General features: G+C 52.9%; 403 protein-coding genes, 8 tRNA genes, 1 other RNA gene, 3 pseudogenes and 1 riboswitch (2 of these 416 cut by a window edge). Of the genes and pseudogenes, 243 read left to right on the plus strand and 172 right to left on the minus strand.

Features of this window, described 5'->3' with window-relative positions:
- Window positions 1-92 carry the start of a 3-mercaptopyruvate sulfurtransferase gene (gene sseA / locus AC3ITF_RS06165; RefSeq protein ID WP_096756169.1) on the minus strand. It extends 754 nt beyond the left edge of the window, so the window shows 92 of its 846 coding nt (coding positions 1-92); the start codon lies at window positions 90-92; its stop codon lies beyond the left edge, outside the window.
- Between the two features lie 207 nt (window positions 93-299).
- Here sseA and AC3ITF_RS06170 point away from each other — a divergent pair, with 207 nt between their 5' ends.
- From AC3ITF_RS06170 to AC3ITF_RS06240, 15 genes are all read left to right on the plus strand, one after another.
- On the plus strand, window positions 300-5,231 hold the full coding sequence (locus AC3ITF_RS06170; RefSeq protein WP_411509687.1) for an alpha-2-macroglobulin family protein: 4,932 nt from the start codon (window positions 300-302) through the stop codon (window positions 5,229-5,231).
- Window positions 5,232-7,538, plus strand: a complete 2,307-nt coding sequence (gene pbpC / locus AC3ITF_RS06175; RefSeq protein WP_430748957.1) for a peptidoglycan glycosyltransferase PbpC — start codon at window positions 5,232-5,234, stop codon at window positions 7,536-7,538.
- A 137-nt stretch (window positions 7,539-7,675) separates the two neighbouring features.
- Window positions 7,676-8,107, plus strand: coding sequence for a nucleoside-diphosphate kinase (ndk, locus tag AC3ITF_RS06180; RefSeq protein ID WP_044714626.1), 432 nt, complete (start codon window positions 7,676-7,678; stop codon window positions 8,105-8,107).
- A 292-nt stretch (window positions 8,108-8,399) separates the two neighbouring features.
- Window positions 8,400-9,566 carry a dual-specificity RNA methyltransferase RlmN gene (rlmN, locus tag AC3ITF_RS06185; RefSeq protein ID WP_115257784.1) on the plus strand — a complete coding sequence of 389 codons (1,167 nt, stop codon included), beginning with the start codon at window positions 8,400-8,402 and terminating at the stop codon, window positions 9,564-9,566.
- Between the two features lie 283 nt (window positions 9,567-9,849).
- Complete coding sequence (gene rodZ / locus AC3ITF_RS06190; RefSeq protein ID WP_489176231.1) at window positions 9,850-10,851, plus strand: cytoskeleton protein RodZ; 1,002 nt, start codon at window positions 9,850-9,852, stop codon at window positions 10,849-10,851.
- Between the two features lie 26 nt (window positions 10,852-10,877).
- Complete coding sequence (ispG, locus tag AC3ITF_RS06195; protein WP_096756173.1) at window positions 10,878-11,996, plus strand: flavodoxin-dependent (E)-4-hydroxy-3-methylbut-2-enyl-diphosphate synthase; 1,119 nt, start codon at window positions 10,878-10,880, stop codon at window positions 11,994-11,996.
- 110 nt (window positions 11,997-12,106) lie between these two features.
- The gene (gene hisS / locus AC3ITF_RS06200) at window positions 12,107-13,381 is read left to right on the plus strand and encodes a histidine--tRNA ligase (RefSeq protein ID WP_096756174.1); all 1,275 of its coding nucleotides are present in this window, start codon (window positions 12,107-12,109) and stop codon (window positions 13,379-13,381) included.
- 13 nt (window positions 13,382-13,394) lie between these two features.
- Complete coding sequence (locus tag AC3ITF_RS06205) at window positions 13,395-14,015, plus strand: YfgM family protein (protein ID WP_096756175.1); 621 nt, start codon at window positions 13,395-13,397, stop codon at window positions 14,013-14,015.
- A 10-nt stretch (window positions 14,016-14,025) separates the two neighbouring features.
- Entirely contained in the window at window positions 14,026-15,204 is a 1,179-nt protein-coding gene (gene bamB / locus AC3ITF_RS06210; protein ID WP_096756176.1) for an outer membrane protein assembly factor BamB, read from the plus strand.
- A gap of 116 nt (window positions 15,205-15,320) precedes the next feature.
- On the plus strand, window positions 15,321-16,793 hold the full coding sequence (der, locus tag AC3ITF_RS06215) for a ribosome biogenesis GTPase Der (protein ID WP_115257787.1): 1,473 nt from the start codon (window positions 15,321-15,323) through the stop codon (window positions 16,791-16,793).
- A 296-nt stretch (window positions 16,794-17,089) separates the two neighbouring features.
- Window positions 17,090-18,634 carry a peptide MFS transporter gene (locus tag AC3ITF_RS06220; RefSeq protein WP_115257788.1) on the plus strand — a complete coding sequence of 515 codons (1,545 nt, stop codon included), beginning with the start codon at window positions 17,090-17,092 and terminating at the stop codon, window positions 18,632-18,634.
- A 177-nt stretch (window positions 18,635-18,811) separates the two neighbouring features.
- Complete coding sequence (locus AC3ITF_RS06225) at window positions 18,812-19,033, plus strand: zinc ribbon domain-containing protein (protein WP_115257789.1); 222 nt, start codon at window positions 18,812-18,814, stop codon at window positions 19,031-19,033.
- Window positions 19,034-19,225: 192 nt separating this feature from the next.
- Entirely contained in the window at window positions 19,226-21,418 is a 2,193-nt protein-coding gene (sinH, locus tag AC3ITF_RS06230) for an intimin-like inverse autotransporter SinH (RefSeq protein WP_489176232.1), read from the plus strand.
- A 56-nt stretch (window positions 21,419-21,474) separates the two neighbouring features.
- Window positions 21,475-22,440 carry a SinI family autotransporter-associated protein gene (locus tag AC3ITF_RS06235; RefSeq protein WP_135911607.1) on the plus strand — a complete coding sequence of 322 codons (966 nt, stop codon included), beginning with the start codon at window positions 21,475-21,477 and terminating at the stop codon, window positions 22,438-22,440.
- 109 nt (window positions 22,441-22,549) lie between these two features.
- Window positions 22,550-30,700 (plus strand): adhesion domain-containing protein, encoded by an 8,151-nt coding sequence (locus AC3ITF_RS06240; RefSeq protein ID WP_489176233.1) that lies wholly within the window; start codon window positions 22,550-22,552, stop codon window positions 30,698-30,700.
- A gap of 7 nt (window positions 30,701-30,707) precedes the next feature.
- Here the strand turns inward: AC3ITF_RS06240 and xseA are convergent, their stop codons facing one another.
- On the minus strand, window positions 30,708-32,081 hold the full coding sequence (xseA, locus tag AC3ITF_RS06245) for an exodeoxyribonuclease VII large subunit (RefSeq protein ID WP_489176234.1): 1,374 nt from the start codon (window positions 32,079-32,081) through the stop codon (window positions 30,708-30,710).
- Window positions 32,082-32,242: 161 nt separating this feature from the next.
- Here xseA and guaB point away from each other — a divergent pair, with 161 nt between their 5' ends.
- Entirely contained in the window at window positions 32,243-33,709 is a 1,467-nt protein-coding gene (gene guaB / locus AC3ITF_RS06250; RefSeq protein WP_117343514.1) for an IMP dehydrogenase, read from the plus strand.
- A gap of 64 nt (window positions 33,710-33,773) precedes the next feature.
- Entirely contained in the window at window positions 33,774-35,351 is a 1,578-nt protein-coding gene (guaA, locus tag AC3ITF_RS06255) for a glutamine-hydrolyzing GMP synthase (protein ID WP_096759358.1), read from the plus strand.
- A gap of 82 nt (window positions 35,352-35,433) precedes the next feature.
- Here the strand turns inward: guaA and mscS are convergent, their stop codons facing one another.
- Together mscS and AC3ITF_RS06265 are read right to left on the minus strand one after the other, a co-directional pair.
- Entirely contained in the window at window positions 35,434-36,312 is an 879-nt protein-coding gene (gene mscS / locus AC3ITF_RS06260; protein ID WP_096756182.1) for a small-conductance mechanosensitive channel MscS, read from the minus strand.
- Window positions 36,313-36,678: 366 nt separating this feature from the next.
- Complete coding sequence (locus AC3ITF_RS06265; RefSeq protein ID WP_115257795.1) at window positions 36,679-36,882, minus strand: YfgG family protein; 204 nt, start codon at window positions 36,880-36,882, stop codon at window positions 36,679-36,681.
- A gap of 349 nt (window positions 36,883-37,231) precedes the next feature.
- Between AC3ITF_RS06265 and AC3ITF_RS06270 the strand changes: the two genes are divergently transcribed.
- Window positions 37,232-39,502, plus strand: a complete 2,271-nt coding sequence (locus AC3ITF_RS06270) for a sensor domain-containing phosphodiesterase (RefSeq protein ID WP_153879844.1) — start codon at window positions 37,232-37,234, stop codon at window positions 39,500-39,502.
- Here AC3ITF_RS06270 and ppx read toward each other — a convergent pair.
- The 4 genes and pseudogenes from ppx to purM form a co-directional block, all read right to left on the minus strand.
- Window positions 39,482-41,023, minus strand: coding sequence for an exopolyphosphatase (ppx, locus tag AC3ITF_RS06275; protein ID WP_489176235.1), 1,542 nt, complete (start codon window positions 41,021-41,023; stop codon window positions 39,482-39,484). The two genes, AC3ITF_RS06270 and ppx, sit on opposite strands and share 21 nt — an antisense overlap.
- A 131-nt stretch (window positions 41,024-41,154) precedes the next feature.
- Window positions 41,155-43,218, minus strand: a pseudogene (gene ppk1 / locus AC3ITF_RS06280) (polyphosphate kinase 1); the annotation flags it as partial.
- 203 nt (window positions 43,219-43,421) lie between these two features.
- On the minus strand, window positions 43,422-44,066 hold the full coding sequence (gene purN, locus AC3ITF_RS06285) for a phosphoribosylglycinamide formyltransferase (RefSeq protein ID WP_096756186.1): 645 nt from the start codon (window positions 44,064-44,066) through the stop codon (window positions 43,422-43,424).
- Window positions 44,063-45,100 carry a phosphoribosylformylglycinamidine cyclo-ligase gene (gene purM / locus AC3ITF_RS06290; protein WP_096759359.1) on the minus strand — a complete coding sequence of 346 codons (1,038 nt, stop codon included), beginning with the start codon at window positions 45,098-45,100 and terminating at the stop codon, window positions 44,063-44,065. The genes purN and purM overlap by 4 nt, the downstream gene beginning before the upstream one ends.
- 291 nt (window positions 45,101-45,391) lie before the next feature.
- Between purM and bglK the strand changes: the two genes are divergently transcribed.
- The 5 genes from bglK to AC3ITF_RS06315 all read left to right on the plus strand — a co-directional run bounded on the left by bglK (window position 45,392) and on the right by AC3ITF_RS06315 (window position 50,701).
- Window positions 45,392-46,270 carry a beta-glucoside kinase BglK gene (bglK, locus tag AC3ITF_RS06295; protein WP_489176236.1) on the plus strand — a complete coding sequence of 293 codons (879 nt, stop codon included), beginning with the start codon at window positions 45,392-45,394 and terminating at the stop codon, window positions 46,268-46,270.
- Window positions 46,271-46,278: 8 nt separating this feature from the next.
- Window positions 46,279-47,709 carry a 6-phospho-beta-glucosidase gene (locus AC3ITF_RS06300; RefSeq protein ID WP_137399760.1) on the plus strand — a complete coding sequence of 477 codons (1,431 nt, stop codon included), beginning with the start codon at window positions 46,279-46,281 and terminating at the stop codon, window positions 47,707-47,709.
- Between the two features lie 183 nt (window positions 47,710-47,892).
- Window positions 47,893-48,519 carry a uracil phosphoribosyltransferase gene (gene upp, locus AC3ITF_RS06305; RefSeq protein ID WP_096756189.1) on the plus strand — a complete coding sequence of 209 codons (627 nt, stop codon included), beginning with the start codon at window positions 47,893-47,895 and terminating at the stop codon, window positions 48,517-48,519.
- Window positions 48,520-48,614: 95 nt separating this feature from the next.
- Window positions 48,615-49,904, plus strand: coding sequence for a uracil permease (uraA, locus tag AC3ITF_RS06310; RefSeq protein WP_096756190.1), 1,290 nt, complete (start codon window positions 48,615-48,617; stop codon window positions 49,902-49,904).
- 95 nt (window positions 49,905-49,999) lie between these two features.
- Window positions 50,000-50,701 (plus strand): DnaA inactivator Hda, encoded by a 702-nt coding sequence (locus tag AC3ITF_RS06315; protein WP_212726261.1) that lies wholly within the window; start codon window positions 50,000-50,002, stop codon window positions 50,699-50,701.
- Between the two features lie 33 nt (window positions 50,702-50,734).
- Here AC3ITF_RS06315 and arsC read toward each other — a convergent pair whose 3' ends face one another.
- Together arsC and bepA are read right to left on the minus strand one after the other, a co-directional pair.
- Window positions 50,735-51,094 carry an arsenate reductase (glutaredoxin) gene (gene arsC / locus AC3ITF_RS06320; protein WP_489176237.1) on the minus strand — a complete coding sequence of 120 codons (360 nt, stop codon included), beginning with the start codon at window positions 51,092-51,094 and terminating at the stop codon, window positions 50,735-50,737.
- Between the two features lie 77 nt (window positions 51,095-51,171).
- Window positions 51,172-52,635 carry a beta-barrel assembly-enhancing protease gene (bepA, locus tag AC3ITF_RS06325; RefSeq protein WP_115257799.1) on the minus strand — a complete coding sequence of 488 codons (1,464 nt, stop codon included), beginning with the start codon at window positions 52,633-52,635 and terminating at the stop codon, window positions 51,172-51,174.
- Between the two features lie 228 nt (window positions 52,636-52,863).
- Between bepA and AC3ITF_RS06330 the strand changes: the two genes are divergently transcribed.
- From AC3ITF_RS06330 to iadA, 4 genes are all read left to right on the plus strand, one after another.
- Window positions 52,864-53,928, plus strand: coding sequence for an AI-2E family transporter (locus tag AC3ITF_RS06330; RefSeq protein ID WP_096756194.1), 1,065 nt, complete (start codon window positions 52,864-52,866; stop codon window positions 53,926-53,928).
- A 167-nt stretch (window positions 53,929-54,095) separates the two neighbouring features.
- Window positions 54,096-54,755 (plus strand): nucleoside recognition domain-containing protein, encoded by a 660-nt coding sequence (locus AC3ITF_RS06335; RefSeq protein WP_137361936.1) that lies wholly within the window; start codon window positions 54,096-54,098, stop codon window positions 54,753-54,755.
- A gap of 1 nt (window position 54,756) precedes the next feature.
- Entirely contained in the window at window positions 54,757-55,218 is a 462-nt protein-coding gene (locus AC3ITF_RS06340) for a YjiG family protein (RefSeq protein WP_117343531.1), read from the plus strand.
- Between the two features lie 11 nt (window positions 55,219-55,229).
- Window positions 55,230-56,393, plus strand: a complete 1,164-nt coding sequence (gene iadA, locus AC3ITF_RS06345) for a beta-aspartyl-peptidase (RefSeq protein ID WP_115257802.1) — start codon at window positions 55,230-55,232, stop codon at window positions 56,391-56,393.
- 115 nt (window positions 56,394-56,508) lie between these two features.
- On the opposite strand, the gene bcp is transcribed toward iadA, so the two are convergent.
- Both bcp and AC3ITF_RS06355 read right to left on the minus strand, forming a co-directional pair.
- Complete coding sequence (gene bcp, locus AC3ITF_RS06350) at window positions 56,509-56,979, minus strand: thioredoxin-dependent thiol peroxidase (RefSeq protein WP_096756198.1); 471 nt, start codon at window positions 56,977-56,979, stop codon at window positions 56,509-56,511.
- The gene (locus AC3ITF_RS06355) at window positions 56,979-57,551 is read right to left on the minus strand and encodes a glycine cleavage system transcriptional repressor (protein ID WP_003037954.1); all 573 of its coding nucleotides are present in this window, start codon (window positions 57,549-57,551) and stop codon (window positions 56,979-56,981) included. Before AC3ITF_RS06355 ends, bcp begins: the two co-directional genes overlap by 1 nt.
- Window positions 57,552-57,696: 145 nt before the next feature.
- Here AC3ITF_RS06355 and dapA point away from each other — a divergent pair, with 145 nt between their 5' ends.
- The 6 genes from dapA to ypfH all read left to right on the plus strand — a co-directional run bounded on the left by dapA (window position 57,697) and on the right by ypfH (window position 64,249).
- A complete protein-coding gene (gene dapA / locus AC3ITF_RS06360; RefSeq protein ID WP_096756200.1) occupies window positions 57,697-58,575 on the plus strand; it encodes a 4-hydroxy-tetrahydrodipicolinate synthase in 879 nt (292 codons plus the stop codon).
- Window positions 58,576-58,591: 16 nt separating this feature from the next.
- Window positions 58,592-59,626: an outer membrane protein assembly factor BamC gene (gene bamC / locus AC3ITF_RS06365; protein ID WP_117343534.1), complete on the plus strand. Its 1,035-nt coding sequence runs from the start codon at window positions 58,592-58,594 to the stop codon at window positions 59,624-59,626.
- A 110-nt stretch (window positions 59,627-59,736) separates the two neighbouring features.
- The gene (purC, locus tag AC3ITF_RS06370) at window positions 59,737-60,450 is read left to right on the plus strand and encodes a phosphoribosylaminoimidazolesuccinocarboxamide synthase (protein WP_096756202.1); all 714 of its coding nucleotides are present in this window, start codon (window positions 59,737-59,739) and stop codon (window positions 60,448-60,450) included.
- 129 nt (window positions 60,451-60,579) lie between these two features.
- Window positions 60,580-61,446, plus strand: coding sequence for a KPN_02809 family neutral zinc metallopeptidase (ypfJ, locus tag AC3ITF_RS06375; RefSeq protein WP_117343535.1), 867 nt, complete (start codon window positions 60,580-60,582; stop codon window positions 61,444-61,446).
- A 15-nt stretch (window positions 61,447-61,461) separates the two neighbouring features.
- Window positions 61,462-63,477 (plus strand): tRNA(Met) cytidine acetyltransferase TmcA, encoded by a 2,016-nt coding sequence (locus AC3ITF_RS06380; protein WP_489176238.1) that lies wholly within the window; start codon window positions 61,462-61,464, stop codon window positions 63,475-63,477.
- 73 nt (window positions 63,478-63,550) lie between these two features.
- The gene (ypfH, locus tag AC3ITF_RS06385) at window positions 63,551-64,249 is read left to right on the plus strand and encodes an esterase (protein WP_096756205.1); all 699 of its coding nucleotides are present in this window, start codon (window positions 63,551-63,553) and stop codon (window positions 64,247-64,249) included.
- Between the two features lie 83 nt (window positions 64,250-64,332).
- On the opposite strand, the gene AC3ITF_RS06390 is transcribed toward ypfH, so the two are convergent.
- The 3 genes from AC3ITF_RS06390 to AC3ITF_RS06400 are packed head-to-tail and all read right to left on the minus strand — an operon-like array spanning window position 64,333 to window position 66,057.
- Complete coding sequence (locus tag AC3ITF_RS06390) at window positions 64,333-64,533, minus strand: hypothetical protein (protein WP_096756206.1); 201 nt, start codon at window positions 64,531-64,533, stop codon at window positions 64,333-64,335.
- 27 nt (window positions 64,534-64,560) lie between these two features.
- Window positions 64,561-65,688 carry a succinyl-diaminopimelate desuccinylase gene (dapE, locus tag AC3ITF_RS06395; protein ID WP_096756207.1) on the minus strand — a complete coding sequence of 376 codons (1,128 nt, stop codon included), beginning with the start codon at window positions 65,686-65,688 and terminating at the stop codon, window positions 64,561-64,563.
- 3 nt (window positions 65,689-65,691) lie between these two features.
- Complete coding sequence (locus AC3ITF_RS06400) at window positions 65,692-66,057, minus strand: ArsC family reductase (RefSeq protein ID WP_489176239.1); 366 nt, start codon at window positions 66,055-66,057, stop codon at window positions 65,692-65,694.
- Between the two features lie 388 nt (window positions 66,058-66,445).
- Between AC3ITF_RS06400 and ypfM the strand changes: the two genes are divergently transcribed.
- The gene (ypfM, locus tag AC3ITF_RS06405; RefSeq protein WP_001386977.1) at window positions 66,446-66,505 is read left to right on the plus strand and encodes a protein YpfM; all 60 of its coding nucleotides are present in this window, start codon (window positions 66,446-66,448) and stop codon (window positions 66,503-66,505) included.
- A gap of 76 nt (window positions 66,506-66,581) precedes the next feature.
- On the opposite strand, the gene acrD is transcribed toward ypfM, so the two are convergent.
- On the minus strand, window positions 66,582-69,695 hold the full coding sequence (gene acrD, locus AC3ITF_RS06410) for a multidrug efflux RND transporter permease AcrD (RefSeq protein WP_096756209.1): 3,114 nt from the start codon (window positions 69,693-69,695) through the stop codon (window positions 66,582-66,584).
- 184 nt (window positions 69,696-69,879) lie between these two features.
- Complete coding sequence (gene narQ / locus AC3ITF_RS06415) at window positions 69,880-71,577, minus strand: nitrate/nitrite two-component system sensor histidine kinase NarQ (RefSeq protein ID WP_096756210.1); 1,698 nt, start codon at window positions 71,575-71,577, stop codon at window positions 69,880-69,882.
- 264 nt (window positions 71,578-71,841) lie between these two features.
- Between narQ and aegA the strand changes: the two genes are divergently transcribed.
- The 3 genes from aegA to AC3ITF_RS06430 all read left to right on the plus strand — a co-directional run bounded on the left by aegA (window position 71,842) and on the right by AC3ITF_RS06430 (window position 75,720).
- Window positions 71,842-73,821 carry a formate-dependent uric acid utilization protein AegA gene (gene aegA, locus AC3ITF_RS06420; protein WP_489176240.1) on the plus strand — a complete coding sequence of 660 codons (1,980 nt, stop codon included), beginning with the start codon at window positions 71,842-71,844 and terminating at the stop codon, window positions 73,819-73,821.
- 156 nt (window positions 73,822-73,977) lie between these two features.
- Window positions 73,978-74,556, plus strand: a complete 579-nt coding sequence (gene nudK / locus AC3ITF_RS06425; protein ID WP_181637737.1) for a GDP-mannose pyrophosphatase NudK — start codon at window positions 73,978-73,980, stop codon at window positions 74,554-74,556.
- A gap of 120 nt (window positions 74,557-74,676) precedes the next feature.
- The gene (locus AC3ITF_RS06430; RefSeq protein ID WP_174360316.1) at window positions 74,677-75,720 is read left to right on the plus strand and encodes a DUF1176 domain-containing protein; all 1,044 of its coding nucleotides are present in this window, start codon (window positions 74,677-74,679) and stop codon (window positions 75,718-75,720) included.
- Here the strand turns inward: AC3ITF_RS06430 and tkt are convergent.
- Window positions 75,710-77,704 (minus strand): transketolase, encoded by a 1,995-nt coding sequence (gene tkt / locus AC3ITF_RS06435; RefSeq protein WP_135911627.1) that lies wholly within the window; start codon window positions 77,702-77,704, stop codon window positions 75,710-75,712. The genes AC3ITF_RS06430 and tkt overlap by 11 nt on opposite strands.
- Before the next feature lie 279 nt (window positions 77,705-77,983).
- Here tkt and maeB point away from each other — a divergent pair, with 279 nt between their 5' ends.
- On the plus strand, window positions 77,984-80,263 hold the full coding sequence (gene maeB, locus AC3ITF_RS06440) for an NADP-dependent oxaloacetate-decarboxylating malate dehydrogenase (protein ID WP_096756215.1): 2,280 nt from the start codon (window positions 77,984-77,986) through the stop codon (window positions 80,261-80,263).
- Window positions 80,264-80,345: 82 nt separating this feature from the next.
- Here the strand turns inward: maeB and AC3ITF_RS06445 are convergent, their stop codons facing one another.
- The 10 genes from AC3ITF_RS06445 to AC3ITF_RS06490 form a co-directional block, all read right to left on the minus strand.
- Window positions 80,346-80,768 (minus strand): hypothetical protein, encoded by a 423-nt coding sequence (locus tag AC3ITF_RS06445; protein WP_146717307.1) that lies wholly within the window; start codon window positions 80,766-80,768, stop codon window positions 80,346-80,348.
- 66 nt (window positions 80,769-80,834) lie between these two features.
- The gene (locus tag AC3ITF_RS06450) at window positions 80,835-81,413 is read right to left on the minus strand and encodes a hypothetical protein (RefSeq protein ID WP_181517986.1); all 579 of its coding nucleotides are present in this window, start codon (window positions 81,411-81,413) and stop codon (window positions 80,835-80,837) included.
- Window positions 81,406-82,395 carry a hypothetical protein gene (locus AC3ITF_RS06455; RefSeq protein WP_489176241.1) on the minus strand — a complete coding sequence of 330 codons (990 nt, stop codon included), beginning with the start codon at window positions 82,393-82,395 and terminating at the stop codon, window positions 81,406-81,408. The genes AC3ITF_RS06450 and AC3ITF_RS06455 overlap by 8 nt, the downstream gene beginning before the upstream one ends.
- A 9-nt stretch (window positions 82,396-82,404) precedes the next feature.
- On the minus strand, window positions 82,405-84,819 hold the full coding sequence (locus tag AC3ITF_RS06460; RefSeq protein WP_489176242.1) for a type VI secretion system Vgr family protein: 2,415 nt from the start codon (window positions 84,817-84,819) through the stop codon (window positions 82,405-82,407).
- A gap of 17 nt (window positions 84,820-84,836) precedes the next feature.
- A complete protein-coding gene (locus tag AC3ITF_RS06465; protein ID WP_411509807.1) occupies window positions 84,837-85,121 on the minus strand; it encodes a type VI secretion system PAAR protein in 285 nt (94 codons plus the stop codon).
- Window positions 85,122-85,165: 44 nt separating this feature from the next.
- Window positions 85,166-85,666: a hypothetical protein gene (locus AC3ITF_RS06470; protein WP_411509808.1), complete on the minus strand. Its 501-nt coding sequence runs from the start codon at window positions 85,664-85,666 to the stop codon at window positions 85,166-85,168.
- Between the two features lie 11 nt (window positions 85,667-85,677).
- Window positions 85,678-87,054, minus strand: a complete 1,377-nt coding sequence (locus AC3ITF_RS06475) for a peptidoglycan-binding protein (RefSeq protein ID WP_489176243.1) — start codon at window positions 87,052-87,054, stop codon at window positions 85,678-85,680.
- Window positions 87,051-87,314, minus strand: coding sequence for a LysM peptidoglycan-binding domain-containing protein (locus AC3ITF_RS06480; RefSeq protein WP_489176244.1), 264 nt, complete (start codon window positions 87,312-87,314; stop codon window positions 87,051-87,053). The genes AC3ITF_RS06475 and AC3ITF_RS06480 overlap by 4 nt, the downstream gene beginning before the upstream one ends.
- Window positions 87,315-87,316: 2 nt before the next feature.
- Window positions 87,317-89,542: a type VI secretion system tip protein TssI/VgrG gene (gene tssI / locus AC3ITF_RS06485; RefSeq protein WP_489176245.1), complete on the minus strand. Its 2,226-nt coding sequence runs from the start codon at window positions 89,540-89,542 to the stop codon at window positions 87,317-87,319.
- Between the two features lie 100 nt (window positions 89,543-89,642).
- The gene (locus tag AC3ITF_RS06490) at window positions 89,643-89,804 is read right to left on the minus strand and encodes a hypothetical protein (RefSeq protein WP_186805276.1); all 162 of its coding nucleotides are present in this window, start codon (window positions 89,802-89,804) and stop codon (window positions 89,643-89,645) included.
- A 123-nt stretch (window positions 89,805-89,927) separates the two neighbouring features.
- Between AC3ITF_RS06490 and eutS the strand changes: the two genes are divergently transcribed.
- From eutS to eutR, 17 genes are all read left to right on the plus strand, one after another.
- Entirely contained in the window at window positions 89,928-90,263 is a 336-nt protein-coding gene (gene eutS / locus AC3ITF_RS06495) for an ethanolamine utilization microcompartment protein EutS (RefSeq protein WP_096756222.1), read from the plus strand.
- 12 nt (window positions 90,264-90,275) lie between these two features.
- On the plus strand, window positions 90,276-90,755 hold the full coding sequence (gene eutP / locus AC3ITF_RS06500) for an ethanolamine utilization acetate kinase EutP (protein ID WP_096756223.1): 480 nt from the start codon (window positions 90,276-90,278) through the stop codon (window positions 90,753-90,755).
- A complete protein-coding gene (eutQ, locus tag AC3ITF_RS06505) occupies window positions 90,733-91,446 on the plus strand; it encodes an ethanolamine utilization acetate kinase EutQ (RefSeq protein ID WP_115257814.1) in 714 nt (237 codons plus the stop codon). Before eutP ends, eutQ begins: the two co-directional genes overlap by 23 nt.
- Window positions 91,447-91,455: 9 nt before the next feature.
- Complete coding sequence (eutT, locus tag AC3ITF_RS06510) at window positions 91,456-92,259, plus strand: ethanolamine utilization cob(I)yrinic acid a,c-diamide adenosyltransferase EutT (RefSeq protein WP_115257815.1); 804 nt, start codon at window positions 91,456-91,458, stop codon at window positions 92,257-92,259.
- Window positions 92,256-93,272 carry a phosphate acetyltransferase gene (gene pta, locus AC3ITF_RS06515; RefSeq protein ID WP_181517990.1) on the plus strand — a complete coding sequence of 339 codons (1,017 nt, stop codon included), beginning with the start codon at window positions 92,256-92,258 and terminating at the stop codon, window positions 93,270-93,272. The genes eutT and pta (AC3ITF_RS06515) overlap by 4 nt, the downstream gene beginning before the upstream one ends.
- Window positions 93,273-93,310: 38 nt before the next feature.
- Window positions 93,311-93,604 (plus strand): ethanolamine utilization microcompartment protein EutM, encoded by a 294-nt coding sequence (eutM, locus tag AC3ITF_RS06520; RefSeq protein WP_005121908.1) that lies wholly within the window; start codon window positions 93,311-93,313, stop codon window positions 93,602-93,604.
- A gap of 121 nt (window positions 93,605-93,725) precedes the next feature.
- Complete coding sequence (gene eutN, locus AC3ITF_RS06525; protein WP_096756227.1) at window positions 93,726-94,013, plus strand: ethanolamine utilization microcompartment protein EutN; 288 nt, start codon at window positions 93,726-93,728, stop codon at window positions 94,011-94,013.
- A gap of 11 nt (window positions 94,014-94,024) precedes the next feature.
- Complete coding sequence (locus AC3ITF_RS06530; protein ID WP_096756228.1) at window positions 94,025-95,428, plus strand: aldehyde dehydrogenase family protein; 1,404 nt, start codon at window positions 94,025-94,027, stop codon at window positions 95,426-95,428.
- 12 nt (window positions 95,429-95,440) lie between these two features.
- Window positions 95,441-96,280: an ethanolamine utilization protein EutJ gene (gene eutJ, locus AC3ITF_RS06535; RefSeq protein ID WP_096756229.1), complete on the plus strand. Its 840-nt coding sequence runs from the start codon at window positions 95,441-95,443 to the stop codon at window positions 96,278-96,280.
- Window positions 96,270-97,457 carry an ethanolamine utilization ethanol dehydrogenase EutG gene (eutG, locus tag AC3ITF_RS06540; protein WP_115257818.1) on the plus strand — a complete coding sequence of 396 codons (1,188 nt, stop codon included), beginning with the start codon at window positions 96,270-96,272 and terminating at the stop codon, window positions 97,455-97,457. The genes eutJ and eutG overlap by 11 nt, the downstream gene beginning before the upstream one ends.
- A 123-nt stretch (window positions 97,458-97,580) precedes the next feature.
- A complete protein-coding gene (gene eutH, locus AC3ITF_RS06545; protein WP_182269377.1) occupies window positions 97,581-98,828 on the plus strand; it encodes an ethanolamine utilization protein EutH in 1,248 nt (415 codons plus the stop codon).
- The gene (eutA, locus tag AC3ITF_RS06550; RefSeq protein ID WP_489176246.1) at window positions 98,825-100,228 is read left to right on the plus strand and encodes an ethanolamine ammonia-lyase reactivating factor EutA; all 1,404 of its coding nucleotides are present in this window, start codon (window positions 98,825-98,827) and stop codon (window positions 100,226-100,228) included. The genes eutH and eutA overlap by 4 nt, the downstream gene beginning before the upstream one ends.
- An 11-nt stretch (window positions 100,229-100,239) precedes the next feature.
- On the plus strand, window positions 100,240-101,601 hold the full coding sequence (gene eutB / locus AC3ITF_RS06555) for an ethanolamine ammonia-lyase subunit alpha (protein ID WP_096756233.1): 1,362 nt from the start codon (window positions 100,240-100,242) through the stop codon (window positions 101,599-101,601).
- A 20-nt stretch (window positions 101,602-101,621) separates the two neighbouring features.
- Window positions 101,622-102,518 carry an ethanolamine ammonia-lyase subunit EutC gene (gene eutC, locus AC3ITF_RS06560; RefSeq protein WP_489176247.1) on the plus strand — a complete coding sequence of 299 codons (897 nt, stop codon included), beginning with the start codon at window positions 101,622-101,624 and terminating at the stop codon, window positions 102,516-102,518.
- A 9-nt stretch (window positions 102,519-102,527) separates the two neighbouring features.
- Window positions 102,528-103,187 carry an ethanolamine utilization microcompartment protein EutL gene (gene eutL / locus AC3ITF_RS06565; RefSeq protein ID WP_096756235.1) on the plus strand — a complete coding sequence of 220 codons (660 nt, stop codon included), beginning with the start codon at window positions 102,528-102,530 and terminating at the stop codon, window positions 103,185-103,187.
- An 11-nt stretch (window positions 103,188-103,198) separates the two neighbouring features.
- Window positions 103,199-103,744, plus strand: a complete 546-nt coding sequence (gene eutK, locus AC3ITF_RS06570; RefSeq protein ID WP_096756236.1) for an ethanolamine utilization microcompartment protein EutK — start codon at window positions 103,199-103,201, stop codon at window positions 103,742-103,744.
- A gap of 48 nt (window positions 103,745-103,792) precedes the next feature.
- The gene (gene eutR / locus AC3ITF_RS06575) at window positions 103,793-104,845 is read left to right on the plus strand and encodes an HTH-type transcriptional regulator EutR (protein ID WP_489176248.1); all 1,053 of its coding nucleotides are present in this window, start codon (window positions 103,793-103,795) and stop codon (window positions 104,843-104,845) included.
- Between the two features lie 87 nt (window positions 104,846-104,932).
- Here eutR and hemF read toward each other — a convergent pair whose 3' ends face one another.
- Together hemF and amiA are read right to left on the minus strand one after the other, a co-directional pair.
- Window positions 104,933-105,850, minus strand: a complete 918-nt coding sequence (gene hemF / locus AC3ITF_RS06580; protein ID WP_117343547.1) for an oxygen-dependent coproporphyrinogen oxidase — start codon at window positions 105,848-105,850, stop codon at window positions 104,933-104,935.
- Between the two features lie 2 nt (window positions 105,851-105,852).
- The gene (amiA, locus tag AC3ITF_RS06585; protein WP_117343548.1) at window positions 105,853-106,722 is read right to left on the minus strand and encodes an N-acetylmuramoyl-L-alanine amidase AmiA; all 870 of its coding nucleotides are present in this window, start codon (window positions 106,720-106,722) and stop codon (window positions 105,853-105,855) included.
- 212 nt (window positions 106,723-106,934) lie between these two features.
- Here amiA and AC3ITF_RS06590 point away from each other — a divergent pair, with 212 nt between their 5' ends.
- The 10 genes from AC3ITF_RS06590 to cysM all read left to right on the plus strand — a co-directional run bounded on the left by AC3ITF_RS06590 (window position 106,935) and on the right by cysM (window position 115,412).
- Window positions 106,935-107,360 carry a GNAT family acetyltransferase gene (locus tag AC3ITF_RS06590; RefSeq protein WP_096756240.1) on the plus strand — a complete coding sequence of 142 codons (426 nt, stop codon included), beginning with the start codon at window positions 106,935-106,937 and terminating at the stop codon, window positions 107,358-107,360.
- Entirely contained in the window at window positions 107,347-107,796 is a 450-nt protein-coding gene (locus AC3ITF_RS06595) for a DUF2919 domain-containing protein (RefSeq protein WP_115257824.1), read from the plus strand. The genes AC3ITF_RS06590 and AC3ITF_RS06595 overlap by 14 nt, the downstream gene beginning before the upstream one ends.
- Before the next feature lie 60 nt (window positions 107,797-107,856).
- A complete protein-coding gene (locus AC3ITF_RS06600; RefSeq protein WP_489176249.1) occupies window positions 107,857-108,432 on the plus strand; it encodes an RpoE-regulated lipoprotein in 576 nt (191 codons plus the stop codon).
- Window positions 108,433-108,525: 93 nt separating this feature from the next.
- A complete protein-coding gene (gene yfeX, locus AC3ITF_RS06605; RefSeq protein ID WP_096756243.1) occupies window positions 108,526-109,425 on the plus strand; it encodes a porphyrinogen peroxidase in 900 nt (299 codons plus the stop codon).
- A 198-nt stretch (window positions 109,426-109,623) separates the two neighbouring features.
- Window positions 109,624-110,415 (plus strand): SDR family oxidoreductase UcpA, encoded by a 792-nt coding sequence (gene ucpA, locus AC3ITF_RS06610; protein WP_096756244.1) that lies wholly within the window; start codon window positions 109,624-109,626, stop codon window positions 110,413-110,415.
- A 157-nt stretch (window positions 110,416-110,572) separates the two neighbouring features.
- Window positions 110,573-111,586: a thiosulfate/sulfate ABC transporter substrate-binding protein CysP gene (gene cysP / locus AC3ITF_RS06615; RefSeq protein ID WP_115257825.1), complete on the plus strand. Its 1,014-nt coding sequence runs from the start codon at window positions 110,573-110,575 to the stop codon at window positions 111,584-111,586.
- Window positions 111,587-112,420, plus strand: a complete 834-nt coding sequence (gene cysT / locus AC3ITF_RS06620; RefSeq protein ID WP_096756246.1) for a sulfate/thiosulfate ABC transporter permease CysT — start codon at window positions 111,587-111,589, stop codon at window positions 112,418-112,420.
- Window positions 112,420-113,295: a sulfate/thiosulfate ABC transporter permease CysW gene (cysW, locus tag AC3ITF_RS06625; RefSeq protein ID WP_115257826.1), complete on the plus strand. Its 876-nt coding sequence runs from the start codon at window positions 112,420-112,422 to the stop codon at window positions 113,293-113,295. Before cysT ends, cysW begins: the two co-directional genes overlap by 1 nt.
- Window positions 113,285-114,382, plus strand: a complete 1,098-nt coding sequence (gene cysA, locus AC3ITF_RS06630; protein WP_137399772.1) for a sulfate/thiosulfate ABC transporter ATP-binding protein CysA — start codon at window positions 113,285-113,287, stop codon at window positions 114,380-114,382. The genes cysW and cysA overlap by 11 nt, the downstream gene beginning before the upstream one ends.
- Window positions 114,383-114,500: 118 nt before the next feature.
- Entirely contained in the window at window positions 114,501-115,412 is a 912-nt protein-coding gene (gene cysM / locus AC3ITF_RS06635; protein WP_115257828.1) for a cysteine synthase CysM, read from the plus strand.
- A 91-nt stretch (window positions 115,413-115,503) separates the two neighbouring features.
- Here cysM and AC3ITF_RS06640 read toward each other — a convergent pair whose 3' ends face one another.
- Both AC3ITF_RS06640 and ptsJ read right to left on the minus strand, forming a co-directional pair.
- On the minus strand, window positions 115,504-116,220 hold the full coding sequence (locus AC3ITF_RS06640) for a type 1 glutamine amidotransferase (protein WP_115257829.1): 717 nt from the start codon (window positions 116,218-116,220) through the stop codon (window positions 115,504-115,506).
- 13 nt (window positions 116,221-116,233) lie between these two features.
- The gene (gene ptsJ, locus AC3ITF_RS06645; protein WP_489176250.1) at window positions 116,234-117,526 is read right to left on the minus strand and encodes a MocR-like B6 salvage transcription factor PtsJ; all 1,293 of its coding nucleotides are present in this window, start codon (window positions 117,524-117,526) and stop codon (window positions 116,234-116,236) included.
- 82 nt (window positions 117,527-117,608) lie between these two features.
- Between ptsJ and pdxK the strand changes: the two genes are divergently transcribed.
- Both pdxK and AC3ITF_RS06655 read left to right on the plus strand, forming a co-directional pair.
- On the plus strand, window positions 117,609-118,475 hold the full coding sequence (gene pdxK / locus AC3ITF_RS06650; RefSeq protein ID WP_489176251.1) for a pyridoxine/pyridoxal/pyridoxamine kinase: 867 nt from the start codon (window positions 117,609-117,611) through the stop codon (window positions 118,473-118,475).
- The gene (locus AC3ITF_RS06655) at window positions 118,472-118,711 is read left to right on the plus strand and encodes a cytoplasmic protein (protein ID WP_096756253.1); all 240 of its coding nucleotides are present in this window, start codon (window positions 118,472-118,474) and stop codon (window positions 118,709-118,711) included. The genes pdxK and AC3ITF_RS06655 overlap by 4 nt, the downstream gene beginning before the upstream one ends.
- 138 nt (window positions 118,712-118,849) lie before the next feature.
- Here AC3ITF_RS06655 and crr read toward each other — a convergent pair whose 3' ends face one another.
- The 5 genes from crr to cysZ form a co-directional block, all read right to left on the minus strand.
- A complete protein-coding gene (gene crr / locus AC3ITF_RS06660; protein WP_049841435.1) occupies window positions 118,850-119,359 on the minus strand; it encodes a PTS glucose transporter subunit IIA in 510 nt (169 codons plus the stop codon).
- 40 nt (window positions 119,360-119,399) lie between these two features.
- Window positions 119,400-121,127, minus strand: coding sequence for a phosphoenolpyruvate-protein phosphotransferase PtsI (gene ptsI, locus AC3ITF_RS06665; RefSeq protein WP_096756254.1), 1,728 nt, complete (start codon window positions 121,125-121,127; stop codon window positions 119,400-119,402).
- A gap of 45 nt (window positions 121,128-121,172) precedes the next feature.
- A complete protein-coding gene (gene ptsH, locus AC3ITF_RS06670; RefSeq protein WP_002913505.1) occupies window positions 121,173-121,430 on the minus strand; it encodes a phosphocarrier protein Hpr in 258 nt (85 codons plus the stop codon).
- Window positions 121,431-121,813: 383 nt separating this feature from the next.
- Window positions 121,814-122,785 carry a cysteine synthase A gene (gene cysK / locus AC3ITF_RS06675; protein ID WP_115257833.1) on the minus strand — a complete coding sequence of 324 codons (972 nt, stop codon included), beginning with the start codon at window positions 122,783-122,785 and terminating at the stop codon, window positions 121,814-121,816.
- Window positions 122,786-122,948: 163 nt separating this feature from the next.
- Window positions 122,949-123,710 carry a sulfate transporter CysZ gene (cysZ, locus tag AC3ITF_RS06680; protein WP_096756256.1) on the minus strand — a complete coding sequence of 254 codons (762 nt, stop codon included), beginning with the start codon at window positions 123,708-123,710 and terminating at the stop codon, window positions 122,949-122,951.
- Window positions 123,711-123,940: 230 nt separating this feature from the next.
- Here cysZ and zipA point away from each other — a divergent pair, with 230 nt between their 5' ends.
- From zipA to AC3ITF_RS06695, 3 genes are all read left to right on the plus strand, one after another.
- Window positions 123,941-124,930, plus strand: coding sequence for a cell division protein ZipA (gene zipA, locus AC3ITF_RS06685; protein ID WP_181506735.1), 990 nt, complete (start codon window positions 123,941-123,943; stop codon window positions 124,928-124,930).
- A gap of 71 nt (window positions 124,931-125,001) precedes the next feature.
- Window positions 125,002-127,017 carry an NAD-dependent DNA ligase LigA gene (gene ligA / locus AC3ITF_RS06690; RefSeq protein ID WP_115257836.1) on the plus strand — a complete coding sequence of 672 codons (2,016 nt, stop codon included), beginning with the start codon at window positions 125,002-125,004 and terminating at the stop codon, window positions 127,015-127,017.
- Between the two features lies 1 nt (window position 127,018).
- A complete protein-coding gene (locus AC3ITF_RS06695) occupies window positions 127,019-127,237 on the plus strand; it encodes a DUF3820 family protein (protein ID WP_045445890.1) in 219 nt (72 codons plus the stop codon).
- Here the strand turns inward: AC3ITF_RS06695 and AC3ITF_RS06700 are convergent.
- Complete coding sequence (locus AC3ITF_RS06700) at window positions 127,234-128,232, minus strand: bile acid:sodium symporter family protein (protein ID WP_489176252.1); 999 nt, start codon at window positions 128,230-128,232, stop codon at window positions 127,234-127,236. The two genes, AC3ITF_RS06695 and AC3ITF_RS06700, sit on opposite strands and share 4 nt — an antisense overlap.
- An 89-nt stretch (window positions 128,233-128,321) precedes the next feature.
- Between AC3ITF_RS06700 and AC3ITF_RS06705 the strand changes: the two genes are divergently transcribed.
- The 4 genes from AC3ITF_RS06705 to AC3ITF_RS06720 all read left to right on the plus strand — a co-directional run bounded on the left by AC3ITF_RS06705 (window position 128,322) and on the right by AC3ITF_RS06720 (window position 132,562).
- Window positions 128,322-129,248 (plus strand): LysR family transcriptional regulator, encoded by a 927-nt coding sequence (locus AC3ITF_RS06705; protein WP_135911650.1) that lies wholly within the window; start codon window positions 128,322-128,324, stop codon window positions 129,246-129,248.
- 180 nt (window positions 129,249-129,428) lie between these two features.
- Window positions 129,429-130,262, plus strand: coding sequence for a xanthosine phosphorylase (xapA, locus tag AC3ITF_RS06710; RefSeq protein ID WP_096756261.1), 834 nt, complete (start codon window positions 129,429-129,431; stop codon window positions 130,260-130,262).
- Between the two features lie 59 nt (window positions 130,263-130,321).
- Window positions 130,322-131,578: a nucleoside permease gene (locus AC3ITF_RS06715; protein WP_115257840.1), complete on the plus strand. Its 1,257-nt coding sequence runs from the start codon at window positions 130,322-130,324 to the stop codon at window positions 131,576-131,578.
- Window positions 131,579-131,677: 99 nt separating this feature from the next.
- Entirely contained in the window at window positions 131,678-132,562 is an 885-nt protein-coding gene (locus AC3ITF_RS06720; RefSeq protein ID WP_146716699.1) for a LysR family transcriptional regulator, read from the plus strand.
- Between the two features lie 146 nt (window positions 132,563-132,708).
- On the opposite strand, the gene AC3ITF_RS06725 is transcribed toward AC3ITF_RS06720, so the two are convergent.
- The 5 genes from AC3ITF_RS06725 to AC3ITF_RS06745 all read right to left on the minus strand — a co-directional run bounded on the left by AC3ITF_RS06725 (window position 132,709) and on the right by AC3ITF_RS06745 (window position 133,264).
- A non-coding RNA gene (locus tag AC3ITF_RS06725) (RtT sRNA) lies at window positions 132,709-132,842 on the minus strand.
- A gap of 22 nt (window positions 132,843-132,864) precedes the next feature.
- Window positions 132,865-132,940, minus strand: a tRNA-Lys gene (locus AC3ITF_RS06730).
- A gap of 4 nt (window positions 132,941-132,944) precedes the next feature.
- Window positions 132,945-133,020 (minus strand) — tRNA-Val (locus tag AC3ITF_RS06735).
- 46 nt (window positions 133,021-133,066) lie between these two features.
- Window positions 133,067-133,142 (minus strand) — tRNA-Val (locus AC3ITF_RS06740).
- Between the two features lie 46 nt (window positions 133,143-133,188).
- Window positions 133,189-133,264: transfer RNA gene (locus tag AC3ITF_RS06745), tRNA-Val, on the minus strand.
- A gap of 258 nt (window positions 133,265-133,522) precedes the next feature.
- Between AC3ITF_RS06745 and gltX the strand changes: the two genes are divergently transcribed.
- The gene (gene gltX, locus AC3ITF_RS06750; RefSeq protein ID WP_115257841.1) at window positions 133,523-134,938 is read left to right on the plus strand and encodes a glutamate--tRNA ligase; all 1,416 of its coding nucleotides are present in this window, start codon (window positions 133,523-133,525) and stop codon (window positions 134,936-134,938) included.
- Between the two features lie 56 nt (window positions 134,939-134,994).
- Here gltX and AC3ITF_RS06755 read toward each other — a convergent pair whose 3' ends face one another.
- Together AC3ITF_RS06755 and AC3ITF_RS06760 are read right to left on the minus strand one after the other, a co-directional pair.
- Complete coding sequence (locus AC3ITF_RS06755) at window positions 134,995-135,387, minus strand: MerR family transcriptional regulator (RefSeq protein ID WP_096756265.1); 393 nt, start codon at window positions 135,385-135,387, stop codon at window positions 134,995-134,997.
- Between the two features lies 1 nt (window position 135,388).
- Window positions 135,389-135,751, minus strand: coding sequence for a YfeC-like transcriptional regulator (locus AC3ITF_RS06760; protein WP_096756266.1), 363 nt, complete (start codon window positions 135,749-135,751; stop codon window positions 135,389-135,391).
- A gap of 221 nt (window positions 135,752-135,972) precedes the next feature.
- Here AC3ITF_RS06760 and AC3ITF_RS06765 point away from each other — a divergent pair.
- Both AC3ITF_RS06765 and AC3ITF_RS06770 read left to right on the plus strand, forming a co-directional pair.
- Window positions 135,973-136,048, plus strand: a tRNA-Ala gene (locus AC3ITF_RS06765).
- A 38-nt stretch (window positions 136,049-136,086) separates the two neighbouring features.
- Window positions 136,087-136,162, plus strand: a tRNA-Ala gene (locus AC3ITF_RS06770).
- Between the two features lie 149 nt (window positions 136,163-136,311).
- On the opposite strand, the gene nupC is transcribed toward AC3ITF_RS06770, so the two are convergent.
- Window positions 136,312-137,514 (minus strand): nucleoside permease NupC, encoded by a 1,203-nt coding sequence (gene nupC, locus AC3ITF_RS06775; protein ID WP_115257842.1) that lies wholly within the window; start codon window positions 137,512-137,514, stop codon window positions 136,312-136,314.
- Window positions 137,515-137,787: 273 nt separating this feature from the next.
- On the opposite strand from nupC, the gene AC3ITF_RS06780 reads away from it, so the two are divergent.
- Window positions 137,788-137,862, plus strand: coding sequence for a hypothetical protein (locus AC3ITF_RS06780; RefSeq protein WP_420838392.1), 75 nt, complete (start codon window positions 137,788-137,790; stop codon window positions 137,860-137,862).
- A complete protein-coding gene (locus AC3ITF_RS06785; RefSeq protein ID WP_117343677.1) occupies window positions 137,859-139,097 on the plus strand; it encodes an Nramp family divalent metal transporter in 1,239 nt (412 codons plus the stop codon). The genes AC3ITF_RS06780 and AC3ITF_RS06785 overlap by 4 nt, the downstream gene beginning before the upstream one ends.
- Window positions 139,098-139,128: 31 nt before the next feature.
- On the opposite strand, the gene ypeC is transcribed toward AC3ITF_RS06785, so the two are convergent.
- A complete protein-coding gene (ypeC, locus tag AC3ITF_RS06790; RefSeq protein ID WP_096756273.1) occupies window positions 139,129-139,467 on the minus strand; it encodes a DUF2502 domain-containing protein YpeC in 339 nt (112 codons plus the stop codon).
- A gap of 128 nt (window positions 139,468-139,595) precedes the next feature.
- Window positions 139,596-140,594 (minus strand): L-glyceraldehyde 3-phosphate reductase, encoded by a 999-nt coding sequence (gene mgrA, locus AC3ITF_RS06795; RefSeq protein ID WP_096756274.1) that lies wholly within the window; start codon window positions 140,592-140,594, stop codon window positions 139,596-139,598.
- Window positions 140,595-140,783: 189 nt separating this feature from the next.
- Here mgrA and AC3ITF_RS06800 point away from each other — a divergent pair, with 189 nt between their 5' ends.
- Window positions 140,784-142,436: an alpha-keto acid decarboxylase family protein gene (locus AC3ITF_RS06800; protein ID WP_489176253.1), complete on the plus strand. Its 1,653-nt coding sequence runs from the start codon at window positions 140,784-140,786 to the stop codon at window positions 142,434-142,436.
- On the opposite strand, the gene AC3ITF_RS06805 is transcribed toward AC3ITF_RS06800, so the two are convergent.
- Window positions 142,437-143,672 (minus strand): ion channel protein, encoded by a 1,236-nt coding sequence (locus AC3ITF_RS06805; protein WP_135911655.1) that lies wholly within the window; start codon window positions 143,670-143,672, stop codon window positions 142,437-142,439.
- Window positions 143,673-143,876: 204 nt separating this feature from the next.
- On the opposite strand from AC3ITF_RS06805, the gene glk reads away from it, so the two are divergent.
- Window positions 143,877-144,842 (plus strand): glucokinase, encoded by a 966-nt coding sequence (gene glk / locus AC3ITF_RS06810; RefSeq protein WP_096756277.1) that lies wholly within the window; start codon window positions 143,877-143,879, stop codon window positions 144,840-144,842.
- A 78-nt stretch (window positions 144,843-144,920) separates the two neighbouring features.
- Here the strand turns inward: glk and AC3ITF_RS06815 are convergent, their stop codons facing one another.
- Genes AC3ITF_RS06815 through AC3ITF_RS06825 form a run of 3 tightly spaced genes read right to left on the minus strand, consistent with a single transcriptional unit; the run spans window position 144,921 to window position 148,421 of the window.
- Entirely contained in the window at window positions 144,921-145,940 is a 1,020-nt protein-coding gene (locus tag AC3ITF_RS06815; protein ID WP_489176254.1) for a hypothetical protein, read from the minus strand.
- Window positions 145,941-145,974: 34 nt separating this feature from the next.
- On the minus strand, window positions 145,975-146,709 hold the full coding sequence (gene ypdB, locus AC3ITF_RS06820; RefSeq protein WP_117343681.1) for a two-component system response regulator YpdB: 735 nt from the start codon (window positions 146,707-146,709) through the stop codon (window positions 145,975-145,977).
- Between the two features lie 14 nt (window positions 146,710-146,723).
- On the minus strand, window positions 146,724-148,421 hold the full coding sequence (locus AC3ITF_RS06825) for a sensor histidine kinase (protein ID WP_115259914.1): 1,698 nt from the start codon (window positions 148,419-148,421) through the stop codon (window positions 146,724-146,726).
- A gap of 387 nt (window positions 148,422-148,808) precedes the next feature.
- Here AC3ITF_RS06825 and alaC point away from each other — a divergent pair, with 387 nt between their 5' ends.
- Complete coding sequence (gene alaC / locus AC3ITF_RS06830) at window positions 148,809-150,047, plus strand: alanine transaminase (RefSeq protein ID WP_115257850.1); 1,239 nt, start codon at window positions 148,809-148,811, stop codon at window positions 150,045-150,047.
- Between the two features lie 67 nt (window positions 150,048-150,114).
- Here the strand turns inward: alaC and ypdK are convergent, their stop codons facing one another.
- On the minus strand, window positions 150,115-150,186 hold the full coding sequence (ypdK, locus tag AC3ITF_RS06835; protein ID WP_010723117.1) for a membrane protein YpdK: 72 nt from the start codon (window positions 150,184-150,186) through the stop codon (window positions 150,115-150,117).
- 342 nt (window positions 150,187-150,528) lie between these two features.
- On the opposite strand from ypdK, the gene AC3ITF_RS06840 reads away from it, so the two are divergent.
- A complete protein-coding gene (locus AC3ITF_RS06840) occupies window positions 150,529-151,143 on the plus strand; it encodes a lysozyme inhibitor LprI family protein (RefSeq protein WP_181491132.1) in 615 nt (204 codons plus the stop codon).
- 41 nt (window positions 151,144-151,184) lie between these two features.
- Here AC3ITF_RS06840 and lpxP read toward each other — a convergent pair whose 3' ends face one another.
- On the minus strand, window positions 151,185-152,105 hold the full coding sequence (gene lpxP / locus AC3ITF_RS06845; protein ID WP_115257852.1) for a kdo(2)-lipid IV(A) palmitoleoyltransferase: 921 nt from the start codon (window positions 152,103-152,105) through the stop codon (window positions 151,185-151,187).
- Between the two features lie 439 nt (window positions 152,106-152,544).
- Here lpxP and AC3ITF_RS06850 point away from each other — a divergent pair, with 439 nt between their 5' ends.
- Window positions 152,545-152,787, plus strand: coding sequence for a YfdY family protein (locus tag AC3ITF_RS06850; protein WP_115257853.1), 243 nt, complete (start codon window positions 152,545-152,547; stop codon window positions 152,785-152,787).
- Between the two features lie 114 nt (window positions 152,788-152,901).
- Here AC3ITF_RS06850 and pgtP read toward each other — a convergent pair whose 3' ends face one another.
- The gene (gene pgtP / locus AC3ITF_RS06855; RefSeq protein WP_096756290.1) at window positions 152,902-154,293 is read right to left on the minus strand and encodes a phosphoglycerate transporter PgtP; all 1,392 of its coding nucleotides are present in this window, start codon (window positions 154,291-154,293) and stop codon (window positions 152,902-152,904) included.
- A gap of 391 nt (window positions 154,294-154,684) precedes the next feature.
- Between pgtP and pgtC the strand changes: the two genes are divergently transcribed.
- From pgtC to pgtA, 3 genes are read left to right on the plus strand one after another with little or no spacing between them, the layout of a single operon-like run.
- Window positions 154,685-155,908, plus strand: coding sequence for a phosphoglycerate transport regulator PgtC (gene pgtC, locus AC3ITF_RS06860; protein ID WP_135912847.1), 1,224 nt, complete (start codon window positions 154,685-154,687; stop codon window positions 155,906-155,908).
- Window positions 155,905-157,914, plus strand: a complete 2,010-nt coding sequence (gene pgtB, locus AC3ITF_RS06865) for a two-component system sensor histidine kinase PgtB (RefSeq protein ID WP_135912848.1) — start codon at window positions 155,905-155,907, stop codon at window positions 157,912-157,914. Before pgtC ends, pgtB begins: the two co-directional genes overlap by 4 nt.
- Window positions 157,904-159,151: a two-component system response regulator PgtA gene (pgtA, locus tag AC3ITF_RS06870; protein WP_115257857.1), complete on the plus strand. Its 1,248-nt coding sequence runs from the start codon at window positions 157,904-157,906 to the stop codon at window positions 159,149-159,151. The genes pgtB and pgtA overlap by 11 nt, the downstream gene beginning before the upstream one ends.
- A gap of 51 nt (window positions 159,152-159,202) precedes the next feature.
- Here the strand turns inward: pgtA and AC3ITF_RS06875 are convergent, their stop codons facing one another.
- Entirely contained in the window at window positions 159,203-159,742 is a 540-nt protein-coding gene (locus AC3ITF_RS06875; protein WP_096756304.1) for a DUF2058 domain-containing protein, read from the minus strand.
- A gap of 108 nt (window positions 159,743-159,850) precedes the next feature.
- Here AC3ITF_RS06875 and AC3ITF_RS06880 point away from each other — a divergent pair, with 108 nt between their 5' ends.
- The 6 genes and pseudogenes from AC3ITF_RS06880 to AC3ITF_RS06905 all read left to right on the plus strand — a co-directional run.
- Entirely contained in the window at window positions 159,851-160,552 is a 702-nt protein-coding gene (locus tag AC3ITF_RS06880; RefSeq protein ID WP_489176255.1) for a phage tail protein, read from the plus strand.
- Between the two features lie 8 nt (window positions 160,553-160,560).
- Window positions 160,561-160,953 (plus strand): hypothetical protein, encoded by a 393-nt coding sequence (locus tag AC3ITF_RS06885; RefSeq protein WP_489176256.1) that lies wholly within the window; start codon window positions 160,561-160,563, stop codon window positions 160,951-160,953.
- Window positions 160,937-161,602, plus strand: coding sequence for a DNA transfer protein (locus AC3ITF_RS06890; protein WP_489176257.1), 666 nt, complete (start codon window positions 160,937-160,939; stop codon window positions 161,600-161,602). Before AC3ITF_RS06885 ends, AC3ITF_RS06890 begins: the two co-directional genes overlap by 17 nt.
- Complete coding sequence (locus tag AC3ITF_RS06895) at window positions 161,602-162,810, plus strand: phage DNA ejection protein (protein WP_489176258.1); 1,209 nt, start codon at window positions 161,602-161,604, stop codon at window positions 162,808-162,810. The genes AC3ITF_RS06890 and AC3ITF_RS06895 overlap by 1 nt, the downstream gene beginning before the upstream one ends.
- Window positions 162,810-164,930, plus strand: a complete 2,121-nt coding sequence (locus AC3ITF_RS06900) for a DNA transfer protein (RefSeq protein ID WP_489176259.1) — start codon at window positions 162,810-162,812, stop codon at window positions 164,928-164,930. The genes AC3ITF_RS06895 and AC3ITF_RS06900 overlap by 1 nt, the downstream gene beginning before the upstream one ends.
- Before the next feature lie 112 nt (window positions 164,931-165,042).
- Window positions 165,043-165,543: pseudogene (locus AC3ITF_RS06905) on the plus strand (phage head-binding domain-containing protein); the annotation flags it as partial.
- A 1,457-nt stretch (window positions 165,544-167,000) separates the two neighbouring features.
- On the opposite strand, the gene AC3ITF_RS06910 reads toward AC3ITF_RS06905, so the two are convergent.
- From AC3ITF_RS06910 to AC3ITF_RS06925, 4 genes are all read right to left on the minus strand, one after another.
- Entirely contained in the window at window positions 167,001-168,092 is a 1,092-nt protein-coding gene (locus AC3ITF_RS06910; RefSeq protein ID WP_489176260.1) for an acyltransferase family protein, read from the minus strand.
- Window positions 168,093-168,296: 204 nt separating this feature from the next.
- Window positions 168,297-169,454, minus strand: a complete 1,158-nt coding sequence (locus tag AC3ITF_RS06915) for a tyrosine-type recombinase/integrase (protein ID WP_489176261.1) — start codon at window positions 169,452-169,454, stop codon at window positions 168,297-168,299.
- 160 nt (window positions 169,455-169,614) lie between these two features.
- Window positions 169,615-169,689, minus strand: a tRNA-Arg gene (locus AC3ITF_RS06920).
- A 75-nt stretch (window positions 169,690-169,764) separates the two neighbouring features.
- Entirely contained in the window at window positions 169,765-170,706 is a 942-nt protein-coding gene (locus AC3ITF_RS06925) for a formate/nitrite transporter family protein (RefSeq protein WP_146716695.1), read from the minus strand.
- 288 nt (window positions 170,707-170,994) lie between these two features.
- Here AC3ITF_RS06925 and mlaA point away from each other — a divergent pair, with 288 nt between their 5' ends.
- The gene (gene mlaA, locus AC3ITF_RS06930; protein ID WP_096756318.1) at window positions 170,995-171,750 is read left to right on the plus strand and encodes a phospholipid-binding lipoprotein MlaA; all 756 of its coding nucleotides are present in this window, start codon (window positions 170,995-170,997) and stop codon (window positions 171,748-171,750) included.
- Window positions 171,751-171,810: 60 nt separating this feature from the next.
- On the opposite strand, the gene fadL is transcribed toward mlaA, so the two are convergent.
- On the minus strand, window positions 171,811-173,097 hold the full coding sequence (gene fadL, locus AC3ITF_RS06935) for a long-chain fatty acid transporter FadL (protein WP_489176262.1): 1,287 nt from the start codon (window positions 173,095-173,097) through the stop codon (window positions 171,811-171,813).
- Window positions 173,098-173,462: 365 nt separating this feature from the next.
- Between fadL and AC3ITF_RS06940 the strand changes: the two genes are divergently transcribed.
- The 4 genes from AC3ITF_RS06940 to sixA all read left to right on the plus strand — a co-directional run bounded on the left by AC3ITF_RS06940 (window position 173,463) and on the right by sixA (window position 178,074).
- Complete coding sequence (locus AC3ITF_RS06940; protein WP_115257884.1) at window positions 173,463-173,747, plus strand: YfcZ/YiiS family protein; 285 nt, start codon at window positions 173,463-173,465, stop codon at window positions 173,745-173,747.
- A 175-nt stretch (window positions 173,748-173,922) separates the two neighbouring features.
- Window positions 173,923-175,233, plus strand: a complete 1,311-nt coding sequence (gene fadI / locus AC3ITF_RS06945) for an acetyl-CoA C-acyltransferase FadI (protein ID WP_135911665.1) — start codon at window positions 173,923-173,925, stop codon at window positions 175,231-175,233.
- The gene (gene fadJ / locus AC3ITF_RS06950) at window positions 175,233-177,380 is read left to right on the plus strand and encodes a fatty acid oxidation complex subunit alpha FadJ (RefSeq protein WP_182295631.1); all 2,148 of its coding nucleotides are present in this window, start codon (window positions 175,233-175,235) and stop codon (window positions 177,378-177,380) included. The genes fadI and fadJ overlap by 1 nt, the downstream gene beginning before the upstream one ends.
- A gap of 208 nt (window positions 177,381-177,588) precedes the next feature.
- Entirely contained in the window at window positions 177,589-178,074 is a 486-nt protein-coding gene (sixA, locus tag AC3ITF_RS06955) for a phosphohistidine phosphatase SixA (protein WP_096756324.1), read from the plus strand.
- 108 nt (window positions 178,075-178,182) lie between these two features.
- Here the strand turns inward: sixA and smrB are convergent, their stop codons facing one another.
- Window positions 178,183-178,734: an endonuclease SmrB gene (gene smrB / locus AC3ITF_RS06960; protein ID WP_181217952.1), complete on the minus strand. Its 552-nt coding sequence runs from the start codon at window positions 178,732-178,734 to the stop codon at window positions 178,183-178,185.
- 166 nt (window positions 178,735-178,900) lie between these two features.
- On the opposite strand from smrB, the gene prmB reads away from it, so the two are divergent.
- Genes prmB through AC3ITF_RS06990 form a run of 6 tightly spaced genes read left to right on the plus strand, consistent with a single transcriptional unit; the run spans window position 178,901 to window position 183,452 of the window.
- Complete coding sequence (gene prmB, locus AC3ITF_RS06965) at window positions 178,901-179,833, plus strand: 50S ribosomal protein L3 N(5)-glutamine methyltransferase (RefSeq protein WP_115257887.1); 933 nt, start codon at window positions 178,901-178,903, stop codon at window positions 179,831-179,833.
- A gap of 37 nt (window positions 179,834-179,870) precedes the next feature.
- Window positions 179,871-180,956: a chorismate synthase gene (gene aroC / locus AC3ITF_RS06970; protein WP_096756327.1), complete on the plus strand. Its 1,086-nt coding sequence runs from the start codon at window positions 179,871-179,873 to the stop codon at window positions 180,954-180,956.
- 3 nt (window positions 180,957-180,959) lie between these two features.
- Window positions 180,960-181,784: a penicillin-insensitive murein endopeptidase gene (gene mepA / locus AC3ITF_RS06975; protein WP_115257888.1), complete on the plus strand. Its 825-nt coding sequence runs from the start codon at window positions 180,960-180,962 to the stop codon at window positions 181,782-181,784.
- Window positions 181,784-182,593, plus strand: a complete 810-nt coding sequence (locus tag AC3ITF_RS06980; RefSeq protein ID WP_096756329.1) for a sulfite exporter TauE/SafE family protein — start codon at window positions 181,784-181,786, stop codon at window positions 182,591-182,593. Before mepA ends, AC3ITF_RS06980 begins: the two co-directional genes overlap by 1 nt.
- On the plus strand, window positions 182,593-183,141 hold the full coding sequence (locus tag AC3ITF_RS06985; RefSeq protein ID WP_115257889.1) for an elongation factor P hydroxylase: 549 nt from the start codon (window positions 182,593-182,595) through the stop codon (window positions 183,139-183,141). The genes AC3ITF_RS06980 and AC3ITF_RS06985 overlap by 1 nt, the downstream gene beginning before the upstream one ends.
- A 32-nt stretch (window positions 183,142-183,173) precedes the next feature.
- Window positions 183,174-183,452: a YfcL family protein gene (locus AC3ITF_RS06990; RefSeq protein WP_096756331.1), complete on the plus strand. Its 279-nt coding sequence runs from the start codon at window positions 183,174-183,176 to the stop codon at window positions 183,450-183,452.
- A 53-nt stretch (window positions 183,453-183,505) separates the two neighbouring features.
- Here AC3ITF_RS06990 and mnmC read toward each other — a convergent pair whose 3' ends face one another.
- Window positions 183,506-185,509: a bifunctional tRNA (5-methylaminomethyl-2-thiouridine)(34)-methyltransferase MnmC2/FAD-dependent 5-carboxymethylaminomethyl-2-thiouridine(34) oxidoreductase MnmC1 gene (gene mnmC, locus AC3ITF_RS06995; RefSeq protein WP_489176263.1), complete on the minus strand. Its 2,004-nt coding sequence runs from the start codon at window positions 185,507-185,509 to the stop codon at window positions 183,506-183,508.
- A 159-nt stretch (window positions 185,510-185,668) separates the two neighbouring features.
- Between mnmC and fabB the strand changes: the two genes are divergently transcribed.
- Window positions 185,669-186,889 (plus strand): beta-ketoacyl-ACP synthase I, encoded by a 1,221-nt coding sequence (gene fabB / locus AC3ITF_RS07000; protein WP_096756333.1) that lies wholly within the window; start codon window positions 185,669-185,671, stop codon window positions 186,887-186,889.
- A 237-nt stretch (window positions 186,890-187,126) separates the two neighbouring features.
- Window positions 187,127-188,305 (plus strand): MFS transporter, encoded by a 1,179-nt coding sequence (locus AC3ITF_RS07005; RefSeq protein ID WP_489176264.1) that lies wholly within the window; start codon window positions 187,127-187,129, stop codon window positions 188,303-188,305.
- On the opposite strand, the gene flk is transcribed toward AC3ITF_RS07005, so the two are convergent.
- On the minus strand, window positions 188,302-189,309 hold the full coding sequence (gene flk, locus AC3ITF_RS07010; RefSeq protein WP_135912850.1) for a flagella biosynthesis regulator Flk: 1,008 nt from the start codon (window positions 189,307-189,309) through the stop codon (window positions 188,302-188,304). The two genes, AC3ITF_RS07005 and flk, sit on opposite strands and share 4 nt — an antisense overlap.
- A gap of 108 nt (window positions 189,310-189,417) precedes the next feature.
- On the opposite strand from flk, the gene pdxB reads away from it, so the two are divergent.
- From pdxB to purF, 9 genes are all read left to right on the plus strand, one after another.
- Window positions 189,418-190,554, plus strand: a complete 1,137-nt coding sequence (gene pdxB / locus AC3ITF_RS07015; protein ID WP_115257893.1) for a 4-phosphoerythronate dehydrogenase PdxB — start codon at window positions 189,418-189,420, stop codon at window positions 190,552-190,554.
- A 67-nt stretch (window positions 190,555-190,621) separates the two neighbouring features.
- Window positions 190,622-191,635: an aspartate-semialdehyde dehydrogenase gene (locus tag AC3ITF_RS07020; protein WP_115257894.1), complete on the plus strand. Its 1,014-nt coding sequence runs from the start codon at window positions 190,622-190,624 to the stop codon at window positions 191,633-191,635.
- The gene (truA, locus tag AC3ITF_RS07025) at window positions 191,635-192,447 is read left to right on the plus strand and encodes a tRNA pseudouridine(38-40) synthase TruA (RefSeq protein ID WP_096756340.1); all 813 of its coding nucleotides are present in this window, start codon (window positions 191,635-191,637) and stop codon (window positions 192,445-192,447) included. Before AC3ITF_RS07020 ends, truA begins: the two co-directional genes overlap by 1 nt.
- A gap of 23 nt (window positions 192,448-192,470) precedes the next feature.
- A complete protein-coding gene (locus AC3ITF_RS07030; RefSeq protein WP_096756341.1) occupies window positions 192,471-193,130 on the plus strand; it encodes a DedA family protein in 660 nt (219 codons plus the stop codon).
- 149 nt (window positions 193,131-193,279) lie between these two features.
- A complete protein-coding gene (gene accD, locus AC3ITF_RS07035) occupies window positions 193,280-194,194 on the plus strand; it encodes an acetyl-CoA carboxylase, carboxyltransferase subunit beta (RefSeq protein WP_096756342.1) in 915 nt (304 codons plus the stop codon).
- A gap of 188 nt (window positions 194,195-194,382) precedes the next feature.
- Window positions 194,383-195,651 (plus strand): bifunctional tetrahydrofolate synthase/dihydrofolate synthase, encoded by a 1,269-nt coding sequence (gene folC / locus AC3ITF_RS07040; protein WP_137399791.1) that lies wholly within the window; start codon window positions 194,383-194,385, stop codon window positions 195,649-195,651.
- Window positions 195,641-196,312 (plus strand): cell division protein DedD, encoded by a 672-nt coding sequence (gene dedD, locus AC3ITF_RS07045; protein WP_115257896.1) that lies wholly within the window; start codon window positions 195,641-195,643, stop codon window positions 196,310-196,312. The genes folC and dedD overlap by 11 nt, the downstream gene beginning before the upstream one ends.
- A gap of 234 nt (window positions 196,313-196,546) precedes the next feature.
- On the plus strand, window positions 196,547-197,035 hold the full coding sequence (cvpA, locus tag AC3ITF_RS07050; RefSeq protein WP_096756345.1) for a colicin V production protein: 489 nt from the start codon (window positions 196,547-196,549) through the stop codon (window positions 197,033-197,035).
- Window positions 197,036-197,068: 33 nt separating this feature from the next.
- Window positions 197,069-198,586 (plus strand): amidophosphoribosyltransferase, encoded by a 1,518-nt coding sequence (gene purF, locus AC3ITF_RS07055; RefSeq protein WP_096756346.1) that lies wholly within the window; start codon window positions 197,069-197,071, stop codon window positions 198,584-198,586.
- 101 nt (window positions 198,587-198,687) lie between these two features.
- Here purF and AC3ITF_RS07060 read toward each other — a convergent pair whose 3' ends face one another.
- Window positions 198,688-200,655, minus strand: a complete 1,968-nt coding sequence (locus tag AC3ITF_RS07060) for a glycoside hydrolase family 127 protein (protein WP_489176265.1) — start codon at window positions 200,653-200,655, stop codon at window positions 198,688-198,690.
- Window positions 200,656-200,662: 7 nt separating this feature from the next.
- Window positions 200,663-202,066, minus strand: a complete 1,404-nt coding sequence (locus AC3ITF_RS07065; protein WP_115257898.1) for an MFS transporter — start codon at window positions 202,064-202,066, stop codon at window positions 200,663-200,665.
- 340 nt (window positions 202,067-202,406) lie between these two features.
- Between AC3ITF_RS07065 and AC3ITF_RS07070 the strand changes: the two genes are divergently transcribed.
- The 7 genes from AC3ITF_RS07070 (at window position 202,407) to hisP (ending at window position 208,493) form a co-directional block, all read left to right on the plus strand.
- Entirely contained in the window at window positions 202,407-203,420 is a 1,014-nt protein-coding gene (locus AC3ITF_RS07070) for a LacI family DNA-binding transcriptional regulator (RefSeq protein WP_117343401.1), read from the plus strand.
- A 40-nt stretch (window positions 203,421-203,460) separates the two neighbouring features.
- Window positions 203,461-204,030: a UbiX family flavin prenyltransferase gene (locus tag AC3ITF_RS07075; RefSeq protein ID WP_096756350.1), complete on the plus strand. Its 570-nt coding sequence runs from the start codon at window positions 203,461-203,463 to the stop codon at window positions 204,028-204,030.
- Between the two features lie 287 nt (window positions 204,031-204,317).
- A complete protein-coding gene (gene argT, locus AC3ITF_RS07080; RefSeq protein ID WP_096756351.1) occupies window positions 204,318-205,100 on the plus strand; it encodes a lysine/arginine/ornithine ABC transporter substrate-binding protein ArgT in 783 nt (260 codons plus the stop codon).
- A 246-nt stretch (window positions 205,101-205,346) separates the two neighbouring features.
- Complete coding sequence (gene hisJ / locus AC3ITF_RS07085) at window positions 205,347-206,129, plus strand: histidine ABC transporter substrate-binding protein HisJ (RefSeq protein WP_096756352.1); 783 nt, start codon at window positions 205,347-205,349, stop codon at window positions 206,127-206,129.
- Window positions 206,130-206,315: 186 nt separating this feature from the next.
- Window positions 206,316-207,002: a histidine ABC transporter permease HisQ gene (locus tag AC3ITF_RS07090; protein ID WP_096756353.1), complete on the plus strand. Its 687-nt coding sequence runs from the start codon at window positions 206,316-206,318 to the stop codon at window positions 207,000-207,002.
- A complete protein-coding gene (hisM, locus tag AC3ITF_RS07095) occupies window positions 206,999-207,712 on the plus strand; it encodes a histidine ABC transporter permease HisM (protein WP_096756354.1) in 714 nt (237 codons plus the stop codon). Before AC3ITF_RS07090 ends, hisM begins: the two co-directional genes overlap by 4 nt.
- Window positions 207,713-207,719: 7 nt before the next feature.
- Window positions 207,720-208,493 (plus strand): histidine ABC transporter ATP-binding protein HisP, encoded by a 774-nt coding sequence (gene hisP / locus AC3ITF_RS07100; protein ID WP_096756355.1) that lies wholly within the window; start codon window positions 207,720-207,722, stop codon window positions 208,491-208,493.
- A gap of 31 nt (window positions 208,494-208,524) precedes the next feature.
- Here hisP and AC3ITF_RS07105 read toward each other — a convergent pair whose 3' ends face one another.
- From AC3ITF_RS07105 to yfcG, 4 genes are all read right to left on the minus strand, one after another.
- Window positions 208,525-209,043, minus strand: a complete 519-nt coding sequence (locus tag AC3ITF_RS07105; RefSeq protein WP_137362126.1) for a GNAT family N-acetyltransferase — start codon at window positions 209,041-209,043, stop codon at window positions 208,525-208,527.
- Between the two features lie 70 nt (window positions 209,044-209,113).
- Window positions 209,114-210,007: a TIGR01777 family oxidoreductase gene (locus AC3ITF_RS07110; protein ID WP_096756357.1), complete on the minus strand. Its 894-nt coding sequence runs from the start codon at window positions 210,005-210,007 to the stop codon at window positions 209,114-209,116.
- A gap of 19 nt (window positions 210,008-210,026) precedes the next feature.
- Window positions 210,027-210,389: a dihydroneopterin triphosphate 2'-epimerase gene (folX, locus tag AC3ITF_RS07115; protein WP_096756358.1), complete on the minus strand. Its 363-nt coding sequence runs from the start codon at window positions 210,387-210,389 to the stop codon at window positions 210,027-210,029.
- Between the two features lie 54 nt (window positions 210,390-210,443).
- Window positions 210,444-211,079 carry a GSH-dependent disulfide bond oxidoreductase gene (gene yfcG / locus AC3ITF_RS07120; protein ID WP_489176432.1) on the minus strand — a complete coding sequence of 212 codons (636 nt, stop codon included), beginning with the start codon at window positions 211,077-211,079 and terminating at the stop codon, window positions 210,444-210,446.
- Window positions 211,080-211,213: 134 nt separating this feature from the next.
- Here yfcG and yfcF point away from each other — a divergent pair, with 134 nt between their 5' ends.
- The 3 genes from yfcF to yfcD are packed head-to-tail and all read left to right on the plus strand — an operon-like array spanning window position 211,214 to window position 213,076.
- On the plus strand, window positions 211,214-211,858 hold the full coding sequence (yfcF, locus tag AC3ITF_RS07125) for a glutathione transferase (protein ID WP_135911678.1): 645 nt from the start codon (window positions 211,214-211,216) through the stop codon (window positions 211,856-211,858).
- Window positions 211,859-211,913: 55 nt separating this feature from the next.
- Window positions 211,914-212,465: a phosphodiesterase gene (gene yfcE / locus AC3ITF_RS07130; RefSeq protein WP_115257902.1), complete on the plus strand. Its 552-nt coding sequence runs from the start codon at window positions 211,914-211,916 to the stop codon at window positions 212,463-212,465.
- 56 nt (window positions 212,466-212,521) lie between these two features.
- Complete coding sequence (yfcD, locus tag AC3ITF_RS07135; protein WP_096756361.1) at window positions 212,522-213,076, plus strand: NUDIX hydrolase YfcD; 555 nt, start codon at window positions 212,522-212,524, stop codon at window positions 213,074-213,076.
- Window positions 213,077-213,157: 81 nt separating this feature from the next.
- Here the strand turns inward: yfcD and yfcC are convergent, their stop codons facing one another.
- From yfcC to ackA, 3 genes are all read right to left on the minus strand, one after another.
- On the minus strand, window positions 213,158-214,678 hold the full coding sequence (yfcC, locus tag AC3ITF_RS07140) for a putative basic amino acid antiporter YfcC (RefSeq protein WP_117343405.1): 1,521 nt from the start codon (window positions 214,676-214,678) through the stop codon (window positions 213,158-213,160).
- A 214-nt stretch (window positions 214,679-214,892) separates the two neighbouring features.
- Entirely contained in the window at window positions 214,893-217,037 is a 2,145-nt protein-coding gene (gene pta, locus AC3ITF_RS07145) for a phosphate acetyltransferase (RefSeq protein WP_096756363.1), read from the minus strand.
- A 75-nt stretch (window positions 217,038-217,112) separates the two neighbouring features.
- A complete protein-coding gene (ackA, locus tag AC3ITF_RS07150; RefSeq protein ID WP_115257905.1) occupies window positions 217,113-218,315 on the minus strand; it encodes an acetate kinase in 1,203 nt (400 codons plus the stop codon).
- A 340-nt stretch (window positions 218,316-218,655) separates the two neighbouring features.
- Here ackA and yfbV point away from each other — a divergent pair, with 340 nt between their 5' ends.
- The 4 genes from yfbV to AC3ITF_RS07170 all read left to right on the plus strand — a co-directional run bounded on the left by yfbV (window position 218,656) and on the right by AC3ITF_RS07170 (window position 222,269).
- Window positions 218,656-219,111 (plus strand): terminus macrodomain insulation protein YfbV, encoded by a 456-nt coding sequence (yfbV, locus tag AC3ITF_RS07155; protein ID WP_045445597.1) that lies wholly within the window; start codon window positions 218,656-218,658, stop codon window positions 219,109-219,111.
- An 83-nt stretch (window positions 219,112-219,194) separates the two neighbouring features.
- Window positions 219,195-219,689 carry a YfbU family protein gene (locus AC3ITF_RS07160; RefSeq protein ID WP_096756365.1) on the plus strand — a complete coding sequence of 165 codons (495 nt, stop codon included), beginning with the start codon at window positions 219,195-219,197 and terminating at the stop codon, window positions 219,687-219,689.
- Entirely contained in the window at window positions 219,682-220,359 is a 678-nt protein-coding gene (locus tag AC3ITF_RS07165) for a sugar phosphatase (RefSeq protein WP_117343406.1), read from the plus strand. Before AC3ITF_RS07160 ends, AC3ITF_RS07165 begins: the two co-directional genes overlap by 8 nt.
- A 77-nt stretch (window positions 220,360-220,436) precedes the next feature.
- Entirely contained in the window at window positions 220,437-222,269 is a 1,833-nt protein-coding gene (locus AC3ITF_RS07170) for an SLC13 family permease (protein ID WP_135911680.1), read from the plus strand.
- Window positions 222,270-222,389: 120 nt separating this feature from the next.
- Here the strand turns inward: AC3ITF_RS07170 and yfbR are convergent, their stop codons facing one another.
- Together yfbR and alaA are read right to left on the minus strand one after the other, a co-directional pair.
- On the minus strand, window positions 222,390-222,989 hold the full coding sequence (gene yfbR / locus AC3ITF_RS07175) for a 5'-deoxynucleotidase (protein ID WP_115257908.1): 600 nt from the start codon (window positions 222,987-222,989) through the stop codon (window positions 222,390-222,392).
- 207 nt (window positions 222,990-223,196) lie between these two features.
- Entirely contained in the window at window positions 223,197-224,414 is a 1,218-nt protein-coding gene (gene alaA, locus AC3ITF_RS07180; RefSeq protein ID WP_096756369.1) for an alanine transaminase AlaA, read from the minus strand.
- 924 nt (window positions 224,415-225,338) lie between these two features.
- Between alaA and lrhA the strand changes: the two genes are divergently transcribed.
- From lrhA to nuoN, 14 genes are all read left to right on the plus strand, one after another.
- Window positions 225,339-226,277 carry a transcriptional regulator LrhA gene (gene lrhA, locus AC3ITF_RS07185; protein ID WP_117343408.1) on the plus strand — a complete coding sequence of 313 codons (939 nt, stop codon included), beginning with the start codon at window positions 225,339-225,341 and terminating at the stop codon, window positions 226,275-226,277.
- Window positions 226,278-226,903: 626 nt separating this feature from the next.
- Entirely contained in the window at window positions 226,904-227,347 is a 444-nt protein-coding gene (gene nuoA, locus AC3ITF_RS07190) for an NADH-quinone oxidoreductase subunit NuoA (protein ID WP_003028077.1), read from the plus strand.
- Between the two features lie 15 nt (window positions 227,348-227,362).
- The gene (gene nuoB / locus AC3ITF_RS07195) at window positions 227,363-228,025 is read left to right on the plus strand and encodes an NADH-quinone oxidoreductase subunit NuoB (protein WP_003028075.1); all 663 of its coding nucleotides are present in this window, start codon (window positions 227,363-227,365) and stop codon (window positions 228,023-228,025) included.
- An 89-nt stretch (window positions 228,026-228,114) separates the two neighbouring features.
- A complete protein-coding gene (gene nuoC, locus AC3ITF_RS07200) occupies window positions 228,115-229,917 on the plus strand; it encodes an NADH-quinone oxidoreductase subunit C/D (RefSeq protein ID WP_096756372.1) in 1,803 nt (600 codons plus the stop codon).
- A gap of 2 nt (window positions 229,918-229,919) precedes the next feature.
- A complete protein-coding gene (gene nuoE / locus AC3ITF_RS07205) occupies window positions 229,920-230,420 on the plus strand; it encodes an NADH-quinone oxidoreductase subunit NuoE (protein WP_003028069.1) in 501 nt (166 codons plus the stop codon).
- A complete protein-coding gene (gene nuoF / locus AC3ITF_RS07210; RefSeq protein ID WP_096756373.1) occupies window positions 230,417-231,754 on the plus strand; it encodes an NADH-quinone oxidoreductase subunit NuoF in 1,338 nt (445 codons plus the stop codon). Before nuoE ends, nuoF begins: the two co-directional genes overlap by 4 nt.
- A 183-nt stretch (window positions 231,755-231,937) precedes the next feature.
- Entirely contained in the window at window positions 231,938-234,664 is a 2,727-nt protein-coding gene (gene nuoG, locus AC3ITF_RS07215; RefSeq protein WP_117343484.1) for an NADH-quinone oxidoreductase subunit NuoG, read from the plus strand.
- Complete coding sequence (gene nuoH / locus AC3ITF_RS07220) at window positions 234,661-235,638, plus strand: NADH-quinone oxidoreductase subunit NuoH (protein WP_003028063.1); 978 nt, start codon at window positions 234,661-234,663, stop codon at window positions 235,636-235,638. The genes nuoG and nuoH overlap by 4 nt, the downstream gene beginning before the upstream one ends.
- 14 nt (window positions 235,639-235,652) lie before the next feature.
- Window positions 235,653-236,195, plus strand: coding sequence for an NADH-quinone oxidoreductase subunit NuoI (nuoI, locus tag AC3ITF_RS07225; RefSeq protein WP_096756374.1), 543 nt, complete (start codon window positions 235,653-235,655; stop codon window positions 236,193-236,195).
- Window positions 236,196-236,206: 11 nt separating this feature from the next.
- The gene (nuoJ, locus tag AC3ITF_RS07230; protein ID WP_096756375.1) at window positions 236,207-236,761 is read left to right on the plus strand and encodes an NADH-quinone oxidoreductase subunit J; all 555 of its coding nucleotides are present in this window, start codon (window positions 236,207-236,209) and stop codon (window positions 236,759-236,761) included.
- On the plus strand, window positions 236,758-237,060 hold the full coding sequence (gene nuoK / locus AC3ITF_RS07235) for an NADH-quinone oxidoreductase subunit NuoK (protein WP_006683663.1): 303 nt from the start codon (window positions 236,758-236,760) through the stop codon (window positions 237,058-237,060). Before nuoJ ends, nuoK begins: the two co-directional genes overlap by 4 nt.
- Window positions 237,057-238,898, plus strand: a complete 1,842-nt coding sequence (nuoL, locus tag AC3ITF_RS07240) for an NADH-quinone oxidoreductase subunit L (RefSeq protein ID WP_096756376.1) — start codon at window positions 237,057-237,059, stop codon at window positions 238,896-238,898. Before nuoK ends, nuoL begins: the two co-directional genes overlap by 4 nt.
- Window positions 238,899-239,149: 251 nt before the next feature.
- A complete protein-coding gene (gene nuoM / locus AC3ITF_RS07245; protein ID WP_115257910.1) occupies window positions 239,150-240,679 on the plus strand; it encodes an NADH-quinone oxidoreductase subunit M in 1,530 nt (509 codons plus the stop codon).
- Between the two features lie 6 nt (window positions 240,680-240,685).
- Entirely contained in the window at window positions 240,686-242,143 is a 1,458-nt protein-coding gene (nuoN, locus tag AC3ITF_RS07250) for an NADH-quinone oxidoreductase subunit NuoN (protein WP_135911681.1), read from the plus strand.
- 58 nt (window positions 242,144-242,201) lie between these two features.
- On the opposite strand, the gene AC3ITF_RS07255 is transcribed toward nuoN, so the two are convergent.
- Both AC3ITF_RS07255 and rbn read right to left on the minus strand, forming a co-directional pair.
- Complete coding sequence (locus AC3ITF_RS07255; RefSeq protein WP_489176266.1) at window positions 242,202-243,206, minus strand: chemotaxis protein; 1,005 nt, start codon at window positions 243,204-243,206, stop codon at window positions 242,202-242,204.
- Between the two features lie 64 nt (window positions 243,207-243,270).
- Entirely contained in the window at window positions 243,271-244,188 is a 918-nt protein-coding gene (gene rbn / locus AC3ITF_RS07260) for a ribonuclease BN (protein ID WP_117343411.1), read from the minus strand.
- Between the two features lie 67 nt (window positions 244,189-244,255).
- Between rbn and AC3ITF_RS07265 the strand changes: the two genes are divergently transcribed.
- From AC3ITF_RS07265 to menE, 8 genes are all read left to right on the plus strand, one after another.
- A complete protein-coding gene (locus tag AC3ITF_RS07265) occupies window positions 244,256-244,717 on the plus strand; it encodes a GNAT family N-acetyltransferase (protein WP_096756381.1) in 462 nt (153 codons plus the stop codon).
- A gap of 53 nt (window positions 244,718-244,770) precedes the next feature.
- A complete protein-coding gene (gene elaB, locus AC3ITF_RS07270) occupies window positions 244,771-245,076 on the plus strand; it encodes a stress response protein ElaB (RefSeq protein ID WP_096756382.1) in 306 nt (101 codons plus the stop codon).
- A 104-nt stretch (window positions 245,077-245,180) separates the two neighbouring features.
- Entirely contained in the window at window positions 245,181-246,479 is a 1,299-nt protein-coding gene (gene menF / locus AC3ITF_RS07275) for an isochorismate synthase MenF (RefSeq protein ID WP_489176267.1), read from the plus strand.
- A gap of 84 nt (window positions 246,480-246,563) precedes the next feature.
- Window positions 246,564-248,234, plus strand: a complete 1,671-nt coding sequence (gene menD, locus AC3ITF_RS07280; protein WP_115257916.1) for a 2-succinyl-5-enolpyruvyl-6-hydroxy-3-cyclohexene-1-carboxylic-acid synthase — start codon at window positions 246,564-246,566, stop codon at window positions 248,232-248,234.
- Entirely contained in the window at window positions 248,231-248,989 is a 759-nt protein-coding gene (gene menH / locus AC3ITF_RS07285) for a 2-succinyl-6-hydroxy-2,4-cyclohexadiene-1-carboxylate synthase (protein WP_489176268.1), read from the plus strand. The genes menD and menH overlap by 4 nt, the downstream gene beginning before the upstream one ends.
- A gap of 14 nt (window positions 248,990-249,003) precedes the next feature.
- Complete coding sequence (gene menB / locus AC3ITF_RS07290; protein ID WP_096756386.1) at window positions 249,004-249,861, plus strand: 1,4-dihydroxy-2-naphthoyl-CoA synthase; 858 nt, start codon at window positions 249,004-249,006, stop codon at window positions 249,859-249,861.
- Window positions 249,861-250,823 carry an o-succinylbenzoate synthase gene (menC, locus tag AC3ITF_RS07295; protein ID WP_411509179.1) on the plus strand — a complete coding sequence of 321 codons (963 nt, stop codon included), beginning with the start codon at window positions 249,861-249,863 and terminating at the stop codon, window positions 250,821-250,823. Before menB ends, menC begins: the two co-directional genes overlap by 1 nt.
- Window positions 250,820-252,232, plus strand: coding sequence for an o-succinylbenzoate--CoA ligase (gene menE, locus AC3ITF_RS07300; protein ID WP_135911688.1), 1,413 nt, complete (start codon window positions 250,820-250,822; stop codon window positions 252,230-252,232). The genes menC and menE overlap by 4 nt, the downstream gene beginning before the upstream one ends.
- On the opposite strand, the gene arnF is transcribed toward menE, so the two are convergent.
- The 8 genes from arnF to nudI form a co-directional block, all read right to left on the minus strand.
- Window positions 252,180-252,578 carry a 4-amino-4-deoxy-L-arabinose-phosphoundecaprenol flippase subunit ArnF gene (arnF, locus tag AC3ITF_RS07305; RefSeq protein ID WP_146716683.1) on the minus strand — a complete coding sequence of 133 codons (399 nt, stop codon included), beginning with the start codon at window positions 252,576-252,578 and terminating at the stop codon, window positions 252,180-252,182. The two genes, menE and arnF, sit on opposite strands and share 53 nt — an antisense overlap.
- Window positions 252,578-252,898, minus strand: coding sequence for a 4-amino-4-deoxy-L-arabinose-phosphoundecaprenol flippase subunit ArnE (arnE, locus tag AC3ITF_RS07310; RefSeq protein ID WP_137399804.1), 321 nt, complete (start codon window positions 252,896-252,898; stop codon window positions 252,578-252,580). Before arnE ends, arnF begins: the two co-directional genes overlap by 1 nt.
- Window positions 252,895-254,550 (minus strand): lipid IV(A) 4-amino-4-deoxy-L-arabinosyltransferase, encoded by a 1,656-nt coding sequence (gene arnT / locus AC3ITF_RS07315; RefSeq protein ID WP_489176269.1) that lies wholly within the window; start codon window positions 254,548-254,550, stop codon window positions 252,895-252,897. Before arnT ends, arnE begins: the two co-directional genes overlap by 4 nt.
- Window positions 254,547-255,449 (minus strand): 4-deoxy-4-formamido-L-arabinose-phosphoundecaprenol deformylase, encoded by a 903-nt coding sequence (gene arnD / locus AC3ITF_RS07320; RefSeq protein WP_117343421.1) that lies wholly within the window; start codon window positions 255,447-255,449, stop codon window positions 254,547-254,549. The genes arnT and arnD overlap by 4 nt, the downstream gene beginning before the upstream one ends.
- Entirely contained in the window at window positions 255,446-257,428 is a 1,983-nt protein-coding gene (gene arnA / locus AC3ITF_RS07325; RefSeq protein WP_489176270.1) for a bifunctional UDP-4-amino-4-deoxy-L-arabinose formyltransferase/UDP-glucuronic acid oxidase ArnA, read from the minus strand. Before arnA ends, arnD begins: the two co-directional genes overlap by 4 nt.
- Window positions 257,425-258,408, minus strand: coding sequence for an undecaprenyl-phosphate 4-deoxy-4-formamido-L-arabinose transferase (gene arnC / locus AC3ITF_RS07330; RefSeq protein WP_181688921.1), 984 nt, complete (start codon window positions 258,406-258,408; stop codon window positions 257,425-257,427). Before arnC ends, arnA begins: the two co-directional genes overlap by 4 nt.
- A 2-nt stretch (window positions 258,409-258,410) precedes the next feature.
- Entirely contained in the window at window positions 258,411-259,550 is a 1,140-nt protein-coding gene (gene arnB / locus AC3ITF_RS07335; protein ID WP_489176433.1) for a UDP-4-amino-4-deoxy-L-arabinose aminotransferase, read from the minus strand.
- A 288-nt stretch (window positions 259,551-259,838) separates the two neighbouring features.
- A complete protein-coding gene (gene nudI, locus AC3ITF_RS07340) occupies window positions 259,839-260,264 on the minus strand; it encodes a nucleoside triphosphatase NudI (RefSeq protein WP_489176271.1) in 426 nt (141 codons plus the stop codon).
- Between the two features lie 316 nt (window positions 260,265-260,580).
- Between nudI and AC3ITF_RS07345 the strand changes: the two genes are divergently transcribed.
- On the plus strand, window positions 260,581-261,123 hold the full coding sequence (locus tag AC3ITF_RS07345; protein ID WP_115257927.1) for a YfaZ family protein: 543 nt from the start codon (window positions 260,581-260,583) through the stop codon (window positions 261,121-261,123).
- A gap of 124 nt (window positions 261,124-261,247) precedes the next feature.
- Window positions 261,248-262,444, plus strand: coding sequence for a nicotinamide mononucleotide deamidase-related protein YfaY (locus AC3ITF_RS07350; protein ID WP_115257928.1), 1,197 nt, complete (start codon window positions 261,248-261,250; stop codon window positions 262,442-262,444).
- A gap of 125 nt (window positions 262,445-262,569) precedes the next feature.
- Here AC3ITF_RS07350 and glpC read toward each other — a convergent pair whose 3' ends face one another.
- Genes glpC through glpA form a run of 3 tightly spaced genes read right to left on the minus strand, consistent with a single transcriptional unit; the run spans window position 262,570 to window position 266,634 of the window.
- Window positions 262,570-263,760 carry an anaerobic glycerol-3-phosphate dehydrogenase subunit GlpC gene (glpC, locus tag AC3ITF_RS07355; RefSeq protein WP_096756399.1) on the minus strand — a complete coding sequence of 397 codons (1,191 nt, stop codon included), beginning with the start codon at window positions 263,758-263,760 and terminating at the stop codon, window positions 262,570-262,572.
- Window positions 263,757-265,016 (minus strand): glycerol-3-phosphate dehydrogenase subunit GlpB, encoded by a 1,260-nt coding sequence (gene glpB, locus AC3ITF_RS07360; protein WP_181624526.1) that lies wholly within the window; start codon window positions 265,014-265,016, stop codon window positions 263,757-263,759. Before glpB ends, glpC begins: the two co-directional genes overlap by 4 nt.
- Window positions 265,006-266,634 carry an anaerobic glycerol-3-phosphate dehydrogenase subunit A gene (glpA, locus tag AC3ITF_RS07365; protein WP_117343428.1) on the minus strand — a complete coding sequence of 543 codons (1,629 nt, stop codon included), beginning with the start codon at window positions 266,632-266,634 and terminating at the stop codon, window positions 265,006-265,008. Before glpA ends, glpB begins: the two co-directional genes overlap by 11 nt.
- A 274-nt stretch (window positions 266,635-266,908) precedes the next feature.
- Between glpA and glpT the strand changes: the two genes are divergently transcribed.
- Window positions 266,909-268,267, plus strand: coding sequence for a glycerol-3-phosphate transporter (gene glpT / locus AC3ITF_RS07370; RefSeq protein ID WP_096756402.1), 1,359 nt, complete (start codon window positions 266,909-266,911; stop codon window positions 268,265-268,267).
- A 3-nt stretch (window positions 268,268-268,270) separates the two neighbouring features.
- Window positions 268,271-269,338 carry a glycerophosphodiester phosphodiesterase gene (gene glpQ / locus AC3ITF_RS07375; protein WP_096756403.1) on the plus strand — a complete coding sequence of 356 codons (1,068 nt, stop codon included), beginning with the start codon at window positions 268,271-268,273 and terminating at the stop codon, window positions 269,336-269,338.
- Window positions 269,339-269,398: 60 nt separating this feature from the next.
- Here the strand turns inward: glpQ and AC3ITF_RS07380 are convergent, their stop codons facing one another.
- Entirely contained in the window at window positions 269,399-270,277 is an 879-nt protein-coding gene (locus AC3ITF_RS07380; RefSeq protein WP_096756404.1) for a LysR family transcriptional regulator, read from the minus strand.
- A 217-nt stretch (window positions 270,278-270,494) separates the two neighbouring features.
- Between AC3ITF_RS07380 and AC3ITF_RS07385 the strand changes: the two genes are divergently transcribed.
- A complete protein-coding gene (locus tag AC3ITF_RS07385) occupies window positions 270,495-271,685 on the plus strand; it encodes an MFS transporter (RefSeq protein WP_489176272.1) in 1,191 nt (396 codons plus the stop codon).
- Window positions 271,686-271,688: 3 nt separating this feature from the next.
- Here the strand turns inward: AC3ITF_RS07385 and yfaE are convergent, their stop codons facing one another.
- The 4 genes from yfaE to ubiG form a co-directional block, all read right to left on the minus strand.
- On the minus strand, window positions 271,689-271,943 hold the full coding sequence (gene yfaE, locus AC3ITF_RS07390) for a ferredoxin-like diferric-tyrosyl radical cofactor maintenance protein YfaE (RefSeq protein WP_096756406.1): 255 nt from the start codon (window positions 271,941-271,943) through the stop codon (window positions 271,689-271,691).
- Window positions 271,943-273,073, minus strand: coding sequence for a class Ia ribonucleoside-diphosphate reductase subunit beta (gene nrdB / locus AC3ITF_RS07395; RefSeq protein ID WP_096756407.1), 1,131 nt, complete (start codon window positions 273,071-273,073; stop codon window positions 271,943-271,945). The genes yfaE and nrdB overlap by 1 nt, the downstream gene beginning before the upstream one ends.
- Window positions 273,074-273,185: 112 nt before the next feature.
- The gene (nrdA, locus tag AC3ITF_RS07400) at window positions 273,186-275,471 is read right to left on the minus strand and encodes a class 1a ribonucleoside-diphosphate reductase subunit alpha (protein ID WP_096756408.1); all 2,286 of its coding nucleotides are present in this window, start codon (window positions 275,469-275,471) and stop codon (window positions 273,186-273,188) included.
- A gap of 369 nt (window positions 275,472-275,840) precedes the next feature.
- Window positions 275,841-276,569 (minus strand): bifunctional 2-polyprenyl-6-hydroxyphenol methylase/3-demethylubiquinol 3-O-methyltransferase UbiG, encoded by a 729-nt coding sequence (ubiG, locus tag AC3ITF_RS07405; protein ID WP_096756409.1) that lies wholly within the window; start codon window positions 276,567-276,569, stop codon window positions 275,841-275,843.
- Window positions 276,570-276,727: 158 nt separating this feature from the next.
- Between ubiG and gyrA the strand changes: the two genes are divergently transcribed.
- Window positions 276,728-279,364: a DNA topoisomerase (ATP-hydrolyzing) subunit A gene (gene gyrA / locus AC3ITF_RS07410; protein ID WP_096756410.1), complete on the plus strand. Its 2,637-nt coding sequence runs from the start codon at window positions 276,728-276,730 to the stop codon at window positions 279,362-279,364.
- A 43-nt stretch (window positions 279,365-279,407) separates the two neighbouring features.
- On the opposite strand, the gene AC3ITF_RS07415 is transcribed toward gyrA, so the two are convergent.
- The 6 genes from AC3ITF_RS07415 to atoS form a co-directional block, all read right to left on the minus strand.
- Window positions 279,408-280,592, minus strand: coding sequence for an acetyl-CoA C-acetyltransferase (locus AC3ITF_RS07415; RefSeq protein ID WP_489176273.1), 1,185 nt, complete (start codon window positions 280,590-280,592; stop codon window positions 279,408-279,410).
- A gap of 30 nt (window positions 280,593-280,622) precedes the next feature.
- Window positions 280,623-281,945 (minus strand): TIGR00366 family protein, encoded by a 1,323-nt coding sequence (locus tag AC3ITF_RS07420; protein WP_181632067.1) that lies wholly within the window; start codon window positions 281,943-281,945, stop codon window positions 280,623-280,625.
- Window positions 281,942-282,592 carry a 3-oxoacid CoA-transferase subunit B gene (locus AC3ITF_RS07425; RefSeq protein WP_115257936.1) on the minus strand — a complete coding sequence of 217 codons (651 nt, stop codon included), beginning with the start codon at window positions 282,590-282,592 and terminating at the stop codon, window positions 281,942-281,944. Before AC3ITF_RS07425 ends, AC3ITF_RS07420 begins: the two co-directional genes overlap by 4 nt.
- A gap of 2 nt (window positions 282,593-282,594) precedes the next feature.
- Window positions 282,595-283,254: an acetate CoA-transferase subunit alpha gene (atoD, locus tag AC3ITF_RS07430; RefSeq protein ID WP_135911701.1), complete on the minus strand. Its 660-nt coding sequence runs from the start codon at window positions 283,252-283,254 to the stop codon at window positions 282,595-282,597.
- Window positions 283,255-283,450: 196 nt separating this feature from the next.
- Entirely contained in the window at window positions 283,451-284,836 is a 1,386-nt protein-coding gene (atoC, locus tag AC3ITF_RS07435; RefSeq protein ID WP_115257938.1) for an acetoacetate metabolism transcriptional regulator AtoC, read from the minus strand.
- Window positions 284,833-286,671, minus strand: coding sequence for a two-component system sensor histidine kinase AtoS (gene atoS / locus AC3ITF_RS07440; protein ID WP_174360349.1), 1,839 nt, complete (start codon window positions 286,669-286,671; stop codon window positions 284,833-284,835). Before atoS ends, atoC begins: the two co-directional genes overlap by 4 nt.
- A gap of 167 nt (window positions 286,672-286,838) precedes the next feature.
- Between atoS and rcsC the strand changes: the two genes are divergently transcribed.
- Complete coding sequence (rcsC, locus tag AC3ITF_RS07445; RefSeq protein ID WP_181491153.1) at window positions 286,839-289,685, plus strand: two-component system sensor histidine kinase RcsC; 2,847 nt, start codon at window positions 286,839-286,841, stop codon at window positions 289,683-289,685.
- A 114-nt stretch (window positions 289,686-289,799) separates the two neighbouring features.
- Here the strand turns inward: rcsC and rcsB are convergent, their stop codons facing one another.
- On the minus strand, window positions 289,800-290,450 hold the full coding sequence (rcsB, locus tag AC3ITF_RS07450) for a response regulator transcription factor RcsB (RefSeq protein WP_045445418.1): 651 nt from the start codon (window positions 290,448-290,450) through the stop codon (window positions 289,800-289,802).
- A gap of 16 nt (window positions 290,451-290,466) precedes the next feature.
- Window positions 290,467-293,136 carry a phosphotransferase RcsD gene (rcsD, locus tag AC3ITF_RS07455; RefSeq protein ID WP_115257941.1) on the minus strand — a complete coding sequence of 890 codons (2,670 nt, stop codon included), beginning with the start codon at window positions 293,134-293,136 and terminating at the stop codon, window positions 290,467-290,469.
- Between the two features lie 740 nt (window positions 293,137-293,876).
- Between rcsD and AC3ITF_RS07460 the strand changes: the two genes are divergently transcribed.
- The 6 genes from AC3ITF_RS07460 (at window position 293,877) to mgtE (ending at window position 301,265) form a co-directional block, all read left to right on the plus strand.
- Window positions 293,877-294,992 carry a porin OmpC gene (locus AC3ITF_RS07460; protein WP_115257942.1) on the plus strand — a complete coding sequence of 372 codons (1,116 nt, stop codon included), beginning with the start codon at window positions 293,877-293,879 and terminating at the stop codon, window positions 294,990-294,992.
- A gap of 116 nt (window positions 294,993-295,108) precedes the next feature.
- Window positions 295,109-296,164 carry an FAD:protein FMN transferase ApbE gene (gene apbE / locus AC3ITF_RS07465; protein WP_489176274.1) on the plus strand — a complete coding sequence of 352 codons (1,056 nt, stop codon included), beginning with the start codon at window positions 295,109-295,111 and terminating at the stop codon, window positions 296,162-296,164.
- A gap of 79 nt (window positions 296,165-296,243) precedes the next feature.
- Window positions 296,244-297,308: a bifunctional DNA-binding transcriptional regulator/O6-methylguanine-DNA methyltransferase Ada gene (ada, locus tag AC3ITF_RS07470; RefSeq protein ID WP_489176275.1), complete on the plus strand. Its 1,065-nt coding sequence runs from the start codon at window positions 296,244-296,246 to the stop codon at window positions 297,306-297,308.
- Window positions 297,308-297,958, plus strand: coding sequence for a DNA oxidative demethylase AlkB (alkB, locus tag AC3ITF_RS07475; RefSeq protein WP_096756423.1), 651 nt, complete (start codon window positions 297,308-297,310; stop codon window positions 297,956-297,958). The genes ada and alkB overlap by 1 nt, the downstream gene beginning before the upstream one ends.
- 75 nt (window positions 297,959-298,033) lie before the next feature.
- Window positions 298,034-299,677 carry a multidrug ABC transporter permease/ATP-binding protein gene (locus tag AC3ITF_RS07480; RefSeq protein WP_117343439.1) on the plus strand — a complete coding sequence of 548 codons (1,644 nt, stop codon included), beginning with the start codon at window positions 298,034-298,036 and terminating at the stop codon, window positions 299,675-299,677.
- A gap of 151 nt (window positions 299,678-299,828) precedes the next feature.
- Window positions 299,829-301,265, plus strand: coding sequence for a magnesium transporter (gene mgtE, locus AC3ITF_RS07485; protein WP_115257946.1), 1,437 nt, complete (start codon window positions 299,829-299,831; stop codon window positions 301,263-301,265).
- On the opposite strand, the gene AC3ITF_RS07490 is transcribed toward mgtE, so the two are convergent.
- Window positions 301,228-302,475 carry a SulP family inorganic anion transporter gene (locus AC3ITF_RS07490; protein ID WP_489176276.1) on the minus strand — a complete coding sequence of 416 codons (1,248 nt, stop codon included), beginning with the start codon at window positions 302,473-302,475 and terminating at the stop codon, window positions 301,228-301,230. The two genes, mgtE and AC3ITF_RS07490, sit on opposite strands and share 38 nt — an antisense overlap.
- A 279-nt stretch (window positions 302,476-302,754) precedes the next feature.
- Here AC3ITF_RS07490 and mqo point away from each other — a divergent pair, with 279 nt between their 5' ends.
- Window positions 302,755-304,416 carry a malate dehydrogenase (quinone) gene (mqo, locus tag AC3ITF_RS07495; RefSeq protein ID WP_135911709.1) on the plus strand — a complete coding sequence of 554 codons (1,662 nt, stop codon included), beginning with the start codon at window positions 302,755-302,757 and terminating at the stop codon, window positions 304,414-304,416.
- Between the two features lie 100 nt (window positions 304,417-304,516).
- On the opposite strand, the gene eco is transcribed toward mqo, so the two are convergent.
- Together eco and AC3ITF_RS07505 are read right to left on the minus strand one after the other, a co-directional pair.
- A complete protein-coding gene (eco, locus tag AC3ITF_RS07500; RefSeq protein WP_096759370.1) occupies window positions 304,517-305,014 on the minus strand; it encodes a serine protease inhibitor ecotin in 498 nt (165 codons plus the stop codon).
- A 166-nt stretch (window positions 305,015-305,180) separates the two neighbouring features.
- Complete coding sequence (locus AC3ITF_RS07505; protein ID WP_489176277.1) at window positions 305,181-305,324, minus strand: hypothetical protein; 144 nt, start codon at window positions 305,322-305,324, stop codon at window positions 305,181-305,183.
- 105 nt (window positions 305,325-305,429) lie between these two features.
- On the opposite strand from AC3ITF_RS07505, the gene napF reads away from it, so the two are divergent.
- The 15 genes from napF to AC3ITF_RS07580 all read left to right on the plus strand — a co-directional run bounded on the left by napF (window position 305,430) and on the right by AC3ITF_RS07580 (window position 317,620).
- Window positions 305,430-305,921, plus strand: a complete 492-nt coding sequence (napF, locus tag AC3ITF_RS07510; protein ID WP_096756428.1) for a ferredoxin-type protein NapF — start codon at window positions 305,430-305,432, stop codon at window positions 305,919-305,921.
- Window positions 305,911-306,174, plus strand: a complete 264-nt coding sequence (gene napD, locus AC3ITF_RS07515) for a chaperone NapD (protein WP_096756429.1) — start codon at window positions 305,911-305,913, stop codon at window positions 306,172-306,174. The genes napF and napD overlap by 11 nt, the downstream gene beginning before the upstream one ends.
- Window positions 306,171-308,657, plus strand: coding sequence for a nitrate reductase catalytic subunit NapA (gene napA / locus AC3ITF_RS07520; RefSeq protein WP_096756430.1), 2,487 nt, complete (start codon window positions 306,171-306,173; stop codon window positions 308,655-308,657). The genes napD and napA overlap by 4 nt, the downstream gene beginning before the upstream one ends.
- A 6-nt stretch (window positions 308,658-308,663) precedes the next feature.
- Window positions 308,664-309,359, plus strand: a complete 696-nt coding sequence (gene napG / locus AC3ITF_RS07525; RefSeq protein WP_115257949.1) for a ferredoxin-type protein NapG — start codon at window positions 308,664-308,666, stop codon at window positions 309,357-309,359.
- Window positions 309,346-310,209 (plus strand): quinol dehydrogenase ferredoxin subunit NapH, encoded by an 864-nt coding sequence (gene napH, locus AC3ITF_RS07530; RefSeq protein ID WP_115257950.1) that lies wholly within the window; start codon window positions 309,346-309,348, stop codon window positions 310,207-310,209. Before napG ends, napH begins: the two co-directional genes overlap by 14 nt.
- On the plus strand, window positions 310,206-310,655 hold the full coding sequence (napB, locus tag AC3ITF_RS07535) for a nitrate reductase cytochrome c-type subunit (protein ID WP_096756433.1): 450 nt from the start codon (window positions 310,206-310,208) through the stop codon (window positions 310,653-310,655). Before napH ends, napB begins: the two co-directional genes overlap by 4 nt.
- A 9-nt stretch (window positions 310,656-310,664) precedes the next feature.
- Window positions 310,665-311,267 (plus strand): cytochrome c-type protein NapC, encoded by a 603-nt coding sequence (gene napC, locus AC3ITF_RS07540; protein ID WP_096756434.1) that lies wholly within the window; start codon window positions 310,665-310,667, stop codon window positions 311,265-311,267.
- 13 nt (window positions 311,268-311,280) lie between these two features.
- Complete coding sequence (ccmA, locus tag AC3ITF_RS07545) at window positions 311,281-311,907, plus strand: cytochrome c biogenesis heme-transporting ATPase CcmA (protein ID WP_096756435.1); 627 nt, start codon at window positions 311,281-311,283, stop codon at window positions 311,905-311,907.
- Complete coding sequence (gene ccmB / locus AC3ITF_RS07550) at window positions 311,904-312,563, plus strand: heme exporter protein CcmB (protein ID WP_045445367.1); 660 nt, start codon at window positions 311,904-311,906, stop codon at window positions 312,561-312,563. The genes ccmA and ccmB overlap by 4 nt, the downstream gene beginning before the upstream one ends.
- Window positions 312,564-312,645: 82 nt before the next feature.
- Window positions 312,646-313,383 carry a heme ABC transporter permease gene (locus AC3ITF_RS07555; protein WP_096756436.1) on the plus strand — a complete coding sequence of 246 codons (738 nt, stop codon included), beginning with the start codon at window positions 312,646-312,648 and terminating at the stop codon, window positions 313,381-313,383.
- Complete coding sequence (ccmD, locus tag AC3ITF_RS07560) at window positions 313,380-313,592, plus strand: heme exporter protein CcmD (protein WP_096756437.1); 213 nt, start codon at window positions 313,380-313,382, stop codon at window positions 313,590-313,592. The genes AC3ITF_RS07555 and ccmD overlap by 4 nt, the downstream gene beginning before the upstream one ends.
- Window positions 313,589-314,068: a cytochrome c maturation protein CcmE gene (gene ccmE / locus AC3ITF_RS07565; RefSeq protein ID WP_096756438.1), complete on the plus strand. Its 480-nt coding sequence runs from the start codon at window positions 313,589-313,591 to the stop codon at window positions 314,066-314,068. The genes ccmD and ccmE overlap by 4 nt, the downstream gene beginning before the upstream one ends.
- A complete protein-coding gene (locus tag AC3ITF_RS07570) occupies window positions 314,065-316,020 on the plus strand; it encodes a heme lyase CcmF/NrfE family subunit (RefSeq protein ID WP_115257952.1) in 1,956 nt (651 codons plus the stop codon). Before ccmE ends, AC3ITF_RS07570 begins: the two co-directional genes overlap by 4 nt.
- Window positions 316,017-316,574 (plus strand): thiol:disulfide interchange protein DsbE, encoded by a 558-nt coding sequence (dsbE, locus tag AC3ITF_RS07575; RefSeq protein ID WP_096756440.1) that lies wholly within the window; start codon window positions 316,017-316,019, stop codon window positions 316,572-316,574. Before AC3ITF_RS07570 ends, dsbE begins: the two co-directional genes overlap by 4 nt.
- Complete coding sequence (locus AC3ITF_RS07580) at window positions 316,571-317,620, plus strand: cytochrome c-type biogenesis protein CcmH (protein WP_135911713.1); 1,050 nt, start codon at window positions 316,571-316,573, stop codon at window positions 317,618-317,620. The genes dsbE and AC3ITF_RS07580 overlap by 4 nt, the downstream gene beginning before the upstream one ends.
- Window positions 317,621-317,721: 101 nt before the next feature.
- On the opposite strand, the gene narP is transcribed toward AC3ITF_RS07580, so the two are convergent.
- The 6 genes from narP to AC3ITF_RS07610 all read right to left on the minus strand — a co-directional run bounded on the left by narP (window position 317,722) and on the right by AC3ITF_RS07610 (window position 324,053).
- The gene (gene narP / locus AC3ITF_RS07585; RefSeq protein ID WP_115257955.1) at window positions 317,722-318,369 is read right to left on the minus strand and encodes a nitrate/nitrite response regulator protein NarP; all 648 of its coding nucleotides are present in this window, start codon (window positions 318,367-318,369) and stop codon (window positions 317,722-317,724) included.
- Between the two features lie 270 nt (window positions 318,370-318,639).
- On the minus strand, window positions 318,640-320,904 hold the full coding sequence (locus AC3ITF_RS07590; RefSeq protein ID WP_135911714.1) for a nitric-oxide reductase large subunit: 2,265 nt from the start codon (window positions 320,902-320,904) through the stop codon (window positions 318,640-318,642).
- Window positions 320,905-321,226: 322 nt separating this feature from the next.
- A complete protein-coding gene (locus AC3ITF_RS07595; protein ID WP_115257957.1) occupies window positions 321,227-321,517 on the minus strand; it encodes a Bor family protein in 291 nt (96 codons plus the stop codon).
- 366 nt (window positions 321,518-321,883) lie between these two features.
- A tRNA-Pro gene (locus tag AC3ITF_RS07600) sits at window positions 321,884-321,960 on the minus strand.
- A 73-nt stretch (window positions 321,961-322,033) separates the two neighbouring features.
- On the minus strand, window positions 322,034-323,794 hold the full coding sequence (gene yejM / locus AC3ITF_RS07605; RefSeq protein ID WP_181506764.1) for an LPS biosynthesis-modulating metalloenzyme YejM: 1,761 nt from the start codon (window positions 323,792-323,794) through the stop codon (window positions 322,034-322,036).
- Window positions 323,795-323,825: 31 nt separating this feature from the next.
- Window positions 323,826-324,053: a YejL family protein gene (locus AC3ITF_RS07610; RefSeq protein WP_096756447.1), complete on the minus strand. Its 228-nt coding sequence runs from the start codon at window positions 324,051-324,053 to the stop codon at window positions 323,826-323,828.
- Window positions 324,054-324,187: 134 nt separating this feature from the next.
- On the opposite strand from AC3ITF_RS07610, the gene yejK reads away from it, so the two are divergent.
- Window positions 324,188-325,195 (plus strand): nucleoid-associated protein YejK, encoded by a 1,008-nt coding sequence (gene yejK, locus AC3ITF_RS07615; protein ID WP_005129293.1) that lies wholly within the window; start codon window positions 324,188-324,190, stop codon window positions 325,193-325,195.
- A gap of 122 nt (window positions 325,196-325,317) precedes the next feature.
- Here the strand turns inward: yejK and rplY are convergent, their stop codons facing one another.
- Entirely contained in the window at window positions 325,318-325,602 is a 285-nt protein-coding gene (rplY, locus tag AC3ITF_RS07620; RefSeq protein WP_045445132.1) for a 50S ribosomal protein L25, read from the minus strand.
- A 124-nt stretch (window positions 325,603-325,726) separates the two neighbouring features.
- A complete protein-coding gene (gene radD, locus AC3ITF_RS07625) occupies window positions 325,727-327,487 on the minus strand; it encodes a DNA repair helicase RadD (RefSeq protein WP_489176278.1) in 1,761 nt (586 codons plus the stop codon).
- A 152-nt stretch (window positions 327,488-327,639) separates the two neighbouring features.
- On the opposite strand from radD, the gene rsuA reads away from it, so the two are divergent.
- From rsuA to AC3ITF_RS07640, 3 genes are all read left to right on the plus strand, one after another.
- Window positions 327,640-328,347 (plus strand): 16S rRNA pseudouridine(516) synthase RsuA, encoded by a 708-nt coding sequence (rsuA, locus tag AC3ITF_RS07630; RefSeq protein ID WP_115258005.1) that lies wholly within the window; start codon window positions 327,640-327,642, stop codon window positions 328,345-328,347.
- 15 nt (window positions 328,348-328,362) lie between these two features.
- Window positions 328,363-329,559 carry a Bcr/CflA family multidrug efflux MFS transporter gene (locus AC3ITF_RS07635; RefSeq protein ID WP_489176279.1) on the plus strand — a complete coding sequence of 399 codons (1,197 nt, stop codon included), beginning with the start codon at window positions 328,363-328,365 and terminating at the stop codon, window positions 329,557-329,559.
- A gap of 328 nt (window positions 329,560-329,887) precedes the next feature.
- On the plus strand, window positions 329,888-330,232 hold the full coding sequence (locus AC3ITF_RS07640; RefSeq protein ID WP_029139605.1) for a YejG family protein: 345 nt from the start codon (window positions 329,888-329,890) through the stop codon (window positions 330,230-330,232).
- 3 nt (window positions 330,233-330,235) lie between these two features.
- On the opposite strand, the gene yejF is transcribed toward AC3ITF_RS07640, so the two are convergent.
- From yejF to AC3ITF_RS07685, 9 genes are all read right to left on the minus strand, one after another.
- The gene (gene yejF, locus AC3ITF_RS07645) at window positions 330,236-331,825 is read right to left on the minus strand and encodes a microcin C ABC transporter ATP-binding protein YejF (protein ID WP_489176280.1); all 1,590 of its coding nucleotides are present in this window, start codon (window positions 331,823-331,825) and stop codon (window positions 330,236-330,238) included.
- 1 nt (window position 331,826) lies between these two features.
- Window positions 331,827-332,852, minus strand: coding sequence for an ABC transporter permease (locus AC3ITF_RS07650; protein ID WP_096756454.1), 1,026 nt, complete (start codon window positions 332,850-332,852; stop codon window positions 331,827-331,829).
- Window positions 332,852-333,946 carry a microcin C ABC transporter permease YejB gene (locus AC3ITF_RS07655; protein WP_115258009.1) on the minus strand — a complete coding sequence of 365 codons (1,095 nt, stop codon included), beginning with the start codon at window positions 333,944-333,946 and terminating at the stop codon, window positions 332,852-332,854. The genes AC3ITF_RS07650 and AC3ITF_RS07655 overlap by 1 nt, the downstream gene beginning before the upstream one ends.
- A complete protein-coding gene (locus AC3ITF_RS07660) occupies window positions 333,947-335,767 on the minus strand; it encodes an extracellular solute-binding protein (RefSeq protein ID WP_420838391.1) in 1,821 nt (606 codons plus the stop codon). It lies immediately after the preceding gene.
- Window positions 335,768-335,864: 97 nt separating this feature from the next.
- Window positions 335,865-337,427, minus strand: a complete 1,563-nt coding sequence (locus AC3ITF_RS07665) for a cyclic di-GMP phosphodiesterase (RefSeq protein ID WP_489176281.1) — start codon at window positions 337,425-337,427, stop codon at window positions 335,865-335,867.
- 182 nt (window positions 337,428-337,609) lie between these two features.
- Entirely contained in the window at window positions 337,610-338,179 is a 570-nt protein-coding gene (mepS, locus tag AC3ITF_RS07670; protein ID WP_096756458.1) for a bifunctional murein DD-endopeptidase/murein LD-carboxypeptidase, read from the minus strand.
- A gap of 413 nt (window positions 338,180-338,592) precedes the next feature.
- Window positions 338,593-339,306 carry a phosphatase PAP2 family protein gene (locus AC3ITF_RS07675; protein WP_115258012.1) on the minus strand — a complete coding sequence of 238 codons (714 nt, stop codon included), beginning with the start codon at window positions 339,304-339,306 and terminating at the stop codon, window positions 338,593-338,595.
- 33 nt (window positions 339,307-339,339) lie between these two features.
- Entirely contained in the window at window positions 339,340-340,326 is a 987-nt protein-coding gene (locus AC3ITF_RS07680; protein WP_096756460.1) for a CobW family GTP-binding protein, read from the minus strand.
- Window positions 340,327-340,445: 119 nt separating this feature from the next.
- Window positions 340,446-341,912, minus strand: coding sequence for a mannitol dehydrogenase family protein (locus tag AC3ITF_RS07685; RefSeq protein WP_489176282.1), 1,467 nt, complete (start codon window positions 341,910-341,912; stop codon window positions 340,446-340,448).
- A 202-nt stretch (window positions 341,913-342,114) separates the two neighbouring features.
- Between AC3ITF_RS07685 and uxuA the strand changes: the two genes are divergently transcribed.
- Complete coding sequence (gene uxuA, locus AC3ITF_RS07690) at window positions 342,115-343,305, plus strand: mannonate dehydratase (protein ID WP_489176283.1); 1,191 nt, start codon at window positions 342,115-342,117, stop codon at window positions 343,303-343,305.
- A 46-nt stretch (window positions 343,306-343,351) separates the two neighbouring features.
- Here uxuA and pdxR read toward each other — a convergent pair whose 3' ends face one another.
- A complete protein-coding gene (pdxR, locus tag AC3ITF_RS07695; RefSeq protein ID WP_489176284.1) occupies window positions 343,352-344,824 on the minus strand; it encodes a MocR-like pyridoxine biosynthesis transcription factor PdxR in 1,473 nt (490 codons plus the stop codon).
- A gap of 166 nt (window positions 344,825-344,990) precedes the next feature.
- Between pdxR and torC the strand changes: the two genes are divergently transcribed.
- From torC to torD, 3 genes are read left to right on the plus strand one after another with little or no spacing between them, the layout of a single operon-like run.
- Window positions 344,991-346,118 carry a pentaheme c-type cytochrome TorC gene (gene torC, locus AC3ITF_RS07700; RefSeq protein WP_137362809.1) on the plus strand — a complete coding sequence of 376 codons (1,128 nt, stop codon included), beginning with the start codon at window positions 344,991-344,993 and terminating at the stop codon, window positions 346,116-346,118.
- Window positions 346,119-346,133: 15 nt separating this feature from the next.
- The gene (gene torA / locus AC3ITF_RS07705) at window positions 346,134-348,632 is read left to right on the plus strand and encodes a trimethylamine-N-oxide reductase TorA (RefSeq protein ID WP_489176285.1); all 2,499 of its coding nucleotides are present in this window, start codon (window positions 346,134-346,136) and stop codon (window positions 348,630-348,632) included.
- Window positions 348,622-349,254 (plus strand): molecular chaperone TorD, encoded by a 633-nt coding sequence (gene torD / locus AC3ITF_RS07710; RefSeq protein ID WP_117343456.1) that lies wholly within the window; start codon window positions 348,622-348,624, stop codon window positions 349,252-349,254. The genes torA and torD overlap by 11 nt, the downstream gene beginning before the upstream one ends.
- A gap of 56 nt (window positions 349,255-349,310) precedes the next feature.
- Here the strand turns inward: torD and yeiP are convergent, their stop codons facing one another.
- Entirely contained in the window at window positions 349,311-349,883 is a 573-nt protein-coding gene (gene yeiP, locus AC3ITF_RS07715) for an elongation factor P-like protein YeiP (RefSeq protein WP_096756467.1), read from the minus strand.
- A 157-nt stretch (window positions 349,884-350,040) separates the two neighbouring features.
- Here yeiP and AC3ITF_RS07720 point away from each other — a divergent pair, with 157 nt between their 5' ends.
- Window positions 350,041-350,295: a YkgJ family cysteine cluster protein gene (locus AC3ITF_RS07720; protein ID WP_096756468.1), complete on the plus strand. Its 255-nt coding sequence runs from the start codon at window positions 350,041-350,043 to the stop codon at window positions 350,293-350,295.
- Here the strand turns inward: AC3ITF_RS07720 and setB are convergent.
- Window positions 350,292-351,473, minus strand: a complete 1,182-nt coding sequence (gene setB / locus AC3ITF_RS07725) for a sugar efflux transporter SetB (protein WP_489176286.1) — start codon at window positions 351,471-351,473, stop codon at window positions 350,292-350,294. The genes AC3ITF_RS07720 and setB overlap by 4 nt on opposite strands.
- 368 nt (window positions 351,474-351,841) lie before the next feature.
- Here setB and fruB point away from each other — a divergent pair, with 368 nt between their 5' ends.
- The 3 genes from fruB to fruA are packed head-to-tail and all read left to right on the plus strand — an operon-like array spanning window position 351,842 to window position 355,612.
- Complete coding sequence (gene fruB / locus AC3ITF_RS07730; RefSeq protein WP_489176287.1) at window positions 351,842-352,972, plus strand: fused PTS fructose transporter subunit IIA/HPr protein; 1,131 nt, start codon at window positions 351,842-351,844, stop codon at window positions 352,970-352,972.
- A complete protein-coding gene (gene fruK / locus AC3ITF_RS07735) occupies window positions 352,972-353,910 on the plus strand; it encodes a 1-phosphofructokinase (protein WP_003834544.1) in 939 nt (312 codons plus the stop codon). The genes fruB and fruK overlap by 1 nt, the downstream gene beginning before the upstream one ends.
- 16 nt (window positions 353,911-353,926) lie before the next feature.
- The gene (fruA, locus tag AC3ITF_RS07740) at window positions 353,927-355,612 is read left to right on the plus strand and encodes a PTS fructose transporter subunit IIBC (RefSeq protein ID WP_137362811.1); all 1,686 of its coding nucleotides are present in this window, start codon (window positions 353,927-353,929) and stop codon (window positions 355,610-355,612) included.
- Between the two features lie 63 nt (window positions 355,613-355,675).
- Here the strand turns inward: fruA and nfo are convergent, their stop codons facing one another.
- On the minus strand, window positions 355,676-356,533 hold the full coding sequence (gene nfo, locus AC3ITF_RS07745; protein WP_115258023.1) for a deoxyribonuclease IV: 858 nt from the start codon (window positions 356,531-356,533) through the stop codon (window positions 355,676-355,678).
- 149 nt (window positions 356,534-356,682) lie between these two features.
- Entirely contained in the window at window positions 356,683-357,732 is a 1,050-nt protein-coding gene (locus AC3ITF_RS07750; RefSeq protein WP_115258024.1) for a YeiH family protein, read from the minus strand.
- Between the two features lie 131 nt (window positions 357,733-357,863).
- Here AC3ITF_RS07750 and yieE point away from each other — a divergent pair, with 131 nt between their 5' ends.
- A complete protein-coding gene (gene yieE, locus AC3ITF_RS07755; protein ID WP_115258025.1) occupies window positions 357,864-358,733 on the plus strand; it encodes a DNA-binding transcriptional regulator YeiE in 870 nt (289 codons plus the stop codon).
- A 160-nt stretch (window positions 358,734-358,893) separates the two neighbouring features.
- The gene (lysP, locus tag AC3ITF_RS07760; RefSeq protein ID WP_096756479.1) at window positions 358,894-360,369 is read left to right on the plus strand and encodes a lysine-specific permease; all 1,476 of its coding nucleotides are present in this window, start codon (window positions 358,894-358,896) and stop codon (window positions 360,367-360,369) included.
- A gap of 67 nt (window positions 360,370-360,436) precedes the next feature.
- Here the strand turns inward: lysP and AC3ITF_RS07765 are convergent, their stop codons facing one another.
- Together AC3ITF_RS07765 and fghA are read right to left on the minus strand one after the other, a co-directional pair.
- Window positions 360,437-362,422, minus strand: coding sequence for a ligand-gated channel protein (locus tag AC3ITF_RS07765; RefSeq protein ID WP_115258026.1), 1,986 nt, complete (start codon window positions 362,420-362,422; stop codon window positions 360,437-360,439).
- A gap of 275 nt (window positions 362,423-362,697) precedes the next feature.
- Window positions 362,698-363,534 carry an S-formylglutathione hydrolase gene (gene fghA / locus AC3ITF_RS07770; RefSeq protein ID WP_489176288.1) on the minus strand — a complete coding sequence of 279 codons (837 nt, stop codon included), beginning with the start codon at window positions 363,532-363,534 and terminating at the stop codon, window positions 362,698-362,700.
- 322 nt (window positions 363,535-363,856) lie between these two features.
- Between fghA and folE the strand changes: the two genes are divergently transcribed.
- The 6 genes from folE (at window position 363,857) to mglC (ending at window position 370,776) form a co-directional block, all read left to right on the plus strand.
- On the plus strand, window positions 363,857-364,525 hold the full coding sequence (gene folE, locus AC3ITF_RS07775) for a GTP cyclohydrolase I FolE (RefSeq protein WP_096756482.1): 669 nt from the start codon (window positions 363,857-363,859) through the stop codon (window positions 364,523-364,525).
- 13 nt (window positions 364,526-364,538) lie between these two features.
- On the plus strand, window positions 364,539-365,696 hold the full coding sequence (yeiB, locus tag AC3ITF_RS07780; protein WP_489176289.1) for a DUF418 domain-containing protein YeiB: 1,158 nt from the start codon (window positions 364,539-364,541) through the stop codon (window positions 365,694-365,696).
- Between the two features lie 144 nt (window positions 365,697-365,840).
- Window positions 365,841-366,863 carry an HTH-type transcriptional regulator GalS gene (galS, locus tag AC3ITF_RS07785; RefSeq protein ID WP_096756484.1) on the plus strand — a complete coding sequence of 341 codons (1,023 nt, stop codon included), beginning with the start codon at window positions 365,841-365,843 and terminating at the stop codon, window positions 366,861-366,863.
- 296 nt (window positions 366,864-367,159) lie between these two features.
- Entirely contained in the window at window positions 367,160-368,158 is a 999-nt protein-coding gene (gene mglB / locus AC3ITF_RS07790) for a galactose/glucose ABC transporter substrate-binding protein MglB (protein ID WP_096756485.1), read from the plus strand.
- Window positions 368,159-368,229: 71 nt separating this feature from the next.
- Window positions 368,230-369,750: a galactose/methyl galactoside ABC transporter ATP-binding protein MglA gene (mglA, locus tag AC3ITF_RS07795; protein ID WP_096756486.1), complete on the plus strand. Its 1,521-nt coding sequence runs from the start codon at window positions 368,230-368,232 to the stop codon at window positions 369,748-369,750.
- Between the two features lie 15 nt (window positions 369,751-369,765).
- Window positions 369,766-370,776, plus strand: coding sequence for a galactose/methyl galactoside ABC transporter permease MglC (gene mglC, locus AC3ITF_RS07800; protein WP_115258030.1), 1,011 nt, complete (start codon window positions 369,766-369,768; stop codon window positions 370,774-370,776).
- Window positions 370,777-370,837: 61 nt separating this feature from the next.
- On the opposite strand, the gene preA is transcribed toward mglC, so the two are convergent.
- The 7 genes from preA to AC3ITF_RS07835 form a co-directional block, all read right to left on the minus strand.
- A complete protein-coding gene (gene preA / locus AC3ITF_RS07805) occupies window positions 370,838-372,073 on the minus strand; it encodes an NAD-dependent dihydropyrimidine dehydrogenase subunit PreA (protein ID WP_096756488.1) in 1,236 nt (411 codons plus the stop codon).
- Window positions 372,067-373,308, minus strand: a complete 1,242-nt coding sequence (locus AC3ITF_RS07810) for an NAD(P)-dependent oxidoreductase (protein WP_115258032.1) — start codon at window positions 373,306-373,308, stop codon at window positions 372,067-372,069. Before AC3ITF_RS07810 ends, preA begins: the two co-directional genes overlap by 7 nt.
- A 233-nt stretch (window positions 373,309-373,541) precedes the next feature.
- The gene (locus AC3ITF_RS07815; protein WP_489176290.1) at window positions 373,542-373,781 is read right to left on the minus strand and encodes a DUF2542 family protein; all 240 of its coding nucleotides are present in this window, start codon (window positions 373,779-373,781) and stop codon (window positions 373,542-373,544) included.
- 2 nt (window positions 373,782-373,783) lie between these two features.
- Window positions 373,784-374,503, minus strand: a complete 720-nt coding sequence (gene sanA, locus AC3ITF_RS07820) for an outer membrane permeability protein SanA (RefSeq protein WP_489176291.1) — start codon at window positions 374,501-374,503, stop codon at window positions 373,784-373,786.
- Window positions 374,504-374,708: 205 nt separating this feature from the next.
- Entirely contained in the window at window positions 374,709-375,593 is an 885-nt protein-coding gene (gene cdd / locus AC3ITF_RS07825; protein WP_137363465.1) for a cytidine deaminase, read from the minus strand.
- 147 nt (window positions 375,594-375,740) lie between these two features.
- Window positions 375,741-376,436: a CidB/LrgB family autolysis modulator gene (locus AC3ITF_RS07830; protein WP_096756493.1), complete on the minus strand. Its 696-nt coding sequence runs from the start codon at window positions 376,434-376,436 to the stop codon at window positions 375,741-375,743.
- On the minus strand, window positions 376,433-376,831 hold the full coding sequence (locus tag AC3ITF_RS07835) for a CidA/LrgA family protein (protein ID WP_096756494.1): 399 nt from the start codon (window positions 376,829-376,831) through the stop codon (window positions 376,433-376,435). The genes AC3ITF_RS07830 and AC3ITF_RS07835 overlap by 4 nt, the downstream gene beginning before the upstream one ends.
- Before the next feature lie 214 nt (window positions 376,832-377,045).
- On the opposite strand from AC3ITF_RS07835, the gene dusC reads away from it, so the two are divergent.
- Window positions 377,046-377,984: a tRNA dihydrouridine(16) synthase DusC gene (dusC, locus tag AC3ITF_RS07840; RefSeq protein WP_115258034.1), complete on the plus strand. Its 939-nt coding sequence runs from the start codon at window positions 377,046-377,048 to the stop codon at window positions 377,982-377,984.
- Window positions 377,985-378,040: 56 nt separating this feature from the next.
- Here the strand turns inward: dusC and yohP are convergent, their stop codons facing one another.
- Window positions 378,041-378,124: a small membrane protein YohP gene (yohP, locus tag AC3ITF_RS07845; protein ID WP_000698460.1), complete on the minus strand. Its 84-nt coding sequence runs from the start codon at window positions 378,122-378,124 to the stop codon at window positions 378,041-378,043.
- 69 nt (window positions 378,125-378,193) lie between these two features.
- Window positions 378,194-378,928, minus strand: coding sequence for a class I SAM-dependent methyltransferase (locus tag AC3ITF_RS07850; RefSeq protein WP_117343468.1), 735 nt, complete (start codon window positions 378,926-378,928; stop codon window positions 378,194-378,196).
- Window positions 378,929-379,097: 169 nt separating this feature from the next.
- On the opposite strand from AC3ITF_RS07850, the gene mdtQ reads away from it, so the two are divergent.
- A complete protein-coding gene (gene mdtQ / locus AC3ITF_RS07855) occupies window positions 379,098-380,537 on the plus strand; it encodes a multidrug resistance outer membrane protein MdtQ (RefSeq protein WP_117343469.1) in 1,440 nt (479 codons plus the stop codon).
- An 18-nt stretch (window positions 380,538-380,555) separates the two neighbouring features.
- On the opposite strand, the gene AC3ITF_RS07860 is transcribed toward mdtQ, so the two are convergent.
- Window positions 380,556-381,134: a DedA family protein gene (locus AC3ITF_RS07860; RefSeq protein ID WP_115258037.1), complete on the minus strand. Its 579-nt coding sequence runs from the start codon at window positions 381,132-381,134 to the stop codon at window positions 380,556-380,558.
- A gap of 163 nt (window positions 381,135-381,297) precedes the next feature.
- On the opposite strand from AC3ITF_RS07860, the gene AC3ITF_RS07865 reads away from it, so the two are divergent.
- Together AC3ITF_RS07865 and pbpG are read left to right on the plus strand one after the other, a co-directional pair.
- Entirely contained in the window at window positions 381,298-381,885 is a 588-nt protein-coding gene (locus AC3ITF_RS07865; protein WP_117343470.1) for a Yip1 family protein, read from the plus strand.
- A 180-nt stretch (window positions 381,886-382,065) separates the two neighbouring features.
- The gene (gene pbpG / locus AC3ITF_RS07870; RefSeq protein ID WP_096756501.1) at window positions 382,066-383,001 is read left to right on the plus strand and encodes a D-alanyl-D-alanine endopeptidase; all 936 of its coding nucleotides are present in this window, start codon (window positions 382,066-382,068) and stop codon (window positions 382,999-383,001) included.
- Between the two features lie 64 nt (window positions 383,002-383,065).
- Here pbpG and dld read toward each other — a convergent pair whose 3' ends face one another.
- The gene (dld, locus tag AC3ITF_RS07875; RefSeq protein WP_135911736.1) at window positions 383,066-384,778 is read right to left on the minus strand and encodes a D-lactate dehydrogenase; all 1,713 of its coding nucleotides are present in this window, start codon (window positions 384,776-384,778) and stop codon (window positions 383,066-383,068) included.
- Between the two features lie 232 nt (window positions 384,779-385,010).
- Between dld and bglX the strand changes: the two genes are divergently transcribed.
- From bglX to AC3ITF_RS07900, 5 genes are all read left to right on the plus strand, one after another.
- Window positions 385,011-387,308, plus strand: a complete 2,298-nt coding sequence (bglX, locus tag AC3ITF_RS07880; protein ID WP_117343472.1) for a beta-glucosidase BglX — start codon at window positions 385,011-385,013, stop codon at window positions 387,306-387,308.
- A 229-nt stretch (window positions 387,309-387,537) separates the two neighbouring features.
- Window positions 387,538-388,455, plus strand: coding sequence for a glycine betaine ABC transporter substrate-binding protein OsmF (gene osmF, locus AC3ITF_RS07885; protein WP_115258042.1), 918 nt, complete (start codon window positions 387,538-387,540; stop codon window positions 388,453-388,455).
- 33 nt (window positions 388,456-388,488) lie between these two features.
- A complete protein-coding gene (locus AC3ITF_RS07890) occupies window positions 388,489-389,637 on the plus strand; it encodes an ABC transporter permease (protein ID WP_279271747.1) in 1,149 nt (382 codons plus the stop codon).
- Window positions 389,630-390,577 carry an ABC transporter ATP-binding protein gene (locus AC3ITF_RS07895; protein ID WP_153879891.1) on the plus strand — a complete coding sequence of 316 codons (948 nt, stop codon included), beginning with the start codon at window positions 389,630-389,632 and terminating at the stop codon, window positions 390,575-390,577. The genes AC3ITF_RS07890 and AC3ITF_RS07895 overlap by 8 nt, the downstream gene beginning before the upstream one ends.
- Window positions 390,561-391,292, plus strand: a complete 732-nt coding sequence (locus AC3ITF_RS07900) for an ABC transporter permease (RefSeq protein WP_135911741.1) — start codon at window positions 390,561-390,563, stop codon at window positions 391,290-391,292. The genes AC3ITF_RS07895 and AC3ITF_RS07900 overlap by 17 nt, the downstream gene beginning before the upstream one ends.
- Here the strand turns inward: AC3ITF_RS07900 and AC3ITF_RS07905 are convergent.
- Together AC3ITF_RS07905 and mlrA are read right to left on the minus strand one after the other, a co-directional pair.
- Window positions 391,273-391,380, minus strand: a complete 108-nt coding sequence (locus tag AC3ITF_RS07905) for a protein YohO (RefSeq protein WP_003027354.1) — start codon at window positions 391,378-391,380, stop codon at window positions 391,273-391,275. The genes AC3ITF_RS07900 and AC3ITF_RS07905 overlap by 20 nt on opposite strands.
- Window positions 391,381-391,432: 52 nt before the next feature.
- A complete protein-coding gene (gene mlrA / locus AC3ITF_RS07910; RefSeq protein ID WP_115258046.1) occupies window positions 391,433-392,164 on the minus strand; it encodes an HTH-type transcriptional regulator MlrA in 732 nt (243 codons plus the stop codon).
- Between the two features lie 226 nt (window positions 392,165-392,390).
- On the opposite strand from mlrA, the gene AC3ITF_RS07915 reads away from it, so the two are divergent.
- From AC3ITF_RS07915 to AC3ITF_RS07925, 3 genes are read left to right on the plus strand one after another with little or no spacing between them, the layout of a single operon-like run.
- Window positions 392,391-394,076: a sensor histidine kinase gene (locus tag AC3ITF_RS07915; RefSeq protein ID WP_096756509.1), complete on the plus strand. Its 1,686-nt coding sequence runs from the start codon at window positions 392,391-392,393 to the stop codon at window positions 394,074-394,076.
- Window positions 394,073-394,792, plus strand: a complete 720-nt coding sequence (gene btsR, locus AC3ITF_RS07920) for a two-component system response regulator BtsR (protein WP_181217891.1) — start codon at window positions 394,073-394,075, stop codon at window positions 394,790-394,792. The genes AC3ITF_RS07915 and btsR overlap by 4 nt, the downstream gene beginning before the upstream one ends.
- A 46-nt stretch (window positions 394,793-394,838) precedes the next feature.
- Window positions 394,839-395,309 (plus strand): YehS family protein, encoded by a 471-nt coding sequence (locus AC3ITF_RS07925; protein WP_115259919.1) that lies wholly within the window; start codon window positions 394,839-394,841, stop codon window positions 395,307-395,309.
- A 76-nt stretch (window positions 395,310-395,385) separates the two neighbouring features.
- Here AC3ITF_RS07925 and metG read toward each other — a convergent pair whose 3' ends face one another.
- On the minus strand, window positions 395,386-397,419 hold the full coding sequence (gene metG, locus AC3ITF_RS07930) for a methionine--tRNA ligase (protein ID WP_115258048.1): 2,034 nt from the start codon (window positions 397,417-397,419) through the stop codon (window positions 395,386-395,388).
- Window positions 397,420-397,582: 163 nt separating this feature from the next.
- Here metG and apbC point away from each other — a divergent pair, with 163 nt between their 5' ends.
- The 6 genes from apbC (at window position 397,583) to AC3ITF_RS07960 (ending at window position 404,332) form a co-directional block, all read left to right on the plus strand.
- Window positions 397,583-398,692, plus strand: a complete 1,110-nt coding sequence (gene apbC / locus AC3ITF_RS07935; RefSeq protein WP_096756512.1) for an iron-sulfur cluster carrier protein ApbC — start codon at window positions 397,583-397,585, stop codon at window positions 398,690-398,692.
- 264 nt (window positions 398,693-398,956) lie between these two features.
- On the plus strand, window positions 398,957-399,238 hold the full coding sequence (locus AC3ITF_RS07940) for a DUF2574 family protein (RefSeq protein ID WP_115259920.1): 282 nt from the start codon (window positions 398,957-398,959) through the stop codon (window positions 399,236-399,238).
- Window positions 399,239-399,516: 278 nt separating this feature from the next.
- A complete protein-coding gene (gene yehD, locus AC3ITF_RS07945) occupies window positions 399,517-399,957 on the plus strand; it encodes a fimbrial protein YehD (protein WP_489176292.1) in 441 nt (146 codons plus the stop codon).
- 164 nt (window positions 399,958-400,121) lie between these two features.
- Complete coding sequence (locus AC3ITF_RS07950; protein ID WP_135911743.1) at window positions 400,122-400,805, plus strand: fimbria/pilus periplasmic chaperone; 684 nt, start codon at window positions 400,122-400,124, stop codon at window positions 400,803-400,805.
- A 12-nt stretch (window positions 400,806-400,817) separates the two neighbouring features.
- Window positions 400,818-403,298: a fimbrial biogenesis outer membrane usher protein gene (locus AC3ITF_RS07955; protein ID WP_489176293.1), complete on the plus strand. Its 2,481-nt coding sequence runs from the start codon at window positions 400,818-400,820 to the stop codon at window positions 403,296-403,298.
- A gap of 5 nt (window positions 403,299-403,303) precedes the next feature.
- Complete coding sequence (locus tag AC3ITF_RS07960; RefSeq protein WP_182260488.1) at window positions 403,304-404,332, plus strand: fimbrial protein; 1,029 nt, start codon at window positions 403,304-403,306, stop codon at window positions 404,330-404,332.
- Window positions 404,333-404,402: 70 nt separating this feature from the next.
- On the opposite strand, the gene AC3ITF_RS07965 is transcribed toward AC3ITF_RS07960, so the two are convergent.
- The 3 genes and pseudogenes from AC3ITF_RS07965 to AC3ITF_RS07975 all read right to left on the minus strand — a co-directional run bounded on the left by AC3ITF_RS07965 (window position 404,403) and on the right by AC3ITF_RS07975 (window position 405,589).
- The gene (locus AC3ITF_RS07965; RefSeq protein ID WP_096756518.1) at window positions 404,403-404,735 is read right to left on the minus strand and encodes an RcnB family protein; all 333 of its coding nucleotides are present in this window, start codon (window positions 404,733-404,735) and stop codon (window positions 404,403-404,405) included.
- Between the two features lie 465 nt (window positions 404,736-405,200).
- A pseudogene (locus tag AC3ITF_RS07970) lies at window positions 405,201-405,371 on the minus strand (hypothetical protein); the annotation flags it as partial.
- Window positions 405,372-405,379: 8 nt separating this feature from the next.
- Window positions 405,380-405,589 (minus strand): hypothetical protein, encoded by a 210-nt coding sequence (locus tag AC3ITF_RS07975; RefSeq protein ID WP_174360424.1) that lies wholly within the window; start codon window positions 405,587-405,589, stop codon window positions 405,380-405,382.
- 811 nt (window positions 405,590-406,400) lie between these two features.
- A riboswitch (TPP riboswitch) is annotated at window positions 406,401-406,497 on the plus strand.
- Window positions 406,498-406,529: 32 nt separating this feature from the next.
- Here AC3ITF_RS07975 and thiM point away from each other — a divergent pair.
- From thiM to AC3ITF_RS07990, 3 genes are read left to right on the plus strand one after another with little or no spacing between them, the layout of a single operon-like run.
- Entirely contained in the window at window positions 406,530-407,318 is a 789-nt protein-coding gene (thiM, locus tag AC3ITF_RS07980; RefSeq protein ID WP_489176294.1) for a hydroxyethylthiazole kinase, read from the plus strand.
- On the plus strand, window positions 407,315-408,115 hold the full coding sequence (gene thiD / locus AC3ITF_RS07985; protein WP_181506788.1) for a bifunctional hydroxymethylpyrimidine kinase/phosphomethylpyrimidine kinase: 801 nt from the start codon (window positions 407,315-407,317) through the stop codon (window positions 408,113-408,115). Before thiM ends, thiD begins: the two co-directional genes overlap by 4 nt.
- 52 nt (window positions 408,116-408,167) lie before the next feature.
- Complete coding sequence (locus AC3ITF_RS07990) at window positions 408,168-408,914, plus strand: GntR family transcriptional regulator (protein ID WP_096756525.1); 747 nt, start codon at window positions 408,168-408,170, stop codon at window positions 408,912-408,914.
- Here the strand turns inward: AC3ITF_RS07990 and AC3ITF_RS07995 are convergent.
- From AC3ITF_RS07995 to AC3ITF_RS08005, 3 genes are read right to left on the minus strand one after another with little or no spacing between them, the layout of a single operon-like run.
- Complete coding sequence (locus AC3ITF_RS07995) at window positions 408,888-409,853, minus strand: PfkB family carbohydrate kinase (protein ID WP_489176295.1); 966 nt, start codon at window positions 409,851-409,853, stop codon at window positions 408,888-408,890. The genes AC3ITF_RS07990 and AC3ITF_RS07995 overlap by 27 nt on opposite strands.
- Window positions 409,850-410,854, minus strand: coding sequence for an ADP-ribosylglycohydrolase family protein (locus AC3ITF_RS08000; protein ID WP_489176296.1), 1,005 nt, complete (start codon window positions 410,852-410,854; stop codon window positions 409,850-409,852). The genes AC3ITF_RS07995 and AC3ITF_RS08000 overlap by 4 nt, the downstream gene beginning before the upstream one ends.
- Window positions 410,851-412,128: a nucleoside permease gene (locus AC3ITF_RS08005; RefSeq protein WP_117343241.1), complete on the minus strand. Its 1,278-nt coding sequence runs from the start codon at window positions 412,126-412,128 to the stop codon at window positions 410,851-410,853. The genes AC3ITF_RS08000 and AC3ITF_RS08005 overlap by 4 nt, the downstream gene beginning before the upstream one ends.
- Before the next feature lie 253 nt (window positions 412,129-412,381).
- Here AC3ITF_RS08005 and fbaB point away from each other — a divergent pair, with 253 nt between their 5' ends.
- The 7 genes from fbaB to AC3ITF_RS08040 all read left to right on the plus strand — a co-directional run bounded on the left by fbaB (window position 412,382) and on the right by AC3ITF_RS08040 (window position 420,088).
- Window positions 412,382-413,434 carry a class I fructose-bisphosphate aldolase gene (gene fbaB / locus AC3ITF_RS08010; protein ID WP_005129139.1) on the plus strand — a complete coding sequence of 351 codons (1,053 nt, stop codon included), beginning with the start codon at window positions 412,382-412,384 and terminating at the stop codon, window positions 413,432-413,434.
- A 259-nt stretch (window positions 413,435-413,693) separates the two neighbouring features.
- Window positions 413,694-414,848 (plus strand): mandelate racemase family protein, encoded by a 1,155-nt coding sequence (locus AC3ITF_RS08015; RefSeq protein WP_489176297.1) that lies wholly within the window; start codon window positions 413,694-413,696, stop codon window positions 414,846-414,848.
- Between the two features lie 73 nt (window positions 414,849-414,921).
- Window positions 414,922-416,538 (plus strand): ABC transporter substrate-binding protein, encoded by a 1,617-nt coding sequence (locus tag AC3ITF_RS08020; RefSeq protein WP_489176298.1) that lies wholly within the window; start codon window positions 414,922-414,924, stop codon window positions 416,536-416,538.
- Complete coding sequence (locus AC3ITF_RS08025; protein ID WP_137362658.1) at window positions 416,535-417,572, plus strand: ABC transporter permease; 1,038 nt, start codon at window positions 416,535-416,537, stop codon at window positions 417,570-417,572. The genes AC3ITF_RS08020 and AC3ITF_RS08025 overlap by 4 nt, the downstream gene beginning before the upstream one ends.
- Window positions 417,569-418,474, plus strand: a complete 906-nt coding sequence (locus AC3ITF_RS08030) for an ABC transporter permease (RefSeq protein WP_096756532.1) — start codon at window positions 417,569-417,571, stop codon at window positions 418,472-418,474. The genes AC3ITF_RS08025 and AC3ITF_RS08030 overlap by 4 nt, the downstream gene beginning before the upstream one ends.
- Window positions 418,446-419,318 (plus strand): ABC transporter ATP-binding protein, encoded by an 873-nt coding sequence (locus AC3ITF_RS08035; RefSeq protein WP_115258062.1) that lies wholly within the window; start codon window positions 418,446-418,448, stop codon window positions 419,316-419,318. Before AC3ITF_RS08030 ends, AC3ITF_RS08035 begins: the two co-directional genes overlap by 29 nt.
- Window positions 419,315-420,088 carry an ABC transporter ATP-binding protein gene (locus AC3ITF_RS08040; protein ID WP_137399523.1) on the plus strand — a complete coding sequence of 258 codons (774 nt, stop codon included), beginning with the start codon at window positions 419,315-419,317 and terminating at the stop codon, window positions 420,086-420,088. The genes AC3ITF_RS08035 and AC3ITF_RS08040 overlap by 4 nt, the downstream gene beginning before the upstream one ends.
- On the opposite strand, the gene yegS is transcribed toward AC3ITF_RS08040, so the two are convergent.
- The 7 genes from yegS to AC3ITF_RS08075 all read right to left on the minus strand — a co-directional run bounded on the left by yegS (window position 420,085) and on the right by AC3ITF_RS08075 (window position 425,635).
- Window positions 420,085-420,984: a lipid kinase YegS gene (gene yegS / locus AC3ITF_RS08045; protein ID WP_489176299.1), complete on the minus strand. Its 900-nt coding sequence runs from the start codon at window positions 420,982-420,984 to the stop codon at window positions 420,085-420,087. The genes AC3ITF_RS08040 and yegS overlap by 4 nt on opposite strands.
- A 130-nt stretch (window positions 420,985-421,114) precedes the next feature.
- On the minus strand, window positions 421,115-421,846 hold the full coding sequence (gene artJ, locus AC3ITF_RS08050) for an arginine ABC transporter substrate-binding protein ArtJ (protein ID WP_489176300.1): 732 nt from the start codon (window positions 421,844-421,846) through the stop codon (window positions 421,115-421,117).
- A 179-nt stretch (window positions 421,847-422,025) separates the two neighbouring features.
- Entirely contained in the window at window positions 422,026-422,694 is a 669-nt protein-coding gene (gene artM, locus AC3ITF_RS08055) for an arginine ABC transporter permease ArtM (protein WP_096756537.1), read from the minus strand.
- The gene (gene artQ, locus AC3ITF_RS08060) at window positions 422,694-423,410 is read right to left on the minus strand and encodes an arginine ABC transporter permease ArtQ (RefSeq protein WP_096756538.1); all 717 of its coding nucleotides are present in this window, start codon (window positions 423,408-423,410) and stop codon (window positions 422,694-422,696) included. Before artQ ends, artM begins: the two co-directional genes overlap by 1 nt.
- 6 nt (window positions 423,411-423,416) lie before the next feature.
- Window positions 423,417-424,148 carry an arginine ABC transporter substrate-binding protein ArtI gene (artI, locus tag AC3ITF_RS08065; RefSeq protein ID WP_096756539.1) on the minus strand — a complete coding sequence of 244 codons (732 nt, stop codon included), beginning with the start codon at window positions 424,146-424,148 and terminating at the stop codon, window positions 423,417-423,419.
- Window positions 424,149-424,164: 16 nt separating this feature from the next.
- Window positions 424,165-424,893 (minus strand): arginine ABC transporter ATP-binding protein ArtP, encoded by a 729-nt coding sequence (artP, locus tag AC3ITF_RS08070; protein WP_096756540.1) that lies wholly within the window; start codon window positions 424,891-424,893, stop codon window positions 424,165-424,167.
- A 226-nt stretch (window positions 424,894-425,119) separates the two neighbouring features.
- On the minus strand, window positions 425,120-425,635 hold the full coding sequence (locus tag AC3ITF_RS08075) for a lipoprotein (RefSeq protein WP_115258065.1): 516 nt from the start codon (window positions 425,633-425,635) through the stop codon (window positions 425,120-425,122).
- 542 nt (window positions 425,636-426,177) lie between these two features.
- Between AC3ITF_RS08075 and cspG the strand changes: the two genes are divergently transcribed.
- The 6 genes from cspG to AC3ITF_RS08105 all read left to right on the plus strand — a co-directional run bounded on the left by cspG (window position 426,178) and on the right by AC3ITF_RS08105 (window position 429,911).
- Complete coding sequence (gene cspG, locus AC3ITF_RS08080; RefSeq protein ID WP_046479624.1) at window positions 426,178-426,390, plus strand: cold shock protein CspG; 213 nt, start codon at window positions 426,178-426,180, stop codon at window positions 426,388-426,390.
- Window positions 426,391-426,400: 10 nt separating this feature from the next.
- A complete protein-coding gene (ymcF, locus tag AC3ITF_RS08085) occupies window positions 426,401-426,589 on the plus strand; it encodes a cold shock small protein YmcF (RefSeq protein WP_489176434.1) in 189 nt (62 codons plus the stop codon).
- A 294-nt stretch (window positions 426,590-426,883) separates the two neighbouring features.
- Window positions 426,884-427,057 (plus strand): GnsA/GnsB family addiction module toxin, encoded by a 174-nt coding sequence (locus tag AC3ITF_RS08090; protein WP_096756542.1) that lies wholly within the window; start codon window positions 426,884-426,886, stop codon window positions 427,055-427,057.
- A 285-nt stretch (window positions 427,058-427,342) separates the two neighbouring features.
- Entirely contained in the window at window positions 427,343-428,641 is a 1,299-nt protein-coding gene (locus AC3ITF_RS08095; protein ID WP_489176301.1) for an AppA family phytase/histidine-type acid phosphatase, read from the plus strand.
- Between the two features lie 119 nt (window positions 428,642-428,760).
- The gene (locus AC3ITF_RS08100) at window positions 428,761-429,084 is read left to right on the plus strand and encodes a heavy metal-binding domain-containing protein (protein WP_096756544.1); all 324 of its coding nucleotides are present in this window, start codon (window positions 428,761-428,763) and stop codon (window positions 429,082-429,084) included.
- Entirely contained in the window at window positions 429,081-429,911 is an 831-nt protein-coding gene (locus AC3ITF_RS08105) for an N-acetylmuramoyl-L-alanine amidase (RefSeq protein ID WP_146717006.1), read from the plus strand. The genes AC3ITF_RS08100 and AC3ITF_RS08105 overlap by 4 nt, the downstream gene beginning before the upstream one ends.
- Here the strand turns inward: AC3ITF_RS08105 and AC3ITF_RS08110 are convergent.
- The 4 genes from AC3ITF_RS08110 to poxB all read right to left on the minus strand — a co-directional run bounded on the left by AC3ITF_RS08110 (window position 429,908) and on the right by poxB (window position 435,217).
- Complete coding sequence (locus AC3ITF_RS08110; protein WP_096756546.1) at window positions 429,908-430,921, minus strand: NAD-dependent epimerase/dehydratase family protein; 1,014 nt, start codon at window positions 430,919-430,921, stop codon at window positions 429,908-429,910. The genes AC3ITF_RS08105 and AC3ITF_RS08110 overlap by 4 nt on opposite strands.
- Window positions 430,922-431,019: 98 nt before the next feature.
- The gene (locus tag AC3ITF_RS08115) at window positions 431,020-432,450 is read right to left on the minus strand and encodes an SDR family oxidoreductase (RefSeq protein ID WP_117343251.1); all 1,431 of its coding nucleotides are present in this window, start codon (window positions 432,448-432,450) and stop codon (window positions 431,020-431,022) included.
- 10 nt (window positions 432,451-432,460) lie between these two features.
- The gene (gene ltaE, locus AC3ITF_RS08120) at window positions 432,461-433,462 is read right to left on the minus strand and encodes a low-specificity L-threonine aldolase (protein ID WP_489176302.1); all 1,002 of its coding nucleotides are present in this window, start codon (window positions 433,460-433,462) and stop codon (window positions 432,461-432,463) included.
- 36 nt (window positions 433,463-433,498) lie between these two features.
- On the minus strand, window positions 433,499-435,217 hold the full coding sequence (poxB, locus tag AC3ITF_RS08125; protein ID WP_117343253.1) for a ubiquinone-dependent pyruvate dehydrogenase: 1,719 nt from the start codon (window positions 435,215-435,217) through the stop codon (window positions 433,499-433,501).
- 151 nt (window positions 435,218-435,368) lie between these two features.
- On the opposite strand from poxB, the gene AC3ITF_RS08130 reads away from it, so the two are divergent.
- The gene (locus tag AC3ITF_RS08130) at window positions 435,369-435,803 is read left to right on the plus strand and encodes a DoxX family protein (RefSeq protein WP_096756550.1); all 435 of its coding nucleotides are present in this window, start codon (window positions 435,369-435,371) and stop codon (window positions 435,801-435,803) included.
- Window positions 435,804-435,877: 74 nt separating this feature from the next.
- Here the strand turns inward: AC3ITF_RS08130 and AC3ITF_RS08135 are convergent, their stop codons facing one another.
- Window positions 435,878-437,494 (minus strand): FAD-NAD(P)-binding protein, encoded by a 1,617-nt coding sequence (locus tag AC3ITF_RS08135; RefSeq protein WP_489176303.1) that lies wholly within the window; start codon window positions 437,492-437,494, stop codon window positions 435,878-435,880.
- A gap of 653 nt (window positions 437,495-438,147) precedes the next feature.
- Between AC3ITF_RS08135 and AC3ITF_RS08140 the strand changes: the two genes are divergently transcribed.
- From AC3ITF_RS08140 to AC3ITF_RS08150, 3 genes are all read left to right on the plus strand, one after another.
- Window positions 438,148-438,600: an NUDIX hydrolase gene (locus tag AC3ITF_RS08140; protein WP_135911762.1), complete on the plus strand. Its 453-nt coding sequence runs from the start codon at window positions 438,148-438,150 to the stop codon at window positions 438,598-438,600.
- A 156-nt stretch (window positions 438,601-438,756) separates the two neighbouring features.
- Complete coding sequence (locus AC3ITF_RS08145; protein ID WP_489176304.1) at window positions 438,757-439,461, plus strand: class I SAM-dependent methyltransferase; 705 nt, start codon at window positions 438,757-438,759, stop codon at window positions 439,459-439,461.
- A gap of 129 nt (window positions 439,462-439,590) precedes the next feature.
- Window positions 439,591-440,031 carry a GNAT family N-acetyltransferase gene (locus AC3ITF_RS08150; protein WP_489176305.1) on the plus strand — a complete coding sequence of 147 codons (441 nt, stop codon included), beginning with the start codon at window positions 439,591-439,593 and terminating at the stop codon, window positions 440,029-440,031.
- A gap of 325 nt (window positions 440,032-440,356) precedes the next feature.
- Here the strand turns inward: AC3ITF_RS08150 and AC3ITF_RS08155 are convergent, their stop codons facing one another.
- From AC3ITF_RS08155 to aqpZ, 7 genes are all read right to left on the minus strand, one after another.
- Window positions 440,357-441,844, minus strand: a complete 1,488-nt coding sequence (locus AC3ITF_RS08155) for a hypothetical protein (protein WP_489176306.1) — start codon at window positions 441,842-441,844, stop codon at window positions 440,357-440,359.
- A gap of 58 nt (window positions 441,845-441,902) precedes the next feature.
- Window positions 441,903-442,106 (minus strand): hypothetical protein, encoded by a 204-nt coding sequence (locus AC3ITF_RS08160; protein ID WP_489176307.1) that lies wholly within the window; start codon window positions 442,104-442,106, stop codon window positions 441,903-441,905.
- Window positions 442,107-442,212: 106 nt separating this feature from the next.
- Entirely contained in the window at window positions 442,213-442,833 is a 621-nt protein-coding gene (locus AC3ITF_RS08165) for a hypothetical protein (protein ID WP_489176308.1), read from the minus strand.
- Between the two features lie 330 nt (window positions 442,834-443,163).
- Complete coding sequence (hcr, locus tag AC3ITF_RS08170; protein WP_096756555.1) at window positions 443,164-444,132, minus strand: NADH oxidoreductase; 969 nt, start codon at window positions 444,130-444,132, stop codon at window positions 443,164-443,166.
- Window positions 444,133-444,143: 11 nt separating this feature from the next.
- The gene (gene hcp / locus AC3ITF_RS08175) at window positions 444,144-445,796 is read right to left on the minus strand and encodes a hydroxylamine reductase (RefSeq protein WP_096756556.1); all 1,653 of its coding nucleotides are present in this window, start codon (window positions 445,794-445,796) and stop codon (window positions 444,144-444,146) included.
- 154 nt (window positions 445,797-445,950) lie between these two features.
- Window positions 445,951-446,850: a LysO family transporter gene (locus AC3ITF_RS08180; RefSeq protein ID WP_096756557.1), complete on the minus strand. Its 900-nt coding sequence runs from the start codon at window positions 446,848-446,850 to the stop codon at window positions 445,951-445,953.
- Window positions 446,851-447,119: 269 nt separating this feature from the next.
- A complete protein-coding gene (aqpZ, locus tag AC3ITF_RS08185) occupies window positions 447,120-447,815 on the minus strand; it encodes an aquaporin Z (protein WP_168246947.1) in 696 nt (231 codons plus the stop codon).
- A gap of 369 nt (window positions 447,816-448,184) precedes the next feature.
- Between aqpZ and AC3ITF_RS08190 the strand changes: the two genes are divergently transcribed.
- A complete protein-coding gene (locus AC3ITF_RS08190) occupies window positions 448,185-449,843 on the plus strand; it encodes an ATP-dependent endonuclease (protein ID WP_096756559.1) in 1,659 nt (552 codons plus the stop codon).
- On the opposite strand, the gene AC3ITF_RS08195 is transcribed toward AC3ITF_RS08190, so the two are convergent.
- Entirely contained in the window at window positions 449,840-450,787 is a 948-nt protein-coding gene (locus tag AC3ITF_RS08195) for a VirK/YbjX family protein (protein WP_135911768.1), read from the minus strand. The two genes, AC3ITF_RS08190 and AC3ITF_RS08195, sit on opposite strands and share 4 nt — an antisense overlap.
- 169 nt (window positions 450,788-450,956) lie before the next feature.
- On the opposite strand from AC3ITF_RS08195, the gene macA reads away from it, so the two are divergent.
- Together macA and macB are read left to right on the plus strand one after the other, a co-directional pair.
- Window positions 450,957-452,072 (plus strand): macrolide transporter subunit MacA, encoded by a 1,116-nt coding sequence (gene macA / locus AC3ITF_RS08200; RefSeq protein WP_115258079.1) that lies wholly within the window; start codon window positions 450,957-450,959, stop codon window positions 452,070-452,072.
- Complete coding sequence (gene macB / locus AC3ITF_RS08205; protein WP_414210529.1) at window positions 452,069-454,015, plus strand: macrolide ABC transporter ATP-binding protein/permease MacB; 1,947 nt, start codon at window positions 452,069-452,071, stop codon at window positions 454,013-454,015. Before macA ends, macB begins: the two co-directional genes overlap by 4 nt.
- Window positions 454,016-454,099: 84 nt before the next feature.
- On the opposite strand, the gene cspD is transcribed toward macB, so the two are convergent.
- Window positions 454,100-454,324 carry a cold shock-like protein CspD gene (cspD, locus tag AC3ITF_RS08210; RefSeq protein WP_096756563.1) on the minus strand — a complete coding sequence of 75 codons (225 nt, stop codon included), beginning with the start codon at window positions 454,322-454,324 and terminating at the stop codon, window positions 454,100-454,102.
- Between the two features lie 322 nt (window positions 454,325-454,646).
- On the opposite strand from cspD, the gene clpS reads away from it, so the two are divergent.
- Window positions 454,647-454,967 (plus strand): ATP-dependent Clp protease adapter ClpS, encoded by a 321-nt coding sequence (gene clpS / locus AC3ITF_RS08215; RefSeq protein ID WP_003036810.1) that lies wholly within the window; start codon window positions 454,647-454,649, stop codon window positions 454,965-454,967.
- A 29-nt stretch (window positions 454,968-454,996) separates the two neighbouring features.
- The gene (gene clpA / locus AC3ITF_RS08220) at window positions 454,997-457,273 is read left to right on the plus strand and encodes an ATP-dependent Clp protease ATP-binding subunit ClpA (protein WP_096756564.1); all 2,277 of its coding nucleotides are present in this window, start codon (window positions 454,997-454,999) and stop codon (window positions 457,271-457,273) included.
- Between the two features lie 246 nt (window positions 457,274-457,519).
- Here clpA and trhP read toward each other — a convergent pair whose 3' ends face one another.
- The 3 genes from trhP to AC3ITF_RS08235 form a co-directional block, all read right to left on the minus strand.
- A complete protein-coding gene (trhP, locus tag AC3ITF_RS08225) occupies window positions 457,520-458,881 on the minus strand; it encodes a prephenate-dependent tRNA uridine(34) hydroxylase TrhP (protein WP_115258081.1) in 1,362 nt (453 codons plus the stop codon).
- A gap of 120 nt (window positions 458,882-459,001) precedes the next feature.
- Window positions 459,002-459,715, minus strand: coding sequence for a tetratricopeptide repeat protein (locus tag AC3ITF_RS08230; protein ID WP_181819479.1), 714 nt, complete (start codon window positions 459,713-459,715; stop codon window positions 459,002-459,004).
- Window positions 459,715-461,373, minus strand: partial view of a DUF4034 domain-containing protein gene (locus AC3ITF_RS08235; RefSeq protein ID WP_181540662.1) — the 3' portion only. The gene runs 450 nt beyond the window's last position; only the last 1,659 of its 2,109 coding nucleotides appear in the window; its start codon lies off the right edge, out of view; its stop codon occupies window positions 459,715-459,717. The genes AC3ITF_RS08230 and AC3ITF_RS08235 overlap by 1 nt, the downstream gene beginning before the upstream one ends.

Raw genomic sequence — 461,373 nt, forward strand, 5'->3', positions numbered from 1 at the left:
GGAGGCGCCATCCGGGCATCAAGAATCTGTATTTCCGGATCGTCAATGTGTTCGACAAGCCAGTCGGCAGCGACAAAGAAGGCGGTGGTCATAGGCATCTCCATTTTTACCAGGTTTCGGCAAATTGTCGGCTGTTTACCGTCAGGGGACAAGTAAAAGAGGCTGATTTGTCAGGGTGGATCGACATTATTCGCGAAAATTCAGATAACGTTGATTGGTTACAGACTTCCACATCCTGAAATCTCACGCATAATAGGGGTTCTACGTAGCTAACGGGCCGCTCAGGCCAGGGATGAAAAATGAAACATTTACGCGTAGCGGCCTGTATGCTGATGCTTGCGCTGGCGGGGTGCGATAATAATGATAAGCCGTCGACGGACGCGAAAAATGATACGCCTGCCCCACAGACCTCGTCGGTAAAAGATCCGGCGCAATTACACAAGCTGACACAGCAAAGTCAGGGTAAACCGTTGACGCTACTGGACGCCTCCGAAGTCCAGTTAGACGGCGCGGCGACGCTGGTGCTGACGTTCTCCATCCCCCTCGATCCTGAGCAAGATTTTTCTCGCGTACTGCACGTTGTCGATAAAAAAAGCGGCAAAGTGGACGGGGCCTGGGAATTGGCGCCCAACCTGAAAGAGCTACGCTTACGTCATCTGGAGCCCAACCGCGAACTGGTGGTGACTATTGAGCGCGATTTACTGGCGCTGAATAAGGCGACGTTTGGCACTGAATATGAAAAAAACATCACCACTCGCGATGTCCAGCCGAGCGTCGGATTTGCCAGTCGTGGCTCGCTGTTGCCAGGCAAAGTGATCGAAGGCCTGCCGGTGATGGCGCTGAACGTCAACAGCGTGGATGTGAACTTCTTTCGCGTGAAGCCGGAGTCGCTTGGCGCGTTTATCAGCCAGTGGGAATACCGCAACTCATTGTCTAACTGGGAATCCGACAACCTGCTGAAAATGGCAGAGCTGGTTTATACCGGGCGCTTTGACCTTAATCCGGCACGCAATACCCGTGAGAAACTGCTGCTGCCGCTGGGCGAAATCAAGCCGTTGCAGCAGGCGGGGGTGTACGTTGCGGTGATGAACCAGGCCGGGCAATACAATTACAGCAATGCTGCCACGCTATTTACGCTCAGCGATATTGGCGTATCCGCACACCGTTACCACAATCAGCTGGATGTCTTTACCCAGAGCCTGGAAAACGGCGCTGCGCAGCAGGGTATAGATGTTACCTTGCTCAATGAGAAAGGGCAGACGCTGGCGCAGGCGACCAGCGATGCGCAGGGACACGTGAAGCTCGAGACGGATAAAGACGCCGCCATATTGCTGGCGCGTAAAGACGGGCAAACCACGCTGCTGGACCTGAAATTACCGGCGCTGGATCTGGCTGAATTTGATATCGCGGGGGCACCGGGATACAGCAAACAGTTCTTTATGTTCGGTCCGCGCGATCTCTATCGTCCCGGTGAAACGGTGATCCTCAACGGATTACTGCGCGACAGCGATGGCAAAACGTTGCCCGATCAGCCGGTGAAGCTGGAAGTCGTTAAGCCCGACGGGCAGGTATTACGCACGGTGGTCAGCCAGCCCGAAAACGGTCTGTACCGTCTGACCTGGCCGCTGGACAGCAGTGCGCCAACCGGTATGTGGCATATTCGCGCCAACACCGGCGATAACCGCTCACGGATGTGGGATTTCCATGTCGAAGATTTTATGCCCGAGCGGATGGCGCTCAACCTCACCGCCAATAAAATGCCGATTGCACCGGCTGACGATGTGAAGTTTTCGGTGGTGGGTTACTACCTGTACGGTGCGCCTGCGAATGGTAATGCCCTGCAAGGTCAGCTATTCCTGCGACCACAGCGTGAAGCGGTGTCTGCATTGCCGGGATTCCAGTTTGGCAATATTGCTGAAGAGAATCTCTCCCGCAGTCTGGATGAAGTTCAGCTGACGCTGGATGAAAACGGTCGTGGCGAAGTCACAACCAGCAGTCAGTGGCAGGAAGCTCACTCGCCGTTACAGGTCATTTTGCAGGCCAGCCTGCTGGAATCGGGTGGCCGTCCGGTGACCCGTCGGGTAGAACAGGCTATCTGGCCTGCAGATACCCTGCCGGGTATTCGCCCGCAATTCGCAGCCAAAGCCGTTTATGATTACCGCACCGATACCACGGTGAATCAGCCGATCGTTGATGAAGACAGCAACGCCGCGTTTGATATTGTTTATGCCGATGCAAAAGGCGAGAAAAAAGCGGTTTCCGGCTTGCAGGTGCGGTTGATCCGCGAACGTCGGGATTACTATTGGAACTGGTCTGAAGGAGAGGGCTGGCAGTCGCAGTTCGATCAAAAGGATCTGGTCGAAGGCGAGCAAACGCTGGATCTTACCGCTGATGAAACCGGTAAGATCAGCTTCCCGGTGGAGTGGGGCGCTTACCGTCTGGAAGTGAAAGCACCCAACGATACGGTGAGCAGCGTGCGCTTCTGGGCCGGATACAGCTGGCAGGATAACAGCGACGGCAGCGGGGCGGTGCGCCCGGATCGTGTCACTCTGAAGCTGGATAAACCCAATTATCGTCCTGGCGACACCATGAAGTTGCACATTGCCGCGCCTGCTGCCGGTAAAGGCTATGCAATGGTGGAATCCAGCGAAGGCCCGCTGTGGTGGCAAGAGATCGATGTCCCTGCAAATGGTCTGGATCTCTCTATTCCGGTCGACAAAACCTGGAACCGCCATGACCTCTATCTTAGCGCGTTGGTGATCCGCCCTGGCGACAAATCCCGCTCGGCTACGCCAAAACGCGCGGTCGGGTTACTGCATTTGCCGCTGGGCGATGAAAATCGTCGCCTGGATTTGACGCTGGAAAATCCGGCTAAAATGCGCCCGAATCAACCGTTGACCGTTAACGTGAAAGCCAGTGTCAAAAATGGTGACGTGCCTAAACAGGTTAACGTCCTGGTCTCCGCTGTAGACAGCGGGGTGTTGAATATCACCGATTACGCTACCCCGGATCCGTGGCAGGCATTTTTTGGCCAGAAACGCTATGGCGCGGATATTTATGATATTTACGGCCAGGTAATCGAAGGGCAAGGGCGTTTGGCGGCACTGCGTTTCGGTGGCGATGGTGATGAGCTAAAACGCGGCGGCAAACCGCCGGTTAATCACGTCAATATCGTGGCGCAACAGGCGCTGCCGGTCACGCTCAACGAGAAAGGTGAGGGCACGGTAACGTTGCCGATTGGCGATTTTAACGGTGAACTGCGGGTGATGGCGCAGGCCTGGACCGCAGATGACTTTGGCAGTAGCGAGAGTAAAGTGATCGTCGCTGCACCGGTGATCGCGGAACTGAATATGCCACGCTTTATGGCCGGCGGTGATACCTCGCGCCTGACGCTGGACGTCACCAATCTGACAGATAGGCCGCAGACGCTGAATATTCAGCTTACCGCCAGCGGCTTAGTGTCACTGATGGGCCAAAACCCTGCCCCGGTGGATCTGGCACCTGGCGTGCGTACCACGTTGTTTATTCCGGTACGGGCACTGGAGGGATTCGGCGATGGTGAGATTCAGGCCGTTATTAGTGGTTTGACGCTGCCAGGTGAAACGCTCCCCGTTCAACATAAACAGTGGAAGATTGGCGTGCGTCCGGCGTTCCCGGCGCAAACTCTCAATAGCGGCGTGGCGCTGCAAGCCGGTGAAACCTGGCAGTTACCGGACGGGGAATTGACCAACTTCTCCCCGGCAACGGTGCAGGGGCAACTGCTGTTCAGCGGCAAGCCGCCGCTGAATCTGGCGCGCTATGTTCGCGAATTGAAAGCCTATCCTTACGGCTGCCTGGAGCAGACTGCCAGCGGATTATTCCCGTCGTTGTATACCAACGCCGCACAGTTGAAGGCGTTGGGTATAGCGGGTGATAGCGATGAAAAACGCCGCACGGCGGTTGAAATAGGTATTTCCCGGTTACTGCAAATGCAGCGTGACGATGGGGGATTTGCGCTGTGGGATAAGAACGGGCCGGAAGAGTACTGGCTGAGTGCCTATGTCATGGACTTCCTCGTCCGGGCAAATGAACAGGGCTACAGCGTCCCGAGCGAGGTGATCAACCGGGGCAATGCGCGTCTGCTGCGTTATTTACAGGATCCGGGCATGATGTCGATTCGCTACACCGACGACACCGCAGCCAGCCGGTTTGCCGTACAGGCCTATGCCGCGCTAGTACTGGCCCGTCAGCAGAAAGCGCCGCTGGGCGCATTGCGTGAGATCTGGGAACGTCGAGCTCAGGCCGCCTCTGGCCTGCCGCTGCTGCAATTGGGCATTGCGCTGAAAAACATGGGCGATGCGAATCGCAGTGAACAGGCGCTGACGTTGGCACTCAATACGCCGCGCCGAGATACGCAGCAGTGGATGGCGGATTACGGCAGTCAGCTACGCGACAACGCGCTGATGCTGGCCTTGCTGGAAGAGAATAAACTGAAACCCGACGTGCAAAATACTTTGCTGAATACGCTGTCGGAGCAGGCTTTCGGTCAGCGCTGGCTCTCCACGCAGGAGAATAATGCGCTGTTCCTTGCTGCCCGTACGCTGCAGGATCTGCCGGGCACGTGGCAGGCGCAGACCTCTCTCTCTGAACAACCGCTGGCGGGTGATAAATCGCAAACCCGAAATCTGGATGCGGAACAATTAGCGACGCTGGCGGTGACCAACACGGGTAATCTGCCGCTGTGGCTGCGTCTGGACGTCAGCGGCTATCCGCAAAGCTCACCGCAGCCTGCTAGCAATGTACTGCTCATTGAACGTCAGGTGCTGGGCACCGATGGGCAGAGTAAATCGCTCTCGTCTCTGCGCAGCGGCGAGCTGGTGCTGGTCTGGTTGACGGTTAGAGCCAGCCAGAATGTTCCGGATGCGCTGGTGGTCGATCTTCTGCCTGCTGGTCTGGAACTGGAAAACCAGAATCTGGCCAACGGTAGCGCCAGCCTGCAGGATAGCGGCAGCGAAGTGGCGAATTTGCTTAATCAAATGCAGCAAGCGGATATCCAGCACGTTGAATTCCGCGACGATCGCTTTGTCGCGGCGGTGGCAGTCAACGAAGGGCAACCGGTCACGCTGGTGTATCTGGCGCGCGCGGTCACACCGGGGACGTATCAGGTACCTGTACCCCAGGTGGAATCGATGTATGTTCCGCAGTGGCGTGCCACCGGCACGGCTGAGGGCCCGCTGATTGTCAGACCGTAAATGATGCATCGGTGGGTTAAACGCAGCGGCTGGCTGGTAGCCGCTGCGTTGCTGACAGGGGCAGCGGTGTGGACGGCGGATAAAATCTGGCCGTTGCCGCTGCATGAGGTTAATCCTGCGCGAGTGGTGGTGGCTCAGGACGGGACGCCGCTGTGGCGCTTTGCCGACGCGGACGGTATCTGGCGTTATCCGGTCACTCTTGAAGAGGTCTCGCCCCGTTATCTTGAGGCGCTCATTAACTACGAAGATCGCTGGTTCTGGAAACATCCCGGCGTCAATCCGTTTTCTGTGCTTCGCGCCGCCTGGCAGGATCTCACCTCCGGGCGCGTGGTCTCCGGTGGCAGTACGCTCACCATGCAGGTGGCGAGGCTGCTCGACCCACATCCGCGCACTTTTGGCGGGAAGTTTCGCCAACTCTGGCGTGCATTCCAATTGGAATGGCATCTCTCCAAACGCGATATCCTGACGCTGTATCTTAACCGCGCGCCGTTTGGTGGGACGCTGCAAGGCGTTGGTGCCGCAAGCTGGGCGTATCTGGGTAAATCACCGGCACAACTCAGCTACTCCGATGCCGCGTTGCTGGCTGTACTGCCGCAGGCGCCGAGCCGTCTGCGTCCGGACCGTTGGCCGGATCGGGCGCAAGCCGCGCGCAATAAAGTGCTCGATCGCATGGCGACGCAGGGCGTCTGGTCGGCAAAACAGGCGCAGGAATCACGCGAAGAACCGGTCTGGCTGGCACCGAGGCAGATGCCGCAATTGGCGCCGTTATTCTCACGCATGATGCTGAACAAAAGCAGCAGCAACAAAATTGTCACCACGCTGGACGCCGGGCTGCAACGTCAACTGGAGGAGATGGCGCAAAACTGGAAGGGGCGGCTTCCGGCGCGCAGTTCGCTGGCGATGATTGTGGTCGACCATACCGATATGCGCGTACGTGGCTGGGTGGGCTCGGTGGATATGAATGATGACACCCGCTTTGGGCATGTGGATATGGTGAGCGCGATCCGCTCGCCGGGATCGGTGCTGAAGCCCTTTGTCTATGGACTCGCGTTGGAGGACGGACTGGTTCACCCGGCCTCATTATTGCAGGACGTACCGCGGCGTACCGGGGATTATCGTCCGGGGAATTTTGACAGCGGTTTTCATGGCCCGGTAAGCATGAGCGAGGCGCTGGTGCGCTCGCTGAATCTGCCGGCAGTCCAGGTACTGGAAGCCTACGGCCCGAAACGTTTTGCCGCCAGGCTGCGTAACGTGGGGTTACCGTTGTATTTACCGGCAGGGGCTGCGCCAAATCTGTCACTGATCCTCGGGGGCGCGGGAGCCAGGCTTGAGGATATGGTCGCGGCGTACAGCGCCTTTGCCCGTCAGGGAAAAGCAGGAAAGCTCCGTCTGCAGCCGGAAGACCCGCTGCTGGAACGCCCGCTGATGTCCGCTGGTGCGGCGTGGATTATCCGGCGGATTATGGCGGACGACGCGCAGCCCCTGCCGGATAACGCCCTGAGTCGTGTGGTACCGCTGGCGTGGAAAACGGGCACCAGCTACGGCTATCGCGATGCGTGGGCGATTGGTGTTAACTCACGTTACGTGATTGGCATCTGGACCGGCAGACCCGACGGCACGCCGGTGGTGGGGCAATTTGGTTTTGCCAGCGCCGTGCCTTTGCTGAATCAGGTTAACAACCTGCTGCTGGCTCGTGGAACAAACCAGCCTGAAGACCCGCGACCAGAGTCGGTCAGCCGGGGCGTGGTGTGCTGGCCGGGTGGGCAATTTTTGCCCAACGGGGACGGTAACTGTCGTCGCCGTTTAGCCACCTGGCTACTGGACGGTAGCCAGCCGCCTACGCTGTTATTACCCGAGCAGGAAGGGGTTAACGGTATTCGTTTTCCCGTCTGGTTAGATGCGTCAGAAAAACGCGTGGCGCCAGACTGCCCGCAAGCGCGGGAACAGACGTTAATTGTCTGGCCGTTGCCGCTGGAGCCCTGGCTGCCGCCATCCGAGCGGCGAGCCGCTCGGCTACCGCCAGTTTCCGCAACCTGCCCGCCGTTGGGGCAGGACGCTTCTTTACCGCTGCAGTTGACAGGCGTTCGCGATGGCGCGATTGTGAAACGCTTACCCGGTTCACCAGCGGTCTCCGTGCCGCTACAAACCAGCGGTGGGACAGGTGAACGCTGGTGGTTTCTTAACGGTGAGCGGCTGGAAGAACGTGGGCGGAGTCTGACCCTGCGGTTAACGGTCGCAGGAGAGTACCAGCTGTTGGTTATGGATGACGGCGGGCAGGTTGCCACGGTGAGATTTGCTTTGCAGTAGACCAGCTTGATGTTATTTGTTGCTGAAATTCATCTTATTTTAAAGAAATGTTACCTTCATCAATAGTCAATTGCCGGGATGCTCTTTATAATCCGCGCCAGGTAAACCACAACAAAACATTTTTTTCAGAGGTAATCATGGCTATTGAACGTACTTTTTCCATCATCAAACCAAATGCGGTGGCAAAAAACGTTATTGGAAGCATCTTCGCACGCTTTGAATCAGCAGGGTTCAAAATTGTGGGGACTAAAATGCTGCACCTGACCGTTGAACAGGCGCGTGGCTTCTATGCCGAGCACGACGGCAAACCGTTCTTTGATGGCCTGGTTGAATTCATGACCTCTGGTCCGATTGTTGTTTCCGTTCTGGAAAGCGAAAACGCCGTTCAGCGTCACCGCGATCTGCTGGGTGCAACCAACCCGGCGAATGCGCTGGCAGGTACGCTGCGTGCAGATTACGCTGACAGCTTCACCGAGAACGGCACCCACGGTTCCGACTCCGTCGAATCTGCGGCGCGTGAAATCGCCTATTTCTTTGGCGAAGGCGAGGTTTGCCCGCGTACTCGCTGATCTCCTGCGTCTTTCACGTCGCCGATGCGTTGGCTGCGTTCGTTTACCCCGGTCACATAGTTTTCTATGCTCCCGGGGATGCTCGAACTTGCCGTCTTCCTGCGACGCGAAATCCTTTGGAGATGAATTAGCATTTACATATTATTTTCGCTAATGCTTCGTGCAAACGTGGCATCCCTGCGCCAGACTTTGTACAATGCAACGCCCCGGAAGAGCAGACCGCTTGCCGGGGCGTTTCTTTTTATCAACCCTCCACGGGCCATAACGTGTAACAACGAGGCCGGAAAAAATTATGTCTGAATTAGTTAACACCTCTGAAGTCGTCATTGCTGCGGTTCCAAATAAAAATGGAAAAATTAACCTGCTGGATCTGAACCGTCAGCAGATGCGCGAATTCTTCAAAGAGATGGGCGAAAAGCCGTTTCGTGCCGATCAGGTCATGAAATGGATGTACCACTATTGCAGCGACAACTTTGATGACATGACTGACATCAACAAAGTGCTGCGCAACAAACTGAAAGAAGTCGCTGAAATTCGCGCCCCGGAAGTGGTGGAAGAGCAGCGTTCGTCTGACGGCACCATCAAATGGGCCATTGCCGTTGGCGATCAGCGCGTAGAAACCGTGTATATCCCGGAAGACGATCGCGCCACCCTGTGTGTGTCTTCACAGGTCGGCTGTGCATTAGAGTGTAAATTCTGCTCTACGGCGCAACAGGGCTTTAACCGAAACCTGCGGGTGTCGGAAATCATCGGCCAGGTCTGGCGCGCGGCGAAAATCGTCGGTGCGGTGAAGGCAACGGGCGTGCGTCCTATCACCAACGTGGTCATGATGGGCATGGGCGAACCGTTGTTGAACCTGACCAACGTGGTTCCGGCGATGGAAATCATGCTTGATGACTTCGGTTTTGGGCTGTCAAAACGCCGTGTTACGCTGTCTACTTCCGGCGTGGTCCCTGCACTGGATAAGCTGGGCGACATGATTGACGTTGCGTTGGCGATTTCCCTGCATGCGCCGAACGATGAAATCCGTGACGAAATCGTGCCGATCAACAAAAAGTACAATATTGCTACGTTCCTTGAGTCGGTACGTGGCTACATTTCGAAGTCGAACGCCAACCAGGGCCGCGTCACCATCGAATATGTGATGTTAGATCACATTAACGACGGTACCGAGCACGCGCATCAGCTGGCGGAGCTGCTGAAAGATACGCCGTGTAAGATTAACCTGATCCCATGGAACCCGTTCCCGGGCGCGCCGTACGGACGGAGTTCTAACAGCCGTATCGATCGTTTCTCCAAAGTGTTGATGGGCTATGGTTTCACGACCATCGTGCGTAAAACACGCGGCGACGATATTGATGCAGCCTGCGGTCAGCTGGCGGGTGACGTCATTGACCGTACCAAGCGTACTCTGCGCAAGCGCATGCAGGGTGATGCTATCGACATCAAGACCGTTTGATGTTGGTGCACTACGGTATAATTAATGTACCGTAGTGCAATGTAAGTGACATACGGTCATTTGTTATACTCGTCAGGTCAATATTAACGGTGCGTTTTCGTCGACTTTAAGGCAGTATGTAGCGGCCCAACAAGAGTTTAGCCCTCAGGTTTACACTGTTTTGTCATTGATAGTCTGACCGTTTTATACTGTCTGACCAAGGTTAACTGACCAGATGTTTCGCGGTGTGGGTGAGCATTGTGGCTCACCGGCGCCAGAGCCCATATTTACGCAGCTGTAGCGAATGAATACTGAAGCCACGCACGACAAAAATGAAGCACTCTCCACCGGCGTTCGCCTGCGCAATGCCCGTGAACAACTCGGATTGAGCCAACAGGCCGTCGCGGAACGACTGTGCCTGAAGGTCTCCACGGTACGCGATATTGAAGAAGATAAGGCGCCAGCCGATCTCGCTTCAACGTTTCTGCGCGGGTATATCCGTTCCTATGCGCGTTTGGTGCATATTCCTGAAGAAGAACTGTTGCCAGGGCTGGAAAAACAGGCTCCGATTCGCCCAGCCAAAGTGGCACCGATGCAGAGTTTCTCGCTCGGTAAGCGCCGCAAAAAGCGTGATGGCTGGTTAATGACCTTTACCTGGCTGGTACTGTTTGTCGTGGTTGGACTTACTGGCGCCTGGTGGTGGCAGAATCATAAAGCGCAGCAGGAAGAGATCACCACGATGGCCGATCAATCCTCCGCTGAGCTAAATGCGGGTAAAGACAGTGCCCAGAGCGTGCCGTTAGATACCAGCGCTGCGGCAAGTCAGGATATGACTCCCCCCGCGCCGGATGATGGCGCGGTGGCAGACGCAGCGTCAGCACCTGACGCTGCCACAGTGCCTGCAGCTGCTGCAGATGCGCAACAGAATGCGGTAGTGGCACCGTCTCAGGCCAACGTAGACACAGCGACAACGGCGCCAACCTCACCGGCTACGGCGGCACCTTTGCCGACCGATCAAGCGGGTGTGACAACACCTGCCGCCGATCCTAACGCGCTGGTGATGAATTTTACCGCCGACTGCTGGCTGGAAGTCAGTGATGCGACCGGTAAAAAACTGTTTAGCGGTATGCAGCGTAAAGATGGCACGTTAAATCTTGTCGGCCAGGCACCGTACAAACTGAAAATTGGTGCACCGGCAGCAGTGCAGATTCAGTTCCAGGGTAAACCTGTCGACCTGAGTCGTTTTATCAGAACTAACCAGGTTGCGCGTCTGACCGTAAATGCCGAACAACCAGCGGCTCAGTAACAGACGGCAATGCGGGAGATTTTTTAATGCATAATCAGGCTCCAATTCAACGTAGAAAATCGACACGCATTTACGTTGGGAATGTGCCGATTGGTGATGGTGCGCCCATCGCCGTACAGTCTATGACCAATACGCGAACCACGGATGTGGCGGCGACGGTCAATCAAATCAAAGCGCTGGAACGCGTTGGGGCTGACATTGTCCGAGTCTCTGTACCGACAATGGATGCTGCAGAAGCGTTCAAGCTTATCAAACAGCAAGTCACAGTCCCGCTGGTTGCCGATATTCACTTTGACTACCGTATCGCGCTGAAAGTAGCGGAATACGGCGTCGACTGTCTGCGTATCAACCCAGGCAATATCGGTAATGAAGAGCGTATTCGCATGGTGGTGGACTGCGCTCGCGATAACAACATTCCTATCCGCATCGGCGTTAACGCCGGATCGTTGGAAAAAGATCTGCAGGAAAAATACGGCGAACCCACGCCGCAGGCGCTGCTGGAATCAGCTATGCGTCATGTGGATCATCTCGATCGTCTGAACTTCGACCAGTTCAAAGTGAGCGTTAAAGCCTCTGATGTGTTCCTTGCCGTTGAATCTTATCGTCTGTTAGCCAAACAGATCGATCAGCCGCTGCATCTGGGGATCACCGAAGCCGGTGGCGCACGCAGCGGATCGGTGAAGTCCGCGATTGGCTTGGGTTTGCTGTTGTCAGAAGGGATCGGCGATACGCTGCGCGTTTCTCTGGCGGCCGATCCGGTAGAAGAGATCAAAGTAGGCTTCGATATTCTGAAATCGCTGCGCATTCGCGCGCGCGGGATCAACTTTATCGCCTGCCCAACCTGTTCTCGTCAGGAGTTTGACGTCATCGGCACGGTTAACGCGCTGGAGCAACGTCTGGAAGACATCATCACGCCAATGGACGTTTCGATCATCGGCTGTGTGGTAAACGGTCCTGGTGAAGCGTTGGTTTCCACGCTCGGCGTGACGGGTGGCAACAAGAAAAGCGGCCTGTATGAAGACGGTGTACGTAAGGATCGTATCGATAACGACGATATGATTACCCAGCTAGAAGCCCGTATTCGTGCCAAAGCCAGCATCCTGGACGAAGCGCGTCGAATTGACGTGCAGCAGGTTGAAAAATAACAACGTGATGGGAAGCGGCGTGCTTCCCGTGTATGATTGAACCCGCATGGCGCCCGCATTGTTCGGGTTAGCGCTGAGGGTTCATTTTTATATCCATAAAGAGAATAAACGTGGCAAAAAACATTCAAGCCATTCGCGGCATGAACGATTATCTGCCTGGCGAAACCGCCATCTGGCAGCGCATTGAAGGCACTCTTAAAAACGTGCTCGGCAGCTACGGTTACAGTGAAATCCGCTTGCCGATTGTAGAGCAGACCCCGTTATTCAAACGCGCGATCGGTGAAGTGACCGACGTGGTTGAAAAAGAGATGTACACCTTTGAGGACCGTAATGGCGATAGCCTGACTTTGCGTCCTGAAGGAACGGCTGGCTGCGTACGTGCCGGCATCGAACATGGTCTCCTGTACAATCAGGAACAGCGTCTGTGGTATATCGGACCGATGTTCCGCCACGAGCGCCCGCAAAAAGGTCGCTATCGCCAATTCCATCAGCTGGGTGTCGAAGTGTTTGGCCTGCAAGGCCCGGACATTGATGCTGAGCTGATTATGCTGACCGCCCGCTGGTGGCGTGCACTGGGTATTTCTCAGCATGTTAGCCTTGAACTGAACTCCATCGGTTCTCTGGAAGCCCGTGCTAACTACCGAGATGCATTGGTGGCGTACCTGGAACAGCATAAAGACAAACTGGACGAAGACTGCAAGCGTCGCATGTATACCAACCCGTTGCGTGTACTCGATTCCAAAAATCCGGAAGTGCAGGCTCTGCTCAACGACGCTCCGGCTCTGGGCGACTACCTGGATGAGGATTCACGCGCGCATTTCGCCGGTCTGTGTACGCTGCTGGAGTCAGCAGGTATTGCTTACACCGTTAACCAACGACTGGTTCGTGGTCTCGACTACTACAACCGTACCGTATTTGAGTGGGTCACCAGCAGCCTGGGCTCGCAGGGTACCGTGTGTGCGGGTGGTCGTTATGACGGTCTGGTCGAGCAACTTGGCGGTCGTGCTACGCCAGCGGTTGGCTTCGCGATGGGTCTGGAACGACTTGTTTTGTTAGTTCAGGCAGTTAATCCGGAATTTATTGCTTCTCCTGTTGTCGATATATACCTGATCGCTTCAGGCACAGATACGCAGTCGGCGGCAATGGCGCTGGCTGAACGTCTGCGCGATGAAGTTCCGGGCGTAAAACTGATGACAAACCACGGTGGCGGCAACTTTAAGAAACAGTTTGCTCGCGCCGATAAGTGGGGCGCTCGCGTTGCACTGGTACTGGGTGAGTCCGAAGTGGCTGACGGTACTGTTGTAGTGAAGGATTTGCGCACTGGTGAGCAAACGGCAGTAGCGCAGGATAGCGTTGCCGCGCATTTGCGCACTTTGACTTGCTAAGGAGAAGGACAGCGTGGAAATTTACGAGAACGAAAACGACCAGGTTGATGCGGTAAAACGCTTCTTTGCCGAAAATGGCAAAGCGCTGGTGGTTGGGGTTATTTTAGGGGTTGGCGCACTGGTTGGCTGGCGTTACTGGACCAGCCATCAGACGGAGTCCACACGCTCTGCTTCTCTGGCGTATCAAAATACAGTGACTGCGGTCAGTGCGGGTAAGCAGGACAGCATTCCTGCCGCAGAGAAATTTGCCGCAGAGAACAAAAATACCTACGGCGCGTTAGCGTCGATGGAACTGGCGCAGCAGTTTGTTGATCAAAACGAACTTGAGAAAGCCGCTACCCAGTTGCAACAAGGACTGGCGGCGACCAGCGATGAGAATCTCAAAGCGGTGATTAATCTGCGTCTTGCGCGTGTGCAAGTTCAGCTTAAACAAGCGGATACCGCGCTGAAAACGCTCGATACCATTAAAGGTGAAGGGTGGGCGGCCATTGTCGCCGATCTGCGTGGCGAAGCGTTGCTGAGCAAAGGCGATAAACAAGGCGCGCGTAGCGCATGGGAAGCGGGTGTAAAAAGCGAAGCCTCTCCTGCTCTGAGCGAAATGATGCAGATGAAAATCAATAATTTGTCCATCTGAGAGGGACCCGATGCAATTGCGTAAATTACTTCTGCCAGGGCTGCTTTCCGTTACCCTATTAAGCGGCTGTTCACTGTTTGGTGGCGAAGAAGATGTCGTTAAGATGTCCCCATTACCGGTGGTTGAAAACCAGTTTACTCCGTCTACAGCCTGGAGCACGTCTGTAGGTAACGGTATTGGTGATTTCTATTCCAATCTTCATCCTGCGCTGGCAGATAACGTTGTCTATGCGGCGGATCGTACAGGCGTCGTTAAAGCTCTGAACGCGGATGATGGCAAAGAAGTCTGGTCCGTCAATCTGGCGGAAAAAGACGGCTGGTTCTCTAGAGTCTCTGCACAGCTTTCTGGTGGTGTGACGGTTTCCGGTGGTCACGTCTATATCGGCAGCGAAAAAGCCCAGGTTTATGCGCTTAATACCAGCGACGGTACTATTGCCTGGCAGACTCGTGTTGCCGGTGAAGCGCTGTCTCGCCCGGTGGTGAGTGATGGTGTGGTATTGATTCACACCAGCAACGGTCAACTGCAGGCGTTAAACGAAGCTGACGGTGCCGTCAAATGGACCGTCAACCTGGATATGCCATCGCTTTCGTTACGCGGCGAATCAGCCCCGGCTAGCGCTTTTGGTGCGGCGATTGTCGGCGGTGATAACGGTCGCGTGAGCGCCGTGCTGATGCAACAGGGCCAGATGATTTGGCAGCAACGTATTTCTCAGGCGACCGGTCCAACAGAAATCGATCGTCTGAGTGATGTTGACACCACGCCGGTTATCGTTAATGGCGTTGTGTACGCCCTGGCTTATAATGGTAACCTGACGGCGCTGGATCTGCGCAGCGGCCAGGTTATGTGGAAACGTGAACTCGGCTCGGTGAATGATTTCATCGTCGATGGCAACCGTATCTATCTGGTAGATCAGAATGACCGCGTGCTGGCGTTAACCACTGACGGCGGCGTAACGCTGTGGACGCAGAGCGATCTGCTTCACCGTCTGCTGACGTCTCCGGCGCTGTATAATGGCAATCTGGTTGTTGGCGATAGCGAAGGCTATCTGCACTGGATTAACATTGATGATGGCCGCTTTGTGGCCCAGCAGAAAGTCGACAGCTCCGGTTTCCTGACCGAGCCAGTATCGGCTGATGGTAAACTGCTGATCCAGGCGAAAGACGGTACGCTGTATTCCATTACGCGTTAATCGTCCTGCCGCTCGCTTTGAAAAACGGCTCCTGGTGCAGGGGCCGTTTTCCTGTTTTTAACAATGGCGTAAAAATACGTCCGTTGTCTGATGATTTTTTAAATGAGGCTTTAAACATGGTACCTGTGGTCGCGCTTGTCGGGCGCCCTAACGTTGGCAAATCCACGTTATTTAACCGTCTAACTCGCACCCGAGATGCGCTGGTTGCGGATTTCCCGGGTCTGACTCGTGACCGTAAGTACGGTCGTGCTGAGATTGAAGGACGCGAGTTTATCTGTGTTGATACCGGCGGTATTGATGGCACCGAAGACGGGGTCGAAACCCGCATGGCTGCACAGTCGCTGCTAGCCATCGAAGAAGCGGATGTTGTGCTGTTCATGGTTGATGCGCGTGCTGGCCTGATGCCGGCAGATGAAGCCATCGCCAAACATCTGCGTTCGCGCCAAAAACCGACTTTCCTGGTCGCCAACAAAACTGACGGACTCGATCCGGATCAGGCGGTGGTTGATTTTTATTCGCTGGGGTTAGGTGAAATTCACCCGATCGCAGCTTCTCACGGTCGTGGTGTTCTCAGCCTGCTGGAGCACGTTCTGCTGCCGTGGATGGATGACGTAGCGCCGCAGGAAGAAGTGGATGAAGACGCGGAATACTGGGCGAAGCTGGAAGCCGAAGAAAACGGTGAAGAAGAGCCTGAAGACGACTTCAATCCGCAGGATCTGCCAATCAAACTGGCGATTGTCGGGCGTCCGAACGTCGGTAAGTCCACACTCACTAACCGTATTCTCGGCGAAGACCGCGTGGTGGTTTACGATATGCCGGGAACCACGCGTGACAGTATTTATATCCCGATGGAACGTGACGGTCGCGAATATGTGCTGATCGACACTGCAGGCGTGCGTAAGCGCGGAAAAATTACCGAAGCGGTAGAAAAATTCTCCGTTATCAAGACGCTGCAGGCGATTGAAGACGCCAACGTGGTGATGCTGGTGATTGATGCCCGCGAGGGTATTTCCGATCAGGATCTGTCGCTACTGGGCTTTATTCTCAATAGTGGGCGCTCACTTGTCATCGTCGTCAACAAGTGGGACGGCCTGACCCAGGAAGTGAAAGAGCAGGTTAAAGAGACGCTGGACTTCCGTCTGGGCTTTATCGATTTTGCCCGCGTGCACTTTATCTCTGCGCTGCACGGCAGTGGTGTGGGTAATCTGTTTGAGTCAGTGCGTGAAGCGTATGACAGCTCAACCCGCCGCGTCAGTACCGCGATGCTGACCCGCATCATGACCATGGCGACAGAAGATCACCAGCCGCCGCTGGTGCGCGGTCGTCGTGTGAAGTTGAAATATGCGCATGCTGGTGGCTATAACCCACCAATTGTGGTGATTCACGGCAACCAGGTTAAAGACCTGCCTGATTCCTACAAACGTTATCTTATGAACTACTTCCGTAAGTCGCTGGAAGTGATGGGTACGCCGATCCGTATTCAGTTCAAAGAAGGGGAAAACCCGTATGCGAATAAGCGTAATACGTTGACGCCAACACAAATGCGCAAGCGTAAGCGTTTGATTCAACATATTAAAAAAAGTAAGTAACCCTTGCTGATTATGAAAACCCGCGCTTGTCGCGGGTTTTTTTCGTCTGTTTATAGTCCTGTGTGTCTGTATAATGTCAATGACTATTCTTTTTTGACCAAGTTTAAATCTAAGAAAGTAGACAATTGTCGAATTTTCATCTTAAAGTGCAGGGGTTGGTACTAGACAAAACTGGCTCCAGACCCTCAAATGGCTAATTAACTTTTCGCTACCTGTAAAAAAATCGACCAGATACATAACTGGCCGGCGTACAGCGTGGTGTTTACTCGCACAACACATATCTTTTCAGGAGAATTATGCAACCGTCTACTCAACCACAAGAAAGCCGAACGTTCTTCGGCCATCCCTATCCGCTAGGCTCGCTATTTTTCACGGAGATGTGGGAGCGTTTTTCGTTTTACGGCATCCGTCCGTTACTGATCTTATTTATGGCGGCCACCGTTTATGACGGTGGAATGGGGCTGGCGCGTGAAAATGCCTCTGCGATTGTCGGTATCTTTGCCGGTACCATGTATCTCGCTGCACTGCCGGGGGGCTGGCTGGCGGATAACTGGCTCGGCCAGCAGAAAGCGGTGTGGTATGGCTCTATTCTGATTGCGCTCGGCCACCTGTCGATTGCGCTCTCTGCCATCATGGGTAACAACCTGTTCTTTATCGGCCTGATGTTCATCGTGCTGGGTTCTGGTCTGTTTAAGACCTGTATTTCGGTCATGGTCGGTACGCTGTATAAAAAAGGCGATGCGCGCCGTGATGGCGGTTTCTCGCTGTTCTATATGGGTATCAACATCGGTTCATTCATAGCACCGTTGATCTCCGGCTGGCTGATTAAAACGCATGGCTGGCACTGGGGTTTTGGTATTGGCGGTATCGGGATGCTGGTAGCTTTAATTATCTTCCGTATCTTTGCCGTACCGGCGATGAAACGTTACGATAGCGAAGTGGGGCTGGACTCCACCTGGAACAACCCGGTAGCGAAGAAAAACGGTGTCGGTGCGTGGTTACTCGCGCTGGCTGCGGGTGTGGCCGTCGTTGTTACGCTGATTGCGCAGGGTGTGATTGTGATTAACCCGGTTGCGGTAGCCAGCATGCTGGTGTACGTGATTGCGGCATCCGTCGCCTGTTACTTCATCTACCTGTTTGTCTTTGCGGGCCTGAACCGTAAAGAGCGCGCGAGACTGCTGGTCTGCTTTATCTTGCTGGTTTCTGCGGCGTTCTTCTGGTCTGCGTTTGAGCAGAAACCGACTTCGTTTAATCTGTTTGCCAACGACTACACTAACCGTATGATCGGGGACTTTGAAATCCCGGCCGTGTGGTTCCAGTCGATTAACGCCCTGTTTATCATTCTGCTGGCGCCGGTATTCAGTTGGGCGTGGCCTAAACTTGCGAGCATGAACATTCGCCCAAGCAGTATCACCAAGTTTGTTATCGGCATTCTCTGTGCGGCGGCAGGCTTTGGCATAATGATGCTGGCGGCGCAGGACGTGCTGACAAATGGCGGCGCGGGCGTTTCTCCATTCTGGCTGGTGGGCAGTATCCTGATGCTGACGCTCGGCGAACTGTGCCTGAGCCCAATTGGTCTGGCGACCATGACGCTGCTGGCGCCAGAAAGAATGCGTGGTCAGATGATGGGGCTGTGGTTCTGTGCAAGCGCGCTGGGTAACCTGGCCGCAGGCCTGATTGGTGGTCACGTGAAGGCTGACCAGTTGGATATGCTGCCAGACCTGTTTGCGCGTTGCTCCATTGCGCTGCTTATCTGCGCCGCGGTCCTGATCGTCCTCATTGTTCCGATCCGCCGTATGCTGGAAAATACCCAGACTAAACCGGCAGCTAACGCGAAGTAATCTCTCCATTTCGCCGGGGTGGCGTTATGCCCCGGCAATCCAGCCCATACCACACCATCCCCTGTTTATCACTACCGCATCTTTGCACCATTTGAGGTGTCCGCATCGGCGTCGGTCTCATTCATTCGGTGAATCGTGTTAAAATCCAGACAGTGAAAATTATCCCAAGGAGTTATCATGTCGGTTACTTGCCCAGATTGTCATACACCAGTAGAGCCACAAAACGGAGCGGCGCACTGCGAAAACTGTCATAAAGATATTCAGCTTGAAGCGCGTTGTCCGGAGTGTCATCAGCAACTCCAGATATTAAAAGCCTGCGGTGCTGTGGACTACTTTTGTCCGCATGGGCATGGACTTATTTCAAAGAAACGCGTCGAGTTTTTCATTAATAATAATTAAAAGTAAATTTAGAGTTTCTAATTTGCCTACTTATTTTTATGTCTGATATTATCGATAGTAGGCAATATTTAGAATGTTTATATATTCATTCGCGTAATGAATTGATATTTACATTGTAAGCCGGAGTGAATTTCTCGATATAAAACAATATTATATTTTAGTTATTGCGATAAACTCAAGGATGGTTGTCGTATGGCGCAATGGATGCGCATTCTCATACTCGTGTTACTTTATGGTGGCGTTGTTTCAGCCTCAGGCACCAGTGTATCTCCAGTAGCTGAAAAAGTGAGTGAAACCTCATTACCTGATTTAGCCAGTGACTCAGCGCAAAAAAAAGAACAAGAGAATCTCGGAAAATCATATACAGAAAAAAGCGCTGACTATTTTATTAATTCTGCCACGCAAGGGTTTGATAATCTAACACCAGAAGCGCTTGAATCTCAGGCCCGTAGCTATTTTCAGGGGCAAATGACTTCGTCTGCACAATCTGGAATTGAATCATTAATGTCGCCCTATGGCAAAGTGCGTACCAACCTGGCAATTGGTGAAGGGGGGGATCTGGAAGGTAGTTCGCTGGATTATTTTGTTCCCTGGTACGATACCCAAAGCACATTGTTTTTTAGTCAGTTTTCAGCCCAGCGAAAAGAAGATCGTACCATTGGTAACGTGGGGTTCGGCGTGCGTCAGAATGTAGGGGCGTGGTTGCTGGGGAGCAACGTGTTTTATGACTACGACTTTACGCGTGGTCACCGCCGTCTGGGTTTAGGTGGCGAGGCGTGGACCGATTTTCTGCGTTTTTCCGGAAACTATTACCATCCTCTGTCGGACTGGAAAGATTCCGAAGATTTTGAGTTTTACGAAGAACGTCCGGCTCAAGGCTGGGACGTGCGGACAGAGGCGTGGCTACCATTCTATCCGCAGCTTGGCGGCAAACTGATTTATGAGCAGTATTATGGTGATGAGGTCGCGCTGTTCGGGACAGATAACCTGCAAAAAAATCCGCACGCTGTGACCGTTGGAATGAGTTACACACCGGTTCCTTTACTTACGCTGGCGGCAGATTATAAGGCTGGTACGGGAGACAATACTGACTTAAGCGTAACGGCATCAATGACCTACCAGTTTGGTACCCCGCTGGCAGCACAGCTTGATCCCGAAAATGTGAAAACCCAACACTCGTTGGCTGGAAGCCGCACCGATTTTGTCGATCGTAATAACTTTATCGTTCTGGAATACCGCGAAAAGGATCCGCTGGATGTCACTCTGTGGTTGAAAGCCGATGAAACCAACGAAAACCCAGAATGCGTCATTCAGGACAAACCGGAAGCCGGTATTGGCCTGGAGAAATGTAAATGGACGATCAACGCGCTCATTAACCATCGCTATAAAATTATTACAGCCTCATGGCAGGCGAAAAACAACGCCAACCGCACGCTGGTGATGCCGGTGGTAAAAGCGAACATGCTCACAGAAGGTAACAATAACCGCTGGAATTTGGTGCTACCAGCGTGGATCAATGCCAGCACAGAAGAAGAACGCACGACGTTGAATACCTGGAAAGTCCGCATCACCCTGGAAGATGATAAGGGGAACAAACAGAACTCGGGCATTGCGGAAATTACCGTGCAGCAGGACCGCCGGATTGAGCTGGTTGTCGATAATATCGCTGATGCCGATCGTACCGATCACAGCCACGCTGCCAGTGCACAGGCTGATGGTGCTGATGGCGTGGTGCTGGACGTGCTGTTAACCGATTCGAATGGTGATACCACCGACCGTAATGGCAACGAGCTGGTTGATGACGTAATGACCCCTGAGCTGTACGACAGCAATGATAAAAAAGTCGCGCTGTCGACGACGGCGTGTACTGTAGAAAACCCCTGTGTATTTATCGCTAATCGAGACAAAACGGCGGGTACGGTTACGTTGTCGAGTACGTTGCCGGGAACCTACCGCTGGAAAGCAAATACGGATGTTTATGGCGACAGTAACTATGTTGACGTTACCTTCCTGGGAAGTGACTCCGGTGGTGTCAGCGGTATCATCTATCAAGTAAAAGCCGCACAGCCGGTCAATTTGATGGGCAAAGAACAACAACACCCCACGCTCAATAATACCTACCGCTTCGTGCTTTGGCGTGATGCCAACAGCGATAGCGTATTCCAGATGTCAGAGCAGCTGACGGAAGAAGAAATGGCGCAGTATGACTACCAGTGGGAGTTCACTGGGCAGAGCACGCATGGGCATACCGGCGCCGAGTCAAATACCACCAATGAAGATCTAGTTCTTCCTGCAACCAACAAAGAGGCCGCGCAGAAATTTGGCGCGAATGTCCAGGATGGCGTTCAGGGATACGGCATACGGGTTTCGTATAGCCAGAAATAGCACAGCGTAGTGGCTGAGCGGCCAATCGCTGAAACATAAAGAAAAGGAGAGTCTTAATGCAGCAAATCGTAAAACGTCGACTAACTAAGGTCGCTCTGGCACTGGTAGTCGCAGGATATTGTTCCGTTCCGGCTATGGCGGCAAATGGCAATCTTAAGAGTGGACAATGGCAGATTGTTTCCGACAGCACGGGGACGATTCAGGGGACGGTACCGTGGATCACTCGCGCGGCAGATAAAACTACAGATACCGACAAAGATCATGTGACGGTCACTGTCGAACGCGCTAGTCGTACGGTCATCAGCGAAGGTGACAAGCAGTTCCACGTGGGCGATAAGGTGACGCTCAACTGGGCGATTGGCGATACGGAAGGTGACCTTGACGCCAACAATACCGCCACCAAAGCGACAATGGTTTGGGTGCGTTCTAAGAACCAGGATGGTTCGGATGCGGCAGAGATTAGCGGAACAACCGGGCAGGATAGCTACACCATTCAGGCCGATGATGCCGACTATTATCTCGGTATCAAAATGACACCAACCACTACCACCGGGGATCCCAACGCTGCCACCGTACTGCTGCTCGGTGACCTTTCTACCAACGCGGGCGGCGGTGCGGACGATGATGATATTCCGGAAGGTCCAGTGGTTGATGAAAACGTGAAAGTGGTGGTTTACGAGTCAGGTTCGACGACTAACCTGTTGGGTACGGCGACTACGCTTAAAACCAATACCACCTATAAAGTTCTGCTGTGGAAAGATAAAAACAGTAACGGCACCTACGATACCGGTGAAGACGTTACCAGCGATTACAACTACCGCTGGAAATTTACCGGCAACAGTAAGCAACTGGGCGCGGCGGGCGGTCTTGTCAGCAGTACCTATAACAACACCGATCTGGTGGTTCCGGTTACCAATGCCGAAGCGAAGAGTGCCTTCGACAACGGCGAAAGCGGTGGTGTTACCCTTGGCAACGATGGCGTGCAGGGTTACGGACTGTCTATCGATTATCAACGCAAATAATACTTACCCGACCATCCCTGCAAAGGGATGGTCTTTTCCGCGTCTTTTGCTTAGCTAACGGTTAAGCAAAAGATGTTGAATACAGAGCAAATACAGGTGGATATAGCTTATGGATGGCAGTCTGCGCAGGGAAGGGATTTCCCACTTTTTATTGATCATGCTGTTAATGTTCAGCAGTTTTTCTGCGCCAGTGTCCGGTGCGTTGAAAAGCGGTACCTGGCAGGAAGTGAACACCTCAACCGATGCAATCAACGGTACTGTGCCGCTGGCCGACGGTGTCACGATCCCTGTCTATCAGGGCAGTATTCAGCTCAAGTCAGATGAAACCAACACCATTAATTTTAGTGCTATGCCGCGTGACTTCAACACCGACGATACGGCTAGCGCGCTGCAGCTCGTTAATCCTCTGGATACCGAAGGCGATATTTTTGCGGTACCGCCCGTTCGTTGGGAAGAGAAAACGCCGAACGTTGCCCTAACCTGGGCAGATGCTGCGACTCCGGATGAGCCACTCAATCCGCAGCCTGTCGCCAATCAAACATTCTGTGCGCAGAATATGGCCGGGAAAAACTATGTAATCTGGCCGAAAATTGAGAACGATGATTCATCCACGCCGGCTGTTTTATATCTGCAAACGATCACGGGTACCCCCTTCAGCAATGCCACCACCCTGCTAGAGCAGAAGATTCCGGTAACGATTACCGCCGCGGCTGGCGATCCAGTGAAGGTAACGGCGGATAATTACAACGAAACGCTGAAAGCTGCAAAGGTGAATGTGGGCGGGAGCATTACCCTGACGGTCACCACGCATGACTGTCAGGGTAATGCTGTAGGTAATACGGCATTTGTAATCACCCGTGGCGATTCACTGAACCGCCAGAATACCGTGAATAATACAGCACCCGTGCATGTTGGCGACACCGAACTGACCACCACGACAACGGAATATCACGGCACCACTGATGCTAATGGTAACGCCAGCGTTGTAATCACGCAGGCGAATGGCCCTGGCGTCAAAACTCCGCTGACGGTTTCTCCGGCCAATGCCTCCACGTTGAAAGCTAGCGTTGATGTGATTTTCACCACACTAACCAGCCCGGATAGCACCAATGCCAATATGTGGGGGCATATGGCGGAAACCTCCAGCGCGGATGTGGAAGGTGAAACCTATACCTTCACTCGACCGAAGCTGGCGGCAGAAGCAGAAGGTACAAGCGGGACCGTGAGTGCAAATAACGAGACCTGGGCGCTATTTAACTGGAGTGGTGCCGATGAACACTGTGACATTTTACCCGATGCGCGTCAGTTAATGGGGTTGAAAATTGCTCGCGGCGATCTGGCGAACCAGTTGGGTTGGCCGGTGGCGGGTACCAATGAGTATTGGTCATCGTCGGCAGGGACGCTGGCGACGAATCACTTAGGTGTCAATATGTTCAGCCGTCGTGTTGTTGAAGAACCCGATACGACAACATCGGTGGTGAGCTGTGTCGATAAAGCCTCGCCGGACGTGACGCCTGCGTTGACGTTGACGCTGGATAATATGGATAGCAGTCTGAATGCTGCAAAGGTGCCGGTGGGGGACTCTATCAGTATGAGGATCACCATTACCGATAAAGAGACCGGTTCAGCACTGCCTTATCGCTATTTTGATCTGTTTGTCGGTGATGAGCAGAACCGTAAGGGGCAAACCAATACCGAGGCTCAGGCTGAAGGGGCTAAATACGGTTGGGATGACAATCCGGTGCTGGTGGGCATTGAAGGTTCCGGTACGCCGAATCATTACCATGGTATTACCGACGCCAACGGCCAGTTGTCGTTGGAGTTAACGCAGAACAACGGTGCAGGCGTTCTGACACCGCTGCGTGTGGTACTGGCGGATGGCACCGAATCCACGGCTAACGTCATCTTTACTGTAGTAACGAGTCCGGATGTTACGCAGGCACGCATGTGGGGTCATATGCAGGGCGTTGTTGAGGCGGGTAATATCTACAAACGACCACTGCTAGCGGGTGAGGCAACGGCAAATACCAGTTCAACCGTTGAGAATCATGAGGACTGGGCGACTTTTAATTCCGTCACTGCGGCGACCGCACAGTGTGGTGTGGGGCAAGTGCCGGGGCAGGTGATTCTGGATGCGCTCTATTCGGCCCACTCTGGCAACGCCATGCTGACCAATTATGGTTGGCCAACTGCCAGCCATAGCTATATTTCCGCTGATACCGACGGTACTCAGACTGCGCACGTCAATCTCGCGAACGGCACCGATGCGATGTTTAGCGGTACAGAGCCCAACTATCTCAGCTGCTCTGGCAACGAACTGGTTACACAGCTAGACGTGTCGATGAATGGTGATGCCAATCTACGTCAGGCGGTGGCGAAGGTGGGTGAGCAGATAACCATGACGGTGCACTCGGTCAATGCGCTGAACGGGCTGGTTGTCCCTAATGCGGCGTTTACCGTCACGATGGCACACGGTAAAAACCGTAGCGGACTGACTGCAGGTTATATCGATGCAACTGATGGTACGTTGGTGATGGGCGGCGAGTCTTTTGGCTCATCTCAGGCCTCTATGATGTATCAGGGAATGACTGATGACAGCGGTAACGCGACGCTTATCATCGAGCAACCGCAGGGAGTTGGGTTACTGACTCAACTGAGCATTGTCCCCGTCAATTCGCTTATCACAACGCCGATAGCGCGCAGTGTGAAGTTTACGGTACCGACCAGTCCGGACACGGCAAATGCGGAAATGTGGGGCCACATGGCGGATACGGTGACCGCAGATGGCCTGACATTTGAGCGGCCTAAGCTGGCAACAGAGGTCACTGCAACGCGAACTCAGGAGGAAGATAACGAAACGTGGGCGCGCATCACGCATACCGATGCGGCGGGCAGTACCGGGGCTGGTGGATGTGCGGTAAACCGCTTGCCTCGCGCCGATCAACTCAGTGCGCTGTATAACGCCAACAGAAGTGGAGCTATGCACAATGTCCAAGGCTGGCCGGTGGCTCAATCATACTGGTCGGCGACGTTTGCCAGTGAGACCACGTGGAAAATGATGTCGCTAGCCAGTGGCGCAGAAAGTACCGGCGGTAACGCCTCTGTCTATACCAGCTGTCTTGCCAGTGATAACCCCGTTGCCTCCACTATTACCATTGAGGCGGTAACCCCTGCGCAGTGGAGCGATGTTGTGCAGGCGACGAAGGTGAAAAAGGGCGATACGCTGGCGCTTAAGGTGACGGTAAAAGATGCCAGCGGTAATCCGTTACCTGGCGTGCCGTTTGTGTTGAGTCGCGGCGATGGATATACGCGCCAGGGTAGCAAACATATTGCCGGTAGCGGTGATGGTATTGTGTCACCCGTGGTGATTGATGGTGAATCACTGAATGATACGGTGACAAAAATTGGCGGCATTACTGGCGATGATGGTAGCAAAACGGTTAGCGTTACCCGTCCGGATACCCATGGCACCAAAGTCGCGATAACCGCCACGTTGTATGACAACGCCAGTGTGAGCGACAGTCTGGACACCATCTTCACCGTGGTATCCAGCCCGGATAGCGATAAAGCCGCTATGTGGGGGCATATGCCGGAAACCGTCACGGCGGCGAACGGTGCAGTATTTGAGCGTCCACTGTTGTTGGCTGAAATTGCCAGCGGCGTTACCGCAGGTAGCGTAACTGAAAATAATGAAGCCTGGGGAACCGTAGATTTCCACTCGATTTCTACTGCTTGTGGTGCGGCTTATGTTCCGACACTGGCAGACCTGCAGTCGCTGTATTCGGGGTGGCCGAGCGGAGCGATGAATACACAGCAGGGCTGGCCGCTGGATGGAAAAAACTACCAAAACAGCACCGCCGATCTCAGCCGCGCAACGGATAATCGCTATGTTAAATCGCTCAACCTGCGCGATAACGGCATCACGTCGCAATTGTGGAGCGAAAAGCTCTATTTCTCCTGTTTGCAGAGTGCGCATTCTACGGCAACGCATCTGACGTTGACCTCAACGCTCTATAAAGAGAGTGACGGCTTCGCCAAAGCGAAAGTAGGTGAAACCATCCCGATTGTTATTACCACCCTCGACGACAGCGGTAATCCGGTGGGCAATACGCCGGTTATCTTTACACGCGGTGACAGCGTGGGGCGCAGTAATCAGGACGTTAACACGACTGAAGCCGCAGCTATTCAGATTAACCAGGGCACTGGCATTGATAGCGGCGTTGAGTACTACACGGCCACCGGTGACGATGGGACGGTTACGCTGAATATTAACCAAGACGGTGGCGCGGGATTCAGTACGCCATTACAGGCATCGATTGAGAATATCACCAACACCAGTCAGTCTTTATCAGCGATTTTTACCGTAGTGACCAGCCCGGATACGGCAAAAGCCAACTATTGGGGGCATATGGCCGAAACGGTGACTGACAGTGCAGGGTTGGTGTATAAACGCCCACTGTTGTCGAGCGAGTTTAGCGCTACACCGGGTAAAACGGTGACTATCGTCAATGGCAGTTATGATAAAGGTGAAACGTGGGGAATGCTCACCGCCAGTGAGGCTTGGAAAGGTACTAACGGTTGCGGACGTAGCAATTTGCCAATCACGGCGAATTTGCAGACGCTGTACACCCGCTATCCTGACGGAGCAATGCGTACTATCAACGGTTGGCCGATGAGCAATAACGGCGCCGTCAGCGATAGTCAGTACTGGTGGTCTGGTGATTCTGTGTTGTCTGAGGACGCTAGCCAGTTACAGTATGCGGCAGTCAATCTATTGAGTGCTGCGGATATTAAATCCACAACCAGTACATCAACCTATTACATGCAAACCTGTCTTGCCTCACCGCGCCAGCTTGCCAGCAAGCTAACGCTGACGCTTGCCAATGAAGATGAAACGACAGGCATCGCGAAAGCGAAAAAAGGCGAGAAGATTGCCGCGACTGTTATGGTTACCGATACAACCGGACTACCGGTGAGCAATGCGTTGGTGAAGATTACCCGTAGTGATGCCAAAACCCGTGCGAACGTGATTTATACCACTAACAACGCAGACGATATCACACTGAGTGATATTTCTTCAGGCCAGGTCAGCACACTGCTGGATACTAAAGAAAAATACCTTTATGTACAGACAGATGCCCAAGGACTCATGACGTTTAACATTACGCAGGATAGCACTACTGGTCTGCAAACAACCATTAGTGCGACGCTGGCGGATGACAGTAAGGTAACGGACAGTAAAAATGCCATTTTCACGGTAATTACTAGCCCGGATACTAGCATCGCGAAATATTGGGGTCATATGCCCGAGACGTTTACCAACAGTAAAAACGTTGAATTTAAACGTCCGCTGCTGCGAGCAGAGCTCTCGTCGACAAGCAACACGACAGCATACTCGCTGACCGGGGACGGAGAAGTTTGGTACTCAACAACGAACATGGCGTATTTAGTACAGTGCGATCAGATGAGCACCGCCTCAGCGAGCGATCTGGCGACGCTGCAAAGCGACCACCCGAACGGTGGTTTAATGACACAGTTTGGTTTGCCGGTAAGCAGCACTTCGCTGCCGTGGATGGCTGGCAATTTGATCGTTAATGCTGCCCATACCGGCGTAATCTCGCAAAGCGTTAATTTGTTCTCGGGTGAAAATACACAAGCGAGTTCTCAGGCGACCTTGCAACTGTGCCGTGTGGAGCCAAGAACGCTGAATATTACGCTAACCTCCAGCTTGCCATGGGATGCGAACAAAGCGGGATACCTGGCGAAAAAAGGTGAGAAAATCCCACTGACAATTAGCATCACCGATAATGCTGGGCAGCCTCAGGTGGGTGTGAGTATTAAATTTTACCGTGGGCTTTCAAATTTTCGAAATGCACCAGGTTCCTCCACAAACGATACGCTTGCGGAATCCTACACACTTTTAGAACCGGTTTCGCCAGCGTCGGATGCTGTGACGCAAAAATACAATTTGTCACCGACATACTGGTATGGCACGACTGACAGTAACGGTAAAGTTCAGCTCAATGTGAGCCAGGATAGTACGACGGGGTTGAAAACCGAATTCTATGCAGTGATTGTGGACAACAATGTTTCGACCGAGGGCGTTGGCGGTATCTTTACCGTCTTGACCAGCCCGGACGTCGATACGGCTTTCCGCTGGGGCCATATGCCGGAGACGGTTGAAGGGCCGGACGGCGTCACCTATACGCGTCCAAAATTACAGTCAGAAGTCCCATCAGGCGTAGGTTTCTATAATAAAAACAATGAATATTGGGCGCATCCAACGGCTGTTCAAGCTCAAACGGCAGGGGCAACGGGCTGTGATCCTACCTACCAACCGCTGCTGAGCGATTTGCAGGCGCTGTATAATAAATACCCGAACACTGAACTGGAAACTACCTATGGCTGGCCACTGTCGTCGGGCAGAAACTGGTGGGCAGTAGACTTATCCAGTACAGGCCAATATCAAAGCCTTAATTTAAGCACGGGTACGAGTAATGCCACGACGTCGTCGACCACGATGCAGATGCAAGCCTGCCGAACGACGCCTCATGCGCCGCAACCGGCAACGATTGAACTGACATCCAGTGTTTTCGATGAAGCGGGTCAGTACGTTAAGGTGAAAAAAGGCGAAACCATCCCGCTGACCGTCACGGTGAAAGATGTGAATGGCAGCCCAGCCGCGAATGCCGCCTTTACCATTTCGCGTAGCGACGGCATATCGCGCAGTGGCCTGGTGAAGACCACCGATAACAAAGGGGCGACGGACGATCTTGCGCTAGAGGAACTGACGCCAACACCTGCGACCACGGTGCTGGGCACTAAGGCCAGCACCTATAGCGGCGTGACGGGGGCAGACGGCACCGCCACATTTAGTTTGAGCCAGGATGATGCTATGGGGCTTAAGACCACGATTACGGCGAAATTAGGGACTTATCCAACGCCAACGGCCGCCCTCGATGCGATATTTACTGTCGTGACCAGCCCGGATACCGATAAAGCTGCGTACTGGGGCCATATGCCAGAAACCGCGACCAACAGTGCAGGTGTTGCCTTCCGACGCCCGCTGCTCGCCGCTGAAATGGCATCGTACAGCAGCACGTATACTTATAACAACGAAGTCTGGCCTCTGGTCACCGCCGGAAATACGGATATCGCAGGTGCGACAGGCTGCGATAAGGCGTATCAACCGCTGAAGAGTGACATGGAAACGTTATTTATCGATAACCTTAGCGTTTCAGGTGGTGTCGGTACCGTTTACGGCTGGCCTAGTGGCTCCAATGAACCCTGGTGGGCCGGAGATAAACAGGCAAATACCGGAAACTACCAATATATTATGCTGAGCACTGGCGGTGGTGGATCTACCAGTTCATCAAGTACCAAAGGTGCGCAGGTTTGTCTGGTTGAACCTCGAATTACTGCGGCAGCTATTACGCTGACCTCGACAGCGATGGATGCGGCGAAGGCGTCGGCGGTAGCGGAGAAAGGCAAGACTATCCCGCTGACCGTTACGGTAAAAGATACCAGCGGTAATCCAGTCGCTAATGCCAGCTTTACTCTCTCACGAGGCGATTCGACAAACCGGGCGGGCGTGGTAATAACCGATGGTGACGTTGAGGCGGAGATGGGGGCGGATGATTTAGTTCTTCGTGAGGTCACGCCATCCAGCTCGACCATAGACATGAGCAATACCGCCAGCATCTTTACCGGAACCACGGGGGCTGATGGTATAGCGACCTTTACTCTGAGTCAGGATAAGAGCCTGGGGTTGAAAACGTCGCTGACAGCAGCTCTGGTCAATGACACGAATATCCATGCGTCACTGGATGGCATCTTTAATGTGCTGACCAGCCCGGATACAGATAAAGCGAAATTCTGGGGGAATATGCCTGATACCGTCAGCACGAACGGTAAAACGTTACAACGCCCATTGTTGCTTGCTGAATTGCCTTCCGGTGTCACGCCGCCGCTTCATATCACCATGAATAAAGAGGATTGGGCGATGGCACATACCATTGATTCCAGCACCTGGGATCTGGCAGCCCAGTGTGGCAGCTTGCAGAAAGCGTCCACGGCGGATGATTTACTGGCGCTGCATTCGGTATTCAGCACTATCGGGTGGCCGACAACATCGAGCTACAGCTATCTTTCGCAAACGAAAGGGACGAAGAACTACTGTGCGGTAAACCAGTCAAGCGGCAGTGAAAACTGCACTATCGATGCGGGTAAAACGGCAGGGTTCGCGACCTGCGCGCAGTAGCTCTCCGCTACTGCGCTTTACGCGAAGGCGTTTTTTTCTGCGGGGTCACGGTGGTGACCTCGCTCTCCACCCAGCCGTCTTCCAGCCGCGTGGTGATGAGATCGCCGGCTTTCACCTGCTTGACCTTTTTCAACACGCCGCCGCCGGTGGCGGTAGAAACGCTATATCCGCGTGCCAATGTTGCCAGCGGGCTGACGGCTTCCAGATGGGTAACGGTATTCCCGAAACGTTCTCGTTGCTCGCTAAGCCGTGTACGAATATTTTCCGCCAGCCGATATTCCAGTTGCTGAATGCGCGTTTGTGCACGATGAATACGTGGCTGCGGGTTTTGCTGGTTCAGACGATGCAGTATGCGCTGCTGGTGCTGGTTGGCCTGTTTGATTTGGTTTTCCAGCGCAAAGCTCATCCGCTGACGCAGTCGTTCCAGCGTAGTTTGCTGACGCGCCAGACGTAGCTGAGGGTGTTGCTGTTGCAGACGGTGGAAGGTCTGCGTGAAGCGACGACTGCGGTTGGCGAGGTAGTAGTCCATTGCCATGCCCAGACGTTGCTGAACGGACTGAATCTGGCGTAATAATTCCTGCTGATTGCGGCTAACAATCTCTGCTGCCGCAGACGGCGTAGGGGCCCGCAGGTCGCCGACAAAATCGGCGATGGTGACATCGGTTTCATGGCCGACGGCGCTGACAACCGGAATGCGGCTGGCAAAAATGGCGCGTGCCACGCGTTCGTCGTTAAAGCTCCACAGATCTTCCAGCGAACCGCCGCCACGACCAACGATTAACACATCACACTCGTTACGGGCGTTCGCCAGTTCGATGGCGCGAACGATTTGCCCCGGTGCATCGTCACCCTGTACCGCTGTCGGGTAGATAATCACCGGCAGGGAAGGGTCGCGACGTTTGAGTACGTGGAGAATATCGTGCAGCGCCGCCCCGGTTTTTGAGGTGATCACCCCGACACAATGAGCCGGCGTTGGGAGCGATTGTTTACACTGCTGATCGAACAATCCTTCGGCCTGCAGTTTGGCTTTGAGCTGTTCATACTTCTGCTGCAATAAACCTTCACCCGCTGGCTGCATGCTTTCGACGATGATTTGATAATCACCGCGCGGTTCGTACAGCGTAATATTGGCACGTACCAGCACTTGTTGTCCGTGCTGCGGACGGAACGTGACGCGGCGGTTGCTGTTGCGAAACATCGCGCAGCGTACTTGGGCGGTATCGTCTTTTAAGGTGAAGTACCAATGACCGGAAGAGGGCTGGGTAAAGTTAGAAATCTCGCCGCTGATCCACACTTGCCCCATCTCTTGCTCGAGCAGCAGGCGCACCGTCTGGTTAAGGCGACTTACGGTAAAAATTGAAGAGGTTTGAGAGGAGAACATGTGAGCGGGATCAAATTCTAAATCAGCAGGTTATTCAATCGATAGTAACCCGCCTACCGGGGATCGCAAGGTTTTTTTGCAAAAAAGTGTGGATGCAATCGGTTACGCTCTGTATAATGCCACGGCAATATTTATTAACCAATCTGGTCGAGATATTGCCCATGCTACGTATTGCCAAAGAAGCCCTGACGTTTGACGACGTCCTCCTCGTTCCCGCTCATTCTACCGTTCTGCCGAATACTGCTGACCTCAGCACGCAGTTGACGAAAACGATCCGTCTGAACATTCCTATGCTCTCCGCAGCCATGGATACTGTGACTGAAGCGCGCCTTGCCATTGCTCTGGCACAGGAAGGTGGCATCGGTTTTATCCACAAAAACATGTCTATTGAACGTCAGGCGGAAGAAGTTCGCCGCGTGAAGAAACACGAATCTGGCGTGGTTACTGACCCGCAGACCGTGCTGCCGACTACCACCCTGCGTGAAGTAAAAGAACTGACCGAGCGTAACGGTTTTGCGGGCTACCCGGTAGTGACAGAAGATAACGAGCTGGTGGGTATCATCACCGGTCGTGACGTGCGTTTTGTGACCGACCTCAGCCAGCCGGTTAGCGTATACATGACGCCGAAAGAGCGTCTGGTGACCGTACGTGAAGGCGAAGCGCGTGAAGTTGTGCTGGCAAAAATGCACGAAAAACGCGTTGAGAAAGCGCTGGTCGTTGATGACGGCTTCCATCTGCGCGGCATGATCACCGTAAAAGACTTCCAGAAAGCAGAGCGTAAACCTAACGCTTGTAAAGACGAGCATGGTCGTCTGCGCGTTGGTGCAGCAGTCGGTGCGGGTGCAGGTAACGAAGATCGTGTTGATGCACTGGTTGCTGCCGGCGTTGACGTGCTGCTGATTGACTCTTCTCACGGCCACTCTGAAGGTGTTTTACAGCGTATCCGTGAAACCCGTGCGAAATACCCGGATCTGCAAATCATCGGTGGTAACGTTGCAACGGGCGCTGGTGCTCGTGCGCTGGCTGAAGCCGGTTGCAGTGCGGTGAAAGTGGGTATCGGCCCTGGTTCCATCTGTACGACCCGTATCGTTACCGGTGTGGGTGTTCCACAGATCACTGCCGTTTCTGACGCGGTTGAAGCGCTGGAAGGTACGGGTATTCCGGTTATCGCTGACGGCGGTATTCGTTTCTCTGGCGACATCGCGAAAGCGATCGCGGCAGGTGCGGCAGCGGTAATGGTGGGCTCTATGCTGGCCGGTACCGAAGAATCTCCGGGTGAAATTGAACTGTACCAGGGGCGTTCTTATAAATCCTACCGTGGTATGGGTTCTCTGGGCGCGATGTCCAAAGGCTCTTCTGACCGTTACTTCCAGAGCGATAACGCCGCTGACAAATTGGTACCGGAAGGTATCGAAGGCCGCGTGGCCTATAAGGGTCGCCTGAAAGAGATCATTCACCAGCAGATGGGCGGCCTGCGCTCCTGTATGGGTCTGACCGGCTGTGGTACTATCGACGCGCTGCGAACGAAAGCAGAGTTTGTACGCATCAGCGGTGCGGGTATTCAGGAAAGTCACGTTCACGACGTGACCATTACCAAAGAGTCCCCTAACTACCGTATGGGCTCCTGATCAGTTTCCGCGCCCGGCTTCTATGCCGGGCGAATTTGTTTCACTTGCCTCGGAATTAGCGTCAATGACAGACAATATTCATAAACATCGCATTCTCATCCTCGATTTCGGATCGCAGTACACGCAACTGGTGGCACGTCGCGTACGTGAGCTGGGCGTCTACTGTGAGCTGTGGGCATGGGATGTTACGGAAGCACAAATTCGCGAATTCAACCCAAGCGGTATTATTCTTTCCGGTGGCCCGGAAAGCACCACCGAAGCGAACAGCCCGCGTGCACCAGAGTACGTCTTCAATGCAGGCGTACCAGTATTCGGCGTCTGCTATGGTATGCAGACCATGGCGATGCAGCTGGGTGGCCATGTTGAAGGGTCTCACGAGCGTGAATTCGGCTACGCACAGGTTGAAGTTCAGACCGACAGCGCACTGATCCGTGGCATCGAAGATTCACTGACCGCAGATGGCAAACCGTTGCTGGATGTGTGGATGAGCCATGGCGACAAAGTTACCGCTATCCCGGAAGGCTTTGTCACCGTTGCCAGCACCGAAAGCTGCCCGTTTGCCATTATGGCGCACGAAGAAAAACGTTTCTACGGCGTGCAGTTCCACCCGGAAGTAACCCACACCCGTCAGGGCCTGCGTATGCTGGAGCGCTTTGTGCGTGACATCTGCCAGTGTGAAGCGCTGTGGACACCGGCAAAAATCATCGATGACGCCGTTGCCCGTATTCGCGAGCAGGTTGGTGACGATAAAGTGATCCTCGGCCTGTCCGGCGGCGTTGACTCTTCCGTAACTGCCATGTTGCTGCACCGTGCTATCGGTAAAAATCTGACCTGCGTCTTTGTTGATAACGGGCTACTGCGCCTGAACGAAGCAGAGCAGGTTATGGATATGTTCGGCGACCACTTCGGTCTGAACATCATTCACGTTAAAGGCGAACAGCGTTTCCTCGACGCGCTGAAAGGCGAGAACGACCCAGAAGCGAAACGTAAAATTATCGGTCGCGTGTTCGTTGAAGTGTTCGACGAAGAAGCGTTGAAACTGCAGGACGTGAAGTGGCTGGCGCAAGGCACCATCTACCCAGACGTAATTGAATCTGCCGCGTCTGCAACCGGTAAAGCACACGTCATCAAATCTCACCACAACGTCGGCGGCCTGCCGAAAGAGATGAAGATGGGTCTGGTTGAACCGCTGCGTGAGCTGTTCAAAGACGAAGTGCGTAAAATTGGTCTGGAGCTGGGCCTACCGTATGACATGCTGTACCGTCACCCGTTCCCGGGTCCAGGCTTAGGCGTGCGCGTGCTGGGCGAAGTGAAGAAAGAGTACTGCGACCTGCTGCGTCGTGCGGACGCTATCTTCATCGAAGAGCTGCACAAAGCTGACCTGTACAATAAAGTGAGCCAGGCGTTCACCGTGTTCCTGCCGGTTCGTTCCGTTGGTGTAATGGGTGATGGCCGTAAGTATGACTGGGTCGTTTCCCTGCGTGCTGTTGAAACTATCGACTTTATGACCGCTCACTGGGCGCACCTGCCGTATGACTTCCTGGGCCGCGTGTCCAATCGCATCATCAACGAAGTGAACGGTATTTCCCGCGTGGTGTATGACATCAGCGGTAAACCACCAGCGACGATTGAGTGGGAATAATAACCTTCCACTTTGCCTGATTTTACTCTGGCTATTCGCACAAACACCCTCTGTCTTTACAGAGGGTTTTTTATTTTTGCAGTCAATCGACCAGTTGTAGCTGAGGCTGTGATTGTGATGGGACGTTCTGAACACGGATATCCATCTGCGGATAGGGCAAGTCGATATGGTTGGCATCCATCGCTTCTTTGATGTTTTCCAGTAGATCGTAATACGTGTTCCAGTATTCGCCGTTACGCACCCAAACGCGAACGTAGAAGTTAAGCGATGAGGCGGCAAGTTCGCCCAGACGCACGGTTACGCCGCGACTCTGATCAACGCGTTTATCCTGCTCGATGATATGAGTAATGACGCGTTTCACTTCTGCAATCCGACTCTGATAGCCAACGCCAATCACCAGGTCGATACGACGAAACGGGTGGCGAGAGTAGTTAATAATATTGTCAGAGATGATTTTACCGTTAGGGATCACCACCTCTTTGCTATCAGCGGTGAGTAGGGTAGTTGAGAAAAGATGCACTTTTTCGACTGTCCCGGTGACTGCACCAATTTGTACGATCTCGCCGGCGCGAAATGGACGCAGGGAGACCAGCAGCACGCCAGCCGCAAAGTTGGACAGCGATCCCTGTAGCGCCAGACCGACGGCCAGCCCGGCGGCACCAATGATGGCAATAATGGATGACGTTTCAATGCCGATGCGGCCCAAAGCCGCAACGACAAAAAATGCCAGGATGATGTAGCGGACTAACGCAGTGAAGAACTGGATAATGGTGATATCAACTTTACGCTTTAACAGCAGTTTCTCCAGTCCGCGAGAAAGCAACCGTGAGACGAACTTACCGATAAACAGTAAAATCACGGCGGCAACAATGTTCCATCCAAATTGAATAACTGCATCGCTGTGCCCAGTGATCCACTCTAGACCGCTTCGTATTTTCGGAAATAATGTAAAACCCTGCATCGTATTACCCTGTCGAATGTATAAAAATAAAAGGCTCATATAAATATTCAATTACATTTGATATATAAATGTGCACACCAGTTATATTAATTAACACTATTGGTTAGTGGCTATTTGAGCTGTATTTGCGTTTATTATGTCCAATAAACAGAAACATAGAAAATCAGCGTGAATAGTGTGGTGATGAGGAGCGAAAAGATAGTGTAATTGTGCGGAAATCAAAATTGATTGGCTGGGGTGACGTGTGGCGTTATAAAAATAGTGACAGGAGGGAACACAAATCCCTTACCGGATGGTTAACTGTCAGACGATTAGCCATCCGGTAAGGAATCTTGAGGCGTAGAGCTTTAAGCGGTCTTTAAGCGATTAATGTTTATCGATTTGAACAGGGGAAGTCTGTTGCGACAGGCTGCTCTGTTGGGATTCTTTCTTGTTCTGATGGTGGTGCCACGCACCGATAGCAGAGTAGACGAAGCGTCCAAAGAAGAAGAGGAAGCTGATAAGCAGTACGATCCGGATCATGCGACTGTTAAATCGGTGTCGTTTTCGTAGGCTGGTAACCTGGCTCACAAAGGGTTCCTTAAAGTGTACCCAACAATGGGCGATGCTTACATTAAGGCACACTGTGAGGGAATGGTCAATTCATCATTATGTAAAAATGCATCAGTTGTTTTATCTTCTTATGTTATGAAAGATAATTTTATTATTTGCATTAATAATGAATTAACGATAACAAAAGAGGAAAAAGGTAATAAATGATTAATGGGTCCTGTTTTCCTTGATAGATGTCAAGCGCCCTATTCAGGTGATAACTAAAATTGATGAGTCATTATGATGTGTTGTACATCATTGTTTTAAAGTCAGGTGGGATACCTGTCTGAATACCCCTTCAGGATGTGAGGGACTCTACTGAGCATCTATGAAAATCAATAAAAAGTATATTGTTATTAGAGACCAATGGTGGGCATTACCTCTCATCTTACCCTCCCTGTTGTTGCCTTTACTGAGTTGTGTGAACACCTACGCGCATATTAGTACGGGGAACGTCGTTCTTTTTTATCTACCTTTAGCGCTGATGATTAGCCTGATGCTCTTTTTTGGCTGGGCCGCATTACCGGGCATTATCATTGCGATCAGCTGGTATAAACTCCCACAGGTTGGTGTGTTTGAAACAGTGTCAATCATTGCACACTTTGTCGTAACGATTGTCCTCAGTTGGGGTGGATATCGGGTGTTCGCCCCCCGACGGAACAACGTGGCTCATGGTGACTCGCATCTGATGTTTCAGCGTATATTTTGGCAGGTTTTCTGTCCGGCAACGCTGTTCCTGGTACTCTTTCAGTTTGCCGCGTTTGTTGGCGTGTATGCGAGCAAATCAGGGATGATGGGCGTCATGCCTTTCAATACCGGCACGTTGATCAATTATCAGGCCCTACTGACGGGAAACCTCGTGGGTATTCCGCTATGTTATTTTATCATTCGGGCAATACGGAACCCTTTTCACCTGCGCGGCTATTTTTCTCAGTTAAAACAGCAGTTTGATAATAAAGTCTCGAAGACGGAGTTTGCAGCGTGGTTGATAGTATTGACCACGTTGATGACGCTGTTGTGTATGCCGTTAAATGAAAATAGCTCGATTTTCAGTACGAATTATACCTTATCCCTGTTATTGCCCGTCATGCTGTGGGGGGCAATGCGTTACGGCTATCGACTTATTTCACTGATGTGGGCGGTCATACTCATTACGGGAATACATCATTATCAGAGCTACATGCCCTGGTACTCAGGTTACGATACGCAGCTGGCGATCACCTCGTCGAGCTATCTTGTTTTCTCCTTTATCGTAAATTACATCGCCGTGCTGGCAACGCGTCAGAGAGCCGTTACCCGACGTACATATCGTCTGGCGTATTTTGATCCTATGGTGCATCTTCCAAATCTGCGCGCGTTGAACCGGGAGCTGAAGAAGTCGCCCTGGTCCGTGCTATGTTTCTTGCGGATCCCTGGCATGGAACCGCTGGTCAAAAATTATGGGATCATGCTACGTATCCAGTACAAGCAAAGAATCGCTCACTGGATAGCGCCCTTTCTGGAACAGGATGAGTACGTCTTCCAGTTATCGGGTAATGACCTTGTCCTGCGGTTTAACACCGAGTCCCACCAGCAGCGCATTGAGGCATTGGATCAGCACATCAAGCAATTCCGCTTTGTCTGGGATGGTATGCCTTTACAGCCACAGGTGGGGATCAGTTATTGCTATGTTCGCTCTCCGGTTAATCATATCTACCTGTTATTGGGCGAACTTAGCACCATTGCCGAACTTTCCCTTGCCACCAATACGCCTGAAAATTTGCAACGTCGTGGTGCCATGCACCTGCAGCGGGACCTGAAAGATAAAGTGGCGATGATGAATCGGCTACAGCAGGCGCTGGAGCACAACCGCTTTTTCCTGATGGCACAGCCCATTTATGGTGTGCGTGGCGATGTGTACCATGAAATCCTGCTGCGTCTGAAAGGGGATGACGATGAAATCGTTACGCCGGATTGTTTCTTACCCGTCGCGCATGAGTTCGGTTTGTCCTCCAGCATCGATCTGTGGGTGATTGAAAACACGTTGAAATTTATGGCTCAGAATCGGGAGAGAATGCCAGCCCGTCGCTTTGCTATTAATTTATCGCCTACCTCGGTGTGTCGCGCCCGACTTCCGACCGATATCGCGCAATTGCTGGTGAAATATAAGATTGAAGCCTGGCAACTGGTCTTTGAGGTAACGGAAAGCAATGCCTTAACCAATGCCGAGCAAGCGCAGGCAACGCTGCTGCAATTGCAGTTACTTGGCTGTCAGATAGCGATTGATGATTTTGGCACTGGCTATGCCAGCTATGCGCGACTGAAAAATGTGAGCGCCGATATCCTGAAAATTGACGGCAGCTTTATTCGCAATATTGTTTCGAATAGCCTCGACTACCAAATTGTGGCATCGATTTGTCACTTGGCGCGAATGAAAAAAATGATGGTGGTGGCGGAGTATGTTGAAAGCGAAGAAATACGCAGCGCGGTGGTTTCTTTAGGAATTGATTATATGCAGGGCTATCTGATCGGTAAACCGCAGCCGCTGCATGAGATTTTGCAAGAACAGGTGCCAGAAATTCTGGCACCTGTAGAAGCGTTATGCGGCGATATCGGGTGAGCGTTCTTCTTCAATTTTAAGCCGCCAGCCCGTTACGGCTTCCCAGTATTGCTGCTCTTTTTCCAGATCGAGCAAAACCAGCGCGTTCTGGCTGAACCAGTCATGCGGGAAGCGCAATGTCCAGTGGTTCTCGTCGGTGATAAGCGTCAGCGTCGGCGGCGTGGTCGTCGCCTGGCGCTGGTTGTTCAGCAAGACACCCAGACGTAGCAGCTGAATAAGCGGCAGGAACTGTTTCTTCTTAAATAACGCAAAGCGTGGCAGATCGTCCAGCTTAACGGCTTTGCGATGGTAGCGAACCAATGTCGCCATCATCAACTGCTGTTCCTGGTTAAAACCCGGTAGGTCACTGTTTTGCAGAATGTAAGCCGAGTGGCGGTGCAGGCCACTGTGGTTGATGTTCAATCCCACCTCATGCAGCATGGCGGCCCATCTGAGTAATGCTTCCAGCTGCGGGTTCGCCAGCTTAGCCTGCTGCGCATGCCACTGCTCATACATTTGCATAGTGGTTTCCAGCACGCGGCGCGCCTGTTCGCTGTCGATATTGTACTGGTTTGCTAGGCTGCTGGCAGTACGGCTGCGTACATCCTGATGGCGGAAGCGACCTTCCATTTCATACAGTACGCCTTCCCGAAGCGCACCATCAGAAAGGCGCAGCTCACGTATTGCCAGCGCATCAAAAACGCCGCACAGGATAGCCAGTCCGGGGACAAAAACCGCTTTCCGCTCCTCGGACAGCCCTGGCATACTGAGTGCTGAAAAAGAGGTGTGCTTCAGGACTTCACTGGTCAGCATTTCCAGGCGTTCGGGGGTAATAAAGCCATCTTTTTCACCCATCTCCAGCAGCACCTCGTGCGCCGCTTTAATGGTGCCTGAGGCACCCAGCGCCACGTTCCAACCCTGAATTCGAAACTGCCAGGTTAAGGTTTCCAGTTTTTGCGCTGCCGCCATGCGGGCGCGCTGGAAGTTTTCCCGAGTGATAATGCCGCCAGGGAAATACATCTGGGCAAAGCTGACGCAGCCCATCCGACGGCTCTCGACCAGTTTAGGCTCGAAATCTTCACCGATCACCAGTTCGGTAGAACCGCCGCCGATGTCTATCACCAGCTTACGGCCTTTCTCCGGCTGCGTATGTTCCACGCCCATAAAAATCAGTCGGGCTTCTTCGTTACCGGAAATAATTTCGATCGGGTAGGGGATGACCTTTTCTGCGCGCTTGAGAAAATCAGGGGCATTTAGTGCCTGACGCAGCGTATGAGTCCCCACAATACAGACGCTTGATGGGGGGAAGCCCTGCAGTCGTTCCGCGAACAATGACAAACAGCTTAATCCGCGCTCCATGGCTTCTTCGCTCAGCTTATTGTCTTCGCTGAGTCCATCCGCCAGATGTACGCGTTGTTTTAGTCGCCCTATAATTTGCATCGCTCCGTCAACTACGCGGGCAATAACCATATGGAAACTATTTGAACCCAGGTCGACCGCAGCAAATTCCTGCGGTCGTGGTGACTTGTCGTGTATTGGCATAGCGTTTATCCGTCATACTTCAAGTTGTGTATGTGTTGGCTGCATTCGTTCACCCCAGTCACTTACTGGCGTAAGTTCCCGGGGATTCTCTCATTTTCCGCCTTCCCACAACTTGAATTATTTAGGCTAGTGTCAGGTTGCTCGAGTGATTTGATGTAGTCATAAATCGCCAACTGCGACTGAACCTTACGGCGGTTTCCACGTGGCACGTAGCGATTACTCAGTTCTTTATCAATGTAACGGGCTTTTACCGTATCGCTGAACAGGATCTCGATAATATCCAGCACGCGCTGCTTGAGGTGTGGATCCAGCAGCGGCGTGGCGACTTCGATACGATAATCGATGTTTCTTGTCATCCAGTCCGCCGAGGACAGGTATACCTGTTTATCGCCGCCATTCTCGAAGATATAGACCCGGTCATGTTCAAGATAGCGGTCAACGATGCTAATCACGCGAATATTATCACTGATGCCTTCCAGATTCGGGATCAGGGAGCACATTCCGCGGATCAGCAAATTAACCGGTACGCCCGAACTGGACGCCGCATAGAGTCGATCAACGAGGCCCTTATCGACCAGGTTGTTCAGTTTTAGCGTAATGCCGGAAGAGCGCCCCTGCTGTGCATTGGCGATCTCTTTGTCGATCATCGCGTACAGCAGACGTCGCGAGTTCTGCGGGGAAACCAACAGATAATCAAAGGTCACCGGACGATACGGGTTTTCGATAAAGTTGAACACCCGACGCACTTCGTTGGTAATGCGCGAATCGGCGGTCAGCAAAGAGTAGTCGGTATACAGTCGCGCCGTTTTTTCGTTGAAATTCCCGGTCCCGATATGGGCGTAGCGCACCACCTCGTCGCCTTCTTTACGTGAGATAAGGAACAGCTTGGCGTGAATTTTCAGTCCCGGTGCTGAGAAGATGACGTGCACGCCGGCTTCGGTCAGACGCTTGGCCCAATGAATGTTGGCTTCTTCATCAAAGCGCGCCTGTAATTCGACGACCACGGTCACTTTTTTACTGTTGTGGGCCGCATGGATCATTGCGTCGATGATGCGGGAGTCTTTTGCCACGCGGTAGATATTGATCTTTATAGCCAGCACGCTCGGGTCAAACGAGGCCTGGCGCAGCAGTTCAAGGACGTGCTCAAAAGTATGATACGGATAATAGAGCAGCACATCGCGTTCGCGGATGGCATCAAATCCGTTACGGAACTTTTCGTTATCAAACCAGATATGGCGCAGGCGAGGCAGCGGCTTGTTCACCAGATTAGCTTTGCCAACGTTGGGGAAATTAATAAAGTCTTTAAAGTTATGGTAACGCCCGCCGGGGACGATCGAATCGTAGCGAGAGATCGTCAGTTTTTCACGCAGGATTTCGACCAGCGCATTGGGCATATCACGCTGATAGACAAAGCGCACAGGCTCTGCGGTCAGACGTTGCTTCAGGCTGGACGACATCAGCTCCATCAGGCTGGATTCCATCTCGTGAACCAAATCGTATTCAGCGTCGCGGGTCATTTTCATCGAATAGGCATTCAGCGTATCGTAATCAAAGAACCCTTTGAAAATGTCATCAAGGCAATAACGCAGGATGTTGTCTAGCAGGATCATGGGCTTGCGACGACGGGGCGTTTCCGGCGGCAGATTTACAAAGCGGGGAACCTTGTCAGACGGAATTTCCAGTAGCGCATAGCGAATGGCATCACCACGGATGATCTCCACGGCCAGATAGGTATAGTCGTCCTTCAGAAACTGGACTAAATCTGTCTCGCGGTTAATCAGGATCGGCGTAATGTGCTGGCGAAGATATTGCTTGAAGTAATGACGCAACCAGCTCTGCTGATTGGCTGACAGTTGGCGCTCATTGATTAAGAATATCTGATTGCGCGCCATCTCCAGCAGTAATTCATTGTACAGGCCATCGAACTCCTGATCGGCTTTCAGTACGCGGGCCTGGATTTTGCCTAACAGATGGCGGGAGTGAGAGTTAGAACCCTGCTCTTCGCTAATAATGATGCGGCGTTTTAGTTCGGCAAAACGAACTTTATAAAACTCGTCGAGGTTATTGGAATAGATGCCCAGAAAACGCATCCGTTCAATCAACGGGTTTGACTTATCAGCAGCTTCCTGCAGGACGCGTTCGTTGAACGCTAACCAACTAAGCTCTTTCTCGATGTATAGCTTTTCCTGACCCATTAATACTTTTACTCCGTTTCATTCACGGGACACTACGTGATCATTATGGCGAGCACGACTGGCATGTGCCAGAAAAAATGAGGGGAATTGCAGGATGTAGGCCGGATAAGACGCTTTAGCGTCACCATCCGGCATAAAAGCCCACATGAGTGCCGGATGGTGGTGTGAATGCCTTATCCGACCTACGAGGCTGGGAGGCTATTTTATGCTTCGTCGGCTGCGTAGCCTTGTGGTGGAAGGCGAATGCCGTCCAGCCAGGCTGCGTTATCGCGCATTTGCAGACGACCATCGACAAACCAACCGACCACCAGCGGATAGATGGCATGTTCCTGGGCCTGAACGCGTGCCGTCACGTCATCTTCGCTGTCGCCGTCAAACACCGGCACTTTCGCCTGCAGAATAACCGGCCCACCGTCCAGTTCGTCAGTGACAAAATGAACGGAGGTTCCGTGTTCTTCATCACCGTTTTCCAGCACCTGACGATGTGTATGCAGGCCGGGATATTTGGGCAACAGAGAAGGGTGGATATTCAGCAAGCGTTCGGCATAGTGGGCGACAAACGCCGGGCTGAGGATACGCATATACCCGGCCAGTACCACGACGTCCGGCGCATAGGCATCGATCTCTTGTATTAGCTGGCGATCAAAGGCTTCACGGCTGGCAAACTGGCTTGCCTCCAGCGAATGAGCCGGAATGCCTGCTTCGCGTGCACGTTCAAGGCCGAACGCGTCGGCCTTATTACTGAATACTGCACGTAGGGTGCCCTTGATTTTTTTCTGTTTGCAGGCGTCAATGATCGCCTGCAAATTGCTTCCGTTACCGGAAATGAGCACCACTATATTTTTCATTCAATGACCACACGCTGTTCGGAATCGGACGCTTTGATGATACCGATTCTCCACGCGTTTTCACCTTTTTCGTTCAGCAGCGCAAGAGCATTGTCCACTTCAGCTTCTGGCAGAGCGATAACCATGCCTACGCCGCAGTTGAAGGTGCGATACATCTCGTGCTGACTGACGTTACCCGCTGTTTGCAGCCAGTTAAAGACGGCTGGCCATTGCCAGGAGGATTCATCGATTACGGCCTGGGTGTTGTCAGGCAAGACGCGTGGGATATTTTCCCAGAAACCGCCGCCGGTCAGGTGGGCAATTGCGTGCACGTCAACCTTCTCAATCAGCTCCAGAATGGATTTCACATAAATGCGGGTAGGCGCCAGCAGATGATCGGCCAGTGATTTTCCTTCCAGTTCGGTTGTTTCCGGGTCACAGCCGCTGACTTCGACAATTTTACGCACCAGGGAATAACCATTGGAATGCGGGCCGCTGGAGCCAAGCGCAATCAGCACATCGCCATCAGCCACTTTTGAGCCGTCGATGATTTCTGATTTCTCAACCACGCCTACGCAGAAACCGGCCACATCGTAATCTTCACCGTGATACATCCCCGGCATTTCAGCGGTTTCACCACCGACCAGCGCACAGCCGGACTGCAGGCAACCTTCGGCAATACCGGCGATCACGCTGGCAGCGGTATCGACGTCCAGCTTACCCGTGGCATAGTAGTCGAGGAAAAACAGCGGTTCAGCGCCCTGCACCACGAGGTCGTTGACGCACATCGCCACCAGGTCAATACCGATGGTATCGTGGCGCTTCAGATCCATCGCCAGACGCAGTTTTGTACCTACGCCGTCAGTGCCGGAAACCAGTACCGGTTCACGATATTTTTGCGGCAATGCGCACAGCGCACCGAAGCCACCCAAACCACCCATTACTTCCGGGCGACGGGTTTTCTTTACTACACCTTTGATTCGATCGACCAGAGCATTCCCTGCGTCAATATCAACACCGGCATCTTTGTAGCTAAGAGAGGTTTTATCGGTCACTGCCTGGTTCCCCACGTGTTTACTTGCAATAAAAGTTAAATTCGGCGCAATTCTAACAGGGAAAGCAAACGTTTGCGAGTCTGCTCTGCATCGGCTTTTTTCTGCCGTTTTTTTCAGCGATTTACATTCACATACGTCTTTATTTGACCTGAGCCACGAAAATGAAACCGGGTTCAGCATGGTGCTTGAAACCGGATGACGTAATGCACAGTATCTTACTGAAACCGGTTTCTGTTTTTATCAGCAGTGATGAAATTAACGGTGACCACACGTCAAAAGGAAGGATCATTAATGAATATCGCAGCATTCGATATTGGTGGTACGGCATTAAAAATGGGCGTGATTAGCGAACAGGGCGAATTGCGGGAAAAGGGCAAGCTGTCAGTGCCTGACTGCGATGGAGACAAAATTTTGCAGGGCATGCTGGACTGGGTTTCAGCCCATCCTGACTGCGAGGGCATCGCCATTAGCGCACCGGGTTATGTCAATCCGACTACCGGCTATATCGAAATGGGCGGAGCGATTCGCCAGTTTGACCATTTTGCACTCAAAGCATGGCTGGAAGAGCGTACCGGGTTGCCGGTGACGGTTGAAAATGATGCGAACTGTGTCGCGCTTGCTGAGCGTTGGCAGGGGAAAGTAGCCGGTATCGAAAATTTCCTTGTTCTGACCATCGGGACCGGGATCGGCGGGGCGATTTTCTGCAACAACCAACTGGTGCATGGCGCGCGTTTTCGTGCTGGTGAATTTGGTTATATGCAAACCGCCCGACCCGGAACACGTGATGTCAGACGCTATTCGATGAATGAAAATTGCACCCTGCGCGTTTTACGTCATCGCTATGCGGAACATATCGGGAGCGCACTGGAAGCCGTCTCGGGCGAAGATGTTTTTGATCGCTACGACGATGGAGACCCTGTCTGCCAGCGTTTAGTCACTGAGTTTTTTAACGACCTCGGCACGGGTCTTTATAACCTCGTTAATGTGTTCGATCCGCAGGTGATATTAATCGGTGGCGGCATTGTTGAACGCCCTGGATTCCTGTCGCTGTTGCGTCATCATTTGGCCTGGTTCGGTATTGCGGAATATATCGATATCGTCAGCCACGGCAACGACGCCGGGTTGTACGGTGCCGTTTACCATTTCAATCAGCAAAACAGAACGGTATAGGAGCTAACATGTCTGGATTTAAAGCAAATTTCATGTGGGGGGGCGCGGTTGCTGCTCACCAACTGGAAGGTGGCTGGCAGGAAGGGGGAAAGGGGATTAGCGTTGCTGATGTGATGACGGCGGGGGCAAATGGTGTCGCTCGCGAAATTACCGATGGCGTGCTACCAGGGAAAAATTATCCCAACCATGAGGCTATTGATTTTTACCATCGCTACCAGGACGACATTAAGCTGTTTGCCGAAATGGGGTTTACCTGCTTTCGCACGTCAATTGCCTGGACCCGTATTTTCCCACAGGGTGATGAAACGCAGCCAAATGAAGCTGGCCTGCAATTCTATGACGATCTGTTCGATGAATGCCTGAAATACGGTATTGAACCGGTGGTTACGCTGTCGCATTTTGAGATGCCGTACCATCTGGTGAAGGAATATGGCGGCTGGCGTAATCGTAAGTTGATTGATTTCTTTGTCCGTTTTGCCGAGGTGGTCTTCACCCGCTTCCAGCATAAAGTGAAGTACTGGATGACGTTCAATGAGATCAATAACCAGGCTAATTTCCACGAAGATTTTGCACCGTTTACCAACTCCGGCTTGAAGTACCAGCCAGGCGAAGACCGTGAGCCGGTAATGTATCAGGCTGCACACTACGAACTGGTGGCGAGTGCACTGGCGGTAAAAGCGGCGCGTGAGATTAATCCCACGCTGCAAATTGGCTGCATGATTGCCATGTGCCCGATTTACCCGCTGACCTGTGCGCCTGACGATATAATGATGGCGATGAACGCCATGCATCGCCGTTACTGGTTTACCGATGTCCATGTGCGCGGCAAATATCCGCAGCATATTCTCAACTACTTTGAACGTCGGGGATTTGAGCTGGATATTACCGAGGAGGACCGTCAGGCGCTGACTCAGGGCTGTGTTGACTATATTGGTTTCAGTTATTACATGTCCTTTGCTACGCAGGCTTCAGCGGAGAATCCGCAACTGGATTATGACGAAACGAAAAGCCTGGTCTCCAACCCCTATGTGCAAAAATCGGACTGGGGCTGGCAGATTGATCCGGTCGGCCTGCGCTACTCGCTAAACTGGTTCTGGGATCATTATCAACTCCCGCTGTTTATCGTAGAAAACGGGTTTGGTGCTATCGATGTGCTGGAAAGCGATGGGACGGTGAACGATCAGTACCGCATTGACTACCTGGCGGCCCACATCAGTGAGATGAAAAAAGCCGTGGTGGAAGATGGCGTCGATTTAATGGGCTATACGCCGTGGGGGTGTATTGATTTAGTGTCCGCCGGGACGGGCGAAATGAAAAAACGCTATGGTTTTATCTACGTCGATAAAAATAATGACGGTAGTGGGACATTAGCACGCTCGCCTAAGAAATCTTTTTCATGGTATCAGCACGTCATTCAGACCAATGCTGAATTTTTATAGAATTCAATGGATTGATGCTCGGCCCCGCCCAGCGCGCGGGGCGTGTCTTATACTCATTTTTCAGACGTAAATGACTTTGGTTGATCCATATCAAGCGTATGCAGTGTTGCGCCAGAGAGGAAAAGCGGTATAATCCGGCGATTTTTTTTGTGGTTGCCACTCGTCTGAGGAAAGGAGAAGAGTATGAAGATCGTGGAAGTCAAACACCCACTCGTCAAACACAAGCTGGGATTGATGCGTGAAAACGACATCAGCACTAAACGCTTTCGTGAACTCGCCTCGGAAGTTGGCAGCCTGCTGACTTATGAAGCAACCGCTGGTCTGGAAACCGAAAAGGTGACCATTGAAGGCTGGAACGGCCCGGTTGAAGTCGACCAAATCAAAGGGAAAAAAATCACCGTTGTGCCAATCCTGCGTGCAGGCCTGGGTATGATGGAAGGCGTACTGGAAAACGTCCCGAGCGCGCGTATCAGCGTGGTGGGCATGTACCGTAACGAAGAGACGCTGGAGCCGGTACCGTACTTCCAGAAACTGGTGTCTAACATTGACGAGCGCATGGCGCTGATCGTTGACCCGATGCTGGCCACAGGTGGTTCCGTTATTGCTACCATCGACCTGCTGAAAAACGCGGGCTGCAGCAGCATTAAAGTGCTGGTGCTGGTTGCTGCGCCAGAAGGTATCGCTGCGCTGGAAAAAGCGCACCCGGATGTTGAGCTGTATACCGCATCTATCGACCAGGGGCTGAACGAGCACGGATACATTATTCCGGGACTCGGCGATGCCGGCGATAAGATTTTTGGTACCAAGTAAATGAATAAATAAAAAGAAGCCGACTTTAAGAGTCGGCTTTTTTTTGAATAAAACAACCCATCGCTACTCAAACACAATACTCAGAGGAAAACACTATGACGCGCCGTGCTATCGGGGTGAGTGAAAGACCGCCGCTTTTACAGACAATCCCGCTTAGTTTGCAGCACCTGTTCGCCATGTTTGGCGCCACGGTACTGGTGCCAGTCCTGTTTCATATCAACCCAGCCACCGTCCTGCTGTTTAACGGCATTGGTACGCTGCTGTATCTCTTTATCTGTAAGGGGAAAATCCCAGCTTATCTGGGGTCCAGCTTTGCCTTTATCTCTCCGGTGCTGCTGCTACTGCCGTTAGGGTATGAAGTGGCGCTCGGCGGTTTTATCATGTGTGGCGTGCTGTTCTGTCTGGTTTCTTTCATCGTGAAGAAAGCAGGTACCGGTTGGCTGGATGTGATGTTCCCGCCTGCGGCTATGGGCGCAATCGTTGCCGTCATCGGCCTTGAGCTGGCTGGTGTTGCTGCGGGGATGGCAGGCTTGCTGCCAGCTGAAGGACAAATGCCTGATTCTAAAACCATTATCATTTCGATGGTGACGCTGGGCGTAACGGTATTTGGTTCGGTACTGTTCCGCGGCTTTATGGCGATTATCCCGATTCTGATTGGTGTGCTGGCGGGTTATGCGCTCTCGTTCGTGATGGGCGTTGTGGATACCACACCCATTGCCGAAGCCCACTGGTTTGCTCTGCCGACCTTCTACACGCCGCGTTTTGAATGGGTGGCTATTCTGACCATCCTGCCTGCGGCGCTGGTGGTGATTGCCGAACACGTAGGACACCTGGTGGTGACCGCCAATATCGTGAAGAAAGATTTAATTCGCGATCCCGGCTTGCACCGTTCGATGTTCGCCAATGGCCTGTCGACGGTGATCTCCGGCTTCTTTGGTTCCACGCCTAACACCACTTATGGTGAGAACATCGGCGTCATGGCCATTACCCGCGTGTACAGTACCTGGGTCATTGGCGGGGCGGCAATTTTTGCTATTCTGCTTTCATGTGTGGGTAAACTGGCCGCCGCGATTCAGATAATCCCGCTGCCGGTTATGGGCGGTGTCTCACTGCTGTTGTACGGGGTGATTGGTGCGTCCGGTATCCGCGTGTTGATCGAATCAAAAGTTGATTATAACAAGGCACAAAACCTGATCCTGACTTCGGTGATTCTGATTATCGGCGTGAGCGGTGCGAAGGTTCACATTGGTGCGGCTGAGCTGAAAGGCATGGCGCTGGCGACCATTGTCGGCGTTGCCCTGAGCCTGATCTTCAAAGTGATTAGCCTGCTGCGTCCGGAAGAAGTCGTCCTTGACGCTGAAGATGCTGACAGACCGCAACACTAAGTCTCTGACCGGGCGGCATCGCTGCCCGGTTCTATCGCGACGTATTTCTGTGGTAAACTCAACGCGATTTTATGAAATCCTGGGTTGAGGTATCTCTGAACACACCGGCACAGCTCTCTTTGCCACTTTATCTTCCTGACGATGAAACCTTCGCAAGTTTCTGGCCGGGGGATAACTCCTCTTTACTGGCCGCGCTGCAAAACGTGCTGCGTCAGGAACATAGCGGGTATATCTATCTCTGGTCGCGTGAAGGCGCGGGCCGTAGTCATTTGCTGCACGCAGCCTGTGCCGAGCTTTCTCAGCGCGGGGATGCCGTCGGCTATGTCCCGCTGGATAAGCGTACGTGGTTCGTACCGGAAGTGCTTGATGGCATGGAACATCTCTCGCTGGTGTGCATTGATAACATTGAATGCGTGGCCGGGGATTCCCTGTGGGAAATGGCGATCTTCGATCTCTACAACCGCATTCTGGAATCAGGGAAAACGCGCCTGCTGATCACTGGCGATCGTCCACCAAGACAGCTTAATCTCGGACTGCCGGATCTGGCTTCTCGTCTGGACTGGGGGCAAATCTACAAACTTCAGCCGCTCTCGGATGAAGATAAGCTTCAGGCATTGCAATTACGCGCCAGATTGCGCGGGTTCGAACTGCCGGAGGACGTGGGCCGCTTCCTGCTAAAGCGTCTGGATCGCGAAATGCGCACGTTGTTTATGACCCTGGATGAACTGGATCATGCGTCGATCACCGCTCAGCGCAAGCTGACCATTCCGTTTGTCAAAGAGATTCTGAAGCTGTAAGCACCGCAGCCGAAAAGACTGCGGTGCATCACATTAGCCGACGATATCCAGCACCTGCTCCGGCGGACGCCCAATTCGCGCTTGACCGTTGGCCACCACAATCGGACGTTCCATCAGTTTCGGGTTTTCCACCATCGCCTGAATCAGCGCCTCTTCACTCAGAGTCTCGTCCGCCAGGTTGAGCGATTTATAGAGTTCTTCTTTCTGGCGCATCAGCTCACGCGCGCTGGACATGCCCAGCATCTGCAGCAGATTACGCAAAGTTGCTTCGTCTGCGGGAGTGTCGAGATACAGCACTACTTCCGGCTCCACGCCGTTGGACTTCAGTAATTCCAGTGTCTCACGGCTCTTTGAGCAACGTGGGTTATGGTAGATTTTAATCGCGTCTGACATGACTTCTCCTTGCATAGCAAAACTGCCGGATGGCGGATAAGACGCAACAGCGTCACCATCCGGTAAGTATTCAATAGTTACATCTTCGTGTACGGTTTAAAGCGCTCTTGCAGCTGGCGTAGCTGGTCAATACGGGCATCGTATCTTGCCTGCTGCTGGCTTCCCAGCTTCACCTGTGAACTTGCGCTGCTGAGCATAGAAATGGCCTGGTCAAGACGTCCCGCCAGCGCATAGCCTTCTGCGCGCGCTGCCAGTTCCTGATCGCGGTTATTCAGCGTTGCTTCCGTTTGTGCTAACAGATCCCAGCCATTGCCGTCATCCTTATGATTAAACGTATAACGATTCAGGATGGTAGCGGCCTCTTTGGCCTGACCGGCCTGTAAATAGGCATTCGCCAGGTTAAGCTGCAATACCGGATTAACGCGCAGGTCGCGGGCATTTTTCAGGCGATTAATTGCATCGCCGGTTTTCTTCTGACCGAGATCGATATCGGTCGCCAGGTCGAGATACCAGGCATTGTTCGGATCGGCAGACAGCAGCGGCTGTAGCGCTTTACGCGCCTCGTCGTATTTACTGTCTTCCATTGCTTGTAACGCGCGGCCATATTGCGCCGCCCGTTGCTCGCGGACGTTGCCTTTTGCCCAGTTATCCAGCAGGTCGCTGCTCAACTGGTTGCGACCCGAGTTATACATGCCGAGGGTTCGCGCTTTTGCCAGGTAAAAATCTTCCGAGGATTGCACCACCGTCGGTCGCATCTGGTTAGCACGGTTACGCGCATCCGCCAGACGGCTTTCTGGCAGGGGGTGCGTCAGCAGAATTTCAGGCGGGCGCGTGGAATAGCGCGCCTGGTCGAGCAGTTTTTCCAGAAACGTCGGCATGGCCTGCGGATCAAATCCTGAGCGTTGCAGGACCTGAATACCGATACGGTCCGCTTCCTGTTCATTTTGCTGCGTAAAGCTGATCATCCCCTGACGGGTGCCGGCCAGCGTACCGGTCAGTGCTGCCATCCCTGCCTGCGGACTGGCCATCGCCAACAGAATAGAACCCAGAGCCCCCACCCAGGTCAGCGGGGCAGAGCGCTTTTGGTCTTCCATGGCGCGCGCCAGGTGGCGCTGCGTGACGTGAGAAATTTCGTGCGCCATCACCGATGCCAGCTGGCTTTCGTTATCGGAATAGCGGAAAAGCGCAGAGTGCAGCACAACGTTGCCGCCAAAGAAGGCAAAGGCGTTTATTTCATCGTTATTAATCAAAAAGAAATGGAAGGGGGTTTTGACGGAGTCCGCGTGTGAGACCAGACGCATCCCCAGAGAATTAATGTATTGGGTCAGCAAAGGGTCGTTAATTAACGGCGCACTGCCGCGCAGCTGGCGTACGTAATAGTCACCCATCTGCATTTCCTGCCCGATGGAAAGCGTGCTCCCTGCTGAGGTTCCCATATCCGGTAGGGTGTCCGCAGTGTCAGCAAATGCGGGCGCGACCTGACCGATGGCCAGTGCAGCAATGAGGGTAGCAACCAGGTTTTTTTTCAACTGCCTGAACATAACCTCTGTCCTGTATTCTTTTTTTGAGATAGCCATTTGACCCATGCTGTGAAGTATCGTTCACCCTCAGACAGCTTTGGGAGTGTAACTGCGAAATTCGACGATGAACACCCAGGAAAAATGTCTTTTCACTTTGCGTAAACCGCTATAAAAAGCGAAGTCTTTTTTGTGACATTTCGATACAATTCGGGATCGCAATCCCGCTATTGAGGTTCATGGAAGGGTTTTATGCTCGAAATGTTGATGCAATGGTATCGCCGCCGCTTTAGCGACCCTGAGGCTATTGCCTTGCTGATTATTCTGGTTGCCGGTTTTGGCATCCTTTTCTTCTTTAGTGGGCTGTTAGCGCCGCTGCTGGTTGCCATTGTGCTGGCCTATCTGCTGGAATGGCCCACCGTGCGGCTGGAAAATATCGGTTGTTCAAGGCGTTGGGCGACATCCATTGTACTGGTGGTGTTCGTCGGTATTCTGCTGCTGATGGCGTTTGTGGTAATGCCGGTCGCGTGGCAGCAGGGGATCTACCTGATTCGCGATATGCCCGGCATGCTTAACAAGCTGTCTGATTTTGCCGCTACCTTGCCGCGACGGTATCCGGCGCTGATGGATGCCGGCATCATTGATGCGATGGCAGAGAATATGCGCGCGCGAATGCTCAATATGGGCGATTCCGTGGTGAAATATTCGCTGGCTTCGCTAGTCGGATTGCTGACGCTGGCGGTGTATCTGGTTCTCGTTCCGCTAATGGTGTTCTTCCTGGTGAAAGACAAAAGCCAGATGCTGAATGCCGTACGTCGGGTACTTCCGCGTAATCGTGGACTGGCCGGGCAGGTCTGGAAAGAGATGAACCAGCAAATCACCAACTATATTCGCGGCAAAGTGCTGGAAATGGTGGTGGTAGGCGTCGCCACCTGGCTGGGCTTCCTGCTGTTTGGCCTCAACTACTCCTTGCTGCTGGCTGTACTGGTCGGTTTTTCAGTCCTGATCCCGTATATCGGTGCCTTTGTGGTGACCATCCCGGTGGTGGGCGTGGCGCTGTTCCAGTTTGGTCTCGGGACCGAGTTCTGGAGCTGCTTTGCCGTGTACCTGATCATTCAGGCGCTGGATGGCAATCTGTTGGTCCCAGTACTGTTCTCCGAAGCCGTAAACCTGCATCCACTGGTGATTATTCTGTCGGTGGTGATTTTTGGCGGGCTGTGGGGATTCTGGGGCGTATTCTTTGCTATTCCGCTGGCGACGTTAATCAAAGCAGTCGTCCATGCCTGGCCGGATGGTCAGACGATTGACGAGTCATAGACCCTGACGCCCGGCGGTGCAATGCCGCCGGGCCAGAACTTGTCTGACCTCTATACACACTTTCTGAATAATCTTCCTGGGTGTCGTTTTTCTCCGTATTAGCCTTTAACTTGACCAATGTGATGTCTTTTTGTCACACAAGGAATAAGACCAACAGGAGAAAAAAAATGGGTCACAACACGCACACGCAACAAAAAGCGGGATGGGTTGGCTATCTCGCCTTTTTCGTCACTATTATCCTTTTTTCCGGCATGTTTTCGAAAAGTACCGACTGGTGGCGGGTGTTCGATTTCACCGTTCTCAACGGCGCATTTGGGCAGATAAACGCGGCAGGCGAGACGGCGGTCTCGTTTCGCGGTACCGGCGGGATGGGCGCAAAAGATGGCTTTTTATTTGCGCTGGAACTGGCGCCCTCCGTCATTCTGTCACTTGGCATCATCTCCATTACCGAAGGATTGGGAGGGTTGCGCGCGGCGCAGCAGCTAATGACGCCGGTCCTGCGCCCCTTACTCGGCGTTCCGGGTATTTGCTCGTTGGCGCTGATTGCGAATGTGCAAAATACCGATGCCGCAGCTGGAATGACCAAAGAGCTGGCGGAAGAGGGGATTATCACCGAGCAGGAACGCGCTATTTTTGCCTGCTGGCAAACCAGCGGTAGCGCGTGTATCACCAACTATTTTTCCTCAGGCGCGGCGCTGTTTACGATGGTTACCGTTCCGGTGATAACGCCACTGGCGGTGATCCTGGTCTTCAAATTTGTCGGCGCGAACCTGCTACGGCTGTGGATCGCGCAGCTTGAAAATCGCCGTACGCAGCAGGAGGCCTGAGATGACAACACACGTACGTAAAAATGTCATGGATATGTTCATCGATGGCGCAAGGCGCGGGTTTACCATTGCCACCACCAGCCTGTTACCGAACGTGGTGATGGCGTTTGTGATTATTCAGGCGCTAAAGGTAACGGGGTTGCTCGACGTCGTCGGCCGGGTGTGCGAACCGGTTATGGCGCTGTGGGGATTGCCGGGGGAATCTGCCACCGTGCTGTTGGCGGCGGTGATGAGTATGGGCGGCGGCGTTGGCGTTTGCGCCAGTCTGGTTGTCGCCGGAACCCTTTCGGGACATGATGCGACGGTATTGCTACCGGCCATCTACCTGATGGGGAATCCAGTGCAAAATGTCGGACGCTGTCTGGGGACTGCGGGGGTTCATCCTCGCTATTATCCGCTTATTATTGCGGTATGCGTGATGAATGCGCTGCTCTCTATTTGGGTTATGCAGGTAATTGCCTGACAAGGAAGGTTATGAACTGTTCAATTCTTGGTCTGACGCTGTTCCAGCGCGGACACGTTTACGCGCCTGACGATTTGGGGCAACAAGATATTCTGGTCGTGGGCGGAAAAATTGTCGCCATCGCGCCGTCTATCCTGGCAGACGATTTTCCCGGCTGTCAGTGTATTAATCTCGAGGGTGCCATTGTTTGTCCGGGGTTTATCGATCAGCACGTTCATTTGATTGGCGGTGGCGGAGAGGCCGGCCCCCACACCCGCACACCGGAAGTGCGCCTGTCACGACTGGTTGAAGCGGGTATCACCTCAGTGGTGGGATTGCTGGGTACCGATGGAATTACCCGTCATCCGGAGTCGCTGTTGGCGAAAACCCGAGCACTGGAATATGAAGGCATCAGTGCCTGGATGCTCACCGGCGCGTATTCGTTACCTTCCCCGACCATTACCGGCAGTATTGAGCGCGATGTAGCGCTGATCGACAAGGTGATAGGGGTGAAATGTGCGATTTCAGACCATCGCTCATCAGCCCCGAATACCGCGGTGCTGGCGAACATGGCGGCGCAGTCGCGCGTCGGCGGATTATTAGGGCAGAAGCCGGGGATTAGCGTCTTCCATATGGGTGACAGCCCGCGCATGCTGGAGCCGCTGTATGACGTCCTCGCGCATTCGGATGTGCCGATAACCAAACTGCTGCCAACGCATGTTAACCGCGCGGAACCGTTGTTTGAGGCCGCCTTAGCCTATGCCCGCAAAGGGGGGTATATCGACATTACCAGCAGTATTGATGAGCCCGTGGATCCGGCAACGGCCATCGCGACCGCGCTGCGCAGCGACGTTCCACTGTCGCGGATTACCTTGAGTTCAGACGGTAACGGCAGCCAGCCGGAGTTTGATGAACAGGGCAATCTGACGGGGATTGGTGTGGCCGGATTTGAATCACTGGCACACACGCTGCGCCAACTGGTGACGGTTCATGCCATTCCTCTGGAGCAGGCATTATGTCCGCTCACGCGCACGGTGGCGGAGTTTCTGGGACTTGGGCATAAAGGACGTCTGGCGGTTGGATGCGATGCGGACATTCTGGTGCTCAACGACACGCTGGAGGTTTACCACCTGTGGGCGAAGGGCAACGCGGTGGTGAAAGAGAAAAAAGCGTGTGTTAAAGGGACGTTTGAGTAAACGACGTTGATGCCGGATAGCGGCGTAAATGCCTTATCCGGCCTACGGACTTGCGCGGATGTAGGCCTGATAAGACGCGTAGCGTCGCCATCAGGCTTAATCCGGCAAAAATAAATCAGGCGTTTTCCTGCACCCATTTCAGCACGATGTCGTGGTGATTGCTGGTTTTGAAATCATCAAACACATGTTCAATCTTGCCGTCAGCATCCACCAGGAAGCTGATGCGATGAATGCCATCATAGGTTTTACCCATAAATGACTTTTCTCCCCAGACGCCAAACTGCTCGCAAACCTGGTGATCTTCATCGGACAGGAGCGTGAAGTTAAGCACTTCCTTCTCCACGAAGCGGGAAAGCTTCTCCGGTTTATCGGTGCTGATACCCAGCACTTCCACGCCGGCTTTTTTTAACTGATCCATGTTATCGCGTAAGCCACAGGCCTGTACGGTACAGCCGGGCGTCATGGCTTTCGGGTAGAAATAAACCAGAACACGCTGTCCCTGGAAGTCGGTTAAATTTACTTGTTCTCCGTCTTGATCCGGCAAGCTAAATTTCGGTGCGATATCACCGGCTTTCAGTGGGTTCATTACTTAACTCCATCCTGTTCATCATGCTGTGAGTAATTGACGACGTTAATACTGCCTTGCGCATTGAGTTCTGTACAGAGTGCTTTAAACGCATCCTCAATATTTGCCGAATCGTGTGACGCAGGGCTATGTGCGGTAATCTGAATAAACAACTGGGCAGCCTTTCCGTTCTCCGCCGGTTGGGTGCGCGAAACCAGTTCGGCAATATTCATTTGATGACTGTCGAAAAGGGCGGTAAAGCGCTCAATCAAATGGGGAGAGTCAGGGACATCAACCTGAACCCATACCGTGGCGGGCATCGCCGGGCGGGGGCGTGCGGTTGTACGCTTCATCACAATCAATAAATCCAGCTCTGCGCCTTTCAACGGCAAGGTTGATTCAATCAGGGTGATGGCATTCCAGGTGCCAGACAACAGCATGATAAATGTAAACTCGTCACCCAGCATGGCCAGTCGGCTGTCTTCAATATTACAGCCACAACTGCTGACATGACGAGTGATGGTGTTCACAATTCCTGGGCGGTCGGCACCCAGCGCAGTAATGACCAGATAGTGTTGCGATGACGATGTCAAACCTGTTCTTCCTTTGAGCGGTGAGGTAATTATAAGGAAAGCATAAAAAAAACATGCATACAACAATCAGAAGGGCTCTGGTCGCTTGCTTTTATTGTCGTACCAAACGTACCATTGAGACACTTGTTTGCACAGAGGATGGCCCATGTTCACGGGAAGTATTGTCGCGCTTATTACGCCGATGGATGAGAAAGGTAAAGTCTGCCGGTCGAGCCTGAAAAAACTGATTGATTATCATGTCGCCAGCGGCACCTCGGCGATCGTTTCGGTTGGCACTACCGGTGAGTCCGCCACGCTGAGTCATGATGAACATGGCGATGTGGTGATGATGACGCTGGAACTGGCCGACGGGCGTATTCCGGTGATTGCCGGAACCGGCGCCAATGCGACCGCAGAAGCCATTAGTCTGACGCAGCGTTTCAACGACAGCGGTATTGTCGGCTGCCTGACGGTGACGCCTTACTACAACCGCCCGACGCAGGAAGGTTTGTTCCAGCATTTCAAAGCCATCGCTGAACATACTGACTTGCCACAAATTCTGTATAATGTGCCGTCCCGTACCGGCTGCGATATGCTGCCGGAGACCGTGGGTCGTCTGGCGAAAGTAAAAAATATTGTCGCTATCAAAGAGGCCACAGGGAACTTAAGTCGTGTTCACCAGATCAAAGAGCTGGTTTCAGACGATTTTATTCTGCTCAGCGGTGATGACGCGACCGGGCTGGACTTTATGCAGCTCGGTGGTCATGGCGTGATTTCCGTTACCACTAACGTAGCGGCACGTGAAATGGCTGAAATGTGCAAACTGGCGGCAGAAGGGCGTTTTGCCGAGGCGCGGGTGATTAACCAGCGTTTGATGCCGTTACACAACAAACTATTTGTCGAACCCAATCCTATCCCGGTGAAATGGGCATGTAAGGAATTGGGTCTTGTGGCAACCGATACGCTGCGTCTGCCGATGACGCCAATCACGGACAATGCTCGTGATATCGTCAAAGCGGCGCTTAAGCATGCCGGTTTGCTGTAAAGTTTAGGGAGATTTGATGGCTTACTCAGTACAAAAGTCGCGCCTGGCCAAGGTTGCGGGTGTTTCGCTAGTTATGTTGCTCGCGGCCTGTAGTTCTGACTCGCGCTATAAGCGCCAGGTGAGCGGTGATGAATCCTATCTGGAGGCCGCACCGCTTGCTGAGCTTCATGCGCCAGCTGGGATGATTCTGCCGGTAACAACCGGTGATTATACCATCCCGGTAACCAACGGCAGCGGTGCTGTTGGTAAAGCGCTGGATATTCGCCCACCGGCTCAACCGCTGGCATTGGTTAGCGGTGCACGTACCCAGATCGCAGGTGATACGGCAACGTTGCTGGTAGAGAATGGTCGTAGTAACACGCTGTGGCCGCAGGTCGTTAGCGTGATTCAGGCGAAAAACTACACCATTACCAAACGTGATGATGCCAGTCAGACGCTGACGACCGATTGGGTTGACTGGAACCGTCTTGATGAAGACGAGCAGTATCGCGGACGTTATCAAATCTCGGTTAAACCGCAGGGCTATCAGCAGGCGGTAACGGTGAAACTGGTTAACCTCGAGCAGGCCGGTAAGCCGGTGGCAGATGCTGCATCAATGCAGCGCTACAGCGCTGAGATGATGAACGTTATCTCTGCGGGTCTGGATAAGACCGCCACCGACGCCGCGAATGCCGCGCAGAGTCGCTCTGCCGCCACCATGGATGTTCAGAGCGCTGCCGATGACACCGGCTTGCCGATGCTGGTGGTACGCGGACCGTTCAACGTGGTGTGGCAGCGTCTGCCAGCAGCACTTGAGAAAGTGGGTATGAAAGTGACCGACAGTACTCGTTCTCAGGGCAGCATCGCCGTAACCTACAAACCGCTGTCCGATAGCAACTGGCAGGAACTGGGCGCGAGCGATCCGGGTCTGGTATCCGGCGACTACAAACTGCAGGTCGGTGATTTAGACAACCGCAGCAGCTTGCAGTTTATCGATCCGAAGGGACATACCCTGACGCAAAGCCAGAACGACGCGCTGGTCGCCGTCTTCCAGGCAGCATTCAGTAAGTAAAAATCAAGGGCTGGATAACTCCAGCCCTTTTTTCTGGTATGATACGCAAACGTGTGCGTCAGCAGAAAAACGCAATATTTATCGTTATTTCACACCCAGGAGTAATAAAGATGCAAAAGCAAGCTGAGCTGTATCGTGGTAAAGCGAAGACCGTATACAGCACGGAAAACCCGGACCTGTTGGTGCTCGAATTCCGCAATGATACGTCAGCAGGGGATGGCGCGCGCATCGAACAGTTCGATCGTAAAGGCATGGTGAACAATAAGTTCAACCATTTCATTATGACCAAGCTGCAAGAAGCGGGCATTCCGACCCAAATGGAGCGACTGCTATCCGATACCGAATGTCTGGTGAAAAAACTGGAGATGGTCCCGGTCGAGTGCGTGGTGCGTAACCGCGCGGCAGGTTCCCTGGTGAAGCGTTTAGGCGTTGAGGAAGGTATTGAACTGAATCCGCCGCTGTTTGATCTGTTCCTGAAAAACGATGCTATGCACGATCCAATGATTAACGAGTCCTATTGCGAAACGTTTGGTTGGGTGAGCAAAGAGAATCTGGCACGAATGAAAGAGCTGACCTACAAAGCCAACGACGTGCTGAAAAAAATGTTTGATGACGCGGGTCTGATCCTGGTCGACTTCAAACTTGAGTTTGGTTTGTATAAAGGTGAAGTGGTTCTGGGCGACGAATTCTCTCCGGACGGTAGCCGTCTGTGGGACAAAGAAACGCTGGATAAAATGGACAAAGACCGTTTCCGCCAGAGTCTGGGCGGCCTGATCGAAGCCTATGAAGCTGTCGCACATCGCCTGGGTGTGAAGTTAGACTGATCCCTTCCTGAGCCGGCGATCGCTCTCCGGCTCATCAATTCCCCCCTGGTTTGATTACTCTTTCTTATGGTAATCCTGTTCCGAACCGCCTACGATCATCATCATAATGAATAAAAAGTTGAGGTGATTATGCGCTGGCAAGGGCGTCGCGAAAGCGACAATGTAGAAGACAGACGTAACAGTTCGGGCGGCGGACCTTCTATGGGCGGGCCGGGCTTTCGTTTGCCACGTGGTAAAGGCGGCATCATCCTGCTGATTGTGGTCCTTGTGGCCGGCTATTATGGCGTCGATCTCACCGGGTTAATGACCGGCCAACCTGTTTCGCAGCAGCAATCCACGCGTTCCATCAGTCCGAATGATGATGAAGCGGCCAAATTTACCTCGGTGATCCTCGCCACGACCGAAGACACCTGGGGCCAGCAGTTTGAAAAAATGGGCCGTACTTATCAGCAGCCTAAGCTGGTGATGTACCGTGGCGCGACGCGAACCGGATGTGGAGCAGGCCAGTCAGTGATGGGGCCATTTTATTGCCCTGCGGACGGCACGGTCTATATCGATCTCTCCTTCTATGACGACATGAAAAGTAAGCTCGGCGCTGACGGTGATTTTGCTCAGGGCTATGTCATTGCGCATGAGGTTGGCCACCACGTGCAGAAACTACTAGGCATAGAACCGAAAGTTCGCCAGATGCAGCAGAATGCCTCGCAGGCGGAAGTGAATCGTCTTTCCGTGCGTATGGAGCTGCAGGCCGACTGCTTTGCTGGCGTCTGGGGCAACAGTATGCAGCAGCAGGGCGTGCTGGAAACGGGCGATCTGGAAGAAGCGCTGAACGCCGCCCAGGCAATTGGTGACGATCGCCTGCAGCAGCAGGGGCAGGGACGCGTGGTACCGGACAGCTTTACGCATGGTACCTCTGAACAGCGCTATAGCTGGTTCAAACGCGGTTTTGATAGCGGCGACCCGGCGCAATGTAATACCTTTGGCAAAGGCATTTAAGATCCTGAGGCAGGGATGTCCGATAACACCGCACTGAATGCGTTAACTGAACACATGGCCCGGGAAGGCATCCGTCGCCTGCTGATTATTAGCGGCGAGGGTCTGTGGCCTCAGGAGCGGGCGCTTGCGCTACGCAACACATTACCCGGCGACTGGCTTTGGGTGGGGGCAACGGCCCCCGCTGAACCGTACTGCACGCCGCAAGCGCTACAAACGTTACTGGGGCGTGAGTTTCGCCATGCGGTTTTTGATGCCCGTCAGGGATTTGACGCTGCGGCGTTTGCCGCCCTAAGCGGCACGCTGCGTGCCGGAAGCTGGCTGGTGCTGCTGACGCCCCCCTGGCTGACCTGGCAAACGCATCCTGATGTGGATTCACTGCGCTGGAGCGATTGCGCCGAACCTATCCCTACGCCGCACTTTGTCGAACACTTTCAACGGGTGATGACCCGTGACGGACAAACCCTGCACTGGCAACAGCATCAGCCGTTTGCGCCTGGACATTTTCCCGCACGCGCTCGCTGGCAGCCAGCTAACGGCGAGCCTCAGCCAGAGCAGGCGGTCATTTTACAGCAGCTGCTGGATATGCCGCCCGGCGTGGCAGCGGTAACCGCCGCGCGAGGCCGGGGTAAATCCGCGCTGGCCGGGCAGTTGATATCACGCATGAAGGCAAGCGCCATTGTTACCGCCCCGGCAAAAGCGGCGACGGATGTGCTGGCGCAGTTTGCCGGAGAACGTTATCGCTTTATGGCGCCAGATGCGTTACTCACCGGCAGCGAAACTGCTGACTGGTTGATTGTGGATGAAGCGGCCGCTATTCCCGCCCCGTTGCTGCATCAGCTGGTTTCGCGTTTTCCACGTGTGCTGTTGACTACCACCGTTCAGGGCTACGAGGGAACCGGCAGAGGGTTCTTATTGAAGTTCTGCGCGCGTTTCCCCCATCTTCTGCGTTATGAACTGCAGCAGCCCATCAGGTGGGCTCAGGGGTGTCCGCTGGAACAAACCGTCAGTGAGACGCTGGTGTTCGACGACGACACTTTTTTGCATCCCCCTCAAGGCGATATCCACTTCTCCACCTTTGAGTCGACGGCCTGGCATAGCAATCCGCATCTGCCGCTGGCGGTATACCGGCTGCTCTCCGGGGCGCATTACCGCACGTCTCCGCTGGATTTGCGCCGAATGATGGACGCGCCTGGCCAGCATTTTTTGCAGGCATCGGCGGCTGACGCGGTGGCGGGGGCCGTCTGGTTGGTGGATGAAGGCGGCTTATCCGCTGAACTTAGCCAGGCCGTCTGGGCAGGTTATCGTCGTCCAAGAGGAAACCTGGTGGCGCAATCACTGGCCGCGCACGGCAGTGACCCACAGGCGGCGACGCTCGTTGGACGGCGAGTAAGCCGTATTGCGGTTCATCCCGCCCGCCAGCGGGAAGGTATTGGGCAACGGCTAATCGAGCAGGCTCATTACTATTCCACGCAGTGTGACTATCTGTCGGTCAGTTTTGGTTATACGAGTGAGCTATGGCGTTTCTGGCAGCGATGCGGCTTTGTGCTGGTGCGGATGGGGAATCATCGGGAGGCCAGCAGCGGCTGCTACACCGCGATGGCGCTGCTGCCGATAAGCGAGGCGGGAAAACGCCTGGCCGCAACCGAATACCTGCGCCTGCGTCGGGATGCTGACGTTCTGGCACAGTGGAACGATGAGGCGATCCCGGTCGTGCCGCTGAAAGAGACTACGCTTAATGAAGATGACTGGCAGGCGTTGGCTGGATTTGCTTTTGCGCATCGGCCGCTGCTCACGTCGTTAGGCTGTCTGAGTCGCCTGCTCCAGGGCAGCGAGCTACCTCTTCCGGCATTGCGCGGACGTGTCGACGAGAGATGCGGCGACGCTGAACTGTGCCTACGACTGAAGGTGTCCGGGCGTAAAGCGCTGTTGTTGGTTCAGCGGGATGAAGCGGCGCAGGCGTTGGCCCAGATCGATGCGGCCCGGACGCAACAGCTACAGAATCGCATTATGCAATGGCAATTTTTTCACTGACTTCTTCAATTTCCTGGCATGGTCATTGCGATTAAGCGGCGTAGAATTACTCTTATCAGTTAAGGAGATCGCCATGAAACATGACCATTTTGTTGTTCAAAGTCCCGATAAACCTGCGCAACAGCTGTTGCTGCTGTTTCATGGTGTCGGCGATAACCCGGTTGCCATGGGCGAAATTGGTTCCTGGTTTGCACCGCTGTTCCCCGATGCGCTGATTGTCAGTATCGGTGGGGCACAGCCTTACGGTTCCACCGGCGGCCGGCAGTGGTTTTCAGTGCAGGGCGTGACGGAACAGAACCGTCAGGAGCGGGTTGATGCCATCATGCCGGTGTTTATCGACATCGTACGCTACTGGCAGCAACAGAGCGGCGTTTCCCCTCAGGCAACCGCGCTGATTGGTTTTTCGCAGGGGGCGATTATGTCGCTTGAGAGCATCAAGGCCGAACCGGGGCTGGCATCGCGGGTCATCGCCTTCAATGGCCGCTACGCCAGCGTGCCGGAGGTGGCGACGACCGCCACAACGGTGCATTTGATTCACGGCGGGGAAGACCGGGTGATCGAACTGTCTCACGCCGTTGCCGCGCAGGAAGCATTAATTCGTGCCGGAGGGGATGTGACGCTGGATATCGTCGAGGATCTCGGCCATGCCATTGACGATCGCAGCATGCAATATGCACTCGATCATTTGCGCTTTACCGTACCGAAGCACTATTTCGATGAAGCACTGAGTGGTGGTAAGCCCCACGATGATGATGTGATTGAGATGATCTAGCCCGTAGGCCGGATAAGGCGAGGTCGCCATCCGGCACTTAATGCCCGGTAGCGCTAACGCTTACCGGGCCTACGGGACTGTGTTTATTTCTTCGGCTGATCTTTGTTCGGCCAGTCATCGTCATCATCCCATTTATCGTTAAAGTCACGATGCGGGGGAAGCTCCGGTTTATTGGCGAGAAATTTTTTATGGTCAACGCGCTTGAGATCTTTGATTACGTTCAGCAGTACGCCTACCAGAAAAACCAGTACTAAAATCCACCAATACTTTGCCAGCAAGTCCATGCTCATTTCCTCTTGCAGGAACGCTCATCAGGCGACGAGCTGCTCCATGATACGTTGATACATACGGGCAAGCAGCTGCAGGTCGGCGGCATTAACACATTCATTAATTTTATGAATGGTGGCATTGACCGGCCCAAGTTCTACTACCTGCGCCCCCATGCGGGCAATAAAGCGCCCGTCGGATGTCCCGCCTGTAGTCAGTAACTGCGGTTTAATTTCATTATAGTGCTCAATGGCGTTGACCACTGCATCCACCAGTTTACCGCGATCCGTCAGGAACGGCTGACCGGAAAGCCACCAGTCGACGGTATAACGCAGCTGATGCTTATCCAGCAGCGCCAGCACCCGCGATTTGATCATCTCATCGTTGAGTTCGGTGCTGAACCGGAAGTTGAACTGAACAAAAAGCTCGCCGGGGATGACGTTATTGCTGCCGGTTCCTGCCTGAATATTGGCAATCTGCATGCTGGTCGCGGGGAAAAATTCATTGCCCTGATCCCATTCAATGCCTACCAGTTCATTCAGCATTGGCGCAGCGCGGTGCACAGGGTTATCGGCCAGATGCGGATAGGCCACGTGTCCCTGAACCCCGTGAATTGTCAGGTTGCAGGTCAGTGAACCCCGACGCCCGTTCTTGACCACATCACCGACGATTTCGGTACTGGATGGCTCGCCGACCAGGCAATAGTCCAGTCGTTCGTTGCGGGCCATCAGCGCTTCAACCACCTTCACGGTGCCATTTTTCGCGCTGGCTTCTTCATCAGAGGTGATTAAAAATGCCAGACGGCCTTTATGGTTAGGGTGCTGAGCGACGAAACGCTCTGCCGCGACAACCATTGCCGCCAGCGATCCTTTCATATCTGCAGCGCCGCGTCCGAACAGCAGGCCGTCGCGGATTGTCGGCTCAAATGGCGGATTGATCCAACGATCAACATCACCGGCAGGCACGACGTCGGTGTGACCGGCAAATGCCAGCGTCTCACCGTGTCCGCGCCATGCCCAAAAATTCTGTGTGTCACCAAAATCCATTCGCTCAACGGTAAAACCTACCGCGCGCAGGCGCTCAATCATTAACGCCTGGCACCCGGCATCATCCGGGCTTAGGGAAGGACGGCGAATAAGCTGCTGTGTCAGCTCAATAACCGGGCACGACATAGACTACACCTCATTACAATCATTAAAAAACTGCATATAACTGGATTCACTAAAACCCAGCAGCATAGGCTTACCCGGTGCGCAGAGCAATGGGCGTTTGATCATTGCGGGCATTTCAATCATCAACGCGGCCGCGGCGACCGCAGTGGTGATGCGACTCCGCGTGGTTTCATCCAGTTTGCGCCAGGTGGTTCCGCGCGTATTGAGCAGCGCCTCCCAACCTAACTCGTTGATAAAAGACTGCATGAGTGCGTGGTCCAGACCGTCAACGCGATAATCATGGAAGCGGTACTCAATACCGCGTTCCTCCAGCCAGCGTCGGGCTTTTTTAATCGTATCGCAGTTTTTAATGCCGTAAAGGGTGACCATTTGAATCCTTATTGACGTAATTTGAATATTTATTCTTAATCTGTGTTATTGCAGATAATACATAGTGTCACTCAATCGTTATAGAAAAATATAACATTGTTGAACAACAGTGAATAATGATTCCTGAAAGTTCCAGAATCATGGATGGCGTAAAATTCAGAATTTACTGCTTTGCATCTGACTGTTTTTCCATCAGAATTATCAAAGTCGTAGATTATGTATGAATATTTCATAATATTGCCGTAAGTCACATAAAATTTATGGGTATAGCGCATAGTGATGACATACACCCCACACACGGGAGGATGCAATCACAACCATTGGTTAAATTGTCTTCTTTTAATGATGATGATTTCGTAGAATGCCCATAATAATAAGAGAGGTTGTTATGATTGAACGTGAACTGGGGAACTGGAAAGATTTTATCGAAGTCATGCTTCGTAAATAAATTTCTGGCAGACATCCTGATCCCGCAAGGGATAAAAAAAGGCGACTCATAATAAGTCGCCTTTTTTGTGCCCTGATTATTCCGGGCGTGGCTTCAACGGGAAGCGCCTGCGTACCAGCACAAAAAACAGCGGCACGAAGTAAATGGCCAAAATGGTGGCGGATATCATCCCGCCCATCACGCCGGTCCCTACCGCATGCTGACCGCCGGAGCCTGCGCCGCTGCTGATGGTCATCGGCAGCACCCCGAAGATAAACGCCAGTGAGGTCATTAAAATTGGACGTAAACGCTGACGACAGGCGTGCAGTGTGGCGTCGAGCAAATCGTGTCCTTTTTCATTCATTTCATTGGCGAACTCAACAATTAATATCGCGTTTTTCGCCGACAGCCCGATAACCGTTAATAGCCCGACCTGGAAATAAACGTCGTTTTCCAGACCGCGCATCCAGGTCGCCAGCAGCGCGCCAATCACCCCCAACGGCACTACCAGCATGACGGAGAACGGTACCGACCAGCTTTCGTACAGTGCCGCCAGACACAGGAACACCACCAGCAGCGAAATAGCGTACAGGGCAGGGGCCTGAGAGCCCGAGAGCCGTTCCTGATAAGACATCGCCGTCCATTCGAGGCCAAATCCGGTCGGAAGCTGATGCACCAGCGATTCCATCACGTCCATTGCCGTCCCGGTACTGACGCCGGGCGCGGCTTCGCCGACGATCTCGACGGCAGAGTATCCGTTGTAGCGTTCCAGACGCGGTGAACCGGTTTCCCAGCGCGAGGTGGCAAACGCCGAGAACGGCACCATACCACCGCTATTGTTGCGTACGTACCACAGGTTGATGTCGTCAGGGAGCATGCGATATTTCGCCGCCGCCTGCACGTAGACTTTTTTCACACGGCCGCGGTCCATAAAGTCATTGACGTAACTGGAGCCCCAGGCCGTTTGCAGCGTGTCGTTAATATCATCGATAGAAACCCCCAACGCCTGTGCTTTGCGCTGATCGATATCAATTTGCAGCTGCGGGCTGTCGTCGAGGCCATTATGACGTACGCGGGTGAGAGAGGTGTCCTTCCCGGCAAGTTCTATCAGTTTGTCCCGTGCGGCCATTAACGCGTCATGACCCGCACCGGCGTGATCCTGCAACTCCATATCAAAACCGGCAGAGCTACCCAGGCCGCTGATGGCCGGAGGGCTGCTGGCAAATACGCGCGCCTCTTTAATCTGGTTAAACGCTTTGGTGGCGCGTTCGATAATGGCAAATGAGGTGCCGGTGGTGGCGTCACGATCGTCCCAGTCTTTTAAGCGGACAAACATGCGCGCTACGTTCTGCCCGTTCCCACCAGGGCCAGAGCCGACTGTTGAGAAGACCGACATGATGTTGTCTTTTTCATGGGTGAAATAATACTTCTCGACTTCTTCCACCACTTTTAACGTCTGCTGCTGCGTGGAACCGCTGGGCAGCTGTACCGAGGTGGTAAACATGCCGCGGTCTTCCAGCGGCAGGAACGAGGTTGGCAGGCGCAGGAACAGGAATACCATGCCGCCGAGCAGCAAGCCGTAGATCAGGATCCAGCGCAGGCTGCGATGTAAAATTCGGGCAACGCCTTTTTCATAGCGTTCAGCATTGCGGTTAAACATGCGGTTAAACCAGCCGAAGAACCCGGTCTGACCGTGATGTTCGCCCTTATGCAGCGGCTTGAGCAATGTGGCGCACAGGGCCGGGGTCAGGATCATCGCCACCAGCACCGACAGCACCATTGCCGAGACGATGGTTATCGAGAATTGGCGGTAAATCGCCCCGGTGGTGCCACCGAAGAAGGCCATCGGGATAAATACCGCGGACAGCACCATGGCGATACCCACCAGCGCACCCTGGATCTGCCCCATCGATTTCCGCGTGGCTTCACGCGGCGAGAGGCCTTCCTCGCTCATGATGCGCTCGACGTTCTCCACCACCACAATGGCGTCATCGACCAGCAAGCCGATGGCCAGCACCATCGCAAACATCGTTAGCGTGTTGACGCTGTAGCCAAAGGCGTAGAGCACGGAGAAGGTGCCCATTAACACCACCGGGACGGCGATGGTTGGGATAAGCGTCGCACGGAAGTTTTGCAGGAACAGATACATGACGAGGAAGACCAGCGCGATGGCTTCCAGCAGCGTTTTTACCACGTCGATAATCGACGCTTTGACGAAGGAGGTGGTTTCATACGCCACCTTGTATTCCAGTCCGTGCGGGAAATATTGCGACAGCTCATTCAGGCGATTGATAACCAGATTCGCCGTCGCCATTTCATTGGCGCCAGAGGCTAATTTAACCCCCAGACCGGAGGCCGGATTGCCGTTAAAGCGGCTGAGGTAATCGTATTTCTCTGCGCCCATTTCGACTGTGGCGACGTCGCCCAGTTTGACGTCGGAACCGTCCTGGTTCACGCGCAGCGTAATCGCGCGGAAATCGTCCGGCGTTTGTAGCAATGACTGAGCATTGATCGTCGCATTCAGCGCCTGTTTGTCCACCGAAGGCGTACCGCCAAGTTGGCCGACTGCAATTTGCGCATTTTGCGACTCGATAGCGTCAGTGACGTCTTTGGCGGTCATCTGGAAGCTGTTCAGCTTGGCCGGGTCGAGCCAGATACGCATGGAGTATTGAGAGCCGTAGGCGTCAATATCCCCCACGCCGTTAATACGGCTGAGCGGGTCCTGAATATTACTCGCCACGTAGTCGGCAATATCCTGCTTGTCCATTGAGCCGTCGGTGGAGACAAAGGCGATAGTCAGGATATTGGTATCCCCGGTTTTACGTACCGTCACCCCCTGATCCTGTACCGCCTGCGGCAGCTTACGCATCGCCGACTGCAGTTGGTTTTGTACCTGCTGTACGGCTTCGTCAGGATCGGTCCCTGCCACAAAACTAAGCGTCACCGACGCCTGGCCGGTCCCGCTGCTTTGCGACGACATATACATCAGGTTATCGAGACCGGTCATGTTCTGTTCGATAACCTGGGTCACGGTGTTTTCCAGCGTTTGTGCCGACGCGCCTGGATAGTTCGCGGTGACGCGCACGTTCGGCGGCGCCAGATCGGGATATTGCTCAACGGGCAGCGAAAAAATAGCCAGGGTTCCTGTGAGACACAACAGGATAGCTAACACCCAGGCAAAAATGGGGCGATCGATAAAAAAATTCGCCATTAAAAGGGGACCTCGTGTTTCTGCGTATATTTGTGGGTATGACCTGCTTCACTGTAGCGGCAAGGTACGAGCCAAACGTGGAGAAAAAAAGAAGATAATGTAAATTATCATACGCGTTTACAGCGTACCTTTCGTGCCAACGCCGTCTGGACTGGGTGCAGACCAGACGGTGCATTGCTGTTCTTTACGTTAGCTGACTTTCTGTCTCTGCCGATCGAAAACTAATGCTGACCAGCGTTCCGCCCCCGGAGGGTTGCGAGAAGGTCAGTGTACCGCTGAGTCTTTCTGCTCGCTCACGCATAATATTCAAACCATAGTGTCCCGCGGGTTCTTGCGGGTCACCGATACCGACGCCGTTATCGCGGATATACACGGTATGATTCCCATCCGGCGCGGTCACGCAGCTGACGGCAATTTCGCTCGCACTGGCGTGTTTAATGGCGTTCAACACTGCTTCACGAACGATCTGCAACAAGTGCACCTGCATTTGCGCATCCAGTGCCAGCGTCGGTAACCGGCAATCGAGCGTCAGTTTAGCCGACGTTTGGTTTTGCAGCGTTTCCAGCATTTCGTGCAGGGCAGAAGGCAGATCGGCCTGCTGTAAGGTCAGGCGGAAGGTGGTGAGCAGCTCGCGCAACTGGCGATACGCATCATTCAACGCCTGGGAGAAATCGGCCATGATGCCCTGTGCCGGGGCATTATCTTCCGGAATCGAACGCTTCAGTAGCGTTAACTGAATGCGCAAATAAGACAGCACCTGCGCCAGCGAGTCGTGGAGTTCACGCGCGATGGTCGCTCGCTCTTCCATTAACAACAGCTGCTGAAAATGTTTTTGCGCCTGATTGAAGTACAGCCCGCGTCCCAGCATGGTCGACACGCTATTAAGCAGCGGTGTGGACGCACTCACGTTAGGGCTTTGCCAGTGTAGTTCTCCATAGACGGTCTCCTGCATGGTGACCGGCAGGATCTGCATTGGCAGTTCTGGGCTTTTAGTCCCTTCGCTGATCCGCCAGTTATCACCGACGGTGAGTTCCAGGAAATATGCAGCGTCGTGCTCGCGAACGATCTGTAAAATATGGCGGAAGCAGTGCACGTCAATTTGGCTGGTATTCAGCGCCTGAGAGCACTGATACAGCACTTCCAGGCGGCGATTGGCTTCGTGAAGGTCGTGTGTTTTCTCCGCCACGGAGGCTTCCAGCGAGCGGTACAGTTTATGCAGTTCACTCGACATCTGGCTAAACGTCTTCGCCAGCAGCCCCAGTTCGTTGGGCAAGCCGGTATCCAGTTGGGGGATATCAAACTGACCGTGTTCAATCTGCTGGCTGGCCATCACCAGGTTATTGAGTGGACGTACTACCTGCTGGCGAATACGCCGCAAAGTAAAGAACACCAGGGTGAATATGCCGATCCCGCCCGCCAGCGATATGCCAAACACCAGCATCACTTTGCGCTCAGCATAATGCTGCAACGCCAGCACGAAGAGGTCGATTTGATTGACATAGTTGTTGATATTGGCCTGATACCAGGGCAAATCGCCGCTTATCAGTCGGGTGTTCATTTCCAGCCAGTTCGCATGCAGACGTCCATAGCGACTTTTTACTGCCTCTGGAACATACCAGGCGTTCAGATTTTGTAATGCCGGCGCGTTTAACGCCTGCTGGAAAAGCTGGCGGTGGGCGTTGAGTTGTGGGCTTTGGCTTTGCAGATCATACCCCAGCCGATAACTTTGCATACGCAGGGAACCGGCAATATTAATTGCCTCCGCGTCGCGCAAACTGCTGGTGAGCGTAAGCAGCGCAATGCCCGTAGAGAGAATTGACAGCAGCACGATGTAGAAAAAAGCCTTGGCTAAACTGGCCGAGACAGGACGCTTTACCGTCACTCGCACATCCTCACACAATGCGCCTCGCGCCTGGTTGCAGCCCGAACGACTCAGTGTATTTGTTAAATGTTAATAAAATCGCCATGAAACAGGATGGTAACTGAAACACAATTTCATATGCGATGAAATAAATTGATCTGCCACAGGTTCTGGATAAATAGTTGTACTTTCTGGGCAAATGGACATTGCCGCTCACTTCAGGGTCGGTTAATAACAACAGTCATATAAAGAATAAGGTTTTTGCAACCAAAAAAGAAGGAAGCCATGAATCGTTTTATTATGGTCAACAGCCAACAGTGCCTGGGATGCCACGCCTGTGAGGTCGCCTGTGTCATGGCGCATAACGATGAGCAGCATGTCCTGAGCCAACGGCATTTTCAGCCGCGCATTACCGTCATCAAACATCAGCACCAGCGCAGCGCGGTGACCTGCCGCCACTGTGAGGACGCGCCCTGTGCCAGAAGCTGCCCGAATGGCGCCATCCGCCATGACAATGACAGCGTGCAGGTGAACGCGAAACAGTGTATTGGCTGTAAATCCTGCGTTGTTGCCTGTCCTTTTGGCACGATGCAGATCGTACTGACTCCCGTGGCGAAAGGAAAGGTGAAAGCGACCGCGCATAAGTGCGATTTGTGTCAGGGGCGGGAAGAAGGACCGGCCTGCGTTGAGAACTGTCCGGCGCAGGCGCTACAGCAGGTGACTGAAAGCTCACTTGCCGGTCTTTCAAAAGCACGCAGGCTGCGCGCAGCCAGTCAGGAGTGTCAACCCTGGCATGCGATTGCCAGCGGAGTGACGCAGCATGTCACCAGTAAAGTTGAACAAATGCGGGCCACGCCCCCGCGCGGTGAGCCCGATAAACTGCCGATTGAAGCCCGTAAAACCAGCTTTGATGAAATTTATTTGCCGTTCCGCACGGCGCAGGCTGAACGGGAAGCCTCCCGCTGCCTGAAGTGTGGCGAGAACAGTATTTGCGAGTGGACGTGCCCGCTGCACAACCATATTCCACAGTGGATCGAACTGGTGAAAGCCGGAAATATTGACGCAGCGGTTGAGCTTTCGCACCAGACCAACTGTCTGCCGGAAATTACCGGACGCGTCTGTCCGCAGGACCGGCTCTGCGAAGGGGCTTGTACGGTACGTGATGAACACGGTGCGGTCACCATTGGCAATATTGAACGTTACATCTCCGACCGCGCGTTGAGCAAAGGGTGGAGACCGGACCTAAGTCATGTACAGAAAGTCGATAAACACGTCGCCATTATCGGTGCGGGGCCGGCGGGGCTGGCTTGTGCGGATGTGTTAGCCCGCAACGGCGTTAGCACCACCGTCTTCGATCGCCATCCTGAAATTGGCGGCTTACTGACGTTTGGTATTCCGGCCTTCAAACTGGATAAATCATTGCTGGCGCGCCGTCGTGAAATCTTCAGTGCCATGGGTATTCATTTCGAGCTGAACTGCGAAGTCGGCAAGGACGTGACGCTGGCTGCGTTGTTGGAAGACTACGATGCGGTGTTCGTGGGCGTCGGGACCTATCGTTCGATGAAAGCGGATCTGCCGAATGAAGACGCCCCCGGTGTGTATGACGCGCTACCGTTCCTGATTGCCAATACCAAGCAGGTGATGGGACTGGATGAACTGCCAGAGGAGCCGTTTATTGACACCGCCGGACTGAACGTCGTGGTCCTCGGCGGCGGCGATACGGCCATGGACTGCGTGCGTACCGCGCTGCGCCACGGGGCAAGCCAGGTCACCTGCGCTTACCGTCGGGATGAAGCCAACATGCCCGGCTCGAAAAAAGAGGTCAAAAATGCCCGCGAAGAGGGGGCTAACTTTGAATTTAACGTCCAGCCGGTTGAGCTGGTGCTGAATGCTGAAGGGCGCGTCAGCGGCGTGCGTTTCTTACGCACCCAACTCGGTGAACCTGATGCGCAGGGGCGGCAGCGTCCGGTTCCCATCGCCGGGAGTGAATTTGTGATGCCTGCCGATGCGGTGATCATGGCGTTTGGTTTTCATCCGCACGGCATGCCATGGCTGGAGGCGCACGGCGTGAAGGTTGATAGCTGGGGGCGGATCGCTGCTGACGTTGAGAGCGCTTACCGTTATCAAACCACGAACCCGAAGATTTTTGCCGGGGGGGACGCGGTGCGCGGAGCCGATCTGGTGGTGACGGCCATGGCGGAAGGGCGTCATGCCGCACAGGGGATCGTCGACTGGCTGGGTATAAAATCAGTTAAATCTCACTAATCAGCGGGTAGGCCGGATAAAACGCGTTAGCGTTGCCATCCGGCAATGTGCCGTATGTAGGTCTGATGGCGCTTCGCTTATCAGGCCTACATTGTTCTAAGACAAACCCGGTTTCACGGCGTAGTATTATTGCTCACTTCTCTCCGTGGAGCCGGTATGTCGCAAAAAATTACCCTCATCAAAGACAAAGTCCTTTCCGATAACTACTTCATCCTGCGCAATATCACCTATGAACTGACCCGTAGCAACGGCGAGGTCATCCGCCACAAACGCGAGGTTTACGATCGCGGTAACGGGGCCACCATCTTGCTGTATAACCCGGAGAAAAAGACCGTGGTGCTGATCCGCCAGTTTCGCGTCGCGACCTGGGTCAACGGCAACGAAAGCGGACAGCTGATAGAAACCTGCGCCGGACTGCTGGATAACGACGAGCCGGAAGCCTGCATTCGCAAAGAGGCGATAGAAGAGACCGGCTATGAAGTGGGTGAGGTGCGTAAACTGTTTGAGTTGTACATGTCGCCGGGCGGCGTGACCGAATTAATCCACTTTTTTATCGCGCAATACAGTGACAGCCAGCGGGCGAATGCCGGTGGCGGCGTTGAAGATGAAGATATTGAGGTTCTGGAACTCCCCTTCATGCAGGCGCTGGAGATGATCAAAACTGGCGAGATCCAAGATGGTAAAACGGTGCTATTGCTGAACTATTTGCAGTCGTCACATCTCATGGGCTCATGAACGGTATTTATATTTCTTTACAAAATAACGGCCAATCCGACGATTCTGATTGAGCCTCATCAATCGCGCAAGGAAGATACGGCTCAGGTTGTTGGTTTTGACTTCGGGGTTGTACCGTCCATGCGCTATCGCGTTATTTTCATCTTTCTGCTCGGTTTGCTGCCGGTCCGCTTTTTGTGGGCGGCTCCTGCGCAGCAGGCATTTTCCGACTGGCAGGTGACCTGCAATAACCAGAATTTTTGCGTGGCGCGCAATACCGGTGAACATCACGGCCTGGTGATGACCCTAAGCCGCAGCGCCGGGGCGCATACCGACGCGGTGTTGCGCATCGAACTGGGGGGACTGGACTCCCCCGATGCCAAAGAGGCAGATATTGCGCCGCGTTTGCTGCTCGACGGCGCACCGCTGCCGTTGACCGGTGAACACTGGAATATAACGCCCTGGCATCTGATGACTGACGATCCTGTCACCATTAGCGCCTTTTTACAGACCGTGCAAAACGCGCAGGCTATTACCCTGCAAAAAGGGGGGCAAACCCTGTCGCTGACAGGACTGAAAGCCGCGCTGTTGTTTATTGACGCACAGCAAAAACGTGTAGGCAGTGAAACCGCCTGGATACAAAAAGGTGACGAGCCGCCGCTCAGCGTGCCGCCGGCACCCGCCCTGAAAGGTGTGGCCATCGTGAATCCCACGCCAACGCCGCTGTCTGAACAAGAACGCAACGACCTACTGGATTACGGGAACTGGCGGATAAACGGGTTGCGTTGTTCGCTCGACCCGATGCGTCGCGAGGTGCGGGTGTCTGCGTTAACGGACGACAAAGCGCTGCTGATGATCGGCTGTGAGGCCGGGGCATATAACACCATCGATTTGGCGTGGATTGTGTCCCGCAGCAAACCGCTGACCTCCCGCTCCGTGCGGTTGAGTCTGCCGTTTAAAACGGATGCAGAAAGCAATGATATGGAGTTGACCAATGCTGCGTTCGATGAAAAATCGCGCGAGCTGATTACGCTCGCCAAGGGCCGAGGTTTGTCTGACTGCGGTATCCAGACGCGCTGGCGTTTTGACGGCCAGCGTTTTCGTCTGGTGCGTTATGCGCAGGAGCCAAGCTGTGATAACTGGCATGGCCCCGACGCCTGGCCCACATTGTGGATCACCCGTTAAGCACCTTATGTGCTTTTTCGACAATGTTCTCCACCGTAAAGCCGAAAAACGGGAATAATTTGTCCGCCGGGGCGGATTCCCCATAGCCTGTCATGCCGACAATCGCGCCTTTCAAACCGACGTATTTGTACCAGTAATCGGCAATGCCCGCTTCGACCGCCACGCGCGCGCTGACGTTTGCTGGCAGGACCGATTCACGGTATGCCTCGTCCTGGGCGTCGAAGATATCCGTTGAGGGCAGGGAGACCACGCGAACGTTGCGCCCTTCCCCCGTCAATTTCTCCGCCGCCAGCAGGGTGATCTCCATTTCTGACCCGGTAGCAATCAGGATAATATCCGGCTTCCCCCCGCCGTCTTTCAGCACGTAGCCGCCGCGGGCAATCTCTTTGACCTGCTCAGGCGTGCGTTCAACCTGTGCCAGGTTCTGCCTGGAAAGGATCAGCGCCGTGGGACCGTTATGGCGCTCAACGGCCAGTTTCCAGCCTACCGCCGCTTCGACCTGATCGCACGGACGCCAGGTGCTGAAGTTGGGCGTCAGGCGCAGGCTGGCGAGCTGCTCTACCGCCTGGTGAGTCGGACCGTCTTCCCCCAGACCAATCGAGTCGTGGGTATAGACCATGATCTGTCGGGCTTTCATTAATGCTGCCATGCGTGCGGCGTTACGGGCGTATTCGACAAACATCAGGAAGGTGGCGGTATACGGGACAAAACCGCCATGATGGGCGATGCCGTTGGCAATGGCGGTCATGCCAAATTCACGCACGCCATAGTGAATGTAATTCCCGGCCGGGTCGTCTTTCAGCGAGGTTGAGCCTTTCCAGATAGTCAGGTTGCTGGGGGCGAGATCGGCAGAGCCGCCAAGCAGCTCGGGCAGCATCGGACCATAGACGTTGAGGGTGTTTTGCGATGCCTTGCGGGTGGCAATTTTTGCCGGATTAGCCTGCAATTCGCGAATGTATTTCTCGGTACTCTTTTCCCACTCTTTTGGCAGCCCACCACGCATCCGGCGGGTAAACTCTGCCGCCAGTTCCGGGTATGCTTGCTGGTACGCGGAGAAGGTCGTATTCCAGTCCTGTTGGGTTTTTTCGCCTTTTTCCCGCGCGTCCCAGGCCCGATAAATCTCTTTGGGGATGTGAAAGGCGGGATGATGCCAGCCCAGCTTCTGGCGGGTCAACGCCACTTCTTCTTCACCCAGTGCCGCGCCGTGCGCCTCTTCTTTCCCGGCCTTATTCGGCGAACCAAAGCCAATTACCGTCCGGCAGATAATGAGTGATGGCTTATCGGTCACGCTTTGGGCTTCCAGAATGGCTTTCTTCACCGCTTCAGGATCGTGCCCGTCTATCTCGTGTACCACATGCCAGTGATACGCTTCAAAGCGCTTCGCGGTATCGTCGGTAAACCAGCCTTTGGTTTCGCCATCAATAGAGATGCCGTTGTGGTCGTAAAAGCCGATCAGCTTGCCCAGTTCCAGCGTCCCCGCCAGCGAACAGACTTCGTGGGAAATCCCTTCCATCAGGCAGCCGTCGCCCATAAAAACATAGGTGAAATGGCTGACAATCTCATGGCCCGGTTGATTAAACTGCGCGGCCAGCGTTCGTTCGGCCACCGCCAGCCCGACGGCGTTTGCCAGGCCCTGACCCAACGGCCCGGTGGTGGTTTCCACGCCCGGCGTGTAGCCCAGTTCCGGGTGCCCGGGCGTTTTTGAATGCAGCTGGCGGAAGTTCTTTAACTCGTCCAACGGCAGGTCGTAACCGGAAAGATGCAGCAGGCTGTAAAGCAGCATTGAGGCGTGACCGTTGGACAAGATAAACCGGTCACGATCGTACCAGTGAGGATCGCTCGGGTTATGGCGGAGAAAATCGTTCCACAGCACTTCGGCAATATCGGCCATGCCCATCGGTGCGCCGGGATGTCCGGAGTTGGCTTTCTGGACCGCATCCATACTCAGCGCACGAATGGCATTGGCAAGCTCTTTACGGGTCATAGGAAATACTCCTTGAAAAGTAAAGTGTTAGAGCGTGTGTTAATTCACACTTTTGGAGAATTTGCAGGCGTTGTCAGCAAAAAGCATAGCAGACAGGCATGGTATTGCTGGCTTAAGCAGGTAACATGGCTGTTATAAATTGATAACAAATTCTTTCTTTGAGTAGTGAGAGTTTGGCGACCTTCAAAGTTTGCGCCGCTGACTGAGGTGATAATGTGCGGCTCTGCAAAAGGGTTACCTGCGCCACTTTATTGATCGATACGTGAAAGGAACAACAAGATGGATGACCAGTTAAGACAAAGCGCCCTCGATTTCCACGAGTTTCCAGTACCCGGCAAAATTCAGGTTTCGCCAACCAAACCCCTTGCCACCCAACGTGACCTGGCGCTGGCCTATTCACCCGGTGTTGCAGCCCCGTGTCTGGAGATTGAAAAAGACCCGCTGGCGGCCTACAAATACACCGCGCGCGGCAACCTGGTGGCGGTGATTTCCAACGGTACTGCGGTACTGGGGCTGGGCAACATTGGTGCGCTGGCCGGCAAACCGGTGATGGAAGGGAAAGGCGTTCTGTTTAAGAAATTTGCCGGGATTGACGTGTTCGATATTGAAGTCGACGAACTCGATCCGGATAAATTTATTAACGTGGTGGCGGCCCTTGAGCCGACGTTTGGCGGCATCAACCTCGAAGATATTAAAGCGCCGGAATGCTTCTACATAGAGCAAAAACTGCGTGAGCGTATGAATATTCCGGTATTCCATGACGACCAGCATGGCACGGCTATCATCAGCACCGCTGCGATCCTCAACGGTCTGCGGGTGGTGGAGAAGAATATCTCTGATGTGCGTATGGTGGTGTCCGGTGCGGGGGCGGCGGCGATTGCCTGTATGAACCTGTTGGTGGCGCTGGGCATGCAGAAGCACAACATTGTGGTCTGCGACTCCAAAGGCGTGATTTACAAAGATCGCGAACCGAACATGGCCGAAACCAAAGCGGCCTATGCGGTGGAAGATGACGGCAAGCGTACACTGGATGACGTGATTGACGGGGCTGACATCTTCCTTGGCTGTTCCGGCCCGAAAGTGCTGAGCCAGGAGATGGTCAAGAAAATGGCGCGTGCGCCGATGATTCTGGCGCTGGCCAACCCGGAACCGGAAATTCTGCCGCCGCTGGCGAAAGAAGTGCGTTCCGATGCCATTATTTGTACCGGTCGCTCCGACTACCCGAACCAGGTCAACAACGTCCTGTGCTTCCCGTTCATCTTCCGCGGTGCGCTGGACGTGGGGGCCACCGCCATCAACGAAGAGATGAAGCTGGCGGCGGTACACGCCATTGCGGAACTGGCGCATGCTGAGCAGAGCGAAGTGGTGGCCTCCGCCTATGGCGATCAGGACCTGAGCTTTGGCCCGGAATACATCATTCCTAAGCCGTTTGACCCGCGTCTGATTGTCAAAATTGCACCAGCGGTGGCGAAAGCGGCCATGGACTCCGGCGTGGCAACGCGCCCGATTGCCGACTTTGATGCGTACATCGATAAGCTGAGTGAGTTTGTCTACAAAACCAACCTTTTCATGAAGCCGATTTTCTCGCTGGCACGCAAAGCGCCGAAGCGCGTGGTGCTGACGGAAGGGGAAGAGGCGCGCGTGCTGCATGCGACCCAGGAATTGATCACCTTAGGTCTGGCGAAGCCGATCCTGATTGGCCGTCCGAGCGTGATCGAAATGCGCATCCAGAAACTGGGGCTGCAGATCAAAGCCGGTGTTGATTTTGAGATCGTCAACAACGAATCCGATCCGCGCTTCAAAGAGTACTGGAGTGAGTATTATCAGATCATGAAGCGCCGGGGGATCACCCAGGAGCAGGCGCAGCGTGCGGTGATTGCCAACACCACGGTGATTGGTGCGATCATGGTGCAACGCGGTGAAGCGGATGCGATGATCTGCGGCACGATTGGCGACTATCACGAGCATTTCAGCGTGGTGAAAGCGGTATTTGGTCACCGCGACGGTGTGCATACGGCGGGGGCGATGAACGCGCTGTTGCTGCCAAGCGGCAACACCTTTATCGCCGATACCTACGTTAACGATGACCCGACGCCGGATCAGCTGGCGGAAATCGCCGTGATGGCGGCCGAAACCGTACGGCGTTTTGGTATCGAACCGAAGGTGGCATTGCTGTCGCACTCCAACTTTGGCTCTTCCAACTGTCCGTCGGCCAGCAAAATGCGCGCAGCGCTGGAGCTTATCAAGGCGCGTGCGCCAGAACTGATGATCGACGGTGAGATGCACGGTGATGCCGCGCTGGTAGAAAGCATTCGTAACGATCGGATGCCGGACAGTCCGCTGAAAGGCTCCGCCAATATTCTGGTGATGCCGAATATGGAAGCGGCGCGTATTAGTTACAACTTACTACGCGTGTCTAGCTCTGAAGGCGTAACGGTCGGCCCGGTGCTGATGGGCGTGGCGAAACCGGTTCATGTATTAACGCCGATCGCCTCTGTTCGTCGTATCGTGAATATGGTGGCGCTGGCGGTTGTAGAAGCGCAAACACAACCGCTGTAATTACGTTAGTGTGAAGTATGAACCCTTACCCTAGCTTGAATGGGGTAAGGGGGAACTTTATTAATACTATTAACATTATGTTTTATGATTTTTTATCATCTATTAAGTTTACTGGTATATCCTTTTCTTTTTTCGAATCTATCACTATAACCGTGAATTTTTCCTTGAAATCATTTCCCGGACACTGAGTTCCCACTGTGCTTCCTGACATCCAAAATGAAAACTCCCCTTTTTTTTCAGGTATTCCAGAAATATCTATATGCCAAAAACCACCTATACTGTATGAAATGATATTCAACCCATTCGTTGATAGCATACTTCTTCCATCCACTGACATATCGTCTGCCGGTAATCCTGTAGTTTTTAGCTGTGCATGATAATTTCTTCCAACTGAAGCAACTGGCAATATATCAGAAGCAAAATTTATTTTGTTTTTAATGAAAACACAGCATCCTGTTAATAAGATCGCTAGTGTAATAGTAACTATTGATGAGAAATTAAGCATGGCAGCGAGAAAGTTTTACCAACATAAAAAACGGTTGTATTTATTGGGTTACGATCTTTATGCTGATTATTTTCGTAACGCATAGAGGAAGCGTCGGCCGCTTAATACATCATCTATCAATTTTTGTTTAAATAAGCTGTTGGCATTTTTCTTAAATCTTTCTCGCCAGTCTGGGAGCCACCAATAATAAACTGATGTACTGTAAAGGTTAATATCGGGTAAAATGGCAAATTGTGCTACTTCTTTGTCAATGAGACCCTTTTCAAACTGTTCATTCACAGTATCCATGAAACACATATACTCTTTAATGGGGAGGTTTTGCATTAATATAATAGTGTAAACTTTCTGGCTTTGATCATAATCTTTACTTAATATTATTCTAATAGCGCTAGAAAGATAGTCTTTTGGGGTTTCACTAATCATGTATAATTCATTGTTGAAAAATATAGTATATACATTTTCCATTTCTCGCCATTGGATAACTTTTGATTCTGCTGCCGAATTTATTATTTTGATGAGAGAGTCTTCTTTAAAAGGGTTGTTTTTGTAACATAGGCAGTTTTTTTCACTGGCCATAAAGAAAATACAGTAAACCGATGCGGTAATTATAAATACACTGGCTAGAATTGTTCTTATTTTATTCATTTGTCTTTCCTTTATACCTTCTAAAAGCATTGAAATCAAACTCGGTATGAGATATTGATATTGCGGCTGTGCCATTTTTATTTCTGAATCCTGCATCGTTAACTATAATTTCTCTATTATTTGCCGAAATTGTAACCCCTGCTGCTATAATTATTCCTGCATGTCCTGTCGCGCCTTTCTCTTTTTTTATATAGGCGCCTACATCTCCAGGGAGAGGAGTACTGAAGTAATCCCATTGTCCTGTCAATTTTGTTGGGTCAGCCCATTCTTCTGCCAGGGGAGGTCTAAGTTCCTGATAAAGCCATTGTGGCGAATAACGTGCATAACCAGTTTCAACCCACGGTACAGTCAGTCCAGACTCAAGTAATACATCATTTACAAAGGCACTACATTTATTTGTATTCGAACCAAAATGATATGTCTTTTTCAGTATAGGATGGTAAGAGTCTTTTTCCACTTCTCCAGCCCATTTTGTGGAACCCCGATATTTCAAGGCGGTTAATATTATCTTTCTTGGAATATCCCTTATTACTATCTTTGTGCTTTTTATTACAGTGTTTTTCTCACCGAAAGAAATTCCTGATGATATTCTCTCTTCATATTCAACGTCGAAAAAGTCGCCATGAAAATTATCACCTGACTTATTAATATTGATTGGTACCCTGGTCCAGGGGGATACAATTACCATTGTTACTTTTTTTCCATCTGATAGGATCGTACTTCCTATTTCTTTTTCAACCTCATTATCTATAATAAATGTTTTAATTTCATACTTATTTGCAGTTGGGATTGTTTTTTGCAAGCCGGATGAAGAAATAGTAACTGTATTACCTTTTGTGGTAAAATTATAAGCCAGCGAGTTATTGTGTTCGGATATAAGGTTGTTTTCTATCTCAATGTTGTTTACAGTAATTTTGTATTGTAATCCTGATGGACTTCCCATCAATGAATCTTTAAAAACGACTAATAGTTCTGAAGACATATGCTCTCCTTATAAATCATCTACAGAAACGTAAACTTGCCATTTATCACTTTCTTTACCGATAAATAAGTGATTGGCGTCTGAAAACACTTCTTCTGGATATAACGCACTTTCTCCATTGTGTTGGGATGTATTAGATCTGATTAATGTATCATTATTCTCATTTCTGATTTTAAAATCCAGCCCAACCACATGTGATTCCAAGATATTCAATTTATTTGTGATGATCTGAATTTTTCTGTTTTCATCATCAGCTTTGGGTTCATTTTGCTCTTCTGAATCGTTATTGTCCCCAGAGTTATTTTTGTCTTCGCTATCATTCTGTTCAGGCGCTATATCTTCATTATTCGTCAGTGACTCCAGAACAACGGGTTGCAGAGTCCCTACTGGCACTCCCGGACAGCCCCCGCTGTTGAGATTTATCTTCGGCCCCATAATGTCCACCCCAGCCGAATGGATGACAATAAACGAACCACTCACTTTCAGACTGATTTTGCTGCTGCTCTCCAGCACGATGTCGCCCCGGACCTTTATCCCCAGCGCACCCGCCACCTTCCGCGCCAGGTCGCCTTTCACTTCCAGACTGTGACTGCCTTCCACCAGGCTGATATGGTCCCCGCTGGTTTTATGCGCCTGCTTTCCTTCCACCGTTACTTTCCGGTCATTCGCCACATACAGCCCGTCGTCATGACTGATGCTCACCATCCGGTCATTCTTCACCTTCAGCATCTGGTCATTGCGCACCGTGATGCTGCGGTCATGCGCCACGGTGATGGTCTGGTCATGCCCTGCGGCATTCTCCTTACCCACCTTCACCGTCTGCCCGAGTCCGATGGTAATACTCTGGTTATTGCCGATGGTTTCTGTGTGGTCCACTTTCACATCGGTGGTGCGGTTATTCAGCACTTCGGTATCCATGTTCTTCTGCGCATGGATATACACCTGCTCGTTATCCGTCGCATCCTCAAAGCGCAGTTCATTAAATCCCCCGCCTTTGTAGGTTTTCGAGCGGATAGTCATCTGTGTTTTTGTGCCGGGCAGGTCTCCGGGGGTACGGTTATCTTCATGGTAGGTGCGACCCATCACGATGGGCTGGTCCGGGTCGCCGTTGAGAAAGTCGACAATCACTTCCTGGCCCACGCGGGGAACAGCGAGGTTGCCGAACCCGGCTCCGGCCCATGCCTGGGATACCCGTATCCAGCAGGAGCTGTTTTCCGTTCCGTCCTGATAGCGGTCCCAGAGGAACTTCAGCCGTACCCGGCCATATTCGTCGCAGAAGATTTCCTCCCCCGCCGGACCGGTGACCACAGCACTCTGCGGGCCGTCCACCTTCGGTTTTTCCCGGAGGTCTGGCCGCCAGGTGCGATCGGCCGGTATCACGGTAAAGTCGTTGCTGAGCGTGGTTCCCTGTCCCTGGCTGCCGTGCTGCGCCTGGGGCTGTATCCCCGTCAGCGTACTGCTTATCACCTGCCATTCCCGGTTAAGGGCGGCAGTCGGGTGTCCTGACAGGGTAAAGCGGGTTCCCGGCCACAGTTTTGGTGAATGGCTGGCACAGGTGGCCGTTTCGGCACTGTTGCGCCAGCCTTCCATTTTATAGCGGGTGAAATTTTGTCCGTGCGATTCATCCTTGAAGCGGCCGGGATAATCAAAAATCTCGTACTGTGACAACTGCCCGTTCAGGCTGTCGGCTTTATGGCCGTAATATCCGGGCCAGTCGGGGACCTTAAAGGTGTAGTCCTGACTCTGCACGGAAGAGGGGCTGACGGTGGCTTCATAGCGAAATGAGCTGATGTACTCAGCAGTGGCTCCTGTCGTCGTGCCCGGATTAAAGGGGACAGGGTCAGATATGCTGCACAATCCGGCGACGTCATCGCACAGGGTTAGCGTGTGTTCCGGCCCGTCCGGGGAGAGTCTGTCAAAAAAGAAGATCCCTTCCTCAGCCCACAGTCGCGTCAGAAACGCGAGGTCAGACTCGCCGTACTGCACGCAGAATTCACGGGCCGGATGGTCTTCATAAAACCGGGGCTTCCATCCGGTGACGCCGTTTTCCCGGAGCAGGGTGTCGGAGATAGCCTTAATATCCAGCTGCTGAAAAATACGGAAGTTCTGTCGCAGCCCACAGCGCCAGAGTGGCGGGGAGATGCCCAGGTGATAATGCATCTGCACGCTGTCGTTGTTACCCAGGGCCACGGTAGTGACGATGCCGCAGATATAGCGCTGTGGAGTGTTCCCCTGCCAGATGGTCAGTACGACATTTTTTTCCAGGAAATCAGGAGCAGTCAGTCTGAAGAGGGTGCTGGTCACATTCACGTCCATCACAAACGGACAGGAGTATTGCTGGTAAAGGGTGAAATCCACCACGGCCAGCGCTGTCTCTGCCTGACCGTCGATACTTAGTGTAAAATACAGTCCTTTTTGTGACATAACCTTTCCCTTGTATATCAGCCGATATTGACGGTACCGCTGCCGATAACCACGCCACCGCAGTCAATGGCATCACCGGTTCTGGCGGCAGGCAGGCCGTCGATAAACACAGTGCCTGAACCACTGGCTATCTTACGTGGGTGAGGCGGATGTTTGGGTTTATCGTGGGGTGTTAGTGGGTCGCCCATACGGGCAGCAGGTAGTCCGTCGACAGAAACCGTTGGAGAACCCGCAGTAATAATGGTTTCGTGATAACCATAGTGCTGGGTACCTTTGTCATTAAGTCGGGCCGCTATAGGCATGAGGAACCTTCATAATATTTAGTCAGCGTAAGTATGAGATGATTTTATTTAATGACGCGCTCAACATGTCCATTCATATATTTAAACTTTGATTCATCTTCAAACACAATAATTGCATTTGCTTTTCCCCATGAGACCCAGTCGATAAAAGAATTCCCCGAGTCTGGAATGAACCCATTGGAAATAACCGGTTTGTCTCCTGAAAAGTCTAGAAAAACACTCACGCTGCAATGCCCGGGATAATCTTTAATACTACAGGGATCGTCTGAGGTATATGTAAAAATGGTTTTAGTGACAAGATATTTGTTGTTCTTAAATATACCTACATCATCATAAAAAAATGTTATCAAACTGGTTCTGGCTTTGTATATTTCCACGCCGTTAAGGGTTAAGTGCGAATAATCATCATTTGATTCAGATCTAGGTTGCTGCTCAAGAAAGCCAAGTCGGGTAGGGTAACATGAATTTGCTTTCAGGGTGCAATCCGCAGCACATATAATCGGGAAAACCAATAATGCAAAGAGATAGTTAACATTTTTACTCATGTTGTACCTGCTTAAATTTTATTAAAAATTGATTCAAGTCCAATGGATTCGTCTTTTTTTGCATTGATTAGCTCGTGGCAAAAATAATTTCCCGTCGTAATATTATAATCTATATATTCTACTAACCACTTTCTGTGTGCTGTTACATACCCTCCATTTTTTTTAGCTTTTGAAGTGGCTGATTTTTTCCCCACCTGCGCAGTTAGTAATTTTTTTGCCTTATCTTCATTAATTTCATTTTTAATAAAACGTTTTGCGTCACTCAGACCCAGGTGATGAGTTAAATATATGATCTTGGCCTTTTCAGCATCATTAAGTCCGTCGATATTATATCCTGCCTCTTTCAGCGATGCCAAATTGGCGATGCCATAATCAACTGCGGCCATAATGGCATATTCCGGTTTAAATCGAAGATTTAACCATTGCTGCACGTCTGCCGTTGCGTGGTCCGGGTACGGTGTTACTCCTTTGATATATCTGCCGTTTTTTAATTCATTAAGATTTTTCCAGTCGTCGGTAGAAACCTGAAATTTCTTTTCATATACGATCTCATCTTTTTTGTTTTTTACTACCTCTCCTTTTTTATTGAGTAAGGGCTTATCTGCTACTAACCCTTGTTCAGAGGCTTTTTCATAAAGATATGTCCCTTCCTTTAACGTCTCCGTTATCCATGTCCCATTTAAAAATTGTGTCATGCCAGCCGCTGAACTTTTATATACCGTGTTTTGTTTTGTCGAGTTTACTGAATCCTTGCACACTGAGGTTGGTTTCCAGACTCCACCACGATATTTAGCTGCTTCAGCATGAATAACTGCCGCAATACTCTGGGGTATAATACCACTCCGCTCAGATGCGCGAATAATATCATTCCAGTAAATAACATTCTTACCTAGCATAAGATCGTAATTGTTAGGGCAGGTATGGTTTATATGAACTCTGGGTTTTCCATCAGAGTCTCGGCCAATGTTTATTTTATTAATTTCATCGCTTTTACTGTCAGCATTGCCTGTTGGACCGGTTATTGCTGTGCTTTTTCCTTTAACTCTCACTTTAGGACTTGAAATAATGGCATTTAATTTGCCTTCCTGAGATATGAATCTGGCAACTTCCTTTATCTTCCCCATACCACTGGAAACAGTGATTTTAATTTCAGATTCAGCTTGTACTGCAAAGTCATCAATCTCTCCCAGATCATCGGTTATGAACTCGAAAACCTCACCCAGCGCAGATGTTACTTTAACCTTCAATCCGGAAAGAGGCTTTTCTATCAGATCTTCAAAAGATAATGATAATAAACATTGGTTATCATCTTTCTTTTTCGTGGTGTCAGTTTCAGTTAGCGTATAATGCCGTTGCGGAATATTTATTACCTGTCCGGGGTAGATCAACTCTGGTTTTTTATGTTATTATATTCAGCAAGTTCCTCAACGGAACAGTTATATTCACTTGCAATTTTTCCAAGCGTATCTCCTTTGAGAACAACCACGCTACGCTTATCCGGTGACAATGACCAGATATCATCTAATGGTACAGGCTTATCCTCCTGATCAAGGTAACATTTCCAGTCAGCAGACCATCCAAACAGACCATCATATTTTGTCGGTTTATCCTGTGGTTCATCAAAAAATGGGGTGGGTTTGCTAGTCACTTTTATTCCTCCTCAGTAAACGGTCTGAATACAAGCTCTTTACTTTGAATGCCATCCATTCCTTTTATGGACCCAAACATATGGTTTAATTCAGGCTCAGATGTTGTCTGATCTGATTCGTTTTCCCCATTCGAATCCCCGGAACCACCGTCCTCATCTGGCAGCGCCCTCAACACAGTTGGTTGCAGTGTCGATATCGGTGTACCCGGACTCCCCCCGCTGTTCAGGTTTATCTTCGGCCCCGTGATGTCCACGCCACCGTGATGGATCACCACAAACGAACCGCCCACCTTCAGGGTGATGCTGCCGCTACTCTCCAGCACGATGTCGCCCCGGACCTTTATCCCCAGCGCACCCGCCACCTTCCGCGCCAGGTCGCCCTTCACCTCCAGACTGTGACTGCCTTCCACCAGGCTGATATGGTCCCCGCTGGTTTTATGCGCCTGCTTTCCTTCCACCGTCACTTTCCGGTCATTCGCCACATACAGCCCGTCGTCATGACTGATGCTCACCATCCGGTCATTCTTCACTTTCAGCGTCTGGTCATTACGTACCGTGATGCTGCGGTCATGTGCCACGGTGATGGTCTGGTCATGCCCTGCGGCATTCTCCTTACCCACCTTCACCGTCTGCCCGAGTCCGATAGTAATACTCTGGTTATTGCCGGTGGTTTCTGTGTGGTCCACTTTCACATCGGTGGTGCGGTTATTCAGCACTTCGGTATCCATGTTCTTCTGCGCATGGATATACACCTGCTCGTTATCCGTCGCATCCTCAAAGCGCAGTTCATTAAATCCCCCGCCTTTGTAGGTTTTCGAGCGGATAGTCATCTGTGTTTTTGTGCCGGGCAGGTCTCCGGGAGAACGGTTATCTTCATGGTAGGTGCGACCCATCACGATGGGCTGGTCCGGGTCGCCGTTGAGAAAGTCGACAATCACTTCCTGGCCCACGCGGGGAACAGCGAGGTTGCCGAACCCGGCTCCGGCCCATGCCTGGGATACCCGTATCCAGCAGGAGCTGTTTTCCGTTCCGTCCTGATAGCGGTCCCAGAGGAACTTCAGCCGTACCCGGCCATATTCGTCGCAGAAGATTTCTTCGCCCGCCGGACCGGTGACCACAGCACTCTGCGGGCCGTCAACGGAAGGTTTTGACAGGGGGGAGGTCCGCCATGTCCGGTCTGCCGGAATCACGTCGAATGCATTGCTGAGCGTGGTGCCTTCCCCCTGGCTGCCATGCTGTGCCTGCGGCTGCTCACCTTTCAGAACGCAGCCTGTCACCTGCCATTCCCGGTTCAGCGTGGGCGAAGGGTGGCCGGTCAGGGTGAAGCGCTTTCCGGGCCACAGTTTCGGGGAATTGCTCACACAGGCTGCCGTTTCGGCACCGTTGCGCCAGCCTTCTGTTTTATAGCGGGTGAAGTTTTGTCCGTGCGATTCATCCTTGAATCGACCGGGATAATCAAAAATCTCGTACTGTGACAACTGCCCGTTCAGGTTGTCGGCTTTATGGCCGTAATATCCGGGCCAGTCGGGGACCTTAAAGGTGTAGTCCTGACTCTGCACGGAAGAGGGGCTGACGGTGGCTTCATAGCGAAACGAGCTGATGCATTCCCTGGAGACTTCGCGGGTACCGGGGTTAAAGGGCATTTCCCCCAGAGTGGAAACCCCGGCCACATCATCACAGAGCACCAGTTTTTGTTCAGGACCGGTCGGGTGTAACCAGTCAAAATAGAAAATACCTTCTTCGGCCCACAGGCGGGTGAGAAAAGCGAGGTCGGTCTCGCCGTACTGGACGCAGAATTCCCGCGCCGGATGGGATTCATAGAAGGAAGGCACCCAGTCAGTGACGCCATTTTCAGTGAGCAGGGTGGAGGAAATGGCCTGGATATCCTGCTGCTGAAAGATACGGAAGTTCTGGCGCAGGCCTGCCCGCCAGAGCGGGGGAGAAAGGGTCAGGGTGTAATTCATCTGCCAGCGGTTGTTTTCCCCGCTTTCCACCCTGGTGATGATGCCGTGAAGGTAGCGCTGCGCAACTGTCCCCTGCCAGACGGTGAGGGTGGCGCTCTTTTCAAGAAAATCAGGTGCGGTGAGGTCAGACTGGTCGCTGGCAATATCGACACGGAGTAAAAAAGGGGTGGAGAGACTCTGGTAGAGGGTGAAGCTGACGACGGCGGTTGCCGTCTCCGCTAATCCATCCACATCCAGCGTAAAGCGCAGTCCCTGCTGTGACATAAGTATCTCTCCGCGAAATATCATCCGGGAGGCACCATACGCCAGTAAAGTCAGTACAGGTAGAACAGAAAGGGTCGTCTGGCTGAGTTTCGGAAAACGTTTAGGTTGGGTGATAAAGCATCATTACGAGTTTGCGTTGCTTACTGCTGAATCCACCTTTTAAACGAACTATTGTAAATACTTCGATTAAATTTTCCTTAAAGTTAATGATTTCATTTAGTGAGTGTGTTTTTAATTCCTGAATTAAACGAGCAATCTTCATCTTCTCTGTATTTTCCCTTTCTTAGTGATCTCCCTCACCTTTTAAACCTGGTTGCCGAATTTTGTTATTTACTCTGACGAAAAATTGCCACGATGGGGTCAGTTTTAGCAGAGGCGGTGAGCAATGGAAAAAGAACGCATCATCCAGGAATTTGTGCCGGGGAAACAGGTCACGCTGGCGCATCTGATAGCGCACCCCGGTGAAGAGTTGGCGAAAAAGATCGGCGTTCCCGAGTCTGGCGCTATCGGCATCATGACCTTAACGCCGGGTGAAACGGCGATGATTGCCGGTGATTTAGCCATGAAGGCGGCGGATGTACATATCGGCTTTCTCGATAGATTCAGCGGCGCGCTGGTGATCTACGGCTCTGTAGGTGCAGTGGAAGAGGCGTTGCTCCAGACGGTGAGCGGTCTGGGCCGGTTATTAAATTTCACTTTGTGCAACCTGACAAAAAGTTAATCAGAGGCGGCGATGAAACGTATTGCGTTTGTCGGTACGGTGGGGGCGGGGAAAACCACGCTCTTTAATGCGCTCCAGGGGAATTATTCCCTCGCCAGAAAAACACAGGCTGTCGAGTTTAATGAAAACGGCGATATCGACACTCCGGGAGAATATTTTAGCCATCCGCGCTGGTATCACGCCTTAATTACCACGCTGCAGGATGTTGATACGTTGATTTATATACACGCGGCAAATGATTTAGAAAGTCGCTTACCTGCCGGGCTGTTGGATATCGGCGCCAGTAAACGACAAATCGCCGTTATCAGCAAAACGGATGTGCCGGATGCCAATGTCGCCGCAACGCGACAATTACTTCGCGGGATAGGGTTTCAGGAGCCGATTTTTGAGCTCAATAGCCATGACCCAAGCAGTGTGCAGCACCTGGTGGATTATCTGACTGAGCTCAGCCAAAAGGAGGAAAGGGCAGGTGAAAAAACTCATCACAGCTAACGATATTCGTGCGGCCCACGCACGCGGTGAACAGGACGTATCGGTTGTTCTGCGCGCCAGTATCATCACCCCGGAAGCACGCGAAGTTGCGGCGCTGCTGGGCGTCACTATCACTGAATGCGATGAATCTGCGCCGGCAGTCGTATCAACGTCTACGGCAGCACCTGCTGCTGCGGATGACGGCAAAACGGAAAGCCAGCGTATTCGCGAAACCATCATTGCGCAGTTACCGGAAGGACAGTTTACCGAAAGCCTGGTCGCGCAGCTGATGGACAAAGTGATGAAGGAGAAACAGTCGCTGGAGCAGGGCGGAATGCAGCCCAGCTTTGCCTCGGTGACCGGCAAAGGTGGCGTCAAAGTCATTGACGGCAGCAGCGTCAAGTTTGGCCGTTTTGATGGCGCCCAGCCGCACTGTGTCGGCTTAACCGACTTAGTTACTGATCAGGACGGGAGCAGCATGGCCGCCGGGTTTATGCAGTGGGATAACGCATTTTTCCCATGGACGCTGAACTACGACGAAATTGACATGATTCTGGAAGGCGAGCTGCACGTTCGTCATGAAGGCGAAACCATGATTGCGAAGGCCGGGGATGTGATGTTTATCCCGAAAGGTTCCAGCATTGAGTTTGGTACGCCGACGACGGTGAAGTTCCTGTATGTGGCCTGGCCTGCGAACTGGCAGTCCTGCTAAGGCGGATGTATGAAGGATTTCATTACCGAAGCATGGCTCAGAGCGAATCATACGCTTAGCGAAGGGGCTGAAATTCATCTCCCCGCTGATGCTCGCCTGACGCCGTCTGCCCGGGAGTTGCTGGACAGTCGTCGACTGCGCATTAAGTTTATCGATGAGCAGGGAAGCCTGTTTATCGACGACGAGCAGCAGCAACCGCAGCCGGTGCATGGTTTAACCAGCAGCGATGCACACCCGCAGGCAAGCTGCGAGCTGTGTCATCAACCGGTGGCGAAGAAACCTGACACGCTGACGCATCTGACAGCGGACAAAATGGTCGCCAAAAGTGACCCGCGCCTGGGATTTCGCGCGGCGCTGGACAGCACCATTGCGCTGGCCGTGTGGTTACAGATTGAGCTGGCCGAACCGTGGCAGCCGTGGCTGGCGGATATCCGCTCGCGCTTAGGCAACATTATGCGCGCCGACGCCATGGACGAACCTCTGGATGCGCAGGCCATTGTTGGCTTAAGCGACGGAGATTTACACCGGCTCTCGCATCAACCGCTGCGCTACCTGGACCACGACCATCTGGTGCCGGAAGCCAGCCACGGTCGTGATGCTGCACTGCTTAATTTGCTGCGCACCAAAGTCCGTGAAACGGAAACGGTGGCGGCGCAGGTGTTTATCACCCGTGGTTTTGATGTGTTGCGACCAGACATCCTGCAGGCGCTAAACCGTCTTTCGAGTACGGTTTACGTAATGATGATTTTGAGCGTGGCGAAGCATCCACTGAGCATCAGCCAAATCCAACAGCGATTAGGGGAGAAGTCATGATTATTGAACGCGCTCGCCAACTCGCCAAACGTTCACCTGCTCGGGTGGTGTTCCCGGATGCGCTGGATGTCCGAGTGCTGAAAGCGGCGAACTACCTGCATCAGCACGGTCTGGCTCGCCCTATTCTCGTCGCCAGCCCATTTGCATTGCGCCAGTTTGCCCTCAGTCACCGCGTGGCAATGGACGGTATTCAGGTTGTCGATCCGCAAAGCAATGTGCAAATGCGTGAAGAATTTGCCCTGCGCTGGCTGGCCCGTGCGGGCGAAAAAACGCCGCCGGATGCGCGGGAAAAACTCAACGATCCGCTGATGTTTGCCGCTGCGATGGTCAGTGCCGGTAAAGCCGATGTCTGTATTGCCGGCAACTTGTCGTCAACGGCAAACGTGCTGCGCGCAGGGTTGCGCATCATTGGCCTGCAGGCGGGTTGCAAAACGCTGTCGTCGATTTTCCTGATGCTGCCGCAGTATCTCGGACCGTCATTAGGATTTGCCGACTGTAGCGTGGTGCCGCAGCCGACCGCCGCACAGCTGGCGGATATTGCCATCGCCAGCGCGGAAACCTGGCAGGCGATTACCGGTGAAGAGCCGCGAGTGGCCATGCTGTCGTTTTCAAGTAATGGCAGTGCCCGTCATCCCAACGTCGCTAACGTGCAGCAGGCAACGGACATCGTTCGTGAACGCGCGCCGCAGCTTACCGTCGACGGTGAACTGCAGTTTGATGCCGCTTTTGTACCGGATGTCGCCGCGCAAAAAGCGCCCGCCAGTCCGCTACAGGGCAATGCCAATGTGATGGTTTTCCCGTCGCTGGAGGCAGGCAATATTGGTTATAAAATCGCCCAGCGCCTGGGAGGGTATCGTGCCGTAGGCCCCTTAATTCAGGGACTTGCCGCACCGCTTCACGACCTCTCTCGCGGCTGTAGCGTGCAGGAAATTATCGAACTGGCGTTGGTGGCAGCTGTGCCGCGTCAGACTGAAATGAGTCGTGAAAGCGCCTCGCAAACACTGGTTGTTTAGGTCCCGTTCTGGACCCCTTCTACTAAGAGGAAAACACAATGGAAGCATTAGGAATGATCGAAACCCGGGGCCTGGTTGCACTGATTGAGGCTTCTGACGCAATGGTTAAAGCGGCACGCGTGAAACTGGTTGGCGTGAAGCAGATCGGTGGCGGCCTGTGTACTGCCATGGTTCGTGGTGATGTGGCCGCTTGCAAAGCAGCTACGGATGCCGGTGCTGCTGCTGCGCAGCGTATTGGCGAACTGGTTTCTGTACACGTTATCCCGCGTCCGCATGGCGATCTGGAAGAAGTATTCCCGATCAGCTTCAAAGGCGACAGCAACGATATGTAAGTCGTCCATGTGACGCCACTGGATTGTTAAGAGAAAGCTGGCGTCACCCTCTCTCCTTTTCACATTACCTTCTGCGGAGGGTAGGGGGAGGTTTTACCTGAAATATGCCACGGAGGCGGGTATGAAACTGGCAATCGTCACAGGACAAATTGTTTGTACCGTACGCCATCAGGGGCTCGCGCACGACAAGTTGCTGATGGTGGAAATGATTGATGCTCAGGGAAATCCCGACGGGCAGTGTGCTGTTGCTACCGACAGCATCGGGGCGGGAACCGGAGAGTGGGTGCTGCTGGTCAGTGGAAGCTCTGCCCGCCAGGCGCACAGTAGTGACTCATCGCCTGTCGATCTGTGCGTGATTGGCATTGTCGATGAAGTGGTGGCAGGTGGTCAGGTGATCTTCCATAAATAAGGCAGAAAATCATGAATCAACAGGATATTGAACAGGTCGTGAAAGCGGTGCTGCTGAAAATGAAAGACAGCAGCCAACCCGTCAGTGCCGTTCAAGAAATGGGCGTATTTGCCTCCCTGGATGACGCAGTGGCGGCAGCAAAACTGGCACAGCAGGAGCTGAAAAGCGTCGCTATGCGCCAGTTGGCCATTCACGCCATTCGTGAAGCAGGCGAAAAACACGCCAGAGAATTAGCGGAATTTGCCGTCAGTGAAACCGGCATGGGACGCGTTGAAGATAAATTTGCCAAAAACGTGGCGCAGGCACGCGGCACGCCGGGCGTGGAATGCCTGTCTCCACAGGTACTGACCGGCGATAACGGCCTGACGCTGATTGAAAATGCGCCGTGGGGCGTGGTGGCATCGGTAACGCCGTCCACCAACCCGGCCGCGACCGTCATTAATAACGCCATCAGCCTGATTGCGGCGGGTAACAGCGTGGTCTTTGCGCCGCATCCTGCTGCAAAAGGCGTTTCTCAGCGTGCGATCGGTCTGCTTAACCAGGCGGTAGTCGCTGCGGGTGGTCCGGCAAACCTGCTGGTGACCGTTGCCAATCCGGATATCGAAACCGCTCAGCGTCTGTTCAAGTACCCAGGCATCGGCTTGCTGGTGGTGACCGGCGGCGAAGCGGTGGTGGAATCTGCGCGTAAGCACACCAACAAACGTCTGATTGCCGCAGGTGCGGGTAACCCACCGGTGGTGGTGGATGAAACCGCCGATCTGGCGCGCGCCGCGCAGTCCATCGTTAAAGGTGCGTCGTTTGATAACAACATCATCTGCGCCGATGAAAAAGTCCTGATCGTCGTGGATAGCGTTGCCGACGAGCTGATGCGTCTGATGGAAGGTCAGCACGCGGTCAAGCTCACCGCAGCTCAGGCTGAGCAATTGCAGCCGGTGTTGATGAAAAACGTCGATGAACGCGGTAAAGGCACGGTTAGCCGTGACTGGGTCGGGCGCGATGCGGCCAAAATCGCCGCGGCGATCGGCCTGAATGTCCCGGAGCAAACCCGCTTGTTGTTCGTCGAAACCTCAGCCACACATCCATTTGCGGTAACTGAACTGATGATGCCGGTGCTGCCGGTGGTGCGGGTGGCTAACGTTGACGAAGCCATTGCGCTGGCGGTCACGCTTGAAGGTGGTTGCCACCATACGGCGGCGATGCACTCACGCAACATCGATAACATGAACCGTATGGCTAACGCCATCGATACCAGCATTTTCGTCAAGAACGGACCGTGCATTGCCGGTCTTGGGCTTGGCGGTGAAGGCTGGACCACCATGACCATTACTACGCCAACCGGGGAAGGGGTGACCAGTGCGCGCACGTTTGTCCGCCTGCGTCGCTGTGTATTGGTGGATGCGTTTCGCATCGTATAAGGAGTGAAAGAGATGGCGCATGACGAACAACTGTGGCTCACACCCAGACTGCAAAAAGCAGCAACGCTGTGTAACCAGACGCCGGCCGCGAGTGATTCACCGCTGTGGCTCGGCGTTGATTTGGGGACCTGTGATGTGGTGTCGATGGTTGTCGACAGTGAAGGACAGCCGGTTGCGGTTTGTCTGGACTGGGCCGACGTCGTGCGTGACGGCATCGTCTGGGATTTTTTCGGTGCAGTGACCATTGTTCGTCGCCATCTCGATACGCTCGAACAACAACTGGGTTGCCGCTTTACCCACGCGGCAACCTCGTTCCCGCCAGGAACGGACCCGCGTATCTCCATTAACGTGCTGGAGTCTGCCGGACTTGAGGTTAGCCATGTGCTGGATGAGCCCACCGCCGTGGCGGATCTACTTCAGCTGGATAACGCAGGCGTGGTGGATATCGGCGGTGGGACGACCGGTATTGCCATCGTGAAGCAGGGCAAAGTGACCTATTCCGCCGACGAAGCGACCGGCGGGCATCACATTTCTCTGACGCTGGCCGGGAACCGTCGTATTCAACTGGAAGAAGCCGAGCAGTACAAGCGCAGTAACGGCAAAGAAATCTGGCCGGTGGTGAAGCCGGTTTACGAAAAGATGGCGGAAATTGTCGCCCACCATATTGCCGGGCAGGGCGTCATGGATTTATGGCTGGCCGGTGGGTCCTGTATGCAGCCGGGGGTTGATGAGCTGTTCCGTAAGCGTTTCCCGGAGCTGCAGGTACATTTACCGCAGCACAGTCTGTTTATGACCCCGCTGGCGATTGCCAATAGCGGAAAAGTAAAAGCGGAAGGAATCTATGCAAGCTGAATTGCAGACCGCGCTCTTTCAGGCATTCGATGCCCTGAATCTGCAACGCGTAAAAACGTTCAGCGTTCCACCGGTCACGCTATGTGGACTGGGAGCGCTCAGCACCTGCGGGCAGGAAGCGCAAACGCGCGGGCTGACGCACATGTTCGTTATGGTGGATAGCTTCCTGCATGAAGCGGGAATGACCGCCTCACTGGAGCGCAGCCTGGCGATGAAAGGCGTGGCGATGACGCTGTGGCCGTGTCCGGTCGGTGAGCCGTGCATCACTGATGTTTGCGCGGCGGTGGCACAGCTGCGCGAGTCAAAATGTGACGGCGTCGTGGCCTTCGGCGGCGGCTCGGTACTGGATGCCGCCAAAGCCGTCGCGTTGCTGGTAACCAACCCAACGCAAACGCTGGCTGACATGACGGAAAACAGCGTGCTGCGTCCTCGTTTACCGCTGATTGCCGTGCCAACCACCGCCGGGACCGGGTCAGAAACCACCAACGTCACGGTGATTATCGATGCTGCCACCGGACTGAAAAAAGTGCTGGCCCACGCCACGCTGATGCCGGACGTCGCCATTCTCGATGCGGCGGTAACGGAAGGCGTACCGCCGCACGTGACGGCAATGACCGGCATCGATGCACTCACCCACGCCGTGGAAGCCTACAGCGCGCTGAACGCGACACCGTTTACCGACAGCCTGGCGATTGGCGCGATCGCGATGATTGGCAAGTCGCTGCCGAAAGCGGTGGGCTATGGCCATGACCTGGCGGCGCGTGAAAGCATGTTACTGGCTTCCTGTATGGCGGGGATGGCTTTTTCCAGCGCAGGTTTGGGCTTGTGTCACGCGATGGCGCACCAGCCGGGTGCTGCGCTGCACATCCCACACGGGCAGGCTAACGCCATGCTGCTTCCTACGGTAATGGGCTTTAACCGCATGGTGTGTCGTGAACGCTTCAGCCACATCGGGCGGGCGTTAACCAATAAGAAATCAGACGATCGTGACGCTATCAGCGCGGTTATTGAGCTGATCGCCGAAGTGGGCCAGACCAAACGGCTCGCTGACGTGGGCGCGAAACCTGAGCATTACAGTACCTGGGCGCAAGCCGCATTGAACGATATTTGTATACGCAGCAACCCACGCACCGCCACGCAGGAACAGATTATCGACCTGTACGCGGCGGCACAATAAGGCATACCAGGAAGTAGGCCGGATAAGGCGTTCGCGCCGCCATCCGGCAACAACGCGACATCATTGCCTGATGGCGCTGCGCTTATCAGGCCTACTAAGCACCTGGCAAATGGAGATAGGGCTATGGGAATTAACGAAATCATCATGTACATCATGATGTTCTTTATGCTGATTGCCGCCGTGGACAGGATCCTGTCGCAGTTCGGTGGTTCAGCGCGTTTCCTCGGTAAGTTTGGTAAGAGCATCGAGGGATCGGGCGGTCAGTTTGAAGAAGGTTTTATGGCGATGGGCGCACTGGGTCTGGCGATGGTCGGTATGACTGCGCTGGCACCGGTACTGGCGCATGTGCTCGGACCGGTAATTATTCCGCTGTATGAAATGCTGGGCGCGAACCCGTCAATGTTTGCCGGAACGCTGCTGGCGTGTGATATGGGCGGCTTCTTCCTGGCGAAAGAACTGGCGGGTGGCGACGTGGCCGCATGGCTGTACTCTGGCCTGATCCTCGGGGCAATGATGGGGCCGACGCTGGTCTTCTCCATCCCGGTTGCGCTGGGAATTATTGAACCGTCAGACCGTCGTTATCTGGCTCTGGGCGTACTGGCCGGTATCGTGACCATTCCGGTTGGCTGTATCGCAGGCGGTCTGGTGGCAATGTACTCCGGGGTTGAAATCAACGGGCAACCGGTGGAGTTCACCTTCGCGCTGATTCTGATGAACATGATTCCGGTGCTGATCGTCGCCATCCTGGTGGCGCTGGGGCTGAAATTTATCCCGGAAAAAATGATTAACGGCTTCCAGATCTTCGCCAAGTTCCTGGTGGCGCTGATCACCATCGGCCTGGCGGCGGCGGTCATTAAGTTCCTGCTTGGCTGGGAGCTGATCCCGGGTCTCGATCCTATCTTCATGTCTGCGGGTGATAAGCCCGGCGAAGTGATGCGCGCCATCGAAGTGATCGGTTCTATCTCCTGCGTGCTGCTGGGTGCCTACCCGATGGTACTGCTGCTGACCCGTTGGTTTGAAAAACCGCTAATGAGTGTCGGCAACCTGCTGAAAATCAACAATATCGCCGCTGCGGGTATGGTGGCAACGCTGGCGAACAACATCCCGATGTTCGGCATGATGAAAAATATGGATACCCGCGGCAAAGTGATCAACTGCGCGTTCGCGGTCTCTGCAGCCTTCGCTCTGGGTGACCACTTAGGTTTTGCCGCCGCGAACATGAACGCCATGATCTTCCCGATGATTGTCGGCAAGTTGATTGGTGGTGTGACGGCGATTGGCGTAGCGATGATGCTGGTGCCAAAAGACGAAAATGTTCCGGCCGTTGTTGACGCGGAAACTGCAGAAGCAAAAGCGGAGGCGCAATCGTGAATACTCGCCAGCTACTGAGCGTCGGTATCGATATCGGCACCACCACCACTCAGGTGATCTTCTCCCGCCTTGAGCTGGTTAACCGTGCGGCAGTGTCGCAGGTGCCGCGCTACGAATTTATCAAACGCGAAATTAGCTGGCAAAGCCCGGTCTTCTTCACACCCGTCGATAAGCAGGGCGGGTTGAAAGAGGCTGAACTTAAAGCGCTGATCCTGGCTCAGTATCAGGCGGCGGGTATTGCGCCGGAAACGGTTGATTCCGGCGCGATCATCATTACCGGAGAAAGCGCGAAAACCCGCAACGCCCGTCCGGCAGTGATGACGCTCTCCCAGTCTCTGGGCGACTTCGTGGTGGCCAGCGCCGGTCCACATCTGGAATCGGTGATTGCCGGTCACGGCGCCGGTGCACAAACCCTGTCTGAACAGCGTTTGTGCCGCGTGCTGAATATCGACATCGGTGGCGGCACCTCGAACTACGTACTGTTCGATGCCGGAAAAGTCAGCGGTTCAGCCTGCCTGAACGTCGGGGGACGACTGCTGGAAACCGACGGTCAGGGACATGTTGTCCATGCGCACCAGCCGGGACAGATGATCGTCGACGAGGTTTTTGGTGCCGGTACCGACGCCCGAACGCTCAATGCCGCACAGCTTGTTCAGATTGCGCGGCGAATGGCGAATTTGATCGTGGAAGTGATTGAAGGCACGCCTTCTGTCCTGGCGCAGGCGCTGATGCAAACCGGTTTACTGCCTGCGGGCATGAAGCCGGATGTAATTACGCTTTCTGGAGGAGTGGGCGAGTGCTACCGCAACCAGCCTGCCGATCCGTTCTGTTTTTCTGACATTGGACCGCTGCTGGCGACGGCGCTGCATGAACATCCGCGCTTGCGTGAGATGAACGTGCAGTTTCCGGCGCAAACCGTGCGCGCCACGGTGATTGGCGCCGGGGCGCATACGCTGTCGCTGTCGGGCAGTACCATCTGGCTGGAAGGCGTGGCACTTCCGCTGCGCAATCTGCCGGTGGCGATCCCGGTTGATGAGGCTGATCTGGTGGCGGCCTGGCAGCAGGCGTTGATGCAGCTCGATCTTGATCCGAAAACAGACGCCTATGTGCTGGCGCTGCCCGGGTCGCTGCCGGTGCGCTATGCCGCGCTGTTAACGGTCATCGACGCGCTGCTGGCCTTTGTCGCGCGTTATCCGAATCCGCATCCCCTGCTGGTGGTAGCCGAGCAGGATTTTGGTAAAGCCCTGGGCATGCTGTTACGCCCACAGTTACAGCAACACCCGCTGGCGGTCATCGATGAGGTGATTGTCCGGGCGGGGGACTATATCGACATTGGTACGCCTCTTTTTGGCGGATCGGTTGTGCCGGTGACGGTGAAATCACTCGCATTTCCTTCCTGAGGGAACGACTTATGAAACTAAAGACCACATTGTTCGGCAATGTTTATCAGTTTAAGGATGTAAAAGAGGTGCTGGCCAAAGCCAACGAACTGCGTTCGGGGGATGTGCTGGCAGGTGTCGCCGCGACAAGCTCACAGGAGCGCGTGGCGGCCAAACAGGTGTTGTCGGAAATGACGGTGGCGGATATTCGCAACAACCCGGTGATTTCCTATGAAGAGGACTGCGTCACGCGTCTGATTCAGGATGACGTCAACGAAACGGCCTATAACCGCATCAAAAACTGGAGCATCAGTGAGCTGCGCGAGTACGTGTTGAGTGATGAAACCTCTGTCGATGACATTGCGTTTATGCGCAAAGGGTTAACGTCAGAAGTGGTCGCTGGGGTGGCAAAAATTTGCTCCAACGCGGACCTGATCTACGGCGGTAAAAAAATGCCGGTGATCAAAAAAGCCAACACCACGATCGGCTTGCCGGGCACCTTCAGCTGCCGTTTGCAGCCGAACGACACCCGTGACGATGTGCAGAGTATTGCCGCGCAAATCTACGAAGGGCTTTCTTTCGGTGCGGGCGATGCGGTGATCGGCGTTAACCCGGTAACCGATGACGTGGAGAACTTAAGTCGCGTACTCGACACCGTGTATGGCGTGATCGACAAATACAACATTCCTACTCAGGGCTGCGTGCTGGCGCACGTTACTACCCAGATCGAAGCGATTCGTCGCGGCGCGCCGGGCGGGCTGATTTTCCAGAGTATCTGCGGTAGCGAGAAAGGCTTGAAAGAGTTCGGCGTTGAGCTGGCGATGCTGGACGAGGCGCGTGCAGTGGGCGCTGAATTCAACCGTATCGCCGGGGAAAACTGCCTGTACTTTGAGACCGGGCAGGGGTCTGCGCTTTCTGCTGGCGCTAACTTCGGTGCCGATCAGGTGACGATGGAAGCGCGTAACTACGGGCTGGCACGCCACTACGATCCGTTCCTGGTGAATACCGTTGTCGGCTTTATCGGGCCAGAGTATCTCTACAATGACCGCCAGATTATTCGCGCCGGTTTAGAAGATCACTTCATGGGCAAGCTGAGCGGCATTTCGATGGGCTGTGACTGTTGTTACACCAACCATGCCGATGCTGACCAGAACCTCAATGAAAACCTGATGATTCTGCTCGCCACTGCAGGCTGCAACTACATCATGGGCATGCCGCTCGGTGACGACATCATGCTCAACTATCAGACCACCGCGTTCCACGACACCGCGACTGTGCGCCAGTTGCTGAACCTGCGTCCGTCGCCGGAGTTTGAACGCTGGCTGGAAAACATGGGCATTATGGCAAACGGTCGCCTGACCAAACGGGCGGGCGATCCGTCACTGTTCTTCTGATGACGCGGGGATGACACACGATGGATCAAAAACAGATTGAAGAAATTGTACGCAGCGTAATGGCGTCAATGGGTGAGTCACAACCGCAGGCTCAAGCGCCGTCAGCGGAAGTGAAATGCAGCACCACGCAGTGCGCCGCACCAACGGGCGAAAGCTGTGCCATGGATTTAGGATCGCCGGAAGCGAAAGCGTGGATTGGCGTTGAAAACCCGCACCGCGCAGAAGTGTTGACGGAGCTGCGTCGCAGCACCGCTGCACGTGTCTGTACCGGTCGTGCTGGCCCTCGTCCGCGTACCCAGGCGCTGCTGCGCTTCCTGGCTGACCACTCACGCTCGAAAGATACCGTGCTGAAAGAGGTGCCGGAAGAGTGGGTGAAAGCACAAGGCTTGCTGGAAGTGCGCTCGGAAATCAGTGACAAAAATCTGTACCTGACCCGCCCGGACATGGGCCGTCGTCTGAGTGCGGAAGCGATTGAAGCGCTGAAATCCCAGTGCGTGGCGAACCCGGATGTCCAGGTGATTATCTCTGATGGCCTGTCTACGGATGCCATCACTGCCAACTACGAAGAGATTCTGCCGCCATTGTTGTCTGGATTAAAACAGGCTGGGCTGAAGGTTGGCACGCCGTTCTTTGTCCGCTATGGCCGTGTGAAAATCGAAGATCAGATTGGCGAGCTGCTGGGTGCGAAAGCGGTGATCCTGCTGGTCGGTGAACGTCCGGGCTTAGGCCAGTCGGAAAGTCTTTCCTGCTACGCCGTCTATTCACCGCGCGTGGCGACTACCGTTGAGGCCGACAGAACCTGTATTTCCAACATTCACCAGGGCGGTACGCCACCGGTCGAAGCGGCTGCGGTAATCGTGGATTTGGCCAAACGCATGCTGGAGCAAAAAGCGTCCGGCATCAACATGACCCGTTAAGGAGGCATCATGCCAGCATTAGATTTGATTAGACCTTCAGTTACCGCCATGCGCGTGATTGCCTCGGTAAATGACGGTTTTGCCCGCGAACTTAAATTACCGCCACATATACGTAGCCTCGGACTCATCACAGCAGACTCTGATGACGTGGCGTATATTGCCGCAGACGAAGCGACAAAACAGGCAATGGTCGAAGTGGTTTATGGCCGCTCGCTGTATGCCGGTGCGGCGCACGGACCTTCTCCAACGGCAGGTGAAGTGTTGATTATGCTCGGTGGACCTAACCCGGCGGAAGTTCGCGCGGGTCTGGATGCGATGGTGGCCAATATTGAAAATGGCGCCGCGTTCCAGTGGGCCAATGATGCAGAAAATACGGCTTTCCTGGCACACGTGGTATCGCGTACCGGTTCATACCTTTCTGCTACGGCGGGATGCGTACTGGGCGATCCGATGGCTTATCTGGTGGCTCCGCCATTAGAAGCAACCTACGGGATTGATGCTGCGCTGAAATCTGCCGATGTACAGATCGTTACCTACGTGCCGCCACCGTCAGAAACCAACTACTCGGCGGCGTTTTTAACCGGTAGCCAGGCCGCCTGTAAAGCAGCCTGTAACGCCTTCGCTGATGCTGTTCTGGATATTGCCCGTAATCCTGTCCAGCGCGCGTAAGAGAGGTTGCAATGATCAATTCACTGGGATTACTGGAAGTGGATGGCATGGTGGCTGCTGTAGACGCGGCGGATGCCATGCTGAAAGCCGCGAACGTGCGTCTGCTTAGCCACCAGGTGCTCGATCCTGGCAGGCTGACGCTGGTGGTGGAAGGCGATCTGGCGGCGTGTCGTGCAGCGCTGGATGCCGGTTGTGCTGCTGCTGCGCGTACAGGACGTGTTATCAGCCGCAAGGAGATAGGACGGCCGGATGATGACACCCAGTGGCTGATCGGCGGTTTTACGCGCCAGCCGAAAAAACCAGAACCGAAGAAATCAGAACCGAAGCCGGAAGTGACATCAGACGTGAAAACAGAGAAGACGCAGGAAGCACCGGTGTCCTCTGAATCCTCTGACGAATTACTGGCGCTGTTAACATCGGTCCGTCAGGGAATGACGGCAGGGGAAGTGGCCGCGCACTTTGGTTGGTCACTTGATAAAGCCAGAATTGCGCTGGAACAGCTCTTTTCTGCCGGAGCGTTGCGTAAACGCAGTAGTCGCTATCGCTTAAAAAATTAACCTGTCGGAGGGCCGGGGGCTTCAGTGAAGCTTCCGGCTTCAAAGGTCATGAAAAAGAAACGTACTGCAAACCTGCACCATCTTTATCATGAAGTATTACCCGAAGACGTTAAACTTACGCCGAAAGTGGAAGTGGACAATGTTCATCAGCGGCGAACAACGGATGTGTATGAGCACGCGCTGACCATTACCGCCTGGCAGCAGATCTACGACCAGCTGCATCCAGGTAAATTTCATGGCGAGTTCACTGAAATCCTGCTTGATGATATTCAGGTGTTCCGTGAATACACCGGTCTGGCGCTGCGTCAGTCCTGTCTCGTCTGGCCAAATTCATTCTGGTTTGGCATTCCGGCTACGCGCGGCGAACAGGGGTTTATTGGCACCCAATGTCTGGGTAGCGCTGAAATTGCCACCCGTCCGGGCGGGACGGAATTTGAGCTGAGTACGCCGGATGACTACACCATTCTTGGCGTCGTGATCTCTGAAGAGGCGATCGCTCGTCAGGCTAACTTCCTGCACAACCCGGAAAGGGTGCTGCATATGCTGCGCAACCAGTCGGCGCTGGAAGTAAAAGAACAACACAAAGCAGCGTTGTGGGGCTTTGTGCAACAGGCGCTGGCGACGTTTAGCGAGAATCCTGAAAATCTTCGCCAGCCTGCGGTGCGCAAAGTGTTAGGGGATAATCTGCTGTTGGCGATGGGTACCATGTTGGATGAAGCCCAGCCGATCATCACCGCCGAGAGTATCAGCCATCAGAGTTACCGTCGGTTGCTGTCGCGTGCGCGCGAATATGTGCTGGAAAATATGTCGGAGCCGCTGACCGTGCTCGACCTGTGCAATCAGCTGCATGTCAGCCGAAGAACCTTGCAAAATGCCTTCCATGCGATCCTGGGGATCGGGCCGAATGCCTGGTTAAAACGCATTCGTTTGAACGCAGTCCGCCGTGAGCTTATCAGCCCGTGGTCGCAGAGTATGACGGTAAAAGATGCCGCGATGCAGTGGGGATTCTGGCATTTAGGGCAGTTTGCCACCGATTACCAGCAGCTGTTTGCCGAGAAACCGTCGCTCACGCTGCATCAGCGTATGCGCCAGTGGGCGTGATGAGATTATTGAGTCGGATGCGACGCTTCGCGTTTTATCCGACCTACGGGACGGTGCCATTATTGAAGTTGTAGGCCGGATAAGGCGTTAGCCGCCATCAGGCAATGACACCCAGTCGCGCACCTGAATAAACTCGCTAAGGGCGGCTTCCGGGCTGTTCGCTTCTGGCTGCCAGTCATACTCCCAGCGCACCAGCGGCGGCATCGACATCAGAATGGATTCCGTACGCCCGCCAGTCTGTAGACCAAACAGCGTGCCGCGATCCCACACCAGGTTAAATTCCACGTAGCGTCCACGACGATAAAGCTGGAAGTTGCGCTCGCGCTCACCCCAACTCATCGCTTTGCGCCGCTCAACGATCGGCAGATACGCGTCGGTATAGCCTGTGCCAACTGCTCGCATAAAATCGAAACAGTGGTCGAAGTCCGGGGTATTTAAATCATCGAAAAACAGTCCGCCGATGCCGCGCTGTTCGTTCCGATGCTTAAGGAAAAAGTAGTCATCGCACCACTTTTTGTAACGCGGGTAAACGTCATCGCCAAACGGCTGGCACAGCTCCAGCGCCGTGCGGTGCCAGTGAACGGCGTCCTCTTCAAAGCCGTAGTAGGGCGTTAAATCAAAGCCACCGCCAAACCACCAAACCGGATCGGCACCGGGTTTTTCGGCGATAAAAAACCGCACGTTAGCATGACTGGTGGGAATGTACGGGTTGAGCGGGTGCACCACCAGTGACACGCCCATCGCTTCAAAACTGCGCCCGGCCAGTTCTGGTCGATGTGCTGTCGCCGAGGCTGGCATCGCGTCACCATGGACATGGGAGAAATTCACGCCCGCTTGTTCAAAAATCCCACCGTTACGCAGCACCCGGCTGCGTCCGCCGCCACCCGCTTCGCGCTGCCAGCTATCTTCAACAAATTCAGCGCCGTCTACGGCAGACAGTTGCTGGCAAATATCATCCTGCAGGCTGAGCAGGAACTGTTTAACGCGCTGGGCATCGGGCTTCATGATTAACGTTTCTTCGAGTGGGCTTTCTGGTTATCAAACCAGTGGAAATAGCTGATAACGCCATTGGCGATGGCGGTGGCAATTTTCTGCCGAAATGCCGTGGTGCCCAGCAGGCGTTCTTCTTCCGGGTTGGTAATAAATGAGGTTTCTACCAGCACCGAAGGAATGGACGGCGATTTTAGTACCACGAAGGCGGCCTGTTCTGTACTGCGGCTGTGCAGACGGTGTACTGGCTTGATCTTCTTCAGGATGTGCGACCCTAAGGTCAGGCTATTTTTAATGGTGTCGGTCTGAACCAGATCGAACAGCACTTGCTGCAGCAAATGATCTTTGTCGGTGGCTTTTTTCCCGGCGACTTCATCCGCGCGGTTTTCACGATCGGACAGATACTTTGCCATGGCGCTACTGGCGCCGCGGTTAGACAGAGCAAAGACCGACGCCCCCGCCGCGCTGGGGTTAGTAAAACCGTCGGCGTGGATGGACATAAACAGGTCGGCACCGTGCTTGTGGGCGATCTCGACGCGGTCGTAAAGCGGAATAAAGGTATCGCCGGAGCGGGTCAGCCGGGCATCGATCCCTTGGCTACGCAGGATGGAGCGCACGTTTTTGGCAATCGCCAGCACCACGTGTTTTTCCTTCGAACCGTTGCGACCAATTGCCCCGGTATCAATGCCACCGTGACCCGGATCGAGAACCACAACGCGCTTTGCGCCTGATTTTTTCGCTTTCGGTTTACTGTGACCATTGCTGGTTTTTAGCGCTTCTTCTTTAGCGATAGCTGGCGACATACCTGACAGCGTCAGGGCAGCCAGCCCGGCTTTCAGCACCTGGCGGCGCGATGTGAGAGTTTTTAGTGGTTTAAAAGTGCTCATACGGCCTGAGTTGTAATAAATAAGTTCCAGATGTTATATCGTATCGCGTAGTCCGTTGCGACGGATCGGGATAATAATTGTTTTACTTTTCATTTCAATACGTGACAGTTGCCTATTATGCCATTTTTTACGCCGCTTCGCGTCAGATATTGGCTTAATCAGTTGTTCACGCCATAATCACTATTTTTAGGGCTAAAAAGGGTCTCAATACCATGGAGATACGCGTATTTCGCCAGGAAGATTTCGAAGAGGTTATCACCCTCTGGGAGCGCTGCGACCTGCTGCGTCCATGGAACGATCCGGAAATGGATATTGAGCGCAAGGTGAATCACGACGTCAGCTTGTTCCTGGTCGCTGAGGTGAACGGTGAAGTCGTTGGCACGGTGATGGGGGGTTACGACGGTCATCGCGGCTCAGCGTACTATCTTGGCGTACACCCTGAATTTCGTGCTCGTGGCATTGCGAATGCACTGCTAAGCCGGCTGGAGAAAAAGCTCATTGCCCGCGGATGTCCGAAGATTCAAATTATGGTGCGTGACGACAATGACATCGTGCTGGGCATGTATGAACGTCTGGGATATGAACATGCTGACGTACTCAATCTGGGCAAGCGCTTGATTGAAGATGAAGAGTACTGAGTTTCATCCCGCCGACTATGACGGTCACGGGCGTCTGCGCCTCCCTGTTTTGTTCTGGTGCGTGCTGCTGCTTCAGGCGCGCACGTGGGTGCTGTTTGTGATTGCGGGATCTTCTCGCGAGCAGGGAAACACCTTACTGAATTTGTTTTACCCCGATCACGATGCATTCTGGCTGGGATTGCTCCCAGGCGTTCCGGCAGTGCTGGCGTTTTTACTCAGCGGGCGGCGTTTTGCATTTCCTGCGCTGTGGCGCTGGCTGCGCGGATTACTGATTTTGGCCCAGTTGGCGTTGCTTTGCTGGCAGCCACTGCTGTGGTTGGGGGGCGATCCGGTCAATGGCGTTGGGCTGGCGCTGCTGGTAGCCGATGTTGTCGCCCTGGTCTGGCTACTGACTAACCCGCGTTTACGTGCCTGTTTTGCCATCGAAAAAGAATAACGGCACTTTTTTATGAAGCCGGACTCCAAGCAACGTTAATTAATAAAGAAAGGATGTGAGATGAAATCGCTGCGTTTGATGTTATGCGCGATGCCGCTGGTACTGACTGGCTGCTCGACGCTCTCGTCGGTGAACTGGTCCGCCGCAAATCCGTGGAACTGGTTTGGTTCTTCGACGGAAGTCACCGAGCAGGGGGTGGGACAACTCACTGCTGCGACGCCGCTGGATGAGAAAGCCATTGCCGATGCGCTGGACGGAGATTATCGCCTGCGCAGCGGGATGAAGACCGACAACGGCAATGTGGTGCGCTTTTTTGAAGCAATGAAAGAAGATAAGTTGGCGATGGTGATCACTGGCGATGGGGGGACCATCAGCCGTATTGATGTACTGGACGGCGATATTGAGTCAGCGTCCGGTGCAGAAATCGGTACACCGTTTAGTGACCTTTACACCAAAGCGTTCGGTAATTGCCAGAAAGCGACCGGCGATGATAGTGCAGGTGTTGAGTGTAAAGATGAGGGAAGTCAGCATATTAGCTACATTTTTTCCGGTGAGTGGAGCGGTCCTGAAGGCATAATGCCGTCTGACGATACGCTGAAAGACTGGAAAGTAAGCAAAATTATCTGGCGGCGTTAATTTGCGTCTGAACAAATCGACAGACTAAAAAAACAGGTAGAATAACGCCCATCAATGCCACGAGGTCGTGGCATCTTTTTTTCAGGAGGAACAATGTCTCAGGTTCAGAGTGGCATTTTGCCAGAACATTGCCGTGCGGCGATTTGGATTGAAGCCAATGTAAAAGGCGACGTTGAGGCTTTGCGCGCTGCCAGCAAAACATTTGCTGATAAGTTGGCGACCTTTGAAGCAAAATTCCCGGATGCACATCTGGGCGCGGTTGTGGCTTTCGGTAACAAAACCTGGCGCACGCTGAGCGGTGGCGTAGGGGCTGAAGAGTTAAAGGACTTTATCCCTTACGGTAAAGGTCTGGCCCCGGCAACGCAGTATGACGTGCTGATCCACATTCTTTCTCTGCGTCATGACGTGAATTTCTCTGTTGCGCAGGCGGCCATGGACGCCTTTGGTGATTGCATCGACGTGAAAGAAGAGATCCACGGTTTCCGTTGGGTCGAAGAGCGTGATCTGAGCGGCTTCGTTGATGGTACGGAAAACCCGGCCGGGGAAGAGACGCGTCGTGACGTTGCGGTTATCAAAGATGGCGTGGATGCGGGTGGTAGCTATGTGTTCGTGCAGCGCTGGGAGCACAACCTGAAGCAGCTGAACCGCATGAGCATCCACGATCAGGAAATGATGATTGGTCGCACCAAAGAAGCTAACGAAGAGATCGACGGCGACGATCGCCCGGCCACCTCTCACCTGAGCCGCGTAGATTTGAAAGAAGACGGTAAAGGGCTGAAAATTGTCCGCCAGAGCCTGCCATACGGTACCGCCAGCGGTACGCACGGTCTGTACTTCTGCGCTTACTGCGCGCGCCTGCACAATATTGAGCAGCAACTGCTGAGCATGTTCGGCGACACCGACGGTAAACGTGACGCCATGCTGCGCTTCACCAAGCCGGTGACCGGCGGCTATTATTTTGCGCCATCGCTGGACCGCTTAATGGCGCTGTGAGAGTGAGTTGCCGGATGGTGGCATAACGCCTTCTCCGGACTACACACTGGCGTAAAATACATCTCCCCGCACCGTCGGGGATTTTTTTTACCTGAAATTAACCTGATTTAGTGAGCCATTTCGCAGCACTGATTTGTTAATGCTGTATCTTCTGCGTGAATGAAGCGGATGCTTCATATTCAAAAGGAGAATATTGAAATGGGAAAACTCACGGGCAAAACAGCATTGATTACGGGCGCATCTCAGGGTATTGGCGAAGGGATCGCCAGAACATTTGCCCGCCACGGTGCGAACCTGATCTTGCTGGATATCTCCGATGAGATTGAAAAACTGGCGGATGAGCTTGTTGGACGCGGTCACCGTTGTACAGCAGTTCATGCGGACGTCAGAGATTTTGCTTCTGTCACGGCGGCGGTAAAACGCGCGAAGAACATTGAGGGCAAAATTGATATTCTGGTCAACAACGCAGGCGTATGCCGTCTCGGCAGCTTCCTTGAAATGAGCGATGAAGATCGCGATTTCCATATTGATATCAACATCAAAGGTGTCTGGAACGTGACGAAAGCCGTTCTGCCGGAGATGGTTGCTCGCAAGGATGGGCGCATTGTGATGATGTCATCCGTCACCGGCGATATGGTCGCCGATCCGGGGGAAACGGCCTATGCACTGTCAAAAGCCGCGATTATCGGCTTAACCAAATCGCTGGCGGTGGAATACGCGCAATCCGGCATCCGCGTTAATGCGATTTGCCCCGGCTATGTCCGTACGCCAATGGCGGAAAATATCGCGCGTCAGTCTAACCCGGACGATCCGGAATCAGTGTTAACTGAAATGGCAAAAGCCATTCCGCTGCGTCGCCTGGCGTGTCCGCTTGAAGTCGGTGAACTGGCGGCGTTCCTGGCGTCTGATGAGTCCAGCTACTTAACCGGCACGCAGAACGTGATCGATGGCGGCAGTACCCTGCCAGAAAGCGTTAGCGTCGGCGTCTGAGTGATGCCTGTCTCCTCCCCGCGAACAGGGGAGGAGTTACCTCTTATTCTCTTTTCAACTTTCAAATCATCAAACGGTATATAAAACCGTTACTCCTTTTACTCCCGTTATAAATATGATGGCCATAAGAAAGTCATTAAATTTATAAGGGTGCGCAATGGCCGTTAACTTACTGAAAAAAAGAACTCTGACGCTGGCGGCGCTGCTGCTGGTCGGTCAGGCGCAGGCAACGGAACTGCTGAACAGTTCCTATGATGTGTCTCGTGAGCTGTTTGCCGCCCTTAACCCGTCGTTTGAACAGCAATGGGCGCAGGATAACGGCGGTGACAAGCTGACGATTAAACAATCTCATGCCGGGTCATCAAAACAGGCGCTGGCGATTCTGCAGGGGCTGAAAGCCGACGTCGTCACCTATAACCAGGTCACTGACGTGCAGATTCTGCATGACAAAGGAAAGCTGATTCCGGCCGACTGGCAAAGCCGTCTGCCAAATAACAGCTCGCCGTTCTATTCCACAATGGGCTTCCTGGTGCGCAAAGGGAACCCGAAAAACATCCATGACTGGAATGACCTGGTGCGTTCTGACGTCAAACTGATCTTCCCAAACCCGAAAACCTCCGGTAACGCGCGCTATACCTATCTGGCGGCGTGGGGTGCGGCGGCAAAAGCGGACGGCGGCGATAAAGCTAAAACCGAACAGTTCATGACCCAGTTCCTGAAAAATGTTGAAGTCTTTGATACCGGCGGTCGCGGTGCCACCACCACCTTTGCGGAACGTGGGCTGGGCGACGTGCTGATCAGCTTCGAATCAGAAGTGAACAACATTCGTAAGCAGTATGAAGCGCAGGGTTTCGAGGTCGTTATTCCTAAGACCAATATCCTCGCCGAGTTCCCGGTGGCGTGGGTCGATAAAAACGTGCAGGCCAATGGCACTGAGAAAGCGGCGAAAGCCTACCTGAACTGGCTGTACAGCCCGCAGGCGCAGACCATCATCACGGATTACTACTACCGTGTGAATAACCCGCAGGTGATGGACAAGCTGAAAGATAAATTCCCGCAGACCGAGTTGTTCCGCGTGGAAGATCAGTTTGGCGCATGGCCTGAGGTGATGAAAACGCACTTTGTCAGCGGCGGTGAGCTGGACAAACTGTTGGCGGCGGGGCGTAAGTAAATGTTTGCTGTTTCCTCCCGACGCGTGCTGCCCGGCTTTACCTTAAGCCTGGGCACCAGCTTACTGTTTGTCTGCCTGATATTGCTGCTGCCGCTCAGTGCGCTGGTGATGCAACTGGCGCAAATGAGCTGGGCGCAATACTGGGAAGTGATTACCAATCCGCAGGTGGTGGCAGCCTATAAGGTAACGCTGCTGTCCGCGTTTGTGGCCTCGATCTTTAACGGCGTGTTCGGCCTGCTGATGGCGTGGATCTTAACCCGCTATCGCTTTCCAGGTCGCACGCTGCTGGATGCGTTAATGGACCTGCCGTTTGCGCTGCCTACGGCAGTGGCGGGCCTGACGCTGGCCTCGCTGTTTTCGGTTAACGGTTTTTACGGCGAGTGGCTGGCGAAACTGGATATTAAAGTAACCTACACCTGGCTCGGTATTGCGGTCGCCATGGCGTTTACCAGCATTCCGTTCGTAGTGCGTACCGTACAGCCGGTGCTGGAAGAGTTAGGCCCGGAGTATGAAGAAGCTGCGGAAACGCTCGGCGCCACGCGCTTGCAGAGCTTTCGTAAAGTGGTGCTGCCGGAATTATCTCCGGCGCTGGTTGCCGGGATCGCACTTTCGTTCACCCGCAGCCTGGGGGAATTTGGTGCGGTTATCTTCATCGCCGGGAACATCGCCTGGAAAACGGAAGTCACTTCGCTGATGATTTTTGTCCGCTTGCAGGAGTTTGACTATCCCGCCGCCAGCGCGATTGCGTCGGTGATCCTCGGGGCATCGCTGTTGCTGCTGTTTTCGATTAACACCCTGCAGAGTCGCTTTGGTCGACGCGTGGTAGGTCACTGATGGCAGAGATTACCCAATTGAAACGCTATGGCGCGCCCCGCATCAACTGGGGGAAATGGTTTCTGATCGGCACCGGTATGCTGGTCTCCGCGTTCATTTTGCTGGTGCCGATGATTTATATCTTCGTGCAGGCGTTCAGCAAGGGATTAATGCCGGTATTACAGAACCTGGCCGACCCGGACATGCTGCACGCCATTTGGCTAACGGTGCTGATTGCGCTGATCGCGGTACCGGTGAACCTGGTGTTTGGCGTGCTGCTGGCGTGGCTGGTCACGCGCTTTAACTTCCCCGGTCGCCAGTTGCTGCTGACGTTGCTGGATATCCCGTTTGCCGTGTCGCCAGTGGTCGCCGGTCTGGTCTATCTGCTGTTTTATGGTTCCAACGGCCCGCTCGGCGGCTGGCTGGATGAGCACAACCTGCAGGTGATGTTCGCCTGGCCGGGAATGGTGCTGGTCACGGTCTTCGTCACCTGTCCGTTTGTGGTGCGTGAGCTGGTACCGGTGATGTTGAGCCAGGGCAGCAATGAGGACGAGGCGGCTATTCTACTTGGCGCATCCGGCTGGCAGATGTTCCGCCGCGTGACCTTGCCAAACATTCGCTGGGCGCTGCTGTACGGCGTGGTGCTGACCAACGCCCGCGCGATTGGCGAGTTTGGCGCGGTATCGGTGGTGTCCGGCTCTATTCGCGGCGAAACCCTGTCGCTGCCTTTGCAGATTGAATTACTGGAGCAGGACTACAACACCGTCGGCTCCTTTACCGCTGCGGCGTTATTAACGCTGATGGCGATTGTTACCCTGTTTTTGAAGAGCATGTTGCAATGGCGTCTGGAGAACCAGGAAAAACGCGCGCAGCAGGAGGAAAATCATGAGCATTGAGATTGCCAATATTAAGAAGTCTTTTGGTCGCACCCAGGTGCTGAATGATATCTCACTGGATATTCCTTCAGGTCAGATGGTCGCGCTGCTGGGGCCGTCCGGCTCAGGCAAAACTACGCTGCTGCGCATTATTGCCGGGCTGGAGCATCAGTCCAGCGGGCATATTCGCTTTCACGGTACGGACGTCAGTCGTCTGCACGCCCGCGAGCGTAAGGTGGGGTTTGTATTCCAGCACTACGCGCTGTTCCGGCATATGACCGTCTTCGACAATATCGCCTTTGGTCTGACGGTCCTGCCGCGTCGCGAGCGTCCGAATGCGGCGGCGATCAAAGTAAAAGTCACCAAACTGTTGGAAATGGTACAGTTGGCCCATCTGGCAGAACGCTTCCCGGCGCAGCTTTCCGGCGGTCAAAAGCAGCGCGTGGCGCTGGCGCGTGCGCTGGCGGTAGAGCCGCAGATCCTGCTGCTCGACGAACCATTTGGCGCGCTTGATGCCCAGGTGCGTAAAGAATTGCGTCGTTGGCTGCGTCAGTTGCATGAAGAACTGAAATTCACCAGCGTGTTCGTTACCCACGATCAGGAAGAAGCGACGGAAGTGGCGGATCGCGTGGTGGTGATGAGTCAGGGTCATATCGAGCAGGCCGATGCGCCGGATCAGGTATGGCGTGAACCGGCCACCCGCTTTGTGCTGGAGTTTATGGGCGAAGTAAACCGCCTACAGGGCACCGTACGCGGTGGGCAGTTCCACGTTGGCGCGCATCGCTGGCCGCTGGGATATACGCCCGCGTATCAGGGACCGGTCGATTTGTTCCTGCGTCCGTGGGAAGTCGATGTGAGCCGCCGTACCAGCCTCGATTCGCCGCTGCCGGTACAGGTGCTGGAAGCCAGTCCGAAAGGTCACTACACCCAATTAGTTGTCCAGCCACTGGGGTGGTATAACGAGCCGCTGACGGTGGTGATGCAGGGCGATAACCCCCCAAGCCGCGGTGAACGTCTGTTTGTGGGACTGCAAAATGCGCGTCTGTATAACGGTGAACAGCGGATTGAAACGCGTGAAACCGAACTTGCTCTGGCACAATCCGCCTGATAGGTTAATTCGCATTGTTATCGCCCGGTGGCGCTATGCTTACCGGGCCTACGGGCTAAATCATGAACTGTAGGCCGGGTAAGCGCAGCGCCACCCGGCATTTTATTGAGCAGAAAACGTGAACACATTAGAACAAACAATTGGCAATACGCCTCTGGTAAAACTGCAACGTCTGGCGCCGGATAACGGCAGTGAAATTTGGGTCAAGCTGGAAGGCAATAACCCGGCAGGGTCGGTGAAAGATCGCGCCGCGCTGTCAATGATTGTCGAAGCGGAAAAACGTGGAGAAATTAAGCCTGGTGATGTGCTGATCGAGGCGACCAGCGGCAATACCGGGATCGCGCTGGCGATGATTGCTGCGCTGAAAGGCTATCGTATGAAGCTGTTGATGCCGGACAACATGAGTCAGGAGCGTCGTGCCGCGATGCGCGCCTACGGTGCTGAGCTGATTCTGGTTAGCAAAGAGCAGGGCATGGAAGGGGCGCGCGACTTAGCCCTGGAGATGGCTCAGCGCGGTGAGGGCACGCTACTCGATCAGTTTAACAACCCTGATAATCCGTATGCGCATTACACCACCACCGGGCCGGAGATCTGGCAGCAAACCTCAGGCCGTATCACTCATTTCGTTTCCAGTATGGGCACCACCGGCACCATTACCGGCGTGTCACGTTTTCTACGCGAGCAGGATAAACCCGTGACCATCGTCGGATTACAACCGGAAGAGGGCAGCAGTATTCCGGGGATACGTCGCTGGCCCGCGGAATATATGCCGGGGATTTTTAACGCCTCGCTGGTGGATGAAGTACTGGATATTCATCAGGACGACGCTGAGAAAACCATGCGTGAGCTGGCGGTTCGCGAGGGTATTTTTTGTGGCGTGAGTTCCGGCGGCGCGGTAGCCGGTGCGCGCCGTATAGCAGAGCAAAACCCTGGTGCGGTTGTGGTGGCGATCGTTTGCGATCGCGGCGATCGCTATCTCTCGACCGGCGTGTTCGGTGAAGAGCATTTCAACCAGGGATTAGGGATCTAAGTTGTTTGCCTGATAAGCGTAGCGCCATCAGGCAAACATACGACACGATCGCCGGATGATGACGTAAAGCGTGTTATCCGGCCTGCAATGTTCAATCGTTACGTTTTTCTACCAGCAGATCAAGGAACTGCCACAGTTTCTCGTTCATCTGCTGGTAGTTCCATTCACGCATTTCTGTAACGGATCGAATAAACGGTTTACCTTTGGCATCCGCCAGTTCCTGCTCTGAGTGCTGGATCAGCCCTTCAACCGCTTCGGCAGTGAACTCCATATGGCACTGGAAACCATAGACAAAATTACCGTACTGCACAATTTGTCGTGGGCAACCCTCGCTGGTGGCAAGAACCGTAGCCTGATCGGTTAACCCCGGCATATCGTTATGCCAGTGCCCGACCATCAGCGGTGAACCGAAGTGGGCGATCAGCGGATGCGTTTTACCTGCGTCGGTCAACGTAATGGGGTAATGACCAATCTCTTTTTCCGGGCTTTGACACACTCTCGCCCCCAGAGCCTCACCGATCAGCTGCGAACCGAGACAAATACCGACCACAATCTTACGCGCCGCAATCGCCTGGTTGATCAGGTGCTGTTCAGCCTGAGCATCAAAATATGGGCACTCTGCCAGCGTGGTACGCGGTGATTGCGGGCCACCGAAGACCACCAACATATCGAAACCGTCGGCACTGGCGGGAACGGACTCTCCGGCGTAAACGCGCGACCAGCTGATGGCGTAACCGCGTTCTTCGGCCCATGGCAGATATGCGCCAGCAGATTCAAATGACTCATGAATAACAAAATGAACTCGCATGTATTCTCTCCGGTTAGCGCTTCAGCGCCTGATGAATATCAGCCGCCAGCCTGGTAATGTCGTGGTCGTCTAATGTTGACAGCGTAATGCGCAGGCCGTGTGACGGCGCATTGATGCCAAATACTTCGCCTTCTCGTACCAGCCAGCCGGCTTTCGCCAGCGCGAAAGCGAGCGACTGGCTGTGGGTCTGTAGCGGCAGCCACAGATTCAGACCATCGCCAGCGGCAAGTTCAATGCCCTGTTGCTGAAGGGCCTGGCTTAGCTTTTGTTGCTGAGAGGCGTAAAACTGCTGAGTCTGCACCAACGTGCGCTGATAGTTCTCATCACTCAGACAGGCGCAGGCCAAATCCTGCAACAGGTGGCTGACCCACTGACTGCCGGCGTTAAGCCGCAGACGCAGTTTTGCCGAGGTATCGGGATCGCTGGCAACGATGGCGAGGCGTAGATCCGGGCCTAATGTTTTTGACATCGAACGGATGACTGCCCAGTGTTTTGTCTGCGGCGCAATCACCGGATACAACGGGGATGCGGAAAGCAGGGCAAAGTGATCGTCGATAATCACCAGCGTTTGCGGGTAGCGTGACAGGATATCCTGCAACCGGGCGGCGCGGATAGCACTGAGGCTACAGCCGGTTGGATTGTGCGCGCGCGGGGTGATGATCACCGCCCGCGCTCCTTTCTGTAGCGCCAGCTCCAGCATGTCTGGCTGCATGCCTTCGCTGTCCACGCTGACCGGGCTTGTTGAGTACCCGGCATAACGCAGCATATTGATGCTGCTTAAAAAGCAGGGATCTTCGACGGCGACGCTATCACCCGGCAGCAAATGGGCGCACAGTAGCCGTTCGATGGCATCAATGGCGCCGCTGGTAATATCAATTTCACCTGGGCCGGGCAGGACATCCTGCATCCATTGCGTCGCCCACGTCTTAAGCCCAGGGGAGACAACCTCGTCGCCATACAAGCGGGGGTGTTTATTTATTTTCGCGAAATAGTGACTCAGGTCGGGGAGGCGTGAAGGCACAGGATTGCCGCCGGAAAGGTCGGTTAGCGGTGTATCCGGATTCCCCCCTTCCAGCGCAACGGGCGAGGATACGCCCTTGATTACCGTGCCGTTACGTCCCTGGCTAAGTGCTAGTCCGGTAGTGACCAGGCGTTTATAGGCCGCTGCGACAGTATTGCGATTAACGTTTAATACCGTTGCCAGATCCCTGACCGGCGGCAGCGTGTCTCCTGCGACAAGTGCGCCTGTAGTGATATGTTGACGAATACTGTCAAAAATTTCGTTAGCGGTTTTTCCGTCGATCATTATTGACCTATGACAAAATGAATTTTAGCATATGACGATAATAGTGAGGCATCAGCCCGCTGTCCAGCGAGAGGAGAGGTTTATGGAGCAGGAGAGGGAAATACAGTCAGTGCTCTTCGATGACAAGCATCGGGCGTTACAAACCGATATCGTCGCCGTCCAGTCACAGGTGGTGTATGGCAGCGTAGGCAACAGTATTGCCGTGCCGGCCATTAAAGCGCATGGGTTACGGGTGACGGCGGTACCGACGGTGCTGTTCAGTAACACCCCACATTATGAAACCTTTTATGGCGGGATTATCCCCGGCGACTGGTTTAATGGTTATCTCACTGCTTTACATGAGCGCGATGCCTTACGTGAACTCAAGGCGGTAACGACCGGCTATATGGGAAGCGCAGAGCAGATAGCGCTGCTCGCACGGTGGCTGGAAACCGTTCGCGCCGCGCATCCAGAGCTGTGTATTCTGGTCGATCCGGTGATGGGTGATATCGACAGCGGGATGTACGTGAAGGCCGAGATTCCGGAGGCGTACCGCACGCACCTGCTCCCGCTGGCGCAGGGCGTGACGCCGAACGTGTTTGAACTGCAAATGCTGAGTGGAAAACCGTGTCGCACGCTCGATGAGGCGATTTTGGCGGCAAAATCTCTGCTCACCGACGCGCTGAAATGGGTGGTAATCACCAGTGCACCAGCTGATGTCGAGGAGGTGATCAACGTGGCGGTGGTGACGGCTGAAACGGTTGAGGTGTTAGCCCACCCGCGGGTGAAAACGGACCTCAAGGGAACCGGCGATCTGTTTTGCGCTGAACTGATAAGCGGTATCGTTGCAGGAAAAGCGCTTACCGCCGCCACATATGATGCTGCGCAGCGCGTGCTGGAAGTGATGACCTGGACCCACCTGTGCGGGTGTGATGAATTAATTCTGCCACCGGCAGGGGAGGCGCGATGAAGAGTTATCGGTTGGTGGTTCGCCAGCATGGACGTTTAGTGGGGCATTTCGATACCAGCGGCACCGAGGCGCTGGAAGATATCTGCGTGGCGCGCGCGATGTTTGGTATTGCCGGCGGATATGACTGTGAACTGCTGGTGGCGGATTCAGAAAGACGGATGCTGGAAAGCGGGCCTGAAGGGATGAAAATTTTGATGCGAGAAGCGTGTTACCGCCCGATGACCTCGCAGATTTAATGCCGGATGGTGGCGTGAACGTCTTATCCGGCCTACGGTGAGAGTTTCTTTGTAGGCCGGATAAGCGCAGCGCCATCCGGTAAAGTGCTGCCTGATTGCCGGATGGCAGCGTAAACGCCTCATCCGGCCTACGCAGAATTACTTCTTGATGCGGATAACCGGGGTTTCGCCCACGGTCACGCTACCGGACAGTTTGATCAGTTCTTTGATTTCGTCCATGTTGGAGATAACAACCGGCGTCAGGGTAGACTTGGCTTTTTCTTCCAGCAGTGCCAGATCGAATTCAATAACCGGGTCGCCCACTTTAACGCGTTGACCTTCTTCAGCAATACGCTTGAAGCCTTCGCCTTTCAGTTCAACGGTATCAATACCGAAGTGAACGAACAGCTCAATGCCGCTATCAGATTCGATAGAGAACGCATGGTTGGTTTCAAAGATTTTGCCGATGGTGCCGTCTACAGGGGCAACCATTTTGTTACCGGTTGGTTTGATAGCGATGCCATCACCAACGATTTTTTCAGCAAAAACTACATCCGGCACGTCTTCGATGTTGACGATCTCGCCAGAGAGCGGAGCTATAATCTCAATAGTTCCGGTGTCTTTCTTATCATCAGAAACCAGAGATTTCAGTTTATCGAACAAACCCATGATCTTCTCCTAAGCAGTAAATTGGGCCGCATCTCGTGGATTAGCAGATTGTTTTTTCTTCAATGAACTTGTTAACCAGCGTCATTAACTCGTCCGTTGTCGGTTGAGCAAGAGCCTGCTCTGCTAACACCTTCGCATCTTCGAAGTTCGTGTTACGGATAATCTTCTTAATGCGCGGGATAGAAATGGCGCTCATAGAGAATTCGTCCAGACCCATCCCCAGCAACAGAAGTGTAGCACGTTCGTCGCCTGCAAGCTCACCACACATGCCGGTCCATTTGCCTTCAGCATGAGAAGCATCAATAACTTGCTTGATCAGCGTCAGAACAGATGGCGACATCGGTTGGTAAAGGTGGGAAATCATATCATTACCACGGTCAACTGCCAGGGTGTACTGCGTTAAATCATTGGTGCCGATACTAAAGAAGTCAACTTCTTTGGCTAAATGACGTGCAATGGTTGCCGCAGCCGGTGTTTCCACCATCACGCCAATCTCAATGGTTTCGTCAAATGCTTTGCCTTCGTCACGCAGTTCCTGTTTGTAGATTTCGATCTCTTTGCGCAGTGCGCGTACTTCTTCAACAGAGATGATCATCGGGAACATGATGCGCAGTTTGCCGAAAGCAGAGGCACGCAGGATGGCGCGAACCTGGTCACGCAGGATTTCTTTACGATCCAGCGCGATACGAATAGCACGCCAGCCCAGGAATGGGTTCTCTTCTTTCGGGAAGTTCATGTACGGCAGCTCTTTATCGCCGCCAATGTCCATGGTACGCACGATGACCGCCTGCGAGCCACAGGCTTCAGCAACGGCTTTATACGCAGCAAACTGTTCTTCTTCAGTTGGCAGCGAGTCACGGTCCATAAACAGGAATTCGGTACGATACAGACCCACGCCTTCAGCGCCATTACGCTCAGCGCCTTCAACGTCACGCACGGTACCGATGTTGGCGCACACTTCAACCTGATGACCGTCCAGCGTGATAGCTGGCAGATCTTTCAGCTTAGCGAGTTCCGCTTTCTCGGTAGCAACTTGCTCCTGAACGGCACGCAGTTGCTCAATAACGTCGTTGGTTGGATTGACGTAAACCAGATTGTTTACGGCATCCAGAATCAGATAGTCGTCGTTTTTCACCTGAGAGGTGACGCTGCCGGTACCCACGATGGCAGGCAGTTCCAGAGAACGCGCCATGATTGAGGTATGGGAAGTACGTCCACCCGCGTCAGTGATGAAACCCAGCACCTTATTCAGGTTCAGCTGTGCGGTTTCTGACGGTGTCAGATCGGCGGCAACCAGGATAACTTCGTCCTGAATAGCGCTCAGGTCAATAATTGCCAGACCCAGGATGTTACGCAGCAGGCGTTTACCGATGTCACGTACGTCAGCCGCACGTTCTTTCAGGTATTCATCATCCAGCTCTTCCAGAGCGGTGGCCTGACCTTCGATAATTTCATGCGCAGCTGCGTCAGCCGTCATGTGCTTATCTTTAATCAGGGCTATGATTTCCTGCTCCAGCTCCTCATCTTCGAGCAGCATGATATGCCCTTCAAAGATGGCTTCTTTTTCTTCACCGAACGTTTCACCAGCTTTGGTTTTGATCGCTTCCAGTTGCGCAGATGCCTTGGCACGACCGCTCAGAAAACGTTCAACTTCCTGATCAACCTTGTCGGCAGAAATTTTTTTCCGGTCAATGACGATTTCGTCTTCTTTCAGCAGCAGTGCTTTGCCGAAAGCGATACCCGGGGATGCTAAAATGCCTGAAATCATAACCCTACCTTACTTGTGACTGATATTGAAAAGAACTCGTTGAACTTACTCGAGTTCAGCCATCAGTTTAACCAGATGCTCAACTGCTTTCTGCTCGTCTTCGCCTTCTGCGGAAAGGGTAACAACGGTGCCCTGAGTCAGGCCCAGAGTCTGCAGTTTAAACAGGCTTTTGGCGCTAGCGCTTTTGCCGTTGGAAGTCACAGTAATTTCAGACGTAAAGCCTTTTGCTTCTTTAACGAACTGAGCAGCAGGGCGAGTATGCAGACCGTTCGGAGCGGTAATGGTAACTTCTTGCTGGAACATTATATTTCCCCAACTTATAGGTTTAGTGTTGTGGAACTAAAGTCTAGCCTGGCGGCTCAACTTTAGCCTGTATTGTTAGCGTCGACCTAAACAGGTCGCGACACAAAAGGAGTTCGGTGCAATCCGTTGCGGGCAACTTCTTGCCACTGACGTTTCTTTCGTCATTAAACATTATGCCGCGAAAGGAAGAATTGAACCAAATCATTAAATCGATTCAGCTCGCGCTTTTCCTGTAACGATTAATTTCGCGCATCAAAATAATTAGTTTGGTTAAATACCAGTTCCGGCGGGTTGAATCAATGCCAGGTGGGGTGAAACTTTGAAGCAGGCCACAAAAAAGCACCCAAAAGGGTGCTTTTTTACGCGTTTTTAACATGCTGGCATTACTGTTGCAGTTCTTTCTCAGTAAAGAGATCGGCAAACAGTGCAGTGCTCAGATAACGCTCACCCGATGACGGTAGAATAACCACTATATTCTTATTGGTAAAGGTTTCATCTTCCTGGAGTTTAAGCGCGGCAGCAACCGCGGCTCCTGAAGAGATACCTGCCAGAATACCTTCTTCTTCCATCAAGCGACGCGCGGTAGAGATAGCCTCGTCGTTAGTGATGGCGACCACTTTATCAATCAGTTTCAGATCGAGGTTGCCCGGAATGAAACCAGCGCCAATGCCCTGAATTTTATGTGGGCCAGGCTTGAGTTCTTCACCCGCCAACGCCTGAGCGATGACCGGAGAATCTGTCGGTTCTACGGCAACGGTGATCAAATCCGCTTTGCCTTTGGTTCCTTTGATATAACGGGAAACGCCGGTCAGCGTACCGCCGGTGCCAACGCCGGAGATAAACACATCCACCTGACCATCGGTGTCTTCCCAGATTTCCGGGCCGGTGGTTTTTTCGTGAATTTCCGGGTTAGCCGGGTTACTGAATTGCTGAAGCAGCAGGAATTTTTCCGGATTGCTGGCAACAATTTCTTCTGCTTTCTGAATCGCGCCCTTCATGCCTTTTGCGCCTTCAGTCAGAACCAGATTTGCACCCAGCGCTTTCAGCAGCTTACGACGCTCAATGCTCATCGTTTCCGGCATCGTCAGGGTCAGCTTGTAACCACGCGCGGCAGCAACGTAGGCCAGGGCAATACCGGTGTTACCGCTGGTCGGTTCAACCAGTTCAATACCCGGTTTCAGCACACCACGTTTTTCGGCATCCCAAATCATATTGGCACCGATACGGCATTTGACGCTAAAGCTCGGGTTGCGTGATTCTACCTTCGCCAGAATGCGTCCGTTACCGATACGGTTCAGTCGAACCAGCGGCGTATGACCGATAGTCAGCGAGTTGTCTTCAAAAATCTTACTCATGGCCTGTCCTTAACTGTATGAAATTGGGATACCGCATCAGCATACCTGTTGAGAAAGTATGGGGAAGTAAGGAAATCGCATATCTATATGCTGATGAGAAATAATGCCTTGCAGTATGGAATAAGAGCGGGCATAAGACGGCCCGCATTTACACATTTTTGCATTACTTCCATAACGCGTGCTTAGCACGATAGCAATCTACCCACATCGCGGTGGCACCGCAAACGGCAACCGGCATGATAAACATGTTGAGCACAGGGATCAGGGTGAACAGGCTGGTCAGCGCGCCAAACTGCATATTGGTGACTTTGCGCGCGCGCAGGGCGGTACGCATCTCTTTGAACGGCACTTTGTGGTTATCAAACGGGTAATCACAATATTGGATAGCCAGCATCCACGCGCTAAACAGGAACCACAGTACTGGCGCAACGGTCTGTCCAATGCCGGGGATAAAATAGAGCAGCAGCAGTACGACAGCGCGCGGAAGGTACCAGGCCAGCTTTTGCCATTCACGTTTCATAATACGCGGAACATCTTTCATAATACCGAGCACGCCGGTGTCGGGTGGCGTTGCGCCGGTCAGTCGCGCTTCCAGTTGTTCAGCCAGTAAGCCGTTAAACGGTGCCGCGATCCAGTTGGCAAGCGTGGAGAAAAAATAGCCAAATACCAGCAGCACGGAGAATGTCACAATGGGCCACAGCAAATAACTGAGCCACTGTAGCCAGTCCGGAACATGACTCATTAGAGCGGGTATCCAGCTATCCAGTTGGCTAAATAACCACCAGAACGCGCCCCCCATCAGCAAAATGTTCACCAGCAACGGCAGGAGAACAAAGCGACGGATCCCCGGTTGGCTGATGAGCTTCCATCCCTGAGAAAAATAATAAAAACCGCTGCGTGGTACACTTGCAGATGATGAAACCATAGTCGGGACATGCTCCTTGTGGTCTAAGTCCAGGTCAACTTCGCGTATATTACCGGGTTGTTGAGCGTTAGGCTGTTCAGAAATGTTCGAAAAAACAGCAAAAAGCACGATTTTATTCATCTTTATGCTGTGAAAGCCAAGAGTACACTTGCACTAGACGTAATCGGCAAATACTCTTAGTGAGTAAATGTTTGCCGTGGTGGCAAGGTGTTAGAACAACAGAGAATATAATGATGCAGGATTTGCGTCTGATATTAATCATTGTTGGCGCGATCGCCATAATCGCTTTACTGGTACATGGTTTCTGGACTAGCCGTAAAGAACGGTCTTCTATATTCCGCGATCGCCCACTGAAACGCATGAAGTCTAAACGTGATGACGAGGATTCTATCGACGATAACGTCGAGGAAGACGAAGGCGTGGGCGAAGTCCGCGTACATCGTGTGAATCATGCTCCCGGCAGCGGTCAGGAACATGGTGTTCCTCCTCAGTCGCCGCAACACCAGTACCAGCCGCCTTATGCGTCTGCTCAGCCGCGTCAACCCGCGCAGCAGCCCGCTCAAGCGCCGGTACCGCCGCCGCATGTTCAGCCTGTGCAGCAGCCTGTACAACCGGTGTCGAATCAGCCTGTACCACAGCAGCCGATGCAGCACCAGCCGGTCGCGCCGCAAGTTCAGCAGCCGGTGCAGCATGCGCCACAGCCTGCACCGCAGGCCTTCCAGCCAGCCGAGCCTGTCGTTGAGCAACCGCAGCCAGAGCCGGTCGTTGAGCCAGCGCCCGTTGTGGAAAAACCGCAGCCTAAAGAAACGGTCATTATTATGAACGTGGCGGCACATCATGGCAGCGAACTCAATGGTGAAGTGCTGCTCAACAGCATTCAGCAGGCAGGCTTTAAATTTGGCGATATGAATATTTTCCATCGTCATCTGAGCCCCGATGGCAGCGGCCCGTCACTGTTCAGTCTGGCCAATATGGTGAATCCGGGGACGTTTGACCCTGAGATGACCGGCGATTTCACTACGCCTGGCGTGACTATCTTTATGCAGGTGCCGTCCTACGGGGATGAGCTGCAAAACTTTAAGCTGATGCTGCAGTCAGCGCAGCACATCGCCGATGAAGTGGGTGGTGTGGTGCTCGACGATCAACGTCGCATGATGACGCCGCAGAAACTGCGCGAGTATCAGGACCGCATCCGCGACGTTATAGAATCTCACGCCTGATTGCCCTCTGGCGTGACATCTCCTTTCTGAACCCCCGCCTGTCGGGGGTTTTTTATCATTGATGGTGCGATATGGAATCAATCGAACAACAACTGACAGAACTGCGAACCACGCTTCGCCATCATGAGTATCTTTACCATGTGATGGACGCACCGGACATTCCCGATGCGGAATATGATCGCCTGATGCGCGAACTGCGTGAACTGGAAGCTCAGCACCCGGATCTGATTACGCCCGACTCGCCGACGCAACGCGTCGGTGCGGCTCCGCTGGCGTCCTTCAGTCAGATACGTCATGAAGTGCCGATGTTGTCGCTGGACAACGTATTTGATGAAGAGAGTTTTCTCGCGTTCAATAAACGCGTACAGGACCGACTGAAGAGTACGGATAAGCTGACCTGGTGCTGTGAACTGAAGCTGGACGGTCTGGCGGTAAGCATTCTGTATGAAAACGGCGTGCTGGTCAGCGCGGCAACGCGCGGTGATGGCACGACCGGTGAAGACATTACCTCGAATGTGCGTACCATTCGCGCGATCCCGCTCAAGCTGCGCGGCGACAATATTCCAACGCGTCTGGAAGTACGTGGCGAAGTTTTTTTGCCGCAGGCGGGTTTTGAAAAAATCAATGAAGACGCGCGTCGTACTGGCAATAAAGTGTTTGCTAACCCACGTAACGCGGCAGCCGGTTCATTACGCCAGCTCGATCCGCGTATCACGGCGAAGCGACCGCTGACCTTCTTCTGCTATGGCGTCGGCGTGCTGGAAGGGGGTGAACTGCCGGATACCCATTTGGGCCGTTTGCTGCAATTCAAAGCGTGGGGACTTCCGGTCAGCGACAGAGTCACGTTGTGCGACTCTCCGGAGGAAGTACTTGCTTACTATCATCAGGTTGAAGCAGACCGACCAACGCTCGGCTTCGACATTGACGGCGTGGTGATTAAGGTCAACTCGCTGGCGCTGCAGGAGCAACTGGGCTTTGTGGCCCGTGCGCCGCGCTGGGCGGTGGCGTTTAAGTTCCCGGCGCAGGAACAGATGACCTTTGTGCGCGACGTTGAGTTTCAGGTCGGACGTACCGGGGCGATTACGCCCGTCGCTCGCCTTGAACCGGTACAGGTAGCGGGGGTGCTGGTCAGTAACGCCACGCTGCACAACGCCGATGAAATCGATCGTCTGGGTTTACGCATTGGTGACAAGGTGGTGATTCGCCGCGCGGGTGATGTGATCCCGCAGGTGGTGAACGTGGTGCTTTCCGAGCGCCCCGAAGAGACGCGTGAAATCGTCTTCCCAACCCATTGCCCGGTGTGTGGTTCTGACGTTGAGCGTGTGGAAGGTGAAGTCGTTACACGCTGCACCGGTGGTCTCATTTGCGGTGCACAGCGTAAAGAATCCCTCAAGCATTTTGTTTCGCGTCGGGCGCTGGATGTGGACGGCATGGGCGATAAGATTATCGATCAGCTGGTCGAGAAAGAGTATGTCCATACGCCAGCCGATCTGTTCCAGTTAACGGCCGGTAAGTTGACGGGGCTGGATCGCATGGGGCCGAAGTCGGCACAAAACGTGGTCAATGCGCTGGAAAAAGCCAAACAAACCACGTTTGCCCGCTTTCTCTATGCGTTGGGTATCCGTGAAGTGGGCGAAGCCACTGCCGCAGGTCTGGCAAGCTATTTCGGTACGTTGGATGCGCTGGAAGCGGCGTCTATTGAGGAGCTACAAAAAGTCCCTGACGTTGGCATTGTGGTGGCCACTCACGTGTTTAACTTCTTTGCCGAAGAGAGCAACCGTGAGGTCATTGGCCAGCTACTGGCACAGGGCATTCACTGGCCTGCGCCGGTGGTCATCAACGCCGAAGAGATCGACAGCCCGTTTGCCGGGAAAACGGTGGTACTGACGGGAAGCCTGAGCCAGATGTCGCGCGATGACGCCAAAGCCCGGTTGACCGAACTGGGGGCGAAAGTGGCGGGCAGCGTGTCGAAGAAAACCGATCTGGTGATTGCCGGTGAAGCCGCAGGCTCCAAGCTTGCCAAAGCACAGGAGCTGGGTATCGCTGTGATTGATGAAGCGGAGATGATCCGCTTACTGGGCGCCTGAGATGGAAAAAGAGCAACTGATTGACATCGCTAATACCGTCATGCCCTTTGGCAAATACAAAGGGCGTCGGTTGATTGATGTGCCGGAAGAGTATCTGCTGTGGTTTGCCCGTAAGGATGAATTTCCACCGGGCAAACTGGGCGAGCTGATGCAAATTACGTTGCTGATTAAAACTGAGGGGCTGACGCAGCTGGTACAGCCCCTAAAACGTCCGCTTTAAGCCTTTGCGGCGCGGCCTTCCTGCTGCGCCTGCAAGGCGTCAGTTTGTCGCTTATAGCGACGAGCCAGCACTGCGCAGACCATCAGCTGGATTTGATGGAATATCATCAACGGCAGCACCATCATGCCGATCACCGACGTCGGGAACAGAATGTTTGCCATGGGGATCCCGTTCGCCAGGCTCTTTTTCGACCCGCAGAATACAATGGTGATTTCATCGGCCTTATTGAAACCGCATTTACGCGCCACAAAGACATTTATCCCGATCACAATAGCCAGCAGTACGACGCTGACTACCACGATAAACAACAGTGAACCTACCCCGACTTTGTGCCAGATCCCATTCACCACGGCTTCGCTGAAGGCAGAATAAACCACCAGCAGAATCGAAGACTGGTCCGTTTTAGCGATCCATTTTTTATGTTGTGACACCCAGTTACCAATCCACGGGCGTGAAAGATGCCCCAGCACGAACGGCAGCAGCAGTTGCAGCATAATTTTACCCACCTGCTCAAGGCTGCCTTCTGCGCCATGCATATTCATCACCAGACCGACCAACAACGGTGAGAGAAAAATACCCAACAGGCTGGAGGCGGAGGCAGAGCACACGGCGGCGGCCACGTTACCACCGGCCAGCGAGGTAAAGGCAATCGCCGACTGCACCGTGGCAGGCAAAATGCACAGATACAGGAAACCCGTGTACAGCATCGGATCGACGTTAACCGGTGCCCACCAGGCAAACAGCACGCCCAGCACCGGGAAGACGACAAAGGTGCTGCACATCACCCACAGATGCAACCGCCAGTGGCTACCGCCGGCAATAATGGCTTCTCGTGAGAGTTTGGCCCCATGCATAAAGAACAGCAGGGCAATCGCTGCGGTGGTTAACCCTTCAAAGAAAGGGACAAATCCACCCTCGGCGGGTAAAAAAGAAGCCAGTAACACAACGGTAATCAGCGTCAACGTGAACGGATCGAGGATACGAAAAAGTTTCATAAAAGCTCCTGGAATTCGGTCGTACTAGTTTGCGTTTTTCTGTTTGAGAAATAAAATTGATTTATTGCATCCATATATGAATTAAATCGATGAATTACTCTCTGCGTCAATTGCGTATTTTTGTCACCGTCGCTCGGGCTAAAAGCTTTAGTCGGGCGGGGGACATCATCGGCTTAAGCCAGTCGGCGGTGAGCCACAGCGTAAAAGAGCTGGAAGGGCAGACGGGCGTGCGCCTGTTGGACAGGACCACGCGAGAGGTGGTGCTTACCGACGCCGGACAACAGCTGGCAGCACGCCTTGAGCGTATCCTGGATGAGCTGCACAGCACGCTGCGCGAAGCCGGACAGGTTGGCACGCAGCTTACCGGTACAGTTCGTGTTGCGGCCAGCCAGACCATCTCTGCCCATCTTATTCCCCAGTGTATTGCCCAGAGTAATGTGCTTTATCCCGCGATCGATTTTGTCCTGCATGACAGGCCGCAGCAGTGGGTACTGGAAAGTATTCGTCAGGGGGAAGTGGATTTCGGCATTGTTATCGATCCGGGTGCGGCAACGGACCTGCAGTGTGAAGCGGTGCTGTCGGAACCCTTCCTGCTGCTGTGTCGGGAGGATCATCCTTTAGCCGAGCGGGAGTGGGTTAATTGGCAGGATCTCCTGCACGAACGTCTGGTGTTGCAGGATTACGCCTCTGGTAGCCGACCGCTGATTGATGCGGCACTGGCCCATTTCTCCATTGATGCCAACATTGTGCAGGAGATAGGCCACCCGGCAACGCTCTTTCCGATGGTCGAAGCGGGGATTGGTATCAGCGTACTGCCCGCGCTGGCGCTCCCCCTGCCGCAGGGCAGCCATTTGCAGGTCAAACGTCTGACGCCGGTGGTTGAACGACAGCTGATGCTGGCTCGACGTAAAAATCGCTCTTTATCGACCGCCGCTCAGGCATTGTGGGACGTCGTGCGCACACAGGCCAGTGAATTAACTGCCGGTCGTGCGCGGGATCCGCTGTATCAGTTATAAGCCCTCCATGCCATTTCCGGCAGGAGAATAATGTGAAGTTGGGCGGGTTTAGCGCAACTCATCAATACCGATTTACTATCGAACGACGGGAAAAACTGTATTGGTAATCGATTGCGTAGTCTCGTTATAACATCGGGGTACGCTACGTTATTTTCGATTACTCAGTTTTAAGGACATCTCATGAGCCACACTCTTTTCTCTCAGAATCCCTGGTATAGCGCCGATATCATTCGTGGTTATAAACCTGACTTCACGCCACGCGTGGCGTTTATTCTCGGCTCCGGGCTGGGCGCGTTGGCCGAGCAAATCGAGGATGCGGTGGCGATCTCTTACGAGAAGCTGCCAGGGTTCCCGGTCAGCACCGTACATGGACATGCGGGGGAACTGGTGCTGGGGAATCTGGCTGGCGTTCCTGTGGCCTGCATGAAAGGGCGTGGGCACTTTTACGAAGGTCGCGGTATGACGGTGATGACCGATGCTATTCGTACCCTTAAACTGCTGGGCTGCGAACTGCTATTTTGCACCAACGCGGCGGGTTCTTTACGTCCTGAAGTCGGTCCGGGCAGCCTGGTCGCGCTCAGCGATCACATTAATACCATGCCAGGCACGCCAATGGTTGGACTCAACGATGAGCGTTTTGGCGAGCGTTTCTTCTCGCTGGCGAACGCCTACGATGCAGACTACCGTGCGATCCTGCAAACCGTAGCGAAAGAAGAGGGATTCCCGCTGAGCGAAGGCGTATTTGTCTCCTATCCGGGACCGAACTTTGAGACGGCGGCAGAAATTCGCATGATGCAGATTATTGGCGGTGATGTGGTTGGTATGTCGGTGGTCCCTGAAGTTATCGCTGCACGTCACTGTGAATTGAAGGTGGTTGCGGTTTCTGCCATCACCAACCTGGCAGAAGGGCTGGGAGATGTGAAGTTATCCCATGCCCAAACGTTAGCGGCGGCGGAACTCTCCCGACAGAACTTCATCAATTTGATCTGCGGCTTTTTGCGCAAGCTGGCCTGAATAAAAACGATAACTGACCCCGCTTGCGGGGTCTTACTTTTTTGGCAAGGAACGGAAAAATGGGTATCGCCTCACGCTTAAAGCTCATGTCGTTTTTGCAATATTTCATCTGGGGAAGTTGGTTGGTGACCCTGGGTTCTTACATGATCAACACCCTGCATTTTACCGGTGCCAACGTGGGTATGGTTTATAGCTCGAAAGGGCTGGCGGCGATTATTATGCCTGGCATCATGGGGATCATCGCTGATAAATGGTTGCGCGCCGAACGCGCCTACATGCTGTGTCACCTGGTGTGCGCGGGTGTGCTGCTGTATGCCACCACCGTGACCGATGCAGATACCATGTTCTGGGTGATGCTGATTAACGCCATGGCTTATATGCCGACGATTGCGTTGTCGAACAGCGTCTCATACTCCTGCCTGGCGCAATCCGGCCAGGATCCGGTCACGGCTTTCCCGCCGATTCGCGTGTTTGGCACGATTGGCTTTATTGTGGCTATGTGGACGGTAAGCCTGATGGGACTGGAACTGAGCAGCGCCCAGCTGTATATCGCCTCCGGCGCCTCATTACTGCTGGCGATGTACGCGTTTACCTTACCGAAAATTCCGGTTGCTGAGAAGAAAGTGGCAACGACGCTTGCCGGTAAGCTGGGACTGGATGCGTTTGTGCTGTTTAAAAATCCGCGTATGGCGATATTCTTTCTCTTTGCCATGATGCTGGGGGCGGTACTGCAAATCACCAACGTCTTTGGTAATCCGTTCCTGCATGATTTTGCCCGTAACCCTGAATTTGCTGGCAGCTTTGTCGTGAAATACCCCTCTATTTTGCTGTCGGTGTCGCAGATGGCGGAAGTGGGCTTCATTCTCACCATTCCGTTCTTCCTCAAACGCTTTGGGATTAAAACGGTGATGCTGATGAGCATGCTGGCGTGGACGCTGCGTTTTGGTTTCTTTGCGTTTGGCGATCCGTCACCGTTTGGCTTTGTGCTGTTACTGATGTCGATGATCGTTTACGGCTGCGCGTTTGATTTCTTCAACATATCCGGATCGGTGTTCGTCGAGCAGGAAGTCAGCTCCAACATTCGCGCCAGCGCACAGGGGCTGTTTATGACCATGGTGAACGGCGTCGGGGCGTGGGTGGGTTCAATCCTGAGCGGCATGGCGGTGGACTATTTCTCCGTCGATGGCGTGAAGGACTGGCAAACCATCTGGTTGGTGTTTGCGGCTTATGCGCTGGCGTTGGCCGTCATTTTTGCGCTGTTCTTCAAATACAAGCATGAGCCGGAAAGGTCCGTGCAGAAATCGCTGGCACATTAATCCTTACCTGCGGCGGGCTAATGCTGCCCGCCGTTTTATGTTCTGTGATGCAATGTGGTAACTTTGCGCATTATCCTTCTCCGCTGGAGCGCATTACTCATGGAACGCACGCATCGTATCGATCTGAAGTTACTGCGTTATTTTCTGGCAGTCGCAGAAGAACTGCATTTTGGACGTGCGGCTGCCCGCCTGAATATGTCACAACCCCCGCTAAGTATTCACATCAAAGAGCTGGAGCAGCAGCTCGGCACACTGTTGTTTATCCGGCATTCCCGTAGCGTGACCTTAACCCACGCCGGAAAAATCCTGATGGAAGAGTCACGCCGCCTGTTATCCAGCGCTAACCAGGCGCTGGCACGCGTGGAGCAGATTGGCCGCGGTGAGGCAGGGCGAGTCGAACTGGGCGTAATAGGCACGGCGATGTGGGGAAAAATGCGCCCGGTGATGCGGCGATTTTTGAAAGAGAACCCGAACGTTGAGGTTCTGTTTCGCGAAAACATGCCGGCAATGCAGATGACGCTGCTGGAGCGGCGTGAGCTGGATGCGGGGATTTGGCGGATGGCGACAGCACCCTCACCCGGATTTACCAGCCTGCGCTTGCATGAGTCTTCATTTCTGGTGGCGATGCCGGAAGAACATCCGCTGAGCGCTCGTGACACCGTGCCGCTGGAAGCGCTGCGTAATGAATATTTTGTCACGATGCCTTCCATTCATACTGACTGGGCATTTTTGCAGCGTGTGTGCCAGAGCGCCGGATTTTCACCGATGATTATTCGTGAGGTGAGGGAGCCACAAACGGTGCTGGCGATGATCAGTATGGGGATTGGTATTACGTTAATTGCAGATAGTTATGCGCAGATGAACTGGCCTGGCGTGGTATTCCGCCCGCTGGAAGAACGCATTCCTGCTGATTTATATATTGTGTATGACCAACAGCAGGCAACACCTGCGCTGGAGAAACTGGTTGGGGCATTGACGATGTGATGTGTGCCGGATGGCGACTGACGTCTTATCCGGCCTACAACGACGTAGACCGTAGGCCTGATAAGCGCAGCGCATCAGGCAGAGAATGGCTGAATTGTTAAATTCTACGCATAGCAAAAAGGCGCCTTTAGGGCGCCTTTTTACATTGGTGGGGCGTGCAGGATGACTCGCTTCGCTCGCCCTTCGGGCCGTCGCCGTGAACGGCTCCGTTGTCTCACTGCGTTCGACCCGAACCTGCTGCAGGTTCGAATCTTTGAATTCCGTGCATAGCAAAAAGGCGCCTTTAGGGCACCTTTTTACATTGGTGGGGCGTGCAGGATTCGAACCTGCGACCAATTGATTAAAAGTCAACTGCTCTACCAACTGAGCTAACGCCCCGAAGTGGTGGGTGATGACGGGATCGAACCGCCGACCCCCTCCTTGTAAGGGAGGTGCTCTCCCAGCTGAGCTAATCACCCACTTCGGTACTTCATATTATGACAGAAAATCCAGCTGGCGAGAAAGTGGTGGGTGATGACGGGATCGAACCGCCGACCCCCTCCTTGTAAGGGAGGTGCTCTCCCAGCTGAGCTAATCACCCACTTCTCAATTTTCTGTTCTACACGGCGGAGACTACATAAAGTAGTTGGTGGGTGATGACGGGTTCGAACCGCCGACCCCCTCCTTGTAAGGGAGGTGCTCTCCCAGCTGAGCTAATCACCCCCGCTGTGTGGAGTCGCATTATAGGGAGAGTTGAAAATGAGTCAACGCATTTTCTAAAGAAATTGTTCGTTCGTCGTAAATTTAAACAAAACGATCGCAAAACAGTCCATGCGGCATGATTTGTATACGAAAATGGCAAAGCGTGATGTTCCAACCTGAACAACATTGAGGAATCAGACCACGGTGATAGAATACGGGCCTGATAATCTTCCCAGGATTTGCCGGTTGTCGGCATCTTTATAAACGTAAGGCCATTTCATGAAAATCAAAACTCGCTTCGCGCCTAGCCCGACAGGTTATCTGCACGTCGGCGGTGCGCGTACTGCTCTTTATTCCTGGCTTTTTGCACGTAACCATAGCGGTGAGTTTGTGCTGCGTATTGAAGACACCGATCTCGAACGCTCCACGCCGGAAGCTATCGAAGCCATTATGGATGGCATGAACTGGCTGAATCTGGAGTGGGATGAAGGTCCGTACTTCCAGACCAAACGTTTTGATCGCTACAACGCCGTTATTGATGAGATGCTGGAAGCGGGTACAGCGTATAAATGCTATTGCTCCAAAGAGCGTCTGGAACAGCTGCGTGAAGATCAGATGGCGAAAGGTGAGAAGCCACGTTATGACGGTCGCTGCCGCCACGGCCACGAACATCACGCCGATGACGAACCTTGCGTGGTGCGTTTTGCCAACCCGCAGGACGGTTCCGTTATTTTTGACGACCAGATCCGTGGGCCGATCGAATTCAGCAACCAGGAACTCGACGATCTGATCATCCGCCGTACCGACGGTTCTCCAACCTATAACTTCTGTGTGGTTGTTGATGACTGGGATATGGAAATTACCCACGTTATTCGTGGTGAAGACCATATCAACAACACCCCGCGTCAGATCAACATCCTGAAGGCGCTGAACGCGCCGGTGCCGGTTTACGCGCACGTGTCGATGATCAACGGCGACGACGGTAAAAAACTGTCCAAACGTCACGGTGCGGTCAGCGTGATGCAGTATCGCGACGATGGTTACCTGCCGGAAGCGCTGCTGAACTATCTGGTGCGTCTGGGCTGGTCCAGCGGCGATCAGGAAATCTTCACCCGCGAAGAGATGATCAAGCTGTTCTCTCTTGGTGCGGTAAGCAAATCGGCGAGCGCATTCAATACCGAAAAACTGCAGTGGCTGAACCATCACTACATTAACACTCTGGCACCTGAATATGTGGCAACGCATCTGCAGTGGCACATTGAGCAGGAAAATATCGATACCCGCGTGGGTCCGCAATTGTCCGAGCTGGTAAAACTGCTGGGCGAGCGCTGCAAAACCCTGAAAGAGATGGCGCAGAGCTGCCGCTACTTCTATGAAGACTTTGCTGAGTTCGATGCGGATGCTGCGAAGAAACACCTGCGCCCGGTTGCGCGTCAGCCGCTGGAAGTGGTGCGTGATAAAATTGCTGCCATCACCGAATGGACCGCTGAAAACGTACATCACGCCATTCAGTCTACCGCTGATGAGCTGGAAGTGGGGATGGGTAAAGTCGGTATGCCGCTGCGCGTTGCGGTTACCGGTGCAGGCCAGTCTCCAGGATTAGACGTTACGGTGCATGCGATTGGTAAATCCCGCAGCGTTGAACGTATTAACAAAGCGCTGGCGTTTATTGCTGAGCGTGAAAAGCAGCAGTAAGACAGTCAGAGAGACAACAAAACGGCAGGCGCAGATCCTGCCGTTTTTTTTGGCATTTATTCGGATTCATCAATGCCCAGACGGGTGAGAAAACTACGGATACCTTCGCGCGAAAGAAACAGCGCCAGTTTTTCTTGTTCCGCTGGTGACATGTTATCCAACGCGCTGATTATCTGGCGACAGGCGTGGCTACGGACAACGTGCGTGTATTCTGCAACGGGTTCTTCAGCCTGATAAAACTCCGGGATTTTGCGAAAAGCTGGGATATTGAGAATAAATTCCCGCACGCCGGCATCAATATGAATAAGCCTTGCGCGACCGCCCTTCACACCGGGAAACTTTTCGGTTTTCCAGTTTTGTTCTCTGATCCAACGATTGACCGTTTGTTTCGCGACTCCGAGACATTCAGCCAGCTCTTCGGTGGTCATTTTGCTGCGTAATTTTTTCATATTATTTGCTGTCGCGGATCCCTAAGCGTTGTAACAAACCGGTAATGCCTTCACGCAGGATCAATGACGTAAACATTTTCTGTTCTGCTGGCGTCATTTCTTTCGCGAGGGTGATCAGCAGTGTTTCAATAGAAGAGTCGCCAGCTAAAGATAAGTTGTCTGATAAACCTTCAGCTGAACGCTCTGCACTGCGAATGTATTCGCGAACTTGTTCGTTGACGTGAACCAGACGAGCTTTTCCGCCCTGAACGCCCGGTTTTGGTGACGTAGCCCAGCCTTCCTTGCGCACCCATTTATTAATGGTCTGCCGGCTGTAACCGGTCAGATTAGCAAGTTCTTCTGGCGTCATCCGTTCCTTGAACATAACGATTCCCTGAGTAGTCGTGGGGTTAATTAGTGGTTCAGTTTATAGCACCATTTTACTAGAAACCGTGACGCGTTTAACTACTGAATGCGAGTTGTTGCGCAATGTTCTTCATTTGCCTGCTTTTTCAGCGATTGAATTCAGTGAGTTAATTTTGCCGTTGACACGCGCGAAGGGAATTCATATTATGCCGCCCGTCAACTCGACAAGCTTTACGTGACGGGGCTATAGCTCAGCTGGGAGAGCGCTTGCATGGCATGCAAGAGGTCAGCGGTTCGATCCCGCTTAGCTCCACCAAATTTAATCCCACTAAATTTGGTACGTAAAGGCATCGTGGGGCTATAGCTCAGCTGGGAGAGCGCCTGCATGGCATGCAGGAGGTCAGCGGTTCGATCCCGCTTAGCTCCACCAAAATTAAGACCCTCGCTGAAAAGCGGGGGTTTTTTGTTTCTACTTCCTGCACGACCCTCTGCTTCCTCTATCAGATCACCAAATGACGGACATAAAAAAACCGGGGAGAATCTCCCCGGCCGAGTCACTACGATTGCGATGCTACTGTCTTACAGCACCAGTGCTGCGATGGATGCGGACAGTACGCTCACCAGCGTAGAGCCGTATACCAGCTTCAGACCAAAGCGGGATACCACGTTGCCTTGCTCTTCGTTCAGACCTTTGATTGCGCCTGCGATGATACCGATGGAAGAGAAGTTAGCGAAGGAGACCAGGAACACAGACAGAATACCTTCCGCGCGTGGAGAGAGCGTAGACGCGATTTTCTGCAGGTCCATCATGGCCACGAATTCGTTGGAAACCAGTTTAGTCGCCATGATACTGCCCACCTGCAGCGCTTCGCTGGACGGTACACCCATCACCCACGCAACCGGGTAGAAGATGTAGCCCAGGATGCCCTGGAAGGAGATGCTGTAGCCAAACCAGCCGGTGACGGTGGCAAACAAGGCGTTCAGCGCGGCAATCAGCGCGATGAAACCGATCAGCATTGCTGCCACGATAATCGCGACCTTGAAGCCTGCCAGAATGTACTCACCCAGCATTTCGAAGAAGCTCTGTCCTTCATGCAGGTTAGACATCTGAATATTTTCTTCGCTGGCATCCACGCGGTAAGGGTTGATCAGCGACAGTACAATAAAGGTGCTGAACATGTTCAGAACCAATGCAGCAACAACGTATTTTGGTTCCAGCATGGTCATGTACGCGCCGACGATGGACATGGAAACGGTGGACATTGCCGTCGCTGCCATGGTGTACATGCGGTTGCGTGACATCTTGCCCAGAATATCTTTATAGGCAATAAAGTTTTCAGACTGACCCAGGATCAGCGAGCTGACGGCGTTGAAGGACTCCAGCTTGCCCATACCGTTGACTTTGGATAACAAAAATCCAATTGCGCGGATGATAATAGGCAGAACGCGGATATGCTGCAGAATACCGATCAGGGCGGAAATGAAGACGATTGGGCACAGTACTTTCAAGAAGAAGAATGCCAGACCTTTATCGTTCATGCTGCCGAAGACAAAGTTTGTCCCTTCATTAGCAAAACCGAGCAGTTTTTCAAACATCTCCGAGAAGCCTTTCACGAAGCCCAGCCCGACATCAGAATTCAGGAAGAACCACGCCAGTAACACTTCGATAACAAGTAATTGAATAACATAACGAATGCGAATTTGTTTACGGTCACTGCTTACCAGCAGTGCGAGTACCGCAACCACGGCAAGGGCCAGGACAAAATGAAGAACGCGGTCCATATTTGCTCCAAACATGAGGCAGGTTTAATTTCCGTGCACATTCTATGCAACAACACCAAAGAAAACGAGATCAAACACACACTATAATAAGGACCTGTGACGAGATTCAAAATTAGTGATCGGTAATACACTTCCGTGATGTTTAGTATGGAAGTGAAAAGTTATGTCATTGTGCTAATCTCATAACATTAATTAAACATCTCATCTGCGTTTCCAGTTCCCTGATCTATTTATAGACCAACGCTATCAAAGAAATCATTTTTATCCATCAAAATGAATTTGATAATCATTCTCAACTGGCGTAGTTTGAAACATAGCAAAGGCTATGTTTTTGAGGCACGAAAATGACGAACGATCGCGTTGAGACAAGCAGTGGACGGGCAGCACGCAAGCTGAAACTTGCGTTAATGGGACCTGCATTCATCGCGGCTATCGGGTATATCGACCCCGGTAACTTTGCCACCAACATCCAGGCAGGGGCTAGCTTTGGCTATAAACTGCTGTGGGTCGTCGTCTGGGCCAACCTGATGGCAATGCTGATTCAGGTATTGTCGGCCAAGCTGGGGATTGCTACTGGAAAAAACCTCGCCGAGCAAATTCGCGATCACTACCCACGTCCGGTGGTGTGGTTTTACTGGGTGCAGGCTGAAATCATTGCCATGGCGACCGATCTTGCTGAATTTATCGGTGCCGCGATTGGCTTTAAGCTGATCCTCGGCGTTTCGCTGTTACAGGGGGCGGTGCTGACCGGTATCGCCACATTTTTAATCCTGATGCTGCAACGTCGCGGGCAAAAACCACTGGAAAAAGTAATTGGTGGATTACTGTTGTTTGTGGCCGCGGCATATATTGTCGAACTGATCTTCTCGCAGCCGAATCTGGCGCAGCTGAGTAAGGGCATGATCATTCCCAGTCTGCCGAACTCTGAGGCGGTCTTTCTGGCAGCCGGCGTACTCGGCGCGACCATTATGCCGCACGTCATTTACTTGCACTCCTCTTTAACCCAGCATCTGCATGGCGGGACACGGCAACAGCGCTACGCGGCAACTAAGTGGGATGTGGCTATCGCCATGACCATTGCCGGGTTTGTCAATCTGGCAATGATGGCTACTGCTGCCGCAGCCTTTCACTTCAGCGGTCATACCGGCATTACCGATCTCGATCAGGCTTATCTGACGCTGGAACCGTTGTTGAGTCATGCGGCGGCGACGGTATTTGGTCTCAGCCTGGTGGCGGCGGGGCTTTCTTCAACGGTTGTCGGCACGCTGGCCGGACAGGTTGTGATGCAGGGGTTTATCCGTTTTCATATCCCGCTGTGGGTTCGTCGTACGGTTACTATGATGCCGTCATTCATCGTCATTCTGATGGGACTGGATCCCACCCGTATTCTGGTCATGAGCCAGGTGTTGCTGAGTTTCGGTATCGCGCTGGCGCTGGTACCACTCCTGATATTCACCAGTAACGGTACGTTAATGGGGGATTTAGTTAACACCGTCTGGGTTAAATATGTTGGCTGGATGATTGTGGTACTGGTGGTGGCGCTAAATCTCTGGCTGCTGGTAGGCACTGCGCTCGGGTTGTAAGCAAAAAGAGCCCGCAGGCTCTTTTGTTACATTAATGATGGTGGCCATGACCACGTCCGTGGCCTTTGCCGCGACCGCGATGGTCATCGCGATCGTTCCAGCCTTCACGGTAACCGCGCTCGTACGCTTTGCGCTTATCCCAGCCACGATGATTACCGTTATCATGACGCCACCAGCGATTTTTGCGCCATTCATAATTATTGTGCCAGTAACCCCGGTCGCGCCAGTGGCCGCCGTCCCAGTAGTTACCATAATTATCGCGATCGCCAATTTGCAATTTTATTGATGGCAGCAGGGTGATTTCACCAGCGTTTGCGGCCAGCGGCGTGAAAGCCAATAAGGCTGCAGCCAGAATCAGTGACCTGAACATTTTTTCTCTCCTTCACGATCGAGCCGTAGCCGGCCTGTTAATGCAATATTACGGGGCAGTAAAGCCCCGTTTAATCGCCTGAACTCTTAAATCATGAAAGAGAGCACTTTTTGTTAATAAATGTGTCTTTATTTCAAACAATTCAGGATGGCGTCAATCTCCGCGCATTCTTCTGCAGACAAATGACGGTTTGCCAGCATGCCAACAGCATCTTCAATTTGCGCTGTTTTACTGGCACCAATCAACACTGAGGTGACTTTGTCTTCTCGCAACACCCAGGCCAGGGCCATTTGGGAGAGCTTTTGTCCCCGACGCTCAGCCATTGCGTTCAGCTGGCGGACTTTTTCCAGTTTCTCTGGCGTTATCTGATCCGGGTTGAGAAAACGGCTACCGCTTGCCGCACGAGAATCCGCCGGGATCCCGTTCAGGTAACGGTCGGTTAACTGCCCGCCCGCCAGCGGAGAGAAAGCGATACTGCCCACGCCTTTTTCCTGCAACAGTGACAACAATCCCCCTTCAACCCAACGTTCAAACATGGAATATTTCGGCTGATGAATCAGGCACGGGGTACCTAAGTCGTCGAGGATCTCAATCGCCTGTCTGGCAAGGTCGGCGGGATAGTTAGACAGCCCGACATACAGCGCTTTTCCCTGGCGAACAATGTGATCCAGCGCCTTCATGGTTTCTGTGAGCGGCGTTTCGGGATCGGGACGATGGTGGTAGAAGATATCCACGTACTCCAGACCCATACGTTTCAGGCTCTGGTCGAGGCTGGCAATCAGGTATTTACGCGAACCCCAGTCGCCGTAGGGGCCATCCCACATGGTGTAGCCCGCCTTGGTGGAAATAATGAGTTCGTCCCGCCACGGTAAAAAATCTTCCTGCAAAATACGGCCAAAATTTCGCTCGGCAGAGCCCGGCGGTGGGCCGTAGTTATTGGCGAGATCAAAATGGGTGATCCCCAGATCGAACGCGCGCTGTAGCAGGCTTCGGCTGTTTTCTACCTGCGTGGTGTCGCCAAAATTGTGCCATAAGCCCAGAGAGATAACCGGTAGCTTGAGTCCGCTCTGACCGCAGCGGCGGTACTCCATTGTCTGATAGCGATTTTCATCCGCGTGATAAACCATGTAGACCCCTTCCTGATAGCAAGATGACGTATATGTTTTAGTGTATACGGTTACACGGTCGATTCTTCAATGGTATTTCACCGGCAAAACTGTAAATCCTGCTTTCCACCCCTCCACGTCGTGTTTTCTGGACAGTCATCACAGTTCTTCGATACTCAACATGAGGTTACCGTCAGAAGGATAGCTGTCATGCAAACCGCGTATTCCGTTGCTGATTACCTGCTGGACAGACTGGCAGGGTGTGGTGTTGGCCATCTTTTTGGTGTGCCGGGCGATTATAATTTGCAGTTTCTTGACCACGTGATTGACCACCCCGACGTGCGTTGGGTTGGCTGCGCAAACGAATTAAATGCGGCTTATGCTGCGGATGGCTATGCCCGGGTCGCCGGGGCAGGGGCGCTTCTCACCACCTTTGGCGTTGGGGAGTTAAGCGCCATTAATGGAATCGCAGGCAGTTACGCAGAATATGTACCCGTGCTGCAGATAGTGGGTGCGCCGTGCAGCAGCGCTCAGCGGCGTGGGGAGCTGATGCATCACACCCTGGGCGACGGCGATTTTCTGCATTTTTATCGCATGCATCAAGCGGTAACGGCGGCCAGCGCGGTGCTTGATGCCCAAAACGCCTGCTATGAAATTGACCGTGTGCTACGGGTCATGTTAACCGAACGTCGGCCAGGGTATCTGATGTTGCCTGCCGATGTCGCCAAACAGCCCGCCACGCCCCCACAGGACAGACTGATTATTCCTCTGAGTGAATCGGAAAGTAGCGTCGTTGCGGCGTTTCGCTATCAGGCCCGTGAGCGCTTGTTGGACAGCTCGCGCGTGGCGTTGCTGGCGGATTTTCTTGCGCAGCGCTTTGGTTTGCAACCTGTTTTGCAGCGCTGGATGGCAGAAACGCCGATGGCTCATGCCACATTGTTAATGGGTAAAGGGCTTTTTGATGAACGTCATCCTGCGTTTGTTGGCACCTACAGCGCGGGGGCCAGCAGTGAATATGTGCGCCGGGCGATAGAAGATGTCGACACCGTTATTTGCGTGGGTACCTGTTTTGTCGACACGCTAACCGCCGGTTTTACGCAATGCTTGCCGCAGGAGCGCACGATTGAGGTTCAACCGCATGCTTCACGTGTGGGAAGCCAGTGGTTTAACATCCCGATGGAGCAGGCGGTTACCACGCTACGGGAGCTGTGCCTGGAGCTGTCGTTTTCTCTGCCGCCAGAACGCCCGCCTGTCGGGCGACGTCAGGTTGAACAGGGGCCGCTGACACAGGAAAATTTCTGGTACACGGTGCAGCAATACCTGGCAGCTGACGACATTATCCTCGTCGATCAGGGGACCGCGGCATTTGGTGCCGCTACGCTTTCGTTACCTTCCGGGGCGGAAGTACTGGTACAGCCGCTGTGGGGATCGATTGGTTATTCCTTACCCGCCGCACTGGGAGCGCAAACGGCATACCCGGATCGGCGGGTGATCCTGATAATTGGCGATGGCGCTGCCCAGCTTACCATTCAGGAATTGGGTACGATGCTCAGAGACGGACAAACGCCGGTTATTTTGCTGCTCAATAATGACGGCTATACCGTGGAGCGGGCTATTCACGGGGCAAACCAGCGTTATAACGACATTGCCGGATGGAACTGGACGCAGGTGCCACAGGCGCTGAGCCGCGAGTGTCAGGCGGAGTGCTGGCGCGTGACGCAGGCTGTACAGCTGGAGGAAGTTCTGGCCCGGCTGGCGCGCCCGCAGCGGCTTTCGTTAATTGAAGTGATGCTGCCGAAAGCCGATCTGCCTGAGCTTCTGCGCACGGTGACCCGTGCGCTGGAAGCCCGTAACGGGGGATAGTTATTGATCGGGGCGGTTGGCGATCATCATCGGTTTGCCTGCCAACAGCAGCCAGGCGGGAAGCATGACGATACACAGCAGCGGCAGCAGGGTGGCGTCGGGGACCACTACTGCCGCCATAAACAGGCTTAGCCAGGCGTCGCGGGTGACAACCAGCACCAGCCCCAGAATGGCGCAGGAGACGGTGATTGCTGCCGGAACCGCTTCGACATGGGCATGCAGCATCAATCCCAGTGCCACGCCAACGAATACCGCCGGGAAAATACGTCCTCCACGAAAACCACTGGCGGCAGCAACCACTAACGCCGCCAGTTTGATCACCGCGAGCATGAAATAGTCTGATGCCCCCAGCGTTTGGCTAAACGCCATTTGCTGCATCTCATCCAGCCCTTTAAACAGGGTAAGTGGTCCCCCAATAATGCCCAGAATCCCAAGCAGAAAGCCGCCAATGCCGAGAATCAGTACCGGGTGTTTCAGGCGATGAATCAACTGATGTAAACGGGGTAAACACCACACCGCCACCATGCCTGCCGCAATGGCAATGGCGGCAACCACCGCGCCGCTAAAAATATCGGTCAGCTGTAGCTGAGTATATTGGGCGATGGGCAATGAAAAATGCGGATGAAAGAACAGGTCAGTCGTCAGTGCACCGGCAGCAGCAGCCAGCAGTGGCGCAAACAGGCGATCCCATAACGGCACATCGTTGGAGCCATTCAGCGTTTGTGAAAATATCAGTGCCGCGGCGACAGGCGTACCAAATAGCGCTCCGATGGTGCCCGCAGAGGCGAGAATGGTCCAGTCCAGCTTATTAATTCGAGGGAACAGACGCACGCCAATCGCCGCCGCCAGCGCGATATTCACGGTCATTATTGGGTGTTCAGGCCCCAAACTGACGCCGCCGGCCAGGCCGAGGATCAGCGCAGCCAGCAGGCCCGGCAGTGCTGACGTGGGGACCGGCATTCCGATTAGCGGTTCACAGGCTGGGTCCGGTCCCGCATGCCCGTGGCTGTAGCGGATGACGAGTCCGACCAGTATCCCGGTCAACGTGAGCATACCGATTATCCACAGCGAAGAGTCATGAGCAATGCCGATGCTGGCGGGCAGGCGCTCCCATAAAAATTGCTGTAAAACGGCGGCCACTTTCATGACGATGATCAGCACCAGGCTTGAGGCAACGCCAATGATCAGTGCGGGAGTGGATAACAACAGCATCGTTCTGGCTCGCGGATGGAGCATTTTCTATTCCCTCAAATAGAGTCATAAGCATAGTTTGCACAGCCTGCCTGCTGACATCGCTGCAAATGGTGCTGAAACGATAAAGTAATTCTGTGATCTGGGTCGATATTTTATCGGCATCAGCCTTCAGGCCGTTGTTGTTATGCCCCCATGAATTTACAGTGTGGCAAAGATTTATTCTGACTTTAGCGGAGCAGTAGAAGAATGACAAAATATGCTTTAGTAGGTGATGTTGGCGGCACCAACGCGCGTCTTGCTCTGTGCGACATTGCCAGCGGTGAAATTTCGCAGGCTAAGACCTATTCAGGACTGGATTACCCCAGCCTTGAGGCCGTGGTTCGCGTGTACCTGGATGAGCATAGCGTCAGCGTCGAAGACGGGTGTATTGCGATTGCCTGTCCGATTACCGGCGACTGGGTGGCAATGACCAACCATACCTGGGCGTTTTCTATTGCTGAAATGAAAAAGAATCTCGGTTTTAGCCATCTGGAAATCATCAATGATTTCACCGCCGTGTCGATGGCGATCCCGATGCTGAAAAAAGAGCATTTGATCCAATTTGGTGGCACGGAGCCGGTAGAAGGTAAACCGATTGCCGTGTACGGTGCGGGAACCGGTTTAGGCGTAGCGCATCTGGTGCACGTCGATAAGCGCTGGGTGAGCCTGCCGGGAGAGGGCGGTCACGTAGATTTCGCACCTAACAGCGAAGAAGAGGCGATTATTCTTGAAGTCCTGCGCGCTGAGATTGGCCATGTTTCTGCAGAACGCGTGCTGTCCGGTCCGGGGCTGGTGAACCTGTACCGCGCTATCGTCAAATCCGACGGACGTCTGCCGGAAAACCTGCAGCCGAAGGATATCACCGAACGTGCGCTGGCAGACTCGTGCACTGACTGTCGTCGGGCGCTGTCGCTGTTTTGCGTGATTATGGGACGCTTTGGTGGCGATCTGGCGTTAACGCTGGGGACCTTTGGCGGTGTTTATATTGCCGGCGGGATTGTGCCGCGCTTCCTTGAATTCTTTAAAGCATCGGGTTTCCGCGGTGGCTTTGAAGATAAAGGTCGTTTTAAAGCCTACGTACAGGATATTCCGGTGTATTTGATTGTGCATGATAACCCTGGTCTGCTGGGCTCCGGTGCGCACCTGCGCCAGACGCTGGGGCATATTCTGTAAGATCCCTGCCGGATGGTGTCTATTAATACCTATCCGGCACACTATAAATAATATGCCTGCCGCCGTCAGGGTAACGCATTATGTCCCGTGAGTTTTACTCGCAATCTCGTTCAGTACTATCGCTATCATCTGCTGTTCAAACATTTCGCTGTGCAGGTATCTTTTTTCTCTGTATTTTTTATCTGTCTCGAGATAAGGCTGATGCAAAACGCATTCAGGTGGCGTACACGAAATAAGAGTATTAATGACGTCGATTGGCTGAGGATATTCAAAAAAAAGCGCGCCGGGATGGTAGTTATGCTTAATTTGCCATTCTGCCAGGTCATCCAGAAAACAGTCAGCTTCTGGTTTTGACATTGTGCTGGCTTTTTCGCTGCCCCACACCACACTCGCCAGGTTGTATAACCCATGTGCGTATGGCCAGAACATTTTATTGAGCTTAGTAAGACCCGCGTCCCTCAACTTTGGTACGCTTTTACAATATAAATCGAGCTGCACGCCCGCTTCTGTCACATCCTCCTCGAGGAGCGCCATCAGATAACGGAGGATACACACATCGCTGGCTGCCTGCTTCGTCGCCAGTACCTTTTGCGCTCGTTTACTGGCTTCAGCCGCAAAATCAGTTCGTTTGTACCACAGCGCCATGACTAAATTAGTAATCGCTATAGTAACAGGGTGACCGTTGTCACTGAGACCCCATTTTTCAGGTAACAGCAGCGGTACGCGGGCAAACAGGCCGGCAGCAAGAATATCGAGGGTCGTCCAGATGTTTATACTGTGGTCGCATCCGGAATCTACGCCGAGTGTTGTATGTTTGATCATGGCTGACTGACGCAGCGCAGCATGCAGTAATGCCATATCGTTGGCGAGGATGGCCGTTTTAAATCCTAATAAATCAGGATTGTGATTAATGCGCAGCATAAAAAGCCATAGCCTTATCTGCTCTTGCAGTGACGCATCTTTATGGCATTGCGTCTGGGTATCCAGACATTCTGCTAAATAATCATCGGTATCCATCCATACCCGGGCATTTTGATCAGCTTCTTTCGCGTATTCACGCTGATATGCACGTTGATATTTTTCCGTCAGCTTTGCCATTAAATCTCAGCGCTCTTTCTTTGTGGGGTAAGTGTTATAAATGCATTAACTGCCTAAACTCTTTCACTTTACTTCGACTAACCGGGATTTCAAATTCCAGGTCTTTTAACCGCAGAATGTAGGTGTTATTGAACCACGGCTCGATTTCACGGATTTTATTCAGATTCACGCAGAACGAACGGTGACAGCGGAAGAAATGTGAAGCCGGCAGTTTGCTGCAAAATTCGCTGATGTTCATCGGCATGACGTACGATTCCCGTCGTGTGTAGACAAACGTCATCTTTTCATGTGCTTCAGCGTAGTAGATATCGTTGATCGGAGTCACGATGATTCGCTCATCTTTGATCAGATTGATGGTGTCATTCTCTCGCGTGACGGGGGTTATGTGTGGGGTTCCCGTTTGTTGCTGCTGCCAGGCTGCTTCCAGCTTTTGCAGCATTCCGACAATCCGTGACTCCTGGTACGGCTTCAGAATGTAGTCAAACGCTTCGAGTTCAAACGCCTCAACAGCGTGTTCTTTCCATGCAGTAATAAACACAATAAAGGGTTTATGCGCGAACTGGCTGATGTTTTGCGCCAGTAATACGCCGTCCAGCGAGGGAATATTAATATCGAGAAAAATGGCGTCGACGCGGTTGTGCTGCAGAAATTTCAGCACGTCCAGACCGTCGTCAAACGTGCCGACAATCTCCATCTGGCTGTGTTCTTTTATCAGCCAGCTCAGTTCCTGTTGGGCCAGGAATTCATCTTCAACAATGATGACTTTCACTACTTCACTCCTGGTTAAAGCAATAAGGTCGCCGGTGCGGCAGCGGGGGAGTGCTGATTGGGCACATAAAACGCAATCTCGGTGCCAGGTTCCAGGCGGCGGATATGCAGCCCTTCGCCGTAGAGTAGCTTCACACGATGATGCACGTTCAACAGGCCGATTTTATTGCCCGGCATTTCGTTGGACTCGACCCGCTCAATGACTTTTGGATCGATACCGTGACCGGTATCCCTGACGGCGATGCGTACCCGGTTACCGCACTCTGCGACGCTGATAGTGACCACGCCTTTTCCTTTGCACGACTGGATACCGTGAACGATGGCGTTTTCTACCAGCGGCTGAATCAGCAGGCTGGGAATATAGCAGCTTACCTCTTCATCAATATCATAAATAACCGTTAGCTTATCGCCAAAGCGAGCCTGTTCAATGGCGATGTAGTCCTTAATTTGATACAGCTCTTTCTTAATATCGATCTGCTCATCGTCTTTCAATTCAATATTATAGCGAAGATAACGCGACAAATTAAAAATCAGCTGGCGGGCGGTATCTGGGTTAAGCCTGACCGATGACGAAATAGCGTTTAGCGCATTAAACAGAAAATGGGGATTGATTTTACTTTGCAGCGCACGTAGCTCTGCCTTATTTGCCATCTCCCGCAGTTGCTCTGCACGGGAAACCTCAAGCTGTGTAGAGATAATCTGCGACAAACCGATCGCCATTTCCTGTAACGAGGAGGTGATCTGATGGGCGTGACAGTAGTAGATTTTCAGCGTGCCGGTCACGACGCCTTTCTCCCAGAGCGGGATCACCAGCATGGAGTGTATTTCCGGCGTTCGATGCGCTTCATCATTGTTTTTTATTATTATTTTGCCGTGATTGATGGCTTCCTGCGTAGTGGGGCTGACGAAGTCATCGTTGTTGCGATAGTTGAGTTCCCCGACGCCAACATAGGCCAGAACGTGCTGGGTATTGGTGATGGCAACCGCATCTGCGTGAATGTCATGGCGAATAATTTCGCATACCTGACGTAACGACTCGCTGTTGACATGGCGAAAGAGCGGCAGGGTTTTGTTGGCAATATCCAGTGCCAGTTTGGCCTGCTTGGCGGCGCTGGCCTCTTTCTCTCCTTCGACGCTTTGTACCAGCATCACAATAAAGCCAATACAGACGCTGCCGAGGATCATCGGGATACCGATTTTTGAGACAATATCCAGTCCCAGTTCGGTGGTGGGGGCCCAGGCGACCACCAGAATCATGGTCAACGTTTCGCACAGCATCCCACCTAAAATACCGGCACGCCAGTGCTGTGCTTTGGGGATTTTACGGTTGATCCAGCCGGCAATACAGCCCGCCAAAATACTGGTGATAAAGCACGGCAGGGCGGTGACGCCGCCAATGTCGATCAGATAGCGGTGGATACCTGCGATGATGCCGGTAATGATGCCAACCCACGGGCCGAACAGGATCCCCCCCGACATCACCGCAATAATACGCACGTTTACCAGAGAACCTTCGACCGGTACTCCGGACCAGGTACTGAACAGGGCAAACATAGAGAAAATGGCCGTTACGGCGAGCAGTTCCTTCGGGGAGTGGGCTGACTTGTGCAACAGTTCTCGAAACAAGCGGATACGAATCAGAAAAAACAGGCAGAACAGCATCAGCGCTGCCCGATCAAAGACCGCCAGCAGCATATTGAATATTTCGTGCACGGGTGACTCTTGCGAATAGATTAAACCTCTATGATAGGTAACCTGAGCAAGGATGACCAGCATCCCCATTGCGCCGGGCTAATGAGGAAAAACCATATAATTAAAAGGGGATTGTAAAGGAAAAGTGTGTTTCTCCGAATTTTCCAGGATTGATTGATTTTCAGAGTAAAATTTATGACTTCAATATGTTAATGAATGGTGATTTTTGCAGGCCGCGTAAAATGTTTATTTCCCTGTTTATTTTTATTGATCCTCTTTTAAAGCAGGAGAAAATATTTTGCGTTGCCTCTCGACAGAAGGAATTTATTCAGGCTATTTTCTAAACGTGCCACCATCGTGGCAGCGTCGCTCGGACGGTCCGGGCGCTAACGTGAATCTGAGGATACTATGGCTGACTCCCGCCCTGAACGTCGCTTTACGCGTATTGATCGTCTTCCCCCTTATGTTTTTAACATCACTGCTGAACTGAAGATGGCTGCGCGTCGGCGCGGCGAAGATATTATCGATTTCAGCATGGGGAACCCGGATGGGGCTACGCCTCCTCACATTGTCGAAAAACTGTGTACCGTGGCCCAGCGCCCGGATACCCACGGTTATTCAACCTCTCGCGGTATTCCGCGTCTGCGTCGGGCGATTTCCCGCTGGTATCAGGACCGCTATGATGTCGAGATCGACCCTGAATCCGAAGCCATTGTGACCATCGGATCTAAAGAGGGGCTGGCGCATCTGATGCTGGCTACGCTCGATCACGGTGACACGGTCCTCGTGCCTAACCCAAGTTATCCTATTCATATTTACGGTGCCGTAATTGCCGGGGCTCAGGTGCGTTCTGTACCGCTGGTGGAAGGGGTCGACTTCTTTAATGAGCTGGAGCGGGCGATCCGTGAAAGCTACCCGAAACCAAAGATGATGATCTTAGGTTTCCCATCCAATCCTACCGCGCAGTGCGTTGAGCTGGAATTCTTTGAGAAAGTGGTCGCGCTGGCTAAACGCTACGACGTGCTGGTGGTTCACGACCTCGCCTATGCCGATATCGTCTACGATGGCTGGAAAGCGCCGTCGATCATGCAGGTGCCTGGCGCCCGCGATGTGGCGGTTGAATTCTTTACGCTGTCGAAAAGCTATAACATGGCGGGATGGCGTATTGGTTTTATGGTGGGTAACAAAACGCTGGTTAATGCGCTGGCGCGGATTAAGAGCTACCACGATTACGGAACCTTTACACCGTTGCAGGTTGCGGCCATTGCCGCACTGGAAGGCGATCAGCAGTGCGTACGGGATATCGCAGAGCAGTATAAGCGTCGACGCGATGTGCTGGTCAAAGGGCTGCATGAAGCGGGCTGGATGGTAGAGATGCCGAAGGCATCGATGTATGTCTGGGCAAAAATTCCTGAGCAGTATGCTGCAATGGGCTCGCTTGAGTTTGCTAAAAAAATGTTGAATGACGCGAAGGTCTGCGTGTCACCGGGGGTGGGTTTTGGTGATTATGGCGATACCCACGTGCGCTTTGCGTTAATTGAGAACCGTGACCGTATTCGCCAGGCGATCCGAGGCATTAAAGCCATGTTCCGTGCAGATGGTTTACTGCCCTCCAGCACGAAATCAGCCTCTGAAAGCGCTGATTAACCAAACGGTTAACCCACAAAAGCAAACAGGAGCCTGAGGGCTCCTGTTTTTTGCTGCATCTTTTAATTTAGATCATCAGGGCAAATGTACCGGCCCAAACGATGACCATAAATGAAATGCCCATAAAGAAATATTTCACTTTTCATCACTCCGCGTATTAAAGCACGCCTAAATGAACATACACTTACCTGATAGAGAGCTGACGCCAGCGTCAACGAAAGGGAGAATACCCCGCGTTTGTTTCGCTGCATCATCTCAGAATTCTGAGCTGTAATGCTCCAGACGGCGCTAATGTACGCCTAAAAATGAAGCGAGACAAGAGGCATTTTTTTATTTAATTTTAATAACTTACATATGTCGTGAATCGGCGACAGTTTGATTTCCTTCAGCAATGAATCGCCACTGAGCGACGCGCTGATTACTCAGAGAATTCTCATATCACCATGCCCATAATGCGGCTAATTTTGCGCAAAAATTGATAATGAAAAGGTTAAAAATGACCAGATTAATGATGTTAGCACTCGTTCTTACCCCACTGACGTCGATGGCGGCAGCTCCGCAAGCGTTGAATTTCAGCTGTGCAAGTATTGGTGGTGTGAATAGTGATGGTAAAGGTAATGTCTGGATTGATGGAGAGAAAGCCACCGTTAAGACATTCAACGAAAATTACTGGGAAGCGAAAAGCGGTAAAAATACCGTTTCTATTTCCCGTAATGATGACGGTAGCCCGGCCGTTTCCTGGACTGGCCCTAATCGTAAGCACGGGATTTGCCAGCCTGACGATGAGAAGAGCTATGCACCAGCGAAAAAATCGGTGAATGCTGGCCCGTCTTTCTCCTGTGCCGCTGTCGACAAGGGAAGTATGGAGGACATTATTTGTCAGAGCCCGTCACTTTCCGCAATGGACTTGAAACTGAATGGCATCTACAAGCAGGCGTTGGTGAAATCAAACAATGATTCGACGCTGAAAGCCGAGCAGCGCGGTTGGATCAAAGGCCGCAACGAGTGCTGGAAAGAGCAGGATAAGCCTGCCTGTCTTTCCCGCGAATACAGTCAACGGATGACTGAACTACAGAACAAATGGGGCATTAAGTAATTCAGCCGCATAAAAAAAGAAAGGCCATCTGGCCTTTCTTTTTACGTATATAACGAGGCTTCACCCATCGGGCGGGTTTTGAAACGACGATGGATCCAGAGATACTGCTCGGGTGCACGCATAATCTCTTTTTCAATTATTTTGTTCATATAAGCCGCAGCCAGGCCCTCATCAGTAGGGTAACCTTCCATCTCCGGCGTGATAAACAGACGGTAGCCAGAATTGTCCGTTTTTCTCACCATGGTGACGGTCAACATCGCAGCACCTGATAAACGTGACAGTACGTAGGTACCATTGGTTGTCGCGACGTCCTTGACGGCGAAAAAGGGTGCAAACGAACTGCCTTTGCGACCGTAGTCCTGATCGGGAGCAAACCATACGGCTTCCCCTTTTTTCAGGGCGCTGACAATGCCACGCAGGTTATTTCTGCCGATCATGGCTTTGTTTGAGCGCATCCGACCACGGGTCTGGATCCACTCCATTAACTTATTGTTATGCGGGCGGTAGGTTGCCATCATGGGTTGGCAAAGCCCCATCACGCGGCCTCCCAATTCCAGAGACATAAAGTGTACGCCTACTACCATCACGCCGCGGTTTTGCGACTGTGCACGCTTCAGGTTGTCGAGACCTTCGACGTCAAACCATTTACGCACGCGACGGTCAGGCCAGAACCAGGCCATGCCGGTTTCAAGCAGCGCCATGCCAAGAGAACGAAAGTTTTCTTCGACCAGCCTGTCTCGTTCTGCCTGTGGCAGATTCGGGAAGCACAGTTCGAGGTTTTTACGGGCAATAGATTCACGACGTTTTAAAAACGGGCGAGCAAGCGTTCCGGTACGCGTACCCAAAAAGCACAATACGGGGTAGGGGAGTTGCACCAAGAGCCAGAGCACACCGACACCAAACCATGTGAGCCAGTAGCGCGGATGCAAAAACGCGCGTGAAAATTTACATTGGGGGAACATAAGCACCTGTTGTTGATACTAATAAGATGTATCGCGAAGATTCTTTGTCGACAGCGTTACACTCTGATACTGATCGTTAGGCCACCATGAAGGACAATGGTTCCTGTAAAGAGTGTAAAACTTAGTCAGGACAAAACCACGGGGGGGCATGAATGATCGGGCTTATACTTTACCACCTAGAGATTAATGTCAGCCAGAGATAAATCCTCAATAAGCGTAAATGTTTATGCGGGAGAGAAACTGAAATAGGGACAGGGGTATAACCTGTTGTTTTTGTGCTGGTTAACTGTCCATCGAATGTCGAGGTTCGCCGCCATAGCCGTATTTATTGTAACAAAAATGTTGCCTGGATTGCCTGTGTATAGGAATTGTCTTAGACTATAAATTCAAGGAGTGTAAGGACTTACATGACGTTTTACGGCAGACAGGAGGTACCGCTATGCTCTATTTCTGGACCTTTCTCATATTGAGCATTCTGTGCGTTAGTTGCTATATCTGGCAGGTTTTGGGTGCGTTGGCATCAATCAGTTCTTTAATCGGCATGGCTATCCTGGCGGCATTAATTTACTTCACTACTCTGTGGCTGACTCATGGTGATGAAATGGTTACGGGAATATTTCTTTTTCTGGCTCCGACCTGTGGGCTGATCATCCGCTTTATGGTCGGTGACGGGAAGCATTAAATCGACGTGTCATTAATGATGATAACAAAATGAGTGTCACACGTTTTTTCATCCAGGATATTCATATCCTGAAGTGCCAGCATCGCTGGCACTTTTTTATCGACCTGGAACAGATTACCGGGCATCAGCAAGCTCTAAAGCCGCTTCCTCTTGCTGGGCATCTTTTCGCTGTTGTTCCAACTCCAGCGCGCCGCGGTGAGACAAGTAGCAGAACACGATGCAGCAGACGATCCCCCCCATCAGTAGGTAAAATCCCCCGTGCCAGCCCATTTTGTCGACCATCACACCAAACAGGCTGGTTCCTAGTGATGCACCAAAAATGTAGCTCATAAATCCGCGCAACCCTACGGCTGAACCGACGGCGAAGCTGGGGACGATTTCCATGGTCTGCACGGATGCCAGGAACTGAGGAACGTAAATCAGGCAACCGACAATGGCGGCGAAAATGGTCACCATCACCAGGGATTCACTTTTCCAGTAGCCGATCAGACAGACGAAGATCAGCGCCATACAAATCATTGCCAGCGGCATCCTGCGGCCCTTAAACAACTTGTCGGTAAGCCAACCGGCCAGCAATGTGGAAGGAATGGCCGCCCATTCAAAAAACAGAAATGCCACGCTCATTTGTTCTTTTGAGAAGTGTTTTTCGGTAAGCAAGTAAATCGGCAACCAGCTGATCATGCCAAAACGCACCATATAGACAAACACGTCCACCAGAGAGACATACCAGGCATTTTTATTACGCAGCACGTAGGTGCAAAAGATCTGGAAGGCGCTCATATTCTCCGGTGCCTGGGTGACCTGTCGGGCGTTGAGCACGACTTTTTCTTCCGGCATCATTTCTTCCAGCGGTGGTAAACCTTCTTTACGTGGAGAACCTTTACCCAGCATTAGAACAATAAAGGCAAATAACACGGCGATACAGGCGGGGACAATATAGCTGGCGCTTTGCCAGTGTTCGCTACCCAGAATGGCAAAAGCGGTGCCTACAATCGGGGCGACAATACCGCCGCCAACGTTGTGCGAGATATTCCAGAAGGCGCCAACGCGTCCACGTTCTTTACGTGGGAACCAGTTGGCAATAGTTATAAATGAGGGGCCAACACCCATCCCCTGGAATAAGCCGTTGAACACTACCAGTGTGGCAAATATCCAGAATCCGGTGCTGAAACCTAACCCGACGTTCACGATGGCGCACAAGACCAGACCGCATGCCATAAAGACTTTGGGGCTGGCCTTATCGGCCAGGCTGCTCATAATACCCTTACTGATCCCGTAGGCAATCAACATGCAACTGCTGAGCAGACCAATTTGGGTGGCACTGAGATCCAGATGTTCTTTCAGGTACGGCGTAGAGAGTGTGAAGTTATTACGTACAATATAGTACGCAAGATAGCCGAGAAATACGCTAAGTAGCGCCTGCATCCGGTATCGACCATATGTCGCCTGGACTTGCTCCGGCGGGACTTTATTTGCCGATGGTCCTGTCTTAAATATTGAAAGCATATCATCACCTAAATTTATATTGATGTGAATATCAGGAGTTTTCGTTGTGCAGGGTGAAATAAACGGTGATGGAATTCAACTCAATGAAATGTGTCAGTATTGACTCAACTTAACCAAAGAATGACTAATTTTGACTCTTTTAAATTAACAGAGGTGTGTGTTTTTTATTTTTAGCGGGGATTTATAGCCAGCATGTGCGGATACTAACAATTTTAATCGGTAATTTAAGGTATTCTGTACCCATGCTTTCGCTTTCGGCTTGGTTATTTTTATAACCACCTTACCTTTCCCCTGAGTTGGGGTAAACGGGTAAGTTTTGTCTCAATATTATTTTTCGAACATGTTGGTATTTATGAACGGGATCACAAACAGGCTTTGCGACCAGGGGCGGATGATCATCCTGTCGCTTTGTTTTACGTTGCTGTCTACGGCCAGCCAGGCACAGGGTAAAGAGCTCGTCATGGCCACGACGTTCTCCCCAGGAGCGACGGCATGGATTATCCAGCAATGGCAAACCGAGCCAGGGTCGGTAATGATTCGTACGCTAAACCGCACCAGTGCCTCTCTGGAACAACTACTCGATACAGCGAACGCGGACAATGTTGATCTGATTTTGACCTCCTCTCCCATGCTGTTGCAGCATTTGCAGGAACATCAGAAGCTGGCTCCGTTTGATAATGCGCTGCCTGAGAGTCAACGCCTGGTGCCGGAGTCCATCCGTTCTACGTCCGTGGCGGTGGCAATATCAGGTTTTGGCCTGTTGATTAACCGTTCTGCGCTGGCGGCGCGGCATTTACCGGCTCCGACTGACTGGGGGGATTTAACGCACCCCCGGTATCAGGGCGCGCTGTTGATGAGTAGCCCGTCACGTTCGGATACCAACCATTTGATGGTGGAATCACTGCTGCAGCAAAAAGGGTGGGAACAAGGATGGGCGACGCTGCTGGCGAGTGCCGGCAATCTGGTGACGATTTCCTCGCGCAGTTTCGGCGTTGCTGACAAAATTAAAAGTGGATTAGGCGTTGCTGGGCCGGTGATTGATAATTACGCCAATCTGCTGCTCAACGACCCGCATCTGGCGTTTAACTATTTTCCGCATTCCGCAGTGTCGCCAACCTATGTGGCGGTGTTGAACAATAGCCAGCATGCCGGTGAAGCCCGTCGTTTTATTCGCTATTTATTGAGTCCTCAAGGGCAGCGGATCCTTGCCGATGCGAATACCGGGAAATATCCGGTCACGCGGTTGCCCGCCGATAATCCGCGTGCTGCTCAGCAGGCCATTCTGATGGACCAGCCACCACTAAATTATCGCCTGATCCTCAAGCGGCAGCAGCTGGTGCAGCGGATGTTTGATACCGCCATCAGTTTTCGTCTCGCGCAATTGAAGGATGCCTGGCGAGCGCTGTATAGCGCCGAAGCGCGGCTAAAACGGCCACTCCCTGAAATACGAGCGTTATTGACCAGCGTCCCGATAGACGCCAGCAGTAGTGAAGATGAGGCCTGGCTTGCGCAATTCGAGAATAAAAGCGTTGCTGAACAGCAGATGATGGAATGGCAGCTATGGTTTCTCAAAAACCAGCGCCAGGCTATCGCCAAACTGGAAGAATTAAAATGAAGGGCGGGTCGTTACTGCAACGTCTTCGTCAGCTTAGCATTAGCAGCAGTCTGCGCGGGGCATTCCTGACAGGGGCGTTGCTGACGTTAAGCGTGAGTTGCGTCAGTCTGTATTCCTGGCATGAGCAGAGCTCGCAGATCCGTTATTCGCTGGATGACTACTTCCCGCGCGTCCATTCCGCTTTTTTAATTGAAGGCAATCTCAACCTGGTGGTGGATCAGCTCAATGAGTTCCTGTTGGCTCCCAATACCACGGTAAGACTGCAACTGCGCAACCAGATAATTCAGCATCTGGATAAGATTGAGACGTTAAGTCGTGGATTGCAGCCCGCGGAACAGCAGCAACTGGCGGTCATTTTGCAAGACAGCCGTACTCTGATGACGGAGCTGGACAGGGTGCTCTACAACATGTTTCTGGTGCGAGAAAAAGTAAGTGAATTGTCTGCGCGCATAGATTGGCTGCATGATGATTTTACGACCGAGTTGAACTCACTGGTGCAGGATTTTACCTGGCAACAGGGAACTCTGCTGGATCAAATTGAGGCCAAAAATGGTGATGCGGCGCAATACCTGAAACGTGCCCGGGAAGTGCAAAACGAACAGCAGCAGGTTTACACACTGGCGAGAATTGAGAATCAAATCGTCGACGATCTGCGTGACAGGCTGAACGAGCTGAAGTCCGGTAGCGATGACGGTATGTTGGTGGAGACCCACATTCGTTATCTGGCGAATTTGAAAACAACGGCGGATGAAAATATCCGTACGCTGGATGACTGGCCTAGTACCATAACGTTGCGCCAAACTATTGATGAGTTGCTGGAAATTGGCATGATGAAAAATAAAATGCCCGACACAATGCGCGACTACGTGGCGGCGCAAAAGGCCCTCGTTGATGCTAATCACGCCAGAGAAGCGACGCTTGGGCGCTTTCGTACCTTGCTTGAGGCGCAACTGGGCAGCAGTCATCAGCAAATGCAGATGTTTAATCAGCGCCTGGAGCAGATTGTTCGCGTCAGCGGTGGACTGATTCTGCTGGCGACTTTACTGGCGCTGCTTCTCGCCTGGACGCTCAACCACTACTTTATCCGCTCCCGACTGGTGAAGCGTTTTACCGCACTGAATCAGGCCGTGGTGCAGATCGGTCTCGGTAGAACGGATGCAACTATCCCGGTGTATGGTCGCGATGAGTTAGGGCGCATCGCGGGCTTGCTACGCCATACGCTGGGGCAGCTTAATACGCAAAAAAATCAGCTTGAGCAGGAAGTGGCTGAGCGTAAAGAGATTGAGTCCGATCTTCGCGCCACGCAGGATGAGCTGATTCAGACGGCGAAACTGGCGGTGGTCGGCCAGACCATGACCACTCTGGCGCATGAAATAAACCAACCGCTGAACGCGCTATCGATGTACTTGTTTACGGCGGGAAGGGCCATTGAACAGGGACAACCAGCGCAGGCAAGAAGCACTTTAACCAAAGCGCAAGGGCTGATTACCCGCATTGATGCCATTATTCGCTCGCTGCGCCAGTTTGCGCGTCGGGCCGAGCCGGGGGCGCCGTTGCATCCGGTTGATTTGCGGCAAACTTTTAGTGCGGCTTGGGAACTGTTAGCCATGCGTCATAAGCCACAGCAGGGCAGGCTGACGCTCCTGCCGGAGACCGTATGGGTCCTCGGTGATGAGGTTAGGATCCAGCAGGTACTGGTTAATGTGCTGGCAAACGCGCTCGACGCCTGTCCGGCTACGGCTGAAATTGAGGTGAGCTGGCGGGCTCAGGGCAAAACGCTGTGCGTATTGATCGCTGATAACGGACCCGGTTGGCCTCAGGCGTTGTTACCGTCGCTATTGAAGCCATTTACGACCAGTAAGGATGTGGGTCTCGGCATTGGTTTGTCGATTTGTGTATCGTTAATGACGCAAATGAACGGTGAGTTACGCCTGGCGTCAACGCTGGAGCGCAATGCCTGCGTAGTCCTGCAATTCAACCTGACGGATGTAAATGATGTTGAGTGATGAATGTTCTGTTCTGCTGATTGATGACGATGCCGATGTGCTCGATGCTTACACGTTATTGTTGGAGCAGGCAGGATATCGCGTCCTGGCCTGTAACAATCCGTTTGACGCCAGAAATCTGATGCCTGCCGACTGGCCAGGGATCGTATTAAGCGATGTATGTATGCCAGGCTGTTCGGGGATCGATCTGATGACTCTGTTTCATCAGGATGATAATCAACTGCCGATCCTGCTGATCACCGGGCACGGCGATGTCCCGATGGCGGTGGATGCAGTGAAGAAAGGCGCATGGGACTTTCTGCAAAAGCCGGTCGATCCTGGCAAGCTGCTGGCGCAGGTTGAGGATGCCCTGCGTCAGAGGCAGTCCGTAATTGCGCGTCGTCATTACTGCCAGCAGAAATTACAGGTTGAACTGGTCGGATACAGTGACTGGGCAACGCAATTCCGCCAGCGACTACAGCAACTGGCAGAAACTGATATCGCCGTCTGGTTTTATGGTGAACCCGGAACAGGACGCATGACGGGCGCGCGGTATCTGCATCAGCTTGGGCGCAATGTCCACGGGCCATTTATACGTGCAGACCTGACATCCGGAAATGCGGTTCAGCTCAACGCGCTCATTGATCAGGCTCAAGGTGGAACGCTGGTACTGAGTCATATTGAATGCCTGACGCGCGAGCAGCAGCACCATCTGGTGCAGTTGCAAAGTCAAGAGCGGCGTCCTTTTCGCTTGATTGGGATCGGGGAGACGTCCTTGGTGGAGTTGGCGGCAACCCACCAGATTGTTGCAGAACTCTATTATTGCTTTGCCATGACGCAAATCGCCTGCCAACCGCTGTCTCTGCGCCCGGACGACATTGAGCCGTTATTTCATCACTACCTGCATAAAGCCTGTCTGCGGTTAAACCATCCCGTGCCTGAAGTCGACGGGGAATTGCTAAAAGGCATGCGGCGACGAGTATGGTTGAGCAATGTACGGGAACTGGCAAATGCCGCAGAGTTGTTTGCCGTCGGGTTACTCCCGTTGGCTGAAACTGCCAACCCGCAGATGCATATGCCCGAGCCGACCCCGCTGGATCGTCGGGTAGAAGAGTATGAACGACAAATCATCACGGAAGCGCTCAATATCCATCAGGGGCGGATTAATGAGGTGGCAGAGTATCTGCAAATTCCGCGTAAGAAGCTGTATCTGAGAATGCGAAAATACGGGCTGAGTAAAGAGCACTATAAGTTCTAGCGCTCATCGAAATATTCGAACAGAGGCCAGAAAATCATCTGGCCATATCTCTTACCACATCAAATCATCAGGTACGACAAAGTCAGCGTACGGGTCATCTTCGTCCTTATCTTCCTGGCTCAGTTCGCAATTTAAGACAATGTAGCTGGCGTCACGCTGCGCGATCTTATCGGCAACCACCGCCGGGATGATGGCGTATTCGCTCTCGCGATCACTTTCAGCGGCCAGACGCGCAATGGCAAGACGCCCCTTGATTAACTGAGTCTGGGTAACTTTATCAACGTAGATTTTTTTAATCAGATTGTTGTCGGTAAAGTTATAACCAATATCGCCTCTTGAAATGGTAATTTTATTCATTTCAATCAGCTGCTTAATCTGAGCTTTGTATTCTTTCGACAGGGCGGCTTGCTTTTGCTGCTCGCTGAGTTGCTTATCACGCTCAACCTGTGCTTTTTTATTTTCTTCAACCGCCTCTCTGGCCTCACGCGCCTGAACGCGCGACTTTTTCGCCGTTCTTTGCACCTTCGCCATTTTTTTACTGGTGACTAAGCCAGCTTTAAGCATCTGCTCTTGTAGGGTGAGTTTTGTCATGTTCGTTTCTAAATCCAGTAAAAAGAGTTATCAGGATTATACCCTTAACGTCCGGGGGGATGCCAGATTGCGGGGAGTTGCAAAGCGTCGGGGATAAAATGGCAGGCTATGGTGTCCCCTGCATACATCGAATTGGTATGGCAGGGGATTGTATGGAAAGGGAAATTTCAGAAGTGGATTTTATTTTACCTTGCTGACCATGAGCAGCGATTGGATGCTGCTGAAGCGACCCTTGCCGATCACGAGATTCGCATTACTGCAGCCGAAGTGACGCTGGTTGACCATGAGTCACGCATAACTCAGAACACCAACGACATCGCAGCGTTAACCGTTCGGGTTGTGAATGCCGAAAACGCTATTACGACAATCCAGACTAACGTCGCAAATCTTACGACGAGAGTTACGACGGCTGAAGGCAACATAACCACGCTGCAGACGACTGTCGCGGCAATCCAGAGCGATTACGTTTCCAAAACCGCAACAGCAAACCAGACGGTTCAACCGGTAAGCGGCTCTCTGCTTGTCGGCACCGTTGCCACGCCAACGGCAGATAAGCTGCAGGTGACTGGCAGCGTCAACGTATCGGTGTCGTACAAAGTCGCAGGCACTCAGGTTGTCAGTGCTCGCAAAACCGGATGGACTGCAGCGACAGGTACCGCATATCGGGGCGCATTCGATGCTAACCAGGCTTGGACTATCGGCATTCTTAACGTCCTGCAAATACAGGAAATTGCCAACTCATTAACTCAGGCTCGTCAGCGCATTAAGGCGCTTGAAGATGACCTGAGGTCACACGGTCTAATCAACTAGGTAACCATATGCTCACAAAAATTGATGCTCTCACCGGGCAGGGATTGATGCGCCTGTGGGGTGTGGAGTCGTGGGTTGATCCGGGCGCGGATTACTTCTTCTGGAATGGCTGCTGTGTGTTCGCTCTGGTTCCGCAGCATGGGTATTTCGATATCCATATTGCGATGGATAAGCGCCGATGGCGTGAGTGCCGTGATGCTGGCGCGGACATCCTGAAAATGTTCGGCATGCACCGGCTTCGCGCCGTCATCCTTACTGACCGTCCGAAGGTGTGCAACTACGCCAGTCGAATGGGTTTCGGTGAACGAACGACAGAAACATTAACAACTACCGACGGGCGCGAAAGCGCATTTTTTACTATGTGGCGCGAGCCGGGAGAATATCATGGGCGGTGCAATTAGTGGTATCGGCGGTGCTGTATCGGGTGTGATTGGCGGTATTGGTGCCAATAAAGCAGCCAAGCAGCAGCAGAAGTATCAGGACCGGGCCATGGACCAGTCTCGACAGGGTTATGCAGATGCTGTCGAATGGCTGACTCCTTACGAGAGCGCGGGTCGCACCGGGCTGGCCGGGTTGCAAGCGATCGCCGGGAAGCCGATAGACAGAAACAAACTCCTTTCTGATTATTTTAATTCTCGAGAGTACCAGATGCTGAATGACCAGGCTCGCTATAGCGGACTGAATGCAGCAGAAGCAACTGGCGGACTTGGCTCCACTGCAACTGGCAACATGCTGGCATCTATCGCGCCAACTCTCGGTCAAAACTATCTCGCTGATATGACCAACCAGCAGCAGAACATGTATTCCCAGTTGATGGGCCTGTCAGGGTTCGGCGCTGAGGCAGCCAACGCGCTAGGAAACTATGCTATTGGCCAGGGTAACAACATGGCTGGAATGTATCAGCAGAAAGGCCAGATCATGGCTGGTAAGGCGGCTCTTCCATGGCAGGTTGCTGCCAGCGCTAACAGCAGCATTAATAACGGCGCGGCGCAGGACGTTAACCAGTTTACCGGTATGTTCGGCGGCATGATGGGTGGGGGGATGTTCTGATGGCTCAGTTTGGTGGATTGCAGGGGCTTGGTGCCCCTATCAACTATTACGACACTATGATCCCCGACTTCCGGAGAGAGGCTCTTCAGGAAACACAGAATCGAGTCGGTCAGCAGCAGGTCATATCTTCTCAAATGCAGAACCAGCAGGCGCAGAAAGACAATCAGCGCCGCCAGGATTTCTATACCGCAATTGAGAGCGCAACGCCGGACCAGCTGCCAGCGCTGCGCCGGCAGTTCCCGGAGTTTGCTAAGAGTGTTCAGGACGAGATCGGCATTCAGAGTGCTGAACACGCCTCATTTGTTCATGGTGCGTTGAATGACCTGTCAGTAGCGGCAGCAAGTGGCAACCCTCAGGCAGTGCAGTCAGCTATCCAGAAAAATGGCCCGGCGCTATCAAGCCTGGGTGTTTCTCAGGAGCAGGCTGCGCAACTGTATCAGCAGGACCCACAGCAGTTTAACAGCCTACTTAATGCCACTCGCCTCGCAACATTGCCGATGGATAAACAGTTCGAGACGCAGCAGAACCAGCAGAAGATTGACGAGACCGTTCGCAGCAACCGCGCTGGCGAGGCGGTTCAGTGGGCAAACAATGGAATTGCTCAACAGAATGTTAACCTCAGAAGAATGGATCTGGACGATAAGAAATATGATCGGCAGATTGCCAATGAGACAAATGCCATCAAATTGGCTGATTTACAGGACAAACGCCAGCAAAATCAAGCCGCCATTGAGCAAGGAAAAAGGGATAAGGCTGACGCGTATCACTCAGGAATGGACAATATGTCCAGGACAATAGACACGGCAACCAAGGTTCTTAAAAGCCCTGGATTTACTGGGTATTTCGGCACAAACCTTAACCCGCTATCAAGCAGATATATTCTTGGTACTGACGCTGCTGATACCGAGGCCCTTGTTGATACTTTGAAGTCACAGGGGTTCATGTCTGGCATTCAACAGATGAAGGGCATGGGCGCGCTGAGTAATGCTGAGGGGCAGAAAGTAATGGATGCCATTGGTAACTTATCATCTGGTCAATCTGAAAAGTCAGCCAGGGAAGCCATTAAAACCATTATCAGTACTACTGAAAATGCACAGAAACGCATGCAGCAGAAATACGGTAAGGATATCCCACCTCAGCAACCATCACAGCAACAGTCTCAGATATCAGATGATGATCTGGTAAATAAATATCTCGGGGGCAAATAGTGGCATATGACCGTGAACAGCTAATGACCGCGTTACGGAATGCTGATGCGGCAGGTGATACGGAAGGCGCTACAAGAATTGCGCAGATGATTAAATCACAAGTGGCGCAGCCTCAACAGCAACCAGAGCCATCATTAACTCAGCGTGCTGGTGATTTCCTTACCGGCGGCCAGAGCGTTGGGCAGATCGCCGAGCAAGCCGGGCGCGGTCTGGTTAATATTCCATTCGATGTGCTGCAGGGTGGAGCAAGTCTGATTAACGCCATCAGCCAGGGTCTTGGTGGGCCACGTGTACTGGATGATGTGTATCGTCCGGTAGAAAAGCCTACTGACCCATATGCGCAGGCGGGTGAAACTGTCGGTGGTTATCTGGTTCCGTTTGGGGCTGCAGCAAAGGCCGCTGGAGTAGCAGAGAAAGCTCCTGGCGTGATTAATGCTGCAAGCAATGCTGGGAATATGGTGCTTGGGTCATTGGCTGAAGCCGGTAATCAACAAGGTGACTTTGCAGAAAATACTGCCAAGAATGCCGCCATAAACCTAGGCGCTCAAGGTGTGATGTCTGGTATTGGCAGATTGCTTTCCCCTGGTGGCTCGCAAGCATTGGGGGCGGCTGGGATCAACTCTGCTGATGATGTGTCAAAACTGGCTGGCACCTCCATTGGAAGAAAAGAGATCGCCGGTCAGGCTGGAAATATTACTGATGACGTAGCAAGAGCGGCCAGTGAAACTGGAGTTGATGTTAACGCCTTGACTCCTGGTATGCGGTCTGGCAGCAGGGGGATGGCTCAGGCTGAAGGTATTCTTGCATCAAGGCCGGGTGTAACACAGGATGCACATGCGCAGGCTTTTAATGAAATCCAAACCAAGTTTAATTCTGCGCTAGACGATCTGGGTGCAGAAGCTGGAAACGCAGCAGAAAAGAGTGGAACAATTAAGCAGAGGATTCTTTCAGGCATTGATAGCATGAAAGCCTCTGAAAAGTCAGCTTGGGACAATGTTCGTTCAACGGCACCAGAAACAAAATCCAGAATGTCTAATACCAACGCCACCATTCAGGGAGACATTTCTGCTGGTATGCCGCTGACTCCAGAAATGAAGCAGTTTGCCGCGGCTTACAACAAAACCGGGAAGACTGGGATTACATTTGACGCAATGAAGGCTTGGAGAGGAAAGCTAGCTGATGCTGAGCAGAAGTATATAAGGTCAGGTGAAGCTAACATGGCCAGGAGGATGGGGGAACTTAGGGACGCAGCAACGGAAGATATGCGCGGCATGGCTCAAAGCGGTGGATTCATTGACCAATGGACAACTGCAAATGACTTGTCTAAGGCAAGATTTTCCGCACAAAAACAGGCTGAGACAGCACTGGGTAAAGACCTGGCTACTGATGCGTTAGTTAATAATGGCGTAAAGGCACTCCAAAACTCTTCAAAAACCGGACCAGGAAAGTTCCATCAGATGATTGGTGCGCTTCCTGAATCAGAGCGTGCTCCGGCTATAGCGTCAATATTGCAGGATGCACTGTCCCAGGGAGTCAGGGGTGGAAAATCAGAAGCCTCAGGAATTTCTCACATAGCATCAATTTTAACACCGCAAAATATTGCCGCTATTAGTAAACACTCAAAGGAGATTGGTCGCATTGCCAACGCTTATGGCGATCTAGCCAGGGCGGCAACAAGACCACTCCGCTATGTGGAGAATACCGGCAGATCTGTACCAGCGATTAACGCTCTTGAACAGGGGCTACCAAAGGCTGCTCAGGTAGTTCTTAATGCGATTGGTAACTCAACGTCTGGTGCCATTGTTGGTACCACTGGAGGTGGATTTGCTGGCGGCGTTATAGGGGCAGTTGCTGGTTCAGTGGCGAAAGGGGCAATAGAAAAACTGGCAGCATCTCGCAGTGGTCGTTACGCCATAGAAAAGGCCATTCAGGAAGCGGCAAAGGCAGCGCGATCTGGAGCAAGCAAAGAGGCTATAGCAGCGGCAGAACGCAGATTCATGGCGAACAAGGCAGCTGTTAAAGCGATTAGAGATGCTGTTGGGAATGAAGAGTTTCAGCGCTTAACGAGGGCTGGAATTGTTGCCACACTAAGCGGTATGGAAGAGCAGCAACAGCAGTAAGACCTCTACTGGCTACCGAAGCCACTCAGCAATAACAACAAAATAACCCACCTTAACGCATCGCTGCGCAAGTTTTAGCTTGTGCGGCTTTGTTGCGCCTGGAGCAAAGTAAATGTCAGATATCGTACCTAACATCGTCGTGAGCCAACCGGCTCAGTTATTCACATTGGCTCGCTCATTTAAAGCCAACGCCAACGGTAAAGTTTATATCGGCCATATTGACACTGATCCGGTTAATCCGGCTAATCAGATTCAGGTATACATTGATCCAGAAGATGGTTCAGAACCAATACCAGTTGCTCAGCCAATCGTAATCAACGCTGGCGGGTATCCGGTATACAACGGACAGATTGCTAAGTTCGTAACAGTAGAAGGCCATAGCATGGCTATCTACAATGCCTATGGTGCGCAGGAGTTCTATTACCCGAATGTTCTCAAGTATGACCCAGATCAGCTTCGCCAACAGATAGAAAACCCAGATGGAGCGACTCTCTACCCTGACTTGCAAATAGCGCGCTGGCGTGATGATGGTGATGCGCGAGGGTGGGGAGTGTTTCCTGATGGGACTGATGTCACAGCCAAAATGTGTGCGTGGCTGGATGCCGTTAATGGTGATTATTCGAAACTAATACAATTTGGACAATATAGACGTGAAGCGTTTCTTCCTGAGGGTGACTATGTAACTTCAACATCGAACCTAACTGGTAATCATAAAATAATTGGCAGATTTATTATACGGTGTGACCTGAGGTGCGAGGGGCGTGTACCTAATGGTGAATTTACACTCCTCCATGTCAAGAGTATCTACATGAGTGGATTATCATGTAAAGATTTTATATCTCAAGGAGTCCAGTTTTGTAATATAGAAAATATTGATACAACAGGTGACTTTACACTCAAGGGGTCAACTACTCCATCCCCCATCCCTGGAATGGCGGTGTGGGGTGGAGGAAGCTACTGGAATAATATTGTAAGGGTAAAGACTGGAACTACAAGCGGTGGTGGTAAGCTTTATCTCAATATATATGAAGGTTCTGTTAATCAGAACACATTTAGCCAAATTTCAGGTGGTGGTCTTGTTATTCTTGGACAAGGTAGTAATCCAACTACAGGAGCTGGTTATGAGGGTAATGCTAATACCTTTATAGGTGTTGATACGTCAGGAAGTTCAACATACATGCTTGATAACCAGTCGATTCCTGCCCAGCATAACACAGTTATTGGGTTGTACGGAGAAGTAACAGGGACTGGTAGAATTAGAGGTCCTTGGACAATTCTTGGTGCTCGTGCTCAATTTGGTGGGTGGGTTTCTACAGTAAACCACATGAATACAGTTTTAGGGACAGATCCTACCGCAGGAACACAGGGAGGAGACAGTATAAGTCTCTCAGGAGTAAACCTGTGCCCAAGTGGAGACTGGTCCATACTAAATGGAAGTGGTTACCCTGAAGATTATTCTCTGCTAACTATCCCTGCAGAAGCTAAAGTTTTAAGCGACATTTTAGAGCCTGGTGGATGTGGCAGATATTTTGGTGTCGATAATGCTTCTGTTAGATGTCGTCTATTAATTAACCTAACTAAAACACAAAGCGGATATATAAGAGGAGCTTTCTTTTTTAGAGGTGATGAGCCAGTAGAAATCGCAATAGAAGATGTATCAGGTGGGAATATCATATACGCACCAGTAAATATGTATACCTCAATGGGCACAACTAACAACTGGAAATTATACAGAATCTCAGCCCCAACACTTGATAAATCTAAACAATATAGGTTAAGAATCACTGTTGATGCAGGAAAGACGGGGTTGTTAGGTTGTTCTTATTTTAGCTGTTATAACGCAAGCGTTCTCCCTACTTTTTGTGGATGGAGCAAAGTATTGGTGAGAACACCATCTACTCCGGCAATACTTGAAACAAATGTTCTACCCATAGGATTAAGGGCGATAAGAAACTATGCCGCTTCCATGCCATCTGATCCTGTTGTAGGGTGGCAGTGGAACGGGTCATCATGGCTTAAAATGAATGCTTCAGCATAATTAAACAGCCCGGGCATTCCCCGGGCTGTTTTTTATCTTGGTATTTTGCATTCAATGTATTTGTATGAAATATTTGATGCTAATAGCGACGCAATGAAAACTACGCCTATAAACCAAAATGAAGACATCATACTCCAATCTATAAAGTAAGATGCTATTTTGTAACACAACATAAAAACAAGAGGATGTATAAGATATAATGAATAAGAAGCATCGCCGATTGAAATAATAAATGATGGTATCTTAATGTTATTTTGAATATAATCAGCGCAAGAGGTTAAGCACAGAAACATAAAACAAAAAAACTTACCTGAATGAGCTATGCCATGTCCAGCATCAATTTTAGTTACATAGGCATATACTGGTACTGATATGCCTAATATAATTACAGGAATGGCAATGTTGCTTTTTGATATGCTCAACGCTCCTTTTTTGTAAAGGATGGCAACAACTGCTCCAAAAACGAACTCCCATATAATGCTTTGCATTGTTAAATTAAGATATCCAGCGCCTATTATTTTTGGTCTGTCAAAATTTAAACCACCAATAATTGCTGGAATGGCAAGTAGAGTTATTGAGAACCAAATGATGTAAAATGTATATCTGAATCTACCGCATGCAATCCCAATTGCACATATCACATAAAAATAAACCTCGTAATTGAGAGTCCACCCTACAAATAAAGTTGGAGGGCCAAGATAAATAGGTGAGTCTAAATTTAACGGTATAAATAAAAGACTTTTTATTATGTTTAAAATCTCAAATGGAGAGCCGTTTTGATTATAATAAAACCCCTTCATTCCTGAGAAGTCAAATCCATTAACAAATGCAATATAAATAATTGTGCATATAAAATATAAAGGCCAAACCCTTAGGAAGCGCTTCCTGATAAATTTAAATGTGTCTTTTCTATCATAATCAATAGATGTGTATATTATTATAAATCCACTTATTATAAAAAATAAGTCAACACCGAAAGCTCCTGGCCAAAATAGATCGTAAGCCAAATCCTCCAGAGGGGAGTGCCTTAAAAAATCTCGCGCATGGCACAAGACTACTAGCATTGCCGCAATTCCTCGTAACGCCTGTATGTAATCTAAGCTCTTTCTTTCTGCTACTGTCACAAGATTTACCATATCATCAAAGTGTTTACAGATACTGTCATTCAACAAGAATCCAATCAGATAAGAATGATGGCATAAAAGCACAGTTCTTCAATGCCAAATTTCAATCGTTGTTACAAATCAACGCCAGAAAAATAATGGAGCACATGTCAAAACCGGACACACAAAGCTTTTCATCGGTTTGCAGGGCTTTGTGCCGATTTTCTATGATACCTTCTCATCAATCCAATCTGCCCACCACTGCATCATCTCCCGGCGCTTATCCATGTACTGAGCATGATTGTATATCCCGCGGATAGAGCCGCTGTTAGCGTGCGCCAGTTGCTTCTCGATGGCATCTGCTGGCCACTCATGCTCATTCATGATTGTGCTGAACTGGTGCCGAAAACCATGTCCACTTGCCAGACCTTCATAGCCAATCTGACGAATAACCAGTAGCACGGCGTTTTCACTGATGGGCTTTGTTTTATCATTGCGACCGGCGAACACGAAACTCGATATCGGCTGCGTTACCGGCCTCAGCATTTCAAGCAGAGAGACGACCTGATCTGACATTGGGACAAGGTGAGGGCGGCGCCCCTTCATCACCTCTTCGGCGATCGTAATCGTTCTGGTTTCAAAGTCGACGTTCGACCATTGCATGGACCGGAGTTCTTTTGTTCTGAGCACCGTGTATTGCAGAACCTGCGTTGCTATGCGTGAAACGATACTGCCGGAGAATCCCGCCAGTGCCTTATTGAAGGCTGGTATCTGTTCTGCAGGAAGGAAAGGGTAGTTCTTCTTCCGGTATCCCTTCATGGCATCAGCAAGGTCAGGCGCCGGGTTATACTTCGCGCGCCCGGTAACAATCGCGTACCTGAATACTTCCCCGCACCGCCGCCGCGCCTTATTTGCCCGCTCCATTGCCCCACGGTCTTCGAACCTGCGGATCACTTCAAGTATCTGCATTGGTTCTATCTCGTTAATCTCCATCGCGCCAATCAACGGCAGAATGTCATCCTGGAACATGCGTGACAGTTCTGTGCTGTATACCTCTGACCATACCTGTTTTTTGTGCTCGTACCATTCCTGATATATAGAGCTGAACGAGTTGTCTTTGACTGACAGCCTTTTAGCCTTTACCGGATCGACGCCGACAGACACATCCTTTTTGGCAAGCCATGCTTTGTCTCTGGCTTCCTGTAATGACATGAGCGGATATTTTCCTACCGTCAGAACCTTCTCTTTACCATCGAGCTTGTAACGCAATTGCCAGACTTTCTTTCCGGTAACCGGCACATAAAGGTACAGCCCGTTGCTGTCGAGCAGCCGGTACGGTTTATCTTTCGGCTTTGCCGCGTCGATCTGCTTGATGGTGAGCATGGGTAAAATTCCGGTGGGTAAAATTATTTACTCGTTTTTTACCCGCCGAAGCATGCGGCTGTCAACGTTCTATTGCGAACTATGACGAACTGGTATTTTATTGAGATCTTGCTGTGTAAGGGATTTTGCGAACTACTGCGGAGAGTGGCGAACTGTGAAATGGTGTCCCCTGCAGGAATCGAACCTGCAACTAGCCCTTAGGAGGGGCTCGTTATATCCATTTAACTAAGGGGACGAAGCGGCACGAGTATAGCGTTTTTTACCTGCAACGGTAAGTCTGTGTCCGCCTGACTGCTCAAACAGTCGCCATTCAGGATTGTTTCTTCTGGTTTTTCTGCTCTTTTTGTTCCCGCTCAGCCTCTAATCGGGCCTCTTCTTTGCGTTTATTGCTCATATCATTGCGAATTTGCGCATGGCTCATCAACGCGAAGATAAATGTCCCACCGCAAATATTCCCGGCAAGTGTTGGAAGCGCGAACGGCCAGAAGAAGTCGCTCCAGTGCAGCGTGCCGTTAAAGACCAGGTAGAGAATCTCAACCGAGCCGACGACGATGTGCGTGGTATCACCCAACGCAATAAGCCAGGTCATCAGAACAATGACGACAATTTTTGCCGCGCCCGCTGCGGGAAACATCCACACCATAGTGGCGATCAGCCAACCGGAAATAATCGCGTTGGAAAACATCTCCGTCGGGCTATTTTTCATAACGTCCATCCCAATTTTGACAAAGGCGTCACGAGTTTCTTCATCAAAAATTGGCATATATTCAAACGCCCATGCCGCAATGCCGGTGCCGATAATGTTACCCAGTAAGACCACGCTCCACAGACGCATCAGTAAACCAAAATTGCCGAGGGTTGGATTTTGCATGACCGGCAGGACAGCGGTTACGGTGTTTTCGGTAAAGAGCTGTTGGCGGGCCATGATGACGATGATAAACCCGAAGGTATAACCGAGGTTTTCCAGTAAAAATCCGCCAGGAACGCCCTCAAGCTGTACGTGAAAAATACCCTTTGCCAGTAAAGAGGCTCCCATCGATAGCCCAGCGGCGATAGCTGACCACAGCAGCGCCATCGCATCGCGCTCCATCTCTTTTTCCCCGTCCTGGCGAATATGTTCGTGAATCGCCATGGCGCGGGAAGGAAGTCGGTCCTCGTCGACCTCTATCTTTTTACCCTGCAACTTCTCTTCACTTTCTACTTCGAGTTCGTCGCTGTGTTGATCAATTTTTTCTTTTTCGATGTCATTCATTTTTGAGTCCTGAATAAGCACGTATTGCTAAAGCGTAGCGGTTTTTATCCAGGAACTGGCGGGAGAAACTCTGAAATCGCAAAAATGGTAACGTTTGTATTTATCGGATTCGGTAAAATAGAAACACCGCGAGGTCTACCTTACCAGGCTATGATCAAATCAGTAAGTTAGGGTATATAGACATCGTTTGACGTGCTGTTACAATCGCTCACATCTAAACCGGCGGATACCTTATTGTTCCGTCATGGATGGCAATCAGCGATAGCCATAATACACAGGGAGACACTTATGAAGCTTCGCCTGTCGGCGCTTGCGCTGGGAACCACACTTTTGGTGGGGTGTGCGAGCTCCGGTACAGAACAGCAGGGGCGCTCGGATCCGTTTGAAGGGTTCAACCGCACCATGTACAACTTCAACTTTAATGTGCTGGATCCGTATGTTGTTCGACCGGTGGCTGTAGCCTGGCGTGATTATGTTCCGCAGCCGGCCAGAAACGGTTTGAGCAACTTTACGGGCAACCTCGAAGAGCCGGCCGTAATGGTCAACTATTTCCTGCAGGGCGATCCTTATCAGGGGATGGTGCATTTCACCCGTTTCTTCCTGAACACCTTGCTAGGTATGGGCGGCTTTATCGATGTTGCGGGCATGGCGAATCCAAAACTGCAGCGCGTTGAACCACATCGTTTCGGCAGTACGTTAGGTCACTATGATGTAGGTTACGGTCCGTATATGCAGCTTCCGTTCTACGGCAGCTTCACGGTACGTGATGACGGTGGTGATATGGTGGATACGCTGTATCCGGTTCTGTCGTGGCTGACCTGGCCGTTGTCGGTCGGTAAATGGACCATTGAAGGGATTGAAACCCGCGCGCAACTGCTCGACTCCGACGGTCTGCTGCGTCAATCTTCCGATCCGTACATTATGGTGCGTGAAGCTTACTTCCAGCGTCATGACTTCATCGCGAACGGCGGGAAACTCAAACCAGAAGAAAACCCGAACGCGCAAGCTATTCAGGATGATTTAAAAGATATCGATTCCGAATAAGGAAGAGGTACAAATAAAAAGGTGAGCTAAAAAGCTCACCTTTTTTACGCCTGAAGAAAATCAGAATGCGTAGTTAAAGTTGGTACCGAACAGCCAGGCTTTACCTTCAGATTCGAAGGTATACGGACCTTCTTTGATGGTCACGTTCTGCCCGTGCATATAAGAAGCACCGATGTCGATAGACGCATCTTCATTGAACGCGTAGGTCGTACCCGCGCTCAGCCACAGGCGGTCCTGGTCTGGAATGGAGATGGAGCGTTTATCCGCAGGAACCGGGCTATCGTCGTAGGCGATACCAGTACGGAACGTCCAGTTTTTATCCATGTAGTAGGTCGTACCCAGCGCGAGGCGGTAAGAGTCCCGGAAGCCTTCTTCTTTATAGAACAATGTTTGTCCGTTGGTGCCCGTTGCTTTCAACTCCTGGAACTGACTCCAGCTGGTGTAAGCGATGCTGTAGTGAACGGCCCATTGCGGTGCTACGCGGTTATAGCCAGACAGTTCCCACATTTCCGGCAGGTTAAGCGTCAATGCGCCCGGAACGGTCGTGTTGGTTGTACCCCATGGGAACGTCACGCCAGCACCCGGTAAGCCGTTGGCCTGGCTTCTGATGCCGCTCTTATAATCACCGTCGAAATCGATTTTAACTTCTGAACGATAGGTTAAGCCCCAGCGGTTATCTTTATCCAGCTCATACAAAATACCCGCGTTCCAGCCGTAACCCCATTCATCACCTTCCATGCTTGCAATTTTAGGGCTGACCTTCGGTAATGCTGCGGTCATTTCACCGGAATAACGTTCAATTTTGGCGTCAGCATAAACGGCGTTAAAACCAAGGCCGAAGCTCCAGCTATCATTCAGGCGATAGGCGCCGCTGAGGTTAAGGTTGACCGTTTTAAGGTCGGTCTTGCCGCCGTATTCACCGACAATGTAGCTGTCGTTAAATTCGGTCGCCAGACCATAGTTAGAGGTGACAGACGCGCCCCAGCCAAACTGCTCGTTAATAGGCATCACGAAGTGCGCATTCGGAACCCATGCCGTCGGGGCGATGTTGTCCGCATTGGTGCTGCGCCCGGTGTATGGCGATTTACCGGAGATATTAACATCTGGATCGATATACACCGCACCTGCTGAGAAAGTAGGGCGATCGAACATCATGATCAGTGCCGGGTTGCGGCTGGCGTTACCTGCGTCGTCTGCGATAGCGCCTTCACCCGAATATGCCCGGCCAAGGCCAGAGGAAGAAAATTCGTTTAACTGAAAGCCTGCAGACCAGGCCTGTGTGGAAATAATTGCCACTGCGACTGCGAGAGCAGACTTTGTAAACAGGGTTTTCTGGCTCATGACCATAACCTCATCGATTTATTTTTATACAAACAATGTTACATGCCGTAACAGGAGCGCGAAGTGTAGGGTCTGAGGTACCACATAGAAATCAGACCAGTGGCGAGAGTATAGGTCCGACCAGATAGAATGTTGCAAGTATGTTTATAAGTTTTTTCAAATATGATCTTAAAAACGCGATCCAGCTGGCAAAATTGCGGGGATGCGCACTCACCTGTTCGGGCGATTTTTGTTTTGGATCATTTTTAAGTGTGATTTCGGTCGCTTATCGCATTTCGCACAATTAACGACTGGAGAGGAGGATAATGGGAGCGTAAAATATCCCCAACGTTTATCTGGCACCCTTGGTGCGAATACAGAGGAAATCTACAATGAGTAAATGCAGTGCTGATGAAACCCCGGTTTGCTGCTGTATGGATGTTGGTACCATCATGGACAACACCGATTGCACCGCGTCATACAGCCGTGTGTTCGCGACTCGCGCACAGGCAGAAGAAACGCTGGCTGCTCTCACCGAGAAGGCGCGTGGCGTAGAATCTGAGCCTTGCCAAATCACCCCGACCTTTACTGAAGAAGCTGAGGGTGTTCGTCTGGATATCGATTTTGTTTTCGCCTGTGAAGCCGAAACCCTGATCTTCCAGCTGGGTCTGCGTTAATCCCTTCTTTCAGTGCCCTTGCCACCTTCTGACAAGGGCATTTTCGTAACAAGCAGTGATTATTCACTGTGCCATAGCTCCCACTTTCATTTCTCTCCACTTGGCTAAATGTAAAAAATTGGTTAAGACTGTGATCAGGTCAGACCACTTATTTTATTTTTAACAGGGGAGTGTTATGAGTCAGGCTTTACCGCTGGTTACCCGTCAGGGCGATCGCATCGCCATTGTGAGCGGATTGCGTACGCCTTTTGCCCGTCAGGCAACCGCGTTTCATGGCATTCCCGCCGTTGATTTGGGAAAAATGGTCGTCGGTGAGTTGCTGGCGCGCAGTGAAATTCCTGCCGATGCCATTGAACAACTGGTTTTTGGCCAGGTTGTGCAAATGCCGGAAGCGCCCAATATCGCCCGTGAAATTGTGCTGGGCACCGGGATGAACGTACATACCGATGCCTACAGCGTGAGCAGAGCCTGCGCCACCAGTTTTCAGGCGGTGGCGAATGTCGCGGAAAGCCTGATGGCAGGAACCATCCGTGCGGGTATTGCTGGCGGGGCTGACTCCTCTTCCGTGCTGCCAATTGGCGTCAGCAAAAAGTTGGCGCGGGTGTTGGTGGACGTCAATAAAGCCCGCACCACCGGTCAGCGGCTGAAGCTTTTTTCCCGACTGCGTTTGCGCGACCTGATGCCGGTCCCACCTGCAGTTGCTGAGTATTCCACCGGCTTACGTATGGGGGATACGGCAGAGCAAATGGCGAAAACCTACGGCATCACGCGTGAGCAGCAGGATGCTCTGGCGTACCGTTCGCATCAGCGAGCCGCTCAGGCCTGGGCCGAAGGCAAACTGGCAGACGAGGTGATGACCACCTATGCTCCGCCGTTTAAAGATCCCTTCTCAGAAGATAACAATATTCGCGGAAACTCTACGCTGGCGGATTACGCCAAACTGCGCCCGGCGTTTGACCGTAAACACGGCACCGTCACGGCGGCAAACAGTACACCGTTGACCGACGGCGCCGCTGCGGTGGTTTTGATGACGGAGTCCCGTGCGAAAGAGCTGGGACTGGTGCCGCTGGGCTATCTACGCAGTTTTGCGTTTACTGCCATCGACGTCTGGCAGGATATGCTGCTGGGCCCGGCGTGGTCGACGCCGCTGGCTCTGGAGCGCGCGGGCCTGACTCTGGCCGACCTCACGCTGATTGATATGCATGAAGCCTTTGCCGCGCAGACGCTGGCGAATATTCAACTGCTTGGCAGCGAACGTTTTGCTCGTGACGTTCTGGGTAGGGCACATGCCACTGGCGAAGTGGATGACAGCAAATTTAACGTGCTGGGCGGTTCGATTGCCTACGGACACCCTTTCGCCGCGACCGGCGCGCGCATGATCACCCAAACGCTGCATGAATTACGGCGTCGTGGTGGTGGGTTTGGTTTGGTCACCGCGTGTGCGGCGGGTGGTCTGGGTGCGGCAATGGTTCTGGAGGCGGAATAATGGAAATGGCATCGGCTTTTACGCTACACGTGCGTCTGGATAACGTGGCGGTGGTCTCCATTAATGTGCCCGGAGAGAAAATGAATACCCTGAAAGCAGAGTTTGCTTCTCAGGTGCGGGCTATTTTGAAACAAATTCGCGATAACAAAGATCTGCGTGGCGTGGTGTTTATTTCGGCGAAGCCGGATAATTTCATCGCCGGGGCGGATATCAATATGATCGGCAACTGCCGCAGTGCGCAGGAAGCCGAAACCCTGGCTCGTCAGGGGCAACAGATGATGGCGGAAATTAATGCGTTGCCGATCCCGGTTATCGCTGCCATTCACGGTGCCTGTCTGGGCGGCGGTCTGGAGATGGCGCTGGCGTGTCATAGCCGTATTTGTACTGATGACGTTAAAACCGTGCTGGGCCTGCCGGAAGTACAGCTTGGTCTGTTACCCGGCTCTGGCGGCACGCAGCGGTTGCCCCGTCTGATTGGCGTTAGCACTGCGCTGGACATGATCCTGACCGGCAAACAACTACGCGCTAAACAGGCGCTGAAAGTGGGGTTGGTGGACGAGGTTGTGCCGCAGACCATTTTGCTGGAAGCGGCGGTGGAACTGGCTAAAAAGGAGAGTTCGGTACACCATAGCCTGCCGGTACGGGAACGCATTCTGGCCGGACCGCTGGGGCGGGCGCTGCTGTTCCGTATGGTCGGTAAAAAGACCGCACAGAAAACGCAGGGAAATTACCCCGCAACCCACCGTATTCTTGAGGTGATCGAGACTGGTCTGGCGCAGGGCAGCAGCAGCGGCTATGACGCCGAAGCCCGCGCGTTTGGTGAGCTGGCGATGACGGCGCAGTCTCAGGCTCTGCGTAACGTCTTTTTTGCAAACACCGACGTGAAAAAAGATCCCGGTAGCGAGGTACAACCCGGTCCGCTAAACAGCGTCGGGGTTCTGGGCGGGGGGCTGATGGGCGGGGGGATTGCCTACGTGACGGCCTGCAAAGGCGGCTTGCCGGTGCGTATCAAAGATATCAATGCTAAGGGAATCAACCACGCGCTGAAATACAGTTGGGATCAGCTTGAAACAAAAGTTCGCCGCCGCCATCTCAAAGCCGGCGAGCGTGACAAACAGCTGGCGCTGATTTCAGGCACCACCGATTTTCGCGGTTTTGCGCATCGAGATCTGGTAATTGAGGCGGTGTTTGAAGATCTGGCGTTGAAACAACAGATGGTGGCAGATGTTGAGCACAATTGTGCGCCTCATACCATTTTTGCCTCCAACACCTCATCTCTACCCATTGGCGACATTGCGGCCAATGCGGCGCGACCTGAGCAGGTCATTGGTTTGCACTTCTTTAGTCCGGTAGAAAAAATGCCGCTAGTGGAAGTTATTCCTCATACAACTACGTCTGAACGCACTATTGCCACCACGGTTAAACTGGCGAAAAAACAGGGGAAAACGCCGATTGTGGTGCAGGATAAGGCCGGGTTCTATGTAAATCGCATTCTTGCTCCGTACATCAACGAAGCTATCCGCTTATTGACCGAGGGCGAGCGCGTTGAGCAGATTGATGCTGCGCTGGTAAAGTTTGGTTTTCCGGTAGGGCCAATCCAACTTTTGGATGAGGTCGGAATTGATACAGGCACTAAAATTATACCTGTACTGGAAGCCGCTTACGGTGAACGTTTTAGCGCACCTGCAAATGTTGTTGCTTCAATTTTGAATGATGATCGCAAAGGTAGAAAAAATGGTCGGGGTTTCTATCTTTATGGTGCGAAAGGGCGTAAAAGCAAAAAACAGGTCGACCCTGCAATTTATACGCTTATTGGCGTCCATGGGCAGAGCAAACTCATTGGCCCGCAGATTGCAGAGCGGTGTGTCATGTTAATGCTCAACGAAGCGGCACGCTGTTTCGATGAGAAGATTATCCGCAGCGCACGCGATGGTGACATCGGCGCTGTGTTTGGTATTGGTTTTCCGCCATTCCTCGGCGGCCCGTTCCGGTATATGGACTCCCTCGGGGCGGGTGAAGTGGTTGCGGTTCTGCAACGACTGACTACACAGTATGGTTCCCGGTTTACGCCGTGTGAACCGTTACTGCAGATGGCGGAACGCGGAGAGAGTTTCTGGAAGCACGGGGAAACTGACCTGAATTCATGAGGTCAAAGGTAAGATGAATCCGCACCGAATGTACGAGTTAAGCTCAAAATGTAAACAGAGATTGACTATACTTACGCCATTAAGGTAAAAAACAGCGTTTCATTCGGTGAATGGATAAGGCACAATGCCGGCCACCACACATTTACCCTCGCCAATAGGGGCGTTGGCTAAAGGTGTTGGTGTTTCTGGTTAACAAAAGCGGTGCAATATGCAAGTTTTTATCATGCGTCACGGCGACGCGGCCCTCGATGCCGCCAGTGATTCGGTTCGTCCCTTAACCTCCTGCGGTTGTGACGAATCTCGCCTGATGGCGAACTGGCTGAAAGGTCAAAAAGTGGATATCGAACGTGTTCTGGTGAGCCCGTTCCTGCGAGCCGAACAAACGCTGGATGTGGTCGGGGAATGTATGAACCTACCAACCGGTGTGGATGTTTTGCCGGAGCTGACTCCCTGCGGCGATGTCGGTCTGGTCAGCGCCTATTTACAGGCACTGGCCAATGAAGGTGTCGCTACGGCGCTGGTCATTTCTCACCTGCCTTTGGTGGGATATCTGGTGTCCGAGCTGTGTCCGGGTGAAACGCCGCCGATGTTTACCACATCTGCGATTGCCAGCGTCACGCTTGATGAGAGCGGAAAGGGCGTTTTCAACTGGCAGATGAGCCCGTGTAATCTGAAGATGGCGAAAGCGATATAGTCGTTTCGTTGGCCGGATCAAGCGCGAGCGCAGCCATCCGGTAAAGTGTCTTTGACATGAGCCTGCAATAAAAAGAGCCGCAACTGCGGCTCTTTTTGTTTTCCGTCCTCAGGGAAGTTCGGGCGGTAACCACTCTTCCACTTCAATCAGCACCAGCAGCGCGGCGTCGCCGCCGTACTCTTTAGGCGCCTGATGAAAAGCCATCACGTGCGGATGTTGCGCCAGCCAAAGCGGCGTTTGCTGTTTCAGAATGTGCTTTCCGTGGCCGTGCATGACGCAGGCGCAGAAGACGTGTTCACGACGACAGGCGGCAATCAGCGCCCCGAGTTCCTGTTTAGCCTGCTGTTGCGTCAGCCCGTGTAAATCAAGAAACAGTTCCGGGGAGTAGTCACCACGGCGCATTTTCTTCAGTTCAAAGTGGCTGACGTCGGCCCGCAGATATCTGACCGGACCCTCTGTGTTCAACAGCGGCTGAAACTCATCAGAGAAATAGTGGCTGGCATCAGCCTGTTCCTGCAACAGCCTTTTAACCGGCACCTCGGTGATTTTTTTACGCGGTGGTCGATGGACAATCGTGTCCTGCTTAATTTGACGAGTGCCGGTCATCAACTGGCGAAACAGCGTCTGATCCTCCTCGCTGAGCGATGTTTTCTTTTTCATTTGAGCGTCTCATCTTTTATTTTCCGTTAGTTTAACCCGACTCGATGGGCATCCGATCGCTTAAAACGCAATTTTCGCGCTCAGGCTCGGCGTGAATGCTGATTTATCGCCGTCTTCGTGGCAAACTAGCCGCCGAATTTAATACGAGCATGCCCTGGAGGAATACGTGGATAAAATTTTCGTTGATGAAGCAGTGAGTGAACTGCATACCATTCAGGACATGTTGCGTTGGGCGGTCAGCCGTTTTAGCGCGGCGAATATCTGGTATGGTCACGGGACGGATAACCCATGGGATGAGGCGGTACAACTGGTGCTGCCGTCACTCTACCTGCCGCTGGATATTCCTGAAGATATGCGCACTGCGCGCCTGACCTCCAGCGAACGCCACCGTATTGTTGAGCGCGTAATTCGCCGCGTTAACGAGCGTATCCCGGTTGCCTACCTGACCAACAAAGCCTGGTTCTGCGGTCACGAATTCTATGTTGATGAACGCGTGCTGGTGCCGCGCTCACCGATTGCCGAGCTGATCAATAATCGCTTTGCCGGTCTTATCAGCGAGCAGCCGCAGCACATTCTCGATATGTGTACCGGCAGCGGCTGTATTGCTATTGCCTGCGCGTATGCCTTCCCGGAAGCCGAAGTGGACGCGGTGGATATTTCCACTGACGCCCTGGCGGTGACCGAGCACAATATTGAAGAGCATGGTCTGATCAATCACGTGACGCCGATCCGCTCCGATCTGTTCCGTGACCTGCTGAAAGTACAGTATGACCTGATTGTGACCAACCCGCCGTATGTGGATGCGGAAGATATGTCCGATCTGCCTAATGAGTATCGCCACGAACCTGAGCTGGGCCTGGCGTCCGGAAGTGATGGGCTGAAGCTGACCCGTCGCATTCTTGGCAATGCGCCGGACTACCTGTCAGACAACGGTATTCTGATTTGTGAAGTCGGTAACAGCATGGTACATCTGATGGAACAATATCCGGACGTGCCGTTTACGTGGCTGGAATTCGACAACGGCGGTGATGGCGTATTCATGCTGACCAAAGCGCAGCTGATTGCCGCTCGTGAACATTTCAGCATCTATAAAGATTAACGACACGCGCACACACAACAACGATAACGGAGCGGTGATGGCAGGAAACACAATTGGACAACTCTTTCGCGTAACGACCTTCGGTGAATCACACGGGCTGGCGCTCGGCTGTATCGTTGATGGTGTTCCGCCGGGTATTCCGCTGACAGAAGCTGATCTGCAGCACGATCTCGACAGACGTCGTCCGGGAACCTCGCGTTACACCACGCAGCGTCGCGAGCCGGATCAGGTGAAAATCCTTTCCGGCGTGTTTGACGGCGTCACCACCGGCACCAGTATTGGCCTGTTGATTGAAAATACCGATCAGCGTTCGCAGGATTACGGCGCCATTAAGGATGTTTTTCGTCCAGGCCATGCCGACTACACCTACGAGCAGAAATACGGCGTGCGTGACTACCGTGGCGGCGGGCGTTCGTCCGCGCGCGAAACGGCAATGCGCGTGGCGGCCGGGGCGATTGCCAAAAAATACCTGGCGGAAAAATTCGGCGTCGAAATCCGCGGATGCCTGACCCAAATGGGCAATATACCGCTGGAAATTAAAGACTGGTCTCAGGTCGAACAAAACCCGTTCTTTTGCCCGGATCCGGACAAAATCACCGCGCTGGATGAACTGATGCGTGCACTCAAGAAAGAGGGTGACTCCATCGGTGCAAAAGTGACCGTGGTTGCAAGCGGTGTACCGGCCGGTCTCGGCGAACCTGTTTTTGACCGTCTGGATGCTGACATCGCCCATGCGTTGATGAGCATTAATGCGGTGAAAGGCGTGGAGATTGGCGACGGCTTCGACGTTGTTGCGTTGCGCGGTAGTCAGAACCGTGATGAAATCACCAAAGAGGGTTTCCAGAGTAACCATGCTGGCGGCATTCTGGGGGGCATCAGCAGCGGGCAACAAATTGTTGCACATATGGCGCTGAAACCGACTTCCAGTATTACCGTTCCCGGGCGCACTATTAACCGCTTTGGCGAAGAAGTCGAGATGATAACCAAAGGACGTCACGATCCGTGCGTTGGGATCCGCGCGGTGCCGATCGCAGAAGCCATGCTGGCGATTGTGCTGATGGATCACCTGCTGCGTCAGCGGGCGCAGAATGCGGATGTAAAGACTGACATTCCACGCTGGTAAGAAATGAAAAAAACGGCACTTGCGGCGCTGGCACTGTTTGCCAGTTCGGCCTGCCTGGCGGCGACGCCCTGGCAGAAAATTACCCACCCGGTGGCAGGTAGCGCGCAGTCTATCGGCGCGTTTTCCAATGGCTGCATTGTGGGGGCAGATACGCTGCCCGTACAGTCCGAACACTATCAGGTGATGCGCACCGATCAACGTCGCTATTTTGGTCATCCTGACCTGGTGACGTTCATCCAGCGTCTGAGTACCCAGGCCAATAATCTGGGACTGGGGACGGTGTTAATCGGCGATATGGGTATGCCGGCCGGTGGACGTTTCAACGGCGGACACGCCAGCCACCAGACGGGGCTGGATGTCGATATTTTCCTGCAACTGCCAAAGACGCGCTGGACGCAGTCGCAACTGCTGCGACCACAGGCGCTGGATCTGGTCGCTCAGGATGGCAAACGTGTCGTACCGTCACTGTGGAAGCCGGAGATTTTCAGTCTGATCAGGCTGGCGGCAAAAGATAATGATGTAACGCGTATTTTCGTGAATCCGGCAATTAAACAGCAACTTTGTCTGGATGCAGGGAGCGACAGGGACTGGTTACGTAAAGTGCGGCCATGGTTCCAACACCGTGCACATATGCATGTCCGGTTACGTTGTCCTGCCGACAGTCTTGAGTGCGAAGATCAACCGTTACCTCCACCGGGTGATGGCTGTGGCGCGGAGCTGCAAAGCTGGTTCGAACCTCCTAAACCGGGAACCACTAAGCCTGAGAAGAAGACACCGCCTCCGTTGCCGCCTTCCTGCCAGGCGCTACTGGATGAGCATGTACTTTAATGGATAATTTTGCCGATCTGTTTATGGTGTCTCCGCTGCTGTTGGGCGTTCTTTTTTTTGTGGCCATTCTGGCGGGATTTATTGATTCCCTGGCGGGTGGCGGCGGTTTACTCACCATTCCTGCGCTGATGGCAGCAGGCATGCCGCCAGCTCAGGCGCTGGCAACGAATAAACTGCAAGCCTGCGGAGGGTCCATCTCCGCTTCGCTCTATTTTATCCGCCGTGGCGTGGTGAACCTGGCCGACCAGAAGCTTAATATCGCCATGACCTTCATCGGCTCAATGAGCGGCGCGCTGCTGGTCCAGCATGTGCAGTCGGACATTTTGCGCCAGATCCTGCCGATTCTGGTTATCTGTATCGGTCTCTACTTTCTGTTAATGCCTAAGCTGGGTGAAGAAGACCGACAGCGTCGGCTGTACGGCCTGCCTTTTGCGCTGGTCGCCGGGGGCTGCGTCGGTTTTTACGATGGCTTTTTTGGCCCGGCAGCCGGATCGTTTTACGCGCTGGCCTTTGTCATGCTGTGCGGTTACAACCTGGCGAAATCCACGGCGCACGCCAAAGTCTTGAATGCCACCTCGAATATCGGCGGGCTGCTGCTGTTCGCGCTGGGGGGCAAAGTGATTTGGGCCACCGGTTTTGTGATGCTCATCGGCCAATTTATTGGCGCACGAATGGGGTCACGACTGGTCCTCAGCAAAGGACAAAAACTGATTCGGCCAATGATCGTCATTGTCTCCGCAGTGATGAGCGCCAAGCTACTTTATGATAATCATGGACAGGAGATTCTCCACTGGCTGGGGATGAACTAATGAATACGACCCATCACTATGAACAGTTAATTGATATTTTTAACGGCTGCTTTGCCGATGAATTTAATACCCGTCTGATTAAAGGCGATGACGAACCGATCTACCTTCCTGCAGATACAGAATTGCCGTATCACCGGATCGTTTTTGCCCATGGCTACTACGCCAGTGCACTACATGAAATTTCACACTGGTGCATTGCCGGTAAAGCGCGCCGTGAACTGGTCGACTTTGGTTACTGGTACTGCCCGGACGGGCGTGACGCTAAAACACAATGTCAGTTTGAAGACGTGGAAGTGAAGCCCCAGGCATTTGACTGGCTGTTCTGCATGGCGGCGGGCTATCCGTTTAACGTTAGCTGCGACAACCTGGAAGGGGACTTTGAACCGGATCGCGTGGTGTTCCAGCGCCGTGTTCATGCTCAGGTGATGGCGTATCTGGAAAACGGCATTCCTGAACGTCCGGCGCGTTTTATTCGTGCGTTACAGAATTATTATCACACGCCTGAACTTAAGGCGGAACAATTCCCGTGGCCCGAAGCGCTCAACTGAAGCGGCTGCCACGTTTACAATGAGGAAATAAGATGATCGCGGAGTTTGAATCACGCATTCTGGTACTAATCGACGATATGGTAGAACATGCCAGCGATGATGAGCTGTTTGCCAGTGGGTACTTGCGTGGACACTTGACGCTGGCTGTGGCAGAACTGGACGGCGGCGACGACCATTCCGCTGAGGCACTGTACGCCAATGTTACCAGCAGCCTGGAAAAAGCCATCAGCGCGGGTGAACTTTCGCCGCGTGACCAGGCGTTAGTAAAAGAGATGTGGGACACGTTGTTCCAGAAGGCGACACAACAATAATTGCCTTGCGGGCCGGATGCCGTTAACGACTCATGCGGCCCGCAATGATGACCTCAGGATTTTACCGCTTTTCCCTTCACTAATTTTCTCACCCATAATCGGTTCGGATTTAACGCGGCAAGGGTTTCTGCATCCATTGGGATGGGTTCATTACTCATTTGCGTGGCCAGGATCTCTGCACACAGCGGGGCGGAACACAGTCCGCGCGAGCCCAGCGCGCCCAGCATAAAGACGTCACGGTAAACCGGTGCGCGCGCGGCGGTCTCTTTGTGTTCTGACAGATTGGCGTACTGACTGAGCGTTGCCTCATAGTCCGGCACATTGCCGACCATCGGTAAGTGATCGCGGGTGGCGCAGCGAACGCCACAGCGTGCCGATTGCCCACTGACATCCACCTCTTTTACCCATGCGGTATGCGGGAAGCAGTCGAGTAAACGCTGGCGGTTTTGCTGCTGATCCTCCTCGCGATACGTTGTCTCTTCCTCACCACGACGATAGCTCGCACCGATGCAATGATGCTGATTGGCCGGATTTTGCGGCGTGAGATAGCCGTCGTAACACAACACCTGACGTAGGACCGACAGTGCAGGCGTGGTGGGGATATGGCTCACCTGACCGCCGACAGAATAAACCGGTAACGGTTGGGTCTGATCAAAGCGATTTATGCGATGACCATTCGCCAGCACCACTACCTCGTGTTCGACGGTTTCACCAGTCGCAAACTGAAGCTGCCAGCTGTTTTCCTGCTGTACAAGTGATGCCAGTGTATGTTGGTAATGGGTGCGTAATCCCAGCGTCGTGGCGTAATCCAGTACGGCGGCGGTGAGCTGCGCCGGACACAGCCATCCTCCGCCAGGATACTGAATCCCGCCGCAGTTGGTTGCGACGCCGGTTGTTTGCAGAACCTGCTCAGCATCAACGGCCAGCGCGAGGTCGTCGGGTAAGGCAAGCGACAGCATCTGGGTGATTTTCTGTTGGCTTTTTTCATCCCAACCAAGTTGCGTTACGCCGCACCAGTCGTGGGCAAAATCCACCGGCAGGGCGTCATACAGACGTCGGGCAAAGGTAAATGCGGTGGGGAAAAAGAGATTAATGGCGGCGTCATGTTTACTGAGTAAAGGGTAAAGTGCGCCCTGACGATTACCGGATGCGCCCTGCGCAGGCTTATCGTCAGCGCAATACAGCGTTACCTGCCAGCCACGACGTAAGAGAGCCAGCGACAGCAGTGCGCTGGCAATACCGCCCCCGATAATAGCCGCTTCCCGTTTTTCCGTGCTGGCGCGTGAGAACCACGGTGCGGGTGACGGGAACGTGAGGTGTTGTTCCATCACGCCGCACAGCATTTCACGTTTGCGCCCAAAGCCTTTGCATTTCTGCATTGTAAAACCGGCGTCCTGCAAGCCCCGCCGGACAAAACCTGCGGAGGTGAAGGTTGCCAGCGTGCCGCCCGGACGGGCCAGCCGGGCCATGGCGTTAAACAGCGTTGGCGTCCACATATCGGGATTTTTTGCCGGCGCGAAACCGTCAAGGAACCAGGCGTCGACCTGCTGGTTCAGGGATTCATCCAACTTACTGGTGAGGTCGTTAATATCGCCGAACCACAAATCCAGCGTAACCCGACCTTCATCCAACAGCAGTCGATGACAACCTGCTAACGGTAGCGGCCACTGAGCCTGTAATGGCTCAGCCCACGGAGCCAGTTCCGGCCAATGCTGATGGGCCAACTTCAGGTCGTCACGCGTCAGCGGAAATTTTTCAAAACTGATGAAATGTAATCTTTTCAGGGTAGCGTCAGGGTGCGCAGTGCGAAAAGTCGTAAATGCCTGCCAGAGGGTGAGGAAGTTTAGCCCAGTGCCAAAACCACTTTCCGCCACTATGAATAACTGGCGTGAATGGGTGGGAAATCGGTCCGCGAGATGATTGCCGCCGAGAAAGACATAACGCGTCTCTTCCAGCCCGTTATCGTTAGAAAAATAGACATCGTCAAAATCTCGGGAAACAGGTGTACCCTCAGCGTTGAATTCGAGGTTGGCAGGTTGTATCGCGTATTGTTTCACGTAAGTTACTCGTCTGGCTTGCTGTGTCTCGATCTTAACGATGAGTGCCTGAGTGCGCAAATTTCCACATAAAATGGCTGATCGGACTTGTTCGGCGTACAAGTGTACGCTATTGTGCCACTCGAAACTTTAAAATAGTGCGACTTACAGAGGTATTGAATGAAACGTGCAGTGATTACTGGCTTGGGCATCGTTTCCAGCATCGGTAATAACCAGCAGGAAGTCCTGGCATCTCTGCGTGAAGGACGTTCAGGGATCACTTTCTCTCAGGAGCTGAAGGACTCCGGCATGCGTAGCCACGTTTGGGGCAACGTAAAACTGGATACCACTGGACTCATTGACCGTAAAGTTGTGCGCTTTATGAGCGACGCATCCATCTATGCATTCCTTTCTATGGAGCAGGCAGTGGCTGACGCCGGCCTCTCTGCAGAAGTTTACCAGAATAACCCGCGCGTTGGCCTGATTGCAGGTTCCGGCGGCGGCTCCCCACGTTTTCAGGTGTTCGGCGCTGACGCAATGCGTAGCCCGCGTGGCCTGAAAGCGGTTGGCCCGTATGTGGTCACAAAAGCGATGGGCTCAGGTGTGTCTGCCTGCCTCGCAACCCCGTTTAAAATCCACGGTGTGAACTACTCCATCAGCTCCGCCTGTGCGACATCTTCGCACTGTATCGGTAATGCGGTTGAGCAGATTCAGTTGGGCAAACAGGATATCGTTTTTGCTGGCGGCGGCGAAGAGCTGTGCTGGGAAATGGCCTGTGAGTTCGACGCCATGGGCGCACTGTCTACCAAATATAACGACTGCCCGGAAAAAGCATCCCGTACTTATGATGCGAACCGTGACGGTTTCGTTATCGCAGGCGGCGGCGGTATGGTTGTGGTTGAAGAGCTGGAACACGCTCTGGCACGTGGCGCGCATATCTATGCTGAAATCGTTGGCTACGGCGCAACGTCCGATGGCGCAGACATGGTGGCTCCATCAGGTGAAGGCGCAGTGCGTTGCATGCAGATGGCGATGAACGGCGTAGATACGCCAATCGACTACCTGAACTCCCACGGTACCTCTACTCCGGTAGGCGACGTGAAAGAACTGGGCGCTATCCGTGAAGTCTTCGGCGACAACAGCCCGGCGATCTCCGCAACCAAAGCGATGACTGGTCACTCTCTGGGCGCGGCTGGCGTGCAGGAAGCTATCTACTCCCTGCTGATGCTGGAACACGGCTTTATCGCACCAAGCATCAACATCGAAGAGATGGACGAGCAGGCGGCGGGTCTGAACATCGTGACCGAACCGACTGAAAAAGCGCTGACGACCGTCATGTCCAACAGCTTCGGCTTTGGCGGCACGAATGCCACGCTGGTTATGCGTAAGCTGAAAGCGTAAGAGATCAGAACAGGCCGGATTTGTTATCCGGTCCATGCTATACAGTAAGGGGAGCCGCCTGGCTCCCCTTTTTTATATCGTTGACAATTAATCTGGTTTACAGGCAGACTCCAGGTTCAACATTATCCTCATGATAATGCGTAAGCGTTTAACGTTATCCAACGCACCTTAATCCTGATCGTCAGGTAGAGGGGGGCGTGGGCATTCCTCGCCTTACTCTGCATTCTGGAGTAACGCATGACAGCAGTAACCCAACAAGAAAAAACACCGTCGGCGAATGTGTCGCTGTTTCGTATCGCTTTTGCCGTTTTCCTGACCTATATGACGGTCGGGCTACCTTTACCCGTCATCCCACTGTTTGTGCACCAGGAGCTAGGCTATGGCAACACCATGGTCGGCATTGCCGTGGGCATCCAGTTTCTGGCAACGGTCTTAACACGTGGCTACGCCGGGCGCTTAGCCGATCAATACGGTGCCAAACGTTCGGCGCTGCAGGGGATGTTGGCCTGTGCACTGGCGGGAGTCGCGTGGCTATTAGCGGCACTTTTACCCGTTTCCGTTCCAGTAAAGTTTGCGTTGTTGATTGTCGGACGTCTGATCCTCGGCTTTGGCGAAAGTCAGTTGTTGACCGGCACCCTGACCTGGGGATTGGGGCTGGTTGGGCCAACGCGTTCCGGCAAGGTGATGTCGTGGAATGGGATGGCGATTTACGGCGCCCTGGCGGCCGGTGCGCCGTTGGGTCTGCTGATCCACAGCCATTTTGGCTTTGCAGCGCTGGCGGCGGCCACCGTTGCATTGCCGCTGCTGGCATGGGCATTCAACGGCACCGTGCGTAAAGTGCCCGCCCATGCGGGGGAACGTCCTTCGCTATGGAGCGTGGTTGGGCTTATCTGGAAACCGGGGCTGGGGTTAGCGCTGCAGGGCGTGGGGTTTGCGGTGATCGGCACGTTTATTTCGCTCTATTTTGTCAGCAACGGCTGGACGATGGCAGGTTTTACCCTGACCGCGTTCGGCGGTGCGTTTGTGCTCATGCGCATTCTATTTGGCTGGATGCCGGATCGGTTTGGCGGCGTGAAGGTGGCGGTGGTTTCTTTGTTGGTTGAAACCGTGGGGCTGCTGCTGCTCTGGCAGGCGCCAACGGCCTGGATTGCGCTGCTGGGTGCAGCATTAACCGGGGCCGGATGCTCGCTGATCTTCCCGGCGCTGGGCGTGGAGGTGGTGAAGCGCGTTCCTGCACAGGTACGCGGTACTGCACTCGGTGGTTACGCCGCATTTCAGGATATCTCCTACGGCGTAAGCGGTCCTGTCGCGGGTGTTCTGGCCACCGCGTACGGCTATTCCTCGGTATTCCTTGCCGGGGCGATTTCCGCGGTGGTGGGGATTGTTGTGACGCTGCTGACGTTGCGCAAAAGCTAAACGACGAGCCAGAATATAGCTAACACAACCAGTAGCGCCGCAAATAGCAGTCCCGGTCGCGCCGACAGTGATTTAACGGTTTCAATCACTGGCGTGAACGGGCTGTAAATCGGCTGGAGGTGGCGCGGATCGCTTAATTCCTGCTCCCGGTCACGCTCAACGCGGCGCAGGAAGATTTGATTGAGCAAATCCTGTATCTGCACGGTGGTAAGAATCGTTTGCGGTTGGATCTGATACGTTTGCTGCGCGTAGTCCTTGATGGCCACAAGTTCATTTGGCTCTAACGGCTGCTTGAGCGCCGCCTGCAACGTTTGCAACGTCGGGGCATTTTGCAGGCTCAGCGTCTGGCGTGCCTGTAGCCAGGTGACCAGGTGCGTAAACTGTTTTGCCGGGATCAGCTCACCGCTTTTTACCCCAGACAGTTCCAGCATCGACTGCCAGATCAGCTTGCCGGATTCTCCTGTAGCGGCCGCTACTTTTGTAACCAGTTGATTCAGCGTGTTGTGCTCGGCGGGTAGCAGAGGGCGAGCGGTTGCCGGGCGTTGCTGCGGCTGCGGAATAGAAAGCTGCCCCTGCTGCAATAGCGTCAGCACATTTTTCAACTGATCGGGCGTGAGTTGACTGAGTGCCGTTTGTCCGTACTGTTGACGGATAAAATCGCTCACTGCCTGACGATTATTCCCCTGACTCAGCAGTTCCGTAAGCTGCGCCAGCACCTGACGATTGACATGCTTTTGTTGAGCAACCCCAAGTCGTTGGGTCAGGTTTTGTTCTGCAGCAGGAAAGTGACGTGACTGTAACGGCGTATCACTTTTGACGCCCAGATCGTGCTTCATTCCGGCCCACACCTCAGCGCTCTGCTGTTGGGTAAGTGAAATCAGACGGGTAATCAGTCGTTCCAGCACGGTACGTTGTTGCGTGGATAACGGTTGTTCACCCGCAACGGAAGGGGCGTTTTGGCCTTCACCGGGAGGGCGCGCGGGCGTACCTGAAATGGGCTGCATCATCTCTGTTCCTTAAAACTGTGCTAGCCAGGTCTCGCAGTATGCCTGGCGGCGAGATTATGGCACACTTGCCCGGTTAACTCTCGTTCTCAAACAGGTGCGAAAGACGTGAAAATCCTCGTTGATGAAAATATGCCCTATGCCCGCGAACTGTTCAGTCGTTTGGGGGAGGTAAAAGCGGTTCCCGGTCGTCCGATTCCCGTCGCAGAACTGGATGATGCGGACGCCTTAATGGTGCGCTCGGTGACGAAGGTCAATGAAGCACTGCTTGGCGGAAAACCGGTTAAGTTTGTCGGGACGGCAACTGCGGGCACTGACCATGTGGATGAAGCCTGGCTTGCACAGTCAGATATTGGCTTCTCCGCCGCGCCCGGTTGCAATGCGATTGCGGTTGTCGAGTATGTCTTTTCAGCACTGCTGATGCTGGCGGAGCGCGATGGTTTTGCGTTAGCCGATCGCACCGTGGGTATTGTTGGTGTCGGCAATGTGGGCGCGCGTTTGCAGGCGCGACTGGAAGCATTAGGGATCCGCACGTTACTTTGCGATCCGCCGCGTGCTGACCGGGGAGACGAGGGCGATTTCCGCTCGCTGAACGAACTGGTTGAGCACGCCGATGTACTGACTTTCCATACGCCGCTGTTTAAAGACGGTCCGTACAAGACTCTGCATTTGGCTGATGAAGCACTAATTGGCCGACTGAAGCCGGGCACCATCCTGATTAACGCCTGCCGTGGGCCGGTCATCGACAATACCGCGTTGCTGTCCCGCCTTAATGCCGGGCAACATCTGAGCGTGGTGTTGGATGTCTGGGAGGGCGAGCCGGACCTGAATGTCGCGTTGCTCGAGAAAGCGGATATCGGTACGGCGCATATTGCAGGATACACCCTTGAAGGGAAGGCTCGGGGAACCACGCAGGTCTTTGAGGCCTATAGCAAGTTTATTGGCCGCGAACAGCACGTTGCACTGAGCACCCTGTTACCTGCCCCGGAATTTGGACGCATCACGTTGCATGGCCCGTTGGATCAGCCAACGCTGAAAAGGCTGGTACATTTAGTGTATGATGTGCGCCGCGACGATGCGCCGCTGCGTAAAGTCGCTGGAATTCCGGGTGAGTTTGATAAACTGCGTAAAAATTACCTTGAGCGCCGTGAATGGTCGTCTTTGTACGTCATGTGTGACGACGCCGCTGCCGCTACCTTGTTGTGTAAGCTGGGTTTTAACGCCGTTCATCACCCGGCACATTAATGTCTTCTTAATGCTCCCTGTCGAATAATACGACAGGGACGCTTACGTATTTCTGGAGTAAATCACCATGTCTGAAGGCTGGAATATTGCCATTCTGGGCGCAACGGGCGCCGTAGGCGAAGCCCTGCTCGACACGCTGGCGGAACGCCAGTTCCCGGTCGGTGAGATCTATGCGCTGGCTCGTAATGAAAGCGCGGGTGAGCACCTGCGTTTTAACGGTAAATCAATCATTGTCCAGGACGTCGCTGACTTTGACTGGACTCAAGCGCAGCTGGCCTTTTTTGTTGCGGGCGTGGAAGCCACCGCAGCTTGGGTAGAAGAAGCCACCAATGCGGGTTGCCTGGTGATTGACAGCAGCGGTTTGTTTGCGCTTGAGCCGGACGTCCCGCTGGTGGTACCGGACGTGAACCCGTTCGTACTGGCAGATTACCGCAACCGCAACGTGATTGCGGTCCCTGGCAGCCTGACCAGCCAACTGTTGTCTGCATTGAAACCGTTGATTGACGACGGTGGCCTTTCGCGTATTACGGTGACCAATATTATTTCAGCTTCCGCTCATGGCAAAAAAGCGGTAGATGCGCTGGCCGGGCAAAGTGCGAAACTGCTCAACGGTATTCCGATTGATGACGACGATTTCTTTGGCCGTCAACTGGCGTTCAACATGCTGCCGTTGCTGCCAGACCGCGAAGGCAGTGTGCGTGAAGAGCGTCGTATCGTTGATGAAGTGCGTAAAATCATGCAGGACGAGGGGCTGATGATCTCCGCCAGCATCGTACAGTCGCCGGTGTTCTACGGTCATGCGCAAATGGTGAGCTTTGAAGCATTACGTCCGCTGGCAGCAGAAGAAGCGCGCGATGCGTTTGAGCGCGGTGAGGACATTGTGCTGTCGGAAGCGACCGATTTCCCAACCCAGGTCAGCGATGCGTCGGGTAGCCCACATCTTTCGGTAGGCTGCGTGCACAATGATTACGGTATGCCAGAACAGGTACAGTTTTGGTCTGTAGCAGACAACGTACGCTTTGGCGGCGCGTTGATGGCGGTGAAAATCGCTGAAAAACTGGTGCAGGAGTATATGTACTAATGTCTGACCTGCAACAGCTGCCCGTCCATAAAATTGCGCTGGGTATTGAGTATGATGGCAGCAAATATTATGGCTGGCAGCGCCAGAACGAAGTTCGCAGCGTTCAGGAAAAGCTGGAAAAAGCACTTTCGCAGGTCGCCAATGAACGCATCACGGTATTTTGTGCCGGGCGTACCGATGCTGGCGTTCATGGTACGGGCCAGGTGGTGCACTTTGAGACCACCGCGCAACGTAAAGATGCGGCATGGACGCTGGGGGTAAATGCGAATTTACCTGGTGACATTGCCGTGCGTTGGGTGAAAGCTGTACCGGATGATTTTCATGCGCGGTTTAGCGCCACGGCGCGCCGCTACCGTTATATCATCTACAATCATCGGTTGCGCCCAGCAGTTCTGGGTAAAGGCGTGACGCATTACTATGAGCCGTTGGATGCTGAACGTATGCATCGCGCGGCCCAATGCCTGATTGGGGAGAATGATTTCACCTCGTTTCGGGCAGTGCAGTGCCAGTCGCGCACACCGTGGCGTAACGTGATGCACATTAACGTGACGCGTCATGGTCCTTATGTGGTGGTAGATATTAAAGCGAATGCCTTTGTACATCATATGGTCAGGAATATTGTTGGCAGCCTGATGGAAGTAGGTGCCCACAACCAGCCGGAGAGCTGGATAGCAGAACTGTTAGCGGCGAAGGACAGAACGCTGGCAGCGGCAACGGCGAAAGCGGAAGGTTTGTATCTGGTGGCGGTAGATTACCCCGACCGGTTTGACCTGCCAAAACCGCCGATGGGCCCGCTATTTCTGGCGGACTAATTTGAGTCGTATAAAGGCATACTATGGAACTGATTTACTTTCTTATTGATTTTATCCTGCACATTGATGTGCACCTGGCGGAGTTGGTCGCAGAATACGGTGTCTGGGTATATGCCATTCTGTTTCTGATCCTGTTCTGTGAAACCGGACTGGTGGTTACGCCGTTTCTGCCGGGAGATTCGCTGCTGTTTGTCGCAGGCGCGCTTTCTGCATTGCCCACTAATGATTTAAATGTCCATCTGATGGTGGCGTTAATGATCGTGGCGGCAATAGTGGGCGATGCGGTGAACTACACCATCGGTCGGGTGTTCGGCGAAAGGCTGTTCAGCAATCCGAACTCGAAAATTTTCCGTCGCAGCTATCTGGATAAAACCCACGCGTTCTATGAGCGTCATGGCGGTAAAACCATTATTCTGGCGCGTTTTGTCCCTATCGTACGCACATTTGCACCGTTTGTTGCCGGTATGGGACACATGTCCTACCGTCATTTTGCACTGTTTAACGTAGCGGGCGCGCTGCTGTGGGTATTACTGTTCACCTACGCAGGCTATCTGTTTGGCGATCTGCCGGTGGTGCAGGAAAACCTGAAATTATTGATTGTGGCGATTATCGTCCTCTCCGTATTGCCTGGTGTTATCGAAGTGATTCGTCACAAACGCGCAGCATCAAGGGCGCAAAAATAGAAAGTAACTCAGCGGTTCGACCACTTTTTTGTCCAAAGTTTCGGGCTGTTATGTTTTAATGTGCAACATTCATGGTCTGTTGGGGGCAAAAATGGCATTATGCGCCCCTTATAACAAAGCTGACTAAGGTTCAGGCAGAAAGGTCACCAATGAGCTGGATTGAACGAATTAAAAGCAATATTACTCCCACCCGCAAGGCAAGCATTCCTGAAGGGGTGTGGACCAAGTGTGATAGCTGCGGTCAGGTATTATACCGTGCTGAGCTGGAACGTAATCTTGAGGTCTGTCCGAAGTGTGACCATCATATGCGCATGTCGGCGCGCAATCGCCTGCATAGCCTGTTAGATGAAGGTTCTCTTGTGGAGTTGGGTAGCGAGCTTGAGCCGAAAGACCTGCTGAAGTTTCGTGACTCCAAGAAGTACAAAGACAGACTGGCTTCTGCGCAGAAAGAAACCGGCGAAAAAGATGCGCTGGTAGTAATGAAAGGCACGCTTCACGGTATGCCGGTCGTTGCAGCCGCATTCGAGTTCGCGTTTATGGGCGGCTCCATGGGTTCTGTGGTTGGCGCACGTTTTGTTCGTGCCGTTGAGCAGGCGCTGGAAGACAATTGTCCGCTGATCTGCTTCTCCGCTTCCGGCGGGGCGCGCATGCAGGAAGCGCTGATGTCGCTGATGCAGATGGCTAAAACCTCTGCGGCGCTGGCAAAAATGCAGGAACGCGGTTTACCGTATATCTCTGTACTGACTGACCCAACCATGGGCGGTGTTTCCGCAAGTTTCGCGATGCTGGGCGACCTCAACATTGCTGAACCGAAAGCACTGATTGGCTTTGCCGGTCCACGTGTTATCGAGCAAACCGTACGTGAAAAACTGCCGCCGGGATTCCAGCGCAGTGAATTCCTGATTGAAAAAGGCGCTATCGATATGATCGTCCGCCGTCCGGAAATGCGCCTGAAACTGGCGAGCGTTCTGGCGAAGCTGATGAATCTTCCGGCGCCGAATCCGGATGAGCCGACTGAAGGCGTAGTGGTACCTCCGGTACCCGATCAGGAATCAGAGGCCTGATAACGGACTCTATGGATTTCGCGTCGCAGGAAGACGGTGAGTGATTCCCGATGAGCTTACACCGCTAAGTGATTCGGGGGAGCGAGCACAGCCAACGCGCCTGCAACGTGAAAGACGACGAGTAGAAAAGGGCAGGCCGGTTGGCGCTGCCCTTTTGCTTTTATTAACGTGACGAATTGACAGGCATCATGGACAATAAACGTATTCCCCAAGCCGCGTCGCCCCTGGCGTCGTGGCTTTCTTATCTGGAAAACCTGCACAGTAAAACCATCGATCTCGGCCTCGAGCGCGTCAGCCAGGTTGCACGAAATCTGGGTGTGCTGAAACCCGCGCCGTTTGTTTTCACGGTGGCAGGCACCAACGGTAAGGGTACAACCTGCCGTACGCTGGAATCCGTACTGACCGCGGCGGGATATAAAGTCGGGGTATACAGTTCTCCTCATCTGGTGCGCTACACGGAACGCGTTCGCGTGCAGGGGCGTGAACTCGCGGAATCTGCCCATACTGCCTCGTTTGCCGAGATTGAAGCCGCACGCGGTGATATTTCGCTGAGCTATTTTGAATACGGTACGCTGTCGGCGCTGTGGTTGTTTAAGCAGGCTAAGCTTGATGTGGTGATTCTGGAAGTCGGCCTGGGCGGGCGTCTTGATGCTACCAATATCGTTGATGCTGATGTCGCCGTAGTCACCAGTATTGCACTTGACCATACTGACTGGCTGGGGCCGGATCGCGAAAGCATTGGTCGTGAGAAGGCCGGGATCTTCCGCGCTGAAAAACCGGCTATTGTCGGTGAACCGGAAATGCCTTACACCATTGCCGATGTGGCACAAGAGACCGGGGCTATTTTGCAGCGCTGTGGCGTTGACTGGCGCTATGTGGTGACGGAAAGCGACTGGTCCTTTACCGACAGTCACGGTACGCTGACGCATCTTCCGTTACCTCAGGTGCCGCAACCGAATGCCGCCACGGCGTTGGCTGCGCTACGGGCAAGCGGACTTGATGTTAGCGAGCAAGCGATTCGTGAGGGGATTGAGCAGGCCATTTTACCAGGGCGTTTCCAGATTGTGAGCGAATCGCCGCGCGTTATTTTTGATGTCGCACATAACCCTCATGCAGCAGAATATCTGACCGGGCGTCTGAAAAAGTTAGTGAAAAACGGGCGCGTGCTTGCGGTTATCGGTATGCTACATGATAAAGACATTGCCGGTACGCTGGCCTGGCTGAAAAGTGTGGTAAACGCGTGGTATTGTGCGCCCCTGGAAGGGCCGCGAGGCGCGACGGCAGAACAACTGCTGGAACATCTGGGAACAGGTGAGGCCTATGATAGCGTGGCGCAGGCATGGCGTGCGGCGTTGGCAGATGCAAAACCAGAAGATACCGTGTTGGTGTGTGGATCGTTTCACACTGTCGCACATGTCATGGAAGTGATAGACGTGGGGAGAAGCGGTGGCGAGTAAGTTTCAGAATCGATTAGTCGGCACAATTGTGCTGGTTGCGCTCGGGGTGATTGTGCTTCCCGGGCTGCTTGACGGGCAGAAAAAACATTATCAGGATGAGTTCGCGGCCATTCCGTTGGTGCCAAAACCTGGTGACCGCGATGAACCGGATATGATGCCTGCTGCCACGCAGGCGCTGCCGACGCAGCCGCCGGAAGGTGCAGCAGAAGAGGTGCGTGCGGGCGATGCTGCCGCGCCGTCGTTGGATCCGTCGCGCCTGCCGGTGGCTAACGGCGCGGAGTTTGATCCTATTCCTGCGCCGGTCGAGCAACCTAAACCTAAACCGAAGCCACAACCTGTTGTTGCGACGCCAGTGCCAACACCGGCCGCCCCTGCACCTGCACCGAAACCGGTTGTCGCAGAAGCGCCGGCACCGACCGGCAAAGCGTATGTTGTGCAACTGGGTGCGCTGAAAAATGCGGACAAGGTCAATGAGATCGTGGGTAAACTTCGCGGTGCGGGTTTCCGGGTATTTACTTCCCCGTCCACGCCGGTACAGGGTAAAATAACCCGTATTCTCGTTGGGCCTGACGCCTCCAGAGATAAGCTGAAAAATTCGCTTGGCGAACTGCAGAAGATCTCCGGCTTGAGTGGGGTCGTGATGGGGTATACCCCTAATTAAGGGGACGTTGCCTGATGGCGCTGCGCTCTACGGCGCTACGCTTAGGTAGGCCGGATAAGGTGTTTACACCGCCATCCGGCAGTGCCCAAAGAGGCAAAAAGTTAGATGGCGTTGAAGATTTTTTCAGCGCCATTTTTATTTACGCGTGGAAAGGAAATCCCTACGCAAACGTTTTCTTTTTCTGTTAGAATGCGCCCCGAACAGGACGACAGGGCGTAAAATCGTGGGACATATATGGTCTGGATTGATTACGCCATTATCGCGGTGATTGGTTTTTCCTGTCTGGTTAGCCTGATCCGTGGCTTTGTTCGTGAAGCATTATCGTTGGTGACTTGGGGTTGTGCTTTCTTTGTCGCCAGCCATTACTACACTTACCTGTCTGTCTGGTTTACGGGCTTTGAAGACGAACTGGTTCGAAATGGGATTGCTATCGCGATACTGTTTATCGCGACACTTATCGTCGGCGCTATCGTTAACTTTGTGATAGGCCAACTGGTGGAGAAAACAGGTCTGTCGGGTACCGACAGGGTGTTGGGGATCTGCTTCGGTGCTTTGCGCGGAGCGTTGATCGTCGCCGCCATACTGTTCTTTCTCGATACGTTTACCGGTGTGTCGAAAAGTGAAGACTGGAGTAAGTCGCAGCTGATCCCGCAGTTCAGTTTCATCATCAGATGGTTCTTTGACTATCTGCAAAGCTCGTCAAGTTTCTTGCCCAAAGTATAAATTTTGGGTCGTTGCTGAACGAGGAAAAGACGTATGTGCGGTATTGTCGGTATCGCCGGTGTTATGCCGGTAAACCAGTCGATTTATGACGCGTTAACGGTGCTCCAGCATCGTGGCCAGGATGCCGCTGGCATCATCACCATTGATGCCAACAACTGCTTCCGCTTGCGAAAAGCGAACGGCATGGTGAGCGACATTTTTGAAGCTCGCCATATGCAGCGTTTGCAGGGCAATATGGGCATCGGTCATGTGCGTTATCCAACTGCTGGCAGCTCCAGCGCCTCCGAAGCTCAACCTTTTTATGTCAACTCACCGTACGGGATCACGCTTGCCCACAACGGCAACCTGACCAACGCCCATGAGCTGCGTAAAAAGCTGTTTGAAGAAAAGCGCCGCCACATCAACACCACTTCCGATTCAGAAATCCTGCTGAATATTTTCGCCAGTGAGCTGGATAACTTCCGCCACTACCCGCTGGAAGCGGACAATATTTTTGCCGCGATCGCCGCGACGAACCGCCAGATCCGTGGTGCCTATGCCTGTGTAGCGATGATTATCGGCCACGGTATGGTTGCCTTCCGCGACCCTAACGGTATCCGTCCGTTGGTGCTGGGTAAACGCGATATTGGTGATGGCCGCACCGAGTATATGGTGGCTTCTGAAAGCGTGGCGCTGGATACCCTTGGCTTTGAATTTCTGCGCGACGTTGCGCCGGGTGAAGCGGTCTATATCACTGAAAAAGGCAACTTGTTTACCCGTCAGTGTGCGGATAATCCGGTCAGCAATCCGTGCCTGTTTGAGTACGTTTACTTTGCGCGTCCTGATTCGTTCATCGACAAGATTTCCGTCTACAGCGCCCGCGTGAATATGGGCACCAAGCTTGGCGAAAAAATTGCTCGTGAGTGGGAAGATCTGGACATCGATGTGGTGATCCCTATTCCGGAAACCTCGTGCGATATCGCGCTGGAAATTGCCCGGATTCTCGGTAAACCGTACCGTCAGGGCTTTGTGAAAAACCGTTACGTCGGCCGTACCTTTATCATGCCGGGTCAGCAACTGCGTCGTAAATCCGTGCGTCGTAAGCTGAATGCCAACCGTGCTGAATTCCGCGATAAGAACGTGCTGTTGGTAGACGATTCCATCGTGCGCGGGACCACCTCTGAACAAATTATTGAGATGGCGCGTGAAGCCGGGGCGAAGAAAGTGTACCTGGCCTCTGCGGCACCGGAAATACGCTTCCCGAACGTCTATGGTATTGATATGCCCACGGCGACGGAGCTGATCGCTCATGGCCGCGAAGTTGACGAGATCCGCCAAATCATCGGCGCTGACGGTCTTATCTTCCAGGATCTGAACGATCTGATCGAAGCCGTCCGCGCAGAGAATCCGGATATTCAGCAGTTTGAATGTTCCGTGTTCAACGGCGTGTACGTCACCAAAGACGTTGACCAACAGTACCTCGATTTCCTCGATTCCCTGCGCAATGATGACGCTAAAGCGGTATTGCGTCAGAATGAAGCGGAAAACCTCGAGATGCACAACGAAGGGTAAGTCAGGGCATGCCGGATGGCGACGCTTTGCGTCTTATCCGGCCTATAGTCCACCATCGTTGTAGGCCGGATAAGGCGTAGCCGCCATCCGGCATTTTTATGTTACGCCTCGTCGACCCAAATCCGCATTTCACCTTCGCCACGATTGGCCCAGCTAAACCACGGAATAAACGTTAAGGTCTGCTTTTCGACCGTTGTCTGACGGTTATCAAAGCTGTACAGCGGCTTGTCACTCTCAGCGGTCAACACGCGCAGCCCTTCAGCTTGCAGCAACACTTTGCCCTTCAGCACTCCGACGCCCTGAATTTCACGCAGCTCGCTTGCTTTTGGCAGCGACAGGTTATGCAACTCAGCACCGTTATCCGCCTGTTCCAGACAGTACACCAGCGGCCCGCGCTGAATAGCGACCTTGCCCGCAGCGTGGCGCACCAGTGGGTTGGCGTAAACGCGACGGACCGTCATCGGCAGGTTCAGGGTAATGATGTCACCTTGCTGCCACTGACGGCGCAGATGCAGATAGCCCTTAATCACTCTGCCTTGTGCCGTTTCTCCGTTGACCTGCACGTGCGGTGTTTCGCACCACGCCGGTAGACGTAGCGCGACGGTATGTTCAACGGTCTTTGGCTGGCTAAAGTGAATAGTGACCCGCTCATCCCATGGATAGTTACCGCTAATGTTCAGCGCCAGGGTCTGGTCTTTTACGCTGAACTGCGCTTCGCTCCCGGCGTAGAAGTTGATAAACAGCACGTCCGGTCGCGGGGTGAAAATATAGTGACCAATGGCGACCAGCGTGCGGGCGATATTCGGTGGGCAGCAGGCGCAGCCGAACCAGCGCTGGCGCACCGGCTTAATGTGATCGTAAATATGGTTATGTGGAATACTTTTCGGGTACGTCTCCAGCGGATTGACGTAGAAGAAGTGCTTCCCGTCCAGCGCCATTCCACCCAACACCGTATTGTAAAACGCACGCTCCATGACGTCGGCGTAGTGCGCATCACCTTCCATTTCCAGCATGCGGCGGGCGAACATCATCAGGCCGATGGAGGCGCAGCTTTCGCCGTAAGCGGTGTCGTTCGGTAAATCGTAGTCGCTGGTAAAGGCCTCGCCGATGCCCTGCGAGCCGATACCGCCGGTGATGTACATCCGCCGCTGCACCATATTGTTCCAGATGCGCAGGCAGGTTTGGCGCTTCTCTTCATCCTGGGTGATACGGGCAATGTGCGCCAGTCCGGTCATCAGATACACCGACCGCACTGCATGACCGACCGCTTCATGCTGTTCAGCGAGCGGTTTGTGCGCATGGGTGTATGTTTTGTCTTTGATCATTCCCGGCCAGGCGTCGCCCCAACCAACCCAGTGTCGGGTACCGCCGCGTTTTTCGAACTCAATATCGTAATAGTAGGGTTGTTTGCCACGTTCCTCGACGAAATAGCAGGCCAGCGCCTGGTAGCGCGGTTCCTGAGTGACTTCATACAGACGCATCAACGCCAGCTCGATTTCCGGGTGCCCAGGATAGCCGCGCAGTTGGCCTTCTTTGGGACCAAACACCGTGTCGATGTGATCGGCAAAGCGACAAGCGATGTTCAGCAGTCGACGTTTTCCGGTGGCGTTGAAGAAGGCGACTGCCGCTTCAAACAGGTGTCCGGCGCAGTAGAGCTCGTGGCATTCGGCGACGTTGGTCCAGCGCAGGTCTGGCTCCTTTACGGTATACCAGGTGTTGAGATAGCCGTCGTCACACTGCGCCTGAGCCAGCAGCTCAATCACCTCGTCGGCAGTTTTTTCAAGCACTGCATCTGGCTTCTGGCACAGCGACCAGGCTACGGCTTCCAGCCATTTGGTGACATCGCTGTCCTGGAAGACCATGCCGTAAAACTCGCCGTGTTCCAGACCGGCGGCGATGCGGTAGTTGGCCAGCGCGTGGCTGGGTTCTGCCTCGGGAATCGTGTCGTTCAGTGCTTCCCATTGGTACGGGATCACCACGTCGCGAATCAAGCGTTGGTATTCACCCAGAAATGGATCGGTGATGGTGATTCGGTTGAGATCGGCTTCAATCACAGCAGACTGCATCATGTATACCTCAGGAAATGTGTGAATGTCGTTGGTGAAGATCGGTTGAAATACGCTGCATCATCGGGCCATTGAGGCGGCATTTGAGCAGGCACAGCGCCAGTGCGAGGTGGAAAATGGCCGGCACAATGCTTTGCAATAGGGTGATGCCCTGAAGAGAGGCTGCGGTCTGATTTTCAAGACCTGGCTGGTAGGCCACCATGATCAGCAGAATACTGATAATGCCGCCGGAAGATGCCCACGAGAGCTTGATGAAAAACAGATTAAAAGCGAAGTTCATCCCGGATGAGCGCACGCCGTTTTTCCATTCGCCGTAGTCGTCGGCGAAGGCCATGATTGAGAAGTGCAGGGGGAGGGTGAAGCCGAGGATCACGCCGTTTAGTGCAATGCAGCCCAGCCACAGCATACGGTAATCAGCTCCGGTTGGCAGGAACCACATCGCAATGCCAAATACCACCAGAATCAGGTTGGTGCAGATATACAAGCGCACCATATCGAAACGCCGCGAGAGGGGATTAACGATGATCGCGCCTAAAATGCCCGCCACTGTCAGTACACCGAAAAACAGCGACATAAACCCGGCGCTGCCCTGCAGAACATACGAAATAAAGTACATGTAGCCGCCGCCGCGAATACACAGGATATTCACCAGCAGGAAGGACATCACCAGCATCATCAGTAACTGATCGTTTTTACGCAGCCCGGCCAGATGCTCACGCAGGGTAAATTTGCCGACCAGCGACAGCGGTACGCGTTCTTTCACCCACAAGAAGCACAGTAAAAACATCACCATGCCCACGCAGCACAGTACGGTGACGCCATATTGATAACCTTTGGCCAGATTGCCCTGACCAAAGAATTCCACCATCCACGGCAGACCGACCGCAACCAGAAAGCCGGCAATACCGCTTAATACAAAACGCCAGGACTGACACGACATCACCTGATCGTGGCGGTTCGTGACGGCGTTTATCAGCGCACAGTAGGGCACATTGTTGGCGGTATAGCCCAGGGAAAGCAGGAAGTAGGTACCGAATGCCCAGGCGATTTTCATGTTGGGGCTGATATCCGGGACGGTAAAGGTCAGGATACCGATAATGCCCAAGGGAACGGCTGTCCATAATTGCCACGGACGAAAGCGCCCCCAGCGACTGCGGGTTCGGTCGGCAACCACGCCCATCACAGGGTCAGAGACGGCGTCGAAAATGCGTAGAACAAAAAACATTGCCCCGACAATGGCCGGGCTAAGCCCGAACACGTCGGTGTAGAAAAAAAGTAAAAAGCCGCTTATTAAATCTGAGATGCAGTGTCCACCAGCATCGCCTAATCCATAGCCTATCTTTTCGCGGGTTGAGAGCGTTTCTCCCGCATCAACGGTTTGTGCATCAGAATCCAGGTTATCAGCAATTGTCATAACCAATCCTCGAACAAGGGGGGATGATTTAAAAAGTCATTACGGCTTATCTCTGACAGTTTTTACTAAAGATGTAACGGTTCTGAGCATAGGGCTGTACGGGTATTTCGGTATATGACGGTTTTCTTTCTCTGTGAAAATGATCCTGGTTTTTACTAGAAATAATTATTTTATAGTGATCGGTGTCACGATAGTGGCGGTGGGAGGCGCCATTAGTGGTTCTGTTAGTTATTCTGTAGGGAAATGAGGGAGAGTTAATCATTGGCGCGTTAGTGGTATTCTTAGCGCTTAAGGAACCCGACATCGGCTTAACCACGCGTGACAGGTAAAAACGAACGGAATGGCAAACAAGACCCGAATCAAAGATATTGCAATGGCGTGCGGTGTGTCGATTGCCGCCGTGTCCCGGGCCCTGAAAGGGCAGCCAGGACTGAGCGAAGAGACCCGACAGCGGATACTGGCGATTGCCGAGTCTGAAGGTTACGATTTCGGTCGTTTACGCAGTGGCCGCATTAAGCGGCTGCTGTTTCTGCTGCACCGCGAGCACAATATAGCCAGTGCATTGCCGTTCTATTCCAGCGTGATGCTTGGGGTGGCTGACGCCTGCCGGGAAAACGATATTGCTATGAGTTTCTTGCCGATTGGCCCGGAAGATTCGCTGGCTGAACTCATTAATTTGCATCAGCCTGACGCGCTGATTGCCGCAGGGTATCTGGAAACGGAAACTCTGGTCGAGCTGCGTAAACTGGCACTGCCGGTCACGCTGGTGGATCTGTGGGCAGCGGATTTTCCCTGCGTCAATCCGGATAACTTTCATGGGGGCTTCATTGCGACACGGCATCTGCTTGAACAAGGGCGCAAACGCATTGCGTTTCTCGGCCATTCGCAACGCCATTACAGTATCCGCCAGCGCGTAGAAGGATATCAGCAGGCGTTATTTGACGCCGGGCTGTCTTTACCCGCGGAATATCGTGTTGAAGCACCGCCGGTCAAAGATATTGAACAGGCGCTGGTCGAGGGCATGGACAAACTGTTAGCTCTGCCGCAGCCGCCGGATGCTATCTTTGCCTATAACGATATTGCCGCGCTGGTGGCGATGCGCGTCTGCGCGCGTAAGGGGATCAACGTGCCGCAAGATATCGCGATTGTTGGCTTTGATGACATCGATGCCGCTGCCTGGGCGCATCCGGCGTTAACCACCGTGGCGGTAGATAAGCGCGAGCTTGGGCGAGATGCGTTTCGTTTACTGCTCAGCGAGCAACATGAGCGAAATTTACTGCTGCCGGTGCGGCTGGTGATCCGCGAAAGCTCGCTGAGTGCGACTGCACATTCACAGTTGCACCCTACGCGGTAATCCGGCACAGTCACGCCATGAAGAACAAAGGGCTCTCACAGTGAAACGACTCATCATTGGTATTTCTGGCGCCAGCGGTGCAATTTATGGCGTGCGGCTGTTACAGGTTTTGCGTGACGTTGCTGATGTGGAAACCCATCTGGTGATGAGTGCGGCGGCGCGTCAGACCCTGGCGCTGGAAACAGACCTGTCCGTACGTGAGGTGCAGGCATTAGCCAATGTGAATCACGACGCGCGTGATATCGCCGCCAGTATTTCATCTGGCTCATTCCAGACGGCGGGGATGGTCATTCTGCCTTGTTCCATTAAAACACTCTCCGGTATCGTCCACAGTTATACCGATGGGCTGCTGACCCGCGCCGCTGACGTGGTGCTGAAAGAGCGTCGTCCGCTGGTGCTATGCGTACGTGAGACACCGCTACATCTGGGGCATCTGCGATTGATGACCCAAGCGGCGGAAATAGGCGCGGTAATTATGCCGCCGGTTCCGGCGTTTTATCATCGTCCCCAGACGCTTGATGATGTGATTAATCAAACGGTTAACCGTGTGCTCGACCAGTTCGACATTGCTCTCCCGCACGATCTGTTTACCCGCTGGCAGGGGGCATAAGCCGCTCCGCCAGCGTGCATATCTGCATTCCTTGCCCTGTTTCAGGGCAATTTTGTAACCGCGATCATATCCTCAACATTTAATTCGTTAAAACGTAACGAAACGCTGCGGTTCAACCGTCATACCTGCTATCTTCAAAATCAGGACAATATTGCAACGTTTTATTAACATATTTAACGTCGAATATCCTCATCGACGCGAAAATGGCATAAGACCTGCATGAAAAAGTCTGCAAACACACAACACAACGTAAAACATAATAAAATTTCGCCACTTGAGGGTTATGTATGAAGAAGACGGTACTTGCTTTGTCATTGCTGGTAGGACTTTCCGCCACCGCGGCCAGCTACGCAGCGCTTCCGCAGACAGTTCGTATTGGTACAGATACCACCTACGCCCCTTTTTCCTCTAAAGATGCCAAAGGGGATTTTGTCGGGTTTGATATCGATCTCGGCAATGAGATGTGTAAGCGTATGCAGATCAAATGTACCTGGGTTGCCAGTGACTTTGATGCGCTGATCCCCTCTCTGAAAGCGAAGAAAATCGATGCCATTATCTCCTCTCTGTCTATTACCGAAAAGCGCCAGCAAGAAATCGCGTTCTCAGACAAACTTTACGCCGCAGACTCACGTCTGATTGCTGCGAAGGGTTCCCCGATCCAACCGACCCTTGATTCGCTGAAGGGAAAACATGTTGGCGTACTGCAAGGCTCAACCCAGGAAGCCTATGCTAACGATACCTGGCGCAGCAAAGGCGTGGATGTGGTGGCCTATGCGAACCAGGATCTTATCTATTCTGACCTGACGGCAGGACGTCTGGATGCCGCGTTGCAGGATGAAGTTGCGGCTAGCGAAGGATTCCTGAAACAGCCTGCGGGCAAGGACTACGATTTTGCGGGTCCTTCGGTAAAAGACAAAAAGTACTTTGGTGACGGAACCGGGATTGGCTTACGCAAAGATGACGCAGAGCTGAAAGCGGCCTTTAATAAAGCGCTTGGCGAACTGCGTCAGGATGGGACTTACGACAAAATGGCGAAAAAGTACTTTGCCTTTAATGTCTACGGCGACTAATACGCCAATACGGGAAGCGATTGCACCGTAACGGGGAACGATTACGGTGCATGATAGTTACAGTGCACTATTTTGGTGCTTTTATCGCTGACATAATGAGCATGAATGCATACTTAAGCGCTTTTCATGCAAAAAAATACCGCCAACAGGGCAGAATGCTTTGCCATGTTGGCCTGATTAATGGCACGATAACTGCACCTGGTCCTGTAAAGATCCCCTATAAAAGACAGTCTGTTGAGGATAGTTATGAAAAAACTGGTGTTGTCTCTTTCTCTGGTTCTGGCGTTCTCCAGTGCTACCGCAGCATTTGCCGCTATTCCGCAAAAAGTGCGGATCGGTACCGACCCCACTTATGCCCCGTTTGAATCGAAAAATTCGCAGGGTGAATTAGTCGGTTTTGACATCGATCTGGCAAAAGAACTGTGCAAGCGTATTAATACACAATGTACCTTCGTTGAAAACCCGCTGGATGCGCTGATCCCTTCGTTAAAAGCGAAGAAAATTGATGCCATCATGTCGTCACTTTCGATCACTGAAAAACGTCAGCAGGAAATCGCCTTTACCGACAAGCTTTATGCAGCAGACTCTCGTCTGGTGGTTGCGAAAGATTCGGCTATCCAGCCGACCATTGAATCGCTGAAAGGCAAGCGTGTCGGTGTACTGCAGGGCACGACTCAGGAAACGTTTGGCAATGAACACTGGGCGCCGAAAGGTATTGAAATTGTCTCCTATCAGGGGCAGGACAATATCTACTCTGACCTGACGGCCGGGCGTATTGACGCCGCGTTCCAGGATGAAGTTGCGGCCAGCGAAGGTTTCCTGAAGCAGCCGGTAGGCAAAGATTACAAATTCGGCGGCCCGTCTGTGAAAGACGAGAAATTGTTCGGAGTGGGTACCGGTATGGGGCTGCGCAAAGAGGATAACGAACTGCGCGAAGCACTGAATAAAGCGTTTGCAGAAATGCGCGCTGACGGAACTTACGAGAAGCTGGCGAAAAAGTACTTTGATTTTGATGTTTATGGCGGTTAATCACCGCTGGTGCTGATAAAGCCCGTAGATTTTTGACGTGTTGAATTTATGCCTGATGGCGCTGCGCTTATCAGGCCTACAGCGATTTTGTAGGCCGGATAAGGCAACGCCGCCATCCGGCATTTAACAGTTTGTCTGAAATCAAAAGAGGCTTCTTACTTCACCACACACGACAGGACAGGCAGCATGTTGTATGGCTTTTCAGGTGTTATTTTACAGGGCGCAATCGTGACGCTTGAGCTTGCTCTTAGCTCGGTGGTACTGGCGGTTCTGATAGGCCTTGTCGGCGCGGGGGCAAAGCTGTCGCAAAGCCGGGCAATGGCGCTGATTTTCGAAGGGTACACGACGTTGATCCGTGGGGTACCCGATCTCGTCTTGATGTTGCTCATTTTCTACGGATTACAAATCGCACTGAACACGGTCACTGACGCGGTTGGTATCAGCCAGATTGATATTGATCCGATGGTGGCGGGGATTATTACGCTCGGTTTTATCTACGGTGCCTATTTTACTGAAACGTTCCGTGGCGCGTTTATGGCGGTTCCAAGAGGCCATATTGAAGCGGCGACGGCGTTTGGGTTTACCTCTTCGCAGATTTTTCGCCGGATTATGTTCCCGGCGATGATGCGCTACGCTCTGCCGGGGATTGGCAATAACTGGCAGGTCATTTTGAAGGCGACGGCGCTGGTTTCGCTGCTCGGACTGGAAGACGTGGTGAAAGCGACACAGCTTGCCGGGAAGAGCACCTGGGAGCCATTCTATTTTGCCGTAGTGTGCGGGCTTATCTATCTGGTGTTTACCACCGTGTCTAATGGTGTGCTGCTGTACCTTGAGCGCCGCTACTCTGTGGGTGTGAAGAGGGCTGACCTGTGATTGAGATTATTCAGGAGTACTGGAAATCCCTGCTGTGGACCGACGGCTATCGCTTTACCGGCGTAGCGATCACCCTGTGGTTGCTGATTTCATCCGTAGTGATGGGCGGCATTCTGGCGCTGTTTTTGGCGATTGGTCGCGTATCCAGCAATAAGTTTATCCAGTTCCCCATTTGGCTATTTACCTATATTTTCCGTGGCACGCCGCTTTACGTTCAGCTACTGGTGTTTTATTCCGGGATGTACACGCTGGAAATTGTCAAAGGGACGGACCTTCTCAACGCGTTTTTCCGCAGCGGGTTGAATTGCACCGTGCTGGCATTAACGCTGAATACCTGCGCCTATACCACCGAGATCTTTGCCGGGGCGATTCGTTCGGTGCCTCATGGTGAGATTGAAGCCGCGCGCGCTTACGGTTTTTCTTCATTCAAGATGTATCGCTGCATTATTTTGCCCTCCGCATTGCGTATTGCGCTGCCTGCGTACAGCAATGAGGTTATTTTAATGCTGCACTCAACGGCGCTGGCCTTTACGGCCACGGTACCGGATTTGTTGAAAATTGCCCGCGATATCAACTCGGCGACCTACCAGCCGTTTACCGCCTTCGGTATTGCCGCCGTGCTGTATTTGATGATTTCGTATGTCCTGATCAGTCTGTTCCGTAAAGCGGAAAAACGCTGGTTGCAGCATGTAAAACCTTCGACGCACTGAGAACATGATGTCTGAGAATAAATTAAACGTTATCGATTTACACAAACACTACGGCGAACATGAAGTGCTGAAAGGGGTATCGCTGCAGGCCAATGCGGGTGATGTGATCAGTATTATCGGCTCGTCAGGCTCTGGCAAAAGTACGTTCCTGCGCTGTATTAACTTTCTTGAAAAACCGAGCGCCGGGTCGATTGTGGTCAGCGGTCAGAACATTGGCCTGGTCCGTGACAAAGACGGTCAGCTCAAGGTGGCGGATAAAAATCAGCTGCGCCTGCTGCGTACGCGCCTGACCATGGTCTTTCAACACTTTAACCTGTGGAGCCACATGACGGTGCTGGAAAACGTCATGGAAGCGCCGATTCAGGTATTAGGGCTGAACAAGCAGGAAGCCCGCGAGCGTGCGGTGAAATATCTGGCTAAAGTGGGTATTGATGAACGCGCTCAGGGTAAGTATCCGGTGCACCTGTCCGGTGGTCAGCAGCAGCGTGTCTCCATTGCGCGCGCGCTGGCTATGGAGCCGGAGGTTCTGCTGTTTGATGAACCGACGTCAGCGCTTGACCCAGAGCTGGTGGGGGAAGTATTGCGTATCATGCAACAGCTGGCCGAAGAGGGGAAAACCATGGTGGTCGTCACCCACGAAATGGGGTTTGCCCGTCATGTCTCCACGCACGTGATTTTCCTGCATCAGGGGAAAATTGAAGAAGAAGGCGATCCGGAGCAGGTCTTCGGTAATCCGCAAAGTCCACGTTTACAGCAGTTCCTTAAAGGATCGCTGAAATAAGCGCTCGATTGCCCGGTGGCGTTTTTGTTGCTTACCGGGCCTTCGGCTTCCCGCACTCCAGACGATAACCCCAGTCGTCATAATGCACACCATTCACTTCATAGGCTTGCTCGAGCACCTGTGTGCGCACAAAACCGGTTTTTTCCAGTATGCGTACCGAGCCTTTGTTGTCCGCCAGCACCCACGCGTTTATCGCCATTACGCCAGCGTGTTCAAAGGCATAGTCGCACACCGCGCGTACCGCTTCACTGGCAATCCCTTTTCCCTGAGCGCGTGAAATAATGCAATAGCCAATATCAGCTTCTTGCGGAAAGTGATGACTAATCTGCAAACCAATATCACCGAGCGGAGTCGTGTCATGATGTTGGCGGATGACAAACGTATGGGGTGCATTAAGGCGCCGGGCGAACAGCAGGCGTGTTTCTTTTATCGGGGAGATAGTGCCCATAAAGCGCATGATGTCCGGGTTTTCGCGTAGTCGCAGGAAAAACGGCCAGTCAGTCGGTTGAAACGGGGAGAGGATAAGTCGCGGGGTGGTAATTATCGCCATAAATTCGCCATTACAGAAGTCAGGCTTATAACCTTACCACCGTAATGGCGACAGTGAACAGTCTTCGCGCTTATCGAATGACGTCGGCCAGTGCTTCCTCTAAATCATACCAGCGAAACGCAAAACCAGACGCTTCCAGCCGCTTAGGTAATGCGCGCTGACCGCCGAGAACCAGCACCGAGGATTCCCCCATCAGCAAGCGCATTGCGGTTGCGGGAACGCGTAAGACAGCAGGGCGATTCAGCGCATGGCCCAGCGCATGGGCAAATTGCTCATTACGCACCGGGTACGGCGAGACCATATTGAATGGGCCACGCAAATCGTTATCCAGCAGCCAGATGATCGCATTGACCATATCATCAATATGGATCCAGGCCAGATACTGACGTCCGTTACCGATGGGGCCGCCCAGACCAAGGCGAAACGGCGGAACCATTTTTCCGAGGATACCGCCCGCAGGTGCCAGTACGACACCGGTACGCAGCAGGCATACGCGCGTGTTATCGCTTTGCGCGCCGCAGGCAATTTGCTCCCACCGGGCGCAGAGCTTATGGGTAAATTCATTGTGCGGCGGTTCTTCTTCCGTGACGACGACTTCACCTAAGTCACCGTAGTATCCGGCAGCCGAACCTGAGATCAACGCCGTCGGTGGCGTATCGCTGGCGTTGATTAAATCGACCAGTTTCTGGGTGATACCCCAGCGACTTTGGCACAAACGCTCCTTTTGCTCAGCCGTCCAGCGCTTATCGGCGATGGGCTCTCCGGCAAGGTTAACAATCGCGTCGATGCCATTGAGGTTGGGCCTGTCCTCCAGCCCTTTCCACAGCGTAACCCGGGAGTCCAGAATCTGACGGGCCTTATCAGGGGTACGTGTTACAACGCTTATCTGATGCCCCAATTCCAGCAAGCGGGGGATCAGATGGCGTCCAATCAGGCCAGTACCACCGGTAATCAGAATCTGCATATTGCCTCCCGGATAACGATTAGCGCTGCCAGCTCAGCGTCATGGACACGGAGTCGGCGTAACGCAATGCGTGAAGTTTATCGATCTCTACTTCAGCATAAGTGACCCAGTGATGTTCGCGTGCGATATCGAGCACATCTTGGGTTAATTTTTCTAACAATGAGAAGCGGTTACTCTCTACGTGCGAAATAATGCTCTTGGTAATGGTGCGATAATTCAACGCATCGTTGATATCTTCGCTGGCGCGGGCTTTGTCTGCCGGGTAGTGGATGGCGATGTTAATGACGATATCCTGACGGTTCAGGATCTCCTCTTCTTTGATGCCAATAAACGTGCGCAGACGAAGGTTTTTTATACGAATAATTGCGTCAGGTTGTGACATTGCAGGTTTCCTCCATGTATGAACCTCTTAATGATACACGAGAATCGAATCGCGTTACCGGTTCTCACTCGGCGCGTGCTGCAGCGCACGTTCCGTGGCGGGACGGGTACGAATGCGTTCGTACCAGTTATTAACCGCCGGATAGGTATCGAGGTCGATACGCTGACGCTGATGAGCATGAATCCACGGCCAGCAAGCAATATCCGCAATGCTGTAGTGATCGCCACCTAACCAGGGGGACATTTCCAGACGTTTGTTCATCACGTTGTACAGACGCTGAGTTTCAACCTGATAGCGCTCAATGGCGTAAGGGATGGTTTGGGGGGCAAAATGATTAAAATGATGATTCTGGCTCAACATGGGACCCAGACCGCTCACCTGCCAGAACAGCCACTGCAACGTGGTGTGGCGTTCGCGTAATTCACCGCTGAGCAGCTTGCCGCTCTTCTCCGCCAGATACAGCAAAATTTCACCCGATTCAAACAGGCTGAGCGGCTTACCGCCGTCCTCCGGGGCGTTATCGATAATGGCCGGGATTTTATTGTTCGGCGAGATCTGCAGAAAATCCGGATGAAATTGATTCCCTTTGCTGATATCGACAGGAATCAGACGGTATTTCAACTGCGCCTCTTCGAGAAACAGCGTGATTTTGTGACCGTTGGGCGTTGGAGTGTAGTAGAGGTCGATCATTTTCAGCGTCCGTTGAGTGATGAATCGGGTCATGACAAGTATAGAGCCTGTTGGCGTGCGTGAGTTTTCATCAAGTGACAGGGTGAGAAAGACTCTATATTTTGAAAGCTAGCCAATCCAATCCCGAGGTCATTATGAGCAAACCTGCAATTACGCTGTGGTCAGATGCCAACTTTTTCTCCCCCTATGTGTTGTCCGTTTACGTTGCGCTACAGGAGAAAGGGCTGCCTTTTACGCTGAAAACCGTTGATCTCAGTGCGGGCGAGCATTTACAACCCACCTGGCAAGGATATGCGCTGACGCGTCGCGTCCCGGTTCTTGAGATTGACGGTTTTGAATTGAGCGAATCATCGGCGATTGCCGAGTTCCTGGAAGAGACCTTCTCGCCGCCGCAGTGGGAACGCATCTATCCGCATGATGTGCAAAAACGCGCGCGTGCCCGCCAGGTTCAGGCGTGGATCCGCAGCGACCTGATGCCTATTCGTGAAGAACGTTCCACGGACGTTGTGTTTGCCGGGGTGAAGAAAGCGCCGTTGAGTGAAGCGGGTAAAGCCAGCGCAGAAAAATTGTTCGCCACGGCGGGAAGTTTGCTTGCTCATGGGAAACAAAATTTATTTGGCGAATGGTGTATCGCAGATTGTGATTTAGCGCTAATGCTTAATCGTCTGGTGCTAAACGGAGATGACGTTCCACAGGCGTTAGCAGACTACGCCACCTTCCAGTGGCAGCGGGCTTCGGTACAACGTTTTATCGCGCTTTCAGCGAAGCGTTCCTGCTGATAATCGAGCGATAATCCAGTATCATTAAACGGTATTATACGACGAGGAGTGAGTGATGAAGCTGATGTTCGCATCGGACATTCATGGGTCGTTGCCAGCCACGGAGCGCGTACTTGAACTGTTTGCCCAAAGCGGGGCTCGATGGCTGGTGATATTGGGTGATATTTTAAACCACGGACCGCGTAATGCGCTGCCACAAGGTTATGCACCTGCGCAGGTTGCTGACCGCTTGAACGCGCTGGCGTCACGTATTATTGCGGTACGCGGTAATTGCGATAGTGAAGTGGATCAGATGCTCCTGCATTTTCCAATAACTGCGCCATGGCAGCAGGTTCTGATGGATAATCAGCGGCTCTTTTTGACGCATGGGCATCTTTATGGCCCGGAAAACCTCCCGGCGCTGAATGCGGGTGATGTGCTGATTTATGGGCATACGCATCTGCCGGTTGCCGAGAAGCGTGGTGATATTTACCACTTTAACCCCGGCTCGGTCAGTATTCCGAAAGGGGGTTTTACGGCAAGTTACGGGATTCTGGATGATAATGTTCTCAGCGTAATGGCACTCAATGATCAAAGTATCATTGCGCAGATCGAGATTAATCCGTAAGTTACCCCACAAACGTAAACGCGCCGTAAGAGCGCTAGAAAAAAGAAGGTTTCCTGATGGTGGAACAGCATCGTTTGGCAAGTACGGAATGGGTGGATATTGTGAATGAAGACAATGAAGTCATCGCACAGTCCAGCCGTGAACAAATGCGGGCGCAGCGCTTACGTCATCGCGCAACGTATATCGTCGTGCATGATGGTATGGGCAAAATTCTGGTTCAGCGTCGTACCGAGACAAAAGATTTTTTGCCCGGCATGCTGGATGCTACCGCGGGTGGTGTTGTTCAGGCTGATGAGCAAATGCTTGAATCTGCCCGCCGTGAAGCGGAAGAAGAGTTGGGCATTGCAGGCGTACCGTTTGCTGAACACGGTCAGTTTTATTTTGAGGACCAACACTGTCGCGTATGGGGAGGGCTGTTTAGCTGCGTATCCCACGGGCCGTTCGCGCTGCAGGAAGAAGAAATTAGCGAAGTCTGCTGGCTAACGCCGGAAGAAATTACCGCGCGCTGTGATGAGTTCACACCGGACTCGCTGAAAGCGCTGGCGCTGTGGATGACCCGCAACGCCAAGAATGAAGGGGCGAAAGCCGAAAAACAGGAAGAGGCGGAGTAAACACCGCTTATCCAGCCTACCCAGTAATGCAATCGGGTAGGCCGGGTGACACGCTTTGACATCGCCAACCGGCGTTGTGAATTAGTGATACCCCATTATCTGCGCACCAATCACCACCACGCTGGACATAATAAACAGCAGGCCCAGCAGTGTGGCACCTACCTTCAGCCAGTTACGGAAGTCCACCCGGCAAACGCCTAACGTCGCCATTAATGATGCTGATGTTGGATAGATAATGTGGCTGAATCCGTCACCAAACTGGAAGGCCAGCACGGTCACCTGACGGTTTACGCCGACCAGATCGCCCAGAGGCGCTAACAGTGGCATAGTGAGCGCTGCCTGACCCGAACCGGAAGTGACGAAGAAATTAAATACCGCCTGGAACAGCAGCATAAACCACGCCGCAATGGCATTGTCCAGGCCGCTAATGCCGTTGGCAATGCTGTGCAGCAGGGTATTCAGCACACTCGCATCGCCTGCCTCACCATTACCAACCAGCAGTAATATCCCCTTGGCAAAACCGACCAGCAGGGCCGGGGCAATCATCATGCGTGCCCCCTCAGTGAATGAAGAAGCCATGATGTTAACCGTCATTCCGTTGAGCCGGAAGACAACGCCGATAATGCCAATCACCAGACCCATAGTGAAAAACTGGCTGGCGATTTCAGGAATGAACCATGCGTTGACGATAACGCCCCAGACAACCCAGATCATTACCGCAGTGAGGACGATCAGTACCAGCCAGTCACCCAGCGTGAAGCGTCGCTCTACCACCTCGTCCTGCTGTTCGCGGAAAAAACGGTCTGATTCATGAACGCGGGATAGCAGGGGGTTTTTCTTGATGCGTGTTGCGTAGGCCAGCGTAAAAGTCAGGCCAATCATTGTGGCAACGACCCACACCACGATACGCAAACCAGAGCCGGAGAGTACCGGGACGCCTGCAATGCCCTGTGCGACAACCACACAGAACGGGTTCATCCATGAACTGGCAAAGCCGATTTGGGTGGCAATGTAGGTCACCAGCACGGTGGTAATACTGTCGTAACCTAAGCGCACCATGAGTGGGGCGATGATAATGGCAAAGGCGACCGCCTCTTCTCCCATACCAAAGACCGCGCCACCCAATGAGAAGAGGATAAACAGCACCGGGATGAACAAGACCTCGTTACCCCGGGTATGGCGGATGAGCGCCAGGATGCCGTTATCAATGGTTCCGGTACGCATAACAATGCCAAACGCGCCGCCGATCACCAGCATAAACATAATGATGCCAACGGCAGTACCGAATTTAGAGCCGGAGGTTAACCCTTCGAACGGAAAATTCATCAGCCCGGGACTTTCATCGCCGGTGGTGAAAAATTTCACCCGGTGATACTGCTCTTCGCCGGCATCGTTGGTCAGAATGCGAAAAGAGTGGGGATCGACCACTTTACGGGTTTTGGTTTGCCCATCAACCTGGTACTGCACTTCTTGACTGTCGAACATGCCGACGGGAACAACCCAGGTGGCCAGGCTGGTTAAAATAGCGACGAAAAAAATAATCACCAGCGTATCGGGCATGGCCCATTTTTTCGCGGATTGTGATTCTGTAACTGCAGACATGACAGACTATCCCTGTTGCAAAGCAAAGAGACTAAGTATGAGAAGAGAAGAATAGTTATTCATTGATGCAGCGCAGCTAAGCAAAATTTTCAGAATTTGCGACTGCAATTGCGGAGATAAAAAAGCCGGAAATATCAGCTATTTCCGGCTTTCATGAGCATGATGTGTAGGCCGGATAAGGCGCTTAGCGCCACTATCCGACACACGCAGCAAATTACTGCTGTTGCTGGGAAGACTGGATCGCGGTCAGTGCGATGGTGTAGACGATATCGTCTACCAGCGCGCCACGAGACAGATCGTTCACCGGCTTGCGCATACCCTGCAGCATCGGCCCGATGGAGATCAGGTCGGCAGAACGTTGTACCGCTTTGTAGGTGGTGTTACCGGTGTTCAGATCCGGGAAGATGAACACGGTAGCGCGACCTGCAACCGGAGAGTTCGGCGCTTTAGATTTCGCAACGTCAGCCATAACAGCGGCGTCGTACTGCAGCGGACCGTCGATCATCAGGTCTGGACGTTTTTCCTGAGCCAGACGTGTTGCTTCGCGGACTTTCTCAACGTCGCTACCTGCACCAGAGGTGCCGGTAGAGTAGGAGAGCATCGCTACGCGAGGTTCAATACCGAAGGCCGTTGCGGAGTCTGCGGACTGGATGGCGATTTCTGCCAGCTGTTCTGCAGTCGGATCCGGGTTGATCGCGCAGTCGCCGTAAACGTAAACCTGATCCGGCAGCAGCATGAAGAACACAGAAGACACCAGAGAGCTGCCCGGTGCAGTTTTGATCAGCTGCAGCGGTGGGCGAATGGTGTTTGCGGTGGTGTGAACAGCACCGGAAACCAGGCCGTCAACGTCGTCCTGCTCCAGCATCAGGGTACCGAGAACCACGTTGTCTTCCAGCTGTTCGCGGGCAACGGTTTCAGTCATACCTTTGTTTTTACGCAGTTCGACCAGGCGGGCCACGTAGCTCTCGCGAACCACATCCGGGTCAACGATTTCTACGCCTGCGCCCAGTTCAACGCCCTGAGACGCTGCAACACGGGTGATTTCATCCGGGTTACCCAGCAGTACGCAGGTCGCGATACCACGTTCAGCACAGATAGCTGCCGCTTTAACAGTACGCGGTTCGTCGCCTTCTGGCAGAACTACGCGTTTGCCTGCTTTACGCGCCAGCTCGGTCAGCTGGTAGCGGAACGCTGGCGGAGACAGACGACGGCTGCGCTCAGAGGTCGCAGTCAGGGATTCAACCCAGTCAGCGTTGATGTAGTTAGCAACGTATTCCTGAACTTTCTCGATGCGCTCGTGATCGTCAACCGGGACTTCCAGGTTGAAGCTCTGCAGGCTCAGGGAGGTCTGCCAGGTGTTGGTGTTTACCATGAATACCGGCAGACCGGTTTCGAATGCACGTTCGCACAGTTTTGTAATGCGCGCGTCCATTTCGTAACCGCCAGTCAGCAGCAGAGCACCGATTTCTACGCCGTTCATTGCCGCCAGGCATGCTGCAACCAGCACGTCAGGACGATCGGCAGAGGTCACCAGCAGAGAACCGGCACGGAAATGCTCGAGCATGTGCGGAATGCTGCGTGCACAGAAAGTCACAGACTTCACGCGACGGGTATTGATATCGCCTTCGTTAACGATGGTGGCGTTCAGGTGACGCGCCATATCGATTGCACGAGTGGCGATCAGATCAAAGCTCCACGGCACCGCGCCCAGAACCGGCAGCGGGCTGGATTCTTGCAGTTTAGCCGGGTCAACTTTAACCACTTTCGCTTTGGAGGAGTCGTCAAAAATTTCGGACAGATCCGGGCGAGTACGGCCCTGCTCATCAACCGGTGCGTTCAGTTTGTTAACGATAACGCCGGTGATGTTGGTATTTTTAGCGCCGCCGAAGCTGCTGCGAGTCAGTTCAATACGCTCGTTCAGCTGTTCCGGGGTGTCAGTGCCCTGAGACATTACGAAGACGATTTCTGCATTCAGCGTTTTCGCAATTTCGTAGTTCAGAGACTGAGCGAACTGGTGCTTACGGGTTGGGACCAGGCCTTCAACCAGCACCACTTCAGCATTTTTGGTGTTCGCGTGGTAGTTTGCGATGATCTCTTCCATCAGCACATCTTTCTGATTGCTGGAGAGCAGAGACTCAACGTGGCTCATCTTCAGCGGCTCAGCGGCTGGCAGAGACGAGTTCGCACGGACAATCGCAGTAGTCTGGTCTGGCGCATCGCCACCGGCACGCGGTTGAGCGATCGGCTTAAAGACGCTCAGACTTACGCCTTTACGTTCCATTGCACGGATCACGCCAAGGCTGACGCTGGTCAGACCGACGCTGGTTCCGGTAGGGATCAGCATAATAATACGGGACACGGTTTATCCTCTTTCGTTACCGTCGATTTCGACGGGTTACAAAACAGCACCGCCAGCTAGGCTGGCGGTGTGAAATCAGGCAGTCAGACGGCTCGCGTCTTGCGCGATAACCAGTTCTTCGTTGGTTGGGATAACCACCGCAGGACGGGTACCTTCTTTGTTGATGAAACCAGATTTGCCGAAACGTGCGGCCAGGTTACGTTCGTGGTCAACGTCAAAGCCCAGAACGCCCAGTTTGCCCAGGGACAGTTCACGAACCATCGCGGCGTTTTCACCGATACCACCGGTGAAGACGACGGCGTCCAGACGACCGTCCATCAGTGCAGTGTAAGAACCGATGTATTTCGCCAGACGGTGACAGTAAACGTCCATTGCACGTTTAGCGTCTTCTTTGGTCTCGTAGTTGTCTTCAACATAGCGGCAGTCGCTGGTGACTTCGGTCAGGCCCAGCAGGCCAGACTCTTTGGTCAGCATTTTGTTGATTTGGTCAACGCTCATGCCCAGGGTGTCGTGCAGGTGGAAGATAATCGCCGGGTCGATGTCACCGGAACGCGTACCCATCACCAGACCTTCCAGCGGGGTCAGACCCATGGAGGTATCAACACATTTACCGTTACGGATAGCAGACACAGAACCACCGTTGCCCAGGTGGCAAGTGATGATGTTCAGTTCATCAACCGGTTTGTTCAGCATTTTTGCCGCTTCTTGAGTGACGAAGAAGTGGCTGGTGCCGTGTGCGCCATAGCGACGAACACCGTGCTCTCTGTACAGGCTGTACGGCAGAGCGTAGAGGTAAGATTCTTCCGGCATAGTCTGATGGAACGCGGTGTCAAACACTGCCACGTTTTTGTCTTTCAGATTAGGGAAAGATTTCAGCGCTTCTGCAATACCGATCAGGTGAGCCGGGTTGTGCAGCGGTGCGAAAGAGGCAGAATCTTTGATGCCCTGAATAACGGAATCATCGATAACCACGGAGCTGGTATACTTCTCGCCGCCGTGTACGATACGGTGACCAATCGCAGTCAATTGCGCGGACAATTCCGGTTTTTGTGCCAGAATAGTGTTAACGATGAAGTTCAGCGCTTCACTGTGAGCGGCGCCTGCACCTAAAGCCGCTTCTTGTTTACCGCCGTCCATTTTCCACTTGATACGTGCTTCTGGAAGATGGAAACATTCGGCTAAACCAGAAAGGTATTCTTCACCGTTTACTGCATCGATGATGGCAAATTTCAGTGAGGAGCTACCGCAGTTCAGAACCAGTACTAACTTACTCGACATGGAAGTACCTATTTATGGATACGTGGCTAAAAAAACGTCATGGAGTCAAAGAGCGTAGCGCATGATGACACCGACGTTTATGATTAACATCATGCGCCGTTGTCTTTTTGGGCATGATGGAATAAATACCTTTGAGTCTATGTCATTTTGCGTATTTTTCAGCCAATGGCATACTGTATGCCAATTTGACGACTCAATGATTTTGGACTAAAGGCCTTACAGGCCGACACAGGATACCTGATTGTGGGTATCGAAGACAAAATGTTTTGAACGATGTCCCTTGCAGTTGTTGTTTTGCACAAATTTTTTAAATTTTATATGTGAAGTTGAGGTAACCGCCATGTCGACACCGGATAATCGCTCCGTAAATTTTTTCAGTTTGTTTCGCCGGGGGCAGCACTACGCTAAGACGTGGCCGATGGAAAAGCGCCTGGCGCCCGTATTTGTTGAGAATCGCGTAATCCGCATGACGCGTTACGCGACCCGTTTTATGCCGCCGATTGCCGTCTTTACCCTGTGCTGGCAAATCGCGCTGGGTGGGCAACTGGGACCGGCCGTAGCGACCGCGCTGTTTGCGCTCAGCCTGCCAATGCAGGGCATGTGGTGGTTAGGTAAACGTTCCGTTACGCCGTTGCCGCCCTCGATTCTCAACTGGTTCTATGAAGTCCGGGGTAAATTACAAGAGGCCGGCCAGGCACTAGCTCCGGTGGAAGGGAAGCCTGATTATCAAGCGCTAGCTGACACGCTTAAGCGCGCCTTCAAACAACTGGATAAAACTTTTCTCGATGATTTGTAATTGACCCCTGATTACGCATATAAAAGAAGGCATAAGATGCCTTCTTTTTTTTCATCGCAGCAGTAGTGATACAGGAGTCCCAAATGGAAATGACCAACGCTCAACGTCTCATTTTATCTAACCAGTACAAAATGATGACTATGCTCGATCCAACCAACGCCGAGCGTTATCGTCGTTTACAGACGATTATTGAACGCGGTTATGGCTTGCAGATGCGCGAGCTAGATCGTGAGTTTGGTGAGCTGACAGAAGAAACCTGCCGCACAATTATCGATATCATGGAGATGTATCACGCATTACATGTTTCATGGACTAACCTTAAAGACGCCCAGTCCATTGATGAGCGCCGCGTCACATTTTTGGGCTTTGATGCCGCAACGGAAGCGCGCTTCCTCGGATACGTGCGTTTTATGGTCAATGTGGAAGGGCGTTATACCCACTTTGATGCCGGTACGCATGGCTTTAACGCCCAGACGCCGATGTGGGAAAAATATCAGCGTATGTTGAGTGTCTGGCATTCTTGCCCGCGTCAGTACCACCTGAGCGCGAATGAAATTAACCAAATCATTAATGCCTGAGGGGGCGAGCGTGCAGTGCAAAGGCTTTCTGTTTGATCTGGATGGTACGCTGGTCGATTCCTTACCTGCGGTAGAACGTGCATGGTGCAACTGGGCCGATCGTTTTGGGCTTGACCACGATGAGGTGCTGGGCTTTATTCACGGTAAGCAGGCGATTACCTCCTTGCGACACTTTATGGTGGGTAAGTCAGAGGCAGATATTGCCGCAGAATTTACGCGCCTGGAGCAAATAGAGGCAACGGAGACCGCAGGCATCACCGCACTGCCAGGAGCGGTGGATTTACTCAATCACCTCAATAAAGCCGGGATCCCCTGGGCGATCGTCACGTCGGGATCCATGCCGGTGGCGCGGGCGCGCCATCGTGTTGCGGGTCTGCCTGCTCCGGAAGTGTTTGTCACTGCCGAGCGGGTAAAAAGAGGTAAGCCAGAGCCTGACGCCTATCTGTTAGGCGCGCAACTGCTGGGTCTTGCGCCGCGTGAATGTGCCGTTGTTGAGGATGCGCCAGCCGGGGTGCTCTCTGGTCTGGCGGCAGGGTGTCATGTCATCGCTGTGAACGCGCCGGCGGATACGCCGCGTCTGGATGAGGTCGATTTTGCGCTGACCAGTCTGGAGCATATTTCCGTGACTAAACAACCCAACGGAAATGTGGTCGTTGTAAGAAATACCTGAACATGATTTAGCCCCAGATTGTTGGGGCTTTTTTATGGCAGAATCGGTCCATCCCTCTCATTTAACAAGGATATGTTGTGAACGGTGAATTGATCTGGGTTCTCTCATTGCTGGCAGTTGCCGTGGTCTTGTTTGCGACGGGCAGAGTGCGTATGGATGCGGTCGCTTTGCTGGTCATTATTGCTTTTGTTTTGAGTGGAACGCTGAGCATTTCTGAGGCCTTCTCCGGTTTCAGCGATCCTAACGTTATTTTGATAGCCGCTCTGTTTATTATTGGCGACGGCCTGGTGCGCACCGGGGTGGCGACCGTGATGGGGGCCTGGCTGGTGAAGGTCGCTGGCAGCAGCGAGGTTAAAATGCTGGTGCTGCTGATGATAACCGTCGCCGGACTCGGCGCGTTCATGAGTTCTACCGGCGTTGTCGCTATCTTTATCCCGGTTGTCTTAAGCGTCTCCATGCGCATGCAAACCTCACCTTCACGCTTGATGATGCCGCTCAGCTTTGCCGGATTGATCAGCGGCATGATGACGCTGGTGGCAACGCCGCCTAACCTGGTCGTCAACAGCGAACTCTTGCGCGAAGGGCTTAACGGTTTCAGCTTCTTTAGCGTGACGCCGCTGGGTCTGGTGGTGCTGGTGCTCGGCATTATTTATATGCTGCTGATGCGCTTTATGCTGAAGGGCGATGATGCCGGTCAGCAGGGCGATGTCTGGAAGCGCCGGACTTTTCGCGATTTGATCAAAGAATATCGCCTTACGGGACGCGCGCGCCGACTGGCTATTCGCCCCGGGTCACCGATGATTGGTCAACGTCTGGACGATTTAAAACTGCGTGAACGCTACGGGGCGAACGTCATTGGCGTTGAGCGCTGGCGTCGTTTTCGCCGCGTCATTGTTGACGTAAACGGTGTTTCTGAGTTTCGTGCCCGTGATGTTTTGTTGATCGATATGTCTTCAGCCGATGTCGACCTGCGCGAATTTTGTAGCGAGCAGTTGTTGGAGCCGATGGTGCTGCGCGGCGAATATTTCTCCGAGCAGGCGTTGGATGTGGGTATGGCGGAAATTTCGCTGATCCCGGAATCGGAATTGATCGGTAAAACGGTGCGGGAGATTGGATTTCGTACCCGCTATGGACTTAACGTTGTCGGATTAAAGCGTGATGGCGCGGCGCTAGCCGGGGCGGTCGTCAATGAGCCGCTGCTGATGGGCGATATTATTCTGGTCGTGGGTAACTGGAAACTGATCACCGCGTTGGGGAAAAAGGGACGCGATTTTGTGGTGTTGAATATGCCCGTTGAGGTCAGTGAAGCGTCTCCTGCGCACAGCCAGGCACCGCATGCGATTTTCTGCCTGGTCCTGATGGTTGCCCTGATGCTGACCGATGAAATCCCCAATACGGTTGCTGCGATTATCGCCTGCCTGCTGATGGGTAAATTCCGTTGTATTGACGCAGAAAGTGCGTATAAAGCCATTCACTGGCCGAGCATTATTTTAATTGTCGGAATGATGCCTTTTGCGCTGGCCCTGCAAAAAACCGGTGGCGTCGATCTGGTAGTGAAAGGCCTGATGGACGTGGGTGGGGGATACGGGCCGTACATGATGCTGGGCTGTCTGTTCGTACTGTGCGCCACCATCGGGTTATTTATTTCGAATACCGCGACGGCGGTGTTGATGGCGCCGATTGCACTGGCGGCAGCGAAGTCGATGGGCGTTTCACCGTATCCTTTTGCGATGGTCATTGCGATGGCGGCATCTGCAGCCTTTATGACGCCGGTATCGTCACCGGTTAACACGCTGGTACTGGGACCGGGTAACTACAGCTTCAGCGACTTCGTGAAGATTGGCGTGCCGTTTACACTGATTGTCATGGTGGTCTGTATTGTGATGATCCCGATGCTGTTTCCGTTCTAATGCTTCCCTGGTGTCGTTTCGCGGGTCTTGTAGGCCTGATAAGCGTAGCGCCATCAGGCATGATGCCGGATGGCGACGTAAACGTCTTATCCGGCCTACAAAGGCAACGTCGCCGTAAATTTACAATGGTGAATCCTGGCTAATTTCATCCAGCGAGAGATGGAAACTCGGTACAAATACGTCTAAAAAATAGTCCATCTCTTCACTGCGACGCGATTCCAGCGTTTTTTCCAGCCGCGTTTTCGCAAGCAGAAACTCATTATTTCCGGCTGAAAGTTCCTCAAGGCACTTCAGATAGGCGCAAAGCGCATCGGCCTGTTTAACAATCGCGCGCTCTTCTTCGCTGCTGGCGTGTTCATCAATTAACGGCGCAAAAATATCGCGCAGTTCATCGGGTACCATGTCGACCAGTTTCTGCTGGGCAATTTTCTCAATGGCTTTATATTCCTGGGCGATTTGCGAGTTAAAGTATTTCACCGGGGTCGGGAGGTCACCGGTCAGCACTTCGGAGGCATCGTGGTACATCGCCAGCAGGGCAATGCGTTCCGCGTTAACCTGACCGCCGAACTTGCGGTTCTTGATTGCCGCCAGCGCATGCGCAACCATCGCGACTTGCAGACTGTGTTCAGATACGTTTTCGGTGCGCACGTTGCGCATCAGCGGCCAGCGGTTAATGAGTTTCAGACGGGAGAGGTGGGCAAAAAAATGGCTCTGCTTCATAACGACCCTTATATGATGGCAACCTAAGAGTCATTTTGCGCAGAGAAGGCTGTCAGATGCAAATACTCGTCATAATTCAAGTTGCATGCGCGTTGGCTTTCCTCATTCACCCCAGTCACTTACTTTTGTAAGCTTCTGGGGATTCATTGCGTCGCCGCCTTCCTGCAACTCGAATTATTTAGAGTATTATGGTTGCTGATTTTCGACTTACAGCTGGTGATAGCCAGACAGGAAGCGCTCAAATTTGCTTAGCGACATTTCGATATCGTCAATACGCGGCAGCGTCACGATACGGAAGTGATCCGGCCACGGCCAGTTGAAGGCTGTGCCCTGCACCAGCAGCACTTTTTCCTGTAACAGGAAGTCGAGCACCATTTTCTGGTCGTCATGAATATTGAAGCGTTTGGCGTCAATTTTCGGGAACATGTACAGTGCGCCGCGCGGCTTCACGCAAGAAACGCCGGGAATGTCGTTGAGTAATTCCCAGGCACGGTTGCGCTGTTCATACAGACGTCCGCCAGGCATGATGAATTCGCTAATGCTTTGGTATCCGCCCAGTGCGGTTTGAATAGCATGCTGTGCTGGAACGTTGGCGCATAAACGCATAGACGCTAGCATTTCCAGACCTTCAATATACCCTTTCGCGTGTTTCTTCGGTCCGTTCAGTACCATCCAGCCCTGACGGAAACCCGCAACACGGTACGTTTTTGACAGGCCGTTGAAGGTGATGGTCAGCAGGTCCGGTGCCAGCGGGGCAATAGAATGGTGCTCTGCGTCATCATAAAGAATTTTGTCGTAAATCTCGTCAGCAAAGATAATGAGATTATGCTGACGTGCAATTTCAACAATCTCCAGCAGAAGCTCTTTAGAATAGACTGCGCCGGTAGGGTTGTTGGGGTTGATAATAACAATCCCACGCGTGCGAGGGGTAATTTTGGCGCGAATATCGTCGAGGTCCGGGAACCAGTCAGAGGATTCATCACACAGGTAGTGCACAGCCTTACCGCTGGAAAGCGATACCGCCGCCGTCCACAGCGGATAGTCAGGCGCAGGTACCAGCATTTCGTCCCCGCTGTTCAGCAATGCCTGCATCGCCTGCACGATCAATTCGGAAACACCGTTGCCGATATAAATGTCTTCCACGGTAACATCGCGCATCCCACGTGCCTGATAATGCTGCATGATGGCTTTGCGGGCGGAATAAAGGCCTTTTGAGTCACAATACCCTTGCGCGGTAGGCAAATTACGGATCACATCAACCAGAATTTCATCCGGTGCTTCAAACCCGAATGGCGCTGGGTTGCCGATGTTTAGTTTCAGAACCTTATTGCCTTCTTCTTCCAGACGCTTTGCTTCTTTCAGAACCGGGCCACGAATGTCATAACAGACATTTTCTAATTTGCTGGATTTTTCAATAGGGGACATGAATCTTGACCTTTTAGCTGTGAATGCCACTCCCTGCCGTGGAAGTCAGCACAGAACAATGTACTCTTCCAACGGTGCATTTTGAAGGGTCTTTAGCAGAAGATTTTGATGAACTATGCAGTTATAATCAACCGTTAATGGCTGTTAAATCATTATAATTTAGAGTTTTATTCTTATTAATATATATTTTTTAGTTATCTGTTTTGATGTGATGCCAGTGTTGTGGTCGTTTATCTGGTAAGAAATAGTTATGTATCGGGCACGAAAGCAATCGTTCTCTGGGGTGAAAAGAAGAATTCGGAAATACGGAACACTTATCTCCACTGCCTGTTATCGGCATGATCGGTCAGCGCTACAGTGTGAATCTATTGTTAAGTATAATTAATGAATGGTGGAAATTTTAATTAATTATTATTTAATATTTAAACAGCGCTCATTGAATGCGTTAATAATACGAAAACGGCTAGCCTGACATAACACCTTTGCGCATCAGATTATTCACGATAACACTTATAAATATAGTGGTTTTGGGTTAAGATAAGTCCCATGAAATGGTGTGTTGCGTATGTTCTTTGATAATTCTAATGCTGACACGTTGACCATAACATACTGAAAAATTAGATTTTAATGTGTAAATTGACGTCCATAAACTATTTTTTCATATTTACAAAATTTACATGTTTTCCATTAGTAAGAATCTGCCTGTAGCTAAAAAATGGCGCTTTCTCTTTGCTATATTCTGATGAGCCATGCGGCGCATTATATAGCGAAGTAAGAGGGTTGTTTCAGTTGTTACATCTAATACATCCTTATTTTCACTTAGTTACACTAAGTGAAACTACGAGGCAGGCACATTACAAATGGAATTTTTGTTTCTGAATGCACAGCATTAACCCGGAATGACCCGCGAGTAAGTGAAAATTTATGATAAATGCAAATCGTCCGATAATTAACCTCGATCTCGATCTGCTGAGAACGTTTGTTGCTGTTGCCGATCTGAATACTTTCGCGGCTGCGGCTGCTGCGGTATGTCGCACTCAGTCTGCGGTGAGCCAGCAAATGCAACGCCTCGAGCAACTTGTCGGGAAAGAGTTGTTCGCGCGCCATGGACGTAACAAACTGCTGACGGAACACGGTATCCAGCTGTTGGGTTACGCCAGAAAAATTCTGCGCTTCAATGATGAGGCTTGCTCATCATTAATGTTCAATAATCTTCAGGGTGTGTTAACTATTGGCGCCTCTGATGAATCCGCCGATACGATACTGCCGTTTTTGCTCAACCGCATCAGTTCGGTTTATCCGAAGCTTGCGCTGGATGTGAGGGTCAAGCGTAACGCCTTTATGGTGGATATGCTGAAGTCACAGGAAGTGGATTTGGTGGTGACCACCAACCGCCCTGGGGATTTCGAGTGCCTGAATCTGCGTACCTCTCCGACGCACTGGTATTGTGCGGCTGAATACATCCTGCAAAAAGGGGAACCGGTGCCGCTGGTCCTGCTGGACGATCCCAGCCCGTTTCGCGATATCGTGCTGTCTACGCTAAATGCTGCGCAGATCCCGTGGCGTTTGGCCTATGTGGCGTCAACATTGCCTGCGGTTCGCGCTGCAGTAAAAGCAGGATTGGGCGTCACTGCCCGTCCGGTAGAAATGATGAGTCCGGACTTGCGCGTGTTAGGTGCGGTGGATGGTTTGCCACCGTTGCCAGAAACCGAATACCTGCTGTGCTGCGATACCAGCACGCAAAACGAGTTAGCTCAGGTTATCTTTAAGTCGATGCAAACGTACCAAAACCCATGGCAATACAATCAGTTTACCCCTGAAGGGGGAGATGATTCGCTGATCGTTGAAGGTGACTTTGAGTAATGCGTCACAAATAATCGTTTTAAAATGTAAGTGCAAAAAAGAGCCACTAAAGATGAAATAACTTCCAGTGGCTCTTTTTTTATACAAAACAGGCAGTCTATAGCCTGTTTGTAAATGAAAAGTGAATAAAATCAGTAGGTAAAAGATTTTCGATTAAATTGAGCAAAAAATAAACAAAAGAAGGGCCTATTATTTTCATGTTAAAAAACTAGAGAAATTGTTGCTGTTTTTTATGATGGATTAACAAAAGCGTGTCACAGATCAAGAAAATACTCACATTTAGGGGGAGGCATCTGCACGAATTCCTGTCAAAATAGAGGTGTATTATCTTTTTTACTTCACTACGGACACGATTCAACAACATTAAAATTGGCTAATGACAGGACTGAAATGAGTCTAAATAGCACTTTATGTTAATGATACTGAATTGGTGTAAAATAATGTGAGGAAACTTTTGTTAAAGTTGACAAAAGGTTATAGAAAGGAGTAAAAAACCCCATCAATTGGCTGTATAAATGGTTTTCTACAGTGATTGTAAGGTTTTTTTTATTCCTCCCCATGAATCGATGTGGCGTTCATCTGCCGTAAAGAGCAGAGAATTTGGCGCTACTTTTGATGAGTAAGCAATGAGTATGTCAACATCCACTGAAATCATCGCTCATCACTGGGCATTCGCTATCTTTCTTATTGTTGCCATTGGCCTGTGCTGCCTGATGCTCGTCGGCGGCTGGTTTTTAGGGGGTCGCGCGCGCGCGAGATCTAAAAACGTGCCGTTTGAATCAGGTATCGACTCGGTCGGCACCGCCCGCTTGCGCCTGTCTGCCAAGTTTTACCTGGTAGCCATGTTCTTCGTTATCTTCGACGTTGAAGCGCTGTATCTTTTTGCATGGTCAACATCTATCCGTGAAAGCGGCTGGATTGGCTTTGTGGAAGCTGCAATTTTTATTTTTGTGTTACTGGCAGGTCTGGTTTATCTGGTGCGTATTGGCGCGCTGGACTGGACGCCCGCGCGTTCACGCCGCGAGCGTATGAACCCGGAAACGAACAGTATCGCTAATCGTCAACGCTAACCGCGAGGCATTAAGATGGATTATACGCTCACCCGCATAGATCCTAACGGTGAGAACGACCGTTACCCCCTGCAAAAACAGGAGATCGTAACCGACCCCCTGGAACAAGAAGTTAACAAAAACGTGTTCATGGGCAAACTGCATGACATGGTTAACTGGGGCCGTAAAAACTCAATTTGGCCATACAACTTTGGCCTTTCCTGCTGCTACGTTGAGATGGTGACCTCGTTCACCGCCGTGCATGACGTGGCCCGTTTTGGCGCAGAAGTTCTGCGTGCCTCTCCGCGTCAGGCCGACCTGATGGTCGTGGCCGGCACCTGCTTTACCAAAATGGCCCCGGTTATTCAGCGCCTCTACGATCAGATGCTGGAACCAAAATGGGTTATTTCCATGGGCGCATGTGCCAACTCGGGCGGTATGTACGATATTTACTCCGTTGTGCAGGGCGTTGATAAGTTTATTCCGGTTGATGTGTACATCCCGGGATGCCCGCCGCGTCCGGAAGCCTACATGCAGGCACTGATGCTGCTGCAAGACTCCATTGGCAAAGAACGTCGTCCACTCTCATGGGTGGTTGGCGATCAGGGCGTTTATCGCGCCAATATGCAGTCAGAGCGTGAGCGTAAGCGCGGCGAACGTATTGCTGTAACGAATCTTCGCACACCGGACGAGATTTAATTTGCGCCTGTCGGCCTGGGGATTACCTTCGCATATCACTATTCAAATAGCGCGAAGCCAGGCTTAACAGTCACCACGAACCATTTGCAATGGTGAACAATATGACCGACTTAACCGCGCAAGACGCTGCCTGGCAAACACGGGATCATCTCGATGACCCGGTCATTGGCGAACTGCGCAACCGTTTTGGGCCGGATGCCTTTACCGTTCAGGCGACTCGCACCGGGGTACCCGTTGTTTGGGTCAAGCGTGAACAACTCCTGGAAGTGGGTGATTTCTTAAAGAGATTGCCGAAACCTTACGTCATGCTGTTTGACTTACACGGCATGGACGAACGTCTGCGTACGCACCGCGAAGGGTTACCTGCCGCGGATTTTTCCGTTTTCTATCACCTGATCTCCATTGAACGCAATCGCGATATCATGCTCAAGGTGGCATTGTCTGAAAACGATCTGCGCGTGCCGACGTTCACCAAACTGTTCCCGAACGCCAACTGGTATGAGCGTGAAACCTGGGAAATGTTTGGTATTGATATCGAAGGCCACCCGCACCTGACGCGTCTTCTGATGCCGCATACCTGGGAAGGCCATCCGCTGCGTAAAGATTACCCGGCGCGTGCGACCGAATTCGATCCGTTTGAGCTGACCAAAGCCAAGCAGGATCTGGAAATGGAGTCACTGACCTTCAAACCTGAAGACTGGGGCATGCAGCGTGGTACCGAAAACGAGGACTTTATGTTCCTCAACCTCGGTCCGAACCACCCGTCTTCTCACGGTGCATTCCGTATTGTTCTTCAGCTTGACGGCGAAGAGATCGTCGACTGCGTGCCTGACATCGGCTACCACCATCGTGGCGCCGAAAAGATGGGTGAACGTCAGTCCTGGCACAGCTACATTCCGTACACCGACCGTATCGAATATCTCGGCGGCTGCGTGAACGAAATGCCGTACGTGCTGGCGGTAGAAAAGCTGGCGGGCATTACCGTACCGGATCGCGTCAACGTGATCCGCGTTATGCTTTCTGAACTTTTCCGTATCAACAGCCACCTGCTGTATATCTCCACGTTCATTCAGGACGTCGGCGCGATGACCCCCGTGTTCTTCGCCTTTACCGACCGTCAGAAAATCTATGACGTGGTAGAAGCTATCACCGGTTTCCGTATGCACCCGGCCTGGTTCCGTATCGGTGGCGTTGCACACGACCTGCCGCGAGGCTGGGACAAGCTGCTGCGTGATTTCCTCGACTGGATGCCGAAGCGACTGGATTCCTACGAGAAAGCTGCGCTGCGCAACACCATCCTGAAAGGCCGTTCGCAGGGCGTTGCCGCTTACGGGAAAAAAGAAGCGCTGGATTGGGGTTGTACCGGTGCTGCGCTGCGTGCAACCGGTATTGATTTCGACGTGCGTAAGTCACGTCCGTACTCTGGCTATGAAAACTTCGACTTCGAAATCCCGGTGGGCGGTGGTGTTTCCGACTGCTACACCCGCGTGATGCTGAAAGTTGAAGAGCTGCGCCAGAGCCTGCGCATCCTTGAGCAGTGCCTCAACAACATGCCGGAAGGCCCGTTCAAAGCGGATCACCCGCTGACCACGCCGCCGCCGAAAGAGCGCACGCTACAGCATATCGAAACCCTGATCACCCACTTCCTGCAAGTGTCGTGGGGCCCGGTTATGCCGGCGCAGGAATCCTTCCAGATGGTGGAAGCGACCAAGGGTATCAACAGTTACTACCTGACCAGCGATGGCAGCACCATGAGTTACCGTACTCGTATCCGTACACCGAGCTATGCGCATTTGCAGCAGATCCCGGTAGCGGTACGTGGCAGCCTGGTGTCCGACCTTATCGTCCATCTGGGTAGTATCGATTTTGTTATGTCAGATGTGGACCGCTAATTATGCACGAGAATCAACAACCACAAACCGAGGCTTTTGAGCTGAGTGCGGCTGAGCGTGAAGCGATTGAGCACGAGAAGCACCACTACGAAGACCCGCGTGCGGCGTCCATTGAAGCGCTGAAAATCGTTCAGAAACAGCGTGGCTGGGTGCCGGATGGGGCGATCTATGCGATCGCTGATGTGCTGGGTATCCCGGCAAGCGACGTTGAAGGTGTTGCCACGTTTTACAGCCAGATCTTCCGCCAGCCGGTCGGTCGCCACGTGATCCGCTACTGCGACAGCGTGGTGTGCCATATCAACGGCTATCAAGGGATCCAGGCGGCACTTGAGAAAAAACTCAACATCAAGCCGGGGCAGACGACCTTTGACGGTCGCTTTACGTTGCTGCCGACCTGTTGCCTGGGGAACTGCGACAAGGGGCCGAACATGATGATCGATGAAGATACGCATGCTCACCTGACTCCGGAAGGCATTCCCGAACTGCTGGAGCGGTATAAATGAAAGACATTATCCGTACTCCCGAAACGCATCCGCTGACCTGGCGTCTGCGCGATGACAACCAGCCAATATGGCTGGATGAATACCGTAGCAAAAACGGTTATGAAGGTGCGCGTAAGGCCCTGACCGGGCTGTCACCGGACGAAATCGTTAATCAGGTGAAAGACGCTGGCCTGAAAGGGCGCGGCGGCGCAGGCTTTTCCACGGGTCTGAAGTGGAGCCTGATGCCGAAAGACGAATCCATGAACATCCGTTACCTGCTGTGTAACGCCGATGAAATGGAGCCGGGCACCTATAAAGACCGTCTGTTGATGGAACAGCTGCCGCACCTGCTGGTGGAAGGCATGCTGATCTCCGCGTTTGCGCTGAAAGCGTACCGCGGTTACATCTTCCTGCGCGGTGAATACATTGAAGCGGCGGTGAATCTGCGTCGCGCCATTGCTGAAGCGACCGAAGCGGGTCTGCTTGGCAAAAATATCATGGGCACCGGTTTCGACTTCGAACTGTTTGTGCACACCGGGGCAGGGCGCTACATCTGCGGTGAAGAAACCGCCCTGATCAACTCCCTCGAAGGTCGTCGTGCTAACCCGCGCTCCAAGCCACCGTTCCCGGCAAGCTCTGGCGCATGGGGTAAGCCGACCTGCGTGAACAACGTCGAAACTCTGTGTAACGTACCGGCTATCCTCGCCAACGGCGTGGAGTGGTACCAGAATATTTCGAAGAGCAAAGACGCAGGCACCAAGCTGATGGGCTTCTCCGGTCGTGTGAAGAATCCGGGACTGTGGGAACTGCCGTTTGGGACCACCGCGCGTGAAATCCTCGAAGATTACGCGGGTGGCATGCGTGATGGCCTGAAGTTCAAAGCCTGGCAGCCGGGCGGTGCGGGGACAGACTTCCTGACCGAAGCGCACCTTGACCTGCCGATGGAGTTCGAAAGCATCGGTAAAGCGGGTAGCCGTCTGGGTACGGCGCTGGCGATGGCGGTCGATCACGAGATTGGCATGGTGCCGCTGGTGCGTAACCTCGAAGAGTTCTTTGCCCGCGAGTCCTGCGGCTGGTGTACGCCGTGCCGTGATGGTTTGCCGTGGAGCGTAAAAATTCTGCGTGCGCTGGAGCGTGGCGAAGGCCAGCCTGGGGATATCGAGACACTTGAGCAACTGTGTCGTTTCCTCGGTCCGGGTAAAACCTTCTGTGCACACGCACCGGGTGCGGTCGAACCGCTGCAGAGCGCCATTAAATATTTCCGCGAAGAATTCGAAGCTGGCATCAAGCAGACCTTCAGCAATACCCATGCGATTGGTGGTATTCAGCCGAACCTGTTGAAAGAGCGCTGGTAAACGTTTTACGCGAAAGCATTCAAGATGCGTCAAGGCGGCAACCGAGAGAATCCCTGAGCTTACTAAAGTAAGTGACTGGGGTGAACGAGAGAAGCCAACGCCGAGGCAGCTTGAAGGATAAAGCGGAAAAGAAATTCGATTAACGCTTGGTCACTGACTAAGCCAACTGGAAGCATGCTGACTATGGCTACGATTCATGTAGACGGCAAAGAATATGAGGTCAACGGCGCGGACAACCTGCTAGAAGCTTGTCTGTCCCTCGGCCTTGATATTCCGTACTTTTGCTGGCACCCGGCGCTGGGAAGCGTCGGTGCTTGCCGCCAGTGTGCGGTGAAGCAATATCAAAACGCGGAAGATACGCGTGGTCGCCTGGTGATGTCTTGTATGACACCGGCCACCGAAGGCACCTTTATTTCTATCGATGACGAAGAAGCGAAACAGTTCCGTGAAAGCGTGGTGGAATGGTTGATGACTAACCACCCACACGACTGTCCGGTCTGCGAAGAGGGCGGTAACTGCCACCTGCAGGATATGACCGTGATGACGGGTCATAGCTTCCGTCGCTACCGCTTTACCAAGCGTACCCACCGCAACCAGGACCTGGGGCCGTTCATCTCTCACGAAATGAACCGCTGCATCGCCTGCTATCGCTGCGTTCGCTATTACAAAGATTACGCTGACGGCGCGGATCTGGGCGTCTATGGCGCACATGACAACGTCTACTTCGGTCGCCCGGAAGACGGCGTGCTGGAAAGCGAATTCTCCGGTAACCTGGTAGAAATCTGCCCGACCGGCGTGTTCACCGATAAAACGCACTCCGAGCGTTATAACCGTAAATGGGACATGCAGTTTGCACCAAGCATCTGCCAGCAGTGTTCCATTGGTTGTAACACCAGCCCGGGTGAGCGTTACGGTGAACTGCGTCGTATCGAAAACCGTTATAACGGTACCGTTAACCACTACTTCCTCTGCGACCGTGGTCGTTTTGGCTATGGTTACGTGAACCTGAAAGACCGTCCGCGTCAGCCGGTTCAGCGTCGTGGCGACGATCTGATCACCCTCAACGCCGAGCAGGCGATGCAGGGCGCGGCTGACATTCTGCGTCAGTCGAAGAAAGTGATCGGCATCGGCTCCCCGCGCGCCAGCGTTGAAAGCAACTTTGCGTTGCGTGAACTGGTGGGTGCGGAAAACTTCTATACCGGTATCGCTCAAGGCGAACTGGAACGTCTGCAACTGGCGCTGAGCGTGCTGCGTGACGGCGGTATTCATACCCCGGCACTGCGCGAGATTGAATCTTACGATGCGGTTCTGGTGCTGGGCGAAGATGTTACCCAGACCGGCGCACGCGTTGCGCTGGCTGTACGTCAGGCGGTGAAAGGTAAAGCACGCGAAATGGCAGCAGCGCAGAAAGTGGCTGACTGGCAGATTGCCGCGATCCTTAACATCGGCCAACGTGCCAAGCATCCGCTGTTCGTGACCAACGTGGATAACACCCGTCTGGATGATATCGCAGCATGGACCTACCGTGCGCCGGTTGAAGATCAGGCGCGTTTAGGTTTCGCCATTGCTCACGCGCTGGATAACACCGCTCCGGCCGTTGACGGTATTGACCGTGACCTGCAGAACAAAATCGACGTCATCGTTCAGGCCCTGGCTGGCGCGAAGAAACCGCTGATTATCTCCGGTACCAACGCCGGTAGCGCTGAAGTGATTCAGGCTGCTGCTAACGTGGCGAAGGCGCTGAAAGGTCGTGGCGCAGACGTCGGCATCACCATGATTGCCCGCTCTGTTAACAGCATGGGCCTCGGTATGATTGGCGGCGGTTCACTTGATGATGCGCTGACCGAACTGGAAACAGGTCGTGCTGATGCCGTGGTGGTACTGGAAAATGACCTGCATCGCCATGCGTCTGCCACTCGCGTTAACGCTGCGCTGGCGAAAGCACCGCTGGTACTGGTCGTTGACCATCAGCGTACCGCGATTATGGACAATGCCCATCTGGTCCTTTCTGCAGCAAGTTTTGCCGAAAGCGACGGTACGGTTATCAATAACGAAGGCCGCGCACAGCGTTTCTTCCAGGTATATGACCCAAGCTACTACGACAGCAACATTGTGATGCTGGAAAGCTGGCGCTGGCTGCACTCGCTGCACAGCACCGTGCAGAGCCGTGAAGTGGACTGGACGCAGCTCGATCACGTCATCGACGCCGCCGTAGCCGCGTTGCCGCAGTTGGCTGGCATTAAAGATGCCGCGCCGGACGCGAGCTTCCGTATTCGTGGGCAGAAACTGGCACGTGAGCCGCATCGTTACAGTGGTCGTACCGCCATGCGTGCCAACATTAGCGTGCATGAACCGCGTCAACCGCAGGACAAAGACACTATGTTTGCCTTCTCGATGGAAGGGAACAACCAGCCGTCTGCGCCGCGTTCACAAATTCCGTTTGCCTGGGCACCAGGCTGGAACTCACCACAAGCGTGGAACAAGTTCCAGGATGAAGTGGGCGGCAAACTGCGCCATGGCGATCCGGGCGTGCGTCTGATTGAAGCCTCCGAAGGCGGTCTGGACTACTTCACTACCGTTCCGGCGAGCTTCCAGGCGCAGGATGGTCAGTGGCGTATCGCGCCGTACTATCATCTGTTTGGTAGCGACGAAATGTCCCAGCGCGCGCCGGTTATCCAAACCCGCATGCCGCAGCCGTACATTAAACTCAACCCGGCTGATGCCGAGAAGTTGGGCGTCAATGCGGGTACGCGCGTTTCCTTTAGCTACGATGGCAACACGGTCACATTACCGGTTGAAATCGCAGAAGGGTTGACGGCGGGGCAGGTTGGTTTGCCGATGGGTATGCCGGGTATCGCGCCAGTTCTGGCAGGTGCGCGTCTTGAGGATCTGCAGGAGGCACAACAATGAGTTGGATTACACCCGATCTGATTGAGATCCTGCTGAGCATTCTCAAAGCGGTGGTGATCCTGCTGGTGGTGGTCACCTGCGGGGCATTCATGAGCTTTGGCGAACGTCGTCTGCTGGGTCTGTTCCAGAACCGTTATGGACCGAACCGTGTAGGCTGGGGCGGTTCGCTCCAGCTGGTCGCGGACATGATCAAGATGTTCTTTAAAGAAGACTGGATCCCGAAATTCTCGGATCGCGTCATCTTTACGCTGGCACCGATGATCGCCTTCACTTCGCTGCTGCTGGCCTTCGCCATTGTGCCGGTCAGCCCGAACTGGGTGGTCGCTGACCTTAACATCGGGATCTTGTTCTTCCTGATGATGGCCGGTCTGGCGGTGTACGCGGTGCTGTTTGCCGGTTGGTCGAGCAACAACAAATACTCGCTGCTCGGCGCAATGCGTGCGTCTGCGCAGACCCTGAGCTATGAAGTGTTCCTCGGACTTTCCCTGATGGGCGTGGTGGCGCAGGCCGGTTCATTTAACATGACCGACATCGTCAATAACCAGGCTGATATCTGGAACGTTATTCCGCAATTCTTTGGTTTTGTCACCTTTGCTATCGCGGGCGTCGCGGTCTGTCACCGTCACCCGTTTGACCAGCCGGAAGCCGAGCAGGAACTGGCCGATGGTTACCACATTGAATATTCCGGGATGAAATTCGGCCTGTTCTTCGTGGGGGAGTACATCGGTATCGTCACCATTTCTGCGCTGATGGTTACCCTGTTCTTCGGTGGCTGGCATGGCCCGTTCTTACCGCCATTCGTCTGGTTCGCGCTGAAAACCGCGTTCTTTATGATGATGTTCATTTTGATTCGTGCGTCGTTACCGCGTCCTCGTTATGACCAGGTAATGTCCTTCGGCTGGAAAGTTTGTCTGCCGCTGACGCTCGTCAATTTGCTGGTAACGGCGGCTGTCATTCTGTGGCAGGCGCAATAAGGGACACAAAGACCATGACCTTAAAAGAATTACTTGTAGGCGCAGGCACCCAGCTTCGTAGTATCTGGATGATCGGCCTGCATGCGTTCGCCAAACGCGAAACGCAGATGTACCCGGAAGAGCCGGTCTATCTACCGCCCCGTTTTCGTGGTCGTATCGTACTGACACGCGACCCGGACGGCGAAGAGCGCTGCGTTGCCTGTAACCTGTGTGCGGTAGCCTGTCCGGTCGGCTGTATCTCTCTGCAAAAAGCAGAGACTAAAGATGGTCGCTGGTATCCGGAGTTTTTCCGCATCAACTTCTCACGCTGCATTTTCTGCGGTATGTGCGAAGAAGCCTGTCCGACAACGGCTATTCAGCTTACTCCAGATTTCGAACTGGGTGAGTATAAGCGCCAGGATCTGGTTTACGAGAAAGAGGATCTGCTGATCTCCGGTCCGGGTAAATATCCGGAATATAACTTCTACCGGATGGCAGGTATGGCAATCGACGGCAAAGATAAGGGCGAAGCAGAGAACGAAGCCAAGCCTATCGACGTCAAGAGCCTGTTACCGTAAGGAGAGGGGCAATGGAGTTCGCTTTTTATATCTGTGGCCTGATAGCCATTCTCGCAACCTTGCGGGTCATCACCCACACCAATCCGGTACACGCGCTGCTGTACCTGATTATTTCGCTGCTGGCGATTTCTGGGGTGTTTTTCTCGCTGGGCGCTTACTTTGCCGGTGCGCTGGAAATTATCGTGTACGCGGGCGCCATCATGGTGCTGTTCGTGTTCGTGGTCATGATGCTCAACCTGGGCGGTGCTGAAATCGAACAGGAACGTCAGTGGCTGAGACCGCAGGTGTGGATTGGTCCGGCGATTCTGTCGGCCATCATGCTGGCGGTGATTGTCTACGCGATTCTTGGCGTTAACGATCAGGGCATCGACGGGACGCCAATTAGCGCGAAAGCGGTCGGCATCTCGCTGTTCGGACCTTATGTCCTGGCGGTTGAGCTGGCGTCAATGCTGCTGCTGGCGGGTCTGGTTGTGGCCTTCCACGTCGGTCGCGAAGAGCGTTCTGGCGAAGTGCTGAGCAACCGCACGGATGACCGCGCGAAAAGAAAAACGGAGGAGCACGCATGATCCCCTTACAACATGGACTGATCCTCGCGGCTGTCTTATTCGTACTGGGCTTAACCGGTCTGGTTATCCGCCGCAATCTGCTGTTTATGCTGATTGGGCTGGAAATCATGATTAACGCCTCTGCGCTGGCCTTTGTGGTCGCCGGAAGCTACTGGGGCCAGACCGATGGTCAGGTGATGTACATTCTCGCCATCAGCCTTGCGGCTGCGGAAGCGAGCATTGGACTTGCGCTGTTGCTGCAACTTCATCGCCGCCGCCAGAACCTGAACATCGATTCAGTAAGTGAGATGCGTGGATGAACATGCTTGCCTTAACCATTATTCTGCCATTTCTTGGCTTTGTATTACTGGCGTTCTCTCGTGGTCGTTGGTCAGAAAATCTGTCCGCTACCGTGGGCGTCGGGTCGATTGGCCTGGCGGCGCTGGTCACTGCATTTATTGGCGTCGATTTCTTCGCTAACGGTAAACAGGCATTTAGCGTTCCGCTGTGGACGTGGATGTCTGTTGGCGACTTTAACATCGGTTTTAATCTGGTGCTGGACGGCTTGTCGCTGACCATGCTCTCGGTAGTAACCGGCGTTGGTTTCCTGATTCACATGTTCGCTTCCTGGTACATGCGCGGGGAAGAGGGGTACTCCCGTTTCTTCGCCTATACCAACCTGTTTATCGCCAGCATGGTGATTCTGGTACTGGCGGATAACCTGCTGCTGATGTACCTCGGCTGGGAAGGCGTGGGCCTGTGCTCCTATCTGCTGATCGGGTTCTACTATACCGATCCGAAGAATGGCGCAGCGGCAATGAAAGCCTTCGTGGTAACCCGTGTCGGCGACGTATTTCTGGCGTTCGCGCTGTTCATTCTCTACAACGAGCTGGGCACGCTGAACTTCCGCGAAATGGTTGAACTGGCACCGGCGCACTTTGCCGCGGGCAATGACATGCTGATGTGGGCAACCCTGATGCTGCTGGGCGGTGCGGTCGGTAAATCGGCGCAGTTGCCGTTGCAGACCTGGCTTGCTGATGCGATGGCTGGCCCGACGCCTGTCTCCGCGCTGATCCACGCCGCAACGATGGTTACTGCCGGTGTCTACCTGATTGCGCGTACCCACGGCCTGTTCCTGCTGACGCCGGAAATCCTGCACCTGGTGGGGATTATCGGGGCGATCACGCTGGTTCTGGCAGGCTTCGCCGCACTGGTACAAACCGACATCAAACGCGTTCTCGCGTATTCCACCATGAGCCAGATTGGCTACATGTTCCTGGCGCTTGGCGTTCAGGCATGGGATGCGGCGATTTTCCACCTGATGACGCACGCCTTCTTTAAAGCGCTGTTGTTCCTGGCATCGGGTTCGGTGATCCTAGCCTGCCACCACGAACAGAACATCTTCAAAATGGGCGGCTTGCGTAAGTCAATCCCACTGGTTTATCTCAGCTTCCTGGTTGGCGGCGCGGCGTTGTCGGCTTTGCCGCTGATTACCGCAGGCTTCTTCAGTAAGGATGAGATTCTGGCCGGTGCGATGGCGAACGGTCATATCAATCTGATGGTGGCAGGTCTGGTCGGTGCGTTTATGACCTCTCTGTACACCTTCCGTATGATTTTCATCGTGTTCCACGGTAAAGAACAAATTCACGCGCACGCAGGGAAGGGGATTACCCACCATCTGCCGCTGATTGTGCTGATGATCCTGTCCACCTTCGTTGGCGCGCTGATTGTGCCTCCGTTGCATGGCGTGCTTCCGGCAACCACCGAGCTGCCGCATGGTAGCGTGATGACGCTGGAAATTACCTCTGGCATCGTCGCGATTGCGGGGATCCTGATTGCAGCATGGCTGTGGCTGGGTAAACGTACGCTTGTGACCTCGATTGCCAACAGTGCGCCGGGCCGTCTGCTGGGCACCTGGTGGTATAACGCCTGGGGCTTTGACTGGCTGTACGACAAAGTGTTCGTCAAGCCGTTCCTTGGCGTTGCCTGGCTGCTGAAACGCGACCCGATGAACGCAATGATGAACATTCCGGCGATCCTCTCCCGCTTTGCAGGCAAAGGTCTGCTGCTCAGTGAGAACGGGTATCTGCGCTGGTATGTCGCGTCAATGAGCATCGGTGCGGTTGTCGTGCTGGCACTGCTGATGGTACTGCGTTGAGTTTGTTGGCCGGATGAACGACTGCCGGATGGCGCTGCGCTTATCCGGCCTACAAACCCAAAAATAATTTTTAGAATTCGTTGAAAATCTGTTCCTGAAGTACAGGCGTCATCGGCGAAGTCAGACCGAATACCGCCAGCGCAGAGCAACCGGAGCGTACTGAAGTACGTGAGGATTGCGAGCACTGCCGGGATTTGGGCTGACGAGTGAGATAGCCTGAGCAGGAATAAATATAAGGGACATACTTAGCTATGTTATTACCTTGGTTGATATTAATCCCCTTTATCGGTGGTTTCCTGTGCTGGCAGACCGAACGCTTTGGCGTGAAGGTACCGCGCTGGATCGCGCTGATTACCATGGGACTGACGCTGGCGCTTGGCCTACAATTGTGGTTGCAGGGCGGTTATTCACTGACGCAATCCGCTGGTATTCCGCAGTGGCAGTCTGAGTTCGTCATGCAGTGGATCCCGCGCTTTGGCATCTCTATTCATTTAGCTATCGACGGTCTGTCGCTGCTGATGGTGGTGCTGACCGGTCTGCTCGGTGTTCTGGCGGTACTGTGTTCCTGGAATGAAATTGAAAAGTACCAGGGCTTCTTCCACCTGAACCTGATGTGGATCCTCGGCGGCGTGATCGGCGTGTTCCTGGCCATCGACATGTTCCTGTTCTTCTTCTTCTGGGAAATGATGTTGGTGCCGATGTACTTCCTGATCGCGCTGTGGGGGCATAAAGCGTCCGACGGTAAAACGCGTATCACGGCGGCCACCAAGTTCTTCATTTATACCCAGGCGAGTGGTCTGGTGATGTTGATTGCCATCCTGGCGCTGGTATTTGTGCACTATAAAGCCACCGGTGTCTGGACCTTCAACTATGAAGAACTGCTGAACACACCGATGTCCCACGGCGTGGAATATCTGCTGATGCTGGGCTTCTTCATCGCCTTTGCGGTGAAAATGCCGGTGGTTCCGCTGCACGGCTGGTTGCCGGATGCGCACTCCCAGGCACCGACCGCAGGTTCCGTTGACCTGGCGGGGATTTTGCTGAAAACCGCGGCCTACGGTCTGCTGCGCTTCTCCCTGCCGCTGTTCCCGAACGCGTCTGCGGAGTTCGCACCTATCGCTATGTGGCTGGGTGTTATCGGTATTTTCTACGGCGCGTGGATGGCCTTTAATCAGTACGATATCAAGCGTCTGATTGCCTACACCTCCGTCTCGCACATGGGCTTCGTGTTGATTGCTATCTACACCGGTAGCCAGCTGGCGTACCAGGGTGCGGTTATCCAGATGATTGCGCACGGTCTGTCTGCGGCCGGCCTGTTCATTCTGTGTGGTCAGCTGTACGAACGTCTGCACACGCGTGATATGCGTATGATGGGCGGCCTGTGGGGCAAAATGAAATGGTTGCCTGCGCTGTCGATGTTCTTCGCGGTCTGTACGCTGGGTATGCCGGGAACCGGTAACTTCGTTGGCGAATTTATGATTCTGTTCGGCAGCTACCAGGTGGTTCCGGTCATTACCGTGATCTCGACCTTCGGTCTGGTGTTTGCCTCTGTTTACTCGCTGGCGATGCTGCATCGCGCTTACTTTGGTAAAGCGAAAAGCCAGATTGCCAGTGTTGAACTGCCAGGGATGTCGCTGCGTGAGCTGTTTATCATCCTGTTGCTGGTCGTGCTTCTGGTACTGCTTGGCTTCTATCCGCAGCCGATTCTGGATACCTCGCATTCTGCGATGAGCAACATCCAGCAGTGGTTTGTTAATTCCGTTACTACTACAAGGCCGTAAATCGCCATGACAATAACTCCACAACACCTGATTGCGCTGCTACCGCTGCTGATCGTCGGCTTGACGGTGGTGGTTGTGATGCTCTCCATTGCGTGGCGACGCAATCACTTCCTCAATGCCACGCTGTCGGTCATTGGGCTTAACGCCGCGCTGGTTTCGCTCTGGTTTGTTGGCCAGGCAGGCGCCATGGACGTCACCCCGCTGATGCGGGTTGACGGTTTCGCGATGCTCTACACCGGGATGGTCCTGCTGGCGAGCCTTGCTACTTGTACCTTTGCCTACCCATGGCTGGAAGGCTATGACGACAACCGGGAAGAGTTCTACCTGCTGGTGCTGATTGCCGCGCTGGGCGGGATTCTGCTGGCTAACGCTAACCATCTGGCGGCGTTGTTCCTCGGTATCGAACTGATCTCTCTGCCGCTGTTTGGTCTGGTGGGCTATGCGTTTCGTCAGAAACGCTCGCTGGAAGCCAGTATCAAATACACCATTCTGTCTGCCGCAGCGTCTTCATTCCTGCTGTTTGGTATGGCGCTGGTGTACGCGCAGTCCGGCAACCTGTCGTTCGTGGCACTCGGTAAGAGCCTCGGCGACGGTATGCTGGACGAACCGCTGCTGCTGGCAGGCTTCGGGATGATGATCGTCGGTCTGGGCTTTAAGCTCTCTCTGGTGCCGTTCCACCTGTGGACGCCAGACGTCTACCAGGGTGCACCGGCTCCGGTGTCCACCTTCCTGGCGACGGCGAGCAAAATCGCTATCTTCGGCGTGGTGATGCGTCTGTTCCTGTACGCGCCGGTTGGCGACAGCGAAGCGGTACGTATTGTGCTGGGCGTGATTGCCTTTGCCTCTATCATCTTCGGTAACCTGATGGCGCTGAGCCAGACCAACATCAAGCGTCTGCTTGGTTATTCGTCTATCTCTCACCTTGGCTACCTGCTGGTGGCGTTGATTGCCCTGCAAAGTGGCGAGATGTCGATGGAAGCAGTAGGCGTGTACCTGGCTGGTTATCTGTTCAGCAGCCTCGGCGCGTTCGGTGTGGTCAGCCTGATGTCCAGTCCGTATCGTGGTCCGGATGCGGATTCACTGTTCTCCTACCGCGGTCTGTTCTGGCATCGTCCGATCCTCGCGGCTGTGATGACGGTGATGATGCTGTCTCTGGCGGGTATCCCGATGACGCTGGGCTTTATCGGTAAGTTCTACGTGCTGGCCGTCGGTGTGCAGGCTAACCTGTGGTGGCTGGTTGCCGCCGTGGTGGTCGGTTCCGCGATTGGTTTGTACTATTACCTGCGCGTTGCCGTGAGCCTGTACCTGAGCGCACCGCAGCAACTGAACCGTGATGCACCGTCTAACTGGCAGTACAGCGCGGGCGGTATCGTGGTGCTGATCTCTGCGCTGCTGGTGCTGGTGCTGGGTATCTACCCGCAACCGCTGATCAGCATCGTGCAGTTAGCGACGCCGCTGATGTAAGCGATACGCTAAAACGAAAAAACCCGCCGCGGCGGGTTTTTTTATGTGCTGAGTTCAGTCAGGCTGAAATCTGGCGGCTCACCAGTGGCCCATTAATGTCTTTCGCCGCGCGCTCCATCACTTCCTGGATTACGGAAGACAGCTCGTTGATCTCGAATTTCGCCACGTAGCCATCGGCCTTCACTCTGCGCACGTGATCTTCATTGGCGCTGCCGGAAAGGGACGAGTGGATGACGACCGGGATCTTCTTCAGGCGTTCATCGGTCTTAATCTTGCGGGTCAGCGTAAAGCCGTCCATCTCCGGCATTTCCAGATCGGTAAGCACCAGCGCAATTTTCTCGCTGATGGGCGTGCCTTCCGCCTGCGCTTCCAGGGACAGCTGCTGAATTTTTTCCCACGCGTCTTTGCCGGTGACATGCATCTGGTGCGGAATGTTCATGGCGTTAAGCCCTTTTTCCAGCATCGCCCGGGCGACCTTGGAGTCTTCTGCCACAATCGCCACAGCACCTGGGGTGATATTGAATTTACTGGTCTCCAGGTGGGTGGCGCGCAGATCGTGGTTTGACGGCACAATGTCATACAGGATCTGTTCGACATCGAGTACCAGCGCCAGGTTGTTGGTTTCTTTGTTATCATCCAGACAGGCGATGCTGGTGATATAGCGACCGTTGACGGCTTTCTCGGCGGTATGCACCTGCTGCCAGTCCAGGCGCATAATGTTTTCCACTGACTCTACCGCAAACGCCTGCACGCTACGTGCGTATTCGGTGATCAGCAGGATGTTCAGTCCGGTCTCAGGCTTGCATCCGGCAACGGCGGGCAGGTCGATCACCGGGATCACCTGATCGCGAATGTTCACCATGCCCAGCAACGGGGCTTTCATGCCCGCCGGGCGCGTAAATGCGGGCATGGGGACAATTTCGCGCAGCTTAAATACGTTGATGCCAAACAGCTCTGATTTCTGCTCATCCAGCGATGTGCCGAGGCGAAACAGCAGCAGTTCAAAGCGGTTAGACAGGGTTAGGTTTGTCCTGTCATCAATGTCTTTCTGAATATTATTCATCCTGTCCTCAGTGTGAACGCCAGCCTTTTCACTGTTATCGGCACTGAGGCGGAAAAATAGAGCGTTAAACCGTGAAAACGGCGAAATCGTGCGCCAGTTCGGTGTCCGCAAAAAGCGCCCGGCACTCTTCGAGCAAACGTTGGCAGCCTTTTTCATCATAACGCGAGCTGACGTGAGTCATAATCAATCGACCCACACCTGCCTCCCGTGCCAGCATCGCAGCCTGGCGGGTGGAGCTGTGTCCCCGACTGTTGGCCTTTTCTTCCATCGAGGCGTCCAGCGTGGTCTCATGTACCATCACATCCACCCCTTTTGCCAGTTCGAGGGCGGAGGCGCACGGCGCGGTATCGCCAAATATCGCCACGGATTTGCCCGGAATCGCCGGGGCGAGAAAATCAGCACCGTTAAGGGAACGACCATCTTCCAGCACGACGGTTTTGCCGGCTTTGAGATCCTGGAACCACGGCCCTGGCTTAACGCCCGCTGCCTTCAGCGCGCTGGCGTCAAGCGCACCGGGTTTGTCATGTTCTTCAACGCGAAAACCGTAGCATTCGAGCGGATGCGCCAGCGCGAAAGCCGTTACTTTACGCAGACCGTCGTCGAGAATTTCTCCGGCGGTAATTTCCACAATCTCCAGCGGATAATCGGTCCAGGAGCCGCTCAGGCGTAATGCAGTCTCGGTAAATTCACGTAACCCTTTTGGCCCGTACAGCGTCAACGGCTGGACGTTTCCGGCCATCGAGCGGCTGCACAGCAGTCCCGGCAGGCCAAAAAGGTGATCGCCATGCAGATGGCTGATAAAAATACGATCGAGTTTTCCCGGATTGAATGGCGTGGTCAGCATCTGGTGCTGCGTTCCTTCGCCGCAATCGAAAAGCCACAATCCCGCCTGAGTAGGGTGTTGCAGATTGAGTAATATTGCCGTTACATTGCGGGAGCGCGTGGGGACTCCCGCAGACGTGCCTAAAAAAATTAATTCCATCTTAGTATTACACTTTTCGCCATCAATAAGGCAGGGTGTTCAGGTTATCACAACCAAGGGGCAGACAATGATTCACTGGCAAGATCTCCACCATACAGAACTGACCGTCCAGCAACTGTATGCCATTCTTCAGCTGCGCTGTGCGGTGTTTGTTGTTGAGCAACAGTGTCCGTATCAGGATGTGGACGGCGATGACCTGACGGGTGAAAACCGACACCTTCTGGGATGGCATAATGATCGGCTGGTGGCGTATGCGAGGATTCTGAAAAGCGACGACGATCTCGAACCGGTGGTTATCGGTCGGGTGATTGTCAGCGCTGCGTTACGCGGGGAAAAACTGGGGCAGCAGCTGATGACGCAGACGCTGGCATCCTGTGCTCAGCACTGGCCGCACAAGGCGTTGTATCTGGGCGCGCAGGCGCATCTGCAACCTTTCTACGCGCGCTTTGGTTTCGTTCCGGTGACGGATATCTATGATGAAGATGGTATTCCGCACATCGGCATGGCGCGTGAGGGACATCAAGCGTAAACAGCTCAGGTCGTCTATAGTTAGCGGGTACGTAAATAGAAAGGGAGAAAATAATGTCTTTTCATTCTTATGAATCACGTATTGATGATGACCTGGAATTACTCAGTGAAACGCTGGAAGAAGTGCTGCGCTCGTCGGGCGATCCTGCCGACCAGAAGTACCTGGAGTTAAAAGCGAAAGCCGAACAGGCGTTAGAAGAGGTGAGAAATCGCGTCAGCCACGCTTCGGACAGCTATTATTATCGCGCGAAAAAGGCCGTTTGCCGGGCAGATGACTATGTGCATGATAAACCGTGGCGCGGGATCGGCGTGGGTGCAACGGTCGGTTTAGTGATGGGTTTATTGTTAGCACGGCGATAAATTCGACACCTTCATCGCATTTGTCAGTACTCCCTAAACGGGGGTACTGCTTTTTCTCGTCAGTACCCCGTATAATGAGAGGTTTTTAACAGGGAGAGGTCTGCGTGCATTCAATTACTACTGCGCTGGAAAATCTGATGCGCCTTTTGACGCAAGAGATACCGGCAGCACCTGGCATTCGTATTTACGACATCCCTTTCCCTCTGAATGATGCTTTCGACGCTTTGGGCTGGCTGGCCAGTCAACCCGTCTGGCCGCAGTTTTATTGGCAACAGCGTAACGGTGATGAAGAAGCCGCCGTGCTGGGTGCCGTGGCCACGTTTTCCTCTCTGGCCGTCGCTCAGCAGTTTTTACACCAGCATGAAGACCATCCTGAACTGCGCATCTGGGGCCTGAATGCGTTTGAACCCCAGCGCGGTAATTTACTGCTACCTCGCCTGGAATGGCGGCGTTGCTCAGGCGTGGCAACCTTACGGTTACACCTGTATAGCGACGTGTCGCTGCAAGACGATGCCGTGCACGCGCGCGCCTTCCTTTCAACGCTTGCCAACGTGAAGCCGCTTCCCGCACTGCGCCTGAATTTAACCGCTGAGCAGCACTGGCCGGATAAAGCGGGCTGGACGCGCCTGATTGAACTGGCGACCCAAACCATTGCCGGGGAAGCGCTCGACAAAGTGGTGCTGGCGCGGGCAACCGACTTACAGTTCTCACAGCCGGTGAACGCCGCGTCGGTGATGGCCTCCAGTCGTCGCTTAAACCTTAACTGCTACCATTTCTTTATGGCGTTTTCCGCCGAGTGCGCTTTTTTGGGATCGTCTCCTGAACGTCTGTATCGGCGGCGTGACACGGCGCTGCGTACCGAAGCGCTGGCCGGAACTGTCGCTAATCATCCTGACGACCACCGGGCCTGGCAGCTCGGCGAGTGGCTGATGAAGGACGATAAAAACCAGCGTGAGAATATGCTGGTGGTGGAAGATATCTGTCAGCGACTGCAAAACTGTACGCAAACCCTCGACGTGCTGCCGCCGCAGGTGCTCAGACTGCGCAAAGTGCAGCATCTGCGCCGTTGTATCTGGACTGCGCTGAATCAACCGGACGATACGCTTTGCCTGATGCAGCTCCAGCCGACCGCGGCAGTGGCGGGCATTCCGCGTGAATGGGCGCGCGCATTCATCCAGCATAATGAACCTTTTGAACGAGAATGGTATGCCGGCTCTGCGGGATATCTCTCCCTGCAGCAAAGTGAGTTTTGCGTGTCGCTACGTTCGGCGAAAATTAGCGGCAATGTGGTGCGCCTGTACGCTGGGGCCGGGATTGTACGCGGCTCCGATCCCGAACAAGAATGGCAGGAAATAGACAATAAAGCGGCGGGTTTACGTACTTTATTACAGATGGAAGCCTAATGAGTCACACATTATCGACTCATATCAAAAATCCATTTATTCGATTCTTTATACTGTGTCGCAATATTGATACCGGACAATCTTATGTCAGTAAGCGCATTTAACCGACGCTGGGCGGCGGTCATACTGGAAGCACTCACTCGCCACGGCGTCAGGCATGTTTGCATTGCGCCTGGCTCTCGTTCGACGCCATTGACGCTGGCCGCAGCGGAGAATTCTGCCTTTATCCACCATACCCACTTTGACGAGCGCGGGTTGGGGCATCTGGCCTTAGGTCTGGCCAAGGTCAGTCGGCAGCCGGTTGCGGTGATTGTGACCTCCGGTACGGCGGTAGCGAATTTGTATCCGGCGCTTATCGAAGCCGGTCTCACCGGTGAAAAACTGATTTTACTCACGGCGGACAGACCGCCTGAGCTTATCGACTGCGGGGCGAATCAGGCGATTCGTCAGCCGGGAATGTTTGCTTCTCATCCATCGCAAACGCTCTCTTTACCGCGTCCGACGCAGGACATTCCCGCCAGTTGGCTGGTTTCCACCCTCGATAATGCCATGGCTTCACTGCACAGCGGTGCGGTACACATTAACTGCCCGTTTGCGGAGCCGCTGTATGGCGAGATGGACGACACAGGCATTGAGTGGCAGCAGCGGCTGGGTGACTGGTGGCAGGATGATAAACCCTGGCTGCGCGAAGCGCGTCGGCTGGAAAGTGACAAACAGCGCGACTGGTTCTTCTGGCGGCAAAAGCGCGGCGTGGTGATTGCCGGGCGTATGACGGCGGAAGAGGGTAAGAAAGTTGCGCTGTGGGCGCAGACGTTAGGCTGGCCGCTGATTGGCGATGTGTTGTCGCAAACCGGACAGCCGCTGCCGTGTGCCGACCTGTGGTTGGGCAATGCGAAAGCGGTGACCGAATTACAGCAGGCACAGATTGTGGTGCAGTTGGGCAGCAGCCTGACCGGAAAACGTCTGTTGCAATGGCAGGCTACCTGTAACCCGCAAGAATACTGGATTGTCGACAATATCGAAGGACGGCTGGATCCCGCTCATCATCGTGGGCGCAGGTTAGTCGCGAAGGTTAGCGACTGGCTGGATCTGCATCCGGCAGAGAAACGCCAGCCCTGGTGCGTCGATGTTCCACGCCTTGCGGAACAGGCGTGGCAGACGGTGGCAGCGCGTCGCGAGGCGTTTGGTGAGGCGCAGCTGGCGCACCGCATTCGCGAGTATCTGCCTGAACAGGGCCAGCTGTTTGTCGGCAATAGTCTGGTGGTACGTCTGATTGACGCACTGTCTCAGCTTCCGGCAGGGTATCCGGTGTACAGCAATCGCGGGGCCAGCGGTATCGACGGTCTACTGTCAACCGCGGCAGGTGTACAGCGAGCCAGCGCGAAATCGACACTGGCCATCGTCGGCGACTTATCGGCGCTGTATGATCTGAATGCGCTGGCCTTATTGCGCCAGGTCTCCGCACCGTTTGTCCTGATTGTGGTGAACAATAACGGCGGGCAGATTTTCTCCCTGTTGCCGACACCGCAAAGTGAGCGTGAACGGTTCTATCTGATGCCGCAGAACGTCCATTTTGATCATGCGGCAGCGATGTTTAACCTAAAATATCACCGCCCGGAAAACTGGGAACAGCTGGAACGTGCACTGGCAGGAGCCTGGCGTACTCCGGCCGCCACGGTGATTGAGCTGGTGGTCAATGAGACTGACGGGGCGCAAACCCTGCAGCAGCTGCTGGCGCAGGTGAGTCATCTATGATCCTGTACGCGCAGGCGAACAAGGACCAGGCGGATGCCCCCTGGCTGGTTTTCCTGCACGGCTTCTCCGGCGATTGCCGGGAATGGCAGCCGGTCGGGGAGCAGTTTGCGGACTGTTCACGGCTGTATATTGATTTGCCCGGCCACGGCGGTTCTGCGGATATTCACGTCAGCGGATTTGATGACGTCAGCGAACTGCTGCGTAATACTTTATTTAGTTACAACATACTTAACTACTGGCTGGTGGGATATTCTCTTGGCGGCCGAGTGGCGATGATGGCGGCTTGCCAGGGGATGTCAGGGCTTTGCGGCCTGGTGGTCGAAGGCGGGCATCCGGGGCTGCAAAGTGAAGACGAGCGCGCGCAGCGTCGCCTGTCCGACGGTCGCTGGGCCGCACGTTTTCGCCACGAGCCGCTACGTGATGTTTTTAACGACTGGTACCAACAACCGGTTTTTGCCTCGCTAAGCCCTGCGCAACGGCAGGTGCTGGTTGACCTGCGTAGCCAGAACAATGGCGTTACGCTTGCCGCTATGCTGGAGGCCACCTCGCTGGCGGGTCAACCCGATTTACGTGCGCCGCTCACCACGCGCACATTTCCGTTTTATTATTTATGTGGTGAACGTGACGATAAATTCCGCGCTCTGGCGACGGAAATGTCTGTACCGAACCATGTGATTCCTCACGCCGGACACAACGCGCATCGGGACAATCCCGCGGGCGTAGTAGACTGTCTGGCTCAGATTCTGCGTCGCTGACTAAAGGACATTTTATGATCTATCCTGATGAAACAATGCTTTACGCACCGGTAGAATGGCTCGATTGCTCTGAAGGCTATACCGACATTCGCTATGAAAAATCCACCGACGGTATTGCAAAAATCACCATCAATCGTCCGCAGGTACGCAATGCTTTCCGTCCTGTAACCGTCAAAGAGATGATTCAGGCGATGTCTGATGCGCGCTATGACGACAATATCGGCGTGATTATCCTGACCGGCGCAGGCGACAAAGCGTTCTGCGCGGGCGGCGATCAGAAAGTACGCGGCGACTACGGCGGATACCAGGATGACTCCGGTGTACATCACCTGAACGTGCTGGACTTCCAGCGTCAGATCCGTACCTGTCCGAAGCCGGTTGTGGCGATGGTTGCGGGTTATTCCATCGGTGGTGGCCATGTGCTGCACATGATGTGTGACCTGACTATCGCGGCTGAAAACGCCATCTTTGGTCAGACAGGCCCGAAAGTGGGGTCCTTTGACGGCGGTTGGGGTGCGTCTTATATGGCCCGTATCGTTGGTCAGAAGAAAGCGCGTGAAATCTGGTTCCTGTGTCGTCAATACGATGCGAAACAGGCACTGGATATGGGCCTGGTCAACACCGTGGTTCCGCTGGCGGATCTGGAAAAAGAGACCGTGCGCTGGTGTCGTGAAATGCTGCAAAACAGCCCAATGGCGCTGCGCTGCCTGAAAGCAGCGCTGAACGCCGACTGCGATGGTCAGGCGGGGCTGCAGGAGCTGGCCGGTAACGCCACCATGCTGTTCTACATGACGGAAGAAGGTCAGGAAGGCCGTAATGCGTTCAACCAGAAACGTCAGCCTGACTTCAGCAAATTCAAACGGAATCCGTAATGCGTAGCGCGCAGGTATACCGCTGGCAGATCCCCATGGACGCGGGGGTGATTTTGCGTGACAGGCGGTTAAAAACGCGTGATGGGCTGTACGTGTGTCTTCGTGACGGCGAGCGTGAAGGGTGGGGAGAGATCTCCCCCTTGCCGGGCTTCAGCCAGGAAACCTGGGAAGAGGCGCAAACGGCTCTGTTGGCCTGGGTAAACGGCTGGCTGCAGGGGGAAACCTCTTTACCACAGCTGCCTTCGGTGGCCTTTGGTGCTAGCTGCGCACTCGCCGAGCTTGACGGGACATTGCCGGAGGCGGCGAATTATCGCGCCGCGCCATTGTGTACCGGCGACCCTGACGATCTGGTGCTGCAACTGGCGGACATGCCGGGCGAAAAAGTCGCGAAGATCAAAGTTGGCCTGTATGAAGCTGTACGTGACGGCATGGTGGCCAACCTGCTGCTGGAGGCGATCCCCGATCTGCATTTACGTCTTGATGCTAACCGTGCCTGGACGCCACTGAAGGCGCAGCAGTTTGCGAAGTACGTCAATCCGGATTATCGCGGGCGCATTGCCTTCCTCGAAGAGCCGTGCAAAACCCGGGAAGATTCTCGCGCCTTTGCGCGGGAAACCGGGATTGCCATTGCCTGGGATGAAAGCCTGCGTGAAGCCGACTTTACCTTTATGGCGGAAGAAGGCGTGAGTGCGGTGATCATCAAGCCTACGCTCACCGGTAGTCTGGATAAGGTTCGCGAGCAGGTTGCAGCCGCGCATGCGCTCGGACTCACTGCGGTAATCAGTTCGTCTATTGAGTCAAGCCTGGGGTTAACCCAACTGGCGCGGATTGCCGCCTGGCTGACGCCGCAGACCATACCGGGTCTGGACACGCTGAGCCTGATGCAGTGCCAGCAGGTTCGCAGCTGGCCCGGCAGTGTGCTGCCATGTATTAACGTGGATGCGCTGGAACGACTGCTATGACCGTGCAGGACATGCCCGATGTCACAAGCATATCGGGCCTGGCGACGGCGTTTACCGACTGGCCGTGGCGTCACTGGCGGCAAGTTCGGGCAGAGGCGCCAGCGTTACGCCTCAATGATGAGGTGCTGAACTGGCGCGAGCTCTGTACGCGCGTCGACGCGCTGGCCACAGGGTTTGCCGCTCAGGGGGTGAAAGAGGGCGACGGCGTGCTGCTGCGTGCCTGGAATCACCCTTCATCTGCGCTTGCCTGGCTGGCATTGTTGCAGTGCGGGGCGCGGGTGTTACCGGTGAACCCGCAGCTGCCGCAGCCTCTGCTGGATGCGTTGATCCCTGATTTAACGCTGCGTTTTGCGCTGGATCTGCAAAGCAATGACCCCTTTTCGGGGCTGATGCCACTGCAGATCCAGCAACTGTCTGGCGAGCATGCAGCCGACTGGCTGCCTCTGCGATTGAGTTCAATGACACTCACATCCGGTTCAACCGGGTTGCCTAAGGCAGCGGTGCATACCTGTCAGGCACATTTGGCGAGTGCGCAGGGGGTGCTGTCATTAATGCCGTTTGGCACAGAGGATGACTGGCTGCTCTCGCTACCGCTGTTTCATGTTTCCGGTCAGGGTATTTTGTGGCGCTGGTTATTGGCTGGTGCGCGCATGACCGTGCGTGACAAGCAACCGCTGGAACAGATGCTGGCGGGCTGCACTCATGCCTCGCTGGTACCGACGCAGCTTTGGCGATTGCTGGTAAACAACGCACCGATCACGTTGAAAGCGGTACTGCTGGGGGGCGCGGCCATTCCGGTTGAGCTGACCGAGCAGGCGCGTGAGCAGGGGATTCGCTGCTGGTGTGGTTACGGGCTGACGGAGTTTGCTTCCACGGTTTGCGCGAAAGAAGCTGATGGCCTGAGCGATGTCGGCTCTGCCTTGCCGGGCAGAGAGGTCAGGATCGTGGATGATGAAGTCTGGCTGCGCGCTGCCAGCATGGCGTCAGGTTACTGGCGCAACGGGCAGCTTATTCCGCTGGTTAATGGCGAAGGCTGGTTTGCTACCCGCGATCGCGGGGTGTTAAACGACGGTAAGCTCACGATTGTCGGTCGCATGGACAACCTGTTCTTTAGCGGCGGGGAAGGTATTCAGCCGGAAGAGGTGGAACGCGTGATCGCCGCCCATCCGCACGTGCTGCAAGCCTTTGTTGTTCCGCTGGAAGACCATGAGTTTGGCCATCGTCCGGTGGCGGTCGTTGAATACGATACCCGTGCGGATGACGCCAATCTTGCTGAATGGGTTAAAGATAAACTGGCCCGTTTTCAACAACCGGTACGCTGGCTGGAATTACCGCCAGAGCTGAAAAGTGGCGGTATTAAGGTTTCTCGCCGCGCATTGCTGGACTGGGTCCGAGAAAAATCGTCATAAGCCCTGCCATAATGCACAGCACGCCGATGAGCGCCTGCCATGAAAATGAACCCAGCCAGCCAGGTAAGAACATTGAGGCGAGCCACACCAGCACGTAGCTGAGGCTGAGCAGGGCGTAGGCCTTGCTCAGTGCCAGTCGGTGCAGGGCCTGGTGCCAGCAGATAACCGACAGTAAATACCCCACCAGTCCCGCGTACAGCGTTAACGTCCCGACGCTTGCGGAAAATATCGCTTCCATAAATCGCAACGGATGCAGTATCGGCGGCAGATTGTCCATCGCGTAGCCGAGACTCAACTGAGCCAGCGAAGTAATCATGACGCTGCATAGCCCCCAGAATATCCCCATTACACCGCGCTCCCGAGAATAAAAATACCGGTGATAATCAGCCCCACGCCCAGCCAATGGCGCTTTGTGACGGGCTCTCGCCAGATTTTCCAGGCTGCCAGCGTGACCCAGACAAAGTTAAGGCTCAGCATCGGATAGGCCAGGCCAACCGGAATATTCTGCAACACTGCCAGCCATAACAGCATCGCCAGACCGAGACTTACCAGAGCCAGACTCATCCACCACGCAATGTGGCGTTTGCGCGCGCGGATGGCCTGCTTCTGGCACAGTTGCCCGCCTACGCTGAGCAGACTGGCGAGGACTAACGCCAGCCAGATCATTGGGGCCGGTACAGAATCAAGACCAGACGCCCCTGATTATCAACGTAATCCGCAGGGGGAATGGCAAGTTGAGTTATATCCTGATCCTTCGAAATCGACAGCACCAGCGTAATAATACCCTCCTGGCGATGTTGGGCTAACCAGTCGGGAAAGCCAGTCTGACTGACAAAGCGGCCCTGGGCATCGGGATAATTCAGGCCATATTTTAGCTCGCCCATTTGCCCGTACAAGATGATGTCATCGCGTTTCAGGCTCCAGGCCAGACCTGCGGCGACGCCAACGTTGTCCGCAAGCACGTAGCGACTCGGTTGTAACACCTCTTTGGTCATCTCAACAAAAAACTGCGGTTGTTTCGCTTCCATGACCCTGTCGGGTATCGCGTATCCAAACAACAGCACCAGCCCCAATGGGCAGAATGCGGCATATTTCCAGGTTTTTTGGCTATTGGTCAGCGTATACCAGCCGAAAAAAGTCCAGATGAGAAAGATGCCCCACGAATAAAAAACCTTATAAGTTTCGATATGCGTCCACACGGGAAACGGCAGCGGCCCCAGTGTAGACACCACAAAGGTGGCGACAATGCCGATCACCCCAAACAGGATGTTGATCCCGCCATTGACGCGCAGGGCAACGGATCCTTCCTTGGCCGCCTGCATACCGAAACGCGCGATGAGGAGAGCCAGCGGCGCGAAGCAGGAAAGAATATAGGTGGGGAGTTTTCCTTTAGCGATGCTGAAAAACACAATCGGCATGACAATCCAGCCGAGCAGATAGAGTGCGCTACGCGGAGTATCCCGCTCACGCCACCCCGTTTGCAGTGCACCAGGCAGAAGACCAAGCCAGGGCAAACAGCCTGCGATAAGGACGGGCAGGTAGTACCAGAACGGAGCTTTATGCTGGGCATCCGCCAGTGCGAAACGCTGAATATGTTCGACCCAGAAAAAGTAATGCCAGAAGTCAGGTTCGCCTTGTGCAATGGTTATTCCCCACGGCAACACAATGGTAATGCAACCGACCACCGCCAGCAGACCGTAGAGAAAGAGATCTTTCCATCGTTTTTGTACTAATACCCACGGCAGTACGCTGAGAACCGGGACCGCCAGTGCGAGAAAACCTTTGGTCATCACCCCCATGCCGCAGGCCAGTCCCAACAGCAAAAAGGCGATAATTTTGCCGGTTTTCGTGGTGGCCTGCATGCCTTGCCAAAAACAGCACATGCCCGCCATCAGCCACAGGGTGATGATAGGATCGAGAACTGCGTAGGTGCCGATGCTGTAAACGGAAAAAAACGTTAAGAAAATTACTGAGGAGAGTATGGCGGTGCGTTTATCCTGCCAGAGTCGCATGGCAAGCCAGGCCACCAGTAGCGCGGTGAGTAGGGTGGCAAAAATAGCGCCCGCCCTGACGCCAAAATTGTTTGCACCAAATAACCACTGCCCGATACTGTTTAACCAGTATCCGGCAATCGGTTTTTCAAAATAGCGTAACCCGAGAAAGTGCGGGACTATCCAGTCGCCCGAGTTGAGCATTTCCCGGCTAATTTCCGCGTAGCGCGTTTCGTCAGGCTGCCACAGCAGGCGGCTATTGATGGGAACAATATAATACAGCGCAATAAAGGCGATAAACGCCACGGTATAACGTAGAGATTTCATCGTGACACACTCACCGGGTACTGACAGCCGAGCCATCCCTCTCTGCCGGGTATTTTGCCGCGAACGACCTGGCCTGTTGGCAGCGTAGTGATATCGTCTGGCAGGAGCTCACCAAGCGGGCAAAACGTAATGCCCGCATCAGCGGCTCGAGTCAGCAAGTCATCAAAATCGTGATGGCAGGCGATCCCTTCAACTTCCGCATGAATGGTGTACACCGGCGTTGCTGTGTTCATCAGTATGTGGGAGAGGATCCAGGCATTGAAGTCGACAGCCTGCACTTCCCGGCCAATCACTTCATCCCAGGTCGGTAAAGTGACGGGAATCTGCGGCGTACCGGCTTTCCCCGTCGCAAGCAGCGGGCGAAATAGTGAAGAGCCCCGACAATCGCTGTTGTAGCGTAGGTTAAAGGCTTCTTTGGCGTGGACGATGCGTTCGTCAGCACGCCATCCGGCAGCGGCTGAGCAGGTGACAGGCTGTCCGGTGATGGCCTCAAGCACGGTAATACCTTGAGAAATATCATCAATCAGTTGTTTGTCATTCCAGGTGCCACTTCGCGCCTGCCAGGCATGGTGATCCCAGGCATGCAGGCCGGTTTCGTGAACCCGGGCGGCTTGCGCAATAATGGCGGCATTCGCGTGGCCTATTTCTTTTCCTGGCCACGCGGTCCCGGCCAGTAAAATATCCCACCCGTAGAGAGAGACTGCGTTTGAGCGCAGCATCTTCCACAAAAATTGCGGTTTCACCAGACGCCAGAGATGGCGTCCCATGTTGTCAGGTCCAACGCTAAAGAAAAAACTTGCCCGAACGTTATGTCGGTTCAATGTCTCCAGCAGGCGGGGCACGCCTTCGCGCGTCCCCCTGAAGGTATCGACATCAATGCGCAAGCCCACTTTGGTCATGATGTGTGTTCCGTGATATCCACGCTGCGTAAGAAGAAATCGAGCGTCTCTTCTACCGTTTCCCGCATGTCGATGGTCGGTTCCCAATTCAGGCAGCGTCGGGCATTAACAATACTCGGTTTACGGTGTTCAACGTCCTGATAACCTTTGCCATAGTAGCTGCTGCTTTCAACGTCACGGAAGCCGGCGAACGGCGGAAAGTGCTGACGCAGTGGATGTTTTTCAAAGCAGCTCAGCAGCATTTCTGCCAGTTCCTGAATGCTGGCTTCGTTATCCGGGTTACCGATGTTGATAATCTCGCCGTCACAGCGTCCGCCGGCGTTTTCTATGATGCGGAACAGCGCCTCGATACCGTCGCGAATATCAGTAAAGCAACGCTTCTGCTTACCACCTTCAATCAGCTTAATCGGCGAACCTTCCACCAGATTGAGGATCAACTGAGTAATGGCGCGTGAGCTACCGATACGGGCAGCGTTCAGGCTGTCGAGACGCGGCCCCATCCAGTTAAATGGACGGAACAGCGTGAAGCGCAGTCCTTCTTTTTCGCCGTACGCCCAAATAACGCGATCCAGAAGCTGCTTAGAAACGGAATAGATCCAGCGCGGCTTATTGACCGGGCCGACGGTAAGGTTTGAGCTGTCTTCATCAAAGACCTTATCGCTACACATGCCGTACACTTCGGACGTTGACGGGAAAATAATGCGTTTCTGGTATTTCACGCAGTAGCGAATGATTTTCAGGTTTTCTTCAAAATCGAGTTCAAAGACACGCAGCGGGTTGCGGGTGTATTCAATCGGCGTGGCAATCGCCACCAGCGGCAGCACGACGTCGCATTTTTTCACATGGTATTCAATCCATTCAGAATGAATACTGATATCGCCTTCGACAAAATGGAAGCGGGGGTGTGACAAAAAACGTCCAATCGCATCGCTGCCAATATCCAGCCCATAAACCTCGTAGTTTTCTTCTTGCAGCAGGCGTTCGGTCAGGTGGTTACCGATAAAACCGTTCACGCCGAGGATCAAGACACGCGTGCGACGTTTGCTGGCGGAAACCTGCTGGCCGTTCAGGCGAGACCCCACCACCAGACCCAGAACCTGCGCCAGCTGTGAACCTTGCATGGCAATGCCATCGCCCGCTTGCCCGGTAATAATTTCAAGTGCGCCATCGGCACAGGCTATTTGCAATGGCGATGCGCTTATCACGGTGCCCGGTTGTGCGCCGATGGTATTCGTACACGGGCGTGATGACCAGACGGTAAATTTTTGTGTTCCTGCATAGCTAAACGCGCCGGGCCAGGGATCGGAGACCGCACGTACCTGATTATGCAACTGCCCGGCCGGTTTGTTCCAGTCAAGGACGCTGTCGTCCGGCGTGCGACGACCAAAATAGGTTGCATCGGCTTCCTGCTGATGGCGCTGCTGAAAGTCAGCCGTTTTGATAGCAGGCAGCGTTTGTTCCAGCATTTGGCGCGCCGTCTGGCACAGTTTATGATGCAGCGTTAATGCCACGTCATCGGGTGAAATAGCCACACGCTGCTGGGCAACAATCGCCCCGGCATCTGCGCGTTTGACCATACGGTGAAGCGTGACGCCCGTTTCCGTTTCGCCATTGACCAGCACCCAGTTCAGCGGGGCGCGACCACGGTATTTCGGCAGCAGCGAGCCGTGCAGGTTGAATGCGCCCACAGGTGCGAGGCGAAGAATCTCATCGCTGAGTAAATGACGATAGTAGAACGAAAAAATGACCTCAGGGGCGAGCTGGCTGATGCGCTCAACCCACAACGGATGATTGACGTTGTCCGGCGCGTAGACCGGGATCCCTGCGCTGGCCGCAAGCCGGGAGACGGAGCCAAAAAACGCTTTTTCACCGGGGTTATCGGTGTGCGTGAAAATAGCAGCGATTTCGTAACCCGCATCCAGCAAAGCTTGAATTCCTTGACATCCCATATCGTGATAAGCAAATACGACGGCTTTCATGCGTGGTTTTCCTCGGTTGACTGCGTGGTGTGTGGACGAATAACGTGTTGAACAAAGTAGCGGGGGCGGGCGCGGACATCGTTATAGATGCGACCGATATATTCGCCGAGTAAACCCATACCAATGAACTGTGCGCCGATAAACGTAAACAGCACGGCAAACAGCATAAAGACCCCTTCAGCTGCCCACTGCGGACCCAGCGTCAGGCGAAGAACGACCAGCAGAACGGACAGGGTGAAACCCGTGGCGGCAATCATGCTGCCTAGCAGGCTCAGCATGCGCAGCGGTGTGGTGGTCAGGCAGGTCACCAGGTCATACATCAGGTTAATCAAACGCATAAAGCTGTACTTAGAGTCGCCAAATTCACGCTCTGCATGGTGCACCGGGATTTCCGTCGCGCGACGGGCAAAGATGTTGGCCAGAATGGGAATGAAGGTGCTGCGCTCCTGGCAATGCAGCATGGCATCAACGATATGACGGCGATAGGCGCGTAGCATGCAGCCATAATCCCCCATTGCTTTACCGGTGGTACGTTGAATCAAATGGTTGATCATCCTCGAGGCCGTCTTACGAAAGATGCTGTCTTGCCTGTTTTGGCGCACCGTTCCGACCACGTCGAAGCCCTGGTCTGCGGTGGCGACCAGACGAGGGATCTCCTCAGGTGGGTTCTGCAAGTCTGCATCCAGCGTGATGACCAAATCACCGGTGACGTGGCTGAAACCGGCCATAATCGCCGAGTGCTGCCCGTAATTGCGATTCAGCAGAATAGAGACAATATGGCTGTTGTGGGCCTGTGAGGCATCCATCATCAACTGTGCGGAATTGTCGCTGCTGCCGTCATCGATCAGCAGGATTTCATAGTCTTTCCCCAGTTTTTCGCAGGCGGCACAGGTACGTCTGATTAACTCCGGTAGGCTTTCCTGTTCGTTAAAAACGGGAATGACTACCGAGACTTTTTTAATCGGTGTGGCTTCAAACATGGTCATTGTCCTGCTATCCGGCGAAGTGTCGTGATGACGCGCTGGGTATCGTCGGCGGTCATGTCGGGAAATAAAGGCAGTGAACAGATGCGGGCGCTATTCCATTCTGTGTTGGGGAGCGACAGGGTGGGGAAGCGTTCGCGATAATACTTTTGCGTGTGCGCCGCGCGAAAATGCAGACCGGTACCGATACCTTCAGCCTTCAGTGCTTCCATTAAGGCGTCCCGGCTCAGGCCGCAGCGTGCCTCGTCAACACGAATAATAAACAGATGCCAGGCGTGAACGTGCGACCACTGCGGCAAGCTCAACGGCTGAAAAGGTGTATCGGCCAGCGCGTGCTGATAGTGGTGCGCAATTTCAGCGCGACGTGCATTTATTCGACCCAGTTTATCCAGTTGTGCCAGGGCGATGGCAGCATTGATATCGGTCAGGTTGTACTTGTATCCTGGGGCCAGAACTTCCGCCTGCGGTGCACGACCAAAGGTTTGCCGGTCATAGGCATCCACGCCCAGACCGTGGAATTTTAGACTACGCAGACGTTGTGCGAACGCGCTGTTGTCGGTAACAATCAGACCACCTTCCGCGCAGGTGATATTTTTGATGGCGTGAAAGGAGAAAATTGCCGTACCGCGGGCGCCAACATGACGGCCTTTGTATAAGGTTCCCACCGCATGTGCGGCGTCTTCGATGACCGGGATGCTATAACGCTCGCCGATGGCATAAATTGCATCAAGGTCAGTTGGGGCACCGGCGTAATGCACCGGAATAATCGCTTTGGTTCGTGGGGTTATCGCGGCTTCAATTTGTTCGGGAGTGACCATCAGCGTATCGCGGTCGACATCGATCATCACCGGCGTCGCACCCAACAGGACAATCATATTGATCGTGGAAACCCACGTCATCGACGGGGTGATCACCTCATCACCTGCGCCTACGTCCAGCGCCATCAGCGTGATGTGCATACCTGCTGTAGCTGAGCAGACGGCAACGGCATGTTGGTTTCCTGTCAGCCGACAGAATGCCTCTTCCAGCTGCTGATTTTTAGGGCCGGTGGTTATCCATCCGGAGTCCAAAACGGTTTTGACGGCGGCAAGCTCTTCAGTACCGAAGGCCGGGCGAGAGAAAGGCAAAAAGTCAGACATCATTATTCCTTCAAGCCATTAAACGCCATCGCATATTTATTAGGATGATAAATAGAGGTGTCGTTAATTATTTCATCAGGCTGCAAAGATTAATGATTGAAGGTTAATTTATCCTTAAGAGTTTAAGGTTGAGAAATAATGTGGAGTGTTTTGATTTTTGTGATTATCACTTTGAAAGTGAAATGTTTTTATATTTTATTTTTCGTCGCGAGCTACCGACATTACTCCATTTTATTAAAAAATTAAGCAATGCCGGTACACATACAGCCAATTTCATCGTGACAAAAACTACAGTAGTCCTTTCAGTTTTAACGTTTTTCGGGTGGCGACGTTTAAGTCGTAATGGGCGAGGTCCTGCGGTTTAACCCAGGCGAAGTCCTGAAACTCTTCGTTAATCTTCACCTCACGATTGGCTGAAACACAATCGAAGATCAGATAAATCATGTAGCTCTCTTCCTGGCGACCATCAGCATAGGTTTTGGTGCGGATATCATCACTAAAGGTCCACGGAGTTATCTCTGTGAGCACCAACTGCTCGCCCAATTCTTCGCGCACTTCGCGACGCAAGGCCTCTTCTATACGCTCACCCGGCTCAACGCCGCCACCTGAAAGTGCCCATTGACCGGGAAACACGCCGCGATCGTCGGCCATTTTGCACAGTAAATAACACCCTTCATTTTGAATTAATGGGCAAACAATCGTTCTTTGACGCATAAGTCTGTTCCTTAGTGTGTCTGTTCAGTGAGTCCATCTTTCACTCATCTTACCTGTTACCAGACGCAGAAAAAATGCGTCCAGGCCGATTTAAAGGAGAAGCGGGATTAAATGAATGCGATAACAGAAAACACGCCTCAGGCCCTTGCTGCGGCGTAAGTTGGCCGTTAACTTAACCTTTGCTAAACATTCTGAGTAGTATTTAGTTACAATATGTTATTGCATCGCCTTTTTAGCTCATTGATTCCTCGCCATCAGGCAGTACAATCCAGCGGTTTTGGGGCTATGTTTAGTTTCTTGCTGGAAAGGATAGAAAATGAAAAAAAGTATTTTATTGGGCCTTGCTGGAATGCTGTTTGTTTCTGCGTCGGCAAACGCGGTAAGCATCAGCGGCCAGGCTGGTGAAGATTACACCAACCTTGGCTTCGGTTTCGGTACCGAGTCCTCCGGGCTGGCAGCCAGCGGCAACTGGATGCATAACGACGATGATGGTGATGTTGCCGGCGTCGGTCTTGGCCTGAATATCCCGATTGGTCCTCTGCTGGCCACCGTTGGCGGGAAAGGCGTTTATACCAACCCAAACGACGGCGATGAAGGTTATGCGGCGGCGGTTGGTGGTGGCTTGCAGTGGCCGATTGGCGACAGCTTCCGTCTGTTTGGCGAGTACTACTACTCTCCGGATTCGCTTTCCAGCGGTATTGATAGCTACGAAGAAGCCAATGCGGGCGCGCGTCTGACCATTATTCGCCCACTGAGTATCGAAGCCGGTTATCGCTACCTGAACCTGGCGGGTAAAGATGGCAACCGTGACAATGCGATTGCTGACGGCCCGTACGTTGGGGTGAACGCCAGTTTCTGATGTCCCTGGCGCGGCGTTCAGCTGCGCCTGTTTTTCCTTCTCTTACTCATTCTCTTTCCCTCCATCCTCCATGTTCCCTCGCCATTGCGTTATAGTGTTTTGATTGCATAAGCAGGAGAACACAATGTTAAACGTGGAGATGCTATCCACCGGGGATGAAGTGTTGCACGGCCAGATCGTCGACACCAATGCCGCCTGGCTGGCTGATTTTTTCTTCAATCAGGGATTACCGTTAACACGCCGCAACACGGTGGGCGACAATCTCGACGACCTGGTCGCCATTTTGCGCGAACGCAGCGAACATGCCGATGTATTGATTGTGAACGGTGGCTTAGGGCCAACCAGCGATGATTTGAGCGCGCTGGCTGCGGCAACGGCAAAAGGTGAAGGGCTGGTGCTGCACGAGGCATGGCTTGCTCAGATGGAGCATTACTTCCGCGAACGCGGTCGTATTATGGCACCGAGCAACCGTAAGCAAGCTGAATTACCTGCCAGCGCCGAGTTTATCAATAACCCAGTGGGTACCGCCTGTGGATTCGCCGTGAAGCTCAACCGCTGTTTGATGTTCTTTACGCCGGGTGTTCCGTCAGAGTTTAAAGTGATGATCGAGCATGAGATCCTACCGCGTCTGCGGGAGCGATTCTCACTCTCCCAACCCCCGCTATGCCTGCGACTAACCACCTTTGGCCGTTCTGAAAGCGAGCTGGCGCAAAGTTTGGATCCGCTGCCTTTGCCTGCCGGGGTCACGATGGGGTATCGCTCATCAATGCCGATTATCGAGTTGAAGCTTACCGGGCCGGATTCCCAACGTGAAGCGATGCTGGCGCTCTGGCCGGAGGTGAAGCGGGTTGCCGGGCAGAATATGATTTTTGAAGGCACGGAAGGGCTGCCCGCGCAAATTGCACGCACGTTGCAGGAACGGCAATACAGCCTGACACTCAGCGAACAGTTTACCGCGGGCCTGGTCGCCCTCCAACTTTCTCGCGCCAACGCCCCGCTGTTGGCCAGTGAAGTGGTGCCCTCTCAGGAGGAAACGCTGGCGCAAACCGCGCACTGGATAACCGAGCGACGCGGCAATCATTACGCAGATTTGGCGTTGGCGGTATCGGGTTTCGAAAACGAACATATTAACTTTGCGCTGGCAACGTCTGAGGGCACGCATGCATTACGCGTACGACTTAGCGCTAATCGCTACAGCTTGCCGGTGCGTCAGGAAGTGTGCGCCATGATGGCTCTGAATATGCTGCGCCGTTGGCTTAACGATCAGGATATTGCCACCGAGCATGGCTGGATTGAAGTGGTTGAATCACTGACCGTATAGTTTGTTATTGCCTGATGGCGAAGATTTTGTAGGCCGGATAAGGCGTTTTACGCTGCCATCCGGCAGATGTTTTGCCAGATGGCATTTCGCTTATCGGCCTACAATTGGGATGTAGGCTTGGTTAGTTAGCCTAACGCCTGTGCCAGCAGGGTTATTGGATGCTCACAGCGCTTGCTGGTGGACATCTCAATCTGCCATTTGCAGGTTTCGCAGTCGGTGACGACGATATCGGCTCCGCTTTCTTCGATCTGGCGGAACAGCGGGGCGCCAATGGATTGCGAAGTGGGGTAGTTTTCCTTTTTAAAGCCGTAGGTCCCGGCGATGCCGCAGCACTGGGAATCCAGCACCGTCAGTTCCAGACCAGGAATTTGACGCAGCAGCTCCAGCGTGTAGAGCGTCCAGCCCATTTTCTCCATATGGCAGGGGGTGTGGTAGACCACCTTCAGTGGCAGTGTTTTTAGCGGCAGCGTTTGCCCGCCGTCCAGTTTGCGCCACAGCCAACGGGTGGCCAGCTCAATATGTTCACGCAGACCCGTGTTGTCGACATCCAGCACTTCGGGATATTCATCGCGAAGCGCAAAGGTACAGGTTGATGAGGTGGCAAGCACCGGAATACCTTTTCCGTCAATGGCTTCTCTGAGCGAAGCCACGTTGCTGACCGCCTGCTTACGTGCCTTATCGGTAAAACCGTTGGCGATCAGCGGCACGCCGCAGCACTTCTCTTTACTCAGCAACTGTACGCCGGTCCCCATCGCATTCAGCACTTTAATCAGGTCTTTGCCAAGCTGTGGATGGTTATAGTTCACAAAGCAGCCGTGAAAAAAGGCGACCTGATCCTGATACTGCGCCTGCTGTGCGGCAACGCTGCGGTACCAGCGGCGGAAGGTACCAAAGGAGTATTTTGGCAGCGTCCGGCGATGATCGATTTTTAACGCGTAATCGAGCAGCTGACGCACGGGCTTCAGCGAGGTGGCGGTATTGACGATCGGTGCGAACGGTGTGGAAACGCTGCCCATCAAATCGGTATGGCTTAAGACAAAGTTGCGCAGCGACGGGCGGGTGGTGTCATATTTGGCGCGCGCGCGCTGGATGATATCGCCAATTTTAACATCTGACGGACAGGCGACTTCGCAGCGTTTGCAGTTGATACAGTATTTCAGCGCATCATCGTATAACGCACCGTCTTTTAGACGCAGACGTTCCCCGTCCGGCCCGGCCTGTTTGGGGCCTGGGTAGCTCGGATTGACGCGGCTGACCGGGCAGGCAGTGGTGCACACAGTGCATTTGATACAACTTTCAAAACGTGTGTCGCTCATTGCTGGCCTCCTGCTCGTTTTGCAATATGATGTGCGGCATGTAAGGCGCTGACTGCGCACACACCGCCTCCGCAACCCTGGGCGATAGGGTCAAAACCGCCAAGCACCGACCCGATGGCAAACAGGTTCTCTACCGTTTTTCCCGCAAGCGTTGGGCGCAGGGTGTCATCAGTATTCACACCAAATTGTTGCCACGGCTGCGGGTCGAAGACGTCGCGCTGATACCACTGCGCACGGGTCTCTGTTTGCTGGACATCCAGGCCGAGGATCGGCTCGTGGACAGCCTCGCGTGTTGCCACCAGTCCGCTGCTGAAGAAACTGCCGCTGGCGAGCACGGCAAAGCGTGGACGCAATGGAATATCAGCATGATTGCGGGTCCACACTTCACTCACCACACCGTCCTGACAGGTGACTTTTTTCACCTCGTCACCGGGCATCCACACGCCGCCCTGGCGTACAAACTGACGCTGTAATTGATTGTGCAGGCGCATGCCGAGAACAGAAGGCGGTAAAGTGGGTAACAGCATCAGCGAGCAGGGCAGACGCTCGTTGAGCCACTGCCAGAGCCGGGAATCGGCGAGACCGAAGCAGGCTGGCATAATAATCATGTCGCAGGTTTTTGCTATTGGCAGCAACGCGTCACAGAGCAGTGGCCATTTATCTTCGTTATCCAGCAGGCGTGCGATGTTAACCGCGCGAAACTCGGTGGGGTTGTCGCGCAGAACATCCAGTTCCGGCAGCTCGATTTCTGCGGTGTCGACGCTGAGGTTACGCTGGCTCAGTGAGGCCGCCGCGAGGTGTGCCTGAAAATCCAGTAACCCGCTGATGCCCACCACGCAGATACGCTGAGCAGACAGCGGCCAGACCGGTACTTCCGGCGAACTGAGCCAGGTTGAGCGCAAGGTCCCCAGCGGCGTTACGCGCTGATGTACCTGATGCACCTCGCCCTGCAACTGGGCACCGGATTCTTTCAACAGGGTTTGCGCCTGCTGCGCCAGTGACAGGACGTTTTGCGTACCGATAAGGCTATAAGGGTGCAAGGGGGCCTGAGTGCGCAGTGCGTTCAGGCCTGCCTCGATATCGCTCACCGGCTGTCCATCCGGCAGCGTGCTGAGTAAATCCAGCGAGCCGGAGGAAAAATGCAGGGCGCTTTGGCCACGGGTAACAATCGCGCAGCGTAACCCGCTTTTTTGCAGTTGCAGACCGCACAGCAGTCCGGCGAGACCGCCGCCGATAATGACGGTATCAAATTTCATCCTGGTGCTCCTTTTCCAGACCGCATAACCCCTGATACACCCAGCGCGTGAACTCGCTTTCGCGCAGTGCGTCTCCCCAGGCAATCGGCTGCACGCCTTTCCAGCGTTCGTTGAGAAACTCGGAGAGCTGGGTGATGGACTGCGCGGCGGTGGTAACATTAAAACGTTGCAGTAACCCTGCGGCGCGGCAGGCGCACAGTTCGCCCTGGCATGTCCCCATCCCGACGCGAGTACGGCGGCGCAAGTCCAGCAGGCTGTTGACGGTTAAATTTTCCACGGCGTATTGGACTTCGCCTGCGGTGACCGCCTCGCACTCGCAGACCAGGCTGCGATGCTGACGACCTTCGCTTAGCCAGACCGGGGTGCGATCGCCGTGACGGTAGACTGCCGAGCCGCGTAGTGGTGCGGGCAACGAGATCACGCGCTTAAGCGTATGCTCGGTCGATTCCTGCGAACCTGGCAGTGCGACGTCCGCCGTGGTGCAAGGGCGAGTGTTGCCCAGCTTGCGGCAAACAGCGTCGGTGGCCCATTCAGCCATCAGGCGGTAGGTCATCAGTTTGCCGCCGGTAATGGTGATAAAGCCATCCAGACCGTCGCGTTCAGCATGATCGAACAATACAATGCCGCGGCTGACGTTACGACCGCTTGGATCATTGTCGCTGGCCACCAGCGGACGCACGCCGGAGTAGGCGCGCAAAATGCGCGTTTTCGCCATAATCGGCGCCAGCTTCTCCCCTTCACGCAGCAGGATATCCACCTCTTCAGCGGTGACGCGGTTGCTGTCGATATCATCGTAATCAATATGTTGCGAGGTGGTGCCGATCAGCGAGATGGTGTCGCCAGGCACCAGAATGTCGGCATCCGACGGTTTACGGCAGCGGTTGATGACATGCTGGTTAATGCGATGATCCATGATCAACAACGAGCCTTTTGCCGGGAACATGCGGATGCTCAGATCGGCATATTCCGCGATCCGCTGGCCCCAGATCCCGGCAGCGTTCACCACCACCGGCGCATGCAGGGACTGCATCTCGCCGGTGAGATGATTGCGAACGTTCACGCCGCAGACGGTTGCACCTTCACGAATCAGCCCGGTCACTTCATGGGCCGTCAGAATGACCGCGCCATGCTCTCTGGCATCCAGCATGTTGGCAGCGGTTAAACGGAAGGGATCCACGGTACCGTCTGGCACTTTGACTGCGCCAATCAACTGCGGGTTCACCGCGGGCTCGATAATGCGCGCTTGTTGAGGGTCGATCGCTTCTGCACGAATGCCCGCATCTTCGCAGGCACGAATAAAGGTGGCCTGGAAGGAGAGTTCATCTTCCGGCAGTGTGATAAACAGACCGTCCGTAGGCTCTACGCAGTGGCGGGCGATACGTTTCAGAATTTGGTTTTCGCTAATACATTCACGCGCAGATTCTGCGTCAGTGACGGCATAGCGCGCACCGCTGTGCAGCAGGCCGTGGTTACGTCCCGTCGCGCCGGTAGCGATATCGTGGCGTTCTACTAAGATGACGCGCAATCCGCGCAGAGCACAGTCGCGTGCGATCCCGGCACCTGTTGCTCCCCCACCAATGATAATCACGTCACTTGTTTGCGAGTCGCGAGTTTTCATTGTTTTTCCTCACAGTTCGTTTTTTTATCATTTAGCCACATAAAAAACATGGATTGTTTGATTTCGCGCATAATCGCTCATTATTCGAAAATGAAACGTGATTTCGTGCGCCTTTATGAACATTTGTCATAAATCTGTAACAATCTGTGCTGTGTTTCACATTTTTGTGCTGAATCTTTCCTTAACATCGCGGCCACACTGGGGGAGGTTGCGTCGTGATGACGTACTTACAGTGTTTCCTTCGAACAAAAGACGGCCACGGAGGCTACATACTATGTTGAGCATTTTTAAACCCGCGTCACATACGGCGCGCTTACCTGCAGCGGAAATCGATCCCACCTATCGTCGATTGCGCTGGCAGATTTTCTTGGGGATATTTTTTGGTTATGCGGCGTACTATCTGGTACGTAAGAACTTTGCCCTGGCGATGCCGTATCTGGTTGAGCAGGGTTTCTCCCGTGGCGATCTGGGTTTTGCGTTATCCGGTATTTCCATTGCCTATGGTTTTTCGAAATTTATCATGGGGTCCATTTCGGACCGCTCGAATCCGCGCGTTTTCCTGCCTGCCGGTCTGATTCTGGCGGCGGCGGTGATGTTGTTCATGGGCTTTGTGCCGTGGGCGACGTCCAGTATCGCGGTGATGTTTGTGCTGCTGTTCCTGTGTGGCTGGTTCCAGGGGATGGGGTGGCCGCCGTGCGGTCGTACCATGGTGCACTGGTGGTCGCAGAAAGAGCGTGGCGGTATTGTGTCCGTGTGGAACTGCGCGCATAACGTCGGTGGTGGTCTGCCTCCGCTGCTGTTCCTGCTGGGTATGGCCTGGTTTAACGACTGGAAAGCGGCATTGTACATGCCGGCATTCGGTGCGATTGTTGTCGCCCTGATTGCTTTTGCCCTGATGCGCGATACGCCGCAGTCTTGTGGCTTGCCGCCGATTGAAGAGTATAAGAACGACTATCCGGATGATTACAGCGAAAAAGCCGAAGAAGAGCTGACTGCGAAGCAGATCTTCATGCAGTACGTGCTGCCAAACAAACTGCTGTGGTACATCGCGATCGCCAACGTGTTTGTCTATTTACTGCGTTACGGCATCCTCGACTGGTCGCCGACCTACCTGAAAGAAGTGAAGCATTTCGCACTGGATAAATCCTCCTGGGCCTACTTCCTGTATGAGTATGCGGGTATCCCGGGCACCCTGCTGTGTGGCTGGATGTCGGATAAAGTCTTCCGTGGCAACCGTGGCGCAACCGGCGTGTTCTTCATGACGCTGGTGACCATTGCAACGATCGTTTACTGGATGAACCCGGCGGGCAATCCGAACGTTGATATGGCATGTATGATTATCATCGGCTTCCTGATCTACGGTCCGGTCATGCTGATTGGTCTGCACGCGCTGGAACTGGCACCGAAAAAAGCGGCGGGTACGGCGGCAGGCTTCACCGGGTTGTTTGGTTACCTGGGCGGCTCTGTGGCAGCGAGCGCCATTGTCGGTTACACCGTTGACTTCTTCGGCTGGGACGGTGGCTTTATGGTGATGATTGGCGGCAGCGTGCTGGCGGTTATTCTGCTGGTGGTCGTCATGTTTGGTGAAAAGCGCCATCACGCAGAGATGGAACTGAAGCGTAACGGGGGATAATAGATGAAAACCACATTGAAAAGTCTTAGCGTCGCGTTAATGCTGACCGGTATGGTGGTCAGCAGCGCAGCCATCGCCGCAGACAAGATTGTGATTGCTCACCGTGGGGCCAGCGGCTATTTACCGGAGCATACGCTGCCGGCAAAAGCGATGGCCTATGCGCAGGGCGCGGACTATCTCGAGCAGGATCTGGTGATGACCAAGGACGACCATCTGGTCGTTCTGCATGACCACTATCTTGACCGGGTCACCGATGTCGCCGAGCGTTTCCCGGATCGCGCTCGTAAAGATGGTCGCTACTACGCCATCGACTTTACGCTGGATGAGATCAAATCGCTGAAATTTACCGAAGGTTTCGATATCGAAAATGGCAAACAGGTGCAGACCTACCCAGGGCGCTTCCCGATGGGTAAATCTGATTTCCGTGTGCATACGTTCGAAGAAGAGATCGAGTTTGTTCAGGGATTAAATCATTCCACCGGTAAGAACATCGGTATCTATCCGGAAATTAAAGCGCCGTGGTTCCATCACCAGGAAGGGAAGGACATTGCTGCGAAGACGCTGGAAGTGCTGAAAAAGTACGGCTACAGCGACAAACAGGATAAGGTCTATCTGCAAAGTTTTGATGTGGCGGAACTCAAGCGCATCAAGAATGAGCTGGAACCTAAAATGGGGATGGACCTCAACCTGGTGCAGCTGATTGCCTATACCGACTGGAATGAAACCCAGGAGAAAAAACCGGACGGCAGTTGGGTGAATTACAACTATGACTGGATGTTTAAACCGGGCGCGATGAAGCAGGTTGCTGAGTACGCGGATGGCATTGGCCCGGACTATCACATGCTGGTCGATGAGAAGTCGAAGAAAGGCAACATCGTGTTGACCGGGATGGTGAAGGATGCGCATCAGAACAAGATGACGGTGCATCCTTATACTGTGCGGGCCGATCAGCTGCCGGACTACGCGACGGATGTGAATCAGCTGTATGACATCCTGTATAACAAGGCGGGCGTTGACGGGTTGTTCACCGACTTCCCCGACAAAGCGGTGATGTTCCTGCATAAGCAGTAACGGTATCAGGCCTGCGATAGCATGATATTGCAGGCCTTTCCACCGGCGCATTCCCGACGGTTAGATCAGACCGTCTGCTGTCAGTGTTTCCATACATGCCTGCAGTAAATATAAAGGGCTGCCGTCTACCGGCGGCTCTTTTGCCAATAATGATATTTGCCGATAAAACGTTGGCTCCAGCGCCACCGAACGTATTTGCCCGCCAACCGCCTTTAATGTGAGCTCCGGTAACAATGCGATCCCCAGCCCCTGACGAATAAAACTGATTGCCGTATCCGGGTGGTTGAATTCGTACTTAATGATTGGCTCAATACCTTGTTCTTTAAATAACGTCATGATGCTTAATTCATAGCGCCCTTTACTGATAATCAGCGGTTCTCCCACCAGTTCTTCTACTGAGATTGTGGCTTTGGCCGCCAGCGGGTGAGCCTCGGGGACAACAACGGTGAATTTGTCCCGATAAACCGGCACGCAGTACATGCCACTGACCGGAAAATGCACAAAACCCGCATCAATGCCTCCACTCTGCAGCGAATCAATAATGGCACTGCTGTTCTCTTCATAGGGAATGATTTTGATGTTGGGGTGATGCTGTTCAAAGTAGCGGATGATACCGGGCAAAATGCAGGCGCAGGCGCTGGGAAAACAGCCGATGTGCAAGGTTCGGGCTGGGTTTTGTTTCTCCTGTTCGGCGATCTCTTTTACGGCGTTCGTTTGTCCAATGATGGTCCGTAAATGCGGGAGCAGCCGGATACCTACCGGGGTAAGTTGAATATCTTTGCGCCGCTCGCGGATCAAAATATTAACCCCTAACTCTTCTTCCAGCGCCGAAATAGCCTGACTGACGGCGGACTGGGTGGTGTATAACCGCTTGCTGGCTTCGGTAAAACCACCGTACTCAAGCACGGCCAGCAGGGCGTGGATCTGGGTTAGTGTCATTAGTTATCTCTAATTAATACCATTAAAATGATTAATTTCTCTAATAAAATAAGCCTGTTTATACTGACTTTCTACCTTAAATACCCAAAATAATTTGCGTAGCCGACACATAAGCAACGTGAACTATGACGGGGATAAATCACATTTTGACGCACCTGTCCGTTGTTCAGTCGCTCTGAGCGTTGCCTGCGTGCGCCGTCGGGACAGGTTGCCGAGTATGAAAGAAAAATTGTGGACGAAAGATTTTTGGGCCATCACGATTATCAGCTTTATTATCTTTTTTGTTTTTTATGTCCTGTTGACGCTGTTGCCGATCTATATCCTGGAGCGTCTCCATGCGACCCCTGATAAGGCGGGTTTATTAGTCACCTTCTTTTTGGGGGCCGCCATTGTGGTACGTCCGTTTGCCGGACAATGGGTGGGGAAATATTCGAATAAAACGATTCTGGTGCTCTCTTCTCTGGCCTTTTTGGTGGTCACTGCGCTGTATCCTGTTTGCCATTCAATTGAATCACTGCTGTTTATTCGGGTGCTTCATGGTGTCACGTTTGGCGTTATTACTACGGTAAAAGGGACGATTTCCGCGCGGTTGATACCGGCCTCCCGACGTGGGGAGGGCATCAGCTTTTTCTCTTTAGCTATGGGACTGGCGATGGTCGTTGGGCCATGGGTGGGTCTGAACATGGCGCGCTGGGAGGCCTTTACTTCCGCGTTCTGGCTTTGTACAGCGGTAGCGGCGGTGGGTATTGTGCTGTCATTGATTGTTGCCGTGCCGCCGGTGATTCGTCATGCCGATGGCTCGCAGCCTAAGCTGGGGTTTGCCGCCATGTTTGACCGTGCCGCCTTGCCTTTTGCCATGGTGACCTTCTTCATGACCTTTTCCTACGCCGGGGTATCTGCCTTCCTGGCGCTGTATGCACGCGAGCTGGATCTGATGGCCGCCGCCAGTAACTTCCTGCTTTGCTACGCTGTCAGCCTGATGATCTGCCGAACGTTTACCGGCAATATTTGTGATAAAAAAGGACCGAAATACGTGGTTTACCCGTGCCTGGTCGCCTTTACCGTAGGGCTTGTGGTGCTCGGATATACCCACGGCAGCATCATGATGATTATTGCCGGAGGGCTGATTGGCATTGGCTACGGCTCGGTGACACCGGTGTTCCAGACGCAAATTATTAGCGCGGTAGAGCCGCATAAAATTGGCATCGCCAATTCGCTTTTTTTCAACGCAATGGATGCGGGAATGGCGATTGGGGCATTTATTATGGGGATGATGGTAGAAGGCGTGGGGTATCGGGCGATTTATCTGGTCGGTGCCGTGCTGGTGGTTCTTGCCGGAGCTCTGTACATCATGCAGATGAAAAAACGCGGAGACGTGGTGCTGGTCTCCGCGCATGAAGTTCACTAGGCGTTACATCTCAATCTCAATATCACCCTTTGCCCGGCAACAGCAGGGCAGTATCTCACCCGGCTGAATAAAGGCCAAAGGCTCTGCAATCCAGTCAACCTGACCCGCTACCAGGCGGGTACGGCAGGAGCCGCAGTAGCCTTCACGACATTGATACTCGACCTCAACATTGTGCGATTCAAGCGCGGCCAGCAGGGAAGGATGTTCATCCTGGCACAGCAGCTGCGTGCCAGAGATGCGCAGGGTAATACGGCCCATCAGAGCTGGAAATTACTCAGATCGTCGGTATCGACTTCGGCATCGATTTGCCCGACCAGATAAGAGCTGACTTCCACTTCCTGCGGTGCAACCTGCACGTTATCGGACACCAGCCAGGTGTTGATCCACGGAATGGGGTTCGAACGCGTCTGGAACGGCAGGTCAAGCCCTACGGCCTGCATACGAATGTTAGTGATGTACTCGACGTACTGGCACAGAATATCTTTGTTCAGGCCAATCATCGAACCGTCGCGGAACAGGTAATCAGCCCACTCTTTTTCCTGCACAGCGGCCTGTACGAACAGGTCGTAGCAATCCTGTTTACACTCTTCGGCAATCTCTGCCATTTCCGGATCGTCTACGCCGCTGCGCAACAGGTTCAGCATATGCTGGGTCCCGGTCAGGTGCAGGGCTTCGTCACGGGCGATCAGGCGAATGATTTTCGCGTTGCCTTCCATCAGTTCGCGCTCGGCAAAAGCAAAAGAGCAGGCGAAGCTGACGTAGAAGCGGATCGCTTCCAGTGCGTTAACGCTCATCAGGCACAGATACAGTTTCTTCTTCAGCTCGCGCAGATTCACGACAACCGTCTTACCATTGACCGTGTGCGTACCTTCGCCCAGCAGATGCCAGTAGCTGGTCATCTCGATTAACTCGTCGTAGTAGCTGGAGATGCCTTCCGCACGCTTCTGAATCTGCTCATTGGTGACGATATCGTCAAACACCACCGCCGGATCGTTAACAATGTTACGGATGATATGGGTGTAAGAGCGTGAGTGAATGGTTTCGGAGAAGGCCCACGTTTCCACCCAGGTTTCCAGCTCAGGGATCGAGATCAGCGGCAACAACGCCACGTTCGGGCTGCGCCCCTGAATGGAGTCCAGTAAGGTCTGGTACTTCAGGTTGCTGATAAAAATGTGTTTTTCATGTTCTGGCAGCGCCTGAAAGTCAATGCGGTCACGAGAAACATCGACCTCTTCCGGACGCCAGAAGAAAGAGAGCTGCTTTTCGATCAGTTTTTCGAAGATGTCATATTTTTGCTGATCATAGCGCGCGACGTTCACCGGCTGGCCGAAGAACATCGGTTCCAGAAGCTGGTCATTTTTCGTCTGTGAAAAAGTGGTGTATGCCATTGATGTGAATCCTTTGTGGGATGAGCGCCGGATGGCGGTGCAAGCACCTTATCCGGCCTACAAACCGTGCAATCGTAGGCCGGGTAAGCGTAGCGCCACCCGGCATTATTCATCAGATCTTACATGCGCCGCTTTCGCAGCCATCGTCCTGGATAGACGGCACCATATCGTCCTGAGTATCTTCAGCACCGTCGCGGGTGTTCTGATAATACAGCGTTTTGACACCAAATTTGTAGGCGGTGAGCAGGTCTTTCAGCAATTGCTGCATCGGCACTTTCCCTGACGGGAAGCGGGACGGATCGTAGTTGGTATTGGCTGAAATCGATTGATCGATAAACTTCTGCATCACGCCAACCAGTTGCAGGTAGCCGTCGTTATTGGGCATTTCCCACAGCAGTTCATAGGCATTTTTCAGGTGTTCGTAATCCGGTACTACCTGACGCAGGATGCCATCTTTCGAGGCTTTGATACTCACGTGACCGCGCGGTGGCTCAATGCCGTTGGTGGCGTTGGAGATCTGCGAAGAGGTCTCAGACGGCATCAGAGCAGAGAGTGTGGAGTTACGCAGACCGTGAGTCTTGATCGATTCACGCAACGCTTCCCAGTCGTGGTGCAGCGGTTCGTTGACGATGGCATCCAGATCTTTCTTGTAGGTATCGATCGGCAGAATACCTTTGGCATAGGTGGTTTCGTTAAACCACGGGCACGCGCCTTGCTCTTTAGCCAGCTCATTCGAGGCTTTCAGCAGGTAATACTGAATGGCTTCAAAGGTTTTGTGGGTCAGGTTATTGGCGCTGCCGTCAGAGTAACGTTTACCGTTCTTCGCCAGCCAGTAAGCGTAGTTGATCACGCCAATACCCAGCGTACGGCGACCCATGGCACCGCGTTTAGCTGCCGGGATCGGATAATCCTGATAATCCAGCAGCGCATCCAGTGCACGTACCGCCAGCACGGCCAGCTCTTCCAGTTCGTCGAGGCTGTTGATAGCGCCGAGGTTAAAGGCAGAGAGCGTACACAGGGCAATTTCACCGTTTTCGTCGTTAACGTCGGTCAGCGGTTTGGTCGGCAGCGCGATTTCCAGGCACAGGTTGGACTGGCGCACTGGTGCGATAGCAGGATCAAACGGGCTGTGGGTGTTGCAGTGGTCAACGTTCTGAATGTAGATACGACCGGTAGAGGCGCGTTCCTGCATCATCAGCGAAAACAGCTCAACCGCTTTTACGCGTTGTTTACGAATGCTGTCATCGTTTTCGTATTGGGTGTACAGGCGCTCGAATTCGTCCTGATCGGCGAAGAACGCGTCGTACAGGCCCGGAACGTCAGACGGGCTGAACAGGGTGATGTCGCCGCCTTTCAGCAGGCGAGTGTACATCAACTTGTTGATCTGTACGCCGTAGTCCATGTGACGTACGCGGTTGCCCTCGACGCCACGGTTGTTTTTCAGTACCAGCAGGCTTTCAACTTCCAGATGCCACATCGGGTAGAACAGCGTGGCCGCACCGCCGCGTACGCCGCCCTGAGAGCAGGATTTCACCGCAGTCTGGAAGTGTTTATAGAACGGGATACAGCCGGTGTGGAACGCTTCACCGCCGCGAATCGGGCTACCCAGCGCACGAATGCGTCCAGCGTTGATGCCGATACCGGCGCGCTGGGAAACGTATTTCACGATGGCGCTGGAGGTCGCGTTAATGGAATCCAGGCTGTCGCCGCACTCGATCAGCACGCAAGAGCTGAACTGACGGGTTGGGGTACGCACGCCAGACATGATTGGCGTTGGCAGCGAAATTTTAAACGTCGAAACGGCGTCGTAGAAACGCTTAACGTATTCCAGACGGGTTTCACGCGGGTAGTTCGAGAACAGGCAAGCTGCTACCAGAATATAGAGGAACTGAGCGCTTTCGTAAATTTCACCGGTGACGCGGTTTTGTACCAGATATTTGCCTTCTAACTGCTTCACGGCAGCATAGGAGAAGGTCATATCGCGGTCATGTTCGATGAACGAGTCCATCTGCTTGAACTCTTCTTCCGTGTAGTCTTCCAGCAGATGATTGTCGTATTTGCCCATCTCAACCATTTTAACAACATGGTCATACAGTTTTGGCGGTTCGAACTCACCGTAGGCTTTCTTGCGCAGGTGGAAAATCGCCAGACGAGCGGCCAGATATTGATAATCCGGTGCATCGCGGGAGATCAGATCGGCGGCGGCTTTGATAATCGTTTCGTGAATATCGGAAGTCTTGATGCCGTCATAAAACTGAATGTGGGAGCGAAGCTCGACCTGAGAAATCGATACGTTATTCAGTCCTTCTGCCGCCCAATCCAGAACTCGGTGGATTTTGTCGAGATTGATGCGCTCTGTACTACCATCACGCTTTGTCACCAGCAGACTCTGATTCATGTGGTTTTTTACCTGTCCGTGAAAGAAAAAAATATCCCCCGTATTATCCACAGTGCCATGTTGTGACTAAGTCTGTGGATAAATACTATATGTAGGGGTTGTTTGATAAGATAGACGCTATATGGTGAGTATTCTAGTAGGGATTCTTTTCAGTACAAGAGTTGATTTTGGCGTTAAATTGAGGTTGCAAAAGGGTAATAATCGCTAAGTGCGCGTCTTATAAGGCCTGGCGAGGATGTCAATAATTGAGAAAAAAAATAGAAAATTTGATCGAGTGCTGATTTCTTCATCGAAGAGCGATTACGTTATATGATCTGGCACAGAGTTTGTACGCCTGATAAGCGAAACGTCATCAGGCGTGCAGATAAGTTACTCGGCTTTCGCGGTGGTGTGCACCATATAGTTCACGTCCACGCCTGGACCCAGCTTAAAGGTGTTGGTGATAGGGTTGTAGTGCAGGCCGGTCATGTGGCGCTCTTTTAACACTGTCTGATCAACCCACTGTAACAATTCCGCAGGCTTAATAAATTTTTTCACATCATGCGTGCCTTTGGGCACCATGCGCAGAATGTACTCCGCGCCAACCACTGCCATCAGCCACGACTTGCCGTTGCGATTGAGCGTGGAGAAAAACACCTCGCCGCCAGGTTTCACCAACTGCGCGCAGGCTCTGACCACCGACTGCGGATCCGGTACGTGTTCCAGCATCTCCATGCAGGTCACCACGTCATACTGGTGTGCATGTTTTTCGGCGTGTTGTTCCACAGTTTCTTGTACGTATTCCACCTGAATGCCACTTTCCAGCGCATGCAGTTTTGCCACCTGTAGCGGTTCAAAACCCATATCCAGGCCGGTGACCGTCGCGCCTTCGCGCGCCATGCTTTCAGCCAGAATGCCGCCGCCGCAGCCGACGTCGAGCACTTTTTTACCAAACAGCCCGCCTGAGCGCTCGGTGATATAACCCAGACGCAGCGGGTTAATGCGGTGCAGAGGCTTAAATTCACCTTCAAGATCCCACCAGCGCGACGCGACTGCTTCAAATTTGGCAATTTCTTCATGGTCAACGTTCTGAGTCACCGGGGCTTTTTCGGCATTCATTGGGGCTTCTACTCCTTAATTAGCAATACAAACGAGTATATCAGCCTGGCAGGATGAATAAAGCCTCTCTCAGGGGGAATCCATTTACCTGAATCTGCACGGATGTGTTATAATTTGCGACCTTTGAATCCGGGATACAGTAGAGGGATAGCGGTTAGATGAGCGACCTTGCGAGAGAAATTACACCGGTCAACATTGAGGAAGAGCTGAAGAGCTCGTATCTGGATTATGCGATGTCGGTCATTGTTGGCCGTGCGCTGCCGGACGTCCGAGATGGCCTGAAGCCGGTTCACCGTCGCGTACTTTACGCCATGAACGTATTGGGCAACGACTGGAATAAAGCCTATAAAAAATCTGCCCGTGTCGTTGGTGACGTAATCGGTAAATACCACCCTCATGGTGATACCGCCGTTTACGACACCATTGTTCGTATGGCGCAGCCATTCTCCCTGCGTTACATGCTGGTGGATGGTCAGGGTAACTTTGGTTCTGTCGATGGCGACTCCGCCGCAGCGATGCGTTATACGGAAATCCGTATGTCGAAAATCGCCCACGAGCTGATGGCTGACCTGGAAAAAGAAACGGTTGATTTCGTCGATAACTATGACGGCACCGAACGCATTCCGGACGTCATGCCGACCAAAATTCCTAACCTGCTGGTGAACGGTTCGTCCGGTATCGCGGTAGGTATGGCGACCAACATTCCGCCGCACAACCTGACAGAAGTGATTAACGGCTGTCTGGCCTACATTGACGATGAAGACATCAGCATTGAAGGGCTGATGGAACACATCCCAGGCCCGGACTTCCCGACCGCCGCGATCATCAACGGTCGTCGTGGTATTGAAGAAGCCTATCGTACTGGTCGCGGTAAAGTGTACATTCGCGCCCGCGCGGAAGTTGAAGCTGACGCGAAAACCGGTCGTGAAACCATCATCGTGCACGAAATTCCGTATCAGGTGAACAAAGCGCGCCTGATTGAGAAAATTGCCGAGTTGGTAAAAGACAAACGCGTTGAAGGCATCAGCGCGCTGCGTGACGAGTCTGATAAAGACGGTATGCGCATCGTGATTGAAGTCAAACGTGACGCGGTCGGGGAAGTGGTTCTCAACAACCTTTACTCCCAGACCCAGCTGCAGGTTTCCTTCGGTATTAACATGGTTGCGCTGCACCATGGTCAGCCGAAGATCATGAACCTGAAAGATATTATCGCTGCGTTTGTGCGTCACCGTCGTGAAGTGGTTACTCGCCGTACTATTTTTGAACTGCGTAAAGCCCGCGATCGTGCCCACATCCTTGAAGCGTTAGCGATTGCACTGGCCAACATCGATCCGATCATTGAACTGATCCGTCGTGCGCCGACCCCGGCTGAAGCGAAAGCCGGACTGGTTGCCCGTTCGTGGGAGCTGGGTAACGTATCGGCGATGCTGGAACGTGCCGGTGATAACGCTGCCCGTCCTGAATGGCTGGAACCTGAGTTTGGCGTGCGTGACGGTCAGTACTACCTGACTGAACAGCAAGCCCAGGCGATTTTGGATCTGCGCTTGCAGAAACTGACCGGCCTTGAGCATGAAAAACTGCTCGACGAATACAAAGAGCTGCTGGAGCAGATCGCTGAATTGCTGCACATTTTGGGCAGCGCCGATCGCCTGATGGAAGTGATCCGTGAAGAGATGGAGCTGGTTCGCGAGCAGTTCGGTGATGAGCGTCGCACTGAAATCACCGCCAACAGCGCTGACATCAATATCGAAGATCTGATCACCCAGGAAGATGTTGTCGTGACCTTGTCTCACCAGGGTTACGTTAAATATCAGCCGTTAACCGATTACGAAGCACAGCGTCGTGGCGGTAAGGGTAAATCAGCAGCACGAATTAAAGAAGAAGACTTCATCGACCGCCTGCTGGTGGCCAACACCCACGACACGATCCTGTGCTTCTCCAGCCGTGGTCGTCTGTACTGGATGAAGGTCTATCAGCTGCCGGAAGCGAGCCGTGGTGCGCGTGGACGTCCAATCGTCAACCTGCTGCCGCTGGAAGCCAACGAACGTATCACCGCGATTCTGCCGGTACGCGAGTACGAAGAGGGCGTGAACGTCTTTATGGCAACCGCTAGCGGTACCGTGAAGAAAACGGCGCTGACCGAGTTCAGCCGTCCACGTTCAGCCGGTATTATTGCGGTTAACCTGAATGAAGGCGACGAACTGATTGGCGTGGATCTGACCTCCGGGTCTGACGAAGCGATGCTGTTCTCTGCCGCGGGTAAAGTGGTGCGCTTCAAAGAAGACGCCGTTCGTGCGATGGGTCGTACTGCGACCGGCGTACGTGGTATCAAACTGGCGGGCGAAGACAAAGTCGTTTCTCTGATTATTCCACGTGGCGAAGGCGCTATCCTGACCGTGACGCAAAATGGTTATGGTAAGCGTACTGCGGCAGAAGAGTATCCGACCAAGTCGCGTGCGACGCAGGGCGTTATCTCCATCAAAGTCACCGAACGCAACGGTTCCGTTGTTGGCGCGGTGCAGGTGACCGATAGCGACCAGATCATGATGATCACCGATGCTGGTACGTTGGTGCGTACTCGCGTGTCGGAAATCAGCGTGGTTGGGCGTAACACCCAGGGCGTTATCCTCATCCGCACGGCGGATGATGAAAACGTGGTGGGTCTGCAACGTGTAGCTGAACCGGTTGATGACGAAGAACTGGATTCTATCGACGGAAGCGCTGCGGAAGGGGACGACGATATCGCGCCTGAAGCAGAAAGCGATGACGATGCGGCGGATGACGCAGAAGAGTAATTAAGTCGTAATGAGAAGGGCCGGAGAAATCCGGCCCTTTTTTTTAGTTCATCCTTTCCACAATCATTGCAATCCCCTGACCGCCGCCGATGCACAGCGTAGCCAGTCCGAGGGTTTTATCCCGCGCTTGTAGCGCGTGAAGCAACGTGACCAGAATACGCGCCCCGCTGGCGCCGATAGGGTGCCCAAGCGCGATTGCTCCGCCGTTGACATTCACCTTTTGTGCATCAAATCCCAGCGTTTTCCCTACTGCCAGAAACTGTGCGGCAAACGCCTCATTGGCCTCAATCAGATCGATATCAGACAATTGAAGCCCGCTCAGTTGCAGCACTTTTTGCGTCGCCGGAACCGGCCCCATGCCCATGATGGCGGGTGCGACGCCGCCGCCGGCATAGGCTTTGATCCGCGCCAGCGGCTTCAGCCCAGCAGCCAGCGCCGTCGCTTCTTCCATGATTACCAGCGCGGCGGCACCGTCGTTGATCCCCGAAGCGTTACCGGCCGTGACGGTACCCGCTTTGTCGAAGGCCGGACGTAATGCGGCAAGGCCTTCCGCCGTAGAGTCGGCTTTGGGGAATTCATCACGATCAAACATGATCGCTTTTTTCCGCGATACCACACTCACCGGGACGATCTCTGCCTCAAATGCGCCTGACTCTATTGCCGATACCGCTTTACGCTGCGACATCAGCGCCAGTTCATCCTGCATCTCCCGGCTAATGCCATACTCCTTGGCAACGTTTTCAGCGGTGATCCCCATATGGTAGCCATGCTCGGCGCAGATCAGACCGTCGCGCAGGATTACATCTGACAACTGTCCGTCCCCGAGGCGATATCCCCATCGGGCTTTGGCGTCTAACAGATACGGTGCCTGGCTCATGTTTTCCATGCCACCGGCGACAATTGCCTGAGCCTGTCCGGCCTGGATTGCCTGAGCGGCAAGCGCCACGCTTTTGAGGCCCGAGCCGCACACTTTGTTGAGGGTAAAACCGCATACGGTGTCGGCGAGACCGCTTTTTAACAGCGCCTGGCGTGCCGGGTTCTGTCCTAAACCAGACTGCAGCACGTTGCCCATGATCACCTCGTCAACCCGGAGTGGGTCAAGGCGGGCGCGCTCTAGCGCGGCTTTAATCACGGTGGCTCCGAGTTCGACGGCGCCGGTGGTGGCCAGTGAACCATTAAAGTTACCAATTGCGGTACGCGCCGCACTGACGATGACACAATTTTTCATTTTTCTGTTCCCTTAAATAAGTGGTTGCCGTCAGAACAAGGTCAATCCAATGACGAAAATGACGCCGGAGAAAAGCAGGGCGGTGATGCAGTAGCCCATAATGTCGCGCACGCCCAGCCCGGCGATAGCCAGCGCAGGTAATGCCCAGAACGGTTGCGCCATGTTCATCCACTGCTCGCCGTAGGCGATGGCCATCACCGATTTACCCAGGTCGGCACCGAGCGCCTGCGCGGCAGGCAACACGAACGGTCCCTGAATAACCCAGTGTCCGCCACCTGATGGCACGGCAAAGTTAATCAGCGCGGAACTGAAGAAGGTCATTAATGGGAAGGTGTCTTTGTTGGCGACGTCGATGAAGAATTCGGTAATCAGCCCGCCGAGACCGGAATGCTCCATCATTAGTTGGATCCCGGCGTAGAAGGGGAACTGTACCAGGATCCCCGCGGTGCTGCGGGCGGCGGCGCTGACGGCACGCATATAGGCCATTGGCGTTTTGTGCAGCAGCAGACCGGCAATCATAAACATCAGGTTGACGGTGTTGATGGTGAGGTTGAAACCCTTGTCGGCGAAATACAGTGCCAGGTAAGCAATCCCCAGTCCGCCAATGATCAGCGTCAGAATACGGCTCTCTTCCAGACGCTCGGACGGCGGTGCGTCTGGCGGGAGTTTCTTCTGGAAATCATCTTCTTCCAGCAATAATTTTGGATCGATGCTGATCACATCAGACGGTTTCGGCGTCATCATGCGTGTGATGAACGGCATGACCACAATGAGCGCCAGAGTGATGAAAATATTGAAATCGGTAAACAGAGTGTCGCTGACCGGAATTAACCCGGCAACGTGCTCGACCGGGTTGCCCGGCGTTGCTGCCAGCAACGGCATTGAGCCGGAGAAGCCGCCGCCCCAGGTCAGAAAGCCGATGTAGGCGCAGGCAATCAGCAGCGGGTAGTCAGAGCCGGGTACCCGACGGGCGACTTCACGAGCAAACATCGCTCCCACCACCAGACCAAAGCCCCAGTTGATGACGCTGGCGACCGCGGCAAAGAATGTCACCAGCATAACGCCCTGAGTGGGGGTTTTAGCGGCTGAAGCGGCGGTGCGCAGCAGACTTTTAACCGGACCGGAGCTGGCCAGCGCGTGGCCGGTGACGATGATCAGCGCCATCTGCATACCAAATGCCAGCAGATTCCAGAAGCCGTCTCCCCAGAACTTGACCATGCTGATCGGTGTTTGCGGCGTCAACCACAGCGCAATGGCGAACGTTATCAGCGTCAGCAGCATGGCGAAGATCAGCGGATCGGGCAGCCAGCGGCTGACGAAACGCGTCATAAAGCGTGACATACGGCCAATCATACGTCACCTCGCAGGATGACCAGATCGGTGGCGACAGCAAATTGTGCGTCGGTTTTCTCACGCAGGGCGGTGATATCGCAGCCTTCCGCGATTTCTGTCAGCCACATTTTACCGTCAATGAAGCGGAAAACGGCGAGTTCGGTGACCAGCATATGTACCGCGTGCTGGGCCGTTAGTGGCATGGTGCAATGGCGGAGAATTTTAGCCGCGCCATCTTTCGCACAATGTTCCATGGCGATAATGACTTTACGCGCGCCGGTGACCAGATCCATTGCGCCGCCCATACCGGGCACCATCTTACCGGGAACCACCCAGTTGGCGAGGTTAGCCTGTTCATCAACCTGCAACCCACCGAGGACACAGGCATCCACATGGCCGCCGCGAATTAACGCAAATGACATGGCGCTATCAAACATTGCGGCACCGGGCAAAATACCACACGGTTGCCCACCGGCGTTGACCAGATCGGGATGGGCGGTGGTGACCGGACCCAACCCGAGAAAACCGTTCTCGGACTGCAAGGTAATGTGAATATCGGCTGGCAGGTAGTTGGCGACCATCGTCGGCAGACCGATACCTAAGTTCACCACGTCGCCGTCACGAAGTTCTTGCGCTACGCGGCGCGCAATACGTTGTTTAGCATCCATAATCAGGCCTCCAGAGGGGAAATGATGTGGTCGATAACGGCGCCGGGGGTGATTATCTGGTCAGGGAGAAGCTCACCTATTTCGACCATTTCATCCGGCTCCACCAGCGTGAGGTCGGCGGCAAGGGCGATCAGTGGGTTGAAATTGCGCGCGCTGAGTTGATAGGTGAGGTTGCCAAGCATGTCTGCGCGGTGCGCACGAATCAGCGCCAGGTCTGCACGCAACGGGCGTTCAAGCAGCCAGGTTTTGCCATCAAGCGTCAGGGTCTGCTTGCCGTCTTCGACAATGGTGCCGACGCCGGTAGGTGTCAGAAAACCGCCAAGCCCGGCGCCGCCGCAGCGGATTTGCTCTATCAGGGTACCTTGCGGCACCAGTTGAACCTCCATTTCACCGGCAATCATGCGTCGACCGGTTTCAGGATTGGTGCCAATGTGCGAAGCAATCACTTTGCTCACACGGCCATTGACGATCAGCGGCCCGATCCCGGTATCGACAAAGGCGGTATCGTTAGCGATAAGTGTCAGGTCTCTGACGCCGGACTCAAGTAAAGCTTCAACCAAACGGGGTGGGGTACCTACGCCCATAAAGCCCCCGACCATGATGGTCATGCCGTCGCGAAAGAAATGTGTAGCGTCTTGTAAGGTAAGAAGTTTTGTTTTCATTCTATTTCCCTGTTGCCTGGTCCATTTTGGGTACATCAGGGAATTGCAAGCGGGATGCCAGAATGGTGAAATAGAAAGGAATATCGTTAATTCATTGAATCTGTAGGGTTATTTGTTCTCAGGCTATGTGATAGTGATGGGGGGGCTATGCAGAGTTTTGCGCAGTGTGCAAAATTCTGCATAGCAACTTTCTGTCTCAAACCCCTGTCGGGTCGATGTCATATTCTTGAAGTTTATACATCAGGGCGCGTCGGCTGATACCCAGCATCAGCGCCGTGCGGGTGCGGTTTCCGTCCTGTTGTTCAAGAACCTCCACGATGATCCGTTTTTCCTCGCGTTTAATTTCTTCTTTCAGGCTACGTTCCCCCGTTTGAGTGGGTTTTACTTCGGTTATTGCGCTGACGGGTGAACGGAACTGGTCGGGAAGATCGTCGGCAAAAATCACCGCGCCGGTGTTCATTACCACCGCGCGTTCAATCACATTGGAGAGTTCACGGATATTGCCCGGCCACGACCAGGCACTGAGGATCGACATTGCTGTTGGGTCGATATCGATGATATCGCGCTGATTCTCAGAACTGAATTTTTGTAAAAAATGGTTGGCCAGCAGGGCGATATCTTCCCGCCGCTCACGTAACGGTGGCAGCTGAAGGTGGATGACATTCAAACGATAAAACAGATCTTCGCGGAAAGTGCCTGCTTTCACCATTGTTTGCAGGCTACGGTTGGTGGCGGCGATAATGCGGATATCGACGCGAATGGTTTGATGCCCGCCGATGCGTTCAAATTCTCTTTCCTGCAAAATGCGCAGCAGCTTCGCCTGCAGGCCTGGTGGCATTTCGCCAATTTCATCAAGGAAAAGCGTACCCTGATGGGCGCGTTCGAATAAACCCTGGCGTAGCGTTTGCGCCCCGGTAAACGCCCCCTTTTCATGACCGAACAGCTCGCTTTCCAGTAACGATTCCGGCAGGGCGGCGCAGTTGATTTTGATAAAAGGGCCGTTGGCGCGTCTGCTGTTGTAATGGATCGCCCGGGCGATCAGCTCTTTTCCGGTGCCGCTCTCACCGCTTACCAACACGCTGGCCTGCGAGAGGGCGATTTTCGCCGTATCTTTACAGATATCCTGCATTAGCGGGCTGTTGGTCAGGATATGCCCCCATTGCCAGCTGGTGCTTAGCGCTTTATGCAGGTTGCGGATCTCCTGCTTCATCGCCTGTAGCTGCAACGCGCGCTGGATAACCAGGTTAAGCTCATCCAGATCGAAAGGTTTGATCACGTAATCAAATGCGCCGCTGCGTAAGGCTTCTACCGCCGTTTCGACTTCAGCGTAAGCAGTCATCAAAATGACGGGGATACGCGGTTGCTGAGTACGCATGGCTTTCAGTGCCTCAATACCGTCCATGACCGGCATGCGAATGTCCATCAACACTACGTCAGGCTGCTTTTCGTTAAACAGCGCCAGGCCAGCCTCACCGTCGCAGGCGCTGTGCGTCTCATGTCCTTGCAGAGAAAACGCGGTAGTCAGCATACGGCAAACATTGGCTTCATCATCAACGATGAGAATACGGTAGGTGGTTTTCATTCTGACGGGGTTTCCTGCGGATGAGTCGGTAAAATAAGGGTGAAGGTTGCACCGCAGCCCGGCATGCTGGCGACGCGAATATCGCCCTGATGGGCGTTAATAATCCGCTGGCTGAGGGCCAGACCAAGCCCTGTTCCCGAGGCTTTGGTGGTGAAGAACGGATCAAATATTTTTTTCTGCAGCGCAATATCGATGCCGCAGCCGTTATCCTCGATGGTCACCGCCTGTTGTGACGCCGCGTATTGCCAGGTACGGATCTTAATGTCACCGCGTGCGCTGATGGCTTGTACCGCGTTGATTAAAATGTTGAGGATCACCTGCTTAAGTAACTCGCGATCGGCAACGATCGCCGGCAGGTTGGGGTGTAACTCCGTGGTAAAATTAATGCGCGCCTGAATACCAGCGGTTTGAACCAGGATCAGCGTTTCTGCAATCAGCGTATTGAGCTGTACCTGCTGCCATTTGCTGCGTCGCGGACGAGAAAAATCCAACAGTTGCTGAATGACCCTGTTGATTGAGTCAATCTCGTTCAGCACCACGGATAAATATTCCTGATGCTCCGGCAAGGTCGTTTGTTGGCGGATAATCTGCACATAACCACGGATTGCCGTCAGCGGATTTCTCACTTCATGAGCCACTCCGGCCATCAGTTCGCCGAGGGTGGCAAGCCGTTCAGTTTGTGCCAGTCGCCGCTGGGTCTCTTTACGGGCGGTTAAATCGGAGAAGAAAACCAATGCGCCGATCAGTTCACCGTGTGCATTATGGATCCGGCTGGAAGTTACGCTTATCTCAATGACACGGTCGCGTCCGGGAAAGCTGACTTCCTGAGCGACATGTTCGGTACCATGTTCCAGCGTATCCAGCACCGGGCTGGAAAATGGGGTGTTGGAAAAAATCCTGGCATAAGGTTGCCCGACTAACTCATGCAACGTGTAACCGGTAATTTGTTCCGCTGCGGGGTTCATCGTGGTGACATCACCCTGCCTGTCGATAGCAATCACCCCGTCGGCGGCGTTTTCAATAATCAGATCGTTAAGGGTTTTGGTTTCCAGCAGCGTTTGCGCCAGCGCATTGACGCTGCGGCTAATTTGCCCCAGTTCGCCGGGCAATTCTGGCAGTCGGGTTGGCGTTTTTTGTCCCAGCGTTAACAGACCGTCGGTGATGATGTCGATATTGGCGCTGAGACGGCGGGAGAACAGCACGATCAGCAGCAGGCTGATGAGCAGTCCTGCCGCCAGCACGGCGACGATTCTGACGTCCATTTTTCTCGCTTGCTGGCGAATATCTTCCGTCAGTTCGTTGGCCCAGATATAGCCAATAACCTCACCATGACGTTTGATCGGTAGCATTGAATTAAGGATGTCGCCGCGCACCTGTTGGCCTGAGACGACGATGGCCGACTGGGTGCTCATCACGTCACGTCCTGGGTGGTCAGGTGAGATAGTGAGTCCCACATTGCCCTGATAAAGCGCAGAAGGGGAGTAGGTGATCACGGCATCGAGGGCTTTGTGGTAGTAGCCCGCGCCCACGCCGGGAAACGCCTGTGTGATGCGCTCGGTGATGGGGCCCAGCGCCTGATTAAGCGCACGAATGCGCGCGTCACGCGGCAAATTTGCATAGTCGCTAAAACGATCGCCCAAGGCATCGTTTAGCAGGGCTAACACTGATGACAGTTTTTTCTCTTTTTCAGATAAGACTGCTGAACGGCCTTCGGTTTCTACGATATAACCAATGGATATCGTCGGTACTGTCACCATCAGAATGGCCATCATGATCATTTGGTTGCGTAAACGTCGCGGGGTTAAACGACGCGTCAGCCATTTCAGGTCGGGCATTCTGACATCCGTACAAGGTATTTAAGTCAAACGACGATTATCAGGGGTTAAGATAATGTTTTCTCAGCGGTGTATCATATTCCCGTAAAGAGAGGGCATTGCGACGCCGGGCATTTACCGCTACCTTAACCACACTTATTCATACCCTGAGGCGGAGCTTCGCCCCTTTGAAATACCTTGCTTCTGTTCATGCAACCCTAAAAGTCTCACGCTACCTGTTCAGAGCGCTGGCGCTGCTGGTCTGGCTTCTGATTGCTTTTGCGAGTGTGTTCTACATTGTGAATGCGCTGCATCAGCGAGAATCGGAGATCCGTCAGGAGTTTACGCTTAGCTCCGATCAGGCGCAGCGCTACATTCAGCGCACGTCTGATGTGATCAAAGAGCTGAAATATATTGCAGAGAACCGCTTAACAGCGGAAAACGGCGTGATGTCGCTGCGGGCGCGGGATGACAAAACCGTGGTGCCCAATTTTGAGCCGCTGTTTGCTGATTCCGACTGTGCGGTGATGGGCAACGCCTGGCGTGGTTCACTGGAATCGCTGGCGTGGTTTATGCGCTACTGGCGCGACAATTTCTCCGCCGCCTATGACTTAAATCGCGTGTTTCTGATCGGCAGCGATAACCTGTGTATGGCCAACTTTGGTCTGCGTGATATGCCCGTGGAACGCGATGAGGCGTTGAAAGCGTTGCATGAACGCATCGTTAAGTACCGCAATGCGCCGCAGGACGAAAACGGCAATAACCTGTTCTGGATAAGCCAGGGGCCGCGTCCGGGCGTGGGCTATTTTTATGCGCTGACGCCGGTGTATCTGGCTAATCGCCTGCAGGCGCTACTCGGCGTTGAGCAGCCGATTCGTATGGAAAACTTCTTCACGCCGGGCAATCTGCCGATGGGCGTGACTATCCTTGATGAAAATGGTCACGCGCTGATTTCGCTGGCTGGCCCTGAGGGGACGATCAAAGCTGAACCGCGTTGGATGCAGGAGCGTTCCTGGTTTGGTTATACGCCGGGTTTTCGCGAGCTGGTGCTGAAGAAAAATCTGCCGCCATCATCGCTCAGTATTGTGTATTCCGTCCCGGTCGATCTGGTGCTGGAACGTATTCGCATGTTGATCCTCAACGCTATTCTGTTGAATGTGCTGGTGGGCGCGGCGTTGTTTATGCTGGCACGTATGTATGAGCGACGTATTTTTATCCCTGCGGAAAGCGATGCCCAGCGTCTGGAAGAACATGAACAGTTTAACCGTAAAATTGTTGCCTCTGCGCCAGTCGGTATTTGTATTCTGCGCACTATCGACGGTATTAACATCCTGAGTAACGAGTTGGCGCATACCTATCTGAATATGTTGACCCACGAGGACAGGCAGCGGCTAACACAGATCATCTGCGGTCAGCAGGTTAATTTCGTTGATGTGCTCACCAGCAATAATACCAATCTGCAAATCAGCTTTGTGCATTCGCGCTATCGCAATGAAAACGTGGCGATTTGCGTACTGGTTGATGTTAGCGCACGTGTCAAAATGGAAGAGTCGCTGCAGGAGATGGCGCAGGCAGCGGAGCAGGCTAGCCAGTCTAAATCGATGTTCCTCGCCACGGTCAGCCATGAGCTGCGTACGCCGCTGTACGGCATTATCGGCAACCTGGATTTGCTGCAAACCAAAGAGTTGCCGAGTGGTGTCGATCGGTTGGTCACGGCGATGAACAACTCCTCCAGCCTGCTGCTGAAAATTATCAGCGATATTCTCGACTTCTCAAAAATTGAATCTGAACAGCTTAAGATTGAGCCGCGTGAGTTTTCACCGCGCGAGGTGATGAACCACATAACGGCCAACTACCTGCCGCTGGTGGTACGTAAGCAGCTGGGATTGTACTGTTTCATCGAACCGGATGTGCCGGTGGCGTTGAATGGCGATCCCATGCGCTTGCAGCAGGTGATCTCTAATCTGTTGAGCAATGCGATTAAGTTCACCGATACCGGCTGCATTGTGCTGCATGTGCAGCGTCATGGTGATTATCTCAGTATTCGCGTACGTGATACCGGCGTGGGCATTCCGGCCAAAGAAGTCGTGCGTCTGTTCGATCCGTTCTTTCAGGTCGGCACCGGGGTTCAGCGTAATTTCCAGGGGACCGGATTGGGGCTGGCGATTTGTGAAAAATTGATCAGCATGATGGATGGTGATATATCCGTCGATTCCGAACCCGGAATGGGCAGCCAGTTTACGGTGCGTATTCCACTGTATGGTGCGCAGTATCCGCTGAAGAAAAGTGTGGAAGGGCTGGCCAATACCCGCTGCTGGCTGGCGGTACGTAATGCTTCACTGTATCGCTTTATCGAAGCCAGTCTGACGCGTAACGGGATGACGGTGCTGCGCTATGAAGGTCAGCAACCCGACGCTGATGACGTGCTGATTGCCGATGATATTCAGGAACAGGCATGGCAGGGACGCGCCGCGGTGATTTTCTGTCGCCGACATATCGGCATTCCGCAGGAGAGAGCGCCGGGTGAGTGGGTGCACAGCGTGGCCTCACCGCACGAGCTGCCTGCGCTGCTGGCGCATATATATCGCGTTGAGCTGGAGGATGAAAATCTCTCCAGCGCGCTGCCTGCCCCGGATAAAATCGGCAGTACCCACGATGACATGATGATTCTGGTGGTTGACGATCATCCGATCAACCGCCGCTTGTTGGCCGATCAGTTGGGATCGTTGGGGTATCAGTGCAAAACCGCCAATGACGGTGTGGATGCGCTCAATGTGTTGAGCAAAAATCATATCGATATCGTGTTGAGCGACGTCAACATGCCGAATATGGACGGTTACCGCCTGACGCAACGCATTCGTCAGCTGGGGCTCACACTGCCGGTGGTTGGCGTAACGGCGAACGCACTGGCAGAAGAGAAGCAGCGTTGTCTGGAGTCAGGGATGGATAGTTGCTTATCCAAGCCGGTGACGTTGGATGTGCTGAAGCAGACGCTGACGGTGTATGCGGAAAGAGTGAGAAAAACGCGGGGATAAAAAATGCCGGATGGCGGCGTTTGCCTTATCCGGCCTACGGAACATACCTCAATGAGGTATCGTTCGTAGGCCGGATAAACGTAGCGCCATCAGGCATGTTGATGGTAAAAGGAATCAGTCTTTGTCGGACGGGCTTAGCGTCACGGACGAGAGATAATTAAGCAGGGCGATATCGTTTTCAACGCCCAGTTTCATCATCGCGGACTTTTTCTGGCTACTGATGGTTTTAATGCTGCGGTTGAGCTTTTTGGCGATTTCAGTGACCAGGAAACCTTCCGCGAACAGGCGCAGAACTTCGCTCTCTTTCGGCGAAAGACGTTTGTCACCATACCCGCTGGCACTGATTTTCTCCAGCAAACGAGAAACGCTTTCTGGGGTAAATTTCTTGCCTTTTTGCAGCGCCGCCAGTGCTTTTGGCAGATCCGTTGGCGCACCCTGTTTCAGCACGATCCCTTCAATGTCGAGATCCAGCACCGCGCTGAGGATCGCCGGGTTGTTGTTCATGGTCAGGACGATGATCGACAGGCTCGGGAAATGGCGTTTGATGTATTTAATTAACGTGATCCCGTCACCGTATTTATCTCCCGGCATAGAGAGATCGGTTATCAACACATGCGCGTCTAATTTCGGCAAATTGTTGATCAGTGCAGTGGAGTCTTCAAATTCGCCGACAACGTTCACCCATTCGATTTGCTCAAGTGATTTACGAATACCGAACAGTACAATCGGATGGTCATCGGCAATAATTACGTTCATAGTGTTCATGTATTGGGCTACCTTGCTACAGCAAGCTCTTGACGTAAGTGTCAATGTCGCTGATGTACTTTTCTATACCTGGAGCATCTTTTTCTTGAATAAGATGTTCCAGCGCTTCACATAACTGCTTGCCGGGTACCAGATTAAGCATGGCAAACACGCCTTTCAGGCGATGGGCGGTTTGGGCTAACGCAGCGAAATCGCTGGTTTCCGCCTCAGTATACAACCTCTTAACATCATCCGGTACTGTGTCTACAAAGAGTGCATAGTAACCACTGGCATGAAGTTCGGCGTTTTCATCTCCGCCGAGGGGGATTTCCTGGATCTCTTCCTGCGCCAGCTGCTCTTCTATTAGCTCGAGGACAGCTTCCTGCATAGCATTGCTCATATTAAAGTTGACGCGCAGCTGACCAGGGCCAATTTTGCGTACGCCAGACTCATCATCGCTTAAAAGCAAGCCCGAGGCAGTAAGATTAGACGGATTATCAGTTAAAAAGAGATCATATTCTTGACTACTCAACCGTTCATCGGGCGTGATGCAGGTGGCTCCCCAGTTTTCTAGCTGACGTAATACGATGCTACGTACCTCACTGGAGGTGACATCAACCATCACGCAGACGTCATCCAACAGGCGCTCTTCAATGTCAGCATGTTGGTCATGCAGCGGCATTTTAACATGGACGATATAACGCGTTCCAAGTTCTTCACGCGCTTTGATATTCAGGTGCCCGCCCAGTTTACGGGCCAGCTGATCGCATAGCCAAAACGTCAGCGGGTTGGCTTTGCCATAGCGATCGCCCTGCGTTTCATTGATGAACGGAAAATGTAGATTATCAATTTCATTCAACGTTACGCCTTCACCAGTATCCAGAATACGGAAGGTCAGGCGCTCTGCCTCTGATTCATCCTGGTCAACTTCGAGGGTAATTTTCCCAATTTGCGTGGTGGTTACCGCGTATTGAATCAACAGCAGCAGAATACGGCGCAGGGCGTCACGGTCGCCGCGGCGTTCATCGCTGGCGCTGAGGTTATTTTTAATCAGCAGCTGCAGGCCTTTGCGTTTAATGACCGGCAGAACGTCAGGCACCACTTCATCAATTAACGTTTGAACGGAGAACAGCGTGGACTCGCTTTTCCAGCTGTCGCTCTCGAGAATATTGGCCAACTGAATTTCATCAACCATTTGCACCAGCACATCGGCCTGATTTGCCAGTTTTTGGCTGTCAGGCGTATTGAGTGCGGCGGCATTAACGGCCAGTATTCTGGCCGGATCTTTCAGGGCACTGCCGATATTCTGCATAAATGCGGCGCGGGCCTGCTGATTTTTCTCATACAGGCGCTGGGCTTGTTTCAGTTTTTTATTCACCAGCACTTCTTTGTCCTGGTCGCGAATAATAAAGATCTGCGTACGCGGTGATATCTGGCTGCGGAACAGTCGGATTTCATACAGTTCATTATTAATGGTGGCCTGGATCACGCCCTGATGCTGCTCAGCCATGCTAGTTATGTTTTGCAAATTCAAATGCGGCAGCAGGTGGTCGGCAATTTTATTGCTGATGACCGTACGGTTAGCCTCCTGGTCGTGCACCAATAAGCCCAGCGGCAGCAGTGAAACAATCTCTTCGTTGATTGCTCGCAAAACGCGTAATTCATTATTGGCGGCAAGGTTTGGCGCTACGTCGGTCGAGCGGGCAGGGAGGTGGCGAAAGGTGGTATAGCCAAACAACGCCAGTGCCAGCAATGCGATGTTCAGCAACAGCGGCAGCAGGATATTTTGCAAGGTGTCGAGCAGCAATGAACCGAACGGGACCTGCCAGACCAGTCGCATATCCGTTGAGTTTAGCGCCGATGAAATCTCAATTTTGGCGTTATTGAAGCTGATACTGACGCTGTCAGGCGACTCTTTTTCATTACTGTGCTCGACCGTTGAGGTGGCATCAGGTTCCAGATGAAAACTGTCCAGCGGCATGCCTGGCGGGATCAGATCATTAATGGGCAGGTCAAACGCCACCACGGTGGCCAGATGTCCCGGCTGATTAAAGGTGGTACGCAGTGTGAAGTAATGGCCGTTTTGCCAGACCAGGCGGCGCAGCGAGGAGAAGCTTTCACGTTCATCCAGCGCATTGGCCTGCTGTAGCATTTCTGCACGGCGCGAATCGACGATATTACCAATCGTCGACTCTTTAAAGCCGGAGGTCAGATCTTTCAGTGGCAACGTCGAAATCAGGATCAGGCTGTTGTCCTGGCCATTGAGATAATACATTGACCATGGGACATTCTCGGCTCCCCACAGGGTATCCAGGTAGGTTGAGATACGCTGGGTCATCTCCAGCGTTGAGCTGTCATGCGAGCCAAAAATAAGCGCTTCGGTTTTTCTGCGTGGTTTCTCAAGATAGTAGATATCTTGTTTCAAACGGGTTTCTTGTAGTCCATCCGCTGTGGCGGATTGCGGGGTGGCGGCAATATTGTCATAAATTTGCCACGTGACGTACCGCCAGGTATCTACTCGTTTATGGATGGCATGCGTGATATCGACAATCTGATAGCTCTTATCTTTTAGCCAGGTATTGACCGCGCTCTGGACCATCACGCCCATCATCACTAACAGCACAACGATCAGTAATAAGAAGAAACGGGTAATACTTCCCGGAAGTAGGGAAAATCGGGTAGAAGCCGTTGTGTCTGACTGACTCATTCGTGTTTAAGACCTGTTAGAACGATGCTTAAGATGAAGGGGCAGTATAAAGGGTAATGGATGAATTGCCATACTCTCGCAGCACCGGACGCATGGCATGTGTTTACCGCACATCTTGCTTCGTCACGCCGTGGTCAATCTGTACAGCCCACCGTGTCAGGTACAAATAGAAATTTTGAACCTAAGAAATTAGCATTAAATAACAAGAAATTATTAGATAAGCTTAGGTGTGATTAATACACAAAGAAATAGTTAATAATTGTTATAGTTTTTGGTTGGTAGCACAGGACTGTCAGTTTTGTGTAAATTAGGGTAAAAAAAAACCGAACGCAGAGCATTCGGTTGAAATAGGGGTAAACAGACATTCAAGAATGAATGACGGTAATAAATAAAGTTAATGATGATAGCAGTGCTATTTTAGTTGCGAGTGAAGATTTTGTTTTGTCATTCAGTGCTATGAGTTTTTTGAATGCAATTAGTTGATTTATATCGTTATATGTATGTTTCTTGACTATTTGTGCTTATTTTGCTCATTTTTTGATTTTTAAAAAGTTCCCTGATATTAACATTTTGAAACATCTATGTAGATAAATGAAACACCTTTAAAGTTTTAGTATCATATTCGTGTTGGATTATTCTGTGTTTTTGCGGAGAATGAAGTTGCCGACTGGTTAATGAACGTAATCAGTATGCAGTGGCATAAAAAAAGCAATAAAGGCATATAACAGAGGGTTAATAACATGAAAGTCAAAGTACTGTCCCTCCTGGTCCCAGCTCTGCTGGTAGCAGGTACCGCGAATGCGGCTGAAATTTACAACAAAGACGGCAACAAATTAGACCTGTACGGTAAAGTCGACGGTCTGCACTATTTCTCCGATAACAAAGGTGATGATGGTGACAAGACTTACATGCGTATCGGCTTCAAAGGCGAAACTCAGGTTAACGACCAACTGACCGGTTACGGCCAGTGGGAATACCAGATTCAAGGTAACGCGGCTGAAAGTGAAAACAACTCCTGGACCCGTGTGGCGTTTGCGGGTCTGAAATTCGCTGATGCCGGTTCTTTCGACTACGGTCGTAACTACGGCGTGGTTTACGACGTAACGTCCTGGACCGACGTTCTGCCGGAATTCGGTGGTGACACCTACGGTTCTGACAACTTCATGCAGCAGCGTGGTAACGGCTTCGCGACCTACCGTAACACCGATTTCTTCGGCCTGGTTGATGGTCTGAACTTTGCCATTCAGTACCAGGGCAAAAACGGTAGCGTGAGCGGCGAAGACGAGAACGGCAGAACGTTCACTGGCGTGACCAACAACGGTCGTGATGCACTGCGTCAGAATGGCGACGGTGTTGGCGGATCGATCACGTATGATATCGGTGAAGGCTTCGCGCTGGGTACCGCAGTCACCAGCTCCAAACGTACTGACGAGCAGAACCGTTTGAACTTCGGTACTGGCGATCGTGCTGAAACCTACACCGGTGGTCTGAAATACGACGCGAACAACGTGTACCTGGCGGCACAGTACACCCAGACCTACAACGCAACGCGTGCGGGTGATTTAGGCTGGGCTAACAAAGCGCAGAACTTCGAAGCCGTTGCACAGTACCAGTTCGACTTCGGTCTGCGTCCGTCCGTGGCTTACCTGCAGTCCAAAGGTAAAGACCTGGGTCGTGGTTATGGCGACGAAGACATCCTGAAATATGTTGATGTTGGCGCGACTTACTACTTCAACAAAAACATGTCTACCTATGTTGATTACAAAATCAACCTGCTGGATGACAACAACTTCACCCGTGATGCGGGTATCTCTACCGATGATATCGTAGCGCTGGGTCTGGTTTACCAGTTCTAATCTGCGTTCATTGTTATTAAAAGGCCCTGCGGGGCCTTTTTTAATGCCGTTATTCCGGCGTACAGGCAACCCTTTTTGGTGTACTCTTGCGTCCGTTCGCATGAGGATAATCACGTATGGATATGAATTTTTGCCGCGCAGCCCTGTTGGCTGTGACGATCTTTTGTGTCGGCTGCGATAACGCACCAAAGCCGGTTCAGACCACACCGCCTGCGGCCACCGTACTGGAAGGCAAAACGATGGGCACCTTCTGGCGGGTTAGCGTGGTGAACGTTGATGCTAAACGCGCAGAAGAACTGCGGGTCAAGATCCAGATGCAGCTTGATGCTGACGATCAGCTGCTCTCTACCTATAAAAACGATTCTGCGCTGATGCGTTTTAACTTGTCGAAAAGCCTGTCGCCCTGGCCGGTCAACGATGCCATGGCGGATATCATCACTTCGGCGCTGCGTATTGGCGCGAAAACCGATGGCGCGATGGACATCACCGTCGGCCCGTTGGTTAACCTGTGGGGATTTGGTCCGGACAAGCAGCCGCTGCATATCCCCACGCAGGCACAAATTGATGCCGCAAAAGCACAAACCGGGCTGCAGCACCTGAGCGTAATCAATGACACGCGGCAGAACTATCTGCAGAAAGATCTAGCGGATCTGTATGTCGATCTCTCTACCGTTGGTGAAGGTTATGCTGCCGATCATCTGGCCCGACTGATGGAGCAGGAGGGGATCGCCCGTTATCTGGTGTCCGTTGGTGGGGCGCTGAACAGCCGGGGGATGAACGCCGAGGGACGTCCGTGGCGAGTAGCGATCCAGAAACCCACCGATCGGGAAAACGCGGTGCAGGCGGTTGTAGATATTAACGGTCATGGCATCAGCACGTCCGGGAGTTATCGCAATTATTACGAACTGGACGGAAAGCGTCTGTCGCATGTTATCGATCCGCAAACCGGTCGGCCAATTGAGCATAATCTGGTCTCGGTGACGGTGATTGCGCCTACGGCACTGGAAGCCGACGGCTGGGATACCGGCCTGATGGTGCTCGGCACGGATAAAGCCAAAGAGGTGGTGCGTCGTGAAGGGCTGGCGGTTTATATGATCTTCAAAGAAGGCGAGGGGTTTAAAACCTGGATGTCGCCGCAGTTCGAAAGCTTTCTGGTCAGCGATAAAAATTAAAAAGCAAGATTGCAGGTTTTTATGCCCTGCAATGCGGACACACTGAGGCTAAGCACTATGCTTAACAAAGGAGTCCATTATGAATAATCTTCAACGCGTAACCGATGAGGACCGTTGGCAGTCTGTGTTACAGCGTGATGCGGACGCTGACGGTCAGTTTGTTTTTGCCGTACAGACCACGGGTATCTTTTGTCGACCGTCATGTCGGGCTAAACATGCACTGCGTAAAAATGTCCGTTTCTTTGCCGATGCCGGGCAGGCGTTAGCGGCAGGGTTTCGTCCCTGCAAACGCTGTCAGCCGGATAAAGTCAACGCGCAGCAGCAGCGGCTGGAGAAGATTAGCCTGGCGTGCCAGCTGTTAGAGCAGGAGTCGCCGCTCACGCTGGAGGCTTTAGCCCAGCAAGTGGCGATGAGCCCGTTTCATCTACATCGTCTGTTTAAAGCTACGACGGGCATGACGCCGAAAGCGTGGCAGCAGTCCTGGCGCGTCAGGCGTTTGCGTGACGCGCTGGCGAAAGGCGCACCGGTGACCCAGGCGATTTTGAATGCCGGCTTCCCCGACAGCAGCAGCTATTACCGTAAAGCGGATGGAGCGCTGGGCATGACGGCAAAGCAGTTTCGTCAAGGCGGCGATAAGCTGGCGATTCGCTATACCGTGGCGGACTGCGCACTGGGCCGCTGCCTGGTAGCGGAAAGTGAACGCGGTATCTGCGCAATTTTACTCGGTGACGACGATGCTACGCTGGTATCTGAGCTGCATGAACTGTTTCCTGCAGCACGTGGTGTGCCTGCGGATCCCGATTTTCAACAGCGTGTGCGCGAAGTGATCGCGGTCATTAACTCACGCAATACCCCATTGTCGCTGCCGCTGGATATTCGGGGAACCGCGTTTCAGCAGCAGGTGTGGCAGGCGCTGCGTGACATTCCCTGTGGCGAAACGGTGAGCTACCAGCAGTTGGCGAATGCCGTGGGGAAACCGAAAGCGGTGCGCGCTGTGGCGAGTGCCTGCGGAGCAAATAAGCTGGCGATTGTGATCCCGTGTCATCGGGTGATCCGCGGCGATGGCGCGCTTTCGGGTTATCGCTGGGGCGTCGCCCGCAAGGCGCAACTGCTGCACCGTGAAACCACAGGTGAGGACAGATAATGCTCGATCTCTTTGCGCAGGCAAAACCCTGGCAGGAGCCGCTGGCGTCCGGTGCGGTCATTTTGCGCCGTTTTGCGTTTGATGCCGCGCCTTCTTTATTACAGGAAATGGCGGTTGTCGTCAGACAATCGCCGTTTCGCCAGATGGTGACCCCCGGCGGATATACGATGTCGGTGGCGATGACCAACTGTGGTCAATTGGGGTGGACGACCGATCAGCATGGCTACCTCTATTCTCCGGTCGATCCGTTGACCGGTAGCGCCTGGCCGCGTTTACCTGACGTTTTTGCCGAACTGTGTCAACAGGCGGCAACCGCTGCGGGCTATCCCGATTTTCGACCAGATGCCTGTTTGATCAACCGCTATACGCCAGGGGCAAAACTGTCGTTGCATCAGGATAAAGACGAACCCGACCTGCAAGCGCCCATTGTTTCTGTCTCGCTGGGCCTGCCGGCAATCTTTCAGTTCGGTGGTCTGAAGCGCAACGATCCGTTAAAGCGGCTACTTCTGGAACACGGTGATGTGGTGGTGTGGGGCGGGAAATCACGCTTGTTTTATCATGGTATACAGCCGCTTAAGACTGGCTACCATCCGTTGACAACGGACTGCCGTTACAATCTGACTTTTCGCCGGGCGAGTAAAGAAGAATAAAAATAAGAATTATTATTGCTGTCGGCGAAGAGATGTTTAAACTGCGGGCTGTTATTACTTGTCCGGGTTGAACACATGGAACTTTTACTTCTTGTCTGGCGGCAGTATCGCTGGCCATTTATCAGCGTCATGGCGCTCAGCCTTGCCAGTGCTGCGTTGGGGATTGGGCTGATTGCGTTTATCAACCAGCGCCTGATTGAAACGGTCGACACTACGCTTATGGTGCTGCCGGAGTTTCTCGGCCTGCTGCTGTTGCTGATGATCGTGACCCTTGGTTCACAGCTGGCGTTGACCACGCTGGGACACCACTTTGTCTACCGTCTGCGTAGCGAATTTATCAAACGTATTCTGGATACTCACGTCGAGCGCATCGAACAGCTCGGTAGCGCCGCGTTGCTGGCTGGCTTAACCAGCGATATCCGCAATATCACCATCGCCTTTGTCCGCCTGCCGGAGCTGGTGCAGGGGATTATATTGACCGTCGGGTCTGCGGCATATCTGGCGATGCTGTCGACCAAAATGTTGCTGGTGACGGCAATCTGGATGGCGATCACCATCTGGGGTGGATTTGTGCTGGTGGCGCGGGTGTACAAACACATGGCCACGTTGCGTGAAACCGAAGACAAGCTGTACAACGATTACCAGACGGTGCTGGAAGGGCGCAAAGAGCTGACCCTTAACCGTGAACGTGCTGAGCATATTTTTAATCAACTGTACGTCCCGGATGCCAAAGAGTACCGCCACCATATTATTCGTGCCGATACCTTCCACCTGAGCGCGGTCAACTGGTCGAACATTATGATGTTGGGTGCCATTGGCCTGGTGTTCTGGATGGCTAATAGCCTCGGCTGGGCGGATACCAACGTCGCGGCAACCTATTCGCTGACGCTGCTGTTCCTGCGTACGCCGCTGCTGTCTGCCGTTGGCGCGCTGCCCACGCTGCTCACCGCCCAGGTGGCGTTTAATAAACTGAATAAATTTGTACTGGCACCGTTCAAGGCTGAATTCCCTCGTCCTACTGCATTCCCAAACTGGAAAACGCTCGAGCTACGTAACGTAGTTTTCCACTATCAGGACAATGCTTTCTCCGTTGGGCCGGTCAATCTGACCATTCACCGTGGCGAGCTGATCTTCCTGATTGGCGGCAATGGCAGCGGGAAATCTACGCTGGCCATGTTACTGACTGGGTTATACCAGCCGCAGTCTGGCGAGATCCTGCTCGACGGTAAGGCGGTGGCGGTCGACAAACCTGAAGACTACCGCAAGCTGTTCTCCGCCGTGTTTACCGACGTCTGGCTGTTTGACAAACTGCTGGGGCCGGAAGGTCAATCGGCCAACCCGGCGCTGGTCGATAAGTGGCTGGAACATCTGCAGATGGCGCACAAGCTGGAGTTGAACGACGGGCGCATTCTGAATCTTAAGCTGTCGAAAGGGCAGAAAAAACGCGTGGCACTGCTGCTGGCGTTAGCCGAGGAACGCGACATTATTCTGCTGGATGAATGGGCTGCCGATCAGGACCCGCACTTCCGGCGCGAATTCTACCAGGTGCTGTTGCCGTTGATGCAAGAGATGGGCAAAACCATTTTTGCCATTAGTCACGATGATCACTACTTTATTCATGCCGATCGCTTGCTTGAGATGCGCAATGGCCAGCTGACTGAGCTGTTGGGCGACGATCGCGACGCTGCCTCGCGTGATGCCGTCGCACGTACTGCCTGAATCGGTGAGTTGTTACCCGATGGCACTACGCTTATCGGGCCTATAACTACGCGTGCCGCCGGTTTTTTATCCATCCGGCGGCTTCGTTTATTGTTATTTACATAATTCGGCATCATGATTAATGATATTTCATATCATGGATTTATGATTGATGTCTGTAATAAACAAAAATAGCGCCAGGCTACGTGATGAAGAACGTGCCCGCCTGATCTGGCTGCTGACCACTGATAAAGCCATTATTTCAACGCTGTTGGGCAAGCTTACCCTGGCTGAGCAATATGACGTCGGTACGCTTGCCGACGATATTGCTGAGGTAGGGGCGCTGGTGGAGCATTTGCCGCCACCCGATCTGGCCGATACCCTCGAAGCATTACCCTCCGAAGAGCGTCACGCGCTGTGGCGGCTGATCCAAAGCGACAAGCGTGGTTATGTGTTGCTGGAGGCGTCTGAAAACGTCTGGGACGATCTGATCGATGAAATGTCGGACCGGGAATTGCTCGACGCGCTGCAATACCTCGACATCGACGAGCAGATTTACGTGGTGCAGCATTTACCGCGTAACCTGACCGGTCGACTGCTGGCGACGTTACCGGCGGAAGAGCGGGCGCGCGTGCGCCAGGTGATGCACTACGAGAAGAATCGCGTGGGTGCGATCATGGAGTTCGAGGTCATTACCGTGCGCCCGGACGTGACGCTGAAGGTGGTACAACGCTACCTGCGACGGCTGGGTAAAATGCCGGAGAACACCGATAAACTCTTCGTCACCGACCGCAATAAAGTGCTGGTGGGCGAGCTGACGTTAACCCGTATTCTGCTCAATGACGTGCAACGCAAAGTCAGTGAGGTGATGGAAGACGATCCGCTCACCTTTGCTCCGGAAGATATCGCCGAGCACGCCGCGCGTACCTTTGAACGTGATAACCTGGTCAGTGCGGCGGTGGTGGACCCAACCGGCAAGCTGATGGGGCGTTTAACCATCGATGAGATCGTCGATGTGGTGTATGAAGAAACGGACACCGATCTGCGCCGGATGGGGGGCTTAAGCGCCGGAGAAGATGTCTTTGCCCCGGTTACCAAAGCGGTAAAAACCCGTTGGGCCTGGCTGGCTGTTAATCTCTGTACCGCATTTATCGCATCGCGCGTCATCGACGGTTTTGAACACACGATTTCACAGCTGGTGGCGCTGGCCTCGCTCATGCCCATCGTGGCGGGGATCGGCGGCAATACCGGTAATCAGACCATCACCATGATTGTCCGCGCGCTGGCGCTGCAAAACATTCAGCCAGGAAACCTTACGTTCCTGATCCTGCGAGAAATGGGCGTGGCGGTGATTAACGGGCTGGTCTGGGGCGGGATTATGGGCGGCATCACCTGGTGGTTGTACGATGACATGGCGCTCGGCGGCGTGATGACCCTGGCAATGATGCTTAATCTGTTAATGGCAGCGCTGATGGGGGTGATTATTCCAATGACCATGGTCAAGCTGGGGCGCGACCCGGCGATCGGCTCAAGCGTGATGATCACCGCTATTACCGACACCGGCGGGTTCTTTATTTTTCTCGGTCTGGCGACCCTGTTTTTGGTGTAGTCGGGCGTTTGCCTCTGACGATGCGTGGCAGGACCAGCATCGTCAATACCCCGCCAACCACGCCAATAGCCAGGTTGCCGGTCGACACCGTTGCAGCAACGGTAATCAGCATCACCAGCGTTTCGCTGACCGGCATTTTCACCAGTGTCGCTGGCTGAATGCTGTGCCAGCTGAACGTTTTCACCGCCACTATGACCATAATACCTGCCAGCACTGACATGGGGATTTTTGCCATCATGTCGCTTAACGCAGTGACCAACAGCAGCAAGACCAGCCCAGCGGCGAACGTGGAGACGCGGCTGCGTCCTTTACCCATCTCAACGTTAACAATCGTTTGACCAATCATCGCGCATCCGGCGATACCGCCATATAACCCGGCCAGAATATTGGCTATCCCCAGCCCCGTACTTTCACGATTTTTATTCGAGGGCGTGACCGTCAGATCGTCAACCAGTCGGGCGGTAAGCAGCGACTCCATCAAGCCGACAAAGGCAATACTCAGCGCGCAGGGCCAGATAATCGCCAACGTGTGCAGGTTGAGAGGCACCAACAGCTGCGTGAATCCGGGTAATCCACCGCTCAATGAGCCTTCGTCACCGACGGTAGGCAACAACTGCCCGCTGGTCACGGTGAAGACCGTCAGCAGCACGATGGCAATCAGCGGCGCGGGAATGCTTTTAATAAACCGCGGTACCCACAGCACGATAAGCAGCGTCAGAACAAACAGCCCCCAAATCAACGGGCTTTTACTCCAGAAGTGCGGAACCTGAGCAAAGAAGATCAAGATGCCTAGCGCGTTAACAAAGCCGGTCATCACGGCCCCAGGGATAAAACGCATCAGTCGTGCCATCCCCAATACACCAAACAGGATTTGGATAACCCCGGCCAGCAGCACCGCGGGCAGGATGTACTGTACGCCGTGCTGATGCACCATTGGGCCAATCACCAGCGCCACCGATCCGGCTGCGGCGGTAACCATGGCCGGACGTCCGCCTAAAAAGGACATCGCCAGACACAGGACAACCGAGGCTATCAGGCTGACTTTGGGGTCTACGCCAGCGATAACAGAAAAAGAGATCACTTCCGGGATCAGCGCCAGCGCCGTGACCACGCCGGCCAGCGTTTCGCACATCAGCAGGCGGGGTTGACGCAGCACAACGCCGACGGAATGTTCCGCCACGGCGGCAGGGGATGAATCAGTCGCAGACATAGTTACTCTCAGGTCAGAAATGGCCTGATAACAGCAGACCGGCAGGCATCCGTGCGGTGAATAGCAAAGCGCTGCATAGTACCCGCCTGACGGGTAGGTTTCCAGAAATGATTGTCAATAACCGTATAAAGAATCAACCTATTAATAACATTTTTAAAATTTAAACATAAATTATAAACAATATTTTATTATTTTTTACTTAAGTGTTACCGTTGGGCCGTTCGATTTTCACCTGCATGAAAAGCAAAAAGCGATACTAAAAAGTAAGGCATTAACATTATGAAAAAAGTGACAGCCATGCTCTTCACCATGGCCCTGGGGCTGAATGTTGTCTCGATGGCGGCAAAAGCGAAAGCTGTGGAAGAGCAGGAAACGGATGTACTGTTGATTGGCGGCGGCATCATGAGCGCCACATTGGGAACCTATTTACAGGAACTGGAACCACAATGGTCTATGACCATGGTCGAGCGACTGGATGGGGTGGCCGAGGAGAGTTCAAACGGCTGGAACAATGCCGGCACGGGCCACTCCGCGCTGATGGAACTGAACTACACGCCGAAAAAAGCCGACGGTACTGTCAGCATTGAAAAGGCCGTTGAAATTAACGAAGCCTTCCAGATTTCCCGCCAGTTTTGGGCCTATCAGGTCAATAACGACGTGATGCATGACCCTCGCTCATTTATCACTACCGTTCCCCACATGAGCTTTGTCTGGGGGGATGAGAACGTTAACTTCCTGCGCGCGCGTTATAAAGCCCTGCAGCAAAGTTCGCTGTTCCGTGGTATGCGCTACTCCGAAGATCACGCCCAGATCAAAGAGTGGGCACCGCTGGTGATGGAAGGACGCGATCCAAACCAGAAAGTGGCAGCAACGCGTACCGAGATTGGGACTGACGTCAACTACGGCGAAATTACGCGCCAGCTGATCGCTTCGTTACAGAAAAAGCCTAACTTTGCGCTGCAACTCAGTACTGAAGTACGGGGTTTTAAGCGTAACGCTGATAACAGCTGGACCGTCACGGTTGCCGATCTGAAAAACAACGCGGCGGAACGCGACATCAAGGCGAAGTTTGTCTTTATTGGCGCCGGTGGCGCTGCGCTGAAACTGTTGCAGGAAACCGACATCCCGGAAGCGAAAGGCTACGGCGGATTCCCGGTTGGCGGACAGTTCCTGGTGGCGGAAAACCCGGATGTGGTGAATCGCCACCTGGCGAAAGTATACGGTCAGGCTTCTGTCGGTGCACCGCCGATGTCCGTACCGCACATTGACACCCGTATTCTGGATGGCAAACGCGTGGTGCTGTTTGGACCGTTTGCGACCTTCTCCACCAAGTTCCTGAAAAACGGTTCATTGTGGGATCTGCTGAGTTCTACCACCACTTCAAACGTTATGCCGATGATGAATGTGGGTCTGGATAATTTCGATCTGGTGAAATATCTGGTCAGCCAGGTCATGCTCAGCGACGACGACCGTTTTGCTGCGCTGCAGGAATACTACCCGCAGGCGAAGAAAGAAGACTGGCGTTTGTGGCAGGCGGGCCAGCGCGTGCAGATCATCAAAAGTGATGAAGACAAGGGCGGCGTTCTGCGTCTGGGGACCGAAGTGGTGAGCGACAAAGACGGCACGATTGCCGCACTGTTGGGTGCATCACCGGGCGCGTCAACGGCGGCACCGATCATGCTGCATCTGATGGAAAAAGTGTTTAAAGATAAAGTCGCCAGCCCGCAATGGCAGGCGAAGCTGAAAACGATTATTCCGTCTTACGGCACCAAGCTGAACGGTAACGTCGAGGCCACGGAACAAGAGCTGCAGTACACCAGTGGCGTTTTGGGTCTGAAATACGATAAACCGCAGGTGGCTGATGAAACGCCTCAACCGCAGTTAAAACCTCAGGCTCAACCGCAGCCAGAGCAGAAAGCGGTTGCGGATATCGCACTGTAATCGCATGGTTGCATGCCGGATGGCGCTGCGCTTATCCGGCCTACAACACGCTATACGTAGGCCGGATAAGGCGGTACGCCGCCATCCGGCACATTCTCATTTATCGCGCGACTGCGTCCTGAATCTTCTCTTCTGCTTTCCAGATACGGTATTTTACTTCTACGTTTTCCGGGGTGTAGACCACAATCGGTAATTTGCTGTTGTAACGCAACATACCGTCGTCACCTAAATGAGCGGTAATAAACTTCTTCTCTTTCTTGCCGTCCGGGCAGGCCATCATGGTTGACACCGGAGAGGTAACTTTGTCGAATACGTAGTAGTCGTAACCCCAACCTTCCAGCGTTTTGCTGTCCAGTTCTCCGCCCAGGCGATGCTGGTTGCAGTCAACGTCCAGCGTTTGGCCGATCAGCAGTTCTACCTTTAGAGTAGATTCATCTTTCTCAGGAGTAAGCTGGATAACCTGGCGTTTCATCCCTTTGTCTGCTTTTGGATACGGGGCGACTTTTTCCAGCGGCTGAGCGGGAGTATCACTGGTTGCTGCCCATGCAGAGGTGCTGGCAAACGTGGCTAGCAGGATGGCAGGGACGATGGTCTTCATCTTATTGTTCACAGTGTTTCCTTTCTTCTGTCTTCTGAACGTGTTTTTCGCAGATTAGCATATTCACATGCGCTATTAATCTAAATTTACTTATATTTAAGGTGTATTAATTGAATGTTTAATTATTAAGTAGAGATATGTGCTAAGAATTATCCTATTTTTAAGATTATTCTCTTGTTTGTGCATTCGCTATATAATTGTTTATATAACTCATTGAAATGTGAGTAAAAGCGCGTTTTTTTATACCAACCCTACACTCTTTTGATCCGGCAACAGCATTTACCCCGATTGGGGTATGCACCTCTAACACATCCTGAAATATCTTACTGTTAAAAATAACTACTCATAAATAGTGCGGTTACTTATTGTCGTTCAACCCGCTCAGGGAGAGCGTCATTTATGGAAGGACAATGTCATGGTTGATTTATCCCGTCGAGGCATGTTGACAGGTAGCTGGCGTAACGCCAGTACGGGGATCCGTCCGCCGTGGAGCATGGAAGAATCTCACTTTCTGGCGCATTGCCTGCGTTGTGACGCCTGCGTCCAGGCGTGTGAAACCGGCATCCTGCAGCGAGGCCAGGGCGGTTTTCCGAGCGTAAATTTCAAACACGGCGAGTGCAGCTTTTGTTACGCCTGCGCAGAGGCCTGTCCCGAATCACTCTTTCTTCCGCGCCACACCAGGGCCTGGGATCTGAATGTTACGATCGGTGAAAACTGTCTCGCCAATCAATCTGTAGAGTGCCATCGCTGTCAGGATAGCTGTGAACCCATGGCCATTACCTTTCGCCCCACGCTGTCCGGTATATATCAGCCACAGCTCGACAATCAAGCCTGTAGCGGATGTGGTGCGTGTGTCGCGACCTGTCCGGTATCAGCCATTAATGCGGAGTACCACCATGGACACTAACTGGCAGGTTTGCAGCCTGGTCGTTCAGGCCAAAAGTCAGCACATCAACGATATCGCTACGCAGTTACGTACATTTCCAGGTTGTGAAGTTGCACTCAGCGATGTGGAAAGCGGCCAACTGATTGTGGTGGTAGAAGCAGAACACAGTGAAACACTAATGAAAACAATTGAGTCAGTGCGCAACGTTGCGGGCGTACTGGCGGTGTCGCTGGTTTATCACCAGCAGGATGAGCAAGGTGAGGAAACACCATGAAACTCAGTCGTCGTAGCTTTATGAAAGCTAACGCCGTTGCGGCCGCTGCGGCGGCTGCCGGGTTAAGCGTGCCGGGCGTTGCCCGCGCGGTAGTCGGTCAGCAAGAAGCGATCAAATGGGACAAAGCCCCGTGCCGTTTTTGCGGTACTGGCTGTGGCGTATTGGTTGGCACCCAGCAAGGCCGTGTTGTGGCATGCCAGGGTGACCCGGAAGCGCCGGTTAACCGTGGACTTAACTGTATTAAAGGGTATTTCCTACCCAAAATCATGTACGGAAAAGACCGTTTAACGCAGCCAATGCTGCGCATGAAGGACGGGAAATATCACAAAGAAGGCGAGTTCACCCCGATTAGCTGGGATCAGGCCTTTGATGTGATGGAAGAAAAATTCAAAACGTCGCTGAAAGAGAAAGGACCTGATGCCATCGGCATGTTTGGTTCCGGTCAGTGGACCATCTGGGAAGGCTACGCCGCCGCGAAGCTGTTCAAAGCCGGTTTCCGTACCAACAATATCGACCCGAACGCGCGTCACTGCATGGCGTCGGCGGTGGTTGGCTTTATGCGTACCTTTGGTATGGATGAGCCGATGGGCTGCTATGACGATATCGAACATGCGGATGCGTTCGTGCTGTGGGGCGCGAACATGGCGGAGATGCACCCAATTCTGTGGTCGCGCATCACTAACCGTCGTCTGTCCGATCCCAACGTCAACGTTGCGGTTCTCTCTACCTATCAGCATCGTAGCTTTGAGCTGGCAGATAACGGCATGGTCTTCACGCCGCAAAGCGACCTGGTGATCCTCAACTATATCGCCAACTATATCATTCAAAACAATGCGATAAACCAGGATTTCTTCAGCAAACACGTTAACCTGCGCAAAGGTGCGACGGATATTGGCTACGGCTTACGCCCAACGCATCCGCTGGAAAAAGCCGCGAAAAACCCTGGTTCCGATGCGTCTGAGCCGATCAGCTTCGAAGAGTACAAGGCGTTTGTTGCGGACTATACGCTGGATAAAACCGCAGAAATGACCGGCGTGCCGAAAGATCAGCTGGAACAGCTGGCGCAACTGTATGCCGATCCGAAGAAGAAAGTTATCTCCTACTGGACGATGGGCTTTAACCAGCATACTCGCGGCGTATGGGCCAATAACCTGGTCTATAACCTGCACCTGCTAACCGGCAAAATCTCTCAGCCTGGCTGCGGACCGTTCTCGCTGACCGGTCAGCCTTCCGCCTGTGGTACCGCCCGTGAAGTGGGGACGTTCTCTCACCGTCTGCCTGCAGACATGGTGGTGACTAACGAGAAGCACCGCGATATCTGTGAAAAACACTGGAATCTTCCGACCGGCACCATCCCGGCGAAAGTCGGTCTGCACGCCGTGGCGCAGGACCGTGCGCTGAAAGACGGCAAGCTGAATGTCTACTGGGTGATGTGTAACAACAACATGCAGGCCGGGCCAAACATCAACGAAGAGCGTATGCCGGGTTGGCGCGATCCGCGCAACTTTATCATCGTGTCCGATCCGTATCCGACTGTCAGCGCTCTGGCTGCCGACCTGATCCTGCCGACCGCAATGTGGGTAGAAAAAGAAGGGGCCTACGGTAACGCCGAGCGTCGTACTCAGTTCTGGCGTCAGCAAATTAAAGCGCCGGGTGAAGCGAAGTCTGACCTGTGGCAAATGGTGCAGTTTGCCCGTCGTTTCAAAACCGAAGAGGTCTGGCCGGAGGAACTGCTGGCACAGAAACCGGAGCTGCGCGGTAAAACGCTGTACGACGTCCTGTTCGCCACGCCTGCGGTGACGAAATTCCCGCTGACGGAACTGGCTGACGATCAGCTGAACGATGAATCCCGCGAACTGGGCTTCTATCTGCAAAAAGGGCTGTTCGAAGAGTACGCCTGGTTTGGTCGCGGTCATGGTCACGATCTGGCGCCATTTGACGATTACCACAAAGCGCGCGGTTTACGCTGGCCGGTGGTCGACGGTAAAGAGACCCAGTGGCGCTACAGCGAAGGTAACGACCCTTACGTGAAGGTGGGCGAAAGCTACAAGTTCTACGGCAAGCCGGATGGCAAAGCGGTCATCTTCGCGCTGCCGTTTGAACCCGCCGCAGAAGCACCGGATAAAGAGTATGACCTGTGGCTCTCCACCGGTCGCGTGCTGGAGCACTGGCACACCGGTAGCATGACGCGCCGCGTACCTGAACTGCACCGCGCCTTCCCGGAAGCCGTCCTGTTTATTCATCCGCTGGATGCGAAAGCCCGCGATCTGCGTCGTGGCGACAAGGTGAAAGTGGTTTCCCGTCGTGGCGAAGTGATTTCGATTGTTGAAACCCGCGGTCGTAACCGTCCACCGCAGGGGCTGGTGTACATGCCGTTCTTCGACGCCGCACAGCTGGTGAACAACCTGACGCTGGATGCGACGGATCCGCTCTCTAAAGAGACGGATTTCAAGAAGTGCGCCGTGAAGCTGGCGAAGGTGTAACGCGTTATGTCCCGGTCAGCAAAACCCCAAAATGGCCGCCGCCGCTTTCTGCGCGATATGGTTCGCGCAGCGGGCGGGCTGGCCGCCGTTGGCGTGGTGCTGGGGTTGCAACAGCAAACTGCACGTGCAACCGGCGTGCGGTTGCGCCCGCCAGGGGCATTGGCTGAAGACGCCTTTGCCAGCGCCTGCGTGCGCTGTGGACAGTGCGTTCAGGCTTGCCCGTACGACACGCTGAAACTGGCGACGCTGGCCTCCGGGCTGGCGGCGGGGACGCCGTATTTTGTTGCGCGCGACATTCCCTGCGAAATGTGTGAAGACATCCCGTGCGCCAAAGTCTGCCCAAGCGGCGCGTTGGACAGGGAGATCGAATCCATTGACGATTCACGCATGGGACTGGCGGTACTGCTGGATCACGAGAACTGTCTCAACTATCAAGGGCTGCGCTGCGATGTCTGTTATCGCGAATGTCCAAAGATAGACGAGGCCATCACCCTGGAACTGGATCGCAATATGCGCACCGGTAAGCACGCGCGGTTTATTCCGACCGTACACAGCGATGCCTGCACCGGATGCGGTAAATGTGAAAAGGTCTGCGTGCTGGAACAGCCGGCAATAAAAGTGCTGCCGCTGTCGCTGGCGAAAGGGGAGTTGGGACACCATTACCGCTTCGGTTGGCTGGAGGGGAACAATGGCAAATCGTAAACGTGATGCCGGGCGTGAAGCGCGGGAGAAAAAAGGCTGGTGGCGCAGCCACCGTTGGCTGGTGCTGCGTCGTCTGACGCAGTTTTTGGTGCTGGCAATGTTTCTCAGCGGCCCGTGGTTAGGGGTGTGGATCCTGCATGGCAATTACAGCAGCAGCCTGTTGCTGGATACCATCCCATTCACCGATCCGCTGATTACGCTGCAAAGCCTCGCCAGTGGACATCTGCCTGCGACCGTAGCGTTAATCGGTGCTGCACTTATTACGGGGCTGTATGCCCTGGCCGGTAAGCGGTTGTTTTGCAGCTGGGTCTGCCCAATGAACCCGGTCACTGATTTGGCAAGTGTGTTACGCAGAAGGTTTGACCTGAATCAGTCTGCGACTATTCCGCGCCATATACGGTACGTCCTGCTGGTCGTTATCCTGGTGGGATCCGCGCTGACCGGTACGCTGCTGTGGGAATGGATAAACCCGGTCTCTTTGCTGGGACGTAGCCTGGTAATGGGATTCGGTAGCGGTATCCTGCTGATTATTGCACTGTTTTTATTTGATTTACTGGTTGTTGAGCATGGCTGGTGCGGGCACCTTTGCCCATTAGGCGCGCTGTATAGCGTGCTGGGAAGCAAAGGGGTGTTAACCGTGTCAGCAAAAGAACGCGAGAGATGTAACCGCTGTATGGATTGTTTTCATGTTTGCCCGGAACCGCATGTGCTACGTGCCCCGGTGCTGGATGAGCAAAGTCCGGTGCAGGTAACCAGTCGCGATTGCATGGGTTGCGGTCGCTGTGTGGATGTCTGTTCTGAGGATGTTTTTACAATAACAACACGATGGAGTTCGGGAGCGAAATCATGAAAAGCCATGACCTGATTAAAGCGCTGAGTCAAATGGCGGCCGCGTTGGCCCTGGTAGTGAGTGGGGCCGTTTGGGCTGCAAACGGAGTGGATCTGAGCCAGTCACCGGAAGTCTCGGGGACCCAGGAAGGGGCGATTCGCATGCCGAAAGAGCAGGAGCGTATGCCGCTGAACTATGTTAACCAGCCGCCGATGGTCCCGCACAGCGTTGACGGTTACCAGGTAACGACCAACACCAACCGCTGCCTGCAATGCCACGGCGTCGAAAGCTATCGCACCACCGGCGCGCCGCGCATTAGCCCGACGCACTTTATGGATAGCGATGGCAAAGTACTGGCGGAAGTCGCGCCGCGTCGCTATTTCTGTCTGCAGTGCCATGTCCCGCAGGCGGATGCTGCACCGATTGTCGAAAATACCTTCACCCCCTCGAAAGGTTACGGGAAATAAGAGGTCATTATGGAAAATTCTAACCGTAAACCAGGCTGGATTAAGCGCGTCTGGCAATGGTGGCGTCGCCCCAGCCGTCTGGCGCTCGGCACGCTGTTGTTAATCGGCTTTGTGGGCGGCATTATTTTCTGGGGCGGCTTTAATACCGGTATGGAAAAGGCCAATACGGAAGAGTTCTGCATTAGCTGTCACGAAATGCGCAACACGGTATACCAGGAATACATGGAAACCGTACACTACAACAACCGCAGTGGTGTACGAGCTACGTGTCCTGATTGCCACGTCCCGCACGAGTGGGGCCCGAAAATGATCCGTAAAATCAAGGCCAGCAAAGAACTGTACGCGAAAGCACTGGGGTTGATAGATACACCGCAAAAATTTGAAGACCATCGTCTGACGATGGCGCAAAATGAATGGCGGCGTATGAAAGACAATAATTCGCAAGAGTGTCGTAACTGCCACAACTTCGAGTTTATGGATTTAACTGCCCAGAAAGGCGTGGCGGCTAAAATGCATGACCAGGCCGTAAAAGAAGGGCAAACGTGTATTGACTGTCATAAAGGGATTGCACACAAGCTGCCTGATATGCGCGAAGTCAAACCGGGCTTTTAACAGGATGTAAATAATCAGGATGCTTGAAGCCAGAGAACTGCTCTGTGAGCGAGATGACAGAATACTGTTTAGCGAGCTGTCATTTCGCGTTAACGCAGGGGAATGGGTGCAAATTACCGGAAGTAACGGTGCGGGGAAAACGACCCTGTTGCGGTTGCTTACCGGGCTGGCTCGTCCTGATGCCGGAGACGTTCTCTGGCAAGGTCAACCGCTGCATCAGGTGCGGGACAATTTCCATCAGGAACTGCTGTGGATCGGACATCAGCCGGGGATAAAAACCCGGCTTTCGGCGTTGGAGAATCTGCGGTTTTTCCATCATGATGGCGATATCGCCCAGTGTCTGGAGGCGCTGGCACAGGCAGGTCTTGCCGGATATGAAGATATTCCGGTCAATCAGCTCTCCGCCGGGCAGCAGCGTCGTGTTGCGCTGGCTCGCCTGTGGCTAACCCGCGCCCGACTGTGGATCCTCGATGAACCGTTCACCGCGATTGATGTTAATGGCGTTGAGCGTCTCACCCAACGTATGGCACAGCATACGGAGCAGGGCGGAGTTGTTATTCTGACGACTCACCAACCTCTCAATGTAGAAACCAATAAAGTGCGGCGCATCGCGCTGACCCGCGAGAGGACAGCACAATGATGTGGCGAATTTTCCGTTTAGAACTGCGGGTTGCGTTTCGTCATAGTGCGGAGATCGCCAATCCGTTATGGTTCTTCCTGATTGTGATTACGTTATTCCCGCTGAGCATTGGCCCAGAGCCACAGCTGCTGGCGCGCATTGCGCCGGGGATTATCTGGGTGGCGGCATTACTGGCGTCGTTGCTGGCGCTGGAACGCTTATTCCGTGATGACCTGCAGGACGGTAGCCTTGAGCAGCTGATGCTGTTGCCGTTACCGTTACCGGCTGTGGTGCTGGCGAAGGTGATGGCGCATTGGGTAGTGACTGGCCTGCCGCTGCTGATCCTCTCGCCGTTGGTGGCGTTGCTGCTGGGCATGGATATGTACGGGTGGCAAATTATGGCGCTAACCCTGCTGCTCGGCACGCCAACACTGGGTTTTCTCGGGGCACCGGGCGTGGGGTTAACGGTGGGATTAAAGCGTGGCGGCGTATTGTTAAGTGTACTGGTGCTACCGCTCACGATTCCATTACTGATTTTTGCTACCGCCGCGATGGATGCTGCCTCAATGCACTTACCCGTTGAAGGCTACATGGCGATTCTGGGCGCACTGTTGGTTGGCAGCGCAACGTTAAGTCCGTTTGCGACAGCGGCGGCGCTACGTATTAGCGTGCAGTAACTGTAGGCCGGATAAGGCGCAAGCGCGGCCATCTGGCACCAAGGTAATTTCATTTGTTTTGCTTGAGTCTGGTGACTGAACTATGTGGAAAATACTTCATCAACTGGCGATGCCCCCACGGCTCTATCAGATCTGTGGCTGGTTTATCCCGTGGCTGGCCATTGCCAGCGCAGTGGTACTGGTAACGGGCTGGATCTGGGGATTTGGCTTTGCACCCGCGGATTATCAGCAGGGACAAAGTTATCGCATCATCTACCTGCACGTCCCGGCGGCAATCTGGTCGATGGGCATTTACGCCTCAATGGCGGTTGCCGCGTTTATCGGCCTGGTCTGGCAGATGAAAATGGCCAACCTGGCGCTGGCGGCGATGGCGCCCATTGGTGCGGTGTTTACCTTTATTGCCCTGGTGACCGGTTCTGCATGGGGTAAACCGATGTGGGGAACCTGGTGGGTGTGGGATGCCAGACTCACCTCTGAACTGGTGCTGCTGTTTCTCTACGTTGGCGCGATTGCGCTGTGGCACGCATTTGATGACCGCCGTGTAGCAGGGCGTGCCGCGGGGATTCTGGTGCTGATTGGCGTGGTGAACTTACCGATCATTCACTACTCGGTGGAGTGGTGGAATACGCTGCACCAGGGGTCAACCCGTATGCAGCAAAGCATCGACCCGGCGATGCGCGCGCCGCTGCGTCTGGCGATCGTCGGTTACCTGTTACTGTTTGTCACGCTGACGCTGATGCGCATGCGTAACCTGATTTTGTTGATGGAAAAACGCCGCCCGTGGGTGAGTGAACTGATCTTAAAAAGAGGCCGCCAATGACCCCTGCATTTGCATCCTGGAGTGATTTTTTCGCCATGGGCGGTTACGCCTTGTATGTCTGGCTGGCCGTGGCGATGAGCGTTATCCCGCTGACGGTGCTGGTACTGCATTCCGCGCTACAGCACCGCGCGATTTTACGCGGCGTGGCGCAGCAGCGGGCAAGAGAAGCGCGCATGCGTGCGGCGCAAGTACAACGGGAGGCGGCGTGAATATTCGACGTAAAAATCGGCTATGGATAGCCTGTGCGGTACTGGCGGGCCTGGCATTGACCATCACGCTGGTGCTTTACGCGCTGCGTTCCAATATCGACTTGTTCTATACGCCGGGCGAAATCCTCTACGGCAAGCGTGAAACCCAGCAGATGCCAGAAGTCGGCCAACGCCTGCGCGTGGGTGGCATGGTCATGCCGGGCAGTGTAAAGCGTGACCCGCAATCGCTGAAGGTGAATTTCAGCATCTATGACGCCGAAGGCGTGGTGGATGTGACGTATGAAGGCATCCTGCCGGATCTGTTCCGTGAAGGGCAGGGCGTCGTTGTTCAGGGTGAGCTGGGCGAGGGGAATCATGTTCAGGCAAAAGAAGTTCTCGCCAAACATGATGAGAATTACACCCCGCCGGAAGTCGAAAAAGCGATGCAGGAAAACCATCGTCGCCCGGAAAGTGTGTATAAGGATAAAACGTCATGATGCCTGAAATTGGCAACGGGCTGCTGTGCCTGGCGCTTGGCGTCGCATTGCTGCTCTCGGTTTATCCGCTGTGGGGCGTTGCGCGCGGCGATGTACGGATGATGGCCTCTGCGCGGCCCTTTGCCTGGCTGTTGTTTATCTGTGTGATGGGCGCGTTTTTGGTGTTGATTAACGCCTTTGTGGTCAATGACTTTACCGTGACCTACGTCGCCAGTAACTCTAATACCCAGCTTCCGGTCTGGTATCGTGTGGCGGCCACGTGGGGCGCGCATGAAGGCTCGCTGCTGCTGTGGGTGCTGCTGATGAGTGGCTGGACCTTTGCCGTGGCGCTGTTTAGTCAGCGTATGCCGCTGGATATCGTCGCCCGTGTGCTGGCGGTGATGGGGATGGTTAGCGTCGGCTTCCTGCTGTTTATTCTGTTTACCTCCAACCCGTTTTCCCGCACGCTGCCGGATTTCCCGATAGAAGGGCGCGATCTGAACCCGCTGTTGCAGGATCCGGGGCTTATTTTCCACCCGCCGCTGCTGTATATGGGCTATGTCGGCTTCTCCGTTGCCTTTGCTTTTGCCATTGCAGCGCTGATGAGCGGGCGTCTGGACAGCACCTTTGCCCGTTTTTCACGCCCGTGGACGCTGGCGGCGTGGGTGTTTCTGACGCTGGGTATTGTGCTCGGTTCGGCCTGGGCTTACTACGAGTTGGGCTGGGGCGGCTGGTGGTTCTGGGATCCGGTAGAGAACGCCTCGTTTATGCCGTGGTTGGTGGGGACGGCGCTGATGCACTCCCTGGCCGTTACGGAGCAACGCGCCAGCTTTAAGGCCTGGACGTTACTGCTGTCGATCTGCGCGTTCTCACTGTGCCTGTTGGGGACGTTCCTCGTGCGCTCGGGCGTGCTGGTGTCGGTACATGCCTTCGCCTCCGATCCGTCGCGCGGGATGTTTATCCTGGCCTTTATGGTGCTGGTGATTGGTGGTTCACTGCTGCTGTTTGCGGTACGTGGGCATAAGGTTCGATCGCGGGTCAATAACGCACTGTGGTCGCGTGAATCGCTGCTGCTGGGGAACAACGTTTTGCTGATTGCCGCCATGCTGGTAGTCCTGCTGGGCACGCTGCTGCCGCTGGTGCATAAACAGCTGGGGCTGGGCAGTATTTCGATTGGTGAGCCGTTCTTTAATACCATGTTCACCTGGCTGATGGCACCGTTCGCGCTGTTGCTGGGGATTGGACCGCTGGTGCGCTGGGGACGCGACCGACCGCGCAAACTAAAAACGTTGCTGATTATCGCTTTTGTCACCACGCTGGTAATGTCCGTGCTGCTACCGTGGTTGTTTGAGGATCGCATTGCCGCGATGACCGTCGTCGGCATGGCAATGGCCTGCTGGATATTTGTGCTGGCCATGTCTGAGGCATTTCTGCGTATTTCACGCGGCACGAAGCTGACGCCGAGTTACTGGGGTATGGTGTCGGGTCACGTAGGGCTTGCCGTCACTATCGTCGGTATTGCGTTTAGCCAGAACTACAGCGTTGAACGCGATGTGCGCATGAAGGCGGGCGATAGTGTCGGCATTCATGATTACCAGTTCACCTTCCGTGAAGTGAAAGATATCACCGGTCCTAACTATCGCGGCGGTGTCGCGATTATTGGCGTCACGCGTGACGGCAAACCGGAAGCGACGCTGCATGCGGAAAAACGCTTTTATAACAGCACCAGCTCGATGATGACCGAGGCGGCCATTGACGGCGGATTTACCCGTGACCTGTACGCGGCGCTGGGCGAGGAGCTGGACAACGGCGCATGGGCCGTGCGTCTGTATTACAAACCGTTTATTCGCTGGATTTGGGCCGGAGGGTTACTGATGGCGCTGGGCGGATTGTTCTGCCTGTTTGATCCGCGCTATCGCCAGCGCACGCGTCCCCGCACTGCCGGGCAAGAAAAAGCGCCGGAGGCTGTATGAAGCGCAACGCACTGTTAATTCCGTTTATTATTTTTCTCGTGATTGCCGCAGCGTTGCTGTGGCAGCTGGCACGTAACGCGCAGGGCGACGATCCTACAAATCTGGAGTCGGCGCTGATCGGTAAACCGGTGCCGACATTCCGCCTGGAGTCGCTGGAGAACCCGGGTCAGCATTATCAGGCCGATGTGCTTACGCAGGGCAAGCCGGTACTGCTTAACGTCTGGGCGACCTGGTGTCCGACCTGTCGCGCTGAACATCAGTATCTGAACCAGCTTTCAGCGCAGGGCATTCGGGTTGTGGGTCTGAACTACAAAGACGATCGCCAGAAAGCTATTGTCTGGCTGAAAGAGCTGGGTAATCCGTATGCGCTGAGCCTGTTTGACGGCGACGGGATGCTGGGTCTGGATCTGGGGGTGTACGGCGCGCCGGAAACGTTCCTGATCGACGGTAAAGGCATTATTCGTTACCGCCATGCCGGTGATTTAAACGCCAGGGTGTGGGAGAGCGAGCTCAAACCGTTGTGGGATAAGTACAGTAAGGAGGCCGCGCAATGAGGTTTTTACTGGGCGTGCTGATGCTGATTGTCTCAGGTTCGGCGTTGGCCACTATCGATGTAATGCAGTTCAAGGACGAAGCGCAGGAGCAGCAGTTCCGTCAGCTTACCGAGCAGCTGCGTTGTCCAAAATGTCAGAACAACAGCATTGCTGATTCAAACTCGATGATTGCCACCGACCTGCGTCAGAAAGTGTATGAGCTGATGCAAGAAGGGAAAAGCCAGAAAGAGATCGTCGATTATATGGTGGCGCGTTATGGCAACTTCGTGACCTACGATCCGCCGCTGACACCACTGACCGTACTGCTGTGGGTGATGCCGCTGGTGGCGATTGGTCTGGGAGGCTGGATTATTTTCGCCCGCTCTCGTCGTCGCGTTCGCCTGAAGCAGGAAGAATTTCCTGACGATACCACACCGGATGGCACGCGGGGTGGATGGTGGCTGTTTGCACCTGGCGTGGTGGTGGCGCTTGTGGTGGGTGCGGTGAGCTATTACTACACCGGTAATTATAAGCAGGTAAAAGTTTGGCAGCAGGCCACCGCCCAGGCTCCGGGGTTGCTGGAACGCGCGTTGGATCCGAAAGCCGAGCCGCTGAATGAAGAGGATATGACGCGCCTGGCGCTGGGACTGCGTACGCGGCTGCAATCTGACGCCGGAAACGTTGAAGGCTGGATCATGCTCGGGCGTATTGGCATGGTATTAGGCAATGCCAGTACGGCGACCGAAGCCTACGCTAACGCTTACCGGCTGGATCCGAAAAATAGCGATGCCGCGCTGGGTTATGCGGAAGCGTTGACCCGTTCCTCCGATCCGGACGATAACCGCCGGGGAGGAGAACTGCTGCGTCAACTAGTCAGAAGCGATCATGCCAACGTCCGTGTGCTGAGTATGTATGCGTTTAATGCGTTTGAGCAGCAGCGCTTTGGTGAAGCGGTCGCCGCGTGGGAGATGATGCTGAAATTATTACCTGCCAACGATACCCGCCGCTCGGTGATTGAGCGCAGCATTAAACAAGCGCTGGAACAGCTGTCGCCGCAGGAGAAATAAGCGTGGAAGATGCCGGATGGCGACGCAAAGCGTCTTATCCGGCCTACTGATGCACGCAACTTGTAGGCCCGATAAGCGTAGCGCCATCGGGCAATATCTGGTTATTGCATGCCGCGTGTTTGTAAAAACAGGATGGTAGCCGCAACGCGAGAACGCACGTTAAGTTTGCGCAGCAGATTGCGAATATGCACCTTTACTGTTTGTTCGGAGATATTCAGCACTGACGCGATCTGTTTGTTTGACAGCCCCTGTGCCAGTTCGTGTAATACATCCAGTTCGCGTTCGGTCAGCATGCTGAACGGATCTTCTTCTGCGCCAAATAGCTCACGTTCACGCAGGTAGTTGCTGACGCGTTCGCTGAAGGCTTTACCGCCTTTCGCACCGCTGCGAATAGCTTCGAGCAACACTTCCGGATCGCTGTCTTTCAGCAAATAACCGTCAGCGCCAGCATCAATTAAGGCATAAACATCGCTGGCGGAATCCGATACGGTAAGAATGATAATTTGTGCTGTGATGCCATCCCGGCGCAGCGCATTCAGGGTATCCAGTCCGCTCATACCTTTCATATTGAGATCCAACAGGATCACATCCAGGTCAAGCCGGTTTGCCAGATCGATAGCACTCGCGCCGTCGCCTGCTTCAGCAACCACGTCAAATGCGCTATCCAGCTGCAGTAATTGACTGATTCCTCGCCGCATGAGTGGGTGGTCATCAACGATCATCACCTTAAAAGGTGTTAATTCAGGCATCTTCTTCTCCTGAGCACTCTTAATTTCGTTATATTTCGGGGCATGGGATAATCCTGATTTATCACGCAGATGATAAGGCAACGTGACCCTACTTTTTACAGGTGCAAATAGTATATCCTGACTCAAAAAGCTCTCATTGGAATTTTTACAAAGAATACTCTTTATGACTTGAATCAAGGTGCTGCCGGTTTGCGAGACGAAATAAAAAAACCGCAACGACTGGCGCTGCGGTTGCCTTTTAATTGCTGAGCGTCATCTTAAAAATGGCGCTTAGTTTTTCTCGTTTGCCAGCGTCATCGATTTAGCGTTGGCTTTGGTAAGCAGTTTCAGCGCAAAGAGCGCCAGCAGCAGCCCACCGATACCGAAGATGATGTCGCCCGGGACACGCAACCAGACCAGTGTTTCAACGATATGCGAGTGAATCACTTCCGGAGAGCGCGCGTACCACAGCCCCTTATCAATGCTGGCCCATGACTGATAAATCCCTACCGGCAGCAGCGAGACAAAGACCATCCACGTTAAGCCGATGTTCATCAACCAGAATGCCCATTTCAACAGAGAATCAACCCAATGGTTGTCCGGCAGCAGACCACGCAGACAGAACAACATTAGACCAATACCGAGCATACCGTATACGCCAAACAGCGCGGCATGAGCATGCGCTGCCGTCAGGTTCAGACCCTGCACGTAGTACAGTGAAATCGGCGGGTTGATGGCGAAGCCCAGCAGGCCAGCGCCGACCATATTCCAGAATGCCACGGCCACGAAGAAGAAGATCATCCAACGGTAACGCTGTACCCACGGTGCTTTACGTGCCAGTGAGTAACTGTGTGCAGCTTCAATCCCCACCAGCGACAGCGGAACCACTTCCAGTGCAGAGAAAATTGAACCCCAGGCAATGACGGAGATCGGTGCACCAGTGAAGTACAGGTGGTGCAGCGTTCCCAGAATGCCACCAAACAGGAAGATGATGGTCGAGAACAATGTTGCTTTGTTCGCCGCGCTACTACGAATAAGACCCAGACGACAGAAGATAAGCGCAATCACGGCGGTGGCGAAGACTTCAAAGAAACCTTCTACCCACAGGTGAACCAGCCACCAGCGCCAGTATTCAATAATGGCGTAATGCGTCTTAAAGCCCCAAATCAGGGACGTAGAGTAGAACAGGCCGATACAAATGGCTGCCAGGAACATCAGCATGATCAGACCACGGTTTTCTGATGGACGGGTGAGGGCAGGCCATAATGCACGTCCCACCAGCACCAGCCAAATCATCAGGCCGATAAACAGCAGCCACTGCCACATGCGTCCCATGTTGGTGAACTCGAGACCCTGGGCACCAATATAGAAGTTCTGTTTGGCATCCAGATAGCCCATTGCACCCAACCAGCCGAAGCCCAGCGAACCAACCACCAGAATCAGCAGCGCAACAAACAGAATATTAACGCCCAGACGCTGGAATGCGGGTTCTTTGCCGGAAATCAACGGGGCGATATACAGACCGGTTGCCAGCCACGCGGTAGCAATCCACAGAACTGACAGCTGGGTGTGCCAGCTACGCAGTACGGTGTACGGTAAAATTTTCGATAGCGGGATGCCGAAGAAATCCTGGCCTTCCACGCTGTAGTGCGCAGTCATCGAACCGAGGAAAATTTGCACCATAAACAGGGCGATAACCACGTAAAAATATTTTGTGGTTGCGCGCATCGACGGTGTCAGCGTCAGCCGGAACAGCGGATCGCTGGCTGGGGAGACAATGGTTTCGTCTTCTTCGTTACGGAAATGGTACCAGACCAGGGCACCAATACCGCCCAGCAGCAGAATGACGCTGGCAATAGACCAGATGCCTAAGCTGGCACTTGGCGTATTACCCACCAGCGCTTCATGCGGCCAGTTGCTGGTGTAAGTGATGGTATCACCTGGGCGTTCGGTGGTGGCAGCCCAGGCGCTCCAGAAGAAGAAGGCGCCGAGATCCTGCCGGTCCAGAGAAGAGGAAAGTGTATTTTCCTTCATCGCATAGTCAACGCGCAGCGCGTGGAAATCAGGCGCGTCGCTGAACAGACCGTCATAATGCGCGGCAACCTCACGAATGGCTTTGGCGCGCTCCGGTGTAATAATGATGACATTACGCAGCGCGTCATAGCTATTATGGCGCATCTCCTGTTTCATCAGGCCGCCCGCAACCAGCTGTTGTTCTTGCGTTAGCGCATCGAACGGTTGCTGATATTTTTTCTCGGCGATGATGTCGCGTAAGGCAAGCGCTTCACGGTGCAGCCAGTCCGCAGACCAGTCAGGCGCAACGTAGCTGCCATGGCCCCAAACGGAACCCAGCTGTTGACCGCCAGATTTAAACCAGGCTTCCTGCCCATCCTGAATTTGTTCCCCGGTGAAAACCTGCTCACCATCCGTCGTGATAACTTGTGCCGGAATAGGCGGAGCCTGCTGATAAATCTCGCCGCCCAGCCACAGTAGCACGCCAAAGGACGCCAGGCAGATAACGAGAAGCGTTAGCCATAAACGCTTTGAGTAATGCATAACCTAACCTTTTTTATTGTACAAAGCCTGAGCCATCGCGACGCAGGAGGGGGAAGGTACTTTCCCCTGACATATCTTTACACATACAAACATGCATTTTAAATACAACTTTGTGTGTATAAAGAGGGTTATGCGTTGATTTTGATTTATAAGTAAGTCGATGGGGCGAGTACGGAAGTGTCACTATCAACAGATAGCGTTAAATGTGTTTCTTAACGACACGAAAATTATTCAGTTATTACGTCACTATTTTTTAATCGTGTTAAATAATGCCAGGCACATTATTGCTAAGCAGGTATCCATCGAACACCTGCTCATCGTATTATTTAGCGCAATACACTCTCGCCTCACGAGGTGTGTAGATACCGATAGTAATAATACGCAAGAAAACATCCATTCCCGATTCCTGTACTTCGGTACGGATAACTTTGTCTGCACCACCACAAACAAGTGCTGCATCAATAGTTTGCGACTGGCCTATGCCGTGAACAAAAAAGCTCTGTTTGACCTCTTGGGTCGGTTTTTCGGCAATGCCGTTATTTATTTTAAAGGTTTGCTGTGCACAACCTGATAACGCTACAGCTGCCACTAATGCCATCATTAACTTTTTCATTTTTACCATCGTAGGGTTAGGATAGAAATGTCATGTTCTTATTTATTTTATTTCGCACATATCCGACCAGCGATTCATTCTGCTATGAAATGCTTAACGTTTAAGCAGGGTTTATTAAAGTGAAAAATTAATAAAATATTTGTGTCATTACTGTAATCTCAATTTGCTGTTTGACAACATTAATTAAATATCAACTTTAATGAGCGGCAATAATAAACAATGTTGATATTAAAGATGCAAGCAGCTGGAAGAGAAGTCAGCAGGGTGAATTATGCCTGGCACCGGCCAGGAAAGAGGGCGCTGAGTCCCGGCAAATTGCAGACATAAAAAAACCAATCGTAGAAGATTGGTTTTTTTGGGGAATTTTGGTCGGCACGAGAGGATTTGAACCTCCGACCCCCGACACCCCATGACGGTGCGCTACCAGGCTGCGCTACGTGCCGACACTATGGCGCTAATACTACTGCTTTCCACCACGATTGCAAGAGGATGGTTTACTAACTGATTTATAATTAATCAGTTAGCAATAAAACGTTTCTCATCCGTCAGAACCTGTAGCAGTAAGCTCAGCTGTGGTTTCTGATCTTTAATCTTCTCGCCGCGTAAATCATAGGTCTGGTAATTACCGTTGTTGTTGAGCACCAGCGTCATTTCTGGAGTGGTAATCGCCATTGTGCTGCTGTCGGCGGCCGTTACCCAATAGTGGCGTCGCGTGGCATTAAACAAATCCTGGCCTTGCGAATATTCGTTTGCCGGTGTGCTGACGTGCAGTAGTCGCTGCATCAGCGTGGTCATCAGGTCGGTATGATCGGTCAGGCTATTAATGCGCTGAGCGGGTGTACCCGGCCAGTGAATTATCAGTGGAACCTGAAGATGACCGCGCGACCAGTCGAAGCGATTCTCATCCTGCGACAGTGGGACACCCCGACCGGCGGTAATAATCACCACCGTGTTGTTGAGCTTACCCGAATCACGCAGGGCGCCCAGAACGCGGTTAATGTTCGCATCTACGTCCTGAGCGGCGTTGGCGTAGCGTTTAGCAAAGTTCTTCTGGTTGCTGTCATCAATGTTAGTCCCGTTAAAGGAGACCCATGAGAACCAGCGGTTATCTTCCTGCGCGTAGCGGCCCAGCCAGTTGATCCATTGGTTCGCCGTTTGTTCGTCAGATTGTGTCTGCACGCTTGGCATGGAGAAGTCTGACAGCAGCGCCTGGCGATAGAGCGGGCTGGTAAAGCCATCAGAGGAGAATAACCCCAACTGATAACCTTGTTGATTCAGGGCAGAGATCAGCGCGGCAGGCGTTCTGCTTGCCAGAATGCCGTCCATATAGCTTGGCGACACGCCATAGAACAGGCCAAAAATACCGTTATCGGAGGTATTACCGGAACTCATATGGCGCGTGAAGGAAATATTTTGCCCGGCAAATTCCGCCAGGGCTGGCATCTGTTTTTCAAAGCGCGAGTAGTTCAGACCGTCTACGGTGATCAGCAGGACGTTCTGGCCGGTACCCATATCACGATAGCGTAAATCGCTAAGCGGATACTGTACGGAGACCGCTTCCGGATTACCTTGTTCGATCAGGCGGCGCTGATACTCTTGCGCATCCAGCAAACCATGTTTTTCCAGAAACTTACGCGCTGTCATTGGGTAAGACAGCGGCAGGTTTGCGCGCTGCATAGTGATCGGCCGATAGAAATTGGCGTCCGCCCAGATGTACACCACATGCGATGCGATGAACGATACGAAAAAGAAAGCGGCTAAAGGTTTCGCGAAATGACGGCGACGCGTCAGGCTGCGCAGCTTTTGCCAGCTCCAGGTCGCAAACAACATTTCTATTAGCAGAATAATCGGCACGCTGATGAACATCAGCTGCCAGTCACGCGCCGTTTCGTTCTGATCGGGGTTAATGACCAGTTCCCAGACAATCGGATTGAGATGCAGGTGGAAACGGGTGAACACTTCGCTGTCAATCAACAGCAGCGTCATGCCCACGGTCGCCAGGATGGCTGATAAGAATCGCATCAGCCTCTGGGACATGACGATAAACGTCAGGGGGAACAGGATCAGCAAATAGGCGGCAAACACCAGGAAGCTAAAATGCCCGACAACGCTCAGATAAGAATAAACACGACCTGCAAGCGTTGTCGGCCAGTCGGCGACAAACAGGTAACGACTACCGAGCACCATGGCCAACAGAATGTTGAACAAGGCGAACCAGTGCCCCCAGCTAACCATCTGGGAGACTTTCTCACGGTAGCGTTGACGATGAGTTACCATAAACTGTTGTTCGTTTCCCCGGAGCAGGCTCTTAGTGCGCTTGGTCGTCGTTTATCGAAGACTGCAATGCGCGGGCAAATGAATTCGCAATCGCCTGGCGCTGGGCCGGTGCGACGCTTGTATTGATAAGGTTAGTGACCATGTTTCCCAGTACCATCAGGGAAAGATCGGTCGGTGCCTTATGTTTTTCCAGTACGTTGAGCATTTCATTCAGCAATTGTTCAACGTGTTCGTCACTATAGCGGGAAATTTGTGGCATAAATCGAAATCTGTCTGTTCATGAAAGGGCAACATATTACCGTAGCGACAGTTTTTTTTCTGCTTTTTTATCTTCTATTGCGTCACTGCCCGGCAGGTGGTTGAATACCGCCCGGTCTTAAAGGAGAGTTTATCATGAGTCTGGATATCAACCAGATTGCCCTGCACCAGCTTATCAAGCGTGATGAGCAGAACCTTGAGCTGGTCTTGCGCGATTCATTACTGGAGCCGACGGCGACCGTTGTCGAGATGATGGCTGAGCTGCATCGGGTATATAGCGCCAAGAATAAAGCCTATGGCCTGTTTAGCGAAGAGAGCGAACTGGCGCAAACGCTGCGTTTGCAACGTCAGGGCGAAGAGGATTTTCTGGCGTTCAGTCGTGCCGCAACCGGGCGTCTGCGCGATGAGCTGGCGAAATATCCGTTTGCTGACGGCGGCATCGTGCTGTTCTGTCATTACCGTTACCTGGCGGTAGAGTATCTGCTGGTGGCGGTGCTGAACAACTTAAGCAGCATGCGTGTGAATGAAAATCTGGATATCAACCCGACGCACTATCTGGATATCAATCATGCTGATATCGTGGCGCGTATTGATTTAACCGAGTGGGAAACCAACCCGGAGTCCACGCGGTATCTGACGTTCCTGAAAGGAAGGGTAGGACGTAAAGTTGCCGATTTCTTTATGGATTTCCTCGGGGCCAGCGAAGGACTGAATGCGAAAGCGCAAAACCGTGGCCTGCTGCAGGCGGTAGACGACTTCACTGCCGAAGCTCAACTGGATAAAGCTGAACGCCAGAACGTGCGTCAGCAGGTTTATAGCTACTGTAACGAGCAGCTTCAGGCTGGTGAAGAGATTGAACTGGAGTCCCTGTCAAAAGAACTTTCCGGCGTCAGCGAAGTCAGCTTCAGTGAATTTACCGCGGATAAAGGCTATGAGCTGGAAGAGAGCTTCCCGGCAGATCGCAGCACGCTGCGTCAGTTAACCAAGTTTGCCGGTAGCGGCGGTGGGTTAACGATCAATTTCGACGCCATGCTGCTGGGCGAACGCATTTTCTGGGATCCGGCGACGGACACCTTAACCATTAAAGGTACGCCGCCTAACCTGCGCGATCAGCTGCAGCGCCGTACTTCTGGCGGGAAATAACATGGATGATGCCGGATGGCGGCGTAAATGCCTTATCCGGCCACATGTCATACGTTGTCATCGGTTAAAAATGACATAAAAAAACCCCGCCGAGGCGGGGTTTTTCTTCAACTTGTTGGCGATTACGCGCGAACGAAGTCGATGTGAGCCAGTTTCGGCTTGAACGGGTGACGCTGTACAGCCTGAGCTTTAACTTTAACTTCTTTACCGTCAACAACGATGGTCAGAACTTCGCTGTAAAATTCAGCTTTAGCTTGCATGTTCATGATGGAATCGTGGTCCAGTTCGATAGCAATCGGGGCTTCTGCGCCACCGTAGATGATTGCCGGGAACTTGTTAGCGGTACGCAGGCGGCGGCTCGCACCCTTACCCTGCTCTTTACGTACTTCAGCGTTAATAGTAAACATTTAAATCTCTCTTTAATAATTCCTGCTACAGGCGACCCAGCAACAGGTAAGTGATCTGCTTTGCGTATGCAAAAGCGGGCGAGATTCTATCCTCAAATGACGGGTACATCAATCAAAAGTACGATTAACCGCGCAATTCATGTGCCCGTCGGAAGCGGCCTTCATAATCAAAGACCTTTTCACGTACCTGCCAGTACTGGCCTTTCATGCGCGCGACCACAAAATCGGGATGGCGTAACAATGCCTGCTGCGCCAGGATGTCGGCGGCAGTTATCCAGCGTAAAGGGATGCCGGGTGTGCGGGTGTGCGGGCGAATAAACAGCTGTTCAAAGGCCGTGCGCTGCGCGGGAGTGTGCAAACGAAATCGTTCGCTGACGTCGGCGCCATCCTCGTCATAATAGGTAATCTTCAGCCATTCGCCTTTTTCATCCTGGCCGTTTTGTAACACCATACCGCTGCAGCGCAGGACCAGCGCATCTTTGAGCCTGAGCGCTGCTTTCAGCATATCGTCCGGATCGACCAGTATGGTATCGCATGCCCGACAGCGGCGAGCGGCAATGTCATTTTCAGCATTGCACTGTGGGCAGTTTTTAAAACGAAAGCGGAAGTCACATTGTTCACGGTGACCGTCATCATCTTCAAACCAACCCTGACAGCGACGGCCAAAGTGTTCGATCAGCGTGCCATCGGCTGTGGTCTTACCCCAGAAGGTGTTAGCAAACCCGCAGGCCGGGCAGAATACCTGTACCGGAACGTTGTCGCTTTTGCCCTTCGGCGCACCCACTTCCGGGGCATACAGATCGTGAGGATTACCCGCGTAGTCGAGGATCAGACAATCCGTTTTTCCCGGCGCCAGACGCAGCCCTCGTCCGACGATTTGTTGATACAGGCTAACGGACTCGGTAGGGCGCAGGATCGCAATGAGATCGACATGTGGGGCGTCAAACCCGGTGGTCAGCACCGCTACGTTGACCAGATAGCGAAAGCGCTGGGCTTTGAAATCCTCAATCAACACATCTCGCTCTGCGCCAGGCGTGTCACCGGTGATCAGTGCGGCATCGTCTGCGGGCAGCAGACCAACAATCTCTTTCGCGTGCTCCACGGTAGCGGCAAATATCATGACGCCTTTACGCGTCTGGGCAAATTCAACAATCTGGCTGATGATATGCGGTGTTATCCGCTGCTGTTTTTTCAGCTCATGGTTGAGGTCAGCTTCGCTGAACAGACCGTTACTTTGTGCTTGCAGGCGGCTGAAGTCATACTGGACGACCGGCATGTCGAGGCGCTCTGGCGGCGTCAGATAGCCGTGTTTAATCATGTAGCGCAGCGGCAGCTCATAAATACAGTCGCGAAAAAGCGCTTTTTCATCGCCGCGCACCATACCGTGATAATGAAAATGGTAAATCCAGCCTTTACCGAGGCGGAAAGGCGTGGCGGTCAGTCCGAGCAGGCGTAGGTGAGGGTTGACGTGGGTCAGGTGAGTCAGAATTTGCTGATACTGGCTCTCTTCGTCGTCACCAATGCGATGGCACTCGTCGACGATGAGCAGGGAAAATTCACCCTGAAACGCTTCCAGATTACGCGCCACCGACTGTACGCTGCCGAAAACCACTTTACCGTGGCTCTCTTTACGCTTCAGGCCAGCGGCAAAGATATCGGCATCCAGCCCCAACGCACAATATTTGGCATGATTCTGTGCGACCAACTCCTTCACATGCGCCAGCACTAATACGCGCCCACGCGCCACACGCGCCAGTTCAGCAATCACCAGGCTTTTACCCGCCCCGGTTGGCAGGACGATGACCGCAGGTGTGCGGTGGTGGCGAAAATGGTTGAGCGTGGCATCCACGGCTTCTTGTTGGTAAGGGCGAAGTGTAAAAGTCATGGTCTCACTAGGGTAAACAATAACAATGAATAGTATGCCACGAATCTTTTTCCCTTGAGGGAAGTTGTTAGCCCGCTATACTGAGCGGAAAACGGCTCCACTTTTCGGGCATAACGCTCGATTTCCGTATTGTTACAGGCAAAATCACACTCATGCGACTTGATAAATTTATCGCTCAGCAACTCGGCGTCAGCCGCGCTATTGCCGGGCGTGAAATCCGTGGTAACCGCGTTACCGTCGATGGCGAAATCGTCAGAAATAGCGCCTTTAAACTGCTGCCAGAACATGACGTCGAATACGACGGTAATTCACTGGCTCAGCAAAATGGCCCGCGCTATTTTATGCTCAACAAGCCTCAGGGCTATGTGTGCTCCACGGAAGACCCGGATCATCCGACAGTGCTTTATTTCCTCGATGAACCTGTTGCCCACAAGCTGCATGCGGCAGGGCGTCTGGATATCGACACCACCGGGCTGGTACTGATGACCGATGACGGTCAGTGGTCACACCGCATCACCTCCCCGCGTCACCATTGTGAGAAAACCTATCTGGTGACGTTAGAGTCGCCGGTGGCGGAAGATACCGCCGAACAGTTTACTCGTGGTGTACAGTTGCATAACGAAAAAGATCTGACAAAACCGGCGGTGCTGGAAGTGATTACGCCAACCCAGGTGCGCTTGACCATTAGCGAAGGGCGCTATCATCAGGTTAAGCGTATGTTTGCCGCCGTTGGCAACCATGTTGTGGAACTGCACCGTGAGCGAATCGGCGCCATCAAACTGGATGACGATCTTGCGCCCGGCGAATACCGCCCCTTGACTGAAGAAGAAATCGCCAGCGTTAACGTAACCCCTCGTTAATTTCAGGAGCTAAATGTGACCACCCGGCAGAACTCTTCAATTGCCATTGTTTTTATCCTTGGCTTGTTGGCCATGTTAATGCCGTTGTCGATTGATATGTATCTTCCGGCGCTGCCGGTGATCTCTGCTCAGTTTGGCGTGCCTGCGGGCAGTGCGCAAATGACCCTCAGTACCTATATTTTGGGGTTTGCAGTGGGGCAACTGATCTACGGCCCTATGGCAGACAGCATCGGGCGTAAGCCGGTGATTCTGGGGGGAACGCTGGTGTTTGCGGCGGCGGCAGTCGCCTGCGCGCTGGCACAAACTATCGATCAATTGATCACTATGCGTTTCTTCCACGGCCTGGCGGCTGCGGCGGCGAGCGTGGTGATTAACGCCCTGATGCGCGATATTTATCCAAAAGAAGAGTTTTCACGCATGATGTCCTTCGTCATGCTGGTCACGACGATTGCGCCGCTGCTGGCGCCGATTGTCGGTGGCTGGGTGCTGGTATGGTTAAGCTGGCACTACATCTTTTGGATCCTGGCCGTGGCGGCAATTCTGGCTTCGGTGATGATTTTCACCTTGATCAAAGAGACCTTGCCCGTTGAGCGACGCCAGCCGTTTCGTTTGCGTACCACAATGGGCAATTTCGCCTCGCTGTTTCGCCATAAGCGCGTGTTGAGCTATATGTTGGCCAGCGGATTTAGCTTTGCTGGGATGTTCTCGTTTCTCAGCGCTGGTCCCTTTGTCTACATTGAGATCAACCATGTTTCGCCGCAGAACTTTGGCTATTACTTTGCGCTGAACATTGTCTTCCTGTTTGTGATGACCATTATTAACAGCCGCTTTGTTCGGCGGGTTGGGGCATTGAATATGTTCCGCTCCGGGCTGTGGATCCAGTTTGCGATGGCGGGCTGGATGGTATTTAGCGCGCTGTTCGGGTTGGGCTTCTGGGCGCTGGTGGTCGGTGTTGCGGCGTTTGTTGGTTGCGTATCGATGGTGTCATCTAACGCGATGGCAGTGATCCTCGATGAGTTCCCGCATATGGCTGGCACGGCGTCATCGCTGGCGGGAACCTTCCGCTTTGGCATCGGTGCCATTGTAGGTGCGCTACTGTCACTGGCGACCTTTAACTCGGCCTGGCCGATGATCTGGACGATTGCCTTTTGTGCGTCCTGTTCCATTCTCTTCTATCTCTATGCCAGTCGAGCCAAAAAAACGGTGATCTAATACACAACCTGGGGGGCATTTGCCTCCCGGAGTTGATGTACATCAACCGCTAATCTATCTATTCCCCTGGTTATGTTTATTTTATGTAAAATCAATTTATGTAAAAAGTCACATCATTGTAGTTAAAAAGGTTGAGTTAGATCGCAGAAACGCGTACATATAGCCCGGAAAACTGCCAGAACCGTTGAATAAATTTAAATATTGGGTTCGGAAAGTGGCATACGGACAGGGTGTAAACGTTTGCCAACTGTCTAAAGACGTATTGTCAATGATGTGTTAATATTGATGTAAAATAATTGTGAAGTAATTGTACTTCCAGGGAAAGAAAGTGATGACATTACAACTCTCAATCGTTCACCGTCTGCCGCAGTGCTATCGTTGGTCGGTGGGTTTCGCAGGTTCAAAAGTTGAACCGATTCCGCAAAACGGCCAGAGCAATGAGAATAGCCTGGTGGCGCTCAAGTTACTCAGTCCGGACGGTGATAGTGCGTGGTCGGTAATGCATAAACTCAGCCAGGCGTTGAGCGACATTGAAGTTCCGTGTTCCGTACTGGAATGTGAAGGGGAGCCGTGTCTGTTCGTCAATCGTCAGGATGAATTTGCAGCGACCTGCAGACTGAAAAATTTCGGCGTGGCTATCGCAGAACCTTTTTCAAATAATAACCCATTTTGAGCGTCAGCTTAGCGCGAGCAGCTGACGCGTATAGGCTTGTTGTGGCGCGTTGAAGACGTGCTCGCATTGCCCCTGTTCCACGACCTCTCCTTGCCGTAGCACAATAACCTGATGGCATAGCGCACGTACAACATGCAAATCGTGGCTGATAAAGATGTAGGCCAGGCGATGCTTTTGCTGTAATGACTTAAGCAACGTCAGGATTTGCGCCTGGACGGTCCTGTCGAGTGACGATGTCGGCTCATCCAGAATAATCAGCGATGGTTTTAAAATCAGTGCTCTGGCAATCGCAATACGTTGACGCTGACCACCGGAAAACTCGGCAGGGTAACGATGCCGCGTGTCGCTATCCAGGCCGACTTCTGCCATTACCGCTTTCACCTGCGCTTCACGTTGCTCGGCAGACAACGTGGGTTGATGCACGCGTAACCCCTCTTCAATAATCTGTAACACGCTCAGGCGCGGGTTCAGCGATGAGTTAGGGTCCTGAAAGACAACCTGAATGCGGTGGCGTACCGGCAGCAGTTGACGGCGGTTTAAGGTATGCAGCGCCTGACCATCGAATACAATGCGTCCTTGTGAGGCGATGAGCCTCAGCAGTGCCAGACCGGTGGTACTTTTCCCCGATCCTGATTCGCCAACCAGTCCCAGCGTTTCTCCCGGTTTCAGAGAAAAACTGACGTTGTTGACCACCACGTTATGGTCCACCACGCGCTTAAGCAGCCCTTTACGGATGGGGAAAGCGACGCGAAGCTGCTCCACTTCCAGCAAGGGGGGTTGGCCGGTGGGTAAAGGCACTGGATCGCCGGCAGGTTCACTGTTGAGCAATTTCTGCGTGTAAGGATGGGTGGGGGCAGAAAGCAGTTGCCCGGCACGGTTTTGTTCAACGCACTGACCGTTTTGCATCACCGCAACGGTGTCAGCTAACTTTTTGACGATACTGAGATTATGGGTGATGAACAGCAGGCCCATATTCAGCTCGCGTTGTAGCTCGCGCAGCAGTTGCAGGATTTGTGCCTGCACGGAAACATCCAGTGCGGTGGTGGGTTCGTCGGCAATCAGCAGTTCAGGGCGAGTGAGCAGCGCCATGGCGATCATCACGCGCTGACGCTCTCCGCCGGAAAGCTGGTGCGGGAAATCCGCCAGACGCTTGGTGGCCTGACGGATCCCGACGCGATCCAGACAGGTCAAGATCTCTGCCCGTGCGGCTTCCCGACGCATCCCCCGATGCAGCGACAACACTTCATAGAGCTGTTTTTCCAGAGTGTGCAGCGGGTTAAGCGACACCATTGGCTCCTGGAAAATCATGGCGATTTTATTCCCCCGTACACCGCGTAGCGTTTGTTCGCTGGCGTGGAGTAGTGATTCACCGTGAAAGCGGATATCACCGGCAAGATAGACCGCTGGAGGTGTGGGGAGCAAACGTAAAATCGAGAGTGCGGTGACGCTTTTACCCGAGCCGGACTCGCCCACCAGTGCCAGGGTTTGCCCGGCTTCGACGTGCAATGAAATTTCGTTCACCACGGTACGTACGGTTCCCTGCTGACGAAAACCGACCGATAAATTGTCAATGGCTAACAGAGGTTGCGTCATCTTATACCGCCTTGTTGGGATCAAATGCGTCGCGTACCGCTTCACCAATAAAGATCAGCAGCGATAATAACAGGGCTACCGACACGAACGCGGTGATCCCAAGCCACGGTGCCTGTAAGTTGTTTTTTCCCTGCAACAGCAGTTCTCCGAGCGACGGGGAGCCGAGAGGTAAGCCGAACCCCAGAAAATCTAGCGAGGTCAGTGTGGTAATTGAGCTACATAAAATAAACGGCAAAAAGGTCAGCGTGGCGACCATCGCATTCGGCAGCATGTGGCGCAGGATAATGCTGCGATCGCTCACGCCGAGCGCCTGTGCGGCGCGGATGTAATCAAAGTTTCGCGTGCGTAAAAACTCTGCGCGTACCACGCCGACCAGGCTCATCCAGCCAAACACGACCGTAATGGCCAATAGCCACCAGAAGTTGGGTTGGACGACGCTGGAGAGCAGGATTATCAAAAATAGCGTCGGCATCCCGGACCAGACTTCAATGAAGCGTTGCCCCCACAGGTCCACCTTTCCGCCGTAATAGCCCTGCAGCGCACCGGCCATCACGCCCATGACGCTGGAGCACAGGGTTAACATCAAACCAAACAGGATGGAAATGCGGGTCCCATAGAGGATGCGCGCCAGTACGTCGCCGCCGTTGGCATCGGTGCCCAGCCAGTTTTGTGCGGACGGCGGGGAAGGGAAGGGGGTGTCGGTGGCAAAGTTAATGCTGGTGGCGCCAAAGCGCACGGGTGCCCACAGGATCCATCCCTGGCTTTCCAGACGCTGCTGCAGCCAAGGATCCTGATAATCTGCTTTGGTGGCTAACGGGCCGCCGAAATCGCTTTCACTGTAGTTTTTGACCAGTGGAAAGTACCAGCTGCCGTCATAGCGCACCAGCAGTGGCTTATCATTGGCAATCAGCTCGGAACACAGGCTTAAGCCGAACAGCAGCAGAAAAATCCACAGCGACCAGTAGCCACGGCGATTGTGGCGAAAACGCGCCCAGCGGGCCTGATTGACGGGGCTTAAGCGCGACATTAGCGTCCCTCGAAATCAATACGCGGATCGACCAGCGTATAGCTAATATCACTGAGGATATTGAGCAGCAGGCCGATCAGCGTGAAGATATAAAGCGTACCAAACATCACCGGATAGTCGCGTGACACGGTTGATTCATAGCCCAGTAATCCCAGACCGTTCAGCGAGAACATGACTTCAATCAACAGTGAGCCGGTGAAAAACATACTGATGAAGGTGGCTGGGAAACCGGCTATCACTAACAGCATGGCGTTACGAAAGACGTGTTTGCGCAGAATGTTTTTCTCGCTAACGCCTTTAGCGCGCGCGGTGACGACATACTGTTTGCGAACCTCATCCAGAAAGGAGTTTTTGGTTAGCATCGTCAGTGCGGCAAATCCACCCACCACCGTTGCCACCACCGGCAGGGTGATATGCCACAGATAATCGGTGATTTTTTGATACCAGGGCAGAGCGTCAAAATTGGCGGAAACCAGACCGCGTAGCGGGAAAAGGTCGTAATAGCTGCCGCCGGCAAAGAAAACGATCAATAAAATTGCAAATAGGAATGCGGGGATGGCGTAGCCGATAATAATGAATGCGCTGCTCCACACGTCAAAGCGGCTGCCGTTGTACACCGCTTTGCGGATCCCCAGCGGAATCGACACCAGATAGATAATCAGCGTACTCCATAATCCCAGCGTGACGGAGACGGGCAGGCTGTCTTTGATTAATGTCAGGACCGAGGCGCTGCGAAACAGGCTGTCGCCAAAATCGAAGCGGATATAGTTCCAGAGCATGTTGAAATAACGTTCGTGAATCGGTTTATCGAATCCGTAACGGCGGGTGATTTCAGCAATCACTTCCGGATCCAGGCCGCGACCACCACGATAATTGCTGTCGCTGATGTTCCCGACGCCAGTTTGCGCGTGGCTGGCACGCACACCCTCACTACCGGCGCCCGGCAGTGCGCCACTTTGCCCGAATTCAATGGCGGCGACGGCCTGCTCGACCGGGCCGCCTGGGGCAATCTGCACGATAAAAAAGTTGATGGTAATGATGGCCCAGAGCGTCGGGATCACCAGCAGCAGACGTCGAATCAGATATGCGCCCATTTATTCTCCCTGTCGTCTGGCAGCGGGAAGTTTGGCCGCTTTGTTGACGTCATACCACCAGTTGTCCACGCCGATGGTGTAAATCGGGCGAACGGCAGGCTGCGAAAATTTGTCCCACCATGCCAGCCGATCTTCGGCCATAAACCACATCGGCAACATGTAATAATTCCAGGTTAACACGCGGTCCAGCGCGCGTCCCAGCGGGATAAGTTTTGCTTTATTACCTTGCGCCGCAATGATCTGGCTAATCAGCTTATCAATGACCGGGCTTTGCACGCCGGGGGCGTTATAGCTGGAATCAATATATTCGGAGGCCCACAGAATTTGCAGATCCGAGCTGGGCCACGGCATCGCGCGATACAGCCTTGGCATCATGTCATAGTCGCGGCTGCGCAGGCGATTGGTGATTTGTGAGTTATCGACCTGGCGGATATTCATCGTAATGCCCAGCCGCTGCAGGTTATGCTGAAACGGCAATACCCATTGGCTGTTACTGCCTGCCGGGAGCAACAGCTCAAAAGTCAGCGCTTTGCCGCTGGTGATGTTGACCCGCTGCTGCCCCTTCAATACCCATCCGGCCTTGTCCAGGAGTGCACTGGCCTTCAGCAGGTTTTCACGATCGTAACCGTCGCCTTTTGATGTGGGTGGCTGATAGATTTGGCTGAAGACTTCGGGAGGCAGATCGTTTTTCATCGGCGCAAGTAGCACCAGCTCATCCGCGTCGGGATAATTTTTGGCGGCATATTCGGTGTTCTGGAAATAGCTGGTTGTCCTGCTCCAGGCATTATAAAACAACGCCTTATTCATCCATTCAAAATCAAAGGCCAGCGTGATCGCCTCACGAACACGGCGGTCGCTGAACACCGGACGCTGGATGTTAAACGCTAACCAGCGCGTATCCTGCGCCGACTCGTTTTTTTGTTCGGCTTTGACGATGTACTGTTTTGTGAAGTTCTTACCGGTATAACGTGTTGCCCAGTTTTTGGCATCGTTCTCAAGACGCAGGTCAAATGCACCGGCTTTAAATGCTTCAAAGGCCACGTTGTCATCAAGGTAATAGTCGTAGCGGAGGGTATCAAAATTCCAGCGCCCACGATTAACCGGCAGGTCAGCGGCCCAGTAATCTTTGACCCGTGAGTAGACGATATACTGCCCCATTTTCCATTGGGTGATGCGGTAAGGTCCGCTAGCAAGGGGTGGGGAGGATAACGGGTCGCTGAGCTTGTGATCCTTCCAGTATTTCTCTGGCATCACCGGTAATGAAAACAGGCTGAGCATGTCTTCTTTACCCGGTTTGGCTAACTCAATTCGCACGGTTAACGGGGCGATCGCTTTAACGGTGGTCCCTTTGTATACCAGACGAAACTGCGGCACGCCTTCGGTCATAAATTTGTGGAAGGTAAAGGCAACGTCGCGGGCGGTGATCGGCGACCCATCGTGAAAACGCGCGCGCGGGTTAATGGCGATTTCAACCCAGGAATAGTCGTCCGCGTAGCGGGCTCTGTCGGCAATGAGCGGGTAATAGCTACCGGGTTCATCATCGGAAGTGGTAAACAGCGCATCGTAAAGTGATTCAGTCCGGGCGCCGGGATTCCCTCGCATCGAGTAGCGGTTGAAATTATCGAAGGTGCCGATGGACGAGAGCGTGATTTTCCCCCCTTTGGGGGCAGCGGGATTCACATAGTCGAAGTGGGTAAAATTGAACGCATACTTGGGTTCGCCCAGTACGGAAAATGCATAGCTTTCTTTGATGGACTGAGCCTGAGCGCTAAAACCTATAACGGTGAAAAATAGCAGCAGTACGCGAACAATCCTATGCACGGGTTTTCCTTTTCTTGTCCACCTGCCGATGGACCTCATGTCCGAGCCTCGGGGAGGTTCCGGCAAGCGTAGTGTATCGACGAATCGCACTGTGCGATCACCACTTTGGCATATCTGGCTTCGCCATCCAGCGTACGAAATCAGCCAGCTTTAACGGACGGCTGACCCAGTAACCCTGGAAGAAATGCACGCCGCGATCGCGCAGCCACCGGGCCTGCTCCTGCGTTTCTACGCCTTCAGCAACCGTCAGCATATTGAGGCGTCTGGAGAGTGTCAACACGGCATCCAGTACCGGCGACGTCAGCGTCTCGGTACCAATGGCATTGATAAATCCACGGTCAATCTTCAGGTAATCGACCGTAAAACGTTCCAGATAGATAAGGGCACTATGGCCGGTGCCGAAATCATCAATGGCAATTTCGAGCCCGGCAGCATGCAGCCATTCAAAAATTTTCGTGGCTTCGTGCTGATCGAGCATATCGCGTTCGGTGATTTCCAGTACCACCTGAAAGTAGTTGGCGGGTAACGAGGCGCTCAGTTCCTGAATATCTGCTTTGAAACTCTCACCATGCAAATGTGAAGGCGCGATGTTGATCCCCAATTTTGCGCCCTTGGGGAGTACTTTTTGTAGGGCAGGGGCATCGCTGGCCACCAGCTTAAAGAGATGCTGCGTGAGTGGCACAATCATTTGCTGCGATTCGGCGTAATGAATAAAGGCATCAGGCGGGATCTCGCCCGTCGTTGGATGACGCCAGCGTAATAAGACTTCTACGCCTTTTACCTCCAGCGTTTGCATCTCCATGACCGGTTGGTAGACCACATAAAACTGATTGTGCTTGATGGCGTTCAGAATATCTTTCCCGGGCCGTAAACGGAGGGTGTAGATGTAGTACCAGACAAGCAGGGCCGCCATAATCCCAGCCATGCATCCCAGCATGAGGGAATACCAGATATCGTTATACGTCCACTCTTCTGCGTACAATCGAACGGTCACCGGCAGGCCGTCAATCGTCGCCTGTCGTGGGGTTGAGGCATCAGGAAGATCGGAGACGGGTATCAGGTGAGCTGAAAATGTCGAAATAGCCGTCTTGCCCACGATAATAGCAATACCGTCAAAATCATCTTGCCGGGCGGTATAGAGAAGATAGGGGGCCAGATTGATGTTCAGTGAACTAAATACGCCGCTATTCGGCAAGGCAGGATGACGATACCAAATCATTATTGCGGGTTTGTCAGGCACCATCGGCGTACCCGGGAGCAGGGCCACATCGATATCGTGGTTGATATTAATCGACGGCATCAGCTCCTGGATGGGGGTGTTCATGGGGCCCGTTGCGGAAGAGCAAAATGCGATGCTGTCTTTTACCAGCAAAAAAGCCCGTACGTTCAGGCTAAAGGCCGCGCTGGAGGTTAGTTTCGTGGCAACTTGTTGGCAACTGTCAGTGACCAAGGGTTGTAGTTCATCGGTGGTCGTTTTGAGTTCTGAGAAGTAACTTTTGACGTAATTCTGTATATCGGAGAGCAGCGTGTCGTACTTCACTTCTCGTTTATGCCACGAGACGAAAAATTGCAGTGTGCTGACGAGTAAGGCGACGACGAGCCCCGTTAAAATACAGGGGATCAGGATTTTCCGACCGGAAGAAGAGGCACGTTTGAACATAGTTCTTTATGTTTACCTGCAGTAACTGCTTATTATTAAACCGCTTAATTTGTAAGACTATAGCCTGGATTGACGCTTATCGTGAGATTTTTCTGTTGTGTAAAAGAAAAGCAAAAAGCACCGCCTAAGCAGTGCTTTTGATTTGTCTCATCAGGATAGCCAAGGGATAGCTGCCAAACGAATTAACTGCGACTCAGAACCCGGCGGGCTTCGTTGTAACGCTTTTTCCAGTAAGGCTCGTTCATACTGGAAATAACAACGCCGCTGCTGGTCGAGGCATGTACAAACTGGTTGTTACCGATATAAATACCGACGTGACGGCCCGTAGAGCCCGCACGGAACAGAACCAGATCGCCGGTGCGCAGATTGGTGCGCGAAACGGATTTACCCGTTTCCTGTTGTTCGTAGGTTGAGCGAGGAAGCTCTAAACCAAATTGTTCACGGAATGTACGCTGTACAAAACTTGAACAATCAATCCCTTTCTTAGTGCTGCCGCCAAGGCGGTAACGCACGCCTTTCCAGTCAGCGTATTGGTCCATAATACGAGATTTAACATCGATATTACGTACCATACTTTCAAATTCATCCTGAGAGGCTTGCAGTGAAGAGTTATCTCCATTGCCCACAGCATGCGTCTCAGAATGCATATTCTTGGCGGTGTTCGTTGTGCTACATGCAGAAAGCAGAACCGCAACTGCTATCGCGGGTATGCCTCGCAAGATATATCTCAAAATCGGTTGAGATTTGACCATGTTGTTTGTTTTCCCTTGAAGTCCTTAACGATAAATATCGTTATAAAAAATGCCAAACGTGACGAGACTAATTACCTACGCACGATGAGACAATTCTTTATGGTCAAATCTGTGGTAGAACGCACAAATTTATTCGTAAAGAGAATAATTATCTCGCGAGGCAAAACGAGTTCGAGATTACCCGATCGCCACAGTCATTGCGAGTGATTTTACGTGATTTCTTATAAGAAAAATTGATACAGAAAGTGAATAAACGGCATTGGCTAAATTAAGAACAATTAGGCTGAAAAACACGCAATTCATTCATTTTAAACAGGAATAAGATGACAAGAGAATGACAGTCAGCAAGAGAGATTATCGTCAGATATCATCAGGGAATCAGAAGTATCCCTGATGATGTTAATTACTCTGCGTTATTTGTTTAAAAAATGTTTGTTTTTACCGGGGAGATAATTCGTGAACAGGGTGACCAAACGGTCGCTTAATGGTGTCATTAGCCACCAGGGCAGGCCAATCAAAACGACGGTCATCGAACCGACCACGATATCAGTAAGCCAGTGAGCACCAATCATTACGCGAGGAAAGGCAAAAACCACAGCGATAATAAGGCCGATTAATCCTGCGACTTTTCCGAAATACCGCAGCATAAATGCGGAAAAAATAAGCAGCATCATGCCGTGATCGCCCGGGAAGCTGTCTCTTGACGCATCTTTGGTTGAAATATGCAGCAGCTCGCTGACACGATGAATATTATCCAGCATCAGCGTTGGACTGGCGCGTTTAACCGGAATAAGCGCCTGGCCTAACTGATTTAATACCACCGCCGTGAGCAGCATCACCAGACCAATTGCGATGATACGGCGGCGACCGTCCGGGGTTTCTTTGCGCCAAAAACTCAGCATCAGGGCACCCATTGCCAGCAGCGAGCAGCCGTCAAACGCGCGGTTGTTGGTGATAGCGACAACCCACAGGAACATTGGGCTGTCGACCAGTTTTTGGTTGAAGAAATGGAAAACACCAAAATCGATGGAATACCAGAACCCATGTCCGGCTGGAATATACCAGGACAGAAACAGCGCCAGACCTGCGATATTAAGCAGGAGAATAAAAGGGTATCGGGTTTTCATCGTCGTTCACCATTGCCAAAATCGCAGGCAACCTTACGCGTTAGCGTCTAAACGAAGCTTCAACAATGCACCCTGTAACGCGTTCCAGTCAGTCTCGGTGTCCGAGATGAGTTCAATACGGCTGTCCGGAGGTGCGACGTTTTGGGTCTCAATGTGCCAGTCATCACCCTGACGGTTGATGCGTACCAATCCTTCCTTGATTCGCATGACGCCTTTTACGCGACCTACCGGCGCGAGACGCGACCATTCCAGCAGGCCGATGGTATCGAACACGGTGTCCGCATCGAAAATCCAGCCGCAGGCCTGATGCCCCTGACCGCTGTTGAGACTACGACGCCAGCGCTGCTGTGCCGGCAGGCTCAGTGCCGCCAGCCCTTTTTTGTCGGCATGCTGGTGGGCGTGTGCCGCACTTGTGGGAAGCTCAGCCAGATTCAGACGCGGTAAATCCAGTAACTGCGTGTCAATGTGTCCATGGTCGGCATGAACCAACTGACGGTGACCGCCGTAGTGCTGCCACCAGGTTTGCAAGGCATGTTCACTTTCAGCCGTAGCGCGATCGGTTTTGTTGGCGACGATAACGTCAGCGGCGGCCAGCTGGTCGCGGAAATTCTCATTGGCGACGCTTTTTTCATCCAGCAGCAGGCGAGGGTCAAGGATACAGAGTGTCGCGCGCAGATCGATCCACGGTTCGTAAACCGGGGCGGTGAGTAAATCCAAAATCTGTTTTGGATGCCCGAGGCCGGTAGGTTCGATCAATAACCGGTCGGGTTTGCCCTGACGCAGTAACGTATTAAGGCCTACCTGCATCGGCAAACCGTTAACACAACACATGCATCCTCCGGGGATCTCTTTTAGCAGTGCGCCGCTGTCGGCCAACAGCGCGCCGTCAATACCGACTTCGCCAAACTCATTGACCAGCACAGCCCACTTCTCAGCGGGATCTTTGTTGGCGAGTAAATGAAGAATAGAGGTGGTTTTACCGCTGCCGAGAAAACCGGTAATGAGGTTGGTTTTGGTCACGTTGGCTCCAGAATCATCAAATGCTGTTATAGCGTTCAACAATCCTGGCGAAAAAAGGATAAAAAGAGAAGGGCAGAGAGGACGAAGGTGCGCTTCGTCCCGCTGAATGGCAGAAATTGTTAATTTTTTAACGTCTGCATGACGGCCTGATGCGCGCCATATTGCGCAATATTCTGCCAGGCCTGCTCGATAGCTGCGACGAATTGCGGATTCTGCACCAGATCGGGGGCAAAAATCTCGCGCAGGGAAAGCAGTGCGCTGACGCGCTCTGATAGGGAACTGTGCTCGACAAGCGCGCGGATCTTATCACGCAACGGATCGCGCACATCAATGGCTGCACCCGCATCATCAATGCCGCTCACGTAGCGCATCCAGCCCGCAACGCCCAGTGCCAGCAGAGGCCAGTCGCTTTGCCGTGATAAATGTATGCGGATCCCTTCCAGCATTCTTTGCGGCAATTTTTGGCTGCCGTCCATCGCGATTTGCCATGTCTTATGCTTCAGTGCTGGATTGGCAAAACGTTGCAGCAGGCTTTCGGCATACTGATTTAGATCGACGTTAGTGATGTGCAGCGTGGGGGCCTGCTCCGTCATCATCAGACGGTAAGCCGCTTCACGAAAGGCATTGTCCTGCATGCAATCGCTGATGTGCTGAAACCCGGCCAGATAGCCAAGATAGGCCAGAAATGAGTGACTGCCGTTTAGCATCCGCAGTTTCATCTGTTCCCACGGCAGCACGTCATCAACCATCTGGACACCGGCGGTTTCCCACTGCGGGCGGCCGGCGACAAAATTGTCTTCAATCACCCACTGGATAAACGGCTCACAGCTGATGCCACAGGGGTCAGCGATGCCCAGCGCTTGGGCAATTTCTTCCAGCGATTCGTCGGTTGCGGCAGGGACAATTCTGTCGACCATGGTGCCCGGAAAACTGACCTGCTGTTGTATCCACGCCGCCAGCTCAGGCGAACGTTTTTGCGCCATGCCCAGGATCGCGTTTTTCACCACATGCCCGTTGTCCGGGATGTTATCGCACGAGAGTACGGTAAACGGCGGTAATCCGCGTTCGCGTCGGCGATGCAGGGCTTCGACGATAATGCCCGGCGCTGAGTGCGGTTCATCCGGCGACTGCAAATCATGAATAATGCGTGGGTTTGTGACATCAAGCGACCCGGTGGACGGATCAATACAGTAGCCTTTTTCCGTGATGGTTAACGACACAATCGCCACCTGCGGTTCACAGAATTTTTCAATAATGGCCGCCAGCGAATCCAGCGTGGCGTTCAGGCATTCGTTAACGGCACCTATCACTATCGGTTGATTGCCGTCAGCACCTTTTTCTAACACGGTATACAGATGATCCTGCTCACGAAGCTGGCTCATCAGCCGATCGCCGCTGAACAAGCTGATCTCACAAATCCCCCAGTTTCCTCCCTGCGTATTGAGTACGCGATCGGTCAACAATGCTTGATGAGCACGGTGAAAAGCACCGAAACCAAAATGTACGATCCGCGAGGTTAAGCGTTGGCGATCGTACAGTGGCATCTGTACATTTTTGGGGAGTGAAGCCGAGGCAATTGTCTTCATTAAATACACCTGATTAACCATTAATTAACAATGGCAGTATAAAGTTATATGACAGCAAGTTAAATTGGTGTGCCTTATTTATCCGGGGAATGTGAGCTGGATCAATCAATCATCGGCGTTCTGTTGATCATCCACCCGATGCCTGTATGGTAGTCGTCATGCAGCTAACTTAATTTGGTATAACAACTTGTGAGGTGAAGCAATGGAACAAACCTGGCGTTGGTACGGACCTAACGATCCGGTATCGCTTGATGATGTGCGTCAGGCTGGCGCAACCGGTGTTGTGACCGCCTTGCACCACATTCCTAATGGTGAAGTGTGGCCGGTAGAAGAGATTCAAAAGCGACAGGCTATTTTGGCTGAAAAGGGGCTGACCTGGTCGGTGGTGGAAAGCATTCCCGTTCACGAAGACATCAAAACCCAGTCTGGACAGTATCAAACGTGGATCGCTAATTATCAGCAGAGTATCCGTAATCTGGCGACCTGCGGCATTGATACCGTGTGCTATAACTTCATGCCGATCCTCGACTGGACGCGCACTGACCTTGAATATCAGCTCCCGGACGGTTCTAAAGCCCTGCGCTTCGATCAAATTGCCTTTGCGGCCTTTGAGCTGCACATCCTGCAACGCCCCGGTGCGGAAGCGGATTACACCGCAGAAGAACAGCGTCAGGCTCTGGATTATTTCAATGCCATGAGCGAAGCCGATGTAGAGAAGCTGACTCGCAATATTATCGCCGGTCTGCCGGGTGCAGAAGAAGGTTATACGCTGGACAAGTTTCGCGCGCGCCTGGCGGAGTATGACGGTATCAGTAAAGACGATCTGCGCAATAATATGGCCGTATTCCTGCGCGCAATTGTGCCGGTAGCTGAAGAAGCAGGCGTGCGCCTGGCCGTGCATCCTGACGATCCGCCGCGCCCGATCCTCGGCCTGCCGCGTATTGTTTCCACCATTGAAGATATGCAGTGGTTGAAAGAAACAGTAGACAGCATCTATAACGGCTTCACCATGTGTACCGGTTCTTACGGTGTACGGGCGGATAACGATCTGGTGAAAATGATTGAAACCTTTGGCGATCGTATTCACTTTACGCATTTGCGTTCGACCTGCCGTGAAGATAACCCGAAAACCTTCCATGAAGGTGCTCACCTGCAGGGCGACGTAGATATGGTCTCTGTGGTGGCGGCGATCCTGCGTGAAGAACAGCGTCGTAAGAAGGCGGGCGATCTGCGTCCTATCCCAATGCGTCCGGATCACGGGCATCAGATGCTGGACGATCTGTACAAGAAAACCAATCCGGGTTACTCCGCAATTGGTCGTCTGAAAGGGCTGGCAGAAGTTCGTGGCGTTGAGCTGGCGCTGAAACAAACGCAGTTCCGCGATCTGCTGTAATGGCATCAACAGGGATTGGGCGAGTCGCTCGATCCCTGTTCTGCCTTCAGGGCTGAATTAACGCCTGCTCCAGCACTCTCAGCACTTTATTGATCTGCGGTAACTGCAACCCGCCAAAACCGAAAAACATCACCCCGGCGTTGTTCTCCTTGCGCCAGATTTCTTCTGAACCATTTTCAATGTCCTGTAACGTATCAAAGCGAACACCTGCCTGCAGGCAGCGCTGTTGCAGCAAGGCGATGACGTCGGGCGAGCGATCGATGTGTAACGAGAGATGCAGGCCCGCCGTTGCGCCGTCAATTTTTCCGTCGGGGAACAGCGCAGAAAGACCGTCCCGGAGAAGCGCGAGCCGGGACGCGTAGCTGCAGGCCAGTTTGCCGAGGTGGGTATAAAAAACCTGATTTTGCATTAACTCAGCGAGAAACTGTTGCAATAACCACTGGCTGCCGTTGTTGTTTAACGCTTTCATATTCTGCACTGCCGGGAGCAGTTCATCCGGGCAAATGAGATAGCCAAGACGCGCACCCGGCCCCAGCGTTTTTGAGAATGTCCCCATATAGATAACCCGATCGTGATAATCCATGGCTTTCAGCGCGGGGAGGGGATTTTCGCCGTACGTAAAAACGGCATCATAATCATCTTCGATAATGTACGCCCCGACACGCTGCGCCCAGGTCAGCAACGACAGACGCCGCTCCATTGAAAGCACGCTCCCCATCGGATACTGATGTGCGGGCGTCACGTAACAAAGTTGGGTTGCATATTCGGGTAATTTATCCGTGCACAGTCCCTGATTATCCACCGCGATAGGCGTAATGTCGGCACCGTAGTAATTAAACAGATGCCAGGCTCCAGAATAACAAGGGGATTCGGTCACAATATGACACTTTTTTTCCTGGCTTGCCGCGTGATGAATAATAAATATTTGGCTGAGCAGTGATAACCCTTCCTGAATTCCGTTGGTAATAATGATGTTTTCTGCGCGAGTATTAATTCCCCGGGATAGATTAAGGTATCTGACCATTTGCTCACGCAATGAAAATAATCCATTTGGTGAATGATATCGGGTAAACAATTGCTCTTTTAGTACGCTGGGAGCATTATTCCATTTTCGCCAGCTTGACCAGGGAAAGGCATTGGGATCGGGGACGCCCATCCGGCAATAAAAATCCCGTCCCATCTCACCGTAAACATCGGTGGAAACGCCTGCAGGCTCAGGCTTTACCGGCGGTGAACCCTGGGCTAACGGTATGTGTGCTGCGGGTGTACGTACTGGTGTAGTAAAGATCACTTCATAGCCAATACCCTGTCGGCTCTTAATCAACCCTGCCGCCATCAATTTTTCATACGCCATAACGACTGTGATTTTGGCCACGTTCAGCGCCTGCGCCTGCTCGCGGATAGAAGGAAGTTTGTCCCCGCACAGCAAATTCCCCCGCTGAATAGCCTGAAAATAAAATTGAAAGATCTGCAGTTGCAGCGATGTACGGCTTTCTCTGTTGAGAAACAGTGCCAGCATGAGAAATTCCTTATTAAAACGATAGCCGCATATTACGAGTTTCCATTTTTAACTATTTTGACTCGCCTCATAGAGTGAACGCTGTTCCTATACTCTGCTGCCGGTGTCTCTATTCTCCTTTTTTAATATCCCTTAGCGTGTCGCAATTAAAATAAGGGAGCCAAATATGTCGTGGATGAGAAAGAACGCACTATGGTGGGCATTCGGTGGAGCCGTTGCCATGGCCTTTGCCATTTGGGGAACGTGGCAAGGCGTGCATTACACCAGTAGCACCGAGTTTTGTTTGTCGTGCCATTCGATGCGTACGGTGGGGGAGGAATATCAGACCAGCATACATTTTCGCAATGCCTCCGGCGTGCGTGCCGAGTGTAAGGATTGCCATATTCCACCAGGCATCGTTCCGACGCTTCTGCGCAAAACGGAAGCCTTGAACGATCTCTACCATACGTTTATTTCACCGTCGATTGATACGCCTGAAAAGTTTACCGCCAAGCGGGCAGAACTTGCTCAGCGGGAATGGGCGCGAATGAGCGCCAATAATTCAGCGGCCTGTAAATCCTGCCATAGCTATGAGGCGATGGATCACGGCAAGCAATCGACGAATGCAGCGGCACAAATGACCGCAGCGGCGGCGAAAGACAGCAACTGCATTGACTGTCACAAAGGTATTGCCCATCACAAGCCTGATATGAGTAGCGGCTTTCGCGATCGGTTTAAGCAACTCCAACGCCAGGGAGAGACGCCGTCGGAGGCGACCACGCTGTTTTCGTTAGGCGAGAAAGCCCTGACGGCAACGGCTGGGAGTCCCGCCGGTAAAGCGCTACTTTTTCCGGCCACCGAAGTCAGAGTTCTGAAAAAAGAGGGCAGTAATGTCCAGTTGGAAGTGACGGGGTGGCGTGAAAGCAAAGGTCGTGGGCGGGTGATCACGCAGTTTATGGGCAAACGCGTTTTCTCCGCGGTGCTTGATGATTCCCTGATGGCAAACGTAAAAATTCTGCAAACCCAGGTTGACCCAGATTCGCACCAGCAGTGGCAGCAAGTGAGCGTGACCGCATGGACCTCCGCGCAGGGGCTTATCACCAGTATTGCACCGGTGTGGGAATACTCGGAACAAATGCTGCAATCCACCTGCAGCGCCTGCCACAGCACACCGCCGACCATCCGTTATACCGCCAATGGCTGGATTGCCGGACTAAAAGCGATGTCGACCTATTACCGGCTTAATCCGGTGGAAGAACGCACGCTGTTGAAATACCTCCAGACGCACGCCAGCGATGTGCCTGCCCCCCAATAATAAAGAGGATAATGTATGGATATTCACGATTTTAATCCGTCCCGTCGCCGTTTTCTGAGCGGTATGCTGGCGGTAGGTGCCGCCAGTGCGCTGGCGCCGAACCCGCTGATATCAAAGGTATGGGCGGCAGGAGAAAACCCTGAACAGTGGATCCAGTCCGGCTCGCATTACGGCGCTTTTGAAGCCAAAGTGGTCAACGGCGAGTGGACCGAAACCCGGCCCTTTAAACACGACAAATATCCGTGCGATATGCTGAATGCAGTACGTGAAGTGGTCTACAACCCTTCGCGAGTCCGCTACCCGATGGTCCGTCTGGACTGGTTACGTAAGCGTGAAAAATCAGACCGCAGCCAGCGCGGTGATAACCGTTTTGTGCGGGTCAGTTGGGATCGGGCGCTGGATCTGTTTTACGAAGAGCTGGAACGGGTGCAAAAAAACTACGGATCTTCCGGCGTATTTACCGGGTTGGCCGACTGGCAAATGGTGGGCAAATACCATAAAGCAGGTGGCGCAATGGACAGGGGGCTCGGCCTGCACGGGAGCTATGTCACCACCGTTGGCGACTACTCGGCGGCGGCTGCACAGGTCATCTTGCCGCATGTGATTGGTTCGCTGGAAGTCTACGAGCAGCAAACCTCGCTGCCGCTGGTGATTGAGAATACCCATACCATCGTGTTGTGGGGCTGCGATCCGATTAAGAATTTGCAGATAGAATTCCTGGTACCCGACCACGAAGCGTTTGGCTACTGGCAGCAGATTAAAGAGGCGGTCGCACAGGGCAAAATGCGCGTCATCAGCGTTGATCCGGTGCGCAGTAAATCGCAAAACTATCTGGGTGCTGAACAACTGGCGCTGCGACCGCAAACCGATGTTGCTTTGCTGCTGGCGCTCGCGCACACCTTGTATGAAGAAAAACTGTACGACACGGCATTTATTAACGATTACACCGTCGGCTTTGAACAGTTTTTACCGTACCTGACGGGCGAGACTGACAAGCAGGTGAAAAACGCCGAATGGGCAGCCCAAATCTGTGGCCTGAGCGCAGAACAAATCCGTGACTTCGCCCGCCTGCTGGTGAAAGGCCGCACGCAGTTTATGGGCGGCTGGTGCGTCCAGCGTATGCACCACGGAGAGCAGTATCCCTGGATGCTGGTGGTGCTGGCGAGCATGGTCGGACAAATTGGTTTACCGGGCGGCGGCGTAGGATTTGGCTGGCACTACAACGGCGGTGGAACGGTAACGTCGGCCGGGCCTGTGCTGTCGGGGCTGGGAAGTATTAACAATCCCCCAGAGGCGAAATATAAAGCGGATTTTCGTGGCGCATCGGCGCATATTCCCACCTCGCGTATCGTCGACTGCCTGCTTGCGCCGGGTAAGAAAATTGCCTTCAACGGTGAAACGTTAACCTGGCCTGATATCAAAATGGCCGTCTACAGCGCGGCCAATCCGTTCCATGCGCAGCAGGATCGCAACCGCATGATTGAGGCATGGAAGAAGCTGGAAACCGTCGTGGTGTTAGATCACCAATGGACTGCATCCTGTCGTTTTGCCGATATTGTCCTGCCCGTCACCACGCGTTTTGAGCGTAACGACATTGAGCAGTTTGGCACCCATTCGAATAAAGGGCTGATGGCGCTGCATCAGGTAGTCAAACCACAATTTGAAGCGCGTCATGACTTTGATGTGTTTGCCGGGCTGTGTAAGCGCTTTGATAAAGAAGCGGTATACCGTGAAAACCGCGATGAAATGCAGTGGGTACAAGCGCTTTATGACGAAGGCGTGAAGATGGGCGCGTCTCTCGGCGTTACCTTACCGGACTTTAACACCTTCTGGAAAGGGGACGGATACGTTGAATATCCGGCGGGGCAGCCGTGGGTGCGTCACGGTGAGTTCCGCGACCAGCCCGATCTTAATCCGTTAGGCACCCCGTCGGGGCTTATTGAAATCTACAGTAAAACCATCGCGGGTTTTCAATATGAAGATTGTCCAGGACACCCGGTGTGGATGGAGCCGTTTGAACGTAGCCATCAGGGCAAGACGAATAAATATCCGCTGCATCTGCAATCCTGTCACCCGGACAAGCGTCTGCACTCGCAGTTATGCTCAAGCGAGGCGTTTCGTAACACCTACGCGGTGGCCGGCAGAGAACCGCTCTACATCAGCGAGCAGGATGCAACCGCCCGCGGTTTAAAAGCCGGAGATATTGCTCGCGTCTTTAACGCCCGAGGTCAGGTGCTGGCGGGCGTAGTGATTAGCGCCGATTTTCCCGCTGGCGTGATCCGCATTCATGAAGGGGCGTGGTATTCCCCGCAGGAAGGCGGGAAAGCCGGGACGCTATGCACCTATGGCGATCCGAATGTCCTGAGTGCGGATATTGGGACATCGCAGCTGGCGCAAGGCCCTTCCGCGCATTCCGTGCTGGTAGAGGTTGAACGCTTCCAGCAGAAGGCCCCGCAGGTAACCGCTTTCGGTGGACCTGCGACAGTGAAAGAGGAGGGGGCCAGTGCCGCATAATCACATTCATCAGCAGCGTGCAGCAGTATATCAGTGGTTTTCGCAACTGCTGTTTCGTGAACTGGACGAGAAGCAATTAGCCCGTCTTGAGAGCGAGGAGAGCCGGGAGTGGATGACCTCACTGACGGGGATCCCCGGACTGGCTGCTGACGTCAAAAAGTTAGCGCGTAGTCTGGCTCAGGTGCTGCGGCGCGAATGCCGACAACTGGAGCTGGCGGCCGATTTTGCTTCACTGTTTTTGCTGGCCCCTCCACAGAGCGTGTCGCCTTATGCAGGGCATTACCCGCACACGACGGCACCTGAAGAACGACGGCAAATGAATGTGCTGTTAGTCGAACAGGGGCTGGCTGCGCGGGAGAATGAACCTGCCGATCATATTGCGGTACAGCTGGCGTTAATGGCGAAAATGGTGGGCAAAGAGCAGAGCGTCGCTGAGCAATATTACTTTTTGCATCATCATATTATGTGCTGGGCATCATTGTTCCGGGATAGCTGTCTGCATCGCGACGGCGAGGGCTTTTACCCTCAGGCGGTTAATGTCATCGTGCGTTTTATGCGCGAGGATGAGCAGTATCTGGAATCATTATTGATGGATGATTTTTATCTCAGCAGTCAGCGCTGAAAACAGCAAAGGGACAGTGTGCGCTGTCCCTTTTAGTCTGTGTCTTAGCAGAAACGTTAGTCTGCACGCCCCATATAACGGCGTTCTTCGATATGAATGCGGATTTTCTCACCGGCACTCAGATACTCAGGAACCAGGATCACCAGGCCGGTGGTCAGGGTGGCTGGCTTGTTACGTGCACTGGCTGACGCACCTTTAATGCCAGGTGAGGTTTCAACGATCTCAAGGTCTACGGTCTGTGGCAGTTCAAGCGCCAGCAGTTGGCCATCCCAGGTCAGCACCTGCATGTCCGGCATTCCGCCTTCCGGGATAAACAGCAACTCTTCTTCGATCTGGTCTTTGGTGAAGGTATACGGGGTATAGTCTTCTTTATCCATAAAGACATATTCGTTGCCATCGACGTAAGAGAAATCAACGCCACGACGGCTCAGGGTGACGGTATCCACAATATCGTCGCCTTTGAAGCGCTCTTCGACTTTTAGGCCGGTACGGACATCAGAAAAACGCATTTTGTACAGCGTGGCTGCACCACGTGCGCTCGGTGATTGAATATCAATGTCTTTTACAATCAGCAACTTGCCGTTGTAGTTAAGTACCATACCTTTTTTAATTTCGTTCGCTCTTGGCATCGAAAAAATCCTGTAGTGAGGAGTGTCTAAAATATCGCGTCAAACTACTCGCGCCGGGTCATTCAGGCAAGCGGAATTCGCACTTTTGCGGGTGCAAAAAAGGTGGTACTGTTCGCTACCTACACAATCCGCGGGTTTACCTTAAAGAGAATATTGTATGGAATGCCGTCCGGATTGTGGCGCATGTTGCACTGCGCCTTCTATCTCCAGCCCCATCCCCGGCATGCCTGAGGGCAAGCCCGCCAATACGCCATGCGTTCAGCTTGATGAATTCCTGCGCTGTAAAATTTTTGGTTCCGCACTGCGGCCAAAAGTGTGTGCAGGCTTACAGCCCAGCGCTGAAATGTGTGGCCAGACAACGCGCCAGGCTATGGTGTACCTTATTGAGCTTGAAGCGCTCACCGCACCTTAAACGTCTTTGATCCGCGCCAGGCAAAAGACCGTGGCGATAATCATCACCAGCGCAAACCAGAACACCGCATGGTAGTTCCAGATTTCAGCGGTAATACCGGCCAGCGATCCGGCAATAATCCAGCCCACGCGGATGGTGTTGGTGTAAAGAGTGGTTGCAGAACCCGCCTGTCCTGGCATTAAGTCCTGGAAATAGAGCATGCCAATACCGCCGAGGATACCGATGTAAATCGCGTTCAGCAGCTGCAAGCTGAGCAGAATGACCGGCGAATGCGCCAACAGCATTCCGGCATAAAAGAAGAAACCGGCGACCACGGCGATCCGCATCAACAAACGCTTGCCCAGACGTTTAGCAAAGTATCCGGCAATGAGCATCGTCGGTATTTCCAGCCCGGCGGCGGTGCCCATCATAATGCCTGCGAGTTTTTCCGGCAGATGCAGTTCGTTGATGATAAACAGTGGCATATTAATGATGTACAGGCTGTTGGTGCCCCACATTAATGTGCAGATAGCGAACAGCAGCAGCGTATCGCGCCGGTTACGACGCGGGGCTTCCACCGCGCCCGTGGCGAGGGACGCATTTTTGTTCATCGACGGTAAGAACAACCACACCATGACGCCGCAGACGATAAACGCAACGGCGGCACTCAGATACATCACCGTAAAGCTGAAACCCATAGCCAGCGCGTAAGCTAACGGCGGGCCAATCACCCATGCCAGCGAAACCTGAGCACGCAAAATAGAGCTGAACATGACGGCTTCCCGGCCCGTGCGGTCAGCATGCTCGCGGGCGAGGGCAAACATTTGCGGGTTAGCGGTCGATCCAAAGCTACTGAGGAAGACGCCGACAAACAGCAAGATAAAATAGTTACGGTTCCAGGCAAACAGCACACAGGCCAGCATCCCCAGTACGCAGCAAAAAACGATCAGATTTTTGCGATCGCCCTTCTTATCAGAACGCCCAGCTAAAAACTGGCTTACCAGGATGCCGATGACAGCGCTACCGGTAAAAAAGAAACCGACCATACCCGGACGGGCATGAACTTCATCGGTCAGAAAAAGGCTGAGCGTAGGGGTCTGCAATGCGCCGGCGATACCCGTAAGAAAAGCGACAAGCAGGAACGCCGAAGACGTTAAATCAAACGACTTGGGGGAGGCGGCTACCGGGGTGTTATGCATGTTTCAATATCTGTGATGTGAAGAGACGCGGAGTTTACGCTGCCTGTCAGAAAATAAACAGGGCGCGAAATCAAAATCGGCATGAAAAATCAAAATAGCATTTCAGTCTCTAAAAACAGTCTGCTGACGATGCTGAAATCGATAACTTAGCTTCCTTTCTATGTCAGCAATTATTGATGCACAGAAGAAAAAATGTGCGTTATATCTAAATTCAGCAAGCAAATTGCTAACTTTACTTGCGTGCTGAAGCAGAAAGCGCAAAACTTCTTGAAACGTTTCAGCGTCATCTTTTCTTAAGTGTTGGAGTTGGGTGGCGCCTTTTTTCTCATGTTAGCTGAATCGTTTCAATTCAGCAGGAGAGGAGAACCATGTTCCAGTTATCTGTTCAGGATATTCACCCGGGCGAACAGGCCGGAAATAAAGAAGAGGCCATTCGCCAGGTTGCTGCCGCGTTAGTGAAGGCTGGCAACGTGGCGGAAGGCTACGTCAACGGCATGCTGGCGCGCGAGCAGCAAACATCTACTTTCCTCGGCAACGGTATTGCCATTCCTCACGGTACCACGGACACCCGTGATCAGGTGTTGAAAACCGGGGTGCAGGTATTCCAGTTTCCGCAAGGTATTACCTGGGGTGAAGACCAGGTTGCATATGTGGCTATTGGTATTGCGGCCAGCTCCGACGAACATCTGGGTTTGCTGCGTCAGCTGACACACGTACTCAGCGATGATTCGGTGGCTGAACAGCTGAAATCCGCCACCACCGCAGAAGAACTGCGCGCGTTGCTGATGGGTGAAAAGCAGAGTGAACAGCTCAAGCTCGACAACGACATGCTGTCGCTGGACGTGGTCGCCGGTTCGCTGGTCACGCTGCAAGCCCTGAACGCCGCGCGTCTGAAAGAAGCGGGTGCGGTTGATGCTAACTTTGTTGCCACGGCTATCAATGAGCAACCGCTGAACCTCGGCCAGGGGATTTGGCTGAATGATTGTGCTCAAGGTAATCTGCGAAGCGCAGTTGCGCTCAGCCGAGCGGCAAATGCCTTCGACGTAGAAGGCGAGACGGCCGCGCTATTGGTGACCGTCGCGATGAATGACGATCAGCCCGTGGCAGTGCTCAAGCGCCTTAGCGATTTGCTGCTGGAAAATAAAGCTGACCGCTTGCTGAAAGCGGATGCAGCGACCGTACTGGCCCTGCTGACCAGTGATGATGCGTTAACTGATGATGTGCTGAGCGCAGAGTTTGTTGTGCGCAATGAGCATGGTTTACACGCCCGTCCGGGCACCATGCTGGTGAATACCATTAAACAATTTAACAGTGAAATTACCGTGACAAATCTTGATGGAACCGGAAAACCGGCAAATGGACGCAGTCTGATGAAAGTTGTGGCGCTGGGCGTGAAGAAAGGACATCACCTGCGCTTTACCGCCCAGGGCGAAGATGCTGAACAGGCGCTGAAAGCGATTGGCGAGGCCATCGCAGCCGGTCTTGGGGAGGGCGCATAATGAGCAGACGTGTCGCAACTATTACCCTGAATCCAGCCTATGACCTGGTCGGCTTTTGTCCGGAAATTGAACGCGGTGAAGTGAACCTGGTAAAAACGACCGGCCTGCATGCCGCGGGTAAAGGCATCAACGTTGCCAAGGTACTGAAAGACCTGGGGATCGACGTCACGGTGGGTGGTTTTCTGGGTAAAGATAACCAGGATGGCTTTCAGCAGTTGTTCAGCGAACTGGGGATTGCCAACCGTTTTCAGGTGGTGCAGGGGCGTACCCGTATTAACGTCAAGCTGACTGAAAAAGACGGTGAAGTTTCTGACTTCAATTTCTCCGGTTTTGAAGTCACCCCGGCGGACTGGGAACGCTTTGTGAATGACTCCCTGAGCTGGTTGGGTCAATTCGACATGGTCTGCGTCAGCGGCAGTCTGCCAACCGGCGTGAGTCCGGAAGCCTTCACCGACTGGATGACGCGCCTGCGCAGTCAGTGTCCATGCATTATCTTTGATAGTAGTCGTGAAGCGCTGGTTGCAGGTTTGAAAGCGGCGCCATGGCTGGTGAAACCCAACCGTCGTGAGCTGGAAATCTGGGCGGGCCGTAAGCTGCCAGAAATGAAAGATGTGATTGAAGCTGCGCATGCGCTGCGTGAGCAGGGTATTGCGCATGTGGTGATTTCCCTCGGTGCGGAAGGTGCATTGTGGGTTAACGCTTCTGGCGAATGGATTGCTAAACCGCCGTCAGTTGAGGTTGTCAGCACCGTAGGCGCAGGGGATTCGATGGTTGGCGGTCTGATTTATGGCCTGCTGATGCGTGAGTCCAGCGAACACACTCTGCGTCTGGCGACTGCCGTTGCCGCCCTGGCGGTAAGCCAAAGCAATGTCGGCATTACCGATCGTCCTCAGTTGGCCGCGATGATGGCGCGCGTCGACTTAAAACCGTTTAACTGACAGCAGGAGAGGCATAATGAAAACGCTGCTGATTATTGACGCTAATCTCGGCCAGGCTCGCGCTTACATGGCGAAAACCCTGCTTGGAGCGGCGGCACAAAAAGCGCATCTGGATATTATCGATAATCCGAATGATGCAGAGATGGCGATTGTCCTGGGTGACACCCTCCCTAACGACAGTGCGCTGAACGGCAAAAAAGTTTGGCTGGGAGATATCTCCCGTGCGGTGGCGCATCCTGAACTGTTCCTGAGCGAAGCGAAAGGTCATGCGAAACCCTACAGCGCACCGGTTGCGGCAGCGCCTGTAGTTAGCAGTGGCCCCAAACGCGTGGTGGCGGTAACGGCCTGTCCGACCGGCGTGGCGCATACGTTTATGGCGGCGGAAGCCATTGAAACCGAAGCCAAAAAACGCGGCTGGTGGGTGAAGGTTGAAACCCGTGGTTCAGTAGGCGCAGGCAATGCGATTACCCCGGAAGAGGTGGCGCAGGCCGATCTGGTGATTGTGGCGGCGGATATTGAAGTTGATCTGGCGAAATTTGCCGGAAAACCGATGTACCGCACCTCTACCGGACTGGCGCTGAAGAAAACCAAGCAAGAGCTGGATAAAGCCGTAGACGAAGCGACGCCGTACCAGCCTGTAGGGAATGGGCAGTCCGGAGCAACAGAAGGTAAGAAAGAGAGCGCAGGTGCATACCGTCACCTGCTGACCGGCGTGTCTTACATGCTGCCGATGGTGGTTGCCGGTGGTCTGTGTATTGCACTGTCTTTTGCTTTTGGTATTAAAGCATTTGAAGAGCCGGGCACACTGGCTGCGGCGTTGATGCAAATTGGCGGCGGTTCAGCCTTTGCGCTCATGGTGCCGGTTCTGGCGGGTTATATTGCATTTTCCATCGCTGACCGTCCTGGTCTGACGCCGGGTCTTATCGGCGGTATGCTGGCGGTCAGTACCGGTTCTGGCTTTATTGGTGGGATTATCGCCGGTTTCCTTGCCGGTTACGTGGCGAAACTCATCAGCACCAAGCTGAAGCTGCCGCAAAGTATGGAAGCGCTGAAACCAATCCTGATCATTCCGCTGCTATCGAGCCTGGTAGTTGGGCTGGCAATGATTTACCTGATTGGTAAACCGGTTGCCGGTATTCTGGAAAGCCTGACCCACTGGCTGCAAACCATGGGAACGGCGAACGCAGTGCTGCTTGGGGCGATTCTTGGCGGCATGATGTGTACCGACATGGGCGGTCCGGTCAACAAAGCGGCGTATGCTTTCGGTGTCGGCCTGCTCAGTACGCAGACGTATGCACCGATGGCGGCTATTATGGCGGCGGGGATGGTTCCCCCTCTGGCGCTGGGTCTGGCTACGCTGGTGGCGCGTCGTAAATTCGACAACGCACAGCGTGAAGGGGGCAAAGCGGCTCTGGTGCTGGGCCTGTGCTTCATCACCGAAGGGGCGATCCCGTTCGCCGCCCGTGACCCGATGCGTGTGCTGCCATGCTGCATCGTCGGTGGCGCGTTGACCGGCGCACTGTCGATGGCGGTGGGTGCGAAGCTGATGGCGCCTCACGGCGGCCTGTTTGTGCTGCTGATCCCTGGCGCGATTACGCCGGTAGTGGGATACCTGCTGGCGATTATTGCCGGTACGCTGGTAGCGGGTCTGTCTTATGCCTTCCTGAAACGTCCAGAAGAGGACGCGGTGGCGAAAGCATAATTTCTGCTGCTGACACAAAAGGGCCGATGATTCGGCCCTTTTTTATTCACTCAATCCACCCGATCAGGCGGCGGCAGAATCGGTTTGCTGCGCTTTCAGCCAGGCGATTTCTTCCGCCCAGATATCTGGATTGATGGTTTCCAGCACCAGCGGAATGCCGTCAAAACGGTCATCCTGCATAATCCAGCGGAAGGCGTCGTGACCGATATTGCCTTCACCTAAGCTATGATGGCGGTCAACGCGGCTGCCAAACGTGCTTTTGGCATCGTTCAGGTGCATCCCACGTAAATAGTTAAAGCCGACAATACGTTCAAATTCGGCAAAGGTCTTTTCACACTCGGCGGCGCTTCGCAGATCGTATCCGGCGGCGAAGGCGTGGCAGGTATCAATGCAGACGCCCACGCGGGATTTATCTTCTACGCCATCGATAATGGCGGCCAGATGCTCAAACTTAAAGCCAAGATTGCTGCCCTGACCGGCGGTGTTTTCAATAACTGCAGTTACGCCCTGGGTCTGCGCGAGGGCAATGTTGATGGACTCGGCAATGCGTGCCAGGCATTCGTCTTCCGGGATCTGCATTAAATGGCTGCCCGGATGAAAGTTAAGCAGGGATAACCCCAGCAGCTCGCAACGCTGCATTTCATCAATAAAGGCATCGCGTGATTTTTCCAGCGCCTCGCTGACCGGGTGGCCGAGGTTAATCAGGTAGCTGTCGTGAGGCAGAATTTGTGCGCTGCTAAAGTGATACTTCTCGCAGGCCGACTTGAAGTCATCAATGACGTCAGTAGTCAACGGCGCGGCGCGCCATTGGCGCTGATTTTTGGTGAACAGGGCGAATGCGGTGGCATCGATTTCTGCGGCGCGAATAGCGGCATTGGCCAGACCGCCAGCGGCGCTTACGTGCGCTCCAATATATTTCATAATTGATTCCCCAAATAGTTCGAGTTGCAGGACAAAACGCAATACGTTTTGAGCAGCGCATGCAACTCGAAGTATGACGGGAAAAACCCGCCATACTCAAATACAAAAGGGGAGAGTATAGCGGGTCAACGGGGGTTAGTCGTGTTTGATTATGCCATCACGCTGTGAATCAAAACGTTGATTGCACCACCACCGACAATCAGCCAGACAAACAGCACCAGCGCCATCAGTAACGGTTTGGCACCGGCCTTTTTCAGCGCGCTGACGTGAGTGGTCAGCCCAAGTGCGGCCATCGCCATTGCCAGCAGCACGGTATCGAGGGTGACCAGCATGTTCACCACAGACTGCGGCAGCAGGTGGAACGAGTTAAATATCGCCACCACAATGAACAGGATGGCAAACCACGGAATGGTGATTTTGCTCTTTTCGCCGCCGTTAGCCGGAGACAGTTGTTTCACACGAGCGGCCAGCAGGATGAGGAACGGAGCCAGCATCATGACGCGCAGCATTTTGGCAATAACGGCTGCGTTTTCTGCATCCGGGTTAATCGCATGTCCGGCAGCAACAACCTGTGCGACTTCATGCATGGTTGACCCAATGTAAATCCCATAGGTTTCAGGGCTAAACCAGTGCGAAAGCAACGGATACATCGCCGGGTACAGGAAGATAGCAATGGTACCGAAGATGACCACGGTGGCGACAGCGACCGTCACTTTACTGGCTTCTGCTTTCACGACCGGCTCTGTTGCCAGTACTGCCGCGGCACCACAAATGCTGCTCCCGGCGCCAATCAGCCAGCTGGTGTGTTTGTCCAGACCAAACACCTTCTGGCCGAGGAAGCAGGCAAGCATAAAGGTGCTGGTGAGCGTCAACGCATCGATCACAATCCCGCTGACGCCAACGTCAGCAATCTGAGAGAAGGTGAGACGAAAGCCGTAAAGGATGATCCCCAGTCGCAATAAATGTTGTTTCGCAAACAGTACGCCGCCGTCACAGCTTTTCCAGATGTGCGGATAGACGGTGTTGCCGAGGACCATCCCCAGTAAAATGGCTAAGGTGAGGGCGCTGAACCCGGCCCCCGCAACCGCGGGGATAGAACCACCCCATAACGCGGCTCCGGTGATGACTGCGCTCAGGGCAAGCCCCGGAATAAAATGCCACACTGTACGTCGATGATTCTGTAGGGCGAGTTCGGTCATAACCCCTCCTGTCAATGGAATGATTTCTTGGAGAAAATAGTAAGGTGAAGTGGTTTAAAAATAAAATTGATTATATATTTATAATTAATCTGAATAAGTGGTAAACACGGGCCATCTAGAGGAAAACGACCATGCATATCACCCTGCGACAACTTGAAGTATTTGCCGAGGTACTGAAAAGTGGCTCGACAACCCAGGCCTCTGTCATGCTGTCATTGTCGCAATCCGCAGTGAGCGCAGCGCTGACTGATTTAGAAGGCCAGCTTGGCGTACAGCTGTTCGATCGCGTAGGTAAACGTCTGGTGGTCAATGAGCACGGGCGTTTACTCTATCCCCGCGCGTTGGCGCTGCTTGAGCAAACGGCCGAGATAGAACAGCTTTTCCGGGAAGATAATGGGGCGATTCGCGTCTATGCCAGCAGCACCATCGGCAATTACATTTTACCTGCCATGATTGCCCACTATCGTCATGATTTTCCCGATCTGCCGTTGGAACTGAGCGTGGGGAACAGCCTGGACGTAATTAATGCCGTACTGGATTTCCGGGTCGACATTGGACTGATAGAAGGGCCATGCCACAGTACGGAAATCATCTCAGAACCCTGGCTGGAGGATGAGCTGGTGGTGTTTGCTGCACCGACGTCACCGCTGGTAAAAGGTCCCGTTACGCTTGAACAACTGGCGGCTTCACCGTGGATCCTGCGCGAGCGCGGGTCCGGTACGCGTGAATTGGTGGATTACCTACTGTTATCTCATTTGCCGCGATTTCAGATGGCCATGGAGTTGGGTAACTCCGAGGCCATTAAGCATGCTGTGCGTCATGGATTAGGGATTAGCTGCCTGTCACGTCGGGTGATTGAGGAGCAGCTACAGGCGGGAACGCTGAGTGAAGTGCCTGTACCGTTACCGCGCTTAGTCCGTACTCTTTGGCGTGTCCATCACCGTCAAAAACATCTCTCCAATGCGCTGCTGCGCTTTTTACGCTACAGCGACCAGCAGTAGGGCGGCGATATTTTTTCAGGCAGCATGCCGACTATTTTCGGCTTTACTTATAATCCACGGCCAGTCATGAAGGTCTCTTATAACAGCGTATTTGTGCCGGAAGAATGCCATTTCGTCTGCTACAATCGCGCCTCATTTTTTGGATGGATAGCATTTTCCCATGGTTTCCGAAACTAAAACCACAGAAGCGCCCACGCTACGTCGTGAACTGAAGGCGCGCCACCTGACGATGATTGCCATTGGCGGTTCCATCGGTACGGGTCTTTTCGTTGCATCTGGTGCAACCATTTCTGCGGCGGGTCCAGGCGGCGCGCTGTTTTCCTATATTCTGATTGGCCTGATGGTGTACTTCCTGATGACCAGTCTCGGTGAACTGGCTGCGTACATGCCGGTTTCTGGTTCGTTCTCCACTTACGGTCAGAACTATGTAGAAGAAGGCTTTGGTTTCGCGCTGGGCTGGAACTACTGGTACAACTGGGCGGTCACCATTGCCGTCGACCTGGTCGCTGCGCAGTTGGTGATGAGCTGGTGGTTCCCGGATACGCCAGGCTGGATCTGGAGTGCGCTGTTCCTGTGCGTCATCTTCCTGCTGAACTACATCTCTGTTCGCGGTTTTGGTGAAGCAGAGTACTGGTTCTCGCTGATCAAAGTCACCACCGTTATTATCTTCATCGCGGTTGGCGTGCTGATGATTTTCGGCATCTTCAAAGGCGCTCAGCCGGTGGGCTGGAGCAACTGGACTACGGGAGATGCACCTTTCGCCGGTGGCTTTGCAGCCATGATTGGTGTGGCGATGATCGTCGGCTTCTCCTTCCAGGGTACTGAGCTTATCGGTATTGCGGCGGGTGAATCTGAAGATCCCGAGAAGAACATTCCGCGCGCGGTGCGTCAGGTGTTCTGGCGAATCCTGCTGTTCTATGTGTTCGCGATCCTGATTATCAGTCTGATTATTCCGTATACCGATCCAAGCCTGCTGCGTAACGATGTGAAAGACATCAGCGTCAGTCCGTTTACGCTGGTCTTCCAGCACGCGGGCCTGCTTTCTGCGGCTGCGGTAATGAACGCTGTGATCCTGACCGCGGTGCTGTCGGCGGGTAACTCCGGTATGTATGCCTCAACGCGCATGCTCTACACCCTGGCATGCGACGGCAAAGCGCCGCGTATTTTCGCCAAATTGTCTCGTGGCGGCGTCCCGCGTAATGCGCTGTATGCGACCACGGTGGTGGCAGGTTTGTGTTTCCTGACCTCCATGTTTGGCAACCAGACCGTGTACCTGTGGCTGCTGAACACCTCCGGTATGACGGGCTTTATCGCCTGGCTGGGGATTGCCATCAGCCACTATCGCTTCCGTCGCGGTTATGTGATGCAGGGGCGTGATATAAACGATCTGCCGTATCGTTCAGGCTTCTTCCCGCTGGGACCGATCTTTGCGTTCGTGCTGTGCCTGATCATCACCCTGGGGCAAAACTACGAAGCGTTCCTGAGAGACACCATTGACTGGGGCGGCGTGATGGCGACCTATATTGGTATTCCGCTGTTCCTGATTATCTGGTTCGGCTATAAACTGACCAGAGGGACGCGTTTCGTGCGTTACAGCGAAATGCAATTCCCGGATCGCGTGAAGAAATCGTCTTAAGCATTTTGGCAGGAAATAACAAAAAACCCCGGCAGGGTAAATGCCGGGGTTTTTTATTGCGCCAAACTTAGAAGTTATAGGTCAGGCCAACCGTGTAACGACGACCATCGAGTATGGTGTCATAGGTCTCGTAATCGATTTGCTTATCCAGCACGTTGTACACGCCAGCGGTGGCCAGCACATCCTTGCTCACGTAGTAACGCACACCAACATCGACTTGAGTATAGGACGGTGTCCCTTGAGCCATCGACGTACGGCTCAGGTACTCAGAGGTTTTCCCGCGCAGGTTCAGACGGCTCCAGAAACCGAGATCCTGCGTGGCCTGCCAGTCCAGCGTGGTGTTAAACATATGCTTCGGCATTTTGTTTAACGGCTGACCGGAGAACTGACCGCTTTTCTGTTCAGATTCGGTGAACGTGTAGTTTGCCGTCCAGTTGAGATCGGAGGTGATTTTCCAGCCGAAGGTGGATTCTACGCCGCGCATATTGGCTTCATCGACGTTAACGCGATCGCTGACAAAATCATAGTGGGTTCCGCCGATGGTACAGGCCGGATCGGCGCTGCTGTTACAGCGGCGAACTTCGGTGATCTTGTCTTTGAAGTCGGTGTTGAACAGCGTCACGCCCGCGTTGAGGTCGTTGCCGTTATCCCACAGCAGGCCGATTTCTTCGCTCAGGCTCTTTTCCGGTTTCAGATCCGGGTTGCCCACAATGATGCCGTTCAGACGACCACCGCCAGTCACCTGTCCCCAGCTTGCTGACGACTGGCGCAGATCCGGCGCGCGGTAACCTGCAGACACGCCGCCTTTCAGGGTCCATTGATCGCTGAGATGCCATACGCCGTAGCCGCGTGGTGTCCAGTTATCACCGTAGTTTTCATCTTTATCCATACGCAGGCCGCCGGTCAGCGTGAAGGTATCGGTTACGGCCCATTCATCTTCAGCAAACAGCGCCCAACTCCAGCGGGTCAGCTTGTTCAGACCGTCTGCCGCTTCCAGCTGGTTACCGTTATCGCGCAGTTTTTCATAACGGTACTGCCCGCCTGCCGTCAGGGTATGTGCCCCGAGGAAAATCTGGTTCTGATTGTTAAAAATAGTGTTATAGGACTTCATCTGACGACCCGGGTTATCGGTCTCTTCCTGCTGAATATAGCTGGTGGTGTTGAAGTCGTCGTAGTAACCGCTGTGGGTTAATGAATAGGTCGTGTGCACATACTTGTTTTCGCTTTTGCTGTTTGGCTTACAGCTTCCGTTGCGACAGCTTTCTTCTGCTGTGGATTTACCTGGCGTACTGTCGCGATCCTGCAGTTCACGGGCGTAATCGAAGTCAATGTCGTTTTTATCATCCGGCGTAAGGTTCAGGGTTAATCCCCCATTACGCATGCGCTGTTCGTTATAACCATTGACGATTTCATCTTCGGCACGGTGAGAGAATAACCCGGTGACTTTTGCGCCGAGTAATCCGTCAATCAGCGGCCCGGACGCATAGGCGTTAGTCTGGTAAATATCGCCGGAGTCACGGTCTTCCTGGAAGGTGGCGTCACCATGTAGAGAACCACTCCAGCCTTTGGTATTCGATACCTTTTTGGTGATCACGTTAATCACCCCGCCCATTGCATCGGAGCCGTACAGCGATGACATGGGGCCACGGATCACTTCGATGCGTTCAATGGATTCCAGCGGCGGCAGCCAGCCTTGTTCAATGCCGGAGTTATCGCTGTTCGGTCGCGTGCCGCGTGTGCTGATCCGCTTACCGTTGACCAGGAAGAGCGTGTACTGCGAGGCCATCCCGCGGATGCTGATATCACTGCTGCTACCGCCACCCGTGACGACGACGCCAGGCACATCTTTGAGCGCATCGGTGACATCGCGGTAGGCTTTATCCTCAATTTGCTGCTTGGTGATCACAGAAATAGAGGCGGGAGCATCCTGAATCTTTTGCTCGAAACCGGTCGCGGTGACCACTACGGTATCCTGGTCAGCAGCATAGACGAGTGATGGGAGGCTGGCGACGCATACTGCGGCAGCAACGGCCTTAACGTGAGGTATAGTCATTTGTATCATTCCATTTAAATGAATCTAACTGCGTGTCATGTGAAAGGCCATGACAATTGTATGTATTTGTCTTTTAAGGACTCTTTTCAGTAAAGAAGCGGAGGGATTGTACAAAAGTATGAATTTTTGTAAACACAAATGATAATAGAAATCATTTGTGTTTGATGTAATATTCCGGAAAGTGTTTATAAAATCAAAGAGATAGCAGCGAAATAAAAATGGAGAAAAAGTGAAGGAATGATGGAGAAACAAAGAGGGCTTGCGCCCTCGGGGGGTTACTTCAGCAGATACTGCGCGTGGAAGCGCAGGTGATCTTCAATGAACGACGCAATAAAGTAATAGCTGTGATCAAAGCCTGGCTGGATACGTAACGTCATCGGCCACGCGGTCTGACGGGCTACCTCCGCCAGTACGGCGGGCTGGAGCTGATCGGCAAGGAACTGATCGCTATCACCCTGATCGATAAGTGTTGGAATTGCCTCTTCCGGTTTACTGGCTAACATTAATGCGCAGCTGTCCCATTCGGCCCAGGTCGATTTATCCTCGCCCAGATAGGCGCTAAACGCCTTCACGCCCCACGGCACGCGACAGGGGTTAACAATCGGTGCAAAGGCGGAAACGCTGGTGTATCTGCCGGGATTTTTCAGCGCCATAATCAATGCGCCGTGACCGCCCATCGAGTGTCCGCTGATGGCGTAGCGCTCGCTGACGTTAAAATGCGCTTGAATAAGCTGCGGCAGCTCATCCCGCAAATAATCATACATGCGGAAATGCGCGGCCCAGGGGGCCTGGGTAGCATTGAGATAAAAGCCGGCGCCCTGGCCTAAATCGTACCCGTCATCGTTCGCAACGTGTTCACCGCGTGGGCTGGTATCCGGCATCACCAGTACGATCCCCAACTCAGCCGCAATGCGCTGCGCACCCGCTTTGGTGGTAAAGTTTTCATCATTACAGGTCAGGCCCGACAGCCAGTACAGTACCGGAGGCGGCGTATTTTCGCGCGGCGGTGGGAGAAAAATGCTGAAGGTCATGGTGCAATTTAAGGTGGCGGAATCATGACGCCAGCGTTGCTGCCAGCCTTCAAAACAGCGGTGCTCTTCGAGCATTTCCATGCACGGCTCCTTGTTGTGTTGAATCTGAATATGTTTGCGAATTCACCATAATACAGATAATTCATGATGCCGTGAGTAACTTTCACTTCCGCAATGGGCAAACATACATCATCATCTATATAACCTCGCGTTAACACTCCGTATCGACCCGATCGAGCGGTGCATGAAAGCCACACGCTGAAAGGCGGTGCCAATTTCAATAATTATCGCGGTGAATACTGGATTATGTGCGCAGCCTCACGCACAATGTTCTGGCTGTGACACAGCCTAAAAACTTTGCCCCACGCAGGGCAGAGGCGCCACACCTGCAGGAGAAGAATAAATGTCATCACTCAGTAAAGAAGCGGCCCTGGTTCATGAAGCGCTGGTTGCGCGTGGTCTCGAAACACCGCTGCGCCCGCCCGTGCAAGAGATGGATAACGAAACGCGCAAACGTCTTATCTCCGGCCATATGACCGAGATTATGCAATTGCTCAATCTCGATTTGAGCGATGACAGCCTGATGGAAACGCCGCATCGCATCGCAAAAATGTATGTCGATGAGATTTTTTCCGGTCTCGATTACGCCAATTTTCCCAAAATCACCGTCATTGAAAACAAAATGAAGGTTGATGAAATGGTCACCGTTCGTGATATCACGCTGACCAGCACCTGCGAACATCACTTTGTCACTATCGATGGCAAAGCGACGGTGGCGTATATCCCGAAAGAATCCGTGATTGGTTTGTCGAAGATTAACCGTATCGTGCAATTCTTTGCCCAGCGTCCGCAGGTGCAGGAGCGTCTGACCCAACAAATCCTGACCGCACTGCAAACCCTGCTGGGAACCAATAATGTGGCGGTGTCGATTGATGCGGTGCATTACTGTGTGAAAGCGCGCGGTATTCGCGATGCGACCAGCGCCACTACGACCACCTCACTGGGTGGATTATTTAAATCCAGCCAGAATACGCGTCAGGAATTCCTGCGCGCTGTACGTCACCACAACTGACAAGGGCAGGACCATGGAGCGTAATGTCACGCTGGATTTTATTCGTGGCGTTGCCATCCTCGGGATCCTGCTTCTCAATATCAGCGCCTTTGGTTTGCCAAAGGCGGCATATCTCAACCCGGCCTGGTCTGGCAGCATTACTTTATCGGATGCCTGGACCTGGGCGGTGCTCGATCTCTTCGCGCAGGTGAAATTCCTCACGCTGTTCGCTCTGCTCTTCGGCGCGGGCCTGCAAATGCTGCTGCCACGCGGAAAACGCTGGATCCAGTCGCGACTCACGCTGCTGGTCTTACTGGGGTTTATTCACGGCTTACTATTCTGGGATGGCGATATCCTGCTGGCGTATGGCTTAATCGGCCTGATCGGCTGGCGGCTGATTCGTGATGCCCCATCGGTAAAAAGCCTGTTTAACACCGGTGCTCTGCTGTATCTGGTGGGGATCGGCGTACTGCTGCTGCTAGGTTCGATTTCTGGGGGGGAAACCAGTCGCGCCTGGACACCGGATGCCTCCGCGTTGCTGTATGAAAAGTACTGGAAGATTAATGGCGGCATGGAGGCGGTGAGTAACCGCGTGGATATGCTGTCAAACAGCCTGCTGGCTCTGGGGGCGCAGTACGGCTGGCAACTGGCGGGGATGATGCTGTTGGGTGCCGCATTAATGCGCAGTGGCTGGCTGAAAGGGCAGTACAGTTTGTCGCATTATCGACGTACAGGTATGCTGCTGGTGGTGACCGGTATAGCAATCAATCTGCCTGCGATTATGCTGCAGTGGCATCTCGACTGGGCGTACCGCTGGTGTGCTTTCCTGCTACAAGCCCCGCGTGAACTGAGCGCGCCGTTTCAGACCATCGGCTACGCTGCGTTGATGTTTGGTTTCTGGCCGCAACTGAGTCGCGTTAAGATTGTTATCGCTATTGCCTGCGTAGGACGCATGGCGCTGACTAATTATCTACTGCAGACGCTTATCTGCACCACGGTGTTTTATCAGTTCAGTTTGTTTATGCAATTCGACCGGCTGACGCTGCTGTTTTTCGTTATTCCCGTCTGGGCTGTTAACCTGCTTTTCTCCGTCATTTGGCTGCATTTTTACCGGCAGGGCCCGGTGGAGTGGCTATGGCGTCAATTAACCCTGCGTGCTTCAGGGACATCATTGCCGCGAACATCCAGATAACGATCTGGATCACATTCATTAACAAAATGGATGTAACCGTTTTCATTCCTGTGACATGACTCACGCAGTCCTGTACCTCGTGCTGACAAAATACACAGCCTGGGGTGTCCGTGGGCAACCGCAATCTTAAACAGGGCAGTGAATATGGTAACCATACGTGATGTGGCACGGCAGTCTGGCGTTTCTGTAGCGACGGTTTCCCGCGTACTGAATAACAGTGCGTTGGTGAGTCCTGACACCCGTGAAGCGGTAATGAAGGCTGTGACACAGTTAGGCTATCGACCCAATGCCAATGCGCAAGCGCTGGCGACGCAGGTGAGCGACACCATTGGGGTCGTGGTGATGGATGTATCAGATTCGTTTTTTGGTGCATTGGTGAAAGCCGTGGATCTGGTGGCTCAGCAGCACCAGAAATATGTGCTGATTGGCAACAGTTATCATGAAGCTGAAAAAGAACGTCATGCCATCGAAGTCCTGATCCGCCAACGTTGTAATGCCTTGATTGTCCACTCAAAAGCGCTGAGCGATCGCGAGCTAGGCGAGTTTATGGAACACATCCCGGGCATGGTGCTCATCAATCGCATTGTGCCGGGTTACGCCCATCGCTGTGTCTGCCTGGACAATATCAGCGGAGCTAAAATGGCCACCCGCATGCTGCTCAATAACGGTCATCAACGTATTGGCTACCTGGCGTCAAGCCACCGAATTGAAGATGATGCAATGCGCAAAGAGGGCTGGATGAGCGCGTTGCAGGAACACGGTATTACGCCGGCGGAAAGCTGGGTAGGTACCGGTTCACCGGATATGCCGGGGGGCGAATCAGCCATGGTGGAGTTGTTGGGGCGCAATTTGCAGCTGACGGCGGTTTTTGCCTACAACGACAACATGGCTGCCGGAGCGCTGACGGCGTTAAAAGACAACGGCATCGCCATTCCATTACACTTGTCTATCATTGGTTTCGATGATATCCCGATTGCCCGTTACACTGACCCTCAACTGACCACCGTGCGCTACCCCATTGCGTCAATGGCGAAAATGGCGACAGAGCTTGCGCTACAAGGGGCGGCGGGTACGCTGGATCCGGCGGCAACGCACTGTTTTATGCCGACACTGGTGCGACGTCATTCTGTGGCGTTGCGACAGAATGCGGCACCGATCACTAACTGATAATGTCACCTGATGTAACCGCTTTCAATCTGTGAGTAAATTCACAGTATCTTAACAATGCGATAGCTATGATGACACTGTTTGTTGCGCTGTAACTACTATGTAACGGTGAATAATCACTTTCATCGAGGTGTGGGCGTCTTAAACAACAATTAAAGCCTGTTTTTGGAGCGTTGCCAGACACGGAAGAAATATTTTTAAAAGTGAACTTCGGCGTTCAGTAACAGTTTAGTAACGTTCTGTCCCGCCGAGCATTTATCTCAAGTACTACCCTGCATAATAAAACCGGAGATACCATGAATAAGAAGGTGTTGACCCTGTCTGCTGTAATGGCAAGCATGTTATTCGGTGCGGCTGCGCACGCTGCTGATACCCGTATTGGTGTGACGATTTATAAGTATGACGATAACTTTATGTCTGTGGTACGTAAAGCAATCGAAAAAGATGCCAAAACGGCGCCAGATGTACAGCTGCTGATGAATGACTCCCAGAACGATCAGTCTAAACAAAACGATCAGATTGATGTGTTGCTGGCAAAAGGCGTGAAAGCTCTGGCGATCAACCTGGTTGACCCGGCAGCAGCGGGCACGGTCATTGAGAAAGCACGCGGTCAGAACGTTCCTATCGTGTTCTTCAACAAAGAGCCTTCTCGTAAAGCGCTGGACAGCTATGACAAAGCCTTCTACGTCGGTACTGACTCCAAAGAATCCGGCATCATCCAGGGCGATTTGATTGCTAAGCACTGGGCGGCAAACCCGAACTGGGACCTGAACAAAGACGGTAAAATTCAGTTTGTTCTGCTGAAAGGCGAGCCGGGACACCCGGATGCTGAAGCACGTACCACCTACGTGATTAAAGAGCTGAACGACAAAGGCATTAAAACTGAGCAGTTGCAGTTAGACACCGCTATGTGGGATACCGCTCAGGCGAAAGATAAAGTTGATGCGTGGATGTCCGGTCCAAATGCTAACAAAATTGAAGTCGTTATCGCGAACAACGACGCTATGGCAATGGGTGCGATAGAAGCGCTGAAAGCACACAACAAAACCAGCGTACCGGTATTTGGTGTGGATGCATTGCCAGAAGCACTGGCACTGGTTAAATCTGGCGCAATGGCCGGTACCGTGCTGAACGATGCTAACAACCAGGCGAAAGCGACTTTCGATCTGGCGAAAAACCTGGCAGCCGGCAAAGGCGCAGCGGATGGCACGACCTGGAAAATCGAGAATAAAATCGTTCGTATTCCTTACGTCGGCGTCGATAAAGATAATCTGGCAGAGTTCACCAACAAATAAATACTCCGTCTGTGGGCGCAATTTGGTTGCGCCCTTAATAACACGCTTTGCAAGGCCAACAAGGTATAATTATGGTCAGCACTAATACTCAGTCGTCAGGCGAATACTTGTTGGAAATGAGCGGCATCAACAAGTCCTTTCCGGGCGTTAAGGCTCTTGATAATGTTAATTTAAAAGTCCGCCCACATTCTATTCATGCCTTGATGGGCGAGAATGGTGCTGGAAAGTCGACATTATTAAAATGTCTTTTTGGGATCTATCAAAAAGATTCCGGCAGTATTTTATTTCAGGGTAAAGAAATCGATTTTCATTCTGCTAAAGAAGCGCTTGAAAACGGTATTTCAATGGTACACCAGGAATTAAACCTGGTTTTACAACGTTCTGTGATGGACAACATGTGGCTGGGGCGTTATCCCACCAAAGGGATGTTTGTCGACCAGGATAAAATGTACCGTGATACCAAAGCGATATTTGATGAGCTGGATATTGATATCGATCCGCGTGCGCGTGTCGGTACGTTATCGGTTTCACAAATGCAGATGATAGAAATTGCCAAAGCATTTTCGTATGACGCCAAAATCGTCATCATGGATGAACCGACCTCATCGTTAACCGAAAAAGAGGTTAATCATCTGTTCACCATCATCCGTAAGCTGAAAGAACGTGGCTGCGGTATCGTATATATTTCTCACAAAATGGAAGAAATCTTCCAGTTGTGCGATGAAATCACCGTCCTGCGTGATGGTCAGTGGATTGCCACCCAGCCGCTTGAAGGGCTGGATATGGATAAGATCATCGCCATGATGGTGGGACGTTCGCTGAACCAACGTTTCCCGGACAAAGAGAACACGCCTGGTGAAGTGATTCTTGAAGTACGCAATCTGACGTCGTTACGTCAACCGTCAATTCGTGATATCTCTTTTGATCTACATAAAGGGGAAATCCTCGGTATTGCCGGTTTAGTCGGCGCAAAACGCACGGATATCGTTGAAACCCTTTTTGGTATTCGTGAAAAATCATCGGGTACGATTACGCTCCACGGCAAAAAAATTAATAACCACAGTGCCAATGAAGCCATTAACCATGGTTTTGCGCTGGTCACGGAAGAGCGCCGTTCAACCGGTATTTATGCCTATCTGGATATTGGATTTAACTCGTTAATCTCCAATATTCAGAACTATAAAAATAAAGTGGGTCTGTTGGATAATTCCCGCATGAAGAGCGATACCCAATGGGTTATTGACTCAATGAGGGTAAAAACACCGGGCCATCGTACGCAAATTGGTTCCCTGTCCGGTGGTAACCAGCAAAAGGTGGTTATTGGTCGTTGGTTGTTAACGCAGCCAGAGATACTGATGCTGGATGAACCCACGCGAGGAATCGACGTTGGTGCAAAATTTGAAATTTATCAGCTAATTGCAGAACTGGCGAAAAAGGAGAAGGGGATTATTATCATCTCCTCTGAAATGCCGGAACTGCTGGGTATTACCGATCGTATTCTGGTTATGAGCAATGGTCTCGTGGCTGGAATTGTTGACACAAAAACAACAACGCAAAACGAAATCCTCCGTCTTGCGTCTTTGCACCTTTAAGATTAGGGGCTCCTCATGAGTGCGTTAAATAAGAAAAGTTTTCTTACTTACCTGAAAGAAGGCGGAATTTACGTTGTTCTTTTAGTTCTGCTGGCCATTATTATTTTCCAGGATCCCACATTCTTAAGCTTACTGAACTTGAGTAACATTCTGACCCAATCCTCGGTGCGTATTATTATCGCGCTGGGCGTAGCCGGACTGATTGTTACCCAGGGTACTGACCTGTCAGCCGGGCGTCAGGTTGGCCTGGCGGCGGTGGTTGCCGCAACGTTGCTGCAATCTATGGAGAACGCCAACAAGGTGTTCCCGGAAATGGCCACTATGCCGATCATCGTGGTGGTACTGATTGTTTGTGCCATCGGTGCCATTATCGGCCTGGTGAACGGTATCATCATTGCTTACCTGAATGTGACGCCGTTTATCACTACCCTTGGTACGATGATCATCGTGTACGGGATCAACTCACTGTATTACGATTTCGTTGGGGCATCGCCTATTTCTGGCTTTGACAGCGGGTTCTCCACCTTTGCGCAGGGCTTTATTGCGCTGGGCAGTTTCCGACTCTCCTACATCACCTTCTATGCGCTGATTGCGGTGGCCTTTGTTTGGGTACTGTGGAATAAGACCCGCTTCGGTAAAAACATTTTTGCCATTGGCGGTAACCCGGAAGCGGCGAAAGTGTCGGGTGTTAACGTTGCGCTGAACCTGCTGATTATCTATGCGCTGTCCGGGGTGTTCTATGCCTTCGGTGGTTTGCTGGAAGCAGGGCGTATCGGCTCGGCAACCAACAACCTCGGCTTTATGTATGAGCTTGATGCCATTGCGGCCTGTGTCGTGGGCGGCGTGTCGTTCAGTGGCGGGGTCGGTACCGTCTTTGGCGTAGTGACCGGTGTGATAATCTTCACCGTCATCAACTATGGCCTGACCTACATCGGCGTGAACCCTTACTGGCAGTACATCATTAAAGGCGGCATTATTATCTTCGCCGTGGCGCTGGACTCACTGAAATACGCGCGTAAGAAGTAACGATAGACAACAAAAAGCCCGGGGCAGAGAAATGACTGCACCGGGCTTTTTGTTACTTGTGTTACAGCGTTACTGCATGTGCTTTCTCACCTGTTTTGAATTTGACCTCGCCTAAATCGATGCAGGCGACCGGACAAACGTGACCACACAGCAAGCAGCCGACGCATTTTTCCGTGTCGCAGTGCGGTGTACGGGTCTGCTCATCCCACTCCATCGCCTGATGTCCTCCGTCATAGCAGGAGATATAGCAGCGTCCGCAGCCGACGCATTTTTCGAGGTTGATATGGGGGTAGACGATGTAACTACGGTCAAGATCTTCAGCCGGAATAATATTGGCATTGGCAAGACCGACCATCTCTTCCAGTGAGTTAAACCCCTGATCGGCAAGATAGTGCGACAGTCCGCTGGTCATATCTTCCACAATACGGTAGCCGTACTGCATGATCCCGGTGGTGACCTGCAGCGTGGCTGCGCCTAACAGCAAGAATTCGGCAGCATCTTCCCAGGTTTCAATACCGCCAATGCCGCTAATCGGGAAATCATGCAGTTCTGGGTGTGAACGCAGTTGTTGGATAAAACGCAGTGCGATGGGTTTTACCGCCTTCCCGGAATAGCCAGAAATACTGGATTTCCCGTTGACCACCGGCATGCCGATCTTCCGCTTCAGGTCGATATTGGTGATGGATTTTACGGTGTTAATGGTCGCGATACCGTCAGCGCCTCCGTGTTTAGCCGCCAGAGCGACTTCGCACATATCACCGATATTTGGCGTCATTTTGGCTAACATCGGCAGGGAGGAACCGCGTTTAACTGCCCGACAGTATTTCTCAACCAACTCCGGGCTTTGCCCGACATCGCTGCCCATCGCATGTGAAGTCATCTGCGGACACGAGAAGTTGCACTCAATCATATCTGCACCGGCTTCTTCAACCAGTCGTGCCAGCTCCTGCCATTGCTGCTCATTTTCGCCCATGATTGACGCAATCAGCACCTTATCAGGGTAATGTTGTTTCAGTTTACGAATGGCGGCCAGGTTCTCTTCCAGCGGATGTTCGGCAATCTGCTCCATATTCTTGAAGCCAATAAAGCCGGTATCTTCTTTTGTCAGATGGTCAAATCGTGGGGAGACTTCGTTGGCAATAAAAAAACCAATTGTTTTAAACACAATGCCGCCCCAGCCGGTGTCATAGGCTTTGGCGCACATCTCAAAGCAGTTGCCTACCGGAGAAGAAGAGAGGCAAAACGGGTTGGGGAATTTTACGCCGCAAAAGGTAATAGAAAGATCTTTCGTTAACATGAGCAAGCCCCCTCTAAATAGTGATGAATTGCCTGAGCGGCTTCTTTACCGGTTTTCACGGCAGACACCACGGTTTTATCTCCTTTGACAATATCGCCAGCGGCGAAAATAACCGGATCGGCGGTTTGATAATTATGGGTTTCAATAAGATTACGTTGCGCTGTTAACGCGTGAAACGCATCCAACTGCGCGTGTTGGCCGACGGCGAGAATAATATGCTCGGCTTCAAGAGAGAGTTCCCCTGGCAGACGCACGTGTTTAAAGGTGACTTTATTTCCGGCAACCGCTACCGGCGTAAAACCGTCGATGATCGACACGCCTAATGCCTGCGTGCTGGTAAACTCTTTGTCACTGGCGGGAAATTCAGCTAATTCTTCACGAGCGACACAGGTAACTGACGGGCAGCCGAGAAGTTTCAGCGTGCTGGCGACATCCATGGCGACATCGCCCCCGCCGATAATTAACGCACTCTGCGGTAAGGTGATATCACCTTGTGCCTGTCGCGCGCGTTGCAAGAAATCGACGGCGATCTCAACGTTATCCGCCTCGTCAAACAATGGCAGGGTTGAACCATAAGACATCCCAACAGTCACCAGCACGGCGCGATTTTCAGCTTTGAGTTGTTCGACGGCGATCGTGTTGCCGACTTCGCAATCGCACTTGATGGTGACGCCCATTTCAACGATACGGGCAATCTCAAGATCCAACACGGATTGAGGCAGGCGAAACTCAGGGATACCAAAGCGTAGCCAGCCACCCGGCTGAGCCTGCTTTTCGTAGATCGTTACGTCATAACCCAGGTTACTCAACGTCACGCTGGCCTGCAACCCAGCTGGCCCTGCGCCGATAATGGCGACTTTGCCACGTGTTTTGGTTGCCGGTTGATAAATTTTCATCGCAGTCTGCTGTTCAAAATCGGTAATAAAACGTTGCAGCCGTGCAATATCGATCGGTTTATCTATTCCTGAGCGCGTACATCCACGCTGGCATAATTTTTCGGTGGGGCATACCCGAGCACAAATGGCGCCGAGCGCATTATTTTCGCGAATAGTTTCGGCTGCCCCCTTAAAATTGCGAAAATAGATGGAGCGGATAAATTTCCCTGGGTCAGTTTGTGCCGGACAATCCTGACTACAGGGGGCATCGTGACATAATAAACAGCGCGAGGCCTCTTTTATTGCTAATAAGGGGGTGAAAGCGGGCGTTAGCTCATCCAGATAATTTTGTTGTGGCATCTTTTCTTCCTTAATGCTTGAGTAAATTAAGGCGAACTGTTAATAACAAAATATAAAAATAAAAAAGCCTTTCTTAAGGCTAAGCATTGCAGGAAGAGTATTCTGTGAAAGGTTTCACAAATAAAAGATGGTGTGAGGGAAATGCCGATAAGCAGCATTAATCCCTTATGCTAAAATAGGAATTATTATCATAATATTAGCTATTCTCAAACGCTAATATTAATAACTGGATTTTATCGATAAAAGATTAAATAAATCACCATGCCAAAAGATAAACATCCGCATCCGGCGTAAACAAGAACGTATGACCAGAATTGCAGCGGTTCTTGATGACGATAGGCATAAACGTGTTCACGGGCGTTCTTCTTTATTTTATCCACCGCACCTGTACGCCAGCCCTTCCAGGCTTCACGAAAACAAAATACAGGGATTAACAGAAAGGCTAAAACGACGAAGAGGGTTTGCACATCCATGCTTACTTTCCTTGTTTCTTTTGTAATTCGAGCAATTGTTCAGGCGTGACCGCCGGGTAGCCTTGTGCATCATCCGGTACCTGGTGCAGGTCAGGGATGGGGACCAGTGGACCTAAAAAACGCGGCTCACGTTTAAAAAGATAGAGATCGGCCAGGGCGCCAAAACGTGCGCCAAATTCGCGAACGCGTACGGTCAGCATATTTTTTGGCGACGGTACTGCGTAGCACTGGGCCTGAATGCCCATATGCAGCGCAATAAACAGCGCGCGCTCGCAGTGGAATCGCTGCGTGATGATGATGAAATCGTTGGTATCAAATACTTTGCGGGTGCGCACAATGGAGTCAAGCGTACGGAAACCGGCGTAATCAAGCACGATGTCGGCAGGATCGACGCCAGCGGCAATCAGATCTTTACGCATCGTCATCGGTTCGTTGTAGTTTTGCTGGGCATTGTCGCCGCTGAGCAGCAGATAATTCACCTTACCGCTGTTATACGCGTTTAATGCGCCCTGAATGCGGTAGCGGTAATACTGGTTAATTACGCCGGTGCGATAGTATTTCGCGGTGCCTAATACCACGCCGACCTGACGGTAGGGTAAATCCTGCAATTCGTCGTAGATATAGGGTGCCGTCTTCCAGCTCATCCATCGGTCGAGGCCAAGCACCGTCAACAGCAGTAAGCCTATCAGGACTAACAAGCTGTAAAACACGCGCTTTAACATGTAGATAACTCGGCAATGGGATGGAATGTTAATCAGGCTACTGTACTCGACGGCGTAGCGCAAGAAACAGCAGTCTGATTGAGGGGATTTTCAGCAATACTGTTTAGATCATGTAGGTCAGATAAGACGCTAACGCGTTGCCATCAGGCTATGGCGATAATGCCGGATGGCGGCGTTGGCTTATCCGGCCTACATGACGACCTTTTTACGCTAGCAAAACGCGCTCGATGTGGTTGCAGCCCAGAGCTTTCAGGGTAGCGGCAGTGGCATCCCACTGGATCAACGGCGCATCGGCTTTTTCTGCCAGTACGGCGCGTTGAATATCCGGGTAATCGTAGCCGTTCAGATTCAACAGGTTTAATGCACCCTGCAGCGGAGGCAGCGTGGGGTTAAAAGCGGCGTTTTCAGCGTAGCTACCGCTGAAGATTTGACCGTCTTTGCATTCCAGTGCCACACCGCTTGGGGCGTTGCTGTACGGCATATGGCAGCGGTTGGCTGCGGCGATCGCCGCCTGCGTCAGCGCGTCACCTTGCAGCGCAAAGCCGTGATCCTGCTCATCCATCAGCAATGTTTTGATGTCGAGATCTTTCGGACCAAAAGCATCCGGCAGGTAGTCACGCAGCGCGTGCGGCTCACGACCCGGCAAATGAATGCGTAAATCCAGCCCGCTGTTCAGCTCGTTCATAAACTGACGGCAGTGGCCGCAGGGGGTGTAGTTGACGGTAATGGCGGCGAGTCCCTTTTCTCCGCGCAGCCAGGCGTGACTGATGGCGCTTTGCTCGGCATGAACGGTTTGCTGCATCGTCGCGCCGAGGAATTCCATATTGCTACCAAAATACCAGTTGCCACTGACGCCGCGCGCAATGGCACCAACGTTAAAATGGGACAGATCGGTACGTGCGCAGGCGGCAGCCAGCGGCAGCAGAGCGAATGCCAGCGCGTCTTCGTCCAGTCCCGATTCGCGTTTCAGCAAAGAGACCTGCTCCGCAGTCAACATGGCGGGGAAATGGACATCCGCCAGAAGGGGGGCCAGGGCTGATTGCACGTTACCCGCGAGTTGGGCGAAAGCAGTTTGAAAACGTGGATGCATGGCGATGCCTCATAACAATGTAATGGAATCGTAGTTTACGGGCCTGTTACGGCTTTATATGTGATCCAAATCTCACTGTGTATGCAACTCATGAAACTTAAATGAAAAATGTGCAACGCATCGCAAATAAATGAACTAAAAATGGCGCTAACCGACTACAGCCAGAATCACCGGGAACAGGAAGGGGGCCACCAGCGAGGTGATGATCCCGCAAATAACCAGTGCCAGGGAACTGAACGCACCTTCCTGGTAATCAAGCTCCGCGCAGCGTGCCGTACCCAGGGCGTGTGACGCGGTCCCCATTGCCAGTCCACGCGCTGCCTTGGTGCGAATGCGCATCGCATTTAACAGTGTGTGGCCAAACACGGCACCCAGGATCCCGACAAAGATGACGCAGACGGCGCTGATAGCAGGAATACCGCCGATGCTACCCCCCACCGCCATGGCGATCGGCGTGGTGACCGATTTAGGCATTATAGATGCGGCAATTTCTGGCGATGCCCCCATCAGTAACGCAATAGTGGTCCCGGTGACCATCGCCACAATGCTACCGGCAAAGCAGATGGCAATAATGGATTTCCAGCGGGCGCGGATTTGGTGCAGCTGTTCATACAGCGGGTATGCCAACGCGACCACGGCAGGTTGCAGTAAATCGTTCAGCACTTCGCTACCTTTGAAATAGTGATCGTAGGGAATGCCGGTCAGGATCAGAAAAGGAATAATCACCACCATGGCAACCAGCAGCGGGTTCAGCAGCGGCATTTTGATCCGCATTGCCAACTTACGTGCGCCAAAAAATACCGCCAGCGTGAGGGGTAACGACCACCAGATATACGCCATCATTCTTTTGACCCTTTTTGTCCAACGATTTTGCGTTCACCGTGCACAAGGTGTGAGCTCCAACTCACCACCAGGAAAACGACCAGCGTACTGATGGTGCAGGACACTACGACCGGTCCAAACTGCGCGCGCAGCAAGTCAAAGTACTGCATGATCCCGACGCCAATCGGGACAAACAGCAGCGCCATGTAACGAATCAGGACGTAGCAACCGGGGTTAACCCATTTCGCTGGCAGTATCTGTAATGCCAGCAGAACAAACAGAATCAGCATGCCAATAATGCTACCCGGGATGGTGATAGGCAGCAGTGAGGCAAGAAAAATACCCGCATACAGGCAGGCATAAATCAGGATAAACGCGCGTAAATATTGCCAGATAATGTTCAGTGACTTGCTCATAGTAGAAACCCTTGACGAGACCTATTCATCATACAATTAAACTTAAAAACGTGCTACCGATCACATCATGAATTCTAAGCATAGTGGAAATAGATAACTGGAACATCAGGCAATAGCCCCAATCGATAGGGCGATGCCTGTGTGCTGCTGACAGTGCTTTGATCTCTTGTACGGAGACGCTACCATAGCGCCTCTCTTTTTTGCAGGTAACAATATGCGTGTTTTACTGGCGCCGATGGAAGGCGTGCTCGACTCACTGGTGCGCGAGCTGCTGACTGAAGTTAATGATTATGATCTGTGCATCACCGAATTTGTGCGCGTGGTGGATCAGCTCCTGCCAGCAAAAGTATTTCATCGGATCTGCCCGGAGCTGCATAACAACAGCCGTACCCCATCCGGCACGCAGGTGCGCATCCAACTGCTGGGGCAGCATCCACAATGGCTGGCAGAGAACGCGGCCCGCGCGGTTGAGTTGGGGTCGTACGGTGTCGATCTGAACTGTGGCTGCCCGTCAAAACTGGTTAACGGCAGCGGTGGCGGCGCAACGCTATTGAAAGATCCTGAACTTATCTATCAGGGTGCGAAGGCGATGCGCGAGGCGGTGCCGGGTCATTTGCCGGTAACGGTGAAAGTGCGCCTGGGCTGGGACAGCAGCGACCGGCAGTTTGAAATCGCCGATGCCGTTCAGCAGGCGGGTGCCAGCGAACTGGCGGTTCATGGTCGCACCAAAGAGCAAGGATATAAAGCGGAGCATATCAACTGGCAGGCTATCGGTGAGATCCGCCAGCGTCTGACGATTCCGGTTATCGCCAACGGTGAAATCTGGGACTGGCAGAGCGCGCAAAATTGTATGGCGGTCACCGGATGTGATGCGGTGATGATCGGACGCGGGGCGCTAAATATCCCGAACCTGAGTCGGGTGGTGAAATATAACGAACCGCGGATGCCGTGGCCCGACGTGGTGACATTACTGAAAAAATATACCCGTCTGGAAAAGCAGGGTGATACCGGGCTATATCATGTGGCGCGTATTAAGCAGTGGCTGGGATATTTACGCAAAGAATATGCCGAAGCGACGACGCTGTTTCAGGAGATTCGCGCTCTCAATAATTCACCGGATATCGCGCGGGCGATTCAGGCCATTGAGATTTAACCGGTCATTATATTACTGGCCGGAGACGGCGTTTACGCCGACATCCGGCATTGATGTCAGAAAATCATCTTAAACACGCCAGTCACCACCAACAGTCCAATCAGAAAAATAATTAAAATAGCCCACAGCAGAATTTTCATTAGCCTTCCCTTTTTGGTAAGTTCAAATTTAGTATAGGAAACTATTGAAAACTCTGCCTGCAGGCACAGTTATGCCGGCTTACGTGCGCTGAGCAGAAACACCATCGGGCGCTCTTTCTCTTCATCCAGCGCGGGGTTGGCGGCAATCTGTTCAGCAGACGGTCCCCACTCATCAACACAGACAATCTCAAACCCGGCGCCAATAAGCGCGTTGATCCAGGTTGCCAGCTTGCGGTGTTGTTTTTTTACCCCTTCAGCAAACCAGTTGCTGATGCGTTCACCTTCCTGTTGATAGTGATTCACCGGCCAGGAGAGTTGCCCGGTTTTGTCTTTTATCCAACCTTGGGTGAGGGGCGCTGTATAAATTGGGTGTTCTGCCGAAAAGACCAACATTCCGCCTGGTGTTAACGCCTGGTAAATGGTTACCAATAATCGCTCTATATCCTGCAAATAGTGCAAGGCGAGCGAGCTATAAACCAGCTCAAAGGAATCCGCGGTCAACGTCAGCGCGTCAAGATCTTTGCGCTGGTACGAAATACCCTCTCCGGTGGTCATGTTGCAAGCCTGGGCTAACATTTTCTCTGAAATATCTAAGCCCACGACGCTTGCCGCGTGGTTATCGCGTGCGTAGCGGCAAAACCAGCCGTATCCGCAGCCTAGATCGAGAATGCGCTGACCTTGTAACGGAGGGAGCATGGCCTGTAATGCTGGCCATTCGGGCGCGCCGTCGAGTCCTTTTACGGAGCGGTCCAGCGTGGCATATCCGGCAAAGAAGTGCGGATCATCATAGATATTTTGTGACATCGTGCCTCCATTCATAAATTATTAGAATTATTTTATCCGTATTATTAAACGGGAATATATTTTTCTAATTATATATTTTGATGTCCAAAGATGTATTGCCACGCGTAACTAAAAAAGCATCTGCGACAAGTCGTACTCTTTGCACATCATTTCTTACCAGTATATCCCCATGAATCGTAATTCTGTGCTTCTTGCAGCGGCATGCTTGCCGCTTTTTATTCTGCTGCCCGGTTGTGCCCCAATGCACGATACCCGCCAGTCGCTCTCACAGCAGACGCCCGCTGAAAATGTGGATTCTGCGTTACCCGCGGCATTAAAAAATGGTTGGCCGGATAGCCAATGGTGGAAGGCATATCACGATCCCCAGTTGAATGCGTTGATTGACAGTACATTAAAGAATTCGCCTGATATGCAGGTGGCAGAGCAGCGTATCCAACTGGCAGAGGCGCAGGCGAAGGCCGTTGAGGCGCAGGATGGTCCGCAGATTGATTTCTCGGCAGACGTCGAGCGCCAGAAAATGTCGGCAGAAGGCTTGATGGGACCGTTTGCCCTCACCGATCCGGCGGCGGGCACCACCGGGCCGTGGTACACCAATGGCACCATGGGATTAACCGCTGGCTGGAACCTGGATCTGTGGGGTAAGAATCGGGCGGAGGTAACAGCACGCATTGGTGCAGTCAAAGCGCGTGAAGCTGAGCGCGAGCAAACCCGACAGCTTTTGGCGAGCGGTGTCTCCCGCTTATACTGGGAATGGCAGACGCAGGCGGCGCTGAAGACCGTGCTGACGCAAATCGAAACCGAGCAGCAAAATGTGATTACCGTCGATCGCGAGCTGTACCAAAACGGGTTGACCTCCTCGGTAGAAGGCGTTGAAACCGATATTGATTCCGGTAAAACGGAGCAGCAACTCAACGACGTCAACGGGAAAATGAAGGTCATCGAGGCGCGGTTGAGCGCGCTGACCAACACGCAGTCCACCTCGCTGAAGCTGCATGCCACCACGATGCCGGTCGTCGAAAGCCAGTTGCCGTCCCAGTTAGGTTATTCCTTGCTGGCCCGCCGACCGGACCTGCAGGCGGCTCACTGGTACATTGAATCTTCTCTGAGCAGTATTGATGCGGCAAAAGCGGCATTTTATCCCGACGTTAACCTGATGGCCTTCCTGCAGCAGGATGCTTTACATCTGAGCGATCTGTTCCGCCATTCTGCCCAACAAATGGGGGTCACCGCCGGATTAACGCTCCCGATCTTCGACAGCGGCAGGTTGAATGCGAATCTCGACATCACCAAAGCGCAAAGTAACCTGACCGTGGCCAATTACAATAAAGCGGTGGTTGATGCGGTGAATGATGTCGCGCGTGCGGCAACGCAGGTGGATACGCTGGCGCAGAAGAATCAGCATCAGCTGCAGATCGAACATGACGCGCAGCGGGTAGTGGGGCTTGCGCAGGCGCGGTTCAACGCCGGGATTATCGCCGGCTCCCGCGTCAGTGAGGCAAAAATTCCGGCACTGCGTGAACAGTGTAACGGCCTGATACTACAAGGTCAGTGGCTGGATGCGTCTATTCAGCTCACCAGCGCCCTGGGTGGCGGATACCACGCATCCTGAGAGTCTGGCCCGGCAGATTCAGGCTGTCGGGTCGGTTTTTTGTTTATTGCGCCGTTTCATCCACCAGCGGACCGCCACCACCAGCCCAACAACCAGAATCAGCCATACCCCATGCTTGATATGCTGGTCGAGACTGTGCAGCCACGGCGCGACCACTTCTCCACCCACATAACCAAGGGTAGTAAACAGCAATGCCCAGACCAGTGCGCCGAGAATATTCAGCGGTAAAAAGATTTTCGGCGGCAGGTGACTGGCACCAATCAGCAAGGGGCCAATGACCCGAAAGCCATACATAAAACGTGTCCCGACCACGAACAGGTATGGGCGCCGCTGGATCATTTTCTGTGCATACTGAATTTTTGCCCGATGACGCGAGAAGCGACGGAGAATGTTGCCGCCGTAACGACGACCAAGCAGATACAGCAACTGATCGCCAATCATTCCCCCCAGCGCGACAGAGACAACAACCAGCGGAAATTTGAGTAATCCCTGATGCGCCGCCACACCGCCCAACAGGGTAATGGTTTCGCCTTCGGCCAGGCTGCCAATGATGAGCGCCGCATAGCCGTACTGGGCAATAAGATTGTTTATATCCATACGTCTGTATGACCTCCACAACCATTAGCATACACCTGATGAATTGTTGATGCCGGAAAAGCCGTCACCCAGCGCATCGGTATTTTTACCGTGTACATAAAATAATCAAAAGCTGAATTATACTTGAAGTGTTGAGGTCTGGAGCTGACAAGAAGGGGGCGGTATGAACCATGTCTGGGGGCTATTTTCCCATCCCGATCGTGAAATGCACGTGATCAACAGCGAAAACGAAAGTGTTTCGCATCACTATACCCACCATGTTCTGCTGATGGCGGCCATCCCGGTCATTTGCGCATTTATTGGCACCACGCAAATTGGCTGGAGTTTTGGCGACGGCAACGTATTGCAGTTATCCCTGTTGACCGGATTTGCGATGGCAATTCTGTTTTACGGTGTGATGCTGGCCGGCGTGGCCGTGATGGGCAGGGTTATCTGGTGGATGGCACGTAACTATCCGCAGCGTCCGTCGCTGGCACATTGCATGGTCTTTGCCGGCTATGTCGCCACACCGCTGTTTTTAAGTGGGCTGGTGGCGCTGTATCCGCTGGTCTGGCTGTGTGCCTTAGTCGGAACAATCGCGCTGTTTTACACCGGTTATTTGCTGTATCTCGGCATCCCGACATTCCTGAATATCAGCAGAGAGGAAGGACTCAGCTTTTCCAGCTCAACGCTGGCAATTGGCGTCCTGGTGCTCGAAGTTCTGCTGGCGATTACGGTTATCCTGTGGGGGTACGGATACCGATTGTTCTAAGCTAACAACCTGTCTACTCTGCGTTGCTGGTGTAAAAGCCAGCAACGCAGCATTTCGAGATGATTCTCCGGTGGCGGCAATGCTGCCGGGTGGTTATGATGCCTGCGCTAGCTTGAGATTATTCTCTATCTCGGGCGGTGTGCGTTGTGACGTGCGTGAACCATTATCAGAAATCTCATCATGCTTAAATTTCGAGTTTCATTATTAAGCCTTGCCCTGGTGCTGGCAGTTCCTTTTGCACCCCAAGCCGTGGCGAAAACGGCGGCTACCGCAGCGGCCTCTCAACCCGAGATTGCGTCTGGTAGTGCGATGATTGTTGATTTGAATACTAACAAGGTCATCTATTCGAACCATCCGGACCTTGTGCGTCCGATTGCGTCGATCACCAAATTAATGACGGCGATGGTGGTGCTGGATGCACGACTGCCGCTGAACGAAAAGCTGAAAGTAGACATCAGCCAGACGCCAGAAATGAAAGGCATCTATTCTCGTGTACGGCTGAACAGTGAAATCAGCCGCAAAGACATGCTGCTGCTGGCGCTGATGTCATCGGAGAACCGTGCGGCGGCAAGCCTGGCGCATCATTATCCTGGCGGTTATAACGCGTTTATCAAAGCGATGAATGCCAAAGCGAAATCACTGGGGATGACTCAGACCCGCTTTGTGGAACCGACAGGGTTATCCATTCATAACGTGTCGACCGCCCGTGACCTCACTAAATTACTGATTGCCAGTAAACAGTATCCGCTGATTGGTCAGTTAAGTACCACGCGTGAAGACATGGCCACCTTTGCCAACCCGGCCTATACGCTGCCGTTCCGCAACACCAACCATCTGGTGTACCGCGATAACTGGAATATCCAGCTCACCAAAACCGGCTTTACCAACGCGGCGGGTCACTGTCTGGTGATGCGCACGGTCATCAACAACAAACCGGTGGCGCTGGTGGTGATGGATGCGTTTGGTAAATACACCCATTTTGCCGATGCCAGCCGTTTACGTACCTGGATAGAAACTGGCAAGGTGATGCCGGTTCCGGCGGCGGCACTGAGCTATAAAAAGCAAAAAGCCGCACAAATGGCGGCGACGGGTGAACAAACTGCGCAGAACGATTAAACCGTAGGCCGGGCAAGCGAAGCACCCCCGGCAACGTGCCCGATGGCGCTTACGCTTATCGGGCCTACGATTCTTTCCAGAACTTCTGTTTACTGGTTTTACCGATCCCTGGGTTCATGCTGTTGGTCGGATCGTTGGCGCGATAAAAACGCGTCAAGGTTTCCGGCGCTTTGTACAGGTGTCCCACATTGTGCTCTGCCGGGTACTGCGCCCCGCGAGCCTGCAACAGTTCCAGCATTTGCTCTTTCAGCGCATGCGCATCCACACCTTTCTTCACAATGTAATCCTGATGGAAGACATAGCACATAAAGTGTCCGTAATAGAGCTTATGCACCAGCTTACTGTCGATCTCGGGCGGCAGATGCTCATACCATTCCGTGTCGTTACGGCGCAACGCAATATCCAGCGCCAGAATATCTTCGACCTCATCGGCATGGACGGCCTGATAGCGAATCGCCGCTCCGGCTGCAGCAAAGCGGTGTAAAAAGGCTTTACTGCCTTCTTCCGGCGTACAGGCAAAGAAATCGCCCTCGGCCGTTTTGAAAAACTCAGTCAACCAGCTTTGTGCTTCGGCCACGCCGCCACCGGCCATTTTTAACAGCAGGTGGTGTTCGTATTTATCGCGCCAGCTTTTCATCCGCGCCGGTAAATGGCTGGGGAATAAATGGCCAAATTTCTGCATGGCACGGTCGGTAAAGTGCGGGCGGAAAATTTTCACTTTTTCCAGCATCGCGTCGGTGCGACCTTTCAGGGTAAAGAAGAACGGCATTTTGTCGGTGCCGAGCTTGTCTATCATCAGAAACGTATCTTTGCCGTACTGCTCGGCGATATCGTAGATATCACGGTGCATGTACTCGCCGGCGACCGGCAGGTGTTCGAACTTTGCCAGAATATGACGGCGGATCTCCGTCAGCACCTCTGGCTGATTGGTACCGATATAAAACACCTGCTGATTTTTCTCGGCTTCAAAGGTGTCGAGGCGCACCGCAAACACCGCCAGTTTTCCCGCGCAACCGGAAGATTCAAACAGCCGATCCGGGTCGGCGTTATAGCGTGCGGGGGTATCGGCTTCGATATCTCTGACGCGGGTAACGTAATCGTGATCGTGCGCGTGACGCCCGTCGTGATGCACATCGTCATCTTTAATGCGTTCGTCATCAAGTTTGCTGAGGATCTGCTCCGGCGTCTGGCCAAGTTCGATACCCAGATGGTTGACCAGCTGTAATTTGCCCTGTTCGTCAATTCGCGCAAACAGCGACATCTCGGTATATGCCGGGCCTCGCTGTACCAACGAGCCGCCGGAGTTGTTGCAAATCCCACCAATCACCGATGCGCCAATGCATGAAGAGCCAATCACCGAATGCGGTTCGCGACCAAATGGCTTGAGTGCTTTTTCCAGCGAATAGAGCGTGGTGCCGGGATACGCCAGAACCTGTTCGCCTTTGCCGATGACGTGCAGTTTGTCGAGGCGCAGGGTGCTGATAATAACAATCTCGCGATCGTAGTCATTGCCGCTGGGCGTAGAGCCTTCGGTTAGCCCGGTGTTGGCGGCCTGCATCAGGATAATTTTGTCGGCGACGACGCAGGCGTTCAGCACACGCCACAGTTCCAGCAATGAGCCAGGAAAGACAACGGCTAACGCCTCGCCCTGACCTGAGCGGAAGCCCTTGCGATAGCGGGCCGTTTTAGACGGTTCGGTAAGCAGGTGCGAATGACCCACCAGACGGGCCAGTTCGTTAAGCAACGCTTTATTATCGGTTGTTGTAATGGAAGACATTCTCCACTCCTTGTGGTGGGCAAAAATATCAGAAACAAGCATAGCGCTCTGTATGACAATACGCTTTCTCATTCAGGTTGTCTCTGAATTGGCTGTGCATCATTCATCCCGGATTTCAAAATTAGGAGAATAACCTTAGCTTTCTTTATCTCTCCCGTTTAGGCTTACGGCAAACTGCGGTTTTTGTTATATTTTCGCTGCCTCGTCGGGAAAAAATAAAGAGAGAATCAACATGAAATGGCTTTGTTCTGTAGGTATCGCGGTGAGCCTGGCGTTGCAGCCAGCGCTGGCGGACTCCTTGTTTGGTAACCATCCTCTGACCCCTGAAGCACGGGATGCATTTGTTACCGATTTACTCAAACAGATGACCGTCGATGAGAAGATCGGCCAATTACGTTTGATAAGCGTCGGGCCGGATAACCCGAAAGAAGCCATCCGTGAGATGATCAAAGACGGGCAGGTTGGGGCGATTTTTAACACCGTTACCCGCGAGGATATCCGTAAAATGCAGGATCAGGTGATGGAACTCAGCCGCCTGAAAATCCCTCTCTTTTTCGCCTATGACGTACTGCACGGTCAGCGCACCGTGTTCCCGATAAGCCTCGGTCTGGCGTCATCGTTTAATCTGGATGCGGTCAGAACGGTGGGGCGCGTTTCTGCCTATGAAGCCGCAGACGATGGCCTGAATATGACCTGGGCGCCAATGGTTGATGTCTCGCGCGATCCGCGCTGGGGACGCGCCTCAGAAGGTTTCGGGGAAGATACCTATTTGACTGCCACGATGGGTAAAACCATGGTCGAAGCGATGCAGGGTAAAAGCCCGGCCGATCGCTATTCGGTGATGACCAGCGTCAAACACTTCGCCGCCTATGGCGCGGTAGAAGGCGGAAAAGAGTACAACACCGTGGATATGAGTCCGCAGCGGTTGTTTAACGACTATATGCCACCGTACAAAGCCGGGTTAGACGCCGGGAGCGGGGCGGTGATGGTCGGTCTTAACTCGCTGAACGGCACCCCTGCAACCTCTGACGCCTGGCTGTTGAAAGATGTGCTGCGCGATGAGTGGGGCTTTAAAGGGATTACCGTTTCCGATCACGGCGCGATTAAAGAGTTGATCAAACATGGTACCGCCTCCGATCCGGAAGACGCGGTGCGCGTGGCGATCAAGTCCGGCATTAACATGAGCATGAGCGATGAGTATTACAGTAAGTATCTACCGGGCCTGATTAAGTCAGGTAAGGTGACGATGGCTGAACTGGACGATGCCGCGCGTCATGTGCTGAACGTCAAATATGATATGGGGCTGTTTAACGATCCGTACAGCCATCTGGGGGCCAAAGAGACTGACCCGCAGGACACCAACGCGGAAAGCCGTTTACACCGTAAAGACGCGCGTGACGTTGCCCGCGAAAGTCTGGTACTGCTGAAAAACCGCCTGGAAACGTTACCGCTGAAGAAATCGGGGACTGTGGCAGTCGTGGGACCACTGGCGGACAGCAAGCGTGATGTGATGGGCAGTTGGTCGGCAGCAGGCGTTGCCGAACAGTCAGTGACGGTGCTGACGGGCATTAAAAATGCGCTCGGCGATAAGGGCAAAGTGGTGTACGCCAAAGGGGCGAATATCACTAACGATAAAGGCATTGTCGACTTCCTCAATCTGTATGAAGAGGCGGTGAAAGTCGACCCACGCTCGCCGCAGGCCATGATTGATGAAGCGGTCAAGGCCGCGCAGCAGTCTGATGTGGTGGTCGCTGTGGTCGGTGAAGCGCAAGGTATGGCGCATGAAGCCTCCAGCCGGACCGATATCACGATTCCGCAAAGCCAGCGTGACCTGATTACCGCGCTGAAAGCCACCGGCAAGCCGCTGGTGCTGGTGCTGATGAACGGGCGTCCATTGGCGCTGGTGAAAGAAGACCAGCAGGCCGACGCGATTCTGGAAACCTGGTTTGCCGGGACGGAAGGCGGCAACGCCATTGCCGATGTCCTGTTTGGCGATTACAACCCGTCAGGTAAACTGCCGATGTCTTTCCCGCGCTCTGTCGGGCAGATCCCGGTCTATTACAGCCACCTGAATACCGGTCGTCCGTATAACGCCGATAAGCCGAACAAATACACCTCACGCTACTTTGACGAAGCCAACGGCCCGCTGTATCCCTTTGGCTATGGTCTGAGCTACACCACCTTTACCGTTTCTGATGTGAAGCTTTCTGCACCGACGATGAAGCGTGATGGAACGGTCACCGCCAGCGTGCAGGTCACTAACACCGGCAAACGCGAAGGAGCGACGGTGATTCAGATGTATTTACAGGATGTGACCGCTTCCATGAGTCGTCCTGTCAAACAGCTGAAAGGATTTGAGAAGGTGAATCTCAAACCGGGCGAGACGCAAACGGTCAGTTTCCCGATTGATATTGAGGCGTTGAAATACTGGAACCAGCGTATGCAATACGATGTGGAACCGGGCAAATTCAACGTCTTTATCGGCGTAGATTCTGCCAGAGTGAAGCAGGGCGAGTTTGAACTGCTGTAATGATCAGGTGAATTTGCGTCAGACCTGATGGCTCCACACGTGTCAGGTCCATAGATTCATCCCCACCGGCAAAGCCCCTGAGGTTTTGCCGGTCTTTTTATATTTATCACCGAGTTACTGCTAATCCTTCCCTCCGTTACCCCTCAATTGCCAGGTTAAGGTCAGATTTTTCGACTATGCTTTTCCCTCTATGTCCTGAAAAGGACAGTCAAAGGATGAGGAGAGCAGCATGATAATCTCAAAGGTCTGGGCGGGCTCGCTGGCGCTGTTTGCCGCGATGAGCTTACCCCTGCAGGCCGCATCACCCGTCACGGTGGGATCAAAAATTGATACGGAAGGGGCGCTGCTCGGCAATATGATTTTGCAGGTGCTTGAAAGCCACGGCGTGAAAACCGTCAATAAAGTCCAGTTGGGAACCACGCCAGTGGTGCGCGGGGCCATCACCTCCGGCGAACTGGATATTTACCCGGAATATACCGGAAACGGGGCTTTCTTCTTTAAAGATGAAAATGACCCGGCGTGGAAAAATGCGCAGGCCGGTTATGAAAAAGTCAAAAAACTGGATGCGGAACAGAACAAACTGGTCTGGCTAACGCCTGCGCCCGCTAATAACACCTGGACCATTGCCCTCCGTCAGGATGTCGCCGAAAAGAATAAGCTCGTTTCGCTGGCTGACCTGGGACGCTACCTGAAAGACGGCGGCACGTTCAAACTGGCCGCCTCGGCAGAGTTTATCGAACGTGCAGATGCGTTGCCTGCGTTTGAAAAAGCTTATGGCTTTACGCTCAATCAAAATCAGCTTTTATCGCTGGCAGGGGGAGACACGGCGGTGACCATTAAAGCCGCTGCGCAGCAAACCTCAGGCGTCAATGCCGCGATGGCCTACGGGACCGACGGCCCTGTTGCGGCGCTGGGACTGCAAACGCTCAGCGATCCAAAAGGTGTCCAGCCGATCTATGCTCCTGCGCCAGTGGTGCGTGAATCAGTACTGCAGGCCTACCCACAAATGGCGGAATGGCTGCAGCCGGTCTTTGCCAGTCTCGATGAAAAAACGCTACAACAGCTTAATGCCAGTATCGCCGTTGAAGGGCTGGATGCGAAAAAAGTCGCAGCAGATTACCTGAAGCAAAAAGGATGGGTGAAGTAACGGAGTTTGCATCAGGTGAGTGTTGTATCAACGATGTCTGTTAATCGAGTGCTGTTGCTGCTGGTATTTCTGCTAATGGCGGCAGCCGCGCTGCCTTTCATCAGTTATGCCCCCAATCGTCTGGTCTCTGGCGAAGGTCGACAACTCTGGGAACTCTGGCCCGGTTTTGCGTGGGGGCTGGCGGCGATGTTTCTGCTACTGGTGGCGCTGTGTTTTATCCCCGGTCGCGCCGGCAACGTGTTAACCCTGATCGTAGTGCAACTGCTGCTGATAGCGGCGTTGATTGCCGCCGGTAAAACGGCAAGCGGGCTGGCGCAGACGGGAAGTCCGCTGGCGAGAACCAGTCTGGGTAGCGGATTCTGGCTTGGGCTGGGACTGATGCTGCTGGCGCTCAGCGACGCGATTCGTCGTCTCACCGCGAGGCCACTGTGGCGCTGGTTACTGCATATGCACATTGCCATCGTCCCCGTTGCGCTGCTGCTGACCGGGATGTTCAACGACCTTTCGCTGCTCAAAGAGTATGCCAATCGTCAGGATGTCTTCGACGATGCGCTGGCGCAACATCTGACTATCCTGCTTGGAACCGTGCTGCCAGCGCTGGTGATTGGCATCCCGTTGGGCATCTGGTGCGCCTTCTCTACGTCGCGCCAGGGGCCGGTATTTGCCGTACTGAATATTATCCAGACCATTCCTTCCGTGGCGCTGTTTGGCCTGCTGATTGCCCCGCTTGCCGGGCTGGTTCAGCATTTTCCCTGGTTACGTGCATTGGGCATTGCCGGAACCGGGCTGGCCCCTGCGCTGATTGCGTTGGTGCTGTACGCGCTACTGCCGCTGGTGCGCGGCGTGGTGGCGGGGCTGAACCAGGTTCCTCTTGATGTGCTGGAAAGCGCCCGGGCAATGGGAATGAGCTCGCGTCAGCGCTTTTGTGCGGTACAACTCCCGCTGGCGTTACCGGTCTTCTTGCGCAGTTTACGTGTCGTGATGGTGCAGACGGTGGGGATGGCCGTTATTGCCGCACTGATTGGCGCGGGGGGATTTGGCGCATTGGTTTTTCAGGGATTGCTCAGCAGTGCCGTCGATTTAGTGCTACTGGGTGTCGTCCCGGTGGTGGTGCTGGCGGTGCTGATCGATGCCCTGTTTGATTTAGGTTTAGCTCTGCTGAAGGTGACCGTTGATGATTGAATTTAGCCATGTCTGTAAAACCTTTGGCCAACAACACGCGGTCAACGATCTCAATCTGCATTTTCGCGAAGGCAGCTTTTCCGTCTTGATTGGTACGTCGGGGTCGGGGAAGTCCACCACGCTCAAAATGATTAACCGTCTGGTGGAGCATGATAGCGGGACGATTCGCTTTGCTGGCGATGAGATCCGCAGCCTGCCGGTACTGGAATTAAGACGACGGATGGGATACGCCATTCAGTCTATTGGACTGTTTCCGCACTGGACCGTTGCACAGAACATTGCCACCGTATTGCAGCTGCAGAAGTGGTCGCGTTCACGTATTGATGACCGAACAGATGAACTGATGGCGTTGCTGGGGTTGGAAGAGGGGTTGCGTCATCGTTATCCTCATCAGCTTTCCGGTGGGCAACAACAGCGGGTGGGAGTGGCGCGTGCGCTGGCCGCCGATCCCCAGGTGCTGCTGATGGATGAACCTTTTGGTGCGCTGGATCCGGTAACGCGCAACGCGTTGCAGCAGGAGATGACCCGCATTCACCGGCTGTTGGGACGCACCATTGTGCTGGTTACCCATGATATTGACGAAGCGCTGAGGCTGGCGGAACACCTGGTGCTGATGGACGCAGGTCAGGTGGTGCAACAAGGCACGCCGCTATCGATGCTCACAGCACCGGCTAACGACTTCGTACACACCTTTTTTGGCCGCAGCGAACTGGGTGTTCGGCTGCTGGCGCTGCGCACTGTCGGTGATTTTACCCGCCGCCATGAGCAGCTCAGCGGCGAGCCGCTGGTTGACGAGATGACACTGCGCGATGCGCTCTCTATTTTTGTGGCGCGGGGGTGCGATGTTCTGCCGGTGGTTGATGCAAAGGGCGGAGCCTGCGGGACGCTCCATTTTCAGGATTTACTCTCACCGAGGCCGCACCGTGAAACGTCTGACTGATCCGCTGTTGTGGCTGGTTATCTGTTTTCTGCTGCTGCTGGCAGGGTTGCCTCATAGCCAGGCGCTGTTTAGCGCGCTGTTCCCGCAGCTGCCGCGACCGGTTTATCAGCAGGAGAGTTTTCTGGCGCTGGCGTTGGCCCATTTTAGCCTGGTGGGGATCTCGAGCCTGGTGGCGGTGATCATTGGCATGGGGGCGGGGATCGTGGTCACGCGTTCATGGGGAACTGAATTCAGACCGCTGGTGGAAACCATTGCCGCCGTGGGGCAAACTTTTCCGCCGGTCGCCGTGCTGGCCATCGCTGTTCCGGTGATGGGGTTTGGTCCACAGCCGGCCATCATCGCGCTGATCTTGTACGGCGTGTTACCGATTTTACAGGCGACGCTGGCGGGTCTGGGCGGGATATCAGCCAGCGTGCTGGATGTTGCCAGTGGAATGGGGATGAGCAGCGGTCAACGGCTGCGCAAAGTGGAGCTGCCGCTGGCCGCGCCGGTTATTCTGGCTGGTATTCGCACGTCGGTGATTATTAACATTGGCACCGCCACGATCGCCTCAACTGTGGGGGCAAACACGCTGGGTACGCCGATAATCATCGGGCTGAGCGGGTTTAATACTGCCTATGTGATACAGGGGGCGCTTCTGGTCGCGTTGGCGGCCATCATTGTCGATCGCGGGTTTGAGCGAGTCGCGCAACACCTTACCCGGCACGTAAAATAAAGGTATAGCCTGCAAGCATCACACCGCCGATTCCTCCGATGGCCATCAACAGGAAGAGGGTGATCACGCCGATTTTAGCTGCGCTCATGATGTACTCCTTATGGTATATAAAAGGATTGTACACGTTTGTTAATGGAATATTAAATACCGAGTGGATAAATATCGTGGCCTAGCGCACGCCACTCGGTTAATTGTTGGTGTTGAGCGGCCGTCTGGTTATCGCCGCACCACACCAGAAGTGTCCGGCCTTCAAACAGTTCCGGTCGCAGTTGATTGAGCGAGTGAGCCAGTACGTCAACCCGCCATCCTTGCTGGCTGGCGACCCAGCCCTCCAGCCATAGCCGGGTGGTATCGTGAATATTCCAGCCGACGACCAGCGCGTCTTTACCTTGTTTCTTACGGGCTGAGGCGAGGCAAATCGCAATGTAGTTAATCAGCACGCCGTCAAGAATGCCGAGCAGTGCCTGAAGAATAGGTTGCTGACATTGCAGGCGTCGCCGCAGCGGAATGAACAGATGGGTGTTCAGCGTCTGGGCGGGATAATCCTGGCCACGTTCTTTGATCCACAATCGCAGACTATGCAAATTATTACTTTGCAAATAGCTCAACAGCGTTTCTTGCTGCTCGCGCCAGCCGTTGTGCACATCAATGCTCTCATTGCTGAGCAACATTTTAACCTTACTGACCTGCACACCGTTGTTTATCCAGCGTTTGATCTCGCGGATCCTGTCGATGTCCGCGTCGTTAAACAAACGATGACCGCCGTCTGTGCGCTGCGGTTTCAGTAATCCATATCGCCGCTGCCACGCACGTAAAGTGACAGGGTTAATATCACAAAGCAAAGCCACTTCACCGATGGTGTAAAGCGCCATTTGTTGTCTCACTCTTGCTCGCGAGGTCCCAGTTTTACTTTAGACGCTCTTTTGCGAACCAGGTAGTTTTGTCTGTTTTTTGCTCACGGAATGGGTGATTTTGTAGTCATACCCACGCTTTTGAGTGACCGTTCTCACAAATTCCTCATTTTTTGCAACAGTTCAAAGAAAGTTACGCGCAGCCCATGTATGTTACGCGCTTTTAAGAAGACTGTGGTTGGCGGGTATGTACGAGTTTAATCTGGTGTTGCTGCTGCTACAGCAGATGTGCGTGTTTCTTGTTATTGCGTGGTTAATGAGCAAAACGCGTTTATTTATCCCGCTGATGCAGGTCACTATCCGGCTGCCGCACAAACTCCTTTGCTACGTCACCTTTTCCATCTTTTGCATTCTGGGTACCTACCTGGGGCTGCATATTGAAGACTCCATTGCCAACACCCGTGCGATTGGCGCGGTGATGGGTGGCTTGCTTGGCGGCCCGGTGGTTGGGGGGCTAGTCGGGTTGACTGGCGGCCTGCATCGTTATTCGATGGGCGGAATGACCGCGCTGAGCTGCATGATCTCGACCATTGTTGAAGGACTTCTCGGCGGGTTGGTACACAGCGTACTGACCCGCCGCGGTCGCACTGATAAAGTCTTTAGCCCGCTGACGGCGGGCGCGATCACCTTTTTTGCCGAACTGGTGCAGATGCTGATCATTTTATTGATTGCGCGTCCCTTTGATAATGCGCTGCATCTGGTGAGCAATATTGCCGCGCCGATGATGGTCACCAATACCGTGGGTGCAGCCTTATTTATGCGTATTTTGCTCGACAAACGGGCCATGTTCGAAAAATACACCTCGGCGTTTTCAGCCACTGCGCTAAAAGTTGCCGCCTCAACGGAAGGCATATTGCGCCAGGGGTTTAACGAGGTTAACAGCATGAAGGTGGCCCAGGTACTGTATGAGGAGCTGGACATTGGTGCAGTGGCGATAACCGATCGCGATAAGCTGCTGGCCTTTACCGGAATTGGTGACGACCATCATCTGCCAGGTAGGCCGATTTCATCCTCTTATACCCAAAAAGCGATTGATACCGGCGAAGTGGTGTATGCCGACGGCAACGAGGTACCTTACCGCTGCTCACTGCATCCGCACTGCAAATTAGGCTCGACGCTGGTGATCCCTTTGCGTGGTGAAAACCAGCGGGTGATGGGGACCATCAAACTGTATGAAGCCAAAAACCGCTTATTTAGTTCGATCAACCGCACGCTTGGCGAAGGGATTGCGCAGTTGCTGTCAGCGCAGATCCTTGCCGGGCAATATGAACGGCAAAAAGCGATGCTCACGCAGTCAGAAATTAAGCTTCTGCATGCGCAGGTGAATCCCCATTTTCTGTTTAATGCGCTCAATACCATTAAAGCGGTGATTCGCCGCGACAGCGAGCAGGCCAGTCAGTTGGTGCAATATCTGTCGACCTTCTTTCGCAAAAACCTCAAACGGCCGTCAGAAATTGTGACGCTGGCAGATGAAATTGAACACGTTAACGCCTATCTGCAAATTGAAAAGGCGCGCTTTCAGTCGCGCCTGCAGGTCACTTTAACGGTACCGGATGAACTTTCGCATCAGCAATTGCCAGCATTTACGTTGCAGCCCATTGTCGAGAATGCGATTAAGCACGGCACCTCTCAGCTACTTGATACCGGTGAAGTCTCCATTACCGCCCGGCGAGAAGGGCAGTATCTGATGCTGGATATCGAAGATAATGCCGGCCTGTATCTGCCGACAACCGAGGCCAGCGGGCTGGGGATGAATCTGGTGGATAAGCGACTACGTGAACGGTTTGGCGATGATTTTGGCATCAGCGTAGTGTGTGAACCTGACCTCTTTACCCGAATCACTTTACGACTTCCCCTGGAGGAACTGGCATGATCAAAGTGTTGATTGTGGATGACGAACCGTTAGCGCGGGAAAATCTGCGGATCCTGTTGCAGGAGCAAAGCGACATTGAGATTGTGGGGGAATGTTCGAATGCCGTTGAGGCCATCGGCGCGGTGCATAAATTGCGCCCTGATGTGCTGTTTCTCGATATCCAGATGCCACGTATTAGCGGTCTGGAAATGGTGGGCATGCTCGATCCTGAACACCGTCCGTATATTGTTTTTCTCACCGCATTTGATGAGTATGCGGTGAAAGCCTTTGAAGAGCATGCCTTTGATTATTTGCTCAAGCCGATTGAAGAAACCCGGCTGGAGAAAACGCTGATCCGTTTACGCCAGGAGCGCACGAAGCAGGATGTGTCGGTGCTGCCGGAAAACCAGCAGGCGCTAAAATTTATTCCGTGTTCCGGTCACAGCCGCATTTATCTGCTGCAAATGGACGATGTTGCGTTTGTCAGTAGCCGCATGAGCGGCGTTTTTGTCACCAGCAGCGACGGCAAAGAAGGCTTTACCGAGCTTACGCTGAGAACGCTGGAGAGCCGCACGCCGCTGTTGCGCTGCCATCGACAATTCCTGGTGAACATGGCGCAGCTGCAGGAGATTCGCCTGGAAGATAACGGCCAGGCCGAGTTGATTTTACGTAACGGCCTGACCGTGCCGGTGAGCCGCCGTTATCTTAAAAGCCTAAAAGAGGCGATTGGTCTGTAAAACTGGTACACTGCGCGCCATTGCATCACCGACAGTTGAAGGCTCTATGCTAAGTAACGACATTCTTCGTAGCCTGCGCTACACCCTGAAAGCGAACAATAACGACATGGTGCGGATCCTTGCGCTTGCTGACATGGAATCCACCGCCGCAGGTTTCGACACCTGGATGACGAAAGAAGATGAAGACGGGTTTATTCGTTGCCCGGACATCATTCTCTCCGGTTTTTTAAACGGCCTGATCTACCATCTGCGCGGTAAAGATGATTCGGCGCCGGAACTGGCGCTTGAGCGTCGGGTGAACAACAATACGGTGCTGAAAAAGCTGCGTATCGCCTTTTCACTGAAAACCGATGATATTCTGGCCATTATGACCGAGCAGAAATTCCGCGTGTCGATGCCGGAAATTACCGCCATGATGCGTGCGCCGGAACATAAAAACTACCGCGAGTGTGGAGACCAGTTTTTACGTTATTTCCTGCGTGGTTTGACTCACCGGGTACATCACACGAAAGCGTGATTTAATACCCGCAGGTCCGTGCATGCGTAGCGCTAACGGGCAAAAAAAAGCCGGATAATAATCCGGCTTTTTTTGTTTATTTCACCTGTTGGCCAGGTTTGGCGCCTTCGTCAGGGCTTAACAGGAAGATATCTTTCCCGCCAGGGCCGGCGGCCATCACCATACCTTCAGAAATGCCGAAGCGCATTTTACGCGGTGCCAGGTTAGCCACCATAATGGTCTGGCGGCCAATCAGCACCTGCGGGTCAGGGTAGGCTGAACGGATGCCGGAGAAGACATTACGTTTTTCACCGCCCAGATCCAGGGTCAGGCGTAGCAGTTTGTCGGAGCCGTCAACGAACTCGGCGTTTTCGATCAATGCCACGCGCAGGTCAACTTTGGCAAAATCGTCAAAGGTGATGGTTTCCTGAATTGGGTCGTCCGCCAGCGGGCCGGTAACCGGTGCGGCAGCCGCTTTCACTTCTTCTTTTGATGCTTCAACCAGGGCTTCAACCTGTTTCATGTCGATGCGGTTGTACAGCGCTTTGAAGGTGTTGACCTTGTGGCCGAGCAGCGGCTGCTGGATGGCATCCCAGGTCAGTTCGCTGTTCAGGAATGCTTCGACACGCTCGCTCAACGTTGGCAGAACCGGTTTCAGGTAGGTCATCAGGACGCGGAACAGGTTAATACCCATGGAGCAAATCGCCTGCAGATCGGCGTCACGGCCTTCTTGTTTGGCGACAACCCACGGAGCCTGTTCGTCAACGTAGCGGTTAGCCACGTCGGCCAGCGCCATAATTTCACGAATGGCTTTACCGAACTCGCGGCTTTCCCACGCTTCGCCAATCACTGTAGCGGCGTCGGTAAAGGTCTTGTACAGTGCCGGATCGGCCAGTTCAGCTGCCAGTACGCCGTCAAAACGCTTACTGATAAAGCCCGCGTTACGGGACGCCAGGTTGACCACTTTGTTGACGATGTCGGCGTTAACGCGCTGAACAAAATCTTCGAGGTTCAGGTCGATGTCATCGATACGTGAAGAAAGCTTCGCCGTGTAGTAATAGCGTAGGCTGTCGGCATCAAAGTGCTTCAGCCAGGTGCTGGCTTTAATGAAGGTTCCGCGAGATTTTGACATCTTCGCGCCGTTCACCGTCACATAACCGTGGACGAACAGGTTAGTCGGTTTACGGAAGTTACTGCCTTCCAACATGGCAGGCCAGAACAGGCTGTGGAAATAAACGATATCTTTACCGATGAAGTGATACAGCTCGGCGTCAGAATCTTTTTTCCAGTATTCATCAAAGCTTGTGGTATCGCCGCGCTTGTCACACAGGTTTTTGAACGAGCCCATATAGCCAATCGGCGCATCCAGCCAGACATAGAAGTATTTGCCTGGCGCATTCGGGATTTCAAAACCGAAGTACGGTGAGTCGCGGGAAATGTCCCACTGCTGCAGGCCGGATTCAAACCACTCCTGCATTTTGTTCGCAACTTGTTCCTGCAACGCGCCGCTGCGCGTCCATGCCTGCAGCATTTCGCTGAATGACGGCAGGTCAAAGAAGAAGTGTTCGGAGTCACGCATGACCGGCGTCGCGCCAGACACCACGGACTTCGGCTCGATAAGTTCGGTTGGGCTGTAGGTCGCGCCGCACACTTCGCAGTTATCGCCGTACTGATCCGCAGCCTTACATTTCGGGCAAGTGCCTTTAACGAAACGGTCCGGCAGGAACATGCCTTTTTCCGGGTCGTACAGCTGGGAGATCGTGCGGTTTTTAATAAAACCGTTTTCTTTCAGGCGCGTGTAAATAAGCTCGGACAGCTCCCGGTTCTCATCGCTGTGCGTGGAGTGGTAGTTGTCGTAGCTGATATCAAACCCTGCAAAATCAGTCTGATGCTCCTGACTCATTTCACCGATCATCTGCTCTGGTGTAATGCCAAGCTGCTGAGCCTTCAGCATGATTGGCGTACCGTGTGCGTCGTCCGCGCAGATGAAGTTTACCTGGTGGCCGCGCATTCGCTGGTAACGGACCCAGACATCAGCCTGGATGTGCTCCAGCATATGGCCGAGGTGGATGGAGCCGTTGGCGTACGGCAGCGCGCACGTTACCAGAATTTTCTTCGCGACTTGAGTCATAGTGGGCAATTACTTCTTTTGTAGTGAAAAGGGCTTTGATAGTACCAAAATGGTAATTACTGCGCCAAGTGATAAGGGCATTTATCCGTAAATGAATAATTGTCGCGGTTGGAGTAAACTAGCTGGTGACAATCGTCTTTCAGAACAACAAAAAGGAGTCGGGATGAACGCACAATCCCAGGCCAAATCACCAGAAACCCTGCGCGCTATGGTCGCCGGGACGCTGGCGAATTTTCAACATTCAACCCTGAAACATAATCTGACGACGCTAAAAGCGTTGCACCATGTCGCCTGGATGGATGACACGCTGCACGTTGAGCTGGTGATGCCGTTCGTCTGGCACAGCGCGTTTGAAGTATTAAAAGAGCAATGCAGTGCCGATCTACTGCGTATCACCGGCGCGAAAGCCATTGACTGGAAGCTGTCGCACAATATTGCGACGCTGAAACGCGTGAAAAACCAGCCGGGCATCAACGGTGTGAAAAACATCATTGCCGTCAGTTCCGGTAAAGGTGGGGTAGGGAAATCCTCAACCGCCGTTAACCTGGCGCTGGCGCTTGCTGCGGAAGGGGCGAAGGTCGGTATTCTCGATGCCGATATTTATGGCCCGTCTATCCCGACGATGCTCGGTGCAGAAAATCAGCGCCCGACCTCACCGGACGGCACCCATATGGCGCCGATTATGTCTCATGGCCTGGCAACCAACTCCATTGGTTATCTTGTCACCGACGATAACGCCATGGTGTGGCGCGGCCCGATGGCCAGTAAAGCGCTGCTGCAGATGCTGCAAGAAACGTTATGGCCAGATCTCGATTATCTGGTCCTGGATATGCCGCCGGGCACCGGTGACATTCAGCTGACGCTGGCGCAGAACATCCCGGTAACGGGGGCGGTTGTAGTAACCACACCGCAGGACATTGCGCTTATCGATGCCAAAAAAGGGATTGTGATGTTCGAGAAGGTGGAAGTGCCGGTTCTGGGTATCGTCGAGAACATGAGTATGCATATCTGCAGCAACTGTGGTCATCATGAGCCAATCTTTGGCACCGGTGGCGCGCAGAAGCTGGCGGAGCAATATCGTACTCAACTGCTGGGACAAATGCCTCTGCACATTTCACTGCGTGAAGATCTCGATCGCGGTACGCCAACGGTTATTAGCCGTCCTGACAGCGAATTCACGGCGATTTACCGTGACCTGGCAGGACGTATCGCCGCACAGCTGTACTGGCAGGGTGAAGTTATTCCGGGCGAAATTGCCTTCCGCGCGGTGTAATTTATAGTGTTACAGATATTCACCGCATCAATGTATTATTGATGCGGTGAATACTTAGAGTGAAAAGACTTCGTAATATTGTTTATCCTGCCTGTATAATTCATGTCTTTTTCCGAATAAATCACCTCAATGCATCATTATAATTGATCAAATAAAACCAATTAATCTACAATCTCAATTGGTTTTAGCAAGGAAGTTAACCCATAATTAACCGGACCGACGGCGAATGCGCTGTTTTCCACCCATACAGGAATAATGAATGCAATGAAAATTGGTTTATTGTTGGGACTTATTACTCTGGCTTATGGAATGAGTTCGTCTGCCTTCGCTTCAGATAGCGCCACATTAACCATCAGTGGCAGGGTGACTGAACCGACGTGTAGCGCTGATGTTGTTAACAATAAAGTGCAGCAACGCTGTGGTATCGTAACCTTAACTCCTGACCTCCACGAGGTTGCGTCTCATCCTGTAAGAGGCGTGGTGACCGAGCTTGTGCCCCTGGGAAGGGATGCCACTCGGCAAATAGTGTTAAGCCGTTACGATTAATATACGGAAATTACTATTAAGCACTAATCATGATTATGAATGATTAGTGCTTTTTTATTGTCTTCACGAATAATGTCGAATGATTAATTACGCTAATTTATTAAATGCAAAAATAGTATTCGCCATTACTTATTTGTTGTAATTATATTGCTGTTTATAACTTGTTTTAAATCAATAAAACAAGGTGTTTACATTGCGGTAACGTTTCTTGTGTGCGAATTTAATTTCAAGAGTTGAACCTCTTAACAAATAGAAATTAATTCATTAAGGAAGATACTATGAAACGTTCAATTATTTCTGCTGCTGTACTGTCTGCTGTATTTATGAGCGCTGGGGCTTTTGCTGCTGATACCGATTCTGGCATATTGAATATTAATGGTAGAATTACAGGGACGACTTGCCATTTCCAGAATGATAAAAACACCACCAGCATTGATATGAACGAAATTGGTAGTGATGTGTTTACTGGAAAAAATGCAGGGTATGTCTATACAGGAGTTAAAAATAGTACCAGTACACCATTAATTATTGTTTGTGATAATGAAGATGTACCTAAGTTGTCATTATCAAAAAGTGAATTTGATAGTAATGATATTACACATAATTCACTTACTGGTACTGATGATGCTACTGGTGTAGGATTTGCAGTTTATTTAGGGGGAACGGCCGATGAGGCTAAACGGGTTAAACCTGGTAACACTCTGCAATTGAAAAAATAACTGATAAAACCTACCAGCTTGATTTCACTGCCCAATATGCTCAGTCAGGAAGTAGTGTTACTAAAGGAGCTGTAAGTTCAGCAGTTACTTTAACTGTTGTTACTGATTGATATAATTACCGGCGGCAGTGCCGCCGGTGTTTAGAAATATTAAGGGGTGAAAAAATGAAAGGACTCCTCGTTTTGTTTATATCGTCTATAGTCCTGCCAGCGCATGCGGGAATTGTGATTTATGGTACACGTATTATCTATCCTGCGGAAAAAAATGAAGTGCTGGTGCAACTAATGAACCAGGGAGAACGTTCTTCGCTGGTACAGTCATGGATTGATGATGGTGATATGTCTCTACCACCAGAAAAGATCCAGGTCCCTTTTCTGCTGACTCCTCCGGTTGCTAAAGTAGCGGCCAACTCAGGCCAGCAGTTGAAAATTAAAAAAGTGCCCAATATGTTGCCCAATAATAAAGAGAGTCTTTTTTACCTCAATGTACTTGATATTCCTCCGAACAGTCCTGATAGTGTAGGAAAAAATGTACTCAAGTTCGCGATGCAGAATAGGATTAAACTATTTTATCGACCTAAAGGTATCTCACCAGTTAATAAGCTTACGTTTCAAAAACTGTCTATGAAACGTAGCGGCAGTATTTATTCCATTAAGAATGATGCCGCTAACTGGGTCACGGTGACGGAAGTAAAAGCTAATGATGTTAAAATAAATAACGAAAGCATTATGCTTGCACCACTTTCCAGTGCAGATGTGACATTAAAAAGTGCGAATGCTAATCAGTATAAAATAACTATTATTGACGACCACGGTAATTATATTAGCGATAACGTCAGCCTAAAATAACAGGAGCTGATTATGTTAAGGATGACTCCGATTGCTTCGGCGGTATTGCTGTTGCTACTCGGCATTGATGCCCATGCCACAGAAGAAACGTTTGATACAAATTTTATGATGGGTGGAATGAAGGGGGAGAAAGTTTCCGATTTCCGCCTCGATGAAAATCAACCGTTATCCGGGCAATATGACATCGATATCTATGTCAATAAACAGTGGCGTGGCAAGTATGACATCATCGTTAAGGATAACCCGGATGACACCTGTTTATCTCGCGACGCATTAACGCGTCTGGGGATAAATATACAAGCGTTGGACAAGAAGAATGAATGCCCAAGCTTGAAGCAGGCGGTGCAAGGAGGCAGTTATGCCTGGGATATCGGCACGTTTCGCCTGGATCTCAGCGTCCCGCAGGCCTATGTGGATGAACTGGAGAATGGCTATGTACCTCCAGAAAACTGGAATCGCGGCATCAATGCCTTTTATACCTCGTACTACGCCAGCCAGTATTACAGCGATTATAAGGATTCTGGTAACAGCAAAAGTACCTATGTGCGTTTTACCAGTGGGTTAAATCTGCTGGGGTGGCAGTTGCATTCTGATGCCAGCTATAACAAAACTGATGACAGCAGCGGGGAGTGGAAAAGTAATACCCTGTATCTGGAACGCGGCATCCCGCAAATTTTGGGCACTCTGCGTGCCGGGGATATGTATACCTCATCGGATATTTTTGATGCGGTGCGCTTTAGTGGCGTACGGTTGTATCGCGATATGCAGATGCTGCCAAACTCAAAGCAGAATTTTACGCCGTTGGTTCAGGGGGTTGCACAAAGCAACGCGCTGGTCACCATCGAACAGAACGGCTTTGTCGTTTACCAGAAAGAGGTTCCACCTGGCCCGTTCTCTATTGCTGATTTGCAGCTTGCAGGCGGTGGTGCTGATCTTGACGTCAGTATCAAAGAGGCTGACGGATCGGTAACAACTTATCTGGTGCCGTATGCGGCGGTGCCCAATATGCTGCAGCCAGGGGTGTCAAAATATGATTTTGCCGCCGGGCGTAGCCATATTGAAGGGGCCAGTAATCAGACCGATTTTGCGCAGATGAGCTACCAATATGGGCTGAATAATCTGTTAACGCTGTACGGCGGTACTATGCTGGCGGATAACTACAATGCGTTTACGTTGGGTACGGGCTGGAATACGCGTATTGGAGCAATTTCCGTTGATGCAACCCAGTCCCACAGCAAGCAGGATAGCGGTGATGTGTTTGACGGGCAGAGCTACCAGATTGCTTATAATAAATATTTGACGCAAACCGCCACGCGTTTTGGTCTGGCGGCGTATCGCTATTCTTCCAAAGACTATCGCACTTTTAACGATCACGTTTGGGCAAATAATCAAAACAGTTATCATCGTGATGAAAATGATGTGTACGACATCGCGGACTATTATCAGAATGATTTTGGTCGTAAGAACAGTTTTTCGGCTAACGTCAGCCAGTCTTTGCCGCAAGGTTGGGGCTCGTTTTCGCTCAGTACGCTGTGGCGCGATTACTGGGGGCGTAGCGGCAACAGTAAAGATTATCAGTTGAGTTATTCTAATAGCTGGCAACGGATTAGCTATACTTTTTCAGCCAGTCAGACTTACAACGAGGATCATCACGAAGATAAGCGTTTTAACGTCTTTATCTCCATTCCATTCGATTGGGGAGATGATATTAGCGCTCCGCGCCGGCATCTATATGTATCGAACTCGACCACCTTTGATGATGATGGTTTTGCCTCCAATAATACCGGACTTTCCGGCACCGCAGGCAGTCGCGATCAGTTTAACTATGGCGTCAACCTCAGCCATCAACGACAGGACAGCGAGACAACGGCGGGCGGTAATCTGACGTGGAATGCGCCAGTTGCGACACTGAACGGCAGCTACAGTCAGTCGTCTAAATATACACAAACTGGCGGCAGTATTTCCGGGGGGCTGGTGGCCTGGTCTGGGGGCGTGAATTTAGCCAACCGACTATCGGAAACGTTTGCCGTGATGCACGCGCCGGGTCTGGAAGGGGCGTATGTAAATGGGCAGAAATACTGTACCACCAACCGTAATGGCGTGGTCGTTTACGATGGCTTGACGCCATATCGTGAAAACCACCTGATGCTGGATGTCTCCAATACCAACAGTGAAACCGACCTACAAGGAAATCGTCGCAGCGCCGCTCCGTATCGCGGAGCGGTAGTGCTAGCAAGGTTTGATACTGACCAACGCAAACCCTGGTACATCCGGGCACTACGTCCTGATGGCTCACCGCTGACGTTTGGTTATGAAGTTGAAGACAATCACGGACACAATATTGGTGTGGTAGGTCAGGGGAGCCAGCTATTTATTCGTACCAATGAAGTGCCATCGGAGATAAAAGTGGCGGTCGATAAACAACAGGGACTTTCATGCTCAATCGCTTTCGGCAAAACGATTGATGAAAGTAAAGTTTATATTTGTCGGTGAGGTTTATGATGTATAAATTAAAATTAATTATTATACTGAGCATGTTTTTATCACTTTTTAATCTTGCTTATGCCGGATGTTCTAATAAAGGTTCGTATACAACCCATACTCAAATTTTTAATTTTGAAGAAAATGCTTCCGATATCTACAGCAGAACATTTACGATGGAACCTACGGGAATATCCTGTGATAATGATAAGGATACAATTTATTATGTATCTTCTCTTAATGATAAAGTCATAGGTTTTTATGATGGTGCAATAAAGTTTAAGGTATCAGTTACGCTTACTCCGGGACAGGAGGTACTTGGAAAAACAAAAAACACATCCAGAGTGAGCTATTTGGTAAATTTAACAAAATCAACCGCGCAGGTGAATTCATCTGTAATTGGTGGAACGATCACAGTACCTTCGGCTGTTACTGCTTCTACAGATAAAAATGCGAGTAATGTAGTATTAAGTTTTTTCATGTGTTTATTTTCTGGCGATTTTTTTAACTGCCTATCTGATCGCGTGAACAAACTGAGCGGTGCGACTTTTCAGGAAAATATTACGTTCAATTTTGTTCCAAAAAACAGTACTTGCCTTCCCATAGTGACAGCACCTTTAGTGCTACCGGATGTCCAAAGGGCTGAATTACGCTCTGTTGGAACAGTAAATAGCTTATCTGGAAGTACACAAATAGCACTTCATTGTGATAATGCTATTGGAAATAATTCAACGCGTGGTATTTCCGTTTATTTGTCCAGTGACGATCTTTTAGATGGCAGTGATTTTATCTTAAAGGATAAGATGGATAATGGTGTCGGTTTTGAGTTAAGCAGTGGTACTGCTAACAGGATTCACTTATTGCGAACAGGTAATTCTATATCGAACAGTCCTGATGTGACCATCATCAAAAAGATAAAAAAAGGTGAGCAGTTACTGCAGCAGTATACAATTCCTGTAACTGCAAAGTATTATGTTTATGATGTTGCGAAAATACGAACTGGAAAATTGAATGCAACAGCTTATGTCAGAATTAACTATGATTAAATACCGACCAATAAAATTTATTAAAGTGTAATAATATTATCCTCCCTCTTGCAAGAGGGAGGTTTGCTTTTTAACGGTGATAAAAAATCTCGCCGTCGTAGGCTTTGATGATCTTGCCATCGGCATCATTGACCAGCACATACGCGCCACCCATGTAGGTCCAGTGGGTGCCTGCCGTCGGTGCGGGTAGGTTACGCAGGTTCCACTGCTTAATGGTGTATTCTTCGGTGAGGTACAGGGGCGGAACCTTGTCACCGGGTTTGAAATGGGTAAAGTCAGCAATAAAGCCGCTCAGCTCATATTTATCGATGCCTTTAGGGGCTGCGATGGCGGCAGGCGCTGCCCAGACGGTGCTGGTTACGAGCAGCAGTGCACCCAGCAACATTTTATTCTTCATACCCATCCTCTCTACTCATTCGGGTCGTCAACAACGGTCGTGTATCATTCCGGGCTTACAGGATATCTGACAAGCACTATTTTGTGAGAACTCCAGTTATTTCGTAAAAAGTGTAAATGAAGTACGAGCAGGCGGCAACGTTGAACCGCAATTTAGCAATACCGCTGCTGCTCTGCAATTTACATCAGTTTGTTGTGATGCAGTCACAGGACGACATCGCAAGATGTCAGCATCTTTACTATCTTCAATCAATAAAGGCGACCGAAGTCGCCTTATGATTGTTTACCCCTTGGAAAGTTGGGCTTTTACGACTGTATCGGCTTCAACTTTAAGAGAGAGTACATAACCTTGTTTCTTCCATAAACCGTTATTAGGTTTCCATCCTTTAGCAAGGAGATATTCAGCACTGGTAGAAATTGGTTGATTTAGTACGTGATCGGCATCAGCAGTAAATGCGTTAGAGCCTGATTTAGCCTTCGCATTTTGCGCTTTGGTTTTGTGAATATCACAAGTCCCATCACCATCACTAACTTGTGTGCAACCAGAACGCTCTAATTGAGCGCGATAGTGTGCATTAATTGCATGGGCAGGCATAATGGCGAAAGAGCATACAAGAGCAATCAGGGCTAATTTAGTTTTCATGATAAACCTTAGTTATGATGAGAATGTTTTTTCGCGTCCAGTTTACGGCTATTCTCCGTGTAAGTCTGATAACGATCGGCGTTGGCGCGATTATCAGCATGATATTGCTCAAAGCACGCGGTACGATCAATGCCGTTAGCTTCACAATCATCAAGATATTGTTTTTCCAGATTACAACCGGAAAGTGAAAAAGCGCCTGCTACGATAGCTATCATCATTATTTTATTATACTTCATTTCCAAGCCTATAATTAATTATTATTACACTAACCCGCCATTTTTGAAATGACGATGTTATACATCACCTGATAAATACACCTGGAGCTACAAGGCATAAAGAAACGATTGCGGAAACAATCACTCCTTTTGTCATGTTAATGTTAACCTTAAGAGGTATAGACAAAAACCTTTTTATCCATATGAAACATCAATGTGTTTGATTGATATAAAGCCTAACCGCGGTTATCGGTATAAATCAATACAGATTAATCTTTAAATCATAATCTTTTTTAGTGAAGTGAAATAACTATCTGATAGGCCAAGGATTTAGATGACAACAGAGATCACAAAAAAGCATCCGGGGCTATGGCTTTAGGGTGTGTATTTTTTATTTAATGTTTACATGTAGATAAGTTATCTTTGAATAGGTGATTTACCCACCTAAATTAAATAGAAAGCTAACGATTGGCTTGTCCGAAAAGAGGAATGAGTGTCGTTATAAAGGGGGATGGCTTCAAAATGAGTTAACAAATCTTTTCAACCCATTTTTAATTATTTTAAAAATCTATTGGCTGAGTTGTTAAAATGTAATTATGGAAAAATAAAAATTTAAATATTGTCACCTTCATTTTATTAGCTAATTTCGTTATCAGACTTTTATTTATTGCAGCTATATTAATTGTCTCTTCTTCATCGGAGAGAAATTGAGCGCATGAATTGTGAAATTGATTGAAACTCCTTGCACCTGCTCTATACACCCGGTTACACTATCTTGATACATACTTTATGTATAACTTATTGTTTTACAAGTAACAATGACTCGGGGTGCCCTTCCTTGTGAAGGCTGAGAAATACCCGTACCACCTGATCTGGATAATGCCAGCGTAGGGAAGTCTGACACTGCTCGTGTCCCTTCTTTCACGCGGGCAGGAGCTGAACCATGCAGCCTGACCTGCACAGCCGCGCACTCGCGGCCCACGCCTTACAGCAATTTAGAACCCTTTCTCCGCTCACGCATTGTATGACCAATGAGGTCGTGCAGAATTTTACCGCCAATACGCTTCTGGCATTGGGCGCGTCACCTGCGATGGTGATTGAACCCGAAGAAGCCAGCCAGTTTGCGGCTGTTGCCCATGCAGTACTGATTAATGTCGGTACGCTGACCGAGAGCCGCGCCATTGCTATGCGTGCGGCGGTCGAGCAGGCGCAGCGGGCGAATACGCCCTGGACGCTCGATCCCGTTGCCGTTGGGGCACTGGAGTTTCGCCGTCGTTTTTGCCTGGATTTGCTCTCGCTCCAGCCTGCTGCCATTCGCGGTAACGCCTCTGAAATACTCGCGCTAGCGGGAATGCGCGGAGGTGGGCGCGGTGTAGATACCACCGACACAGCAGCCGCTGCGCTGCCGGCGGCACAGGCGCTGGCATGCCGGGTCGCCTCCATCGTAGTGGTAACCGGGGAGGTGGATTACGTTACCGATGGCCAGCGTACCGTGAGTATTCGCGGTGGCGATCCATTGATGACGCGTGTCGTTGGCACCGGATGTGCGCTGTCGGCGGTGGTGGCTGCCAGCTGTGCGTTGCAGGGGGATCGGCTGAGTAACGTCGCGTCTGCCTGTAGCTGGATGAAACAGGCCGGTGAATTCGCCACTGAGCACTCGACAGGGCCAGGAAGCTTTATTCCTGTATTCCTTGATGCTTTATATAACCTGAACGCGCAGGAGCTGGCATGAAACGGATTAACGCATTAACAATTGCCGGAACCGATCCCAGCGGTGGTGCAGGTATTCAGGCGGATTTAAAAACATTCTCTGCGCTCGGGGCCTATGGCTGCTCGGTCATCACGGCTCTGGTGGCGCAAAATACGCGCGGTGTGCAGTCGGTTTATCGGATCGAACCTGATTTTGTTGCCGCGCAACTGGACTCCGTGTTCAGCGATGTACGCATAGATACCACCAAAATCGGTATGCTGGCAGAAACGGATATTGTGGAAGCGGTCGCCGAGCGTTTACGCCGCTTTCAGGTACGAAATGTGGTGCTTGATACAGTGATGTTGGCGAAAAGCGGCGATCCGCTGCTGTCCTCCTCTGCGGTAGAAACACTGCGTACTCGCCTGCTGCCGCAGGTGTCGATCATTACCCCGAATCTGCCGGAGGCCGCCGCATTGCTCGAAACAAGCCATGCCCAAACGGAGCAGGAAATGCTGGCGCAGGGGCGTGCTCTGCGGGCATTGGGCTGCGAGGCGGTGCTGATGAAGGGCGGTCATCTGGATGACGCGCAAAGCCCTGACTGGCTGTTTACTCGCGAGGGCGAGCAGCGCTTTACCGCGCCAAGAGTGAAGACCAAAAACACCCATGGCACCGGTTGTACGCTGTCGGCAGCGCTGGCTGCGCTACGCCCGCGTCATGCAAACTGGGCCGATACGGTGCAGGAGGCCAAAATATGGCTCTCGGCGGCACTGGCCCAGGCAGATTCCCTGGAAGTGGGCGAGGGGATAGGTCCGGTACACCATTTCCACGCGTGGTGGTAACAGGGATAAATGCGTATACTGGCTGAAGATTCAGCGGTCAGGAAAAAGATAAATGGAACAAGCGCATACCCAGCTTATCGCGCAACTGAATGAACGCATTTCGGCGGCGGATAACACGCCGCTGTATCTTAAATTCGCCCAAACGGTGAAGAACGCTGTCCGCAGCGGCATCCTCGAGCATGGCAATATTCTGCCTGGTGAGCGCGATCTCAGCCAGCTGACCGGCGTTTCGCGCATTACGGTGCGTAAAGCGATGCAGGCGCTGGAGGAAGAAGGGGTAGTGACCCGCGCCCGTGGTTACGGAACGCAGATCAACAATATCTTTGAGTATTCGCTAAAAGAAGCGCGCGGCTTTTCTCAGCAGGTGGTGTTACGCGGAAAAAAACCAGATACGCTGTGGGTCAATAAACGCGTGGTGCCGTGTCCGGAAGAGGTGGCGCAGCAGCTGGCGATTACCGCCGGCAGTGACGTTTTTCTGCTTAAGCGTATTCGCTATGTGGATGAAGACGCCGTATCCATTGAAGAGTCCTGGGTCCCTGCGCATCTTATTCATGATGTGGATGCCATCGGCGTCTCGCTGTACGACTATTTTCGCAGCCAGCATATTTTCCCGCAGCGCACGCGATCCCGCGTCAGCGCCCGCATGCCGGATGCGGAGTTCCAGTCGCACATTCAGATGGACAGCAAAGTGCCGGTGTTGGTGATTAAGCAGGTCGCGCTTGACCAGCAGCACCGGCCCATTGAATACAGCATCAGTTACTGCCGCAGCGACCTATACGTCTTTGTGTGCGAGGAGTAACGCGCCGCGCGAGGGGGCGCAATCGCCGCCGCGATGCCCGACCACCCACGATCCCACCGCGTTGCCAAGCAACACGGCATCGGACAGCGACCAGCCAGATGCCAACCCGGCCAGCATGCCGCCTGCGTGACTGTCGCCAGCGCCAATGGTGTCAACCACAGTCGTTGGAAATGCAGGCACGCAGCCGGATGTCGTTTCACTAAAATACCATGCGCCGTCTTTATCGTGGCGAACTACTACCGGCGTGGCAAAGCGCTTCACCCACTCAGCGCCAAAACCCTCGACATCCACGCTTAACCTGAACCGTTCTGCGGCAATGTCTGCTTCCTGCCGATTCAGTGACACCAGCGGGTGACAGGCCAGTATTCGCGCCATTAAGGTATCGGAGATGTCGCCGATGCGTGGCCCAAAATCGATAAATGGCGTCACCTCATCCAGACTCTCCAGCCACTGCACCAGCAGCTCGCCGCACGGCGAAGCCAGCTGATAGCCGGAAAGATACACCAGGCTGTGGCGCGGGATCGTCAACTGCGCAAGCCAGTCGGCGTTCCACTGATTTTCGACGCCGCTGAAGGACATAAAGGTGCGTTCACCGTCTGGCTCAACTAGCGCCAGACACCAGCCATTATCACCTTCGGCATGGTCAATCAGACTGTGTAAACCCTCTTTTGCCATCCGGTTGCGGATGATATCTGCCCACACGCCTTGACCTAGCGGCAAGGCATTGCTGGCGTCGATACCTAAACGCTTAAGCGCGACGGCGATGTTGAGCGCACAGCCGCCAACATTAACGCCTTGTTGTTTAAGCTCGATGTCACAACCGCGCCAGGGCAGGGCATACGCATCGGCAATCACATCGATCACCGCTGCACCGACTACCGTCACCGGGCGCTGGGTGTGCAATTGCGGGATAAGTGCCTGCAAACGCGTGGTGCTCATCGCGCCTCCCGTTGCTCACGCAGGCGCATTAATCCGCTGGCGTAGCGGGTAAAGTCCAACTGATTGACCGCATCCAGTTCCTGTTTCAACACAGGGGCAATCGCGCCGACGCCGTGCAGTGCGCCGCAAATTGCCGTCGCCATGGCACCGATGGTGTCGGTGTCACCGCCAAGATTCGCACACAAAATAGCGCAGCGCTTAGGGTCGGTGTGTGCCAGTTCCACCATGGCGATAGCGCAGGGCACGGATTCAATGGTGCTAGTGCCAGCTCCCACCACCTGATACAGCTGCTCACTGGCAGACTCGATACCGTTAGCATCGCGGACGATTTTTAGTGCCAGTTCGAGGCGCGCCGCGAGCGATGCGCTAAAGGTGGTGATCCGTTTTTGCTGGGCGTGGTGGGCAATGGCGGGAAGCGCATCGACAATATCGCACCATTGTTCGCCGTCGATCGCGCGCGACACTGCCCACGCGATAACCACGGCCCCGGCCACCGCCAGATCCGATTTATGCGTCGGGCTGGACGCCAGCGCCACATCATCAATGAAGGCATCAAGATCGTGTGCGGGTAGCAGGCAGCCTAACGGTGAAACGCGCATGGCCGCACCGTTGGTGACACCGTTGTTTTCCAGCTCAGTAACGGGTTTTCCGTCGCGGATGGCCTTAAGGGCAATCTTCGAGGTGGGGCCCAGCACGTTTTTATTGAAGGCATCGAAATCTTCCGCCCAGGCCAGGATATTTCGGCCAATGACGTCGGGGACAATTTTCCCGTCGCATTCCAGCAGAGCATCTGCCAGGCACAGCGCCATGGCTGTGTCATCAGTGAACTCCGCCTGGTTAAAATAGCAGGCGGCGTTATTTTCCGCGGGGCCGGGCAAAAAGCGGTCGATCCAGCCAAAGTGTGCTTTCACGCGGGTTCTGGGCCATAGCTCTGACGGCATGCCCATCGCATCCCCTAACGCTTGCCCATAAAGAGCACCGAGAATACGCTCTGCTTTCATTTTACTTCCCCTTTTTTCAATGCCAGATCGCGGTCGTTCACGTTAATTGCGGTGATTTCTTTGTCAGACTCGCGAAAGAAAATCATAAACAGTACGGCAATGACGGCAATCATGACTGCGCCAAATCCCCACATGCCCGCCCAGTTAAAGGTGAGACCGTTAACCGGTTCTTTATACGCAAACATTTTTTCCATCATCACCCCGCCCAGGCGATAGCCCAGCAGACTACCGAATCCCTGACAGCAGAGGGTGATCAACCCCTGTGCGGCGGTACGCATATGCACAGGCGCTTTTTTATCCACGTAGATATAGGCCGTAACATAGTAGAAATCGTAACTGACGCCGTGCAGCAGAATGCCGAGAAACAGCAGTGCGTAGGTGAAATATTCTTCCGCGCCGCCGTAGACGAAAAAGCCATAGCGGATCGCTGCAGTAATAAGACCAAGCAATAATACCTTTTTAATGCCAAAGCGCTTAGTAAAGAACGGCAGCGCCAGCATAAAGAAGATTTCCGAGAACTGACCCAGCGTCATCCAGCCGGTGGCATTTTTCATTCCGACTTCGGTCAGGTAACCATTGGCGAAGATGTAGTAAAACGCCAGCGGCATCGCAAACAGGAACGAACAGAAGAAAAAGACAAGGAAGTTCTTATCACGCAGCAGGATCAGTGCATCCAGCCCCAGCATGACTTTGATATCCATCTTGCCGGTACTTTTTGGCGGCGTATCCGGCAAGAAGAAGGCGAAGACACCCAGCAGCGCGGAGCTCCCGGCGGTGATCAGCAATGGGATATTGGTGGGGGAGATATCGCTGTAGCCCAGCATTTGCGGTAAGAATCCGCAGGCTAAACCGGAGGCAATCCAGCCAATGGTGCCCATCACGCGGATGCGTGGGAAGTCACGCTCGACGTCCGGGACGTTGGCAAAGGCAATACTGTTGGTCAGCGCAATGGTGGGCATATAGGTCAGTGAATACGCCAACAATAGCGGGAAGAAGCCGCCGAAGGTGGTCTGCTGCGCGGCGAAGTACATCAGAATGGCGCCGACGAACATTAACACCGCCAGGACTTTTTGCGCGGAGAAAAAGCGGTCGGTGAGCGAACCGACAAAAATCGGTGACAGGATTGCGGCAATGGCGGTACAGGCGTAGGACCAGCCAATTTCTCCGGCGCTGAATCCGCTTTTACTCAGCCACAGCCAAAGCGGTACAAACCAGGCGCCCCAGATAAACCACTCCACGAACATCATGAACGACAGCTTTGCTGTAGTTTTCATCTTTACATCCTTCATGACAGGTAAGGTACGTTTTCATAGTACCAGTAGATAATACCTTTAAAATACCTTTGTGTTTTAATTTTGACCGCCTTAACGTTTTTTAATGCCTGAATCGAGCCAGCGGAAATGACTGAAAAGTGCGCTAAAGATGGAAAAAAAGCGCAGTCGGTACCAGGCTTATGGCTGCCCGCAACAAGGCGGGTCAGGACAATTCACATTCCGGTATCCAACCGGAACTTACGGGAGCATAGCTATGACTGATATTGCGCAGTTGCTTGGCAAAGATGCCGACAACCTTTTACAGCATCGTTGTATGACCATTCCTTCTGACCAACTTTACCTGCCAGGGCATGATTACGTCGACCGCGTGATGGTAGACAATAATCGCCCGCCTGCCGTGCTGCGTAATATGCAGACGCTGTACAACACGGGCCGACTCGCTGGCACGGGATACCTGTCGATTCTGCCGGTCGACCAGGGCGTGGAGCATTCCGCCGGAGCCTCGTTTGCCGCCAACCCGTTGTACTTTGATCCGAAGAATATTGTGGAGCTAGCTATCGAAGCGGGCTGTAACTGCGTGGCGTCGACCTACGGCGTGCTGGCTTCCGTATCTCGTCGCTATGCACACCGTATTCCGTTCCTCGTAAAAATTAACCACAACGAAACGCTCAGCTACCCGAATACCTTTGACCAGACGCTGTATGCCAGTGTGGAGCAGGCATTCAATATGGGCGCGGTGGCGGTCGGGGCTACGATCTATTTTGGCTCCGAGGAATCGCGTCGTCAGATTGAAGAGATTTCTGCAGCGTTTGAACGTGCGCATGAACTGGGGATGGTGACGGTGCTGTGGGCCTATCTGCGCAACTCCGCATTTAAGAAAGACGGGGTGGATTATCACGTTTCCGCCGACCTGACCGGGCAGGCAAACCACCTGGCGGCCACCATCGGGGCGGATATTGTTAAGCAGAAAATGGCGGAAAATAACGGCGGGTATAAGGCCGTTAACTTTGGCTATACCGACGATCGCGTCTACAGCAAGCTGACCAGCGACAACCCGATTGACCTGGTGCGTTATCAACTGGCGAACTGCTATATGGGCCGCGCCGGGCTGATTAACTCCGGCGGTGCGGCAGGGGGCGAAACCGATCTCAGCGATGCGGTGCGCACGGCGGTAATTAACAAGCGTGCCGGTGGTATGGGTCTGATCCTCGGACGTAAAGCGTTCAAGAAAACCATGGCAGATGGTGTTAAGTTGATTAACGCCGTGCAGGACGTTTATCTGGATAACAAAGTGACCATTGCGTAAATTATCGCGGGTTGTGGTCATGTCGCGGCAACCCGCGTTTCTTGAAAAATTAAATTCAAAATATCATTTCAGTATAATCGCAATATTAGTCCGATCTACCTCACGTTTCTCCTGCCTTTTGTGAAAAGCATCACCTCTCCCTGTGCACTTGCACAGAAAATAGTCATGCCTTAGCGCGGAATGTCCGAGGCAAAGTTGCTTTTTTGCACATACATTTAGATGTGAAACAGCATTTCAAAGTTGCGCTAAGGACCCAATAATGAAAATTGAAGCTATCAATGTCTCCGTCTTCCAGTATCCCACCCGCCGGGTTTCTGATACCGCCGGACATTCCCATCCGGGGCCGGAAAGCCTCGCCAAAATGGCCATGCTGACCATTACCGCCGATGACGGAACCCAGGGGTATTCGTTTGCACCGCCGGAAGTGGTGCGCCCGTTTGTGGTGAATACCTTTTTTCGCAAAGTGATGGTCGGTCAGGACCCGTTTAATCGGGAGCGCATCTGGCAGGATATGGTGCACTGGCAGCGGGGAAGCGCGCATCAACTGACCGAACGCGCGCTGTCTTTTGTTGAGCAGGCGCTGTGGGATTTGATAGGCCGCAAGCTCAACATATCGGTCTACAAGCTGCTGGGTGGTTTTCGCGATAAGGTCCCGGCCTACGGTAGCACCATGTGTGGTGACGATCTGCCCGGCGGACTGTCGACGCCGGAAGAATATGCCTGTTTTGCCGAAAAACTGGTCGCTCGTGGATATAAGGCGGTCAAACTGCATACCTGGATGCCGCCGGTCTCCTTCGCGCCAAATCCGAAGATGGATGTGAAAGCCTGCGCCGCCGTGCGCGAGGCGGTCGGACCGGATATTGATCTGATGATCGACGGCTATCACTGGTACAGCCGTACAGAAGCGCTGTACATCGGCAAGGAACTGGAAAAACTCAACTTTGCCTGGTTTGAAGAGCCGATGGAAGAAGAGAGCATGGCGTCTTACGCCTGGCTTGCCGAAAATCTCTCCATTCCGATCATTGGTCCGGAAAGCCTCGGTGGAAAACACCACAGCCGCGCGGACTGGGTGAAGGCGGGCGCATGCGACATTTTACGTGCTGGTGCCAACGGTGTGGGGGGGATCTCGCCCACCCTGAAAGTGGCCAACCTGGCCGAGTCGTTTGGCATGGACTGCGAAGTACACGGCAACGGTGCGGCGAGCCTCGCGGTGATTGGCGCGATTCGAAACTGTCGCTGGTACGAGCGCGGCCTGCTGCATCCGTTCCTCGACTACGACGAACCGGCCGCCTACCTGAACAGCATTGTTGACCCGATGGACGCCGACGGTTTTGTGCATCTGCCACAGCGCCCCGGTCTGGGGGAAGACATCAATTTTGCCTATATCGAAGCCAACACCGTCAGCCACGACTGACTGAAAACAATAAATGCCGGATAAGCCAAGCGTCATCCGGCAATATGTACCCTACAGTACAGGCAAACAATAGATGAAAAAAACTTCCTTACTGGGCGCGTGTTTACTCGCACTCGCCGTGTCGATGGGGAGCAGTGCGGCGTACGCCAAAACGCCGCCCGATCAGCTCATCATTGGTATGAACATGAATAACCTGCTGACCCTCGATCCTGCCGCCATGACCGGCAACGAAGTGGTGGGCATTGTGGTGAATTTATATGACTCGCTGGTGGAGTTGGATCCTGCCCAGTTGACCCATGTGAAACCCGCGCTGGCGACATCCTGGGATGTCAGTCCGGATGGCACCACCCTGACTTTTCATCTGCGCGATGACGTGACCTTTCACTCCGGTAATCCGCTGACTGCTGACGATGTGGTGTGGTCGATGCGTCGGATCCTGCACCTGAATCTGGCGCAGTCGTCGGTGTGGAAATCCTACGGCTTTAGCAAAAAAAATATCGACCAACAGGTCAGCGCCCCGGACAGGTTTACAGTGAAAATCACGCTGCCCAAAGCCAACGATCCGCAGTTGATTATCTATTCACTGGGGGCGCTGGGGAATCTCGGCGTGCTGGACAGCAAAACCGTGCAGCAACATGTGCTGAATAACGACTGGGGCAACCACTGGCTGACCACCAATGAAGCCGGGTCTGGCCCGTTTACCCTTGATACCTGGCAGGCGAAAGATGTCCTGCGCATGACGCGTAACCCGAACTACTGGCGCGGCGAGGCGAAAATGAGCCGCGTGGTGTTGCGCCATTTTCAGGAATCCCAGACCCTGCGTCTGATGATTGCCAAGGGCGATCTGGATATTGCCAGTAATATGGCGGTTTCAGACATCAATGCCCTGCGTAGCGATCCTGACCTGAGCGTGGATGCCGTCCAGCGAGGCACGATGTATTACGTGGCAATGAGCATGAAGGAGGCACACTTCGCCAATCCGAAAGTCCGTGAAGCCGTGCGTTACCTGATTGATTATCAGGGGATCAATAAAGCGCTGATGCCGGGATACGGCGTATTGCATCAGCGTCCTATCAAGGCAGGAATGCCCTCCACGCTGCCTGACCCCGGCTATCGCCTCGACATTTCGCGCGCTAAAAAGCTGCTGGCGGAGGCGGGATACCCGGACGGTTTCGACACCACGCTGCGGGTGCTGGCTGACCAGCCTTTCCAGAATATCGCGATTGCCGTGCAGTCCACGCTGATGCAGGCGGGTATTAACGCCAAAATCATCACCGGAACCGGTAATCAGATCTACGGCGCAATGCGCGAGCGTAAATTTGACATGCTCGTCGGGCGCGGCGGCAGCGGCATGGAACCGCATCCGCACTCCAGCCTGCGGGCGCTGGTCTATAACCCGGATAACAGCGATGCAGCCCGGCTTACCAACTTTCAGGGCTGGCGCACAGGTTTCTACGATAAACCGCTTAATGACATGATCGACAGCGCCCTGCTGGAGCGTGACCCGCAAACGCAGACTCGCGCGTATCAGGCGATCCAGACCCGCTACGACCAGCTCGTTCCTGCGCTAATTCCGCTGTCGCAAATGGTGGATTCGGTCGTTGTGCGCCGTGAGGTGCAGAATTATCAGCCGCATCCGTCGGCCACCACGTTTTTGCGTGATGTGTATAAAACCGGAGGTGAACAATGAGCGTTGCCATACTTGCACCTGGCTCACGCGCCCGGCGTGTCTCGACCCGTCTGATACAGGTGGCAATTACGTTGTTTGGATTGCTGCTGCTAACCTTTTTTATCGGTCGCGTCATGCCGATCGACCCGGTACTGGCGATCGTGGGACCTGATGCGGATCAGAGTACCTATCAGCAGGTGTATCACCAGTTAGGCTTTGATAAATCGCTGGCGGCGCAGTTTGGTATTTACTTCACCAATCTGCTGCACGGCGATCTGGGTAATGCGCTGCTGACCGGTAAGCCGGTGATGGATGACATTGTACGCGTTTTCCCGGCCACCATTGAGCTGGCGACGATGGCCATTGTGGTAGGGGCGGGTCTGGGGATCCCGCTGGGGGTGTTGGCGGCGGCACGACGCAATAGCCTGTCGGATTACGTGGTGCGCATCATTAGCCTGGCAGGTTATTCCACACCGATTTTCTGGGTGGGGATGATGGGGCTGCTGGTGTTCTACGCCTGGCTAAGCTGGGTGGGCGGCGCGGGGCGTCTGGATCTCGGACTGGACGGGCTGGTGCCACGCCAGACCGGATTAATGACCGTCGACGCGCTGTTGGCCGGTAATGCCACCGTGTTCTGGAATGCCATTAATCATCTGGTTTTGCCTGCTGCGCTATTGGGTTTTCACTCTCTGGCTTACATCAGCCGTATGACCCGTAGCTTTATGCTGGCGCAGCTTTCACAGGAGTTCATTATCACCGCGCGCGTCAAAGGGCTGACCGAGCGTCAGGTCATCTGGAACCATGCGTTTCGCAATATTCTGGTGCAACTGCTCACGGTGGTCGCGCTGGCCTACGGTTCGCTATTGGAAGGCGCGGTGCTGATTGAAACCGTCTTTTCCTGGCCCGGTTTTGGCTCCTATTTAACCGGCAGCCTGCTGCTGGGTGACATGAATGCGGTGATGGGCTGCGTGCTGCTGGTTGGGGTGATTTTCGTCATGCTCAATCTGCTCTCCGACATGCTGTATCAATTCTTTGATCCGAGGACAAAATCATGACGGTTTCTCTGGATACGCCGCGGGATAGCGGCAATAGCGAACAACGTCTGCGGGCGAAGCAGGCGCTGCTGCGAGCGCGCGGGTTCATGGGCAAGATGGCGCGTAACCCGCTGACCGCCATTGGCGGCGGAATTATTGCGTTGTTACTGCTGGTGGCCATTTTTGCCCCGCTTATCGCACCGTACAACCCGTTGGTGCAGGATTTAAACAGTGCGCTGGTGGCGCCGAACGCGCAGCACTGGTTCGGGACCGATGAGTTTGGCCGCGATATCTTTAGCCGCCTGGTGTATGGCTCGCGCATCACGCTGTATATCGTGCTGCTGGTGTCGGTCACCGTAGGGCCGCTCGGTCTGCTGCTTGGCGTCACGGCGGGTTACTTCGGTGGCAAGGTCGACATGGTACTGATGCGCGTCACCGACATTTTCATTTCTTTTCCAAGCCTGGTACTGGCACTGGCCTTTGTCGCGGCACTCGGTCCGGGGCTGGAGCACGTAGTAATTGCCATTACGCTGACCGCCTGGCCGCCGATTGCGCGTCTGGCTCGTGCGGAAACGCTCTCGTTGCGTCAGGCCGATTTTATCTCTGCCGTTCGCCTGCAGGGGGCATCGGCAGGACGTGTGCTGTGGCGTCACATCGTACCGCTATGCCTGCCGTCGGTGATTATTCGTATCACCATGAATATGGCGGGGATCATTCTGACCGCTGCGGGCCTTGGGTTTCTGGGGTTAGGGGCTCAGCCACCGGATCCGGAATGGGGGGCGATGATCTCCAGCGGGCGCACCTACATGATGGAATGCTGGTGGGTAGTGACTATTCCGGGGCTGGCGATTTTGATCAACAGCCTGGCGTTCAACTTTTTAGGAGATGGCTTACGTGACATCCTCGATCCTCGCAGCGAATGATTCGCCTCTGCTTGATGTGCGTAACCTGCACGTCGATTTTATCAACGGCGGCGCGGTCACCCAGGCGGTACGCGGCGTCTCCTTTCAACTCGGACGTGAAAAACTGGCGATTGTGGGTGAGTCAGGCTCCGGTAAATCCACCGTCGGGCGAGCGCTGCTGCACCTGCATCCGAAAAAAGCACGGGTTACGGCAGACAAAATGCAGTTTAGCGATGTGGATTTAGCCCATGCCAGCGAGGCGCAGATGCGGCAAATTCGCGGCAAGCGTATCTCGATGATTATGCAGGACCCGAAATACTCCCTTAATCCGGTGGTGAGCGTTGGCGATCAGATTGCCGAAGCCTGGCTTACCCATCATCCGGGGCGCAAGGCTGAGGCCAAAGCCAGGGCGCTGGAAATGCTGGAGGTGGTGCGTATTCGTCAGCCGCAGCGGGTGTATCAGCTCTATCCGCACGAGATTTCTGGTGGCCAGGGGCAACGTGTCATGATCGCGATGATGTTAATCACCGATCCGGAACTGGTGATTGCCGACGAACCCACCTCGGCGCTGGACGTGTCGGTGCGTCTGCAGGTGTTGGGGCTGCTTGACTCGCTGGTGGAGTCGCGTGGGTTGGGGCTTATTTTTATCAGTCATGACATCAACCTGGTGCGCAGCTTCTGCGATCGCGTCCTGGTGATGTATGCCGGGCGGGTGGTGGAATCCATCGCTGCAGGCGATCTCCACCATGCGCAGCATCCCTATACTCAGGGGCTGATTAGCGCATTGCCAGAAATCCACAACCGCCGGGCGGTGCTGCCGGTGCTGCAACGTCAGGCCAGTTGGCTGAGTGAGGAGGGGATATGATCGACGTTAAAAATCTGAACCTGGCATTTGGTGAGGGAGAAAAACGCAATCAGGTGCTGTATGACGTGACGTTTGGGGTTCAGCCCGGAGAGGTCTACGGTCTGGTTGGAGAGTCTGGTTCGGGAAAGACAACCGTACTGAAGTGTCTGGCTGGATTGTTTACCCATTGGCAGGGTGAACTGGCGATCGACGGACAAGCCCTGGGTCACCGTATTCGCCGCGAACGCTGCCGCCTGGTACAGATGGTATTCCAGGACCCATATGGTTCGCTGCATCCCCGGCATACCATCAGCGATATCCTCGAAGAGCCGCTGTTGATCCACGGCATTGCTGACCGGGATCGGCGGGTTAACGGGCTGCTGGATAAGGTCGGTCTGAACCGGGCATTTCGCGACCGGTATCCGCATCAGCTTTCTGGCGGGCAGCGCCAGCGTGTGGCGATTGCGCGGGCGCTAATCCTTGAACCGCAGGTACTGTTATTGGACGAGCCGACTTCTGCGCTGGACGTATCGGTACAGGCCGAAATTCTTAACCTGCTGGCTGAATTGCAAAAGGAGTCCAGCCTGACCTATCTGCTGGTCACCCACGATCTGGGGGTTATTGCGCATTTGTGTCAGAAAGTGGCGGTGATGCAATACGGAAAAATTCTTGAAACGCTCACCGTGGATGCGCTGGTCAACGGTGAGGCGCAAACCGAGTATACCCGGATGTTAATAAGCGGCAGCCAGCGCTATTCCCGCGATCTGGCGCGGGAAGTGGCGGCGTACTAGCGTAACAAGGGACAACCAGGCGGTAACCGGCAGCGCAGCGCGGCGGGGAGGATTTCGATGTGAAATTCCTGCCCGCTTAGCGGTTCGCCATCGAGATTAAACGTGATTTCATGCGGGGCACGGATATCAAACCAAGATGACGCGCCATCAATAATATTGGGGTTGTCGTCGGATTGGGTAAGTGCCGAAAGTAGCGCCGGAAGAAGCTCATCGCCGGTAAAAATGCGCAGTTGCAGCAGACCGTCGTTGATCAGTGCCGTGGGGCAAAGTTGCTGCCCGCCGCCAGCCTGACGACCATTGCCGATGCCGATCACCAGCGCGTCTCCCTGCCAGTGAAAGTTTTCCCCGCGAATTTCGCAGCTGTCGGGCTTCAGCGTGTCCATGCGCATGAGCCCATGAATAAAGTACGACACGCCGCCCAGCGCGGCTTTGAGTTTTTCTGGTGTTTCTGTCGTGACCCGCGTGCCGAATCCGCCCGTCGCCATATTGATAAAACAGGTTTTATCATTGACCTGCACCATATCTATTTCAACCGCATTGCCGGCGATGGCCAGCTTCAAGGCTTTATCCAGAACATCAGGAATACCCACGCTGGTGGCGAAGTCATTTGCGGTTCCCAGCGGCAAAATCCCCAGTGCGGGTATATCCTCCCCCTGGCAATGGATGAGCGCGGTGGAGACTTCGTTGATGGTGCCATCACCGCCGCCCGCAATGACGGTGGCAACGCCCAACTGGCGGGCCTCATCAACGTAACGCCGGGCGTCGCCTTTTTCCCAGGTGACGCGCACATGGATCTCAACGCCCTCATCGCGTAGCAGGGCAATCGCCTCGCGCAGCGGGGGATTATCAGCACTTTTTCCATTCAGGATCAGTAAGCTGGCTGGGAATACTATCATCCTGTTGCCTCACTTTTATCGTTTTAACAAGTGTATGCCAGGAATGGGTTTATGGCGTAAGAACTGACCGAAAGCGCGGACGTTAAACGTAAAAAGCCGCGATTTGCGGCTTTTTCAGGTAAGGCAGGGATTACTGCGGGAACCACTGATCGCTGATTTTTTGATAGGTACCGTCAGCTTTAATGGCGGCCAGCGCGGTGTTCAGTTCTTCCAGCAGCGCGGTGTTATCCGGGCGAACGGCAATGCCAAGGCCGGTGCCGAAGTATTGCGGGTCAGTTACTTTGTCCGTTGCTACGCCTAACTGCGGATTGGTTTTCAGCCACTCGTTAACTACGGCAGTGTCGCCAAATACGCCATCAATACGCCCGTTTTTCAGGTCAATGATCGCATTCTGGTAGCTGTCGTACGCCACGGTTTTCACTTCAGGATGTTTATCCTGCAGGTATTTCTGGTGCGTGGTGCCGTTTTCCATGCCGATACGTTTGCCTTTCAAATCAGCAAAGGTTTTATAGGTGTCTTTTTTCGCAATGACCAGCGCTGAGTTGGCATAGTAGGGCTGAGTAAAGGAGACCTGCTTACTACGTTCTGGCGTGATGTCCATACCGGAAATCACCGCATCGTATTTTTTGAATTTCAGCGCGGGGATCAGGCTGTCGAACGCATGATTAGTAAAAGTACAGTCAGCCTGCATTTGTTTGCACAATGCTGAAGCCAGGTCGATGTCAAAACCAACAATTTTATTGCTGGCATCCAACGATTCGAATGGCGGGTAGGTTGCTGAGACACCGAAATTGATTTTATCAGCAGCAGAGGCGCCGGTGGCGAAGGTAGCAAGTAATGCGGCCAGGACTAACTTTTTCATGGTGGAACTCCCGTCTGTCAATCTTATGATGATTCACCGTGTCTGCGGCGTTGATTTACAATGCCATTTAATGAATTTGTATGCAATAAAAATGATTAAATATTTTATGTGGAATAAAAAAAAGCGGACAGTCCAGAGACATGTCCGCCTTTACTATTCAGCTTTATGCAGTTATTGACTTAATTGCGGTGTTCAAACGCCAGTGCTTTACGCTCGATTAAGCGCATCATCAACGTCAGCAGGCCGTTAACAATCAGATAAATCACGCCCGCCGCGCCGAAGACCATGACGTCATAGGTGCGACCATACAACAGCTGGCTGTAACCCATGACTTCCATCAGCGTGATGGTGTAGGCCAGGGAGGTACTTTTGAACACCAGCACCACTTCGTTGGAGTACGAGGAGAGGGCGCGTTTAAAGGCGTACGGCAGCAAGATGGCCAGCGTATCTTTCTTGCTCATCCCCAATGCACCACAGGATTGCCACTGACCTTCCGGGATTGCGCGAATAGCGCCGTAGAACAGCTGCGTGGTATACGCGGCACTGTTTAACGACAGCGCAATCAAGGCGCACAGCCAGGGTTCTGACAGCAGATGCCAGAGGACCGGATACTCCTGCAGCGCGGGAAACTGCCCCGGACCGTAGTAGATCAGGAAGATTTGCACCAACAACGGCGTACCGGTAAACAGCGTAATGTAGGCGCGTACCAGCCACACCAGCACCGGGGTTTTCAGCGTCAGGATGACGGTGAAAATCAGCGCCATGACCAGCGCAACCACGATGGAGGCAACCGTCAACGTCAGGCTGGTATGCAGCCCTTTCATCAGTTCTGGTAAATACTCAAGCATCAGCCCGGTCTCCGTTCAAAACGTGTCGCGCGCAGGTCAATGCGTTTGAGAATGTACTGACTCAACAGCGTTATCACCAGATAAATGGCCGCCGCCACGATGTACCAGGTAAACGGCTCCTGAGTACGTGTGGCAATGCTTTTGGTTTGCAGCATCAGATCGTTGACGCTGATCAGGCTTACCAGCGCGGTATCTTTCAGCAAAACCAGCCACTGGTTACCCAGTCCCGGCAGGGCATGACGCCACATTTGCGGCATCACCAGACGAAAGAAGATCGCGGTTTTGGACAGCCCCAGCGCCTGACCAGACTCCCATTGCCCGAGCGGGACGGCTTTCAGTGCGCCACGCAGCGTTTGCGACGCATAGGCCGCATACAGCAATGACAGCGCAATGACGCCGCACAGGAACGGACTGACGTCGAAGTTTTCGATCTCCATCTGCACCGGGATCTGCACGATGCCAAGATTTATCGTAAACCCATCGGCCAGCGTCAGCAGCAGCTGAGAGGAACCGAAATAGATAAACAGAACCACCAGAATTTCCGGCAGTCCGCGCAGGAGCGTCACCAGGGCTGAACCCGTCCATGCCACTGGACGCCATTTAGCAGACTCCCAGACGGCAAACAACATTGCGAGAGCCAGGCCAATGATCAGCGCACAAACGGCAAGGCCGACGGTCATCCCGGCGGCGCTTGCTAAAGGAAAAAATTCATTCATCTAATATTACTTCTGGAACCATTTGTTATAGATGGTTTCGTACGTCCCATCTTTCTTCACTTTTTCCAGCGCAGCATTGAATTTCTGCTGCAGCTCGGTATTGCCCTGGCGCATGGCGATGCCCAGACCGGTACCGAAGTAATCTTTATCGGTGACTTTATCGCCAACGGCGGCCAGTTTCGGATTGTCCTTCAGCCATTCGGTCACGACAGCGGTATCACCAAAGACGCCATCAATACGCCCGTTCTGCAGGTCGAGTTTGGCATTCTGGTAGCTGTCATACGGAACGGTGGTGACTTCCGGATGTTTATCCATGATGAATTTCTGGTGCGTGGTGCCGTTTTGTACGCCCACTTTCTTGCCTTTCAGCTGGTCAATGCTGGTGTATTTACCCTGTTGACCAACAAACAACGCGGAGTTGTCATAGTAAGGCGTGGTGAACAACACCTGTTTTTCACGCTCCGGCGTGATGTCCATACCGGCCATTACCGCGTCAAAACGGCGGAATTTCAGGCTTGGGATCAGGCTGTCGAAAGCCTGGTTAGTGAACGTACAGGTGGCGTCGATCTCTTTACACAGCGCATTTGCCAGGTCAACGTCAAAACCCACAATGTTGTTATTAGCATCAATAGATTCAAACGGAGGATAAGACGCTTCGGTAGCGAAGCGAATGGTTTGGGCTGCGGTAGCGGAAAGGCTAAAACCTGCGATTAGCGCGGCAATCAGAACTTTTTTCATTGTATTGTCCCGAATCTTAGTGAGAGAGATAGTTTTTAAACGCTTCGGTTTGCGGGTTGGCAAAGCAGCTCGCATTCCCAAACTCGACGATATGACCGTTTTCCATATACACCACACGACTGGCCGTTTTACGGGCGACTTCCACTTCGTGGGTGACGATCACCTGAGTAATATTGGTTTCTGCCAGCTCACGAATGATGCTGACGATTTGTGCGGTAATTTCCGGGTCAAGCGCTGCGGTGGGTTCATCAAACAGCAGCACCTGTGGCTCCATCATTAACGCGCGGGCAATGGCCACACGCTGTTGCTGGCCGCCGGAAAGATGCAGTGGGTAACGATCGCTATAGGGCTTCAGTCGCAGACGTTCCAGCAGCTTCTCGGCACGCGCCAGCGCCTGGTCCTTGCTCAGACCCAGCACGCGGCAGGGCGCTTCGATCAGGTTCTGCTGCACAGTAAGATGCGGCCAAAGATTGTATTGCTGAAAGACCATGCCCACGTTCTGACGCAGTTCGCGAATGGCTTTATCAGAAGGTGTTTTCGTGAAGTCGAAACGGTTACCGGCAATAGAGAGCGTGCCCGAACGCGGCATCTCAAGCAGGTTGAGTACGCGCAGTAGCGAGCTTTTCCCGGCTCCACTTGGGCCAAGTAACACCAGTGTTTCGCCCTGAGGGCAATCCAGCGTGATATCGAACAGCGCCTGATGTGCGCCGTAGAAGCAGTTAATGCCGTTTAATTGAATACTCATTGACACTCGTATACTGGCAGTCTGATAGCTATTGAAGCCGCAGATACTACCTTTGGCAGAATAGTTATGCAATATTTATGCGTTAAAAGTTAAATGCAAACCGCATTCTTCTCTAAACATAGCACAAAATAGCGGGGTCACCAGTGGGCAAGAATAATTGTCGGCATTCTATGCAGAATGCCAGACAATTTATGGGGTTTATGATTTGAACGGATGAATGGCGGGATTAACGGTTTTCGACAGACTGGCGCAGCGTCCCGGCTGGCGCATGTACACTGCCACCCAGATAGCGAACATCATCCACGACCCAGCACTGGCCTTCACGGATCATCAGTACTTCATCACGCCAGGTTTGATTACCCTGCTTAAGCTCTACGCGCAGCGGAATGTTACGTGCATCACTATTCGGAATGGTCGAGGCGCTGGCGACACTGGCGCTGTCCGGTAAGGTGGTGCGGCTGGAGAAGGGATCGCTGGTCAGCAGCTCGCGGTGCGAGTTATCGCGGCTGGCATCGGTCAGCAATTTCGCCAGGTTGTCACTTAAGTACGGACGCAGGGCGGTGATGTCGTTGCTACGATGCTGAATGCGGTAATCATAGAACTGTTGTGCCACGCTGTCTGGCCCACCTTCCACGCAAGCGCCGCTACGCGGGCCGTTGTCTTTATAAGCAGGAGTAACGGTGGTACAGGCGCTGAGAAGAAGTGCACAGGGGACCAACAGAGAGAGTTTCGAGTAGCGCATAATGATTTCCTTATTAGCTTTCTACTAATAGTATTCTACGATGAAAAATTCTATCCTTTCAATGACTGTGTAATCGATTAACACTTTGTTTTTACTTGCATAACTTCGCAAATTTCACCGACTGGTACATCTGTGGCTATTGACTGCTTACCTCGGTTCAGTATATCAAACTGCGGCATGATGTTGTCGCCAAGGATGCTCCCTATAGTGTATAGACCATCCACGTATCTGCATGCTTATTTACGAGGCAACAAAATGTGGAAGCCGGACTGCGACGGTATGTATAAGTGCACAATGACGGAGCAGTCCTTAGGCTATCAGGGTATCCGGATGGCTAAAATAAGGGTTGATTAATTCCTGGGCTCATGCGTTAATAGTTGAGTCGGTTTGAATAACAGACGATTTACAAAGTAGTTTACTTCCGCAGTTCTCATTTTCAGGTTTATCCATTTATCCCTTCTTTGAGTCACTCCGCTAAGCACTAAGTCGATTCTGTAATAAAACCAATTATGCCGAAGGGCTCAAATTAAGGAATAAAATATATGTCTAATAAAATGACGGGTTTAGTTAAGTGGTTTAATCCTGAGAAAGGTTTTGGATTCATCACGCCCAAAGATGGTAGCAAAGATGTGTTTGTGCATTTTTCTGCTATCCAAAGTAACGACTTTAAAACGCTGAATGAAAATCAGGAAGTCGAGTTTAGCGTGGAGCAGGGACCTAAAGGCCCATCCGCTGTTAATGTTGTGGCGCTCTAAGGTAACTATTATTACTAATCATATTCACTTTCGCTGCCCATGTTGCCATAGTTCGCAGTACAGAACATCGAGCTTCGATGTGACTGAGGGAAATCCGTTTGGCGCGAAATGTATTTTTTGCAAATCTAAAATGATTACATTTGATAATGTTGCAATGTACATTCAGTCCGGCCAGACTCCGCTGGATTTCAGAAAATAATTTTTTAGGCCCCTTCAAGGGGCCTTTTTTAATGACTTAACAGATGACCCTACATGTTTATCGTGAGATCGTCATCTTGACGTTTTTGTCGTGATGCCAGAACATCGTTTACTGCGAACCTGTCTTCAGCCCCTCTCTTATCGTTTAATATGCAAACAATTTCTGGGTGTGTAATGACCAGTTGCGCCTGGGTTATTGAATCTTTTTATCGTATAGTTTATAGATATCCATGGTTATACAGATAATACTATCTACTGGCGCGTTGATGCCGTTACAGACCAGAAGAGGTGCATAATGGACGTCGAGAAATTAAAAAATAAAACTGAAGCGGATATATCTGAGTTCATCACAAAGAAAATTGTTGAGCTGAAGAAAAAGACCGGGAAAGAAGTTTCCGATATTCAGTTTATCGCTCGTGAGAAAATGACCGGGCTTGAAAGTTATGACATTAAAATTAAGTTGATCTAATTTTCAAATACCATCCAGTATGCGTTAAAGCATCGCCGTCCAGCTGAGGCGGTGCTTTTTATTTTTATAATTTCAAAATGAAACTATAAGTGTGATCTCTTCCGTGTGTGAACGAGGCGGTGGCAAAAGTGTGTGAATTTCAGCCGTACGCGATAACCCAGTATTTCATCCTGGTGGATATTTATTATCACAGGCGTAGGATGATTTGGCTGTCGACAAGATAAGACGTTCGTCCTGTCGTGTGCGGGCTTCTGATTATTCATTAACGACGAGGTGGTGCTGGTAATGAGTACACTGATCATTCGTTTATTGTTCTTAACGATTATATTGGCCCCTGTTTCATTACGCGCCGATGAACAGAGCGGAATGCAGCTTGAGCGTGTTGTCATCGTCAGTCGTCATGGCGTCAGGGCACCGACAAAGTTCACGCCGCTTATGCAGCAAGTCACTCCCGACCGCTGGCCGCAATGGGACGTTCCTCTGGGGTGGTTGACTCCTCGCGGCGGGGCACTCATTACTGAGTTAGGACGGTATCAACGTTTACGCCTGGCGGACAAAGGTCTGCTGGATAATAAAACGTGTCCAACGGCAGGGCAGGTCGCGGTCATTGCCGATAGCGATCAACGTACCCGTAAAACGGGTGAAGCATTCCTGGCAGGACTGGCCCCGAAATGTAAAGTACAGGTTCATTATCAACAAGATAAGTCAAAATCTGATCCCCTTTTTAATCCCATCAAGGCGGGGCAGTGTTCGCTGAACACATCGCAGGTGAAAGAGGCCATCCTGACCCGGGCTGGCGGAAGTCTTGATGAGTACACGCGCCACTACCAACCCGCATTTCAAGCCCTGGAGCGGGTGTTAAATTTCTCCCAGTCAGAAAAGTGTCAAATAGCCGGGCAGCCTGCTCAATGTACGCTAACCGACGTCTTACCTGCTGAACTCAAGGTCTCTCCAGAAAATATATCGTTGTCAGGCTCATGGGGACTGGCTTCAACCCTGACGGAAATCTTCCTGCTGCAACAAGCACAAGGGATGTCGCAGGTGGCCTGGGGGCGTATTCATGGCGATAAAGAATGGCGTACATTATTAAGTCTGCACAATGCGCAGTTTGACCTTCTGCAGAAAACCCCGGAGGTTGCCCGTAGCAGGGCCACACCGTTACTTGATTTGATACGTACAGCACTCGTAACACAGGGGGCAACAGAAAATAAATACGCAATTCAGTTGCCCGTCTCTTTGTTGTTTATTGCGGGGCATGACACCAATCTTGCCAATATCAGCGGGGCATTAGGCCTTAACGTGTCTCTGCCCGGTCAGCCAGATAATACGCCGCCGGGTGGAGAGTTTGTTTTCGAAAGGTGGAAACGGGTCAGCGATCATTCTGATTGGGTGCAGGTTTCTTTTATGTATCAGACATTGCAGGAAATGCGTGATATGCAACCTTTGTCGTTGCAATCGCCTCCCGGAAAAATTGTGCTGCCCTTAGCGGCCTGCGATGAGAAAAATACGCAGGGAATGTGCTCATTAAAAAATTTTTCTGCACTGATTGATTCCGTTCGCGTGTCCGAATGTGCTGAGAAATAATATTTTTACTGCATCATTTCGGTCATGTTGAAAATTAAACAATCGGAACCTTTCAATGATAGGGTATCGGTTCGATAATGCTTTAAGGCAGCGTTGTTAGCGTAATAAGGAGATATACCATGCAGTTTTCGACCACCCCTACGCTGGAAGGGCAAAGCATCGTGGAATACTGCGGTGTGGTAACCGGTGAAGCGATTTTAGGCGCGAATATCTTTCGCGATTTTTTTGCTGGGATCCGGGATATTGTCGGCGGTCGCTCTGGCTCATACGAAAAAGAGCTGCGCAAAGCGCGTGAAATTGCCTTTCAGGAACTCGGCGAACAGGCGAAAGCGTTGGGAGCAGATGCGGTCGTTGGTATTGATATTGATTACGAAACCGTGGGTAAAGATGGCAGCATGCTGATGGTGAGCGTCAGCGGGACTGCGGTGAAAACTCGCCGATGAAGCGTCTGTTATGGCTGCTGGCATTTGCTGTGTTGCTGACGGGCTGTGCCCGCGAGCCAGGGATTGTCGACAAAAACGGGTATCAACTGGATACCCGACGCCAGGCGCAGGCGGCATATCCACGCATTAAAGTGCTGGTAATTCACTACACGGCTGATGATTTTGACTCATCGCTGGCCACGCTGACGGATAAAAACGTCAGCTCGCACTATCTGATCCCGGCAGTACCACCGCTGCACGGCGGCAAGCCGCGGATCTGGCAGCTGGTCCCGGAAAAGGATCTGGCCTGGCATGCAGGGATCAGCTTCTGGCGAGGCGCTACGCGGATTAACGACACGTCGATTGGGATTGAACTGGAAAACCGTGGCTGGCAAAAATCAGCGGGCGTGAAATATTTTGCGCCATTTGAAGCGACGCAGATCCAGGCGTTGATCCCGCTTGCAAAGGACATTATTGCCCGCTACGACATCAAGGCGCAGAACGTGGTGGCGCATGCGGATATCGCTCCGCAGCGTAAAGACGATCCCGGCCCGCTGTTTCCGTGGCGTGAACTGGCGGCGCAGGGTATTGGCGCCTGGCCGGATGCTCAGCGCGTCGCGTTTTATCTTGGCGGACGCGCACCCCATACGCCGGTGGACACCGCATCGTTACTTGATTTGCTGTCGCGCTACGGCTACGAGGTGAAACCGGACTTGACGCCGCGTGAACAGCAGCGGGTGATTATGGCGTTCCAGATGCACTTCCGCCCGGCGTTGTGGAACGGCGTGGCGGATGCCGAAACGCAGGCCATTGCCGAAGCGCTACTGGAGAAATACGGGCAAGGTTAACGCGGCAGCTTACCGTGGTCGCGCAGCCAGGCCGCGGTACGCTCAATCCCTTCATCCAACGTCACGACAGGCTGATAACCCAGCTCTTCCTGGGCACGGGTGGTGTCCAGCGTAAAGTCAAAATTGAGCTTTGAGACACCGTAGTGTGTGAGCTTGGGTTCTTTTGCCGATTTATTCCCCAGACGCTCCATGCTGCGGGCAATCATGTCCAGCATTGGATAAGGCACGGAGCGGATGCGGCAATCAATATTCAGTTCGTCAATCAGCTTCTGCACGATGCTGCGCAGCGTGCGATGCTCACCGTTGGTAATGTTATACACACGACCTGATGGCAGATTGTCACAGGCTTCCTGACTTGCCAGCCACATCGCGTGAATCGCATTTTCATAGTAGGTCATATCCACCAGTGCGCTGCCGCCGTGTGGGAGCAGGACGCTGCCATAGTGATGCATCATGTGCGCCAGGCGAGGGATAAAAACTTTATCATGCGGGCCAAACAGGCTCTGCGGACGCAGTACCGTAAAGCGAGTTTGCGGATTGGCCTGGGCTAACAGCGCAATCACGTCTTCGCCGGCTGCTTTACTGCGGGCGAATTCGTTGGCGAAGCGGTGAGGTCGAAAGTCCTCTTTGATATCGCGATGGTGGTGATAATCAAAATAGAGCGACGGGGAGGAGATATGAATAAAGTTACGCACGCCCCAGGCAACCGACCACTCGCCCAGACGGCGGGTGGCGCGGACGTTAGCCAGGTCAAAGGCTTCCTGTGTTCCCCACGGCGAGGTAAAACTGGAACAGTGCCATAGCGTGTCGATGCCTGCGAGCATCACTTTTGCTTGCGAAGAGACCAGCTCGGTCAAATCCGCATGCACAAATTCTGCGCCCATTTTCTCCAGCAACTTACCCATCGCTTCGTTGCGACCGGTAGCTCTGACGCTGATGCCTTTCTTGCGTAAAAACTCAACCGCGTTTCGGCCTAAGCCGCTGGTGGCTCCGGTAACCAGTACCTTCATATCAATCCGCTGTGTTTAATAGAACTTCGTGCGCATTCTTCCGTGAATTACGCCTGTATGCAATGGGAAACATGAAAGAATACAGCCTCTTTTTGTCTTTAGTCTGTGATTTGTTCTGCAAGTTTGGCGATACGCTTTGCCATCCCCCTGAAAATAAACAGGTGAGCCGGGATCATCAGCAGCCAGTAGAACAGACCGGGCATACCGTGCGGGTGCCACCAGGCGCGGACGTCAATGCGACGGCGATCGCCTTTATCTTCCAGGGTAAAACTCAGACGACCGAGTCCTGGCGCCTTCATACCAAATAACAGTGTTAGCTGTTTCTCCGGTTCGACGATAATAACCTTCCAGCTATCCACGGTATCGCCGACCTGTAAAAGCGGACGCTCCGGCCGACCTTTTGCCAGTTTATGCCCCACCAGCAGATCCATGGCTGCGCGCGTCTTCCACAGAATATTGCCAAAGAAATAGCCCTCTTTGCCGCCGAGGCGATTCACCACTTGCCACAGCGCCTTCAGGCTGGCGGATGTCTCGACGCTAAACCCGGCCTGTTTGGCGAAATAGCCGTATTCCGGTCGCCAGCGGGCAAAGGCCTGCGCGTCGTATCCCCACTCGCTGGAGTCGACCAGTTTCTCTTCTTCCTTCAGCGTGCTGCGTACCGCATCGTCAAAGGCGATGAGCTTTTGGGGGATCAATGCCCTCAGTTCGGTGTCATCGGCCAGCAGATCGTGTTTCAGGCCCTGTATCAGCGCCTGGGCGGTCGTCGGTGGAACCGAGGTGATCACATTTAAAAACCACACTGAAATCCAGCGGGTCGGGAAAGGGATGGGGATAAGCAGGCGATGCTTGCCGCTGACCGCCATAAAATGTTCGAACTGCTCTTGATAGCTTAATACTTGCGGCCCCGCCGCTTCGAGTACGCGGTGGCCGTTTGCCGGGTGCGCCAGCAGCGCAACTAAATAGTACAGCAGATTCTCCAGTGCAATCGGTGTGGTACGCGATCGTACCCAGCGCGGCGGGGTGAGTACCGGCAGGTTGTAGACCATATCACGCATCACCTCAAAGGCCGCAGAGCCCGCGCCGACGATAATACCCGCCCGTAACTCCGTAACCGGGACGCCAGATTCGCGCAACGTGTCAGCCGTTATCTGCCGTGCGCGCAGGTGATCGGACTGTTCATGCTTGGGGGCCTGTAAGGAGCTCAGGAAAATCAGCTGGTTGACGGGCGTATGGCGCAGGGCGTCGCGGACATTCTGCGCCACTTGACGCTCGTGGGCGATAAAATCACCGCCTTCACCCATCCCGTGCACCAGGTAATAGACCGTATCAACGTCGGCCAGCAGCGGTGTCAGGGTATCTGGTTCGTTTAAATCAACCTTATGACAACTGACGCCGGGCAGTTGCTGTTTGTCCAGTCGCTCGATGCGACGTGCCGCCGCCAGTACCTGATGCCCTTGCTGGCTGAGCGCTTTTACCAGATGTTGACCAATGTAACCACTGGCGCCAAGTACCAAAATCCGTTGCGGCACGCCGGTCTCCTTAGCGGTTTAAAAAAGCACGCCAGTGAGCGGCGACTTCAGCAAGCTGTTCACGCGAAACGTCCAGATGCATCACCAGACGCACAATCGGCGAGGCGTTAATCAGCACGTCTTTAGATTTCATGTACTCGCCCAGCGCAGCAGCGTGTTCTTCACCCACGCGGACAAACAGCATATTGGTGTCGTGACGCATAACGTCGGCACCCGCTTCACGCAATTGTTCTGCCATCCAGGCAGCGTTGTCGTGATCCATTTGCAAACGCGCCACGTTATTTTTGAGCGCATACAGCCCGGCAGCCGCCAGAATACCGGCCTGGCGCATACCGCCGCCGGTCATCTTGCGCCAGCGAATCGCACGTTTGATGTAATCATGGCTGCCGACCAGCAGTGACCCGACCGGCGTCCCCAGCCCTTTGGAGAGGCAAATGGTGAACGAGTCACAATATTGGGTGACGTCCTTAAGCTCACAACCGTAGGCGACGATGGCGTTAAAAATACGCGCGCCGTCAACGTGCAGCGCCAGATTTCGTCCGCGGGTGAATTCCCAGGCATCCTTCAAATACTCACGCGGCAGCACTTTACCGTTATGGGTGTTTTCCAGACTGAGCAGGCGGGTACGGGCAAAATGAATATCGTCGGCTTTGATTTTAGCGGCGACTTTGTCCAGCGGCAGCGTGCCATCCGGCGCGGCGTCGATAGGCTGTGGCTGAATGCTGCCGAGCACCGCGGCACCACCGGCTTCGTATAAATAGTTATGCGCGCCCTGGCCTGCGATGTACTCCTCGCCGCGCTGACAGTGGCTTAGCAGCGCCACCAGATTTGCCTGGGTGCCGGTCGGTAAGAAAATAGCCGCTTCTTTACCAGAAAGTTCAGCGGCATACTGCTGAAGGGCATTGACGGTAGGGTCGTCGCCGTAGACGTCGTCCCCGACCGGGGCCGCCATCATCTCTTCCAGCATGGCACGACTCGGGCGGGTGACAGTATCACTACGTAGGTCGGTCACGGGCATTCCTTTTTAAGTGAGGTAATGCCCACTGTTTTACCTTAGCCAGTTGGTTTTCGCCAGTTCGATCACTTCATCACCGCGTCCGCTGATGATAGCGCGCAGCATATACAGGCTGAAACCCTTCGCTTGTTCGAGTTTGATTTGCGGCGGTATGGCGAGCTCTTCTTTCGCGACCACCACGTCGACCAGCACCGGGCCATCAATCGACAGCGCTCTTTGCAGCGCCTCGTCGACGTCCGACGATTTTTCCACGCGGATACCGGTGATCCCGCAGGCTTCGGCAATGCGGGCAAAGTTGGTGTCGTGCAGTTCCGTTCCGTCGGTCAGATACCCACCGGCCTTCATCTCCATTGCGACAAAGCCCAGCACGCTGTTATTGAACACGATGATTTTCACCGGCAGCTTCATCTGCACCACCGAAAGAAAATCGCCCATCAGCATGCTGAAGCCGCCGTCGCCGCACATGGCGACCACCTGGCGTCCGGGTTCCGTTGCCTGTGCACCCAGCGCCTGCGGCATGGCGTTCGCCATCGACCCGTGATTAAACGACCCGAGCAGGCGGCGCTTGCCGTTCATTTTCAGATAGCGCGCGGCCCACACCGTGGGGGTGCCGACATCGCAGGTAAAGATGGCGTCATCAGCGGCGAAGTGGCTGATTTGCTGCGCCAGATACTGCGGGTGAATGGCTTTTTCGCTGGGTTTGGCTAAATCATCCAGTCCTTTGCGCGCATCGCGATAATCACTCAGGGCTTTATCGAGGAATTTGCGGTCGGTTTTTTCTTCTACGAGCGGCAGCAGGGCACGCAGCGTGGCTTTGATATCTCCAACGAGCGCCATATCCACCTTGCTGTGCGCACCAATGCTTGCCGGATTGATATCAATCTGAATAATTTTGGCGTCGGTGGGGTAGAAGGGGCGGTAGGGGAACTGGGTGCCCAGTAAAAGCAGCGTGTCGGCATTCATCATGGTATGAAAACCGGATGAAAAACCGATCAGTCCGGTCATACCCACATCGTAGGGGTTGTCATATTCGACGTGCTCTTTGCCGCGCAGGGCGTGGACAATCGGCGCTTTGATTTTTGCGGCAAACTCCACCAGCTCTTTGTGCGCACCCGCGCAACCACTGCCGCACATCAGCGCAATGTTGCTGGAATAGCGCAGCAGCTGCGCCAGTTTTCTCATCTCTTCTTCCGCCGGGGTGACCACCGGTAACGGCGCATGATACCAGTGCGTGCTGGCACTTTCCGGCGCGGCTTTCAGTGCAACATCGCCCGGGAGCACGACGACTGACACACCGCGGTTTAACACTGCTTTGCGCATGGCAATCGCCAGCACCTGTGGGATCTGTTCAGGGCTGGAAACCAGCTCGCAATAGTGGCTACATTCGCGGAACAACTCTTGCGGGTGGGTCTCCTGAAAATAGCCGCTGCCAATTTCACTGGAGGGGATATGTGCGGCAATCGCCAGCACTGGGACATGGTTGCGGTGGCAATCAAACAGGCCGTTAATCAGGTGCAAGTTTCCCGGTCCACATGAACCGGCACACACCGCCAGTTCACCGGTCAGTTGCGCTTCCGCGCCTGCGGCGAAGGCGGCAACTTCTTCATGCCGGGTTGGCATCCAGTCGATCGTTCCCATGCGATTGAGACTGTCACTAAGACCATTCAGTGAATCACCCGTTACGCCCCAAATACGTTTCACACCAGCCTGTTCAAGCGTTTTAGCAATAAAAGCGGCAACCGTTTGTTTCATGGTTTTCCATCTCCTTTAATGTGATACCGGTTACAAGTTTAGATGAAGATAATAGTTATGCTTCTCATTACCCCTTATTTTCGGCAGCTTACATTTGACGAAGATAACGCGTAGCTTGACTGTGGACATGGCAAACAAGGAACGAATTCAAATGGTTACGAACTTATTAAATGCAGTAAATCGCATGCTGACGCATGAGGACTTTGGCAAGTTTTTGTTACGCCTGGCGGTGGGGGGACTGATGCTGTTTCACGGTCTGCATAAACTGTTTGCCGGAATTGATGGCATTAGCGGCATGCTAATAGCGAAAGGTTTTCCGGGTTTCATTGCTTACGGCGTTTTGCTTGGCGAGGTGCTGGCACCGTGCCTGATTATTCTCGGCATTCTGACGCGTCCGGCTGCATTAGGGTTGGCATTCACTATGGTTGTCGCGTGGCTGATGGTTGGAATGGGTGAAACCTGGTCGCTGGATAAAACCGGCGCATGGGCTATTGAAAGCCTGGTGTATTTCTTTATTGGCGCACTGGCGGTGGCATTTTTGGGTGCTGGAAAATACGCATTGGGTGGTCAGTCGGCCTGGCGCTAGTTTGCCATCGGACGACAAATGCGGAGGCGACAACGTGGTTACATTGCTGCTCGCCTCCTGATTCTATCAGGTCGTTAGTCTTCCTCGTTACGGTCCCAGCGTTTTCGCCGACGTCCCACTGTGCCTTGTGTCAGGGCGTTTGCCATCGCTGCGCCGATTTCAGCGCTGACGACCAGACCCTGAATAAAAGGGCGGTCGTGCATTAGCCATGGCAGCCCGCCAAAGGCGATGCGACCACAGGCATCCTTTGGCGCACGTAGCGTATAATTTTCGCTGATATCCGGGATCTCATCACCACAGGCGAGGAGTTGATGGCGCAACGTGGGGAACGGGATATCTTTGCTCTTCAACGCTTTTTGCCCTCGGGCATCAATAAACACATCAAATTCGCTACGCTGATTGTTGTGGTAAATAACCGTCATACCTTGCTCATTTTGGCGTTGATAATCTGAGCCCAGCGCGAGGATTTCAATTAACCCGGCCTCATGCAGCGCCAGCAGGCGGCGAATGGATTCCGAAGGGATCGCCGCATAGTTATCGATAAACACGCGTGCCAGACCGTGCTTGAAGCGTTCTCTGTCGCCATCGTCAAGATGAGGCACGACCTGTTCGATAACCTCATGCAGCCGCAGCAGGGTATAGCGCCACGTGACGGTGCGTTGCTCTCGCTTGTTGCGTTCGACTTCCTGCAGGTTGCGTTTCGCCCAGTCAAAAGGATTGTGCTGAATTCGGTCAGCAAAATAGATGTCAGAAAACGTATCGGCCGTCAGCGTCTCAAGCGCTATCTGCTGGCTCCACTGCGGTGCCGCGTCTTGCAGCTGTTTGACGATAAGCAAGAAGAGGCGATCCAGTAATCCGCGTTGGCCCTGCTCAATGACGTGTTCAATCGCCTGACCGGTGGCGATGTTCAGCGGTTCATAAGGGAGAGGGCAGTAAAAATCGGCCTCCGGCAGCACACCGCTGCGTGACATCAGAGTCAACTTCAGGCTTTGACTACCGGGTTTGCGCGTAAAATGGAGGGTGTTATCAGCATCGGTGGTGAAGGCGCCATGTTGACTGACCACGGCTACTGCCGCATCGATAGCGCTTAACGACGTACCCAGAATGCCCACTCTGCAGGCGTTAATTTGTGCGTCCATCAGGCCGGTCCACGGGCTGGGGAAAAACTCACGTGGTGTGTCGTCTCCCTCAGGCCACAGATGGCCGGTGGCGATAACTGCAAAATCCACCTCGACAGGTTGTGGTGCGTGGTTTACCCACAACGTAACACCCTGCGGGTTTGCGCGCAGATCGGTGACTTCGCTGGACTCATGAACACAAACCTCAAAACCGGACTCACGGGCTTTATCGACAATGGCTAAAAAGCGATCGCGAAAATAGTCGCCAAGGATCACGCGGGGTAAAAATTGCCGTTCATGCAATGACGTGCGTTCTATACCAAATTGTGTCAGGTAGTCATCGCTTTGGTTTTGTAGCCACGTCAGATAGGTGATGTAAATCGGCGGGATTTCAATACTGGCAATATTCGCCAGCATATGGTCCGCGTTATTGTCGTTGTTGTAAGGCATGCCCACACCCGCTTCTTCCGCTTGCTCGTAGAGTTGCACGGTCATCGGTTCACCGCGTTCAACCAGGGCATGGAAGGTATAGATTCCAGTGGGGCCGACGCCGACGATGGCCACTTTTTTCATGGGGATCCTTGTTTGAAAAGCTCGACGATGGTTGGGGATATTGATTAGTTTGTGAATGTTAATTGTGGTTGAAAAATTGAGGGGTGAAATGTTTATGCTCACCTTTTTGCGACTACGATCCCCACACAGATTCACCAATTTCTCAGTAACCTGTTAAAAATAAAAGTCTTTACGCCATAGGTTATGTACCTAATCGCGTACCAGCACGCCTGCGCTGAATTTGAGCGGCAAGGGGTTGCGGGAGGCCGGGTTTGATACTGGAGTTGGTGGTGAAATCGGCGGTATCAGGGCTCATCCCCGAGTAGCCCGGACGAGGTGCATCAGTACCGACTCTGGGGACGTTCCCGGCGTCACTTCGTTCGGCCGGGCTACCCGAAGATACTTTTGTCAGCAATCTGAACCCAGCGATAGGCTGGATTTTTTAGGGGGCGGTGTTGATGTTGGAAAATGTCGAACTCAAGAATACTTTTGCGAAGAGTACCATTTTTTCAAAAAATTGAGTTATTGGTGGCAGTCTGCTTTGAGCAAAGAGAAGACGATAAACGCAGTTGACGTGGCAAGAAAAAGTATTCTCAATGTGTACTTGCAGACTGCAATTTATGTTTAGATGAACATCCGAAATAAGAGTTTAAATTTTATTTAAGAGGGAAGATATGCGTACTCGCCCTGCCTCTCGATTGATAGTCCTTTCACCTGAAAATCATGTTCTGCTCTTCAGGTTCTGCCATAAAGATGATGCTCTGGAAGGGAAAACATACTGGGCAACGCCAGGGGGAGGACTTGAGCACAACGAGTCTTTTGAGCAGGCGGCGTTACGTGAATTATTTGAAGAAACGGGCCTGAAAAGAAGAACTACAGGACCACAAATAGCCTCCAGAACCTTCCCTATGATGCTGCCAAGTGGTGAAAACGTTCTTGCTGAAGAACGTTTCTTTATTATTAGTGCAGATAAATCAGATATTGACCGATCAGGTTGGAGTAACAACGAAAAAGAAGTCATTCGCGATCACTACTGGTGGAACTTAGAAGAGCTCAGACAGACCAATGAAATCATCTTCCCACTCGATTTGATAATTAACATACTTGAAGGCTTTCCCAGCACTTAACCCTCTGAACGGCTTGGATTTCGCTTCTGGAATGAAGCGGCCCTTGAAGAGTCGTGAAGTCTACTGATATTACTGGCACCCAGGCCCATAAACTTCACTTCATCGACAAATGGCGTAAAACGTGAAGCGGATTGTTGCAAAAAAGGCATCTTCAATATGAATCCCTATGAAAATCAATACAGGCAACTGATAGCAAACGGAGCTGTCGCTTGGGCTGGCGAAGGTTATATTAGGGCAAAAAAACAGCAGGAAAAAATCTTTCATTGGCTCAATTTACATCACTATTTACCCCGGTCAGGTGCGTCGGTACTTGAAATGGGGTGTGGTAACGGAGCTATGGCATCACAGTCCCTTGCTGAACGAGGGTATTCTGTGTGGGGTGTGGATTTTTCTGAGACTGCTATCAGATGGGCAGAAAAGCGTTTTCAGCAAGCTGGTATCTCCGCACAATTTTTTGTCGGAAATGTTTGCTGTATACATCAATGTAAGGACTCAACGTTTGAGTTGATTATTGACGGCAGTTGTTTGCATTGCCTGATAGATAATGACCGGGTTCTCTTTTTCGCAGAGGTGAAGAGATTGCTCAAACCCGGAGGTCGTTTTGTGATCAGTTCCATGTGCGGAACCCCCGGTTATTCGGCCGACATTAGTTCTTATGATCCGGTCAGGCACCATTTAGTGAAAGATGGTCAACCCTGGCGTACTCTGAAACCACTCCCGGCTTTAATTGATGAGATACAGAAAGCACAATTTAACGTGCTTGCAATAAGAGTGAATAACAATGCGTGGTGGGATCATGCCACACTGGTATGTTTGGTGAACTCATCACTCGGTGATTTGCAACAAGTATCGAGTGGTTAAAAGCTGACTTGGATCCGCTTTGAGCAAGAGGCGGACATCAGCGGCAATTTTACTCAGGATTCTATATCCTCAGAGAATATCACTGCCTGATCATCAAAACTAAACTGTCTCAAGCATGGAATAAGACAAATGAATATAAGGACAAGATTAGCTCTATCCACTGATATAGAGGGTATTTTTGAAGTCAGAACTTCGGTTAAAGAAAATCATCTCAGTCGAGAAGAAATGGAGCAGATGGGAATTACCGAGAGCGTTGTCACCGATATGATTGAGAAAAGTCATTGCGCATGGGTTGCCGTAGATGACGGAAAAGTGATTGGTTTCTCGATGATTTTGTCAGATGAAGGATGTCTTTTTGCGGTCTTTGTTCTCCCTGAATATGAAGGCAGAGGTGTAGGTCGCAGCCTTGTTGACCTCGCAGAGCAGGAATTATTCAAACACCATAAGGCAGTCTGGCTTGAAACCGACAAAAACAGTCGTGCGGCAAAATTTTACATGCGACTGGGCTGGGTTAAAAAAGAAAATATTAGTGAATCTGATATTAGATTGGAGAAACCCCGCTGCGTTTAAGCAAAGATCCTCTTCTTTAATATCCGCTCCTGGCACGCAGCGGACATTGCTGACTGAGCTGAAGGTCCGCTGTGAGCGAGGAGCGGACATAGGTTGAAACAAGGTTGTTCTACAGAGTACGATTGCAATTGATTTCATAAAATTAGAAACCATGATTATAGTATTGCTATCCAATAACCCTTGATAGTAGGAAACCATACATTCTCCCCCCCATATTTACTCTAAAACACTTAGCTTATTATAGGGGGGAAGGATTTAATAAAGACAATCTATGCAATAAAATTAGGCAACATCATTTTTTACTATCAATATGCATATTTTTAATTTAATCACCACGTCTTAATAGATATATTATTCGTTCATTTCTCTTAAGCTCATCAGCTAATGCATTCATTTTGATATTATACCATTCATAAAACGACAAGCTATTATGTCGCTCACCATTAATTAATTTTTCGTACCAATGAAATCCTGATAGGTTATATCTATCAATTATTTCCTGAAATATTGACTTAATATTAAGTCGCCATAGGCTAAATATCACCCCCTCGAAAAAATTATTTTTATCAAAATAATATTTAATTTCAGTATGAAATGCCTTTTTATCTTCATAAACCTTGTTAAAATATAATGATTTTTCTCTAAGAATATCTTTATACATCTCAAAATAACTTGGCTCCTTATGAAAATCATAAAGCGAGCATATCTCTGCAAGCTTTTCAGGGGACAATGCATCTAAAAAATCTTGAATTACAGTTCTCTTTCTTTTTATTGCATCGAAATGGTCCTCACCATAACTTCCTCTCAGTGAATATTTAGTGTGATTATTGCCACGCTGATTTATTCTGGCTAGGTATTCTTCAAATGGATTTAATTTATTTAACACATCAAAGAAAAGAATTAAATCATTTATATCTAAATGGATAGGCTTGTTATCAATCTGAATTATGCCATTAATACAATAATTACAATCAATCAATTTAATTATCTTACTATACTCATTGCTGCTTAACTTATACTTGTTAATTATTTCTTTTTTCGCCAGCTTATAATAAGGCTCCGCTTTACCAAGGAATGGTTGCATATCATATGCTGCAGATATGATGTCAAAATAAGATAGGTGGGCGGTAATGTTACACCATGAGTATTCATATTTTACCTCTCTAATTAGATCATCTAGAAAATGCATAACTTTCCTCAGAAATGTAAATCTAATTTTTAGGGCGTGAATACTAATTAACGGAGTGTCGACTAAATGCACTTTACTAATGGTATCTGAAGGGTACCTAAAAGTCTGGCCCGTGGGATCAATTTCAGCAATGTCTGATATGATTTCAGACACGAGAAGAATGACATCTAAAAATCTACGGTCGATTATTGGTGCGTACTCGCCTATTAAATCCCAGAAAATCCCAATATCATGTGTAGTCGATTCCTTTACATCAGGAAAGGCGTGCAAACTTTTTTTAAGTGATGGGGTTGCTTTTATTTTAATAGTTCTATGTTCTTCAAGAGCAACTTTTCTATATTGTGATAATTTTTCTAATGAACCCCAAAACTCCTTTAATTGTAACTCAATCGCATGCCTCATATTAAAACATATAGGATAAACCAGATAATCGACGCTATTTAATACTTCATCACTTTTAAGAGCGAGATCTATAAGAGATAACGCAGCACTTGAGTATCCTATTGAATAATCCATATTTGATCTGGGCATACCCTCTGGAGCAAAACTTCCATTTTCCCCAACAGTGGCATTAGCACTAGAAAAATCTCCATGTGCACCAAAAAAAGTGCTATTTTCTGTCATGTGACAACCTTATTTTAAAAATATAAAATGGTAATATTAATACTTTGGAGAAAGCATTTTAGCCGACATTCATAAAAATATTTTGCTTCAGCACGGCTGCGGTTTCCATGTGCGGATGGCGTTCGGCCAGTTCAGCTTCAGGTTCGTCGGCGGCCTGAATAAACAGCTCTGTGGTGTCATTTATGGTTATGTAGTCCCCACCTCTGAATTGTTCAGGGGTGCCAAGCATTTCTCGGGCCGATTTTTGGGAAATAGTCGTCATCGTTTATACTTTTCTCTTTGGTCGGCGGACCGAATGGCCACACCAGCGCACAGTTTCTGTCTACATTAGCAACAGTTCGCAGGCGATGTAATATTTATCATTAATTTTAACCCCCTTCACTAGTGCGCCACACGGTGCCGGTTTCCTTCTTGAGACGCTCTATGTTTTTATAAAGCTGGTCGTGAATGTGCTCATTAACAAACGTAACCAGTGCGTCCCAATGATTATTCCCACCAACATGCACATCAATAGTCATTCCGAGCCTGATCTCAAACTCAGTACCATCAAATCCAATCTCCGGATAAGTGTTAATGGATTCATGGTCACCATTGTGGGCGTAGAGCTTGTTACGCATTCTCATGACTTCATCATGAATATCGCCCAGTTCATCCGGGATCTTGCTTCGTTCAATCTTGTACGTGCCCTTGCTCTCAGTGAATAGCCGCCCATAGGTCACGATAAAAGCCGTGGTTCTGGATGAGTTTTCCAGGTACCACTCAGTGGTCGCCTCAAACTCAACTTTCCCCAGTTGCTGGTGGTCATACGTCAGCTGTACAGCTGTCTGCATAGCTTTAATCAGCCCATGGATCTTGCGTAGAGTTCTATCAGCCTTTTGCAGCTTCTCGTTTGCTGTTTCTTGCATAGTGCGGATCCATTCAACGAACTCAGGGGGCAATTTGTCTTTCGGGATGGCGATAATCCCCTCATTAGGCAATACGTTTTCCATCAGGCGGCCCCTCTCTTAATCGTTTGTACGTTTTGCTCGGCGCGGACCATGGCTACCAGCATGCGGCCGCGCTCCCATTCTATAGCCTTGAAGGTATTTATCCACCAGTTCCGGCAGGCGTACAAAGTCGTCCTCTTCTCTGCAGCTGCGCGGCTGGTATGAAGTGGCCACATTATTAGATGTGCTTCCAGAATCAAAACGTCCGCTGTTGGCACATGGCAGACAATCACCTCAACATACACAACCTGCAAATCACCATACGTGCCTCACAAGCAAAAAAAAGGCCGCCCAGCATAACCAGGCAGCCTTTTAATCTCAGATGCTCAGCAACTACGCCAGCACTAAATCACCCTGCGGGTGGCAGGAGCAGGCCAGTACGTAGCCTTCGGCGATTTCCGCATCGGTTAGCGTCATGGTGCTGGAAACCGTGTAGTTACCATCAACCACTTTGGTTTTGCAGCAGCCGCACACGCCTGCACGGCATGCGGCGACAACCGGCACTTTATTGCTTTCCAGTGCTTCCAGTAGCGTGCTGCCTACCGGCGCATAAAATTCTTTTGCCGGTTGTAGCTTGGTGAACTTCAGACCACTGGTGGCGGCTTCCGCTACCGGCGTGAAGAACTGTTCTTTAAAGAAGCGCGTTACGCCGAGCGCTTTCACTTCTTTTTCGACCAGATCCATGTACGGAGCAGGGCCGCAAGTCATCACGGTACGTGAAGTTAAGTCCGGTACGCTTTTCAGCAGGTCGGTGGTCAGTCGGCCAGAAACAAAGCCATGGGTGGCATTGTTTTCAGCGACCAGCGTCACCGGATACTCGCGCCATTCGTCGGCAAAAATGACATCTTCCGGCGAACGAACGTTAAAGATCACCTGCACATCGGCCTGCGGACGGTACTTCGCCAACCAGCGACGCATCGACATGATAGGCGTCACGCCACAGCCGGCCGCCAGCATCAGGAACTTGTCTTCTGCTTTATCTTCACAGGTAAACTCACCCATGGCATCAGACAGCCAGATATAGTCGCCGCGCTTCACGTCACGGGTTAGCCACTGTGAACCCGCACCGTCGTCAATGCGGCGGACGGTCAGCGTGATGTACTCGCTAACGCCTGGCGTTGAAGAGATGGTGTAGGCACGCAGCGTCTCCGCTGAGTTACGTACGCTGACCAGTGCATACTGCCCGGCACGATAAGGATAATAATCGTGGCACAGCAACGAAATCGTCCATACATCCGGCGTTTCCTGATGGATGTGATGAACCTGCATCCGCCACGGGCACTGATGGGTTGGCATTGTCATGACTTAACTCCTTACGCGCTCAGCAGCTGCTTCATGTCTTCTTCAACGGTGGTCACGGAACGCAGACCGAATTTCTCGTTGAGCACAGCCAGCAGGTCCGGCGTGAAGAAGCCCGGTGCAGTCGGGCCAGTGACGATATTTTTCACGCCCAGAGACAGCAGGGTCAGCAGAATAACAATCGCTTTCTGTTCGAACCAGGAGAGCACCAGAGACAGCGGCAGGTCGTTCACGCCACAGCCCAGTTTCTCAGCCAGGGTCACCGCCAGGATGATGGCAGAGTATGCATCGTTACACTGACCGGCATCAACCAGACGCGGCAGACCTTCGATATCACCGAAATCCAGTTTGTTGAAACGGTATTTACCACAGGCCAGGGTCAGGATCAGGCAGTCGTCCGGTACGCTGGTGGCGAAATCGGTGAAGTAGTTACGTTCGCCGCGTGCGCCATCGCAACCGCCGACCAGGAAGATGTGACGCAGTTTTTCGCGGCTCACCAGGTCGATCAGCGTATCAGCAGCACCCAGCAGCGTCTGACGACCGAAACCTACGGTGATCAGGTGTGGGATTTCGCTGTACGGGAAGCCTGCCATTTGTTGTGCCTGCGCGATAACCGGACCAAAGTTGTCGCCTTCGAGGTGGCTCACACCCGGCCAACCGACGATGCTACGGGTCCAGATGCGGTCGTCGTATGCACCAACGGTTGGATCGATGATGCAGTTAGAGGTCATCACGATTGGGCCAGGGAAGCGGGCGAACTCAACCTGCTGATTCTGCCAGCCACTGCCGTAGTTACCGATCAGGTGTTTGAATTTACGCAGTTCCGGATAGCCGTGTGCTGGCAGCATTTCACCGTGGGTGTAGACGTTAACGCCGGTGCCTTCGGTCTGCTCCAGCAGATTGTATAAATCTTTCAGGTCGTGACCTGAAATCAGGATGCATTTACCTTCGGTCGCTTTAACGTTGACCTGAGTTGGGGTTGGGTGACCGTATTTGGTGGTTTCACCAGCATCCAGAATGCTCATCACTTTGAAGTTCATCTGGCCGATTTCCATAGAGCACTCCAGCAGAGCGTTCATATCGGAAGGCCAGGTACCCAGCCACGCCATGATTTTGTGGTACTGCGCGTAGATATCGTTGTCGTACTGACCCAGAACGTGTGCGTGCTCCATGTAAGCTGCCGCACCTTTCAGGCCGTACAGGCACAGCAGACGCAGGCCGAGAATGTTCTCGCCGATAGTCGCTTTGTCTTTGTTCGGGGTAAATTCAGCCGCCTGGCGCTGCAGGTCGCCCAAATCGTCGCTCACTAGCTGCAGGTCAGCCATTGGGTTTTCAACCGTTGCGTTGGCATCAATGTTCAGACACTGCGCTTTCAGGGCGTCACGCATGGCGATGGCTTCACGGGCATAGCCGACGATACGTGGGGAGTCGAAGTTAACGTTGGTCAGGGTAGAGAAGAATGCGCGCGGGGCAAAGTTATCCACTTCATGATCGATGATACCGTATTCACGCGCTTTAACAGCCCATGCAGACAGACCTTGTAGGGAAGCAATCAGCAGATCCTGCAGATCGGAGGTTTCTGCTGTTTTACCGCACATACCTTGCGCGTAAGAGCAGCCGTTCCCTGCCGGAGTACGGATGGTTTGTTCACATTGCACACAAAACATGGTCACACCTTTTAAAGTTATATTTAATATACATGTTTAAGATTATGCCTGCGCGCGAAGGGATTAAAGGGATTTCTGCTACTACTTGCAGGGAGATTGATTTAGCGCAATTTTGGCGGTAGGTGACTACCGCCAGAGGGGTATTTGTGCTGTATCAGGCGGAGAAAAAGGCCATCAACAAAGGCACTAGCAGACTAAGAATAAAGCCGTGAACGATGGCCGCAGGTACCATTTCCAGCCCGCCGCTGCGTTGTAAAACGGGTAGGGTGAAATCCATTGAGGTGGCGCCACACAGTCCTAATGCGGTGGAACGACTGCGGCCGACTAAGCCCGGAATCAGCATAATGGCGATCAGCTCACGAGCCAGATCGTTGAAGAAGGCGGCGCTGCCAATGACGGGACCGAATGACTCGGTCAACAGAATGCCGGACAGGGAATACCAGCCAAAACCCGAGGCCATCGCCAGCGCGGTTTTCAGCGGCAGTCCGAGGATCAGCGCATTAATCACGCCAGCCAGCATTGAACTTGCCACCACGACGACGGCCACAATCATCCCCCTACGATTCAGCACAATCTGTTTTAAGGTCATGCCGCTGTTACGCAGTTGGATACCGACCAGGAACAATAAAAAGATCAGCGTATATTCGCTGGCTTCGGTGGCGTGCTGTAAGAATGAGAACCCGGTGAGTCCCAGCAGAAACCCCAGCACAACAACGCCACAAAGTTGTAGCGACTCCAGCGCCATGGCAATGCGTGATGGCAGCTTTTCCTGCCGATGGTTGTGCCGCCAGGGAAGTGAACGCTCGAGCCACAACAGCGCGGCGATATTACATAGCAGAATGACCGTCACGCTGACCGCAGAATAATGCAATATCGATAACAGATTGCTGGCGAGATTATCCAGAAACGCCAGACTGATACCCATAAAGAAGAGAATAAGGTAAACGATCCAACTCAACAGGCGATTGATGAGTTTTAATGCCGCTCTGTGCCTAAGCGGAATAAGATAGCCCACAATAAGTGGAATCAGAATGATTAACAGCCCTGAAAACATGAAAACCCGGTCCTTGCTGAGAAGTAAGACGAAATGCGCCACTATAGCCTAAATAATTCAAGTTGCAGGAAGGCGGCAAGGGAGTGAATCCCCGGGAGCGTACATAAGTACGTGACTGGGGGGAAAGAGCGCAGCCAACACATCTGCAACTTGAAGTATGACGGGTATACACACTACTGAAAGCAAAGAGGGGAGTAAAGTTGCAAATAAAAGGAAATAAAGCGGGGAGGAAAAGACCTGACGTAATGCCAGGTCTTTTTCGTTATCGATTAATCACGTTTTTCCAGCAGCGTGCGATAAATAAGGCCACCGATGATCCCGCCGATAATCGGCATAACCCAGAACAGCCACAGCTGTTGTAACGCCCAACCGCCCTGGAAGAGGGCTACCGCGGTGCTACGCGCCGGGTTTACAGAGGTGTTAGTCACCGGAATACTGATCAGGTGAATCAGGGTCAGTGCCAGACCAATAGCAATCGGTGCAAAACCTGCCGGAGCATGTTTATCCGTGGCGCCATGGATCACTAACAAGAAACCTGCGGTCAGCACAATTTCAATAACAATGGCAGAAAGCATGGAATAACCGCCTGGCGAATGTTCGCCATAGCCGTTTGATGCAAAACCGCTGGCCGTGGCGTCAAAGCCTGCTTTACCGCTGGCGATCAGATACAGCACCGCTGCCGCAACAATCCCGCCGATAACTTGCGCAACAACATAACCAATCACGTCTTTTGCCGGGAAGCGACCGCCCGCCCACAGGCCTAATGTCACGGCCGGGTTAAAATGGCCGCCTGAAATATGTCCCACGGCGTATGCCATGGTTAATACTGTCAGACCGAATGCCAGTGCGACACCGGCAAAACCAATTCCTAACTCCGGGAATGCTGCGGCCAGCACGGCGCTTCCGCACCCACCAAACACAAGCCAAAACGTACCGAAGAATTCAGCTGCTAATTTCCTGAACATAACCACCTCAATTAAAAGTTCCGGGTTCGTTTTCCTGGCCCGGTATTTCATCGCTAAAAGGGACGATGATTAAAGAGCGTGTATTCTAGAAAAAAATATCATCCCTTTGCCACTTAAATTAATGAAAAAATTTGATTTAAGGCAATATGATGTGAATCCTTTTTGGTGTTGAGGTGAATACAGCATAGTTCAATTAGCGAAAAGCAAATGGTTGTCCCCTGTAATAATATCTGGCGTGAATTTAAAGAAGAATATTCTTATTTTTTATTGTTCTGATTTCTGTCTGTGCGATCTCAGGTGTTCTGCACGCCAGCTTGACGCTATACTCCTGATAACTTGAAGGAAAAAGTTAGCATTTCCGGAGGCTATATGATTCTCGAACGCGTTGAGATTGTTGGGTTTCGTGGTATTAATCGGCTGTCGTTGATGCTGGAGCAGAACAACGTGCTGATTGGGGAGAACGCGTGGGGTAAGTCCAGCCTGCTGGATGCACTGACCTTGCTGCTGTCACCGGAATCGGATTTGTATCATTTTGACCGTGAAGACTTCTGGTTTCCGCCGGGCGATATTCAGGGCCGGGAACATCATCTACATATTATTCTTACTTTTCGTGAATCGCAGCCGGGCCGTCATCGGGTGCGCCGCTATCGTCCGCTGGAAGCCTGCTGGTCTCCCTGTCACGATGACTATCACCGTATTTTCTATCGTCTGGAGGGCGAGTGTGCGGATGACGGTAGCGTCCTGACGCTGCGCAGTTTCCTTGATGGCGAAGGGCGTCCGCTCGCGCTCGACAATATTAACGACCTGGCTTGCCACCTCGTGCGTCTGATGCCGGTGTTGCGACTGCGCGATGCGCGCTTTATGCGGCGTATCCGCAACGGCACGGTGCCGAATATTGCGGAAGTCGAAGTGACCGCCCGCCAGCTGGATTTCCTGGCGCGTGAACTGGCAACCCGGCCACAAAATCTGACGGACGGCCAGATCCGCCAGGGGCTATCGGCGATGGTACAACTGCTGGAACACTACTTTTCTGAGCAAGGCGCGGGCCAGTCTCGCTATCGTCTGATGCGTCGGCGTTCCAATAATGAGCAGCGTAGCTGGCGTTATCTGGATATTATCAACCGGATGATTGACAAGCCTGGCGGACGTACGCATCGCGTGATCCTGCTGGGGCTGTTTTCAACGTTGCTCCAGGCCAAAGGTACGCTCAGGCTGGACAAAGACGCCCGTCCTTTGCTGTTGGTCGAAGATCCGGAAACGCGTTTGCACCCCATCATGTTGTCAGTGGCCTGGCAGTTGCTGAATCTGTTACCTCTGCAGCGTGTGGCGACCACCAACTCCGGTGAATTGCTGTCGCTTACCCCCGTTGAACATGTGGTGCGCCTGGTGCGTGAATCTTCCCGTGTCGCCGCCTGGCGTTTGGGACCAGGCGGTCTGAGCGCGGAAGACGGGCGGCGGATTGCCTTTCATATTCGCTTTAATCGCGCATCGTCATTATTTGCCCGCTGCTGGCTGCTGGTGGAAGGTGAAACGGAAACCTGGGTGATCAACGAACTGGCTCGTCAGTGCGGTCATCACTTTGATGCCGAAGGGATTAAAGTGATTGAATTTGCCCAGTCCGGGCTTAAGCCGCTGGTGAAATTTGCCCGGCGGATGGGAATAGAGTGGCACGTGTTGGTTGATGGCGATGAAGCCGGGAAAAAATATGCCGCCACCGTACGCAGTCTGTTGAGTAACGACCGTGAAGAAGAACGCGATCACCTGACAATGCTGCCCGCGCTGGATATGGAGCACTTTATGTATCGCCAGGGCTTCTCAGATGTCTTTCACCGGGTGGCACAAATCCCGGAGAATGTGCCGATGAATATGCGTAAAATTATCTCCAAGGCGATTCATCGTTCGTCAAAACCGGATCTGGCGATTGAAGTGGCGATGGAAGCAGGGCGGCGCGGTGTTGATGCCGTTCCCACCCTGCTGCGAAAAATGTTTTCGCGCGTGCTGTGGCTGGCACGCGGACGTGCTGATTAGTGGCGGAACATCAGCGACAGCTGTTCGTGGATAGTGTCCAGTAATTGATAGCGGCGGCGATATTCCGCCCGCTTCTTACTGGCAATCTCCGCCTCGCTTTTTCGTGCCAGCGTGCGCGGAATATGGTAATACCCGCGGCTGTCGCATTCACCGCCAACCGACGCCCAAAACGCATTATAGTCGGAGAGAATAACCTTATTTTTATCATGGTAACGTGGGCTGCGAAAGATATGCTGTTCATTGCTGACAGCCATCACGTTTTCTATATTCAACCGTTCGGCTAAACGACAAATCGCTTCCATCACAATCCGTTTTGGGAAAATTCCGTGACAGGACTTCGTTGCTTTTTGTGTTGTCTCGTGAGGCAATTGTGAATTGCCCTGCATGCCACCAATAAAAAGCGTACTTTTTCCGTGATATTCGCAGAACGTAAAGGTTATTTTAGTCAGAACATCTCCAGCGCCATTTTGTACCAGAATGGTACTTTCTCCCTCTTTGTCCAGTACCGGGAACATCATCATGGTGACGGTAAATATTTCGTCGTCTTTGCCTTTAATTTGTGCCAGTTGTAAGCCGTTATTACTTAACAATGCTTTAAATTCAGCAGGTAAAAATGTCTGGCGGATAACATGATAATGAAAACGCACGGCATCTAAGCGCATTTTACGATCGAAGTTAGCGGCAAGGTAAGGGCGATGCAAACGAACTGGGAGTCGGGGCTGGCGGGTGAGCAGGCTATCAAGATCCGGCCACTGAGCCAGTTCAGTCATCCATTCTCGGGTGAGGTGGGGTATTAGTAAAGAACGCCAGATAAACTTACGGCGAAAACTCCGTTTATCCCAGCATTGCCCGGGACGTAATTGACCACGGCTTAGGCTGTAAAAAAGGTTAAAGCTGGTGACAGGATTGCTGGAATGAAAAGTGCTTTCAGTTAGCTGACTCATAATATAAATCCGATGGAAGCCTGAGACGTATTTGTAGTAATTTCAGCACAGCGGATCTTAACCATTCATCAATAACTCTGTTATTCTTGGCGCTTTTCAACGGCTATTTATTTATCGTTGACGTTTAACACTCCACTCTGGTGGACGTTTTGGGGGAATTGGGACATTTATGAAGCTCAAGGGAAAAATCAAAAAACGCTATTTTATCTTCGCCGTCATCATTATTGTGGCGGTAATTGCACTTTGGCGAACGCTTAATGCGCCATTGCCGCAATATCAAACATTAATTGTGCGACCCGGCGATCTTCAGCAAAGCGTATTGGCAACCGGGAAGCTGGATGCGCTGCGCAAAGTTGACGTCGGGGCGCAGGTGAGCGGGCAGTTAAAAACGCTGTCCGTGGCGATTGGCGATAAAGTTAAAAAAGATCAGCTGCTTGGCGTTATTGATCCTGAGCAGGCGCAAAACCAGATCAAAGAAGTCGAAGCCACGCTGATGGAATTACGTGCCCAACGTATGCAGGCCGAGGCCGAGTGGAAACTGGCGCGGGTGACGCTTTCTCGCCAGCAACAGCTTGCGAAAACGCAGGCGGTTTCGCAGCAGGATCTCGATACAGCAGCCACGCAGATGGCGGTCAAACAGGCGCAAATTGGCACCATTGATGCACAAATTAAGCGTAATCAGGCTTCTCTTGATACGGCAAAAACGAACCTCGACTACACCCGTATTGTGGCGCCAATGGCTGGCGAAGTGACGCAAATTACCACCCTGCAGGGGCAAACCGTGATCGCCGCCCAGCAGGCACCTAACATTCTTACGCTGGCTGACATGAGCACCATGCTGGTTAAAGCCCAGGTTTCCGAGGCAGATGTCATTCACCTGCATCCAGGGCAAAAAGCCTGGTTTACCGTGCTGGGCGATCCGCAGACGCGCTACGAAGGTACGCTCAAAGATGTGCTGCCGACGCCTGAGAAAGTGAACGATGCGATTTTCTACTATGCCCGTTTCGAAGTACCCAACCCGAAAGGGATCCTGCGCCTGGATATGACCGCGCAGGTACATATCCAACTGACGGACGTCAAAAACGTCCTGACCATCCCGCTGGCGGCGCTGGGCGAGCCTGTTGGCGACAACCGCTATAACGTCAGGCTGCTGCGCAACGGCGAAACCCGCGAGCGCGAAGTTTCTATCGGCGCCCGTAACGATACCGATGTGGAAATCGTCAAAGGGCTGGAAGAGGGTGATGAAGTCATCATCAGCGAGGCGAAACCCGGAGCGGCACAATGACGGCGTTGCTTGAGCTGAGCCATATCCGCCGCAGCTACCCGTCAGGCGAAGGGCAGGTAGAGGTGCTAAAGGACGTCTCTTTGAGCATCCAGGCGGGTGAAATGGTGGCGATTGTCGGGGCGTCTGGTTCGGGGAAGTCGACGCTGATGAATATCCTCGGCTGTCTGGATAAGCCTTCCAGCGGCACGTATCGGGTTGCGGGGCGTGACGTCTCCACGCTCGATAGTGATGCGTTAGCGCAACTGCGGCGCGAGCATTTCGGTTTTATTTTTCAGCGCTATCATTTGCTCTCGCATTTAACGGCGGCGCAAAACGTGGAGGTGCCAGCGGTCTATGCCGGAACCGAACGCAAGCAGCGTCTGACGCGGGCACACGCGTTACTGCAGCGCCTGGGGTTGGGCGATCGTGTGGATTATCAACCTTCCCAGCTTTCCGGTGGCCAGCAGCAGCGCGTCAGTATTGCGCGTGCGCTGATGAACGGCGGACAGGTCATTCTCGCAGATGAACCTACCGGTGCGCTGGACAGCCATTCCGGCGAAGAGGTGATGGCCATTCTGCATCAGCTGCGCGATCGCGGGCATACGGTGATTATTGTCACCCACGACCCGCAGGTTGCGGCGCAGGCTGAACGGGTGATTGAAATTCGTGACGGTGAAATTGTGCGCAATCCACCGTCGCACAAAACAGCCAGCGGACACGGCATAACCGAACCTACGGTAACGACGGCATCCGGCTGGAGTCAGTTTGTCAGTGGTTTTCGCGAGGCGCTGACCATGGCCTGGCTGGCCATGGCTGCCAACAAGATGCGTACGTTGCTCACTATGCTGGGCATCATTATTGGTATCGCGTCGGTCGTGTCGATTGTGGTGGTCGGCGATGCAGCAAAACAGCTGGTACTGGCCGATATTCGCGCTATCGGCACCAACACAATTGATATCTATCCCGGCAAAGATTTTGGTGACGATGACCCGCAATATCAGCAAGCGCTGAAGTATGACGATCTGACGGCGATTCAGAAGCAACCGTGGGTCAGCTCCGTGACGCCTGCCGTGTCGAAGAACCTACGGCTGCGTTATGGCAACATCGACGTGGCAGCCAGCGCTAATGGCGTGAGCGGCGATTACTTCAATGTCTATGGTATGACGTTCAGCGAGGGAAACACCTTTAACACCGAGCAGTTAAATGGTCGGGCGCAGGTGGTGGTGCTGGACAGTAACACCCGACGTCAGTTGTTCCCGAATAAAGCGAAGGTGGTGGGTGAGGTCGTGCTGGTCGGCAATATGCCGGCCACCGTGATTGGTGTGGCGGAAGAGAAGCAGTCGATGTTTGGCAGCAGCAAAATTCTGCGGGTCTGGCTGCCTTACAGCACCATGTCCGGGCGCATTATGGGGCAATCGTGGCTGAACTCTATTACCGTTCGCGTGAAGGAAGGTTTTGACAGCACTCAGGCGGAGCAACAGCTTACCCGACTGCTGTCGTTGCGGCATGGTAAAAAAGATTTCTTCACCTGGAATATGGATGGCGTTCTGAAAACCGCTGAAAAAACCACGCGCACCTTACAGTTGTTCCTGACGCTGGTGGCGGTCATTTCGCTGGTGGTGGGCGGGATCGGTGTGATGAATATTATGCTGGTTTCCGTCACCGAACGAACGCGCGAGATTGGCATTCGTATGGCGGTTGGCGCGCGCGCCAGTGATGTACTGCAGCAGTTTTTGATTGAAGCGGTGCTGGTGTGTCTCGTTGGTGGGGCGCTCGGTATCAGTTTATCGATGCTGATTGCTTTCACGCTACAGCTTTTCCTGCCCGGTTGGGAAATCGGATTCTCACCTTTCGCCCTGTTGACGGCTTTCTTGTGTTCAACGGCGACCGGGATTTTGTTCGGCTGGCTCCCGGCGCGCAACGCGGCAAGGCTGGACCCGGTGGATGCCCTGGCGCGGGAATAACGTGTTGTATTGAAAAAGAAATAAAAATGCCAGCTCTGGGGGCTGGCATTTTGTCTGCAGGATGTACACAATGAGACAGAAGAGCTATGCGACAGCTTCTGCTTCAAGCACGGGCACAATAAGACTGGCGTGATTGCCTTTTGGACCCTGGTGGACATCAAACTGGACAGATTGTCCGGCTTTTAGCGTTCTGTAACCATCCATCTGAATGGTGGAGTAATGAGCGAAGATATCTTCGCCGCCGCCTTCAGGGCAGATGAAACCGAACCCTTTGGCATTGTTGAACCACTTAACAGTACCCGTTTCCATACTTCGACATCCTTCGTAAATCTTATATAAGTAAGATGGAATGAACCGGTGGCGGAGTGGGGGCTGTTCAAAACCTCGCCAACTCTCGAGACTACAATTTAGAGAAATCAGGCGGGGCGTCAAGCGCCAGACGGGCGGAATCGGGTAAAAATGCATCAAAATTTGAAGCAGTTAACGCTATTGTCGGATATGTGACAGATGTCGCGGATGACACTGATAGATGATAGTTATCTAATAATTGAGGTAGATTGATTGTGCGCATAGGCTCTTGTCAGCGGCAAGTTATTCTGCCGGTAACCGTAACTGAAGATGACGACTGACAATGGGTAAGACGAACGACTGGCTGGATTTCGATCTGCTGGCGGAAGATAAATTGCGCGACGCGCTAAAACCGCCATCTATGTATAAAGTGATATTAGTCAATGATGATTACACTCCGATGGAGTTTGTTATTGACGTGTTACAAAAATTCTTTTCTTATGATGTAGAACGTGCAACGCAACTGATGCTTGCTGTTCACTATCAAGGTAAGGCTATTTGCGGCGTATTTACCGCCGAAGTGGCTGAGACCAAAGTGGCGATGGTGAACAAATATGCGAGGGAGAACGAGCATCCGTTGCTATGTACGCTGGAAAAAGCCTGAATCAGGCATAAACATTGGGGGAGGTGCCTATGCTCAATCAAGAACTGGAACTCAGTTTAAACATGGCTTTCGCCAGAGCGCGCGAGCACCGACATGAGTTTATGACCGTCGAGCACTTGTTACTGGCGTTGCTCAGTAACCCATCGGCCCGCGAAGCGCTGGAAGCGTGTTCTGTGGACCTGGTGGCGCTCCGTCAGGAACTCGAAGCCTTCATTGAACAAACCACTCCCGTATTGCCTGAGAGCGAAGAAGAGCGCGACACGCAGCCGACGTTGAGTTTTCAGCGTGTGCTGCAACGCGCGGTCTTCCATGTTCAGTCCTCGGGGCGTAATGAAGTGACGGGCGCCAATGTACTGGTTGCCATCTTCAGCGAGCAGGAATCCCAGGCGGCCTATCTGCTGCGCAAGCATGAAGTTAGCCGACTGGACGTGGTGAATTTTATTTCTCATGGCACGCGCAAAGACGAACCGAGTCAGTCTGCTGACTCCGGTAATCAGCCAAATAACGAAGAGCAAGCTGGCGGGGAGGATCGTATGGAGAACTTCACCACTAACCTTAACCAGCTCGCTCGCGTGGGTGGGATTGACCCGCTCATTGGCCGCGAAAAAGAGCTGGAGCGGGCTATTCAGGTACTGTGCCGTCGTCGTAAAAACAACCCGCTGCTGGTCGGTGAGTCTGGCGTCGGTAAAACCGCGATTGCCGAAGGTCTGGCCTGGCGTATTGTCCAGGGCGATGTGCCGGAAGTGATGGCCGACTGCACGCTTTACTCTCTGGATATTGGTTCGCTGCTGGCGGGCACCAAATACCGCGGGGATTTCGAAAAACGCTTTAAAGCGCTGCTGAAACAGCTGGAACAGGATACCAACAGCATTCTGTTTATCGATGAGATCCACACCATTATCGGTGCGGGTGCGGCATCGGGCGGCCAGGTGGATGCGGCAAACCTGATCAAACCGCTGCTCTCCAGCGGTAAGATCCGCGTGATTGGCTCAACCACTTACCAGGAGTTCAGTAACATTTTCGAGAAAGACCGTGCGTTAGCGCGTCGCTTCCAGAAAATTGATATTACGGAACCGTCGGTGGAAGAAACCGTGCAGATCATCAACGGGCTGAAACCGAAATACGAAGCGCACCATGACGTTCGCTACACCGCCAAAGCGGTACGTGCAGCGGTGGAACTGGCGGTGAAATACATCAACGATCGTCACCTGCCGGATAAAGCGATTGACGTGATCGATGAAGCGGGCGCGCGTGCGCGTCTGATGCCGATCAGTAAGCGTAAGAAAACCGTCAACGTGGCGGATATCGAGTCCGTGGTAGCCCGCATAGCGCGGATCCCGGAGAAGAGCGTGTCGCAAAGCGATCGCGATACGCTGAAGAATCTGGGTAACCGTCTGAAAATGCTGGTATTCGGACAGGATAAAGCCATTGAGGCGCTGACCGAAGCCATCAAGATGAGCCGTGCTGGTCTGGGCCACGAGCACAAACCTGTGGGTTCGTTCCTGTTTGCCGGTCCGACCGGTGTCGGGAAAACCGAAGTGACGGTGCAGTTGTCTAAAGCGCTGGGCATTGAACTGCTGCGTTTTGATATGTCTGAGTATATGGAACGCCACACCGTCAGCCGTCTGATTGGTGCGCCTCCGGGATATGTCGGCTATGACCAGGGTGGTTTGCTGACCGATGCGGTCATTAAGCATCCGCACGCGGTGCTGCTGCTGGATGAAATTGAGAAAGCGCACCCGGATGTCTTCAACCTGCTGCTGCAGGTGATGGACAACGGTACGCTGACCGACAATAACGGGCGCAAAGCGGATTTCCGCAACGTGGTGCTGGTGATGACCACCAACGCCGGGGTGCGTGAAACCGAACGTAAATCGATTGGCCTTATTCATCAGGACAACAGTACTGATGCGATGGGGGAAATCAAAAAAGTATTTACGCCGGAATTCCGTAACCGTCTCGACAACATTATCTGGTTCGATCACCTCTCTACCGAGGTAATCCATCAGGTGGTCGATAAATTTATTGTTGAGCTTCAGGTGCAGTTGGATCAGAAAGGCGTCTCTCTGGAAGTGAGTCAGGAAGCGCGTGACTGGCTGGCAGAGAAAGGCTATGACCGTGCAATGGGCGCACGTCCGATGACGCGTGTAGTCCAGGATAACCTGAAGAAACCACTGGCCAACGAACTGTTGTTCGGTTCGCTGGTTGACGGCGGACAGGTGACCGTAGCGCTGGATAAAGAGAAAAATGAGCTGACCTATGGCTTCCAGAGTGCACAAAAGCACAAGCCAGAAGCCGCACATTAATCTTCTATCGCTTCACAGACCGGGCGTAATGCCCGGTTTTTTTTCGCCTGGTTTTCGGAAAGGTAGATTACAGCCAAAAAATAAGCCTGCGTAAGGGAGATTACGCAGGCTAAGGAGGTGGTTCCTGGTACAGCTAGCATTTATGGGTTATGTTTTTCAGCGAAACGGATAATACCCTTATTGAACGAAGCGGTATGTGATCGATTTCTAAGAATCTTCCGAACGCTGAAAAATAACCGTAACTAACTACTTATCATGCGGGTTGCGTGTGGACTCACCGGCAAAATTACGCATTAACAATGCATAATTCAGATCGATATCTTCCGGGACCGGCATCCAGACGGTGTAACCGTCGCCCGGCGCCACAGGCATCGCTTCACCTTTGGCATTTTCCATCTGCTCGAGCGTGAAATTGACGTTGCCCTGTGGGGTCATCAGCTCCAGGCTATCGCCGACGGTGAATTTATTTTTCACGATAACCGCAGCCAGTTCACCTTTACGCTCACCGGTGAATTCACCGACAAACTGCTGGCGTTCGGAAACGGAGAAACCGTACTCGTAGTTCTGATAGTCGTCATGCGTATGGCGACGCAGGAAACCTTCTGTATAACCGCGATGCGCCAGGCCTTCCAGCGTTTCCAGCAGCTGCGGATCGAACGGTTTACCGGCGGCGGCATCGTCAATTGCTTTACGATACACCTGCGCGGTACGTGCGCAGTAGTAATAAGACTTGGTGCGACCTTCGATTTTCAGCGAGTGCACACCCATTTGGGTCAGGCGCTCAACGTGGGCAATGGCGCGTAAATCTTTGGAGTTCATGATGTAGGTGCCGTGTTCGTCTTCGAACGCGGTCATGTACTCGCCCGGACGCTGGGCTTCTTCGAGCATAAACACTTTATCCGTTGGCGCGCCAATACCCAGCGTCGGCTCAACGTTTTGTACCGGGATAGGCTCGTACTTGTGCACGATGTTACCCACCACATCTTCTTTGCCTTCCTGCACGTTGTATTCCCAGCGACAGGCATTGGTGCAGGTTCCCTGGTTTGGGTCACGCTTGTTGATGTAACCGGAGAGCAGGCAGCGGCCGGAGTAGGCCATGCACAGTGCGCCGTGAACGAAGATTTCAAGCTCCATATCCGGCACCTGGGTGCGGATCTCTTCAATTTCTTCCAGTGACAGTTCACGGGACAGGATCACGCGGGTCAGCCCCATCTGTTTCCAGAATTTTACCGTCGCCCAGTTTACGGCGTTCGCCTGTACTGACAGGTGAATATCCATGTCCGGGAAGTTTTCACGCACCAACATAATCAGACCTGGATCGGACATGATTAATGCATCCGGCCCCATTTCCACCACCGGCTTCAGGTCACGAATGAAGGTTTTCAACTTGGCGTTGTGTGGCGCAATATTGACCACTACATAGAATTTTTTACCCAGTTCATGGGCTTCATTGATGCCGAGCTGTAAGTTTTCGTGGTTGAATTCGTTGTTGCGTACGCGCAGGGAGTAACGTGGTTGGCCCGCGTAGACGGCATCTGCGCCATAGGCAAAAGCGTAACGCATGTTCTTCAGCGTTCCCGCCGGGGAAAGGAGTTCCGGTTTAAACATAATTTTCTCGTTCTGATGACAGGTCAGACTCGCCTCACTCGGTGAGGCGGTTAGGGGAGTGCCCCCATATTAAGGGCGGGCATTGTAGCGCTGCGCGAGGAGACAGTAAACCTTGCGGGTTCAATCAACCCGCAGATAGTGCCCGTCGGCGCGCACGTACATACCGAAGCCGCAGTTTTGCGGATCGTCGGTACTGGCGTCGATGCCTTCAGGTGTGACCGTCAGCGAGATATCGCAGTGGATGTAGTCACTCTCTCTGAGTGCAATCACGCCTTTATTGTTATTCAGCGTGATCAGTTCTGAGAATTCGCCGATGTTTGGTCCGTAATAGAGGGCCATCATGCCGAAATAATACCCTTGGAAATCAACCTGAAAGTCTGATTTTTTCTCTGTAGGTTTAACAATCAGCGTTTCCCAGGTTGCCAGACCGGCATAGTTCCAGTATTCCCCGGCAGGGGAGTCGCTTTTTGGCAATGCGGCTAACTTTTCTTTGATAAGTCCCAGATTGTAGATTGATTTGGCATCGTTGGGATTAATGGTCAGCCAGGCTTGCGCTTTGCGCCATTCACCCTGACGCATCCAGGTTAGCGCCACGTTGTTATAGGCTGTCGCCACGGTTTTATCATCAAGCTGACAACCTTCGCTCCAGGTCACCTGTTTTTCAAAGGCTTCACGCGCTTTGGCATAGTTCCTGGCTTTATAGAACTGCTCACCCTGGCTGGCGTAGGTAGGGACTTTCGCGCAGTCGGCTTGCAACTGCTGCTCGGTGATTTCTGCTCTGGCAGGCGTGCAAAGCAGCAACAGAGGGAAGAAGGTGAGTAATATTAAGCGCATTATCTGTTCCATATATCTTTATTCGGCAGTTCTGAATCAGCAATTTTCGAGGTATGCCAGGCAAAGCGACAGCGTTTCGCGAGGGTATCGAAATGTAGCGGAGATAATTCAGTAAATAACGCGTGATCCGGGAAAAGTGTAATAAAGAAATAGGCCCAGCGCGCACTGGCTTTCATGTTGAACAGTTTCTTGTCGTGTTTATTACCATACAGCCACGACAGCGTCACCATGGCTTCCGCCGTACCGTTGTAGCCTTCTTCCTCCAGGATGTTCAGATAGGAATGCGCCAGGGTAAAATCATTTACCTCGCGAAGTTTCAGCAGGAAGACGCTCCAGGCTTGTTTCGAACCGAACCGATCGGCCTGATGTAAATTATCAAGCAGGTTTTTTTCGTAAACGGAACGCATGCCGGCATGGGTTTCTTGCTGGGCTAAACGTTCGTAACAATCGGCGATTTTGCTGTGAATATCCTGCAGATCATGTTGATACGCGTGGTATCCGGCGTTAACGACCAGTCGATAGGGGGTCTTCTCTTGCAGCGCGACCTGTTGGTGCAAAATCTCCGCTGCACGCTGAAAATAATTTAGCGCGGTAACGGGATCATAAGGAAGCAGGCTATTGTTGTCTGGGTTATTGTATTCGAGGGCCTGCAAGTAGTAGGCGCAGGGCAGGTTTCTCTGAGCACCCAGCTCTGCCAGTAAGGCAAAATGCTGCGGGAGATCGAGCCAGTCAATATCTTTGATGGCTGACTGCCAGTTATTGTTATATTCCAGTGCAGCTACGCTATCGAGTACGGCAATGCCCTGTGCTTCATCTTTTTCAAACCCGAATAATCCCGCGTACTGGAAATAGCCGCTGTAGATTCTGGCGGCGTAAAACTCGGTTTGCCTGGCGTTCTGGTGCAAGAAATTATAAATCCACCAGGTGTCCGGGAAGTCGCGTAGCGCAAACTTTAGCGCGTACACGGTGTAGTAATGACTCAGCTTGAGGTTTTCCGCGACCGCACGTTGAATGGTATACCACAGGGCGTCGAGATCGCTCAGATCGTTATAGCAGGTTAACAGCCACTCCAGCGCATGATGACGAGAACTTTGGCTATGCGCCCGCTGGGCAATATCTTCGGCTTTGGCGATAAACGTTTCCCGTTCCGGTGGGTACTCGAGTTCCTTAATACGCAAATCGCGACAGGTGTCCCACCAGATTAATAATTCCAGATGCTCGCGCTCGGCGGCACAAAGATGGCCGCAGGTTGGTGAGGCCAGAAATTCACGAATGCCCTCGTGTGACCCACCCCAGCGTGGCATCTGAAATGGAATGTATTCATCCAGCGCGTAAAATGCGCGCGGAAAAATAGCCAGACACACAGAGAGCCAGTATTCAGCCTCGGCATCGCCCTTGCAATCCGGCAGTACCGCTGGACGCGGTAGATTTGGGCACGCTGCATCTTCCAGAGAAAGCCCGGAAAAGGCCATCAGCGTTTCCATTTCCTGCGGCGAATCCTGATGATATTTGGCTAACACCTGCATCAGCGGTTGCCCGGTGAAATCGGTACCCTCAAGAAATTCAACTAACCAGTCGGGTTGACCGAAGACTTTTGTGTTGGTGCTGGTTAATAAGGCAACCATCCACTGGCGTGGCTCGCAATCGATAGCATTCAA

The organism is Citrobacter sp. KH_055_1 (assembly GCF_057838705.1).

Coding starts and splice junctions, on each gene's coding strand:
- AC3ITF_RS06170 (WP_411509687.1), top strand. CDS start 300: ATGAAACATTTACGCGTAGCGGCCTGTATGCTGATGCTTGCGCTGGCG.
- pbpC (WP_430748957.1), top strand. CDS start 5,232: ATGATGCATCGGTGGGTTAAACGCAGCGGCTGGCTGGTAGCCGCTGCG.
- ndk (WP_044714626.1), top strand. CDS start 7,676: ATGGCTATTGAACGTACTTTTTCCATCATCAAACCAAATGCGGTGGCA.
- rlmN (WP_115257784.1), top strand. CDS start 8,400: ATGTCTGAATTAGTTAACACCTCTGAAGTCGTCATTGCTGCGGTTCCA.
- rodZ (WP_489176231.1), top strand. CDS start 9,850: ATGAATACTGAAGCCACGCACGACAAAAATGAAGCACTCTCCACCGGC.
- ispG (WP_096756173.1), top strand. CDS start 10,878: ATGCATAATCAGGCTCCAATTCAACGTAGAAAATCGACACGCATTTAC.
- bamB (WP_096756176.1), top strand. CDS start 14,026: ATGCAATTGCGTAAATTACTTCTGCCAGGGCTGCTTTCCGTTACCCTA.
- der (WP_115257787.1), top strand. CDS start 15,321: ATGGTACCTGTGGTCGCGCTTGTCGGGCGCCCTAACGTTGGCAAATCC.
- AC3ITF_RS06220 (WP_115257788.1), top strand. CDS start 17,090: ATGCAACCGTCTACTCAACCACAAGAAAGCCGAACGTTCTTCGGCCAT.
- AC3ITF_RS06225 (WP_115257789.1), top strand. CDS start 18,812: ATGTCGGTTACTTGCCCAGATTGTCATACACCAGTAGAGCCACAAAAC.
- sinH (WP_489176232.1), top strand. CDS start 19,226: ATGGCGCAATGGATGCGCATTCTCATACTCGTGTTACTTTATGGTGGC.
- AC3ITF_RS06235 (WP_135911607.1), top strand. CDS start 21,475: ATGCAGCAAATCGTAAAACGTCGACTAACTAAGGTCGCTCTGGCACTG.
- AC3ITF_RS06240 (WP_489176233.1), top strand. CDS start 22,550: ATGGATGGCAGTCTGCGCAGGGAAGGGATTTCCCACTTTTTATTGATC.
- xseA (WP_489176234.1), bottom strand. CDS start 32,081: ATGTTCTCCTCTCAAACCTCTTCAATTTTTACCGTAAGTCGCCTTAAC.
- guaB (WP_117343514.1), top strand. CDS start 32,243: ATGCTACGTATTGCCAAAGAAGCCCTGACGTTTGACGACGTCCTCCTC.
- guaA (WP_096759358.1), top strand. CDS start 33,774: ATGACAGACAATATTCATAAACATCGCATTCTCATCCTCGATTTCGGA.
- mscS (WP_096756182.1), bottom strand. CDS start 36,312: ATGCAGGGTTTTACATTATTTCCGAAAATACGAAGCGGTCTAGAGTGG.
- AC3ITF_RS06270 (WP_153879844.1), top strand. CDS start 37,232: ATGAAAATCAATAAAAAGTATATTGTTATTAGAGACCAATGGTGGGCA.
- ppx (WP_489176235.1), bottom strand. CDS start 41,023: ATGCCAATACACGACAAGTCACCACGACCGCAGGAATTTGCTGCGGTC.
- purN (WP_096756186.1), bottom strand. CDS start 44,066: ATGAAAAATATAGTGGTGCTCATTTCCGGTAACGGAAGCAATTTGCAG.
- bglK (WP_489176236.1), top strand. CDS start 45,392: ATGAATATCGCAGCATTCGATATTGGTGGTACGGCATTAAAAATGGGC.
- AC3ITF_RS06300 (WP_137399760.1), top strand. CDS start 46,279: ATGTCTGGATTTAAAGCAAATTTCATGTGGGGGGGCGCGGTTGCTGCT.
- upp (WP_096756189.1), top strand. CDS start 47,893: ATGAAGATCGTGGAAGTCAAACACCCACTCGTCAAACACAAGCTGGGA.
- uraA (WP_096756190.1), top strand. CDS start 48,615: ATGACGCGCCGTGCTATCGGGGTGAGTGAAAGACCGCCGCTTTTACAG.
- arsC (WP_489176237.1), bottom strand. CDS start 51,094: ATGTCAGACGCGATTAAAATCTACCATAACCCACGTTGCTCAAAGAGC.
- bepA (WP_115257799.1), bottom strand. CDS start 52,635: ATGTTCAGGCAGTTGAAAAAAAACCTGGTTGCTACCCTCATTGCTGCA.
- AC3ITF_RS06330 (WP_096756194.1), top strand. CDS start 52,864: ATGCTCGAAATGTTGATGCAATGGTATCGCCGCCGCTTTAGCGACCCT.
- AC3ITF_RS06335 (WP_137361936.1), top strand. CDS start 54,096: ATGGGTCACAACACGCACACGCAACAAAAAGCGGGATGGGTTGGCTAT.
- AC3ITF_RS06340 (WP_117343531.1), top strand. CDS start 54,757: ATGACAACACACGTACGTAAAAATGTCATGGATATGTTCATCGATGGC.
- iadA (WP_115257802.1), top strand. CDS start 55,230: ATGAACTGTTCAATTCTTGGTCTGACGCTGTTCCAGCGCGGACACGTT.
- bcp (WP_096756198.1), bottom strand. CDS start 56,979: ATGAACCCACTGAAAGCCGGTGATATCGCACCGAAATTTAGCTTGCCG.
- dapA (WP_096756200.1), top strand. CDS start 57,697: ATGTTCACGGGAAGTATTGTCGCGCTTATTACGCCGATGGATGAGAAA.
- bamC (WP_117343534.1), top strand. CDS start 58,592: ATGGCTTACTCAGTACAAAAGTCGCGCCTGGCCAAGGTTGCGGGTGTT.
- purC (WP_096756202.1), top strand. CDS start 59,737: ATGCAAAAGCAAGCTGAGCTGTATCGTGGTAAAGCGAAGACCGTATAC.
- ypfJ (WP_117343535.1), top strand. CDS start 60,580: ATGCGCTGGCAAGGGCGTCGCGAAAGCGACAATGTAGAAGACAGACGT.
- AC3ITF_RS06380 (WP_489176238.1), top strand. CDS start 61,462: ATGTCCGATAACACCGCACTGAATGCGTTAACTGAACACATGGCCCGG.
- ypfH (WP_096756205.1), top strand. CDS start 63,551: ATGAAACATGACCATTTTGTTGTTCAAAGTCCCGATAAACCTGCGCAA.
- AC3ITF_RS06390 (WP_096756206.1), bottom strand. CDS start 64,533: ATGGACTTGCTGGCAAAGTATTGGTGGATTTTAGTACTGGTTTTTCTG.
- dapE (WP_096756207.1), bottom strand. CDS start 65,688: ATGTCGTGCCCGGTTATTGAGCTGACACAGCAGCTTATTCGCCGTCCT.
- AC3ITF_RS06400 (WP_489176239.1), bottom strand. CDS start 66,057: ATGGTCACCCTTTACGGCATTAAAAACTGCGATACGATTAAAAAAGCC.
- acrD (WP_096756209.1), bottom strand. CDS start 69,695: ATGGCGAATTTTTTTATCGATCGCCCCATTTTTGCCTGGGTGTTAGCT.
- aegA (WP_489176240.1), top strand. CDS start 71,842: ATGAATCGTTTTATTATGGTCAACAGCCAACAGTGCCTGGGATGCCAC.
- nudK (WP_181637737.1), top strand. CDS start 73,978: ATGTCGCAAAAAATTACCCTCATCAAAGACAAAGTCCTTTCCGATAAC.
- AC3ITF_RS06430 (WP_174360316.1), top strand. CDS start 74,677: ATGCGCTATCGCGTTATTTTCATCTTTCTGCTCGGTTTGCTGCCGGTC.
- tkt (WP_135911627.1), bottom strand. CDS start 77,704: ATGACCCGTAAAGAGCTTGCCAATGCCATTCGTGCGCTGAGTATGGAT.
- maeB (WP_096756215.1), top strand. CDS start 77,984: ATGGATGACCAGTTAAGACAAAGCGCCCTCGATTTCCACGAGTTTCCA.
- AC3ITF_RS06445 (WP_146717307.1), bottom strand. CDS start 80,768: ATGCTTAATTTCTCATCAATAGTTACTATTACACTAGCGATCTTATTA.
- AC3ITF_RS06450 (WP_181517986.1), bottom strand. CDS start 81,413: ATGAATAAAATAAGAACAATTCTAGCCAGTGTATTTATAATTACCGCA.
- AC3ITF_RS06455 (WP_489176241.1), bottom strand. CDS start 82,395: ATGTCTTCAGAACTATTAGTCGTTTTTAAAGATTCATTGATGGGAAGT.
- AC3ITF_RS06460 (WP_489176242.1), bottom strand. CDS start 84,819: ATGTCACAAAAAGGACTGTATTTTACACTAAGTATCGACGGTCAGGCA.
- AC3ITF_RS06465 (WP_411509807.1), bottom strand. CDS start 85,121: ATGCCTATAGCGGCCCGACTTAATGACAAAGGTACCCAGCACTATGGT.
- AC3ITF_RS06470 (WP_411509808.1), bottom strand. CDS start 85,666: ATGAGTAAAAATGTTAACTATCTCTTTGCATTATTGGTTTTCCCGATT.
- tssI (WP_489176245.1), bottom strand. CDS start 89,542: ATGTCACAGCAGGGACTGCGCTTTACGCTGGATGTGGATGGATTAGCG.
- AC3ITF_RS06490 (WP_186805276.1), bottom strand. CDS start 89,804: ATGAAGATTGCTCGTTTAATTCAGGAATTAAAAACACACTCACTAAAT.
- eutS (WP_096756222.1), top strand. CDS start 89,928: ATGGAAAAAGAACGCATCATCCAGGAATTTGTGCCGGGGAAACAGGTC.
- eutP (WP_096756223.1), top strand. CDS start 90,276: ATGAAACGTATTGCGTTTGTCGGTACGGTGGGGGCGGGGAAAACCACG.
- eutT (WP_115257815.1), top strand. CDS start 91,456: ATGAAGGATTTCATTACCGAAGCATGGCTCAGAGCGAATCATACGCTT.
- pta (WP_181517990.1), top strand. CDS start 92,256: ATGATTATTGAACGCGCTCGCCAACTCGCCAAACGTTCACCTGCTCGG.
- eutM (WP_005121908.1), top strand. CDS start 93,311: ATGGAAGCATTAGGAATGATCGAAACCCGGGGCCTGGTTGCACTGATT.
- eutN (WP_096756227.1), top strand. CDS start 93,726: ATGAAACTGGCAATCGTCACAGGACAAATTGTTTGTACCGTACGCCAT.
- AC3ITF_RS06530 (WP_096756228.1), top strand. CDS start 94,025: ATGAATCAACAGGATATTGAACAGGTCGTGAAAGCGGTGCTGCTGAAA.
- eutJ (WP_096756229.1), top strand. CDS start 95,441: ATGGCGCATGACGAACAACTGTGGCTCACACCCAGACTGCAAAAAGCA.
- eutG (WP_115257818.1), top strand. CDS start 96,270: ATGCAAGCTGAATTGCAGACCGCGCTCTTTCAGGCATTCGATGCCCTG.
- eutH (WP_182269377.1), top strand. CDS start 97,581: ATGGGAATTAACGAAATCATCATGTACATCATGATGTTCTTTATGCTG.
- eutB (WP_096756233.1), top strand. CDS start 100,240: ATGAAACTAAAGACCACATTGTTCGGCAATGTTTATCAGTTTAAGGAT.
- eutC (WP_489176247.1), top strand. CDS start 101,622: ATGGATCAAAAACAGATTGAAGAAATTGTACGCAGCGTAATGGCGTCA.
- eutL (WP_096756235.1), top strand. CDS start 102,528: ATGCCAGCATTAGATTTGATTAGACCTTCAGTTACCGCCATGCGCGTG.
- eutK (WP_096756236.1), top strand. CDS start 103,199: ATGATCAATTCACTGGGATTACTGGAAGTGGATGGCATGGTGGCTGCT.
- eutR (WP_489176248.1), top strand. CDS start 103,793: ATGAAAAAGAAACGTACTGCAAACCTGCACCATCTTTATCATGAAGTA.
- hemF (WP_117343547.1), bottom strand. CDS start 105,850: ATGAAGCCCGATGCCCAGCGCGTTAAACAGTTCCTGCTCAGCCTGCAG.
- amiA (WP_117343548.1), bottom strand. CDS start 106,722: ATGAGCACTTTTAAACCACTAAAAACTCTCACATCGCGCCGCCAGGTG.
- AC3ITF_RS06590 (WP_096756240.1), top strand. CDS start 106,935: ATGGAGATACGCGTATTTCGCCAGGAAGATTTCGAAGAGGTTATCACC.
- AC3ITF_RS06595 (WP_115257824.1), top strand. CDS start 107,347: ATGAAGAGTACTGAGTTTCATCCCGCCGACTATGACGGTCACGGGCGT.
- AC3ITF_RS06600 (WP_489176249.1), top strand. CDS start 107,857: ATGAAATCGCTGCGTTTGATGTTATGCGCGATGCCGCTGGTACTGACT.
- yfeX (WP_096756243.1), top strand. CDS start 108,526: ATGTCTCAGGTTCAGAGTGGCATTTTGCCAGAACATTGCCGTGCGGCG.
- ucpA (WP_096756244.1), top strand. CDS start 109,624: ATGGGAAAACTCACGGGCAAAACAGCATTGATTACGGGCGCATCTCAG.
- cysP (WP_115257825.1), top strand. CDS start 110,573: ATGGCCGTTAACTTACTGAAAAAAAGAACTCTGACGCTGGCGGCGCTG.
- cysT (WP_096756246.1), top strand. CDS start 111,587: ATGTTTGCTGTTTCCTCCCGACGCGTGCTGCCCGGCTTTACCTTAAGC.
- cysW (WP_115257826.1), top strand. CDS start 112,420: ATGGCAGAGATTACCCAATTGAAACGCTATGGCGCGCCCCGCATCAAC.
- cysA (WP_137399772.1), top strand. CDS start 113,285: ATGAGCATTGAGATTGCCAATATTAAGAAGTCTTTTGGTCGCACCCAG.
- AC3ITF_RS06640 (WP_115257829.1), bottom strand. CDS start 116,220: ATGCGAGTTCATTTTGTTATTCATGAGTCATTTGAATCTGCTGGCGCA.
- ptsJ (WP_489176250.1), bottom strand. CDS start 117,526: ATGATCGACGGAAAAACCGCTAACGAAATTTTTGACAGTATTCGTCAA.
- pdxK (WP_489176251.1), top strand. CDS start 117,609: ATGGAGCAGGAGAGGGAAATACAGTCAGTGCTCTTCGATGACAAGCAT.
- AC3ITF_RS06655 (WP_096756253.1), top strand. CDS start 118,472: ATGAAGAGTTATCGGTTGGTGGTTCGCCAGCATGGACGTTTAGTGGGG.
- crr (WP_049841435.1), bottom strand. CDS start 119,359: ATGGGTTTGTTCGATAAACTGAAATCTCTGGTTTCTGATGATAAGAAA.
- ptsI (WP_096756254.1), bottom strand. CDS start 121,127: ATGATTTCAGGCATTTTAGCATCCCCGGGTATCGCTTTCGGCAAAGCA.
- ptsH (WP_002913505.1), bottom strand. CDS start 121,430: ATGTTCCAGCAAGAAGTTACCATTACCGCTCCGAACGGTCTGCATACT.
- cysK (WP_115257833.1), bottom strand. CDS start 122,785: ATGAGTAAGATTTTTGAAGACAACTCGCTGACTATCGGTCATACGCCG.
- cysZ (WP_096756256.1), bottom strand. CDS start 123,710: ATGGTTTCATCATCTGCAAGTGTACCACGCAGCGGTTTTTATTATTTT.
- zipA (WP_181506735.1), top strand. CDS start 123,941: ATGATGCAGGATTTGCGTCTGATATTAATCATTGTTGGCGCGATCGCC.
- ligA (WP_115257836.1), top strand. CDS start 125,002: ATGGAATCAATCGAACAACAACTGACAGAACTGCGAACCACGCTTCGC.
- AC3ITF_RS06695 (WP_045445890.1), top strand. CDS start 127,019: ATGGAAAAAGAGCAACTGATTGACATCGCTAATACCGTCATGCCCTTT.
- AC3ITF_RS06700 (WP_489176252.1), bottom strand. CDS start 128,232: ATGAAACTTTTTCGTATCCTCGATCCGTTCACGTTGACGCTGATTACC.
- AC3ITF_RS06705 (WP_135911650.1), top strand. CDS start 128,322: ATGAATTACTCTCTGCGTCAATTGCGTATTTTTGTCACCGTCGCTCGG.
- xapA (WP_096756261.1), top strand. CDS start 129,429: ATGAGCCACACTCTTTTCTCTCAGAATCCCTGGTATAGCGCCGATATC.
- AC3ITF_RS06715 (WP_115257840.1), top strand. CDS start 130,322: ATGGGTATCGCCTCACGCTTAAAGCTCATGTCGTTTTTGCAATATTTC.
- AC3ITF_RS06720 (WP_146716699.1), top strand. CDS start 131,678: ATGGAACGCACGCATCGTATCGATCTGAAGTTACTGCGTTATTTTCTG.
- gltX (WP_115257841.1), top strand. CDS start 133,523: ATGAAAATCAAAACTCGCTTCGCGCCTAGCCCGACAGGTTATCTGCAC.
- AC3ITF_RS06755 (WP_096756265.1), bottom strand. CDS start 135,387: ATGAAAAAATTACGCAGCAAAATGACCACCGAAGAGCTGGCTGAATGT.
- AC3ITF_RS06760 (WP_096756266.1), bottom strand. CDS start 135,751: ATGTTCAAGGAACGGATGACGCCAGAAGAACTTGCTAATCTGACCGGT.
- nupC (WP_115257842.1), bottom strand. CDS start 137,514: ATGGACCGCGTTCTTCATTTTGTCCTGGCCCTTGCCGTGGTTGCGGTA.
- AC3ITF_RS06785 (WP_117343677.1), top strand. CDS start 137,859: ATGACGAACGATCGCGTTGAGACAAGCAGTGGACGGGCAGCACGCAAG.
- ypeC (WP_096756273.1), bottom strand. CDS start 139,467: ATGTTCAGGTCACTGATTCTGGCTGCAGCCTTATTGGCTTTCACGCCG.
- mgrA (WP_096756274.1), bottom strand. CDS start 140,594: ATGGTTTATCACGCGGATGAAAATCGCTATCAGACAATGGAGTACCGC.
- AC3ITF_RS06800 (WP_489176253.1), top strand. CDS start 140,784: ATGCAAACCGCGTATTCCGTTGCTGATTACCTGCTGGACAGACTGGCA.
- AC3ITF_RS06805 (WP_135911655.1), bottom strand. CDS start 143,672: ATGCTCCATCCGCGAGCCAGAACGATGCTGTTGTTATCCACTCCCGCA.
- glk (WP_096756277.1), top strand. CDS start 143,877: ATGACAAAATATGCTTTAGTAGGTGATGTTGGCGGCACCAACGCGCGT.
- AC3ITF_RS06815 (WP_489176254.1), bottom strand. CDS start 145,940: ATGGCAAAGCTGACGGAAAAATATCAACGTGCATATCAGCGTGAATAC.
- alaC (WP_115257850.1), top strand. CDS start 148,809: ATGGCTGACTCCCGCCCTGAACGTCGCTTTACGCGTATTGATCGTCTT.
- AC3ITF_RS06840 (WP_181491132.1), top strand. CDS start 150,529: ATGAAAAGGTTAAAAATGACCAGATTAATGATGTTAGCACTCGTTCTT.
- lpxP (WP_115257852.1), bottom strand. CDS start 152,105: ATGTTCCCCCAATGTAAATTTTCACGCGCGTTTTTGCATCCGCGCTAC.
- AC3ITF_RS06850 (WP_115257853.1), top strand. CDS start 152,545: ATGCTCTATTTCTGGACCTTTCTCATATTGAGCATTCTGTGCGTTAGT.
- pgtP (WP_096756290.1), bottom strand. CDS start 154,293: ATGCTTTCAATATTTAAGACAGGACCATCGGCAAATAAAGTCCCGCCG.
- pgtC (WP_135912847.1), top strand. CDS start 154,685: ATGATCATCCTGTCGCTTTGTTTTACGTTGCTGTCTACGGCCAGCCAG.
- pgtB (WP_135912848.1), top strand. CDS start 155,905: ATGAAGGGCGGGTCGTTACTGCAACGTCTTCGTCAGCTTAGCATTAGC.
- pgtA (WP_115257857.1), top strand. CDS start 157,904: ATGTTGAGTGATGAATGTTCTGTTCTGCTGATTGATGACGATGCCGAT.
- AC3ITF_RS06875 (WP_096756304.1), bottom strand. CDS start 159,742: ATGACAAAACTCACCCTACAAGAGCAGATGCTTAAAGCTGGCTTAGTC.
- AC3ITF_RS06880 (WP_489176255.1), top strand. CDS start 159,851: ATGGTGTCCCCTGCATACATCGAATTGGTATGGCAGGGGATTGTATGG.
- AC3ITF_RS06885 (WP_489176256.1), top strand. CDS start 160,561: ATGCTCACAAAAATTGATGCTCTCACCGGGCAGGGATTGATGCGCCTG.
- AC3ITF_RS06890 (WP_489176257.1), top strand. CDS start 160,937: ATGGGCGGTGCAATTAGTGGTATCGGCGGTGCTGTATCGGGTGTGATT.
- AC3ITF_RS06895 (WP_489176258.1), top strand. CDS start 161,602: ATGGCTCAGTTTGGTGGATTGCAGGGGCTTGGTGCCCCTATCAACTAT.
- AC3ITF_RS06915 (WP_489176261.1), bottom strand. CDS start 169,454: ATGCTCACCATCAAGCAGATCGACGCGGCAAAGCCGAAAGATAAACCG.
- AC3ITF_RS06925 (WP_146716695.1), bottom strand. CDS start 170,706: ATGAATGACATCGAAAAAGAAAAAATTGATCAACACAGCGACGAACTC.
- mlaA (WP_096756318.1), top strand. CDS start 170,995: ATGAAGCTTCGCCTGTCGGCGCTTGCGCTGGGAACCACACTTTTGGTG.
- fadL (WP_489176262.1), bottom strand. CDS start 173,097: ATGGTCATGAGCCAGAAAACCCTGTTTACAAAGTCTGCTCTCGCAGTC.
- AC3ITF_RS06940 (WP_115257884.1), top strand. CDS start 173,463: ATGAGTAAATGCAGTGCTGATGAAACCCCGGTTTGCTGCTGTATGGAT.
- fadI (WP_135911665.1), top strand. CDS start 173,923: ATGAGTCAGGCTTTACCGCTGGTTACCCGTCAGGGCGATCGCATCGCC.
- fadJ (WP_182295631.1), top strand. CDS start 175,233: ATGGAAATGGCATCGGCTTTTACGCTACACGTGCGTCTGGATAACGTG.
- sixA (WP_096756324.1), top strand. CDS start 177,589: ATGCAAGTTTTTATCATGCGTCACGGCGACGCGGCCCTCGATGCCGCC.
- smrB (WP_181217952.1), bottom strand. CDS start 178,734: ATGAAAAAGAAAACATCGCTCAGCGAGGAGGATCAGACGCTGTTTCGC.
- aroC (WP_096756327.1), top strand. CDS start 179,871: ATGGCAGGAAACACAATTGGACAACTCTTTCGCGTAACGACCTTCGGT.
- mepA (WP_115257888.1), top strand. CDS start 180,960: ATGAAAAAAACGGCACTTGCGGCGCTGGCACTGTTTGCCAGTTCGGCC.
- AC3ITF_RS06980 (WP_096756329.1), top strand. CDS start 181,784: ATGGATAATTTTGCCGATCTGTTTATGGTGTCTCCGCTGCTGTTGGGC.
- AC3ITF_RS06985 (WP_115257889.1), top strand. CDS start 182,593: ATGAATACGACCCATCACTATGAACAGTTAATTGATATTTTTAACGGC.
- AC3ITF_RS06990 (WP_096756331.1), top strand. CDS start 183,174: ATGATCGCGGAGTTTGAATCACGCATTCTGGTACTAATCGACGATATG.
- fabB (WP_096756333.1), top strand. CDS start 185,669: ATGAAACGTGCAGTGATTACTGGCTTGGGCATCGTTTCCAGCATCGGT.
- AC3ITF_RS07005 (WP_489176264.1), top strand. CDS start 187,127: ATGACAGCAGTAACCCAACAAGAAAAAACACCGTCGGCGAATGTGTCG.
- flk (WP_135912850.1), bottom strand. CDS start 189,309: ATGCAGCCCATTTCAGGTACGCCCGCGCGCCCTCCCGGTGAAGGCCAA.
- AC3ITF_RS07020 (WP_115257894.1), top strand. CDS start 190,622: ATGTCTGAAGGCTGGAATATTGCCATTCTGGGCGCAACGGGCGCCGTA.
- truA (WP_096756340.1), top strand. CDS start 191,635: ATGTCTGACCTGCAACAGCTGCCCGTCCATAAAATTGCGCTGGGTATT.
- AC3ITF_RS07030 (WP_096756341.1), top strand. CDS start 192,471: ATGGAACTGATTTACTTTCTTATTGATTTTATCCTGCACATTGATGTG.
- accD (WP_096756342.1), top strand. CDS start 193,280: ATGAGCTGGATTGAACGAATTAAAAGCAATATTACTCCCACCCGCAAG.
- folC (WP_137399791.1), top strand. CDS start 194,383: ATGGACAATAAACGTATTCCCCAAGCCGCGTCGCCCCTGGCGTCGTGG.
- cvpA (WP_096756345.1), top strand. CDS start 196,547: ATGGTCTGGATTGATTACGCCATTATCGCGGTGATTGGTTTTTCCTGT.
- purF (WP_096756346.1), top strand. CDS start 197,069: ATGTGCGGTATTGTCGGTATCGCCGGTGTTATGCCGGTAAACCAGTCG.
- AC3ITF_RS07060 (WP_489176265.1), bottom strand. CDS start 200,655: ATGATGCAGTCTGCTGTGATTGAAGCCGATCTCAACCGAATCACCATC.
- AC3ITF_RS07065 (WP_115257898.1), bottom strand. CDS start 202,066: ATGACAATTGCTGATAACCTGGATTCTGATGCACAAACCGTTGATGCG.
- AC3ITF_RS07070 (WP_117343401.1), top strand. CDS start 202,407: ATGGCAAACAAGACCCGAATCAAAGATATTGCAATGGCGTGCGGTGTG.
- argT (WP_096756351.1), top strand. CDS start 204,318: ATGAAGAAGACGGTACTTGCTTTGTCATTGCTGGTAGGACTTTCCGCC.
- hisJ (WP_096756352.1), top strand. CDS start 205,347: ATGAAAAAACTGGTGTTGTCTCTTTCTCTGGTTCTGGCGTTCTCCAGT.
- AC3ITF_RS07090 (WP_096756353.1), top strand. CDS start 206,316: ATGTTGTATGGCTTTTCAGGTGTTATTTTACAGGGCGCAATCGTGACG.
- hisP (WP_096756355.1), top strand. CDS start 207,720: ATGTCTGAGAATAAATTAAACGTTATCGATTTACACAAACACTACGGC.
- AC3ITF_RS07105 (WP_137362126.1), bottom strand. CDS start 209,043: ATGGCGATAATTACCACCCCGCGACTTATCCTCTCCCCGTTTCAACCG.
- AC3ITF_RS07110 (WP_096756357.1), bottom strand. CDS start 210,007: ATGCAGATTCTGATTACCGGTGGTACTGGCCTGATTGGACGCCATCTG.
- folX (WP_096756358.1), bottom strand. CDS start 210,389: ATGTCACAACCTGACGCAATTATTCGTATAAAAAACCTTCGTCTGCGC.
- yfcG (WP_489176432.1), bottom strand. CDS start 211,079: ATGATCGACCTCTACTACACTCCAACGCCCAACGGTCACAAAATCACG.
- yfcF (WP_135911678.1), top strand. CDS start 211,214: ATGAGCAAACCTGCAATTACGCTGTGGTCAGATGCCAACTTTTTCTCC.
- yfcE (WP_115257902.1), top strand. CDS start 211,914: ATGAAGCTGATGTTCGCATCGGACATTCATGGGTCGTTGCCAGCCACG.
- yfcD (WP_096756361.1), top strand. CDS start 212,522: ATGGTGGAACAGCATCGTTTGGCAAGTACGGAATGGGTGGATATTGTG.
- yfcC (WP_117343405.1), bottom strand. CDS start 214,678: ATGTCTGCAGTTACAGAATCACAATCCGCGAAAAAATGGGCCATGCCC.
- ackA (WP_115257905.1), bottom strand. CDS start 218,315: ATGTCGAGTAAGTTAGTACTGGTTCTGAACTGCGGTAGCTCCTCACTG.
- yfbV (WP_045445597.1), top strand. CDS start 218,656: ATGTCGACACCGGATAATCGCTCCGTAAATTTTTTCAGTTTGTTTCGC.
- AC3ITF_RS07160 (WP_096756365.1), top strand. CDS start 219,195: ATGGAAATGACCAACGCTCAACGTCTCATTTTATCTAACCAGTACAAA.
- AC3ITF_RS07165 (WP_117343406.1), top strand. CDS start 219,682: ATGCCTGAGGGGGCGAGCGTGCAGTGCAAAGGCTTTCTGTTTGATCTG.
- yfbR (WP_115257908.1), bottom strand. CDS start 222,989: ATGAAGCAGAGCCATTTTTTTGCCCACCTCTCCCGTCTGAAACTCATT.
- alaA (WP_096756369.1), bottom strand. CDS start 224,414: ATGTCCCCTATTGAAAAATCCAGCAAATTAGAAAATGTCTGTTATGAC.
- lrhA (WP_117343408.1), top strand. CDS start 225,339: ATGATAAATGCAAATCGTCCGATAATTAACCTCGATCTCGATCTGCTG.
- nuoA (WP_003028077.1), top strand. CDS start 226,904: ATGAGTATGTCAACATCCACTGAAATCATCGCTCATCACTGGGCATTC.
- nuoB (WP_003028075.1), top strand. CDS start 227,363: ATGGATTATACGCTCACCCGCATAGATCCTAACGGTGAGAACGACCGT.
- nuoC (WP_096756372.1), top strand. CDS start 228,115: ATGGTGAACAATATGACCGACTTAACCGCGCAAGACGCTGCCTGGCAA.
- nuoE (WP_003028069.1), top strand. CDS start 229,920: ATGCACGAGAATCAACAACCACAAACCGAGGCTTTTGAGCTGAGTGCG.
- nuoF (WP_096756373.1), top strand. CDS start 230,417: ATGAAAGACATTATCCGTACTCCCGAAACGCATCCGCTGACCTGGCGT.
- nuoG (WP_117343484.1), top strand. CDS start 231,938: ATGGCTACGATTCATGTAGACGGCAAAGAATATGAGGTCAACGGCGCG.
- nuoH (WP_003028063.1), top strand. CDS start 234,661: ATGAGTTGGATTACACCCGATCTGATTGAGATCCTGCTGAGCATTCTC.
- nuoI (WP_096756374.1), top strand. CDS start 235,653: ATGACCTTAAAAGAATTACTTGTAGGCGCAGGCACCCAGCTTCGTAGT.
- nuoJ (WP_096756375.1), top strand. CDS start 236,207: ATGGAGTTCGCTTTTTATATCTGTGGCCTGATAGCCATTCTCGCAACC.
- nuoK (WP_006683663.1), top strand. CDS start 236,758: ATGATCCCCTTACAACATGGACTGATCCTCGCGGCTGTCTTATTCGTA.
- nuoL (WP_096756376.1), top strand. CDS start 237,057: ATGAACATGCTTGCCTTAACCATTATTCTGCCATTTCTTGGCTTTGTA.
- nuoM (WP_115257910.1), top strand. CDS start 239,150: ATGTTATTACCTTGGTTGATATTAATCCCCTTTATCGGTGGTTTCCTG.
- nuoN (WP_135911681.1), top strand. CDS start 240,686: ATGACAATAACTCCACAACACCTGATTGCGCTGCTACCGCTGCTGATC.
- AC3ITF_RS07255 (WP_489176266.1), bottom strand. CDS start 243,206: ATGAATAATATTCAGAAAGACATTGATGACAGGACAAACCTAACCCTG.
- rbn (WP_117343411.1), bottom strand. CDS start 244,188: ATGGAATTAATTTTTTTAGGCACGTCTGCGGGAGTCCCCACGCGCTCC.
- AC3ITF_RS07265 (WP_096756381.1), top strand. CDS start 244,256: ATGATTCACTGGCAAGATCTCCACCATACAGAACTGACCGTCCAGCAA.
- elaB (WP_096756382.1), top strand. CDS start 244,771: ATGTCTTTTCATTCTTATGAATCACGTATTGATGATGACCTGGAATTA.
- menD (WP_115257916.1), top strand. CDS start 246,564: ATGTCAGTAAGCGCATTTAACCGACGCTGGGCGGCGGTCATACTGGAA.
- menH (WP_489176268.1), top strand. CDS start 248,231: ATGATCCTGTACGCGCAGGCGAACAAGGACCAGGCGGATGCCCCCTGG.
- menB (WP_096756386.1), top strand. CDS start 249,004: ATGATCTATCCTGATGAAACAATGCTTTACGCACCGGTAGAATGGCTC.
- menC (WP_411509179.1), top strand. CDS start 249,861: ATGCGTAGCGCGCAGGTATACCGCTGGCAGATCCCCATGGACGCGGGG.
- menE (WP_135911688.1), top strand. CDS start 250,820: ATGACCGTGCAGGACATGCCCGATGTCACAAGCATATCGGGCCTGGCG.
- arnF (WP_146716683.1), bottom strand. CDS start 252,578: ATGGGGATATTCTGGGGGCTATGCAGCGTCATGATTACTTCGCTGGCT.
- arnE (WP_137399804.1), bottom strand. CDS start 252,898: ATGATCTGGCTGGCGTTAGTCCTCGCCAGTCTGCTCAGCGTAGGCGGG.
- arnT (WP_489176269.1), bottom strand. CDS start 254,550: ATGAAATCTCTACGTTATACCGTGGCGTTTATCGCCTTTATTGCGCTG.
- arnD (WP_117343421.1), bottom strand. CDS start 255,449: ATGACCAAAGTGGGCTTGCGCATTGATGTCGATACCTTCAGGGGGACG.
- arnA (WP_489176270.1), bottom strand. CDS start 257,428: ATGAAAGCCGTCGTATTTGCTTATCACGATATGGGATGTCAAGGAATT.
- arnC (WP_181688921.1), bottom strand. CDS start 258,408: ATGTTTGAAGCCACACCGATTAAAAAAGTCTCGGTAGTCATTCCCGTT.
- arnB (WP_489176433.1), bottom strand. CDS start 259,550: ATGTCTGACTTTTTGCCTTTCTCTCGCCCGGCCTTCGGTACTGAAGAG.
- nudI (WP_489176271.1), bottom strand. CDS start 260,264: ATGCGTCAAAGAACGATTGTTTGCCCATTAATTCAAAATGAAGGGTGT.
- AC3ITF_RS07345 (WP_115257927.1), top strand. CDS start 260,581: ATGAAAAAAAGTATTTTATTGGGCCTTGCTGGAATGCTGTTTGTTTCT.
- AC3ITF_RS07350 (WP_115257928.1), top strand. CDS start 261,248: ATGTTAAACGTGGAGATGCTATCCACCGGGGATGAAGTGTTGCACGGC.
- glpC (WP_096756399.1), bottom strand. CDS start 263,760: ATGAGCGACACACGTTTTGAAAGTTGTATCAAATGCACTGTGTGCACC.
- glpB (WP_181624526.1), bottom strand. CDS start 265,016: ATGAAATTTGATACCGTCATTATCGGCGGCGGTCTCGCCGGACTGCTG.
- glpA (WP_117343428.1), bottom strand. CDS start 266,634: ATGAAAACTCGCGACTCGCAAACAAGTGACGTGATTATCATTGGTGGG.
- glpT (WP_096756402.1), top strand. CDS start 266,909: ATGTTGAGCATTTTTAAACCCGCGTCACATACGGCGCGCTTACCTGCA.
- glpQ (WP_096756403.1), top strand. CDS start 268,271: ATGAAAACCACATTGAAAAGTCTTAGCGTCGCGTTAATGCTGACCGGT.
- AC3ITF_RS07380 (WP_096756404.1), bottom strand. CDS start 270,277: ATGACACTAACCCAGATCCACGCCCTGCTGGCCGTGCTTGAGTACGGT.
- AC3ITF_RS07385 (WP_489176272.1), top strand. CDS start 270,495: ATGAAAGAAAAATTGTGGACGAAAGATTTTTGGGCCATCACGATTATC.
- yfaE (WP_096756406.1), bottom strand. CDS start 271,943: ATGGGCCGTATTACCCTGCGCATCTCTGGCACGCAGCTGCTGTGCCAG.
- nrdB (WP_096756407.1), bottom strand. CDS start 273,073: ATGGCATACACCACTTTTTCACAGACGAAAAATGACCAGCTTCTGGAA.
- nrdA (WP_096756408.1), bottom strand. CDS start 275,471: ATGAATCAGAGTCTGCTGGTGACAAAGCGTGATGGTAGTACAGAGCGC.
- ubiG (WP_096756409.1), bottom strand. CDS start 276,569: ATGAATGCCGAAAAAGCCCCGGTGACTCAGAACGTTGACCATGAAGAA.
- gyrA (WP_096756410.1), top strand. CDS start 276,728: ATGAGCGACCTTGCGAGAGAAATTACACCGGTCAACATTGAGGAAGAG.
- AC3ITF_RS07415 (WP_489176273.1), bottom strand. CDS start 280,592: ATGAAAAATTGTGTCATCGTCAGTGCGGCGCGTACCGCAATTGGTAAC.
- AC3ITF_RS07420 (WP_181632067.1), bottom strand. CDS start 281,945: ATGATTGGCCGTATGTCACGCTTTATGACGCGTTTCGTCAGCCGCTGG.
- AC3ITF_RS07425 (WP_115257936.1), bottom strand. CDS start 282,592: ATGGATGCTAAACAACGTATTGCGCGCCGCGTAGCGCAAGAACTTCGT.
- atoD (WP_135911701.1), bottom strand. CDS start 283,254: ATGAAAACAAAACTTCTTACCTTACAAGACGCTACACATTTCTTTCGC.
- atoC (WP_115257938.1), bottom strand. CDS start 284,836: ATGAAAACCACCTACCGTATTCTCATCGTTGATGATGAAGCCAATGTT.
- atoS (WP_174360349.1), bottom strand. CDS start 286,671: ATGCCCGACCTGAAATGGCTGACGCGTCGTTTAACCCCGCGACGTTTA.
- rcsB (WP_045445418.1), bottom strand. CDS start 290,450: ATGAACACTATGAACGTAATTATTGCCGATGACCATCCGATTGTACTG.
- rcsD (WP_115257941.1), bottom strand. CDS start 293,136: ATGAGTCAGTCAGACACAACGGCTTCTACCCGATTTTCCCTACTTCCG.
- AC3ITF_RS07460 (WP_115257942.1), top strand. CDS start 293,877: ATGAAAGTCAAAGTACTGTCCCTCCTGGTCCCAGCTCTGCTGGTAGCA.
- apbE (WP_489176274.1), top strand. CDS start 295,109: ATGGATATGAATTTTTGCCGCGCAGCCCTGTTGGCTGTGACGATCTTT.
- ada (WP_489176275.1), top strand. CDS start 296,244: ATGAATAATCTTCAACGCGTAACCGATGAGGACCGTTGGCAGTCTGTG.
- alkB (WP_096756423.1), top strand. CDS start 297,308: ATGCTCGATCTCTTTGCGCAGGCAAAACCCTGGCAGGAGCCGCTGGCG.
- AC3ITF_RS07480 (WP_117343439.1), top strand. CDS start 298,034: ATGGAACTTTTACTTCTTGTCTGGCGGCAGTATCGCTGGCCATTTATC.
- mgtE (WP_115257946.1), top strand. CDS start 299,829: ATGTCTGTAATAAACAAAAATAGCGCCAGGCTACGTGATGAAGAACGT.
- AC3ITF_RS07490 (WP_489176276.1), bottom strand. CDS start 302,475: ATGTCTGCGACTGATTCATCCCCTGCCGCCGTGGCGGAACATTCCGTC.
- mqo (WP_135911709.1), top strand. CDS start 302,755: ATGAAAAAAGTGACAGCCATGCTCTTCACCATGGCCCTGGGGCTGAAT.
- eco (WP_096759370.1), bottom strand. CDS start 305,014: ATGAAGACCATCGTCCCTGCCATCCTGCTAGCCACGTTTGCCAGCACC.
- napF (WP_096756428.1), top strand. CDS start 305,430: ATGGTTGATTTATCCCGTCGAGGCATGTTGACAGGTAGCTGGCGTAAC.
- napD (WP_096756429.1), top strand. CDS start 305,911: ATGGACACTAACTGGCAGGTTTGCAGCCTGGTCGTTCAGGCCAAAAGT.
- napA (WP_096756430.1), top strand. CDS start 306,171: ATGAAACTCAGTCGTCGTAGCTTTATGAAAGCTAACGCCGTTGCGGCC.
- napG (WP_115257949.1), top strand. CDS start 308,664: ATGTCCCGGTCAGCAAAACCCCAAAATGGCCGCCGCCGCTTTCTGCGC.
- napH (WP_115257950.1), top strand. CDS start 309,346: ATGGCAAATCGTAAACGTGATGCCGGGCGTGAAGCGCGGGAGAAAAAA.
- napB (WP_096756433.1), top strand. CDS start 310,206: ATGAAAAGCCATGACCTGATTAAAGCGCTGAGTCAAATGGCGGCCGCG.
- napC (WP_096756434.1), top strand. CDS start 310,665: ATGGAAAATTCTAACCGTAAACCAGGCTGGATTAAGCGCGTCTGGCAA.
- ccmB (WP_045445367.1), top strand. CDS start 311,904: ATGATGTGGCGAATTTTCCGTTTAGAACTGCGGGTTGCGTTTCGTCAT.
- AC3ITF_RS07555 (WP_096756436.1), top strand. CDS start 312,646: ATGTGGAAAATACTTCATCAACTGGCGATGCCCCCACGGCTCTATCAG.
- ccmD (WP_096756437.1), top strand. CDS start 313,380: ATGACCCCTGCATTTGCATCCTGGAGTGATTTTTTCGCCATGGGCGGT.
- AC3ITF_RS07570 (WP_115257952.1), top strand. CDS start 314,065: ATGATGCCTGAAATTGGCAACGGGCTGCTGTGCCTGGCGCTTGGCGTC.
- dsbE (WP_096756440.1), top strand. CDS start 316,017: ATGAAGCGCAACGCACTGTTAATTCCGTTTATTATTTTTCTCGTGATT.
- AC3ITF_RS07580 (WP_135911713.1), top strand. CDS start 316,571: ATGAGGTTTTTACTGGGCGTGCTGATGCTGATTGTCTCAGGTTCGGCG.
- narP (WP_115257955.1), bottom strand. CDS start 318,369: ATGCCTGAATTAACACCTTTTAAGGTGATGATCGTTGATGACCACCCA.
- AC3ITF_RS07590 (WP_135911714.1), bottom strand. CDS start 320,904: ATGCATTACTCAAAGCGTTTATGGCTAACGCTTCTCGTTATCTGCCTG.
- AC3ITF_RS07595 (WP_115257957.1), bottom strand. CDS start 321,517: ATGAAAAAGTTAATGATGGCATTAGTGGCAGCTGTAGCGTTATCAGGT.
- yejM (WP_181506764.1), bottom strand. CDS start 323,794: ATGGTAACTCATCGTCAACGCTACCGTGAGAAAGTCTCCCAGATGGTT.
- AC3ITF_RS07610 (WP_096756447.1), bottom strand. CDS start 324,053: ATGCCACAAATTTCCCGCTATAGTGACGAACACGTTGAACAATTGCTG.
- yejK (WP_005129293.1), top strand. CDS start 324,188: ATGAGTCTGGATATCAACCAGATTGCCCTGCACCAGCTTATCAAGCGT.
- rplY (WP_045445132.1), bottom strand. CDS start 325,602: ATGTTTACTATTAACGCTGAAGTACGTAAAGAGCAGGGTAAGGGTGCG.
- radD (WP_489176278.1), bottom strand. CDS start 327,487: ATGACTTTTACACTTCGCCCTTACCAACAAGAAGCCGTGGATGCCACG.
- rsuA (WP_115258005.1), top strand. CDS start 327,640: ATGCGACTTGATAAATTTATCGCTCAGCAACTCGGCGTCAGCCGCGCT.
- yejF (WP_489176280.1), bottom strand. CDS start 331,825: ATGACGCAACCTCTGTTAGCCATTGACAATTTATCGGTCGGTTTTCGT.
- AC3ITF_RS07650 (WP_096756454.1), bottom strand. CDS start 332,852: ATGTCGCGCTTAAGCCCCGTCAATCAGGCCCGCTGGGCGCGTTTTCGC.
- AC3ITF_RS07655 (WP_115258009.1), bottom strand. CDS start 333,946: ATGGGCGCATATCTGATTCGACGTCTGCTGCTGGTGATCCCGACGCTC.
- AC3ITF_RS07665 (WP_489176281.1), bottom strand. CDS start 337,427: ATGTTCAAACGTGCCTCTTCTTCCGGTCGGAAAATCCTGATCCCCTGT.
- mepS (WP_096756458.1), bottom strand. CDS start 338,179: ATGGTCAAATCTCAACCGATTTTGAGATATATCTTGCGAGGCATACCC.
- AC3ITF_RS07675 (WP_115258012.1), bottom strand. CDS start 339,306: ATGAAAACCCGATACCCTTTTATTCTCCTGCTTAATATCGCAGGTCTG.
- AC3ITF_RS07685 (WP_489176282.1), bottom strand. CDS start 341,912: ATGAAGACAATTGCCTCGGCTTCACTCCCCAAAAATGTACAGATGCCA.
- uxuA (WP_489176283.1), top strand. CDS start 342,115: ATGGAACAAACCTGGCGTTGGTACGGACCTAACGATCCGGTATCGCTT.
- pdxR (WP_489176284.1), bottom strand. CDS start 344,824: ATGCTGGCACTGTTTCTCAACAGAGAAAGCCGTACATCGCTGCAACTG.
- torC (WP_137362809.1), top strand. CDS start 344,991: ATGTCGTGGATGAGAAAGAACGCACTATGGTGGGCATTCGGTGGAGCC.
- torA (WP_489176285.1), top strand. CDS start 346,134: ATGGATATTCACGATTTTAATCCGTCCCGTCGCCGTTTTCTGAGCGGT.
- yeiP (WP_096756467.1), bottom strand. CDS start 349,883: ATGCCAAGAGCGAACGAAATTAAAAAAGGTATGGTACTTAACTACAAC.
- AC3ITF_RS07720 (WP_096756468.1), top strand. CDS start 350,041: ATGGAATGCCGTCCGGATTGTGGCGCATGTTGCACTGCGCCTTCTATC.
- setB (WP_489176286.1), bottom strand. CDS start 351,473: ATGCATAACACCCCGGTAGCCGCCTCCCCCAAGTCGTTTGATTTAACG.
- fruB (WP_489176287.1), top strand. CDS start 351,842: ATGTTCCAGTTATCTGTTCAGGATATTCACCCGGGCGAACAGGCCGGA.
- fruK (WP_003834544.1), top strand. CDS start 352,972: ATGAGCAGACGTGTCGCAACTATTACCCTGAATCCAGCCTATGACCTG.
- fruA (WP_137362811.1), top strand. CDS start 353,927: ATGAAAACGCTGCTGATTATTGACGCTAATCTCGGCCAGGCTCGCGCT.
- nfo (WP_115258023.1), bottom strand. CDS start 356,533: ATGAAATATATTGGAGCGCACGTAAGCGCCGCTGGCGGTCTGGCCAAT.
- AC3ITF_RS07750 (WP_115258024.1), bottom strand. CDS start 357,732: ATGACCGAACTCGCCCTACAGAATCATCGACGTACAGTGTGGCATTTT.
- yieE (WP_115258025.1), top strand. CDS start 357,864: ATGCATATCACCCTGCGACAACTTGAAGTATTTGCCGAGGTACTGAAA.
- lysP (WP_096756479.1), top strand. CDS start 358,894: ATGGTTTCCGAAACTAAAACCACAGAAGCGCCCACGCTACGTCGTGAA.
- AC3ITF_RS07765 (WP_115258026.1), bottom strand. CDS start 362,422: ATGACTATACCTCACGTTAAGGCCGTTGCTGCCGCAGTATGCGTCGCC.
- fghA (WP_489176288.1), bottom strand. CDS start 363,534: ATGGAAATGCTCGAAGAGCACCGCTGTTTTGAAGGCTGGCAGCAACGC.
- folE (WP_096756482.1), top strand. CDS start 363,857: ATGTCATCACTCAGTAAAGAAGCGGCCCTGGTTCATGAAGCGCTGGTT.
- yeiB (WP_489176289.1), top strand. CDS start 364,539: ATGGAGCGTAATGTCACGCTGGATTTTATTCGTGGCGTTGCCATCCTC.
- galS (WP_096756484.1), top strand. CDS start 365,841: ATGGTAACCATACGTGATGTGGCACGGCAGTCTGGCGTTTCTGTAGCG.
- mglB (WP_096756485.1), top strand. CDS start 367,160: ATGAATAAGAAGGTGTTGACCCTGTCTGCTGTAATGGCAAGCATGTTA.
- mglA (WP_096756486.1), top strand. CDS start 368,230: ATGGTCAGCACTAATACTCAGTCGTCAGGCGAATACTTGTTGGAAATG.
- mglC (WP_115258030.1), top strand. CDS start 369,766: ATGAGTGCGTTAAATAAGAAAAGTTTTCTTACTTACCTGAAAGAAGGC.
- preA (WP_096756488.1), bottom strand. CDS start 372,073: ATGTTAACGAAAGATCTTTCTATTACCTTTTGCGGCGTAAAATTCCCC.
- AC3ITF_RS07810 (WP_115258032.1), bottom strand. CDS start 373,308: ATGCCACAACAAAATTATCTGGATGAGCTAACGCCCGCTTTCACCCCC.
- AC3ITF_RS07815 (WP_489176290.1), bottom strand. CDS start 373,781: ATGGATGTGCAAACCCTCTTCGTCGTTTTAGCCTTTCTGTTAATCCCT.
- sanA (WP_489176291.1), bottom strand. CDS start 374,503: ATGTTAAAGCGCGTGTTTTACAGCTTGTTAGTCCTGATAGGCTTACTG.
- cdd (WP_137363465.1), bottom strand. CDS start 375,593: ATGCATCCACGTTTTCAAACTGCTTTCGCCCAACTCGCGGGTAACGTG.
- AC3ITF_RS07830 (WP_096756493.1), bottom strand. CDS start 376,436: ATGATGGCGTATATCTGGTGGTCGTTACCCCTCACGCTGGCGGTATTT.
- AC3ITF_RS07835 (WP_096756494.1), bottom strand. CDS start 376,831: ATGAGCAAGTCACTGAACATTATCTGGCAATATTTACGCGCGTTTATC.
- dusC (WP_115258034.1), top strand. CDS start 377,046: ATGCGTGTTTTACTGGCGCCGATGGAAGGCGTGCTCGACTCACTGGTG.
- yohP (WP_000698460.1), bottom strand. CDS start 378,124: ATGAAAATTCTGCTGTGGGCTATTTTAATTATTTTTCTGATTGGACTG.
- AC3ITF_RS07850 (WP_117343468.1), bottom strand. CDS start 378,928: ATGTCACAAAATATCTATGATGATCCGCACTTCTTTGCCGGATATGCC.
- mdtQ (WP_117343469.1), top strand. CDS start 379,098: ATGAATCGTAATTCTGTGCTTCTTGCAGCGGCATGCTTGCCGCTTTTT.
- AC3ITF_RS07860 (WP_115258037.1), bottom strand. CDS start 381,134: ATGGATATAAACAATCTTATTGCCCAGTACGGCTATGCGGCGCTCATC.
- AC3ITF_RS07865 (WP_117343470.1), top strand. CDS start 381,298: ATGAACCATGTCTGGGGGCTATTTTCCCATCCCGATCGTGAAATGCAC.
- pbpG (WP_096756501.1), top strand. CDS start 382,066: ATGCTTAAATTTCGAGTTTCATTATTAAGCCTTGCCCTGGTGCTGGCA.
- dld (WP_135911736.1), bottom strand. CDS start 384,778: ATGTCTTCCATTACAACAACCGATAATAAAGCGTTGCTTAACGAACTG.
- bglX (WP_117343472.1), top strand. CDS start 385,011: ATGAAATGGCTTTGTTCTGTAGGTATCGCGGTGAGCCTGGCGTTGCAG.
- osmF (WP_115258042.1), top strand. CDS start 387,538: ATGATAATCTCAAAGGTCTGGGCGGGCTCGCTGGCGCTGTTTGCCGCG.
- AC3ITF_RS07890 (WP_279271747.1), top strand. CDS start 388,489: ATGTCTGTTAATCGAGTGCTGTTGCTGCTGGTATTTCTGCTAATGGCG.
- AC3ITF_RS07895 (WP_153879891.1), top strand. CDS start 389,630: ATGATTGAATTTAGCCATGTCTGTAAAACCTTTGGCCAACAACACGCG.
- AC3ITF_RS07905 (WP_003027354.1), bottom strand. CDS start 391,380: ATGAGCGCAGCTAAAATCGGCGTGATCACCCTCTTCCTGTTGATGGCC.
- mlrA (WP_115258046.1), bottom strand. CDS start 392,164: ATGGCGCTTTACACCATCGGTGAAGTGGCTTTGCTTTGTGATATTAAC.
- AC3ITF_RS07915 (WP_096756509.1), top strand. CDS start 392,391: ATGTACGAGTTTAATCTGGTGTTGCTGCTGCTACAGCAGATGTGCGTG.
- btsR (WP_181217891.1), top strand. CDS start 394,073: ATGATCAAAGTGTTGATTGTGGATGACGAACCGTTAGCGCGGGAAAAT.
- AC3ITF_RS07925 (WP_115259919.1), top strand. CDS start 394,839: ATGCTAAGTAACGACATTCTTCGTAGCCTGCGCTACACCCTGAAAGCG.
- metG (WP_115258048.1), bottom strand. CDS start 397,419: ATGACTCAAGTCGCGAAGAAAATTCTGGTAACGTGCGCGCTGCCGTAC.
- apbC (WP_096756512.1), top strand. CDS start 397,583: ATGAACGCACAATCCCAGGCCAAATCACCAGAAACCCTGCGCGCTATG.
- AC3ITF_RS07940 (WP_115259920.1), top strand. CDS start 398,957: ATGAAAATTGGTTTATTGTTGGGACTTATTACTCTGGCTTATGGAATG.
- yehD (WP_489176292.1), top strand. CDS start 399,517: ATGAAACGTTCAATTATTTCTGCTGCTGTACTGTCTGCTGTATTTATG.
- AC3ITF_RS07950 (WP_135911743.1), top strand. CDS start 400,122: ATGAAAGGACTCCTCGTTTTGTTTATATCGTCTATAGTCCTGCCAGCG.
- AC3ITF_RS07955 (WP_489176293.1), top strand. CDS start 400,818: ATGTTAAGGATGACTCCGATTGCTTCGGCGGTATTGCTGTTGCTACTC.
- AC3ITF_RS07960 (WP_182260488.1), top strand. CDS start 403,304: ATGATGTATAAATTAAAATTAATTATTATACTGAGCATGTTTTTATCA.
- AC3ITF_RS07965 (WP_096756518.1), bottom strand. CDS start 404,735: ATGGGTATGAAGAATAAAATGTTGCTGGGTGCACTGCTGCTCGTAACC.
- AC3ITF_RS07975 (WP_174360424.1), bottom strand. CDS start 405,589: ATGATGATAGCTATCGTAGCAGGCGCTTTTTCACTTTCCGGTTGTAAT.
- thiM (WP_489176294.1), top strand. CDS start 406,530: ATGCAGCCTGACCTGCACAGCCGCGCACTCGCGGCCCACGCCTTACAG.
- thiD (WP_181506788.1), top strand. CDS start 407,315: ATGAAACGGATTAACGCATTAACAATTGCCGGAACCGATCCCAGCGGT.
- AC3ITF_RS07990 (WP_096756525.1), top strand. CDS start 408,168: ATGGAACAAGCGCATACCCAGCTTATCGCGCAACTGAATGAACGCATT.
- AC3ITF_RS07995 (WP_489176295.1), bottom strand. CDS start 409,853: ATGAGCACCACGCGTTTGCAGGCACTTATCCCGCAATTGCACACCCAG.
- AC3ITF_RS08000 (WP_489176296.1), bottom strand. CDS start 410,854: ATGAAAGCAGAGCGTATTCTCGGTGCTCTTTATGGGCAAGCGTTAGGG.
- AC3ITF_RS08005 (WP_117343241.1), bottom strand. CDS start 412,128: ATGAAAACTACAGCAAAGCTGTCGTTCATGATGTTCGTGGAGTGGTTT.
- fbaB (WP_005129139.1), top strand. CDS start 412,382: ATGACTGATATTGCGCAGTTGCTTGGCAAAGATGCCGACAACCTTTTA.
- AC3ITF_RS08015 (WP_489176297.1), top strand. CDS start 413,694: ATGAAAATTGAAGCTATCAATGTCTCCGTCTTCCAGTATCCCACCCGC.
- AC3ITF_RS08020 (WP_489176298.1), top strand. CDS start 414,922: ATGAAAAAAACTTCCTTACTGGGCGCGTGTTTACTCGCACTCGCCGTG.
- AC3ITF_RS08025 (WP_137362658.1), top strand. CDS start 416,535: ATGAGCGTTGCCATACTTGCACCTGGCTCACGCGCCCGGCGTGTCTCG.
- AC3ITF_RS08030 (WP_096756532.1), top strand. CDS start 417,569: ATGACGGTTTCTCTGGATACGCCGCGGGATAGCGGCAATAGCGAACAA.
- AC3ITF_RS08040 (WP_137399523.1), top strand. CDS start 419,315: ATGATCGACGTTAAAAATCTGAACCTGGCATTTGGTGAGGGAGAAAAA.
- yegS (WP_489176299.1), bottom strand. CDS start 420,984: ATGATAGTATTCCCAGCCAGCTTACTGATCCTGAATGGAAAAAGTGCT.
- artJ (WP_489176300.1), bottom strand. CDS start 421,846: ATGAAAAAGTTAGTCCTGGCCGCATTACTTGCTACCTTCGCCACCGGC.
- artM (WP_096756537.1), bottom strand. CDS start 422,694: ATGCTTGAGTATTTACCAGAACTGATGAAAGGGCTGCATACCAGCCTG.
- artQ (WP_096756538.1), bottom strand. CDS start 423,410: ATGAATGAATTTTTTCCTTTAGCAAGCGCCGCCGGGATGACCGTCGGC.
- artI (WP_096756539.1), bottom strand. CDS start 424,148: ATGAAAAAAGTTCTGATTGCCGCGCTAATCGCAGGTTTTAGCCTTTCC.
- artP (WP_096756540.1), bottom strand. CDS start 424,893: ATGAGTATTCAATTAAACGGCATTAACTGCTTCTACGGCGCACATCAG.
- AC3ITF_RS08075 (WP_115258065.1), bottom strand. CDS start 425,635: ATGCGCTACTCGAAACTCTCTCTGTTGGTCCCCTGTGCACTTCTTCTC.
- cspG (WP_046479624.1), top strand. CDS start 426,178: ATGTCTAATAAAATGACGGGTTTAGTTAAGTGGTTTAATCCTGAGAAA.
- AC3ITF_RS08090 (WP_096756542.1), top strand. CDS start 426,884: ATGGACGTCGAGAAATTAAAAAATAAAACTGAAGCGGATATATCTGAG.
- AC3ITF_RS08095 (WP_489176301.1), top strand. CDS start 427,343: ATGAGTACACTGATCATTCGTTTATTGTTCTTAACGATTATATTGGCC.
- AC3ITF_RS08100 (WP_096756544.1), top strand. CDS start 428,761: ATGCAGTTTTCGACCACCCCTACGCTGGAAGGGCAAAGCATCGTGGAA.
- AC3ITF_RS08105 (WP_146717006.1), top strand. CDS start 429,081: ATGAAGCGTCTGTTATGGCTGCTGGCATTTGCTGTGTTGCTGACGGGC.
- AC3ITF_RS08110 (WP_096756546.1), bottom strand. CDS start 430,921: ATGAAGGTACTGGTTACCGGAGCCACCAGCGGCTTAGGCCGAAACGCG.
- poxB (WP_117343253.1), bottom strand. CDS start 435,217: ATGAAACAAACGGTTGCCGCTTTTATTGCTAAAACGCTTGAACAGGCT.
- AC3ITF_RS08130 (WP_096756550.1), top strand. CDS start 435,369: ATGGTTACGAACTTATTAAATGCAGTAAATCGCATGCTGACGCATGAG.
- AC3ITF_RS08135 (WP_489176303.1), bottom strand. CDS start 437,494: ATGAAAAAAGTGGCCATCGTCGGCGTCGGCCCCACTGGAATCTATACC.
- AC3ITF_RS08140 (WP_135911762.1), top strand. CDS start 438,148: ATGCGTACTCGCCCTGCCTCTCGATTGATAGTCCTTTCACCTGAAAAT.
- AC3ITF_RS08145 (WP_489176304.1), top strand. CDS start 438,757: ATGAATCCCTATGAAAATCAATACAGGCAACTGATAGCAAACGGAGCT.
- AC3ITF_RS08150 (WP_489176305.1), top strand. CDS start 439,591: ATGAATATAAGGACAAGATTAGCTCTATCCACTGATATAGAGGGTATT.
- AC3ITF_RS08155 (WP_489176306.1), bottom strand. CDS start 441,844: ATGACAGAAAATAGCACTTTTTTTGGTGCACATGGAGATTTTTCTAGT.
- AC3ITF_RS08160 (WP_489176307.1), bottom strand. CDS start 442,106: ATGACGACTATTTCCCAAAAATCGGCCCGAGAAATGCTTGGCACCCCT.
- AC3ITF_RS08165 (WP_489176308.1), bottom strand. CDS start 442,833: ATGGAAAACGTATTGCCTAATGAGGGGATTATCGCCATCCCGAAAGAC.
- hcr (WP_096756555.1), bottom strand. CDS start 444,132: ATGACAATGCCAACCCATCAGTGCCCGTGGCGGATGCAGGTTCATCAC.
- hcp (WP_096756556.1), bottom strand. CDS start 445,796: ATGTTTTGTGTGCAATGTGAACAAACCATCCGTACTCCGGCAGGGAAC.
- AC3ITF_RS08180 (WP_096756557.1), bottom strand. CDS start 446,850: ATGTTTTCAGGGCTGTTAATCATTCTGATTCCACTTATTGTGGGCTAT.
- aqpZ (WP_168246947.1), bottom strand. CDS start 447,815: ATGTTCAGGAAATTAGCAGCTGAATTCTTCGGTACGTTTTGGCTTGTG.
- AC3ITF_RS08190 (WP_096756559.1), top strand. CDS start 448,185: ATGATTCTCGAACGCGTTGAGATTGTTGGGTTTCGTGGTATTAATCGG.
- AC3ITF_RS08195 (WP_135911768.1), bottom strand. CDS start 450,787: ATGAGTCAGCTAACTGAAAGCACTTTTCATTCCAGCAATCCTGTCACC.
- macA (WP_115258079.1), top strand. CDS start 450,957: ATGAAGCTCAAGGGAAAAATCAAAAAACGCTATTTTATCTTCGCCGTC.
- macB (WP_414210529.1), top strand. CDS start 452,069: ATGACGGCGTTGCTTGAGCTGAGCCATATCCGCCGCAGCTACCCGTCA.
- cspD (WP_096756563.1), bottom strand. CDS start 454,324: ATGGAAACGGGTACTGTTAAGTGGTTCAACAATGCCAAAGGGTTCGGT.
- clpS (WP_003036810.1), top strand. CDS start 454,647: ATGGGTAAGACGAACGACTGGCTGGATTTCGATCTGCTGGCGGAAGAT.
- clpA (WP_096756564.1), top strand. CDS start 454,997: ATGCTCAATCAAGAACTGGAACTCAGTTTAAACATGGCTTTCGCCAGA.
- trhP (WP_115258081.1), bottom strand. CDS start 458,881: ATGTTTAAACCGGAACTCCTTTCCCCGGCGGGAACGCTGAAGAACATG.
- AC3ITF_RS08230 (WP_181819479.1), bottom strand. CDS start 459,715: ATGCGCTTAATATTACTCACCTTCTTCCCTCTGTTGCTGCTTTGCACG.